A 461,373-nucleotide genomic window follows, 5' to 3' on the forward strand; every position below is an offset into this window, starting at 1 on the left:
TCCGCGACAAGGGCCCCGTCCGCAAGTTCGCGCGCGAGTTCATCGACTCCCGGTTCAACGTGGCGGAGTTCTTCCTGCCGATGGCCGTGGTCATCCTCGTGCTGAGCATGGTGCGGGTGGGCTCGCTCCAGACCATCGCACTGCTGCTGTGGCTGGTCGTGATCGTGCTGATCGTGCTGGACTCGTTCGTCACGAGCTTCCGGCTGCGCAAGCAGCTCGCCGAGCGCTTCCCCGACCAGAACCGTCGGGGCGCGGTGGCGTACGCGCTGATGCGCTCCCTCCAGATGCGTCGGCTCCGGCTGCCCAAGCCGCAGATCAAGCGCGGAGCACGGCCCTGAGCACTGCGGCTTTCTCCGGGGGGGCGGCCGAGGCCTGGTTGAACAGGCTGGGTGGGCTGCGTGACGTCGTACGACAGGAGCTGGTGGCCCGGCAGCTCGACGAGCAGATAACGGGGCGCTACCCGGTCGGGCAGCGCCTGCGGGTGCTGGACGTGGGGATGGGCCAGGGGACGCAGGCACTGCGGCTGGCCCGGCTCGGGCATCAGGTGACCGGGCTCGAGCGGGACGCGACGATGATCGCCGCTGCCCGGGAGGCCCTGTGCGGCGAACCCGAGGGCATCCGGGAGCGGATGCGGATCATCGAGGGTGACGGCCGGGACACCGGTGTGCACTTCCTGCCCGGCAGTTTCGACGTGGTGCTCTGCCATGGCGTGCTCATGTACGTCGAGGAGCCGGACGCGCTGCTCGCGGGGCTCGCGCGGATGCTGGCCCCGGGCGGGCTGCTGTCGCTGCTCGTGCGCAACGCGGACGCGCTGGCCATGCGGCCGGGTCTGTCCGGCGACTGGGCGGGCGCGCTCGGCGCCTTCGACACCGTCGGCTACCGCAACCGGTTGGGGCTCGACGTACGGGCGGACCGGCTGGCGACGCTGACCGACGCGCTGGCCGGGATCGGGGCGCCGCTCCAGGCCTGGTACGGCGTGCGGGTCTTCACGGACACGGCGGCTGACGGGACGGAGATCCCGCAGGACCCGCGACAGCGGGAGAGCCTGCTCTCCGCCGAGGAGCGGGCCGGGCGGACCGACCCCTACCGGCAGGTGGCGGCGCTGCTGCATCTGTGCGGGGTGCGTGGCTGAGCCGGACCGGCGCTCTTCACTCGTCCGGGTGAGCGGTGGCCGGGGTGGCCGTGCGGCGACCACCCCGACGGAGGGCTACGCCTCGTTCGCGTGCAGGCTCATCGGGCCGTAGATCTCGGCGGAGTCCTCGAAGAGCCGCACCTGGTCCGCGCCGCCTTCGAGGAGGTCCTTCCACACTTCCCCGATCCAGGACTCGGCGTCCCCCTGCGTGGTGAACTCCTCGGGCTGTACCGCTGGTTGGACCTCCGTCCCGTCGGCCTTCTCGAACCGCCACGTCCATGCCGCCATGTACGCCTCCCAGCTGTGACCACGTGCAGAGCAGAAGCCGGATCTTGGTCCGGCTTCTGCTGTGCAGCCTAGTCGGATGCGCAAGAGCTGGTCAGACGCGCGAAAATCAGCTCCGTGGAAGTCACTCTGCTCGGTACCGGTGCCCCCGCGGGCCTGCCCCGCCCCGACTGCTCCTGCGCCGTGTGCGCGACCTCGCTCGGGGCTGACGCGCGGGCGGCGACCGCGCTGCTCGTCGACGGGGCCCTGTTGCTCGACCTGACGCCGGGCGCGGCGTTCGCGGCCGCGCGGGCCGGGCATTCGCTGGGCGGGGTGCGGCAGGTGCTGCTGACGCATCCGCACGACGGGCCCCCGGTGGAGGTGCCGGCCGGGCTGCCGCAGCCCGGCCGGGTGCCGGACTGGCGGGAGTCGCCGCTGGTGACGGGGCATCGGGTGCGGGCGGTGGCGATGGACGCGCCCGGCACCGGGTACGCGGTGGCCGGCCCGGACGGGCAGCGGCTGCTGTACCTGCCGCCCGGCGGCGCGCCGGCCGGCCTGGAGGAGGGGTCGGAGGCCGCCGAGCCGTACGACATGGTCCTGGCGGATCTGGTGGGGCGCCCGGACGCGCTGGCGAAGCTGCGGGCGGTGGGCGCGGTGGGGCCGGCGACCGACGTGGTCGCCGTCCACCTGGACCATGACGTGCCGCCGGGCGCGGAGTTGCGGCGGCGGCTCGCGGCGGCCGGGGCGCGGGCGGTGCCGGACGGCTCGACGTTGATCGTGGGGGTGTACGAGGACGTGCCGGACGTGTCGCGGCGGACGCTGGTGCTGGGCGGGGCCCGGTCGGGGAAGTCGGTGGAGGCGGAACGGCGGTTGGAGTCCTTCCCGGACGTGCTGTACGTCGCCACCGGCGGGACCCGGGGCGGCGACACCGAGTGGGCGTCCCGGGTCGCCGCGCACCGCGACCGGCGGCCGGGGTCGTGGCGGACGGTGGAGACCTGCGACCTCGTGCCGCTGCTGGCGCAGGACGGCGCCCCGCTGCTGATCGACTGTCTGTCGCTGTGGCTGACGGACGTCATGGACTCCGTCGGGGCGTGGGACGACGCCCAGTGGGCGGACGGCGGCGAACGGGCGCTGCGCGCGCGGGTGGTGGAACTCGCACAGGCCGTGCGGTCGGCCCGGCGGACCGTCGTCCTGGTCTCCAACGAGGTGGGGTCGGGGATCGTGCCGGCCACGGCGTCGGGCCGGCGGTACCGGGACGAGCTGGGGCGGCTGAACGCGGCCGTCGCCGCCGAGTGCGAGGAGGTGGTGCTGGTGGTGGCGGGCCAGGCACTGGTGTTGCGGGGACCGGTGCCGGGCGCCTGACGGTCAGTTCCTGCGCGCGATGACCTGGTAGGCGTTGGAGAAGCGCGTACGGCGCAGGGCCGGGGCCAGCAGGTGGTCGAGTACGGCGGCCAGGGCGGTCAGCGGCCCGGCCGTCCGGCGCAGCCGGCTCCTGTTCAGGTAGAGCGAGGCGGCCGTCGACAGGTCGTGCGGGGTGTGCGGCGTGCGGTGGTCCGTCACGACGATCTCGCAGCCCTGGGCCTCGAGTTCGGCCCGGAGGTTGGCCGGCGGGATCAGGTGGAGGTGGCGGGGCTGGTCGTAGGAGTGCCACCACTTGCCCAGCACGGCCGCGGACGCACTGGCCGGGTCCGGGAGCTGGACGAGGAGGTGGCCGCCCGGCCGCAGGGCCGTCAGCGCCGCCGCGAGCTCCCGCCTCGGGTCCCGGGTGTGTTCCAGATGGTGGAGCATGCTGACCACGTCGTAGCGGCCGCGCAGGCGGGACAGGACCTCCGGTGCCGTCAGCGGGCCCAGGTGTGCCTCGTCGATCCGGCCCGCGGCTCTCGCCCGCTCCACCCTCGGGGTCGGGTCCACCCCGTCGAACGCCGTGTAGGTGAACAGCTCCCTCGCCGCCGCCGGGAAGAACGCGTCCCCCGTGCCCACGTCCAGCCAGCTCTCCGGCTCGGGGAAGGGCAGCATCGCCCGGGCCGTCGCCCTGAGGTGCCCGCGGTCGGACCGTTGCTCGCCCTCGGCGCCGTACAGCGCCAGCCCCTCGGGGGTCAGGCGGGGGTTCTGGAAGGCGTGCGCGCAGTCCCGGCACTCGTCGACCACGAAGGTGCCCGGCCGGCGGTGGCGCAGATCCGGTGCGCGCAGCCGGGTGCGCAGGCGCTTCGAGCCGCACCAGGGGCAGTCGTCGCGGCGCGGCTCGTGGACGGGCCTGGGGGGCATGAGCGGCTCCGGGGATGACATCGAGAACGAACGACAATTAGCAGCAAACCGGAACGTATGGGATACCGATCTTGGGCGCAATGACGTCACGCGGGTGTGGTGGCGATGTGGCGCGGAACCGTTCGATCGGTGCCGGTACTGTTCGGCGAATGAGCTCGCTTAATCTCGACGACTTCACCGATCTGATCGAGCGCCCCGACGGTGGGGTGCGCCGCGACGCGGAGGCGCGCCGGGAACGTCAGATCGTGCCGCCCGGATCGCTGGGGCGCCTGGACGACCTGGGCGAGTGGCTGGCGGCGGCACAGGGCTCGTCGCCCGTGCGGCCGGTCGAGCGGCCGCGGGTGGTGCTGTTCGCCGGGGACCACGGCATCGCCGAGCTCGGCGTCTCCGCCCGACCGGCGGGCAGCGCCTCGGAGTTGGTGCGGGAGGTCATCGAGGGCGGCCGTCCGGTCTCCGTGCTCGCCCGCCGGCTCGGCGTGCCCGTGCGCGTCGTGGACATGGCCCTGGACTGCGACCCGGCCCTGTTCCCCGAGGACGTCGTACGGCACCGGGTGCGGCGCGGCAGCGGCCGTATCGACATCGAGGACGCGCTCACGCTCGAGGAGGCCGAGGCGGCCTTCCGGGCGGGTGTGGCCGTCGCGGACGAGGAGGCCGACTCCGGCACGGACCTGGTCGTGCTCGGCGACATCAGCGTCGGCGGCACGACGGCCGCGGGCGCGCTGGTCGCCGCGCTGTGCGGGACCGACGCGTCCGTGGTGACCGGGCGGGGCGGCGAGGCGATCGACGACCTGGCGTGGATGCGCAAGTGCGCGGCGGTCCGGGACGCGCTCAGGCGGGCGCGGCCGGTGCTCGGGGAGCAGTTGCAACTGCTGGCGACGGTGGGCGGGGCCGATCTCGCCGCCATGACGGGTTTTCTGCTCCAGTGCGCGGTACGGAAGTTGCCCGTCGTGCTGGACGGCGTGGTGGCGGCCGCCTGCGCGCTCGTGGGGCAGCGGGTCGCGTTCCGGGCGCCGGACTGGTGGCTGGCCGCGCACAAGAGCGGTGAACCGGGACAGGCGAAGGCACTCGACCGGATGGCCCTGGAACCGCTGCTGGACCAGGGCGTGAAGGTCGGCGAGGGCGCCGGGGCCCTGCTCGCGCTCCCGCTGGTGCAGGCCGCCGCCGCACTGGCGGCCGAACTCCCCGAGAAGCCGGAGGAGCCGGTGGAGCCGGTGGAGCCGGTGGAGCCGGAAGCAGCAGAGGCGTCCGCGACTTCCGAGGCTCCCGAGGCTTCCGTGGCATCGCAGGCATCCACGGCATCGCAGGCATCCGCGGTCTCCGGCGAGCAGTACGAGGAGAAGCCGGAATCGGAGTAGCGAAGCGGCTTAAAGGGACAGGCGGCGCCAAAAGAGCGGATTCCCCGAAGTGCACCCATATGATCACCGCTCATGGGCAACACCCGGGGCGCCGCCGCCTTCGCCGTCTGGTACCTGCGTGCCGTCGCGTTCGTCAACTTCCTCAGTGCGGTGTGGGTCTCCCTGGGGCAGGACGTCCGGCGGCACAACCAGGAGAACCTCTTCACGCCGTATCTGCTGACGGCCGGCTTCGCCTCCGGGGTCTTCACCGCGTTCCTGGCCGTCACGATGCGGCGGCGCAAACGGGCCGCGTGGATCCTCAACCTCGGCCTGAGCGGGGCGTTCCTGGGGCTGTTCGCGCTGGCCATGGCGTTCCCGGAGGTCCGGCGGCACCCGCAGAACTGGGTCTCGCTCGCGCTGACCGCCGTCTTCGTCGTGGCGTTGCTGGCCGGGCGGCGGGAGTTCTACGCGAAGGGCGACCGGTCCAATCCGAGGCTCGCCGCGGCCGTCGGCGCCGGCGGGCTGCTGTGCGCCTCCCTGCTGGCCGCGCTGCTGGTGACGGTCACCAACCGGGCGTCCGCCCCCTCCACCTTCCTCGAACGCTGGCGCTACGGCGCGCTGCGGCTGGTCTCGGTGGCCGCCGACGAGTACCACGTCCCCGGCATCGCCCCGCCGACCTGGGTCGACGTCGCCGTCAACGTGCTGAGCACGGCGCTCGTCCTCGCCGTCCTGTACGCCGCCTTCCGCTCCCGGCGGGCCGTCGACCCGCTCACCGAGGACGACGAGAAACGGCTGCGGGAGCTCCTCGACCGGCACGGTGAGCGGGACTCGCTCGGCTACTTCGCGCTGCGGCGGGAGAAGAGCGTGTGCTGGTCGCCGACCGGGAAGGCGGCCGTCGCCTACCGCGTCCTCGGCGGGGTGTCGCTGGCGTCCGGGGACCCGCTCGGGGATCCGGAGGCCTGGCCGGGGGCGATCGGGCCGTGGCTCGCCGAGGCGCGGGCGCACGGGTGGATCCCGGCGGTGATGGGCGCGAGCGAGGAGGCCGGGACCGTGTACGCCCGGCACGGACTGGACGCGTTGGAGCTCGGCGACGAGGCCCTGGTCGAGGTCGCGGAGTTCACCCTCGAGGGGCGGGCCATGCGGACCGTCCGGCAGGCCTGCAACCGGATCCGCCGGGCCGGGTACACGGTGCGGGTACGACGGCACGAGGACATCCCGGCCGACGAGATGGCGTCCCTGCTGCGGCGCGCCGACGACTGGCGCGACGGGGCCACCGAGCGCGGGTTCAGCATGGCGCTGGGACGGCTCGGGGATCCGCGGGACGGCCGCTGCGTGATGCTGGAGTGCGCCGACGCCGGCGGTGAACTGCGGGCCCTGCTCTCCTTCGTGCCCTGGGGACCGCACGGGCTCTCCCTCGACCTGATGCGGCGGGACCGCGACTGCGACAACGGGCTGATGGAGTTCATGGTCATCGAGCTGCTCCGGCACGCCCGCGAGGAGCGGGACGACCGGGCGGCCCGGATCACGCAGGTCTCGCTGAACTTCGCCGTGTTCCGCTCGGTGTTCGAAAGGGGCGCGCGCCTGGGCGCCGGACCGGTGCTGCGGCTGTGGCGGTCGCTGCTCTGCTTCTTCTCCCGCTGGTGGCAGATCGAGTCGCTGTACCGCGCCAACGCCAAGTACCGGCCCATCTGGGAGCCCCGTTTCCTGCTCTTCGAGAAGAGCGCGGACCTGCCCCGCATCGGTGTCGCGTCGGCGCGGGCGGAGGGGTTCCTGGAGGCGCCGGGACTGCCGAAGTGGCTGCGCCGCGGACACCTGGAGACCCACCGGTGAACGCGGTCGCCCGCCGCGCCCGCGCCGAGTGGGGACCGCTGTACGAGGCCGTACGCGACCCCCTGGTGCGACGCCGGTGGCGGGCGCTCCCGATGACCCTCGGGGCGGTGTGTCTGACGTCGGTGACCCAGGTCGTGCAGAACCGGACGTGGGGCTACGGTCCGGTCCAGGCCCTCGGAGCGGTGCGGGCCGAGGACCCGCTCGGGCTCGCCGTGCTGCGCACCCCGCTGTCCCTCTTCGTGCCCGCGCTGGACCTGCCGGTCTGGGGCGCCCTCGCGCAGATCCTGCTGGTGTTCGGGATCGCGGAGCTCTGCCTGGGCTGGTGGCGGACCCTCGTCATCGCCTACGCCGCCACGCTCGCGGGCACCCTGTACGCGCGCGTGGGCATCGCTCTCGGCCCCGGCAGCCCGTTCGGCCTGCCCGCAACCGACGCCCGGATCGTGGACACCGGCCCGTCGGCGGCCGTGGTCGGCCTCGCGGTGTTCCTGGGCTGGCGCTACCGCGCGTACGTGACGGCGGGAGCGGTGATCGTCGCGATGGTGGTGGAGGTGCTGCTGAAGGACAACCTGGCGGGCAAGGAGCATTTGGCGGCGATCGCGGCGGTGCTGGTGCTGTGCGTGGTGGCGGAGACCCGCGGGCGCACCCGGGGGCCCGGGCGTCCCGCCGGGGGGCCGCGGGGCGGTGCCGGCGCACGGCTGCGCCGGGGCGCGCGGGGCGGTACCGGTCCGCGGCCGCGCCACGGGACGCGACCGGCCACGAAACCCCGCGGCCGCCGTACGGCCCACGCACCCGTTCCGGACCGGGTCGCTCAGTTCCGCTCCTCGGACTGAGCCAGCTCCGCGGTCGTCTTCCCGCCCAGCCAGTCCCCCACCACCCGGCGCGGCCCCGCCCAGCGGCGGTCGTGGCGGTAGGCCCGCAGCACCGCCTTCGCCCGGGCCTTCGGCCGCCGCCGGTAGAACCGGCGGGCCCACGGCGAGCCGGGCCGGGCCACCCGCGCAAGGCCCACCAGGCCCAGGAGCGGGATGAAGACGCTGAACACGGCCATCTTGGCCTTGCCCTTGCTCAGCACGGCCACCGAGCAGGCGAAGTTGAACACCACGGTCGAGATGACGCCCCCTCGGTCCTGGAGCTCGTCCTGGCTCATGTCGTTGACACCGAACGGCGAGAAGCCCACCAGCAGCAGTCCGCCCAGCGCCGCCGTCAGGACCACGGCCTCCACGCTCTTGCGGCCCGCCTCCGTCCAGTACACGTCGTCGAGATGCAGGATCAGCGCGAACTCGTCGAGGACCAGGCCGGTGCCGATGCCGAAGACCACCGCGAAGGCGCCCGCCCCGAAGCCGTGCCGGCCGCTCGCCACCGCGCCGAAACCGCCCGCGACGGTCAGGACGACGCCCGGCACCACGTGGTGGATGTGCACCCCGCCCGAGCTGATGTTGCCGAAGGGACCCTTGCCCGCCCGGATGAGGCGCGTGATGATCCGGGTGATCAGGAAGGTGAGGACGAACGCGGTCAGGGCGATGAGCAGCGGGACCTTGCCCGGTTCGACGATGTTGCGCTGCACCCACTGGACCATGTCACCAGTCTCCCGGGGCGGGGGGCGGGCTGCCTCGCGGGCGGGGCGTCCGGGCTAGTCTGCCGCCGTGTCCACGACCTCGCCCCTCGACGGCCTCCGCTTCGCCTTCGGCACCCTCACCGCGCTCCCGGTCAGGGTGACCCGCTGGGACCGTGAGGCCGCGCGCGGGGGCATGCTGAGCGCTCCCGTGGTCGGGCTGGTCGTCGGCGGCTGCGCGGCCGGGCTCGGCCTGCTGCTGCTGTACCTGGGCGCGAGCACGCTGCTCGCCGCCGTCGCCTCGGCCGCCGTGCCCGCCGTCCTCACCCGCGGTCTGCACCTCGACGGGCTGGCCGACACCGCGGACGGACTCGGCAGCGGCAAGCCCGCCGAGGACGCGCTGCGGATCATGAAGCAGTCCGACATCGGCCCGTTCGGCGTGCTGACGCTCGTCCTCGTGCTGCTCGCCCAGGTGGCCGCGCTGACGCAGCTCTACGACACCTCGTGGGCGCTGGGCGCGGTGGCCGCCGTCGTCTCGGCGGCCACCGCCCGGCTCGCGCTGACCCTGGCGGCACGCGCCGGGGTCCCGGCCGCGCGGCCGGAGGGGCTGGGGGCGGCGGTCGCCGGGGTGGTCCCGGTGCGGGGGGCGGTGCTCACCGTGGTCGCCGTGACGCTGGCGGCGGCGGTCGTGGGGGCGTGGTGCGGACCGTACGAGGGCGGCGGCGCCGTCCTGATCGGGCACGTCGAGCCGGGCGCCCTGTTCGAGCCGTACGACGCCGTCCAGCCGGCGCTCGCGGTCCTCGCCGCCCTCGCCGTCGCCGAACTGCTGCTGCGACACTGCACGCGGCGCTTCGGCGGGGTCACCGGGGACGTCTTCGGCGGTCTGGCGGAGACGGCCGCGACCACGGCGCTCGTGGTGTTCTGCCTGGGCCGTTGAACGGCTAACAGGCTTCCCGCCACACCCCCAGCTCGTACTTCTTCAGCAGCGAACTCAGGCGCAGCCGACGGGAGTCGGCGCAGAACTCGCTCGTGGGGAGTTCGTACTCGACGTGGAAGACGGCCTTGCCCGCCTCGATGAAGGGGGTCAGGTCCGCGCACTCGTCGTACTGGGCGCACTGTTCGTTGACCGCGAAGTCGAAGTCGTCGACGAGTTCGGGGATCTGGTCGAGGTCGTTCTTGAGTCCGACCGACATGCCCCGGTCGTGGGCGAGTTCGGCGATGAGGCGGTTGTAGCGGAGCTGGTCGGCGGCCTCGACCGGGAAGCCCGTGGTGTTCTTGTAGCCGTCCATGTTGTCCGGCTCGACCGCGTCGAAGCCCTTCTCGCGGCACATGTCGAGTCGGGCCGCCATGAGGGGCTCCAGGACGTCCAACGCGCGGATGTCGAGCCAGCGTTCGCCTTCCCAGCCGTTGCCCTTGCCGATCACGGACCGGGGGAAATCCGCCGCGTCCGGCCGCCAGTCCTCCCAGGCGCCGGTGGAGAGGTAGCAGATGACCTTGCGGCCGTCGTCGTGCAGGCCGGCGACCGTGGCCGCGGTGTGGTCGAAGCCGTCGATGTCGTACACCGGCACCTCGACGCCGGTGTCCAGCCGACCGCTCAACTGCCACTGCCAGTCGACGCCGGGGGCCGGCTGCCAGATCCTGCCGTCCGCCGTCCCGACGCCCGTCTCGTCGTCCGGCCGGTCGTCCCGGCCGCCGTCCGGCGCGGAGGCGCAGCCCGCCAGCAGCAGGGCGAGCAGGGACAGCAGCGGGATCGGGCGTCTCACCGGGCGGGCTCCAGGTTGTGCGGCGACGTGTCCGACGATGATCGCCCATGTCGGCCGCGTGCCGTCTCCCCACCCCGACCCGAAGGGTGTGGCCCGGTTCACGGGGTGCGAGGATCGGGAAGTGGCTACGACGCCACCGACAGGTGAACACGCGCGTGCATGAGCGACCGCACACGCACGCGTACGCTCATTCCGGGATCCGCCACGCCGGTTCGCCGCGCCGGTGAGGCACACCCCCGGATACGACCGCACCCACGACCCGGATCTAGGGTCGGCTGTCGGGCCCGGTCGACCCACACACTCCGGCCACCGCAACTCCACATCGGAAGCGAGATTTCACCACCGTGACTGCTCTCACTCTCAGCACCGCCGCGGCGCCCGGCCTCCGGGCCGACGCGATCGTGATCGGTGTCGCCAAGGGCGCGAAAGGCCCGATCGTTGCCCCAGGCGCCGAAGCCGTCGACAAGGCCTACGACGGCCGGCTCGCCGGCATCCTGGAAACCCTCGGTGCCTCCGGGGCCGAGGGCGAGCTGACCAAGCTGCCCGCGCCGGCCGGTTTCAAGGCACCGCTCGTGCTCGCGGTGGGGCTCGGCCAGGAGCCCGAGAAGGACGCCGGCTTCGACCCCGAGGCGCTGCGCAAGGCGGCCGGTGCGGCCGCCCGCACCCTCACCGGCGCCAAGAAGGCCGTCTTCGCCCTGCCGGTGACCGACGCCGCCGACATCGGCGCGATCGGCGAGGGCGTGGTGCTCGGCGCGTACTCCTTCGACGCGTACAAGCACAACGGCGACGACGCCAAGGCCAAGAACGGCAAGGCGCCGCTCGCCGAGGCCGCCCTGCTCGGCGGGAAGCCGCGCGACGCCGCCCACAAGGCCGCGCTGCTGCGTGCCGCCGCCGTCGGCGAGGAGCTCAACCGCGCCCGCGACCTGATCAACATGCCGCCGAACGACCTCGACCCCGAGGCGTTCGCCGCTCTCGCCCAGACGGCGGCCAAGGAGCACGGCATCAAGGTGCAGGTGCTCGACGAGAAGGCCCTCGCCAAGGGCGGCTACGGCGGCATCCTCGGCGTCGGCTCCGGCTCGGCGTCGGCCCCGCGCCTGGTGAAGCTGTCCTACACGTCCTCCAAGGCCAAGAAGAACCTGGCCTTCGTCGGCAAGGGCATCACCTACGACTCGGGCGGCATCTCGCTGAAGCCGGCCGGGCACAACGAGACGATGAAGTGCGACATGAGCGGTGCTGCGGCGGTCTTCGCCGCGGTCGTCGCCGCCGCGCGGCTCGGGCTCGAGGTGAACGTCACCGGGTGGCTGGCGCTGGCCGAGAACATGCCGTCCGGCTCCGCCACCCGCCCGGGTGACGTGCTGCGCATGTACAGCGGCAAGACCGTCGAGGTCCTCAACACCGACGCCGAGGGCCGGCTGGTCCTCGCGGACGCGCTGTGGGCGGCCTCCGCGGAGAAGCCGGACGCGATCGTCGACGTCGCGACCCTGACCGGCGCGATGATGCTGGCGCTGGGCAGCCGGACCTTCGGGATCATGGCGAACGACGACGCGTTCCGCTCCGCGCTGCACGAGGCCGCCGAGGAGGTCGGTGAGCCGGCGTGGCCGATGCCGCTGCCGGAGCACCTGCGCAAGGGCATGGACTCCAGCGTCGCGGACATCGCCAACATGGGTGAGCGGATGGGCGGCGGGCTGGTGGCCGGTCTCTTCCTGCGCGAGTTCGTGGGCGAGGGGATCACCTGGGCGCACCTGGACATCGCCGGGCCGGCGTTCAACGAGGGCGGGCCCTTCGGGTACACGCCCAAGGGTGGTACCGGCACCGCCGTGCGGACGCTGGTGCGGCTGGCCGAGCTGACCGCCTCCGGCGACCTGGGCTAGTCGCTCCGGGAGAAGGGGACTGTGCGCCTGGTCACTCGGGTCCGTCCGTCATGTGGCGGGTGCGGGCAGAATGTGGCCGGTCGCGCGGTTCCCCGCGCCCCTGGGCGGGGCCGGTCCCCCATGTCACAAGTGAGCGTGGGGTGTCTCACACCCCGGCCCCGCGTCTCGTTCGTCTCCCGCAAGTGCGAAGATGGGCCTCGGCAGGACAGGGCCCCCACCACAGGGCCGAAGAAAGAGCGGCCGGACACCAGCCGCCGGCGGTCAGCGACGACCGGCGCACGGCGCACATGCATGGAGGACGTGACGTGGCGAACGACGCCAGCACCGTTTTCGACCTAGTGATCCTCGGCGGTGGTAGTGGCGGTTACGCCGCGGCCCTGCGCGGGGCGCAGCTGGGCCTGGACGTCGCCCTGATCGAGAAGGACAAGGTCGGCGGCACCTGCCTGCACCGGGGTTGCATCCCCACCAAGGCCCTGCTGCACGCCGGCGAGATCGCCGACCAGGCCCGCGAGAGCGAGCAGTTCGGCGTCAAGGCCACCTTCGAGGGCATCGACGTCCCCGCCGTCCACAAGTACAAGGACGGTGTCATCTCCGGGCTGTACAAGGGCCTTCAGGGGCTGATCGCCTCCCGCAAGGTGACGTACATCGAGGGTGAGGGCCGCCTGTCCTCCCCGACCTCCGTCGACGTGAACGGCCGGCGCGTCCAGGGCCGCCACGTACTGCTCGCGACCGGCTCCGTGCCGAAGTCGCTGCCGGGCCTGGAGATCGACGGCGACCGGATCATCTCCTCGGACCACGCCCTCGTCCTGGACCGTGTGCCGAAGTCCGCCATCATCCTGGGCGGCGGCGTCATCGGCGTCGAGTTCGCCTCGGCGTGGAAGTCCTTCGGCTCCGACGTGACGGTGATCGAGGGCCTGAAGCACCTCGTCCCGGTCGAGGACGAGAACTCCTCCAAGCTTCTTGAGCGCGCGTTCCGCAAGCGCGGCATCAAGTTCAACCTGGGCACCTTCTTCTCCAAGGCCGAGTACACGGCGGACGGCGTCAAGGTCACGCTGGCCGACGGCAAGGAGTTCGAGGCCGAGGTCCTGCTGGTCGCGGTGGGCCGCGGGCCCGTCTCCGCCGGTCTCGGCTACGAGGAGCAGGGCATCGCCACGGACCGCGGCTACGTCCTGGTCGACGAGTACATGCGCACCAACGTCCCGACCGTCTCCGCCGTCGGCGACCTGGTCCCGACCCTCCAGCTCGCGCACGTCGGCTTCGCCGAGGGCATGCTGGTGGCGGAGCGCCTGGCCGGCCAGAAGGTCGTCCCGATCGACTACGACGGTGTCCCCCGGGTGACGTACTGCCACCCCGAGGTCGCCTCCGTGGGCATCACCGAGGCCAAGGCCAAGGAGATCTACGGCGCGGACAAGGTCGTCGCTCTGAAGTACAACCTCGCGGGCAACGGCAAGAGCAAGATCCTCAACACCGCGGGCGAGATCAAGCTCGTCCAGGTGAAGGACGGTGCCGTGGTCGGCGTCCACATGGTCGGCGACCGCATGGGCGAGCAGGTCGGCGAAGCCCAGCTGATCTACAACTGGGAGGCGCTGCCCGCCGAGGTCGCGCAGCTCATCCACGCCCACCCGACGCAGAACGAGGCGCTCGGCGAGGCCCACCTGGCCCTGGCGGGCAAGCCGCTGCACTCGCACGACTGACCCTCGGTCGACGAAGCGACTCCGCGATGAACTCCGACTTCCGCAATTCGTAAGGAGCAACCGAAACCATGGCGGTTTCCGTAACCCTTCCGGCGCTCGGCGAGAGCGTCACCGAGGGCACTGTCACCCGCTGGCTGAAGGCCGAGGGTGAGCGCGTCGAGGCCGACGAGCCCCTGCTCGAGGTCTCGACCGACAAGGTCGACACCGAGATCCCCTCCCCCGCCGCCGGCATCCTGGCCTCCATCAAGGTCGCCGAGGACGAGACGGTCGAGGTCGGTGCCGAGCTCGCCGTCATCGACGACGGCACCGGCGCTCCCGCCGCCGCTCCGGCTCCGGCCGCCGAGCCGGTCGCCGAGCCCGCACCGGAGCCGGCCGCTGCCGCGCCGTCCACCGAGCAGGCGGCCCCGGCCCCCGCTCCCACCGCCGAGGCCGCCACCGGCGGCGGCTCCGCCGAGGGCACGGACGTCGTCCTGCCCGCGCTCGGCGAGTCCGTCACCGAGGGCACCGTCACCCGCTGGCTGAAGCAGGTCGGCGAGGAGGTCACGGAGGACGAGCCGCTGCTCGAGGTCTCGACCGACAAGGTCGACACCGAGATCCCGGCGCCCGTCTCCGGTGTGCTGCTCGAGATCACGGTCGGCGAGGACGAGACCGCCGAGGTCGGCGCCAAGCTCGCCGTCATCGGCGCCCCGGGCGCGGCTCCGGCCGCTGCCCCGGCCCCCGCCGCGGCTGCCCCGGCCGCCGCTGCCCCGGCCCCGGCGCCCGCCGCCGCTGCCCCGGCTGCCCCGGCTCCGGCTGCCCCGGCCCCGGCGCCCGCCGCACCGGCGCCCGCCCCGGTCGCCGCCGCTCCGGCTCCGGCCGCACCGGCCCCCGCGCCGGTCGCCCCGGCTCCGGTCGCCCCGGCCGCGCCCGCCGCTCCCGCGGGTGACGACGGCGCCTACGTGACCCCGCTGGTGCGCAAGCTCGCCGCCGAGAACGGCGTCGACCTGGCCGCCGTCAAGGGCACCGGCGTCGGCGGTCGTATCCGCAAGCAGGACGTCCTCGCCGCCGCCGAGGCCGCGAAGGCCGCCGCCGCCGCTCCGGCTCCGGCCGCCGCCGCGCCTGCCGCGGGCGCCGCGAAGAAGGCTCCGGCGCTCGAGGTCTCCCCGCTGCGTGGCCAGACCGTCAAGATGCCCCGCATCCGCAAGGTCATCGGCGACAACATGGTCAAGGCGCTGCACGAGCAGGCGCAGCTGTCCTCGGTCGTCGAGGTCGACATCACCCGGCTGATGAAGCTCCGCGCGCAGGCGAAGGACTCCTTCGCGGCCCGTGAGGGCGTCAAGCTCTCCCCGATGCCGTTCTTCGTGAAGGCGGCGGCCCAGGCGCTGAAGGCCCACCCGGCCGTCAACGCCCGGATCAACGTGGACGAGGGCACGATCACCTACTTCGACACCGAGAGCATCGGTATCGCGGTGGACTCCGAGAAGGGCCTGATGACCCCGGTCATCAAGCACGCGGGCGACCTGAACATCGCCGGCATCGCCAAGGCCACGGCCGACCTGGCGGGCAAGGTCCGCGCGAACAAGATCACCCCGGACGAGCTGTCCGGCGCGACCTTCACCATCAGCAACACCGGCTCGCGCGGCGCGCTGTTCGACACGATCATCGTGCCGCCGAACCAGGTCGCGATCCTCGGCATCGGTGCCACGGTCAAGCGTCCGGCCGTCATCGAGACGGAGGAGGGCACGGTCATCGGCGTCCGCGACATGACGTACCTGACCCTGTCCTACGACCACCGTCTGGTCGACGGCGCCGACGCGGCCCGTTACCTGACCGCGGTCAAGGCGATCCTGGAGGCCGGCGAGTTCGAGGTCGAACTCGGCCTCTGACCCCCAGGGCTCGACAGCGGGTGCCCCCGTCCGGAACTCTCCGGGCGGGGGCTTCCGTCTGCCGGGTCCGCGCACGGCCGGGAGCACGACAGGGAGCACGGCTTCGAACCCCTCCGGCGCCGGGACCTGTCCGGTACTGGTCTTTACAGCCGAGCCCCCGTGTGGGCGTGTAAGTCTCGTCTCACCTGCTTGAAAGCGCCCCCGTGCGCCTCTCCTCCGCGGGCCCCCGGCCGTATTGTCTAAACGTCAAACGCCCCCGGGGGCCCGTGCGGCCCCTCCTCAAAGGAGCCCTCATGACCGCGCCCGTCGTCCACTCGCTGCGCGAACAGATCCGCGAGCACATCGTGGAGGGGATCGTCAGCGGGCGCTGGAAGCCGGGCGAGCGGATCGTGGAGCGCCGGATCGCGACCGAGCTGGAGGTCAGCCAGACGCCGGTGCGGGAGGCGCTGCGCGAGCTGGAGTCGCTGCGGTTGATCGAGTCCGCGCCGAACAAGGGCGTGCGGGTGCGCAACCTCACGGCCGCGGACCTGGAGGAGAGTTACCCCGTCCGGGCCGGCCTGGAGGCGATCGCGGCGGAGCTGGCCGCGCAGCGGCTCGCGGAGGACTGCTCGGCCCTCGAACCGCACGTCGCCGCGCTGTACGAGGCGGACCGCGACGCGGACGGCACGGGCCAGGTGCGGCACACGGTCGGTTTCCACCGGGAGCTGGTCCGGGCGGCCGGCAACTCGGTGCTGCTGCACACCTGGGAGGGCCTCGGCATCGAGGTGTTCACGGCGCTGTCGATCCGCTGGCTGGGGACCGTGCAGCAGTCGTACGCGGAGGAGCACGAGGAGCTCGTCCAGGCGTTCCGGCGGCGGGACCCGAGGATCGCCGAGCTGGTGAAGGCACATGTCCTCGGGTGTGCTCCCCGGGCCTAGGCCGTGTCCGCAGAGTCCCGCCCGGCTCGCGACGTCCGGCACGCACTCCCCCGGAGGGGGCACCCCCAGCCGCGTCGTCGGGACCGCACACGTACACCCGGTACGAGGGCGACCCTCCGCCGTGCGGTCGCACGCACCGGACGCCGCGAGCCCTGCCCACCGGGCGGACGGCGCTGCTTCGCGGACACGACCTAGCGGGACGCTCCGGTTTCAGTGGAGCGTACACGCGCTCATACGTGGCCTCCGACCTGCGAAAACCCCGAACTGACGCGGCACGGGGTGCCTGCCCGAAAGGCACCCCGTGCCTACTTTCTCGCAATCGAGAGGTTTTGCCCTTCAACCCTTTGATCGATCATCGATCAGGGGGTTACAGTCGCCGACGGGCCGCGGCCGAAGTCACCCATGGCATCGCGTCGAAGCCCACGCCCTGTCCTGCCAAAGACCAAGGGCACCCCAGGAACACCCTCACAGGGAACCCCCTTCGACTGAGGAAGGCGGCGACATGACCGACCCCCAGGCCATCCAGCCGAGCGCGCTCGACCAGCTCCCCGACCGGGACCCGGAGGAGACCGCCGAATGGCAGGCCTCCCTGGACGCGGTCGCCAAGGCGGCCGGGCCGCACCGTGCCGCATACCTGATGCGCCGCACGCTGGAGCGTGCCGAGGGCAACGGCATCGCGCTGCCCAAGCTGCTCGAGACGGACTACGTCAACACCATCCCCACCGCCGCCGAGCCGTCCGCGCCCGGTGACGAGGAGATGGAGCGGAGGATCACCGCGTGGAACCGCTGGAACGCGGCCGCGATGGTGACCCGGGGCAGCAAACACGGCGTCGGCGGCCACATCGCCACCTTCGCCTCCGCCGCCTGGCTCTACGAGACCGGCTTCAACCACTTCTTCAAGGGCAAGGAGGCGGACGGCTCGGGCGACCAGCTCTACATCCAGGGCCACGCCTCCCCCGGTATCTACGCCCGCGCCTTCCTCGACGGCCGGCTGACCGAGCAGCACCTCGACAACTTCCGCCAGGAGGCGGGCGGCGACGGCCTGCCGTCGTACCCGCACCCGCGGCGCCTGCCCTGGCTGTGGGAGTTCCCGACGGTGTCGATGGGCCTCGGCCCGCTCTCCGCCATCTACCAGGCGCGCTTCAACCGCTATCTCACCAACCGCGGCATCAAGGACGTCTCCGCGTCCCACGTGTGGGCGTTCCTCGGTGACGGCGAGATGGACGAGCCCGAGTCGACGGCGGCACTCGCTCTCGCCTCCCGCGAGGGTCTGGACAACCTGACCTTCGTCATCAACTGCAACCTCCAGCGCCTCGACGGCCCGGTCCGCGCGAACTTCAAGATCGTGCAGGAGCTGGAGGCCCAGTTCCGCGGCGCGGGCTGGAACGTGATCAAGTCGCTGTGGGGCTCCGCCTGGGACGAGCTGTTCCAGCTCGACACCACGGGCGCGCTCGTCCGCCGGCTGCGTGAGGTACCGGACGCCCAGGTGCAGACGTACCAGACGCGTGGCGCGGCCTACATCCGCGAGGACTTCTTCGGCAAGGACCCGGCGCTCGCCGAGCTGGCGAAGCTGCTGAGCGACGACAAGATCCTCGAGTGTTTCCACCTCTCCCGCGGTGGTCACGAGGCGCGCAAGGTGTTCGCGGCCTACAAGGCGGCGGTGGAGTTCAAGGGCGCCCCGACGGTCATCCTGGCCCAGACGGTCAAGGGCCACACCCTCGGCGAGGGCTTCGCGTCGAAGAACGCCAACCACCAGATGAAGAAGCTCTCGGTGGACGAGTTCAAGGCGATGCGCGACCTGCTCGAGCTGCCGATCTCGGACAGTCAGTTCGTCGACGGCGTGGTCCCCTACGGCCACCCGGGCGCCGACTCCCCCGAGGTCCGCTACCTCCAGGAGCGCCGCGCGGCCCTCGGCGGCCCGGCCCCGGCCCGCCGTACGCACGCCCTGGCCCCGCTGCCGGCCCCCGCCGACAAGACGTTCGCCTCCTTCGACAAGGGCTCCGGCACCCAGAACGTGGCCACCACCATGGCCTTCGTCCGGCTGGTCAAGGACCTGGTCCGCGACAAGGAGACCGGCAGGCGCTGGGTGCCGATCGTCCCGGACGAGGCGCGCACCTTCGGCATGGAGAGCCTGTTCCCGTCGCTCGGGATCTACTCCCCCAAGGGCCAGACGTACGAGCCGGTCGACCGCGACCAGCTGATGTACTACAAGGAGGCCAAGAACGGCCAGATCCTCAACGAGGGGATCACCGAGGCCGGTTCGATGGCCGACTTCATCGCCGCGTCCACCGCGTACTCCACGCACGGTGAGGCGATGATCCCGTTCTACATCTTCTACTCGATGTTCGGCTGGCAGCGCACGGCCGACCAGATGTGGCAGCTCGGCGACCAGCTCGGCCGCGGCTTCCTCGTCGGCGCCACGGCCGGCCGTACGACCCTGACGGGCGAGGGCCTCCAGCACGCCGACGGCCACTCCCCGGTCATCGCCGCGACCAACCCGGCCGCCCTCAGCTACGACCCGGCGTTCGCCTACGAGATCGCGACGGTCGTCAAGGACGGTCTGCGCCGGATGTACGGCGAGGCGGCCCCGGGCGAGGACCCGAACGTCTTCTACTACCTGACCGTCTACAACGAGCCGATGCCGCAGCCGGCCAAGCCGTCCGCGCCCGGTGTCGACGAGGGCATCCTCAAGGGCCTGTACCGCTTCAACACGGCGGAGTCGGCGGGCGTGGAGGTGGCTGCGGCCAACGCCCCGCGCATCCAGCTCCTGGGCTCCGGCACGGCGATCCACTGGGTCCTGAAGGCGCAGCGGCTGCTCGCCGAGGAGTGGGGTGTGGCCTCCGACGTGTGGTCCGCGACCTCCTGGACCGAGCTGCGCCGCGACGCGCTGGAGGCCGACGCGGCCCTCCTTCGCGGCGAGGAGCGCCAGCCGTACGTCCGTCGGGCCCTCCAGGGCGCCGAGGGCCCGGTCCTCGCGGTCTCCGACTACATGCGCCAGGTCCCGGACCAGATCGCGCAGTGGGTCGAGCAGGACTGGTCCTCGCTGGGCGCGGACGGTTTCGGCCTCTCCGACACCCGTGCGGCGGCCCGCCGCCACTTCGGCGTCGACGCCGAGTCGATCGTCGTCGCGGCCCTGGCCCAGCTCGCCCGGCGGGGCGAGGTCAAGGCGACCGCGGTGAAGGAAGCGCGCGAGCGTTACGGGCTGTAGGCCCGCTCGGGTTCAACGGTGAAGGGGGTCCGGCGGCTGATGCCGCCGGACCCCCTTCACCGTCCTGGGGCCGTACGACGGCGGTGGCGGCACGGCTGTGGGCCGTGGACGCGGGCGGCACGGCCGCAGGCTCGGGCGGCGCGGATTCTGTGGGCGGCCGCACGGTTCCCGCGTCCCTCGGCGGGCGCGTCCGATCCGACGCTGCCGCGAGCCGGCTTTTTCGCACCCGGGCCGCCCCGCCGGCGAAGCGCCCCTCATCATGTCCCCATGCGTGCTGCCCGCCTCATCAAGATGGTGCTCCTTCTCCAGTCCCGGCCCACCATGACCGCGTCCGAGCTGGCCCGCGAACTGGAGGTGTCGGAGCGGACCGTCACACGGGACGCGCAGGCGCTGTCCGAGGCGGGCGTGCCGGTGTACGCGGAGCGCGGGCGGGCGGGGGGCTACCGGCTCGTCGGGGGCTACCGGACGCGGCTGACGGGGCTGGGGCGCGGTGAGGCCGAGGCGCTGTTCCTGAGCGGGGTGCCGGGGGCGCTGCGGGAGATGGGTCTCGAGGACATCGCGTCGGCCGCACGGCTGAAGGTGTCCGCGGCTCTGCTGCCCTCCCTGCGGGACGCCCCGCGTACGGCGGCGCAGCGGTTCCATCTGGACGCGCCCGCCTGGTTCCGGGAGCCTGCGGCGCCTGCCCTGCTGCCGGCGGTCGCGGACGCGGTGTGGGACGACCGGTGCGTGAGTGCCCGCTACCGGCGCGGGGAGAGCGAGGTGGTGCGGGAGCTGGAGCCGTACGGGCTCGTGCTCAAGGCAGGGGTCTGGTACCTGTGCGCCCGGGTCTGCGGGGCGGGGACGACGGGGACCGGGACCGGGAGGACCGGGACGGGAGCGGGGGCGTTCCGGACCTACCGCATCGACCGGTTCGTCGGTGTCGACGTCATGAAGGATCGTTTCAGCAGGGATGAGGGCTTCGATCTGCCCGGGTTCTGGGGCGAGCAGGCCGAGCGGTTCGCGCGGTCGATCCTGCGGGCCGAGGTGGTCCTGCGGCTCTCCTCGACGGGCGTGCGCAACCTGCCGTACGCCGTGGATCCGGTGGCCGCCCGGGACGCGCTGGCGGGTGTCCCGGAACCGGACGGGACGGGCTGGGTGACGGTCACCCTGCGGGTCGAGTCGGAGCAGGTGGCCCACACGCAGCTCTCGGCGCTGGGACCGGAGGCCGAGGTGCTCTCCCCGGCCACACTGCGGGAGCGGTTCACCGCGGACGCGATACGGCTGACCGAGCTCTACGGGCGCCGGGAAGGGTGAGGATCCCGCCGGAATCCCCGGCACTCCGGGTGCGTGGCGCACTGCGAGGCACGATGCTGGACGCGTGATGGACGAGACGGAGTTCTGGGAGCTGGTGGACGCCTCCCGCGAGGCCGCCGAGGGCGATCCCGAGGAGCAGGCCGACCAGCTCGTGGAGCGGCTGCTCCGGCTGGACCCGGATTCCGTGCTCGACTTCGCCCGGCACTTCGAGTCCCGCTACAACCGCGCCTACCGCTGGGACCTGTGGGGCGCTGCCTGGCTGCTGCTGGACGGGGCCAGCGACGACGCCTTCGACTTCTTCCGGTGCTGGCTGATCGGACAGGGCCGCGAGGTCTTCGAGGGCGCCCTGCACGGCGACCCGGACTCGCTCGCCGATCTGCTGGACGACTTCGACGAGGAGATCGACGGGGACGCCGAGGAACTCGGCTACGCGGCCGACGAGGCCTACGAGCAGCTCACCGGGACCGTCGCCCCGGACCTGGGCATTCCGCCCGCGCCCGCCGAACCCGAGGGCACACCGGTCGCCTTCGAGAACGAGGGCGCGCTGGCCGAGCGGTATCCCCGGCTGTGGCAGCGCTTCAAGGAGTGACCCCCGCCGGCGGTCACACGGCGAGCCTGCGGCGGGTGCTGTCCGTCGGGATGTACGCCTGCGACTGATCGACCCGCACCGCGTGGTGCATCGGCGCCTTGTTGGCCTGCTCCAGGGCGGAGGCGGTGGTCGCGGCCGGGCCCAGGACGACCGCGGCGACGGCGCAGAGCACGGTCCAGGGGCTGCGGGCGGCCTTCGCCCAGACGGGGCTCCGCTCCGTGGTGCCGGCGCCGCCCGTGACTCCCGCGCTTCCCGTGTACGCCGGGTTTCCCGTGATCGCCGCGTCTCCCGTGTTCCCCGCGGACCGGTTACGACTGCTGTTCATGATCCCCGCCTCCAGTCGGTCTGTGTTGTACATGACCGTAGGACGCGGGAATGGGAGAACCCTGAACGCCGCCTAAGGCGTTCCTGTGAGACTCCGGGCGGCCCGGACGGACGTTCTGCCCTGGAGCCGGGCCGCCGTTTCACGGATCTCCGGCAGACGCGCGGTGAGGGCGGCGCCGGGGCAGCTGGTCATGTAACCGTCCTTGTGGCCGGCCAGAGCGGGGAGGGTGGCGGTGTTGCCCGCGGCGTACCGGCTGCGGCTGTTGCTGGAGGTGAGCCGGACGTCCGCGCGCGGGTCGATGTCGGACAGCCCGAGCTTCCAGGCGGTCAGGGCGGCGATCGCGTCGACCATCGCCTGCGGCACCGGCACCCCGGCGGTGAACGTGCCGAGTGCGGCGATACCGGCCGTCCGGTGGTTGAAGCCCTGGGTGTGGGCGCCGGTGACGGGCCGGTCGACGCCGCCCGCGCGGCCCTCGTAGATCGTGCCGCAGCGGTCGACGAGGAAGTTGTAGCCGATGTCGTCCCAGTCCCGGGCACCGATCTGGCCCGCGTACAGGTAGCGGATGATCCGGGGCGCGTCGGCGCAGGCGTAGCCGTTGGGCGAGTCGGTGTGGTGCACGAAGACGGCGACGACCTTGTCGTCGTAGCGCGGGGGCGGCTGCGCGTGCCGGGCGAGGTCGTCCAGCCAGGCGGCGCGGGGCACGACGGGCGGCCGGACCGCCGGGTGGACGGCGGCGGGCCGGGCGGCGGGCGAGCGGGGGCCCGAAGCGGCCGTGGTGGCGTCGTCGACGCCACCGGCGCACAGCCCCAGGGCGGCCATGGCGGCGAGTCCGGGCAGGCAGCCCAGGAGCACGAGGAGCGGGCCCGGTATCCGCGCCGGGCGCCGTCCTCGCGTTCCCCGCGCGCCGCGGGCGGCCGGTCGGAGGGCACACATAAGGCCACTGTCGACCGGTTCCGGTCCGTCCGCGATGTGTGCTGTGCCACCTGGTGGAACCATCGTCCCGGTCCACGACGTTTTCCGGGGTAGCACGCACGCGTGGCCGGTTCGGTGGGTCGCGCGCGGGTGATCGACGGGTAGCTGATCACTGGGCCCTTCCCGCACGTACTCACCGACCAGGGGTTCCAAGAGAAAGGCGGCCGTGTGGACCTGCTCGACATCCTGCTGGTGCTGGTGATCCTGGCCTACGCCGGCTCCGGCTACCGGCGTGGACTGGTGGCCGGCTGTGTCTCGCTCGCCGGGTTCGTGGGCGGCGCGGTGATCGGCGTGTGGGTCCTGCCGTGGCTGATGGACCTGGTGACACCGGGCACCACGGCGGCGACGGTGACGGCGGTGGTCACGGTCCTCCTCCCCGCGGTGGCCGGGCACGAGCTGGCGGGGCGCCTGGCGCTGCGGCTGCGGCGGGAGCTGGACCGCGGACCGCTCAGAGTGGCCGACGGGGTCGGCGGGGCGGCGGCGAACGCGGTGGCGGTGCTCATCGTGGCGTGGGTGGCGGCGAGCGTGCTGGGCGCGTCCTCGTCCCCCGTGGTCACGTCGTCCATACGGGACTCCCGGCTGCTGGGAGCCGTGCAGGACGCCATGCCGGACACCACGCCCACCTGGTTCTCGCGGGCCACCTCCGCGCTGACCCAGGCGGGTTTCCCGCAGGTCTTCAACCCGTTCGAGAACGAGTCGACGGCCGAGGTCGCCAAGCCCACCGGCGACAGCGTCACGCCGAGCGCGACCGAGGCGGCCAAGCTGAGCACGGTGAAGATCGAGGGAGTCTCGGGCGACCAGGGCCGCGAGGGCAGCGGCTTCGTGTACGCGAGCGAGCATGTGATGACCAACGCGCACGTGGTGGCGGGCATCGACGACCCGACCGTCCGGATCGGCGGCGTGGGCCGGTCGTACGACGCGCGTGTGGTGCTCTTCGACCCCGACAAGGACGTGGCCGTGCTCTACGTGCCGGACCTGAGGGCGCCGGTCCTGAGCTTCGACGACGACGCCTCGCGCGGGGACTCGGCGGTCGTCGCCGGCTATCCGCAGGACGGCGACCTGAACCTCCAGGCGGCGACGGTCGCGAACCGGGTGAAGGCCACCGGCCGGAACATCTACAACGACGAGATCGTCACCCGGGAGATCTACTCGATCCGCTCCACCGTCCGCCCCGGCAACTCCGGCGGCCCGCTGCTGACCACCGCGGGCCGGGTCTACGGCGTCGTCTTCGCCCGCTCCACCTCCGACGACGAGACGGGGTACGTGCTCACGGCGGCCGAGGTGGCCGGCGACGCCGAGCGGGCGGCGAAGGCGACGCAGGCGGTGGACACCGGAAAGCTGGCGACCTCCTGAGCCCCGCGCGGCACTCCGGCGCGGCGCTCTACAGCGGGCGCCCCATGAACACGTCGTCCACATACTCCCCGGCCAGCAGGAACTCCTCCGGCAGGACGCCCTCCACGACGAACCCCTCGGACGCGTAGAGCCCCCGGGCCGGGGTGTTGTGGCCGAGGACCCGCAGGGTGATCCGACGGGCGCCCTGTCGGCGGGCCTCCTCGAGGGCGGCGCGGATCAGCGCCCGTCCGACGCCCCGGCCGCGGCCCTCGTCGAGGACGGCGAGGCCCTGTATCTGCCGCACGTGCGCGTTGCAGGCGAGCGGGGTGGGCAGGGCGAGGCGGACGTAGCCGATGACACGGTCGTCCAGTTCGGCGACCAGATAGTCCTCGGGGACGTGGCGCTCGTCGAAGAAGGGGGTGTACGGCGGCTCCGGCTCGGGCATGACCGCGTGCAGCGGGGACCAGGTCAGACGGTCGACGAGGGCCAGCGCCTCGGCGTCGGCGGACCGTGCGGTGCGGATGCGGGGTGCGGAAGGTTCGGGCATGGCCGTCACCCTATGGCGGGGAGACGGCGCCCAGACCGGGGTTTTATCGGGCCACCGGGCAGGATGGCGGCATGGAACGTGAGCGAATCGCGGTGGCCGGCGCCTCCGGCCTGATCGGCAGCGCCCTGGTGCGGTCCCTGACCGCGGACGGGCATCGGGTGGTACGCCTCGTGCGCCATGCGCCCCGGGGCGCGGACGAGGTGCGCTGGGACCCGGAACGGGGGCAGGTGGACACGGCCGGGCTCGCCGGGTGCGACGCCGTGGTCAATCTGGCCGGGGCGGGGGTCGGCGACCGGCGCTGGAGCGAGGCGTACAAGAAGCGGATCCACGACAGCAGGGTGCACGGTACGACGGCGCTCGCGAAGGCCGTGGCCTCGCTCGACGAACGGCCGCGGGTGTTCGTGAACGGCAGCGCGATGGGTCTGTACGGCGAGACGGGCGAGCGGGTCGTGGACGAGGACTCGCCCGCCGGGAGCGGCTTCCTGCCGGAGCTGTGCGTGGAGTGGGAGGCGGCCGCGGGCCCCGCCCAGGAGGCGGGCGTCCGTACCGTCTTCACCCGGACCGGGCTGGTCGTGGCGCGCGGCGGCGGGGCCTGGGGCAAGCTGTTCCCCCTCTTCGCGGCGGGGCTCGGGGGGCGGATGGGCGACGGCCGGCAGTACTGGTCGTACATCGCGCTGCACGACGAGGTGGCGGCGATCCGGCATCTGCTCGACCGGGACGACCTGTCGGGACCGTTCAACCTGACCGCGCCCGAGCCGCTGACGAACCGGGAGATCACCGAGGCGATGGGGCGGGTGCTGCACCGGCCGACGCTGTTCGCGGTGCCGGCGCCGGTGCTGCGCTCGGTGCTCGGCGAGATGGCCGGGGACGTGCTGGGCAGCGCACGGGTGGTGCCGAAGCGACTGCTGGAGTCCGGGTTCACCTTCGCGTTCCCCGGGATCGAGGACGCCATCCGGGCAGCCTGATCCTTCTCGTGACCGTATGCGACCGCCGTGCGACCGTGCCCTGTCCATGCGCGACTGTTCATGACCGATCACAGCCCTAACCTCGACCCGAACTCGGGTATCCGGGACGGCTGTTGGGGGCATGACGTCTCCACCGGCCGCGCAACCTCGAGGAGGGGCACGTGCTTGAGCCCGCGTACCAGGCAGACGTCGTCGTGGTGGGAGCCGGTGTCGCCGGACTCTCCGCCGCGCACCGGCTGGCCAGCTCAGGAGTAACGACCGTAGTCCTGGAGGCCGCCCCTTACGTGGGCGGCCGCATGTCGACGGAGAAGGTCGACGGGTTCCGGCTCGACCGCATCGGGCAGCTGCTGTCCACGGCGTATCCGGAACTGCACCTGACACCGGGGCTGGACGCGCTCGTCCTGCGTCCGTTCGCGCCGGGGGTCCTGCTGCACAGCGACGGGCGCCATCACCGCGCGGGCGCGCAGGCGGGCGCGGGGAGCGCAAGGGGCGCACTGCACGCCGTACGCGCCCTGGCGACCGTTCCCCGGCCGGGCGGAGTGCCCAGGCCGCGCGCCGGCGGCTCCCCGACCGCGCGGGTACGGCCGGCGCCGCCACCCAGGGTCCGGGCGGGGGCGCCGCTGGGCACCGCCGTGGACCAGGCCCGGCTGGGCGCGGCGCTCACCCGGCTCGCGGTCACCCCCGCCGAACGGCTGATGCGCCGCCCGGAGTCGCCGGCCGCCCAGGCCCTCGCGGCCCGTGGTCTGCCCGCCCGCACGATCGACGGCTTCCTGCGTCCGCTGCTCGCCGCGCTGCTCTGCGATCCCGACCTCACGACCTCCAGCCGGTGCGCGGACCTCGCGCTGCGGGCCTTCGCGGCCGGCCGGCTGTCGCTGCCGGAGGGCGGGGCCGAGGTGCTGCCCGAGCTGCTCGCCCGGACGCTGCCGCCGGGCACCGTGCACACCGGGGTGCGGGTCACCTCCGTCTCCACGACCTCGGTGACCACCGCCGAGCACGGTGAGTTCCGCTGCCGCGCCGTGCTGGTGGCCACCGACGCGCGCACCGCGGCGGAGCTGCTGCCCGGGCTGCGGGTGCCCGACTTCCATCCGGTGACGGTCGTCCACCACACGACGGACGACCCGCCCGGGACCGGCGCGTCACTGCTCCTCGACGCCGACCGGGGCGGGCCGGTCGCGCACACGGCCGTGGTCAGCCGGGTCGACCCCGGCCGCGCGCCCGCGGGACGTGCGCTGATCTCGTCCACGGTCCTCGGCACACCGCCGCCGGGCGTCGACACCGCCGTACGCATGCATCTGTCCCGGCTGTACGGCACCTCGACCGCGCGCTGGGAGACGCTGGCCGTGCACCACACCGCCGAGGCCGTGCCGGCGATGCGGGCGCCGCACGATCTGCGGCGGGCGGTGCGGTTGCTGGCGGGCCTGTACGTGTGCGGCGACCATCGGGACACCAGCACCGTGCAGGGCGCGCTGCACTCGGCGCACCGGGCCGCGTCGGCGATCGTCTCCGATCTGGGCGCCGCCGGCTCGCTGCACCTGGCCGACCCGCGCCCGACGGCCCGCGAGGAGCAGGCGGCGGCGTGACCGGCCCTGTCCGCGTCCCTGTGGGCTGCCGCCCCCAGACCCCCCGCTTCGGCCCTGACGGGGCCTCGTCCTCAAACGCCGGACGGGCTGAAGTGCCCGGCCGTCGCCCTTCCACCGACGGCCGGGGGTCCGGCGACGGCCGGGGGTCCGGGGGCGGAGCCCCGGGGGTGGGGATCAGGCCAGGGCCGCCACCTTGTCGCGGTAGGTGCGGGCCGGGGCCGCGTCCTTGTACGGCTCCAGTCGGCGCTCGAAGTCCCGGACGTACTCCAGCGCACGGACGGACCGCATCTCCGCCGCCTGCCCGGCGGCCTCCGCGGCCAGCTGGCAGGCCTGGTCGAGTTCGCCGAGACCGAGCCGGGCGGAGGCGAGGACGACCCGGCAGAACAGCCGGCTGCGGGCGTGCGCGGCGGGACGCAGCTGGAGGGAGCGTTCGGCGTGCTGGGCGGCTGCCCGGAACTGCTGGAGGTCGCGGTGGCAGTGCCCGAACTCGTCGGCGAGCTGCGCCTCGTCGAAGAAACGCGCCCAGTGCGGCACCTCGTCGCCGGACTTGGCCGCCTCCAGCGCGCGTTCGGCGCGGACGAGGGCGGCGGTGGAGGCACGCACCTCGCCGAGCACCCCGTGTCCACGCGCCTCCGCCGAGTGCAGCAGCGCCTGCACGACGGCCGGGGCGCCCGTGCCGACCCCCTGCTGGGCCACCCGCGCGAGCTGCACGGCCTCGCGCCCATGGCCGAGATAGACGGCCTGGCGGCTCATCGTGACGAGGACGAAGGAGCCGTACGCCCGGTCCCCGGCCGCCTGCGAGAGGCGCAGCGCCTGGACGAAGTAGCGCTGGGCCAGGCCGTGCGCGGCGATGTCGAAGGAGGTCCAGCCCGCGAGGCGGGTCAGGTCGGCGGCCGCGCCGAACAGACGGCGGCCGGTCTGCTCGCCGTAGGCGCCGCGCAGCATCGGCTCACACTCGTGCTCCAGGTAGCGCACGAGGGCCTGACGGGCGTGACCGCCGCCGTACCGGTCGTCGAGGGTGCGGAAGAGCTCGCCGACCGAGCGGAGCGCGGAGATGTCGCCACTGGTGACCCGCTGGCCGAGGCCCCGCTCACTGCCCTGGCCGCGCTGCCTGGGGACGGCCGCCGGACCCGGCAGCACCTGGGCCTGCGCCGTCACGGGCGGCGCGGACGCGGGCTGCTGGGGTGCGGCGGGCCGGGGCCCCGAACGGCTCTGTCCGGGCACCCGGGCGGGCGCCTCGCTGCGGGCGACCTTCTCGTCGGCCCGCCCGATCAGCCAGTCACGGCTCGGCACGACGAGCCCCGCCGGGGTGAAGGCGATCTTGCGGAGCTCGGCATGGCTGCCGGAGTCCTTGCGCCAGAGCCCGCCGACGATGTCGATGGCCTCCTCGGGGGTACCGGCGAACTCCAGGCCCGCGTAGACGGGGGCGCAGGCGTCCAGGCCTAGGTCCTGGGCGGTGAGGCGACGGCCCAGGCGCCGGGTGAAGACCTCGGCGATGAGCGCGGGGGTGGTGCCCCGGGGCTGCTGCCCACGCAGCCACCGGGTGACGGACGTCTTGTCGTATCTGAGATCCAGCCCGTGTTCGAGGCCGAGCTGATCGACGCGACGGGCCAGTCCCGCGTTGGAGAAGCCCGCTTCTGCGATGAGCGCGGCGAGCTGGCGGTTGGGAGTGCGCTGCGCGGGTCGTTCCGTCATCTGCGGTGCGGTCTCCTGCCTGCCGGGCATTTGACGTGCCCGGATGAAGTGCCCTGCTGCTGTGAGCAGCCCTTTTGGCCTCGTGAACGGCGCGAATGTAGCTGAGCGTAAGCAGCCGGTCGCACATATCGACGTTCATTCATCCGATCGTGTGAGGATTGACCCCGGGGCTGACGCGGAACGCGCGGACGTACAGTGGCTTGGGCGCGTTACGTGCCTGACGACTTTCCAGGGAGGCGCTTGCCGTGAGCGAGCTGCGGTTCGTCCGGATGGGGTTCGGCGGGGACGCCGTCGTGTACCAGGAGGCGTGGGACGAGCAACGCCGCGTGCACGCGGCGCGGTTCACCGACGAGGTTCCGGACACCGTGCTGCTCCTGGAGCACCCGCCGGTGTACACCGCGGGCCGGCGCACCGCCGATGACGAGCGCCCCCTGGACGGCACCCCGGTCGTGGACGTGGACCGCGGCGGCAAGATCACCTGGCACGGGCCTGGACAGCTGGTGGGTTACCCGATCCTGAAGCTGCCGCGGCCGGTGGACGTCGTCGCCCACGTGCGGCGCCTGGAGGATGCCCTGATCCGGGTGTGCGCGGAGTTCGGCCTCGAGACCTCCCGGGTCGAGGGCCGCAGCGGGGTGTGGGTGCTCGGCGATCCGGTGGAGCGGCGCCCGTCGCTCGGCGGGCTGTCGCTGGACTTCGATCCCCGGCTCACCGACGAGGAGTTCGATCCACGGCTGAACGGCCCGGAGTACGCCCCGTCGAACGCCGGCCAGCGGCGCGAGGACCGCAAGATCGCGGCGATCGGGATCCGGGTCGCCAAGGGCGTCACGATGCACGGCTTCGCGCTCAACGTGAACCCGGACAACAAGTGGTTCGACCGGATCATCCCGTGCGGGATCCGGGACGCGGGGGTCGCCTCGCTGGCGAACGAGCTGGGCCGGGACGTCACGATCGACGAGGTGCTGCCGGTGGTGGAGCGACACCTGAAGGACGTGCTCGAGACCGCGGAACCGAAGCCGCGGGAGATCGAGAAGGCGACCGCCTGACCGGGAATGGGCCCCTCGGCTCTGAGGTTGGCCTCACAGCAGAACCCGGTAAACACGGGCGTACCCTGGTGTACGCCGAAGAATCGAAAGTCTACGCAGACAGGCAGGGAGCCGACGTGTCCGCAGTCGCACCCGACGGACGCAAGATGCTGCGCCTGGAGGTCCGCAACAGCCAGACCCCCATCGAGCGCAAGCCCGAGTGGATCAAGACCCGGGCGAAAATGGGTCCCGAGTACACCAAGATGCAGAACCTCGTGAAGAGCGAGGGCCTGCACACCGTGTGCCAGGAAGCCGGCTGTCCCAACATCTACGAGTGCTGGGAAGACCGTGAGGCCACCTTCCTGATCGGCGGCGACCAGTGCACGCGGCGCTGTGACTTCTGCCAGATCGACACCGGCAAGCCCGAGGCGCTGGACCGTGACGAGCCGCGGCGCGTCGGTGAGTCCGTCGTCACGATGGACCTGAACTACGCCACCATCACCGGCGTCGCCCGCGACGACCTGGAGGACGGCGGGGCCTGGCTGTACGCCGAGACGGTCCGCCAGATCCACGCGCAGACCGCCGAGCGCGAGACCGGGCGTACGAAGGTGGAGCTGCTCGCCCCCGACTTCAACGCCGTGCCGGAGCAGCTGGCGGAGGTCTTCTCCTCGCGGCCCGAGGTCTTCGCGCACAACGTCGAGACCGTCCCGCGGATCTTCAAGCGGATCCGCCCGGGCTTCCGTTACGAGCGTTCGCTGAACGTCATCACGGCGGCCCGCGACTACGGGCTCGTCACCAAGTCGAACCTGATCCTCGGTATGGGCGAGACCCGCGAGGAGGTCAGTGAGGCGCTTCGGCAGCTGCACGACGCCGGCTGCGAGCTGGTCACCATCACGCAGTACCTGCGGCCCTCCGTGCGCCACCACCCGGTGGAGCGCTGGGTCAAGCCGCACGAGTTCGTGGAGCTGAAGGAGGAGGCCGAGCAGATCGGCTTCTCCGGCGTGATGTCGGGCCCGCTGGTACGGTCCTCCTACCGTGCCGGGCGCCTCTACCAGATGGCCGTCGAGAAGCGCGGCGCGTTCATCGCCTCACAGGCCGTCTGACACAACGTCAGCTCTCTTGCGCCGTACGGCCGCAGGCCGACTGTGTGAATTCGCGCACAAGATGCTACCCACCAGTAGTGACCGATATGACGCGGCCCCGGCCGTCCTCGCAGATGAGGGCGTACGCCGGGGTCGCGTCAGCGTTTCGGCCCTGCGCATCAAGGCTTCATTCGTGTTTGACCGGTCGGTCACGCCCTGGTAACACCAATCAGTGACGCTGGTATCACATCAGGTGCACCAGACAGCCCCGTACCCGAAGCCGTCCGAGGGGGACACCCACCATGCAGGCCGCGCCCGTTCGCGCCACCGCGATCCCGACCTTCAGCACCGCACTGCGCGCCGTCGAGTCGCTGCTCATGAGCAGCGGCCAGCGCACCGCCCGTCGCAACGCCTGGACCTCCGTGCTGGAGGACCGCCGTCGCGCCAAGGACCGGGTCGAGGCGCAGCGCGTCCTCGAAGCGGTCACCACCGTCCGCCCCTGACCCACCCCCTCCCCACGCCTCCCCACACCTCCCCTCCTGCCGTCGTAGGCGCTTCCGAGGCCACGTAGACTTCGTGGCATGGCGAGAAGTGACAGCGCGGCGGACGCCGCTAACCCCGGGCGACTGAAGCAGATCGCCCTGACGTTCAAGATGACCCACAAGGCCGACAAGACGATCGGTTTTGTCCTTGCGGGTGTCTTCCTCATCACCTTCGGCGTCTTTCTCGCGATCGGATTCCTGATCGGCCACCCGGTCTACCTGGGAATCCTGGGCTTCCTGCTCGCCTTCCTCGCGACGGCGATCGTGTTCGGACGCCGGGCCGAGCGGGCCGCCTTCGGTCAGATGGAGGGCCAGCCGGGCGCTGCCGCGGCCGTCCTCGACAACATCGGCCGGGGCTGGACGACGACCCCCGCGGTGGCGATGAACCGCAGCCAGGACGTGGTGCACCGGGCCGTCGGCAAGGCCGGCATCGTCCTGGTCGCCGAGGGCAACCCGAACCGGGTGAAGAGCCTGCTGGCCGCCGAGAAGAAGAAGATGAACCGCATCGTCGCGGACGTGCCGGTGCACGATGTGATCGTCGGTACGGGCGAGGGCCAGGTCGAGCTGAAGAAGCTGCGCACCACCCTGCTGAAGTACCCGCGGGTCCTGGCCGGCCCGCAGGTGACCGCCACCAACGACCGGCTGCGCGCCATGGGCGACCTGATGAGCAACATGCCGCTGCCCAAGGGCCCGATGCCGAAGGGCATGCGCCTGCCGAAGGGCGGCGGCAAGGCCCGCTGAGGCACCTTCCCCACGTCACGAAGGGGGCGCCCGGATCACTCCGGGCGCCCCCTTCGTCGTACCGGAACCCGCCGGTTCGTCGTACCGGCGGAACCCGCCGGCCCGTACCGGAGACTCAGATCCGGACTTCCACGGTGCGGGCCAGGCGGTCGTGCAGGCCACGGCCGTCGCGGTCCCAGATCAGGGCCGGGACGGCCAGGCAGAGCAGGATCGTGCGCGCCACGGCGCGCAGGGGGCTGACCGCGCCGGTCTCGACGGACACCACACGCAGGCCGAACAGGCGCTTGCCCGGGGTGGAGCCGACCGTGCCGACCGTCAGGACGCTCAGCACGAAGAAGACCAGCAAGGCCCAGTTGCTTGTCGCCGGACGGTAGCCGTCCGTGATCAAGCTGTATGCGATCAAGACGCCGAAACCCCAGTCCACGGCCAGCGCACCGAGCCGCCGGCCGGGGCGGGCGATCGAGCCCGGCCCTTCCTCCGGCAGACCGAGCTGCTCACCCCTGTATCCGAAGTCGACACCGGCTTCCTCAGCGGCTGCGCGGGGGCCCGAGAGCCACGAGCCGATTGCATCCCTGTTGTCCACCCGACCACGGTACTGCGCCCGTTTCGCGATACGGACAGGTGGGGTACACCGGGCAGGCTCCGGTTAACTTGTGCGAAACAAATGGGTCACGCCCGAGAAATCACCCGTCCCTAGGGTCGATGACAGCGTGTGCCACCGCACTGGCCGCACGAACGAACTACCACCCCGGCTCGACGGCCGGGAGTAGGAGGAGCTGGATGTTCCAGAACGCCGACGAGGCCAAGAAGTTCATCGCGGACGAGGACGTCAAGTTCGTCGACGTCCGCTTCTGCGACCTGCCGGGCGTCATGCAGCACTTCACGCTGCCGGTCGAGGCGTTCGACCCGGACGAGGAGCTGGCCTTCGACGGCTCGTCGATCCGCGGCTTCCAGGCCATCCACGAGTCCGACATGGCGCTGCGCGCCGACCTGTCGACCTCGCGCGTGGACCCCTTCCGCCGAGACAAGACGCTGAACATCAACTTCTTCATCCACGACCCGATCACGGGCGAGCAGTACTCCCGTGACCCGCGCAACGTGGCGAAGAAGGCCGAGGCGTACCTGGCGTCGACCGGTATCGCCGACACCGCGTACTTCGGCCCCGAGGCCGAGTTCTACGTCTTCGACAGCGTGCGCTTCCAGACCTCGGCGAACGAGTCCTTCTACCACATCGACTCCGAGGCCGGCGCCTGGAACACCGGTGCGATCGAGAACAACCGCGGTTACAAGGTCCGCTACAAGGGCGGCTACTTCCCGACCCCGCCGGTCGACCACTTCGCCGACCTGCGTGCGGAGATCTCCCTGGAGCTGGCCGCGTCCGGCCTCCAGGTCGAGCGTCAGCACCACGAGGTGGGCACCGCCGGCCAGGCCGAGATCAACTACAAGTTCAACACGCTGCTCGCCGCGGCCGACGACCTCCAGCTCTTCAAGTACATCGTGAAGAACGTCGCCTGGCGCAACGGCAAGACCGCGACCTTCATGCCGAAGCCGATCTTCGGCGACAACGGCTCGGGCATGCACGTCCACCAGTCGCTGTGGACCGGCGGTTCCCCGCTGTTCTACGACGAGGCCGGTTACGCGGGTCTGTCGGACATGGCCCGCTACTACATCGGCGGCATCCTCAAGCACGCCCCGTCGCTGCTGGCCTTCACCAACCCGACGGTGAACTCCTACCACCGTCTGGTCCCGGGCTTCGAGGCCCCGGTCAACCTGGTGTACTCGCAGCGCAACCGCTCCGCGGCCATGCGTATCCCGATCACGGGCTCCAACCCGAAGGCCAAGCGCGTCGAGTTCCGCGCGCCCGACTCCTCCGGCAACCCGTACCTGGCGTTCTCCGCCCTGCTGCTCGCGGGCCTGGACGGCATCAAGAACAAGATCGAGCCGGCCGAGCCGATCGACAAGGACCTCTACGAGCTGGCCCCCGAGGAGCACGCGGGCGTCGCGCAGGTCCCGACCTCGCTCCCGGCCGTCCTCGACCGCCTCGAGGCGGACCACGAGTTCCTGCTCGCCGGTGACGTCTTCACGTCCGACCTGATCGAGACGTGGATCGACTACAAGCGCACCAACGAGATCGCCCCGCTCCAGCTGCGCCCGCACCCGCACGAGTTCGAGCTGTACTTCGACGTCTAGAACGCGAGCTCGGGTGCCCTTGGCCGGAACCCCGGAAACGTGACGTGACCTGCGGAAACACTGCCTAGTGTTTCTCATTGGTGCCGCTCGTTCTCCAGGCTGTCGTGCATCGCGTGCGCACCGGCCCTGCAGGCCCTGACAGTGCGTCAGAGGTATTGGTGAGGGCTGCTTCCCTGGTCGTCAGGGAAGCAGCCCTCACTGCGTTGCCGAGGGCTTGGCGTCTCCGGCGGATCAACGGTCCAGATTCAGGTCTGGTCCGTTTCCAGCAGCCGTCGCTGCGGTGTCGGATTCATCGGGCACAACCTCGATAGGCGCATCGACGGCGCGGAGCCCGGCGGAGTTGGGACTTACCTCGCTGAAGCGCTCAAAGGTGACCAGTCTCGTGTTCTCAAGGGCAGCCGCCGACGCACCGAACGGAGCCGACGGCCCGTCAATTGCCACCGAAGAAGAGCGAATGGAACCGCTGTCCGCTGGCCTGCGCGCCCCTCGTCAAGCACGTATGCGAGTCCTGAATGCGGAAGCGGCTCCCACCCACCTCGCCGCCCTGGCTTCGTGATGGCCAATCCGGCCGAACGGCCGCGTGGCAACACACGCCCAGGTCTTCTTGCTCCATCGAGTCTCGCGGCGAACGAGGCGGGTGGCGTCGGATGCACTCGCTGAAACGAGCGCGGCCGCCCGCGTGGCAACGACCAAAGCCTGCTGTCATGCTGCACTTGCGCCTGGTGCCCGTCCTCCTCCACACTCAGCAGTGGCCTCCAGGGGGCCGCCCCTGATCCCGCTTCGCCCCGTTGCCGGATCACCCAGGGGTCAAGGAGCCATAGCCCCACCTGCACAGCGCATCACACTGCTCACTTATGCCCTGAAGCAGGGCGTGCAGAACAGTTGTCGGATGCCGAGGGGCGACGGTATTCCGGGGACGGATCGCATATGACCAGCGGTGGGCGGCTCGAGAAGCTCGCGCGGACACGGCAGCTCTACACGGGCGAGCCCTTCTCCGTTGCGAAGAACGCGATGTGCGGCAGAGACAATCGACACCCGATTCATACCGGACCGCTGTCGCAAGCCCATCTCGAAGCTGAGGTGTTCGCCAAACTTTGCGGCGGAGGCCAGTGGTGGGCTCATCCACTCGGGCTCTCGCACATGCAGTCCACAACCAAGTCTGCTGTCGTGCACCTCGACAGCCACACCACGTTCGGCAGCGGCATCCCGTACCCCCGGAGCGGCCATGCCCTCGACAAGCTGCTACCCAGCGCCGATCCAGGCGTGCAAGTAAATGGCGTCGTCGGCCTTCGGGTTGTCGGCATCGATGGAACAGACCTGCACCTCACTCTCACTGACAGCGAATGCCATCTTGTACTGCGTGGCATCCCTGGGACGGATTGGGCTGAGGAGCTCGATGAACGCTGGCGCCGATACGAGAAGGCAGAAGCTCCGCCGCTCTGGCAGCAGCCGAAGCTGACCACCTTCGAAGACGCGCACATTCGAGATTACCCGGAGACCTGGACGGATGAGCGTGGCCTCGACTGGCTCGGATCAGCACTGCTGCGTCGTATCGCCATCTTCCAGACGTCCAGCACCGCATACTCAACACGCTCCTGGATCACCGGTGAAAAGTGGATCTTCGAGCTGGACACAGTGCGCGGCATCAGGCTCGAACACGATGTCTTTCTGCGACGCCTCATGGACCCCGTGTGGGGTTTGCCTCTCAGCATCGAGCACCAGCACTGCTCTTGCAGGCCGGAGCAGGAACTCGGCGACAGCAGGTACACCCTGCAATGCACGTATGACCTCGTGCACCGCGGCATGAACAGTGGTGTTCTACAGCTACGTTTCCGCCACGGCCCAGGCGTCTACGCGGGCGGCACGCGGATCAGACTGGAAGAATTGGGTTCTCCCACCAAATGGCTCGATCGGGTTCTGCCTGAGCACAGCCCGGACGTCGCGTCGTCTTCCCGTGCCCCGGGCGCAGCTGGGTCCTGTGACGAGGAGAGCCGCTGATGGACTGGGATGCCATCGTGCTGTCCGTGCTGGCCGCGTTCGGAGCCGTCGTCATCGCGCTCTCACAGATTCATGAGGTGCTGGGGAAAGTGCCGGCAATCATCCGCGCATGGCATGAGATCCGGCGCACCTGGCGCGAGGCGGGAGATGACCAGCCATAGCCGGGCCGGCTCAGCCCCGGTTCGATGGCCGAATGAACCACCACCGCCGTCCGGAGGATCTTCCATGGCCGAAGTGAGTTACGAAGGCTCCGGCCAGCTCTCCCTGGCGTGCACCGGTTGTGCACCGCCCAAAGCAACATCGGAGGTAGCGATCGGCTTGGGAACTACGCCGACGGCGGCTCGGGAATGCGCCAGGTGATGTGGAACCGCTGCTCCGGTGGCAGTCCGAATCTACCCACCGGACCGATCGTCTTGACGAGATAGCCGAAGACCTGGTGGTGAGCCTCTTCAGAGAGTTGGTGCCAAGTCTCCGGGGACGCCACCATGACCTCCCGCATCAAGGAAACATCCGCTTCGGCCCGCAGCATCTCGATGCGATCCTCGCGGTCCATGGTCTCGTCGACATGCATGGCGCTGATCGACCGCTGAAGGAGGTTCGGCTCCGCCGCCAGGCGCTGGAGTATCCGGTCGCAGCCGTAGCGGAAGGCCGTGTGTATTTCGACCGCTTCTTGGTCGGGATAGCGGTAACCGAAGGGGCTTCCCTGCTCGGCACCCAGGTAGTCGCCTTTCAGGGTTCGAAGGAGTGCGCGTAGAGCAAACTCGGCCCCGTGCTCCTCTATGAGGCGGACACCGGCATGAACCCATTCGTCCTCCGAGATCACAGGCTCGTGCGGCACCGCGAGGGCCGGAGCGATCTCGATGGCATTGAATGGGTTGATCATCATGCCTACGACTGCCTCAGCGGTCCACCGCCCGTCATTCGTGCCCCACCCCTGCGACAGCGCCAGTTCCCGGGCCGACTTCATGCCGCCCGGTTCCCCCTCCCGTACTGCACGCCACAGAGGGAGGAACCGTGCCACCTCGGCCGTCGGGTCTCGAGGCGGATCGACACAAGCTGCGGCGAGCGCCGCCACGATCGACTGCACGGTTTCCCAGCGCGGAACGTTCAGGCCCTTGAGAGTCGTACGGACTCCCTCGTGGCTGACGACCGCCGGGTAGTCGCCCTCGGCGATGAGAGCACTCACCTTCCGCATGCCGGGGTGACCCGCTGCCCGGTGGAGTTCTTCCAGTGCACGCACCAGCTCCTGGTGGGCTTCGTTCGGAAGAGGGACGCTGTTGGTGGCCACGAACCGGCAGATCCTTTCGGCGTTGCAGACGGCAATCCACATGGCCGCCAGATAGTGCCAAGAGCGTAGAAGTCGCAGGCAAAGCGCTACATGCCAGATTGCGCCAACTTCTTCGGCCCGGGCGCCAAACGACGACAAGCGCCCGGAGGCTGCCAGGAGCATGGATGCAGCGCCGTGAGCGAACCGGCGCCGTCTTAGGAGGAGTTGCCCTGTGCACGTCCCTGACTACGCCCGTGCCGTGATCAGGTCCGCCTTGCCGGCCATCCCCACCTCCCGCCAGGTGGGGGCACTCGATTGCTGCCTCTGCGACCGCCCCTTCGAAGACCGACTGCCCGTACCTCTCGGGCCGACCCGCGAGTCGGGGCTGTTCGGCTGCCACCCCTGCCTGACTCGCTTGGTCTCCCGGGCACGGCGAGCTCGTGACGCCTCCCTGACCCGAGACGCCGAGCAGGTAGCAGCCGAATCCGCAGCCTGGGCATCGATTCGTGATCGGTATCTCGCCCGGCTTGTTGGTGTCCGGCAGGCCGCTGATGCCGTCGCCGAGTTGGCCTCGAACGAGGACACCGAGCCGCTCCAGATCGCCTGGGTGCTGATCTCCTTGGAATCGGCGTACACCTGGATCCCGGACAGGCCGCAACCGCCCACCGCTGCGGATCCCGAGGACTCAGGGCTCAAGGATGAGACGTTCCGGCTCAGCCTTGCCATGGTCACAGCCCGGGAGGCGGTTGCGGAGCGACTTGCCTACCACTTGGTCAACGCGGCGCAGCCCGGGGAACCGGAGATGTGCGAGGAGCTCGAGTGCCCGGAGGGCTGCTCCGGGCGCCACGACTCTTCACACATGGACTGCGGACCGGATGACATCTTCGAGGAGCTGGCGAAGCACGGAATCCTCGTGGAGCCGCCTGTGCCCGCGCCCCTGCCGCCTCGCGTCGCCGCCCGCTTGAGGAAGGCCGGTGTAGAGGACAAGAGTTCGCCGCTTCCAGACATCGAAGATCAGGCGCCCATCGTTCTCACGCACTTCGGCATCGACGCCGGCGACACCGACGTGCTGGTGAGCGCGGCTGCGGTGGGTCTGGTCGCCGACGCCTGGCGCGAGGGGCCGATGGAAGACATACACGACGCCGACTGCGGGCCCAGCGACGGGGAGATCTTCGCGCAGAGCGTCGACCTCTACCGCAGGGCCCACGCAGCACTGCTAACCGCGCGGGACGAGGGCCCCGAGGTGCTGCTCGCGTTCGTGGCCGTGGCCTCGGACGTGGACCTTCCCTGGGCCGGCGGCTCACGCTTCGCCCTACGGACGATGCCGGAATCAGTGGAAGAGTTCGTCCAACACGTCGACAGCAGGGTCTGGTTCACCGCGGAGGTGATGAAGCACCAGGGCTGGTACGCGGCGCTGCTCCACAGAGCCTGTTCGGCCGTGTTCAAAGCGGCTACCCACTTTGGTATGCCGGGCTGGCCCGACGCCGTCGCGGCAGCCATGGAGCGCCTCGCCGCACTGGACAGGGCCAGTGCACCCGAGGCTCTGAGAGACCTCGCGGCAGTCGAAGCCGCGCTGCTCGAAGCACCAGACCGACTGGGGGCAGACGCCCTCGACTGGATTTCCCGACGGACACTGTTCGGCCAGCTGGTGCCTCGCCCCGTCCGCTGACAGGAGAAGGCGTGAGGGAAAGCCTCTCACCAGGGCTGATCCTCTGTGCATCCGGCGCGCGGAGAGTCGGTGGACGGCATTCTTCCCACGGGCCCCCGGCACCCGTGGAGCCGCAAACAGTGTGATTCAACCGAATCCGCCTGTTCGAATCAGTGGTTCACCAGATGTGCGACCAGAAGCCAGTCGGGGTGGCGCGAGGTATCGACATGCTCAGAATCACTCACAGAACCGTCCGCTCCCCTCGGGGGATCCCGAATGAGCCCAGGCCGACCGAGTTGCGAGAACCGCGCATATACCTAGCACTCCATCGATACGCCGGTGCGAGACCCCACACTGTCCGGAACCATTCGGAAACCTGGAACGGTGCACTGCATCCCTCGCTGGTACCGGTTGCCCGCGACGCAGCCCGACAGAAGGCCGAGGCCGACCTGTGAAGTGGGACGAAGTGACCCTCGTCATCCTCGCCGCGTTCGGCTGCGTCACGCTGCTGCTGACGCAAATCAGCGACGTACTGTCGCGAATACCGCAGATCATCCGCGCATGGCGCCAGGTTCGCCGAGAACTGAGCGGTGTCCCCGATGCCGGATCTGGGGATCACCTGGCGAGGGGCACCTCCCCGGGCACACTCGCGGTCAGCCAGAGAGATGGGGACCCTGCGCTCGACGAGCGCGGAATGAGGCGGGACGAGATCTGATCCGGTCAACGACGGCACCTGGTCCGCCCCCGTTCCTGTTTCTCAGGGACGGGGGCGTCGTCGTATGGTTTCTGGCACTGATGTTCGACGGGAAGACCTCGACAGAGGTGACGGGGGAGAGACGGGAATGACCGAACAGGATGACGTGGAGCGGGAGTTCGACCTCAAGTGGGCGGACGACGCGGCGCACAAGGAACCTTCGGCGCGGGCCAGGATGCTGGCCGCCCGCTGGAAGGAGAACCCACCCGAGCCGGTCCCGTTCCGCGGCGACCCGGACCGGGTGGCATCACCCCGCTCGTCCTGGCTGTCGACGACGCTCGTCCTGGGCTGCGTGGCCGCGGTGATCCTCCTGCTGGGGTACACGCGGTTCCGGGCGCAGTACTGAGGTGCGGGAAGTACGGGAGGACATCACGGGCGGGTCGGCGGCAGCGGTGCGGCTCGCCCGCGGAGTGCCCCTGCGGGAGGCGCTCGACTGCGGTGCCCCAGCCGCGTGGACGGCACTGGACGCGGGCGTCCGACCGCTCCACTGGGGCGCGCACTACCTGGTGGAATGGGAGTGGAACGAGGCCGGGCGCACGCTGACCGCTGCCATGCACGCCGGCGAGCCGCTCAGCGAGTCGCAGCTCGCGCTCGCGCTGTGCCACCGGGACGGCCGGATCCGGGCGGCGGCACTGTGGCGGATGGACGGACACCCCGATCTGCTGCCGCTTCTGGTCGTGCGGTGCGCCGACTGGGCGGAACCCGTACGCAAACAGGCGCGCCTGCGGCTGGGCGAGGTGCTCGACGCCGGACGGGCCGTGGCCCTCCTGCCCCTGATCCTGCGCGTGGGGCGTCGGGAGCGGGGCGAATTCGCCGTCGGTCTGGCCGACGAACTGCTGCGCGAGGCGCCTCGTGAGGTTCTTACGACGCTGTACACCGACTCCGATCGCTCCGTACGTCGGTACGCGTACAGAAGGGCCGTCGAGGAGGGCCTTTTCTCCCCGGGCGAGCTGGCCCGCGTCGCCGCGCAGGACGACGACACCGTCGTCCAGAACCTGTGTGCGGACGCCGCCCTGGCCGCCCTGGCCGCCGTGCCGGACGGGGATTGCAACGACGTACTCGAACCCCTGCTCACCGCGCGCAATCCGCGGGTCCGTTCCGCCGGGGTGACTGCGCTGCGGCGGGCCGGGCGGGCGGAGCAGGCCGTGGAGTTCCTGGCCGACCGGGCGGGGCTCGTGCGGGCCTGCGCGCGGTATGTCGTACGGCAGTACGGGGGCGATCCGCTGTCCTGGTACCGGGAGCGGTGCGCGGAGCCGGGCGATCCCGCCCTGCCGCCGGGTGCCGCCGCCGGGCTCGCGGAGTGCGGGCAGCGAAGCGACGCCGAGGCGCTGTGGTCACTGGTCCGGCATCCGCTCCCGGGCGTGCGGGCACGGGCCGTGGCGGGGCTGCGCGTGCTGGACGCGGCCGACGCGCGGCGGCTGTTGCCGATGCTCGACGATCAGGCGCCGGGAGTGGTGCGGGAGGTGACCGCGGCGGTGCTGCCCTCGGCAGCGCTGTTGCCGGAGGAGTGGCTCGTCGAGCGGCTCGGCACCGGGTGGCCGCGGGCGGTGCGGATCGCCGCGTTCCGGCTGCTTGCGGAGCGGGGTGGGGCCGCGGGGCAGCGGGCCCTGATCGCGCTGCGGGCCGATCCCGACGAGGAGCTACGACTGCGGGCGACGCGGGCCGCACGACGCTGGGACCGGGGCGGGTCGGAGGCGGATCGGGCTTGATCGGGGGTGGATCCGCGCCGGTGGTCGCGGCGGGCGGGCTCGGGGAGCCTTTGCTTCGCCTGGGTTCGTTCGGGGACCGTTCATGGGGGTGGGGCGGTGCACACTGGCAGTGGGGCGAGTGCCTGACTGCGGGGTGATGCAGATGCAGAGCCGTTTCCGGAGCGACCGACGGCTGACCGTGCGGATGACGGTCACGTTGTTCCTGCTCGGACTGTTGTACGTGGCGTTCGTCGCCGCGTTGATCGTGTTGCTGAAGTCGTGGGTGCTGGTGGCGGTCGTCGCGGTGGCGATGCTGGGCGCGCAGTACTGGTTCTCCGACCGGGTCGCGCTGTTCGCGATGCGTGGGCGGGTCGTGGAGCGCGAGGAGTATCCCGAGCTGCATGCCGTGATCGACCGGCTGTGCGCGATCGCGGACATGCCCAAGCCGGTGGTCGCCGTCTCGCAGATGGGCATGCCGAACGCGTTCGCGACGGGGCGCAATCCCGACCACGCCGTGGTCTGCGTGACGACCGGGCTGCTGGCCCGGCTGGAGCCGGCCGAGCTGGAGGGCGTGCTCGCGCACGAGCTGTCGCATGTGGCGCACAAGGACGTGGCGGTGATCACGGTCGCGTCGTTCCTGGGCGTGATCGCGGGGCTGATCGTGCGGTTCGCGTTCTACTCGCAGGTGTTCGGCGGCGCGCGCAGGGACCAGAACGCCGCGGTCGTCTTCGCCGCCGTGATGGGTGTCTCGGCGGCCGTGTACGCGATCAGTTTCCTGCTCATCCGGGCCCTGTCCCGCTACCGGGAGCTGGCGGCGGACCGGGCGGCGGCGCAGCTGACCGGCCGCCCCTCGGCGCTGGCCTCCGCGCTGACGAAGGTCTCCGGCGACCTGGCCCGCATCCCGACGAAGGACCTGCGGACGGTCCAGGCCTTCAACGCCTTCTACTTCACCCCGGCACTGGGTTCGGAGCCCGGTCTGGCGGGGCTGTTCTCGACCCACCCGAGCCTGGAGCAGCGGCTCGAGCAGCTGGGACGGATCTCCGCCGAGCTGGGCGAGGCGGCCGCGCCGGGGAAGGCGGGCTGATCATGGGGCTGCTGGACATCCTGCTCGGCCGGACCAAGCCCGTCGTGCCCGACCTGGACCGGCTGTTCGCGCTGCCTTCGGCGGCCGTCACGCTGGAGGCGGCGGCCGGGTTCACCCCGACCGGGCAGGGTGCCGTGTGCTTCGCGACCGTCGAGGGCTCGGCCTTCGAGCAGACGCACCGCGAGGTGCAGGCGCTCCTGGACGCCGACACCGAGCGCACCGGTCCCCCGGTGCGGCTCGTGCGGGACGACTACGGCTACTCCTGGCTGCTCTCGCAGCGCACCCCCGACCAACTGCCGCTGCTGGTCAACGACCTGCACGCGGTGAACAGCGCGATGGAGGCCAACGGCTTCGGGCCGCAACTGCTGTGCTCACTCGCCGGGTTCGAGGACCGGCGGGGCGGGACGGAGGAGACGGGCGGCCACCGGCTGGCGCTCGTGTACCTGTACAAGCGGGGTTCCTTCTACCCGTTCGCGCCGCTGCCCGGTCCGGGGCAGCGGCGCGACGGCGCACTGGAGCTGCAGGTGCAGGCCGCCCTCACGGGCGACCTGCGGATCGAGCAGGATCTGGGCCGCTGGTTCCCGGTGTGGGGAGCCCCCGGCCTGTAGGCGGACCCGGCGGGCCCTACTTGCTGCTCTCGCGCTCCTGACGGCGGGACTCCAGGGGGCGCTCACGACGGTAGCGGCGCTCCCACTTGGCCTGCTTGTCACGGCGGTCGCGGTAGGCCTTGTACGACGTCGGCGCCGTTCCCGCGCTCGGCGTGGGGCCGGGCGCGGACGGCGCGGACGAGTCGAGCCCGTACCGCACGTACAGGAACAGCACGCCGGCCGCGGCGAGCCAGTAGAGCGGGTTTCCGAATCCCAGGACCACCAGGACGACGGCCCCGGAGAGAACTACGGTGCCCATGGTGTGCCTCCTTCCTGGGCAGGGTCGGTGACTGAGCGTGGCGAGGGGGGTGGTGTGGTGCCTTCAGCGTACGGAGTCCGTCACTCAACGTGCATCTCCTTTTCCGCGGGCCTGGAGTCGGGCGACATGGAGGAACACCTCCGAGAGGCGATCAAGGCGGCCCGGGCGGAACCCGCCCATGAGTGAATGGGGCCCATGAGCGAACTGTCTCCCTTCACGCACGCGTACGACGGTGAGCTGCTCAGCGGGGTGCACGGCGGTGGTCCGGGAACGGTCACCGCCGTTCTGCTGCACGGCGCCGGCAACGGCAGCAAGGAGCGACTCCTGCCGCTGGCCCACGAGTTCACCGGCCGCGGCTGCCGCGCCCTCGCCCTCGACTTCTCCGGGCACGGTGAAAGCAGCGGCGAACTCAGGGAGTCGAGCCTGCGCCGGCGCTTCGAGCAGGCCGTCTCCGTGATCGACGCGTACGTCCCGGCGGACGGGACGCTGGTGCTCGTCGGGTTCAGCATGAGCGGGCAGACGGTGGCCGACCTGGCCGCGTACTACCGGGACCGGGTCACGGCCCTGGGCCTGTGCGCGCCCGCGGTGTACGCGGCCCGGGCGTGGGACGTTCCCTTCGGCGAGGGAAACGGGGAGTTCAGCGCGATCATCCGCAGGCCCGGGAGCTGGCGGGAGGCGCCCGCGCTCGACGTGCTGCGCGCGTACGAGGGCCGGGCGGTGCTCGCCGTGCCGGGCACCGACACGGTGATCCCGCCGCAGGTGACCGAGGCGGTCCAGGAAGCGCTCGCCACCCGCGCCCGGTACACGAGGTTCGAACTGCCCGGCGCGGGACACCGGCTGGGCCTGTGGTTCCAGGACCACCCGGACGACCGGCGCGAGTTCGTGACCGCCGTGCTGGCCGGCCCGGACGCGGGCGAGTGGACGGCGACGCGTCCCTGACCGGCCGGGCGCCCCGCGGTGCTCAGACGCCCGGCGCCGCGCTCACCACGCCCGCCACGACCGCCGCGCCCAGGATCGCGTGGTCGGCGGCGGTCCGGTCGGCGTAGGCCAGGGCGAAGTCGGCGACGGCGCGTTCGAAGGTGTCGGCGCCGCCGAGGTAGCCGGCGATGGCGACGCGGTCGCCGGACCGGGCGTGGGCGCGGGCCAGGGCGGTGCCGCACAGCCGGGCGTACGCCGCGAGGTCGGCCGGGGACATCCCGGCGACACCGCCTGGGTTCTTCAGATCGCGCAGCTGCCGCCAGTAGAAGGCGCGGCTCTGCGGCCCGGTCATCCAGCCCAGGAAGACGTCCCCGGCGGCCTGGAGCAGCCGCTGCCCGGCGACGACCCGGTGGCCGGGATGGACGTACGGGCCGCTGGGCAGGTGCTCCTCCAGGACGGACGCGCGGGCCTCCTTGATCTGCAGGAACAGCGGGTCGTCGGTGTCGCGCCCGGCGAGCAGCACGATGAAGCAACGGGTGCCGACGCTGCCGACGCCGACGACCTTGCGGGCGGCGTCGACGAAGCGGTAGCGGTCCAGCAGCAGACGGCGCTCCTCGGTGAGGGTGGAGCGGTAGTCGCTGAAGATCTTGCGCAGGGCGGCGCTGTCGGAGGCGCCGGCGGGTTCGATGAGCGGTGGGTCGTGGATGATGCGGCGGCGGCCGTCGACGACCTCGGTGAGTTTGTCGAGGGCCTGAAGGCTGGTGCGGCGGCGGGCGCGGGTGAGGCTGCCCCCGGCCCGTCCGCGGCGCCGGGCGGCGCGCAGCAGGGGCAGCAGCCGTTCGGCGTCGATGCGCTCGTACCAGACGGCGAGCTCGTCGAGCCGGGACAGCCGGCGTATGGCGGTGCGGTAGGCGGCCACGGCCTCCAGGGCGGCACGGTGCACCCTCGGCTCGGGGTGGCCGTTCTCGCGGGCGGCCACCGCGACGGAGGCGGCGAGGCGTTTGACGTCCCACTCGAAGGGCCCGGGGAACGTCTCGTCGAAGTCGTTGAGGTCGAAGAGCAGCCCCCGCTCCGGGGAGGCGTACAACCCGAAGTTGAGCAGATGGGCATCGCCGCACAGCTGCACCGTCAGCCCGGTGTGCGGCTGCGACGCCAGGTCGGCGGCCATGAGGGCGGCCGAGCCGCGCAGGAAGGCGGACGGCGAGGCGGCCATCCGCCCGTACCGGATCGGCAGCAGCTCGGGCAGCCGGTCCCGGCCCTGCCGCTCCAGCACGGCGACGGGGTCGGGGCGGTCGACGGACGGGACCCAGAGGGCGTGGGCGGAACGCGGGACGCGCTTGCGGGCGTCCCGGCCGCGTCGGGCACGGTCGGTGGGGGTGGTCATCCGCGTCGCCTTCGCACCACATCCGCCTCCCGGTTCACCACATTTCCCGGCCTCCTGTTCGCAGTGAAGGCCGGGAGGGGAGCGTCCGCATGTCGGGTACGTCAACCGGGTGACAGCCGGCGCGCCCGGCAGCCCCGGCCCCCTCGGCGGTCCTGGAGCGCCCCCGGGGGCTCGGGTGCCGTCGGCGTCACGGGCGTCGGGACCCGGTTGTCAGTGGTGTCGGGAAGGATGGCGGGCAGGGACGAGTGCCGGACGGCGACGGGGCGACAAGGGGTGGAGGCCGGTAATGGGTGACGGGCTGCGGTACATCGGTGTGGCCGAGCGGCGGGCGCGGCTGGCCCTGCGGCACCGGCTGGCCCCACGGGCGCGGGTCGCGACACCCGAGGCGGTGGCCGACGCGCTCCTCGCCCTGCACGGCTCGGACCCGGCGACGGTGTACCTGGCGGTCGGCGCCCGCCTCGCCGACCCGGCGGCGACGGTGACGGAGACCGACCGGGCGCTCTACGCGGACCGCAGTCTCGTCCGGATGCACGGCATGCGGCACACCGTCTTCGTGTTCCCGACGGAGTCGACGGCGGTCGTGCACGCCTCGACCGGCCTGGCGGTCGCCGCGCGGGAGCGGGCCACCCTGGTGAAGGACATGGCGAAGGCCGGCGCACCGGACGCGGCCTGGCTGAAGGAGGTCGAGGAGTCGGCGCTGGCCGCCCTGGCCCGGCTCGGCCAGGCGACCGCGGCCGAGCTGGCCCGCGAGGAGCCGCGCCTGCGGGAGCAGTTCGTGTACGCGGCGGGGAAGCCCTACGAGGGCGTCCACACCGTCGTGACGCGGCTGCTGAGGGTGCTGGGGGTGGAGGGCAAGGTGGTCAGGGGGCGCCCCCTGGGCTCGTGGACGTCGAGCCAGTTCCGCTGGGCTCTGGCCCCCGCGCACGCCGAACTTCCGGTGGCACAGGCCCAGTCGGAGCTGCTGCGGCACTGGCTGACGGCGTGCGGCCCGGCCACGGAGGCCGATCTGAAGTGGTGGACGGGCTGGAAGGTGACGGACGTCCGCCGGGCGCTGACGGCGATCGGGGCGCGTGCGGTGACGCTGGACGAGGGGACGGGGTACGTCGTCGAGGACGACGTGGATGCCGTGCCCGCCCCGGGCGAACCGTGGGCGGCCCTGCTGCCCGGCCTCGACCCGACGGCCATGGGCTGGCAGGCCCGGGACTGGTATCTGGCCCCGGAGCTGCGCCCCGGCCTGTTCGACTACAGCGGGAACGTGGGCCCGACGGTGTGGTGGAACGGCCGGGTGGTGGGGGGTTGGGCCCAACGGGCCGACGGCGAGGTCGTGTGGCGGATCCTGGCCGGCGAGGACAAGGGCGACGGCAAGAGCGGCGGCGGCGAGGGCGTGGGCGCCGAGGCGAGGGCGGCGATCGAGGCGGAGGCGGCGCGGTTGGAGTCGTGGCTGGGGACGACCCGGGTGACACCGAGGTTCCGCACACCGGTGGAGAAGGACCTGGTGAGGTGATCCCCGGACCCCGCATCCGTCCCCGGAGTCCCTGCCCTCGCCCTGGCCCCGCCCCCGGACTCCGCCCCTCGACGCCGACGCCGGGTGCCGTCACCGGGAACGGCACCCGGCGCCCGGTTCAGCGTGAGTACCGCAGCAGCGCCCGCACCATGTGGCACGTCGTGTCCGACGGCGAATGAACGCCGATCAGCTCCGCCGTGCTGCGGATCTTCTCGTTACGGGCCTGGTTCGGCATATACACGCCCAGGTCGAGCAGGGCGATGGCGAGGCGCATCGCCTTCAGGCGACGGTTGTGCGTGACGTACCAATCGCGCGGTCGCCCGGGCGGCAACGGCCGCTTCTCGACGGGCACATACGGCAGGTCGAGCTGGACGGAACGCTTCGCGGTGGACTGGGTCGGCAACGGCTTCGGCTTCAGTGCGGCAGCGGGCACAGGCATCCTCCTGTCGCGGTCAGGGCCCGGTCCGGAACCTCCGGCGAACCCTCGAACACTGCTTCTATTCTACTGCCGACCACTGACAATCGCCCCTGATCACAAGGGCTTTCGCGGCTTCGGACCGCTACCGTGTGCCGCATGGAGATCTGGATCAACCCCGCCTGTTCCAAGTGTCGCAGCGCCCTCACAGTCCTCGACGCCGAGGGCGCCGACTACACCGTCCGCCGCTATCTGGAGGACGTGCCGAGCGAGGACGAGATCGCGGCCGTACTCGATCGCCTCGGTCTGGAACCCTGGGACATCACGCGCACCCAGGAGGCCGTGGCCGCGGAGCTCGGCCTGAAGGACTGGGCGCGGGACGCGAGTACGCGCGGACGCTGGATCACCGCGCTCGCCGCGCATCCCCGGCTCATCCAGCGCCCCATCATCACGGCGGACGACGGCACCGCGCTGGTGGCCCGCACCGACGAGGCCGTACGGGACGCGTTGTCCCGCTAGAGGCGTTGTCCCGCTGGAGGAGCGCTTGCCGGACGGACGACGATGCGTCCGGCGGCGGCAGTCGGCGCGCGGCGCACTGCTACCCTCCGCCGCCATGACCTTCGGTGATCAAGGGCTCGGACTCCCTCCCGAGCAGGGGCGAATACGACGGCGCCGGCGGGCCCGGCGTTCGGCGGCCGTCGGGTCCTGCGCGGCCCTCGTCGCCGCCGTGGCCGCCGGCACCGTGCTGATCGCGGACGAGGACGACGGTGACCGGACCACGTCCGCTCCCCCGGTGACGGTGACCACGACCGCCTCGGGTCTCGTAGCCGTACCGTCCGGGGACGCGGGCCTCCTGTCCGGCGACCCGAGCGCGCTCCGCTCCCTGCTCGCCCGCCCGATCGTCCGGCCGGAGCAGGCGTTCCCCTCGACGAGCGTCCGGCTGCGGGACGGCTCCCGTTACGCCCGCGTCGACCTGTCCACCACCGTCGACTGCGCTCGGGGCGTGTCGCCCGCGCTCGCCCGGCTGGTCGAACAGGGCGAGGGGTGCTCCCGGTCGACGGCGGCCCTGTTCACGGACACCGAACGGCGCTCGCAGGTGACGGTCACCGTACTGAGCTTCGAGCGGGTGGAAGACGCCTCGCGCGTGTTCACGATGGCCTCGACGGACCCGGTGACGTATCAGGTGGACCCGCTGGATCCGCCTCCGGAGGCCGGCCTGCCGACGGTCCCGCCGGGCTCGGCCGGGGTCTCCCGCCGGGCGATGACCGTGCGGTCGGTGGTGTTCGCGAACGGGCGGTGGGGCGAGGGCGCGAAGACCGGGGAGGCCGAACTCACCTCCCGGACCGAGGGGTTGCTCCGGCGGGTCGACGACACGGTGGCGGCGTACGAGGAGGGGAGGAACTGACTGCGGCCCCGCACCCCTCGACTCGGGTGTGACGCACGCCACTTCGGTTGACTCCTGTAACCGCTGAGTAACCTCGTTCGGTATCTCGTACATAGCGGCGTACGCTCCCCTACCCCTCAGGAGGCGCGCATGTCGCGCAGGAGAAGTCTCGGCACGAAGAAGAAGATCGCGCTGCTCGTCAGCGCCGCGGCGGTGGCGGGCGCCGGCGCCTTCGCCATGGCGTCCACCTCGAACGCCTCACAGAGCGGGCAGGACGCCAGGACGCTGTCCGCCGGGGACTCGACCGTCTGCGCGGGACTGGCCACGGCCCTCGGCAACAACGAGAAGTTCATCGAGGGCCAGAGGACGAACCCGGACGCGCAGTCCGAGGCCCGGATCGCCAACCGCGAGGCGGTCATCGCGCAGATCAAGGTCCAGCAGCAGGCGTCCGGCTGCGTCGTTGGGGAGTCGGCTCAGGACTCCCAGGCGACACAGCCCTCGCAGGCCGCTTCCGCTCCGGCCGCTTCCGCACCGGCGGCCTCCGCACCGGCCGGAAACACGGGTAACGCGGGCAACGCGGGAAACGGCGGCGGTGCCGCCTCCGGCCAGCAGGTCTGCAACGGTTCCACGGTGACGCTCTCCGGCGAGGGCGGTGCCCCGGCCGCGTCGAGTAACCAGTTCCCGGCGGGGACCAAGCTGAAGGTCACCAACCTGGACAACAACAAGTCCACGACCGTCGAGGTGACCTCGGTCTCCGGCAGCTGTGCCCTGCTCAACAACGCGGCCTTCGAACTGGTCCGTGAGCCCGGCAAGTTCCTGATCCGCCGGGCCCTGATCGAGAAGGTGGGGTGACGTCCGGCCACCGGGCACCTCGGTGCACCGGCGGCACCCTCCGGAGCATCCCGTAAAGGCGTACGTGTCATCGGTCCTGCTGCTCGCGGCCACGAGCAGCAGGACCGGCGCGTTCGGGGCCCACGCGTCCCGGGGCCCCGCGCGTCGCGGCGCGCGGGTGCCCCTCGCGTACGAACCCACCGATTCACCGCTCACACCGTGAGCCGCACCACAGAACCACCAGGTAACACGGGGTTCACATTCGAGCAATGATCGGGAAATCGCCTGTTGACAAGCTGCCGGGCAAACAGGCGGCGCCCCAGTGCCGCAGCGCCGCAGCACCCGCAAGTGCGTCAGACACACCCCGAAGGAAGTGGCCCGTGACCTTCAAGGCTGAGTACATCTGGATCGACGGCACCCAGCCGACGGCGAAGCTCCGTTCCAAGACGAAGATCATCGCGGGTGAGCCCGCCGGTCTCGACGCGCTGGGGATCTGGGGCTTCGACGGGTCCTCCACGAACCAGGCCGAGGGGCACTCCTCGGACCGTGTCCTCAAGCCGGTCTTCACCTGCCCCGACCCGATCCGCGGCGGCGACGACATCCTCGTCCTGTGCGAGGTCCTCAACATCGACATGACGCCGCACGAGTCCAACACGCGTGCCGCGCTCACCGAGGTCTCCGACAAGTTCGCCGCGCAGGAGCCGATCTTCGGCATCGAGCAGGAGTACACGTTCTTCCAGGACGGCTACCCGCTCGGCTTCCCCAAGGGCGGTTTCCCGGCCCCGCAGGGCGGCTACTACTGCGGTGTCGGCGCGGACGAGATCTTCGGCCGTGAGGTCGTCGAGGCGCACCTGGAGAACTGCCTGGCCGCCGGTCTCGCGATCTCCGGCATCAACGCCGAGGTCATGCCCGGCCAGTGGGAGTTCCAGGTCGGCCCGGTCTCCCCGCTCGAGGTCTCCGACCACCTCTGGGTGGCCCGCTGGCTGCTCTACCGCACCGCCGAGGACTTCGGCGTCGCCGCCACCCTCGACCCGAAGCCGGTCAAGGGCGACTGGAACGGCGCCGGCGCGCACACCAACTTCTCCACGAAGGCGATGCGCGAGGGCTACGACGCGATCATCACCGCGTGCGAGTCGCTCGGTGAGGGCTCGAAGCCGCTCGACCACGTCAAGCACTACGGCGCCGGCATCGACGACCGTCTGACGGGTCTGCACGAGACCGCCCCGTGGAACGAGTACTCCTACGGTGTCTCCAACCGTGGCGCCTCGGTCCGCATCCCGTGGCAGGTCGAGCAGGACGGCAAGGGCTACATCGAGGACCGCCGTCCGAACGCGAACGTCGACCCGTACCTGGTGACGCGTCTGATCGTCGACACCTGCTGCTCGGCGCTGGAGAAGGCCGGCCAGGTCTGATCCGCTCCGCGGCTCTCGCGAAGGGGCGCCCGCCGACTCGGCGGGCGCCCCTTCCGCATATCCTGCGCTCCCATGGGGACGGAGAGAGACCGGGCGAGTCTCGAACGCGCCTACGGCTCGACGGGTGACGTACCCGCACTGCTGCGGGCGCTGGAGTCCACGGACGAGGCCGTGCGCGAGCGGGCGATGGACCGGCTGCATTCCTCCCTGTGCTTCCGGGAGGAGATCCCCACGGCACCCGCGGTGCCGCATCTGGTCCGGCTCGCCCTGCACGGCGCCGGTCCCCGGGCCGAACTGCTCGGCCTGCTGGCCGACCTCGCGAACTGGGCCGGGCACCGGGACGAACAGCGGCGGGCCCGGCGGGCCGTGGCGGAGGCGATGCCGTCCCTGATCCCCTTCGCACACGACGCCGACCCGGCCGTACGCGAGTCGATGGTGCTGCTGATCGCCGCGTGCGGCCGGGAGTCCGGCCCGGCGACCGCGCCCCTGCTGCGGGACCGGCTCGCCGAGGAGACCGACCCGCGGGTGCGCGCCCGGGTCGTGACGGCGCTCGGACTGCTGGAGCCGGGCGATGGTGCCTGGCGGCACCGTCTGCTGGCCGACCCCGAGCCCCGGGTGGCGCTCGCGGCCGCCGAGGACCTGCTGCGCACCGCCGAACCGCCCCTGCCGCACCCGCTGGTGGACGCCTGCGCGCGGGCGTCCACCGCCGCCGCGGAGCAGCCCGAGGAACCGGAGACCTCGCTGTGGCCGGGGCACTACCGGCCGTTCACCGAACGGCTGCTGGAGGACCCCGGGGCCGCGCTGCGGGCCCTCGAGCAGGGGATGCCGCTCGCTTTCGGGATCACCGAGCGCTGGCGGGACCGCGAGGCCGACGTGCTCCCGTGGGCGCTGCGCGAGACGGAGGGCGAGGCCTGGCAGCTGTACCGGCTGGCGCAGCTGACCTGCGCGCTGCCGCCGGAGCTGCACGCGCACGTGCGGGAGCGGGTGCTGCCGCACCTCGCCGACGACAGCCCGGCGGTGCGGGCCGGGGCGGTCACCGCGCTGGCACGCGCGCGCGTGCCGGTGGCCGTGGCGGTCGAGGAGGCGCTGCGGTTGATCGGGGAGGCACCCGGCGCGTACGACACCGTTCGCGTCGTCAAGGCGGTGACCGACGAGTTCGGGGCCGCGGCGACGCCCGTGGCGCGGGCGGTGGCCCGGCAATCGGGGGACGGTCACTCGGAGCTGGTCAAGGTGCTGACGCGGTACCCCGAGGTGGCGGCGGACGTCGTCGAGGAGCTCGCCGGACTGCTGACCCGCCACGGCACCGGCTACCCGTCCGTCGCGGTCGCCGTGCTGAACCGGCTGGGGCGCGCCGCGGGCGACGTGGGCGAGCGGGCGCTGCGGATCTGCGCGAGCGAGGGCGTCCACTCCTCGGTCTCGGCGGAGGCCGCGGTGGCGCTCTGGCCGGTCGCCGCGGACCCCGGGCCGGCGCTGTCCTTCCTCCGCCGGGAACTGACCGCCTCGACCTCTTCCTGGGCGACGAACCTCGCGGGCCGGCTCGGTGCCGCCGCCGCACCGCTGCTGCCGCTCATCGAGCCGCTGCTCGCTCCCCGTACCCCGTCCGGCACCCGGGCCGCGGCCGCACTGGCCGTCTGGCGCATCACCGGCAGGACGGAGGACACCGTGGAGCCCCTGGCCCGGGAGGCGCTCGAGTGGCGGAGGTGCCACCCGGACCCGCCCCACCCGGTGGTGACGCTCACGGAGATGGGGCTCCTCCCCCGCTTCGCCGTGGAACCGCTGCGACGCGGGGCCGAGACACCGCGGCGGGCCGTGAAGGACCTCATGTACGGCGACGCCGCGCATCCGGACGACGTGCTGCGGACCGCCGTCCGGGGGCTCCTCCGGACGGCGCGCGTGGTCGACTGACGCCGACTTCGCGCCAGGAATGGTCCAAGCTGTGAGCGGAGGCTCCTGTTACGGGCGGGTGTCTGCTTCAATGGGCCCATGGCCAGCTTCCAGAAGTGCACCGCGACGGGTCGTCACGACCTCGAGCCCTTCTGGCCTTCCCGTCAGCACCATGACTTCGACCGGGTGTGTTGCCGCGCGATGAACGCGCCGGCCCTCTAAAGCCGTACACCCCGGCCTTCGGCCAGCGCGCACGACGTACGTCCTCGACGAGCCCGACCACGAATCGCGGCCGTCGTCCTCCCCGACGAACTTCTCGCGCGAAAGAGCTGACCTCTCATGGCGAACACCCGTTCTCTCTCCTCCGCTCCCAGCCTCACCGCCGCCACCCCGAACGGCACCGCCCGCCATCGACTGCGGGCCGTCGACCGGGACGAGGTGGTCGACGTCACCGACTTCCTGCCGCCGGGCGCGACCTGGCTGCCCGCTCCCGCACACACCCTGCCCACCCTGCCGGGCCAGCCGCCGATGGTCGGCTACCTGGTGCTCGTCCCGGCCGACCAGCAGCCGCCGTTCCTGCCCGTGGCGGTGCCGGACCGGCCGGCGACCGCGGAGGCCGCCGAGCCCGAGGCCGGCGGGCGTCCGCTCGTACGGATCGACCCCGTGCAGCGCACGGCCGCCGTCGACGGGCAGGAACTCGACCTCACCTACCTGGAGTTCGAGCTGCTCGCGCACCTGGTCGCGCACCCGAACCGGGTGCACACCCGGGACCAGCTCGTCACCACGGTGTGGGGCTACGGGCACGTGGGCGACGGCCGCACGGTCGACGTGCACATCGCCCGGCTGCGCCGCAAGCTGGGCGTACAGCACCGCCAGTCGATCCAGACGGTGCGCCGGGTCGGCTACAAGTACACCCCGCCGACCGGCAACTGACCCGCTCGGTCTGCCGACGGCAGAGCACGGTTCCCTGCCGCGCCCGGACCGGGCACAGTCACCGGTATGAGACTTCTGGTGCTGGGTGGTTCGGAGTTCGTGGGACGGGCCGTCGTCGAGGCGGCCCTCGGGCGCGGCTGGGACGTGACGGTCTTCAACCGGGGACGGTTCGCATCCGCCCCCGGTACCCGGTCGCTGACCGGTGACCGCACCGCGCCCGGCGGCCTCGACGCGCTGGCCGAGGGCGACTGGGACGCCGTCGTCGACACCTGGTCGGCGGCGCCCCGCGCGGTGCACGAGGCGGCGCGGCTGCTGCGGGGCCGCGCACGCCGGTATGTGTACGTGTCGAGCTGCTCGGTGTACACCTGGGCCCCGCCCGCCGGGTACGCCGAGGACGCGCCCGTCGTCGAGGGGGCCGAGCCCGACGCCGAACAGAGCGACTACGCACGGGACAAGCGCGGCGGCGAGCTGGCCGTCCTCGACGCCTTCGGCGCGGAGTCCTCCGTCCTCGTACGGGCCGGGCTGATCCTCGGCCCGTACGAGAACGTCGGACGGCTGCCCTGGTGGCTGACCCGGATCGCCCGCGGCGGCCCGGTCCTCGCGCCCGGCCCGCGCGAGCTGCCCTTGCAGTACGTGGACGTCCGCGATCTCGCCGAGTGGGTCCTCGGCGCGGTCGAGCGGGAGCTGAGCGGGCCGTACAACCTGATGAGCCCGCAGGGGCACGCGACGATGAGCGAGCTGCTGGAGGCGTGCGTGCGGGCCACCGGCTCGGACGCCGAACTGCGGTGGACGGCACCGGAGATCATCCTCGACGCGGGCATCGAGCCGTGGACCGAACTGCCCGTGTGGGTGCCGCCGGGCACCGACATGCACGACGCCCTGCACGCGGCCGACGTCTCCCGGGCGGTGGCGGCGGGGCTGGCCTGCCGTCCCGTGGAGGAGACGGTCGCCGACACCTGGAGCTGGCTGAGGTCGATCGGCGGTGAAGCGCCCCAGCGTCCGGACCGCACCCGCAAGGGCCTCGACCCGGAGGTGGAGGCGAAGGTGCTCGCGGCGGGCGCCGGCGGACCGGGCCCCGAAGGTGTACCTGGCACCACCCTCTGACCGGGGGCGTCGGGCCAGTGACCGCCCGTCCGCGGCTCGGCCAGACTGAGGGCATGAACACCAACACGAAGAGCGGCGAAGGCGGTTCGAGGGCTCGCGGGATGCTGCTCGCCGCCGGACGGGGGCTCGCGCTGGCCGTCGGGTCGCTGCCGCTGAGCATCCTGGGCTTCTGCCTCTCCCTCGTGTCGATGGCGCTGATACCGATCGGGGTCGGGGCCCTCACCACGCCCTACGTGGTGAAGGGGGTGCGCGCCTACGCCGATCGGCGGCGCGCGCTAGCCGAGCGGTGGGGCGGGGTGCGCATCCCGTCGGCGTACCGGCCGGCCCCCGACACCGCCAACCCGTTCCGGCGCACCTACGCGCTGCTGCGCGACCCGGCGACCTGGCGGGACCTGCTGTGGCTCCTGGTGGACATGCCGGCCGGGTACCTGACCGCCCTGCTGCCGGCCGTCCTGGTCTTCTATCCCCTCGAGGGGCTGGCGCTGCCGGCCGGGCTGTGGCGGGTGTACGTCGAGACACCCGGCGTCGCGTACTGGTACGGCTTCGTGCCGGTCACCGGCCAGGCGTCCGCGTTCGGCGCCGCGGCCCTGGGCGCGGTCCTCCTCGTCGTCGCCCACCGGTACGCCGTGAGCGCCCTCCAGGTCCACTTCCTCCTCACCAAGGCCATGCTCACCCCCAGCCAGGCCGAACTGGCGGAGAGGGTGCGGGTGTTGACGGAGACCCGGCGGGACGCCGTGGACACCTCGGCCGCCGAACTGCGCCGCATCGAGCGGGATCTGCACGACGGAGCCCAGGCCCGGCTGGTGGCGATGGGCATGGACCTCGGCACCGTCGAGATGCTCGTCGACAAGGACCCGGTGAAGGCCAAGGCGCTGCTCGCGCAGGCCCGTCAGTCGTCCGCCGAGGCGCTCTCCGAGCTGCGCGACCTGGTGCGCGGCATCCACCCGCCGGTACTGGCCGAGCGTGGACTCGGCGACGCTGTACGGGCGTTGGCGCTGCGGCTGCCGGTCACCACCGAGGTGAACGTCGAGCTCGAGGGCGGCCGGGTGGACGCGCCCGTGGAGTCGGCGGCCTACTTCGCGGTGAGCGAGCTGCTCACCAACGCGGTCAAGCACTCCGGCGCCGGCCGGATCTGGGTCGACCTCCACCATGGTGCGGGCCGGCTGCGGATCTCGGTCACCGACGACGGCGCGGGGGGCGCGGCGATCGGGGCCGGCTCGGGTCTCGCCGGCGTCGAGCGGCGACTGGGTACATTCGACGGCGTCCTGGCCGTCAGCTCTCCTGCCGGCGGTCCCACCATGGTGACCATGGAGATCCCTTGCGTGTTGTCCTAGCCGAGGACCTCTTCCTGCTGCGGGACGGTCTCGTCCGGCTGCTGGAGGCCTACGACTTCGAGATCGCCGCCGCTGTCGAGACCGGGCCCGAACTGGAGCGGGCGCTCGCCGAACTGGAGCCGGACGTCGCCGTGGTCGACGTCCGGCTCCCGCCCACGCACACGGACGAGGGCCTCCAGTGCGCGCTCCAGGCCCGCCGCAGGATGCCAGGGCTGCCGGTGCTCGTCCTCTCCCAGCACGTCGAACAGCTGTACGCGCGCGAGCTGCTCGCCGACGGCACCGGCGGGATCGGCTATCTGCTGAAGGACCGGGTGTTCGACGCGGAACAGTTCGTGGAAGCCGTACGGCGGGTGGCGGCCGGCGGTACGGCGATGGACCCGCAGGTGATCCAGCAGCTGCTGGCCCGGCGCTCGGGTGACGGGCAGGGGCCGGTGGACCGGCTCACTCCGCGCGAGCGGGAGGTGATGGAGCTGATGGCGCAGGGCCGGTCGAACGCGGCGATCGCGGGCAAACTGGTCGTCACCGAGCGGGCGGTCGCCAAGCACACCGCGAACATTTTCGTGAAGCTGGGTTTGGAGGTCTCGGACGACGACAACCGCAGGGTGCTGGCCGTGCTGGCCTATCTGGACCGGGATCGCTGACCTCACCAACTGCTGCGTTGTGTGAGGGTGTTGGGGTTGTTTTGTCGTACGGAGCTCTCATCAATTTCTGAGCGGGCTGAACACCTCTGGGGCCACATGCGTAAAGGAGGGGGCAGCTTCAGCTTCACTCCTGTCGGGCGCCTCGATGCTGCCCCGCAAGGAAGTCAGAGGAGTTCCATGGGACGCAACATACGTAAACGCCGTTCGTCGATGGCCACGAAGGCCGTGGCAGCATCGGCGGCCCTAGCGCTCGGCGGGGGCGGGCTGATCTGGGCGAACTTCTACGCTTCGGCGCACGAGTCGAACTCGGGCCAGAACTCGACCAAGGCCGCCACGGCGGCCGCCCAGGTCGCCACCATCTCCTGCCCGGATGTGGGGCAGAAGCTGACGAACGTACCCAAGGGCGCGAAACAAGGTGTCGCGACCGAGCTGGCCAACCTCGACAAGCAGATCACCGAGGCCTACACCCGGCTCGCCTCCACGCGTCAGGCCCAGGCGAACGACGCCAGCTTCGTGCAGAACGCGATCACCGGCCCCCTCAAGGAGAAGCGCGCCGCCACGATCGACCGGATCCGCATCAACATCCAGCGGTCCGGTGGCCAGTTCAACAGCTCGCTGAGCCAGTTGGCGGCCTGCACCACGCAGGCGGCGAACACCAACGCCGGCCAGGCGGGCAACGGCCAGCAGAACAACGGCGGCCAGCAGAACAACAACGGTGGCCAGCAGAACAATGGCGGCCAGCAGAACAACGGTGGCCAGAACAACAACAACGGCGGCCAGCAGAACAACGGCAACGCCGGCCAGGCGCAGAACGGCCAGGGCGGCAACGGCCCGGTCGCCGCGGACTTCGTGGACATCACGAAGGTCCAGGCCAACGCGCAGCTGGGCGTGGGCGCGAACGGCGCCAAGGCCAACGGCAACAGCGGTTCCCGGGGCACCTTCACCTCGAGCTGCGGCACCAACGGGAACGACAACCACAACACGGACAACGTGATCGTCGCCCCCGGTGTCACCAACGGCGCGCACCACCTGCACGACTACGTCGGCAACCAGAACAACGACGCGTTCGCGAGCGACCAGGAGCTGGCGGGAGCCGGCACCAGCTGCCAGAACCAGGGCGACAAGTCCTCGTACTTCTGGCCGGTGCTGCGTGTCCAGGACGGCTCGCAGGACTTCGACCAGAACAACGACGGTGGTGGCAAGGAAGGCAACGTCGGCAAGATCCTGCAGCCCGCCCAGGCGCAGATCAAGTTCGTCGGCAACAAGAAGGGCAAGGTCGTCGCGATGCCGACGGCCCTGCGCATCATCACCGGTGACGCGAAGGCCTTCGTCAACGGCAACGCCAACGCGAACGTGAACTGGAGCTGCACCGGCTTCGAGAACAAGGTGCAGCTGGAGACCCAGTACCCGATCTGCCCGCAGGGCAGCCAGGTGGTGCGGACGACCAACTTCCAGAGCTGCTGGGACGGTCAGAACATCGACAGCGCCAACCACCGCACGCACGTGGCCTTCGCCCAGGCCGACGGCACCTGCGCCAACGGCTTCAAGGCGATCCCCCAGCTGCAGGTCCGGCTCGTCTACAACGTTCCGGCCCCGAAGCTCCAGAACGGGACGGTCGTGCAGCCGTACGCGGTGGACAGCTTCCCGGAGAACCTGCACAAGCCGATCACCGACCACAACGACTTCATCAACTTCTTCTCGACGAACCTGATGAACAAGATGGTCAACTGCATCAACACCGGCAAGAAGTGCAAGTGACCCGCTGAGCGGGCCGCCCGGTAGAACCTGCCGGTAGCACCGAACGGCAGAGCCGACCGAGAAGGCCGGCGGTGAGGATTCCTCACCGCCGGCCTTCTGGTGTGCGCCGGGTGCACGGGGGGGCGCCGCGCGCGCGGGGTCCGGTCAGTGACCGGAGTGCGAGGCGCCGTCGGAAGGCTCGCCCGACACGTGCGCGGAGTGGTCCGTGCCTTCCTCGATGTCACCGCCGAGCGTCTCCCGCAGCGCCGTCACGGTGCTGGTCTCCTCGCCCACGGCCACCCACTTGCGGCCGACCAGGTAGTGGCCGCCGTAGTCCTTGGCCCCGTTGATCCACTCGCGCTGACCGCGGTCGGTGGCGAAGGTCAGCAGGATGAACTTGCCGTCGCCGTTCTTGCAGAGGGCCTGCCGGAGTTCGTCGGCGTCGGTCTGCATGTCGGGCGTGCACTTCACCTCGGCGGCCAGGTGCTCCAGGCTGCCGGTCGCGGTCACCGGGACGGTCTCCTCGGCCCCGTCGGAACCGCAGCCCGTCAGCACCAGCGCCGCCGCGGCGGCGGCCACCGCGAGCATCGGTCGGGTCATCTTCATCCGTTCCTCCCTGCAAGAGCCTCGCACTGGATACGGCTCTCACGCACGGTGCGCTCAAAATACCCCTGCCCGGTGGGGACACCCGTGCGAGAGTGTGCCGGTGAACCAAGACTGGGAAGATCGCGTGACCGCCGCCTGGGCCGGCTTCGACGAGTATCCGGAGGAGCGCGCGGACGAGTTCCGGGCCGTGATCGACAAGCTGGTCGCCGAACTCCCCGAAGACAGTCCGCTGGGCCCGTTCGAGCAGGCCTGCGCCTGGGACTCGACCGGCCACTCGGACCGGGCCGCCCCGCTGTACCGGGACGCGCTCGCGCGCGGGCTGAGCGAGGTGAGCGGCTACAAGGGCAGGCGAGCCAAGATCCAACTCTCCAGCTCCCTCCGCAACATCGGACAGGCGGAAGAGGGCGTCGAGCTGCTGACCGCCGAACTGGACGCCCCTTCGGACGAGTTGGACGACGCCGTACGCGCCTGTCTGGCCCTGTGCCTGTCGAGCCTCGGCCGCGACCGCGAGGGCCTGTCCCTGGTGCTCGGCGCCCTGGCCCCCCATCTGCCGCGCTACCAGCGGTCGATGGCCAACTACGCGAAGGCGCTGCGGGAGGACTGACCCACCCGGGGTGACCATCCTCCGTTTCGCTCGTTCTGCTGGACGTGCAGTCACAGGATGTCGCCCCGCGCCCCGCACCCGGATCCTCCGCCGACCGGACCGTCGACGTCGAGCAGGCCGAGGCCGCGCTCGTCGAGCACTACCCGCGGCTCGTCCGGCTCGCCTATCTGGTGCTGCCCCCCGGCCTCGGCCGCAGTCGGCGCGTCCTGACCGCCCACGCCCTCGCCCAGCGGGCCCTGCCCCGCGGCAGCGCCTCGACCCCCGTCATCCCGGCCCAGAACGGGGGCGCGGGGGACGGCCGTGACGGCGACCCCGGGTACGCCTACATCCGCCTCCAGGTGGTGCGTTCGGCGCTGGAGGCGGGGCTGCCGCTGCGGCTCCGGGCCCGGCGCAGGCGCGCGCAGCTCCCGCCGCTGCTCCCCCAGGTGTGGGGCCTGCGGCTCTTCCCCCGCTCCGGCGGCGCCGACGAGCTCGCCCTGGACCAGCGCCTGGCCACCCTGTCGGGCCCGGCCCGGGCCGCCTACGTGCTGCGCGGTCTGGAGCGGCTCCCCGACGGTGACGTGCGCGAGGTGCTGACCGGGTCCGGTGTCCCGGGCGCCGAGGTGACGGCGGCCCTGCGCGAGGCCGGCCAGGTCCCCGCCGCCCAGTACGCCCTGCTCGACTCCCCCGAGTTCGACGCCTGCTCGCTCCAGGTCCGGCCCACCGATCTGATGCGCCGCCGCCGGCACACCAGGGCCGCGCTGGCCGCCGCGGCCGCGCTCGCCGTGTGCGGCGCCCTGGTCGTGCTGCCCGGCGGCGGCTGGGGACCCGACGGCGCGGCGGCCCCGCCGTACGCGCAGAACCCGGCCGCCGAGGCCGCCCTCGACCCCGGGCGGCTGGTGAAGGTGTCCCCCGCCGCCTGGAAGACCTCCGCGCGCACGGACTTCTCCGTCTGGCCCGCGCGCGGGCCCCTCACCCGCGACAAGGCGCTGCTGCGCCGCACCCTCGCCGTCTGGGCCCGCCCCGGCAAGGCCGTGCGCGTCTCCGCCACCCCGCAGACCCCGTTCGGCGGCCCCGCCGGACCGCCCCAGCTCCTCTACGCGGGCGAGGTCGACAACGCGCGCGTGGTGATCCTGTACGACGGTCTGCGCATCGCCCGCTACGCCGAGCCGAAGGACGGCACCGCCGGGGCGGCCCTCGACTTCGCTCGGGTCGACGGCGCGACCGGCCCCGAGGCGGGCGCGCTGGTGCTGGGCCGGGCGGACGGCAACGTGCGTTATCTGACGGCGCCCTGGGTGACGAAGGCCGGCGAGCGGGACCTGTCGAAGCCGGGTGCCGGGGTGATGGACCTGACGCTGACCGACGGGATCACCTCGCCGCTGTCCAGTCCGGCCACCCATACCGGCACCTGCACGACCTGGAACGTGCTCCAGCTGACCGACGCCTCCGGCACCCATCTGCTCAGCGACCTCGGCGAGCTCGTCCCCGCCCGTCTCACCGCGGGGCGCCCGGCCGCGCCGAAGGAGGCGAGCGGCACGGCGGCGCTGCGGACCTGGGCGCCGTTCGCCTGCTCGCTGGCCGACGCCCGCGGACAGGGCGTACGGACGGTCAACGCCTGGGGCTACACCCGGCAGCAGCTGCCCGACGCGAACGGAGCGGCGACCTGGGTGTGCACCCGGGCCGAGACCTGGCGGGGCGACGGAAGCAGGGTGCTGGCCCAGTTCCACACGCCGGGCGGGCTGTTCGGGGCGGCCGTGGCGAAGGCCGGGGACGTACCGGCGTGCGGGCCGCGCGATCCGCATGTGCTGGCCGGGGTGCTGTGGAAGTCGAAGGGCGGCGACTGGTACCTCCTCGCCGCCGGCGACAAGGCGACGGCGTCCGTCCGGGCGACCGGCGGGGTGACCGGGTCCGGCCAGGGCAACCTGCTGGCGGTCCCGACGAAGCAGGGCGCGCAGGCCGGCCTGGAGGGCAGGCTCAAGGACGGGCGGTCGATCAGCGGACTGCGCTGACCCGTCCGCGGGCGCATCGGTGGGGCGGGCCGCGTGAGCGGCCCGGCTGAGCAAGTCGTGCGGGCGAGTTGTCGCACAGGGGTTCACCCCCGCCCTACCCGTCAGTACATTGACACCATGTCTAACAAGCCCGAGGGGCGGCCGGACGAGCGGGTCACGCTCAAGGCACGCAAGGTGTCCTTCTCCTGGGAGGGCACCCCGCTGCACTGGGTGCCGGGGGACCCGTTCGCCACGCACACCATCAACGTGCTGCATCTGCTGCTGCCGGCCGGCGAGCGCTGGTTCGTGCACGTCTACCGGCAGGTGCTCCCGTACATACGCGACGAGCGGCTGCGCGAGGACGTCATCGGGTTCATCGGGCAGGAGGCGATGCACTCCCAGGCCCACGACGAGGTGCTGCCGCATCTGCGGGAGCAGGGGCTCGACCCGACGCCGTACACCGCGCAGGTCGACTGGTTCTTCGAGAAGCTCCTCGGTGACCGGACCCTGCCGCCGGGCCGGGCCCGGCGCTGGTGGCTGATGGAGCGGGTGGCGCTGATCGCGGCCATCGAGCACTACACCGCGTTCCTCGGCGACTGGGTGCTGAACGCCGAGGAGCTCGACCGGCGGGGCGCCGACCCGACCATGCTGGACCTGCTGCGCTGGCACGGGGCCGAGGAGGTCGAGCACCGGTCCGTCGCCTTCGACCTCTTCACCCACGTCGACGGCGGCTACCGGCGACGGGTGCGGACCTGGGCCACGGCGTTCGCGGCGCTGGTGTTCCTGTGGCAGCGCGGGACCCGCTTCTTCATGGAGAACGACCCGACCCTGACCGACGGCCGCGCCTCCTTCAAGGCCTTCTACGTCCGCGGCAGACGGGGCACGCTGCCCGCGACCGGCGACCTGCTGAGGTCGGTCCCGCGCTATCTGAGCCGCGCGTACCACCCCTCGCAGGAGGGCTCCACCGAGCAGGCGGTCGCCTATCTCGCCTCCTCCCCCGCCGCGCTGGCCGCGCTCGCCGCGGAAGAGAGGGCGTCGTGATGCCGAAGCCGCTGACCGCCGTGGCCGTCGCGGGCGCGGCGCTGCTCGTCCGGCGGGCGCTGCGCCGCCGGATCCAGGTCTCGCCGCTGTGGCCGATGCCCGCGCTGGCGGAACCGGTCTCCGGCCGGCCCCGGTCGCGGGCACTGCGGCTGCGGGTCACCGCACGGCACGAGATCGCCGAGGGAGTCGTCCGACTGCGGCTCGAGGGAAGCGAGTTGCCGCGCTGGGAGCCGGGGGCGCATCTCGATCTGGTGCTGCCCTCGGGCCTGGTACGGCAGTACTCGCTGTGCGGGGACCCGGAGGACACCTCCTCCTACACCGTCGCCACGCGGCTCGTCACGGACGGGCGGGGCGGCTCGCGCGAGGTGCACGAGCAGGTGCGGGAGGGGACGGAGGTCGAGGTGCGGGGGCCCCGGAACCGTTTCCCGCTCGTCGAGGCGCCCTCGTACGTCTTCGTCGCGGGAGGCATCGGCATCACACCGATCCTGCCCATGCTGCGGGCCCTCCCCGAAGGCGCCGAGTGGCGACTGCTCTACGCCGGTCGGACACGGGCCTCGATGCCGTTCCTGGAGGAGGTCGAGAAGCTCGGCGGGGAGCACCGCGGCCGGGTGACGGTGGTGGACGGACGGCCCGGTCTCGACGCACTCCTCATGGACCTGCCCGAGGGGGCAGCCGTCTACTGCTGCGGCCCGGAAGGGCTGATGGCGGCGGTGGAGGAGCGGGTGCCGCACGTCCGCCTCGAGCGGTTCGCGGCGTGTACCGTCCGGGACGGCGACCCCTTCGAGGTCGAACTCAGGCGCACCGGGCGGGTGGTGACCGTCGCGGCCGACTCGACCGTGCTGGCCGCCGTCCGCGCCGAACTGCCGAACACCCTCTACTCGTGCGAGCAGGGCTTCTGCGGGACCTGCCAACAGCGGGTGCTGGCGGGCGAGGTGGAGCACCGGGACGAGCTGCTCACCGACGCGGAGCGCGGCGACTCGATGCTGATCTGTGTCTCCCGGGCGCGCAGCGAACGCCTGGTGCTGGACATGTGATCCGGCACGCGGCCCTGCGCTCCCCCCGGCACGCGGAACGACGGGTGACGCGACGGGCGGGGCGAAAAATGACTGACATGTGACCGGACAAGCAGTCGGTTAAGTGACGGATGGGGTGAACGTCTGCACCGGTCCGATCCGTTCCGGGCCGGAACCGATCGGTAAGGTGTTCGCATGACTACCGGGGTTCGTCGCAGAATGGGAGTCGAGGAGCGTCGGCAGCAGTTGATCGGCGTCGCCCTCGAACTGTTCGCCCAGCGCTCGCCGGACGAGGTCTCCATCGACGAGATAGCCGCGGCCGCGGGCATCTCGCGCCCCCTCGTCTACCACTACTTCCCCGGCAAACTCAGCTTGTACGAGGCCGCGCTGAAGCGGGCCTCGGAGGATCTGGCGGGCCGGTTCGCCGAGCCGCACGAAGGACCTCTCGGCTCGCGGCTGCTCCGCGTGATGCGCCGCTACTTCGACTTCGTCGACGCGCACGGCCCGGGTTTCGCCGCCCTCATGCGCGGCGGCCCGGCGGTCGGCTCCTCGACCACGAACGCCCTCATCGACGCCGTACGCCAGAACGCCTACGAACAGATCCTGTCGCACCTGGGGATCACCGACGCGCCCCCGCGCCTGGAGCTGATCGTCCGCTCCTGGATCTCGCTCGCCGAGTCGACCGCTCTGATCTGGCTGGACGGGCGGCGCATCCCGCGCGAGGAGCTGGAGGTCCAGCTCGTACAGGACTTCGCCGCGCTGACGGCCGTCGGCGCGGCCCATGACGACGACCTGCGCACACTGCTGCGCCCCGTGCTGGGCGGCGAGCCGGCCGACGGGCCGTTCGGCGACCTGGTCACCCGGCTCATCGCCCTGGCCTCCTGAGACCGACCGCCGCCCGGGCCCTGTCCCGGCTTCGGCTCCGGCTCTAGCTCTCGTACTTGCGGTACGACGGGTCGAGGTCGCGCACCTCGGCGGAGGCGTGCACCGCCGAGACCCGGTCGGTCGGCTCGATGTGCTTGCGCAGCAGTTCCAGTACGGCTTCGGTGAGCTTGGCCTTGGTCTCGTCGGAGCGGCCGGCGAGCAGGGCGAGCGTGACGTGCACGATCGCCGGCCCGCTCGGCTCCGTCCCTCCCACCAGGTCTCCCACCACGTCGTCCTCGGTCCGCAGGACCCGCGTCTTGCACGCCTCGAGCCGCGCGGCCGCTATCTCGACGACCACCGGGTGCAGCGCGAGCGCGAACGCGTTCCAGTCGACGTGATCGAACCCCGAGGAGCGTTCGACGGTGATCTGCGGCATGGGCACTCCCGTTCTACGGCAAACAAGGCTCAGCCTAGTTCGTCAGCCGCAGGGCCAGCATCGCGATGTCGTCCTCCCGGTCGTGGCCGAAGCTGGTGAGGAGGGTGTCGCACAGCGCGTCCAGGCCCGGCATGGCGCCGATGGCCGCCGCGCGCAGCTGCTCCATCGAGACCGCGAGGTCGGTGCCCCGGGTCTCGATCAGACCGTCGGTGACCATGAGAAGCCGGTCGGTGGGCTCGAGGAACAGCTCGGTGGGCGGCGGGTGGGGCACGCCCGGGCCGAGCAGCGGGCCGGCCGCCTTGGCGTAGTCGGCGCCGCCGGTGTCCCGGACGATCAGCGGCGGGATGTGCCCCGCGTTGGCGATCCGGACGCGCCCGGTTCCGGGGTCGATCAGGACCAGACAGACGGTCGCCGTGACCTCGGGGTGGTAGAGCTGGAGCATCCGGTCGAGGCGCTCGGCGAGCACGGCCGGGTCGCTCTCGTCGACGCAGTAGGCGCGCAGCGCGTGCCGGATCTCGACCATGACGGTGGCCGCCTCGAGCGAGTGCCCGACGACGTCGCCGACCGCGGCCAGCACCCCTTCCCCGGTGCGCAGGGCGGCGTAGAAGTCACCGCCGATCTCCGCCTCCCGGGACGCGGGCACATAGCGGACGGCGACGTCGACGCCCGGCAGTTCGGGCAGCCGCTGCGGCCGGGGAAGGAAGCTGTGCTGAAGGGTGAGCGCGACGTGCCGCTCGGCCTGGTACATCAGCAGCGGCTCGGCGGCGAGCGCGGTGGCCTGGGCGAGCCGGGCCAGCCGGGACTCGGTCTCGGGGTCCACCCGGCGGACCCCTCGGGTGGGGGTGGCCAGACACACCGAGGACCTGCCGTCCTGGGTGGGGATCAGCACCAGCCGGGCGTCGTGCGGCACCCCGGGCCGGAAGAACCCCGCGGGCCACAGCGGCGCGGCCACCGTGGTGATCCGCACGCCCGCCTGGCCGTGGGTGAGCCGCCGCAGCAGTGCGACCACGGCCTGGTGGGCGTCCTGGTCCGGCAGCGCGAGCGAGGTGCGGTTCCTGGAGGTGCCGCGGTGCAGCACGTCGTCCGGGCCGAGGACGAAGACGGCGGCGGGAGAGCCGGTGAGCCGCGCGGTGCCCTCGGCGGCGGCTTCGGCGAGTTCCTGCGGGGCGCGCGCCGCCTGGATGCCCACGATCGCCTCCGACAGCAGTGACAGCCGCCGGGCCGCCGCCTGGTCGTCGGCCCGCAGCCGCGCGGCCCGCACGGCCGCCCGGACCACCGCGTCGATCTCCTCGGGCTCGGCGGGCATCGCCAGGTGGGCCTCGCCGCCCGCGTCCAGCCCCTGCCCGCGGTCGCCCGGGGCCACGTCACCGGCCGAGAAGTGCACGACGGGCAGCCCGGCCATGTGCGGCCGGGCCTTGAGCCGACGGCACAGCTCGAAGCCGCTCATGTCCGGCAGCTCGACGTCGACGAGGGCCACGTCCGGCAGGGCGCCCTTGCGCCGCCGTACGTCCAGTTCGACGAGGGCCTCATGACCGGTGCCGACCGCGACGACCTGGTGACCGGCGCGTCGCAGCACCACACCGAGGGCGAACCGGCCGGCCGCCGTACGGTCCACGACCAGCACGGTCGTGTCGGTCCGTCTGTCGCTGACGTCGGCGTTCATCTGCTGTCGACCCTCGGACTCACCGGTGGAGCAGGCCGGATGGAAGGCCTGCTCCACCAAGGTAATGCCCCTGTCTAGGGGGTCGTCCGGGAGAACACCGCGACGGTCCGGCCCGGCACGTCGAACGTGCCGGACTCCGTCGCGTACGACGCGGTCCTGACGGTGGGGTCCGACCCCGCCGCCTGCACCGGGTGCAGCCGGTATCCGGTCCCGGCGAGCGCGTCTACGGTCTGCTTCCGCGCGGTCGGCGTCGCGTTGAACACGACGACGAGGTCACCGAGTTCCATGGTGATCACCCCGGGCGTCTCGTCCTTCCCGGACAGCGGGAAGGAGAGCGTCGACTGCACCCGCTCGGCCGTCCCGAGGGAGAACACCTTCTCGGTGGTGCGGACCCTCAGCAGATCCCGGTAGGCGGCGGAGGCGGCGGTGATCTGCGGGCAGCCGACCCCGACGGTCGTCAACAGTGACTTGGCGTAAGGCCACTTGGCGGCGTTGTCGACGGCCGGTGGCAGTCCCCGGCCGAAGCCGTTGCCGGCGGCGCAGTTCCAGTGGATCGCGTTGAACCAGTCCCCGCTGTCGTAGGAGTTGCGGTCCAGGGACTTGGAGCGCAGCAGGTCGGTGCCGGCCTGGGACAGGGCCGGGCCCTGGGAGAGCGCGGCGGTGGCCATGGCGAGGACCTGCATACGGGCGCGGTCGGCCGCCGAGGTGTCCCCCGGCAGCTTGTACGCCAGCGCGTCGAACAGCGACTCGTTGTCGTGCGCGTCGACATAGGCGAGGGCGTCGCCGGGCGCGTCCGCGTAGCCGGCCGGGGCGCCGTTGTAGTCGACCTCGGCGCCGGTGACCTCCTTGCCGTCGGTGTCCGTGAAGCCGTACGAGGCGAGGTTGCCGCTCAGCCCGACCTTGATCAGGTCCTGGTAGTGCAGCAGTCGGGCCTTCTGCTCGGCCGAAGTGCCGTTGTTCGTGGATGAGTTGGGGTCGGTGTAGAGCCCGGACGCGAAGCCCTGGACGCCCGGGTCCTCGTCGAACGGCCCGCCGCCGCGCACGGCGTCACGCGCCCGGTCGGAGAAGGTCGCGACGCCCGTGCCCGCCATGTTCTTCTGGGTGGCCTGGACGAACCGGGCGTCGTCGGCGACCTCGCCGAAGTTCCAGCCCTCGCCGTAGAGGATGATCTTCTTGCCGTCGACACCGTCCTTGGCGAGGGTCAGCGCGTCCAGCGCCTTGCGCACCGCCAGGATGTTGGCCTTGGGGTGGTGTCCCATGAGGTCGAAGCGGAAGCCGTCGACCTTGTACTCCTTGGCCCAGGTGACGATCGAGTCGACGACCAGCTTGCCCATCATCGCGTTCTCGGTCGCGGTGTTCGCGCAGCAGGTGCTGTTCGCCACCGAGCCGTCGGCGAGCAGCCGCTGGTAGTAGCCGGGGACGATCCGGTCGAGGACGCTGGTCGCCGCCTGGCCGCTCGCCGCCGTGTGGTTGTAGACCACGTCCATGACGACCCTGAGGCCCTCCTGGTTCAGCGACTTCACCATCCGGCGGAACTCGACGGTACGGGCACTCCCGTCCGGGTCGCCCGCGTAGGAACCCTCGGGGACCGTGTAGTGGTACGGGTCGTAACCCCAGTTGTAGGCGTCCTTCGCGGCGGTCGCGGCCACGCACTCCTGCTGCTTCTCGGAGTCGGCCGGATAGGAGGCCAGGTCGCAGTCGGGGGTCGACTGTGCGGCCTTGTCCTCGGCGATGGTCGCGATGTCGAAGACGGGCAGCAGATGGACGTACGACGTGCCCGCCGCCGCCAGCTCCCGCAGATGCTTCGAGCCGTCGCTGTCCCGGTCCGTGAAGGCCACGTAGGTGCCCCGGTCCTGGGCGGGGACGGTCGTGTCCGCGACGGAGAAGTCCCGGACGTGCAGCTCCTGGATCTGGGCGTCCTTCAGCGGGACGGCCTTCGGCTTGGTGAGCGTGGACCAGCCGCCGGGGGCGAGGGCCTTGTCGTCGAGGTCGACGACGAGACTGCGCCCGGAGTCGGTGGTGAGGGCGACCGAGTAGGGGTCGGTGACCTTGTTGGTGACGACCTTGCCGACACTGGGCGCCCACACCGTCACGGCGTACCGGTAGGGCTTGTTCTTCCAGGACCTGGGCCCGGTGACGGACCAGACGCCGGTGGAGCCGTCGCGCTTCATCTTCACGGTGGAGCCGTCGAGCTCCAGGGAGACCTGCTGCGCCGTCGGGGCCCAGACGGCCAGGGTGGGCCGGCCGTCGCGGAAGGTCGGACCGAGCCGCGCCTTGGTCGCGCCGGTGTACAGGTCGTCCAGCACGCCCGCGATCTGCACACCCGTCGCCGCCAGCACCGCGCCGTTCACGGCCCGTTGGGAGGCGACGACCTGACCGCTCAGCGCCTCACGCACCCGGTCCCGGTCGCGTGGGTCGACGGACCAGGCGGTGTAGGCCTTGAGGTGCGGGTACGCGGCCTTCTGGGCGTCGGTGAGAGCGGTCTTCGTCAGCCGCAGCCACTTGGCGGCCCCGGTGAGGGTGCCGTCGGCGACCGCGATCGAGCCCTTGCCGCTGTACAGCAGCTGGGTCGAGGCGGCGGCCTCGGAGCCGTTCCAGGCGACGGTGTTCCGGTCGATCCAGACCGCCTTGGACGTGGTCAGGTCGAGGGCCGCCGCGGAGCCGGCCGGCTGCGGGAGCAGGTACTTCTCCTGGCCGCTCAGCAGCCACACCTCGTGCCCGTTGCTCGTGAGGTCCAGCGACTGATCGGTCGGGAGGTCCTTCTCGTCGCCCTTGTGCAGGATGTAGCTGAGGCTGGTGGCGCCGGCGGTGAGCGGCACCTCGAAGACCGCGCCGTACGCGTCGGTCGTGGTCGGCTTCAGCGGGTTCGACCACTCGGTGGGGTCGGCGGCGCCGGTCCAGGTGTGCAGACCCCAGCCGGTGTAGTCGCCGTCGGCGCGGTGGTAGTGCAGGACGGCCTTGCCGGTGTCCTGGGCCGGGTACTCGGGCTTCTCCGTGAGGAGGCCCTCCTTGCCCTGCTCGATCCAGACCTCGCCGGTCTTCGTGACGTCGATCGTGCGGTCGGCGGAGACGTCCTTGTTCCCGTCCTTGTCGATGACGAGGAACCCGACGGACGAGGCGCCCGGCTTCAGCTTGACGTGGGCGAAGGCCCCGTACGCGTCCCGGCCGACGAAGGGATGACTGTCCGGCCAGGTGGTCGACTCGCCGTCGGCGAGGTCGCCCCAGGCGTACAGGCCCCAGTCGGCGTAGTCGCCGTCGGTGCGCTTGTAGTGGACGATCGCGTAGTCGCGGGAGGAGGCGGTGGGGGTCTCCTCGGCGGGCGGGGTGCCGGTGACGGAGGCCGCGGTGGCGCTCGCCGTGCGCCCGGCCGAGTCGACGACGACCGCCTTGTAGCGCAGGGCCGTTCCCGCGGGTACGTCCGCGTCGACGGTCTGCGTGACCCGGTAGGGGGCGTGGTCGGCGGAGCCGAGGGTCTGCCACTTGCCGTTGCCGGTCTGGGCGGCGAAGACGACCCGGTTGAGCTGACCGCCGTCCACGTCGGCGCTCAGCTCGACGGTGCCGGTGGCGCCGGCTGCGGGGGCGTGCAGGGCGACGGTCGGCCCGGCGGCCGGGGCGGGCAGTGTGCGGGTGGCCTTGAGAACGACGGCCGAGCCCGCGGGAACGGTGACGGTGATCTTCTTGTCGGCTCCGGCGGCAATCGTCTTGTCGGTGCCGTAGATCCCGCGGAACGCGGTGTTCGCGGAACCGGTTGCGAAGGTCGCTTCCTGCGCCGTCCCGGCGTTGTTGAAGGCGACGACGTACTCGGTCGTGTCCTTGCCGGTGCCGTTGCGGGAGAAGGCGTAGACGCCGGCGCCGTCCGCCGCGTAGCGCTCGGTCTGGACGCCGTCGGTGAGGGCGGGGTTCGCTTTGCGGAGCTTCGCGAGCGCAGCGATCTGCCGGTACAGCGGGGCGCCGGTGTCGTAGGCGTCGTTCGCGTGGGTGCGGTCGGTGCCGATCTCGTCGTCGTCGAGGTAGTCGGCCGTCTTCGACGCGAACATCGTCTGGCGGGCGTCCTTGTCGCCGCCGGAGCCGGTGAAGCCCTGCTCGTCGCCGTAGTAGACGACCGGGTTGCCGCGGCTGAGGAACATCAGCTCGTTGGCGAGCTTGTCCTTGGCGAGGAGTTCGGCGTCGGTGGCCTTGGGGTTGTCCTGGTTCAGGAAGTACCCGAAGCGGCCCATGTCGTGGTTGCCGAGGAAGGTGACCTGCTCGTAGGCGTTGGCCTTGTCGGTCGTGTACTTGTAGTCGTCGGCGAAGACCGAGGCGAGCTTCTGCGCGCTGCCGCCCTGGGAGGCGTACTGGCGGGCCGCCTCCTGGAACGGGAAGTCGAGCGTGGCGTCGAGGCGGCCCTGGGTGACGTACGGGGACGTGATCGAGGTGTCGGCGGAGTAGACCTCGCCGAACATGAAGAAGTCGTCCCGGCCCTGCTCGGCGGCGTAGGCGTCGAGGGCCGTGGCCCACTGGGTCCAGAACTCCATGTTCACGTGCTTCACGGTGTCGATCCGGAAGCCGTCGATCCGGAAGTCCCGCACCCAGCGCTGGTAGATCTTCTCCATCCCGCGGACGACCTCGGGGCGCTCGGTCCACAGGTCGTCGAGCCCGGAGAAGTCCCCGTACGTGGTCGACTCACCGGCGTAGGTCGAGTCGCCGCGGTTGTGGTACATCGTCGGGTCGTTGAGCCAGGACGGGACCTTCGCGTTCTGCTGCGCGGCGGTGACCGTCGGGGTGCGCGGGAAGGATCCGGCGTCCACGGCCGGGAACTTCGTGCCGCCGTCCGCGTAGTCGGCGTCGTCGAAGGGATCGCCGTCCTTCGTCAGGTACGGGAACGCGCCCTTGGACAGGTAGTCGTAGGACTTCTCCTCGTAGTCGACGACGTCGGCGGTGTGGTTGGTGATGACGTCGAAGAAGACCTTCATGCCCTTGGCGTGCGCCTTGGAGATGAGGGTCTCCAGGTCCTTGTTGGTGCCGAAGTGCGGGTCGACCTGGGTGAAGTCGGTGATCCAGTAGCCGTGGTAGCCGGCCGAGGCGTTGCTGCCGGCCCCCTGCACGGGCCGGTTCTTGAAGATCGGCGCCATCCAGATGGAGGTGGTGCCGAGGCCCTTGATGTAGTCGAGCCGCCCGGTCAGGCCCTTGAGGTCACCGCCCTGGTAGAAGCCCTTGTCGGTGGGGTCGTAACCGGTGGTGAGGCGTGAACCGGTCAGCCCGCCCTTGTCGTTGGCGGTGCTGCCGTTGGCGAAGCGGTCCGGCATGACGAAGTAGAACTGCTCACGGGTGTCGTCGTGGCGGGCCGGGGCGGCGGCCAGCTTCGCGTCGGACGGCGGTGGGGGCGGGCTGTCCGCGTGCGCCGCGAGGGGCTGCACGAGGGCTGCGGCCAGCGCGGCCACGGCGACGGCCGCGATCCGTCGGGCGGTTGGCGCGGTGCGGCGCGTCGGGGGCGCCGGCCATCTCGGTATCACAGGCGGGAACTCCTTGCGATTGCGGCTCTCTCGGGTCCGACCCCGACGCCGCGGGACGGCTTCGTCGCCGGGCGCCCGCGTGACCGTATCGCTGACGAAAGGTTTACAGCAAGAGACTTGCAACTCACAGCAAGAACTTTCACCAGAACCTTGACGTGCCCAGCGAGGAGCGCGATCGCCTTCCGCCGGCTACCCGATCCGGTCGGGCGGTGAGCGTGCCGGTCGACACGTCCTTCGAGTACAAGTACGTCAAGAAGGACTCGGCCGGGAACGTGACCAGGGAGTCGGTACGAACCGCGCACACACCACCGGCAGTTCGGCCGGGTGCTCCACGAGCGACACCTGGAAGCAGGACGACCTCGCCCCTCGCGTACCGCGCACTGCCGGAGACGACGGTGCGCGGTCGCGTGAACGGGCGGACCGGGGGACGGTCAGCAGCTCGACTTGCCCGCGTAGACCGCCAGCGCCGTGCCCGCGGCGAGGGTCGCCGTGAGCTGGCCCGAGCCGTTCACGGTCACGGTCGTGTTGTTCTGCACGTTGCAGTAGGTGCCGGCGGCGAGGGACGTCTGGTACGTCCGGCTGAGGGAAGCGCTCTCGTGGTTGATCGCGACATACCCCTTGCTGCCCCGCCCGAAGGCGATCGCGTCGCCCCCGTTGTCCCACCAGTCGGTCATCGCCGCGCCCCGCGTGGCGTTGCGGAAGGCCACCATGCGCAGGATCTCCGGCCAGGCGTGCTGGCACTTCCAGCCGTTCTGCCAGCAGGCGCTCACGGCACCGCCGTCGGGCGGCCCGGCGTCCGCGTCCGACCACTCGTACCCGGAGTTGATGTCCGGGGCCCCGTAGGGATACGCGAGCATGAAGACGTTGGCGAGCGTGTAGTTCGCGCCGTCCTTGTAGGTGAGGGTCGATCCGTTGCGCTCGGTGTCGTGGTTGTCGACGAACACACCGGCGGCGGAGCTGCTCAGATAGCCCCAGCCCTCGCCGTAGTTCTTCAGGTAGGCGAGGTTCTCGCTGTTGAAGACCCGCTTGAGGTCGTAGGCGTAACGGAACTCCTGGACGTCCCCGTTGCCGGTGTACTCGGTCGGCTGGACGGCCTCTCCGCTGCCGTAGATGACCTCCTGCTTCCAGTACACGCCCGGGTTCGTCAGCCGCGACTTGATGTTGGCGAGGTCGGCGGTGTCGATGTGCTTGGCCGCGTCGATACGGAAGCCGTCGACCCCGAGGGTGAGCAGGTCGTTCATGTACCCGGCGACGGTCTTGCGGACGTACTCCTCGCCGGTGTCCAGGTCGGCGAGGCCGACCAGCTCGCAGTGCTGGACGTTCCAGCGGTCGGCGTAGTTGCTGATCTGGGAGGTGCAGTCGTCGAAGTCGTACGAGGAGTACAGGCCCGGGTAGGCGTACTTCGTGTACGAGGAGCCACCGGTGCCGGTACCGCTGCCCGCCGACATGTGGTTGACGACCGTGTCGACGACGACCTTCACGCCCGCCGCGTGGCAGGTGTTCACCATGCTCCGGAAGGCCGTCCGGTCGCCCAGCCGGCCCGCGATCTTGTAGCTGACGGGCTGGTACGACGTCCACCACTGCGAGCCCTGTATGTGCTCGGCGGGCGGGGAGACCTGGACGTAGCCGTAACCGGCCGGGCCGAGGGTGTTGGTGCACTCCTTGGCGACCGAGGCGAAGTTCCACTCGAAGAGGACGGCGGTGACGTCCTTGGTGCCGGGCGGGGCGGCGGACACGGCCGTGGGGGCCATGACGACGGCTGCGGCGGCCAGGGCGAGGGCGCCCGAAAGGGGTCTGCTGCTTGCCATGTGGGGAAGTCCTTCTCCGTTGAAGGCTCTTGCTGAAACATGTCAGCAAACTTGCGGTGACGGAGATGTTAAAGGCCCGCTGCCTGAAAAGGCAGCGGGCCGTGTGAAGTTGATGCAAGAAATTTCAGAGACGCCGTCAGGCCGTCGTGAACCACACCGTCGTGTCCGCCGGAAGCTTGGCCTCGCCGGCCTCCGTCTCGGTCACCTCGTCGCTAGCGAGCAGCACCCGCCCGTACGCCGGGGTCGTCACCGACTCCCCCGTGGTGTTCGCCACGCACACGAACTCCCCGCGCCGGAAGGCCAGTACGCCCGCCGGGGCCTTCAGCCACTCCACCGCGTCGCCCGCGCCCAGGTCGGGCCGCGAGCGGCGGATGCCGAGGGCCGAGCGGTACAGCTCCAGCGTCGAACCGGGCACCCCTTGCTGCGCCTCCACGCTCAACTCGCCCCAGCCGGACGGCTGGGGCAGCCAGCTGCCGCCGTCGCCGAAGCCGTACGACGAGCCCTCACGCGTCCACGGGATCGGGACGCGGCAACCGTCACGGAAGCCGTCCTGGCCGGCGCCGCGGAAGTACGCCGGGTCCTGACGCACCTCGTCGGGCAGGTCGACGACGTCCGGCAGGCCGAGCTCCTCGCCCTGGTAGACGTACGCCGAGCCGGGCAGCGCCAGCATCAGCAGCGTGGCCGCCCGCGCCCGCCGCAGACCGGCCTCGCGGTCGCCGGCCGTGCGGATCTGGGTGCCGAGGCCGGGCGGGTTGGCGAAGCGGGTGGCGTGCCGCGTCACGTCGTGGTTGGACAGCACCCAGGTGGCGGGGGCGCCGACCGGGCGCATCGCCTCCAGGGTGCGGTCGACGACCTCGCGCAGCTGCTCCGCGTCCCACTCGGTGGACAGGTACTGGAAGTTGAAGGCCTGGTGGAGCTCGTCGGGGCGGACGTAGTTCGCGGTGCGCTCGACGGTCGGGGTCCAGGCCTCGGCGACGAAGATGCGCTCGCCCGAGTACTCGTCGAGGATGAGCCGCCACTGGCGGTAGATCTCGTGGACGCCGTCCTGGTCGAAGAACGGCATGACATCGTTGCCCAGCAGCTTGAGTTGGTCATGGGCACCGAGGTCCGGCAGACCCGCCGCCTTGACCAGGCCGTGGGCCACGTCGATACGGAAGCCGTCGACGCCCATGTCCAGCCAGAAGCGCAGGACGGAGCGGAACTCGTCCCCCACCGCCGGGTGTTCCCAGTTGAAGTCGGGCTGCTCGGGGGCGAAGAGGTGCAGGTACCACTCGCCGGGGGTGCCGTCCGGCTCGGTGACCCGGGTCCAGGCGGGGCCGCCGAAGATGGACTCCCAGTCGTTGGGCGGCAGTTCGCCGTTCGCGCCCTTGCCGGTCCGGAAGTGGTAGCGGTCCCGGAGGGAGGAGCCGGGGCCTTCCCGCAACGCCCGCTTGAACCACTCGTGCTGGTCGGAGGAGTGGTTCGGGACCAGGTCGACGATGATCCTCAGGCCCAGTTCACGGGCGTCCCGGATGAGCGCGTCGGCGTCGAGGAGGTTGCCGAACATGGGGTCGACCGCGCGGTAGTCGGCGACGTCGTAACCGGCGTCGGCCTGCGGGGAGGCGTAGAAGGGGCTGAGCCACACGGCGTCCACGCCGAGGTCGCGCAGGTACGGGAGACGGGAGCGTACGCCTTCCAGGTCGCCCATGCCGTCGCCGTTGCTGTCGGCGAAGCTGCGCGGGTACACCTGGTAGATCACCGCGTCCCGCCACCAGTCACGGCGCTTGGCGACGGTGGCGACAGCCGAGGTGGGGGTGGGGGCCGGGGCTGCGGGCTGCTGGCTCATGGCGTCCTTGGTACGTAACGGAGTTGCTGACATGGAGTGTTGGGGCTCGGCTTCGTTGTCGAGGGCGAGTGGTCTCGAGGCGGGTCGACGAGGCGGTGGATGAGGCGGCCGCGGTGCCGGCGGGGTCGGATGGACACCGCGGCCGCCACCCGCGCACCTGACGGCGCGCGGGAGTCTCGTACCGGCTCAGCCCTTGGTGCCGCCCGCGGTGAGGCCGGTCACCAGGTTCTTCTGCACGAGGTAGAAGAACACGGCGGCGGGTATCGCGATGAGCACCGCCGTGGCGGCCATGAGGTTGCGCTGGGCGTCGTGCTCACTGACGAAGGACTGCAGACCGACGGCAAGGGTGTACTTGTCGTCGCTGAGCATGAACGTCGACGCGAAGGCGACCTCGCTGAAGGCGGTGAGGAAGTTGTAGAAGGCGGCCACCGCGAGACCGGGCTTGGCGAGCGGCAGGATCAGCCGGAAGAAGGTGCCGAACGGGGTGAGCCCGTCCACGCGTCCCGCCTCGTCGATCTCGAAGGGGATGGTGTCGAAGTACCCCTTGAGCAGCCAGGCGCTGTACGGGATAACCGTCGTGCAGTAGACGAGGATCAGGCCGAAGTAGTTGTCGATGAGCTGCAGGTCCGAGAGGATCTGGTACATCGGCACCATCAGCACGGCGACCGGGAACATCTGGGTGACCAGCAGCACCCACATGAACTTCTTGTAGCCGGGGAAGCGCATCCGGGAGACGGCGTAGCCGGTGGTGGCGGCGATGAGCACGCCGATGGCCGTGGTGCCGAGCGTGACGATGAGCGAGCTCTTCAGCCAGTCGAAGAACTGGGTGTGCTGGAGGACGAACGTGTAGTTGTCGAACGTCATCTTGTCCCAGATGCCGCCCGGGTGCAGATAGTCGTCCGTGTCCGGGCCGAGGGACAGATAGACCAGCCACGCGATCGGGAAGAGCGCGATGACGCTCGCGACGATCAGGACGCCGTGGGAGGCGAGGGAGCCGGCGAGGGTGTTCTCGCCGCGGCGCCGCGCGCGCGGGGTCTTGGAACGCTGCTCGCTCACGGGGGCGGAGGTCTCGGCGGTGGTGCTACTCATGGGAACTCCTGCCTCAGATCGCGAGCTGCTGCTCGTTGCGGTTCAGCCAGCGGCGGTAGAACGAGGTGAAGACGATCAGAATGGCCAGCAGCAGGATGCCGTAGGCGGCGGACTGGGCGAAGTCACGCGGCTGCTGTCCGAATCCGAGGTAGTACGCCCAGGTGACGAGGATCTGCGCGTCGGGGGCGGTGTTGCCGAACAGCAGGAAGATCACGGCGAACTGGTTGAAGGTCCAGATGATGCCCAGCAGGACGACGGTGGAGCTGACGGACCGCAGCCCCGGCAGGGTGACGTACCGGAAGCGCTGCCAGGCGCTGGCGCCGTCCATCTCGGCGGCCTCGTAGAGGGAGGCGTCGATGGCCTGGAGGCCTCCGAGCAGCGAGATCATCATGAAGGGCACACCGCACCAGGTGTTGACCATGATCGCGGCGAACCGCTGCCAGAAGGTGTCCTCGAGCCACAGTGGCGAGGGCAGATGCAGGGCGTCGAGCGCGGAGTTGATGATGCCGCCGTCGGCGAGCATGAACCGCCAGCCGAAGACGGTGACGAAGGTGGGCACCGCCCACGGCAGCACCAGGATCAGCCGGTACAGGGTCCGCCCGCGCAGCTTCTGGTTGAGCAGGAGCGCGAGGCCCAGTCCGATGCCGTAGTGCAGGGCGACACAGGCCGCCGTCCAGACGATCGTCCAGATGAAGTGCGACCAGAAGCGGTCGTAGGCCGTCGGGCCCCAGAGGATGTCGGCGTAGTTGTCGAGGCCGATGAACTTGTAGGTGGCGTCGATGTGGTTGACGCCGATCGTGCGCGCGGTGTTCAGGCTGTTGGCGTCGGTCAGCGTCAGGTACAGGCCGTACACCAGGGGGTACAGCACGAGCACGCCGAGGACGACCGCCACCGGGGCGATCATCACGTACGCGTACCAGTGCTTCTGGTAGCCGCGCCTCAGGCGCCCGGCCGGCCCGGGCTTCGGCTCACGGTCACCGCGGCGCTTGCCGGTCGCGCGGTCGATGGCGACTGTCATGGTTCGACACCTTCTGGATCTTCACGCTGGATCTTCGACGGGGTGGTACGGCTCACAGACAGGTGGCCGCCGGATCTCTCCCCCCATGTGTGGGAGATCCGGCGGCCACACCGGCTCACTTGCTGAAGTCCGGCACCAGCTTGGCGATGGCGGTCTCAGCGGTGCTCAGGCCCTTGTCGAGGGTCTCCTTGCCGCCCGCGATCTTGGGCAGTTCGGTGTCGAGCGGACCCCAGAGGGAGCTGTACTCCGGCAGCGCCGGGCGCGGCTGGGCGGCGGACAGGACCGTCTGGTAGCCGGCGATGCCCGGGTCGGCCTTGACGGCGGCGGTGTAGGCGTCGTCGCGCGTCGGCAGCGTGGAGTTCTTCTGGGCGATGGTCGCCTGGCTCGCCGCCGAGGTCATGAAGTTGACGAACTTCAGCGCGGCGGCCTGGTGGGCCTTGTCCGAGCCGGCGTAGACCGAGAGGTTGTGGCCGCCGGTCGGGGCGCCCGCCTTGCCGGCCGAGCCGGCCGGGACGGTGGCGATGCCGAGGTTGTTCTTGTCCGTGAAGGCGCTGCCCTTGTAGAAGTTGGTGATCTCCCACGGGCCCTGGACGATCGCGGCGACCTTGCCGTTGACGAACGCGTCCTGGATGTGGGCGTACGCGTCGGCGGTGGTGTCGGCCTTGTGCAGGCCCTTGCCGTCGAAGAGGCCCAGCCAGGTGCCGTACGCCTTCTGCGCGGCGGCCGAGTTGACGGTGATCTTCTTGGCGTCGGCGTCGACGGTGTCGGTGCCCTCGCCGTAGAGGAAGGACTGGGCGTAGTAGGCCTGGGTGGAGCCCCAGTAGCCGTCGACGCCGGTCTTCGCCTTGATGGTGGCGGCGGCGGTCTTGAGGTCGTCCCAGGTCTTGGGGGCCTCGGTGATGCCGGCCTTCGTGAAGAGCGCCTTGTTGTAGACCAGCGCGAGCGTGTCCGTGACGATCGGCACGCCGTACGTCTTGCCCTCGTACTTGGCCTGCTCGATCAGGTTCGACTTGAACTTGGCCTGGTCCTTGAGAGCCTCGGTGCCGTCCAGCGGCAGGAAGAAGCCCTTCTTGGCGAAGGCGGGGGTCCAGCCGACCTCGGAGCGCAGCACGTCCGGGGCGCCGGAGGCACCGGCGGCCGTGTCGAACTTGTTCTGCGCCTGGTCGAAGGGCACGTTGACGTACTTGACCTTGACGTCCTTGTTGGCGGCCTCGAACTGCTTGACCAGGGCCTGGTACGTCGGCGCCTCATTGGTGGCGTTGGAGGTGTCCCACCAGGTGATGGTGACCGGCCCGGACGAGTTGTCGCTGCCGCTGTCGTCCCCGCCGCAGGCCGTCGCCGCGAGGGCGAAGGACGCCACCAGCGCGGTGGCCGCTATGCCACGCCGCATGAGTTTCTCCTTGAGGGTGAGAGCCCGTTTAGCTACAGGAAGCGGTCCCGTCCGCTGTCCTGCCGACTCCGACCGCGCCGTTGCTGCCGTCGGGCGACGTGAACGTAACAGCGATGTAAGCGGCACGAAAGACCTTGCAGCAAAAAAGTGCAAGACATCACCGAAGTTATCCGCGCGTGATCCGTGCGTGACCTCCCCTCGACCGCCGTGAGACCGTAGTTGTCGCGGTTGAGGGGCCTCGCAGCGGGGCACGGGACCGCTGTGCAAGACTCTGCAAGCTCTTGCCATCACTTTCATGAGGGAGCGCGATGACGCAGCAGCCCGCGGGCCGTTCTACAGGTCGCCCACGGCGTCCGATCGGTGTGCAAGTCAGCACCCGACCGGTACAGTCCACCCCTGTGACCACACGGCTTGCCGACATCGCTGCGCAGGCGGGGGTGAGCGAAGCGACCGTCAGCCGCGTTCTCAACGGCAAGCCCGGTGTCGCCGCCACCACCCGCCAGTCCGTGCTCGCCGCTCTGGACGTCCTGGGCTACGAGCGCCCCGTCCGCCTGCGCCAGCGCAGCGCGGGTCTGGTCGGCCTGATCACGCCGGAGCTGGAGAACCCGATATTCCCGGCCCTGGCCCAGGTCATCGGCCAGGCACTGACCCGCCAGGGCTACACCCCGGTCCTCGCCACCCAGACACCGGGCGGCTCCACGGAGGACGAACTGACCGAGATGCTGGTCGACCGCGGAGTCGCCGGCATCATCTACGTCTCGGGCCTGCACGCGGACACCACGGCCGACATGCAGCGCTACGAGCAGCTGCGGGCGCAGGGCGTCCCCTTCGTGCTGGTGGACGGCTTCTCCCCGAAGGTCCAGGCACCGTTCATCTCCCCCGACGACCGGGCGGCGATGACCCTGGCGGTCACCCACCTCGTCTCGCTCGGTCACACCCGGGTGGGACTGGCGCTCGGCCCCAAGCGGTTCGTGCCGGTCCAGCGCAAGATCGAGGGCTTCGTCAGGTCGGTCCAGGAACAGCTGGGCCTCAACCCCGAGACGATCGAGACCGACCTGGTCCAGCACTCCCTCTACACCCTCGAAGGCGGCCAGGCGGCGACCACGGCCCTGATCGACCGGGGCTGTACGGCGATCGTCTGTGCCAGCGACATGATGGCGCTGGGCGCGATACGGGCGGCCAGGCAGCGCGGCCTTGCGGTGCCCCAGGACATCTCGGTGGTCGGCTTCGACGACTCCCCGCTGATCGCCTTCACCGACCCGCCCCTCACGACCGTCCGCAAGCCGGTCCCCGCGATGGGCCAGGCCGCCGTCCGCACGCTCCTCGAGGAGATCGGCGGGACACCGGCGCCGCACAGCGAGTTCGTGTTCATGCCGGAGCTGGTGGTGCGCGGTTCGACCGCTTCGGCGCCCGGGGACCGTAATCGTCCGTAGGGCGGAGACGTCCGGGTTCCCCCCAGTACGCCGGCAGTAGGCGGAGCGGTCCGGCCGTCGTAGAAAGTGCGGGCCGAACCCGACCGAGGGATGATCGGGCCAAGAGGTCTTTTCTGGCAGACTTTGTGTCCATGGGTGAATCGACTGTGACGCCATTGGAAGGCCGTGACCAGGCCCTTCCAGACCCCGTCACGGCCGCGCCCCGGCAGCGCCGCCTCCACCGGCTGCGCAGCCCCCGCCGGCCTCGCCTCTGGTTCGAGATCCTCCTCGTCGGCGTGAGCTACTGGACGTACTCACTGGTGCGCAACGCGGTCCCGGAACAACGCTCCGAGGCGCTGCGCAACGCGGACTGGATCTGGCGCGTGGAGCACAGCCTCGGCATCGCCTTCGAGGAGTCGGTCAACCACACGGTGAACTCGGTGACCTGGCTCATCGTGGGCATGAACTACTACTACGCGACCCTGCACTTCATCGTCACGCTGACCGTCCTGGTCTGGATCTACCGCAGCCACCCGGGGCGCTACGCGGCGACGCGCCTGGTGCTCTTCGCCACCACGGGCGTGGCCCTGGTCGGCTACTACCTGTACCCGCTGGCGCCCCCGCGGCTGATGCCGGGCGCCGACTTCGTCGACACGGTGATGGTCCACCAGACCTGGGGCTCGATGGCCTCCGGCGACCTCAAGCACATGTCGAACCAGTACGCGGCGATGCCGTCCATGCACATCGGCTGGTCCGTGTGGTGCGGTCTGACCGTGTTCGCGCTGGCCAAGCTGCCCTGGGTGCGCATCCTGGGCCTGCTGTACCCGACGGCGACCCTGGTGGTGATCGTCGCGACGGCCAACCACTTCTGGCTGGACGCCGTGGGCGGCGTCCTCTGCCTGGCCTTCGGCTTCGCGGTGGCCCGCGTCTGGTACGGGGCCCTGCCGTACGCCCTGCCGAGAAGGGTGCCGCCGAAGGGGCAGGGCAGACCCCTGCTCCCCACGAAGGCCTGACGCTCGGCGGCACCTGTCGCTCGGCAGCACACGCCGGGCGCCGCGCTCCGTGATGCCGCTGATCACCGCCCTGGAGAACCTGGTGCTGGGCTCGGCCCTGGTCCTGGCGGCCCCCGAGACGATGTGGGAACTGACCGAGGAGAGCCCCACCCCGCATCTGGCAGAGGCGCTGGTGGCGGTGGCCGAGAGCCGGGCGGACCAGGCCTTCGAGGTGGGCCTGACGGGACTCATGAACCACGCGGGGACCTTGCGGGCGGACGGCTCCGCGTAGCCCGAGGGGTACCGCGGTGACCGGCGGTGCCGCACAGCCCGCGGGGTGCCGCGCGGGAGGGCGGGTGCCGCGGCGGCCCTACCGACGCCGCCGTGGCCCGGCCGGCGTGGCACGGACCCTCACGGCGCTCCCGCGGCCCCCTTCAGCGCTTCGATGAACGCGTCCAGCGCGGGCTGCGGCGGCGCCGTCTCGCGGACCACCGCCTGGATGGCCCGCACCGGCACCGGGTCACGCACCTCTCGCACGACGACCCCCGGGTGCCGGCTGCCGAGCCCCAGCCGGGGTACCAGGCTCACGCCCAGACCGGCGGCGACGAACCCCTGGGCGGTCACGTAGTCCTCGCTCTGCACCATGAACCGGGGCCGGAACCCGACCACCGCACACGCGTCCAGCTGGGCGTCGAGACAGGGCCCCGGCCACTCGCTGCCCACGAACGCCTCCTCGGCCAGCTCCGCCAGCCGCACACTCCGCCGTCCGGCGAGCCGGTGCCCGCGCGGCAGGACGGCGAGATAGGGGTCGTCGAGCAGATGCAGCAGCCGTACGCCACCGTCCTGCCGCCCCTCCCTGGTCACCAGCAACGCCAGATCGGCCCGCCCTTCCCGCACCTCCGCCACCGGGTCCTCGGGATCGACCGTCAGCTTCAGTTCGATCCGGACGCCGGGATGCGCCTCCCGCAGCCGCGCCACGGCCGGCGCCACCAGCCCGGCCCCCGCGGTGGCGAAGTACCGCACCCCCAACCGCCCGGTCCGCCCGGCGAGCAGGTCGGCGAGCGCCGTCTCGGCCTCGGCGACCTGCCGCCCGATGGCCTCCGCGTGCTCGGTGAGCAGCAGTCCGGCAGCCGTGGGCCGTACGCCCCGCCCGACCCGCTCCAGCAGCGCGGCCCCCGCCTCCTTCTCCAGGGCGGCGATCTGCTGGCTGACGGCGGACGGCGTGTACCCCAGCGCGGCCGCGGCCCCCGTCACGGACCCGTTTCCGACGACCGCCCGCAACACCTGCATCCGCCGCACATCAAGCATGCAGCACAGCTTAACGAACCATCCAGAACATTTCACTTGTCCTCACAGATCAGGCGGACGACCGTAGGGACATGCCCCTCGCCTCCACGCTCCGCATGGCCGCGCTCGCCCTCTTCTGGGGCTCCGGCTTCCTCTGGATCAAGCTGGCCCTGACCCACGGTCTGACCCCCGCCCAGATCACCGTCGCCCGGTGCGTCCTGGGCACGGCCGTCCTGCTGTTCCTGGCCCGCCGGGCAGGCCAACGCCTCCCCCGGTCCCGGATCATCTGGGGTCACCTCGCCGTGGCCGCCCTGTTCTGCAACGCGCTGCCCTTCGCCCTCTTCGCCCTGGGCGAGCAGCACCTCGACTCGGGCATCGCGGGCGTCCTCAACGCCACGACCCCTCTCTGGTCGCTCCTCATCGGGATCGGCCTGGGCACGGACCGGGCTCTGCGTCCCGTGCGCCTGGCCGGTCTCGTCCTGGGCTTCGCCGGTACGGTCCTGATCTTCGCCCCCTGGCACCACGAGGGCCTGCTCAGCCTGCCCGCCCTGTACCTGCTGGCCGCGGCGGCGAGCTACGCGGTGGCCTTCGCCTACATGGCCCGGCACCTGACGGCCTCGGAGACCCCGATGGCCATGTCGGCGGCCCAGCTCCTCACCGCCACGGCCTGGAGCACCCTGGCCCTCCCCGCGGCGGGTCCCTTCCGTCCCGACGCCACCGCCCTGCTCGCCGTCGCCGCGCTGGGCGTCCTCGGCACGGGCGTGACCTTCTACCTCAACTACCGCCTGATAGCGGACGAGGGCCCCACGACGGCGGCGACGGTCGGCTATCTGCTCCCGGTCGTGTCGGTAGCGCTCGGCGCCGCGGTCCTGGACGAGCAGATAGGCGTACGCGTCCTCGCGGGCATGGCGGTGGTGCTGGTGGGCGTGGGGCTGACCCGGCGGAACACGGGGTCGCGTACGCGCGGGCCGGCGGACGCGCGGCGCGGCGGTGCGACCCGGCCCGTGGTCCAGCGGCCCTAGGGCGTGTCCGGCCATGCGCGTCGGATCGGCGCGCGGCGTCCGGTGCGGTGCGTCGCAGGGCGGAGGATCGCCCGCGTACCGGATGTACCCGGGTGATCCGACAACGCGGCGAGGTGCCGTGCCGGGCGCCGCGCGCCCGGCGGGAATGCTCAGACGCGCCCTAGCCCCCGTAGAACAGCTCGTCCACCACGCCCCGAGCCCGGCGCGCGGTGCGCCGGTAGTCGTCGAGCATGTCTCCCACCCGCCCGGGGCCGTACCCCAGGTACCGCCCCACCGCGACCAGTTCCCGGGGGTCGGAGGGGAAGGTGTCCCCGGCCCGTCCGCGCACCAGCATCACCGCGTTGCGCACCCGGGTCGCCAGTACCCACGCCTCGTCGAGCGTCGCCGCGTCCTCGTCCTGGACGATGCCTGCGTCGCGCGCGGCGGCGAGGGCCTCGCGGGTGCGGGTGGTCCGCAGCCCCGGATGCGTCGAACCGTGCCGCATCTGGGCCAACTGCACGGTCCACTCGACGTCGGACAGGCCGCCGGGGCCGAGCTTGGTGTGCAGCTTCGGATCGGCGCCCCGGGGCATCCGCTCCGACTCCATGCGGGCCTTCAGTCGCCGGATCTCCCGGACGGCCTCCTCGCCGAGCCCGTCCGCCGGATACCGCAGGGGGTCGATCAGCTCGATGAACCGACGCCCCAACTCCTCGTCCCCTGCGACGACTTCGGCTCGCAGCAGCGCCTGCGACTCCCAACCGAGCGACCAGCGACGGTAGTAGGCCTCGTACGACTTCAACGTGCGCACGAGCGGCCCGGATTTGCCCTCCGGACGCAGGTCGGCGTCGATGAGCAGCGGCGGATCGGCACTGGAGATCTGGAGCAGCCGGCGCATCTCGGAGACGACCTTGTTCGCGGCCTCCGCGGCCTCGCGCTCGTCGACGCCGTCCCGGGGCTCGTGCACGAACAGGACGTCGGCGTCGGAGCCGTAGCCCAGTTCATGACCGCCGAAGCGGCCCATGCCGATGACGGTGAAGGACGTCGGAAGCGTGTCGCCCCAGCCGTCCCGCACGACCGCGCGCAAAGTGCCGGCCAGCGTGGCGGCCGTGATGTCCGACACCGCCCCGCCCACCAGGTCCACGAGCGCGCCCTGATCAGCCTCGACCGGCTGCGCCTCCGTCCCGTAGGAGGCGACGATGTCGGCGGCGGACGTACGGAACAGCTCGCGCCGACGGACCCCACGCGCCGCGGTGACCGCCTGCACCACGCCGTCGGCCCGTCGCACCGCGGCGAGTATCTCCTGCTCCAGATGCGCCCGCCCGCGCGGCGCGAGCCCCCCGCCGTCGCCGTCACCGAGCAGCGCCACCGCCTCCGGCGCCCGCATCAGCAGATCGGGGGCGAGCCGCCCGGCGGACAGCACCCGGGCGAGGTTCTCCGCGGCGGCGCCCTCGTCCCGCAGCAACCGCAGATACCAGGGCGTCTTGCCGAGCGCGTCCGACACCTTGCGGAAGTTGAGCAGGCCCGCGTCCGGGTCGGCGGAGTCCGCGAACCAGCCGAGCAGAACCGGCAACAGGGTGCGTTGGATGGCCGCCTTGCGCGTGACGCCGGAGGCCAGCGCCTCCAGGTGGCGCAGCGCGGACGCGGGGTCCGCGTACCCGAGCGCGACCAGCCGCTCCCGGGCCGCCTTCGGGCTCAACCGGGTCTCACCCGGCGCGAGTTGGGCGACGGCGTCGAGCAGCGGCCGGTAGAACAGCTTCTCGTGCAGCCGACGCACCACGGCGGCGTGCCGCTTCCACTCCTGGCCGAGCTCGGCGACCGGGTCGGTGCGCAGTCCGAGTGAGCGGCCCAACCGCCGCAGGTCGGTCTCGGCCTCGGGGACCAGATGGGTCCGCCGCAGCCGGTAGAGCTGGATCCGATGCTCCATGGAGCGCAGGAAGCGGTACGCGACGTCCAACTGCTCGGCGTCGGCGCGCCCGACGTAACCCCCCGCGGCGAGCGCCTGGAGGGCGTCGAGCGTGGTGCCGCTCCGCAAGGACGCGTCGGCCCGCCCGTGCACCAGCTGCAACAGCTGTACGGCGAACTCGACGTCCCGCAGTCCTCCGGGACCCAGCTTCAGTTCACGGTCGACCTCGGCGACGGGGATGTTCTCGACGACCCGGCGCCGCATCTTCTGCACGTCGACGACGAAGTTCTCCCGCTCGGCGGCCTGCCACACCAGGGGCCCCACGGCGGCGACGTACTCGGCCCCCAGTGCCAGGTCGCCGGCCACCGGCCGCGCCTTCAGCAGGGCCTGGAACTCCCAGGTCTTGGCCCACCGCTGGTAGTAGGCGAGATGGCTGGACAGCGTCCGCACCAGCGGCCCGTTGCGCCCCTCGGGCCGCAGATTGGCGTCGACGGGCCAGATGGACCCCTCCACGGTGGTCTCGGAACAGATCCGCATCAGGTGTGCGGCCAGTTTGGCGGCGGCCCGCAGCGCCTTGCCCTCGTCGGCCCCGTCGACGGCCTCCCCCACGAAGATCACGTCGACGTCGGACACGTAGTTCAGCTCGTGCCCGCCGCACTTGCCCATCGCGATGACGGCGAGCCGGCACAACGCGGCGTCGTCGGGCGCGGCGGCCCGGGCGAGTCCCAGGGCGGCCCGCAGCGTGGCGGTGGCGAGATCGGCGAGCTCGGCGGCGGTCTCGGCGAGATCGGTCGTCCCGCAGACGTCACGCGCCGCGATGGAGAGCAGGCAGCGCCGGTAGGCGACGCGCAGCGACACGGGGTCCGTGGCCTCGGCCAGGCCCCGCTCGAACTCCTCCACCCCGGGATGCAGGTCCCGCGGCTCGTACGTGACCAGCGCCTCCCAGTCCCGCGGATGCCGGGCGAGGTGGTCGGCGAGGGCGGCGGACGCGCCCAGCACGCCCAGCAGCCGGTCGCGCAGCGGCTTGGCCGCTATCAGCGTGTCGAGCAGCTCCCGACGGGCGGTGGGGGCGGGCTGGGCCTCCAGCAGCCGGACGAGACCGTGCAGGGCGAGATCGGGATCGGCGGTGGCGCCGAGCGCCTCCAGCAGAAAGGGATCGTCGCGCACCGGCGACAGCTCGGGCCCGTCCAGAAGCCGCTCGGCGGCGGACGGGTCGGTGAAGCCGTGCCGCAGCAGCCGTGTGAAGGTACTGCTCCTGCGCCCCGGCGCCATCATCCCCGGCCCTCCCTCGGATCAAGGTCGTACGCACCTGAGCGTAACCCGGGCCTTTCGGTGGCGCCCCGGCGCGGTTTCCGGTTCTGTGGTACTTCGGGTTCTGCGGGACTTCGGTGCCGCAGGACCTCGGTTCTGTACCGACAGAGCGACGGCCGCGACAAGGGAGTCAAGCCATGGACATGACCCTAGAAGTGATCCTGCTGCCGGTGTCCGACGTGGACCGGGCCAAGGAGTTCTACCGCGACAAGGTCGGCTTCCACGTCGACCTCGACGGCGAGGTCATGGAGGGCGTACGCATCGTCCAGCTCACCCCGCCCGGCTCCGGTTGTTCGATCGCCCTGGTCGACGGCCTCCAGGTCCCGACGGGAACCCCGCAGCCGGGCACCTACCACGGCATGCAGCTCTGCGTGACGGACGCGAAGGCGGCGTACGAGGAACTGACCGCCCGCGGCCTGGACGTCAGCGAACCCCAGCAGTTCGCACCGCAGGACGGAGCGACCTTCATGTACTTCAAGGACCCCGACGGCAACGGCTGGGCGATCCAGGAGTACCGCCGCCGGGAGACGGAACCGCTCCACCAGGTCCTGGCGAAACTGAAGGCCCGGTAGGGCTCCGGCAGGGTGCGCGGTCATGCCGACCGATCCGCGAACGACCTGCCGTCGGTCCAGGCCTTCATCGAAGCGTACGGCGCCCACCAGGCACTTCGCGCACGCTGAGCCCCGGGCGGTGCGGGGAGCGCCGCCTCCGGGACCGGACGTCCCGGAGACGGCCCTGAGCCGGCCCGGAACCGGTGAGACGTCGTGGGGCCGGCGGTCCACGACCGTCGGCCCCACGTGTCGCCGTAGCGGGAAACCCGCCCCGACCTGCCCTTACAGCACCGGCAGGTTCTTCCGCAGCTCGAAGGCGGTGACCTCGGAGCGGTACTCCTCCCACTCCTGGCGCTTGTTGCGCAGGAAGAAGTCGAAGACGTGCTCGCCGAGGGTCTCGGCGACGAGGTCGCTGCGCTCCATCAGGCTCAGGGCCTCGCCCAGGTTCTGCGGGAGGGGCTCGATGCCCATCGCGCGGCGCTCGGCGTCGGAGAGGGCCCAGACGTCGTCCTCGGCGCCCGGCGGAAGCTCGTAGCCCTCCTCGACGCCCTTGAGGCCGGCGGCGAGGAGCATGGCGTAGGCCAGGTACGGGTTGGTGCCGGAGTCGAGGGAGCGGACCTCGATGCGCGCGGAGCCCGTCTTGCCGGGCTTGTACATCGGCACGCGGACCAGCGCGGAGCGGTTGTTGTGACCCCAGCAGATGTACGACGGCGCCTCGCCGCCCGCGCCGGCCGTGCGCTCGGAGCCGCCCCAGATGCGCTTGTAGGAGTTGACCCACTGGTTGGTGACGGCGGCGATCTCGGCGGCGTGCTTCAGCAGGCCGGCGATGAAGGACCGGCCGACCTTGGAGAGCTGGTACTCCGCGCCCGACTCGTAGAACGCGTTGCGGTCACCCTCGAAGAGGGAGAGGTGCGTGTGCATGCCGCTGCCGGGGTGCTCGGAGAACGGCTTCGGCATGAAGGTCGCCTGGACCCCCTGCTCCAGCGCGACCTGCTTCATGACCAGGCGGAACGTCATGATGTTGTCGGCCGTGGAGAGCGCGTCGGCGTAGCGCAGGTCGATCTCCTGCTGGCCGGGGGCGCCCTCGTGGTGGGAGAACTCGACCGAGATGCCCATCGACTCGAGCATGGTGATCGCCTGGCGGCGGAAGTCCATGCCCACGTTCTGCGGGGTGTGGTCGAAGTAGCCGGAGTTGTCGGCCGGGGTCGGACGGGAGCCGTCCGTCGGCTTGTTCTTCAGCAGGAAGAACTCGATCTCCGGGTGGGTGTAGAAGGTGAAGCCCAGGTCGGAGGCGCGCGCCAGGGCACGCTTCAGCACGTACCTCGGGTCCGCGAAGGACGGCGAGCCGTCCGGCATGAGGATGTCGCAGAACATCCGGGCGGTACCGGGGGCCTCCGCGCGCCAGGGCAACACCTGGAAGGTGGACGGATCCGGCTTGGCGATCATGTCGGACTCGTAGACCCGGGCGAAGCCCTCGATCGCGGAGCCGTCGAAGCCGATGCCCTCGTCGAAGGCCTGTTCGAGCTCGGCCGGGGCCACGGCGACGGACTTGAGGAAGCCCAGCACGTCCGTGAACCACAGCCGTACGAACCGGATGTCGCGCTCCTCCAACGTCCGGAGCACGAACTCCTGCTGCTTGTCCATCTTGCGCTTCCCCATCCTTGCTGGTCAGGCCGCCTGTTTCCCGTCCCACGGAGAGGCGGTCGGGCACCCGAGCATCACACCACAACACCATTTCATGCGCGTTGCCGACCATGATCGCCTCGGCGACCCGGGCCTGAACGCCGCACGTCCGGCAGATGTACTGCCGCACGTCCGGCGGGCGTACTGCTCTGCTGCCCATCTTGCCTGCTCGCACCGACATCCGTAATGCCCCACCCCCTCCGTCCCGCCACACCCATTTAATTTGCATCTAAGATGCAAGTTTAACTAGCGTGCCGGACAGCAGAACACCGAGTGAGCTTTGAGGAGCCCCGATGCTGTCCGAACAGTCCGCTGCCACCGTCCGCGCCACCCTCCCCGCCGTGGGCGCGGCCATCGGCGAGATCACCGAGCGCTTCTACGCCGGCCTCTTCGCGGCGCATCCGGACCTCCTCCGGGACCTGTTCAACCGCGGCAACCAGGCGGCGGGCACCCAGCGCCAGGCTCTGGCCGGGTCCATAGCCGCCTTCGCCGCGCGTCTCGTCCAGCCCGCGCAGGACCGCCCGCAGGACCGCCCCGACGCGATGCTCACCCGCATCGCCCACAAGCACGCCTCCCTCGGCATCGCGCCCGAGCAGTACGAGGTCGTCCACGAGCACCTCTTCGCCGCCATCGCCGATGTCCTGGGCGAGGCGGTCACCCCCGAGGTCGCCGCGGCCTGGGACGAGGTCTACTGGCTGATGGCGAACGCGCTGATCGCGATCGAGCGCCGCCTGTACGAGGAGAGCGGGGGCGCCGCATGGCGCGAGTGGGAGGTCGTGGAACGCGTCCGGGAGACCGGGGACGTCGTCACCTTCGGCCTGCGCCCGGTCGACGGCGCACCGGTCGGGGACTTCCGCGCCGGCCAGTACGTGTCCGTCCGCACGCAACTGCCCGACGGAGCACGCCAGATACGGCAGTACAGCCTCTCCGGCGCACCAGGGGCCGACGTGCGCCGGATCAGCGTCAAGCGGGTGCCCGGCGGGGCGACGACACCCGAGGGCGAGGTCTCGAACCACCTCCACGCGCGCGTGCGTGCGGGCAGCGTGCTGGAGCTCTCCGAGCCGTACGGCGATCTCGTCCTCGCCGACGCCGCGGGCACCCCTCTGCTCCTCGCCTCGGCCGGCATCGGCGTCACCCCGATCGTGGCGATGCTGGCCCACCTCGCCGCCACCGGCCACGACGCGCCGGTCACGGTCGTCCACGCCGACCGCTCCCCCGCGGACCACGCCCTGCGCACGGACCACGAGGCGTACGCGGCGAAGCTGCCGGACGCGTCCGTGCACCTCTGGTACGAGCGGGAGGCCCCGGCGCACGCCCGGACCGGCCTGGCCGACCTCGCGGACGTCCCCGTCGCGCCGGGCACGCGCGCGTACCTGTGCGGACCGCTGCCGTTCATGCGGGCGGTGCGGGCGCAGCTGATCGAGAAGGGGGTCGCCCCGGCGGACGTGCACTACGAGGTGTTCGGCCCGGACCTGTGGCTGGCACGGTCCTGAGAAGGGGCCCGCACGACACGCGATCCGCCCTCGCCGTCCCCGCCCGGCTCAGCTCCACGCGCGCGACAGGCTCCGCGTGACGGCCGAACTGAGGATGCGCACACCGTGCGTCGATCCCGGGTCGATGCCGGTGAGCTCCCGCACCCGGCGAAGGCGGTAGTCCAGGGTGCGCGGGTGGACGTTGAGGGCCGTCGCCGCCGAGCCGCGGTTCATGTCGTGGCGGTAGTAGGCGTCGAGGGTGACGAGCAGGTCCGGGCCCGGTCGCAGGCTCCGGACCACCGTCCGGAGCCACTCGTCGACGAACGGCACGTCCGCGACCGTGAGTTCGACGAAGACGTCCGCGAGGGTGTGCGGCCTCAGTCGCGTCGACGCCCGCCGCAGCGGGGCCGCCCTGCTGATCCGCCGGGCCCGGTCCAGGGCACCGGACAACTCCGACAGCGGTGCGGAGGCGGTACCGGCGGCGCAGGGGCGGCCGAGAGCCTGGGCGAAGTCCTGCAAGAGGTCCCGTACGAGGTCCGGGGCGGGATCCGGGACGAGTTCGGGCGCGAGGTCGGGCGCGGGGTGCCGCCGCGCGGTCCCGACGACCCCGGCGACCCCGGCGGTCCAGGGAACCAGGACGATCAGCTCACCGCCCCCGCGCCCGCCGCCTCCTCCGCCGCCGCGCTCCGGGCACCAGGTGGCCGGCACCCCGTACGTCTTCACCAATGCCTCGATCTCGTTCTCCAGGTCGCGATCGCCGGCCGGGCGGTCCGGCACCCGGATCACCGTCACCGCGTAGTGGTCGGCCAGTTCCATGCCCGCGACCAGGGCGAGCTCCTCCGCGCCGGGGTCCTCGGCCAGCAACGACCGTGCCAGCAGGGCGACTTGTTCCACGTAGGGCACCTGGTGCCGCATCACCGTCACGAAGCCCTCGCGGTAGGCGCCGATACCGCGCTCGCCCTGCGGGGCGAACCAGCTCATGATCCGCATGAGTTCCTCGACATGGCCGCCGCGCTGGGCTTCCGTCGCCTCGTTGATCTCGCGCAGCATGAGCGCGGTGTGCACGCTCAGCACCCGCTGCCGCGACTCCGGCGACATGCCCGACCCGGCCCGTGACGCACCCATCGACGTGATGTAGCCGAGGTCGTCCTCGGTCAACCCGCCGTTCTCCGGCGCGAGTTCCACCGTGCGATGCCTGAACCACACCGAGTACTCAAGCGTCTCGGCCCTGGCCCGGGAGTTCACGTCGAGGGATCCGAGCTCCGGGATCTCGCGCGCATAAGTCTCCACCTCGCGGCGCGCGTTGGCCGTCGCCTGCCGGGCCAGCTCGCCGAAGAGACTCCCCATGGGCGTGAGCATGCCATCGCGGCCGTGAGCGTCGACAGGTGAAATCCGGACGGGCGTTTATCAATCCGGGTGAATCGATGAAGGATGTGCCGACGTCGCGTTTGTCATCCTGCGCAAAGTTCCTGAATCAGGGCGTACTTGTCGCCGGATCCGCTTGTGAGGCCGCCACGGCCTGGGCTTAATGGGAACCGCGCAGCCGCCCACGGAGGATCACTTCGGTGCGGCAACAGCTCGACATGTCGGTCGGCGCCACCGGCGCAGCCGACGCATCCAACGCGGTCCACGCATTCCCTCGCCGTTCAGCGACGTCCAGGACGCCTGAAGCGCTGCCATTCCACTGCCATTCCGCTGCGGTGCGGTGCGAGGAAATGACGTTCTTTCGAACGGGAGGAAGACGACAGTGAAAACAGGGACCAGAAAGAGATTGGCGGCGACGGTCGCCATGATTTCCGCGGCGACCGCGCTCATGGTCGGCGCACCCGGCTCCGGCTCGGCCGCCTCCGCCGTCCCCGGCCTGCGGGCCTTCGGGATCACCGGGGACGGCACGCTGATGGCCACGTTCACCACCGACAAGCCGCAGGTGCTCGACTGGGTCCGGCTCGTCACCGGCCTCAGCGGCGACACCAAACTGCTCGGGATCGACCACCGGGTGCAGAACGGCCTCCTGTACGGCCTCGGCGACAAGGGCGGCATCTACACGATCAAGACCCCGCCGGCCACCGCCGACGTCGTCGTCACCAAGGTCTCGCAGCTCCAGGTCGCGCTCTACGGCACGACCTTCGACATCGACTTCAACCCGGCGGCCGACCGGCTCCGGGTGATCAGCGACTACGGCCAGAACCTGCGGCACAACCTCAATGACCACACCACGGCCACCGACACCGCACTGAACATCCCGCCGGCCACCACGGCGGTGCAGGGCGTGACCGCCGCCGGGTACACCAACAACGACCTGGTCGGGTCCACGGGGACGACCCTGATCGACGTCGACACGCTCAACGATCAGGTAGTCATCCAGTCGCCGCCCAACGAGGGCAACCTCGTCACGACCGGTCTGCTCGGCTTCGACGCCGGTCTCAACGCGGGCCTGGACATCTTCAGCTACCTGACCAACGGCAAGACCACCTCGTACGCCGCCTTCGCCACGCTCACGCCGTACGGCGCGAGCACGCCGTCGCTGTACGGCGTCGACGTCCTGACCGGCGACACGACGGCCATCGGCCAGTTCCCCCTGAACATCACGGACCTGGCCATCACCATCTCCGGGACCTGAGCCCGCCCGGACGACCCGCCCTGCACCCCGCCCTGCACGCTGCTCCGCCCTCGTCCCACTCTCGCCGCGGCCCGTCCGCTCCCGGACCGCGGCGAGCCCGGGGTCGCGGCGCCGGGCGGGGAACGGCCGGGGGAACGGCGCGGGACGGCCCGGCTCAGTACGGCCGCGGTATCTCGTGCTCGTCCAACGCTGCGCCGTAGCGCTCCAGCAGGGCGTCGAGGCCGGCCAGGAGGAGCCCGGCGGCGTCGCGGGCGTCGCCCAGGTCACCTCGGTCGCACGCCTCCACCAGCTCCGCCATGTCGGTGCGGAGGATGTGCAGGGAGTCGCCCTGCACCAGGACCCCGGGGAAGCGTCGGCCGGGCAGGCGGACTACGGCGTTGTTGCCGCCGGCGGTGAACAGCTCTGCTTCGATGCGTTCCATCGGGCCATCCAATCCGGCCCGGCGATGTGGCGACAACCGCATTGCCAGGGGGGAAGCGTGAAGGACGGGGCAGGCGGGACCCGGAAACCACGGCTGACGTGGGGTGCGAACACGGACCCGCCTCCGGTCACGGGCCGACGCCCGGGCCCTCACGACGGCGATCCGCTCCGATGTGCGCGACGCCCCGGCCTCATCGCCGACCCACGGCGCCGGCCCGCGCGACGCCGGTCAAGCGAGCCTCGAGATCCCCAGCAGCAGCGGACCCGTCGGTTCCGCCACGATGTCCGCGACCGTGATCGGGTCCAGGGACGCGAAGAACGCCTCCTGAGCCCGGCGCAGGGCGCCACGCAGCCGGCAGGCCGATGCCAGGGGGCAGGGGGTGGCGCCCTCGCAGTCGACGACGTCGCCGTCCCCCTCGAAGGCGCGGACCACCGTACCGACGGAGGCGGCGCGGCCCCGGTCGGTGAGGGCCAGGCCGCCGCCCCTGCCCCGACGGGCCTCCAGCAGGCCCATGTGCTGGAGCTCGGCGACCACCTTGGCCGCGTGGGTGTAGGGGACCTCCATGGCGGCGGCCACGTCACGGGTGGTGGGGGTGGCCTCCGGGGTGTCGCCCGCCACCGCGAGTCGCATGAGGACGCGCAGTGCCAGGTCGGTGGATCGCAACAGCCGCATGGGAGGAAGCGTAGATAATGCGCATCTCCGATTCAAATTATTCGCCCGCACTCCCCCTCGCCCGCCTCTTGGCTGTGACCCGTCTACGACTTTCCCCATCTCCCCATTACGATCAGCGGACTCGCACACCCCGACCGTCCCGCCCCTTTTCCCCAGAAGGACAGGCCTCATGGGTTCCGCCAACAAGACCGGCAGCGCGGCGCGCAAGGCGCGCATAGAGGAGATGCGGCGGACCGAGCAGGCCCGCGAGCGGCGTAACCGGTTTCTCGTGATCGGCGGCAGTGTCGTCGCCGTGGTCGCACTGGTCGCCGGTGGTGTGTTCGTCGTGAAGTCGCAGTCCGGCGACGACAAGGACACCGCCGCCGACGGCAAGGCGGCCTCGGGTCACTTCGTCACCGGTGCGGACGGCGTCAAGACGTGGAAGGGCACACTCGGGCGTACCCACGTCACGAAGACCGTGAAGTACCCGACCGAGCCCCCCGTCGGCGGGGACCACAACCAGGTCTGGATGAACTGCAACGGTGACGTCTACACCAAGGCCCTCGACAACATGAACGCCGTGCACTCGCTCGAGCACGGCGCGGTCTGGGTGACGTACAACAGCAAGGCGAGCAAGGCCGACGTCGATGCCCTCGCCGCCAAGGTCAAGAAGACGCCCTACACACTCATGAGCCCGGACGACGCCCAGGCCGACCCGATCATGCTCACCGCGTGGGGCCACCAGCGCACGGTGACGAGCGCGAGCGACGCGAACGTGGACGCGTTCCTCGAGAAGTTCGTGCAGGGCGAGCAGACGCCCGAGCCGGGTGCCGCCTGCACGGGTGGTCTGTCGAAGTGAGGTACGCGGGAGTGGCGGTGGCCGTGGCCGGAGTGCTCGTCGCCGCCGGGGCCATCACCTACTCCGTCGCCGAGGACGGTTCGGCGGACACCGCGGCGCCCGCCGCCGACTCCGCCGACGCCGGGTTCGCCCGGGACATGGCGGTGCACCACCAGCAGGCCGTCGAGATGTCGTACATCGTGCGGGACCGGACGACCGACGAGGACATCAGGCGACTCGCCTACGACATCGCGCAGACGCAGGCCAACCAGCGCGGCATGCTGCTGGGCTGGCTCGATCTGTGGGGGCTGCCGAAGGTGTCGTCGAAGGCGCCGATGAGCTGGATGGGCATGGGCGACATGGCCGACGGCGAGGACGGCGCGCTGATGCCGGGCATGGCGACCAACACCGAGCTGAAGAAGCTGGGGACGCTGAACGGCAAGGCGGCCGAGGTGTTCTTCCTGCAGCTGATGACCGCGCACCACAAGGGCGGTATCCACATGGCCGAGGGCTGTGTGGACAAGTGCACGGTCGGCGTGGAGAAGCGGCTCGCGCAGGGCATGGTCGAGGCGCAGCAGTCGGAGATCGACCTGATGACGGACCTGCTGAAGGCCCGGGGAGCCCAGCCGTAGGACCTGACCTGGCCGACTCACGGGAACAATCCATAGGGTTTTCCCTCGATTTCGCGGACGTATCCGTCAAATCAGCCCAGCAAGCGGTCACTTGGGCGCTTCTTGGTGTTCGCATTCCCCTGGCATGAACGGTTCATCGCAAGAGTGGCCAGCACGCCGAGTGATCCACTCGCGTCGAACCACATACAGGGGGTCCTATGAGATCCAACCGCGCCGCGCTGCGCGCCGGAGCGAGCATGGCAGCGACACTGCCCATGATCGCCGGCGCGCTGGCGCTCGGCATACCCGCCGCGCACGCCGCGGACAGCCCGACCCGTGACACGCTGGCCGGGACCAAGCCAGCGTGGGCCACGGCCAAGGCGGACAAGGGCTCGACCTCGGACAGTGCCCAGGTCTCCGCCCGCGTCTACCTCGCGGGACGGGACGCCGCCGGCCTCGCCGCGTACGCGAAGGCCGTGTCCGACCCGGCCTCGCCCTCCTACGGCAAGTACCTCTCCGCCCAGCAGTCCCAGGCCCGCTTCGGCGCGACCGAGGCCCAGGTGGCCGCGGTCAGGTCGTGGCTGACGGCGGCCGGTCTGAAGATCACCGGCACGACCCGGCACTATGTGTCGGTCAGCGGTGAAGTGGCAGCCGTCGAGAAGGCGTTCGGCACCCAGCTGCACAACTACACCAAGGGCAGCAGGACTTACCGCGCGCCGTCGAAGTCGGCCTCGGCTCCCGCGAGCCTGGACGGCGCCGTCCTGACCGTCACCGGCCTGGACAACGCACCGCACAAGGCCGCGTCCAAGGACCAGCTCCCGCCGCCGGACGCGGTGTTCAAGAACTCCGGGCCGTTCTCCTCGTACTACGGCTCCAACACCGCGAGCACCCTCCCCTCGGCGTACGGCAAGAAGATCCCGTACGCCGTGCAGGGGTACACCGGCAAGCAGCTGCGGGCCGCGTACGGCGCGGGCGGCTACACCGGCAAGGGGGTGCGCATCGCCATCACCGACGCGTACGCCTCGCCGACGATCGCCTACGACGCGGCCACCTACGCGAAGGCGCACGGCGACGCGCGCTGGAAGACGGGGCAGCTGACCCAGGTCCTGCCGTCGGACTACACGCGGACCGAGGAGTGCGGGGCGGCCGGCTGGTACGGCGAGGAGACCCTCGACGTCGAGGCCGTGCACGCGGTCGCACCGGCCGCGAACGTCACGTACGTGGGCGCCGCGTCCTGCTACGACGACGATCTGCTCGACTCGCTCAGCAAGATCGTCGACAACCACCTGGCCGACATCGTCTCCAACTCGTGGGGCGACATCGAGGCCAACCAGACGCCGGACCTCGCGGCCGCCTACGACCAGGTCTTCCAGTTCGGCGCGGTCGAGGGAATCGGTTTCTACTTCTCCTCCGGCGACAACGGCGACGAGGTCGCCAACACCGGCACGAAGCAGGTCGACACCCCGGCCAACTCCGCGTGGGTGACGGCGGTCGGCGGTACCTCGCTGGCGGTCGGCAAGAACGACAAGTACCTGTGGGAGACCGGCTGGGGCACCGACAAGGCCTCGCTGTCGGCCGACGGCAAGAGCTGGACGGACTTCCCGGGCGCGTACACCTCGGGGGCGGGCGGCGGCACCAGCAAGACCGTCGCCGAGCCGTACTACCAGAAGGGTGTCGTCCCGAAGGCGCTCGCCACGGCCAACAGCGCCGCCGGCAACCGCGTCGTCCCGGACATCTCGGCGATCGCCGACCCGAACACCGGCTTCAGGGTCGGCCAGACCCAGACCTTCCCGGACGGGACCGAGCAGTACAGCGAGTACCGCATCGGCGGCACCTCGCTGGCCGCGCCGGTCATCGCGGCCGTGCAGGCCCTGGGCCAGGAGGCGCGCGGCGGCAAGGCGATCGGCTTCGCCAACCCGTCGATCTACTCCAAGTACGGCTCGCGGGTCTACCACGACGTCACGGACAACCCGACCGGGTCCGGGCTCGCGGTCGCGCGCGTCGACTTCGCCAACAGCTACGACGCGACGGACGGGCTGCTGACCTCCGTCCGCAGCCTCGGCAAGGACAGCTCGCTGTCCGCCGTGAAGGGCTACGACGACGTCACCGGCGTGGGTACGCCCGCAAACGGTTACGTGGAGTCGTACCGCAGGCGCTGAGCAGGTCGTCCGCGTGCCGTGCACACGTCGGACGCGGAGGGGGCGTGGGGTATCCGACACCCCGCGCCCCCCATCGCGTCGCATTGACGATTACACTGATGCGCGTGCCTCAACTTCGTCTCGCTCTGAACCAGATCGACTCGCGTGTCGGCGACCTCGTCGGCAACACCGAAACGATCCTCCGCTGGACCCGGCACTCCGCCGAGCAGGGAGCGCATCTCGTGGCGTTCCCGGAGATGGCGCTCACCGGGTACCCCGTCGAGGACCTCGCCCTGCGCTCCTCCTTCGTCGAGGCCTCCCGCACGGCCCTGCGCGAACTCGCCGTCCGCCTCGCCGACGAGGGCTTCGGCGAACTGCCGGTGGTCGTCGGCTACCTCGACCGGTCCGAGGGTGGCCGGCCGAAGTTCGGCCGCCCGGCCGGCTCGCCGCGCAACGCGGCGGCGGTGCTGCACGGTGGCGAGGTGATCCTGACCTTCGCCAAGCACCACCTCCCGAACTACGGCGTCTTCGACGAGTTCCGCTACTTCGTGCCGGGCGACACCATGCCGGTGCTGCGGGTGCGCGGCGTCGACGTGGCCCTCGCCATCTGCGAGGACCTCTGGCAGGACGGCGGCCGGGTGCCCGCGGCGCGCTCCGCCGAGGCCGGTCTGCTGCTGTCCATCAACGCCTCCCCTTACGAGCGCGACAAGGACGACACCCGTCTGGAGCTGGTCCGCAAGCGGGCCCAGGAGGCCGGCTGCACCACCGCCTACCTCGCGATGATCGGCGGCCAGGACGAGCTGGTCTTCGACGGCGACTCGATCGTCGTCGACCGCGACGGCGAGGTCGTCGCGCGGGCGCCGCAGTTCTCCGAAGGGTGCGTGGTCCTGGACCTCGACCTGCCGGCGGCCTCTGCCGACGCTCCCACGGGTGTCGTGGACGACGGTCTGCGCATCGACCGCGTCGTGGTGTCCCAGGACCCCGTCCCGGCGTACGAGCCCGAGCTGAGCGGCGGGTACGCGGAGCGGCTGGACGACGCCGAGGAGATCTACTCGGCGCTGGTCGTGGGCCTGCGCGCGTACGTCGCGAAGAACGGCTTCCGGTCGGTGCTCATCGGGCTGTCGGGCGGTATCGACTCGGCGCTCGTCGCGGCGATCGCGTGCGACGCGGTGGGCGCGCAGAACGTGTACGGCGTGTCGATGCCGTCGAAGTACTCCTCCGAGCACTCGAAGGGCGACGCGGCCGAGCTGGCGCGCCGCACCGGTCTGAACTTCCGCACGGTCCCGATCGAGCCGATGTTCGACGCCTACATGGGCTCGCTCGGCCTGACGGGTCTGGCGGAGGAGAACCTCCAGTCGCGGCTGCGCGGAACCCTGCTGATGGCCGTCTCCAACCAGGAGGGCCACATCGTCCTCGCCCCCGGCAACAAGTCGGAGCTGGCGGTCGGCTACTCGACCCTGTACGGCGACTCGGTCGGCGCGTACGGCCCCATCAAGGACGTCTACAAGACGTGGATCTTCCGGCTCGCGGAGTGGCGCAACCGCGCCGCGGCGGAGCGGGGCCAGACCCCGCCGATCCCCGAGAACTCGATCACCAAGCCGCCGAGCGCGGAGCTGCGCCCCGGCCAGGTCGACACCGACTCGCTCCCGGACTACCCCGTCCTGGACGCGATCCTCGAGCTGTACGTCGACCGGGACCAGGGCGCCGACGCGATCGTCGCGGCGGGCTACGACCGTGAGCTGGTCGTCAAGACCCTCCGCATGGTGGACACCGCCGAGTACAAGCGGCGCCAGTACCCGCCGGGCACGAAGATCTCGGCGAAGGGCTTCGGCAAGGACCGCCGCCTGCCGATCACGAACGGCTGGCGCGAGTCGGTCTGACGGTCGCCCCCCGGGCTCCGAAATACGTTTCGGCCGAGGTGCGCGGCGCCCCTACTGTGGCGCGGTGACAACTCAGGTGATCGTGCTGAACGGCGGCTCCAGCTCGGGCAAGTCCGGGATCGTCCGGTGTCTCCAGGCGGTCCTGCCGGATCCGTGGCTCGCCGTCGGGGTCGACTCGCTGCTCGAAGCCATGCCCGCGTCCCTGCGGACCTCGGACGCGGGCATCGAGTTCACCGCGGACGGCGGGGTCAGTGTCGGGCCGGAGTTCCGGACGCTCCAGACGGCGTGGCGGGAAGGGGTCGCCGCGACGGTCCGCGCGGGCGCCCGGGTCGTCATCGACGACGTCTTCCTCGGCGGAGCCGCGTCCCGGCAGGAGTGGCGGCAGGCCCTCGCCGGACTGGACGTGCTCTGGGTGGGTGTCAGATGCGAGAGCACGGTCGCCGCGGGCCGCGAACTCGCCCGCGGGGACCGGGTCCCGGGCATGGCCGCGGCCCAGGCGGATCTGGTCCACCAGGGCGTCCGGTACGACCTGGAGGTGGACACCACCCACACCGAGTCCCTGGACTGCGCGCGGGCGATCGCCGCCCGGATCGGGTGTGACACCGGCCGACCGTCCTGACTTACGCGGGTCGGGTCGGGTCGGGTCGACCGATCGTCCGGGTTCCGACCGCCGGTGCCGGGCGGACGGACGGCGTGACCCGAGCTTGTGGCGACGGCGGTGGGCAGACGCGTGACCTGCGCGGCGAGGTACGTACTCCTGCGCCTCTTCGTCGAGCCGGTCGGCGGTCTCGCTGCGGCCTCACCCCGCACCTGCACCTGCACCTGCACCTGCACCTGCACTGTTGCGCTGCTGCACTGCACCTGCGACCGCGCCTGCGACACAGACGCCGCCGCATCCCGAGGCTCCCGACCGGGCGTCCGTTACCGCCGGAAGTCCCGTCGGAAGTCCCGCCGACTGCACCGCCGGCACCCCCACCCACAGGCCACTCCCGCGCGGGCACCGACCCACCGAGGTGAGTCCCGCCGCGCACTCGACATTTAGTCTGCGCGCAGATAATCTACGGATACACCATCTGATCGAGGGGGCCCGCATGTGGGAGTACGAGCACAGCATCGAGACCGACGCCACGCCCGAGGCGATCTGGCGGCTCTGGACCGATGTGCCGAACTGGGGGATCTGGAACGCGGAGATCGAGAAGATCGAGATCGACGGTCCGTTCGCGGCGGGCGCGCAGATCACCATGACGCCGCCCGGGGACGACGCGATCGTGCTGCGTGTCGCCGAGGCCGTCGAAGGCGAACGGTTCGTCGACGAGGCCCGCTTCGGCGACCTGCTGCTGCGCACCGTCCACCGGATCGACCCGATCGACCGGAGCCGGGTCCGGGTGGCGTACCGGATGGAGATCACCGGCACCGGCGCGGACGAGGCCGGCCCGCAGATCGGCCCGGCCATCACGGCCGACTGGCCCGACACCATGGCCGCGCTGGTCGGGCTGGCTCAGCGCTGATGCCCCTCAGCCCCGGCGAGAGCCCCGGATTCCTGCTGTGGCACACCACCCTGCGCTGGCAGCGCGAGATCGCCGCCGCCCTGGCACCACTGGACCTCACCCACGTGCAGTTCGTGCTGCTCGCCTGCGCCTGGTGGCTCAACACGCAGGGCGAGCACCCCAACCAGCTGGCCCTCGCCCGCCAGGCCGGCACGGACGTCAAGATGACCTCCCAGGTGCTGCGCACCCTGGAAAACAAGGGGCTCATCGAGCGTGAGGTCGACCCGGCCGACACCCGCGCCAAACGGCTGCGTGTCACCGATACGGGCGCCGACCTGGCCCCGCGCGCGATCGCCGCGGTCGAGCAGGCCGACGCGCTGTTCTTCCAGCCGGTGTCCCGCGACGACGTGACGGCCCTGCTCGGCCGCCTGGCCCGTCCGGAAACCTGAAATGCGGTGGCCCGCACGTCGCGGGCCACCGCATGTCACACCTGGAGGGACGTCAGTGACGGACCCCCGCCTCCACGGTCCGCGGCACGTGTGTCGCGACGACGCGCTCGCGGCCGGTGGTCTGCGGGGTCCGGCGGGCGTCGACCGCGGCCGCGACGCCTGCCACGACCAGGCCCAGGGCCGCCAGTACCGCTCCCGCCAGCGCGGGTGAGGTCACGCCGAGGCCGGCCGTGAGGGCCAGGCCGCCGAGCCAGGCGCCGCCGGCGTTGGCCATGTTGAACGCGGCCTGGTTGGCGGAGGAGGCCAGCGACGGGCCCGCGGCCGCCTTCTCCATCACCATCAGGTTGAGCGGCGAACCCGTCACGAACGCCGCCACGCCCAGCAGGACCACGGCCAGCGCGCCGCCCCACGCGGTCGTCATCAGCAGCGGGAACAGGGCCAGGACGACCACCAGGGACGTCAGGCCGCCGAACAGGGTCGGGCGCATCGCGTGGTCGGCGAGCCGGCCGCCCACCAGATTGCCGATCGTCGCGCCGACGCCGAACAGCGCGAGCAGCAGCGTCACGCTGGAGTCGGCGTAGCCGGCGGAGTCCGTCAGCATCGGGGTGATGTAGCTGTAGGCGGAGAACAGGGCGCCGAAGCCGGCCACCGTCGTGCCGAGGGCCAGCCACACCGGCAGCGAACGCAGGGCCGCCAGCTCGCGGCGCAGCCCGACGGCGGGCGCGTGGGTGTGGTCGCGCGGGATCAGCAGGGCCAGGGAGGCGATCGCGGCCAGGCCGATCACGCTGACGCCGAGGAAGGTCGCGCGCCAGCCGAGGTGCTGGCCCATGAGGGTGGCGACGGGGACGCCCGCGATGTTGGCGACGGTCAGACCGAGGAACATCAGCGACACCGAGCGGGCCTTGCGTTCCGGGGCGACCAGGTTGGTGGCCACCACCGCGCCGACGCCGAAGAACGCGCCGTGCGGGAGACCGCTGAGGAAGCGGGCGGCCAGCAGCGAGTCGTAGCCGGGGGCGAAGGCCGACAGGGCGTTGCCCACGACGAACAGACCCATCAGGGAGATCAGGACGGTCCGGCGGGACATCCGTGCCGTGACGGCGGCCAGCAGCGGCGCGCCGATGACGACGCCGAGCGCGTACGACGAGACCAGATGTCCCGCCGTCGGGATCGAGACATGCAGGTCGTCCGCGACATCGGGCAGCAGGCCCATCATCACGAACTCCGTGGTGCCGATTCCGAAGGCACCCACGGCCAGGGCGAGCAGGGCCAGGGGCATGAGGGACTTGCCTTTCAGGGAGAGTGGGTTCCGTTCAGCATACGTGTCGTATGTTCAAGTACGGAACAAAGTCCCCTCGGCCTGCTATTCCAGCGAGCGACCCCCTGGTCAAGGTGTGGTGACCTTCACACGCGCCGCCACCGGCAGATGGTCGCTGCTTGTCTGCGGCAGCGTCCAGGAGGTGACCGGCTCCACGCCCTTCACCATGATCTGGTCGATCCGCGCCATCGGGAACGACGCGGGCCAGCTGAAGCCGAAGCCGCTGCCCGCCGCGCCCTGCGTGGAGCGCATCTGGGAGGTCACGGCGTTGAGCGAGCGGTCGTTCATGGTGCCGTTGAGGTCGCCGAGCAGGACCACCCGGGTCAGCCTCTCGTCGGCGATCGCCTCGCCCAGCGCGTCCGCGCTCTTGTCGCGCTGGCGGGCGGTGAACCCGGCCTGGAGCTTCACCCGCACCGACGGCAGGTGGGCGACGTAGACGGCGACCTGTCCTTCCGGCGTCGTGACCGTCGCCCGCATCGCGCGCGTCCACCCCAGCTTGATGTCGACCGGCTTCACCGCGCTCAGCGGGTACCTGCTCCACAGGCCGACCGTGCCCTGCACCGAGTGGTACTTGTACGTCGCCACCAGCGCCTTCTCGTACACCGGCACCGCCGCGGCGGTCAGCTCCTCCAGGGCCAGCACATCGGCCTCGGACGCGGCCACGTCACGGGCGGTGCCGGCCGGGTCCGGGTTGTCGGCGTTGACGTTGTGGGTGGCGACGGTGAGGTCGCCGCCGCTGCCGGTCCGGTCGACGAGGAGCCCGCCGAAGAGGTTCAGCCAGACCACGGCCGGGAGGACGACGGCGATCAGCGCGATCGCCGACTTGCGCACCAGCGCCAGCACCAGCAGCACCGGCACGAACAGGCCGATCCAGGGCAGGAACGTCTCCGTCAGACTGCCGAGGTTGCCGTAGCGGTTGGGGATGCGCGAATGCAGCCCCATCACCAGGGAGAACGCCAGCGCGAACCCGGTGAGGACCAGACCCCGCCGCCAGATGCCCGGATCACCTCGCCAGCCCGCGCCGATCCGGCCGAACAGGGTGCCGATCAGGCGCCGGAGCCGAACTCCCCGAGGCTCGGGACCCGAGCCTCCGTTGTCGTCCGTCTCCGTCATGTACGCCTGCTGCGCCATACCGTCGCCTCACTGCCTGCCTTGCACACCGTCCGTTCCCCCGGGTACGACCCTAGGGGATGATCGGCTTTGATCTCGCCGTCCTGTGACGGCCGTACGGGCACGAGGACGACCGGCGTGGCCCTACGGGTTCCGGTCCCGGGCGACAGGGCCCGGTCTGTGACGAAACGCGCACATTGGGGCTACCGCGGCGAGGAACTGACGGGGCGTAGCCCGGCGAGCAGCGTGTCGACGATGCGCGCGGGGAGGTCGTCGGGGAGATCGGCGTCGGGGCGCATGATCGCGCGGACGAGCATGGGGCCCACGAAGATGTCGTTCACGAGTTCCACATCCAGGTCGGCGCGCAGTTCGCCGTTCTCCTGACCCCGGCGCAGGACCTCGACGGCCATCCTGCGCCGGGGTTCTATCGCCGTGTTGTGGTAGGCCGCCCAGATCTTCGGGCTGCTCTTCATCTGGGCGTGGACGTTGTGCAGGATCGCCGAGGAGCGGTTGGCGAGACCCCGCCGCCGCAGCGCCTCGAGGAGCACGACCAGGTCGTCGCGCATGGAGGTGCCGGGGAGTTCGGGGTCCTGCGGTTCGGCGGCGCGCAGCACGTCGACGAAGAGTTCCTCCTTGCCGCTCCACCGGCGGTAGATGGCGGCCTTGCCGACGCCGGCGGTACGGGCGATGCGCTCGATGGAGATCTCGGCGAGCGAGACACCGTCCTCCAGCAGCTTCATCGTGCCCTCGAGGATGGCCCGTTCGACCGCCTCGCTGCGGGGCCGCCCCCGGACGGGCTGCTCCCCGCTCACGCCGGTCTCCGTGACGGTGGTCCCCCTGTCGGCGAGGCTCACGTGTTCGATCCTTTCGTCGCAGTGCGGGAATTGTCGCCCGGAGGACGGTGGGGCGGCGACTCCCGGCCGCCCCGGCCACCACCCTCTAAGGCTTCGTCCGCACCAACTCCCCCTCCTCCGTCGCGTCCTCCGTCGCGGGCTTCGGCCTGCCCGGCAGGAACACGGCCACCACGACCGCGCCCACGGCAGCGACCCCGGCCCCGCACAGGGCGGTGATGTGCATGGCGTGCAGGAAGGCGTCGTTGGCGGGGGTGACCAGCACCTTGCCCTGGTCGCCGAGTTTCGCGGCGATCCCGAGCGTCGCCTCGATGGACTCACCCGCGGTGTCGCGCAGGGCCGCCGGCAGCGTGCCGAGGTGACCCTCGATGCCGCTGCGGTACGACGCCGACAGCACCGAGCCGAGCACGGCGATGCCGAGCGCGCCGCCGAGTTGGCGGAAGGTGTTGCTGAGCGCGGAGGCGGAGCCGGCCTTCTCCCGGGGCAGCGCCTGCATGATGACCACGCTGGTGGGGGTCATGACGTGGGCCATTCCGGTGCCCATGAAGAAGAAGACGATCTCCAGGAGCCAGATCGGGGTGTCGGCGTCCAGCGTGGCGAAGGCGACCAGGGTCGCCGCGAGGACGACCATCGCCCCGGTGGTCGTGGCCCGGACCCCGAAGCGGTCGACGACCAGCCGGGCGCGCGGCGCGAAGATCAGCTGGGCGGCGGCCAGCGGCAGCAGGAGCAGACCTGACTGCAGCGGGGAGTAGCCGCGCACGCTCTGGGTGTAGAAGACCGAGAAGAAGGTGACGCCCATCAGCGCGAAGAAGACCAGCGTGATGACGGCCATCGCGGCCGAGAACACCTTGTTCTTGAAGTAGTCCATGTCGACGGACGGATGGTCGCTGCGCTTCTCGTACACCACGAACGCGACGAGAACGAGCAGGCCGGCCGCTATGGTCGCCAGCACGGTCGGGTCCGTGAAGTCGGCCAGTTCGCCGCCCTTGATGATGCCGTAGACGAGCAGGACCAGGCCGACGACCGACAGGACGACGCCGACGAGGTCGACGCGACCGGGGTTCGGGTCACGCGACTCGGGCACCAGCCACAGCATCAGCCCGACCGCGATCAGCACGATCGGCACGTTGATGAGGAAGACCGAGCCCCACCAGAAGTGGTCGAGGAGCAGACCGCCGGTGATGGGGCCGATGGCGATCGCGAGCCCGACACCGCCCGCCCAGATGCCGATCGCCTTGGGCTGCTCCTCGCGCTCGAAGACGTTCATCAGGACGGCGAGGGTGGCAGGCATCACGAAGGCGGCGCCGACGGCCATCAGCGCACGGAACGCGATGAGCTGGGCCGGCGAGCCGGACTCCGCGGCGAGCGCGGAGCCGATCCCGAAGACGGCGAGCCCGCCGAGCAGGACCTTCTTGCGGCCCATCCGGTCACCGAGGAGACCGGCGGTGAACAGCAGTCCCGCGAAGACGAGCGTGTAGGAGTTGATCGCCCACTCCAGCTCGCTCTGGGTGGCGCCGAGGCCGGTCGGGGCGGGTGTCGAGATCGTCTTGATCGCGACGTTCAGGATCGAGTTGTCGAGCACCACGATCAGCAGGCTCAGCATCAGGACACCGAGGATCGCCCAACGACGCCGGTGCACCGCTTCCGGTATCCGCGGAGCGGTGGGGACGGCAGGAGTAGTCATGGCGTCGAGCGTAGGGCACTTCCGATACGAGACCGTCTCGTATCGATTCCTCTTACCGTTTTTCTTACTGAGGCTTTACCCACAGGGGGCGCTCTGGCCCTCCCTGGCACGAAGTGCCACCATGGGTGGTGGTCCGGGGACGCCGTGAGGGCGCCTCGAGATGACGAAGGAGCCGTTGCAATGACGCAGCTTTCGGCTGCCCACACGAATGCCCCCGACGGCAGCAAGGCGCTGTACGGAGGCAAGGGCACACGCCGTATCACTGTTCGCGACATCGGCCTCGCCAAGGAGCGCGGCGAGAAGTGGCCCATGCTCACCGCCTACGACGCGATGACCGCCTCGGTCTTCGACGAGGCCGGGATCCCGGTGATGCTGGTGGGCGACTCGGCGGGCAACTGCCATCTGGGGTACGAGACGACCGTGCCCGTCACCCTCGACGAGATGACCATGCTGTCGGCGGCGGTCGTACGGGGCACCAGCCGTGCGCTGATCGTCGGCGACCTGCCGTTCGGCTCCTACCAGGAGGGACCGGTGCAGGCGCTGCGCTCGGCGACCCGTCTGGTGAAGGAGGCCGGGGTCGGGGCCGTGAAGCTGGAGGGCGGGGAGCGCTCGCACCGCCAGATCGAGCTCCTCGTCGAGTCCGGCATCCCGGTCATGGCGCACATCGGCCTGACCCCGCAGTCCGTGAACGCGATGGGCTACCGCGTGCAGGGACGCGGCGAGGAGGCGGCCCAGCAGCTGCTGCGGGACGCGAAGGCCGTGCAGGACGCGGGCGCGTTCGCGGTGGTGCTGGAGCTGGTTCCGGCCGAGCTGGCCGCCGAGGTCACCCGGGTGCTGCACATCCCGACCGTCGGCATCGGCGCGGGGCCGGAGACGGACGCCCAGGTACTGGTGTGGACCGACATGCTCGGGCTGACCGGAGGCCGGGTGCCGAAGTTCGTCAAGCAGTACGCGAACCTGCGTGAGGTCATGGGCGACGCGGCGAAGGCCTTCGCCGAGGACGTCGTCGGCGGAACGTTCCCGCTGGACGAACACAGCGTCCACTGAGCCATTTCCGCACCACCGCAGCCCGCCGATCTTCCCCCGTCGGCGGGCTGCGCTCTTTTGCGCCGGTGACTGTCGGGAGGATGTCGGTGCTGTCGGCGTCCTGTCGGTGGTTTGTCGGTGGAGGTCGGCAGAGTTCCTGTCATGACGCGAATCGACAAGAACCCCAGTGGCGCGGGCAGCGCTGTGACCGTTCGGGGGTTGGTCAAGCACTACGGCGAGACCAAGGCACTGGACGGCGTCGATCTGGATGTACGGGCCGGAACCGTGATGGGGGTCCTCGGACCGAACGGCGCCGGGAAGACGACCCTCGTGCGGATCCTGTCCACCCTGCTGGCCGCCGACAGCGGGCAGGCGACCGTCGCCGGCTACGACGTCGCACGCCAGCCCCGGCAGCTGCGCCGGGTGATCGGGCTCACCGGGCAGTACGCCTCCGTGGACGAGAAGCTCCCCGGGTGGGAGAACCTGTACCTCATAGGGCGGCTCCTCGACCTGCCCCGCAAGGAGGCCCGGATCCGGGCCGACGAGCTGCTGGAGCGGTTCTCGCTGACGGACGCCGCCAAGCGGCCCGCGAGCACGTACTCCGGCGGTATGCGGCGCCGGCTCGACCTCGCCGCGTCGATGATCGGCCGGCCGCAGGTGCTGTTCCTGGACGAGCCGACCACCGGGCTCGACCCGCGCACCCGCAACGAGGTGTGGACCGAGGTCAAGGCGATGGTCGGGGACGGGGTCACCGTGCTCCTGACCACCCAGTACATGGAGGAGGCCGAGCAGCTCGCCTCCGAGCTGACCGTCGTCGACCGGGGCAAGGTCATCGCCGGCGGCGGCATCGAGGAGCTGAAGGCCCGCGTCGGCGGTCGGACGCTGCGGGTACGGCCCGCCGACCCGCTTCAGCTGCGGCCGCTGGCGAGCTGGCTCGACGAGCTCGGCATCACCGGGCTCGCCACCACCGTCGTGGACGCCGAGCGCGGTTCCGTCCTGGTGCCGGTGCTCAGCGACGAGCAGCTGACCGCCGTGATCGGCGCGGTCAGCGCGCGCGGCATCACGCTCACCTCCCTCACCACCGAACTGCCCAGCCTGGACGAGGTCTTCCTGTCCCTCACCGGCCACCGGGCGAGTGCCCCGCAGGACGCCCAGCCCACCGAGACCCGCGAGGAGGTCGCCGTATGAGCGCGGCCACGATCGACATCAGCACGACAGGCGACGCGCGCATCCCGTTGCGCAGCCACCTCCGGCACACCGGTGCGCTGATCCGCCGCAACCTGCTGTGGATCCGGCAGGACCCGGAGTCGATGTTCGACGCGGTCCTCTTCCCGGTGATCTTCACCCTGCTGTTCGTGTACGTCTTCGGCGGCTCGATCGGGCAGTCGTTGGGCGGCGGGCAGGAGGCGTACGTGCAGTACGTCATTCCCGGGCTGCTGGCCATGATGGGGATGAACATGGCGCAGGGCGTGGGCACCGGCTTCAACACGGACTTCAACTCCGGGGTCATGGACCGCTTCCGGTCGCTGCCCATCGGACGGGGCTCGGTGCTCTTCGCCAAGATCGTCGTAGAGCTGATGCGCATGCTGGTCGCGTGCGTGATCCTCGTGGTGGTGGCCGTGCTGGTGGGCTTCGACATCACCAACTGGCCCGGCCTGTTCGCCGCCGTGGGGCTGGCCACGGTGTTCGGCTCGGCGCTGATGTGGGTGTTCCTCACCCTCGGCGTGATGATGAAGAGCGCGCAGTCCGTGCAGGCGATGGGCTTCCTGGTGCTGATGCCGCTCCAGTTCGGCTCGTCGATCTTCGCCCCCACCCAGTCGATGCCGGGCTGGCTCCAGAACTTCACCGAGTACAACCCGCTGTCCTCGCTCGCGGACGCGGCGCGCGGACTGATGGTGGGCGGGCCGGTCGCGCACGGCCTGTGGGTGACGCTGGCCTGGTCGATCGGGCTCACCGCGGTGATGGCGCCGGTCGCGATCCACAAGTTCCGCACGAAGACCTGAGCCGGCCGCCGGACGGGTCACGTCGGGACGCGGCGATACGCGCCGGGACGCGGCAGGACGCGCCGGGACGCATCAGGCCGATTCACACCAGGGCGGTGGCCTCCTCGTAGGAGAGGCCACCGCCCTCAGCGTACGCGCTCTCGAACTCCGCGTCGCCGAGCACACCGCGCGCCCGGGCCATGGCCAGGTCGCGCGCCACGCGCTCCACCCGCGGGGGTACGTGGCGCGGCGGCAGCAGGGTGTCGGCGGAGCCCAGGCAGCGGGCGGCGTCCGCGGCGCGGCTGCCGCCGTCCACGCCGACGAGGGCGGTCGCGGCGATGAAGAGATAGAAGGAACGCATCTGCGGGGCGATGGCCACGGACAGCGGATCCGTGGCCCGTTCCAGTGCTGCCCGGATGCCGGTCAGGGCCTGCGCGGACCGGCCGTCGACCGCGTCCAGCCAGGCCTCCGCGCCCAGGATGAAGGAGTGGAAGACCGCGAAGTGGCCGAAGTCGAACTCCTCCCGCAGCAGGTTCAGTTGCTCGCGGGCTTCGGTGCGGCGGCCGGTGGCGGCCAGCCAGCCGGCCAGGAAGAGGCGGGCGATGTGCATGGCCTCGTTGACCGCGCGCTCCTCGCCGGCGATCACCTCGCGCAGCACGCGTTCGCCCCGCTCCTCGTCGCCTGCCTCCAGCAGCGCGCTGCCCAGCCGGGCGGCGAGGACCGCGGACTGGGAGCGGGCGCCGAGCCGTTCGGCCTGCTCGATGGCGCCCTCGTAGTCGGCTGCGGCCTCGAGGTACGCGCCCAGGCGTTCGTGCGCCTCGGCACGGGCCGAGAGTGCCTCGGCGGTGCCCCAGGCGTCGCCCAGGCGCTGGAAGATCTCCAGGGCCTCGGCCGCGTCGCGGAACGCGCTCCCGGCCCAGTCGGCGCGGTTGGCGAGGATGTTGGCACGCAGCTGGAGGCAGGAGGCCAGCTCCCACTCGTAGCCGGGCGTCCGACGGCAGGTGTCGACGTTGGCGTCGATGATGGCGCGGATGCGGTCCGGGGCGCCGGTCATCATCACGGCGAAGAACCAGAGCAGGCCGGGGGCGCGGCAGGTCTGCGGCAGGCCGGGCTCGTAGGTCTCGGCGATCAGCCGCAGCTTGGCCTGCGACGTCGAGGTCTGCCAGGCCTCCATCTCGGTGTCCATACAGGCCAGATGGGCCAGATGGACCCCGCGCCGGGCCTCCGCGAGGACCTCGCCGGTCATCGGCGGCGGGGCGTCGATGCAGGACTTCCACACCGGCGCGGCCGGGCGCAGCGGTTCGGCGAACGGGTCGGGGCTCAGGGCCATGGCCTCGACGCACCAGGTGCGGGCCTCGATGCGCAGATCGCGCATCTGCCAGTACCAGACGAGCGACAGGGTCAGGCAGAGCGCCTCCTGCTCGTCCCGGGCCGCGACGGCGCGGCCCAGCGCGGTGCGCAGGTTCTCGTACTCCAGCTGGAAGCGGTCGATGGCGTCCCGCTGCCCGGGGCCGCGCAGCAACGGCTCGGTGGTGCGGGCGAGTTCGCGGTAGTACGTCAGGTGCGCCCGCTCGGCCGCCGCCCGCCGCCCCGACTCGTCCAGCCGCTCGCCCGCGTACTCGGCGACGGTCTCCAGCAGCCGGTAGCGCATGTCACCCCGGGGATCCGGAGCGGCGACGACCAGCGACTTGTCGACCAGCGAGGCGAGCAGCTCGAGCGCGGAGCGGGCCCCGAGAGGCTCGCTCGCGTCCCGGAGGCCGGGAGAACCACCCGAGGCAAGGGGGCCACGGGCGCCGCGTTCGTCACGGGAGTCACGCCCGTCACGGAAGTCGTGCCGCTCGCCGGAGCCGTGCCCCTCGAAGGGATCGGGAGAACCACCCGAGGCAAGGGGTGCGCCGGAACCGCTCGCGCCCTGGCTGTCGTAACCCTCACAGGCGCCGTGCCCCTCGTGGAGGTCAGGGATCGGCGGGCCGCACACCGCCTCGACGGCGGCGAGGTCGCAGCCTCGGGCGAAGACCGAAAGGCGGGCCAGGACGTCGCGTTCGTCCTCGTCGAGCAGGTCCCAGGACCAGTCGACGACGGCCCGCAGGGTCTGCTGGCGGGGCAGGACGGTCCGGCTGCCGGAGGTCAGGAGGCGGAAGCGGTCGTCGAGCCGGTCGGCGATCTGGCGGGGCGTCAGCATCCGCAGCCGGGCGGCGGCGAGCTCGATGGCGAGCGGCAGGCCGTCGAGCCGACGGCAGATCTCCGCACAGGCCGCCGCGGTGTCGTCGTCGGCGTCGGGCCGGAATCCGGGGCGGGCGGCCGCGCCCCGGTCGGCGAGCAGCCGCAGCGCCACCCGCTCCGGCAGCGGAGCCAGTGGGCGCAGCACCTCCCCGGGCACACCGAGCGGCTCACGGCTGGTCGCCAGCACCGTCACCTCGGGGCAGCGCGCCAGCAGCTCCTCGACGAGCCGGGCGGCGGCCTCGACCACGTGCTCGCAGTTGTCGAGGACGATCAGCATGCGGCGGCGGGCGCAGTGCTCGACCAGACGCTCCAGGGGGTCGTCGTGGCGCTCGGCGGCGACCCGCATCTCCTCGGCGCCGGCGCCGTACAGCACGGTCTCGCGGGCTCCCACGGCGGTGAGGACGGCCTGCGGCACGGCGTCCGGGTCGGCGACGGGCGCGAGTTCGGCCAGCCAGACGCCGTCGCGAGCGGTGTCCCGTACGGTCTCGGCGGTCTCCTGCGACAGCCGGGTCTTGCCGGCCCCGCCGGGCCCGAGCAGGGTGACGAGCCGCGCGCTCGCGAGGTCCCCCCGGATGGCGGCGATGTCGGCCTCCCGGCCGACGAAGGAGGTGAGGCGGGCACGGAGGTTGCCGAGGGGTGGGGGCGGCAGGGCGGGGGACGCCGGTGCGGGCGCCCCGCTCGGGCCCGCGGGCCCGACGGGACGGGACGGTTTCCGGGCGCCTCCCGGAGCGCCGAGACCTCTCGGTTCGCCGGGGCTCACCGGATCGCCGGGGGCGAGCAGCTCCGTGTGCAGGGCGCGCAGTTCGGGGCCGGGGTCGGTACCGAGGCGGTCCGCCAGCAGCCGGCGGACCTCGTCGTACGCGGCCAGCGCCTGAGCGGTGCGGCCCGCCTCGCGCAGGGCGCGCAGCCGCAGGGCCTGGAGGGGCTCGTCGAGCGGGTGGGCGTCGCACAGGGCGGTGAGTTCGGGCAGCGAACGCTCGGCCTGGCCGAGGGCGATCGCGGCGGTGTGCCGGGCGCGCACCGCGTCGAGGCGGCGGGCCTCCCAGCGGGCCGCCTCGACGGCGCGGTCGGGCAGGTCGGCGAGGGCCGGCCCCTGCCACAGGGCGAGGGCGTCGTCGAGGACGACGGCCGCCTTGGCGGGGTCGCCGTCGGCGAGCGCGCGGACGCCGTCGGCGGTCAGCCGCTCGAAGCGGTGCAGGTCGACGTCGTCCGGTGCGGCGGCCAGCCGGTAGCCGCCCTCGGCGGAGTCGATCACGCCCGCCCCGAGGGCCCGGCGCAGCCGGCCGACCAGCGCCTGGAGCGCACCCGGCGCGTCGGCGGGCGGGTCACCGGCCCACACCTCCTCCACCAGCATCCCGGCGGGAACGCTCCGGCCGGCCCGCAGCGCCAGCACGGCCAGCAGGGCGCGCAGCCGCGCTCCGCCGACGGCGACGGGGACGCCGTCCGGACGGAGTGCCTGGGTGGTGCCGAGGATGCGGTAGCGCACGGGGTCCATTCTCTCCGGTGGGATCGACGTCGGTCACGGGGTTCCGGCGGGGTGGCGCGCGCCGGGTGCCCGTACGTTGCGTGTCCCAGGAACCGAGGGTCGGCCACGAGACGTTTCCCGGTTTGCCCGGGCCGGGTACGGTCGGGCAGTTCCACACACGCGTACGAGCTCAGGGGGCCCCATGACCACCGCCACCACCCGCAGTGCCGAGCGGCGGATCAGTCCCGTCTTCCTCGGGATCCTGGCCGTGACGGCGGTCACCGGCTGGGCGACCTGGACAGGCTTCGCCGAGCAGCCGGGCGTGGCGGTGTTCCTGTTCGTGACGGCCGCCTGGATCGTGTCCCTGTGTCTGCACGAGTACGCACACGCGCGTACCGCCCTGCACAGCGGTGACATCTCGGTCGGCGCGAAGGGGTATCTCACGCTCAACCCGCTGAAGTACACCCACGCCCTGCTCAGTGTGGTGCTGCCGGTGCTGTTCGTGATCATGGGCGGGATCGGTCTGCCGGGCGGTGCGGTCTTCATCGAGCGCGCGCGGATCCGGGGGCGGTGGCGGCACAGTCTGATCTCTGCGGCCGGTCCGCTGACGAACGTGCTGTTCGCGGTGGTGTGCACGGCGCCGTTCTGGCTGGACGCGCTGGACGGCGTGCCGGCCGACTTCCGGTTCGCGCTCGCCTTCCTCGCCCTGCTCCAGGTCACGGCGGCGATCCTGAACTTCCTTCCGGTACCCGGTCTGGACGGCTACGGGGTCATCGAGCCCTGGCTGTCGTACGACGTCAAGCGCCAGGTGGAGCCGTTCGCGCCGTTCGGGCTGCTGTTCGTGTTCGCGCTGCTGTGGGTGCCGGCCGTCAACGGCGTCTTCTTCGACATGGTCGACGCGGTGCTGCGCGCTCTCGGGATCGGCGACGTCGAGACGTACTGCGGTCAGTCGCTGTACCGCTTCTGGAAGGACGCGAACGAGTTCTGCGCGGTCAGCCGCTGACGTCGGCCCCCGCGGCCCTGCGCAGCTTGTCCCGCCTCACGTAGTACCAGGTCATGTTGGAGGACAGGCCCGCGAGCAGCACCCACACGATGCCCAGCAGGCTGCCCTGGACGAAGGAGACGACCGCCGCGGCCACGGCGAGTACGCAGACGACGAGGGTGTAGAGGGCGAGTCGCCGGGTCGGGCCGGGTGGGGGAAGTCGCCGGGCCGGGCCGGGCGGGGGAAGGGGGGACATGGGTCCGGTTTCTCCTGTCGGGGGACACTGCTGGGCTGCTCCGACCAGTGTCCCCCATGCGCTCACACGTCCGTGACGCGCAGCCCGGCGTGGGCCTTGTAGCGGCGGTTGACGGAGATCAGGTTGGCGACCAGGGACTCCACCTGGTGGGCGTTGCGCAGCCGCCCGGCGAAGACACCCCGCATGCCGGGGATCCGGCCGGCCAGCGCCTGGACGAGTTCCACGTCGGCGCGCTCCTCGCCCAGCACCATCACGTCGGTGTCGATCTCGTCGATCTCCGGGTCCTGGAGGAGGACCGCCGAGAGGTGATGGAAGGCGGCGGCGACCCGGGAGTCCGGCAGCAGGGCGGCGGCCTGCTCGGCGGCGCTGCCCTCCTCCGGCTTCAGCGCGTAGGCGCCCTTCTTGTCGAAGCCGAGCGGGTTGACGCAGTCGACGACCAGCTTGCCGGCCAGCTCCTCGCGCAGGGACTCCAGGGTCTTGCCGTGGCCGTCCCACGGTACGGCGACGATCACGATGTCGCTGCGGCGCGCGGTCTCGGCGTTGTCGGCGCCCTCGACACCGTGTCCGAGCTCGTCGGCGGCGGCCCGGGCACGGTCGGCGGCACGCGAACCGATGATCACCTTCTGGCCGGCCTTGGCGAGCCGGTAGGCGAGACCCTTGCCCTGCGGGCCGGTCCCACCGAGCACGCCGACGACCAGTCCGGAGACGTCGGGGAGGTCCCACGGGTCCTTGGCGGGGGCCTTCGCCGGGGCGGCCGCGGCGGCGTTGTGTGCACTGTCGGTAGAGGTCATGGGCCGACTTTACGTGGGCGTGCCGAGCGGCCCTTCGTCATGTCGGGTGAACGAGGGGCGAACCCCGGGCGGGCGGCGGCCGGTTGCGGCACGATGCGGCCGCATGGACGCCGTGAGGGTCGCACTGCTGCGTGAGGTGCTCGCCGGGACCGCGTGGCTGGGGGCCACCCGGAGGTTCGCCGGGGTGCTACGCGGGTCGGTCGTGTCGCACGGGGGCGGGCTGCTGCTGGTGGGCACGGCGGCGTACGAGCCCTGGCATCTCGCGGCGCATCTGGTGGACGAGGCCGCGTGGTCGGGTACGCCGGAGCTGGCGCCGACCCTCGTACGGCATGACGCGCGTCCTTCCGACCCTGCGCATCTCGCGGTCGGCCTGGGCCGGATCGAGGCGGCCCGGCGGGGCGAGACGCTGCTGGTGGCGTCGCCGTCGGGAGACGCGCCGCTCCTCGAGCGGGTGTCGGACGCCCGGCGGGCCGGCGTCATGATCCTGGCCCTCGGCCCGGGCGAGGAGGAGCTGACGGCCCTGGCCCACGAGGCGCTGGCCGTGCCGGACGGCTCCGAGCTGGACCTGGACACCGTGCAGCATCTGGTGAGCGCGGCCGCCGGCGAGACGCTGCCCCCGACGAGAGGACGCCGGCGCTTCGCCGACCGGCTCTCCCACCTCGCCGAACGCCTCACGGCACCGCCCCCTCCCCCTTGGTGACTGCCCACCCACCTGCCCACCCCCGCCGGCCCACGGTCCGCCCGCAGGGCTCCCCGAAAAGCAGTTGCCCCTCGCTCCGCTCCCGCCCGAGCATGACCCCTCGTGACCGACGACGATGTCCCCGCCGCAGCGCCTGCCGCTCCCTCCGGTCTGCGTGCGCTGCTCCCCGATCTCGCCCCCTGGCGGGCCTCGCGGGACTTTCGGCGGCTGTGGGTCTCGGGCACGGTGTCGAACTTCGGGAGCTTCCTCACCTTCGTGGCGCTGCCGGTGCAGTTGAAGGAGCTGACCGGATCGGCCGCGGCGGTGGGGGCGATCGGGGCCGTGGAGCTGGTGCCACTCGTGGTGTTCGGCCTGTACGGCGGGGCCCTCGCGGACGCCTGGGACAAGCGCAAGCTCATCGTGTGGACGGAGGCCGGGCAAGGGCTGCTCAGCGCGGTGCTGCTGGTCAACGCGCTGATGCCGGGGCCGGCGGTGTGGCCGTTGTACCTCGTCGCCGCGCTCTCCTCCGCCCTCGTCTCCGTCCAGCGGCCCGCGCTGGACTCGCTGTGGCCGCGGATCGTCGCCCATGAGCATCTGCCGGCGGCGACCGCGCTGAACTCGCTGCGGTGGACCGTGGGCGGGGTCGCGGGACCGGCCCTCGCCGGTGTCGTCGTCGCGTACGCGGGCCTCGGCTGGGCCTACGCCGCCGACCTGCTCACCTTCGTCGTCTCGGTCGCCCTGGTGGTCCGCATCGCCGCCTCCCCCGCCGCCCGCGAAGCGGCCGGGCCCTCCCTCAAGGCCATCGCCGAGGGCGCCCGGTACGCCTGGGGCCGCAAGGAGCTCCTCGGCACGTACGCCGTCGACCTCGCGGCGATGTTCCTCGCCATGCCGCTGGCCGTGCTGCCGTTCCTCGCCGACGATCTGGACGCCGAGTGGTCGCTGGGTCTGATGTACGCGTCGGTGCCGGCGGGGGCCCTGCTGGTGAGCCTGACCAGCGGCTGGACCTCACGGGTGCACCGGCACGGGCGGATGGTGGTGCTGTCGGCCGCGCTGTGGGGCGGGGCGATCGCCGCCGCCGGACTCGCCGGGAACATCTGGCTGGTGCTGCTCTGCCTCGCCCTCGCGGGCGGCTTCGACATGGTCAGCGGCATCTTCCGCGGGGTCATGTGGAACCAGACGATCCCGGACGAGCTGCGCGGGCGGCTCGCCGGGATCGAGTTGCTGTCCTACTCCGTGGGGCCGACGGTCGGCCAGGTGCGCAGCGGCGGTCTGGCGGCCTGGCTGGGGGTGCGGACGTCCGTCTGGTCGGGCGGGGTGCTGTGCGTGGGCGCGGTGGGGCTGCTGGCGCTGTGCCTGCCGGGACTGATGACGTACGACGTGCGCACGAACGAACACGCCGCGCGGCTGCGCGACGAGCGGTCGGCAGCCGCACCGGCGCTCGACGTGTGATCGGCCGGGTGATCGGTCGTGTGATCAGATCGGGTGATCAGTCGTCGTCGGTGGCGCCGGCCGCCGGGGCGTCGTGCCACTTGGGGTCGTTCTCCCACTGGAGGTTGCGCTCGCGGGCGGTCTGCATCGCGTGCTCGGCCTCCGCGCGGTTGGCGTACGGGCCGAATCGGTCCTTGGCCGGGCACTCCGGCCCCTCCTCGACCTTCTTGTGCTCCAGGCAGTAGTACCACTCGCCCGGCTTGCCGGCGGTCGACTTCTTGAACAGGGGCATGACGGCTCCTTTCGCCATCGACATGTTCCCCCATGGCCGCTCGTTAGACTCACTGGCATGTCTGGCCAGTCGCTGCTCGTCCCCGGGGAGCTGTCCCCCATCCGTTCGGTGCCCGGAAACATCCGCCGCCCCGAGTACGTCGGCAAGCCCGCGCCGACGCCGTACACCGGGCCGGAGGTGCAGACGCCCGAGACCATCGAGGCGATGCGCCGGGCCGGCCGGATCGCCGCGCAGGCGATGGCGGAGGCCTCGAAGCTGATCTCGCCGGGGGTCACCACCGACGAACTGGACCGGGTGGCGCACGAGTACATGTGCGACCACGGCGCCTATCCGTCGACGCTGGGCTACCGCGGCTTCCCCAAGTCCCTGTGCACGAGTGTCAACGAGGTCATCTGTCACGGCATCCCGGACTCGACGGTCCTGCGAGACGGCGACATCGTCAACCTGGACGTGACGGCGTACATCGGCGGGGTGCACGGCGACAACAACGCCACGTACCTGGTCGGGGACGTCGACGAGGAGTCACGGCTGCTGGTGGAGCGGACCAGGGAGTCCCTCGAGCGGGCGATCAAGGCGGTCCGGCCCGGCCGGCAGATCAACATCATCGGGCGGGTCATCGAGTCGTACGCCAAGCGGTTCGGGTACGGCGTGGTGCGGGACTTCACGGGGCACGGGATCAACTCGTCGTTCCACTCCGGGCTGATCATCCCGCACTACGACAGCCCGCACGCGACGACCGTCATCCAGCCCGGGATGACGTTCACGATCGAGCCGATGCTGACCCTCGGCACCCACGAGTACGACATGTGGGACGACGGCTGGACGGTGCTGACCAAGGACCGCAAGCGGACGGCCCAGTTCGAGCACACCCTGGTGGTGACCGAGACGGGCGCGGAGATCCTCACGCTGCCGTGACGCGACCGAAGGCCCGCTCCCTGCTGGGGGCGGGTCTTTTCTTGTACGCTTTTACCGACAAGGCGTCGGCAAACCCATTGACTTAGGTAAGCCTTACCTTAAAGGATGTGGGCATGGACTCGTTCTCGACACTCATCCGCACGGCCTCCCACGAGCAGCACGTGGAGGCCGAGACCTCGACGTTCATGAGTGACCTCCTCGGCGGCAGGCTCGGCGTCGAGGCGTACGCGCGCTACACCGAGCAGCTCTGGTTCGTCTACGAGGCACTGGAGGCCGGCGCCGAGCGGCTGGCCTCGGACCCGGCGGCCGGACCCTTCATCCGGCCCGAGCTGTTCCGGCTGCCGGCGCTGGAGCGGGATCTCGCGCATCTGCGGGGCGCCGGATGGCGGTCGGGTGCGTCGGCCCTGCCGGCGACCGAGGCGTACGCGGCGCGGGTGCGGGAGTGTGCCGAGCGCTGGCCCGCCGGGTACATCGCCCACCACTACACGCGCTACCTGGGCGATCTCTCCGGCGGGCAGATCATCCGCGACAAGGCGGAGCGGACCTGGGGCTTCGAGCGCAAGGGCGACGGCGTCCGCTTCTACGTCTTCGAGGAGATCGGCAACCCGGCGGCCTTCAAGCGGGGTTACCGGGAACTGCTGGACGGGGTGCGCGCGGACGACCTGGAGAAGCAGCGGATCGTGAGCGAGTGCAAGCGCGCCTTCGCGCTGAACACCGACGTCTTCCGGGCCCTGGGCGAGGAGTTCTCGCTCTCGGCGTGAACCGGCTTCGCGGCGGACGGAGACGGAGCGGGCCCCCTCGCCGCAGTCACGGCGAGGGGGCCCGGCGCCTGATCAGAAACGGTCGCAGTGCTTGCCGGCCCAGAAGATGTCGGCCGAGGAGGTGTCGACCGCGCCGATGTACGGGCTGCAGACACCCTCGTCCCCGCCGAAGTGGTGGTGCTCGCGAGACTCCTCGTGGTGCTGGCGGGGACCCTCGTCGGCGGTGGCGGTCGTCGCGCCGGTGGCGGCGAGGGCGATACCCAGGACGGTTGCGGCCAGAACTGAACGGATACGCATGGCGTTCCTCTCACGGGGCTCAGTGGTCACGCCCAGAGGTCCCCGTTCGTCTTCTCGCACACACGCCAGACCACCCGTACGGCCGTGTAAAAGTACGCGGACGCCCGCGACCGGCCCTAGGGTTCAGCGCTCCAGGAACACCCGCCCGCCGATCTCCACCCACCCGTACGGCTGCGGGGCCGTCAGGATCTGGGAGCCCGCGCCCTGGGTGATGTTCAGGGCACGGCCGAGCCGTTCGGTGAGCAGCAGCGCCGGCGCGCCCGTCGCCTCGATCTCGTCGACGCCGTCACCGCGGCCGGGGAAGCCTCGGGCGCGGATCCGGCCGGCCGGCTCGTCCTCCCAGGCCCAGGCGTAGATCCAGTCGCCGGCCGGCGGCACGGGCAGGTCGTCGACCTCGGCGGCGGTGGCGTAACGGTGGAACACGCACGGCGGGGCCCACTCCGCGCGCGCCTCGATCCAGGTGAACTCGCCGTCCAGGCGGGTGCCCACGGCGCCGGCCGGCGTGACGAGTTCGGGCACGTCGAGCAGCCAGGCGACGCCCACGCACGAGTGGTCCGCGAAGGACAGGCGCCGGGTGGGCGTGTAGACGTCGATGATCCCGCGCTCGGGGTCGTCGACGAACACCGTCTCGCCGAAGCCGAGTTTCGCCGCGAGGTCCTGTCGGTCCTCGCGGTCCGGCAGCACCGAACCTTCGCGGACCACGCCCAGTTCATTGCCGTAGCCGCCGTTCGGCGCGCAGAAGGCGCGGAGCACGTCGTAATCAGTCACCGGGGAATTGAAGCACCGTCGGCCGGCCGGGACGGCCGAGCCATGGCGTGAGAAGGTTAGGCTAACCTAAGCTTCGGCCATGACCGTCCTGGACAAGCCCGCCGACACCGGCGGCTCCGCCGAGACCGCCGAGACCGCCCTCGCTCCCCGGGCCGGCCGGACGCGACACGGCACCGTCTGGCTGCTGACCACCGGGCTGGTCCTGGCCCTTCTGGTGCTCGTGCCGGTGGCCGGCGGGCTCGGCGCCTATCCGGTCCCGGTCGGGGACGTGCTCTCCTCCGTGCAGCACCGAACCGGCCTCGGGGGCCACGAGTTGGACCGGGTCGCGGAGTCGGTGCTGTGGAACGTACGGTTCCCGCGCATCGTGCTCGCGCTGCTCGTCGGCGCCTCGCTCGGGTGCGCGGGCGCGCTGATGCAGGGCGTGTTCGGCAACCCCCTCGCCGAGCCGGGCGTCATCGGGATCTCCTCCGGCGCGGCGGTCGGCGCGGTCGCCTCGATCGCGTTCGGCCTGAACTTCCTCGGCAACTGGACGGTGTCGGCCTTCGCGTTCACCGCCGGGCTCGGCACGGTCCTGCTGGTGTACGTGATGTCACGCTCCGGCGGCCGCACCGAGGTGGTGACGCTGATCCTCACCGGCATCGCCGTGAACGCCTTCGCGGGCGCGCTGATCGGGCTGTGCCTCTTCTTCGCGGACACGGCGGCGATCCAGCAGATCACCTTCTGGCAGCTCGGCTCGCTGTCCCAGGCGACCTGGCCGAAAGTGCTCGCCGTCCTGCCCTGTGCTGCGCTCGGGCTCGCGCTCGCGCCCCTGCACTCGCGCCGGCTGGACCTGCTGGCGCTCGGCGAGCGGCCGGCCCGGCATCTGGGCGTGGACGTCGAGCGGCTGCGGATCGTGCTGATCCTGGTGGTGGCGTTGCTGACGGCGGCCGCGGTGAGCGTGTCCGGGATCATCAGCTTCGTCGGGCTGGTGGTCCCGCATCTGCTGCGCATGGCGGCGGGGCCGGGGCACCGGTTTCTGGTGCCGGGGAGTGCGTTGCTGGGGGCGGTGGTGTTGCTTGCGGCGGATCTCGCGGCCCGCACGGTCGCCGTGCCGGCGGAGCTTCCGCTCGGTGTCCTGACGGCCCTGCTCGGGAGTCCGTTCTTCTTCTGGCTGTTGCGCAGGACGCGGCGCCGTCAAGGGGGTTGGGCTTGATGCCCACCCGTCCGCTGCCTGGCTCCGCCGCCCCGGGGCCCCCTGTCGTCGAGCGGGTGCGGGTCGGTCTGCGGACGGCCGCGCAGTTCCCCGCGCCCCCGGGGGGCGGGCGGGCCGCGCCCCGGCCGGCCGCCCCCGGCCCATCCGCGGGTCGCAGCCGCTTGTCCCTCCGGGGTGCGCGGATGCGCCGTCGGAGGGCTGCCGTCCTGCGCCTGCCGGTCGGCTGTGGTCGGTCGCGCAGTTCCCCGCGCCCCTGGAGGGCGGGCTGCACCCTGCCCTCCCCCGGCCACCGGCCATCCGTCATCCAGTCCTCAGCCCCTCAGCTCCCAGCCGTCAAGCGTCAGCGCAGCGCAAGTTCAAGCAATCGTCCGCCGGGCCGGCCGCTCGGCGGGCTTCGTTGGTTTTTGGAGGATTCGTTCATGAGGCTTCTTCGTCGTCGGGTTTCGGCCCCCGAGGGTGTGGCGCCCGGGGATCTGCTTGCTGAGGTCGTGGGGCTTCATGTGCGGCTCGGGGGGCGGGAGGTGCTTCGGGGGGTGGGTGTCGAGGTACGGGCCGGCGAGGTGCTCGCGCTGGTCGGGCCCAACGGGGCCGGGAAGTCGACGCTGCTCGGTGCGCTGGCCGCCGATCTGCCGGCCGCGCGGGGGGTCGTGCGGATCCTGGGCCGTCCGGCCACGGAGTGGACCGCACCGGAGCTGGCCCTGCGGCGGGCCGTGCTGCCCCAGGCGGCGGCGCTCTCGTTTCCGTTCACCGTGGAGGAGGTCGTCCGGATGGGGCGCGCCCCGCACGCCTCCTCCCCCGCCGAGGACGAACGCACGGTCGCCGCGGCGATGGCCGCCACCGAGGTGAGCGGGTTCGCCGCGCGGCCCTTCTCCGCGCTGAGCGGCGGCGAGCGGGCCCGGGTCGCGCTGGCCCGGGTGCTGGCGCAGCGCGCGCCGCTGCTGCTGCTCGACGAGCCGACCGCCGCCCTGGACCTGAAACACCAGGAGCTGGTGTTGCGGCTGTGCCGGGAAAGGGCGCGCGAGGGGGACGCGGTGGTCGTGGTGCTGCACGATCTGGGGCTCGCCGCCGCCTACGCGCACCGGGTCGCGATCCTGTGCGCCGGACGGGTGGCGGCGGACGGTCCGCCGGCCGAGGTGTTCACCGAGCAGCTGCTTTCGGAGGTCTACGACCAGCCGGTCGAGGTGCTTCCGCACCCTCGGACCGGAGCCGTACTGGTGACCCCGAAGCGGAATCTTTGAATCTCCTTTGACCATCCCTTGGGGTCCAGTTTGAGTCACCGTGATCGGCTCGTGCTCATACGGTGTCTATGAGAGGTGAATCACTGCACGGGCGGGTATTACGCAGGTAAGCCTTGGATAAGTTAGGCGAGGCTCACCAACCCTGTGAGCCGCGTCACGCCCTTATTCAGCCATCGCTGGGAGCCCGAATGCGAGCCGCCAGACTGTCCGTCGTCACCGCCGTCACCGCCGTGACCGCACTGACCGCCGTCACCGGCTGCACCTCCAAGAGCGACGCGAAAGACGGTGACCGCGTCATCAGCGTGACCGCCACCGACGCCAAGTGCGTGACCTCCAAGAAGGAGATCTCCGCCGGACACGTCGAGCTCGCCATCGAGAACAAGGGTTCCAAGGTCACGGAGGTCTACATCCTCTTCCCCGACGACCGGATCGTCAGCGAGCGGGAGAACATCGGCCCCGGCACCAAGCAGCGGGTCACCGCCGAGGTGAAGGCCGGTGACTACCAGATCGCCTGCAAGCCCGGCATGAAGGGCACGGGCATCCGCCAGGACCTCAAGGTCACCGGTGGCTCGGTCGCCAAGCGTGACCCGCGCCTGGACAAGGCGGTCGCCGCCTACCGCGAGTACGCGCAGGAGCAGGCCGACGCCACGCTGCCGCTCGTCGCGACCTTCGTGAAGGCGGTCAAGGCCGGCGACCTCGAGGCGGCCAAGGCGGCCTACGCGCCGTCCCGTATCGGCTGGGAGCGCACCGAGCCGGTCGCGGAGTCCTTCGGCGACATCGACCCGAAGGTCGACGTCCGCGCGGACGGCCTGGAGGCCGGTCAGACCTGGACCGGCTGGCACCGGCTGGAGAAGGCCCTCTGGCAGGACAAGAAGATCACCGCCGCGGAGAAGACCCTCGCCGACCAGCTCACCACCGACCTGACCGACTGGCAGAAGCGGGTCGGCAAGGCCGAGATCACCCCGACCTCCATGGCCAACGGCGCCAAGGAGCTCCTCGACGAGGTCGCCACCGGCAAGGTCACCGGCGAGGAGGAGCGCTACTCGCACACCGACCTCGTCGACTTCAAGGCCAACGTCGAGGGCGCCCAGAAGTCCTACGAGCTGCTCAAGCCGGTCGCCAAGGAGAACGACGCGGCCCTGGTCACCGAGCTGGACAAGCAGTTCGCCGCGCTGAACACGCTGCTGGACAAGTACCGCCCGAACACGTCCTCGTACGCGTTCACCGCGTACGACAAGGTCGCCGCCGCCGACCGCAAGGAACTGTCCGACGCGGTCAACGCGCTCGCCGAGCCGCTGTCCAAGCTCGCCGCCGCCGTGGCGAAGTAACCGAGGGGCCAGGACATGACCGAGACCCAGGGCAGCGTGCCTTCCCGGCGGTCGCTGATCGGCTGGGGCGGTGCCGGGCTCGCGCTCGGCGCCGCCGCGGCCGGCGGCGCGGTCGCGATGACCCGCACCGGCGACGACGTCGATCCGGCGGCCGCCGAGGCGGGCGCCGCGGTCGGCTTCCACGGCGCGTACCAGGCGGGCATCGCCACGCCCGTGCAGGACCGGCTGCACTTCGCCGCGTTCGACGTGACGACCACGGACCGCGCCGAGTTCGTCCAGCTGCTGAAGGACTGGACGGAGGCGGCCCGCCGGATGACGGCCGGCAAGGCGGTCGGCGAGGGCGCCTTCGGCGGTCTCGCCGAGGCGCCGCCGGACGACACCGGCGAGGCCCTGGGCCTCAAGCCGTCCCGGCTGACCCTGACGGTCGGCTTCGGGCCGTCGCTGTTCAAGAAGCTCGGCCTCGCCGACCGGCGGCCCGACGCCCTCGTCGACCTGCCCACGTTCGCCGGGGACGCGCTCGACGCGGCCCGCAGCAACGGCGACCTGTGCATCCAGGCCTGCGCGGACGATCCGCAGGTCGCCGTGCACGCGATCCGCAACCTGGCCCGGCTCGGCATGGGCAAGGTCGTCATCCGCTGGTCGCAGCTCGGCTTCGGCAAGACCTCGTCCACGACGCCCGACGCACAGACCCCGCGCAACCTGATGGGGTTCAAGGACGGCACCCGCAACATCGCGGGCACCGAGACCGACCGGCTGAAGAAGTTCGTCTGGGTCGGCGAGAAGGACGTCGACGAGAACTCGGCCTGGATGGTGGGCGGTTCCTATCTCGTCGCCCGCCGGATCCGTATGCACATCGAGACCTGGGACCGCACCTCGCTCCAGGAGCAGGAGGACATCTTCGGCCGCGACAAGGGCGAGGGCGCTCCGGTCGGCAAGGCCAAGGAGCGCGACGAGCCGTTCCTCAAGGCGATGAAGCCCGACGCGCACGTACGGCTCGCGCACCCGGACTCCAACCACGGGGCGACGCTCCTGCGCCGCGGCTACTCCTTCACCGACGGCACCGACGGTCTGGGGCGGCTGGAGGCCGGTCTGTTCTTCCTCGCCTACCAGCGCGATGTGCGCGAGGGGTTCGTCCGTGTCCAGCGCAACCTCGCGTCCGACGCGCTCAACGAGTACATCCAGCACGTGGGTTCGGCCGTCTTCGCCGTCCCGCCGGGCGTCCGTGACAAGGACGACTGGTGGGGCCGGACGCTGTTCTCCAAGGAGGCGTAGCCCGTGTTCTCCAACTACCTGATCGGACTGCGCGAGGGCCTGGAGGCCAGCCTCGTCGTCTGCATCCTCATCGCCTACCTGGTGAAGACGGACCGCAGGGACGCCCTCAAGCCGATCTGGATCGGCATCGGTGTCGCGGTCGCGCTCGCGCTCGGCTTCGGCTGCGTCCTCGAATTCGGCTCCCAGGAACTGACGTTCCAGGCGCAGGAGGCGCTCGGCGGCTCCCTGTCGATCCTCGCGGTCGGCCTGGTGACCTGGATGGTCTTCTGGATGCGGCGCACCGCCCGGCATCTGAAGTCGGAGCTGCACGGCAAGCTGGACGCGGCCCTCGCGATGGGCACCGGCGCCCTGGTCGCCACCGCCTTCCTCGCGGTCGGCCGGGAGGGCCTGGAGACCGCCCTGTTCGTGTGGGCGTCGGTGCACGCGGCCGGCGACGGCACCCCGCGCCCGCTGATCGGCGTGGCCCTGGGCCTGGCGACCGCCGTCCTGCTGGGCTGGCTGTTCTACCGCGGGGCGCTGAAGATCAACCTCGCCAAGTTCTTCACCTGGACCGGCGGCATGCTCGTGGTCGTGGCCGCGGGCGTGCTGGCGTACGGCGTCCACGACCTCCAGGAGGCCGACCTGGTCCCGGGCCTGAACAGCCTGGCCTTCGACATCACCGGCACGCTCCCGCCGGACAGCTGGTACGGCACGCTGCTGAAGGGCGTGTTCAACTTCCAGCCCGATCCGACGGTCCTCCAGGTCACGGTGTGGCTGCTGTACCTGGTCCCGACGCTCGCGCTGTTCCTCGCCCCGGTAGGGTTCGCCTCCGGGAAGGGGAAGGTGAAGTCGCCTGATGAGCAGGGAACGCAGCCTGAGGACCGGGGTTCCGCGCAGTCGAAGGCTCCGCGCACGTGACCGGTACGCACTCGTAGCGGCGTCACTCACCGCCGTCTCGCTCACGGCGAGCGGCTGCGTGGTCGTCCACGGGGAGCTCGAGCTGCTCCCGGCCGCCACGAAAGCGGAAGCCGTGAAGGCGGTCGAGCAGTTCACGTCCGCCTACAACAAGGCCGACGCGGCGTACGACAGTTCCCTCGACGCCGACCACACCACCGGTGCCCTCGGGATCATCGACGAGGCGCGGCTGAAGGCGGGCCGCGTCAACAACCCGGACGGCAACCCGCAGCACACCCCGCTGGTGCTGTCGGACGTGAAGTACACGATCGTCGAGAAGGCGGGCTGGCCGCGCTGGTTCGTCGCCGACGCGAAGGGCAACAAGGGCGGCGACTCACGCTGGCTGATGGTGTTCAGCCGGGGCGAGCGGACGGAGCCGTGGCAGGCGACCTATCTGACGCTGGTGGCGCCGGGCTCGGTACCGGAGTTCAAGCAGGCGGGCAAGGACGGCCACGCCGAGGCCGTACCCGCCGACTCCGCCGAACTGGCCGTCGCTCCCGAGGACTTGAGCAAGGACTACGCGGCGTACCTGCAGAGCGGCAAGGGTGCCTTCGCGGACGGCGCGTACACCGATGCGCTGCGCTCGACCCGGGCGAAGAACGCCACCAAGCCGGGCCTGGCCACGCAGTACATCGACGAGCCGCTGACCGGTGGCGACTACGCGCCGCTGGCGCTGCGCACCGCGGACGGCGGGGCGCTGGTCTTCTTCACCACGCACCACTACATGAAGCAGACGGCCGCGGCGGGCGCCGCCGTGCCCACGCCGAACAAGAACGTGGCCGCGCTGACGACCGGCGAGATCAAGCAGTCCCTGACGATGGAGTTCGTCGCCAACGACGTCGCACTGGCCCCCGCGAAGGGCGCGGGGAACGGCAAGGTGTCGATGCTCAGCCGTCTGGAGGGCCTGACGGCGGCGAAGGGCGCGTAAGCGCTCCGCCGGAGTCCGGAAGACCGTCTGCGGGTTCGTGGTGCACCTGCGGGGGCGTCGTGGCCGGTCGCGCAGCTCCCCCGCCCCTCGCGGTCAGTGGCGGGAGGGCCAGGCCGTGTTCGCGTGGTCGGGCTCCTGGCCGGCGTGGCGGGCGCAGGCGTCCGTGAGGGTTTCGAGGAGGGTCAGCGGGTCGGGCAGCGCGTGCTCCGGTCCGCGCAGCCAGTGCACGGAACGGCCGTCGTCGCCGGGGAGCCGTGCGGGCGGTACCAGGACGTAGGAGCCACGGCAGTGCCAGCGCAGGCCGGGGTGCTCGTCCATGGTCTCGGGGTGGCAGTCCAGGGCGCACGGCCACCACTCGTCCTCGTCCTCGGGGGTGCCGCGGGTGAGGGTGAAGAACAGCATGCGGCCGTCGTCGCTCTCGGCGACCGGGCCGACCTCGACGCCGGAGTCGAGCAGCCGCTCCAGGGCCTGCCGGCCCGCCTCCAGCGGCACGTCGAGGACGTCGTGCGTCATGCCGGTGGCGGTGATGAAGTTGGCCTGCGGCTGGTGGCGGGCCCAGCGCTCGATCTGCGCGCGGTCGGTCGTGGACTGCGTCTGCCAGGCGAAGGACACCGGGTGCCGGGCGGGGGTCGGACAGCCGACCCGGTCGCAGGAGCAGCCGTAGCCGGGGGCCGGGTGGGCGGCGGGCGCGAGCGGGAGTCCCGCTCCGGCGGCGGCCAGCAGCAGGGCCTCACGGTCGCCGTCGTCGGCGGCCTCCGTCGGGCCGCTCGTGCGCAGCCACTCCGAGATCTTGCCCCACAGGCCGGTCCGGCCGCCGAACTCCGCGCTCATCTGTCCCCTCGCCTCGCTGTGGTGCGGACAGCATGCCTCATGGTCCCACCATCCTGCGCATCGGGGGGCCGTAGCCGTGAATCGGGGCAGGTGGGACGGGTGGGGCCAGAGTGACCTATGTGCGGCATGCTCACCGGGGCGCGAGACCGTGGAGCGCGTAGTCGACGAGGGTGTCGGTGTACTCGTAGGAGATCGGGCCCGTGTACTGGAGCCAGCGCTGGGCGAGCGGGGAGATGAAGAACTCCAGGGCGATGCGCGGGTCGAGGTCGGCGCGGACCTGGCCGGCCTCCTGCGCGGCGCGCAGCCGGTCGACGTACAGCTGGATGGACGGTTCCATCAGCTTGGCCGTGAACTCGCGGCCGACCTGTTCGTTGACCACGCCCTCGGCGGCCAGTGCCCGGGAGGGCGCCTCGAACCTGGGGTCCGTGAGCTGGTCGACGGTGGCCCGCAGGACGGCCTTGATGTCGGCGGCCAGGTCGCCGGTGTCGGGGATGACGTAGGGCTCCTGCGCCGAGGCCCCCGCGTCCCGCGCCGCCTGTTCGCTGAGGTCGAGGAAGGCCTCCAGCAGGACGTCGGCCTTCGACCCCCACCAGCGGTAGATGGTCTGCTTGCCGACGCCCGCGCGGGCGGCGATGCCCTCGATCGTGGTCTTCGCGTAGCCGGTCTCCGCGACGAGGGCGAGCGCGGCATCGTAGATGGCGCGCCGGGACCGCTCGCTGCGGCGGGTGGTGTCGGGGGCCGGCTTACCGGACTGGGTGACCATGGGTCGACGGTACCAAGCCGGTGAGACGGGACGTCTCGCGAACTGTCACGCGTCCTCGCCGGGGTAGCGCACGCCGATCCGCTCGCGGACCGTGTCGAGGGTCCGCATGACGGCGAGGCTGCCGTCGAGCGGGACCAGCGGGGACTCGGTCTCGCCGGCCCGCAGCGCGCGCATGACCTCGCGGGCCTCGTGCCGGAACGTCGTCCGGGGTCCGTCGGCCGGGTCGGCGGCGAACTCCTCGGGGTCACGCCCGTCGCGGTGCAGGACGAGGCGGTCGGGGTGGAAGAAGCCGGACGGGATGTCGATCCGGCCGCGTGAGCCGGTGACGGAGGCGGTGGTGCCCGTACCGCCGACCACGGAGCAGTGCAGGGCGGCGAGCGCGCCGGAGTCCCAGGACAGGGCCAGCGCCGTCTGCAGGTCGACGCCCTCGGCGGACAGGACGGCCTGGGCGGCGATGCCCGAGGGCGCGCCGAGCAGGAGGTGGGCGAAGGAGACCGGGTAGACGCCGAGGTCGAGGAGGGCGCCGCCGCCCTGGGCGGGGTCGCGCAGCCGGTGCGAGGGCGGGAAGGGGCCTTCGAGGCCGAAGTCCGCCTGCACGGTGCGGACCTCGCCGATCGCGCCGTCGTCGACGAGGGCCTTGAGGCGGCGGATCACCGGGTTGCAGTACATCCACATGGCTTCCATGAGGAAGCGGTCGTGCTCCCTGGCCAGCGCGACCAGTTCCTCGGCCTCGCGCAGGTTCAGCGTGAACGCCTTCTCGCACAGCACGTTCCGCCCGGCCTCCAGACAGAGTCCGGCGGCGGCGCGGTGGGCGGCGTGCGGGGTGGCGACGTAGACGACATCGATGTCCTCGTCGGCGGCGAGCGCGGCCCGGTCGCCGTAGGCCCGGGGGATGCCGAACCGGTCGGCGAACGCCTTCGCGGAGACCTCGGAGCGCGAGGCGACCGCGACGACCTCCGCGTCGGGCAGGTCGATCAGATCCGCCGTGAACGCGGCGGCGATCCCGCCGGTCGCCAGGATGCCCCACCGCACCGTGTCCGTCGTCATACCCTGCCCCGTCCTCGTGCCGTCCCAGCAGTGTGTTCGAGCTGAGAGCATAGGTCGCACAGATGTCGGAGAGGGAGGGGCGGCCGGATGCCGGAGGGCGGGGCCATGTCTGACGCGGTGCCGAAGGCCGTGACGGACCGGGTGACGAGCACGGGCGTGGGAGCGGGGCCGACGCTGTCCGCCCGGCGCCGGGCGGGGCTGCTCGTCACCCTCGTACTGGGCGGGCTGACCGCCACTCCCCCGCTCTCGATGGACATGTACCTCCCGGCGCTGCCGGAGGTGACCCGCTCCCTGCACGCGCCCGCCGCGACCGTGCAGCTCACGCTGACCGCGTGCCTGGCCGGTATGGCGCTGGGGCAGCTGGTGGTCGGCCCGATGAGCGACCGGTGGGGGCGCAGGCGCCCGCTGCTGGCCGGACTCGTCGTCTACGTCGTGGCGACCGCCCTGTGCGCCCTGGCGCCCACCGTCGAGCTGCTGGTCGCCTGCCGGCTGCTGCAGGGGCTCGCGGGCGCGGCCGGGATCGTGATCGCGCGGGCCGTCGTACGCGATCTGTACGACGGCGTCGCGATGGCCCGGTTCTTCTCCACTCTGATGCTGATCTCCGGGGTCGCCCCGGTCGTGGCGCCGCTGATCGGCGCGCAGATTCTGCGGGCGACGGACTGGCGGGGCGTGTTCGTGCTCCTCACGGGGGTGGGGCTGCTACTGACCGTGCTGGTGTGGACCCGGCTGCCGGAGACGCTGCCCGTCGCCGAGCGCCACGCGGGCGGGGTCGGCGAGGCCCTGCGCTCGATGCGCCGGCTCCTCGGCGACCTGCCCTTCACCGGGTACATGCTCACGGGCGGTTTCACCTTCGCCGCGCTGTTCGCGTACATCAGCGCCTCGCCGTTCGTGGTCCAGGAGATCTACGGCGCCTCCCCGCAGACGTTCGGCCTGCTGTTCGGCGTGAACTCGGTCGGACTCGTACTGATCGGCCAGGTCAACGGCAGGGTGCTGGTGGGCCGCGTCCGGCTGGACCGGGTCCTGGCCGTCGGTCTTTCGGTGGTCGTGCTGGCCGCGACCGCCCTGCTGCTGATGACGACGGGTGTGTTCGGCGAGGTCGGACTGGCGCCGGTGGCCGCCGCGTTGTTCGTCCTGATGTCCGCGATGGGCGTCACGCTGCCCAACGCGCAGACCCTCGCCCTGATGCGGGTCCGGCACTCCGCCGGGTCCGCCTCCGCACTCCTCGGTACGTCCTCCTTCCTCATCGGCGCGATCGCCTCGCCGCTCGTCGGGATCGCCGGCGAGCACACGGCCGTCCCGATGGCCGTCGTCCAGTTGGCTGCCGCACTGGTGGCGGTGGCCTGCTTCGTGGGAATGTGCCGTCCCTGGACGAAGACGGGCGCGGAAGGAGCAGTGAGCTGAGCGCACCGAGACTGCGCGTCGACACACCGGAACGGGCCGGGCTCGACCCGGCGGAGACGCGGCTCCTGGTCCGCGACGTCGTGGACCTCACCACCGGCGACCGGCCCTGGGCGGCGGGCGCCGTCGTGGTCGCCGGGCGCGGCCCGGTGATCGCCGTGCGGGAGGCGGTGGGCTGGGCGGTGCGGTACTCGGCGTACGACCCGGCGGCCGACGAGGGGGTGGAGCTCCCGGCCGGGGCGCGGATCCCGATGACCGTCGACACCCCTTTCGACCTGGCGTCCCTCACCAAGCTGTTCACCTCGGTGGCCGCGGTGCAGCAGATCGAGCGCGGCACCCTCGGCATCGACGCCCGGGTGGGCGCCTATCTGCCCGACTTCCAGGCGGCCGCCGCCCACGGCATCACCGTCCGCCAGCTCCTCACCCACACCTCCGGCCTGCGCCCCGAGCTGCCCCTGTACGAATGCGCGGACGACACCCGGCGGTGGGCGCTGCTACGCGCGGAGACGCCGGTCGGCGCACCGGGCACGTACATGTACTCGGACCTGAACATGCTGCTGCTCCAGCAGCTCCTGGAGCGGCTGACCGGCCGCACCCTCGACGTCCTCGTGCGGGAGGGGATCACCCGTCCGCTGGGCATGGCCTCGACCGACTTCGGCCCGTGCCCCGGCGCGGCGGCGACCGAGGACCAGCGGCGGCCGTGGGCGAAGGCGGACCGGGGGATGCTGCGGGGCGTGGTGCACGACGAGAACGCCTGGGCGCTGGGCGGTGTGGCCGGTCACGCGGGGCTGTTCTCTACGGCCCACGACCTCGCGGTGTTCTGCCGCACCCTGCTGTCGGGCGGTTCGTACGGTCCCGCCCGGATCCTCGGCCCCGACTTCGTGGAACTCCTGCTGACCCCGCCGGGGCTGGGCTTCGCGGTGGACCAGTCGTGGTTCATGGGCGAGCTGGCGGGCGAGGGCGCGGCGGGACACACGGGATTCACCGGGACCTCGCTGGTACTGGATCCGGCGACGGACACGTTCGTGGTGCTGCTGGCGAACACGGTGCATCCGAGGCGACGGGTGCCGGACAGCGGGCCGCGGGCTCTGGTGGGGACGCGGTTGGCGATGGCGGTGCGGTGAGGGCAGCCGTGGGGGCGGTGCGGTGAGGGCGGTGCGGTGAGGGCAGTGGCCCGGACCTGAGAAAATCCGGGGGTGAACGTCTCCGTATCCGTTTCCGAGACCCTCCGCGGCGCCCTGACGGACCTGCTCGACGGGCTGCCGCCCAAGCAGGCCGGACAGGCCGTCGAGCGGCTCATCGCCAGCTACCGGGGCGCCACCCCCACCGACGCCCCCATCCTGCGCGACCGGGCGGACGTGGTCGCGTACGCCGCGTACCGGATGCCGGCGACCTTCGAGGCGGTGCGGTCGGCGCTGGAGGCGTTCGCGGACGCCGTGCCGCAGTGGTCGCCGGCCGGTCATGTGGACATCGGCGGCGGCACGGGCGCGGCGACCTGGGCGGTGAGTTCCACCTGGGAGGGGACGCGCCCGGTGACCGTGCTCGACTGGGCGGAGCCCGCCCTGGCCCTCGGCCGCGAGGTCGCCGCGGCGAACCCGGCGCTGCGCGACGCCCGCTGGCAACGCGCCCGCATCGGCACTGCCCTCGCCCTGGACCCCACGGACCTGGTCACCGTCTCCTACGTCCTCAACGAGCTGGCGGCTCCCGACCGGGCCGTGCTGGTGGACGCCGCCGCGTCGGCCGCGCAGGCCGTGGTGATCGTCGAGCCGGGCACCCCCGACGGTTACGCCCGGGTGATCGAGGCCCGCGACCGGCTGATCGCCGCCGGGTTCCGGGTCGCCGCGCCCTGCCCGCACAGCGCGGCCTGTCCCATCGTGCCCGGCACGGACTGGTGCCACTTCTCGGCGCGGGTCAGCCGCTCCTCCCTGCACCGGCAGGTCAAGGGCGGCTCGCTGCCCTACGAGGACGAGAAGTTCAGCTATGTCGCCGCGGCCCGTTTCCCCGTCTCCCCCGTCTCCTCCCGGGTGGTCCGGCGACCGCAGATCCGCAAGGGCCAGGTGCTCCTCGACCTGTGCGAGGCCGAGGAGCGGCTGAGCCGTACGACGGTGACGAAGAAGCACGGCGACGTGTACCGGGCGGCCCGGGACGCCGACTGGGGCGACGCCTGGCCGCCGGCCCCGTGAGCGTCGTGGCGCAGGCTGCTCAGGCGGGCTTGAGCCCCTGGTCGCCGACCTCCGTCACGAAGGAGGCGGCCGTGGTGACGGGGGCGCCCTGCGTGGTGACGTACGGGACGGTCTTGTAGTCGGCGCGGGCGAGGTCGCGGCCGAGCGAGACGGTCGCGTAGCCGCGCAGGCCGTTGTAGAACCTCAGGTGCGGGTTGGCAGCCATGAAGGTGGCCCAGTTGGCGGGCTTCGCCGAGCCGTTGCCGCCGCTGGAGATCGACGAGGTGACGATCTCCGTGCCGAGCGTCTTCGACGCCTGGTCGGCGAAGTCCTTCTTGATGTCGAAGCCGTAGTGCACGTGGACGTCGCCGGTGAGGACCATCAGGTTCTCGACGCCGGCGGCCTGCGCGCCGGTCAGGATCCGCTCGCGGGAGGCCGGGTAGCCGTCCCAGGAGTCCATGGAGACCTGGGAGGGCACGGTGGTGGAGTTGTACCGCTGGGCGAAGGTGACCTGCTGCGGGACCACGTTCCACAGGGCGCGCGAGCGGTGCCAGCCGTCGATCAGCCAGCGCTCCTGGGCGCCGCCGGTCAGGGTGCGGGCCGGGTCCTGCGATTCAGGGCCGGGGACCCGCCAGCCGTCGCCGTACGCCTGGTCGGAGCGGTACTGGCGGGTGTCGAGGACGTCGAACTGGGCGAGCCGGCCCCAGTGCAGGCGCCGGTAGAGCCTGAGGTCGGGGCCGTCGGGGAGCTGCGGGCGGCGCAGCGGCTGGTTCTCCCAGTAGGCGCGGTAGGCGGCGGCCCGGCGGATGAGGAACTCCTCGGCGGGGTCGTCGTTCTCCGACACCGCGCCCGCGTAGTTGTTCTCGGTCTCGTGGTCGTCCCAGGTGACGACGAACGGGTGGGCGGCGTGCGCGGCCAGCAGGTCGGGATCGGACTTGTACAGCGCGTACTTGAGGCGGTAGTCGTCCAGCGTCACCATCTCGTGGCCGTAGACGGCGGGCACGGTCCCGGCCGGGTAGGCGCGGGCGCCTCCGACACCGCTGACGGCGTACTCGTAGAGGTAGTCGCCGAGGTGCAGGACGAGGTCCACGTCGTCCTCGGCGAGGTGCTTGTACGCGGTGAAGTAGCCCTGGTCGTAGCGCTGGCAGGAGACCACGCCGACGGTGAGGGCGGCCGTCTTCGCGCCGGGGGCGGGGGCGGTCCGGGTGCGGCCGGGGCGGCTGATCCAGGTGCCCGCCTTGAAGCGGTAGTAGTACACCCGGTCGTTCTCGAGGCCGTCCACCTGGACGTGCACGCTGTGGCCGAACTCCGGGTGCGCGAGGGTGGTGCCGCGTCTGACGGGCCGGCGGAAGGTCTCGTCGCGGGCCAGTTCCCAGTGCACGGTGATCCGCTGGGCGGGCAGTCCGCCGTCCGCCTGGTACGGGGCGGGCGCGAGGCGGGTCCAGAGGAGGACGGAGCCGGGCAGCGGGTCGCCGGAGGCGACGCCGAGGGTGAAGGGGTCATCGGTGAGCCGCGCCGGGTCGAGTTCGGCGGCGGCCGCGGTACCGGCGGCGGGCAGGTTCACCGTGAAGGCGAGCGCGGCCGCGGCCGCGGTACCGGTGAGGAAGCGGCGGCGCCCCAAATGGCGTGCGGTGGCGCGGAGTTCGGGGGCGTGCTGGGACTGGTGGGCTGCGGGTGTCATTCCGGTCCTCCCCTGAAAAGTGGCGGCAGAAGGCATTGGAGTGGCCTGAGACGGCTCGGGGGCGTCGCCGGGTTGGCGCGTACACAACAGTCGGATGTCGGACGCGTGCGTTCCGCATGCCGGATCCGAGGGTGGGGGCTCACGTACGCTGCGGGCCCATGAATGCCGAGAACCCCGAGAACCCTGAGACCGCCGAGACCGCCGAGACCGCCGAGAACACCCAGGCAGCCCAGACCGTCCAGGGCACCCGGGCCGCCGGTCGCTCCGCCGGACGGACGAAGATCGCGATCGTCACCGGCGCCGGTTCCGGGATCGGACGGGCGGTGTCCGTGGAACTGCTGCGCGCGGGCTGGTCGGTGGCGCTGGCCGGGCGGCGCGCCGAGACCCTGGAGGCGACGGCCGCACTGGTGCCCGAGGGCGCGCATCTCGCCGTACGGACGGACGTCTCACGCCCGGAAGAGGTGACGGCCCTCTTCGACGCCGTGCGGGACCGCTTCGGGCGCCTGGACCTGCTGTTCAACAACGCCGGTACGTTCGGGCCGGGCGGCGTGCCGTTCGAGGAACTCCCCTACGACGCCTGGCGGCACGTGGTGGACACCAACCTCAACGGGGCGTTCCTTTGCGCGCAAGGGGCGTACCGGCAGATGAAGGAGCAGGATCCGCGGGGCGGCCGGATCATCAACAACGGGTCCGTCTCGGCGCACACGCCCCGCCCGCTGTCGGCGCCCTACACGGCGACCAAGCACGCCCTCACCGGCCTGACGAAGTCCCTTTCGCTGGACGGCCGGGCGTACGGCATCGCGGTGGGCCAGATCGACATCGGCAACGCGGCCACCGACATGACGGCCCGGATGCAGACGGGCGCGCTGCAGGCGAGCGGCGAGACCGCGCCGGAACCGGTGATGGACGTCGCCGACGTGGCGCGCACGGTGCGGCACATGGCGGAGCTGCCGCTGGAGGCGAACGTGCAGTTCGCGACGGTGCTGGCGACGGCGATGCCGTACGTGGGACGAGGCTGAGGACGCCGGCCGAGGACCGGCCGTGATCGGCGCGCCGGCCGCCCACAGGTCGTCAACTCCTCAACCTGCACAAGCGGAGTTTCTTCGTCCGCACCATTGCGGCCGGTGACGGACCTATGCTCAACTCTTCTCCACGAGAACTTCACACTTGATGTACGACAGTTCCGCCCCGCACCACCACAAGCCACACCGAGGGGGGAGGGGCAGCCGTCCCAGGGCACCGGGTGGGGGTGGACCTCGCCGGGACCGCGAGGTACGCACCGGCGCCGTGGGACGGCTGCCGCACCATCAACCCGCCGGCGGCACCTCGCCGGAGCGGCGCCGACGCCGGTGCAGCGCGTACACCCCGCCCGCCAGCAGCGCCACCGCCCCCGCGGCCCCGCCGAGCGCGCCCCAGCCTTCCGCGCCCGCGCCGTCCGCCGCCGAGGCCTCCGCCCCGGCATGCGGCGCCTTCCCCGCGGACGACCCGCTCGCCCTGGCCCCGCCCTCGCTCAACGCCTCGACCAGCGTCCCCACCGCCCGTGCCGAACTCCCCTGCGCGAACCCCCAGTCGAGCAGCGCGGCCGTCTCCTCGTAGACGGCGTTGTGGCCGCTCTTCGGATGCAGCACGGTGACGACGAGGGTGCGGCCCGCGCGGGTCGCGGCGCCGGTGAAGGTGTTGCCGGCGTTGCTGGTGAAACCGTTCTTCACGCCGATCATGCCCGGATACGGCGTCACCCCGTACGTGCCCGACAGCAGCCGGTCGGTGTTCTCGATCCGGACGGTCTTCCCGCCACCGGCCGGGAACTCGGCGGCCCTGGTGCCGCAGTAGGCGCGGAAGTCGGCGTCACGCAACCCGTGCCGGGCGAAGAGGGCGAGGTCGTAGGCGGAGGACAGCTGACCGTCGTGGTCGTAGCCGTCGGGGCTGACGACATGGGTGTCCAGCGCCTGGAGGTCGATCGCTCTCGCCTGCATCTCGGCGACCGTCTTCGCGACCCCGCCGTTCATCCGGGCGAGCACCTGCACGGCGTCGTTGCCCGAGCGCAGGAACACGCCCTGCCACAACTGCTCGACGGTGTAGGTGATCCCGGCCCTGACGCCGACGAGGCTGGAGCCGGACGGGATGCCGGCCAGGTCCGCGTCGGTCACCCGGTAGCGCTCGGTGCGCTCGAACCTGTCCAGCAGGGTGTCCGCGAACAGCATCTTCAGCGTGGAGGCCGGCGCGACCCGCAGATGCGCGCGAAAGGAGGCGAGCACCTCGCCGCTGTCCTGGTCGGCGAGCAGCCAGGCCCGGGCGGTGAGCTTCTTCGGCAGGGCGCCGCCCCCGTTCACCTGAACGCCGTCGGCGACGAGCCGCGCGCCGCCGACCACCACGTCGGAGGCGGCCGCGGCCGGTGTCGCGGCGAGCGGTGCGGCGGTCAGAGGCGCGGTGGCCGTAGTGGCCGCGAGGGCCAGCAGGGAGCGCCGGGACAGGCGCGGGGAAGGGCGCGAGAATGCGTGCACTGCGGGACCGTACAAGGGGATTCGGGGAAAAAGGAAGTCCCCAGCCAACCGCTGCCACCTGGGAAAAGCCCCTCCACAGCCTAGGAATCAGCTGTCTCAAGGAATTCTGATCCGGCGCTCCGCATTCTCAGTCCTTACACATCTTTTACTCAGGATGACTCAAAGGTTTCTCCCTAGGTTGTGGCCGCGCCCACAGAGGGCGCCAAGAACCTTAGGGAACGGGATGTTTGGCATCTATCTCAAGCGTGAACTGGGCCGGCGCAAGAAGGCCGCCCTGGTCATCGCACTGGGTCTGGCGCTCGGAATCGCGCTGGTCATCACCGTCAACTCGGTGTCGGCCGGCATGACACAGGCTCAGGACAAGGTCCTTCAGTCGCTGTACGGTCTCGGCACCGACATGACCGTCACCAAGGCCCGCACGGCGCCCACGGCCAACAGTTCCGGCGGCCCCAGATTCGAGTTCGACGCCAAGGGCGAGGACGACGACGACACGGAGCAGAGCTCGGACCGGGTCTCGACGCAGGGCGGTCAGGCCCTGAAGGCCGCGCTCGTCACGCAGGTCGCCGACCAGAAGGGCGTGGCGGCCGCGGTCGGCGCGCTCACCCTGAACGTCACCAAGGTCGACGGCTCCTTCACCCAGGGCAAGGCACAGAGCTCCAGCGGAACCAGCGGCAACGGCGGCCAGGGCGGCCCCGGCGGTGGCAGCGGGGGCGGGTCCACCGCGGCCCCGCAGGTCCAGGGCGGCGGCGCCTCCTTCGACGTCAACTCGTACTCCGTGGCCGGTGTCGACGTCACCAACCAGGACCTCGGCCCGCTGGCGAGCTCGAAGATCTCCTCGGGCGTGACGTTCACTTCGGCGCAGGCGAACGCCAAGGTCGCCGTCGTCAGCAAGTCGTACGCCAAGGAGAACTCGTACAAGGTCGGTTCGACGCTGACGATCTCCAGCACCAAGTACAAGATCATCGGTATCGCCACCCCTGACAGCAGTGACTCCACCACGGACGTCTACCTGCCGCTGAAGCAGGCGCAGACCCTCGCCGACGCGGCGGACCAGGTCACCACGATCTACGTCAAGGCGACCGACTCCCAGCAGATCGACACCGTCAAGGCGACGATCCAGAAGAACATCTCCGGCACGACCGTGACGACCTCCGCCGACCTCGCGGAGACCGTGTCCGGTTCCCTCTCCACCGCCTCCAACCTGGCGACCAGCGTCGGCAAGTGGCTGTCGATCGCCGTCCTCGTCGCCGCGTTCCTGGTGGCCGCGCTGCTCACCTCCTCGGCGGTGTCCCGCCGGGTGCGCGAGTTCGGCACCCTGAAGGCGCTCGGCTGGCCGAGCCGCCGGGTGACCCGGCAGGTCGTCGGCGAGTCCATGGTCAACGGTCTCCTCGGCGGCGCCCTCGGCATCGGTCTGGGCCTGGCGGCCGCCTACACGGTGACCGCGATCAGCCCGAAGCTGACCGCCGAGCTCGGCAACACCGGCGGCGGTGGCGGCATGGGCGGCGGCCCCGGCGGCGGCGGTCCCGGTCAGCAGTCCGCGTCGAACACGATGGAGATCGCCCTCTCGGCCCCCGTCTCCGTCACCACGATCGCGCTCGCGGTGGGCCTGGCGGTCGCCGGCGGTCTGATCGCCGGCGCGATGGGCGGCTGGCGCGCCTCCCGGATGCGCCCGGCGGACGCTCTGCGCAGCGTCTCCTGACCCGCGTCCCGACCAGTCGTCACATCCCTCACGGAGAACACGGAGAACCCGGAGACCCCATGTACAACCTCACCGGCGTCACCAAGCGCTACACGCGCGGCAAGGAGACGGTCGAGGCGCTGCGCGGCATCGACCTCACGATCGCGGAGGGCGACCAGCTCGTCATCCAGGGCCCCACGGGCGGCGGCAAGTCGACGCTGCTCCAGATGATCGGCGGCCTCGACCGCCCGACCGAGGGCAGCGTCGAGCTGGACGGCGTCGACCTCGCGCGGATCAGCGAGGCGAAGCTGACCCGGCTGCGCGCCGAGAAGATCGGCATCATCTTCCAGTCGTTCAACCTCATCCCGACGCTGACCGCGCAGGAGAACGTCGAGACGGCGCTCGTCCCGCTCGGGGTGAAGCCCGCGGAGCGGCGCGAGCGCGCGGCGGAGGCCCTGCGCTCGGTCGGCCTGGGCGAGCGCCTCACGCACGCCCCGGCGGAACTCTCCGGCGGCCAGCAGCAGCGCGTGGCGATCGCCCGCGCGCTGGTCAAGAAGCCGAAGGTGCTGCTCGCCGACGAGCCCACAGGCAACCTCGACGAGGGCATGCGCGACGAGATCATGGAGGTGCTCGAAGGGCTGTGGCACGAGTACGGGCTGACGTTCATCATGGTCACCCACGACTCGTCGATCGCCCGCCGGGCCCCGCGCCTGGCCACCATCAAGGCGGGTCAACTCACCCTGACGGAACAGGCGGTCGCCCGCTCCTGGTGAACTCCCGTAACCGGAGGGGCCGTTGACCGCCTGCCCGGCGGTGAACGGCCCCTCGGCCGTGGTCCCTCGCTATGCCTGACCGGTCTCGAAACGGGAGATCCGGCCGTCGTCCTCGACGACGAAGCTCCACCTGGTGCGCATCTCGCCCCAGGTGTCGTTGCGGTAGTCGGCGATGAGGGCGCGCCCGCCCGCCGACTCCTTGGTGACGTCCATGTGGCCGTGGGAGGAGAAGATCTCCCGGTCGGCCCACTGGGCGAGGTCACGGTCGGAGCCGTCGTCCGCCATGGTCGCGTCGGGGGTGAGCAGGCTGCGGAACGCCTCTTCGTCATGGGCGTTGACGGCGGCGACGAAGGCCCGCACGGCCGGGTCGCTGAGTCTGTCGATCTGGATCGCCATACGGGCCACCCTCACATCGCGGTCCGGGCCCCGCCACCCGAACGGCGTCCAGGACGGGCCGGACGGGTGTGAGTGGTGCGACGGTGGAAACGCGGAGGGGGCTGTTTCCGTTCTGTTCCTTGCTCCGTTCCTAGTTCCGTTCCTGTTCTCCTACGTCCGCCGTTCTCTGCTCAGGGAGTCACCGTGACCTGTTACGACCGTCGTGATCTGGGACTGCTGCTGCTCCGGCTCGGCACCGGCGGAGTGCTGGCGGCCCATGGCGCGCAGAAGCTGTTCGGCTGGTTCGGCGGGCACGGCCTGGAGGGGACCGGCCAGTTCATGGAGTCCGTCGGCTACGCTCCCGGCAAGGCCAGCGCGACGGCGGCGGGCCTGGCGGAGGCCGGCGGCGGCACGCTGCTGGCGCTGGGCCTGGCCACCCCGGCGGCGGGTGCGGCGGCGGCCGGCGCGATGGCGGGCGCGTCCGCGGTGCACGTCCCCAACGGCTTCTTCGCGATGAGTGGCGGCTACGAGCACGCGGCCTCCCTGGGCCTGGCCGCCGCGGGCCTCGCCATCACCGGCCCGGGCCGCCTCTCCCTCGACCACGCCCTCGGCCACACGGTCGACCGCGGCTGGATGGTCCCGGTGTCGCTCGGCGCGACGGCGGCGGTCACGGCGGTGGTCATCGGCATGCGGAACAAGCGGCTGCGCAGGCAGGAGGAGGGTGAGCAGGAGGCGTTGTTCGAGGAGTGAGCAACCGGAGCCCCTGGGGAGGAGCCGCTGAGAAGCCCCCGGGAGCTGCCGGGAAGCCCCCAGGGAGCTGCCGGGTGCCGGACGTGACCTGACACGCTTCCTCCATGAGCACCCAGCCCCGGCCCCCCAGGTCCGCACCCACCGAACCCGAGGCCGCCGGCCCCAGCGAACCCGAGGCCGCCGGCCCCACCGATCTCTGGGCCACCGTCGACGCCCTGTGGACCTGGCTGGACGCCAACGCGGCGCACGGCGGCCGCGAAGGCCTGCTGCTGCGGGTGCTGAAGCTGTCGGAGGAGGTCGGCGAGGTCGCGCAGGCGGTCATCGGCGCGACCGGCCAGAACCCCCGCAAGGGCGTCACCCACACGTGGGAGGACGTGCAGGGCGAGCTGTGCGACGTGGCCATCACGGCACTGGTGGCGCTGCGGACGCTGACGCCGGAGGCGGAGAGCGTGTTCGCGGGGCATCTGGCGCGGGTGGCGGAGCGGTCGTCGGGAAGCGCGGGCGCCGGGGCCGACGTTCGCTGATTGCGGCAGCTCCCCTGTTCTTCGAACCGCCCGCCCGCTCCCCGCGTCCCTCTGTACGATCACCGCACGCGAGGCGGGGGCCGTAGGCGGAGGGGCGTGGATGGACGACAACGCTGGTAGAGGCAGGGCGGCTTGGCCGTGGCGGGTCATGGCGTCGGCGGCCGCGGCGGCCGTGGTGCTGGGCGGCTGCGGTTCCGGGGACGACGACAAGTCGGCCGAGCCGAGCCCGTCGGCATCCTCCCGGTCCGCGGCTCCGGCCGCGTCCGGCTCGCCCTCGGCATCCTCCTCGACGGGTGGTGCCGCGACGCCGTTGACGCCGTTCCAGGCGGATCCCGCTCGGGTGCCGAGGACGAAGCCGCAGGGCGAGGCGCTGGCAGCGGCCGTCGCGCTGGAACCGCAGGCGTGGGGCGCGGACTTCCGGGCCCAGCAGCCGGCCGCGAGCACCCCCGGCACCGCCGCCGTCCTCGACGAACAGTGCCGGTGGGAGCGGCAGGCGCTCCCGCAGGGCGTCCTGGCCTCGCTGTCCCGCTACAGCGAGCTTCCCGGCACCGCGGGCAAGGGCGAGATCAAGGTGACCGCGGCGGTCACCGTGCACGCCACGGTGAGGGACGCCGACGAGCGGCTGGCCAGCACGCTGGAGGAGCCGTTGCGCTGCCGGGAGCAGCAGGTCCGTACCGACGAGTGGATATCCGGGCTCATGTCGACCGGCACTCCGTACGGCCAGGGCAGCAACAACTACGCCGACGACCAGGTCGTGGAGATCGGTTCGTATGTCAACGGAACCGGCAAGCAGACGTACTACTGGTATGTCACCCGGCTCGGCACGGTGACCGTGGCGGTGTCGGTGAAGGGCGCCAAGGGCTACTCGAACACCGAGTTGAACACGTACGCGGCGCAAGCCAACGCCACGATGCTCAACCGCGTGGAGTACGAGCTGGGAGGGCAGAGCTGATGGAGCCGCTGCGTTCGTCCGATCCCGCGCGTATCGCGGACCATCGCCTGCTCGGGCGGCTCGGCACCGGAGGCATGGGCGTGGTGTACCTGGCCCGCACGCCGGGCGGCGCCCTGGTGGCGCTGAAGGTGCTGCTCGCCGAGTACGCCGAGGAGCCGGGCTTCAAGGAGCGATTCCGCCGCGAGGTCGAGGTCGCCCGGCAGGTCGACAGCCCCTGGGCGGTGCCGCTGGTGGACGCCGACGCGGACGCCGAGGCACCGTGGCTGGCGACCGCGTTCGTACCCGGCCCGTCACTGGGCGAGGCCGTGGCCGCGTACGGCCCCCTGACGGAGCACGGGCTGCGGCTGCTCGGCGCCCGGCTGGCCGAGGCGCTGCGCGAGGTGCACCGGGCGGGGCTGGTGCACCGGGACCTCAAGCCGGGCAATGTGCTGATCGCCCACGACGGACCCCGGCTCATCGACTTCGGCATAGCCCGGGCGCCGGAGGACACGACACTCACGGCCACCGGGATGGTGGTCGGCACGCCCGGCTATCTGTCGCCCGAGCAGGCCGAGGGGCGGGGTGGGGACGGCGGCGTCGGGCCGGCGAGCGACGTGTTCTCCCTCGGGTGCGTCCTGGCGTACGCGGCGACCGGCCGGGCGCCGTTCGGCAGCGGAGCGGTCGACGCCCTGTTGTACCGGGCCGTGCACGATCCGGCGGATCTCGACGGGGTGCCCGCGGGCCTGCTCGAGGTGCTGGGCCGCTGCCTGGAAAAGGATCCGGCCCGGCGGCCGGACGCCGCGGAACTGGTGCGGGAACTGGCGGCCGACGGCACTCCGCGGGACGAGGAGGCGGCAGGGTGGCTGCCCGAACCGGTCACCCGGCTGATCGCCGAGCGCTCGGCCGCCGCGCTCGCACTGCCGGACATCGAGCACACGCTGGCGCCGACCGACGCGCCGGCCGCTGCCGGACCGGCCGAGACCGACACGCGAGAGACGTCCGAGTCGCCGCAGCCACAGGACGCCCGCCCGGCCGGCCGGCGCCGTTTCCTGCTGCTCGCCGGTGGGGCCGTGGCGCTGGCGGCGGGCGCGGGCGGGGCCTGGTGGGCGGTCGCCCGGGACGGCGACTCGGGAGGCGACAGCCCCGCCGCCGCCACGTCCTCGCGCCGCCCGGTGCACACCGTCGCACTGCACGGTGACCTCAGCGGCCCGCACGCGGAGACGGGCCGGGCCCAGGAGCGCGGACTGCGGCTGGCCGTCGCGGAGTTCAACGCGCGCGGCGACGCCCCGTTCAACGTGAAGGTCCGGGCCGTCGACGACGGGGGCGATCCGGCGGTCTCGGCCCGGCTCGCCGCGGAACTCACGGACGATCCGGCGGTCCTCGCCGTGGTCGGCCCGACCACCGACGCCACGGCGCAGGCGTCGCTCGCGAAGTACGACGCCGGGCTGCTGCCGGTCGTCGGCGTGTCCCCCGGCTCTACCGCCCTCTCCATCCAGGGATTCCGCTCGTTCCTGCACGCACGGCTGCCCGACGCGGTACTGCCCGTCTACGTCAGCAACTACCTGCGCGGCAGCGCGCGATCGCGCAAGATCGGCATCGTCGTCGACCGCCCGGCCGGAAACTACGGGACGGATCTGAGCACTTCCCTCAGCAATGTGCTCGGCAACGCACAGCAGCCGTCCGTGCCGGAGGTGGTCAGCGCGATGCGCCGCGACTTCGGCAGCGCGGTGGACGCGGTGCTCTCCGCCGGCGCCGACTCCGTGTTCTTCGCCGGTCTGCCCGACCGGGGGGCGTTGATCGCAGCGACACTGCGCGAACGCGCCTTCCAGGGAGCTCGCGTGTCCGGCCCGGCGCTGCTCGACGGCCGGTTCCTGACCGAGGCTCAGGAGGCGGCCGAGGGCTGGGTGATGGTGGCTCCGGTCATCGACGCCACCGTCAAGCCCGAGGCGAAGAAGTTCGCCGCCGCCTACCGCGCGCGCTTCGAGGAGGCGCCGCCCCGGTACGCGGCGGAGGCCTACGACGTGACCGGGATGCTGCTGAAGGCCCTGTCGGGGCTGCCGTCCAAGAGCCGCACCCGGGAGAACCTGCTCGCGGCCGTGCGGGCGGGGACGTACGAGGGCATCACGAAGGTGTTCGCCTTCCAGAACACCGGCCAGATCGTCATCGACGGCACCGGCGGCTTCCTCTGGCGGGTTGAGCAGGGCGACTTCGTGTACGGCGGCCCCGCGCCGATCACCGTCTGATGGAGCCGCTGCGCACCGGCGACCCGTCCCGGATCGGCCGCTACCGTCTGCTGCAGCGGCTGGGCGCCGGCGGCATGGGCGTGGTCTTCCTGGCCCGTGCGCCGGGCGGAGCGATCGCCGCGGTGAAGACGGTCCGGTCCTCGTACGCCGACGAGACGGGTTTCCGGACCCGTTTCCGCCGCGAGATCGAGGCCGCCCGGCAGGTGCGCAGCCCGTGGGTGGTGCCGTTGCTGGACGCGGACGCCGACGCGGAGACACCGTGGCTGGCGACCTCGTACGTACCGGGACCCTCGCTCGCCGAGACGGTGGACACCTTCGGGCCGCTGTCGCTCCCCTCCGTGCGAGTGCTGGGCGTGCGGCTCGCCGAGGCGCTCGACACGGTGCACGGGACCGGTCTCGTGCACCGCGACGTGAAGCCGGGGAACGTCCTGCTGGCCCCGGACGGGCCGCGGCTCATCGACTTCGGCATCGCCCGCGCGCCGGAGGCCACGGCGCTCACCTCCAGCGGTGTGATCGTCGGCTCGCCCGGCTTCCTCTCCCCCGAGCAGGCACGGGCCCGGGGCGGCGAGATCGGCCCACCCAGCGATGTGTTCTCGCTGGGGTGCGTGCTCGCGTTCGCCGCGACCGGGGTGCGGCCGTTCGGCGGCGGCGGGGCGGCCGGCGTGCTGCTGCGCACGGTCTACGAGGAACCGGATCCGGCGGCGCTCCCGGACGGTCTGACGCCCCTGCTGAGAGCCTGTCTCGCCAAGGATCCGACCGCCCGTCCCACCCTCGCCGACCTGCGCCGGACACTTGACGAAGCGGTGCCGGAAAGCGACTTCGCCGCGCGTTCGCAGTGGCTGTCCGCGCCGGTCACCCGGCTGATCAACGACCGGGCCGCCGCCGTGCTCACCCTCGGCACGATCGAGCCGACCCAGGTGTCCGCGTCCGCGAGCACAGTGCCGACGGTGTCACCGGAGGCCGCGACGCTGACGGCCGTCACGGCCACCCGGCCCACCCCCCGCGGCGTCGGCCGCCGCGGCTTCCTGCGCCTCGGCTCGACGGCGGGAGTCCTCGCGGCGGGCGGTGGCGGTGCCTGGTGGTGGAGCACCCGGCAGAAGACGGGTGCGGCCCCTTCCTCCGGGGCGGAAAAGCGTCCCGACCTGGTCGTGGCGTTCCACGGCGATCTGACCGGGGCCCGGAAGGAGCGCGGGAACGCCGAACTCGACGGGGCCCGGTTGGCCGTCGAGCAGATCAACGCCAAGAGCGGCCACCCCTTCCGGCTGAAGCTGCGGACGTACGACGACGGCGGCGACACGAAACGAGCCGACGAGCTGGCCGGCCGGCTCACGAAGGACGCCGACGTGCTCGCCGTGCTGGGACCCACCACCGACGCCTGTTTCCTCGCGAGCGAGGTCACGTACACCAAGGCGGTGATGCCCGTCGTGTCCGTCTCGGTGGGCGTCGACACCCAGAGCTCGAAGATCGGCACGAATCTCTTCCACTCCCATGCGGCGCTGCGCGTCACGGACGGGCTGCTCGCCGTCCCCTGCGTCCGTTACCTCAGCAACCACGTCGACGCCCGCAAGGTGTTCCTCGTGGACGACCGGGCACAGGGCGACTTCGCCTGGACCCTGTGCGAACAGGGCAAAAGCGCACTGGAGCGGGCCGGCCGGGACGCCACGGTGACCCGTGTCGCCGCCGGGAAGATCGACTACGCGTCGCTCGCCGCCGCGGTGATGTCCGCCCGCGCGGACGCGGTCCTCTTCACCGGCGACGCGGCCCGGGCCGCCGGACTCGCGTCGGCACTGAGCACCGCACGGTTCACCGGCACCCGAATGGCGACGGAACGCGCCTTCGCTCCGCAGTTCCTCACCGCGGCCGGCGCGGCCGCGACCGACTGGGTCTTCGCCACCTCCTTCACCGACCCGACGGCCCGCCCCTCCGCCCGCGCATTCACCAAGGCCTACCGCGCCCGCTACGGCACCGGCCCCGGCTGGTACGCGGCGGAGTCCTACGACGCCGTCATGTTCCTGGCCGAGGCCATCACCAAGGACGGCTCGGCGGTGACGGAACGGGGCGCGATCGCCCGCCGGATGCCCGAGATCACGTACTCCGGCATCAGCAGGACGGTCAAGTACGAGCAGGGGTACGGGTACAACCACGACGCGATGTTCCTGTTCGGGGCTGCGGACGGGGCGTTCCGGTATCTGGGGCAGTATCAGGAGGCGGGGGTGTCCTGAGGCGGGAAGGCCTCTCCCACCATGCCCGCGGTGAGCGTGCTGCCGTCCTCGGGGTCGATGAGGATGAAGGAACCGGTGAGGCGGGACTCGGCGTAGGTGTCGAGCGGGAGGGGCTCGGCGGTGCGGAGCACGGCGGCGCCGATGTCGTTGACGTCGAGTGCTGCGGGGTGGGGTTCCCGGGCCAGGCCTTCGCTGAGGTCGACACGGTGCAGCAGCTGCCGGACGACCGCCCGCACGGTGCGGGAACCGTGCTTGAGCAGGACCCGGTTGCCCTCGCGCAGGGGCCGTTCGTGGAGATGGCAGACGGTGGCCCGGATGTCGTGGGTGATCGCGGGCGCCCCGGCGGTCGGCGCGATGAGGTCGCCGCGGGAGATGTCGAGGTCGTCGGCGAGCAGCACGGTGACCGACTGCGGCGACGAGGCCTGTTCGACGCTCGTGCCGAGGGCGTCGATGCCTCTGACGGTGCTGGTCGCGCCGGAGGGCAGCACGGTGACCGGGTCGCCCACGCGCAGCACACCGGAAGCGATCCGTCCGGCGTAACCGCGGTAGTCGGGATGCCGCGCGGTGCCCGGGCGGATGACGTACTGCACGGGGAAACGGGCCGGGGCTTCGGTGGGTGCGGGGCCGGCCGGCACGCGCTCCAGGTGCTGGAGCACGGTGGGGCCGTCGTACCAGTCCATCGCGGCGGACCGTTCCACCACGTTGTCCCCGGTCAGCGCGGACACCGGGATGGCAGTGACGTCACGGACGCCGAGCGACGCGGCGTAGGCGGCGAACTCCTCGGTGATCGCCCGGAAGACGGCTTCGGCGTGGTCGACCAGGTCCATCTTGTTGACGGCCAGCACGCAGTGCGGGACGCGCAGCAGGGCGGCGACCGCGGCATGGCGGCGGGTCTGCTCGACCATGCCGTTGCGGGCGTCGACGAGGATCACGGTCAGGTCGGCGGTCGAGGCGCCGGTGACCATGTTGCGGGTGTACTGCACGTGCCCGGGGGTGTCGGCCAGGATGAACCGCCGCGCCGGTGTGGCGAAGTAGCGGTGGGCGACGTCGATGGTGATGCCCTGCTCGCGTTCGGCTCGCAGCCCGTCGGTCAGCAGCGCCAGGTCCGGATCCGCCAGGCCGCGCTGCCGGGAGGCGTGCTCGACCGCCTCCAACTGGTCGGCGAGTACCGACTTGGAGTCGTGCAGCAGGCGTCCGACCAGCGTGGACTTGCCGTCGTCCACGGACCCGGCGGTGGCGAAGCGCAGCAGCGTGGCCGCCGGGATCTCGACGGTGGCGGTCATCAGAAGTACCCCTCGCGTTTACGGTCTTCCATCGCGGCCTCGGACAGCCGGTCGTCGGCGCGCGAGGCCCCTCGTTCGGTGACCCGGCTGCCGCCGATCTCGGCGATGACCTGGGCGATCGTGCCGGCGTCGGAGTCCACGGCTCCGGTGCACGACATGTCGCCCACGGTGCGGTAGCGGACCAGCCGGCGCTCGACGCTCTCGCCGGCCCCGGGTCCGCCCCACTCGCCCGCGGTCAGCCACATGCGGTCGCGGGCGAAGACGTCGCGTTCGTGGGCGTAGTAGAGGACGGGGAGGTCGACGTGCTCCCGGGCGATGTACTGCCACACGTCCAGTTCGGTCCAGTTGGACAGCGGGAACACCCGGACGTGCTCGCCCGGGGTGTGCCGACCGTTGTAGAGCTGCCACAGCTCCGGGCGCTGGCGGCGGGGATCCCAGGCGCCGAACTCGTCGCGCAGGCTGAAGACCCGCTCCTTGGCGCGGGCCTTCTCCTCGTCGCGCCGCCCGCCGCCGAAGACCACGTCGTGGCGCCCCGCGCCGATCGCGTCGAGCAGCGGCACGGTCTGGAGCGGGTTGCGGGTGCCGTCCGGGCGCTCGCGCAGCCGCCCGTCGTCGAGGTACTCCTGCACGCGTGCCACGCGCAGCCGCAGTCCGTGCGCGGCCACCGTGCGGTCGCGGTACTCCAGGACCTCGGGGAAGTTGTGCCCGGTGTCGATGTGCAGCAGGCCGAAGGGGACCGCGGCGGGGGCGAACGCCTTCCGTGCCAGGTGCAGCATGACGGCGGAGTCCTTGCCGCCGGAGAACAGCATCACCGGCCGCTCGAACTCCCCCACCGCCTCCCGGAGGATGTGCACCGCCTCGGACTCCAGCGTGTCCAGGTGCGACAGCGCGCCGGGCGGGCGGACCGCTTCGGCCCGCTCGGGAGCGATCGTCATGCCAGTCCCCTTTCGCCGAGCAGCGCGTGCAGCGCCGCGGCGCAGTCCTCGACGCCTCGGTCGTGTGTCCGGATCCGCAGGTCGGGGGTCTCGGGCGGCTGGTACGGATCGTCCACTCCGGTCAGTCCGGTCAGCTCACCGGCGGCCTGCCGGGCGTAGAGGCCCTTGACGTCCCGGGTCGAGCAGACCTCCACCGGGGTGGCGACGTGGACCTCCAGGTAGGGGGTGCCGTGCCGCTCGTGCCGCTCACGGACCGCCTGGCGGCTGTCGGCGTAGGGCGCGATGACGGGGACGACGGCCTTGACGCCGTGCGAGGCGAGGAGTTCGGCGACGAAGCCGACGCGTCGGACGTGGCGGTCCCGATCCGCGCGGGTGAACCCCAGGTCCGCGGAGAGGAACGCGCGGAGTTCGTCGCCGTCGAGCACCTCCACCCGGTGGCCCGTGGCGCGCAACCGCTCGGCCAGCGCACGGGCGATCGTGGTCTTGCCCGCGCTCGGCAGGCCCGTGAGCCACACCGTGGCGCCGCGGCACGCCGCGTCGGCCTCCTCGGGTGTCACCGGCTCGGCGTTCCGGCCGTCCGTCACTCGCCCACCACGGCCTCGGACGGGGCCGGGCGGTCGCCGACGAGTGTGGCGGCGCCGGCCGCGGAGCGGTAGTACAGGGCGTACCGGTGGAGGACGGCGGGGCCGACGGGCGGCCAGTCGAGTCCGGCGCGGGCCGCCAGCGCGGTGGCGTGGGTGCTGGAGAAGGCCGCGGGGTCGTCCCGGAAGAGCCCGGCCAGGGTCTCCTTGACCAGCACCTCGCCCGCGTCGCTGTCGGCGGGTTCCGGGATCAGCGCGAGGACACTCGCGAGTCCGTGGTTGTCGGGCTCCTCGACCGCCGTGCGGCGCACGGTCTCCCAGAAGGTACGGTACGGCACCTCGGCGAGGCGGAACTCCTCCCGGAAGACCGCCATCAGCTCGTCGAGGCTCACGGCGCGCGGCTGGACGGTGTGGAACCAGCCGCGCTCGCCGCCCGCGACGGCCGCCACCACCAGACCGCTCACGTAGTCCACCGGTGTGTAGTCGGTGACGATGGGGCTGGGGAACCACATTCCGGTGCGCAGACAGGCTCTCACCAGCAGGTCGGGCAGGCCGTAGCGGCTCGGAACGCCGTGCCGCGAGTGAGGCATGACCTCACCGAACCGGTGGACCACCGTGGGCACGCCCCGCTCGGCGGCCTTGGCGACCAGCCGCTCGGCGACCCACTTCGACCGGGTGTAGCCGTCGGACGGCGGACGCTCGTTCCCCACCGGGCCCTCGAGACACCGCCCGGCGCCGGGGGCGGCCGCCGGGAACACTCCGAGCGTCGAGATGAAGTGCACGGCCTTGAGCCGGCGGGTCGTGGCCAGCCGGAGGATCTCGACGGTGCCCAGCACATTGGTCGTCCGGTGCGCCCGGTAGCTGCGGGCGAGGTTGACCATGGCGCCGTTGTGGACGACGGTGTCGATCTCCCCGGCCAGCCGCCGGTACGCCGTCTCCTCCAGGCCCAGCCGGGGCCGGCCGAGGTCGCCCGGGACGGCGCTGATCCGGTCCGCGAACCGCTCGTCCCACAGCTGGTAGTGCGTCAGGTTGGCGACGACGCGCTGCCGGGCGGTGCTCTCGTCGGCGGCCCGGACCAGGCAGTGCACCGTCAGCGATGTTCCGGTCAGCAGATCGTGCAGCAGATGACCGCCGATGAAGCCGGTCGCTCCGGTGAGCAGAACGCTGCGCGGGGCCTGCCCGGCGAGTACCTCGACCGCCGCGCTCACCCGGATGTCCTCGGGCAGCTCGCCGTCCGTGTCGAACTGCTCGTGGGGCGGATGGTGCGGGCCGGGCGGGCCGGGGTCGCCGGGACCCGCCTCGAAGGCGCCTTCGAGGTGGGCGGTCTGTCCGGCGAGCGTCGGCCGTTCGAACACGTCCCGCACCGAGACCCGGCGCCGGAACCGTTCGGTCAGCATGACGGCGAGCCGCTGCGCGGAGAGCGAGTCGCCGCCGAGGTCGAAGAAGTCGTCGTCCGGTCCGACCGTGCCGACCGGCAGCAGATCGAGCCACGCGGCCAGCACCGCGGCCTCCGTCCCGCCCGGAGCGACGCTGCCCTCGTCGGCCGTGGCCGGCTCGTGGACCGCCGTCGCTGCGGCCATCCGGGCGAGTTCCCTGCGGTCCGCCTTGCCGTTGGGAGTGAGCGGCAGCTTGTCCAGGACGAGGAAACGGCGCGGCACCAGGGACGCCGGCAGCACCTCGCGGGCGTGCGCCCGCAGGGCCTGGGCATCGGCTTCGGCGTGCGGCGCGCCGTCGGGTTCGGCGGGGCGTACGGTCACGAAGGCGACCAGGGACCGGTTTTCGTGGCTCTCGTGCACGACGACCTTGGCCTCACGCACCCGAGGGTGGCTCAGCAGCCCGGCCTCGACCTCGGTCAGCTCGATGCGTACGCCGCCGATCTTGACCTGCTGGTCCCGGCGCCCGACGAACTGGAGCAGCCCGTCCGGCCGCCGGTGTCCCAGGTCACCGGTGCGGTACAGGCGCGTGCCGGGGATCTCCGGGAAGGGGTTGCCGACGAACGCGGCCGCGGTCTTCCTCGCGTCCTTCAGATAGCCCAGGCCCAGACACTCTCCACCGATGCAGATCTCACCGGTCTCACCGGGCGCGACGGGTTCCATCCGCTCGTCGACGATCACGGCGTAGGTGTTGTCGATCGGGAGGCCGATGGGCATCGGGTCGTGGTCGGCGTCGGTCACCACGTGGAAGACCGAGCCGATGGACGCCTCCGTCGGCCCGTACGTGTTGACGATCGCGACGCCGGGCAGCAGGGACCGGAAGGTCTGCACGCTGTCCGCCGTCATCTCCTCCCCGCCGATCAGCAACCGGCGCAGCGAGCGCAGCCGGTCGGCCGACTCGGGCTGGACCCGCAGCAGTTCCACCAGTGTGTTGAAGATCGACGGCACGAAGTCGGTGGTGGTCACGCCGTGGCGGTCGATCACGTCGAGGGTGGCGGCCAGGTCCAGGATCCCGGAGCGTTCGGGTATGACGACCTGGCTTCCGGTGGTGAGCGGCCACAGCAGCTGCCACAGAGAGGAGTCGAACTGGTGCCGGCTGTTCTGGAGCACCACCTCGTCCGGGCGGTCGCTGAGGTGGCGGCTCATGTAGGTGAAGCGGTTGAGCAGACCGCGGTGGATGTTGAGGGTGCACTTCGGCACGCCGGTCGAGCCGGAGGTGTAGAACCCGTACACGAGGTCGTCGAGGCCGGCCGGTGCCACCGCCGGCGGCGTCGGCCGGTCCCGCAGTGCGGTGACGTCGACGTGCACCGAGGGTACGTCCAGCGGCAGGGGGCGGCCGGTGCGCGAGCGGACCACCACCTTGGCGTCCAGGGTCTCGATCATCCGCGTGACCCGGTCGGCCGGCGCGGTGTCGTCGATCGGTACGAAGGGCGCCGCGAGCTTCATGGCCGCGATCATGGCGAGGGGCAGCTCCAGCCCGCCGTCCACCGCCAGCGGCACGAAGTCGCCCCGCCGGACGCCGAGTCGGCCGAGGTGCTCCGCCAGATCGTTGGCCCGCCGGTCGAGTTCGCGGTACGAGAGCGTGCGGCCGCCGAAGGTGACGGCCGGCGCGTCGGGGACGGCCCGGGCCCGGTCCTGGAACAGCTGGAGCACGGTCCGGTCCACGGGATAGGCGACCGAGCGCCCCGCAATTCCCTGCACTTGAGCCCGCGACGCGCTATTCAAAGTCCAACGCCCCCTCGATGAGCGAATCCCCGGCATGACCACTCACGCTAATCGCATGCCCGCACTCCGGGTACCGTCCAGCGATTACAGAACATGTAACCCTGGCGCTTACTCGATTACTTGCATATCCGGAATGCTTGACTGAGCGGAATGATTGCCAGCGCATTTCCACAGGGGGTTGAACTGCATTATGGAACTGAATGACCTGAAAAATCAGCGGGTGGGTCTCCTGGTGTCGGGTGGGCTCTCGTCCACCGCCGTGGCGGCCTGGCTCACGGAAAAGGGTGTCGACACCGTCTGCTACGTGGCGGACATCGGCCAGGAGACACCGATGCCCGCCGACGAACTGACCTCGGTTCTCGCCCGCATGGGGCTGAAGGCGCACACCGTCGACCTGCGCACGGACATGGCGGAGATGGCGCTCGACCTGGTCACGTACCAGGCGAGCTACGAGGGGGGGTACTGGAACACCACCGGCGCCTCCCGCGCGGTCCTCGTCGCCGGCCTGGCCCAGGCCCTGCGCGCCGACGAGCGCACCGTCCTCGCCCACGGCTGTGTCGGCGGCGGCAACGACCAGGCGCGCTTCGCCCGGTACGGCGCCGCTCTGGTGCCCGACCTGCCGGTGTTCACGCCGTGGACCACGCCGTGGATGCTGGAGCGCTTCCCCGACCGCGGCTCCATGTCCGCCTGGCTCGCCGAGGTGGGCTTCCCTGAACGGCTCACCGACTGGGCGACGTACTCGGTGGACGGCAGCATGGCGGGCTTCTCGCACGAGAGCGATGCCCTCGAGTCGCTGAGCACGCCGCCGACCGGCCTGCTTCCCCTGCTGACGCGCTGGCCGCACGAGGCGCCCGACACGGCCGAGACGTTCACGGTGCGCTTCGAACGGGGCCGCCCCGTGGAGATCGACGGCCGTCCGGTGTCCCCGCTCGACGCGGTGCTGAGCGCCAACGCCGCCGGAGGACGGCACGGTCTGTCGATGCGGACCGTCGTCGAGAACCGGGTCAACGGCACCAAGTGCCGTGGCGTGTACGAGGCGCCGGGGCTCGACCTGCTCAGCAACTGCCTCACCGCGCTGTACCAGGTCGGACTCGACAAGCCCGCGACGGGACTGCTGAAGAGCCTGTCCGCGGCGCTCGGCGTGGCCGTGTACGAGGGCCGCTTCCACGACCCGTACGGCAGGGCGGCGGCCGCGGCGGCCGACACCCTCGCGGCGGGTGTCGGCGGCACCGTCGAGGTGGAGCTGTACAAGGGGAACGTCACCGTTCAGCGGCTCACCGGGCTGCCCGCCGCACCCGGCACGGCACGCCAGACCCGCTTCTCGGGCGGCGGCCACCACTGGCAACTGGAGCCGGTGATGGCCGCCAGGCCCTGACCCGGACGACCCGGACGCGAAGAGGGCCGGCCCCTGTGGGCCGGCCCTCTTCGCGGCTACTGGGACCAGGCCGTCGGCGTACGGTCCCAGCGGTGCCGCCGCAGCTCCGCGACGAGATCGTCCGGCAACGGCTGCGCGCCGCTGACCCCGAGGTTGGCACGGACGTGCGCGACGCTACGCATCCCGGGGATCACCGTCGCGACCGCCGGATGGCGCAGGATGAACCGCAGGGCCAGTTCGGGCAGGGTCATACCCTCCGGCACCACCTGCTTCAGCCGCTCCGCCCGCTCCACGCTGGCGTGCAGGTTCTCCGGTACGAAGTACGAGTTGCGCCAGTCGCCCTCGGGCCAGGTCGACTCGTGCGTGAGCGTCCCGGTGAGCGTGCCCTCGTCGAACGGCACCCGGCAGATCACGGCGACGTCCAGATCCTGGCAGGCGGTGAACAGCTCGTCCTCGGGCGCCTGGTCGAAGATGTTGTGGATGACCTGGACGGCGTCGATCAGGCCGGTGTCGAGCGTCTTCAGGACGTTCTCGGGCTCCCAACGGTTGACGCTGATGCCGACGCCCTGGACGAGCCCCTCGTCCTTGAGCCGCCGGATCGGCTCCTGCCACCGCTCGTCATCGGCCCAGGAGTCCTCCCAGACATGGAACTGGAGCAGGTCGATCGTCTCCACGCCCAGGTTCGCCAGGCTCTTGTGGGCGTACTCGAGTATGTGGTCCCCGGGAAAGACGTCGGCGAGTCTCGACTCCCGGGTCGACGGCCAGTTCCGGTCCTTCGGAGGAATCTTCGTGGCGACGTAGCATCGATTCCCGGGATTTCCCGAGTTCTCCTTCAACAGCTTCCCGAGCAATTCCTCACTGTGCCCGCGCCCGTAGATCCACGCCGTGTCGAAGAAATTGCAGCCGAGCCGGACGCTCTCCCGCAGGGATTCACTTCCGGCGTCGTCGTCCGCCCCCGTCCAGCCGCCCTCCCCACCGGCGATGCCCCACATTCCGTAGCCGACCTCGCCGACCTGCCAGCCGAGCCGGCCAAAACGTCGATACTGCACAGCCGATCACCTTTCAGTTCACTCAGGACCCGAGAACGGATTTCACCCCGATGATGCCCTCGAACGCCATCTGCTTCTGGACCAGTTGAGGAGAGGCGAAGCCCGCCTCGGACAGCAGACGCATGTTCTCCTCGGTGGTGAACGGCTCCAGCACCGACCTGAGGCTGCGTGACTTGCCCAGGATCTCGTCCGCCGTGAAGCCCTTGTTCTGCTTGTACTCCTCGTAGCACTGGTTGAACATGTCCTGCATCCGCGCCTCGGGCGAGCGGGTCTTCTCGAAGAGGATCAGCGCACCCCCCGGCAGCATCTCCGAGCAGATCCGCTTGATCAGCGCCGGACGCTTCCAGATCGGTACGAACTGAAGCGTGTAGTACATGATCACCAAGCTGCAGTCGCTGTAGTCCACCCGGAGGGCGTCGCCGAGCTCGATGTTGACGTTGGGCAGCTCCACACAGCGCTGACGCGCCTGCGCCACCATCTCCGGCACGATGTCGATGCCGAAGAACTTCACATCCGCTTCCCGATGACGCACGGCCAGTTTGGCGGTGAGCGCCGCCGTAGAGCAGCCGATCTCGGCCACCCGACTGCCCGGGGTGACGAAGAAGTCGGACAGCTGCGCGATGATCTCGTGCCCCGCCTCGTACCCCGGGATGCTCCGGGACACGTGCTCGTCGAAGTGATCGGCCGTGTTCCCCGAGAAACTCCACCTCGGGGACTGCAACTCGATGTTGTCCCCGACCGTGGGAACACCGGACGCGTCCGTGATCAGGTCGATGTCCGCCAGCTCCTCTACCGCTTTGCTCTCAGCCATGGCCAAGGCCTTTGCCTTCCCTCGTACGGTTGTGTTGACTGCTGTGCCGGTGAGAGGCGGTGTGTCCCGCCGTGCTCTCTTCAACTCGGCTTCGGCACCGGGCGCTTGACATCGCCCGTCAGCGCGGTGAGCGCCTCGACGAACAGCTCCGCCACCCGGGCTTCGCCGGCCGGGGACGTCTCGTCCGGGTCCACCCGCACGCTCAGCTCGACGCCCTCCCCGTCCTGGAGCCGGTTCACCTCGACCAGGACGGGGAAGTTGGTGCGGTCCTCGTACCGCCAGCCGTCGACCGTGACGTGACGCAGCCCGTGCAGCGCGTCGGAGGCGTGGAAGTCGGTGTAGTTGAACATCACGGCGAACGGGGGCCGTCCGAATTCACGCTGGATGCGCGCCAACGGGTACGCGCGGAACGGCAGATGCTGCCGCTCGGCGTCGAACACGGCACGTACCAGGTCGGCCCAGGTGCCGGTGGCGATCCCGATCCTCACGGGCAGCACGTTCAGGAACAGGCCGAGCAGCAGATCGGCGCCCTCCGTCTCAGGCCGGCCGTTGCCGCACAGTCCGCTCACCACGTCGGTCACGCCCCGCCAGGTGCCCAACGCCCACAGGTGCGCCGCCAGATAGACACTCTTGACCGGCACCCCCAGTTCGTCCGCCACCCGACGGGCTCCGGCGGTGAGCTCCGCCGGGAGCAGCAGCCGGGTCGCCGGGTCCTGCCCACGGTCATCCCCGTCGTCCCCGTCATCCCGGTCGGCCTCCGGGACGGACAACGGCTCGGCGCCGGCGAGCAGGTCCCGCCAGAACGTCCGGGCCTCCCGGGACTCCCTGAGGCGCTGCTCGGCGGCCACGAAATCCCGGTACCGGATCTGCGGCATCCGTTCGAGGGCCCCGCCGCCGGAGCCGAGCCTGCTGTCGTACTCCACCAGCAGTTCGGTGGTGAACCGCGCGAAACTCCAGCCGTCGAGCAGTACATGGTGCACCGACAGCGACAGCTGGAACGTGTCCGCCGACCAACGCACCACGTGGGCCCGCAGCAGCGGCGGGGCGTCGAGGTCGAACGCCGTGGCCGACTCACGGTCCCACCAGGCGCGCAGCCGAACCTCCTGCGCACGCTCGTCCAGCACCCCGAACGCCTCCTCCACCTCCAGCGGGACGGTGGCGACGCGGTGCACCAACTGCATCGGCTCGTCGAACTCGGCCAGATCGAACGAGGTCCGCAGGATCTCGTGCCGCCCGCACAGCACGTCCAGCGCGCCCCGCAGCGCGGCCTCGTCCCAGTCCGAGGTGACCCGCACGCTGGTGAGGTCGCGGTAGAGCCGCGAGTCGTCGCTCAACTCGACGTGGTAGAGGATGCCCAGCTGGAGATCCGCGAGCGGGTAGGCCGCCTCGACACCCTCCGGCACCAGGGCCGGGTCGAGTTCGGCAAGCACGCCGGTCGACGCGGCGCCCGTCGCCGATGCCCCCTCGGCCGGCCCCGCGGCCCGCGGGTCCTCGATGTCGGCCATCGCCGCCGCCAGTTCGCCGATCGTCGGATGCAGGAAGAGCTGCTCCAGGCTGAGCGGCACCCCGGCCGTCCGCGCCTCCGCGATCAGCCGCAGCGCGGTGATCGAGTCGCCGCCGAGAGCGAAGTAGTTGTCGTCCGGCCCGATCCGGTGCTCGGGCACACCGAGCACCGCGGCCCACACGGCCCGCAGCGCCCGCTCCCCCGACGCGTCCCCGAGTGCCACCAAGTGGCCCTCGTGTGTGGGGTGTTGGGTTGTGGTGGTGGGTGGGGGGAGTCGGGTGGGGTCGAGTTTGCCGTTGGGGGTGGTGGGGAGGGCGGGGAGGGGGGTGAGGGTGGTGGGGATCATGTGGGTGGGGAGGTGGGTGGTGAGGTGGGTGCGTAGGTCGGTGAGGGTGGTTTCGGTGTGGTGGTGGGGGGTGGTCAGGACGGTGTAGGCGGCGAGTTGGGGGTGGTGGGGGGTGTGGGGGTTGAGGATGACGGTGGCGGCGTGGACGGCGGGGTGGGTGAGCAGGACGCGTTCGATCTCGGCGGGTTCGATGCGGAAGCCGCGGAGTTTGATCTGGTGGTCGGTGCGGCCGAGGTAGTGCAGTTCACTGCCGTGATCGGCGGTGATCACCGTGCTGGTGCTGCCGGTGCTGCCGGTGCTGCCGGGGCTGCCGGGGTTGGGGGTAGTGAGGTCGCCGGGGTTGTGGGTGGTGGTGGGGTGGTCGCCGGTGGTGGCGAGGTCGCCGGTGCGGTAGCGGCGGCTGCCGGGCGGGCCGTCGGGGTCGGGCAGGAAGCGTTGTGCGGTCAGTGCGGGACGGCCGAGGTATCCGGCCGCGACCTGGGGCCCGCTCACGAACATCTCCGCACCCTCAAGCCCACCACCGTCGCCGGCGCCCGTACCGTCGGCGGCGGTGCCGGAGGGGTCAGTGCTGGTGCTGGTGTGGGGGTGGAGGGTGATGGTGAGGCCGGGCAGGGGGGTCCCGATCGGGCTGACCGCCTGTTCCTGGTCGGCTGCGGCCAGGGGCCGGTAGGTGACGTGGACGGTCGTCTCGGTGATCCCGTACATGTTCACCAGCCGCGGCCCGCGCCACCCATACGCAGCGCTCCAGGCTTTCAGACTCCCCGGCCGCAGAGCCTCCCCGCCGAAGACGACCGTCCGCAGTGCCGTGGCCGGGAACCCCTGCGCCGCGGCCGCCGCCACCAACTGCGTGAACGCCGTCGGCGTCTGACTCAGCACCGTCACCCCCTCCCGGCACACCAGCTCCCACATCGCCGCCGGATCCCGCGTCACCGCATACGGCACCACCCGCAACCGGCCCCCCTGCAACAGCGCCCCGAACACCTCCCACACCGAGAAATCGAACGCCGCCGAATGAAACATCGACCACACCTCGTCCCCGCCCCACCCCCCGAACGCCTCACCACAGGCGGCGAACAACGCCAGCACATTGCCATGCGTCACCACCACACCCTTCGGACGCCCCGTCGAACCCGACGTATAGATCACATACGCCGTGTCCCCCTCCACCACCCGAGCCCCCACCCACCGAGCAGCCGCCGCCACCTCCACCGCACCCACCGGATCATCCAGCCCCACAAACGCCACACCCCCGGCGCCGTCCAACACCCCCGCCCAACCCCGCTTGCCCAACACCACCCGGCAACCCGCATCCGCCACCGTCTCGCGCAACCGCTCCACCGGAAAACCCGGATCCAACGGCACATACCCCGCACCCGACTTCAACACCGCCACCATCCCCACCACCAGATCCACATCCCGCTCCCCCACCAAAGCAACCAACACCCCCCGCCCCGCACCCGCAGCCACCAACCGCGCCGCCACCACCGACGACAACCGGTCCAACTCCCCATACGACAACTCCCGCACCCCGTCCCCCACCGCCACCCGACCCCCACACCGAGCCACCACCCCACCCAACACCCCATGCACACCGGTGCCGTGGGGGGCGTTCCGGTCCGACGCGGGGGCGTCGAGTGCCGGCAGGACCGCGTCGGGGGCGGCCACCGCGGCCGTCAGGCAGGCGGTGACGCGGTCCAGGATGCGTTCGACCGTGCCGGGCTCGAACAGGTCGGAGCTGTACTCGGCGGTGAGGACGAGCTCGCCGTGGACCTCCTCGACCTCCAGCGTGAGGTCGAACTTGGCGGTGCCGTTGTCCAGCGGCACCGGGGTGGCATCCAGGCCCGCCAGACGTGCCTGCGGCCGACGTTCGCCCTGGTAGGCGAGGGCGAACTGCACCAGCGGGGGTCGGGACAGGTCCCGGCTCGGGGCGAACTCGGCGGTGAGACGGTCGAACGCCACGTATTCGTGTTCGAAGGCGTCCAGGGCCGTCTCGCGCACCTCGCCGAGCCAGCCGCGGAACGTCGTGCCGTCGGTACGGCGCAGGCGCAGGATCACGGTGTTGACGAAGAAGCCGACCACGTCGTCGAGCTCGGGGTGCGGCCGGCCGGCCGTCGGCGAGGCGACGAGGAGTTCCGGCTGCCCGCACTCCTCGCTCAGGACGGCCCCCACGGCGGTGAGGACGACGCAGTACGGCGTGGTGTCCTCGACGCGGGCCAGGGTGCGGACGCCGTGGAGCAGGCCGGTCGGGGCGGCGCGGGTGAAGCGCCGTCCCCGGTAGCTCATCACGGCCGGCCGGGGGTGGTCCGTCGGCAGGTCGAGGACGAAGGGGGCGCCGCTCAGCCCGGTGCGCCAGTAGGCGAGGGCGGCGTCAGCGGCGGGTGATTCGGCGACGTCCCGCTGCCACTGGGCGAAGTGGTCGTAACCGAGGGAGCCGGTCGGCGGCCGCGGGTCGGCTCCGGTTCGGCGGGCCGCGTAGGCGGCGGCCAGATCGCGGTCGAAGACGTCCACGCTCAGGCCGTCCGCGACCAGGTGGTGGAAGACCACGGTGAGGAGGTGGTCGTCCACCGCCACGCGGGTCAGCTCCGCGCGCACGAGCGGCGCCCGTCCGAGGTCGATGTGCTCCCCGGCCAGGCGTTCGGCACGGGCGAGGGCCGCCGCTTCGGCGTCCGGCCGGTGCGACAGATCGACCAACGGCAGGTCACCCGGCGCGGACTCCGCGGCCTCGGCTGTGATCCGTCCGTCGAGGGAGACGAAGGAGGTACGCAGGCGGGGGTGCCGGTCGACGGTCTCCTGGTACGCCGACCGCAGCGCGGAAAGATCCAGTTCGCCGCGCAGCCGCAGGGCGACGGGGACGTTGTAGGCGATGCCCGCGCCACGGTGCAACTGGTCGAGGAACCAGAGGCGTTGCTCGTGGGTCGAGACGATGCCGGGTGCCACCGGGGTCGTGGAGACGGCGGGCAGCGGCGCGACGACCGCCTCGGCACCGCCGTCCCGCGGCCCGCCGTCCCGCAGGAGTGCCGCGAGTCCGGCGACGGTGGCGGCCCGCAGGAACTCCCTCGTGGTCAGCGGGACGCCGAAGTTGTGGCGCAGCCGTCCGAGGATCCGGACCACGTCGAGCGAGTTGCCGCCGAGCGTGCGGAAGTCGTCGTTTCTGCCGATGGCCGGGCCGTCCAGCACCTCGCTCCACATCGCGGCGACGCGTTCCTCGATCGGCCCCCGCGGCGGTTCCGAGCGCCCGGACTCCTCGCGTGATCCGGCGTCCGGGGCGGGCAGGGCGCGGCGGTCTACCTTGCCCTGGGCGGTGACGGGCAGGGCGTCGAGCAGGACGAAGTCCGCCGGGACCTGGTACACGGGCAGGACCTGGCCGGCCCGCTCGCGCAGGGCGGCCCGGTCCGTGTCGCCGACGACGTAGGCGATGAGTACGGTCTCGGGGCCCGTCCCGGAGGGGACGACGACGCACTGACGTACCCCGTCGAGTTCCGCGAGTACGGCCTCGACCTCGGCGGGTTCGACCCGGTGCCCGCGGATCTTCACCTGCTGGTCGCCGCGGCCGAGGAACTCCAGGGAGCCGTCGTCGAGTTGCCGTACGAGGTCACCGGTGCGGTAGAGCCTCGCGCCGGGGCGGTCGGTGAACGGGTCCGGTACGAAGCGCTGGGCGGTAAGGCCGGGAAGGCCGTGGTATCCGCGGGCCGGCGCGGCGCCGCCCACGTACAGTTCGCCTGCCTCGCCCGTCGGGCACGGGCGCGTCGCGGCGTCGAGGACGCGTACCTCGGTGCTGCCCAGCGGGGCGCCGATGGGCAAGGTGGCCGTGTCCGGGAGGCCTGCCTCGGCCGGGTACCGCCCGGTGGTGGCGGTGATGGTGGTCTCCGTGAGCCCGTAGGCGTTGATCACCGGGATCCGGCTGTGCCGGTGCCAGGCGGCCAGCGAGCGCGTGTAGGTGGTGTCGCTGCCGACCACCAGCAGCCGCAGGGTGGGAGGCAGTTCGCGGGGGCCGAGGTCCAGGTCCGCGCCCCACTGGTCCCAGTAGGGCGTGGGCAGGTTGGCGACCGTGACGCCGTTCTCGCGGATGAACTGTTCCAGTTCGAGGGGCGACACCGAGGTGTCGGGCAGCACCACGACGCGGCCGCCCGCGGCCAGGGTCGGGAAGACCTCTTCGGCGAGCACGTCGAAGCCGGGGTTGGTGAACTGGAGGACCCGGTCGTCCGCCGTGAGCCGGAACCTGTCCCGCGCGGCGAGGGCGTGGTGGGCCAGCGAGTGGTGTTCCACGGCGACGGGCTTGGGGCGGCCGGTGGACCCCGAGGTGTGGATCAGGTAGGCGAGGGCGTGGGGCGACACGGTCGGCAAGGGGTGGCGGGCGCCGTCGGCGGGCCTGGCCGGGCGGACGTCGGCCAGGTCGAACACGGGGACGGCGTCGGCATCCGGACCCCCTAGGGACGGGCCGGGGAGGAGGCGGCTGTCGGTCACCAGCAGCCGGGCGCCGGCCGACTCCAGCAGTCGACGGGTCCGCTCCGCGGGCAGCCCGGGGTCCAGTGGAAGGTAGGCCGCGCCGGACTTCAGCGTGGCGAGGAGCGCCGTCACCAGCGCCGCACTCCGCGGCAGCCGGACGGCGATCACGACTTCGGCCGTACCGGCCGAGCCGGCCTGGCCACCCGGGTCGGACGGGGTCGCGGTGGGGCGGGCAGGTGCCAGGAGACGGGCGACGGCTTCCGCGCGTTCGTCAAGTTCGCGGTAGGTCAACCGGGTCGGACCGTCGACGACGGCGACGGCCTCGGGAGTCTCGGCCGCGTGTGCCGCGAAGAGCTGATGGACCGACTGCTCGGCGCTGTCCCCGTGTCCCACGTGTCTTCCCTCGCTCCTGGACCGGGCCCATCGCCCCGCCCGACCATGCCCATGGCCCGCCGCCCGAAGGCGCGCGGCTGCTCCTACTGTTCGTCGATCACGTCGAGCACCCGCCGTACGACGGCGTCGGCGCTCTCCTCGTGCAGGAAGAAATGGCCGCCGGGCAGGGCGAACCGTTGTGTCCGCCCGCTGGTGTGCTCGGCCCAGGCGTCCAGTTCCGCGACGTCCACCAGGGCGTCCCCGTTGCCGTGCAGGACCGTCACCGGGCAGCTCAACGGGGCTCCCCGGTACGGGCGGAAGGTGTCGCCGACCGCCAGATCCGCACGCAGGACGGGCAGCAGCATCCCCAGCAGCTCGTCGTCGGCCAGGACGGACGGGTCGCTGCCACCCATCTCCCGCAGCCACGCGATCAGTTCGCCGTCGGGGAGGGTCGCGTTGACCGATGCCCGGGACGGCAGGTGCGGGGCAGGGGCGCCGGACACGATCAGGTGGGCGGGCTTGACGCCGTGCTCGTGCTCCAGCCGCGCCGCGACGGCGAACGCCACGAGGGCGCCCATGCTGTGCCCGAACAGCGTGACCGGCAGGTCGGTCTCCGGCAGGACCGCCGCGGTGGCGGCTTCGGCCAGCGGTCCGCAGCGGGTGATCAGGGGCTCGCCGAAGCGGCCCATGTGGCCGGGATACTGGACCGGGCGTACGTGTACCCGGGGGCTCATCCGGCCCTGCCAGGAGCGATAGACGCCGCCCGCGCCACCCGCGTGCGGGAAGGCGAACAGCCGCGCCGTGGCGTCCGGCTCCGTCCCGCCGAGGAACCAGCGGCCGACGCTCATCGGGTGCCGTGCGGTGTCTCGCCGAGGCTGCGGCGCAGACTCAGCGGGCGCATGTCGGTCCACACGGCCTCGATGTGCTCCAGGCAGACCGATTCCGGTCCGGTCACCCCGTCGGCGCGCCAGCCCGCGGGCGGCTCCCGGTCGGCGGGCCAGATGGAGTACTGCTCCTCGTGGTTGATCACGACCTGATACGTGATCCCGGCCTCGGGGGCGGATTCTGCCGCTGCGGTCACTGGGGGCCTCCTGTCCACTTCGGGTTTCTGTCTTCGGGCGGGCGCCCGCCGGTCTCCGCGAGCGTCGGCCGGGTCAGCATCTCCAGGTCGTCGCGTCCTGCCAGCCGGATCAGGGCTGCTTCCCGCCACAGCCGGCCGGGCGTGCCCAGCCGTACGGCCTCGGTGCGGGCCAGCCGGTAGTACCGCTGCACGGGCCGCTGCGCCGTCAGGCCCCTGGTGCCGCAGACGTGCACGGCGACCGAGGTGGTGCGCGTGACGGCTTCGGCGGCGAGGCCCAGCGCGTCCACGGCGGCCCGCTCCACGGGGCGGCCCTCGTCCGCCAGCCACGCGGCGCGGTGGACCGCGAGGCGTACCAGTTCCAGCTGGGCGGCGGCCTCGGCGAGCCGAAAGGCGATGGACTGGAAATCATGGAGGGGCACGCCGAACTGGTGCCGTTCGGCGGTGTGGGCACGGGCGGCCGTGAGCGCTCCGCGGGCCAGTCCCAGGAGGTATCCGGCCTGCCGGACGCGGTGTCGTGCGGTCAGGGAGCGGAGGTCCGGGCCGGACGGCCGGCAGACGATGTCCCGCGGTGCGATCCGGACGCCTTCGAGCGTCACCACGGTGTCCTGGCCGATCCGCTCGGTGCGCCGGGCGGATCGGCCGGCGGGCACCAGCGCCACTGCGGTCGTGCCGTCGACGTGGACCGGCAGCAGCAGGTGGTGGGCGTTCGGGCCGTCCAGCGTGACGGGCCCGTCGACGAGCACGCCGTCGGCGGCGGCCCGCGTCCGCAAGGGCCGTTCGAGGTCGAAGTCGCCGCAGTCCACGGTGAGTTCACCGGCGGCGAGCAGGGACAGCGCCTCCCGGCCCGCGCCGGCCGGCCCCGGTCCGTCCTGCACCGCGGTGCGCAGTACGTCGGCGGTGAGCGCGACGCCTCGGTAGGGTCCGCTCAGTCCCGCGCGGCCCAGTTCCTCGCAGACGGCGAGTGAGCCGGCGAGCCCCAGGTCCAGGCCGCCCGCCTCGGCCGGCACCTCGAATCCGGGCGCCCCCAGTTCCACCAGGGCGGGCCAGGCGGGGCACCGGTCGTCGTGCGCGGCGGGAGGTCCGTGCACCGCGGTGACCGGGTCGCGGTCCCGGTCCTGGGTCGCCTGCCGCAGGCGTCGGCGCACCTCACCGCGCACCTGCCGCAGCAGCAACTCCTCGTCGTCGTGCTTGATGCCGTCGGTGTCGCCGACGGCGATGATCTGGAGCATCACCTCGGAGGTCCCCGCCGACAGCGTCAACCCGGGTGCCTCGCGGTAGGCGGCCTCCAGCATCCCGGCGGCCCGGCGGCGCGCGGCGCCGACGGGCGCGGGCAGGGTCGCGGCCCAGCCCGCCACGGACCGGGCAAGCTCACTGGTGAGCAGTTTCGCGGTCGCGGCGAGGGTGTCGTCGACCGCGTCCAGTCCCGTGGCCAGTTGTCCGATCACCCGCCACGACAGCAGCCTGGCCGCCTCCACCGCGGCGCCGTACCGGCCCGCCTCGACGAGGTCCTCGGGCTCCAGGCCTTCGTCGAGGGCGGCCGCGTACCAGCGTTCCGCCTTCAACGCGTAGTCCAGGCCGGTGCGTTCGATGGCGAGGGCGCTGGTGAGGAGGGGCCAGCCCGCGCCCTCCGCGCCCACCCGGTCCGCGGCCGGGACCCGGACCCCGTCCAGGACGACCCGGTGGAACTGCTCGTCGGCGATGCCGGGGATCGTCTCCCGGTGCACCCCCGGCGCGTGCAGGTCCACCAGGAAGAGGCTGATGCCCTGGTAGCGGTCCTCGGTGTCGCCGGTGCGGGCGGCGCACAGGGCGAGGTCGGTGATGTCGCTCTTGAGGCTGTACGCCTTCACCCCGTGCAGCAGATAGCCGTCCCCGTCGGCCTCGCGCACCGCGGTGGTCCGCAGCCCGGCCAGGTCGGAGCCGGCCTCGGGCTCGGTGTAGAGCACGCTGGCGAAGCGCCGGCCGGCCGCCAGGTCCGGCAGGCAGCGGGACTTGAGGTCAGGGCTGCCGGCGAGGAGCACGAACAGGCCGACGATCTGGATGGTGTTGACGTGCAGGGTGTCCGGGACGCCGGCCCGTACCAGTTCCTCCGCGACGATCGACGCCTCGGCCAGTCCGGTGTCCCGGCCTCCGTACTCCGAGGGCCAGTTGACGGCGAGCAGGCCGCTCTGTCCGAGGGCCCGGTACAGCGGCCTGACGTCCGGCTCGCGGTCGTCGCGGAGCGCGAGCCGGTCCAGTTCCTCCTGGATGTGGCGGGCGGCGAGTTCGGCGCGGATCTCCTTGCGGAAGGCGTCCTGGGCCGCGGTGAAGCCGAAGTCCATGCTCAGGCCTCGCCTTCGAAGGTGGCGAGCCGTTCGGCCTCTTCGTCGGAGAGTCCTTCGATGAGTGCGAGCAGGTCGACCTCCGGCGCCGCCTCCAGGCACAGCCGGTCGACGATCGCGGCGAGGTGGGCGACGGTGGGCGAGCGGAAGAACTCCGCGAGCCCGACACGGACCTGGAAGCGCTCGCCGATCCGGGACATCAGCTGGGCGGCCTGGAGGCTGTTGCCGCCGAGCTCGAAGAAGTGGTCGTGGACGCCGACGGTCTCGCGACGCAGCACCTCGGCGAAGACCTCGGTGGCCAGGACGCGTTCGGTGTCCGTCCGCGGCCGGGACTCCGCGCCGCTCCCGGAGGTGTCGGCGGATGTCTCGGGGGCGGGCAGTCGGCGGTGGTCGACCTTGCCGCTGACCGTCAGCGGCAGCGCGTCGAGTGTCACGTGGAAGGGCGGGACCATGTAGGCCGGAAGCCGGTCCGCGAGATGGGCGCGGATCGCCCCTGCCTCCGGCGCGGGGTCTCCCCCGAAGGTCGTGTACGTGACCAGGTGCCGTTCACCGTGCGGATCGGTCCACGGTACGACGGCCAGCTGGCCGATCCCGGGGAAGGTCGCCAACGCGGCTTCCACGTCGCCGAGTTCGATGCGCAGGCCGCGGATCTTGATCTGCTGGTCGATCCGGCCCACGAACACGAGGCTGCCGTCCCGCCGTCTGCGGACCAGGTCTCCGGTCCGGTACAGGCGCCCGTCCGGTGTGCTGCCGAAGGGGTCGGGGACGATCTTCTCCCGGGTCAGCCCGGGCGCGCCGAGATAGCCGCGGGTCAGACCCGCGCCACCGATGACGAGCTCGCCCGCCACGCCGTACGGCACGGGTTCGAAGTGCTCGTCGAGGACGTGCCCCACGTGGTTGGCGATGGGCAGGCCGATCGGCGGGGACGAGGTCCAGTGCCCCGGGCACTCGTGGACGATCATGGTGACGGTGCACTCGGTCGGGCCGTAGCCGTTGAAGAAGCGGCGCCCGGGGTTCCAGGCGTTCACCAGCTCGCCCGGGAACGCCTCACCGCCGACGAAGACGATGCGCAGCGCGGTCAGGCGCTCCGGGTCGAGCAGCGCCATGACCGTGGGCGGCAGGTCGGTGACGGTGATGCCGCCCGTCTCCAGCAGTTCCTGGAGTCGCGCCATGTCGAGTCGCTCGTCGTCGCGGACCAGGTGCAACCGCGCGCCGGTGAGCAACGCGTTGAACATCTCCCCGACGGAGACGTCGAAGTTGGCCGAGGCGTAACCGAGGACGCGATCCGTCTCGGTGAGTCCGAACAGTTCCTGCGCGGCCCTGACGAAGGCGATCACCGAGTGGTGTTCGATGAGGACGCCCTTGGGGCGGCCGGTCGTCCCGGAGGTGTAGAGGACGTAGGCGACATCGTCGGGGGCGATCTCCACCGCGGGCGCGGTGTCGGGCTGGGCGGCGAGCGTCTCCGCCAGCCCGTCCAGGACGAGCAGCGGCGTGTCGGCGTCGGCCAGCTTCCCGACCGGCCCGGCGTGGGCGACGACGGCGACCGGGGTCGCGTCGTCGAGGATGGCCGCGATCCGCGCGGGCGGGTAGCCGGGGTCGACCGGGACGTAGGCGGCCCCGGTGAAGAGGACCGCGAGGACGGCCACGACGAGGTCGGGGGTGCGGTCCAGGCACAGCGCCACCCGCTCTCCGGGGGCGGCTCCGTGCCGGCGCAGCAGGTGTGCGAGGCGGTTGGCCCGGCGCTCCAGTTCGGCGTAGTCGAGTTGTTCGTCGCCGACCACCAGGGCCACGGCGTCGGGTGCCGTCCTGGCCCGGGAACGGAACATCTCCGGTACGGACACCTCGGGCAGCGCGAGCCGGGGGCCGTTCCAGCGGGTCAGCAGTTCGGTTCGCTCGTCGGCCGTGAGCAGTGTCGCCCGGGAGACGGCGACGTCCGGGTCGGCGGTGACCGAGGACAGCACCTGTCCGTAGTGGGCGAGGAGCTGGTCGATGCTCTCCGGGTCGAACAGGTCGGAGTTGAACTCCGCCTCGACGACCAGGCCTTCGGGGCGGGAGGAGATGTTCCAGCTGAGGTCGAAGCGTGAGGTTCCGGGGTCGAGCGACTCCTGCTCGACGGTGAGGCCGGGCAGACTCAGTTTCGCGTCGACCCCGTCCTGGAAGGCGAAGACGACCTGGAACAGGGGTGAGCGCGAGGGGTCGCGCGGGGGACGGACCGCGTCCACCACCCGCTCGAACGGCAACTCGCCGTGCTCGAAGGCCTCCTGGACGGTCCGGTCGACCCGGCCGAGCAGTTCGCGGAAGGACGGGGCACCCGAGAGGTCGGTGCGCAACACGAGCATGTTGACGAAGAAGCCGATGAGCCGCTCCACCTCGACGGTGTCGCGGTTGGCCATGGGGGTGCCGATCACCAGGTCTTCCTGGCCGGTGTAGCGGTGCAGCAGCACGAGGAACGCGGCGAGGTGGACTACGTACGGCCGGACGCCGGCCGAGTCCGCCAACGTCCGCACGGCGTCCGCCGTCCCCGGCGCGAGTACGCCTCGGCGGTACGTTCCGTCGTAGGTCGTCTCCGCCGGCCGCGGCCGGTCGGTGGGCAGGTCCAGGGTCGGTGCGCCGGCGAGCCGTTCCCGCCAGTGGGCGGCCAGGTTCTCGTAGGTGGCGCCGGAGAGCCGTTCGCGCTGCCAGTGCGCGTAGTCGCCGTACTGGACGGGCAGTGACGGGGGCGGCGCTCCGGTCCCGGTCTCCGCGGCGTAGGAGGCGGCGAGGTCGTCGGTGAACACCTCCCCGGACCAGCCGTCGAAGACGACGTGGTGCACGACGAAGACGAGCAGGTGGTCGCGGTCCGACAGACGCAGCAGTTCGGCCCGCCACAGCGGTCCGCGCGTCAGGTCGAAGGGAAGCCTGCCCAGTTCCGTGGCGCGGCGCCGGGCGGCCTCGTACCCGGCCGCCGCCGGTCCGGCAGCCACGTCGTGTACCTCGGACAGCAGGCCGGCCGTGGCCTCCTGCACCGTCAGGAGGTCCTGGAGCATGCCGTCCGGGCCGCGTCGGAATGCCGTGCGAAGCGTCTCGTGGCGGGCCACCGTGGCCCGCAGGGCCCGGCGCAGGGCCGCGACATCGAGCGCTCCCGCGATCCGGTAGGAGGTGCCCACGTTGTACGTGGCCCGGCCCGGGGAGAGTTGGTCGAGGAACCAGAGCGTCTCCTGGGCGAAGGAGAGCGGTGCCGGACGGCCGGCGGGCGTGGGGGCCGCGGCGGCCTGCCGCGGCCCCGTCTGGTTGCCGCCCGCGCGGAGCTGAGCGATGAACGCGGCCCTTCGGTCCTCGGGCAACCGCGCCAGCCTCTTGATCATCTCGCTCATGACCGGAAATCTCCTCACGCCGCACGGCCGTGACCGTCGTCGCGGCGGGTGTGCACCACGCCGGCTTCGGCCACGAGTTCTGACATTAGGAGGGGCGGCCGGAGCCGTCTTCCATAGCGGCGTTGATTCCTCGGTGCTCGCGACGTGCACCCGCGTGTATGCGGCCGTCACGAAAGTCGGCACCGCGTTTCACGACGGGTAAGCATGGTAATTACTTCGCCTTCCACGGCCCGTCCCGGCTGTCTGGCGGGTGTTCCCCAACCGCCCCCTCATGGCTAATGTGGCCGGGACACACGGGTGCGATGGGTAACGTCGGCGGACGGTCGGCGAGTCACCCGGGGAGGAGTATCAAACGTGCGCGATCAGGATTCGGCCGATCGACCCAAGCCCTCGATTATCGCTTTGTGGAGTGCCCCTCGCTCTCGCTCCACGGCTTTTCTGAAAATGATGATGGAGCGAGACGACGTCGTCTCCCTGCACGAGCCGTTCTGCCGGCTGGCCGACTTCGGCGAGGCCGAGGTCGGCTCCCGGACGGTGCGCACCGAGGCCGATCTCATCTCCGCGATCCGTGAACTCGCCCGGGACACCACGGTCTTCTTCAAGGACACGACCGACTTCAGGTACCCGGGAGTGCTGGCCGACCAGGCGTTCCTGCGGGAGGTGGCGCACACGTTCATCATCCGGGATCCCCGGGAGGTGATCGCCTCGCACTATGCGCTCAACCCCGAGCTGAAGCGCGACGACGTCGGTTTCTCCCGGCTCCACGAGCTGTATCTCGCGGTGGCCGAGGCGCAGGGTTCGGATCCTCTGGTGGTCGACTCGGACGATCTTCTCGACCACACCGAGGAAATCGTCAGGACCTACTGCCTGCACACCGGCCTCGGCTTCCGTCCGGACACTCTGCAATGGAATCCCGGAATTCCGAAGGACTGGCAGCTCACGGAGCGCTGGCACGTCGATGCCGGAAACAGTTCCGGATTCACCAGAAAGCCGAAGGAATACGCCGACACCGTCGACAACCACGCCGTTCTCGCCGATTACTACCGGAATCAACTGCCTTTTTACCAATACCTGTACGACCATCGGGTCGCGGTCTGACCGACACGTTTCGGCGGAGGGGGACGCATATGGCGGAGCAAGGTGCCGAGAAGGTGCCGGCCGCCCGTATCGAGGCTCTGTCACCGGCCAAGAGGGCACTGCTGGACTCGCTGGCCCGGCGGCGGAAGAGCGCCACCTCCGGTGACCCGACGGCGTCGGCGGGTGGGCCGGTACGGCTCAGGAGCGGTGCGGCGGACAGCGGGGAGCCGATCGTCCTCGTCCATCCGATCGGGGGCGGCGTCTTCTGCTACGCCGAGCTCAGCGGGCTGATCCCCGGCGACCGGGAGGTGATCGGCCTCGCGGCGGATCGGTTCCTGCGGCAGGCCGCACCGCCGTCGGTGGAGGAACTCGCGGACCACTACCTGGGCCTGCTGCGGGACCGGGGCGTCGATCGGCCCGCGGTCCTGGCCGGCTGGTCGTTCGGCGGTGTGGTCGCCTACGAGATGGCGCGCCGCCACACCACACCCGCGGGTACCCCCGCCCAGGACGGGGGCGTCCCCGTCGTGCTCATCGACTCCGCCCCCTGGCCGCGGCAGACCGGCGCGTGGAGCCGGGCCACGATGCTGGAGATGTTCGTCGAGGACCTGCTCGGCTCCGGCGGTGTGACGGTCGACCGCGTTCCCGTCGAGCCCGCGGTGTGGCAGCTGCCGGTACCCGACGCGCTGGCCGCCGCCGCACGGCAGTTGACCGCCCGGGGCCTCGACCTCGGGCTGCCGCACGCCGACATGACGGACCGTTACACGGTGTTCGCCCACGCGACCGCCGCCATGCAGCGCCATCGCCCCCGCCCCCGCTCCGGCCCCCTCACTCTGCTGCACGCCGAGCACTCCCAGGCGTACCCGGACACCTGGACCGCCCTGGCCCGCGACATTGCGCCGACCGTACTGCGCGTGCCGGGCGACCACTTCTCCGTGCTCCGGCCACCGACGGTGCACCGGGTCGCGGAGGCACTCGGGCAGGCCGCCGGCGTGCCCGACTCTCCTGCCCCACGCTCCCCGGCCCCGGCATCGGGGCCCGCCACCACACCGCCTCAGCACAGGAGCACACGATGAGTGACACCGAGACCACCACCACGTCGACGACGGACGAGACGGCGGGACCGCGCACCACCCGGATCGACGGCTCCGCCGACGACTACCTCTTCGAGGCCGAGCTGTACGACCTGCTGTGGGCCGATCTCAACACCCTCGACCTGCCGTTCATCCTGGCCAAGACCGAGGAGTTCGGCGGTCCCCTGCTGGAGCTGGCCTGCGGTACGGGGCGGGTTCTGCTGCCCTGCGCGGAGCGCGTGGAGCGGGCGGTCGGAGTGGACCGCTCGCCGTCGATGCTGGCCCAGGCCCGCGCCACCGCCGACGCCGCCGGGGTGCCCGAGGACAAGGTCCGTCTCGTCGAGGGCGACCTGCGCGACTTCGACCTGGGAGAGCGCTTCCCGCTGATCATCGCGGGCGGACAGCCGTTGTTCCACATGCCGACCGACGAGGACTGGGCGCGGACGCTGGACTCCGTGCGCCGCCATCTCGCCCCCGGAGGCAGGTTCGTCGCGGGCGTACCGGTGTTCCAGCAGGAGGACTTCGACAAGTACGACCAGCGCTATCTGTTCGTCGACGAGGTCCGCCATCCGTCGACCGGGCAGCGCGTGGCGATCTGGGACTACAGCGCCTTCGACTTCGACGTGCAGTCCATCACCCGGCGGCGCGTCACGGAACTCCTCGACGAGCAGGGGCTCGTCGTGCAGCGACGGCACGACCTGCGCACCAACTACTACCGCTTCCCCGACCAGATCCGCGGGCTCTTCGAGAAGGCCGGCCTGCGCATCGAGCGCGAGTACGGCGGTTACGACGAGAGCCCGTTCGACGCCGACTCCGAGTACTACATCTGGGTGGCCACCCCCGCCGACTGACCGCCCCGGTCCGGCACCGCCCGTCCCCCGCCGACAGATCCTCCGCCCGCCCCGCTTCCACGAAGGTGAACGCTGTGCTGAACACACCCGAGAACACCACGGTCTCCTCCTACAGCGGTGTGCATGGGGTGTTGGGTGGGGTGGTGGCTCGGTGTGGGGGTCGGGTGGCGGTGGGGGACGGGGTGCGGGAGTTGTCGTATGGGGAGTTGGACCGGTTGTCGTCGGTGGTGGCGGCGCGGTTGGTGGCTGCGGGTGCGGGGCGGGGGGTGTTGGTTGCTTTGGTGGGGGAGCGGGATGTGGATCTGGTGGTGGGGATGGTGGCGGTGTTGAAGTCGGGTGCGGGGTATGTGCCGTTGGATCCGGGTTTTCCGGTGGAGCGGTTGCGCGAGACGGTGGCGGATGCGGGTTGCCGGGTGGTGTTGGGCAAGCGGGGTTGGGCGGGGGTGTTGGACGGCGCCGGGGGTGTGGCGTTTGTGGGGCTGGATGATCCGGTGGGTGCGGTGGAGGTGGCGGCGGCTGCTCGGTGGGTGGGGGCTCGGGTGGTGGAGGGGGACACGGCGTATGTGATCTATACGTCGGGTTCGACGGGGCGTCCGAAGGGTGTGGTGGTGACGCATGGCAATGTGCTGGCGTTGTTCGCCGCCTGTGGTGAGGCGTTCGGGGGGTGGGGCGGGGACGAGGTGTGGTCGATGTTTCATTCGGCGGCGTTCGATTTCTCGGTGTGGGAGGTGTTCGGGGCGCTGTTGCAGGGGGGCCGGTTGCGGGTGGTGCCGTATGCGGTGACGCGGGATCCGGCGGCGATGTGGGAGCTGGTGTGCCGGGAGGGGGTGACGGTGCTGAGTCAGACGCCGACGGCGTTCACGCAGTTGGTGGCGGCGGCCGCGGCGCAGGGGTTCCCGGCCACGGCACTGCGGACGGTCGTCTTCGGCGGGGAGGCTCTGCGGCCGGGGAGTCTGAAAGCCTGGAGCGCTGCGTATGGGTGGCGCGGGCCGCGGCTGGTGAACATGTACGGGATCACCGAGACGACCGTCCACGTCACCTACCGGCCCCTGGCCGCAGCCGACCAGGAACAGGCGGTCAGCCCGATCGGGACCCCCCTGCCCGGCCTCACCATCACCCTCCACCCCCACACCAGCACCAGCACTGACCCCTCCGGCACCGCCGCCGACGGTACGGGCGCCGGCGACGGTGGTGGGCTTGAGGGTGCGGAGATGTTCGTGAGCGGGCCCCAGGTCGCGGCCGGATACCTCGGCCGTCCCGCACTGACCGCACAACGCTTCCTGCCCGACCCCGACGGCCCGCCCGGCAGCCGCCGCTACCGCACCGGCGACCTCGCCACCACCACCGCCACCACCGGCGACCACCCCACCACCACCCACAACCCCGGCGACCTCACTACCCCCAACCCCGGCAGCACCGGCAGCACCGGCAGCACCAGCACGGTGATCACCGCCGATCACGGCAGTGAACTGCACTACCTCGGCCGCACCGACCACCAGATCAAACTCCGCGGCTTCCGCATCGAACCCGCCGAGATCGAACGCGTCCTGCTCACCCACCCCGCCGTCCACGCCGCCACCGTCATCCTCAACCCCCACACCCCCCACCACCCCCAACTCGCCGCCTACACCGTCCTGACCACCCCCCACCACCACACCGAAACCACCCTCACCGACCTACGCACCCACCTCACCACCCACCTCCCCACCCACATGATCCCCACCACCCTCACCCCCCTCCCCGCCCTCCCCACCACCCCCAACGGCAAACTCGACCCCACCCGACTCCCCCCACCCACCACCACAACCCAACACCCCACCACCACCCGCAAAGAGCCGCGGGACGCTGTCGAGACGACGCTCGTGGAACTCTTCTCCGAAGTGCTTCCCGAGCAACCCGTGGGAATAGAGGACAGCTTCTTCGACCTCGGCGGGGACTCGTTGCTGGCGATGCGCGTGATGGCCCGGGTCCGGCGCGCCTTCGGGGTCGATCTGCGCGTGGGGGCCCTGCTCGAGGCTCCGAGCGTCGAGGGGTTGGCGGTCACGGTGGTGGAAGCGTTGCTGAGCGAGGCCGATCCGGCCCAACTGGAGACGCTGCTCACGGGGCAGGAAGACCAGTCCCGCACGCCGGCCGAAGGCGGGCCGGACCAGGAAAGGACCGCATGAACATCCGCAGCAAGCGGCGCACGGCCGACCGGGAAGGAATCACGGCGCTGCTACGGCAGCGCGAGTTCCGGTTGTTGTACATAGGCCAGACGTTCTCAGTGGTGGGTGACGCGATCGTCCCCATCGCCCTCGCCTTCGCCGTACTCGAAGTGACCGACTCCGCATCGGCGTTGGGGCTCGTGCTGGCCGCCAGGATCCTCCCCACGGTGGTCCTGCTGCTGCTGGGCGGGGTGATAGCCGACCGCATGGCGCGCCGCCGGTTGATGCTCGTGTGCGACGCGGCCCGTTTCGTCTCCCAACTGCTGTTGGGTGTCCTGCTCGTGACCGGGCACGCGTCCCTGGCGTGGATGATCGCCTTGCAGCTGGTCGCCGGTACCGCTGCGGCCTTCTTCCAGCCCGCCGCCTCCGGCCTGCTGCCGGAGGTTGTCAAGGCGGGGGCGTTGCAACGTGCGAACGGACTCGTCGGGCTGAGCGAGAACGTCGCGTACACGGTCGGCCCCGCCTTCGGCGGCGTCCTGGTCGCGCTCGTCTCCCCCGGGTCCGCGCTGATCTTCGACGGTGTGACGTACGCGGTCAGCGCGGTGGCGCTGTACATGCTGCGGCTCGGCCCGAAGAAGGCGGCCGACGGTGAGGAGGCCTCCAGCATCCTCAACGACCTCAAGCTGGGCTGGCAGGAGTTCCGCTCCCGCACCTGGCTGTGGACCATGGTGGCCTGGGCCGCCAGTTTCCACCTGCTGGTGCTTCCCGCCTGGCAGGTCTTCGGTCCGACCGAGGCACTCGCCCACCTGGGCGGGGCACCCGCGTGGGCCCTCATCACCACGTGCAGCGGGATCGGTTCGGTCCTCGGCGGTGTGATCGCCCTTCGTATGCGCCCCCGCTACATCATGCGCGCGTCGTTCCTTCCGCTCGGGCTCTACGGCTTGCAGCTGCTCATGCTGGCGCTGCTCGCCCCCGTCCCCGTGATCGCGGCCGCCGCCCTGGTCAGCAATATCGGGCTGTCCATGTTCAACGTCTTCTCGCTGACCGCCATGCAGCAGAACGTGCCGCTCGGTTCGATGGGCCGGGTGAGTTCGTACGAGTGGCTGGGCAGCATCGGTCTGCTGCCGGTCGGTCAGGCTCTCGCGGGGCCGGCCGGCGGGCTCACCTCTCCTGCCACGATGCTGACGATCGGCGCGGTGTGGATGTTCCTCACGCCCGCGTTGCTCTTCGTGGTGCGCTCGGCACGCATGTTGGAGGCGGTGCACGAGGACCCCGAGCCGGCGGACGACCCCACCGACGAGACCGCATCGGAACCCGACGGCAGCGAACGCGCCACGGCTTGATACCGACCCGGACGACCACGGCGAATACCGAAAGGAGACTGAAAGGAAAACAGTGCAAATGCTCTGCCCGCCAGCATGCGCACGGGGGGCGTCGTCACGTTTGCACGCGAAGGTCATCATTTCCTGCGCGGCACATGACGGCGCCCTTAAGCATGACAGCGATTAGATTTAGCCAACCCTTGCTTTGCGTCAGCCAATCTGACAGCCTGTGCAACGAACACGCTGTAGCAAAGCTTGACCAGCGGCGACGGGGATAAGAACAACGGGAACAGGACCAAAACGCACCATCCGGAACTTTCCCTTTCGCCTACATGGACTGGAAGGGGGCCCGCCATACACGCGGCGTGTCCTCAAGGGGGATTTTCACGGATGACCATCAACGTGCTGATCTGCGACGAGTTGCCTGTGGTGCGCGACGGTCTACGCGCGCTGCTCTCCAGCGAGAGCGACATCAACGTCGTCGACACGACCGACAGCGGAATACACGCAATCATGCTGGTCCGCAAACATCGCCCGGACGTTGTTCTTACCGGACTCTCACTCAAGGGTCTGTCGGGAATAGAAATGATCCGGAGACTCAATCAGGAAATTGTCGAGCCTTCTCCGCGAGTGGTTGTCTACACCATGAACGACGGCTCCGACATCGTGGCCGACGTGATTCATGCCGGCGCGTGTGGACTTCTGGTGAAGGAGGTCAGTCGTGAGGAACTCCGCAGTGCCGTGCACGCCGCCGCTCGCGGTCAGGTGATGCTCGCGCCCCGGGTGGCCCAGCGGCTCGTGCACTGGTTCCGGCGTCAGGACAGCCAGCCCGAGGAACTTTTGCAGCCGGTCCTGACGGCACTGACCCCGCGCGAACGCGAGATCCTGGTCCTCATCGCCAAGGGCATGTCGACCGAGGAGATCGCGGACGAGCTGACGATCGGCAACGCGACCGTACGGACGCATGTCTACCGGCTGCGCAACAAGCTGGAGCTGAGGGACCGGGCTCAACTCGTCTCCTTCGCCTTCCGTGCCGGCCTCATGCAGATGTCGATGTCCTAGCAGCACGCCGCCCGCCGTCCCCGGCTGTGTCCGCGTCACCCGTTCTCCGTTCCGCGGCGAAGTGGCAGGCACTCGGGTGAGCGGTGGGCCCGGCCGCGTCGTCGAACCGGGCCGGCACCGCGAGCAACGGCACCTCGGCCGCACAGCGGTCCTCAGCCTTCCAGCATCGCGTCCGGAAGTGGCAGCCGGAGGGCGGATCCGCCGGTGAGGGGACGTCGCCGGTGAGGATGATCCGCTCGCGCCGCCGCCCGGCCTCCGGATCCGGCACGGGGACCGCGGACAACAGCGCCTGGGTGTACGGATGGGTGGGGTGCTCGTAGATCTGGGTCACATCACCCGTCTCCACCATCCGCCCCAGGTACATCACCCCTACGTGGTCGGAGATGTGCCGGACCACGGACAGGTCGTGGGCGATGAACACGTACGACAGCCCGAACTCCGCCTGGAGCCTGTCCATCAGGTTCACCACCTGGGCCTGCACCGACACGTCGAGCGCCGAGACGGGCTCGTCACAGACGATGATCTCGGGGTTGAGGGCTAGGCCGCGGGCGATGCCGATGCGCTGCCGCTGGCCGCCGGAGAACTGGTGCGGGTAGCGGTTGACGTACTCGGGGTTGAGACCGACCACGTCGAGGAGTTCCCGTACCTTGCGGCGCCGGTCGCCCTTGGGGGCCACCTCGGGGTGGATCTCGTACGGCTCGCCGATGATGTCGCCGACCGTCATGCGTGGGTCGAGCGAGGTGTACGGGTCCTGGAAGACCATCTGGATGTTGCGGCGCACCGCTTTGAGGGCCTTGCCGGACAGCCGGGCGATGTCCTCCCCCTTGTACAGCACCTGCCCGGCGGTGGGCTGTTCGAGGCGCATCAGCAGCTTGGCGACGGTGGACTTGCCGCACCCCGACTCGCCGACGATGCCGAGGGTCTCGCCCCGACGCAGGTCGAAGGAGACCCCGTCGACCGCTCTCACCGCCCCGATCCGCTTCCTGAGCAGGCCGCCGCGGGTCAGCGGGTAGTACTTGACCAGGTCCCGTACCTGGAGCAGCTCACTCACCGAAGGTCTCCTTCCAGAAGTGGCAGGCGCTCGTCCGCTCCGCGTCCACCCGGGCCGGGGCCGGCACCTCGGTGCGGCACCGGTCGCTCGCCCGGTGGCAGCGCGGGTGGAAGGCGCACCCGGCGGGCATCCGCAGCAGGCTGGGCGGCAGACCGTCGATCGATCGGAGCCGGTCGCCCTTGCGGTCCAGCCGGGGAATCGACTCCAGCAGGGCCTCGGTGTACGGGTGGGCGGGCCGCCGGTAGATGTCGTGGACGGGCGCGCTCTCCACGATCCGGCCGCCGTACATCACCGCGATCCGGTCCGCGACATCCGCGACCAGCCCCAGGTCGTGCGTGATCAGGATCAGCCCCATGTCGGACTCCTGACGCAACTCGGCGAGCAGATCCATCACCTGGGCTTGCACGGTGACGTCCAGGGCCGTCGTCGGCTCGTCGGCGATGACGAGATCCGGTTCGAGGGCCACGGCCATCGCGATCATGATCCGCTGGCGCATTCCGCCGGAGAACTGGTGCGGGTAGTCCCCGACCCGCGTGGCGGCCGCCGGGATCCGCACCCGGTCCATCAGCTCGACCGCCCTGGCCCGGGCGTCCTTCTTCGACAGTCCCTGGTGCACCCGGAACATCTCACCGAGCTGGTGGCCCACGCTGAGCACCGGGTTGAGCGCGGAGAGCGCGTCCTGGAAGATCATGGCGATCCTCCGGCCGCGGAGCCTGCGGCGCTCCTCACCCGTCATGGTCAGCAGGTCCCGGCCGCGGAAGAGGATCTGGCCCTGGGTGATACGGCCGGGCGGCGCATCGAGAATGCCCATCACGGCCTGCGCGGTGACCGACTTGCCGGAGCCCGACTCGCCGAGCACCGCCAGCGTCTCGCCGCTGTGCACGCGGTAGTCGACGCCGTTGACCGCCTTGGCCACGCCGTCGCGGGTGCGGAACTCGACGTGCAGATCGCGGATTTCCAGCAGGGGCGCCGTCTCCTGCGCCTCCCCGGCCGAGGCCGGGCTCTCCAGGATGGTCATGACCGGAGTTCTCCTCTCCTCAGCGCAGCTTGGGGTCGAGGGCGTCGCGCAGTCCGTCTCCGACGAAGACGAAACCCAGCACGGTCAGCACGATGGCGAAGCCCGGGCAGAGCCAGAGGTAGTCCTTGACCCCGACGAAGCCGCGGCCGGACGCCAGCATGTTGCCCCACTCCGGAACTCCCGGCGCGACCCCGATGCCGAGGAACGACAGCGATGCCACGCCGACGATCGCCGTCCCGACGTTGAACGTGGCGTACACCAGCACCGCGGTCAGGGAGTTGGGCAGGATGTGCCGCCGGATGATCCGCGCCCGGCTCGCGCCCAGCGCCCTGGCGGCGTGCACGTAGTCCATCTCGCGGGTGACGAGGAGAGAACTGCGCAGCAGCCGGGCGATGGTGGCCCACGAGAACAGGGCGAGCGAGATGATCACGGGCGTGATGCCCTGACCCACCACCAGCATGATCGCGATGGCTCCGATGAGCAGCGGGAAGGCGAAGAAGATGTCCGCGGTCCGCATGATCAGAGTGTCCGCCCATCTGCCGAAGCAGCCGGCGAGCACGCCCATCGCGATGCCCAGGAAACAGCTGAGTGTCATGGCGGCGAACCCGACGAGCATCGCGATCCGGGTCCCCGAGACCAGCCGGGAGAACAGGTCGCGGCCGAGCGCGTCGGTGCCCATCCAGTGCTGGGCCGACGGGCCCTCCAGGGTGTTCATCAGGTCCTGGGCGGACGGGTCCTGCGGGGCCAGCCACGGGCCGAACACGGCGACGAGCACCAGCAGGGTGACGATCACCAGCCCCACCACGGCGAGTCTGTTCTGGAGGAACCGGTAGCGCACGTCCCCCCACTGCGTGGTGGCGGGGATCAGGGCTTCGGGCGGCGCGGGTGTCTCGACGCCCCCGGCTCCCCGCCGCTTGGTCAGATCGGTCAGATCGGTCATGAGCTCGTTTCCGTCACTACGAGGGCCGGCTACTCGAATCGGATGCGCGGATCGAGGGCCGCGCAGACCAAGTCGACGACGAGGTTGAGCACGACGAACACGGCGACGCCGTACGTGACCACGCCGAGGACGACCGGGTTGTTCTGCTCCTGGACCCCGGAGACCAGCGCGAGTCCGACGCCGTCCCAGTTGAAGATGGCCTCCGTGATCAGGGCGCCGCCCAGCATCAGCCCGAAGGAGATGCCCAGGTAGGTGATGACCGGGATCGCCGAGTTGCGCAGCACGTGCTGGGTGATCACCGTGCGCCGCGGCAGCCCCTTGGCGATGGCGGTCTTGACGTAGTCCGCTCTGAGCACCTCCAGCATGGTGCCCCGCATCAGGCGGGCGACCAGGGCGGCGTCGAGGATCGCCAGGCTGAACGCCGGCAGCACCAGCGACTGCAGATCCCCCTGGCTGAGGAGCGGGAACCAGCCGAGTTGCACCACGAAGAACTTCTGCAGGAGAAAGCCCGTGACGAACGTGGGGAAGCCGACGGCCAGCGTGGTCGAGAAGGTCGTCAGGATGTCCCAGACACTGAATCTGAACAGCGCGCCGACCATTCCGACGGAAATCCCCAGCACGACGTCGATGATGATCGCCGCCAACGCCAGTTCCCCGGTGTTGACCAGTTTCGGCCCGAGGATCTCGGTCACCGGGCGACGCTGGACGAAGTCCTCGCCCAGGTCGCCTGTGGCCAGATTGCGTACGTAGATGGCGTACTGCTCGTACACCGGCTTGTCCAGGTGGTAGTGCTCCCTCAACTGGGAGGCCACCACCGGGTCGCTCGCCTTCGCGTCACCCGCCAGTGGTCCGACGGGGTTTCCCGGAACCAGGAAGAGGCAGGTGAACATGATGACCGTGGCGCCGAGCAGAACCACGACCAACTGCCCGAGCCTTCGGACCACATACCTTCCCACGAAGGACCTCTCTGTCGCGCCGCCCGGACCCGGTCACTTCTTGAGCGAGATGTTCTCCAGGTTCGGTGTCTCCCCGAAGTTGATGTCGTCGAGGCCGTCGAACCTGTCGGTCCGCACCACCCGGTACTCGGTCCTGGTGAAGGTCGGGATGAGCGCCATGTCGTCCATCGCGACCTTCTCGGCCTGCTTGTAGATCGCGATGCGCTGCTTCTCGTCGGTGGTGGCCCGGGCCTTGCCGATCAGCGCGTCGAAGGCGGGGTTGCTGTAGCGGGCCCGGTTGTCACCGACCACCGAACCGTCCGCTCCCCGGTTGATCGAGGCGGAGTCCAGCAGTGGGTAGAGGTAGGAGTCGGGCGTCGGGTAGTCCGCGCCCCAGGAGTAGCGGAAGAGGCCCGTGGCGTCCGGACTCTGTTCGCCCTCGAAGACCTGCTTCGACGGCAGGCCCTCGATCTCGACGTCCAGGCCGAGGACCTCCTCGATCTGCTTGCCCGCCGCCTGGATCCAGTCCTCGTGGCCCGCGCCGGCGTTGAAGGTCAGCTTCAGCGGGTCGCCCGGCTCCAGCCCCGCCGCCTTGGCGTGCGCCTTGGCCTTCGCGGGGTCCTGCTTGAGGCAGGAGGCACAGATCCCCGGCTGGTACGAGGTGGGGAGTGCCGCCGGGACGAGGGAACTCGACGGCTTCTGGAAGCCCTGGTAGACGCTCTTGGCGATGAGGGAACGGTCGATCGCGTACGAGATCGCCAGCCGGGCGTCCTTGCTCTTCAGGGGGCCTCGGTCGGTGATCGGCAGCAGGTAGTTCATGCCGTTGGTCTCCTTGCGGATCCACTCACCCCGCGGCTTGTACTTGGCCTCGGCCGTCTTCAGTTGCGGCGTGGGCACGTGCGCGTAGTCGAACTGGCCCGTCTGGAAACCCTGGTACTCCAGGTCGAACATGCTGGTGGGGTTGAGCAGATAGATCTCGACCTTGCCCAGCTTGGCCTTCTCCAGGCCGTAGTCGTCGTTGCGCACCAGCGTGATCAGCTTGTTGTGCTGCCACTTGCCCTGCATCTTGAACGGGCCGTTGCCGATCGGGGCCTCTTGGAACTTCTTGTTCGGACCGGTCCCGGCCGCCTTGGGCATGGGGCTGAACACGGTGTGGCTGGTCTTCTTGTCGAACTCGCAGTCGCCCGCGGTGAGATCGACCTGGAGTGTGGTCGCGTCGACCGCCTTGAGCCCGCTGAAGGCGGTGGTCTTCCCGTCCTGGAGTTCCTGGAATCCCTTGATGCCGCCGAGGTGGTAGGCGACGTCGGAGGCCATGGCCTTGCCGGCCGCCCGGGACCACCCGCGGACGAAGGCCGCGGCGTCCACGGGCTCACCGTTCGTGAACTTCGTGCCGCCCTTGATCTTGAAGGTCCACTGGGTGCAACCGGCGTTCGGCGTGGCGGACTCGGCCAGCTTGGGCACCATCTGCCCCTCCGGGCCCACCCGGTACATCCCGGTGAAGAGCACCTCCGCGGAGACCAGGCCCGGGGTCTCGGCGGCCAGCGCCGGGTCGATGGTGGCGGGCTCGATGAGACCGAACCGGAAGGTGCCGCCGGCCGGGCCGTCACCCCCGTCACCGCTCTTGTCGGCTCCGCACCCGCTCGCGGCGAGTCCGACGGCCAACATTCCGGCACACCACTTCACCTTCACACGGCTCGAACCCCGCATGGAATTCCCCCTCCGCCACTGTCACTTCCTCCGTGGACACGCATCAGCACCCCCGCGAGGACGAATCCCGGATTCACCGGCACACGGCGCCCCACTGTCGGCCATCCCCTGTCGGCAGACCTCGTTTCCTTTGTCTCCGTTCGATCACAACCACCGAACATGCCGCCCCAAAACAGCGCAAAGAACACAGGGGGTAGCCGAAGTGACGTGGAGCCGTCTCATCGCATGAAGGACGCTCTCGCATCGCTGCGTGCAGCACCGGAACACGAATTCAACGCAGCGTTTACGTCGGTACGCAGTCCCGAGATGACATGTCGTCAACAGCCTTGCCACCGGCGCGGAAAAGGCACGGCGTATCGCCGACCGCCGGTTAGTCTCGGGAGGCAGGCGCCGGACAGCGGTGCGGCCGAGGCCAGGCGAAACCGCTCAGGACGACGCCTCAACCGCCTGCCGGACGGCACTTCGAAGGGGTCGCTCTGATGACTGGTCACACGGACGCACACCCGCTGAGCCGCTACGGCTGGGCGGCGGACGTGGCCGAGGGCTTCACACCCCATCTCGCCGACGGGCTGGTCCCCGCGCGGGTGGTACGCGTCGACCGGGGGCGCTGCTCGGTCGTCGTCCCCACCGCGGCAGGGGGCACGCGAACCGTCCAGGCCGTCACCGGTCCACTGACCTCGCGTGACTCCGACCCGTATGTGCCGACGGCGCTCTTCGCGAAGCCCTCGGACGGCAGACTGCGCACCGTCTGCACCGGCGACTGGGCGGCGGTGGACCCCGAGGCCGACCCTCCCGCCGTACTGGCCCTCCTCCCCCGCCGTACCGCCTTCGTCCGCTCCACCTCCTCCAAACGGTCCGACGGGCAGGTCCTCGCCGCCAACATCGACCTCGTCGTCATCGCCGTCTCCCTGGCGGTCGAACTCGACCTGGCCCGCATGGAACGCTTTCTGGCGCTGGCGTGGGAGTGCGGGGCGCAGCCGCTCCTGGCGCTGACCAAGGCGGATCTCGTCGAGGACCCCGTCTCGCTGGGATACCTGGTCGCCGACTGCGAAGCGGCCGCGCCCGGTGTCCGCGTCCTGGCCGTCAGCGCCGAGAACGGCGCCGGCGTCGAGGAGCTGGCCACCGCCGTCGCCGGCGGCACGGCGGTCCTGCTCGGCCAGTCCGGTGCCGGCAAGTCGACCCTGGCCAACGCGCTGCTCGGCGAGGACGCCCAGCAGGTACAGGCCGCACGGGACTCGGACGGCAAGGGCCGCCACACGACCACCACCAGGGATCTGATGCCGCTGCCCGGCGGCGGCGTCCTCATCGACACCCCCGGACTGCGCGGGGTGGGCCTGTGGGACGCGGAGAGCGGCATCGCCCAGGTGTTCTCGGAGATCGAGGAACTCGCCCGCTCCTGCCGCTTCCACAACTGCGCACACGACGCGGAGCCCGGCTGCGCGGTGCTCTCCGCGATGGCCGACGGCGAACTCTCCGAACGCAGGCTCCACAGCTACCGCAAGCTCCTGCGCGAGAACGAGTACATCGCGTCCCGCACCGACTCACGACTGGAAGCCGAGATCCGCCGCGAGTGGAAACGAAGGCAGGTCATCGGCCGCGACCGCTCCCAACGAGCGGGCGAGACCTTGGACGACCTGTAGGGAACATTGATCAGGCAAAGCCGCAGGAGGCGGCAGACGAGTCGGGCTGTACGCCGGGTTCTGTCGCCCGGCTGCCTCGCGGCGGCCGGGGAGACGGCCATCCATCTAGGGCCGGCGTTGCCGTCGGCCTCGTGCGGTCTACCCACGGACTCGGGCGGGCAGCCCTCGAACGTCCGCGCAGAGCGCTTGTTACGGCGCTCCTTTTGACCTTGCTCCAGGTGGGGTTTACCTAGCTGCCCAGGTCACCCTGGGCACTGGTGGTCTCTTACACCACCGTTTCACCCTTACCGAGGACCGAGGTCCCCGGCGGTCTGTTTTCTGTGGCACTGTCCCGCGGGTCACCCCGGGTGGCCGTTAGCCACCACCTTGCCCTGTGGAGCCCGGACGTTCCTCGGGAAGTCCCGTGAGGGACTCCACGCGGCCGTCCGCCCGGCTCGTCTGCCGTGTCGACCATGCTACCGGGCGCGCGCCTCGTCCCGGTCCGGCCGGGGGTCCGGGTCCGGCCGGGGGTCCGCGGCCGGGTCCAGGGGTTGCTCGCCAGGAGCGAGCGGCACCGGTACCGCGTTTCGGCGCGGGCCCGCCGTCGCGAGGACCGAGCCCGCCAGGATCAGGGTGAAGGCGGCCACGATCGTCGCCGTCAGGGGCTCGTCGAGGAACAGGGCGCCCGCCGCCACCGCCACGGCCGGGTTGACGTAGGTGATGACCGTGGCGCGGGTGGGCCCCGCCTCCTTGATCAGCTCCATGAAGGCGACGAAGGCGACCGCCGTGCAGACGACGCCCAGGCCCGCGAGGGCAGCCAGTACGGAGGGGGCGGGCAGCTCCGCGGGCCGGGTCGCGGCCGCGGCCGGCGCGTAGACCAGGGCCGCCAGGGCCAGGCAGGGGGTCGTGAGGTGGAGCGACGGGACGTCCTTGAGGTGGCGGGCGGCTATCAGGGGGGCCGTCGCGTAGCCGAGGACCGTCAGCAGGACCTCGGCCAGGGAGCGGGCGTCGCCGCCCGTGAGGTGCGGGACGGTGAGGACGCCGACCCCGGCCAGGCCCAGCGCCAGGCCCGTCACCCGTCTCACCCCCAGCGTCGCCGTGTCGCCGAAGAAGCGGGAGAGGGTCACTCCGACGATCGGCACGCCCGCGATCAGCAGACCCGCCGTGGAGCTCGACAGGTGGCGTTCCGCGTCGGTGAGGGTGAACCAGGGGCCGATGATCTCGATGACCGCGAAGGCCAGCATGGGCTTCCAGTGCGCCCGTACCGTCCGCGTCAGGCCCCGTTGCCGTAGCGCGAAGGGGAGCAGGAGGGCTGCGCCCAGCGCACATCGGGTGAACACGACCATGGACGGGGAGAGGTCCTCCACCGCCACTTTGATCATCAGGTAGGGGATGCCCCACACCACTCCCATCAGGGAGAACAGGAACCAGCCGCGTGCAGTCATACGGGGAGTGTCGGCCGCACCCCGGTCAGGTGTCTTGAACGCTGTTGCGGTACGCCGCCGGGGTCACGCCCAGCACGCGGCGGAACCAGCGGGTGAGGTGGGCCTGGTCCGCGAAGCCGACGAGGCCGGCGACCTCCGCGGGACGCAGCCCTGACTCCAGCAGGCCGCGGGCCCGGGCCACCCGGTACTGGGCCAGCCAGGCGTACGGCGGCATGCCGGTCGTCGTACGGAAGGCGCGCAGCAGCTGGTAGCGGGACAGGCCGAGGTCCGCCGCGAGGTCGGCGAGGGAGGGCGGGGCGAGGAGTTCGTCGGCGAGACGGGTGCGGACGGCCTGGGTGAGGTGTTCGGCGCCGGGGATCGTGTCGCACACCGGCCGGGCCGTGGAGTGGCGTCGGGCGAGGGCCGTCAGCAGCCAGGGGAAGCGGGACTCGGCCTCCAGGGGGTCGGGGCAGGCGGCCAGTTCCGTGTGCGTCCGGCGCAGGGCGGCGGCCAGTTCCGGGTCGTCGAGGAGGGGTTCACGGAAGTGCGGCACTCCGCCGAGGGTGCCTTCGGCGAGGAGGGCGGGGCCGGCGTACAGGGCGCGGTAGGCGTAGCCGTCGGTGTCGTTGCCCGGGCCGCCGGTGTGCGTCTCGCCGGGGGCCAGGACGACGATGGAGCCGGGACCGGTACGGATGTGGCCACCGCGGTAGGCGATGATCTCCGACCCGCCCACGCAGACGCCGACGGTGAACTCCTCGTGGGCGTGCGGGGCGTAGACGTGCCGGTCGAAGCGCGCGGTGAGGAGGTCCAGGGGCGGGCCGCAGCGCCCCAGCCGGGCTCTGGTCCACAACGCCTGTTCACGACTCACTCGCCACCCCCGTGTGGCCCCGCCATCTGACCCCTGTCCGCGCCTCTACGGTGCAACACCTTCGGACCCCGGTTTCATGCCGCCGGGCGGGCGGGCCGGCGAGCGGAGGGCAGGTGCGGACCTCGGCCGGGCCGTCCCCCGGCACGTCGTACGCTGTCGCAGCAGAGCTCTATTGAAGGAGATTTCCCGTGCTTGTCCTGCTGCCGCCCTCCGAAGGCAAGGCGTCCTCCGGGCGTGGCGCCCCGCTCAAGCAGGAGGCGCTCTCCCTGCCCGGGCTCGGCGCCGCCCGCGAGGCCGTCCTCGACGAGCTGGTCGAGCTGTGCGCGGCCGACGAGGACAAGGCGCGCGAGGTGCTCGGGCTGAGCGAGGGGCTGCGCGGCGAGGTCGCGAAGAACACGGAGCTGCGCACGGCGGGAGCCCGGCCCGCCGGGGAGATCTACACGGGTGTCCTGTACGACGCCCTCGACCTGGCCTCCCTCGACGCGGCAGCCAAGAGGCGCGCCGCCAGGTCGCTGCTCGTGTTCTCGGGGCTGTGGGGTGCCGTCCGGGTGACGGACCGGATCCCGTCCTACCGCTGCTCGATGGGCGTGAAGCTGCCCGGGCTGGGGGCGCTGGGCGCGTACTGGCGTGCGCCGATGGCGTCCGTGCTGCCCGAGGCGGCCGGGCACGGGCTGGTGCTGGACCTGCGGTCGGCGGCGTACGCGGCGCCCTGGAAGCCGAAGGGTGAGGTGGCGGGGCGGACGGCGAGCGTGCGGGTGCTGCACGCGCCGACCCGGAAGGTCGTCAGCCACTTCAACAAGGCGACCAAGGGCCGGATCGTACGGAGTCTACTGACGGCGGGGATCGATCCCGCGGGTCCCGCCGAGCTGGTGGAGGCGCTGCGGGACCTCGGATACGTGGTGGAGGAGAAGGCGCCGCCGAAGGCGAAGGCCGGGGCGGCCGCCTGGACCCTGGATGTGCTGGTGGACGAGGTGCACTGACACACCGACTCACCGCCCTTATCCCACCCCCTGACCCACCCCCTGACGCAACGCCCTGCCACACCCCCACGGCACTGTTGCAACATGCGCAATGCCCTTTGCGCGGGCTGCACACCGGGGGCAGGATGAGGCGCATGACCTCACCCCTGCCCTCCGCTTCGGCTGCCTCGGTACTGGATCTGGCCCCGGTCGTACCCGTGGTCGTCGTCGAGGACGCCGCCGACGCCGTACCGCTGGCGCGGGCGCTGGTGGCGGGCGGGCTGCCCGCGATCGAGGTGACCCTGCGGACACCGGCCGCGCTCGACGCGATCCGGGAGATCTCCGGGTCGGTCCCGGAGGCGGTCGTCGGGGCCGGGACCGTGATCACGCCGGATCAGGTGACGGCGTGCGGGGCGGCCGGCGCGCGATTCCTGGTGAGCCCCGGCTGGACGGACGCCCTGCTGACGGCGATGCGGGCGTCCGGGCTGCCCTTCCTGCCCGGGGTGTCGACCACGTCGGAGGTCGTGGCGCTGCTGGAACGCGGGGTGCGGGAGATGAAGTTCTTCCCGGCACAGGCCGCGGGCGGCACGGCCTACCTCAGGTCACTGGCCGGACCGCTCCCCCAGGCCCGGTTCTGCCCGACCGGCGGGATCGGCCCCGACAACGCACCGGAGTACCTGTCACTTCCCAACGTCGGTTGCGTGGGCGGCAGTTGGATGGTCCCGGCGGACGCGGTCGCGGCGCGGGACTGGCCGCGCGTCGAGGCGCTCGCGCGGACCGCCTCGCTGCTCAGGACCGCAGGTGGGACGTGTCGTTGAACAGTCGGACGCTGGCGTTGCCGTCCGCGTAGTAGGCCACCGCGGACAGCGAGGCCGCCGACAGTTCCATGCGGAACAGCGACTCGGACGGGGCGCCCAGGGCGAGCCGTACGAACGTCTTGATCGGCGTCACATGGGTGACCAGCAGCACCGTGCGGCCGGCGTACTCCGCGACCAGTCTGTCCCGGGTGGCCGCGATCCGGGTGGCGGTCGCCGCGAAACTCTCGCCGCCGCCGGTCGGCTCGGCCTCCGGGTCGGCCAGCCAGGCGTTCAGGTCGTCGGGGTGACGCTCGCGGACCTCGCCGAAGGTCAGCCCCTCCCAGGCCCCGAAGTCGGTCTCGATCAGTCCGTCCTCGACGGTGACCTCGAGGCCGAGGCGGGCGGCCACGGCCGCGGCCGTCTCGCGGGTGCGGGCGAGCGGGGAGGCCAGGATGTGCTGGACGGTCCCGCGCCGGGCGAGGGCGGCGGCGACCCGCTCGGCCTGCTCCCGGCCGACGTCCGAGAGGGAGGGATCGGTGCCGCCGCTGCCGGAGAACCGCTTCTGCGGGGTGAGCGGCGTCTCGCCGTGCCGCAGCAGTACGAAGGTGGCGGGCGCCCCGAGATCGGGCGCCGCCCCCCAGCCGACGGAGGGGGTGACCGCGGGCGTGGTGGGGGCGGAGTCGGCGGGAGAGGCGGACGCCTGAGCCGAAGCAGGAGCGGCAGCCGGGGCGGGAGCCGGAGCAGGGGCCGGGGTGGCGACCGTGCGGGCGGCGCGGAGATCGGCGTCGGTCGTCGTCGCCTTCTCCTGGGCGGTGTCCGCGGTCGGCTCGGCGAGCGGGCGGGACCGGGCCAGGGCCTCGCGGGCCTTCGCCGCGCCCGCCGTGGCGTCGCCGGGCGGGCCGGACGGCTCGGGTGCGGCCGGGGTCACGGGGCCACGGGCGTCGAGCTCGGCCCGCGACGCCCCGGCGTCCCACTGCTCGCCGCGCTTGCCCGCGTCCATCGCCTCGTTCGCCAGACGGTCGGCGTGTTTGTTCCGCTCGCGCGGCATCCACTCGTAGGTGACCTGCCCGGGCGGAAGGATCCGGGCCGCCTCGGCGGCGAGCGGTTTCATGTCGGGGTGCTTGATCTTCCAGCGGCCCGACATCTGCTCGACGACCAGCTTGGAGTCCATGCGCACCCGCACCGTGGCCGACGGGTCGAGCTCACGGGCGGCGCGCAGGCCGGCCACCAGTCCCCGGTACTCGGCCACGTTGTTGGTGGCGACGCCGATGTACTCGGCGCGCTCGACCAGCGTCTCCCCCGTCGCCGCGTCGATCACCACGCTGCCGTAGCCCGCGGGCCCCGGGTTGCCCCGCGACCCGCCGTCGGCCTCGACGATGAGCTCCCGCACGACGTACGCCCCTTACCGACTCCAACTCCGACTACTGACTACCGACGGCCGAGTGTCGACGGCCGACTCCCGACTCCCGACCGGCGACCGGCGACCGGCGACCGGCGACTTACCGATGGTCGACTACAGGCCCGACTCGGACGTACGCACGAGGATGCGACGGCAGTTCTCGCACCGTACGACCGTGTCGGACGGAGCCTTGCGGATCTCGGCCAGCTCGGTGATGGCGAGCTCCTGGCGGCAGCCCTGGCAGGTCCGCTGGTAGAGCTTGGCCGCGCCGACGCCGCCCTGCTGCTCGCGCAGCTTCTCGTAGAGCTTGAGCAGATCGGCGGGCACGGAGGCCGCGATGACCTCGCGCTCCTTGGCGACGCTGGCAGCCTCGCTGTCGAAACCCTCCAGGGCCGCGTCCCGGCGCGCCAGGGCGTCGTCGATCTTCCCCTGGACGGAACCGACCCGCTCGGTCAGCTCGGCGGCGCGCTCCTGAGCGCTCTCGCGGCGCTCCATGACCTCCAGGACGATGTCCTCGAGGTCGCCCTGGCGCTTGGCGAGGGAGACGATCTCCCTCTGGAGGTTCTCCAGGTCCTTGGAGGAGGTGACGGCCCCGGAGTCGAGCCGCTGCTGGTCACGGGCGGCGCGCTGACGGACCTGGTCGACGTCCTGCTCGGCCTTGGTCTGCTCGCGGGCGGTGTCGCTCTCCTCGGTCTGCGCCGCGACAAGGAGGTCGCGCAGCTGCGTGAGGTCCTTGTTCAGCGACTCGATCTCGGCGTGCTCGGGCAGGGACCTCCGCAGGTGGGTGAGCTGCTGGAGCCGGGCGTCGAGGGCTTGGACGTCGAGGAGTCGGATCTGGTCGGCGGGCGCGGCGTTCAGTTGGGGGCTCCCATTGAGCTAGAGGTGGTGTTGGACGCCGCGTGGGCCGTCCAGGGGTCGGTGACCGTACGGGAGACATGGACCCGCAGGCCCCACCCCCGCCGGTCGGAGATCTCGTCGAGCTGGGTGGCGGCCAGCTCGCACCAGGGCCACTCGGTGGCCCAGTGCGCCGCGTCGAGCAGCGCGAGAGGTGGGTGAGCGCCGTGGGCGCGGTCCGCGATGAACTCCGACGCCGGGTGGTGGCGCAGGTCCGCGGTGAGGAAGGCGTCGACGCCGGCCGCCCGGACGTGGTCGAACAGACTGTCGCCGGAGCCGCCGCTGACGGCGACGGTCCGCACCAGCGCCTCCGGGTCGCCCGCCGCCCGGATGCCCTGCGCGGTGGCGGGCAGTCGCTCGGCGGCACGGGCGGCGAACTCACGGACGGTGAGCGGGTGGTCGAGCTCGCAGACGCGGCCGAGGCCGCGCCGTCCCTCGGGATCGCTCGGGTCCGGCACGAGAGGCCGTACGACCCGCAGGTCGAGCGCCCCGGCGAGGGCGTCGCTCACGCCGGGGTCGGCGGTGTCCGCGTTGGTGTGTGCGACGTGCAGGGCGATGTCGTTCTTGATGAGGGTGTGCACGACACGGCCCTTGAAGGTGGAGGCCGCGACGGTCGTCGTCCCGCGCAGGTACAGCGGGTGATGGGTGACGAGCAGCCCGGCACCGAGCTTGACGGCTTCGTCGACGATCTCCTGGACGGGATCGACGGCGAACAGAACCCGGGTGACCTCCTGCTCGGGGTCGCCCACGACCGTGCCGACCGCGTCCCAGGACTCGGCCCGCTCGGGGGGCCACAGGTTCTCCAGCGCGGCGATGACTTCAGACAGACGGGGCACGGGGAAAGGCTACCTGGCCGTCTCACCGGCCCGTACCGGTGCCGCCGATGCCGTCGCGGCCACCTCGGCCGCCGACCGGGAGTCAACGGGTGGCCGATGCACAGGCCTCCCACCACCCTCAGGCGAATCGCTTCTGCACCACTCTTATGAGGGAAGAAGGCCGCCCGGCGGTCCCACGTCCGTGCGTACGAAAACTAGCTTCGTCGCCGGAGGTGACCGAACGATGACGATGCCGGCCTGTGCGATCGAGCCCACCGCTGCGGACGGGAGTGACCCCGAGGACGGCGCCGCCGAGCCCACGCCATACGCGGAGGAGCACGCGGAGGACTACGCGAGCCACGCGATCACGGCGGATCACGCGATCGCGGCGGATCACATGATCGCGTCGGATCACGTGATCCCTGAGGACCGCGTGATCCCTGAGGACCGCGTGATCGCGGATGACCGTGGAAGCGGCACCGGCCACCCGTTCACGGTCGGCCGTGGGCCCGCAGCGGACTGTGTGATCACGGCCGGTGGTGCCTACGCCGCGCGGCTCGCCCGGGCCGGCGACTCCTGGTTCCCCGAGCGATGGACCCTGGACGGCCCCGAGCCGTACGCCGTACCGCTGCCCGGCAACCAACCGGAGGAGCCCGGCACCGAGGTGCAGCCGATGGCCGACGGCCGGGTCCTGATCCGACGGCCGATCGAGGGACGGCACGCGTTCTCCCTGCTGTATCCGACCGGCCCCGGCACGGGCGAGCTGCCGCTGGGCGCCGTCGAGTGCCCGGACGAGGGCACCCGGCTGCACCTGCTCCCACCGGCCCCGTGCGGCGAACGCGCGTACGCTCTCGCCGTCGGCCGCCGCACGACGACCGTGTGGCTGGTCGCGGGCGGCACCTTCGGCCCCGAGTACCTCGCCGAGATCCCCGGCCGCTGCTCGGGCGGCGTCTGGCTGGACCGTACGGGCCGCATGCTCGCGCTGGACCGTGAGGTCGGTGGCCGCACCAAGACGATCGTCGTGGACCTGGAGCGCGGCGGCGAGGTGTCGCCCCTGCTGCAGATCGCCGCCGACAGCGACGACCGTCTGCTGCTCGCCGACCCCGACAGCGGGCTGCTGCTCATCCGCTCGGACGCGCCCTCGCCGGGCGAGGCACGGCTGGGCTGGGGAGTCCTCGGCAGCACGCTGCCGGTCCGCTTCCCGGAGTCGCTGCACCCGCCGGACCTCGCCCTCACCCCCTTCGCGAGCCAGCCGGGCCAGGCGCTCCTCCCCGAGGCGTGCGCGGTGGCGCTCCGCATCGACAGCCCCTTCGGCACCTGGGTGGGCGTGTGGCGTCCGGTCGATCGTCGGCTGCATCAACTCCGGGCGCCTGAGGGATGGTTGGCGGGGAGTGGAGTGTGGACACCGGACGGCGTTCTCCGGCTGCCGTACGCCACGGAGGCGGAGCCGTGCGGGGTGGCACCGCTGACGGCACCGCTCACCGAACCGCCTTCGTCGGAGCCGTCACCGTCGCCGTCCGAAGAGGCCTCGCCGTGCGAGGAACCGCCGCGGCCGGCGCCCGCCGCGGCTCGTCCGGTCCCCCTTCAACAAGCTCCCCTCGGCCGACTTGTAACGAAGTAGCAGCGGTTGGCGTGGCCGCCTGGATCAGCCCCTCGGTGTGCCGGATAAAATCGCCCGGCTGTAAAGAAAGATCATGTTGACGGGGTGAATTCTTCCGATGAGCGACACAAGCACCAGGCAGCCGCTGTCCGCCGACTCCCAGGAGGCGGCCGGACACGGCCGGCACCGGGGCCCGGTCTCGTCCCAGGACGGTGACTCGGCCCCCCACGGCCGGCACCGCAAGCCGGCCGAGAACAGGGCGGACAGCTGGGCCGACAGTTGGGCCGAGAACAGGGCCGAGGCAACTGTCTGACGGTACGCCGTACACCGAAGGGGCTCCGGTCGTCCATGGACGACCGGAGCCCCTTCGCATACGCCCCGCCCGCCTTTACTCCTGCCCTCGCCGTAGTCCCAGCACCTCCGCCGCGGCGAACGTCTCCCCCCGGGGCCGGTCCGCGAAGTGCGCGCCGAGGACGGCGTCCAGCTCCTCGTAGCCGAACACATCCTCCTTGCTGTCGAACTTCGCCCGCACCCGCGGCCGTTCGACGACGGCGACCATGCCGCCGTGCGCGACGAGCAGCTGTCCGTTGATCCGAGCGGCGGCCGGCGAGGCCAAGTAGCCGACCAGCGGGGCCACATGCTCCGGCGCGAGCGGGTCGAGGCCGCCCTCGTCGGGCTGTGCGAACCCGGCGAAGACGTCCTCCGTCATCCTGGTGCGGGCGCGCGGGCAGATGGCGTTGGCCGTCACCCCGTACTTGGCGAGCGCGAGCGCCGTGGACGTCGTCAGCCCGACGACTCCCCCTTTGGCCGCCGCGTAGTTGGGCTGCCCCGCCGAGCCCGCGAGGAACGCCTCCGAGGAGGTGTTCACGATCCGCCCGTACACCGGACCGCCCGCCGCCTTGGACCGGTCGCGCCAGTGCGCGGCGGCGAAACGGGTCGTGTTGAAGTGGCCTTTGAGGTGGACCCGGACGACCGCGTCCCACTCGTCCTCGGCCATCGAGAAGACCATGCGGTCGCGCAGGATGCCCGCGTTGTTGACCAGTATGTCCAGCTTGCCGAACTCGCTGATCACCAACTCGACGAGCGCACGCGCCTGTTCGAAGTCGGCGACGTCCCCGGTGTGGGCGAGCGCGGTGCCGCCGGCCGACCGGATCTCCCGCGCGACCTCCTCGGCGGGGCCGGCCGACGCCTCGCCCGACCCGTCCCGGCCGGGCTGACCGTAGTCGTTGACGACGACGGCCGCGCCCAGCCGCGCCAACTCCAGCGCCTCGGCCCGGCCGAGGCCGCGCCCGGCACCGGTGACGATCGCGGCGAGCCCCTCAAGTGGCAGTGCCATCCGGACGGTCACCCCTCAGATCTCGATGCACGTACGGAGCGCAGCCCCGGTACGCATCTGGTCCAGCGCCTCGTTGATCTCGGTGAGCGCCACGCGGTGGGTGATCAGGCTCGACAGGTCGATCCTGCCTGCCCGCCACAGGGCGATCGTCCGCTCGTAGGAGCGCAGGACGTCACCGCCGCCGTACATCGAGGGCAGGATCCGCTTCTCGTCGAAGAACAGCTCGAACATGTTCAGCTGGAGGAAGTCGTCCAGGGCGCCCGCGCCGACGACGACGAGGGTGCCGCCGCGCCGGGTGTTGTCGTACGCGGTGCGGGCCGTGGCGGAGCGGCCCACGACCTCGAAGACGTAGTCGAACCCCTCCCCACCGGTGACCAGTTGCTTCGCTCCGGGCAGCTCCTCCGGCGAGACGGCCTTCGTGGCGCCGAACTCGAGGGCGGCCTCCCGGCGCGAGGCGACCGGGTCGACGGCGACGATCTCGGCGGCGCCCTTGAGCCGCGCGCCCTGGATCGCGGAGATGCCGACGCCTCCGCAGCCGATGACGGCGACCGACGAACCGGCTTCCACGTCCGCCGTGTTGAGGGCGGCGCCCAGACCCGTGGTCACTCCGCAGCCGATGAGCGCGGCGATGTCGAAGGGGACGTCGTCGGGGATCGGGACCGCGCAGCCCGCGTCGACCACGACCTCCTCGGCGAAGGTTCCGGTGCCGGCGAAGCCGAAGACGTCTCCGCCGGGGCGACGGAAGTTGGGTGTGCCCGCGTTCATGAACCCGGCCAGGCACAGTTCGGTCTGGCCGCGCTTGCACGCGGGACATGCCCCGCAGGCCGGCAACCAGCAGACGACGACCCGGTCACCGGGCTTCACCCGGGTGACGCCCTCCCCCACCTCCAGGACCTCGCCCGCACCCTCGTGACCGGGCACGAAGGGCGCGGGCTGCGGGAGCACCCCGCCCATCGCGGACAGGTCCGAGTGGCACAGGCCCGTGGCCCGCACCCGGATCCTGACCCGTCCGGGGCCGAAGCCCACCGCCTCGACGTCGTCGAGGACCTCCAGCTTGTCCTGGCCGATCTCGTGCAGTACGGCTGCTCGCATGGTGCGGCTCCCCTCGGGTCCCCTCGGATGCTGGGCGGTTCTGGAGGTGAATTCGGCTGCTGCTGGAGGTGGTGGTGCAGGTGGTGGTGTGTTGGTGGTTCAGGTGGTGCAACCGGTTCAGGTGGCCCCGGCGGTCCGGGTGGTTCAGGTAGTCCCGTCGACCTCGGCGGTCCGGGTGGTCCCGGTGGTCCCGGTGGTTCAGGAATGTTCGACGAGCGTGTCGGCGAGGACGGGTGCGTCGTCCCGTTGTACGGCGCTCACGGCCACCCGGACGGCTCCTTCCCCGCGCCACATGCGGATCCGCAGGGTCTCTCCCGGGAACACCACACCGGCGAAGCGCGTGGCGTAGCCGCGCACCCGGCCGACGTCGCCGTCGAGCAGCGTGTCGACGACCGCCTTGAGCGTGATGCCGTAGGTGCACAGGCCGTGCAGGATGGGCCGGTCGAATCCGGCGAGTTTCGCGAACTCCGGGTCGGCGTGCAGCGGGTTGTAGTCGCCGGAGAGGCGGTAGAGCAGGGCCTGGTCCTCGCGGACGGTCCGCTCGATCACCTTGTCGGGGTCACCGGAGGGCGGCTCGAGCCGGGCGGAGGGGCCCCGGTCGCCGCCCCAGCCGCCTTCTCCCCGGACGAAGATCTGGGCGTCGTTGGTCCACAGCGGCCCGTCCGCGTCGGCGACCTCGGTGCGCATGACGAGGACGGCGGCCTTGCCCTTGTCGTACACGGCGGCGATGCGTCCGATGGCGGTCGCCCGGCCGGTCACCGGAATGGGACGGTGGATCTCCAGGCGCTGGCCGCCGTGCAGGACACGGGCGAGGTCGACCTCGACGCCGGGCATCGACAGTCCGCTGATCACACCGGGCGAGCCGGAGCCGGCGACGGTGGCGAAGCTCGGCAGGACGTGGAGCCGGGACTCCAGCGTGTAGCGCAGTTCGTCGGGGTCGGTGGCCGGGACGCCCGCGCCGATGCCGAGGTGGTACAGCTGGACGTCCCGGCGGTCCCAGGTGATCTCGCCGGTCCGGGGTTCGGCGGCGAGCGCCTTGGCTGCGTCGATGGGCATGGAGCTCCTGATCGCTCGGATCGATCGGATCGATCGCATCGTTCCAAGACCTCGGCACGGCCGTCCGCACCGATCGGCCGCACCGAGGCCGTCACGGGGCCGCGGAACCCGCCCTACCCAGAACGGATCTAGAACGCGTTCCAGTGCGGCGACCCCCTGTATAGCCCAGGCCCCGGAAGTTGTGAAGACACCTGACGGCATGTCAGAAACGGGTGCCGAGGACATTTGTCCTGCCCGACTGCGTACATCCGGCACTGCCGCGAGCGGGCCCGGAACCGTAGCGTCGAAGACAGGCACACGACCGTGGAAGACGCAGGAACGGGGGACGGACATATGACCAGGTCATTCGAGGACGGGCGCCGTGCGGCGGCCTGCCGCCGGGACGCCTGGCGCTCGGCGTTCCGTACGGCACGGGAGCGCCGGCGGCACTGGAGAGCGGACAAGGAGCGCTTCAAGGCCGAGTACCGCAGCGCCCGCCGGGACGGGCGGATTCCCGAGGACCCGGGTCCGCCGGCCAGCGGCTTCACACTGCTGCCGTGGCTGCTGATGGGGATGGGCGCGTTCTCCAACCTCTTCCAGGGGGACGCCAACCCGTGGATCGGCAGCCTGGGCCTGCTGGCGTTCAACTCGCTCTACATCTACGTCGCTTTCCGCGCCTTCGTGAAGGAGGCCCGCGAGGCGACCTCCACACGGGTGGCGCTGGTACTGCTGGGCCTCGTGACCTGCGGGCTCGCCCTCGGCTACGGCGGCAGCTGGCTGCTCTTCCTCCCGCTGTTCGGCCTCGCGACGGGCGCGGTACTGCGCGGCCCCCAGCTGCGGACCATCGGTACCGCCGTCGCCGTCCTGGCGGGCGCGGTCGCCTGCGTCCGCGACGGCTGGGACGGCCTCACCATCGCCTACGCCACCTGGATCTCGACGATGGTGACGGCCGCGATCCTCTCCCTCTCCGAGGCCGTACGGGAGTTGCGCGCCGCCCGTGAGGAGCTCGCCCGCCGGGCGGTGGAGGAGGAGCGGCTGCGCTTCTCCCGCGATCTGCACGACCTGCTCGGCCACACCCTGTCGGTGATCGTGGTGAAGTCGGAGGCGGCCCGGCGGCTGGCGCCGCGCGACATGGACGCGGCTCTCTCCCAGGTCACCGACATCGAGGCGGTGGGCCGGCAGGCGCTGACCGAGATCCGCGAGGCGGTCACCGGCTACCGCGAGGGCAGTCTGGCCGGCGAGCTGGACCGGGCCCGCTCGGCCCTGACGGCGGCGGGCGTCGAACCGTCGGTGAGCCGGTCGGGGCCGCCGCCGGATCCGAGGACCGCGGCCCTGCTCGGCTGGGTGGTGCGCGAGGCGGTCACCAACGTCGTCCGGCACAGCGACGCGAGCCACTGCGGGATCACGGTCTCGGGCACGCCGGAGCGGGTCCGGCTGACGGTGACGGACGACGGCAGCAGCGGAGAAGGCAGCAGCAGCGACGACGGCGAAACGGGCGGCGACAGCTGTTGCGCGCCGGGCGGCGGCACAGGACTCACCGGCCTGCGCGAGCGCCTGGCGGCGGCGGGCGGCACCCTGACGGCGGGCCCGGGACCACGCGGCGGCTTCACGGTCACGGCGGAACTGCCGGTCGAAATCCCGATGTCACACCCGGGCTCCGGCACCATCGCCGGGACGGGGACGGGGACGGGGACCGCCGGCGGCACCTCCGTCAGGACTGATACGGACGCCATCGCGAGGGCCGACACCGGGACCGATACCCGACCATCGCCAGGACCGGGACCGCCAACGGCACCAGGAACGGGACCAGCACCAGCACCGATACCGGTGCCGCCACCGACCACGCCACCGAACCCGAAGGGATACGGTCCCCCGCGGCCGCGCAGCCCGCCGCCTCCGCGCATCCCGCGGACACCGTGCCGTCCGTGGCCGCCGGCCCTAACCTGGGCCCGTGACCGAGATGCCGGGTTGGCCCGTGAACGAGATGCCCGACGACCACCGCCCCGCCAAGTCCATCAGGGTGCTGCTCGCGGAGGACCAGGGGATGATGCGCGGGGCGCTGGCCCTGCTGCTGGGGCTGGAGGCCGACATCGAGGTCGTCGCGCAGGTGGGCACCGGGGACGCGATCGTGGACGCGGCGCTCCTCCACCGCCCGGACGTCGCGCTCCTCGACATCGAACTCCCCGGCATCAGCGGTCTGGACGCGGCCGCCGAGCTGCGCGACCAGGCGCCCGGCTGCCGGGTGCTGATCCTGACCACGTTCGGCCGGCCCGGCTATCTGCGCCGGGCCATGGAGGCCGGGGCCTCGGGGTTCCTGGTCAAGGACGGCCCGGTGGAGGAGCTGGCGGCGGCGATCCGCCGGGTGCTGGCCGGCGAGACGGTCGTGGACCCGGCGCTGGCCACCGCCGCGCTGAGCGCCGGCCCGAACCCGCTCACCGCCCGCGAGTGCGACGTCCTGAAGGCCTCGGTGGACGGCGCGACCGTCTCCGACATCGCCGCCAGGCTGCACCTCTCGGAGTCCACGGTCCGCAACTACCTGTCCTCCGCGATCGGGAAGACGGGCACCCGCAACCGCATGGAGGCGATGCGGGAGGCTCGGCAGCAGGGCTGGCTGTGAGGACCGGACGCACAGGCCCTGCCGAGCCGGACGTGAAGGCGCCTGCGGTGGCGGCCGGTTGCGAGGGGTGGCCGCAGAGATCAGGACCGGCGCTGGCATAGTGCCCGCATGTCTTTACCGATACGGATCCTCAGGCGTCCGGCCGCGCTGGCGGCGAGTGTCGCGGCACTGTTCGCCACGGCGGTGACACCGGCCGCCGCCGACGGCTCCGAGCAGGTCGTGATGCGGTTCGAGACGCCGGAGACGTACGTCATGTACAACGCCGACCAGGGGGCCGCGGCTTCGAACAACGGCTTCCCCGTCCCCGTCTTCGTCGAGCGGAGCAAGGGCGGCGAACCGGCCCGCAATGTCCGGGTCGTCGTGGACGCGTCGGGCCTGGGAGGCGTCGCCCGGCTCGGTGAAGGGGGCATGTGCAAGGCCGAGGGCCCGATCTACACCTGCGAATACGGCGACCTGCAGAACGGCGACGGCGAGAGCTACAACCCCCTCGCCCTCCTCGGGGTGGACGGCGTCGAGCCGGGCGACAGCGGGACGGTGACGTACACCGCGACCGCCGACAACGCGCCCACCGTCACCGGCACCACCCGGATGACCGTCGGCGGTCCGACGCTGACCGCGCCAGGGCAGGAGAAGGGCGTGAGCGGGCTGGCACCCGGCAAGTCCGCGAACGTGACGGCACGGTTGGCCAACAACACCCGCTTCCCCACGAAGGCGGGCGTCGCCCTCCAGGTCAACGTGTCGGAGGGGGTGACGCTGACCGCCCTGCACAGCAACTGCTTCTACGCGGGCCCCGCGCCCACCTCCGCCTGGTGCACCTTCCCCACGAAGGCTGCGGCGGGCGCCGCCTACCGCACCGGCGCGCCGCTGGTCTACACGCTCACGCCGCCCGGGAGACTGAGCGGCGAGGTGACCTACACCTGGTCGTCACCGCCGTCCCGCCCCGCCGACCACACCGTGCGCGGCACCGGCTCCCCGCTCACCCTGGTCCGCACGGCCCCCCAGCACTTCGACGACACTCACGGCAGGCTCGGGATCACCACCACCGTGCAGGTCGACTACCGTCCGGTCAGCGCGACCGTGCGGGGCCGGGTCGGTGACACGGTGAAGGTGCGGCTCGGGCTGGAGGACCTCGGTCCCGGCCGGGTGCGGGGCGAAGAGGACCAGGGCCGCTTCGAGGTGGTCCCGCCCAAGGGCACCACGGTCACCTCGATCCCGTACGTCTTCGAGGGGGACGAAGGGAAGTGGGCCTGCGCGCGACCGGAGAAGCCCGGCGGGGCGTTCGTCTGCGAGATCGGCCACGACGGCCTCTACGAAGCGCGGCACGAAGGGGGCACCACCGCGATCGACTTCCACATCCGCATCGACCGTCAGGTCCAGGGGGCCGAGGGCACCATCCGCACGTACAACCCGTTCGACCGCACCCCGGCCAACGACGTCGCCGTCATCCCGCTCGACGCCTCGCCCGCCTCGCCCTACCGGGTCTCCAGTCACCCCTGGGTCTGGACCGCGGGCGCCCTGGTCCTCACCGTCCTGGCAGCGGCGTACCTCCGTCGGCCCCGCCGCAACGCGAAACCGTCGTGACCGCGTCCTAGATGCCCGCGCCCGTGCGTCGCAGCACGCGCAGCGAGCCGGTGTCCGAGACCTCGGTGAAGGCGCCGGAGGCCAGCGCGCGGAGGTAGACGCGGTAGGGGGCCTGGCCGGTGAACTCGTCGACCGGGTCGGGGAACACGTCGTGGATGACGAGGAGCCCGCCCTCGGCGACATGCGGTGCCCAGCCCTCGTAGTCGGAGGTGGCGTGCTCGTCGGTGTGGCCGCCGTCGACGAAGACGAGACCGAGGGGCGAGTTCCAGAACGCGGCGATGCGCGGCGAACGTCCGACCAGGGCGACCACATGCTCCTCCAGGCCCGCGCGGTGCAGGGTCCGGCGGAAGGTGGGCAGGGTGTCCATCAGGCCGACCTCGGGGTCGACGGTCTCCGGGTCGTGGTACTCCCAGCCGGGCTGCTGCTCCTCGCTGCCCCGGTGGTGGTCGAGCGTGAGCGCGCTGACCCCGGTCTGCCGGGCCGCGTCCGCGAGCAGGATCGTGGAGCGCCCGCAGTAGGTGCCGACCTCGAGCAACGGCAGCCCGAGCGCACCCGCCTCGACGGCGGCCGCGTACAGGGCGAGACCCTCGTCGACCGGCATGAACCCCTTCGCCGCCTCGAACGCGGCCAGGATCTCGGGCTTGGGTGCCGCGGGCATAGGGGGTCCTCCGGGGTCCGTGCGTGGTGGTACGTGCGGTGGTGGTCGGTGGTGCGTACGTGCGGGAGCTCCGTGCGTATGGCCGCCCATGCTGCCGCACCCCCCGCCGCCGAGGCGACAGGGGGTGCGGAAACGACGGGCCGAGGGGCGCGCGGGGCCGGTGGGGTCAGGCGCTGACCGTCTCGCCGGGCAGGGCCAGGTCCAGGTCGACCGGACGCTCGTCGCCCGCGTGGGTCGCGGAGCTGGCCAGCGGGCCGTGGCCGGTGGCCTTGGCGGCGAGGACGTAGGCGCCCCGGGCCGGGACGGCGAGGGCGTAGCTGCCGTCCTCCTGCGACAGGGTGGCGCCGGCCTGGCGGCCGCGGCGGTCGATGAGCGTGACCTTGGCACGGGCGACCGGGACGCCGTCGGCGTCCAGGACCCGGCCGCGGAAGCCCCGCAGGACCTCCTCGGCGTGCTTCAGGTTGGCTTCCTCCTCGCTGCTGGCGCGCAGCTGCGGCACGGCCGACGGACGCTGCTGCCTGGGCAGGAAGAGGGCGAGGAGCAGGCCGACCGCGACGGCGGCGGTGGCGATCAGGAAGGAGACGCGGAAGCCGTGCATGGTCGGTACGGCGACGCCGCCGACGTTGTTCGCGGTGTTGGCCAGCACCATGCCGATGACGGCGCTGGACACCGAGGTGCCGATGGACCGCATCAGGGTGTTGAGGCCGTTGGCCGCGCCGGTCTCCGAGGCGGGGACCGCGCCGACGATCAGCGCGGGCAGGGAGGAGTACGCGAGGCCGATGCCGGCGCCGAGGACGACGGCGATGACGAGGCTCTGCCAGGCGGCGCTCATCAGGCCGAGGCCGGCGCCGTAGCCGATCGCGATGATCAGCATGCCGAGGATCAGGGTGAACTTGGGGCCGTACTTGGCGGACAGCCTGGCATAGACGGGCGCGGTGAACATCATCGTCAGGCCGAGCGGCGCGACGAGCAGACCGGCGGTGACCATCGACTGGCCGAGGCCGTAGCCGGTGGCCTTCGGCAGCTGGAGCAGCTGCGGCAGGACCAGGGAGACGACGTAGAACGAGACGCCGACCATGATCGAGGCCAGGTTGGTGAAGAGGACGGCCGGTCGGGCCGTGGTGCGCAGGTCGACGAGCGGGGCCTTCAGCCGCAGCTCCATCACGCCCCACAGGACGAGGACGACGGCCGCGGCTGCGAAGAGGCCGAGGGTGGTGCCGGAGGTCCAGCCCCAGTCACTGCCCTTGGTGATCGGCAGCAGGAAGAGCACCAGACCGGTGGAGAGGCCGATCGCGCCGGCCACGTCGAAGGTGCCCTCGGCGCGGGCCGGGGACTCGGGGACGACGAGGAGGGTGAGGGCGATGGCGAGGGCTCCGAGGCCGGCGGCGCCGTAGAACAGGGCGTGCCAGTCGGCGTGCTGGGCGATCAGGGCCGCGAGCGGCAGGGCGAGGCCGCCGCCGACGCCGATCGAGGAGCTCATCAGGGCCATCGCCGAGCCGAGCTTCTCGCGCGGCAGCATGTCCCGCATCAGGCCGATGCCGAGCGGGATCGCGCCCATCGCGAAGCCCTGGAGGGTGCGGCCGGCGATCATCGTGATCAGGTCGCTGGTGAGGGCGCTGACCAGCGCGCCGACGACCATCACCGCGAGGCTGGCGATCAGCATGCGCCGCTTGCCGTACAGGTCGCCGAGGCGGCCCATGATCGGAGTGGCCACGGCGCCGGACAGCAGCGTCGAGGTCAGGACCCAGGTGGCGTTGCTCGGCGCGGTGTCCAGCAGCTGGGGCAGGTCCTTGATGACCGGGACGAGCAGGGTCTGCATCACCGCGACCACGATGCCCGCGAAGGCGAGCACGGGGACGACGGCTCCGCTCGCTTCGCGGGTGGGCCGGCCGGTCGTCGTGTGCGTCATGAGGTGGGGCCTCCGGGGGCGGTGCGTCAGGGATACATGGAGACCGAACCTGTATGCATGGGCAACTATTCCGATGCTTCGGCGTACTAACGATTTCTTTATCTTCTCTTGAAGGTTCCCCTGCGGGTTCCCTCGGAGAAGGTTCCCGGAAGGTCCTCCCGAGGCTCCCTGAAGATCTCCCGCGGAAGCGACGGCCGGGGACCGACCAGGGGTCCGGTGCCGCGTCTCAGCCGGCGGGGGTCTGGAGGATGCCGCTGAGCAGCACGTCCAGGCCCCAGGTGTCACGGTCGCCGGGCGAGAACAGGGCCGGCCGCAGCGCGGTGATCATCGGGTATCGGTCGGCGGGCAGGGCCGCGTAGTGGCGGTCTGCGTCCGCCACGACGGTCTCCTCCTTGCCCCCCTTGGTGAGGTAGGCGCTCTGCTCGGCGGCGGCCGCGGCGCTGTGGAGATGCAGCAGGTCGACGGCCCAGGCGGCGGTGATGTCGTCGAGGCCGCCCTGCTTGAGCAGCGCGAGCATACGGTCGAGGACGAGCAGGGCGTTGGCCCCGGTGGGGATCGCGCCGAGCGCGACGGCGGCCAGCCCCTCGTGCCGACTCATGGCCTCGACCGTCGCCGCGACCAGCGCGTGCAGCTGCTCCCGCCAGGTGCCCTCCGCGGCGAGCGGAACCCGGGCGAGCGCCTCGTCCAGCATCGCGGCCATCAGGTCGTCGCGGTTGGCGACGTAGACGTAGAGCGAGGCCGGCCCCGTGTCGAGCTCCTTGGCGACGCGGCGCATGGTCAGCGCGTCCAGCCCGTCGCGGTCGAGGATGGCCAGCCCGGCACGCACGATCGCCTCGCGGCTGAGGGGGGCCTTGGCGGGCCGCGCGCGGCGGCTGATCGGCTCGGGGGTCACGGGGAGAGGGTAACGGGGAGAGGGCGACGCCACGAACGCCGGTCGCCACGAACGTGGACCGTGACGAACGTCGACCGTGACGAACAACGTTTGACACGAACAGCGTTCGTTCCCTAGTGTCGCGGCTACGACTGCACGAACATCGTTCGCCACGAACACTGTTCGCATCACTCGCTGTTCGCATCACTCGCTGTTCGCATCACTCGGAAAAGGAACCGTCATGATCCTGATCACCGGAGGCCGCGGCGCGGTCGCCACCCGGCTGCTCGCCCTTCTGCGCGCCGACGGCATACCCGTGCGGGTCGGGTCGGCCGCCCGCGGCGACCTCACCCCGCCTCCCGGCGTCGAGGCCGTCACCCTCGACCTCACCGACCCGGCGACCTTCCCCGCCGCCCTGGCCGGCGTCACCTCCGTCTTCCTCTACGCGAGCCCCGACCACGTCACCGAGTTCGCCGAACAGGCACACCGCGCCGGCGTCACCCATGTCGTGGTGCTGTCCAGCTCGAGCGTCCTGGGCGTGCTCGACTCCGAGCCGAAGGACGACCCCCTGGCCGGTTCCCATCTGGCCGTGGAGCGGGCACTGCTCGCCTCCCCGATCGCCACCACCCTCCTGCGACCGGGCTCCTTCGCCTCCAACGCCGCGTCCTGGGCCTGGCCCGTCAAGGCCGGACTGCCCGTCAGCCTGCCCTTCCCCGGCGCCCACACCGACCCCCTCCACGAGACGGACCTGGCCGAGGCCGCCCACGCCGTCCTCACCGACCCCCGGCACCGCGGCGGCCGGTTCACCCTCACCGGACCCGAGTCGCTGACCTTCGCCGAGCAGATCGACCGGCTCGCCGCCGTCACCGGCCGCGCCATCGCGGTCAAGCACGTCACCGCCGAGGAGTGGAAGGCGGAGACCGACGGGCACATCCCCGCCGTCTACGCCGACGCGCTCCTCGCGTGGTGGGAGTCCACGGACGGCAGGCCCGTCGCCCTCACCCGCACCGTCGAGGAACTCACCGGCCACCCCGCCCGCCCCTTCACCGCCTGGGCCACCGACCACATCGCCGACTTCACCGCCTCCTGAGCCTCCTGAGCCTCCGACCTCCCGGGGCGACCTCCCACCCGCGCCCTAGGTCGAAATCCCGATGCAAGGGGCGCAACCGCGTTGAGACCATGACGCCCATGCTGGAAACCGCCACCACCCGCTCTCGGAGATCCCTCCGTCCCGCCCCTCCCGCCTGGCTGCTCGTGGCACTCGCCTGCGCCGGACAGTTCCTCGTCGTGCTCGACGTGTCCGTGGTGAACGTGGCGCTGCCGTCGATCCGGGCAGATCTCGGAATGAGCGCCTCGGGCCTGCACTGGGTGGTGAACGCGTACTCGATCGCCTTCGCCGGGTTCATGCTGCTCGGCGGCCGGGCGGGCGACCTCTACGGCCGCAAGCGGATGTTCCTCACCGGCCTCGCCCTGTTCACGCTGGCCTCGCTGGCCGGCGGCCTGGCGCTGGACGGCCGGCAACTGCTGCTCGCGCGGGCCGTGCAGGGTCTGGGCGCGGCGATCCTCGCGCCCGCGACGCTGACGATCGTCACCTCCGCCGTGCCGGAGGGCGCCGCACGGGCGCGGGCCATCGCCACGTGGACGGCGGTCGGCGCGGGTGGCGGGGCCGCGGGCGGGCTCGTCGGCGGGGCACTGGTGGACCTCATGTCCTGGCGCTGGGTCCTGCTGATCAACGTGCCGGTCGGTGTGCTGTTGCTGGCCGGCTCGCTGTGGTGGTTGCCCGAGAGCCGGGCCGGGGACGGCCGCCGACCGGACCTGCCGGGCGCACTGCTGATCACGGCCGGCCTCGCCACGCTGGCGTACGGCATCTCGCGGACGGAGGCGGAGGGCTGGACGGCCCCGGCCACCCTCGTCCCGCTGGCCGCCGGGCTCGCGTCGATCGGCCTGTTCCTCGCCGTCGAGGCCCGGACGGCGTACCCGTTGATGCCGCTCGGGCTGTTCCGGCTGCGGGCGGTGTCGGCGGCGAACGCGGCGATGTTCGTGAACGGCTCGGCCATGTTCTCCATGTGGTTCTTCATGACGCTGTACGCGCAGAACGTCCTGGGCTACACCCCGCTGGAGGCCGGCCTGGCGCTCGTGCCGAGCTCGCTGGCCATCGTCCTCACCTCGAAACTCGCCCCTCGTTTCATGCGGACGGCCGGGGCACGCACCGTGGCCACGCTGGGCACGCTGCTCGCGGCGACCGGGTTCGCCTGGCAGTCGACGATGAGCGCGGACGGCGGGTACGTCACCGGGATCATGCTGCCGGGCGTCCTGATGATGCTGGGCGCGGGCCTGGCCTCGACCCCACTCGCCTCGCTGGCCGTCTCGGGCGCGGCACCGGGCGACGCGGGTCTGGTCTCCGGCCTGGTCAACACCTCCCGCACGATGGGCGGCGCGCTGGGCCTGGCGGTGCTGTCGACGCTCGCGTCCGCCCGCACCGCGGGCCGCGGAACACCGGAGGCGCTGACGGAGGGGTACGCGCTGGCCTTCCGCACCGGGACGGGCGTGCTGCTGGTGGGGGCGGCCCTGATGCTGACCTGGCTGCCACGCCGGCCCTCCGCCGCCTGACAGCCGAGCGGAGCCGACCGACCGAAGCCGACCGACCGAAGCCGACCGACCGGGCGGAGCGGACCGGCCGCCGTCCGTCATCAGCCATCCCTCATCCGTCCGTCATCCGTCCGGCGTCGTCCCGCTGAGAGCTTGTCGGGGTGGCCGTTAGGGTGGCAGGCGTGTCGTACGCAGGCTCGAACCCCGGTCCCTTCGATCCCTCCGATCCCTCCGATCCCTTCGGTCCCTTCGGTCCCCCGCGGCCGCGCCGCTCGCCGCTGCGCCGCCCGCTGACCGTGGCGCTCGCCGCGCTGGTGCCCGGGGCGCTGCTCGGCTGGCTGGCGTACGACGCGCTGGGCGGGACCGGGGGCGGCGGGACGGACGGGCCCGGGGCGGGGGCGGCGCCGAGTGTCCTCAGCTCCCCCGCGAACGGCTCGGACGGCTCGGACGGTGCGGGCGGTTCGGGCGGTTCGGGCGGTGACGGGAAGACGGGTGTCGGTACGGGCACCGCCTCCGCCCCGGCCTCGGCCGGTTCCGGCGCAACCTCGCTCCGGGGCAAGGTCGTCGTCATCGACCCCGGCCACAACCCCACCAACTACCAGCACACCGCCGACATCAACCGCAAGGTGGACATCGGCACCAACCGCAAGGAGTGCGACACGACGGGTACGTCCACGAACTCCGGTTACAGCGAGGCGGAGTTCACGCTGGACGTGGCCCACCGGCTGCGCACACTGCTCCAGCAGCAGGGTGCCACGGTGCGGCTGACGCAGGACGCGGACCGGCCGTTCGGCCCGTGTGTCGACGAGCGCGCCCGGATCGGGAACGCGGCGCACGCCGACGCGGTCGTCTCGATCCACGCCGACGGCGCCGGGGCCGGGCAGCGCGGCTTCCACGTGATCCTGCCGGGCGCGGTGCACGAGGGCGGCGCGGACACCCGCGCCATCGTCGCCCCGTCGAAGGACCTCGGGAAGCTCGTCGCGGGCGACTTCACCCGGGCAACGGGCACTTCACCGTCCAACTACGTCGGCGACGGCACCGGTCTCGTCACGCGTGAGGACCTGGGCGGTCTCAATCTGTCAACGGTTCCCAAGGTGTTCATCGAGTGCGGCAACATGCGCGATACCAATGACGCGGCGCTGCTGACCAGTGGCGCCTGGCGGCAGAAGGCGGCGCAGGGGATCTCTGAGGGAATCGTGAGTTTCCTGCGCGGGTAGTGATCAGGGCACTCATCCCGGCGGACAGCGCGATCGTGGTGACGATAGTGTCGTCCCTACGATGAGGGGCCACCCCCGCGCTTCACACAGGGGCCTGACGGCGACATGGTGACAGCGACGCCTCTACCGATATGTGTATGCGTGTACCGATGACGAGACGACTGACGAAGGACCTGAAGTGAATATCCGCTCCCTCACTCGAGGCGACGGCGTGGTGATCGGAGCAGCGGTATTGCTGTTCATCGCGTCGTTCCTGGACACGTTCGACGGCTCCGGCAGTGACGTCCCGAACGCCTGGGACAACCTCGGCCTCGTAATGAGCATGTATCTCGGCGGAATCATCGGTGCCGCCCTGATCGTCGTCGCCCGCGCGCTTCCGCAGCCGCGCAAGGTGGCCGGCATCGACCTGGGGCAGTTCGGTGTCGCGCTGACGGTCTTCGCCGCGTGGACGGCGTTCTGGACGATCATCGACCCGCTCGGTGCGTTCAGCGACACGTTCGGCAGCACCGACATCGAGACGGGCTCCGGTCTGATCCTGGGCCTGATCGCCGCGCTGCTGCTGGCCGCCGGCGCGGTCGCCACCCCGCTGGTGCCCGCCCTCCAAGCCGCCCTCGTCCCGGCGCCCAGGCCGGCCGCCCCGCAGCCGTACGGCGCGCAGCCGCCCGCCGGTTACGGCTACCCGGGCGCCCCGCAGCAGCCGTCGGCGTTCGGCGGTCCGCCGCAGCAGGGCCAGCCGGGTCAGCCGCCGTTCGGCGCCCAGCCGGGCCCGGCGCAGCCGTCGGGCGGGGACTTCTCCCCGTTCTGGTTCGCCGTGCCGGTGCCGCGTCCGCTCTACGCGGAGGACGGCGCGCCGATGCCGATCGCCGAACTGGCGCCGGGCACCTGGTACCTCGCGGTCGAGCAGGGCGCCCAGGGTCTGGTCGCCCAGACCCAGGACGGCCGCCGCGGTGTCCTCCGGGACGCCTCCGGCATCCAGCGCGGCTGAGCCCCGGCTCCCGCACAGTTTCACGCACGGCCCCTCGCCCTTCCGGGCGGGGGGCCGTTGTCGTACAGTCGCAGCCTTCCCTTGTCTGACACACCGTCAGGAGGCGGGCATGCGGCTCGGTCTGGCGCTCGGCTACTGGGGCCGCGGTCCCTCCCCCGACCACGTGGAGCTGGCGCGCGAGGCGGAACGGCTCGGCTACGACTCCGTGTGGACGGCGGAGTCCTGGGGCTCGGACGCCTTCACGGCTCTCACCTGGATCGCCGCCCGCACATCGACGATCGGACTGGGCACGGCGGTCGCGCAGATGGCGGCCCGCTCCCCCACCACGACCGCGATGCACGCCCTGACCCTGGACCATCTCTCCGGCGGCCGGATGACGCTCGGGCTCGGCCTGTCCGGCCCCCAGGTGGTGGAGGGCTGGTACGGCCGGCCGTTCCCCGCGTCGCCCCTGACCGCGACCCGGGAGTACGTGGACGTGGTGCGCCAGGTGCTGCGCCGCCGGGCGCCGGTGGAACTGGACGGCCGCTTCCACTCCCACCCCTACCGCGGCCCGGACGCGACCGGCCTCGGCAGACCGCTCAGGTCCATCACCCACCCCCTGCGCCCCGACCTGCCGGTGCTCCTGGGCGCGGAGGGTCCGCGCAACGTCGCCCAGACGATCCGTATCGCCGACGGCTGGCTGCCGCTGTACTGGTCGCCGAACCGGCCGGACGCGTACGGCCCGGCGGTGGCGGAGCTGCCCGAGGGCTTCCGGGTCGCGCCCCTCGCCCAGGCACGGATCTGTGACGACGTCACCGAGGGTCTGCTCCCCGTGAAGACCATGCTCGGCTTCTACATCGGCGGCATGGGCCACGCCACCCGCAACTTCCACGCCGACCTGATGGCCCGCATGGGATACGAGGAGGAGGCCCGGCACATCCAGGAGCTGTTCATGGCCGGGCGGCGCGAGGAGGCGGTGCTGGCCGTCCCGGACGCCTTCGCCGACGAGATCTCCCTGGTCGGCCCCCGCGAACGCGTCGCCGAGCGGCTGGAGTCCTGGCGCAAGGGGCCGGTGACGGACCTGCTGGTCGTGGCCCCGGACCGGACGACCCTCCGGGTGCTGGCGGAGCTCAACTCATAGCCACGGGCGCACGGAGAGCGAACACTCCACGTTTCAACCGGGATTCCGGGGCCAGACGGAAGTCATGTCTCGATATCGCAGTGGTTCCAACTCCGCCGGAACGGTCATAGCGGTGGTCGCGGACGTCATGGCCGTCATCCTCGGGCTGTGGATCCTCATGTACCTGCTGGACGCCAACCGGGGCAACGACCTGGTCCAGTTCGTGCATGACGCGGCCAACTGGCTGGCCGGCTGGTCACGTGACCTGTTCACGTTCGACGAGGCGTGGGCGCGGGTGGTGGCGGGCTACGGCCTGGCAGCCGTCGTCTACCTGTTCATCGGTCACGCGATCGCCAACCGGGTCCACCGCCACTAAGGCAGATCCCGGGGCGGGTCCTGTGACCCGCCCCGGGAACGAGTCCACCGTAGGAGCGGGTCCGCCCCGGGAACGGGTCGGTTCCGGGACGGTCAACCCCGGGAACGGGTCAGGCGCAGCAGTCCGCCTCGAGCCCGGACGGCAGCTGCTCCCCGCCGAACACGGCACAGGTGGCCTCGTGACCGCCGAGGGCCGCCACGGCGAGCAGCAGCGACCCCGCGGTCCAGGTGGTCAGCTCCCGTGGCCAGATCGCCTCGTCCTCGAACACGAACCCCGTCCAGTACAGGCCCGACTCCGCGTCGCGCAGATGCTGGATCGACTGAAGGATCTCCAGCGCCCGGTCGGACTCGCCCATCGCCCACAGCGCGAGGGCGAGTTCGGCCGACTCGCCGCCCGTCACCCACGGGTTGGGGACGACACAGCGCACGCCGAGACCCGGGACCACGAACCGCTCCCACTCGGCCTCGATCCGGGACTTGGCCTCCGTGCCGGTCAACGCGCCACCCAGCACCGGGTAGTACCAGTCCATCGAGTAGCGGTCCTTGTCGAGGAACCGCTCGGGGTGCCGACGGATGGCGTGCCGCAGTGCCCCCACCGCCAACTCCCAGTCGGGCTGCGGCTCTTCACGCTGCTCGGCGATGGCCAGCGCGCAGCGCAGTGCCTGGTGGACGGAGGAGGAGCCGGTGAGCAGCGCGTCGGCCGTCGGGGTGCCGTCGTCGTCGCGCCGCCAGCCGATCTGGCCGCCGGGCTGCTGGAGCCGCAGCACGTACTCGACGGCCGCGTAGACGGCCGGCCACATGCGGTCCAGGAAGGTGTCGTCGCCGGTGGACAGGTAGTGGTGCCAGACGCCCACGGCTATGTAGGCGACGAAGTTCGTCTCGCGCCCACGGTCGGTGACGTCGTCGAAGGCGCCGTCCGCGTACGCCGCGAACCAGGAACCGTCGTCGTTCTGGTGCCGGGCCAGCCAGGTGTACGCCCGCTCGGCGGCCTCGTGTTCGCCCGCCGCGTCCAGCGCCATCGCGGCCTCGGTGTGGTCCCACGGGTCGAGGTGGTGGCCCCGGAACCACGGGATCGCGCCGTCCTCACGCTGCACGGCGAGGATGCCGGTGACGGTCTCGGCGGCCTGCTCGGCGGTGAGGACCCCGGGCAGGACGAGGTGTTCTGTCCGGGGTGTGGTCACTTGGCGTCCGCCCCGGTCTTCTCGGCCTGCTCGGCGTTCTCTGCCTGCTCGGGGAGTCGCGGCAGGTGCGGCTTGGTCGCGTACGCCACGAAGCTCTTGCCGATGAGCGGGTTCAGCGCCTGCTCGGCGACCCGGGTGGCGAGGGGCTTCTTCATGATGTCCCAGACCAGCAGCTTGTGGTACGCCCGCACCGGCAGCGCCTTGTCGTTGTCGACGCCGAAGGCGCACTTCAGCCACCAGTACGGCGAGTGCAGCGCGTGGGCGTGGTGGGTGCCGTACGGCTTCAGGCCGGCCTCGCGGATCTTCGTGAGCAGCTCGTCGGCCCGGTAGATGCGGATGTGACCGCCCTCGACCTCGTGGTAGGCGTCGGAGAGGGTCCAGCAGACCTTCTCGGGGCCGTAGCGCGGGACGGTGACGGCGATCCGGCCGCCCGGCTTGAGCACCCGCACCATCTCGGCGAGGACGCCCTTGTCGTCCGGGATGTGCTCCATGACCTCGGAGATGATCACGACGTCGAAGGACTCGTCGGGGAAGGGCAGGGCGAGGGCGTCGCCCTCCATGGCCGTCGCGGTGGCACCCTCGGGGGCCTCGCCGGCCTCCTTCATCGCCGCGAACCACTTGGCGACCTCGCGGATCTCCTCGGCGTTCTGGTCGAGGGCCACGACCTGCGCTCCGCGCCGGTAACACTCGAAGGCGTGCCGGCCGGCACCGCAGCCCAGGTCCAGGACTCGGTCGCCCGGGGCGAGCGGGAACCGGGAGAAGTCGACGGTCAGCACGTGGCCCTGCTTTCGCGATCGCGATCGGATGCTTCGGATACGGCGTCGGTGTCGGCACCGGCCCCGGCACCGACGGACTCGACGGCTTCGGGGGCGGCGGAAGCCGCGGAAGCCTCGGCGACCCGTGGGCGACCGCGGTCGGCTATCGCCTCGCGGTACCGGGCCACGGTCCCCTCGGCGGCCCGCGCCCAGGTGAACCGCTCGAGCACCCGCTGCCGTCCGGCCGCGCCGAGCCGGGCCCGCAGCTCCGGGTCGCCCAGCAGCCGTCCGAGACCGGTGGCCAGCGCGCCGGAGTCGCCCGGCGGCACGGCCAGGCAGGTCTCGCCGTCCCGCCCGGCGACCTCGGGGATCGCCCCGCCGGTCGTGGCGAGCAGCGGGGTGCCCGTGGCCATGGCCTCGGCGGCCGGCAGGGAGAAACCCTCGTACAGCGACGGCACGCAGGCGACCTCCGCCGAGCGGACCAGGTCGACCAGTTCGGCGTCGGAGATGCCCTTGACGAACTCGACGGCGCCTTCGAGGCCGTACCGCTCGATCGCCTGGGCGACCGGCCCCTCCTGCGGGCGCTTGCCGACGACGACGAGATGGGCCTGCGGGTACTCGGTGCGTACCTTGGCCAGCGCCTCGACGAGGAAGACCAGGCCCTTGAGCGGGACGTCCGCGCTGGACGTCGTCACGATCCGGCCCGGTACGACGGCCACGGCGGGGTTCGGCGAGAACAGGTCGGTGTCGGCACCGATGTGGATGACGTGGACGCGGTCGTCGCGGACACCGAGGTGGTCGACGATCTCCTGGCGGGAGGTTCCGGAGACGGTGAGCACGGACGGCAGCCGGCGCGCGACCCGCTTCTGCATCCGGGTGAACGCGTACCAGCGGCGCACGGAGTACCGGCGCCGCCGTCCCTCGGCCGCGTCCAGCTCCAACTGCCGGTCGACGGTGATGGGGTGGTGGATGGTCGTGACGAGGGGCGCGCCGATGTCCCCCAGCAACCCGTATCCCAGGGTCTGGTTGTCGTGCACGATGTCGAACTCACCACTGCGCGCGCGGAGATGGCGACGGGCCCGCAGCGAGAAGGTCAGCGGCTCGGGGAAGCCGCCGGTCCACATCGTGGCGACCTCGAGGGCGTCGACCCAGTCGCGGTACTCGCCGCGCTTCGGGGTGCGGAAGGGATCCGGCTGACGGTAGAGGTCGAGGCTGGGCAGCTCGGTGAGGGTGAGACGGTCGTCGTGGCCCGGGTCCAGCACCGGATAGGGCTGGGAACCGATCACCTCGACGCGGTGACCCAGACGGGCGAGCTCACGCGAGAGATGCCGTACGTAGACACCCTGACCCCCGCAGAACGGGTTCCCCTTGTAGGTGAGGAGAGCGATGTCGAGCGATCTCCCGCCGTCGGCGGCGAGGTCGTGCCGGGGCCCTGCCTGACTGGCCTCAGCGGTCACTCCGGGCCCCCTTCTGCCTGCATTGTCCCGCGAGACTACGACGGGACGCTAATCTAGAACAAGTTTCAGACTTGATCGTTCGGGAGGCTCTGAATCTACCGGCAGGTAGGAGAGCTGTGAGCAGTGGATCAGGTGATTCACGCCACGGCCGACCGCCCCGTCGAGCTGTGCGCCCACTGAGCCTCACCGACTGTCACGGAACGGGACCCATGTCTGCGGAAGCCAGCACTCAGCACCCTGCCCACTCCCCGCTCACCCAGCGGCAGGAGGAGCGCCGGCGCCGCATCCTGCACGCGAGCGCGCAGTTGGCCAGCCGGGGCGGGTTCGACGCGGTACAGATGCGGGAGGTCGCGGAGTCCTCGCAGGTCGCCCTGGGCACGCTCTACCGCTACTTCCCCTCCAAGGTGCACCTGCTGGTCGCCACGATGCAGGACCAGCTGGAGCACATGCACGGCACGCTGCGGAAGAAGCCGCCGACGGGCGAGCGGGCGGCGGACCGCGTCGCGGAGACCCTCATGCGCGCCTTCCGCGCCCTCCAGCGCGAGCCGCACCTGGCGGACGCGATGGTCCGCGCGCTGACCTTCGCCGACCGCAGCGTCTCACCGGAGGTCGACCAGGTCTCCCGTCAGACGACGGCGATCATCCTGGACTCGATGGGCCTGACCGACCCCACGCCGGAGCAGCTCTCGGCGGTCCGCGTCATCGAGCACACCTGGCACTCGGCGCTCATCACCTGGCTGTCGGGGCGCGCGTCCATCGCCCAGGTACGGATCGACATCGAGACGGTGTGCCGGCTGATCGACGTGACGGACCCCCGGACACACGAGTAGGACGCACGGGCAGGACACGCGAGCAGAGCGCACAAGCAGGACGCAGGACGCACACGAAGGACCTACGAGACGACGAGGGTTCCTTCAGATCCTGTCCCGCGACCTTCAGGTCCCTCGGTCCGTCCGTCGACGTCGGCCTCGGCGGATGCCTTCGCGTCACGCAGAAGTCGGCTACTCCGGTCGGACCCCCTCATTCGCCTCGTAGGCCACTACCAGGATAAAACGTCGCAAACGTGACGCAATACCCTGTCGGGAATTTTCTTCACTCCTCCGGCGGGAACACCGCCTCCCCGCTGCCCACCAGCGTGATCATGATCGCCTCCACCGGGCAGCTCTCCGCCGCCGCCAGCACCCGCTCGTTGGCGTCCATGTCCGGGTCGGCCGGATGGGACTGGCGCGCGGTGTCGAGCCGGAAGCCGTCGGGCGCGTGGTGGATGCACTGGGCGGATCCGATGCACAGGGACCGGTCCACCTCGACGTGCCAACGATCCCCCATGGCCCGTCAGCCCTCCCACCCCGCCGGCAGGTGGATCATCTTGTGCTCGAGGTACTCGCCGAAGCCCTCGGGCCCGAACTCCCGACCCAGCCCGGAGTTCTTGTAGCCGCCGAACGGCCCGAGCATGTCGAGGCTGAAGGTGTTCACCGAGTACGTCCCGGTACGGACCTGCCGGGCGACCTCGATGCCGTGCTCGACGTCGGCCGTCCACACACTGCCGCTGAGCCCGTAGTCGGAGTCGTTCGCGATTTTCAGCGCCTCGGACTCGTCGCCGTAGGGCAGCAGGCAGATCACCGGACCGAAGATCTCCTCGCGGGCGATCCGCATGGAGTTGTCGACGTCACCGAACAGAGTCGGTTCCACGTACCAGCCGCGCTCCAGACCCGGCGGACGCCCCCCGCCCGTGAGGATCTTCGCGCCCTCCTCCTGCCCGATCCGGATGTAGTCGAGGTTCCGGCGCTGCTGCCGCTGCGCCACCAGCGGGCCGACCTGGGTCGCCGGGTCCAGCGGGTCACCGACGACCAGCGCCGCCGCCGCGGCGGTGAAGGCGTCCGCGAACTCGTCGTAGCGCGAGCGCGGCAGCAGGATGCGGGTCTGGGCCACACAGGCCTGCCCGTTGTTCATCCAGGCGGCCGAGACGATCCCGGGGACGGACGTGGCGATGTCCGCGTCCGGCAGCACGACGGCCGCCGACTTGCCGCCGAGCTCCAGGGTCACCCGCGTCAGGTTCCTGGACGCCACCTCCATGACCCGCTTGCCGGCCGCGACCGAGCCGGTGAACGACACCTTGTCGACGCCCGGATGCCCGACCAGGTACTCGCTCACCTCACGGTCGGCCGGCAGGATCGACAGCACACCCTCCGGCAGCCCCGCCTCCCGCGCGATCTCCGCCAGCAGATAGGCGTCCAGCGGCGACTCCGGCGACGGCTTCAGCACCACCGTGCAGCCGGTGAGCAGCGCGGGCGCGAGCTTGGCGGCCGCGACGAACTGCGGGACGTTCCACGGGACGACGGCCGCGACCACCCCCACGGGCTCGCGCCGCACGAGGATCTTCCCGAGCACGCCGTCGCGCCGCTCCTCGTAGGTGAAGCCGCGCGCGACGGTGATCGCCGCGTCCCACACCATCATCGCGCCGAGGGCCTGCGCGAGGACGCTCCAGGAGTACGGGGAGCCGTTCTCGGAGGAGATCACCCGGGCGATCTCCTCGTGGCGCAGCGCGATGCCGTCCTTGATGCGGGTGACGACGGCGATCCGCTCGTCGAGCGACAACCGGGGCCAGGGCCCCTCGTCGAAGGCCCGCCGCGCCGCGGCGACCGCCCGGTCCACATCACCGGCCGACGCGTGCGGCACCCGCCCGATGACCTCCTCGGTGTGCGGCGAGACGACCTCGATGACGTCCTTGCCCAGGGGATCGATCAGTTCCCCACCGATGAACAGCTGTCCGTGTTCCACGAGCTCGGCCATGACCACTGCCTTCGTCTACGTTTCTGACGGTGTTTCAGGAACTGATACCAGTTCTAGTTATAGTGGGCAATGGCCGTGTGACGGAGGGCAGATGAAGAGCAGTCAGGGCGAACCCACCACGTACGACCACGGCGGCGGTGTCCGCTCGCTCCGGGTGCCGATCCCGGACAACCCGCTGGGCCACACCCTGGTGTACGTCGTCGACACCGACCGTGGGCCGGTGCTGATCGACACGGGCTGGGACGACCCGGCGTCCTGGGAGGCGCTGACCGCCGGGCTGACCGGGTGCGGCACGTCCGTCTCGGAGCTGTACGGAGTCGTGATCACCCACCACCATCCCGACCACCACGGCCTGTCCGGCCAGGTGCGGGAGGCCTCCGGGGCGTGGGTGGCGATGCACGCGGCGGACACCTCCATCGTGCGGCGGACCCGCGAGACGCGTCCCGAGCGCTGGTACACGTACATGGCGGCCAAGCTCACCGCCGCCGGCGCCCCGGAGGAGCACATCGCCCCGCTCCGCACGCCTCCCGCCCGTCGTCGCCCCTTCCCCGGCCTGGCGCCCGCCCTCCCCGACCGCGAGATCGTCCCCGGTGAGTTCCTCGACCTGCCAGGCCGTCGCCTGCGCGCGATCTGGACGCCGGGTCACACCCCCGGCCATGTCTGCCTCCACCTGGAGGAGGACCATCCCGCTCGACTCCCGGGCCACGGACGCCTGTTCTCCGGCGACCACCTGCTGCCGGAGATCACCCCGCACATCGGCCTGTACGAGGATCCCGACGACGCCACCGTCACCGACCCCCTCGGCGACTACCTCGACTCCCTCGAACGCGTCGGCCGGCTCGCCCCCGCGGAGATCCTCCCGGCCCACCAGTACGCCTTCACCGACGCGCCTTTCCGCGTACGGGAGTTGCTCACCCACCACGAGGACCGTCTCACCGGTCTGCTCGCCCTCCTCGCCAGCCCGCTCACCCCCTGGCAGCTCGCGGAACGCATGGAGTGGAACCGCCCCTGGCCGCAGATCCCCTACGGTTCACGGAACATCGCGGTCTCCGAGGCCGAGGCCCATCTACGGCGACTGGTGAAGCAGGGCCGCGCGGAGGCGGTGACCGGGAGCGACCCTGTGACGTACGTGGCGGTGTAAATCGCTCGCGGCGGGCGAGGGCTCCCTGATAGCAACGCCCTCATGGACCCCCTGCAGCGGCTGCTCGCCGAACGCGCCTGCGAGCGCCTCGTCGTCGACTTCGTCCACCGGCTGGATCTCGGCGAACCCTCCTCGGTGGCCGAGCTGTTCACCGAGGACGGCACCTGGGAGTGGCCGGCGGGCGGGCGGCTGGTCAAGGGGCGGTCGGCGCTGCGGGAGTACTTCGGTTCGCGTCCCGCCGACCGGCTCTCGCGTCGCCTCATGTCGAACATCCTGGTCACCCCGACCGCACCGGACACCGCGCTGGCCACCTCGTACTTCTCGACGTACCGGGTCGACGGCTACGAGGGCGGCGTCGTCCCCGCCGGACCACCCGTCCAGGTCGGGCACTACCAGGACGCGTTCCGCCAGGTCGACGGGGTGTGGCTGCTGGAGACCCGGGTGCTGTTCCTCCCCTTCGGCGGACCGACACCCCGCGTAGGCTGCTGACTTGATCGGATCAACGGATCGTCAGGTCGCCAGGTCGCCAGGTCGTCGGATCATGGGGATCAGAGGCCGGGGCCGGGGGGCCGGGGGCATGAGGGGGATGAGGGCCGATGAATCGTGCGACTGAGGTGTTCCAGCCACTCCAGGCGGACGATCCGCCCATGGTGGCCGGTTACCGTCTCGCCGCCCGGCTCGGGGCGGGCGGCATGGGACGGGTCTACCTGTCGCACACCCAGGGCGGCCGGCCGCTGGCCATCAAGGTGGTACGCCCCGAACTGGCCGACGACCCGGCCTTCCGGCGGCGGTTCCGCCGGGAGATCAAAGCCGCCCGGCGGGTCCGCGGCGCGTACACCGCCGAGCTGATCGACGCCGACGCGGACGGCGTACCTCCCTGGCTGGCCACGCTGTACGTGCCCGGGCCCTCGCTTGCGGAGGCGGTCTCCCGGCGCGGGCCGCTGCCGGTGCCCGCGGTGCTGTGGCTGATGGCGGGGGTGGCGGAGGCGCTCCAGGCCATCCACGGTGCGGGAATCGTGCACCGGGACCTGAAGCCGTCGAACGTGCTGCTGGCCGCCGACGGGCCGCGCGTGATCGACTTCGGCATCTCGCTGGCCTCCGACGTCACCTCGAACACCGCCACCGGCCTCGCCGTCGGCACACCGCAGTACATGGCTCCCGAGCAGGCGACCGCGGGCGAGGTGACCGCCGCGACCGACGTGTTCGCGCTCGGTCAGACGGCGGCGTTCGCGGCCCTGGGCGAGCCGTTGTACGGGGACGGCCCCTCGGTCAGCGTGCTGTACCGGATCGTGCACTCGGAGCCCGACCTGTCCCTGCTGCCCGAACCGCTCCGTCCGCTGATCGCCCGCTGCCTGGCGGCCGATCCGGCGGAGCGGGTCACCCCGGCGGAGATCGTCGAGTGGTGCAGGCGACGTCTGGACGGAGACGCGGACAAGGGCGCCGGGCCGGCCGTCTGGCGTGAGGTCACCGGGCCGGAGGTGACGGTTCCGTCTCCGGTCCCCGATCCCACCCCGGTGCACACGCTGCCCTTGGTCCCGCGGCCCTCGCACAAGACGTCGCGGCACGAGACGCTCCAGCACGCCGTGCCCACGAACACGATGCCCTCGAACACGATGGCCTCGAACGCGATGTCCCCGCACGCGATGCCCTTGATCGCGCCGGTGCAGTCGCAGCTCACGCGGCCGGACGGGCGGCCGACCCGCCGTCGGCGCACGGCGTTGGTCACGGCCGCCGCCGTGATCACGGGCGCGCTGGTGCTGACCGGCCTGACGTGGACGGTCATGGAGGCGGCGGACCGGCTCCGCCACCGGGACACGGCCGGGGCGTCCTCGACGCCCGGCCCGTCCGGGTCCGCAGGGTCGTCGGCGTCCTCGTCGTCCTCGTCGACCGCCGCGCCGGACTCGGCGGCCGGGGACCGGACATCGGAAGGGTCGGGCCCCTCCTCGACCGTGCCCAAGACGCCGCAGGCCACCGCGTATCCCCTCCAGTGGCTGGACGCGAAGACCTCACTGGACGTCAAGGAGCCGGTCCGGCGCGAGGACGGCAAGGGGGACATCCGCTTCACCTGCGAGCAGGCCGGCTGCGCGCTGGAGAGCGACACCAGCGTGTTCAACATGCTGTACGGCGACCCCGGTGGCTCCCTCGACTCGTGCCGCATCGTCCTCACCGGCGCCAAGAGCCACCGCCTCCCCCTCGCCGCGGCGGCGGCCGGCAGCGAGATCTGCGTCAAGCACCCCTCCGGGGACATCGCGCTGCTCGTGATCCAGGTGAAGTCGACCGCGCTGCCGGACATCGCCTTCGTGACCGCGGACATGACGGTCTGGCGGGCGGCCTAGTCAGCAGCCCGCCGTCGCCCTGATCAACTCGGCGGCCGGTACGAGGAGTTCCGTCTCCTCGCGGCTCATCGTCGGGTTGGCCGCCCGCCTCCGCAGGGCCTCCGCCAGGCCCTGCTCGGTGAGGTCGGAGGGGTCGGCGAGCAGCGCGGTCAGCATCGCCCGCGCCGGATCGGCGATGGGCTGGGGAGAGACGGCCACCTGGGCGAGGATCACCGCGGACATGCCCCAGTCGAGCCCGGGGTCGCCCTCCTCCGCGTTGGCCCAGTCGATGACCCGGGGGCCGTCGGGCGTGAGGATCACGTTGTCCGGGTGGAGGTCCAGGTGCAGGATGCCGGTGTCGGCCGAGATCCGTCCCGGCAGGGCGTGCAGCTCGCGCAGCAGCCGGGCGAGGACGGCCCCCGCCTCGTCGGCGTCCAGCGTGCCCGCGCCGAACGCCTGGAGCATCGTCGGCCCGTCCAGCCGCTCCATCACCAGGTCGGAGCGGGAGCCGGAGGGCCGTACGGCGGGCGCCGGGTAGCCGTGCTCGCGCACATGCGTCATCACCGCCGCGAGGGCGGCCGAGTCCTCCCAGCCCTCCCGGTCGCGGCGCAGCACCCACTCCTCGTCGATCTCGTACACATCGGCCGTTCGGCCCGAGCCGAGCAGTCGGCCCGGCAGCCCGGCTTGCACCCCGCCCGGCAGCCCGCCCGGCATCCTCCCCGTATGCGTCATGGTCACAACATATCGGCGGCTTCCGCCCCGCCCGGGGCGCTTTCACAGCCGCCCCTCAGACGCCCGGCTACCTGCCGGTAGAGTGGCCGCGTCGTCATCACGCCCGTACAGGGGGAAGCCGGTGCAATTCCGGCGCTGACCCGCAACCGTGAGAGCCGGATCGCCCGGTACGGACCGTGACCGGCTCACGTGCGTCGGCAGGCCCGCCGTCGCACGGCACCGTCGAGGTATACGGAGCCGAGCCGCCGGGATGTCCCGTGCTGCCCGGCTGCGTGACCTCACCGACCGGGAGAGGCACCCGCCGATCATGAACATCCGCCGCAGCGCCGCCGCTCTGGCCGCCGCCACCGTCGTGCTGGGTGCCGCCGTCCCCGCCGTCGCCGTCACCCCCTCCCCCACCCCGTCGGTGGCGATACCCGACGGTCTGTACGGCACCACCGACCCGACGTACGACGGCGTCTGGCGCCAGTCGCTGGCCCTGCTCGCGCAGCGGACCACGGGCGTCACCCCCGCCGACCGGGCCGTGGCCTGGCTGACCGGGCAGCAGTGCGCGACCGGGGCCTTCGCCGCGTTCCGCGCGGACACCGCCAAGGCGTGCGACGCCAAGCTGATGGTGGACACCAACAGCACGGCGGCGGCCGTCCAGGCGCTGGCCGCGCTGGGCGGCCACCAGGCCGCGACCGAGAAGGCGGTCAGCTGGCTGAAGTCGGTCCAGAACGCCGACGGCGGCTGGGGCTACACCCCCGGTGGCGCGAGCGACGCGAACTCGACCTCCGTCGTGGCGGGCGCGATGGCGGCGGCCGGGGAACGGCCCTCGGAGGTGAAAAAGGCCGGCAAGTCGCCGTACGACGCTCTCGTGAAGCTCTCCATCCCGTGCGACAAGGCCGGCGGCGGCGCGTTCGCCTACCAGCCGGACAAGAAGGGCGGTCTCGCGGCCAACGCGGACGCGACGGCGGCGGGTGTGCTCGGCGTCCTCGGCAAGGGGTTCGTGACGACGGCAGGCAAGACGTCGGCGGCTCCCACCTGCGACTCCGCCACCGCGGGCACCCCGAGCGGACTCGCCCGCAACGGCGCGGCCCACCTCGCCGCGGCGGTGCTCGACGCCGGCTACCTGAAGTCCGCCCTCCCCGGCGCCGAGGACCAGCCCGACTACGGCAACACCGCCGACGCCGTCGTCGCCCTCGCCGCGCAGGGTGCGACCGAGCAGGCGAAGAAGCCCCTCGCCTGGCTCGAGCAGAACTCCGCGGCCTGGGCGAAGCAGAGCGGCCCCGCCGCCTACGCCCAGCTGATCTTCGCGGCCCACGCCATGGGTGCCGACCCCCGCCACTTCGGCGGCGCCGACCTCGTCGCGCAGCTCGACGCGACGGGTCCGACCCCGCAGGCCACGGCGAAGGCCACCGATCAGGCCGCCGACGCAGACGCCGAGGCCGACAAGAAGGACGACTCGGATTCCGGTTACGGCGTCTGGTGGATCGTCGGCGTCTTCCTCGTCGCCGGTGTCGGCATCGGCTTCCTGATCAGTGGCCGTGGCAGGAAGCAGCAGCCGTGACGCGCCGGTGCGCCGCCCTCGTCCTGGCCGCGCTGCTGCTGTCGCTGACCGGCGCGGTGCAGTCGGCCCAGGCGGCGGGCTACCGCTACTGGTCCTTCTGGGACCGCTCCGGCGACGGCTGGACGTACGCCACCCAGGGCCCGTCCACCGCCCGTCCCGCCGACGGCGACGTCCAGGGCTTCCGGTTCGCTGTGAGCGCGGACTCCCAGGACGCGTCGCAGCCGCGCGGCGCGGCCTCCTTCGCGACGATCTGCGCGAAGACGCCCGCGCGGGACGACACGAAGCGGGTGGCCCTGGTCATCGACTTCGGTACGACGGCCGACGCGCCGAGCGGCGAGACCCCGCCGTCACCGCGCACGGCCTGCGCCCGGGTCTCGCCCGACGCGACGACGGCCGAGGCCCTCGCCTCGGTCGCCAAACCGCTGCGCTACGACACGAACGCCCTGCTGTGCGCGATCGCGGGGTATCCGGAGACGGGCTGCGGCGAGCAGGTGTCCGGGCAGGCGCCCGGGACGGACGAGCCGACGTCCGCCGCGGAGCCGCAACCGGCGAAGGCGGGGTCGGAGAAGAACGGGGACGGCGGACCGTCCGTGGGCCTGTACGCGGGCGCGGCGGCGGTGGCGGTGCTGGGCGCGGCGGCGGTCTGGCAGGCCCGGCGGCGAGGATCCCGCAGGGATGGCTGACGGCCGGAGGGCCGATGCCCGCCCCCACACACCAGGCACCCCGCTCCACCCGGCCGCCTGGTGGCTGTGGGCCCTCGGTCTCGGCACCGCCGCCACCCGCACCACCAACCCGCTCCTCCTCGGTCTCCTGCTCGCCGTCTCCGCCTACGTCGTCACCACGTGCCGCCCCGACACCCCCTGGTCCCGCTCCTACTCGGCGTTCCTCAAGCTCGCGCTCGCCGTCCTCGTCATCCGCCTGGTGTTCGTCGTCGCGCTGGGCTCCCCGATCCCGGGGACCCAGGTACTCGTCACGCTTCCCGAAGTCCCGCTCCCCCACTGGGCGCAGGGCATCCGGCTCGGCGGCGCGGTCACGGCCGAGGGCCTGCTCTTCGCGTTCTACGACGGTCTGAAACTGGCGACCCTGCTCGTCTGCGTGGGTGCCGCGAACGCCCTGGCCAGCCCCTCCCGCCTGCTCAAGACGCTCCCCGGCGCCCTGTACGAGACGGGGGTGGCGGTGGTCGTGGCCCTCACCTTCGCCCCGAACCTCATCGCGGACGTCCACCGCCTGCGCGCCGCCCGCCGTCTGCGGGGCCGCCCGGACACGGGTCTGCGCGGCCTGCTCCAGGTGGGCCTGCCGGTCCTGGAGGGCGCCCTGGAACGCTCCGTCGCCCTGGCCGCCGCGATGGACGCCCGCGGCTACGGCCGTACCGCCGACGTCCCCGCCCCCGTCCGCCGGACGACCGCCGTCCTCACGCTCGGCGGTCTGCTCGGCGTCTGCGCGGGAACGTACGGCCTGCTCACCGCGGCGGGCGGCAGCTACGGCCTCCCGGTGCTGTTCGCCGGAGTCGTCGCGGCCCTCGCCGGACTGCGGCTGGGCGGCCGCCGTTCCCCGCGCACCCGTTACCGCCCGGACCGCTGGACCCCGCGGGCGTGTCTCACCGCCGCCTCCGGTGTCGCGGTCGCGGCCCTCCTCACCGTGGCCGCGTCCGCCGATCCGGCTGCCCTGCACCCCGGTGTCGTCCCGCTGACCGCCCCCGCCCTCCCGCTCTGGCCGGCCGCGGCCGTACTCCTCGGCCTGCTGCCCGCGTCCCTCTCCAAGGAGCCGTCGTGATCCGCTTCGAGAACGTCTCCGTGACGTACGACGGCGCCACCGAACCCACCGTCCAGGACGTCGACTTCACCGTGCCCGAGGGCGAACTCGTGCTCCTGGCGGGCCCGTCGGGGGTGGGCAAGTCGACGCTCCTCGGAACGGTGTCCGGCCTGGTCCCGCACTTCACCGGCGGCACCCTGCACGGCCGTGTCACGGTCGCCGGCCGCGACACCCGCACCCACAAGCCGCGCGAACTCGCCGACGTCGTGGGCACGGTGGGGCAGGACCCCCTCTCGCACTTCGTGACGGACACCGTCGAGGAGGAACTGGCCTACGGCATGGAGTCGTTGGGCCTGTCGCCGGAGGTGATGCGCCGCCGCGTCGAGGAGACCCTCGACCTGCTCGGTCTGGCCGCCCTCCGTGACCGCCCCATCGCGACCCTCTCCGGCGGCCAGCAGCAGCGGGTCGCGATCGGCTCGGTCCTCACCCCGCACCCGCGCGTCCTCGTCCTGGACGAGCCGACCTCCGCGCTCGACCCGGCGGCCGCCGAGGAGGTCCTCGCCGTCCTCCTCCGCCTGGTCCACGACCTCGGTACGACGGTGCTGCTGGCGGAACACCGCCTGGAACGCGTCCTCCAGTACGCCGACCAGGTCGCCCTGCTGCCCTCCCCGGGCGCGGCCCCGCTGCTCGGCACCCCGGCGGACATGATGGCCGTGTCCCCGGTCTTCCCGCCGGTGGTGAGCCTGGGCCGGCTGGCGGGCTGGTCCCCCCTGCCACTGACCGTCCGGGACGCCCGCCGACGCTCCGGCGACCTGCGGGAACGCCTGGAGGGACGGGAGACCTCCCGGAGGGTGGACACGCCCCCGGCGCCCCCCACCGGGCTCCCCGCCGAGCCCCCGGCCGATCCTCCCGCCCGCCGTCGCTTCCGCCGTCCTCCCCCCGCGCCGTCCACCTCCGCGGCTCCCGCCGAGGCCCGTTCCCTCTCCGTGCGGCGGGCCCGGGTCCAGGCGCTGCGCGAGGTGGACCTCACCGTCCTGCCCGGCGAGACCGTCGCCCTCATGGGCCGCAACGGCGCCGGGAAGTCGACGCTGCTCAACACCTTCGTTGGCCTCGTCGAGCCGTCGGCGGGAACGGTCCACGTGGGCGGTCTCGTGCCGCACCGCACCGCGCCCCGGGACCTGGTCCGCCGCGCTGGTCTGGTCCCGCAGGAGCCGCGCGACCTGCTGTACGCCGACACGGTCGCCGCCGAGTGCGCGGCCGCCGACCGGGACGCGGGGGCCGCCCTCGGCACCTGCCGGGCCCTGGTCTCGGGCCTCCTCCCCGGCATCACGGACGACACCCACCCCCGCGACCTCTCCGAGGGCCAGCGCCTCACCCTCGCGCTGGCGGTCGTCCTCACCGCCCGCCCGCCGCTCCTTCTCCTGGACGAACCGACCCGAGGCCTGGACTACGCGGCGAAGGCGCGCCTGGTCGCCGTGCTGCGCGGACTCGCCGCGGCCGGGCACGCGATCGTCCTGGCCACCCACGATGTGGAGCTGGCCGCGGAACTGGCCCACCGGGTGGTGCTGCTCGCGGAGGGCGAGGTGATCGCCGACGGCCCGACGGCGGAGGTGGTGGTCTCCTCCCCGTCCTTCGCCCCACAGGTCACGAAGATCCTGGCCCCGCAGGGGTGGCTCACGGTCGCGCAGGTGCGCGAGGCACTGCGGGAGGAGCTGCCGGAGGCACTGCGGGAGGAGCTGCGATGACGATGCCCAGGCGGCGTCCGGTACACCTCGGCCCTCGGTCGCTCGCCGCGTTGGCGCTGGTCAGCGTGGTGGGCGTGATCGCGTTCGGCTGGCCTTTCCTCGCGCCGCCCACCTCCGCGCTGAACGCGCACTCCCAGGACGCCCCCTGGCTGTTCGCGGGCCTGCTGGTGCTCCTGGTCGCGGTCGTGGCGGCGACGATCTCGGAGTCGGGGCTCGGCGCGAAGGCGGTGGCGATGCTGGGCGTGCTGGCGGCGACGGGCGCGGCCCTGCGTCCGATCGGCGCGGGGACGGCGGGCATCGAGCCGATGTTCTTCCTGATGGTGCTGAGCGGCCGGGTCCTCGGGCCGGGGTTCGGCTTCGTCCTCGGCTCGGTCACGATGTTCGCGTCCGCGCTGCTGACGGGCGGGGTGGGCCCGTGGATGCCGTTCCAGATGCTGGCGATGGGCTGGTTCACGATGGGCGCGGGCCTGCTGCCGGGCGGCGAGCGGCTCCGTGGCCGTACGGAACTGGCCCTGCTCGCGGCCTACGGTTTCGTGGCCGCCTTCGCGTACGGCACGGCGATGAACATGGCCGGGTGGCCCTTCATGGGCGCGCTGGCCTCGGGGGTCGCCTTCGACCCGGACGGCACGGTGCCCGCGAACCTGGCCCGCTTCGCCGCGTACTGCGTGGCGACCTCACTGGGCTGGGACCTGGGCAGGGCGGTGGTCACGGTCCTGCTGACGCTCACCCTCGGCCCGGCGGTGCTCAGGGCGCTACGCAGAGCCACCCGGCGCGCGGCCTTCGAGACCGCGGTCACATTCGAGGCCCCGCGGAAGGGCCCAGAAGGCCGTTGACCGGTGAACCACCCCACATGACTCACATCACCTACTATGCGACCTAGTCGGACAAACCGGACGCCATGCCCATGCCATAACGGCCTCTGACCTGGGTATTGAGAGCCAGCTCACAGGGAGCGCCGACCCCCCGAATACGACCACAACTAGCAAAAGGGGTCTTTGCGGACGGCGCTCGATCCTGTTTCTCTGGATGACGTCGCAGGGTGCCACCGAGTCCACGGGCTCAGGCACCACGGCATGCAGCCACCTACCGCAACCACACGGTGCGGCCACGCACCGCGTGACTCCGGCATGCAAGCGACCGCCATCGTCCCCGAAGAAAAAGGTTCTCCGTGTCCGTCTCCGTCATCCGTCGCATCGCTTCCCCGAAGAAGGCCCTCACCGGCATTGCCGTGGCCGCCGCCACCGCGGGGATGGCGCTGTCCGCCGCCCCCGCCCACGCCGCGACGACGTCCTCCGCCTCCCAGGCCCAGGCGATCGCGCACAAGATGATCCCGGACGCGGCTCAGTACAAGGCCTTCTCCAACATCGTGAAGCACGAGAGCGGCTGGAACGTCACCGCCACCAACGCCTCCTCGGGCGCATACGGCCTGGTCCAGGCCCTGCCGGCCTCCAAGATGGCCTCGGCCGGTTCCGACTGGAAGAGCAACGCCAAGACCCAGATCAAGTGGGGTCTGGACTACATGAACTCCCGTTACGGCAGCCCGGTCGCCGCCTGGAACTTCTGGCAGGCCAACGGCTGGTACTGAGCCACGCCACCGCGCTGAACAAGCGCCCCCGTACCGTCGAAGGCGGCGGCCCCCGATCCCCGGGGCCGCCGCCTTCGGCGTTTCCTCACCTTGCCGTGCTCCACTGAGCGGATGACCGGCACCGACCATTCGACCGAGCCCCCGGAGCCCCCGGAACCCGCAGACCCCGCGGAGCCGTCACGGGACCCGGAAGCACGCGGCGTCCGCCTGGTCCCCGCACTCCTCCTGCTGACCGGCATCAGCGGCCTGATCGATGCGGTCACCTATCTCGGCCTGGGGCACGTCTTCACCGCCAACATGACCGGCAACGTCGTCGTCCTCGGATTCGCCGCCGCCGGCGCCCCGGGCTTCTCTGTGCCCCACACGACGACCTCGCTCGTCTGCTTCCTGGTGGGCGCGGCGATCGGCGGCCGGGTCGTGCGGCGGGTGGGCGAGGGCTCACGCCGCACCTCGGCCCGGGTGATGCTGGCCACCGAGGCGCTCCTCATGGCCGTCTCCGCGGCCGTGGCGTTCGCCACCTCGGACCACGCCCCGGCCACGGTCTACACGATCATCGCCCTGACCGCCTTCGCGATGGGGCTGCGCAACGCGACGGTCCGCGAACTCGCGGTGCGGGACCTCAGCACGACCACCGTCGTGACGATGACCCTGACCGGCCTGGCCTCCGAGTCCCGGGCGGGCGGCGGCACGGGCGGGCGATCGCCACGCCGTACGGCATCCGTGACCGCGATGTTCGCGGGCGCGGTGCTGGGCGCGGTCCTGGTGCTCCACAACGACCTGGCGATCCCGCTGCTGCTGGCCGCCGTGACCTCGGCGGTCCTGGCCCTGACGGTGTCCGGCAAGGAGTGACCGCGCTGATCACCTTGCGCTGATCACCCGGCGCTGACCCGGAGCTCCTTCACCCCGTTGATCCAGGCGGACCGCAGCCGACGCGGATCCCCCACGAGCCTCAGGTCGGGCAGGGCATCGGCGATCGCGTTGAAGATGAGGTTGATCTCCAGCACGGCGAGTGACTTGCCGAGGCAGAAGTGGGGCCCGCCGCCGCCGAAGCCGAGGTGCGGATTCGGATCCCGGGTGACGTCGAACTCGTCGGGCCGCTCGAACACCTCGGGGTCGCGGTTGGCGGAGGAGTAGAAGAGCCCGACCCGGTCCCCCTTCCTGATCAGCTTCCCGCCCAGCTCGGTGTCCTGGGTGGCGGTCCGCTGGAAGGCGATGACGGGGGTGGCCCACCGCACGATCTCCTCGGCGGCGGTGCCGGGCCGCTCGCGCTTGTACAACTCCCATTGCTCGGGATGGGTGAGGAACGCGTGCATGCCGTGGGTCGTGGCGTTCCGGGTCGTCTCGTTCCCGGCCACGGCCAGCATCAGCACGAAGAACCCGAACTCGTCGGAGTTCAGATTGCCCTCGTTCTCGGCGGCCACGAGCGTGGAGACGATGTCGTGGGCGGGGCACTGCTTCCGCTCGGCGGCCATGTTCATGGCGTAGGCGAGGATCTCGGCGGCGGACTGCGCCCCGACCTCGGCGGTGATGGCGAACTCGGGATCGTCGTACCCGATCATCTTGTTGGACCAGTCGAAGATCTTGGAGCGGTCGTCCTGGGGTACGCCGATCAGCTCGGCGATGGCCTGCAGGGGCAGCTCCGAGGCGACGGACGTGACGAAGTCGAAGGAACCGTCCTGCGCGCGGGCGCTCTCGACGATCGCCGTGGCCCGGTTCCGCAGCCGCTCCTCCAACGCCCGGATGGCCCGGGGCGTGAACCCGCGCTGCACGATCTGCCGTACGCGCGTGTGCTCGGGCGGATCCATGTTCAGCAGGATGAACCGCTGAGCGTCGATCGAATCCCGTTCGATGTGTTCGTTGAACCGGATGATCGCGGTGTTGAGGTAGGAGGAGAAGATCTCGGGGTGGGTGGACACGTATTTCACATCCGCGTGGCGGGTCACCGCCCAGTACCCCTCGTCCTGGAAGCCGGCGACATTGCCCGTCTGAGGGATCCAGCGGACCGGTTCGGCACCGCGCAACGCGGCGAACTCCGGTAGCGGCACTTGGTGTTGCAGCAGGTCGGGATCGGTGAAGTCGAACCCGTCGGGAAGCGCTGGACAGGGCATCGGCGGCTCCAGCCATCTGACGATGCGATCTGACGGTTCATCAGAAACAGATTGCCGTGAAGGTAGTTCAGGACCCTCGAGGCTGCAAGACCCTTGCGGTGACGCACATCACGTAAGCAGACTGCACACAGCAGAGAACTAGAACACGTACTAGTTCCGAAGGGATCCGCACCCATGGCCGCCGAACCCGTGATCGTGGAAGCAGTCCGCACCCCCATCGGCAAGCGCGGCGGCGCGCTCGCCAACCTGCACCCCGCCTACCTCCTGGGCGAGACCTACCGCGAACTACTCGGCCGTACCGGCATGCCCGCCGACGCCGTGGAACAGATAGTCGGCGGCACGGTGACCCACGCCGGCGAACAGTCCATGAACCCGGCACGGACAGCATGGCTGACGATGGGCCTCCCGTACGAGACGGCCGCGACGACGGTCGACTGCCAGTGCGGCTCCTCGCAGCAGGCGAGCCACATGGCGGCGAACATGATCGCGGCGGGCGTCATCGACGTGGGCATCAGCTGCGGAGTGGAGACGATGTCCCGCGTCCCCCTCGGCTCGGGCTCGAAGCACGGCCCCGGGAAACCGTTCCCGGAGGAGTGGAACGTGGACCTCCCGAACCAGTTCGAGGCGGCGGAACGCATCGCGCGCAACCGGGGGTTGAGCCGCTCGGACGTGGACACCCTGGGCCTCCTCTCCCAGGAACGAGCGGCGGCGGCCTGGTCGGAGGAACGCTTCAAGCGCGAGACGTTCGCCGTCCAGGTCCCGACGACGGAGGAGGAACAGGCGGCCGGCCAGGGCATGTGGCGCCTGGTCGACCGCGACGAGGGCCTGCGCGACACCTCCCTCGAAGCCCTGTCCCGCCTGAAGCCGGTCATGCCCACGGCGATCCACACGGCCGGCAACTCGTCGCAGATCAGCGATGGCGCGGCCGCGATCATGTGGGCGTCTAAACGGATGGCTCGCGCCCTGAAACTGAAGCCGAGGGCGAGGATCGTCGCCCAGGCGTTGGTGGGCGCGAACCCGCACTTCCACCTCGACGGCCCCATCGACGCGACCCGAGCCGTCCTCGGCAAGGCGGGCATGTCCCTGAAGGACATCGACCTCGTCGAGATCAACGAGGCCTTCGCGTCTGTGGTGTTGAGCTGGGCGCAGATCTTCGACGCCGACCTGACGAAGGTCAACGTCAACGGCGGAGCAATCGCCCTCGGCCACCCGGTCGGCGCGACAGGCGCCCGCCTCATCACGACGGCCCTGCACGAACTGGAGCGCACGGACAAGGAGTTCGCCCTGATCACCATGTGCGCGGGCGGCGCACTGGCCACCGGGACGATCATTCAGCGCCTGTAGCGCCACCGCCGGTCCAGGCGAGGAACGTCGAGAACGCGGCGGGCTCGATCGCGAGGATCGGGCCCGCCGGGGTCTTGGAGTCACGGATGGCGATGGTGGCCGGGCTTTCGGCGATCTCGACACAATCACCGCCCTGGTCACCGCTGTACGACGACTTACGCCAGACGGTGCTCTCCATAGCGCTCCTCCACCACTCGCCGGATCAGCTCCGCCGAATCCTTGAGGGAGAGAGCGGCGGCCCGCAGATGATCGTAACGGAGTGAACAGTCCTTGACCGTGTCCGGGTTCGCACTGGGATGCCCGCTGCCGTACCCCTCGGTATAGACGATGGTGGGGTCGCTTCCGAAGCGGTAGACGTTGAACGAGCCTTGTGTACCTGCGTGCGCTCCGGCCGAGAACGGCAGCACTTGGATGTTGATCCGAGGATTCCGCTCGACCGACAACAGGTGAGCGAGTTGCTCGCGCATGACTTCCCTGCCGCCGATCTCCTGGTGCAGTACACCCTCGGTGAGCACGATCCAGAAGACCGGAGGCTCGGACTTCTCGAAGATGCGCTGACGGGCGAGCCGGACTGCGGTTCGATCCTCAAGGTCGGTCTCGTCGAGCACTCCGAGGACGGCGCGCGCGTAAGCCGGGGTCTGGAGCAGACCGTGAACGATTCCGGCCTGGAAGACACAGATCTCGACGGCCCGCGCCTCCAGCTCGGCGACTTCCCTGAACCAGGCCGGAAGTTGACTGCGCAGCACGAGTACGACGAGCCGCGAGAACAACCCGCCGGTTCCGAGGGCGGCATCGACCCTCTCACTGAACTCAACGGTGGGCACCTTCCGGGCCGTCTCGACCTGCCCCACCAGCGAGCCCGTGTAATTGAGGATGTCCCCGAGCTGCCGCTGAGTGAGCTCAGCCGCCTCCCGCAACCGCCGAAGCTCGAACCCGTAGTAGTCGAGCGGCGAAGCCCCGGGGTCGAGAACATTGATATGGGTCACGCAGGCCCTCCCACGACACCACAACACAACGGGTTGTATTCAACCCATAGCCCAGAGTAGTTGTCACAGCTCAACCTCGTACCGTGAACGGATACTTCCCCTCGATCTACGCCTCCCCCATCCCCACGCAGCACCGCATGACCCTGACGGTCGGCGAACACTCGGCGCGCCACATCCGCCGGATCGCCCGCCTGCACCTGGAGAACTGGGAGCTGCAACACCTCACGGACACGGTGGAACTGGCCCTGACGGAACTGATCGCCAACGTGATCCGCCACGTCCCGGACAGCCGTTGCACCCTGCTCCTGCTGAAGCAGCGGACGGGAGTCAGGGCAGAGGTGACGGACGCCTACGGCCAACTACTCCCGACCCCGACGAAGTCGGACCCGGAGTCGGAAGGCGGCCGAGGCCTGTTCCTCCTGGACGCGTTCGTCGACAAGTGGGGAGTGTCGCCGACAGCCGGGGGCGGGAAGACGGTGTGGTTCGAGCGCGCCACGCCCACCATTCATCAGGGCAGCAACCTCAAATGACCACACCAGGATTTCCTCCCCACCTATCGGGCCCCGGTCACCACTCCGGCCGATCCGCCCTGACCGCCTCAGCAAGATCCTGCTGAGCCTCGGAATCGTCAGCGCGCGGATCGGCTCGAGATAGCCGATATCACCGTCGGCTAAGGGTTGTCCCGTAAATGATCTTCCGTGTGGTCGGGATGCAGTCGACGGTCGGGGTAACGGGCCGTCTACTCAGTGAGGTTGAGGTTGTGCAGGCGGGCAATGCCACGCATTGCGTGGTGTACGCCGTTGCCTTTGAGGCGGCAGTCCCGCAGGATCTTCCAGCACTTCATGCGGGCGAAGACGTGCTCGACGCGGGCCCGGACTTGCTTGTGGGAGGTGTTATTCGCGACCTTCCAGTCGGGCAGTTCCTCGCCCTTGCGGCGGCGGTGCGGCATGATCAGTCCTGTGCCCGGATAGCCGCCGTCCGCGATCGTCATTGTGGCGCCGACCATGTCCTTGGCGCCGGATTCCGCCCACGCCTTGCAGTCGTTGCGGTTGCCGGGCAGAGGCCGGCCGACGACCACGACGAGGCTGGTGTCGGCGTCGATGACGACCTGGTGGTTGGTCGAGTACCGGTAGTTTTTCGACTGCTCGGCCACCGCGTGGTCGCGGGTGGGCACCAGGGTGCCGTCCACAATGAGCACGGTGTCCTTGCGGAACCGCTGGCGCTGCTGGAACGCGAGCCGCGGCCCGAGCTGGGCGATGACGCGGTTCGCGGCGGACTTGGAGACGCCGAAGAGCGGGGCGAGCTGGCGCAGTGTCAAGTTCGTGCGCCAGTACGCCGCGACCAGCAATACTCGGTCCTCCAACGGCAGACCCCACGGCCGTCCACGTCGGACCTCGTCAGCGCCTTCGCGGCGCGCCGCGGTCACCAACTTGCCGAAGCGGCGCGGGCTCAGCCCGGTGAACGGGGCTATCCAGGACGGCTCCGACGCCGTGATCACACCAGCCACACCAAGATCATCTCAGTTGCGGGTGCTGCCCCCTGTCCTAGATTCTGTTGTCTCCACGAATAGGGAGGGCACATGGGACTGGTCCTCTTCCCGGGTGACGGTGACAACAGCAGCCCGGATGTTTCCTGGTCCTACAGCGGCTTCGCCGCGTTTCGGCGACAGTTGGCGCGAGCCGAGGGACTCACGCTCTGCGAGATGTGGGGTTTCGGCGGAGAGCGCCCCTGGAGCGACGTCTCCACCTCGCTCGCCCCCCTCCTCGATCGCCCCGATGACGGCGGCGGCGAGCTATCGCCCACCGAATGCGCCGCCCTCCTGCCCAGGCTGGAAGCGATCGTCAACCAGTGGTCGAGCGAGACCGACGTCCCTCAGGTACACATCGACGCGGCCCAACAGCTGACAGTTGTACTGCGACTCTGTGTCGCGGCGGACGTCGAACTTCTCTTCATGTGACCTCGTCGAAGCCGGGACTGGTCCTGGCCGCTCCAGCAGTTACGGGACACCTCTTAGTAGTGCTTCGTTACCTTGGGTGATCTCACCTGGTGATGGGCATCTTCGAAGCATGAAGTTGGGGGAGGTGGGACGGCTCCGGGGTGAGTTATCGGAGTTCGTTGCCGATGTGTTCGGGTCGTTGCCGCGGCGGGATCAGCGGCGGTGGGGCGAGTGTTATCTGCGGGGTCTGAAGCTGGACGGCCGGCGCAAGTCGGTCCAGCCGATGGGCGAGCGGCTGCCGGACGGGAACATGCAGGCCCTGAAGCAGTTCGTGAACCAGTCGCCGTGGGATCCACTGCCGGTGCGGCGGCGGATCGCCCAGCTGTTGTCCGAAGTGCTCGCGCCCGAGGTGTGGGTGATCGACAACGTGTCGTTCCCCAAGTGCGGCCAGGCTTCGGCTGGAGTGGTACGCCAGTACTGCGGAGCACTCGGGAATCGGGCGAACTGCCAGGTCGCGGTCAGCGTTTATGCCGCCACCGACGCCGCCTCGTGCCCGCTGCAGTGGCAGCTGCGTCTGCCGCGCGAGTGGACGGACGAACCGGACCGCTGCGGCCGGGCCGGAGTCCCCGACGACATGATGCACCAGGAGAAATGGCGCCTGGCCCTCGACCTGCTCGACACGCTTGCCGAGTGGCAGTTGAAGGCGCCGGTGGTGGTTGCCGACGCCGGCTATGGCGTCAGCACCGCGTTCCAAATCGGCCTCGAGGAGCGAGGGCTGTCCTACGTCCTCGCACTGAGCGGCAAGGAAGTCGCCCACCTGGAGGAGGTCGAGCCGCACCAACCCTCTTATGGCGGGCTCGGGCCGCCAACGCTGCCCCGCTATGGCACCTCACCGCGAGCCGTCTCCGGCCTCGTTGCGGTGGCCGATGCCGGCCGGTTCACCGAGGTGACCTGGCGGCAGGGCAGCAAAGGCGCGACCTCACGGTTCACGGTCCTGGCCATCCGGCCGGCGGGCAAGCAGTCCCTGGCCGCCGCCCAGGAAGCGGGCGGTGGCCGCAAGCGGTGGGACGGCGTCCTGCCCACCCGGACCCTCCTGGTGGAGCGGCCGGACGGCCAGGACGCTCCGACGGGCTACTGGATATCGAACCTGCCCGCCACCACACCCGTCGAGGACCCGGTGCGGGGGGCGAAGATGCGCTGGCGGATCGAGCATGACTACCGTGAGCTCAAGCACGACCTGGGCCGGACCACTTCGAGGGCCGCACTTGGCGCGGCTGGCACCACCACGTCACCCTGGTCTCCGCCGCCCAGGCCTTCCTCGCCCTCAGGCGGTGTAACCCAAAAGCCCCACGCCGGACTGACCCTCTACCAGGTCCTGGACACCCTCCAGGACCTGCTGAGGTGCTGGACTGGCACCTGCACCACCTGCGGCCGACCCCTCACCACACGCAGAAGCAGAGCCAGAACCTAACGAAGTGCTACTAGATGACGCAGCATGATGCCGCAACCGAACCCTCGACGTCATGGCACAGCACCCAGAGCGCTTCACGATCGGGTTGTCCCACTCCACGAAAATAGGAGCAGGCCAACCAATGGCCAAGCATCTCCGGTTCACCTTCGATCAGTATCCATAATTCCTGAATCAGCGCACTCTTACGGAGAGTCCCGCGCTTCGATTTCCGATAGATCCAGAGATTCAAACACAGGAACCAGCCTGGCCAAGTACCACCCAATGTCGCAAAATCGGGAGGAGCCGGGCAGCAGTTTCGGATTGATACCAATTACACAGGAGACAGTAGTTCGACCAGGGTGAAATAGGAAGTCCCCACCAGAGCCTCCCATCGGGAAACAAAGCGTAATCCCTACGACTCGATCACCCCACCGAGAGTCCGCCAACTTGGATACAATCTCGCCCAGCTGAAGGGTTTCCGCCTTCCGCCAGTTAAACATTCCATCCTCGTCGATTAGATACGCCACCTCCCCTTCCAGGGGCGGCCTCATACCCCCGTCAAGCAAGGCACGCAAGATTGTCGAAACATCGATTGACTTTCTGAAGGTGAAGTCAATATCTACCGACCTACTCAAGCCTTCACACCTCCACCCATGGAGATCATCTTGAAATTACTTCCCACGGAATACCCTTCTTGCCGAGCCAATTAGTAATTTGATCGGGTATCGGATTTTCGGATATAAGCTTATATTCAACCCCACGCTCATTAGCTATGCCAGCCTTCTGCCCTTCGGTGGAAAAGAACTTACTAAGTCGCTTAGGATCTTTGATGGTGTTCTCGAAAAAGTTTCCCGACTTAGCTTCATACCATGTGCCCCTTCCTGTCGACGGGTCCACATAAGCACCATCAAATTGACGACCCTTCTCAGAGAATCCTCCGCCTCCTCCGAGTTCCTCCTGCAGGAATCCCTCGTACGCATCTCCGTGTTCCTGCGCTGCTCGTCCACCACCGGTCGCCTCCCCATTTACCTCTCTGAGGGCCTTGCCCAACCCCTCATTGATGCGGCCGATACCATCAGCCGTCCCAGCGGCGCCTACGCCGACCAAGGCTGTGCCGCCCGCTGCGGCAGGTACCCCGACAGTGCAACCAATGAGTGTCAAAAGACAGGCAGCACCGCCACCTATGACCATATCGCCGCCTAGGCCCATGAGGGCCATACTCCCGCCGATTTCGGCGGCACCCCACCAGGTTTCCGGCTGCGAGAAGATCGCGTAGCCATATTCGACTACGACGTGCGCAGTGCTCTTCACCCATCCCATGAGGCCGCCACTGTCTCCGTTTCCGGAGGTGGAGCTACCGTCACAGTTGTAGCATTCTTCGTTCTCCCTGTAGACCGTGTTGGCAGACTTCTTCTTCGTAGGGGCTTTGCCCGGGGTGGTGTTCTCGTATCCCGCCCCCGGCCGAGTGGGGCAGTCGAAGTCTGCGCAGAGTCCCGATGGGTCGCTGACGGTAACTGGGTTGTTGTTCGCGTAGCTGTAGCCGTGAACCTGCTGGGGGTTCGTCAAGACCAAGACTGGGTCGACACTGATGAAACGGCCGGTCACAGGGTCGTATTCACGTGCCCCGAGATGAGTCAGGCCTGTGTCAGTGTCCTTTGTGCCGCCGACGAAGCCCCTGTCACCTGCCCAGAGGGATGGCTGTGTGCCACGAGAAGCGCCGAAGATGCCCGTCTTGCGGCGGGTAATGGCCTGGGTAGCATCGGCGGTGACCTGAGTGGTGGTCGTGCCGTGATGGTCCGTGAGCAAGAAAGTCAGCTTGCCGCCGGTACGCATGGCCACGGTCTGGCTACCTGTGCCGTAGTACCGGGTTCCCGTGGCCTTGCCGGCCTTGTCGACGTTGAGCTCGTTGCCACCTGGGAGGTAGAGCGTTGTACCCGTGGAGTCGGTGCGGGTCAGGCGCTGGCCGTCGGTGTCGTAGGTGTAGCTGGTGGTCTGGCCGTTGCTGGTGACGGTCTTGAGGTGGTCTTCGTCGTCCCAGACCAGATCCTGGTTTAGCGTGGTCGTGGTGCCCTGTTTGAAGGTGCGGGTCTTGGTCTCGCCGGTCTCGGTGTAGCTGTAGGACTCGGTGCGCGGATCGGTGCCGGTCTGGGTGACGCTGGGCAGGTTGTGCTTGCCCGTGTCGGGTGCGGCGTAGGTACGGACCGTGTCGGCGGTGGGACCGGCGGCGGTCTGATGCTGGGTTTCGGTCTTGCGATTGCCCACCGCGTCGTACGAGTAGCTGGTCCAGTACGGGTCCTGGCCGCCGACCACGTCACCGGAAGGAGCAGCGGCGCACGCACTCCCTGTGTTCGTCCAGGCTTCGGTGATGCGCGTGAGCGCGTCGAGGGTGAAGCACTGGGTGTCGGTGGTTCGAGCGGCGTCCTGACCGTAGTTGGTCGTGATCTGCGTGATGTTGCCGGCCGGGTCGTACGTGTAGTGGGAATCCTCTATCCGCTGCGGCGCGGTGTCACGGTCGGTGTAGGCGTCGGTCAGCGCGCCGGTGTGGTCGTCGTAGACGCTGGTGGTCTTCAGGTGCTGGGCGAACTTGCCATATTCGAGGACGGTGTTACGTCCATAGTGGTCATAGGTCGTGTTCGAGATCAGCGGGTCGCTCTGCGCGCTGAGAGTCCGCAGCAGGCCGGCGCTGTCGTAGTTGATGTGAACCGATTCCTCGGGCAGGCCACCGATGGCAGGATGCTCGGTCTCCATGAGCTGGCCTGTGTTGTCGTTGTAGTAGCTCCACCACTCGTAGCTGCCGGCGGGCACGCCCAAGCCGGCGGGTACGGTGACCTTGGTTCCGGCCGGTTGGTCGAAGGCGCTGTAGTCGGTGATCTCGGTGACGTAGGCCTTGCCGTCGATATAGCGGGTGGTGGTGGCGAGCTGGCCCTTGGCGACACCGTCGTAGGTCCAGGCCGACAACATGGTGGTGCCGTTCTTGACCGCGGTGCGGCGGCCCAGATCGTCGTAGTCGGTGTGCAGAGTGATATTCCGGGCGTCGGTGGTATCGGTGACCCGATCGCCTTCGTCGTACTTGGTGTGAGACTTCCCCTTGTCCGGGTCGACGACGTCGGTCTGGCGGCCGCGAACGTCGAAGACATAGGTCCACTTGGCCCCCGACGGGTCGGTGACCTCGTCGAGGCGGCCGAGTTTGTCGTAGTGGTAGCTCATGGACTGCGAGGCCGTGCGTTCGGCGTTCGTGTACTCCTTGAGCTGCACCGTGCGGCCCAGCGCGTCCACCACTCTCGTGGTCGCGGTGCCGCCCTTGGGCGGGATGACGGTGGTGCTGTCGCCCGTGTAGGTGGTGGTGATGCGCTTCGTCTCGTCGCCGAACTTCTTGGCGATCACCGCCGTCGGCCGGCCCGCACCGTCGAAAACGGTCTCGGTGGACGAGGGGTATTGCGTGTCCTGTCCGGTCACAAGCACAGGCTCGGCGGCACCAGTGCTGAAGAATGTGCCTGAAGAACGCCACGCTTCGCCACGGGTGTTGTAGAACGCCTCCGTCACCAGGCGCCCAGCCAGGTCCGGGGACTTGGCCTGAGTTTGACGCTCGCGCAGCAGACCGTCATAGAAGGCGTAGCTGGTCTGGTACTCGGAGAAGTGGTCGAGGAACTTGGTGGTGACGACGGTGGGGCCGTCGGTGCGGACCTGATACATGTAGGAGTAGTTCGGCGCGTCAGGGAATTCGGTGGCCGAGCGGGTCGGAAGCCAGACCTTGGCAGCTCGGCCAAGGCCGTCGTAGGTCGTCGAAGTGACCCTGCCGTTGGCATCGGTCACCTCGAGCGCCTGGCCTCGCAGCGGGTCCAGTTTGGTCGTGATGGTGTGGCCGAGCGTGTTGGTCACCGTTGCGGTGATCGGGTTCTCGCCCACGGGAGGGGTATACGACGAGACCGTGACCTTACCGAAGGCGTCCGCCGTCGCCAGCGGGCGACCGTACTGGTCGTAGCAGAGTTGGTTCTTGTTCGCGCCGCAGGCGTTGGGGATGGAACTGGCGGTGTCGTATCCGGTGCCGCTGCCGTTGATCCGCTCGGTCCTGGTGATCAGGCCCTTGGTGGGGGCGATACCGAACGCTGCGCCGTCGTAGGAGAGGCGGGAGTCGTCGATGATGTCGTCGGGGCGCTTGACGGTGGCGTTGCACAGCACGGCGACCGTCTCTGTGCGAGAAACCGTGCTGAGGATCCAGGCCGATGTGTTGCGCAGGTAGGTGGTAGTCGTGCAACTTTCGTCACCGACGGTGGTGCCGTCCCCGGTCTTGGCGGTGTCGCCATGTTGGGACACCTGGGTGACCATGCCGTAGGCGTCGAAGCCGCGGCTGGTCTTGGTTGTTCGGGTACCACCAGTGACGGTTGTGCGGGTCTCTTCCGTCGCTGTTCCCGTGTGATATGCCTTCAGGTCGGGCAGTGCGGCTTCACTGCGCGCCCGTGTCGCGGTCTCCGCCGAACGCCATGGGGTGTATGAGGTGGCGGAGACAAGCGCGCCTCCGTCCCCGTTGTAGGTCGCGCTTTCTCGAACCGCGCCGGCGAACTGTTCCCGGTCGATGACCGCGGCACCGGCGGAGTCCTTCACTTCGGCACCGTCGATGCCGCGGAAGTAGCGAGTCTCGGTCAGAGTCCGAGCATCCGCGCCGGCGCCCTTGCGGGTCTGCACGCGCTCATAGCCGCGCGAGACGGAGTAGGTGCGGTCCTTGGGCTTGGTGAACTCGTCCGTGCTCTTCGCCCACTTGGCGCCGCCGACATACGTGTACTGAGTGACAGTGTCGGGAGACTCGACGAGGTTGTCACCTTCGACGACCCGCTGGACCGGGTAGATGTTGAACCAGTCCTGCTTGGCGTCCTCCCCCTCGAAGGGCCACTTGACCGGGTAGCAGCGGGTGTTATTGGTGCCGTCGGCCGGGGGGAGGGTGGTGGCAGTGCAGTCCGGCGTGTAGTAGTCGACACCGATGGTTCCGCCGGTCTCGGTCTTGATCTGCGACATACGCAGCCGGATGAACGGGGCCAGGCTGTCGTAGAGCTTGTCGACACGATTGGGCTTCTGTACGCCTTCGAAAGTGACCGCAGGCAAGGTGACGGCGGATCCAGCCTTGCCGGTGTGCTGGATGGAGGCAAGCCACATCGGGGTGGAGATGCCGTCCCCTGAGGAAGGGAAGGTCTGCGCGAGAGTCCAGCTGTCGACGTCCTTGTACGCGCCGCCCGTGAGGACCTTGGTGGTGATGGACGCCAAGCGCTTCTGGGACCAGAACGTCGGGGAGTACTGGTCCTTGCACTCGGTGGAGCCGTCCTTGCAGTACTGGTCGTAGGGGACGTCCGGCCAGTTGGCGGCGTTGGCCTCGTCGAAGGTGCAGGACGTGAGGCAGCGGGAGGTCACGCCGAAGTGGACCTGGCCCATGGCCTTGGCCGAGTACACCGTGTCGGAACGCAGGCCGTAGTCGACGCGCTCGAGCCAACCGCCACGCACATAGGGAGTGACGGTGGCCTTGCCGGTCGTCTCTGAGACGTTCCGGCCGTAGTTGTTGGACTCCTTGGACCAGTAGTAGGCCATCGCGTTGCCGCGCGGGTCTACGACGTAGTCCAGTTGCCAACGCCAGGCCTGCTGGCACCAGCCGGAGGCGAACGAGGAGTTGTAGCAGGGCTCGCCCGAGTGATTGCCGAAGACCGGAGCCGTCCAGGCCGAATTGGTCACCGGGTCGTCGGCGGCGGTGCCGTTGTCGCTCCAGCCCGGAAGCTTGTTGCGGCCGAAGAAGTACTGGATGCCGTCGGCCGTGGTGACCTTCCAGTACTCACCCTTGCCGTCGACGCCTTCCGTTCCGTCGTCGCCGTTGGCGGCGCCTGTGAGCTTCTCGACCTTCTCGTTCGCGTCAGAGGCCGGATGCCATCCGCCGTCCGCACCTTGGACGAGTTCGACGGTCTTGCCACCCAACGACAGAGTGGCGTTGTCGCTGTACCAGCACTGGTCGCCGACCTTGGTGGTGTTGGTGGCGCCGTCCTTGTCTTTGTCGACTTCGCAGGACTTGTAGCGGCGTTCGATGTATCCGGGCTCCCAGTCCCAGCCGTCACCGATCCACGAGGGCTGATTATTGGAGGCCGAAGTGCGGCCGTCCACAGCCTGCGAGTTGTAGCCGAGCGACACGGAGGGCTTGAGCCCTCCCGGAACCGCAGGAGTGTCGATCGGATACGACCAGGAGAACCCGCCGGTCGAGCCCCCCGTGCTCCAGGAGCCCGACGCCTGGAGAGAGGTCGCCTTGTAGTCACCGCTCGCACCCGAGGCCGTAGCGGTGGCTGCCAGCACTGTCGCTCCGGACATTGCCGCGGCCTTGACGTCAGAGGGCGACGTGGAGGCGGCCGCGGACAGGGTGGCGGTCGCGGTGAGCGTGCCCGTCTTGGTGTCGTTGGTCGTGGACAGCGGTTTACCAATGAGGCAGGCGGGCTCGTCCGGTGTGGTCAGCGCGCAAGCAGGGAGTTGCACCAGGTGCAGACGGGCTGCCCAGTCACCGCCGTAGGCGCCCTTGAAGGAGTTGTAGTCGACCCGTACTGAGGTGGCGCCTGCGGCAGAACTGTCGTCCGCGCGGTTGACGGAGAACAACAGGCCCTCGACGCCTGCTTTGCGGGCGGTCTTCTGGTCAGCGAGCGTGACGGTCGCCTTGGCCGGCGGCCGGGCAGCGGCCCGCTGGTCAGCAGGCGGGACGGTCAAGGCGACGGGGAGGGAACCAGCCCTCTTCGCGGCTGACTTGGAGGTCGCCGAGTTCAACTGCACGGTGGCGGTGCCGGGCTCCGGCCAGGTGACCTTGGGCGCCTTCCATGGACGCGCCTGATCGGGCCGATCGTCCGTGGTACCGACAGCCATCCGCTTCACTGCCACAGTAGGCGGCTGCTTCGGCTCGGGAAGACTGATTCCCTTACCGGATGATGCAGCTGCCATGCTGTTCGCAGGAAGCATTCCCAGTATGAGGGCAGCAGAAATAAGGCCGCCCAATCTACGCGCGCCGTACCGGCTCACGCCCCACCCCTCGTGAAGGCAAACAAAGCCCCCAAAAGGTAACAGGAAGATCAGCCGCGGAAAATAGATTCCCCACTCGATGCGTGCTGAAACAACCAGAAGCCCGCCCCTCTACGTCACATTTGAGCAAGTTGTGGGATTTCCATGGATCAGCAAAGCTGCACTTCAGGCCACTGGAGCGGGATTCGGCCACCTCGCCAATTTGCCCATCTTCACGTCGAATACGCAAGTTCTCCATGATTTTCTGTTGCTGCGCAGCGGCATGGGCGTGTGAAATACCTGGAGGCGCCGCCGTTAGAGTTGCGCGAAATCCAGGCGCAGGGGATTGGGGATTGAAGTCGTGTCCAGAGAACACGAGGGTGGGGCACTTTTCCGAAGGCGCAGATTCCGCTTGTTGGTCGGCATCATGGCCTCCGGCATTCTGGCGCCGATATTGCCTGCCGGTACGGCCACAGCCGTACCGGCACAGTCAGCCAAGGCGGTCACCGCAGCGTCCGATCCGGTTGCCGACGGTTCGATGACCGAGAAGGACAAGGCCCTTGCCGATGCTCAGGCCTCCGGTCAGCCTGTCGAGGTGGTGTCCGCTCGCACGGAGTCGAGCGACACCTGGGCGCAGCCGGACGGCTCGTTCTCGGTGAAGCGGTACGGCAGTGCCGTGCGGGTATGGCGGAACGGAACATGGGTGGGGGCTGACCCCACCCTTGCGTTCGCCACCGACGGGGCCGTGGTCCCCAAGTCGGCAGCGGTGTCAGTACGGTTCTCCGGCGGTGGAGCGGGCCCCATGCTCACCGGGAACCGCGACGGCCGCACACTCTCGCTGACCTGGCCCAAGGCGTTGCCCACTCCCACGCTGCTGGGGAACGTGGCCACCTACACCGAGGTCCTTCCCGGCGTGGACCTCCAGCTGAAAGCCGAGGTGGAAGGCTTCTCCCAGCTTCTGGTGGTCAAGAACGCCGAAGCCGCCGAGAACCCGGAGTTGGCCCAACTCCAGTTCGCCATCGAGACGGTCGGTCTCGACGTGTCCAAGGACAGTGAGACCGGGTCTCTGGAGGCGATCGACCCGGCCGGGCAGACCGTGTTCACCAGCCCCACCCCCATGATGTGGGACTCCAGCACGCCCACCACTGCCCAAGCGCGGAAGCTGATGTCGGCTCTCACCGCGACCACGTCGACCGCAGAAGCCGCCTTCGACCCCGGGGCCGGGGCCAAGGACGCGGCCATGGAGACGTCCGTCAGCAGCGACACGCTGACCATCACGCCGGAGCAGGACCTGCTGACGGGGGCTGAGACCACCTATCCCGTCTATATCGACCCGACCTGGTCCAGCAACGTCCGCACTCACTGGACGAGGGTCTACCAGGCATATCCCAACACGTCGTTCTGGGACGCCAAAGAAGTGGTGCGCGTCGGGTACGAAGCCGAGACCGGCGGCCTGAACCGCGTCTCGCGCTCCTTCTTCGAGCTAGACACCAGCGCCGCGAGGGGGGCGCAGGTCAAGTCCGCCACCTTCCGGATCCGCAACACCTGGTCCTGGTCCTGCCAGGCCCGCGGGGTCCAGTTGTTCGAGGTCGGTGACATCTCCGACAAGACCACTTGGAAGAACCAGCCCGACCCGATCGGGTCCGTACTGGACACCGTGAACGACGCCAAGGGCTGGAGCAACGACTGCCCGGCCGGCAATCTGGAGTTCAATGCCACGAACGTCGTCCGCAAAGCGGCTGCCAACGACGACGTGAGCGTCAACCTGGGCATGTACGCATCCAGCGAGACGGACACCTTCGCCTGGAAGAAGTTCGACCCCAAGACCGCCGTCCTGGAGATCGTCTACAACAACCCGCCCAAGGTCCCGACCGGTCTGGGCACCTATCCAAGCACCAGTTGCGCTGCGGGCGGCACCATCGGCAACACCTCGGTCAGTCTGTATGCGAAGGTCGACGATCCCGACGCGGGCAACCTGACCGCCGAGTTCCAGCTCTTCCCCTCCGGCTCCACCACTCCGTACGGAATCAGCGTGCCGGCGCTGCGCGGACGCGTCGCCACCGTCGTGCTGCCTGCCGACAAGACGCCTAGCGGCACCTACACCTGGAAGGTGCGGGCAAAGGACCCGGACGGGGCGTACTCGGCGTACAGCAAGACCTGCACCTTCAGCATCGACCGCGCTCGGCCGAGCAAGCCTCCCGTCATCACTTCCGATGGCAACAAGTACCCCAACGGGGACAACGGCTGGCCCTCGCAGACGGGGCCGGCTCGTACCACTGCTCGTTTCCTGCTCGCCCCCAACGGTGTGACAGACGTCAAGGCCTACTACTGGTGGACGGACGCCGATCCCAGCCTCAACGAAGCTTCTACAGATGCTGCCTGGGCAGACGTCATCGTCCCCTCATACGGCCCGCACCTGGTGTACGCCTACAGCGTCGACGCAGCCGGCAACCGTTCCGACACAGCCACCTTTCTCTTCTACGCCACCCGCTCCACGGACAAGGATCAGCCCGGTGACCTGAACGGCGACACCTTCAAGGACATCTGGAGCACTGACTCCAACGGCACCCTCCTCGCCCACGCCGGCCAGGGAGAAAGCCACTTCTATGCCGCAGCCAACGCAGGCGGGATCTTCCCGGGTCAGCAGGTCGCGCTGTCCGGTGACTGGACGGAAGACGGCTACAACGACCTCGTCTCCCTCGAGTACAACGCCAACAACAAGAAGAACAATCTGCGCGTCTACGACAACAACGGCAAGGGCAGTATCAACCGCGACGAGTATGTGGAACTGCAGGTCAGTTGCCCCGTACCCAGGAGCGGAAAATGCAAGGCCAGGCCCGGCTGGGAGGGTGACGACCACTGGTACAACGCCGAACAGGTCACCACAGGAGGCGACCTCAACGGCGACTCCTTCCCTGACGTCCTCGTCAAGCAAGGCACGAAGCTCTGGGCCTATTACGGCGACACCGCCGGTGTTCTCGACGGCGTCGCGCCCCCGTCCCTCGTAGGCACCATCGACTGGAGCAAGTTCACCGTGGTCGCCCCCGGTGATCTCAACGGCGACGCCGTCCCCGACCTGCTACTCCGTGACGACGCGACCGGCGAGCTCTTCCGCTCCTACGGAACGAAGATTGCGGACGACGGCAAGCTCAACCTCGCCACGTGGGGAGCCGACCGCACCAAAATCGCCACCGGCTTCAAGAAGGCCGACTACCCCACCCTGGGCACCTCCGGCGACCTCACCGGCGACGGTGTCCTCGACCTCTGGACCCGCAAGGCCGACAACACGATGGCCGGTTGGACCGGCAAGGCAACCAACAGCCAACTCACCGGTTTCGGCACCGCATTCAACATCGACGGCATCACCGGCGGCATCCGCATCGCGCCCGGCACCCAGCTCACCTCCGGCCAGTCCATCACGTCCAACTCCGCCACGCTGACCATGAAGGGTGACGGCAACCTCACGGTTACCTCCAAGGCCGGCGTCGTCGTCTGGCAGTCCAAGACCTCTGGCAACCCGGACGCCACCGCCCGTGTGGAGGCCGACGGCAACCTCACCGTCTACAGCGCCGACGGTCAGTCCAAGCTGTGGACCACCGGATTGATCAAGAAGACCACCCCCAATCTGACCGGTGAGGGCTACGTGCTCCTCCAGGACAAGGGCAACCTGGTCGTCTACAACGCCAAGAGTCAGGCCCTGTGGTCCAACGGCTCCGGCATGCGCCACGACTACAACGGCGACGGACGCAGCGACCTGGCCTGGTGGAACGACTTCGATGCCGGAACGGACGCCACCTACAGCCTCCTGACCAACTCCGACGGCACCTTCAAGGAACCGCTGAAGTCGTATGCCGCCGCGGTCGGCGTGTACGAGGCCAAGTACATGAAGTTCGTGACCGGCGACTTCAACGGCGACGGGCGCGGCGACATCGCGGCGCTCCACCCCAAGCCGGACACCAGCCTGGAAATGCTGACCTTCCTGGGGCAGAGCAACGGAGGCTTCGCCGCGCCACTCACCTCCTGGACCGTCGCGAAGAACGTCATGCACGCCACCTACATGACCCCGGAGGCCGGCGACTTCAACGGTGACGGGCGTGACGACGTAGCCATCTGGTACGCCTACCCCGACGGCACCACCAAGTTGCTCACCCTCACCGCCAACGTCCGGGGTGGCTTCAACAACCCCTTCGAGTCGTTCTCGGCGCCCTCGGGCACCTGGTTGCGCAGCCGTTGCAAGTTCACCACCGGTGACTTCAACGGCGACGGCCGCGACGACATCGCCGTCTTCTACGGCCAGGGCGACGACACCATCCGCACCCACACGTTCCTCGCCGATGTCACGGGCGGCTTCGCCACTCCGACGTCCTGGTGGTACACCGGCTCCCTCGACTGGGACCAGGCCACCCCGCACACCGGTGACTTCAGTGGCGACGGACGCGACGACATCATGATCTGGTACGCCTACAACGACGGCAGCGACAAGGTCTCCACCATGTTCGCGGAGTCCCTGTCCGGCCTGGACCAGTTCGGTTCCGCCAAGGTCACCCTCGACGGCAAGCTCAGCTGGAACATCGCCCAGACACAGCTTGCCACCGGCGACTTCAACGGCGACGGATACGACGACCTGGCAGCCCTGCGCAAGCAGGACACCAGCATCCAGACCTGGACCTGGAACTGGTCCGGCGCGGACTCGACCTTCAAGGGCGGCGTCGCGGGCTGGACCGCTCCCACCAGCACCTATCCCTACGAACCCATGAAGCTCGTCACCCCCTACAACTGAACCTCGCCTTACCTGTACGGGGCACGCGGTACTACCGCGTGCCCCGTACTCTGTCCCGGAATTGTCCTGACCACCACGAAGGACCCCCGTTGACCCCCACCCCGGCCCCCACCCGCGACCGGCTGCCCTCCCTCACCGGGCTGCGGTTCTGGGCCGCGCTCCTCGTCGTGCTGTATCACCTGTCGCGGCAGGTCGGGATCGTGCCGGGGGTCAGTGATGTCGTCTGGTACGGGCGTAGTGGGGTCACGTTCTTCTTCGTGTTGTCGGGGGTCGTGCTCGCCTGGACCTACGACGGTGCGGGGGTGTCCGCGCGGGTGTTCCTGTGGCGGCGGTTCGCGCGGATCTGGCCGCTGCTCGCCGTCAGTGTCGGGGCGTCCGTCGGGGTGTGGTGGGCGCTCATGGACCGGGCCGTGTCCGTCAAGGCGGTGGGCGCGACCTTGTTGCTCGTGCACGCCTGGTTCCCGCAGCCCGTCATCTTCACCGGGGGGAATCCCGCCGCCTGGTCGCTGAGTGACGAGGCCTGGTTCTATCTGATCTTCCCTGTGCTGCTGGCCGTGCTTGCCAAGCAACGAGCCCGGGTGTGGGGGTGGACCGCCGTCGCGGTCGGTCTCGCCGCGCTGCTGTTGTGGCCCGCGCTGTCCGGGGCGTCGGCCACCACCCGCACCTGGGCGCTCGACTATCTGCCGCTGACCCGCTCCCTGCAGTTCGTGCTCGGTGTGGTGGCGGGGCTCGCGCTCAAGCGCGGTTGGCGGTCGCCCGTGTCGCTGCCGGTGGCCTTCGGGCTCGTCGTCGCCTGGCATCTGGTGCTGATTTCGTGGTCGGGCGCGGTGCCGGATGCCGTCTGGTACAGCCCTTACTCCGCCTCCCAGTTGCTCTCCGCGCCCCTCTTCGCGGCCCTGATCTGCGCCGCCGCCCGTGCCGACCTCGACGGGCGGCGGACCGGGCTCGGCGGGACCTGGATGATCCGGCTGGGGCACTGGTCGTTCGCCTGGTATCTCCTGCACGAGATCGTGATCCGGGTGGCAGTCTTCGAGTGGGGCAAGCCCGCGCCCGGCGGCGAGACGGTCGCGTTCTGGGCGGGGGTGCTGGTCGTCAGCCTCACCCTCGCGGCCCTGGCCTACACCTGCGTCGAACACCCCGCAGAGCGCCGGCTGCGGAGCCTCGTGGGACAGCGGCGGACCTCCGCACCCGCACGCCCGTCCGCCGACGTGACCGCCAGGTGAGGGTGAGCTGACGCAGCTACCCTCGCCGTCGGCTCAGAGCGCCGAGGTCGGCCGACACCGCTGCCAGAGCCGCCACAACCGGACGGCCGTCGCCCAGACCGCCGCGATCAGGCCGGCCACGGCGAGGAACGCCAGCAGGACCAGCATGGGGTTGACCCAGGCAGGCACGAGGTCGTACGAGGCGTTGCACTTGTTGTGGAGCGGGAAGAGCTGCGACGGCTCGCGCCAGTGCTCCGTGCGGTAGGCGTCGTCGTACTTCTGGCCCTTCAGGAGCGTGCAGGTCTCCGCCACGTCCAGGCCGCCGGACCACGCTCCCCAGAACCACGTGAGGAACAGGCCCACGCACGACATCACCGAGAGCGTCAGCCAGAAGACCGGCGTCCGCCGCACGAACCACGCCCTCGCGTTCGCGACCACGACCGCCGCCTTGCCGGACACCGTCTTCCCCGACACCCTCTCCCCGACCATCCCGTGATTCTCCCCTCCCGGTGATCAGAACGCTCCGTCACCCCCAACTGCCGTCTGTACCATGCGTTTTGTCCCGTGCGCGCACTCAGCGGGCCGGGGTGGCCAGGGGGAGGGGACGGAACATGCTGAGCGAGGCGTTGACCGCGGCTGCGGCCGGTGGGGGGATGGCCGTCGTGCAGTCGGCCGGGGCGGACAGCTGGGCCTGGTTCCGGGTGCGGTGCGCTCGGCTCGTCGGGCGAGGGGACGCCGACGCCGAACGGGAGGCGATCGAGCGGCTAGACCGGACCGCCGCCGTGCTGAACGCCGTCGACGAGGGTGAGCGGGAGCGGGTGCGGGCCGTGCACGCGGTCCTGTGGCAAGGGGAGTTCGCCTCACTGCTGGAGGCCCTCGCGCAGGAGGAGCGGGATCGGCTCGTCGAGCAACTCGTGCAGCTGACCAAGGAGTTCGGTGCAGATGACGGGCCGCAGGGCGGCGCCGTCAGCGGGAACACCTTTCACGGGCCCACCGCCGTGCAGACCGGCGATCACAACCGGCAGGAGAACCACTTCGGGTCCGGCGGATGAGCGGCCCCCGTCCCGAGGCCGGCAGCGCCGAGTCGGACCCCGGCGACAGAGGTCCGCGCGACGCGAACTCCGCCTCCGGCAACGCCTTCCACGGGCCCACCGCCTTCCAGGTCGGTGACCACAACACCCAGAACATCCATCACCACGTCGCCCACACCGCCGCCGCCACCGTGGACCCCCTCGACACCACCGCCGACGAGCTCGCCCGGGTCGTCGGCGCGCAGTGGCAGGAGGAGGCCGGGCTGCGGCGGCTGCTCGAGCCCGCGCCGCTGCCCGTGCGGTGGCGGGTGAGTGAGCGGAAGGTGGCGGGTCGGGTCGTCGGGGCCACGGGGGAGGGAGCGGGGCGGGCGCGGTTCGGGCCGTTGCCGGGGCTCGGACCGGCCACCCGGGGCCGGCTTCGTGACGGCGGCGGGCTGTCCGAACTGCACGCCGTCTACGGCGGGTTGGCCTCCGGGCGGCTGCTGCTCGTCGGAGCGCCGGCCGCCGGAAAGACCGCCGCGGCAGTGCTGCTGCTCCTCGACGCGCTCGCCCATCGGGCCGCGCGGGCCGCACCCGCCGACCGGGCCCGCGTGCCCGTGCCCGTGCTGCTCTCCCTCGACGGGTGGAATCCCGGCGAGGACACCGCCGTCGACTGGGCCGCCGACCGGCTGACCCGCCAGTACACCCTCTTCCACGGGAAGGGCGGGCGGGCCCGCGCCCGGCAGCTGCTCGAACAGGGACGCGTCTCCCTCTTCCTCGACGGCCTCGACGAGGTCACCGGCAGGCTGCGCGGGGCCATGGTCAGCGCACTGGAGACGGCGCCGTTCCGGCTGGTGCTCGTCTCGCGGGCCAAGGAGGCCGTGCTCACCGCGAAGAAGGCGCGGCTGGGCGGTGCTCTCGCGGTGGAGCTCCAGCCGGTCCGGCCCGCCGACGCCGCCGGGTATCTGCTGAACCGGCTGCCCTCCACTCCGTCCCCCGCCTGGCAGCAGCTCACCGGACGACTGCTCACGGAGGCCGGTCCGCTCGCCGCCGCCCTGGCCGGACCGCTCGCCATCGCCCTGCTCCGCGACGTCTACGGCGACGACGATCCCGTCGACGAACTGCTCGACACCGCGCGCTTTCCCACCCCGGCAGCCGTCGAGAACCATCTCCTCGATCACGCGGTCGTCGCCGCCTACACCCGGCGCCCCGGACACCCCCGCCCGCGCTACTCCGCCAGGACGGCCGAACGCACGCTCCGGTACCTCGCCGCCCGGCTCACCCAGGAGGGTGCCCGCGATCTGCGCTGGTGGCACACTCCCGGCTGGACGGGCCACCGGCCGCGGCTGATCGCCGTATGGATCGTCTCCACGGTCGTGTGCGGGCCGCCCGGCGTGGTCATGACCTGGAGTCTGTACCCGACTCCGCTGGTGATCGTGATCGGTACCCTCTCGGCGATCGGGGGCGGCTACGGCATCGCCTGCCGCGTCGCGGAGTTCAGCGAGCCGCAGCCGTTGTCGAGTGCCGGCTGGCGCGACATCTTCACCCCGGATACGGTCCGATCCGGCATCCGGCAGTGGCTTTTCGTGGGTACCGGGCTCTGCCTCCTGCTGCCGCTGGTCCTCGACCCCGGCCCGCCGATCTGGCTGCTGTACCTGGCGACGCTGCCCATCGGCTTCTCCGAGCTGCTGGTGACAGGCCGAGGACACAAGATCCTCTCCGGCACCCCGTTGCTCTCCGTCGGCTCGGGCCGTAGCTACGACAAGGTTCGAGAGGAGTTCGCCCGGCCCCAGGTGGTGGACACCCGGTCAGTGGGCCCGGTGGACGTGTGGCGGCACCACATAGGGCTGCGGCTCTTCCTGGGGCTGCTGACCGGATTCGCCCTCGCGCTGTACATCGGCCCGATCATCGCCTGGGCGCAGTACCCGCTCCTCGGTGCGATGTTCGCACTGACGGCCGCCCTGTGGACCGGTGCCACCTCGGTCCTCGTCGGCAACCTCGCCGTCTCCACCGCCCTGACGGCCGTACAGCTCCACTTCGAGGAGGGCACCCCCGTACGGTTGATGCACTTCCTGGAGGACGCCCGCCGCCGCAACCTGCTGCGGGCGACGGGCCCCGTCTACCAGTTCCGGCACGCGCGGCTCCAGGAGCGGCTGGCCGCGAGAAGCGCGCCGGAGTGATCAGCTCACCGGCCGGGCGCCGGCATCGGAACGGTCTCGGTCCATCGGAACGTCATCGACAGCGGTTTCTGGCCGCCGGGGAAGACCGCGCGGGCGGTGTTGGAGATGCCCGACGCCATCGGGTCCTTCGCTCCGCTCTCGTACCCTTCCTTCGACACGCCACGGGTCAGTGACTCGACGGTCATCTTCTGGGTGATCTCGAACTGCACCGTTCCGCGCCGGTTCAGCTTGTTGTATCCGGTCACGGTCGCCTTCATGTTGAAGGAGCCGAGCACCGCGCGGGTGGCGCCCGCCGCCGTGTCCGGGTCGTTGTCACCGGCGAGCTGCATGAGGGCGTCGGACACTTCGCCCACCATCATTCCCTTGAGGGGAAGGTCGTTCATGGCCGCGCCGTACTTGGTCTTGTAGTCGAGCCCCTTGATGGTCTGCCCTATCTTCGTGTTCTTGCGGTGCGAGAGGAACGTGCGCACGACCTGCATCCAGATGTGATCCTGGACGGCCTGGGTCATCTTGTCGTTCTTGTCGAAGTAGTAGGCGGACGGTGTGACGCCCATGAACCACATGGCCGTGAGCTGGGTGGCGTTCGGGTTGAGGATGACCTCCGGGTTGAGCACCAGCTGCTCGCGGTAGGCGGCCGCGGCCCGACGGCCCAACTCGTCCTGTCGCGTCCACGTGTCGCCACTGGCCGTGCCGCAGTTGCTGTTGCACGGGTGGGGCGACTGCGGCTTGGAATAGTCGACGGCCTCGTTGGGGCGACCGTTGCCGGGGGTGCCGTCCGGGCGGGTCGGGCAGGGCGTGTCGTCGCCGTTGCCGCCGCAGGCGAGGCCCAGGCCGGTGGGGTCGCTGTGGGTGAGCGGGTTCTGTACCGCGTACGTGTAGCCGTTGAGGCTCTGGAGTTCGCCGGATTCCAGGAGCGGGTCGACGCTGATGAACTGACCGATGGACGCGTCGTATTCACGGGCGCCGATGTGGGTCAGGCCCGACGTGGCGTCCCGTGTCTTGCCCAGGAAGCCCTTGTCGTCCGGCCAGGGGCCGTTCAGCGTCGTGCCGCGGTCGGCGCCGAAGGGCGTGGTGTAGCGCTTGGTGAAGGTCTGGCCGGTGTCCGGGTTGAGCGCCAGCGTCGAGGTCTGGTGCTGGTCGCCCGTGAGGTAGGTGAGCTTGTTGGTGCCCGACTGGTTGGAGCGGACGGCGACCGTCAGTTCCTCGGCACCGTAGTAACGCTGCGACCAGGTGGTCCCGTTGGCGCGGAGGTGGAGTTCGGTGGCGCCGGTGTAGAGAACGCGCTCGCCGTTCTGCGTGCTGCGGATCAGCAGGGTGCCGTCCGTGGTGTAGAGGTAGTCGGTCGCCACGCCGCCCTCGGTGAGCTTGCTCAACTTGCCGTCGGGCGACCACTCCAGGGTCTGTGTACCGCTCGCGCCGGGGCGGTGCCAGGTGTTGCCGGACTTGTCGTAGTCGTAGGAACGCTCCGGGGTGGCGCAGTCGGTCTTGGTCGTGGTGCCGGTCAGGGTGTGCGGCTGGGCGGTGAGGGTCGTGGGGTAGCAGTACGTCGTCCTGGTGTCGCCGGTGCTCTTGTGGACCGTCTCGCTGGACCGCTGGCCCGCGGCGTTGTAGGAGTAGGACGACCAGTACGGCGCCGGGCCCGACAGGCTCGACGCGCTCCTGGTGTCGGTGCACTTCTGCGAGGCGGGCGTCCAGGCCTCGGTCAGGCGCTGGTGGCCGTCGTAGGTGAAGCACTGGGTGTCCGCGGAGCCGGTGCCGCCCAGGAGGGTCGGGTCGCTGATCGCGGTGACGTTGCCGGTCTGGTCGTAGGTGTAGGTGAGGTCCTGGAGCATGTAGCCGTGGGTCTGGTCGGTGACATGGCTGTTGGTCAGGCGGCCGGTGCCCTCCTCATAGGTGTTCGCCACGTAGACGCTCTTGTTGCCGGTGCCGCCGGTGCCCAGGGTCAGCTGCTGCGGTTGTGCCATCGCCGAGTAGTCCACGTCCAGCAGGTATCCGGTCGCGCCGCCCACCGAGGTCACGTCGCCCACGTCGTCGTATCCGTACTCGACGATCTCGGACGACAGGCCGCCCACGGCCGGCTCACGGCTGAACTTCTTGCTGCCGTCGACGTTGTACCCCGTCTCGTACGCCACCGTGGCGGACGCGCCCGCCTTCACGAACGGGTCGCTGTCCGGCAGTTGCAGCTCGGTACCCGTGGGGCGGTTCAGGCTGTCGTAGGCGGTGACGGCCTGCGTGTAGGCAGCGCCCGCCTTGCCGCCGACGTAGCGGGTGGAGGAGGTGAGCTGCCCCTTGAGGAGGGTGTCGTAGACGAAACCGGTGAGCTGGTTGGCGTCCGTCTTGGAGTTCTTCCAGGTACCGGTGATCCGGCCCAGCACGTCGTAGTCGGTCACGACGGCCGTGCCGCGCGCGTCCGTCGTCCTGACCGGACGGTTGAGGGCGTCGAACTCGGTGAGGGTCACGCCCTTGTCCGGGTCGGTGCTGATGCCCTCACGGCCGAACAGGTCGTAGACGTAGGACCACTTGGCGCCGTCGGGGCCGGTGAGCGTCAGCTTCCTGCCGTCGAGGGCGAAGTCCGTCTTCGTGGACGTGTACGCGGCGCCGGCGCTGCCGCCGTAGGCGGCGTCGGCCGGGCTCGTGCTCGCGTACTCACGGGTCTCCGTCACCTGGCCGCGGACGTCGGTGATCGTGCGCTGCGCCGAACCGCCCTCCAGGGCCGTCGTCGCGACCGAGTCACCGGTGTAACCGGTGGTGGTGGCCCACTTCTTGATGCCGTAGGTGTACAGGGTGCTGGTCGTCGGGCGGCCCGCCCCGTCGAACACCGTCCCCGTCTGCTGGGGCGCCTCGCCGTACTCGGCCCGCGTGTACGTGCCGTTGGGCGTGCTGGTGGTGTCGAAGATGTCGGCGTACGTCTCGTAGGCCAGTCCCCGCGTGTCGTAGCGCGTGTCCGTCAGCAGCCGGCCGCCCTCGGGTGTGGGCGACTGGGTCTGCAGGGGGCGCAGGAGCGCGTCGTAGATCGTGTAGGTGGTCTTGTAGCTCTCGCCGTCCTTCTTCAGCGTCGACGTCGACACCCAGGACGGCTTGGCGCTGTCCGTGTGGTACGCGTACTTCTGGTTGGGGGTCTGGCTGCCGCTCGTCCGGTTCGGCAGCCACACGTCGGTGAGCCGGCCGAGGGCGTCGTAGGCCATCTCGGTCTTCTTGAGACCGACGTCGTAGGTGCGCAGCGGCACCGCGCGACGCGGGTCGAGGAAGGTGACCGTGTTGTACGTCTTGGCGTCCGTGGTGACGGTCTTGGTCAGCGGCCCCGCGTCGACGGGCGTGTAGGCGGTGCTGGTGGGGTTCCCCACCGAGTCGGTGACCTTGAGGGTGCGGCCCAGGGTGTCGTACGTCGTGGTGGTGGCCGTCTGCCAGCCGGACGGGAGCCGGTCGCCGGCCGCGTCTGCGGTCGCGGTGTAGCCGGTGGGGCGGCCGGTCCAGGTCGCCAGGCCCTTGGTGGGCTTCTGGGTCGCCGACCAGGTGGTGGCGTTCGCGGTGTCGTAGACGGTGCCGACGTCGGCGAGCACGCTGCCCCGCTCGGGGGCGGCCGGGTTCATCGTCGCGGGCAGGGCGAGGGAGGCGTCCGCGGTCGCGCAGCTGCGGGCGACCGTGCGGGTGCGGGAGGTCAGGCCGGTGAGGCCGATGTCGGCGTTACGGGCGTACCAGGTGCGGGTGCAGGTCTCGTCCGAGGCCTTGCCGACCTGCCCGGAGTCGTCGACCGTGACGGGCATGCCGTAGCTGTCGTAGGACGTGTTCGTCAGGCGCTCGCGCCACGTCTGCGGGGCCGTCAGGTAGGTGTAGCTGTGCACCTTCTGCGGGCGGACGAAGCGGGCGACGTGGTCGCCGGCACCGGACACGCTCTGGCGGGCGGTCTCCTGCGACCAGGGGTCGTTCACCGTCGCCGAGATCGCTGTGGAGCCGTCGTAGGTGACCTGCTCGCGCAGCTGCCCCGCGTACGGGTCGCTGTCGGTGATGGCAGCGGCCCCGAGAGCGGGCGTCGACAAGGGGGCGACGGAGACGGACTTGTCGGTGCCGTCGCTCTTCTCGTCACCGTCCATGCCCTGGAGGTAGAGGGAGACGGTGCGGGAGCGGGTCACGCCCGTCGCGCCGGTCCACGCGGTCACCTGGGCGTAGCCGCGCCACTCCGACCAGGTCCGCTCGGCCTTCGGCGCGAACGGGTCGTCGCTGTAGTGCCAGGCGGCACCGCTGTAGGAGTACGCGTTCTCGACCGCCTCGTTGTTGCCTGTCGGGTCGGACACGCCGACGGCCAGCACCCGGTACTTCTGGAACCAGTCGATCGAGGCGTCCTCGCCACCGTTGATGTGCCAGAACTGCGGGTAGCACGAACGGGTGTTGGTGTCCGGGGCCGCGCCCAGCACCTGGCTGCGCACGCACTCCGCCGCCGACAGGGTCACCGTCGTGATCGCACCGGTCTCCGAGACGACGGTGGAGATCCGCGGCCGGGTCAGGGGCAGGATGTCGTCCGTGCCGTCGACGCGGTTCGGCCGCATCTGGTAGGTGAACGAGACCGGGTTCAGCGCGACGCTCGTGGCGCCCGCCTTCGCGGTCCGCTTGAGCGACTTCAGGGTCAGCACCTGGTCGGAGCTGTCGCCGATGTCCCCGCCGTCCAGGTACTGCTCGACCAGGTCCCAGGAGTCCACCGCGTCGTACGCGGCACTGGTGGCGTTGTAGGAGAAGGTGTCGATCCCGGTCAGCCGCTTGCGGGAGAAGAAGGCCGGGCCGACCGCCTTGCACTCGTCGTCGTCCTTGGCGCAGATCGCGTCGAAGGGGACGTCCGGCCAGTTGTCGGCGGTGTCCTTGGTCAGGGAGGAGCAGTCCGAAGCGGTGCAGCGCTCGGCGTAGCCGAAGGTGACCTTCGCGTCCGCCTTGTCGGTGAACAAGGCTCCCTTGCGCAGGCCGTACTCGATCCGGTCCAGGTAACCGCCACGAACGTAGGAGGCGTTGGCGGTCTCGGCCTTGTTCTTCTTGTAGTGGTTCGATTCCTTCGTGTACCAGTACGTTGCAGCGTTGCCCCGCAGGTCCTCGACGTAGTCGAGGCTCCATCGCCAGGCCTGCGTGAGCGAGCGGTCGCCGAAGGCGTCGCCCGCGGAGTAGCCCGGCTCGCCCGAGTCGTCGCCGAACACCGGCACGGTCGCCGTCGAGTTGGTGCGCTGGGCGTCCGCGCCGTCCAGCTTGTTCTGGCCGAACACGTACTCGGTGCCGTCGCCGGTGACGACGGTCCAGTACTCGCCGTTGTCGTCGCCGTTGTCCGCGCCGGTGGACCGGGTCACCTTGGAGGCGTCGTCGCCCTCCAGCCGCCACTGACCGTCATCGTCGTCCTTGACCAGCCGCGTCGACTTGCCGTTCAGCACCAGCCGCGCGTTGTCGTACTTCCAGCACAGGTCCGAGATGTCCTCGTGGCCGTCCTCGTCGCACGAGCCGTAGGTGCGCTCGATGTAGGACTCGGTGAGCGAGAAGCCCTCTCCGACCGACGTGCCCTGGTTGTTGGACGTGGCCGTGCGGCCGTCGACGCCGCCCGAGTCGTACGACAGCGACAGCGGCGGCAGCGGGCCGGCCGCCGCGGGCGGCAGGGTGAAGTCGTACGACCAGGTGAACGCGCCCGAACTGCCGCCCGACTCCCAGGACGAGGAGTCCGACAGCGGGGTGGCCGAGTAGTTTCCGGTGCCCTTGGGCGACTCCCCGGACCCGGCCGCGGTGGCGGTGACGGCCAGCACGGTGGCGGCCGGGGCGGCGCCGCCCGCGGCCTTCATGAGCTGGGTCGACGCACCGTCCGTGGACTCGGCGATGCTCACCTGCGCCGAAACCGACCGGTGCGCCAGGTCGTTGTCCGACGCGAGCGGACGCTGGGTGCGGCACTCGCTCTTCTCAGGGGTCGTCAGGGCGCATGCGGGAAGCTGCACCAGACGCAGCCGCTGCGACCAGCCGCCTCCCAGGGCCGAGGAGAAGCCGCTGTAGTCCACGCTCACTTCGGCCTTGCCCGCGGTGTCGGCCTCGGCGGTCAGCAGCACACCCGTGACGCCTGCGGCGCGAGCGGCCTGCTGATCCAGCACGGTGACACGCGCCGTGCCCGCCGCCGCGCCCTTGCCCGCGGTCGTGCCCTTCCCCGCGGTCGCGGCCTTGTCCCCGAACGGCGGCGCCAACGTGACCGGGACTCCGCCCGGTTCGGCCTTCCCCGCCTTGCCGCCCGTGAGGGCGAGCTTCGCCTCGCCCGCCCCGGGCCAGACCGCCTTCTGCTCCGCACGGGCCCGATCGGCCTGCGCCTTGTTGGCCTTGTTGTCCTGGGCGACCCGTCGCCGGGCTTCCTTCGCGCCGAGGCCGTCGACCGTCTCGACCTTGCTCACCCGGGACTTGGGCACGTCGGGCCGCCCCAGGCCGGAGGTCTCCGCGGCCTGGGCCAGTTGTGCCGCGCCCAGAGGTGCGACGAGCGCGAGGGCCAGTGACGGCACCAGCAGCCGACCGAAGCGGTGCCGGCCGGCACCACCCCCTCGCCAATGTGATGTGCCCCTGCCAAAGATCATGGTCATTTTCCCCCGGTCCTGTCGAAAGAGTTCAGAGAGGGTTCAGAGAGTTTCGGCGCGGTACGGAGAGATGCGGAGCGGTACCGAAAAGCCGGGGCAGGGGCAGCCCGCCGAGCGAGCCGCCCCTGCCCCTCCTCGTCAGTCGCCTACGGTCTCTTCGATCTGCTCGGATCCGGCCATCGCGCCCGCCCACAGACGAACGTCCGCGACGCGTCCGGGCAGGTAGTGCCCCCACGCGTTGCCGGCGAAGTCCTTGCCGACCGCGAGATCGCCCGAGCCGATCTTGGCCGTGAACGCCTCGTCGTCGCCGTTCTGGACGGCTCCCAGGTAGAGGCCGATCGTGCCGTCCTGGGCGTTGAAGACACCGGTCATCCTGACCATGCCGTCCACCATCGCGGCCTCGTCGGACGCCACCGCGCTGAAGGTGCCGTTGGCGTTGAGCCGGCCGAAGCGCCAGAAGCCCACCGGAACGGTCTTCTCCTCCAGGGTCTCCTCGTCCAGCACGGTCTGCTTGTCCGTCAGCTCGTACCAGAAGCCCCAGGCCGACCCGTCGACCGTCCGCTGTCCCACCACCTGGCCGGTGTAGCCGACGCTCTTGCCGGCGAGCGCGGTGGCATCCAGGGACGCCAGCGTCGTGACCGTGAACGAGCCCGTGTCGTCCACCACCGGACCCGCCGCCGTGGCCGCGTCGTCCACTCCGTCCAGCACGATCGACTCGCCGTTCAGCGAGGCACCGCCGCCGAGGGTCAGCGACCGGCCGTAGCCCGAGGTGGTGTCCGCGATCGTGGTCCCGGACCCCCGGTCGGCCGACCAGTCGGCGACCAGCTCCACACCGGCAAAGGCGTCCGACGTCAGCGTCCGCGCGTCGTCCGCGATCTCCTCCGCGGACAGGGCCCGCTGCCACGCCGTGGGCTCGTCGATGCTGCCCTTGAAATAGTCCACGTAGGTGTCCGCGTACAGCAGGCGGCCGATCTGGAACGCGCCGTCCGCGTGCCAGGCGGTCCCCGCGTCGACCGAGGCCTGCAGCTTGCCGTTCACGTAGAGGTGGACCTTCTTGGCGACGGCGTCATGGACACCGGCCACATACGTCCACACCCCCTTGGGTGCCGCGTTCGGTGCCGCCGCCTCGTGGAAGGCACCGTCCGTGCCCAGCACGCGCATGCTCCACTTGCCGCCGTAGGAGATGATGAACGGGCTGTACTTCTTGGTGAACGGGCTCGTCGTCGCCGCGGACTGGCTGAGGACCGTGACGGTCTTCGTGGAGGCCGGGTCGACCCGTACCCAGGCGGCGACCGTGTACGACCCCGCCGTGTCCAGCACCGTGCCGGCCGTGGCCGCGTAGCCGGTGCTGCCGTCGAGGGCCAGCCCCTTGTCCGTCACCGGCGTCGTCAGCGGCACACCGGTGGCGTCACGCGTGATCAGACCGCGACGACCGCGGTCGTCGCGGACCGCACCGCCGCTCGGGGTCGCGTTGTCCGCGCCGTCCCACGTCGCGGAGTCCACCGCCGTTCCGTCGGCCTCGCCGAACTGCCACTGGCCGACCGGCTTCTCACCGTCGGCGACCACGAAGTCGACGACGGATTGCGCACCGTACCGGGACACGTTGTCCTTGGCCCGCACGTACAGGCGGTACGTGCCCGCCTTCGTGGGCGTGATGCCGACCGACACCGTGGCTCCGGTCTGGTCCGGCGACCACGCGGCCGTCGAGGAAAGCTTGTACTGGTAGGCGACGTTGGTGTCGCCGGAGGCGGGCCCGAACTTGAACGTGCCCTTCACCGCGGGCCCGCCGTGAGCGGTGCAGTCGTTGGTCGTGCACGCCGTGTAGGGGCTGCCGACGGTGATGCCGGGTGCCTTGGGCGCGCTGGAGTCCACCTTGAAGTAGCACCAGCCGGTGGTGGTGGCGTTCGACGGTCCGGGCAGATTGCTGGCGCCGCCGTTGTAGTACGACCGTACCCAGCTCCGGTACCGGTAGAGCGTGCCGTCCGTGAGGGTGGACCAGGTCAGCGTCACCTTGGTGTTGTCACCGACGTATCCGGTCGAGGGACGTGCGTCGCCGTTGCCCGGCGTGGTGTCCACCCAGGTGCTGCCGCTCTTGCTGTCGAGGTCGTAGGCGATCCGCAGCTGGGCGTCCTTCTCGCCGCCGGACTTGGTCTGCGCGGTCGCGGCCAGCGTCGGGGTGGGGTCGGAGACGACCGCCGGGTCGCTCTCGGTGGTCTCGCAGACCGTGCCGGAGCCGGTGACGATACCGACGGCGCTCGGCTTGTCGGGCAGGCCGACGAAGTTCACGGCGAGCACGGCGTCGTTCTTGAACCGCTTCCACGCGGCGGTGTCCGACTCGTCGTGCGCCTTGATCTCCAGCGTCAGCCGGGAGAACTTGCCCGCCGCGAAGTTCGACACCGTCGAGGTGAGGTTCTCGTTCGTCTCGTCCGGGTTGTCGTTGAACTCGATCGGCGCGTCCGGCGCGTCCGGGTCACACAACGAGCCACGGCCCGCCGAGACGTTCCGGTCCACCATCAGGTCCAGCTCCGCCGGCCGCGAGGACCACGTGGTCGCCGAGGAGATGTTGTTCGTACGGACCAGGTCCACCCAGCGCGGATCGCACTGGAACGCCCACGGCTCCGTCACCCGGAACGTCGCGTCCAGGACCTTCTTGCCCTTCAGACTCGCCGGCGAGAACTCGAAGTACAGCTTCTGCACATACCCCGGACCGCAGTAATACCCGTTCCAGGTACCGCACTTGCCGGCGCCCTTGCCCTGGTCGTCGTCGCCGTTGCTCCAGCCGTACGACTCGTAGCCGTCACTGCGCAGCAAGGTGCGCTCCGACTCGCCCCAGGTCACCGTCGGGTCGATGAAGAGCGGAAAGGCCGAGGCATCGGTCCTGGTGAGCATCTCCGTGTCCGGGACGACGGACAGCGAGTCCTTGGTGACCGCGACGTCCATCCTCGCGACCTTGTCACCCTGACCGGGCTCCAGACCCGAACCCGACGGCGCCACCTCGGCGGGGTCGGAGGGCACAACCGGCTCCTCACCCAGCGCCTGCGCCCGCAGCAACTGGGGCTGAGCCCCGGCGGTCTCGTGCGTCTCCGGCGTCTCGGCCGCCTTCGGCGTCTCCGGGACCTCAGGGGCCCTCGGGGTCTCCGGCGTCACAGCAGTCTCCGGCGTCCCGTCAGCCTTCGGCGTCTCCCGCGCTTTCGGTGTCTCGGCCGCTGTTGGCGTCTGTGGCGTCACGGCAGTCTCGCCGGCCGAGTCCCACATCCGCGCCGGTGGTGCCTTGAACACCGTGCGGCCACTGCCGTCGACGGCCGCGAGATTACCCGCCGCGCCCTCGCGAACGTCCAGCCCCTGAGCCTTCAGCCCGAAGGTGAGCTTCTTCAACTCCTCGTTCGCCGCCGCCTCGGGCGTCTTCACCACGAACACCGGCTGGAAGCTCTCCGGCGTCGCCGTCACTTGCAGGTCGACACCCGGCAGCACATCCGCGTATACGGCGCTCGGGCCGTCCAACCGAGGGGCCGGAAGCTTGCCCGGCCACTCCAGCTCCAGCGAATTTCCCTGGTCCTCGATCCGCGCCAGCGGCGCTTTGTCGCCCCCTGCCGAGAATGCGATCGACACGGCGGCGGCCTTCGGGCCCACCGAACCATCGGAACGTTTTTCCAGCGTCGCGTCCGGAGCCTGCCAGCCACCGCCCGCCTTGGCCACGCGTATCGGAACCGCCGACTGCTCCAGCGTGAAGGTGAACCCGTCGGGATTGGCGAAGACCGTCGTCCGGTCCGTCCGCTCGCCCGTCACCTCGACCCGCCGACCGGACTCCTCCGCCTCGGCCAGCGCCTGCTGACCCTCTGTCGAAGGCGCGGAATCCGCCTCCGGGGAAGCTGCCGCAGCCTCCTGCGCGGGCAACGCCAGCATCCCCAGCAACACGGCCAACGCGGCCGCCGTTCCCGTCCCCCTGCGTCTGCCGTGTCTACGACGTCCGAACGTGCCTGAACCGCCCCGTGCCGAAAGCACTGAACTCCGCCCCCCAGAGTCAGAAGATCTCGAAAAAGTAAGCGAATTCAAACCTCTCTTTCACTCAGCGTCAAGGAACTATCGCTGTACGCAATGACCATTTGACGCACCAAAGCCGGTCAACTGCCTCTTGAGAAATGCGCCGTCGACGGAATCGACGTCCGCGCAGACCACGAAATGAAAGAAAGATGAAAGACAAAGGAAAGGGAACAACAGCCTCTAGCGATTGACGGCCATCACCACATAGAGGCCCGCGATGACCGCGAGCACGCAGACGACGGCCAGGACGATCAGCACGAGGCCGATCAGGCCTGTCGTGCCGGCGATCGCCATCCACCCGGCGCGTTCCGCGCGTTCGGCCTTCTGCACCGCGTCGCGGTAACCGCTGTCGTCGTTCCAGTCGCGATCCGTCATGATCCCCCCTGGCCGGAGTGTACCGCCCGCCTTGTCCCGGCCCTCTGGCTCCGATCCCCTGCCCCCGATCCCCTGGCGGTCGCCGGAGGAGCGGGGCATCGGGCGGCGACCCGCGTCCCCGGCGGGGTGCCCGGCCTCGACGGCCGGGCGCGGATCGCAAGAGCGCTCAGCTCGGCGTCGGGTCCTTCTCCGTGGCCGCGGACCCGGCGGACTCGGTGGACTTGACCGCACCCGCCGCCCCCTCCGCCGGAGCCGTCAGCGTCGCCGTCGCCGTCGCGAGCCGCGCCCTCGGCCCCATGAACAGGTACGACAGGCCGAAGCCGCCGCCCACCACCAGCGCGCCGCCGACCGCGTCCAGCACCCAGTGGTTGCCGGTCGCGACGATCGCCGACACCGTGAAGAGCGGGTGCAGCAGGCCCAGTGCCTTCATCCACCACTTCGGGGCGACGATCGCGATGACCAGCCCGCACCACAGGGACCAGCCGAAGTGCAGGGACGGCATCGCCGCGTACTGGTTCGTCAGCGCCGTCAGCGTCCCGTAGTCCGGCTTGGAGAAGTCCTGGACGCCGTGGACCGTGTCGATGACGCCCAGGTTCGGCATCAGGCGGGGCGGGGCGAGCGGATAGAGCCAGAAGCCGACCAGGGCCAGCAGGGTCGCGAAGCCCAGGGAGGCGCGGGCCCAGCGGTAGTCGACCGGGCGGCGCCAGTACAGGAGCGCGAGGACCGACAGGGGCACCACGAAGTGGAAGGACTCGTAATAGAAGTCGAAGAAGTCCCGCAGCCACCCGACCTTCACCACCGCGTGGTTGGCCCAGTGCTCGATGTCGATGTGCAGGAACCGCTCGATGTCGAGGATCTGGCGGCCGTGGGCCTCCGCGCGGGCCCGTCCGCCGGTGTTGGTGCCACCGGTCGCGCCCAGCCGGACCTGCTGGTACGCGGCGTACGTCACGCGGATCAGCAGCAGCTCGAGGAGCAGGTTCGGGCGGGTCAGGACCCGCTTCAGGAAGGGCAGCAGCGGTACGCGCTTCCAGCGCGTGGGGACCGGCCGCGCGTACTGCGTGGGGACGGGCGCGCGGTAGTACGGGGACGTACGCGGCAGGAACGGGACGACCGTGGCCGCCGCGACGGCCGCCAGCAGCACCGCGTTGTCGCGCAGGGGGTACAGGACCGCCATGTTCGGCAGCATCATCTTCGCCGGGAGGGTCATCACCAGGAGCACCGCCACCGGCCACACATAGCGGTCGGAGGCGCGCTTGCCGACCCGGCCGACCACCGCCAGCAGCACCCACAGCAGCTGGTGCTGCCAGGTCGTGGGCGAGACGACGATCGCCGCGCAGCCCGTGAGGGCCACCGCCAGCAGCAGCTGACCGTCGCGGGCGTAACGGACCGCCCGGCGGACGCCCAGCGCGGCGACGGCCGCGCCGAGCGACAGGAACAAGCCGATCTCCAGCGGGCCGGAGAGGCCGAGGCGGAGCAGGGCGCCGTGCAGGGACTGGTTGGCGAGCGCGTCGGCCTCGCCGCCGAGTCCGACACCCGCCATGTGGTGCACCCAGTAGGTGTACGAGTCGTGCGGCATCGCCGCCCAGGCGAGCGCGGTGACCGCGGCGAACGAGGCGCCGGTGGCCGCCGCGGCGCGGCGGCGGCCGGTGAACCACAGCAGTGCGGCGAAGAGCAGGACCGTGGGCTGGAGAGCCGCCGCCAGCCCGATCAGGACGCCGGCCGCCCGCCGGTCCCGTACGACGAAGCAGCCGAGCAGGACCAGCAGCACCGGGATGATGCTGGTCTGGCCGAGCCAGAGGGTGTTGCGCACCGGCAGCGACAGCATCAGCAGGCTGATCGTGACGGGCGCGGCCAGCAGTGCCGTCCGTCTGCTGACCGGCTGGGGCAGCGCACGGGCCACGACCAGGCCGAGGGCGGCGACCAGCAGCAGGGTGCCGAAGGTCCAGCCCCAGCCCAGGGCCTGTTCGGCCGCCCGGGTGAGGGGCTTGAGGACGAGCCCGCCGAACGGGGTTCCCGTGAAGCGTGTGGAGTCGTAGAGCGAGCCGTTGACGTGCAGCACGCCGTCGGGTCCGACCCAGGTCTCCAGGTCCGTCAGCCGTTCTCCGCGCGGGGTGCCGAGGACGACGGCCACCTGACGTACGGCGAGGACCGCCGCCAGCAGCCAGAGGCCGAGGCGGGCCGCGCGCAGACGTGCCCTCGCCGTGTCGGCCGCCGTCGACCCGAAGGCCTCCGCCGGCCGCCCGCTGTGCTCCGCATTCGCCACGCCTCGTCGGCCTCCCGCCGCGTCCGTCCCACGTCCCGTGCGCGAAGTTTCCTCTCGCACCCTATGAGGCTCGCACCGCCCCCGGACAGAGACGCAGGCCATCCCCACTTCACCTGACGTCCGCTCTCCTTTTGTCCGGAAGACGATAGTGGTCCCGGGGCCCCGCCGTTTCCACGGGCCGGGATGCGGGACGGGACACGAGGGGGGACCCGGGTCCGGATACGGGTCGGGACACGGGACCGTCAGCGGGCCGTCGGGGGGCGGGAATTGGATAGGGCCGCGAACGGAGCGGGGGCTTCAGCCGTACCGTCGTTGCCACCGTGATGCGCGCTGGCGGGTACGGAGAGTGCTGGAGGGGATACGAGGCATGGGCGGTTTCCCGCGGGGACGGCAGGCGTGGCGGAAACGGTTGCGCGGGCGGATCACGGCCGTGCTGCTGGCTCTGCTGGCGATCCAGCTCGGCTCGCTCGTCGCGCCGGCCTACGCCTGCGGCTGCGGTGCGCTGCTCCCGGGCGACCAGCGGCAGGTCGTGGTCGGCCGGGAGGTCTCCGTCGTGCGCTGGGACGGCGCGCAGGAGCAGATCGTGATGCGGCTGACGGTCGACGGGGACGCCGACCGGGCCGCCTGGATCATGCCCGTGCCGCACCGGGCGACGGTCGAACTCGGCGCACCGGAGCTGTTCGACCAGCTGGCCGCGGCCACCGCCCCCGTGCACCGCACCCGCCACCACTTCTGGCCGCAGGACGGCGACTGGCCGCTGACCACGGGCGGCGACACGGCGGGTCCGCCACCGCCCGGGGCCGGACCCGGCGTCGGCGTGATCGGACGTGAGCGGCTCGGCCCGTTCGACGTGGCCCGGCTGACCGCCACCGATCCGGGGGACCTCGACGACTGGCTGCGCGCCAACGACTTCACCCTCCCGGGCCGCCTCGAGACCGCGCTCCAGCCGTACGTCGACCGGCGCTGGGAGTACGTGGCGGTCCGGCTGACCCCCGAGAGCAGCGGGACCGCGCTGCGCGGCGAGCTCGAGCCGCTGCACCTCACCTTCGCCGCCGACACCCTCGTCTACCCGATGCGGCTGTCCCGGCTGGCGGCCACCCCGCAGTCGCTCGGCCTGTACGTCCTCGCCGCGCACCGCATGGAACCGGCCTCGCGGATCGGCGGCGAACGGCCCCGGGTGACGTTCGCCGGGGCGCTCGGCAAGGCGACGGGGCCGCTGGCCGAGCTGGCGAAGGGCACACCGTTCCTGACGGCCGTCGCCCAGGAGTTCCCGCGGCCCTCGGAGATCTCCGGGGACCATGAGCTGCGCCGGGCGGCGACGGACGCCGCGTACCGGCAGGTGATCTACGAGGACCGGCTGCTCGCGCTGGCCGGCATCCCGGTGTGGCTGCTGACGGTGGTCGGCGGACTGGCCGTCCTGAACACCGTCGCGGTCGTGCTGGGGGTCCGCTGGGGCCGGGCCCGCCGGGCGACCCTGCCGCGCCCCCGCCATGCCTCGGGCTTCCAGCCGACGCCCACCACCGGAACCGGGGCGGCGCCGCTGCCAGGTACGACGGCAGGGAGGCCTGGACCGGTGCCGGGGTCAGCGGCGGTACCAGGCACGACCGTAGGGGGGTCTGGGACGGTGCCGGGGTCAGCGGCGCCAGGCCCGGCAGCGCCGGGGTCGGCAGCGGTGCGGGGGACGGCTGCCGCGGGCCCCACGGTGCCGTCCGCACCTCCTGGTACGCCCGCCGCGCCCGTCCCGCCCGCCGCGCCCCCCATGCCCCCGCGGCCGCCGTCCCTCCGCCGCACTCCCCCTCGGCCCGCGCGGCCGCCCGTCCCCACTGCTCCTCCCGCCCCTCCCGCCCCTCCGCCCGCTTCCGTTCCGCCGAAGCCGTCCACGCCACCCCGGACGCCCCGGACGCCCGCCATGCCTTCCGCACGCCCCACTCCGCCCCCGCCCACGCCCACCACGCCGCCAACACCCCCCACGCCGCGTACGGCGCCCTCCGCATCATTCGCGCCTCCCGCCGCGCCCCCTGCGCCGAACGGCTGAAAGCCCCGACCGGGGATCCGTGGGGCTCGACTTAGCATTCCTGACGAGACATACCGCCGGATATGTCAGGTACACGAGAGGCAGAGCGCATGAGCGAGTCGCAGGCCTGGGACGCTGTCGACGCCTACTTCACCGACCATCTCGCCCCGGACGACGAGGTGACGGCGGCCGCGCTGCGCGACAGCGAGGCCGCCGAGCTGCCGCCCGTCAACGTCACGGCCAACCAGGGCAAGCTGCTCCAGCTGCTCGCCGAGATCCAGGGGGCCCGGACGGTCCTGGAGATCGGCACGCTCGGCGGTTACAGCACGATCTGGCTGGCCCGCGCGCTCCCGGCCGACGGCCGGCTGATCTCGCTGGAGTACAGCCCCCGGCACGCGGAGGTCGCCACCCGCAACATCGCCCGCGCGGGCCTGGACAAGCTGGTCGAGGTGCGGGTCGGGCCGGCCCTGGAGTCGCTGCCGCTGCTGGCCGACGAGAACCCGCCGCCGTTCGACCTCGTCTTCATCGACGCCGACAAGGTCAACAACGCCCACTACCTGGAGTGGGCGCTGAAGCTCACGAGCGTGGGCAGCCTGATCGTCGTCGACAACGTCGTCCGGGGCGGGCGGGTCGTGGACGCGGACAGCGACGCGGGAGACGTGGTCGGCACCCGCGCCGCGATCGAGCTGATCGGCTCGCACCCGAGGCTGAGCGGTACGGCCGTCCAGACGGTGGGGGCGAAGGGCTACGACGGCTTCGCGCTGGCGCGCGTGCTGGCCTAGCCCTACCGGGGCGGACAGGCCCCGGTGGCACCGCCTCCCCCGTCCCGATCCCCCGAAATTGTCACGCCTCGTGATAGAAGCCCACGTTGACGCTGCGCGGCCCGGTGCGGTCGAGGACGATGATCTCGCCGGAGCCGCCGCGCGCCAGCGGCATGGTCCCGCCGTAGGCGAGCGGCTGGGCGTACTGGCCGCTCACCAGCCGCACCTCGGAGGACGGCTCGTCCTGCGACCCGCGCAGCCACGAGACCTGCCAGGTGCCCTCGGGGCCGCACAGGAACTCCAGGTGCACCCGGGAGACGAACAGCCAGTCGTCGGGGGTCGCGAGGCGGCACACGGACTTGTCCCGGCCCACCCGGAGCACGGCACCCGGGTCGCTGGGCGAATCGGCCATCAGCATGCCGGCCGTGGCGCCCTCTTCCGTCCCGGAGACGGTGGCCATGGTGAGTTCGAGCACGTGCGCTCCCCTTGAAATGTCTTTGACATGCCTGTCGGCGTGCTGGGTCCTAAGTGTGCTTGTACAGCGGCCGCATGATAAATCGCCCGGCCCCACCGCGTCCGGCACAATGGACGCATGACCGAGCGAAAGCCACCGGGTGTCCCGTTCGAGTCCTGGGTCGACAAGCAGATCCGTGACGCGGAGCGGCGCGGCGAGTTCGCCCAACTGGCGGGAGCGGGAAAGCCGTTGCCGACGGGTGCGGACACCGCGTACGACGAACTCTGGTGGATCAAGCGCAAGATGGCCCGTGAGGGCCTTTCCGTCCTGCCACCGACGCTCGCCCTGCGCAAGGAGGCGGAGGACGCGCTCGCGGCGGCGTACGCGGCGCCTTCGGAACGCCTCGTCCGGAAGATCATCACGGACGTCAACGTCAAAGTGCGCGACATGATGTACAAGCCGCCGCCCGGCCCCCCGCTGGGCATGAAGCCGTACGACGTCGAAGCGGTCGTACGGGAGTGGCGGGAGCGCCGGGCGGCGGCAGGTGGGTCGGCCGCGAGGGCCGAAGGGGCCGAGGGCTCAGAGGTGTAGCAGCCGCTCGGTCAGTTCGCGGTAGTCCCGCAGGGCCAGCCGGAGCTGCTCGGTGTCGGTGGCCGTCGCGGTGGCCGTCGCGGAGCGGTCCTTGCCGCCCTCCGACCCCGACTGCCAGGACCCGCGCAGGGTGCGGCGTCGGCGGTCCACGGCGTCCGTGAACTGCGCGGCGAGTTCCTCCAGCACCTGGTCGGCCTCCGCGACGGCGTCGCGCGGGCCGTCGACGAACCCGACGACCGCGTGCCGCATGCGGGAGGCGATCCGGTCGCACTCGTCGTCCGGCAGGAGGGACGCGCCGTGACCGCGGTGCTCGGCGGCGGCGGCCGCCGTCGGCTCACGGCCCGTGACGGTGTCCACCGCGCCCGCGTCCCGGTGCCGGGGCTGCGCCCCTTCGCCGGAGGCACTGAGCGGGCCCGCGTCCCGACCGGCGCCGGCCGCCCGACCGCGCGCGGGTTCGCCCGCGCCGATGTCGGAGCCGAGCGGCGTCGGCTCGCCCACGGCTGTCGTACCGCGCGGCTCCGCCGAAGTCCGTCCCCTCTCCCCCGGCAGGACGGCCTCCCCCGGCAGAGCGGCCTCACCCGGCGAGGCTGCCTCGCCGGGGGTGCGTGCGGTGTCGCCGCCGCGTACGGCTTCGCCGGTCCGGCCGGGCCGCAGAGTGTCGGCGGCCCGTGCGGTGTCGCCGGGCTTCGTCGCGCGGGCTCGGTCGCCCGCCGGTCGGCGGCTCTCCGGAGCCCCGCCCGGAATCACGTCCGGGTTCGCACCCGTGTCACGCGTCGTGTCACGCGTCGTGTCCTGCGTCGTGTCGGGCGTCGGGTTCGGCGTCTTGTTCGGTGTCAGGTCCGGCATGGCGGTCAGCCCTCCTTCGTCTGGTGACGGTGGAACCCTCGCGGCAGGTGGTGGCCGGAGCGGGAGCCGTTCTGGCTCACGCGCTCCTGCGGGCGACGGCGGCCGGCGTCGTGGGAGGCCCCACCGACCAGGTCGTCGAAGAGGGCGCGCGCCTCGACCAGGGCGGCCCGCATGTCCTCGGTGCCGGGTGCGCCGGACGTGCCGGTCGCGCTCGCGTCGTGCGTGTCGACGCCGTTGACGCGTACGCGGGCGACCCGGTGGACGCGTCGGTAGCCCTGGACGTGGTGCGCGTGGTGGACGGAGAGCGCGGCGAGCTGCTCCTCGTACTGGTCGCCGTCCGGGAAGCCCCGGGCGCCGGCCACTTCGGCGAGCAGACGGTCGGCCTCGGTGACCGCCTCCTGGGGCGAGTCGACGAACCGCTCCTGCGCGGCCGTCCAGCGGGCCTCGAACCTCTCCCGCTCGGCGGGCTCCAGCGGGCGCTCGCGCAGCCCGCCGTGCCGCTCCACCAGGGCGTCGAGCTCGCGCTCGGCGGCCTTGACGTCCCCGTCGTGCCGGGCCACGGCACGGTCGTACTCGGGCCCGAAGCGACGCTTCAGACCGTGTCCGCCGTGCGACCCGCGGGCCCGCACGGCCAGAACGGCCGCGACGGCGACGATGGCCGCCACGATCACGATCAGAGCGATGATCACTCCTGTGGACATGCCTTGCCTTCCGATGTGTCGGCCCCACGGGCCGGTTCACGCATCGGGTTGCCCGGACTGCCTCTCCCAAACGGCCCGCGCACCTACCGGGACGAGGGTGTCGACGCATATTCGGTTGCGGGGCGGCCGGGCCGTCTTCGGACAATGTCCGCATGACGACGTCGCCGACCTGGACCCTCACCGCCGAACCCTTCGACGCCCCGGCCGCCCGCGCCCTCTGGCGGGCGTACTACACCGAGGTCAGCGACCGCTACTACCTGCTGCACGAAGGACGCAGAACCGACCCGGTCGAGCTGGAGCGGGAGATCGCCGCCCGCACCGGTGCCGAACTCGCCCCGCCCGGCGGACGGTTGCTCGTCGGACGGTACGGCGGTGAACCGGCCGGCACCGCGGGCGTACGGCTGCGGGACGCCGACACCGCCGAGCTCACCCGGGTGTTCGTCCGGGCGGAGCTGCGCGGCCGGGGCGGCGCCGCGCTTCTCGTCCGGGGCGCCGAGGACGCCGCCCGCGCGCTCGGCGCCACCCGGATGATCCTCGACACGCGCGGCGACCTCGTCGAGGCCCGTGCCCTGTACGCCCGGCTGGGTTACACGGAGACCGCGCCGCACAACGCGGACCCGTACGCCGAGCACTGGTTCGGCAAGCCGCTCGGCCAGGGCGTGTCCGCAGAGTAGCGCCGTCTGCCCGCAGGGCAGGGCTCGCGGCGTCCGGTGCGTGCGATCGCAAGGCGGAGGGTCGCCCGCGTACCGGGTGTACGTGGGCTATCCGACAACGCGCTGGGGGTGCCCCCTCCGGGGGAGTGCGTGCCGGGCGTCGCGAGCCAGGCGGGACTCTGCGGACACGTCCTGGGACCTCAGGTGAGCCGGTGGTCGGGCACCACCCGCCCGCCGTGCGGCTGTTCCCGGTCCGAGCCGCACAGCTCGCTGTTCAGCTCCTTGACGAGCTGGACCAGGTCGGTGGGCCGGTCCGGGCCCCACCAGTCGCCGAGCAGCTCGGCCAGCGACTCCTCGCGGACCTGCGCGAGCCGGTCGGCGACCTCGCGCCCCTCGTCGGTCAGCATCATGTCGAGCCCCTCGCGTACGGCGAGCCCCCGTCCCTCGATCTGACGGACGGCCTCGATGATCACCGGCAGCGGGACGGTGCTGTTCTCGGAGAGCACGCTCGGCTCGACACTGCCGTACCGCTTGATCCGCAGCAGCAGCCAGCTCGACGCCGGCAGGAGGTCCTGGCCGGCCAGGGCGGCGATCTTCCGGTAGACCTCGCGGCGGCCCTCCCGGGTGCCGAGCACGGACAGCGCCCGGCACACCTCGTCGTACGAGGACCGTTCCACCGGGTTGCTGGCGAGGGTCTCCGTCACGTCGGGCGCGGTGACCGAGCCGCGCAGCGGGTCCTCCTTGAGGAACCACGCCAGGACGAAGCCGACGAGGGCGACGGGGGCGGCGTACAGGAAGACGTCGGTGATGGCGGACGCGTACGCGTCCAGGGCCTGCGGTCGCAGGGTCGACGGCAGCTCGGCGATGCCGCGCGGGTCGGACTCGAGTCCGTCCACCGAGACCCCGGACGGGAGTTGCACGCCCCGGAAGGCATCCGTGAGCTTGTCACCGAGGCGGCCCGAGAAGATCGTGCCGAAGATCGCGACGCCGAAGGAGGCGCCGATCGAGCGGAAGAAGGTCGCGCCGGAGGTGGCGACGCCGAGGTCCTCGTACCCGACGGCGTTCTGCACGATCAGCACCAGCACCTGCATGACCAGGCCGAGGCCGAGACCGAACACGAAGAAGCAGGCGCTCATCGCGCCCGTGGAGCTGTGCTCGTCGAGCCGGTGCAGGAGGAGCAGGCCGAGCGTGGTGACGCCGGTGCCGGCGACCGGGAACACCTTCCAGCGGCCGGTGCGGCTGACGATCTGCCCGGAGGCGGTGGACGCCAGCAGCAGGCCCGCCACCATCGGCAGCATGTGCACGCCGGACAGGGTCGGCGAGACGCCCTGCACCACCTGGAGGAAGGTCGGCAGGTAGGTCATCGCGCCGAACATCGCGAAGCCGACGATGAAGCTGATCACCGCGGAGAGGGTGAAGGTGCGGATGCGGAACAGTTTCAGGGGCAGCACCGGTTCGGCCGCCCGGCGTTCCACGGCCACGAACGCCACGGCCAGGAGCACGCCCAGCACCGCCAGGCCGACGATCTGCGGCGAGGCCCAGTCCCAGGTGGTGCCGCCGAGCGAGGCCACCAGGACCAGGCAGGTGGCGACCGCGGCGATGAGGAAGGTGCCGAGGTAGTCGATGACGTGCTTCGTCGACTTGCGCGGGATGCGCAGGACGGTCGCGATGACGGCGAGCGCGACGACGCCGACGGGCAGGTTGACGTAGAACACCCAGCGCCAGCTCAGATGCTCGGTGAACAGGCCGCCCAGCAGCGGGCCGAGGACGCTCGTGGCGCCGAACACCGCGCCGAACAGGCCCTGGTAGCGGCCGCGGTCGCGCGGTGGGACGAGGTCGCCGACGATCGCCATCGACAGCACCATCAGGCCGCCGCCGCCCAGGCCCTGGAGCGCGCGGAAGGCGATCAGCTGCGGCATGTTTTGCGCCATTCCGCACAGCGCCGAACCGATCAGGAAGATGACGATCGCGGTCTGGAACAGCCTCTTGCGCCCGTACTGGTCACCGAGTTTGCCCCACAGCGGGGTCGCGGCCGTCGACGCCAGCAGGTACGCGGTGACCACCCACGACAGGTGCTCCATACCACCGAGCTCGCTGACGATCGTGGGCAGGGCGGTCGACACGATCGTCTGGTCCAGAGCGGCGAGCAGCATGCCGAGCAGGAGGGCGCCGATGGAGACGAGAACGTTTCCGGACACGTGTTCCGCACGCGGATCCGCCGCCCTGCTGTGCGCGTCCAAGACCATGGATGCCTCCCGAGGCTCTGGTGACCCCCTCCATCGTGATCGGTGTGACCCGTTATGGCCTCTTGTAGTCGTCTTGCGCTCTGACGGAATACGACATTCCGGGGGTCGCGGGCGGCGGGGCATGTGAAGGATCTGCATAATCTCTGGAGTTTGAATGGGGAGGGACGAACACGTGATCGATCCGACGGGGCACCAGGGGCACTCGGGGCAGCAGGGACTGCCGTGCCCGGAGTGCGGAGCGCTCCGCGCGCTCGACAACACCCCGTCCTGCGTCTGCGCCCAGCGCGCCTCCGAGGCCCAGCGCGACACGCGCACGACGGAGGCGGCCGCCGCGGAGGACTTCGATCCGTTGCGGATACGGCCCTACGTCGAGCTGGGAACCGAGGGCGGGGGCGAACCCGCGGGCACGTTCGGGGGCGAGGCCGAGGGTGGATCCATGGGCTCCGCCGGCCCGGCCGACGTGACCATGCCACTCCCGACCGTTCCTGGCGCTCCCGGCGTTCCTGGCGCTCCCGGCGCTCCGGCCGACGCGACGATGCCCCTGCGCACCGTGCACCCCGGCGGGCCGGCGCCGGACATGACGGCGGCTCTGCCCACTCCCCTGGCCGCGTCCGCCTCCGAGCCCAGCACGACCGACCTGAACCTGTTCGAGGCGGCGGACGTCGGCGCCGTACACCCCGACGACGAGGAACCGCACCACCCCCGCCGTCGGCGCACGCTGCTGATCGCGACGACCGCGGCCGTCGTGGCCGTGGTGGCGGCGGCCGGATTCGCCTCCGGACTGTTCACCTACGAGAAGCCGACGCGGGACGGGGCAACCCCCGAGGACGTACGGGCGGCCGTGCCGGACGCCTCGACCAGCGCCGCCTCGGCGTCGGCCTCGCCGAGTCGCTCAGCGTCCCCGTCGGCCTCCGAGGCCTCGCCGTCACCCTCCGAGAGCGAGAGTCCGTCGCCCTCCGCGTCGGAGTCGAGCGCCTCCCCCTCGGCGTCACCGTCGGCCGACGCCGGGCAGGCCACGCCGACCGCCCGCGTGACCGGCTCCCTGGCGCCCGGCAACGGGGCGGACAACGAGGACGACTCCGACGAGGCGGTCGTCCTGCGGCGCGGCGACAAGGGTGCCGAGGTGACCGAACTCCAGCTGCGGCTGCGCCAGCTGTTCCTCTACAACGGCGAGACCGACGGCACCTTCACCGGCGAGGTCGAGGACGCCCTGCGCAACTACCAGTGGTCCCGCGGCACGACCGAGGACGGCCTGGGCATCTACGGAGCACAGACCCGGACCCGCCTGGAGTCGGAGACGACAGAGCCGTAGCCCCGGGAACCTCAGCCCCCGGATCCCGAAACCACGGCAACACAGGCCCACGGGCACCGCAGCCACCACGGCACCCGGACCTCACGGCACCACAAACCCGCGCACCCACCCGGACCCCGGGGCGTCACAGACCCGCGGCACCACAGCCCCCGCGGCGCTCACGCCACAAGGATCCGCACCCGGACTCCGCCGCCTCACCCGAGCGGACCCGGAGCCCGAAGCCGAAGCCCGCAGCCCCCGCCCGCGGGCCCGGGCCCGGAAGCACGGCACGACCGCCCCACAGCCCCCCGGCGCCTCACGCCACGTGGATCCGCACCCCGGACTCATCCGATTCCACCCGCACCTGCCGCAGATCGCGGACCACCACGTCGGGCCCGTGCGCGGCGGCCCGCGGTCCCACTCCCACGACCCGCATGCCGGCGGCCCGGCCGGCCGCGATGCCCGCGCCGGAGTCCTCGAACACCACGCAGTCGGCCGGGGCGATCCCCAGCTCGGCCGCGCCCTTGAGGAAGCCCTCGGGGTCCGGCTTGCTCGCGCCCACCGACTCCGCGGTGACGCGCACGTCCGGGAGCGCCAGTCCGGCCGCGGCCATCCGGGCCGTCGACAGCGGCACGTCCGCCGAGGTGACCAGCGCGTGCGGGACGCCCCGCAGGGAGGCGAGGAACTCCGGCGCGCCGGGCACCGGCACGACACCGTCCAGGTCGGCGGTCTCCTCCGCCAGCATCCGCGCGTTGTCCGCGTGGTTCAGGTGCACCGGCCGGCCGGGCAGCAGCACGGCCATCGAGGCGTATCCCTGGCGGCCGTGGACGACCTTCATGACGTCGTCCCCGTCGAGCCCGTGCGTGTCGGCCCAGCGCCGCCAGACCCGTTCCACGACGGCGTCGGAGTTCACGAGGGTGCCGTCCATGTCGAGCAGGAGGGCGCGGGCGGTCAGGACCGGCATCAGCAGCTCCAGGTAGGAAGAGAACAAGGCGGCCCCGCCCGCCGGTCAGGGAAAACGAGCGGGAGCCACTTTGTTTCTCTACGGTACAAAACAATGCGGGTCCACCGCCACCCCGACCGCGAGGTGCCGGGGAGCGTTCACCCGCCGTTCAGCTCCGCCCCGACCTCAGCCGGCGATCGCCTCCCACAGGCTCCACACCCCGAGCGCCAGCATCAGCAGCGCCGCGATCTGCGTGATCAGCCTCAGCGGCACCCGCTTCATCAGCGCCTTTCCGCCGACGATGCCGAGCCCGGCCACCGCCCACAGCGCCAGCACCGCACCCAGTCCGACGGACAGCGGGTCGTCGTAGCGGGCGGCTAGGTTCGCCGTCATGATCTGGGTGAGATCGCCGAACTCGGCGACGAGGATCAGCATGAAGCCCGCGCCGGCGACCTTCCAGAAGGACTGGTTCCCCGGCCGCCGGACCTCCTCCTCGCTCTCGTCCTTCTTCAGCAGCAGCACCGCCGCGCCGCCCAGGAACAGGACACCGGTCAGCGCGTGCACGAGCTGCTGCGGAAGCAGGGTCAGCACGCTGCCCGCCGCGACGGCCAGCGCGACATGCAGCGCGAAGGCGGCGGCGACCCCGGCGAAGACGTACGAGGCGCGGTAGCGGGTGCCGAGGACGAGGCCGGCGAGCGCGGTCTTGTCCGGCAGCTCGGCCAGGAAGACGACGCCGAAGACGAGCGCCGTCACGGTGATGCTGATCAAGGTTCCTCAATCGGTCGGGGGCCGCCCCACCGAGAGTCCTGACGCTTCGGGAAAGAAGACACCTCGGCACGGCAGCACACATGTCATCCCTGCCGTGGGGCACGGATGTGCACTGCTTGCCGAAGGTCTCGCTGGCGGACCCTGTGACGGGTCTGCCTCCGGGCGCCGGCTCAGACGAGCTGAGCAGTATGTCGACGGTCCGGCGAAGAGCTACTCCCCTTCTGCGTCCCCCATTGTACGAGATCGTTCTGCCATAAACCTTGTCGTGTCATGCACGCGTCACTAACTTCTCACCGGGCGCACATCTCCCCGCAACGTGCGGCCGCGAGCATTCCCTCGCTCGCGCTCCAACACCCCGCCTCCCCCATGGAGTTCGCATGTCGAAGTTCTACGCGCGTGGACGGCTGAGCATACTCGCCGCCCTCACCGGCCTCATAGCCTCGGTCGGGCTTCTCAACTCCCCGACCGCCTCCGCCGCTCTCCCCACCCCGGTCAGCGCCGCGACCGCCCGTACCTACCTCGCCTCGCTCACCGTGGCGACCGAGGTCCGCACCGGCTACAGCCGTGACCTCTTCCCGCACTGGATCACCATCTCCGGCACCTGCAACACCCGGGAGACGGTCCTCAAGCGCGACGGTACGAACGTCGTCACCAGCTCCGCCTGCGCCGCCACCAGCGGCAGCTGGTTCTCCCCCTACGACGGCGCCACCTGGACCGCCGCCGCCGACGTCGACATCGACCACATGGTCCCGCTCGCCGAGGCCTGGGACTCCGGCGCCCGCAACTGGACCACCGCCCAGCGCCAGGCCTTCGCTAACGACCTGACCCGCCCGCAGCTCATCGCCGTCACGGACAACGTGAACCAGTCCAAGGGCGACCAGGACCCGGCCGAGTGGATGCCGTCGGTCACCTCGTACCGCTGCACCTACGTCCGCGCGTGGGTCCAGGTGAAGTACTACTACGGCCTGTCCGTGGACTCCGCCGAGAAGAGCGCGCTCACCAGCTACCTGTCGAGCTGCTGATCGACTCGTGACCGCAGGTATCTCCCCACTCTCCTCCGTCGTTCCGTACCGTACGGGGCGACGGAGGAGGGCGATCGCGTGGCCGAACTGCGGCTGGGACCAGTACTGAGATATGCCGACGGCTCGACGGCGACCGTATGGGTCGAGGCGAGCCGCCCGTGCGCCACCGAGGTGCGCTGCGCGGACGGTGCGGGCGGCAGCGCCCACACCTTCCAGGTGGCGGGCCACCACTACGCCCTCGTCGAGGTGACGGGCCTGACGGCGGGCACGGCCACGGGGTACGAGGTCTTCCTCGACGGCACCCGCGTGTGGCCGCTGCCCGACTCGCGCTTCCCGCCCTCGGAGATCCGCACCCCCGCCGCGGTCGGCGCCGGCGACGGCGGCGACGAGGTCCGGGTGGCGTTCGGCTCCTGCCGCTGGGCGGCGCCCCCGGCGGGCGGGCACGACCCCGTGGGGCCCGACGCCCTGGACAGCCTGGCGGCGCGTATCGCCGCCGATCCGGCGGCCGAACGGCCCGACGTGCTGCTGCTGTTGGGCGACCAGGTCTATGCCGACGAGGTCTCCGACGCGACCCGGGAGCGGATCGCCGCCCGCCGCGGTCTCACCGACGCGCCGGGCGCCGAGGTCGCGGACTTCGAGGAGTACACCTGGCTCTACTACGAGTCCTGGCTCGACCCCGAGGTGCGCTGGCTGCTGTCCACCGTGCCCAGCTGCATGGTCTTCGACGACCACGACGTCATCGACGACTGGAACACCTCCGCCTCCTGGCTGGCCGACATGCGGGCCGCCCCCTGGTGGCGCGAGCGGCTGCTGAGCGGCCTGATGTCGTACTGGGTGCACCAGCACCTCGGGAACCTCTCCCCGGCCGAGCTGGCCACCGACCCGCTCTACGCCGCCGTACGCGAGACCCCCGACGGCACCGACGCACTGCGCGCCTTCGCCTGTCGTGCCGACGCGGACCCGGCGTCCGTGCGGTGGAGCTACCGGCGCGACTTCGGGCGCGTGCGGCTGCTGATGGTCGACAGCAGGGCGGCGCGGGTCCTCGACGAGGACGGGCGCTCGATGCTCCACCCGGGCGAGTGGACCTGGCTGCGCGAACAGACCCTCGACGGCCCAGGCTCCTACGACCACCTCCTGATCGGCACCTCGCTGCCCTGGCTGCTGCCGCATCTGGTGCACGACGCCGAGGAGTGGGACGCGGCGCTGTGCCGGGGCGAGCGCGGGGCGCGCTGGGCCCGCATCGGGGAGAAGGTGCGGCGCGGGGCGGATCTGGAGCACTGGGCGGCCTTCCCCGAGTCCTTCGCCGCGCTGGCGCGGCTGATCGCCGAGACGGGGACGGGGGCAGGGGCGCCGGCCAGTGTGCTCGTGCTCTCCGGGGACGTGCACCACGCTTACGTGGCGGAGCCGTACTGGCACGAGGGCGGCGGCCCCGACGCGCGGGTGCTCCAGCTCACCTGCTCCCCGGTGCACAACTCCGTCCCCGCGTCGATCCGGGTGGGCTTCCGCTTCGGCTGGAGCGCCGTGGCCCGGGCGCTCGGCCGCCGCCTGCGTCGGCACGGCCGCTGTCCCCGGCCGCCGGTCGGCTGGCGCAAGAAGGGCGGGCCGTGGTTCGGCAACCAGCTCATGTTCCTCACCCTGCGCGGGCGTTCGGCCCGGCTGCGGCTGGAGCAGGCTCAGGGTGACGGATCGCTGAAGACGGTGCGGGAGTCCGACCTGACTCCCTGAGTGCTCCCTGAGGACTTCCTGAGGCGAAACAACCGGGGCACCCGGGGCCCGCGTTGGCTTCCGTGACGGCCGACGGCATGATGATGCGGACCGTCCGCTTCCACCGCGGCCCCGTGGACGGTCCGCTCCATCGCGCCCCACACGCCCGGGAGTCACCCTCTTGCCCTCAGTGAACGCAGACCAAGCCGGCGTCGCAGAGCCCGCACCGGACGCGAACGCGAACGCGACACCGTCGGTCACCGTTTCCCTCGCCCTCGTCGGCGCCGGGCCGCGAGGCACCAGCGTCCTGGAACGCCTCTGCGCCTCCGCGCCCGACCTCCTTCCGCCCGGGGCGCGACTGACCGTCCACGTCGTCGATCCCGCCCCGCCGGGACCGGGTCGCGTATGGCGCACCGCGCAGTCGCGGGAGCTGCTGATGAACACCGTGGCCTCGCAGGTGACGCTGTTCACCGACGACAGCGTGGACTGCGCGGGCCCGATCCGTCCGGGTCCGAGTCTGCACGCGTGGGCGGCCGGCGAGCTGGGGCCGGACGAGTACCCGACCCGCGCGCACTACGGCCGCTATCTGGAGTGGGTGTTCGCCCGGACCGTGCGCCAGGCCCCTCCGTCGGTGCGCGTCGAGACGCACGCGGCCCGCGCGGTCCGGCTCGACGACGCCGCCGACGGCCGCCAGGTCCTCACCCTGGACGACGGCCGGATCCTGCTCGGCCTGTCCGCCGTCGTCCTGGCCCAGGGGCATCTGCCGGTGGTCGCCGACACCGCCCAGCGACGCCACACCGCGTACGCCCGACAGCACGGCCTGCGGCACGTCCCGCCCGCCAACCCGGCCGACGTCGACCTCGCCGCGCTCGCCCCCGGCGAACCGGTGCTGCTGCGCGGTCTCGGCCTGAACTTCTTCGACCACCTGGCCCTGCTGACCACCGGCCGGGGCGGCCGCTTCGTCCCCGTCCCTGCCCACGCCGGCGTCGGCACCGGGCGGGCGGCCCTGCGCTATCTGCCCTCCGGTCACGAGCCGCGGCTGTACGCCGGTTCCCGGCGCGGCATCCCGTACCAGGCGCGCGGCGACAACGCGAAGGGGCCGTACGGCCGTCACCGCCCGCTCGTGCTGACCCCGGAGGTGATCGCGGGATTCCGCAAGCGCGCGGACTCCGGTGAGGCGCCCGACTTCCTGGCCGAGATATGGCCGTTGGTGGCGAAGGAGGTGGAGACGGTCTACTACGCGGCCCTGCTGCGGGAGCCGGCGCGGCCCGGCTCCGCGGAGGGTTTCGTGCGGGAGTTCTCGGCCGTCCCGCACCGCGACGCCCAGGAGGCCGTGCTGCTCGACGGGTTCGGCATACCGCGGGCCGACCGCTGGAGCTGGGACCGGATCTCCCGGCCGTACACGGGACGGCGGTTCGCGCATCCGGGGCAGTGGCGGGACTGGCTGCTCGGCCATCTGCGCAGGGACGCGGAGGAGGCCGCCCGGGGCAATGTGGACGGGCCCGTGAAGGCGGCCCTGGACGTCCTGCGCGACCTGCGCAACGAGCTGCGGCTGATCGTCGACCACGCCGGTCTGACCGGCGCCTCCCGCCGGGACCACCTGGACCGCTGGTACACCCCGCTCAACGCGTTCCTGTCCATCGGCCCGCCGCGCCGGCGCGTCGAGGAACTGGCCGCTCTGGTCGAGGCGGGGGTGGTGGAGGTGCTCGGTCCCCGGCTGGAGGTGCGGGAGGAGGACGGGGCCTGGCGGGCGCACGCGCCGGAGGTGCCGGGGTCGGCCGTCCGGGTGACGACCCTCGTCGAGGCGCGGCTTCCGGAACCGGATGTGCGACGCACCGCCGACGGCCTGCTGGCGCGGCTGCTGAAGACCGGGCAGTGCCGTCCCCACACGGTGGACGGCTATGAGACCGGAGGCCTGGACGTGACCCCGCGCCCCTATCACCTGATAGACCGTCAAGGGCGGCCGCACGCAAGGAGGTTGGCTTTCGGCGTACCTACGGAGGGCGTGCACTGGGTCACCGCGGCAGGCGCCCGCCCAGGGGTGGATTCGGTCACATTTTCGGATGCCGACGCAGTGGCGAGAGCCGCGCTGCGCACGGCGGTCAGGGAGCTCGAACCCGGGACAGAGCCCCAGGCAGAGCCCCAGGCGGCGCCCCAGGCGGAACCACGGGCGGAAGGCCGATCGGGACCCCGGACGGAACCCGAACCGTGGCTAGAAGTTGAACTTGCAAGCATCGATTAGGTGCGCCTAACGTGTGTCGCTCATTCGGTACCGCCGCCCCCACGACCGGTCCTTCCCCCATCCGGGACCGGCCCGACCGACACCGAAGGAGCACCCCCCACCATGTCCGCTCGCCTCAACACCGCACAGCCCTACGCGATCGGCCTCTTCCGCATCGTCGTAGGCCTGCTCTTCGCCTGCCACGGCGCGGCCTCGCTCTTCGGCGTCCTCGGCGGCGCCGCGGGCACCGACGGCGGCACGCTCGACTCCGGCGCCTGGCCCGGCTGGTACGCGGCCGTGATCCAGCTGGTCTGCGGCAGCCTGGTGCTGCTCGGCCTCGGCACCCGGGCCGCCGCGTTCCTGGCCTCGGGCTCCATGGCGTACGCCTACTTCGACGTGCACCAGCCGAGCGCCCTGTGGCCGATCCAGAACGGCGGCGAGGCCTCCGCGATGTTCTGCTGGGCCTTCCTGCTGCTGGTGTTCACCGGCTCCGGCGCCCTCGGCATCGACCGCCTGTTCGCCGGCCGCCCGGCCACCGAGCGGGAGCCCGCGGCACCCAAGGCCACGGTTTCCGCCTGACCTTGTTCCGACGACACCGTGATCCGCGGTCATCCGGGCCCTCACGGCGCCCGGGTGACCGCGGATCAGCACGTGGTCGACCACGGATCAGCACGTGGTGGACGCTCTCGGTGAACGTCCTGCACCGAACACATGAGCCCCCCGTGAATCTACTGTCACACCCCGGGCGTACGCTGTATGGCTGTCATTGGCCGCACCTGCCGCTCCCCCGCGACACAGCGGCACGGTCGGCCGTCACGGGGGAGACACGGGGAGTCAGTGGTGTTCGAAAGTGTGGGGGCTTTGCTCGGCAGCCCATGGATCTACGCGGTGGTGGGCCTGTCGGTCCTCCTCGACGTGTTCCTGCCGGTGCTGCCCAGCGGGGTGCTCGTCATCACGGCCGCCACGGCCGCGGCCGCGGGCTCGGGTGCGGCGACCGGTCAGGTGCCGCACGACGTACCGGACATCATGGTTCTGATCCTCTCCGCGACGACCGCCTCGGTGCTGGGCGACCTGGTGGCCTACCGGCTGGCCTGGCGCGGCGGTGAGCGCCTGGACCGGGCGATCTCCCGCTCCCGACGGCTGACCACCGCGCAGGAACGTCTCGGCGAGGCGCTGGCCCGGGGCGGCGGCGCGCTGGTCGTGCTGGCCCGTTTCGCCCCCGCCGGCCGTTCCGTCGTCTCGCTCATCGCGGGGGCCGCGCATCGCCGCCCCCGCGAGTTCCTCCCCTGGTCCGCCCTGGCCGGCCTCTCCTGGGCGGGCTACAGCGCCGCCCTGGGCTACTTCGGCGCGCACTGGCTGGGCACGACGTGGCTGGCGACGGGGGTGTCGGTGCTCGCGCTGTTCGGCGCGGGGGCCGGTGCGGCGTACGTCATGCGACGGCAGCCGGCGGCGTAGCGCGCCACCGGCCGGGCCCTGGGCGCGCTCCATGCCCTTGGGTTCCCTACGTGCGCTACGTGCCCTGGGTGCGCGCTGCCGCGCCCCGGCCTGCCCCGCGCACCTCCAGCCCGTCCAGCAGCTCCGCCGTGGCCGCGGCGATGACCTCGACCGCTCGCTCGAACACCTCCCGGTTGTGCTCGGCCGGCGCCCGGAAGCCGGACACCTTACGGACGTACTGCAGGGCTGCGGCGCGCACATCGTCCTCCGTCGCCTTCTCGGGCAGGGCGGGGGGACGCAGCGTCTTGATGCTCCGGCACATGTCTCCCAGTCTCCCCCGGCACCCCGCCCTCGTGCCATGATCACCTCCGAGGCGGCCACCGCACCCGCGGGGCCGACCGACGAGAGGGACAACAGCACATGACGAAGGACATACTCAGCGTCGCCGTTCTCGGCCCCGGCGGGGTGGGCGGCCTGCTCGCGGCCCTGCTGTCCCGCGCCGGCCACCGGGTGACCTGCCTGGCCGGCGAGGAGACGGCGGCGGCCCTGCGCGCCGACGGCATCCGCGTCCACAGCACCCCGTTCGGCGACTTCACGGCGCGGGTCGCGGCGGACACCGAGCTGCGCGCGCCCGTCGACGCGGTGCTGATCACCGTCAAGCACACCGCCCTCGACGCGGCCCTGGCCCGGGTCCCCGCCCCGGCTCTCGGCGAGGACACCCTCCTCGTGCCGTTCCTGAACGGCGTCGAGCACCCGGCGGTCCTGCGCGCCCGGTACCGCCCGGACCGGGTCGCCCCGGCCGTCGTCCGGGTCGAGTCGACCCGGGTCGCGCCCGGCGTGATCGAGCACGGGAGCGGCTTCGCGGAGATCGACCTGACCGGCGACACCGTGCCGCGCCCGCGCCTCGACGCGCTCGCGCGGGCACTGGAGGCGGCCGGCCCGGCCGTCCGCGTCCTGCCGGACGAGACCGCCGCCCTGTGGGCGAAGATGGCCTTCCTCGCACCCTTCGCCCTGCTCACCACCCGGCACGGTCTGCCGCTGGGCGAGATCCGCACCCGGCACCGCGAGGAACTGACCGCCCTGGTCGAGGAGACCGCCGCCGTCAGCCGCGCCTGCGGCGCCCCCGCCGACCCGGCCCAGGCACTCGCCCGCTACGACTCCTTCGCCCCCGGCACGAAGTCCTCCATGCAGCGGGACGCCGAGGCGGGGAGGCCCCTCGAACTCGACGCGATCGGCGGGGGGTTGCTCCGCGCGGCCGAGCGGCACGGGGTTCCGGTGCCGGTGGCCACGCGCCTGGTACGGGAGTTGGCGGACGCTACCCGGTAGCGGCGGCGGGCCCGGGGCCGCTACCCGGTAGCGGCGGCGGGCCCGGTGCGCAGGTCGACGTACCAGTCGTTGGATCTGATCGGGTTCCCCTTCGGGTACTCGAAGTCGGCCTGTCCGAGCAGGGTGAACCCGGCCTTGCGGCACACCCCGTTGGACGCGGCGTGCTCCACCTTGGGGAACGCGTGCAGGGCCGGGTGGCCGTCGTGTCCGGCCCGCTGCCGTACGACGTCGACGAGCGCCCGGGCCGCCGTCGCGGCGAGCCCTCTGCCCTGGAACTCGGGCAGGATCCCCCAGCCCGTCTCCCACACCGTCTCGCCCCGCCACTCGCGCTCCCAGTAGCCGATCGAGCCGACGGTCTCCCCGGTGTCCGCGAGCGTGACCCGGTACATGCGCCCGGCGAACGGCTCGACATAGCGCCGATGCCGGTCGGCGAGTTTCTCCTCGCTCTCCGGCCCGCCCAGCTGCTCCGTCATCGCGGGGCTGTTGGCCCGCCGGAGGAGCCAGAAGTCGCCCTCCGCCCAGGGCACCAACCGCACCTGTTCCACTCCCGTGGCCCGTTCATCCATGTGCGTCACCCTAGGGCCAGGGTCCGACACCGGCGGTGGCCCGCTACCGTGCGAGGCTGCGGGGAGGAACCAGTCAGTGCCCCCACCGTGGGTGGGAGGTGGAGGGAAACCAGTGACCAACCCCGCTCCGCACGGCCCGCGCTCCGTGCCCCCGGTACTCGCCTACGACGGGGACTGCGGCTTCTGCCAGGCGTCCGTCGACCGTATCCGCGATCTCGCCGCTCCGGTGCTGGAGGCGGTTCCGTGGCAGTTCCTGCCCGCGGAGTCGACCGCGCCGCATCTCGAACGGCTGGACCGGGAGGTGTTGTTGCTGCGCGGCGGCACGGTCCTCGCGGGCGGGGCCGACGCGCTGGCCCGCTGGCTCGGCACCTCGCCGTCCGCCGGCTACCGCACGCTCTCCGCCGTCCTCCGGCTGCCCGGCGTCCGGGGCTGCGCCCGCGTGGTCTACCGCTGGGTGTCGCGCAACCGCCACCGCCTGCCCGGCGCCACCCCTGCGTGCGCGGTCCCGCCGCGCGGCGAGTGAGGCCCCTCGTGCGTCGTCGCGTCCCGACCTGCGTCCTCACCCACGCGGACCCGCCCGCCCTCGCCGACGGTCACGCCGTCGACCGTTACGTCGAGATCGGCTCGCTCACCAAGGTCGTCACGGGCACGGCGCTGACCCGGATGGCCGCGGCCGGGGTGCTCGCGCTCGACGACCCGGTCGAGCGGTGGCTGCCCGAAGCCCCCGCGACCGGGATCACCCTCCTGCACCTGGCCCGGCACACCTCCGGCCTCCCACGGCTGCCGCCCGGCCGCCTCCCGCCCCGGGACCCGTACGCGGCGTTCGACCGCTTCGCGCTGCACGCGCTGCTCCCCGGCCTGGACACGCTCGCCACCCGGCCCCCGGGCCGGGAGGAGGAGTACTCCAACCTCGGATACGCCGTCCTCGGCGCGGCCCTGACCGCCGCGGCCGGGGCGGCCTACGAGGAACTGGTGACCGCGTACGTGCTGCGTCCGCTGGACGTCACGGAGATGACCGCACACCCCGTCCCGGCACGGCGGCTGCCCGCCCCGGGCCTGTTCGGCAGGCCGCGCAGACCGTGGACGATGGACGGCGCGATGCTCCCGGCGGGCGGACTGTGGGCCACGCCCCGCGCGGTGGCCGACCTGGTCGTCCGGCTGCTGGTGGAACGCCGGCTGGGGGACCCCGCGCCCACCTGGGCGACGGCCGGTCCGCTGCGCTGGCACAACGGGGCGACACGCCACGCCTCGCTCTTCACCGGGGCGACGGCAGACGGCAGTTGGGTGGTCGTCCACCGCCTCAACGCCGACCCGGACGGCACGGACCGGCTGGGCCTCGCCGCCCTCGAACGGAGCCGGGCGGCCCCCTGAGACCCACCCGAGAACAATCGAACGTACGTTCACAGGAACACCCCGAAGGAGCTCGCCACCCAAATTCGAACAGGCGTACCATTGCCGCGTGGCTACGACCTATGACTTTCCGAGCGACCTGCGCGCCGGTCAGGAGGAGCTGCATCAGGTCAGGGCCGAGCTGTCGGCCCTGCTGAAGCGACTCCCCTGGTCGGTCGAGCCCCTGGACGGCTTCAGTGACGACGCGGGCTGGCGCAAGACCGAGCGCCCCGCGTCCCCCGGCTGGACGGCCGACGAGCAGGCCGAGGTGGAGAAGCTCCGTCGGCGGGAGCACGAACTCGCGGTGTTCGTGACCTGCCACCGCTTCTGGGCGGAGGTCGCGACCCCGGACCGGGTGGCAGCCCGCATGAACCTCAAGCACGCCCGGGAGATCCCACCGGGGGACGACGCCTAGGCGCCGCCCGGGACGACCCGGTCCCGGGCCACCGGCACCACCCGCCGCAGCACCCGCAGTGTCCGCACCCAGGGCATGCGAAAAGGCCCCCGGATCTCTCCGGAGGCCCTTTTCGCTCTCCTGGTGGGCGCGGACGGTTTCGAACCGCCGACATCCTGCTTGTAAGGCAGGCGCTCTACCCCTGAGCTACGCACCCGGGACGAGTCGACAGCCTACATTGCCCGGGGCCGTGCCCCGCAAACCCGTATCCGGGGGTTAGCCCCACCCCGGATCCGGGAGCGTGCCGGATCCTCCCGCGGGCGGCGGCTCCCTAGTGTCGTCAGGGCAACGCCACGCAGCCCAGGGGGAGATCACCATGGCACGTACGTCATTTTCGGCCCGCGCGTTCCTCGCCACCGGGGCCGTCGTGGCCCTGGCCGCCGGCACGACCGCCTGCGGCGTCGCAGCCGCCGACGACGAGGATCCCGATCACCGGGCCTTCGCCCTGCTGGGCCGCACGCTCACCGTCGACTCCGACGACTCGGCGCTCGAGATCGTCGCGTCGGACACCGCCGAGGCGGGCAAGGTCGACGTCACCCGCTGGTTCCAGGGGTCGGTCACCATCGGCGAGGAGCCGAAGGTGACCTGGTCGATGAAGGACGACCGGCTGACGCTGCGGCTGCACTGCTCCGGCCTGGTCGCCGACTGCGCCGCCAAGCACCGGATCGAGGTGCCCAGGGGCGTCGCCGTGAAGGTGGAGAACGAGGACGGCAGCGTCCGGGCACGGGGCTTCCGGGACGCGCTGAGCGTGCACGCCGAGGACGGCTCCGTGCAGGTCACCGACTCCAGCGGGCCGCTGGAGCTGCGCACCGAGGACGGTTCCGTACGCGCCGAGGTCTCCTCGCGCACGGTGGACACCCGTACCGAGGACGGCTCGGTCCACCTCACCCTGGCCGCCGTACCGGACCGGGTGGAGTCCGTCAGCGAGGACGGCTCGGTGACGATCACACTGCCCGCGGCGACCTACCGGGTGACCACGAAGACCGACGACGGCGGGGTGGACGTGTCCGTGCCCCGCGACGAGTCCAGCGCGCATGTGGTCAGCGCACGCACCACCGACGGCAAAGTCACCGTCCGGAACGCGAACTAACCGACCCGTGTGTTCGTCCTTAACCGGTGGGAGAATGACACCGGGCAGGGCGGATCACAGCACGGGAGAGGGATGTGACGGCGACACCAGCGCAGCCGTACTCGCCGTTGGTGCCGCGCGCACAGCGCCGTCGTGCGCGCCGGGGACCGTATGCCCTCCGGGACACCCTCGCCCTCGTCGCCCTCCCCCTCGTGGCCGCCCTCGCGCTGCCCGCCGCGTTCGCCGGCGGCGGCACCCGGCGCTGGTTCGGCGGGCGGGCGGAGGGACAGCGGGCCGAGGCCCAGGCCGCCAAGGACGCGGCGGCGGCCGCCTTCTACGAACTGGACAGCGCCCAGCGCGACCTGCGGATCTCGATCGAGACGATCAGAGCCGTGGACGACTCGCCGGCCGCCCGGCGCGCCGTCTCCGACTTCGAGGCCGTCGGCAGGCGGATCGACGAGGCCAGCCACCAGTACATCGACGCCGTCGACGCCCATGACCTCGACCGGGACGACCTGGAGGCCTCGGCGGCCGCCGAGGCCCGCACCCAGCTGACCCGCGCCAAGGACGAGCTGGGCCGCGTCAAGCAGGAGCTGGACCGGTTCGCCGACGGGCTGGGCCCGCTGCTCGGCAAGGCCGAGACCCAGCTGGCCCGCCTCGCGCCCGCCGTGGAGCGGGCCCGGCAGGCGCTGCTGGCCGCCTCGAACGCGCTGGACGCCGTGCGGGAGAGCGGGCTGCGGGCGGACGGTCCGGCGGCGCGGCTGGCGGCGCTGGCGCCCGAGCTGACGAAGCTGAACCAGGGCGCGGGGCAGCACGGCGTGCCGCAGACGCTGGAGCGGGCGGAACGGGTGGCGCGGGAGGCCGAGGCGGTCCGGGTGGAGGCGGAGCGGCTGCCGGAGCGGGCCGCCGAGATCGACCACCGGCTCGTCTCGCTGCGGACCCGCGCCCAGGCGCTGACGACCCGCTCGGGGCAGGTGGAGCCGATCCTGAGCGAGCTGCGGCGGCGGTTCTCGGCCGCCTGCTGGCAGGACCTCCAGCACGTCCCCGACCAGGCCGGGGAGCACGTCCGGCAGGCCGAGGCGAAGCTCGCGGAGGCGCGCGGCGCGCGGGACGCGCAGCGCTGGCCGGACGCCACCGCGCTGCTGTCGACGGTGCGCGCCCTGCTGAACAGCACCGACGAGGCGGTCTCGGCCGCCGGTGACCGGCTGACCAGGCTGAACGCCGTGCAGAAGGATCCGCAGGCGGAGATCGACCGGACCCGGTTCGCGATCCGGGACGCCCAGCGGCTGGCGATGGCGGGGCGCAACACCCCCGATCCCCGGCACGCGCGCCCGCTGGACGACTCGGTGGCGCGGCTGGAGCGGGCGATCGGCACGCTGGAGGGCCGGCACCCCGACTACTGGCACTTCCTGACCGAGACGGAGGCCGTCCGACGGGCGGTGGCGGATGTGGTGGCCGGGATCCGTGAGGAGCGCGGCACAGGGCACTGACATTGCCGCGGGCGCCCGGCAGGCGGATATTGAAGGTACGTACGGCCTCCATCGGCGCATCCACCCTCAGGGAGGCGGAGATGGCCACACACGCAGTGCACGACCGGTCCAGGCGGCGCATCAGGTTCGACGAGCATCTGCCGGTCGACCACCGTCTGAACCTGGTCTACCGGATCGGCGCCGGGCTGATGGGCCTGGGTCTGATCGCCTTCGGGATCTTCGGCATCGTCGACAACATCGGCTTCTTCGACACCGGTGGGGACGAGGTGTGGAGCCTCAACACCAACGGGGCGCTCAGCTGGCTGTCGGTCGGCGTCGGGCTGCTGCTGCTCGTGGGGATGGTGATCGGCGGGAACTTCGCGTCCACGCTGAACATGAGCCTCGGTGTCCTGTTCGTCGTGAGCGGCTTCCTGAACATGGCCCTGCTGGAGACGGACTACAACTTCCTGGCCTTCGAGATCCAGAACTGCATGCTCAGCTTCGTGATCGGGATCCTGCTGCTCGTCTTCGGGATGTACGGCAGGGTGGGGTCCGCCCTGCCGCACGACAACCCGTACTGGCGGGCCCGCCACCCCGAGGAGTGACGGGCCGGCCGGATCAGGTGCGGTAGGCGTAGAAGTACGCGGTCGGGTACGACGAGACAAGGCTCGCCACCGACCGGCGCAGGGTGTTGTTGGAGTGGTAGGTCACGTACGGCACGCCGCCGCTCTTCGCGGTGACGATCATCGTGTGGTCCTTGGACCCGTCGCGGTCGAAGTCCATCTGGAGGACGTCGCCGACCTCGAGCTGGTAGACGTTGGCGAGCGCGGTGGTGCGCTTGGAGTTCTGGGCGAACCAGGACCACTCGTTGACGCCGACGAACGAGTCCGACTGGATGTCGGCGTTGCCGAACCACCTGGTGTAGTCGTACACGTAGCCGGGGACGTGCTTCCAGCCGCCCGCCTTCAGGGACTGGCTGACGAAGTTGGTGCAGTCGCCGCCGGCGCCGTGGCCGTTGTAGTCCGGATAGTCCTTGTTGTAGACGTTCCAGTACTTCTCGGCGTAGGTCGCCATCGCCTTGTAGTCATAGGCGGTGCCGGTCTTCGGGACGGCGACCGGGTTGCGGGTGGTGGCCGCGCGCGCGGCGTTCGGCATGGTGTCGTCGGCCGTCGTGGCCGTCTTGACGGACACCGGCTTGGTGAGCGCGTTCACCGCGAGACCGCCCTGGTCGGTGTCGCGGATGTCCGTCAGCTGCCAGTTGCCCTGCCGGTCGGCCTTGAACGTCAGCTCGTGGTGGGCCTCGAAGCCGGTGCTCTTCGGCTCGTTGCCGCGGACCTTCTCGTAGGTCAGCGTCGTGCTCTCGGTGACCGCGGCCTTGGCGGTACGGCCGGTCACCCGCGTGGCGTTCAGGGTGACGGTGGTGCTGGCCTTGCTGTACTTCTCGCCGGCCTTCGCCAGCTTGTCCTTGCGGTCGCCCAGCGTGGACAGGGCGGCGTCCTCGGTGCGGGACGTGCCGGACGACAGCTTGACGTCACCGGAGAAGCCGTCGGTCAGCGGCTTCGTCCGGTCACCCTGCTTGCCGGCGACCAGGGCGTCGGTACGGTCGGTGAAGACCGCGTCCGCCAGCCGCTGGAAGGTGGCCTTCGTCCGGGCGTCGACCTTGGGGTCGTCGACGACGGCGGCACCGGCGGACCAGTTGGGCAGCAGAGCCACTCCGGCGACGACCGAGGTGGCGGCTGCCCCGAGTATCGCGACGCGGCGGCGAGTCGCGCTCAATTTCCTTGACTTCACGGATGTTTCCCCTCTTGCCCCGGCGGAGGGATGCCGGGAAGGGCATCTTTGCATGGCGTGTGTGTCTGTTGTGAAGAGGGGACTCGGTTGAGGTTTGGTTACTTCACGACGGTCGACCAGTCCGGATTCTGCGCCGGATCCAGCGTGCGCAGCCGCTCGAGCGTCGCCGGCGTCTGCACGTCCATCCAGTCGGCCAACTCCTGGAAGGACACGCACTTGACGTCCTTCTTGGTGCACACGTTCTCGATGACCTGGTCGACGGACTTCATGTAGATGCCGCCGTTCCACTCCTCGAAGTGGTTGCCGATGAACAGGGGCGCCCGGCTGCCGTAGTACACGCGGTTGAAGCCGGCCATGTAGGCGTCGACGGTCTCCTGCTCCCAGGTCGGGTACTGGGCCGCGTCGCCGTCGACCTCGCCGTCGGACTGGTTGTAGAGGAAGTTGAAGTCCATCGACAGGCCCTGGTACTTGCCGCCGTCGTAGGGGAGCAGCTGGAGCGGGAAGTCCCAGATGCCGTTCTTCTTCGTCGGCCAGATCTGGAAGTCACCGGTGGAGCTGGCGTCGTAGCGCCAGCCGTAGCTCTTGGCGGCCTTCAGCAGGTTCGCCTGGCCCTCCAGACAGGGCGCGCGGCCGCCGACGACCGCCTTCTTGAAGTCGAAGGGCAGCGGGTCGATGTCCGTGTAGCCGGTGTTGGTCTTCCAGTTCTCCACGAAGGAGTAGAACTGGTCGATCTCGCTCTTCCACTCGTCGACGCTCCAGTCGCCGCCGCCCTTGGCACCGCAGAAGTGGCCGTTGAAGTGGGTGCCGATCTCGTTCCCCTCCTTCCACGCCTCGCCGAGCTGCTCCAGCGTGGTGCGGATGTGCTCGTCGGTGGGGAAGCTGATGGCCGCCGTGCCCTTGGGGTGCTGGGGCGGGGAGTACAGGTCCTTCTTGCTCTTGGGCAGCAGGTAGATGCCGGTGAGGAAGAAGGTCATGTGGGCGTTGTACTCCTCGGCCATCTTCCGGTAGTGCTCGAAGAGCCCGTCGTCGCCCATGAGCGCGCCGTCCCAGGAGAAGACCACGAACTGGGGCGGCTTCTCCCCCGGCTTGAGCGGAACCGCCTTCAGCTGCCCGGTCTGCGGTCCGGTGTACGAGGTGGAGCCGTCCCCCAGGACCTTCGTCCTGCCGTCCCACTCCGGCTCCTTGGTGGCCCCCGCCGACGCCTTCTTGTTGTCCCCCGAGGACGCGGTCGGCGCGGTGTTCGTCGTGCGGTTGAGCACCAGGTAGCCGGCCACCAGGGACGCGACGACGAGGAGCGCCGCCAGCGTCAGGAACCCCGGATGCGTGGTGGCGGGGTGGCGCGTTGCCGGAGCCTTGCGGCGGCGGCCCGACGGTGACTTCATGTGCGGATCATTCTCCGGATTTCGGGGACGCGGGTGCCCGTCTCGGTGGTCAGCCGAGCGGGCTCATGGCACCTGACCAGATGCCGTAGGGAACGCTGTCGTCGGTCGTGCCGGCGATGCCCTTCAGTGGAAGCGGTTGGAGGCTCTTGCTCAGGTCGATGCGGTAGACGACGACCGCCGTGGACACGGCCTTGGCCGTGCCGACGTACCAGGCGGCGGTGTCGTCCTGGGTGGTGCCGGCCTTCCCGGCCACCTGGCCGAGCGAGCCGGTCCGGGCGGCCGTCTGCTGCGAGGCGGGCACGTCGTCCGGGTGGGCGGTGCGGAAGGAGTCCGCGAGCGCGGAGTTGACCTCCTCGGCCACGTCGGCGCCGAACGCGCGGTCGACGGCCGGGGTGTCCAGGACGACCTTGGTGCCGTTCTTGGTGATCAGGCGCACCGAGTACGGCTCGGTGTGCTTGCCGCCCGCGGCGAAGGTGGAGTAGCCGCTCGCCATGCGGATCGCGCTGGGCGTGGAGCTGCCCATGGACAGCGCGGGCACCTGCGCCCCGATACTGGAGGAGAGCAGCCCGGACTTCTCGGCGGTGGTGCGCACCACGTCGAGGCCGGCGTCCATGCCGAGCTGCATGAACGGCGTGTTCACCGACAGCTCCATCGCCCGGTGCAGGGAGATCTGCCCGTACGACTCGCCGTCGTCGTTCTTCGCGGCCACCACCTTGCCGCTGCGGTCCCAGTAGGGCCCCTCGGGCGTCTTCACCGGCACCTTGTCGTCGCCGTCGTACAGCGTCTCCCCGGTGACCGGTGTGGTGTCCCCGTCGCGGGTCTTGTGGATCCCGTTCTCCAGGCCGGCTGCGTACACGAACGGCAGGAACGCGCTGCCGGCCGAGACGGTGGTGGCGTTGGACTCGTTGTAGCCCTGCGTACGGTGGTCCGGGCCGCCGTAGACGGCGAGGATCCGCCCGTCGGAGGCCACCGAGGAGGCGCCGTAGTGGGCGGTCTTCGCGTTCTTGGGGTCGTCCTTCAGGGCGTCCTTGCGGGCCTTGGTGACGGCGTCGGTGAGCTGGGTCTCGCGCTTCTTGTCGAAGGTCGTGTAGATCTGGTAGCCGCCCAGGTCGAAGTCCTTGTCGGAGATCTTCCCGGCCTTCTTGGCGTACTGGGAGGCGAGTTCCACCAGGTAGTCGGTCTGCTCACCGGTGTCGTACAGCGGGTTGGACTTGAGCGGCTCGGGGAACTTCGTGTACTTGGCGCGCTCGGCCTTCGACAGTTTGCCGATGTCGACCATCCGGTCCAGGGTCCACGACCAGCGCTCCACGGCCCGGGCTCGGTTGGCGGAGTTCAGGGTCGGGTCGTACAGGCCGGCGCCCTTGAGCAGGGAGGCGAGGAACGCGGCCTCGCTGGCGTTGAGTTCGCCGACGTCCTTGCCGTAGTAGGCCTGGGCGGCGCGCTGGATGCCGTAGGTGCCGCGGCCGAACCAGCTGGTGTTGAGGTAGCCCTCGAGGATGTCGTCCTTGCTCATCTGGTTGTCGAGCTTGAGGGAGATCATGGCCTCGGTGAACTTACGGCTGACCGTCTGGTTCTGGTTCAGGTAGACGTTCTTGACGTACTGCTGGGTGATCGTGGAGCCACCCTGGGTGTCGCCCTGGCCGATGGTGCGGAACAGGGCGCGGCTGATGCCCTTGAAGGAGATGCCGGGGTCGCTGTAGAAGCTGGCGTTCTCGGCGGCCAGCACCGCCCAGCGGACGTCCTCGGGGATGTCCTTCAGCGGCATCGCCTGCCGCTGCACCCAGCCGGTGCGGGCCATCGGCGTCCCGTCGGCCCAGAAGTACACGTTGTCCTGCTGGGTGGCGTACGAGTTGATGTTGTCCGGAATGTCGGTGGCCGCGTAGGCGACGACCAGGAGCGTGCCGCTCAGGCCTATGGACGCGAGGACGCCGCCGAGGCACTGCCGCCAGGAGGGTATCCAGCGCCGCCAGTCGGCGCGGCCCGGGCGCGGGTACTGCGGGCGGAGCTTGCGGGCGTAGGGCGTGACACGAGCCACATACGGAGCCAGTACGGCCAGGAGCGGGGCCAGCCGGGGACCCAGAAACGAAGAAATTCGTACAAAGAGGGAAGGGCGCGGGGCTTTTCTTCGGTTTTTCGAAGAACGCGGCTTTCCTTCGTCGTCACTCTCGGACATTTCCGGCATCGCCGGTATATCCGATACCCGCAGCTGCATGGTCTCGTCCGCCCGGAAAGACGGAGGAACCTTCAACTGCATGGTTTCGTCAGGCTGTTGGGGCTTGTCCCCCTGCCCCGCCTCGCTCACGACGCGTCTCCCTCCGCACTCCGTATTGCTCGCAGGCAGACGTACAGACTTACGAGGGCCTGACATGGTTGCCGTTGACGCGGCCGCAAACCTTGAACCCTCCCGACCTTGGAGTTCAACGCGGCGCTCTCAAATTACCAGCGCTCTTCGCAAATTCTCCACAGAAGAAATCGACAGAAGTGAACAGAGCCGAAACTGCTGACACCACGTCCGAGCATAGGGGCTTAGTCTGACGCCATGCCTCGCTACGAGTACCGCTGCCGGACCTGCGGCGACACCTTCGAACTGAGCCGCCCGATGGCCCGGTCCGCCGACCCCGCCGACTGCCCCGCGGGCCACGACGACACCGTCAAACTGCTCTCCACGGTGGCCGTGGGCGGCACGAAGTCCGCCCCCGCGCCCAAGGCGGGCGGCGGGGGCGGCGGTGGTGGTTGCTGCGGCGGCGGTTGCTGCGGCTGACCGCCGCCCGGCGATTTCTCAGGAATTCTTCAGGAACTCCCGCAGGATGCGTTCCCCGGCCAGCACGCCCCGCTCCGGCAGGGCGGTGATCGCCGGGGCCGTCCAGGCGGCCTCGGCCAGCTCGCCGTGCCCGGGACGCCAGCCCCGGTCGGCGACCAGCAGCAGGTCGGCGTCGAGCAGCGAGTCACCCGCCGCCAGCGTCAGTTCCGCGCCGGTGCGGCGGGCCACCTCGCGCACGGCCGCGCTCTTGGTCAGCGGCTTCGGCACGGCGTAGATCTTGCGGCCCTGGAGCGACACGGTCCAGCCGCGGTTCTCCGCCCAGGCCGCGAGCTCCTTCACCCACTCCTCGGGCAGCAGCTCGCGCTCCACGACGAGATAGGCGAACAGGTCCTCGGCGACGCGCTGCTTGCGCAGCCAGAACGGGTCCGCCGTCTTCGCCAGGTATGCCTCCACCTCCGCGAGCGGCGCGCACTCGTCGGCCAGCCTGGCCAGCACGCTCGCGTGCCAGTCCTGGTCCGTCGCGCCGTCGACCAGCAGATGGCCGCCGTTCGCGCAGATCGCGTACTTCGGCGCCGGGCCCGGCAGGTTGATGCGCTGGTACTGCTTGCGCGTCCGGGTGGTCGTCGGCACGAACACCGCCCGGTCGCCGAGGTCGGTCAGCAGCTGCGCCGACGTCTCCGTCATGAACGACAGCGGCCTGGCCTCGTGCACCTCCACGCACAACAGCCGCGGCGCCCGCGCGTCCGGCATGGTCAGCGCCAGGGCGGCCGCCGAGTAGATGAGCGTACGGTCGAGATCGCTCGCCACCAGAACCGGCATCAGACCGTCACCGCCTTGCCGTCGGCACCGGTCGCGCCCCGGGTGAACTGCGGGTGGATCAGCCCCACGCAGGTGTACGGCAGGTCGCCGACCTCCTCGACGGGCACCCCTCGCTGTCCGGCGAGCAGCCGTACGTGGTCCAGGTCTGCGCCCGCGCCGGCCCGCGCCAGGATCTTCCACGGCACCCGGCGCAGCAGCACCCGGGTGGTCTCGCCGACCCCGGGCTTGACCAGGTTCACGTCGTGGATGCCGTACTCCTCGCTGATCCGCTCGACGGCCCGCCAGCCCTCCCAGCTCGGCGTGCGGTCACTGGCCAGCAGCTCCTTCACCGCGCCGCCGACCGCGTCCGCGACCTCGGGGAAGCGCGCGGCGACGGCGTCCAGGAAGGCCACCGAGACGTCGGTGCCGGCGAGCTCGCGGTAGAACTTCGCGCCGTGGAAGTCGTTCGGCCCGACCAGGTCGGCCCGCAGCACGGTCCGCGAGATGAGCCCCGAGACGGTCGAGTTGAGGCAGGCGGACGGGATCAGGAAGTCGTCGCGGGTGCCGTACGTCCGCACGCACGAGCCCGGGTCGGCCAGCACCGCGATCTCCGCGTCGAAGCCGGCCGCGCCGCCGCCCGCCTCGAACTCCTCGATCGCCGCGGCCAGTTCCCGGGTGATCGCGCCCTTGCCGGTCCAGCCGTCGACGAAGACCACGTCACGCGGGTCGTGATGGGCGGCCAGCCAGCGCAGCGCGTTGGCGTCGATGCCCCGGCCGCGCACGATCGACACGGCGTAGTGCGGCAGGTCGAGGCCGTGCCGGAACTGCGCCCAGCGGCGCATCAGCACACCGACCGGGGTGCCGGCCCTGGCGAGCGAGACGAGCACGGGCCGGGGGGAGCGCTCGGCGATCACCGTCTCCGTGACCACGCCCACGGCCTGCGCGATCCGCGCCGCCGACGTCTCCAGCGCCGCGTGGAACAGCTCCTGGTACTGCTCGCTGGGCTGGTACTCGACGGGCAGCGACTCGGCGTAGTGCGCGCCGCCGCTCTGGATGGCCTCCTCCCGCTCCTCGGTCGGCGCCTCCAGCGTCACGTCCGAGAGGTCCTGGAGCAGCCAGCCGACCTCCTCGGGCGGGTACGAGGAGAAGGCGGGGCCGCGGAGGGGCTCGGGCAGCATGGCGGGTCTCTCTTCCGACAAGGCGGCTGCGTACAGCGGCTCGGGGACGTACGACGGCACGACCGCGAGGACGACGTGCGGGGTGAACGCGGCGAGCTGGGACAGGAGACCGTCGGGAGCGTGCAGCTCCCGGGTGTCGGCCACGGAGTCCACGACGGCTACGACGGCGTCGAAGCCACTGCCCGCGACGTTATAGGCATAGCGCTCGCCGGGGCCGTCGGCCGGGTCGTCGTGCGCGGGGAAAACGATTCGGCTGCGTATCGCGTAGCCGGGGTCGTCGACCGCGAGGACGGGCGATCGGGTGGTGGTCGAGTAGCGCACCTCGGCGGCCACCACCTGCTCCAGCTCACGGGCCAGCCTGAGCGGGGCGTACATCAGCTCCTCGAAGCCGAGCACGAGGACGCGTTCGACGCCGTCGGGTATCGCCTCGGCGAGGCGGGCCGTCATGGCGGGGAGGGCGCCGTCCAGGCGGTCGCGGTGCCTCGGCGTGAACCCGTGCCGGCCGCCGTCGGGGAGGCCTCGGGGCCAGTGCAGGTCCACGCGCGATATGTGGCCGTGGGGCCGCGTCCGCCCGGTGCGGTCGCCGTCCGGGTGCGGGTCCGTCGTGGCCTGTCGCGCAGTTCCCCGCGCCCCTGAGGCGTCGAAGCGGGCGTCGGCTGCAACGTCCCCCAGGGGCGCGGGGCTGTGTCGAGCGGCTCCGCCGCGGGGCGCGACCGGCTCCGACGGCGCCGCGGACGTCTGACGGCCCGGCGCGGCAGCCTCGTGGCGCGCGACCAGCTCCTGGCCCTTCTCCAACACCCCCGCAGGGAGCCGTACCGTCCCCGACGCGGCGGTGACCAGGTCGACACGGGCGCCGATCTCGCGGGCGAAGTCGTCCAGCCGGCCCGCGTCCGCCGCCGACCGCATGTCGACGAGGGCGACGACGACGTACCGCCGCCGCGGATAGCGCTCGTGCAGGGCCCGGATGGTGTTCAGAACCGTGTTGCCGGTCGAGAACTCGTCGTCGACCAGGACCAGCGGCCCGTCCCCGACCAGCAGCGCCGGGTCCTCCGGCAGCAGCAGGTGCGAGGTCGCGTGCGAGTGGGACTCCTCGAAGCCGCCGGCCTGCGCCACCCCGGCGACCGGGCGGCGGGTGGAGTGCAGGTAGGGGGCGGTGCCGAGGCCGTCGGCGACCGAGTGGCCGAGGCCGGTGGCGGTCTCCGCGTAGCCGAGGACGACCGCCTCGGCCGTCTCCTCGGCGCCGAGGAGCTCACGCACCCGGCGGCCGAGGGTGAACCCGTGGCCGTGCACCACGGACGGCGACTGCGGGACGTGCTTGCCCAGGACGTTGGAGACCAGCAGATGCGCCCGCTTGGGGTTGCGGCGCAGGGCCAGCCCCAGCATGCCCGTCAGCGCGTCGTCGCCCACGAGCTCGACACCGAGCCGCTCGGCGACCCACGTCCCGGACCAGATCCCGTCGTCCCCGTTGTTCACTGCGTTGTTCATGCGTCCCTTGTGAGTGAGGTGGTTCTTCAGCCGGGTATTCCGGCGGCGAGCAGGTCGACGAAGCTGACGTCCTCGTGCGCGACACCGAAGACCTCGGCGCGGAGCATGGTGCGCTCGGCCCAGGCGCGGTGCGGCTTCACCTCGTTCATCTTGTTCGTGTACTGCGACCGCAGCACACCCCCGCCGCCTCGTTCCGGCCGCAGGATGTCCGCCGCGTCGCTGTACTCCTCGTGACTGACGACGGACAGCGCGTGCACGGCCGGCACGTGCGAGGGGTGGATGCAGGTCTTGCCCAGCAGACCGTTGGCATGATCCAGGGAGATCTCGCGCAGCAGCCCGTCCATCGCGTGCTCTATCAGCTTCTCGCGCAGCTCGACGGCCTGCCCCTCCAGGAAGGGACTGTGCCGCAACATCGGCTTGAACATGCGCTCGGGAACCCGGAAGTACTCCCACACGGGACCGGTCACCGTGAACCCGGTGCCGTCGGCCCGGCCCAGCATGTTCACCACGTCGGCGATCACCGAGGCGACGATCTGGACGTCGTAGGCGGTCATGTCGGGCGCTCTGCGCAGCCCGTACGAGGAGCAGAAGTCCGTCACGCCGAGGCGCAGCGCGAGGACCCGGCTGCGGTACTTGTCGACGGCGCGGGCGATGCCCTCCAGGGCGTCCACCCGCGACTCGCGGTACATCAGCTCGGGCGTCTCCAGGACGGGCATGCCGAACAGTCGCCGTCCGCTCGCCGTCTCGGCGCCCGCCAGCGCCTCCAGGAAGGGGATGCCCCGCTCCTCGGTGAACTTCGGGAAGACGAATCCGCTGAGCAGCTCCACGGTGGCCCCGAGCCGTCGGACCAGGTCCGGGATCTGCTCGGGCGTCCGCACCCGGATGAAGAGCAGCGGCAGCTCCGCGCCCTCCGTGTCCCTGCGCCCCGCCAGGTCGGCGAACTGCCGGACCAGGTTCTCCTCGCCGGCCTCGACGTCCTCGTCTCCGATGGAGTCCTCCAGGCACAGCACCATCGACACCACGCCGCGCCCGGTCTGCTTGACGATGTCGTCCGCCAGCCGGGGCCGGGTGGCCGGGCTGTACAGCGTGGCGCCCAGGGCCGCGGAGAGCAGCCTGGCCGGTGAGTCGGCGTCGAAGACGCACGGCTCCCGGTAGAAGAGGCGCTGTCGCACCTCAGGGGCGAGGTGCCCGAAATGACGCATAAATCTCCCCCGTGGTGCAAGGTAAGTCTGTGGATTCGGTATGAGGTGGCCGGTAATAGTACGTAGGGATCCGTGTCAGAGGTTCCCACCCGGCATGAATTTCAGGTAACTCGCGGATGAGACTTGCCGTGTACCCCGCGTTGTCGTGAGCAGGCCCGAGAAGGCAGGATGACCGCATGACGCACGCGATGCTGAAGGGGTCGAACGTCCCGCTGAAAGCCACCACGGTACGCGCCGTGCTGCGCTGGACCCCCGGGCAGGGGGTCCCGGACGTCGACGCCTCGGCGCTGCTCCTCGGCCTCGACGGCCGTGTGCGCTCCGACGAGGACTTCGTCTTCTACAACCAGCCCCGGCACCCTTCCGGGAAGGTGTGGCGGCTCGGCAAGAAGCGCGTCGCCGAGGGCCTCACGGACACCATCCAGACAGATCTGTCCGGTGTCGAGTCCGGCGTCGGCCAGATTCTGCTGGTCGCTTCGGCGGACGGCGTGACGTTCGACCGCGTACGTTCCCTCACCATCGTGCTGTACGACGCGGCAGCCGACGGCGAGCCGCTGGCCACGTTCGACATCCGCCCCGAGACGGGCGAGGAGACGGCGCTGATCTGCGGCGAGCTGTACCGGCGCGGCGAGGGATGGAAGTTCCGCGCCCTGGGCGAGGGCTACTCCAACGGCCTCAAGGGCCTGGCCACCGACTTCGGCATCTCGGTGGACGAGTCGGAGGAGGCAGCGGGCGCGGCTCCCGAACCGGCCCCGCAGACTCCCAGCCTCTCCCAGCCCCTGCCGCCCGAGCAGCCGACCTCGGCCGTCCCCCAGCAGCAGCCGGCGTACGGCTACCCGGCCAGTCTCCCGACCTACGGGTACGGCTATCCGGACGGCTCCTTCCGGCTCCCCCCGCAGGGCCCCCAGTTCGTCGGACGGTGAGCCGCCGGGGGTTCGGGCGCTACTTCTCGACCTTCGTCTTGTAGCCCCGGCCCCACGTCAGTCCCCAGCCGTACAGACGATCCAGTTCCGCCTGGAATCCGTAGACGAACCGCACCTCGCGCCGCACCATGAGCTCGTCCTTCACGTTCTCGATCATCACCACCGCGCAGGACCGGGCCTGCGGGTGCCGTTCGTCGAGGCCTATCTCGATCCGCGGCCCGTTGCTCGGGTACAGCGTGACGATCGCGTGCGTACGGTCGAACGCCGGCGTCTGGTCGTAGATGTAGACGAAGACGAGCAGCCGCTTGATCTGTTCCCGGTGGTCGAGGTTGACGTACATCGTCTCGCCGGACGCCGACCCGAACCGGTCGTCCCCGCTCAGCTTCACGTACGGTGCCGCGTTCACGTCCCCCAGCAGGCCACCCAGCGGCTGTACGACCCCCTTCGTCCCGTCGGCCAGCTCGTACAGGCACCCGAGGTCGAGGTCGACGTTCACCATGCTCTGGCTGTGTCCGACGACCTCGGGCGGCCGCAGCGCCTTGAAGGGGTGCCGCAGCAGGCTCTCCCGCTGCGGTCCGCCGATGTCGGACGTCCGCATCCGCCAGGTCAGGTTGACGCGCAGGTTGCCGGTCGCGGCTCCCTGCTTGGTCAGGGAGACCTGATGATGCCGCTTGGTCAGTTCGATCGCGTTGGTGGCCGCGTTGCCCGAGTCGAAGTCGGCGGCCCGGCTGCCGAGGAGCCCGTCGAAAATGCCCATTCCCGCCCCCACGTCCACTGATGAAAACCGGCGGGGCGGCCGGTGGAGGACTCGTCCTCACCGGCCGCCCCGCTCAGAGCGTTCCTCGCTCCAAAGGTGATCACACCCCGGACGAGACCTCAGTCTTCTCGTCCGAGCCCTGGGCTTTTCCCTCAGCCGCCGCCAATGCGCGGTTGCGGCGCACGGAGGACCAGAAGGACCACCCGATCAGGACGACGCCGACGAGGCCGGTGATGACCTCGTTGATCTGGTACTGGATGGTGACCATGAGGATCACGGCGAGGGCGCCGATCGCGTAGTGGGCGCCGTGCTCGAGGTAGACGTAGTCGTCGAGGGTGCCCTGGCGGACCAGGTACACGGTCAGCGAACGGACGTACATCGCGCCGATGCCCAGACCCAGCGCCATCAGCACGATGTCGTTGGTGATGGCGAAGGCGCCGATCACGCCGTCGAAGGAGAAGGACGCGTCGAGGACCTCGAGGTAGAGGAACATGAAGAACGCGGCCTGACCGGCCAGGACGACCGGCGAACGCTTCTTGCCGGTGCGCGCGGCCTCTTCCTCCTCCTCGTGCTCGCGTTCCTCCTCTTCTTCGAGCTTGTCCTCGAAGTAGCCGGAGAGCCCGCCGACGACCATGTACGTGATCAGACCGGCGATGCCGGAGATCAGCACCGTCTCCGCCTTGTCGGCGTGCGCGCCGCCGTGCTGGTGGGCGTGGGCCGCGAAGGTGAAGGAGCTGATCAGCAGGACGATCAGCGCGATGCAGACCGACAGCATGTCGACCTTGCCGAGCTTGGCCAGCGGGCGCTCGATCCAGCGCAGCCACTGGATGTCACGGTCCTCGAAGATGAAGTCCAGGAAGATCATCAGCAGGAACATGCCACCGAAGGCGGCGATCGACGGGTGGGCGTCGGTGACCAGCTGCTGGTACTGGTCCTTGTCGTTGAGCGCGAGGTCGACGGCGTCGATCGGGCCGATCTTGGCGCTGATGGCGACGATCACGACGGGGAAGACCAGCCGCATGCCGAAGACGGCGATGAGAACACCGATCGTGAGGAAGATTTTCTGCCAGAAGGCACTCATCTTCTTCAGGATCCCGGCGTTGACCACCGCGTTGTCGAAGGACAGCGAGATCTCGAGGATGGAGAGGATCGCCACGATGCCGAAGGCCTCCCACCCCCCGTAGAAGACCGCTGCGACCAGGCCGAGCGCGGTGACCGCGAACGACCAGCCGAAGGTTTTCAGAAGCACTGGCTACCCAATCGTGTATGTACGGGTCTCCCCCGCGCCGTACTCGGCTTTACCAAAAGTTGACGTTGACTGCAGAGTCTACGGTGCGGCTCACCCGGCCGGGAGCTTGGCCTGGATCCGGCCGGAAAGCCGCAGGTCTTGCGAGGTCAGCCATGGGAGCGAGGCTTCGCCCCCTCGAAAATCACGAGGAACGGGGAGACGTAGCCGGATGCCTCGACGGGCGTGGCATGACCGGCCACCACCAGCACGACGCCGGCGATCAATGCGGCGCAGTACATCAGGGCGTTGATCACCTGGCTGGGGCGTTGCGATTCGCTGGGCATGAAACTGGCTCCCGCCCTTCCGCCGGAGCCACTCTGCGTAAGCGGCTCTTTACGAAACGTTGACCCCGAAGTCTAGAGCGATGCCCCGGAGACCCGAGGCGTACCCCTGCCCCACCGCCCTGAACTTCCATTCGCCCTGGTAGCGATAGAGCTCGCCGAAGATCATCGCGGTCTCCGTGCTGGCGTCCTCGCTGAGGTCGTAGCGGGCGAGTTCCTGCCCGTCGGCCTGGTTGACGACGCGGATGAAGGCGTTGGAGACCTGTCCGAAGGTCTGGCCCCGCTCGTCGGCCATGTGGATGGAGACCGGGAAGACGATCTTGTCGCACTGGGGTGGCACCTTGGAGAGGTCCACCAGGAGCGACTCGTCGTCGCCTTCGCCCTCACCGGTGAGGTTGTCGCCGGTGTGTTCCACCGAGCCGTCCGGGCTCTTGAGCTGGTTGTAGAAGACGAACCACTCGTCCCCCATCACCCGCCCGCTGTTGCACAGCAGCGCACTGGCGTCGAGGTCGAAGGGGGCTCCGGTGGTGGAGCGCGCGTCCCAGCCGAGTCCGATCATCACCTGAGTGAGGTTCGGCGCGGCCTTGGAGAGGGAGACATTGCCTCCCTTGGCGAGCGTGACGCCCATGATTGCTGGTCCTCCCCTAGGTGGTGCTCAGGTGCTTCCTCTTCGGTTGTCCTGCACGTCCGGCGCCGCCCGTAAACGGTGCGGCGCCGGACGGTCGGACCTTCGGTCCCTGCGGGTGGCTCAGACGTTGACGCCGAAGTCCTGCGCGATACCGCGCAGGCCCGACGCGTAGCCCTGTCCGATGGCCCGGAACTTCCACTCCGCGCCGTGCCGGTACAGCTCGCCGAAGACCATCGCGGTCTCGGTCGACGCGTCCTCGCTGAGGTCGTAGCGGGCGATCTCGGCGCCGCCGGCCTGGTTCACGACGCGGATGAACGCGTTGCGGACCTGACCGAAGGACTGCTGCCGGTTCTCCGCGTCGTAGATCGACACCGGGAAGACGATCTTCTCGATGTCGGCCGGGACCCCGGCGAGGTTGACCTTGATCGCCTCGTCGTCGCCCTCGCCCTCACCGGTGGTGTTGTCGCCGGTGTGCTCGACCGAGCCGTCGGGGCTCTTGAGGTTGTTGAAGAACACGAAGTTGGCGTCGCTGCCGACCTTGCCGGAGCTGTCCAGCAGCAGCGCGCTGGCGTCCAGGTCGAAGTCGGTGCCGGTCGTGGTGCGGACGTCCCACCCCAGACCGACGATGACCGCGGTCAGGCCCGGGGCCTCCTTGGTCAGCGATACGTTGCCGCCCTTGCTGAGGCTGACTCCCACAAGTCCTCCATTGGTGTCCTGGGGCGGGGAGCCCCTGGTGCGTCGGATATCGGATCAACGAGTCGATCCTAGTGACGGGTTCCCGCCCCACGCAGGCCCTGGAGCCGAAGAATCACAGGGTGTCGAGCGCGGCGACGTACTCACCGAGGTCCCGGGCGTCCGGCAGCGCGTTGACGACGGTCCAGCGCACCAGGCCCTCCTTGTCGATGACGAAGGTGCCGCGCACCGCGCAGCCCTTGTCCTCGGCGAAGACGCCGTAGGCGCGACTGACCTCACCGTGCGGCCAGAAGTCGCTGAGCAGCGGGTACTCCAGGCCCTCCTGCTCGGCGAAGACGCGCAGGGTGTGGATGGAGTCGTTGGAGACGGCGAGCACCTGGGTGTCCCGGTCGGCGAACTTCGGCAGGTTGTCGCGCACCTCGCACAGCTCGCCGGTGCACACGCCGGTGAAGGCGAAGGGGTAGAAGAGCAGGACGACGTTCTTGCTCCCGCGGAAGTCGGAGAGCTTCACGGCCCGGCCGTGGTTGTCCTTGAGCTCGAAGTCGGGGGCCTTGTCGCCGACCTGGATCGCCATCGCCTGGTTTTCCCTTCGGTGGGGCTGTCTGGGTGACTCCACCCTACGCAGCGACCGCCGAAAGACGCCGAACGGGCTGAGCACGAGGACCCAGCCCGCCCGGCGTCACTTCACAGCACTTCTTCGGACGTCACTCCCTGGACGTCACTTCTTGGACTTCGCGGCCTTGGGCGTCACCAGCCGGCTGCCGCTCCAGTCCTTGCCCACGCTGACGCTCTTGCTGGCCGACAGACCCGCAGTCGTCGAGGCTTCGGAGATGTCGCTCGGCTCCACGTATCCCGTACGGCCGGTCTTCGGCGTCAGGAGGAGGATCGACCCGCCTTCTTCGATGTACGTGGTGGCGTCCACCAGCGCATCCGTCAGGTCTCCGTCATCGTCGCGGAACCAGAGCACCACGGCGTCGGCGACGTCGTCGTAGTCCTCGTCCACCAGATCGCTGCCGATGACTTCCTCAATGGACTCGCGGAGCTCCTGGTCGACGTCGTCGTCGTAGCCGATCTCCTGGACCACCTGCTCGGGCTGGAAACCCAGCCTGACGGCAGGGCTGGTCCGCTCCTCCGCGTGGTCCGCGGTCGCGCTCACGGGTTGCCTCCTGATCATGTTTTGGGGAATTACTCAGCCACGCGCGTGCGCGAAGCATTGGCCGTAGTCCACACGGACGGGACGGATCGCGCAAGTACCCGGCGGTTCGGACCGCCGAAACGGTGACGATCCTGGCCGTGTCGACGCAACTCCAGGCACGCGATTCGGACGGATGGTGACGTACACCACACCTATCTGCCCTGTTTGCGTATTTGAGAACCATCCAAGGGTACGAGATTCGAACGAGTGCCGGTTACCTCGGGGTAGAGATGACGTTTGCGGCCCCTAGGTACACGATGGGGGCGGTGCAGGCACTGGAGAGTCAGCGAGACACCCCGCGAGGCACCCGCGAGGCACGAACGAGAAACACCGTCCCACCCAGCCCTCTGACAGGTAAGGAACAGCGTGGCTTCCGGATCCGATCGCAACCCGATCATCATTGGCGGCCTTCCGAGTCAGGTTCCTGACTTCGACCCCGAGGAAACCCAGGAGTGGCTCGACTCCCTCGACGCCGCGATCGACGAGCGCGGCCGGGAGCGGGCCCGCTATCTGATGCTCCGGCTGATCGAGCGGGCCCGCGAGAAGCGCGTGGCCGTGCCCGAGATGCGCAGCACGGACTACGTCAACACCATCCCCACCCGGGCCGAGCCCTTCTTCCCGGGCAACGAGGAGATCGAGCGCCGGATCCTCAACGCGACCCGCTGGAACGCGGCCGTGATGGTGTCCAGGGCTCAGCGGCCGGGCATCGGGGTGGGCGGTCACATCGCCACCTTCGCCTCCTCCGCGTCCCTCTACGACGTCGGCTTCAACCACTTCTTCCGCGGCAAGGACGAGGGCGACGGCGGCGACCAGGTCTTCTTCCAGGGGCACGCCTCCCCGGGCATCTACGCGCGCGCGTTCCTGCTCGACCGGCTGAGCGAGCAGAACCTGGACGCGTTCCGCCAGGAGAAGTCGAAGGCGCCGAACGGGCTGTCCTCGTACCCGCACCCGCGTCTGATGCCGGACTTCTGGGAGTTCCCGACCGTGTCGATGGGTCTCGGCCCGATCGGCGCGATCTACCAGGCGCGGATGAACCGCTACATGCACGCGCGCGGGATCGCCGACACGTCGAAGTCGCATGTGTGGGCGTTCCTCGGCGACGGCGAGATGGACGAGCCGGAGTCGCTGGGCCAGCTGACCATCGCCGCGCGTGAGGGCCTGGACAACCTGACCTTCGTCGTCAACTGCAACCTCCAGCGCCTGGACGGGCCGGTGCGCGGCAACGGCAAGGTCATCCAGGAGCTGGAGTCGGTCTTCCGGGGCGCCGGCTGGAACGTGATCAAGCTGATCTGGGACCGCTCCTGGGACCCGCTGCTCGCCCAGGACCGCGACGGCACCCTCGTCAACCGGATGAACACGACGCCGGACGGCCAGTACCAGACCTACGCCACCGAGTCCGGCGCCTACATCCGCGACCACTTCTTCGGCGACGACCAGCGGCTGCGCGCGATGGTCGAGGGCATGACCGACGACCAGATCCTGCACCTGGGCCGCGGCGGTCACGACCACCGGAAGATCTACGCGGCGTTCAAGGCGGCCGTGGAGCACACCGGCCAGCCGACGGTCATCCTCGCCAAGACGGTCAAGGGCTGGACGCTGGGGCCGAACTTCGAGGGCCGCAACGCCACGCACCAGATGAAGAAGCTGACGGTCTCCGACCTCAAGGGCTTCCGCGACCGGCTGCACCTGCCGATCTCCGACAAGGAGCTGGAGGGCGGCCTCCCGCCGTACTTCCACCCCGGGCGGAACTCGGAGGAGATCCAGTACATGCACGACCGCCGCAAGGGTCTCGGCGGTTACGTCCCGACCCGCGTCGTGCGCTCGAAGCCGCTCGCGCTGCCGGACGACAAGACGTACGCGAGTGTGAAGAAGGGCTCGGGTCAGCAGTCCATCGCGACGACCATGGCCTTTGTGCGGCTCCTCAAGGACCTCATGCGGGACAAGGAGCTCGGCAAGCGCTTCGTGCTGATCGCGCCGGACGAGTACCGCACGTTCGGCATGGACTCCTTCTTCCCGAGTGCGAAGATCTACAACCCGCTCGGCCAGCAGTACGAGGCGGTGGACCGGGATCTGCTGCTCGCCTACAAGGAGTCGCCGACCGGGCAGATGCTGCACGACGGCATCTCGGAGGCCGGCTGCACGGCGTCCCTGATCGCGGCGGGCTCGGCGTACGCCACCCACGGCGAGCCACTGATCCCGGTGTACGTCTTCTACTCGATGTTCGGTTTCCAGCGCACCGGCGACCAGTTCTGGCAGATGTCGGACCAGCTGGCGCGCGGTTTCGTACTGGGCGCGACCGCCGGCCGGACGACCCTGACCGGTGAGGGCCTCCAGCACGCGGACGGCCACTCGCAGCTGCTCGCCTCGACGAACCCGGGCTGTGTCGCCTACGACCCGGCGTTCGGCTTCGAGATCGCGCACATCGTGCGGGACGGTCTGCGCAGGATGTACGGCAGTTCCGCCGAGCACCCGCACGGTGAGGACGTCTTCTACTACCTGACCGTCTACAACGAGCCGATCCAGCACCCGGCCGAGCCGGACGACGTGGACGTCGAGGGCATCCTCAAGGGCGTGCACCGCTTCAGCGAAGGCACTTCGGGGTCGATCCCGGCGCAGATCCTCGCGTCCGGTGTGGCCGTCCCCTGGGCGGTCGAGGCGCAGAAGATCCTCGCCGAGGAGTGGAACGTCAAGGCGGACGTCTGGTCCGCGACCTCCTGGAACGAGCTGCGGCGCGAGGCCGTCGAGGTCGAGCGGCACAACCTGCTGCACCCGGAGGAGGAGCAGCGGGTGCCGTACGTGACGCGGAAGCTGGCCGGGGCCGAGGGGCCGTTCGTGGCCGTCTCGGACTGGATGCGGTCGGTCCCCGACCAGATCGCGCGCTGGGTGCCGGGCACGTACCAGTCGCTGGGCGCGGACGGCTTCGGCTTCGCGGACACCCGGGGAGCGGCTCGCCGCTTCTTCCACATCGACGCGCAGTCGATCGTGGTGGGGGTGCTGACCGAGCTGGCGAAGGAGGGCAAGGTCGACCGGTCGCTGCTGAAGCAGGCCATCGACCGGTACCAGCTGCTGGACGTGTCGGCGGCGGACCCGGGGGCGGCCGGAGGCGACGCGTAGCGCTCTGCGTGCGAAGGGGTGGTGGAGCCGCGGCTTCACCACCCCTTACTCGTTCTTTACGATGCGGGCATGCAAGAACAATCGGCGCAGAGCCGGTGGGAGCTCTGGACCCAGCGCCCGTTGCTGGGCCTCGCCGTGGTGTTCGCCGTCGCCTACGCCGTGCCGATCGTGGACACCTCGGCCGACCACACGCTGACCACCGCCTGCACCGCGGTCGAGTGGGTGGTGTGGGGCGCGTTCGCCGTGGACTACGTGGTCCGGCTGGCGCTGACGTCCGACCGGCGGCGGTTCGTGCGCACACACTGGCTGGACCTGTGCGCCGTGTTGCTGCCGCTGGCGCAGCAGCTCAAGCTGCTGCGGTTGGTCTCGACGCTGCTGCTGGTGGGGCGGCGGGCGCGGATGGCCTCGCAGATCCGGATGACGACGTACGTCGTGGGGGCGGTCGTCGGGCTGCTGATGTTCGGGTCGCTCGCCGTGCTCTCGGTGGAGCGGGAGTCGCCGGACGGGAACATCCGCACGCTGGGTGACGCGCTGTGGTGGTCGTTCACGACGATGACGACCGTGGGGTACGGGGACCATGCGCCGACCACCGGACTGGGGCGGATCATCGCCGTCGGGCTGATGCTCTCCGGGATCGCGCTGCTCGGTGTCGTGACCGCGAACATCGCCGCGTGGTTCATCGCCCGGTTCGACAAGGACGACGTCGAGGAACGCGCCCAGACGGAGGCGATCCTGGCCCTGACGCTGGAGGTACGGGCGCTGCGGGCGGAAGTGGCGGCGCTGCGGGACCGGCCCGAAGGGGCATTGCGGGACGGGCCGGACGGGGCGCTGCGCCCCGGGCCCCCGCCCGTGCCGACCCACCAGCCGTCCCGGTAGGCCGAAGGGCGACGGTCGGCGCTACAGCAGCCCGTTGCCCGTGCCGGTCGCTCCCGCCAGCCAGATGATCGCCAGCAGGGTGTCGATCGCGCCGAGGGCGACGGCGACCAGGGCCGGTACCGGACGGGAACCCGCCCAGCTGCGGCCCATGGCCAGCCAGCCGCAGACGATCGCCGCCGGGCCGAGGATGATCCCCAGCGCGAAGAATCCGGCGATCGCGCAGACGAGGCCGACGATGCCGAGCGTCGCGCGATCCGGCCCGGTCCGTGACCCCATGCGGCCACGTGAGCGGGGGTACCTGCGCGTGCCGTTTCCGAAGCCGGCCATCGAACAACTCCCTGGATTCCGGGGATGTGTTGTTCTTCGGGTACCCGCGACACGCGGAACATTCCCCGCAGTTGCCGGGCAGTCGGCGCGCTGTCCCCCTCCGGCAGCGCGCCGCGGCCCTGGCCGTCCTCCCATCCGGAGGACTTGACTAACTGTGACCTGCGACGCGCGCCGGATGCGAGGAACCTTTAGCGTCGTCACCCGGATAGGGGAAAGTTGTTGAAGTTCCGTCAGATGTGACCCACGCCCGCGCCCGCCTCCGCGTTCTCGCCCCGCTTGGTGAGCAGCGCGACGAACACGGCGACGACCGCCACTCCGGCGGCGACGAGCGAGGCGAGGCTCATCCCGGAGATGAACGTGTCGTGGGCGACGTCCGTGATCTTCGCGGCGATCGCTTCGGGCGTTCCCTCGGCCACCGGCGCCACGCCGACCTGGACCGCCTCGGAGGCCTGGTCCAGCTGGGCGGAGGTGAGCTCGGGCAGGCCCGCGCCCTTCCAGTTGGCGGGCAGGTCGCCGTCCACCTTGGAGGCCATCACGGCACCCAGGACGGCCGTACCGAGGCTGCCGCCGATCTGCATGGCCGCCTGCTGGAGACCGCCCGCGACGCCGGACAGCTCCATGGGGGCGTTGCCCACGATGACCTCCGTCGCGCCGACCATGACCGGGGCGAGACCGAAGCCCAGCAGGGCGAACCAGATCGACATGAGACCGCTGCCGGTGTCCGTCTCCAGCGTGGACATGCCGTACATGGCGATCGCTGTGGCGGCCATACCGCCCGCCAGCGGGATGCGCGGGCCGAGCTTGGTGATCGCCGCGCCCGCGAGCGGGGAGCCGACGATCATCATGCCGGTCAGCGGAAGCAGGTGCAGGCCCGCGTCGATCGGGCTCATGCCGTGCACGTTCTGCAGGTAGAACGTCACGAAGAACAGGCCGCCCATGAAGGCGATCGCCATCAGGACCATGAGGACCACACCCGCCGACAGCGGGACCGAGCGGAAGAGCGCCAGCGGGATGAGCGGCTCCTTCACCTTGGTCTCCCAGAAGGCGAAGGCCGCGAAGAGCACCGCGGAGCCGACCAGGAACGCCCAGGTAAGGCCGTCGGCCCAGCCCCAGGTCGGCGCCTTGATCAGGGCCCAGACCAGGCAGAACATCGCGCCCGAGAGGAAGGCGATGCCGAGGAGGTCGAAGGAGCGCGGGGCGTTCTCGGCGCGGTGGTCGAGCAGGATCACCACGCCCAGGACCAGGGCGAGGGCGCCGACCGGCACGTTGATGAAGAACACCGACTGCCAGTTGACGTGCTCTACGAGGACACCGCCGAGGATCGGGCCGCCGGCGGTGGACGCGCCGATGACCATGCCCCACAGGCCGATGGCCATGTTGAGCTTCTCGGCCGGGAAGGTCGCGCGCAGCAGACCCAGCGCGGCCGGCATCAGCAGGGCGCCGAACAGGCCCTGGAAGACGCGGAAGGTGACGACCAGCGCGATGCTGTCGGAGAGGCCGATCGCGCCGGAGGCGGCCGCGAAGCCGACGACGCCTATCAGGAACGTCTGGCGGTGGCCGAAGCGGTCACCGAGCTTGCCCGCGGTGATCAGGGAGACCGCGAGGGCGAGGAAGTAGGCGTTGGTGATCCACTGGACCTCGGCGAAGGTGGCGCCCAGGTCGCTGGCGATGGCCGGGTTGGCGATGGCCACGATGGTGCCGTCGAGGGCCACCATCATGACGCCGACGGCGACGGTGATGAGGGTGAACCACGGGTGGCCGCGCAGCCCCTTGGCGGGCGGTCCGTCCGACGGGTCCGCCGGCGCCTTGCCGCCCGGTCCCGTCGCGTCGATGGTGGTCTGACTGGTCATGCGTTCGAGGTTAGTGACAGCCGCTGACAATTGACAAACGAGTTCAGAAGTCGGTAACTGACACATCATGGAAACTCTGCGTGAGCGCAAGAAGCAGCGCACCCGGGACGCGCTGCTGCGCGCCGCGGTGGAGCTGTTCACCTCGCAGGGATACGAGGGGACCACCGTCGACGAGATCGCCGCCGCCGTCGACGTCTCGCAGCGCACCTTCTTCCGCTACTTCGCCGGGAAGGACGAGGCTGCGCTCGCCCTGGTGGAGATGACGGTGGAACGGTTCGTCGAGGCGGTGCGCGCGCGCCCGCCGCACGAGCCGCCGCTGGAGGCGCTGCGCCAGGCGGTGCTGGACGGCTGGTACTCGATCAACGAGGTCGTCGAGTCCGTCGTACCCGTGGAGCTGTATCTGCGCATGTACCGGGTGATCGAGTCGACGCCGGTGCTGCTCGCCGCGCATCTGCGGCGCTCGGTGGAGGTGGAGGAGGACCTCGCGCGGGTGATCGCCGAGCGCGAGGGGCTCGACGTGGACGCCGATCCGCGACCGCGGCTGGCGGTGGCCGTGTTCAGCGGGGTGATGCGGGTGACGGAACGGCAGTGGTCCACCGGCGCGGACTTCAGCCTGGACCGGATCCGCGCGCTGACATCCCTGTATCTCGACGGGGTGGGTCCCGCCCTGCTGGGAGACTGGCGCGAGACCTGACGGACATACGCGAGACCTGGCGGACATAGAGGCCTAAAGGCCTTTATGACCCTCGCCACGCCCGCCGAAACGTGATCCCCGTCACTTGGGTCACCCGAGACCCTCTCGTTCTCCTAGTGTGTCCTTTCAGTGACTTCCTTCGACACCTCCCCGCAACTCAACGCCTGGCGCGCACTGGCCGCCCTGGCCGTGGTGTTCGTGATGCTGGCGACCACCGGCTGGACGGCCCTGCGCCATCAGCGGGAGACCACCGCTCTCCAGACCTCGCGCTCGGAGTGGGAGCACGGCCGGCTGGCCGGGCACCGGTTGCCGGACCCCGGTTCCGCCCCCGCCCGGCTCGCGCGCTTCTTCGCCTCGCTGACCGCCCCGCAGCGGACCGTGCTCGTGCACGACTACCCGCTCGCGGTGGGCAACATGAACGGCGCCCCCGCCGAGCTGCGCTACCGCGCCAACCGGGTGGCGCTGCTCCAGCAGATCCGGCTCGAGCGCACCCGCATGCACGACAGCCGGCTCACGCCCTCGGGGCAGCAGCTGGCCGGCCGGCGCATGCACCGCTACGAGTCGATGAGCACCGCCGACCGGCAGATCCTCGCCTTCGATCCGGAGGGTTCCGGCCGGGTCGCCGAGGTGTTCGGCAGCCTGGACAAGGCCGAGCGGATCTCCGTCGTCGTCCCCGGCGTCGACACCGACCTGCTCACCTTCCAGCGCACGAACCGCAAGTACTCGGCGCCGGTCGGCATGGCCCAGGCCCTCTACTCGGCCGAGCGCGAGGCGAGCCCCTCGACGCGTACGGCCGTGATCGCCTGGGCCGACTACACCTCCCCCGACGGCCTCGGCATCGACTCGGCCACCGCGATGCGCGCCGAGAGCGGCGCCGTCCGGCTGAACGCCCTGCTGACCGCCCTGCCGGGCAGCGCGCCCGTCTCGATGTTCTGCCACAGCTACGGCTCGGTGGTGTGCGGGGTCGCCGCGCACGCCATGCCGGACCGGGTGGCCGACATCGCGGTGGCCGGCAGCCCCGGGATGCGGGTGGAGAACGCGGCCCAGCTGGACACCGACGCACGGGTGTGGGCGATGCGGGACGCCGACGACTGGGTGCAGGACGTGCCGCACCTGGAGGTCGGCGGTCTCGGACACGGCGAGGACCCGATGGCGCGGGAGTTCGGTGCGCGGGTGCTGTCGGCGCGGGAGGCCGAGGGCCACGGCGGCTACTTCGAACCGGGTACGGACAGCCTGCGCAACTTCGCCGAGATCGGCACTGGCGCGTACCGCTCGGTGGAGTGCGCCCACGATGCTGCCGCCTGCACGGCGGGTTTGTCCGATACGACAGAGGCCGGACGCGCGTAGAGACGCAGGAATTGCGGCGCGCGCGGGGAGGGGACGAAGAATGGGTGTCCCGCATACGATGAGCCGCATGGGTGACGTACTGGCCGGATTTCATGCCGCCTGGGAGTTCGATTCCGACTCCGTCCTCATCCGCTACGAACGGGGGCTGCGCACGCCCAAGCTGCTGTCGGCACTGGGTGAGCGCCGGATTCCGCTGACGGCCATCGGTCGGGTGACCCTGACCGCAGGCAAGCGCGGAACGGTCGTGCTCCAGGCGGAACCGAGGCCGGGAGCCGATCCGTTGATGGAGGCGGCCGCGGGACAGCTCAAGGAAGGGTGCGACCCGTACCGGCTGGTGCTGCCCGCCGAACGGGAGACGCTCGCCGAGTACTACGCCGACGAGCTGCGGGCGCGGCTGACCGACTCCGGGCCGGCGGAACGGTTCCTCGTGGACGCGCCCGAGGCGCCGCTGTCCTTCAAGGCGTACGACGGGAAGGCCTCGTTCGACGGGCGCACCGTGCGGTTCCGGTGGTTCTGGACGGGCGCCTCGTCGGCGAAGTGGAAGGCCGGCGACCAGAGTTTCGCCGTGTCCGCGCTCACCGGGGTCGAGTGGCGGTCGCCCGAGGTGTTCGAGGGGCATCTGCGGCTGCTGCGCGGCGAGGCCGCTCCGGCCCAGGCCGACCAGGATCCGGCGACCGTCGTCTTCGGGCTGGGGTACGGGCCGGTGCACGAGTCTCTGCCGTTCGCGGCGGCGGTCCTCGCGGCGGTCCGCGGGCGCGGATCCGCGTCGGCGGTCCAGGCGGCGGCCGTCCCGGCAGCGACTGTGGTCGCGCCGCGCCGGGACCCCGCCGACATCGCCGAGCGGATCCGCCACCTCGGGGAGCTGCACCTGGCCGGGCTGGTCACCGACGAGGAGTTCTCCGCCAAGAAGGCCGAGTTGCTGGCCGAGCTCTAGGGCCTGATCCGAACGGGCGGGCCCCGGCCCTCACTCGCGTCCGGCCGAGGTGAACCTCATGTCCGGGTAGCGGTCGCCCGCCACCTTGCCCGCGATGGGCTCCAGCGCCGCCAGTTCCTCCGGCGTCAGTTCGATGGCCGTCGCCGCCGCGTTCTCCTCGACCCGGGTGGGCTTGCGGGTGCCCGGGATCGGGACCACCGACAGCCCGTGGACCTGGGACTGCTGCTGGACCCAGGCCAGGGCTGTCTGACCGGGCGTCGCCCCGTGGGCCTGCGCGATCGCGCGGATCGGTTCCAGGAGCGCCCCGTTGGCGATGGCGTTGTCGCCGGTGAAGCGGGGCTGCTGGCGGCGGAAGTCGTCGGCGGTGAGGTCCTGGTCGGCGTTGGCGAAGGAGCCGGTGAGGAAACCCCGGCCGAGCGGGGAGTACGCGACCAGGGTCACGCCCAGTTCACGGGCCGCCGGGACCACCTGGGCCTCGATGTCACGGCTGAACAGCGACCACTCCGACTGCACCGCGGCGATGGGGTGGACCTCCTGGGCCGCGCGCAGTTCGGCGGCCGTCACCTCGCTCAGGCCCAGCTGCTTGACCTTGCCCTCGCGCACCAGTTCGGCCATCACGCCGACGGTGTCCTCGATCGGCACGTTCACATCGCGCCGGTGCATGTAGTAGAGGTCGATGACGTCGACGCCCAGCCGGCTCAGGCTCGCCTCGACGGACTGCCGGATGTAGGGCGCGTCGTTGCGGATGATCCGCCGGGTCGGGTCGTCCGGCGGGACCGCCAGGGCGAACTTGGTCGCGATCACGACCTCGTCGCGGTGGGCCTCGAAGAACGGGGAGAGGAACTTCTCGTTCTCGCCCGCGCCGTACGCGTCCGCCGTGTCGTACATCGTGACGCCGAGCTCCAGGGCGCGTTCCAGGGTGGCCCGGGACTCCTTCGCGTCCGAGGGGCCGTAGGCGAAGCTCATGCCCATGCAGCCGAGGCCCTGGACGCCGATCTCGGGGCCCTGTCCGCCGAGTCGAGCCGTCGGGATCCTGTGGTCGGTCATCGGGCGGTCCCTTCCGCTTCGTGGTGCTGGACGCCGGTGGCGTCTCCGTAGAAATTGATCTTGCGGTCGAGCACGGCGAGGGTGTCCTGGAGTTCGGCGATCCGGGCCCGGACGTCCCGCCTGGTCGCCTCCAGCAGCTCGTACCGCTCGCGGAACGTGTTCTCGCCCTCCCGCACCAGCTCGGCGTACCGCACCATGTCGGCGACCGGCATACCGGTCAGCCGCAGCTTCCCGACGAGGTCGAGCCAGTCCAGGTCACGGTTGCTGTAGCGGCGCTGGCCGGTGTGCGAGCGGTCGATGTGGGACATCAGCCCGATCCGCTCGTACCAGCGCAGGGTGTGGGCGGTGAGGCCGGTGAAGGCGACGACCTCGCTGATCGTGTAACTGTCCTGCCCGTCCGGACGGGGGTGCCGCGGGGGTGGCGCGGAGCAGACGTCCGGAGGGTTCGGGGTTTGCTCGATGGTCACGGGCGTGGTCTGCAACACCGTCATGTCCTCCAAGCTATGGCCTTGGAGTGCGCTCCAAGCAAGCGGAATCGGTAAGAAAACCGGGGGACGCGGCTTGATCACGATGGTTGGCGTGCGGGGCCTGAGTCCCGTACGCCGTGCCCTGTCCGAGGACGCCGCCGAAGTACTGCGGCTGCGCCAAGTGACGATCGACTCGATGGTGCCGGTGGGCACCTCCACCGGCTGGCATGCCGAGTCGCTGCCCACGCTGCGGGAGCGGCTGTCCGAGCCGGACGGGGACTTCGCCGCCTTCGTCGTGGATCACCCGGAACGGCCGGGGACGCTGGCCGCGCTGGTCGTCGGGACGATCGAGTACCGGATCGGCCGGGCCGGCAACCCGCGGGGGATCATCGGCTTCGTCTTCAGCCTCGCCACCGACCCGGACGCGCGCCGCCGAGGGTACGCGCGCGCCGGAATGGACACGCTGCTGGCCTGGTTCCGAGCGCGGGGCGTCGTACAGGTCCACCTCACCGCGTCCGCCGACGCGGCCCCCTCTACTCCTCCCTGGGCTTCGAGCCCAAGCCGGACCCCTTGATGGAGCGCTGCCGTGAGTCGCACAGGCCGGACGGCATAGGCTCGACGGCATGTCGCTCAAGAGCCTCGCGCTGATCGAGAACTGGCCGGTTCCCTCCGCCTCGGCGGGTGTCGTGCGGGCCGACGGTACGGTCCTGGGGACCCATGGCCCGGTCGGCCGGCGCTTCCCGCTGGCCTCGGTCACCAAGCCGCTCGCCGCCTACGCCGCCCTCGTCGCCTACGAGGAGGGGGCGATCGAGCTGGACGAACCGGCCGGGCCGCCCGGGGCCACGGTCCGCCATCTCCTCGCGCACACCTCCGGGCTGGCCTTCGACGAGCACCGGGTGACGGCGCCTCCCGGGGAGCGGCGGCTGTACTCCAACGCCGGGTTCGAGCAGCTCGGCGACCACTTGGCGAAGGCGACGGAGATCCCGTTCGCGGAGTATCTGCGGCAGGCGGTGCTGGAGCCGCTGGGAATGACCGGCACCTCCCTGGAGGGCTCCCCGGCGAAGGACGGCGTCTCGACCCTCGAGGACCTGCTGCGGTTCGCGGCGGAGGTGCAGGCGCCCCGGCTGCTGGATCCGCGGACGGTGGCGGCGGCGATGACCGTGCAGTACCCGGGGACGAAGGGCGTGCTGCCGGGATACGGGCACCAGAACCCCAACGACTGGGGACTCGGCTTCGAGATCCGCGACTCCAAGTCGCCGCACTGGACGGGGAGTTCCTCCTCGCCGCGCACCTTCGGGCACTTCGGCCAGTCCGGTACGTTCCTGTGGGTCGACCCCGAGGCGGGCGTCTCCGGGGTCGCCCTGACGGACCGGGCGTTCGGACCGTGGGCGGTCGAGGCGTGGCCCGCGTTCACGGACGCGGTGCTGGCGGAGGTCCGGGGCTGAACTCCTGGTCTCCCGGGCCGAACACCCACATCAGCAGCTCCGCGTCGGTCACGCCCACCGCCTCCACGTCCTTCGCGTCCGTGATGCGTGCCGCGTCCCCCGGCGCCAGCTCCTCGCCGTCCAGGCGGGCTTCGCCGCGCACGACGTGGACGTAGACGTGCGGCGCGTCCGGCACCGCCGTCCGCTCCCCCGCGCCCAGGCGCCGTACGTGCAGCATCGCGCCCGCCTCCGGGACGGCGTACGGGGTGGAGTCGGCGATGCCGCGGACCGTCTCGTAGGACGGGTCGCCGCCGGGGTCGAAGGGGGCCAGCCACATCTGGACGAAGGCCAGGGGCACGTCGGCGTCGTTGCGTTCCACGTGCCGTACGCCGCCGGCGGAACTGAGCCGCTGCACGTCCCCGGGGCGGACCACGCTCTCGTGGCCGGCCGAGTCACGGTGCGTGAGCTCGCCCTCGACCACCCAGGTCACGATCTCGGTGTGGCTGTGGGGATGCTCGTCGAAGCCGGCGCCGGGTGCGAGGCGCTCCTCGTTGCAGGCGATCAGCGGACCGAAGCGGAGGTTGCCGGGGTCGTAGTGGGGGCCGAACGAGAATGCGTGCCGGGTGTCGATCCCGGCGGCCGGGTCCCCGCCTCGGTAGCGCGCGTCGGCGCGCCGTACGTCCATCACGCGTCCACGGTAGACCCGCCGCCGCCCGGGCGGTGACCGTGCGACGACCGCGTGCCGCCCCCTCCCGCGACCCGGCGGCGCACGCCCCCGTCCCGATAAGGCAGTCTTGTCCCGTGCCCGAACCCGAAACCAGTCACCCCGATCCCGCGGCGCACGCCGTCCACCCCCACCCCGCGACGCTGAAGCGGCTGGAGAAGTCCTCCGGAAGCCTCGCCGCCCAGGCCATCGCGCGGATGGACGAGACACTGTCGTGGTACCGGGCGATGCCCCCGGAGAACCGTTCCTGGATCGGGCTGGTCGCCCAGGCGGGCATCGCCGCCTTCACCGAGTGGTTCCGGCACCCGGACGCCCCGCAGGCCATCTCCACGGATGTGTTCGGGACCGCGCCGCGTGAGCTGACCCGGGCCATCACACTGCGCCAGACCGTCGAGATGGTGCGCACCACCATCGAGGTCATGGAGTCCGCGATCGACGAGGTCGCGGCCCCCGGCGACGAGAACGTGCTGCGCGAGGCGCTCCTCGTGTACGCCCGGGAGATCGCCTTCGCCACCGCCCAGGTCTACGCCCAGGCCGCCGAGGCACGCGGTGCCTGGGACGCCCGGCTGGAGTCGCTCGTCGTGAACGCCGTGCTGAGCGGTGAGGCCGACGAGGGTGCGGTGAGCCGGGCCGCGGCCCTCGGGTGGAACGCGCCCGAGCATGTGTGTGTGGTCCTCGGGACCGCGCCCGACGGGGACTCCGAGCTGACCGTCGAGGCGATCCGGCGGGCCGCGCGACACGCCAAGCTCCAGGTCCTCACCGGGGTGCTCGGCTCCCGGCTGGTAGTGATCGCCGGTGGCAGCGACAACCCGCTCGCCGTCGCCAGGTCGCTGATCGGGCCGTTCGCCGCGGGACCCGTGGTGGCCGGACCCGTCGTACCCGACCTGCTCGCCGCGACCCGGTCCGCACAGGCCGCCGCGGCCGGACTCAAGGCCGGTTCCGCCTGGCAGGACGCACCCCGGCCGGTGCTGGCGGACGATCTGCTGCCGGAACGCGCGATCGCCGGTGATCCCGGTGCGCGTGAGCAGTTGGTGGAGGAGATCTACAGACCGCTCGAAGAAGCCGGGTCGGCACTCCTGGAGACGCTCGCCGTCTATCTCGAACAGGCGTCCAGTCTCGAAGGGGCCGCCCGGATGCTCTTCGTTCATCCGAACACCGTGCGCTACCGGCTTCGACGTGTGACTGACGTCACCGGTTGGTCGCCTTCGGATGTACGCTCCGCGTTCACGCTCCGGATCGCGCTGATCCTGGGGCGCCTGGTCGACGGCGATCCCCAGACCTAGGCTTTTGTCGGGGCTCCACAAAACCCCCTGCCGTTCTTCGTCCCTGTCCCCACGGGCGGCTTTGGCCGTCCACAAGAGAGAGTGTGAGAGTGCTCGTACTCGTCGCTCCCGGCCAGGGCGCCCAGACGCCCGGCTTCCTGACCCCCTGGCTCGAACTCCCCGGTGCCGCCGCCCGCGTCGCCGCGTGGTCGGACGTCATCGGCCTGGACCTCGCCCACTACGGCACCCAGGCCGACGCGGACGAGATCCGTGACACCTCGGTGGCCCAGCCGCTGCTGGTGGCCGCCGGAATCCTGTCCGCCGCGGCACTCGGCGACCTCGCGCCCGGCGCCGTCGCCGGCCACAGCGTCGGCGAGATCACCGCGGCCACCTTCGCCGGAGTCCTCGACGACACCGCCGCGCTGACCCTCGTCCGCAAGCGCGGCCTGGCCATGGCCGCCGCCGCCGCGATCACCGAGACCGGCATGTCCGCGCTGCTCGGCGGCGACCCCGAGGTCTCCGTCGCGCACCTGGAGAAGCTGGGGCTGACCCCGGCGAACATCAACGGCGCGGGCCAGATCGTCGCGGCGGGCACGCTGGAGCAGCTCGCCGCGCTGAACGAGGACAAGCCCGAGGGCGTCCGCAAGGTCGTCCCGCTGAAGGTCGCAGGCGCCTTCCACACGCGCCACATGGCCCCGGCCGTCGAGACCCTCGCCAAGGCCGCCGTGGAGCTCACGCCGGCCGACCCGAAGATCCGTTACGTCTCCAACCGCGACGGGCAGTCCGTCGCCACCGGCGCCGAGATCCTGGAGCGGCTGGTCGGTCAGGTCGCCAACCCGGTCCGCTGGGACCTGTGCATGGAGACCTTCAAGGAGCTCGGCGCGACCGCGCTGATCGAGGTCTCCCCGGGCGGCACCCTGGTGGGCCTCGCCAAGCGCGCCCTGCCCGGTGTGAAGACGCTGGCGCTGAAGACCCCCGACGACCTCGACGCCGCTCGCGAGCTCATCGCCGAGCACGGCGTCGCCTGAGGAGCCCTGATGGCGAAGATCAAGCCCAGCAAGGGCTCCCCGTACGCGCGGATCCTCGGGGTCGGCGGTTACCGGCCCGTCCGGGTCGTCCCCAACGAGGTGATCCTCGAGACGATCGACTCGTCCGACGAGTGGATCCGCTCGCGTTCAGGCATCGAGACCCGGCACTGGGCGAACGACGAGGAGACCGTCGCCGCCATGTCCGTCGAGGCGTCCGGCAAGGCCATCGCCGACGCCGGGATCACCGCCGAGCAGATCGGCGCGGTGGTCGTGTCGACCGTCTCGCACTTCAAGCAGACGCCGGCCGTCGCCACCGAGATCGCCGACAAGCTCGGCACGAACAAGGCCGCCGCCTTCGACATCTCGGCCGGCTGCGCGGGCTTCGGCTACGGCCTGACCCTCGCCAAGGGCATGGTCGTCGAGGGCTCCGCGGAGTACGTGCTCGTGATCGGTGTCGAGCGGCTGTCCGACCTGACCGACCTGGAGGACCGCGCGACGGCCTTCCTGTTCGGCGACGGCGCGGGCGCGGTCGTGGTCGGCCCGTCCAAGGAGCCGGCGATCGGTCCGACGGTCTGGGGCTCCGAGGGCGACAAATCGGAGACCATCAAGCAGACCGTGCCGTGGACGGACTACCGCGACGGCGAGGTCGCCAAGTTCCCCGCGATCACGCAGGAGGGCCAGGCGGTCTTCCGCTGGGCCGTCTTCGAGATGGCGAAGGTCGCCAAGGAGGCGCTCGACGCCGCCGGCATCACCGCCGACGAACTCGACGTCTTCATCCCGCACCAGGCCAACGAGCGGATCATCGACTCGATGGTGAAGACTCTCAAGCTGCCGGCGTCCGTCATGGTCGCCCGTGACGTACGCACCACCGGCAACACCTCGGCCGCCTCGATTCCGCTCGCGATGGAGCGGCTCCTGGCGACCGGCGAGGCGAAGAGCGGCGACACCGCGCTCGTCATCGGATTCGGGGCGGGTCTCGTCTACGCCGCCACTGTCGTTACCCTCCCCTAGGCACTCCGTGCCGGATCAACCGGTCCGGTGCGGGAGACACCCCATGCCACACCCTCTGGAATATCAAAGAAGGAGCGCCAAATGGCCGCCACTCAGGAAGAGATCGTCGCCGGTCTCGCCGACATCGTGAACGAGATCGCCGGCATCCCGGTTGAGGACGTCCAGCTGGACAAGTCCTTCACCGACGACCTGGACGTCGACTCGCTGTCCATGGTCGAGGTCGTCGTCGCCGCCGAGGAGCGCTTCGAGGTCAAGATCCCGGACGAGGACGTCAAGAACCTCAAGACCGTCGGCGACGCGACGAACTACATCCTCAAGAACCAGGCCTGATCCATCGGCCCCCTGGGCTGAACTGCCCCGCCACCCGGCGGTGGCGCCGCTGAATCCTCGTAACGTTGGAGAAAGAATCCGTGAGCCCGACCAATCGCACCGTGGTCGTCACCGGTATCGGCGCAACCACACCGCTGGGTGGCGACGCAGCCTCTACCTGGGAGGGTCTGGTCGCCGGTAAGTCCGGTGTCAAGGTCCTGGAGCATGAGTGGGCGGCCGAGCAGGCCGTCCGTATCGCGGCCCGCGTCGCGGTGGAGCCTCTCGAGGTCCTGCCGCGGCCGCAGGCCCGCAAGCTGGACCGCTCGGCGCAGTTCGCGCTGATCGCGGCCCAGGAAGCCTGGAAGGACGCCGGTTTCTCCGGCAAGGCCGGTGAGGACGGCAGCGAGGGCGACGTCGACCCCGACCGGCTCGGCGCGGTCATCGCCTCCGGCATCGGCGGCGTCACCACCCTGCTCGACCAGTACGACGTGCTGAAGGAGAAGGGCGTCCGCCGCGTCTCCCCGCACACCGTGCCCATGCTGATGCCGAACAGCCCCTCCGCCAACGTGGGTCTGCTCGTGGGCGCCCGCGCGGGCGTGCACACGCCGGTCTCGGCGTGCGCGTCGGGCGCGGAGGCCATCGGCTACGCCATCGAGATGATCCGTACGGGCCGCGCCGACATCGTGGTCGCCGGCGGTACGGAGGCGGCGATCCACCCGCTGCCCATCGCCGCGTTCGGCAACATGATGGCGATGTCCAAGAACAACGACGACCCGCAGGGCGCCTCGCGTCCCTACGACGTCGCCCGCGACGGTTTCGTCATGGGCGAGGGGGCCGGCGTGATCGTCCTGGAGTCCGCCGAGCACGCCGCGCAGCGCGGGGCCCGGGTGTACGCGGAGGCGGTCGGCCAGGGCATCTCCTCCGACGCCCACGACATCGTGCAGCCGGAGCCCGAGGGCCGCGGTATCGCGCACGCCCTGCAGAACCTGCTGGACAGCACCGACCTGAACCCGGCGGAGATCGTGCACGTCAACGCGCACGCCACCTCGACGCCGGCCGGTGACGTGGCCGAACTGAAGGCGCTGCGCAAGGTGTTCGGTGACGACGCCGACCACATGGCGGTCTCCGCGACCAAGTCGATGACCGGTCATCTGCTGGGTGGCGCGGGTGGCGTGGAGTCCGTCGCGACGGTCCTCGCGCTGTACAACCGGGTCGCTCCGCCGACCATCAACGTGGAGAACCTCGACCCCGAGGCCGAGGCCGCCGCGGACATCGTGCGGGGCGAGGCGCGCAAGCTGCCCGTGGAGGGCCGTATCGCCGCCCTGAACGACTCGTTCGGGTTCGGTGGGCACAACGTGGTGCTGGCGTTCCGTACGGTCTGAGAGACGCCTGTACACAACCGAAGGGGCCCCACCTGCGAAGGTGGGGCCCCTTCGGGCTATTCCGGTCTCACACGACCTGGTGCAGCCAGCGCACCGGAGCTCCTTCGCCCGCGTATCTGAACGGCTCCAGTTCGTCGTCCCACGGCTTGCCGAGGAGCTTGGAGAGTTCGGCCTCCAGGTCCGTCTCGCCGCGCTGGCTGCGCAACAGGGCGGCGCGCAGCCGGTCCTCGGGGATGAGGATGTCGCCGTGGATGCCGGTGACGGCGTGGAAGATGCCCAGGTCCGGCGTGCAGCTGTAGCGCTCGCCCTCGGCGGTGGCGCAGGGTTCGGCGGTGACCTCGAAGCGCAGCAGGTGCCAGCCGCGCAGCGCGGAGGCCAGCTTGGACGCCGTGCCGGCCTCGCCCTTCCAGGAGAACTCCGAGCGCCAGGTGCCGGGCGCGGCGGGCTGCCGGATCCAGTCGAGGTTGACGCGCGTGCCGAGCACCCCGGCGACGGCCCACTCGACGTGCGGGCACAGCGCGCGCGGCGCGGAGTGCACGTACAGAACTCCACGTGTCGTCACCGGGACCTCCGGGCAGAGCGGGACAGTCTTGCAGGCCGGCATGGCTGCGGTGGCAGGCAGCCGCGTTGATGGCGAGGCTACCGTGCGGTGGCGCAAGGAGTGTGACGTACCGTCGGTCCCAGTGCCGTGAAACCTCCGCCATTCACTCGGCAGGACGCCTGTGCGGGCGTGAGGCGTTCCATCTTGTGGGTGTGATTCGCCGGGAACTCCCGCGCGTTGTCATAGGGGGGCGTTGTTCGAGTAGTGAGGGGAACACCAGCGGATGCGGAAACGGAACCGGCACGCGCGGGCCGTGCTCGCGGGCACGACGGCGGCCGTCCTGGGCCTGGCCGGCTGTGACGCACTGGGGGGCGGCGATGCCGAGGGATCCTCGGGCACCCGGGCCCGGGAGGCGAAGCCGTCGCCGTCGCCGACCCCGTTGTGGGACTCGAGCCCGTCCTCGGTGGCGGCGGTGGGCGACTCCATCACGCGTGGCTTCGACGCGTGTACGGTGCTCGCGGACTGCCCCGAGGTGTCCTGGGCGACCGGCGCCAGCACCGAGGTGAACAGCCTCGCCGTCCGGCTGCTGGGCGCGGCGAAGGCGGCCACGCACAGCTGGAACTACGCGGCGACCGGGGCCCGGATGGCGGACGTGCCGGCCCAGATGGCACAGGCGGCGGCCGAGAAACCGCAGTTGGTGACGGTGATGGCGGGGGCGAACGACGCGTGCCGGGAGTCGGCGGCGGCGATGACGTCGGTGGCCGACTTCCGCGCGGAGTTCCAGGACGCGCTGAGCACGCTGCGCCGCGCGCTGCCGAAGACGCAGGTGTATGTGACGAGCGTGCCGAACCTGAAGCGGCTGTGGTCGCAGGGGCGCACGAACGTGCTGGGCAAGCAGGTGTGGAAGCTGGGGCTGTGTCCGTCGATGCTGGGCGACGCGGACGCGGTGGACGCGGCGGCGACCGCGCGGCGGGAGACCGTGCAGAAGCGGGTGGAGGACTACAACTCGGTGCTGGCCGAGGTCTGCGCGAAGGACGTGCGGTGCCGGTTCGACGGCGGGGCTGTGTACGACTTCAGGTTCGGAACCGACCAGTTGAGCCACTGGGACTGGTTCCATCCGAGCAAGGACGGACAGGCGCGGCTCGCTGAGCTGGCCTATCAGGGGGTCACCGCGAAGGCCTCGTGATTTAGGGTTTCGCTCATGAGCGAACACTTCGGAACACTTTCCGACGGCACTGAGGTGCACCGCTGGACTCTGGAGCGGGCGGGCACCCGGGTGCGGGTCCTTTCGTACGGCGGGATCGTGCAGTCCGTCGAGGTCCCCGACCGGGACGGGCGCGCGGCGAACGTGGTGTTGGGGTTCGCGGATCTGGAGGGCTATCTCGCGCACCCGGAGCCCTTCCTCGGCGCGCTGATCGGGCGGTACGCCAATCGGATCGCGCACGCCCGCTTCCCGCTGGACGGCGTGACGTACGCGCTGGAGCCGAACAACGCGCCGAACTCCCTGCACGGCGGCGCGCACGGCTTCGACAAGCGGGTGTGGGACGTCCGGCCGGTCGAGCACGGGCTGCGGCTCAGCCGGGTCGCACCGCACGGCGAGGAGGGCTTCCCGGGCCGGCTCGAGGTCACGGCGACGTACACGCTCGACGCGTCGGGGGCGCTGCGGCTCGTGTACGAGGCGGTCACGGACGCGCCGACGGTGGTGAACCTGACCAACCACAGCTACTTCAACCTGGGCGGTCCGGGGAGCGGCGGCGCGGGCGGCCACGAGCTGCGGCTGGCCGCCTCCCGGTACACGCCGGTGGACGCGGACCTGATCCCGACGGGTGAGCTCGCGCAGGTGGCGGACGGCCGTTTCGACTTCCGTGCGGCCCGCAAGGTCGGCGCCGGCTACGACCACAACTTCGTGCTCGACAAGGGCGTCACGGACACCGCGGTCGAGGTGGCCGAGCTGCACGATCCGGCGTCCGGGCGGGTGCTGACGGTGGCGACCACCGAGCCGGGGCTCCAGCTTTACACCGCCGACCACCTGGGCGAGCCCTTCGAGCCCGGCGAGGGCGTCGCGCTGGAGACCCAGCACTTCCCCGACTCGCCGAACCGGCCGGAGTTCCCGAGCACCGAGCTGCGGCCGGGTGCCGCGTACCGGTCGGAGACGGTGTACGGCTTCTCGGTCCGGTAGGGGCCGCGGGGGGGGGCCGGGCGAGGTGCGTGCGGGAAAGATGTTGCCCCGGTCCAGGGGTCAGGTCCCGGACCGGGGCTGTCAGTGGGGCGACGGGCGCCGGTTCACACGTTAATCGTCGCGGTGATCCTGCGGTCGGCGATCGAGCGGCCCACCTGGATTTCGTACGAACCTTTCACAAAGGACCACCGGTGGTCCGCCTCGTCCCACACCTCGAAGGCCCGGTTCGGGATCTCCACGGTGACCTCGGCGCTCTCCCCCGGGCCCGCCTCGACGCCGGCGAAGCCGGCCAGCCAGCGGGCCGGGCGTTCGGGCGCCGGGGCCGTCCCGGTGGGCGCGAGGTAGACCTGCACGACCTCGCGCCCCTGCCGCGCGCCGCTGTTGCGGACCCGCACGGTGACCGTGGAGCCCGTGATGTCGACCGACTCGTACGTCCAGTCGGTGTAGCCGAGGCCGTGGCCGAAGGGGTGGACCGGCGTGCGGTGCGCCTTCTCCCAGGCGCGGTAGCCGATGAAGACGCCCTCGGTGTAGACGAGCTCGCCGTCGGTGGGGGTGACCTCGCTGACGGGGGCGTCGTCGAGGGAGCCCCAGGTGGTGGGGAGCCGGCCGCCGGGTTCGTGGGCGCCCGTCAGGACGTCCGCAAGGGCGGCTCCGCCCTCCTGGCCGGGGAACCAGGTGAGCAGGACGGCCGCGACGTCCTCGCGCCACGGCAGCTCCACCGGGGAGCCCGCGTTGACGACCACGACGGTGTTCGGGTTGGCGGCGGCGACGGCACGGACCAGGTCGTCCTGCCGGCCGGGGAGGCGGAGATCCTTGCGGTCGAAGCCCTCGGACTCGACACGCTCGGTGGTGGCGACCACGACGACGGCCGTGTCGGCGGCCCGCGCCGCCAGGGCCGCCTCGGCGATCAGCTCGTCGGGGTCGCGCTGCGGCTCCTGATGGGCCAGGGCGAAGGCGATCGCCTTGAAGGGGACGCCCTCGGGCAGCGCGAAGACGTGGGTGAGGGAGACCTCGACCGGTTCACCGGCGGTCAGTCGGGCCTCGGCTCGGGGCACCGGGGCGCCGAAGAACGCCTCGAAGGGGTCGCTGTCGTCGGCGGGACGCTGGACGTCGTCGTAGTACGTCGTCCCGGCCACGGTGAGGGTGAAGCCGCCCGTGCCCTTGATGCCGAAGGTGTGCGGGCCGCTCTCGCGCGGGGTGAAGGTGCCGGTCAGTTCCACCGTGTGGACGCGGTCGTGGGTGACGCCCTCGGGGAGGTCCGTGCCCATCCACTGGATCTGGCCGCTCGGCGCGGACCGGGTGCCGATGACGGTTCCGGCGGCGTCTCGGCAGACCGCCCGCAGCGCGAAGCCCTTGTCGGCGACGGCGAGTTCGGTGGTCGGGTCGGCGCCGACGGTATAGCTGAGGGTGCCCTCGGGGAGCGCGGCGGTGAGGCCGTCGAGCGGGGAGACCGTGCGGGCCGGGAAGACGGTCGCGGAGCCGCCGCCGAGCACCCGGGCGTCACGGGCGGCCGCGCCGATGAGGGCGACGGTGCCGGGCCCGAGCGGCAGCGCGTCGTCCTCGTTGCGGACCAGGACGAAGGAGCGGCGGGCCAGTTCGCGGGCCAGGGCCTCGCCGTCGACGGGGGCGGGCAGCCGGGTGACGGCCGGTTCGGCGTCCGCGAGGGCGCCGACGCGGGCGGCCAGACGCAGGACGCGGCGTACGGCCTCGTCGACCTCGGACTCGTCGAGCCGGCCGTCGCGTACCGCCTCCGCGAGGGCTTCGCCGTAGACGGTCCGCGGTCCGGGCATCGCGACGTCGAGGCCGCCCCTCAGCGCGCCCACGGTGTCGCGGGCGGCCATCCAGTCGGAGACGTTGAAGCCGTCGAAGCCCCATGCGTCGCGCAGCACCTCGTTCACGAGGTGGTGGTGCTCGGTCATGGTCGTGCCGTTGACCGTGTTGTAGGCGGTCATGATGCCCCAGGGGCGGGCGTTCTCGACGATGGCCTCGAAGGGGGCCAGGTACAGCTCGCGCAGGGCGCGTTCGCCGACCAGGTTGTTCACGGTGAAGCGGTCGGTCTCGGCGTCGTTGGCGACGAAGTGCTTGACGGTGGTGCCGACACCGCCGGACTGGACGCCGTTCACATAGCCCGCGCCGATCACCCCGGTCAGGTGGGGATCCTCGCTGTAGGCCTCGAAGTGACGGCCGCCGAGCGGGGAGCGGTGCAGGTTGACCGTGGGGGCGAGCAGGACGTGGACGCCCTTGCGGCGGGCCTCCTGGGCCAGGAGGACGCCGGCGCGGTGGGCGAGTTCCGGGTCCCAGGTGGCCGCGAGGGCGGTCGGTGAGGGCAGCGCGACGGACGGGTCGTCGGCGGTCCAGCGCACACCCCGGACGCCCACGGGGCCGTCGGACATGACGAGGGACCGCAGTCCGATCTCCGGCAGCTCGGGCAGCGACCACATGTCCTGGCCGGCCAGCAGCCGGGTCTTGGCGTCCAGGTCGAGTCTGCCGAGGGCCTTCTCGACGGCCGCTTCCGTTCCCGCCTCGGTTCCCGCCATGGCGGTGCCTCCTCGTTGAGTGCCGGTGCAACGCCTCCATCGTGCACGGGTCACCTGTAGAGCGGTAGGTTTCGTGATCCTGCCGTTATATGGAAAGGTCCGAATGCCGTACCGTGACGGCATGAGCGCCAGGACCAGGAGCGAGGAGCGGCGGGCGGAGATCGTGCGGGCCGCCCTCGGGGTGATCGCCGAACGCGGCTACCGGGGCGCGAGCCTGGCCGCGGTCGCCGAGCGGGTGGGGCTGACCCAGCAGGGGTTGCTGCACCACTTCCCGACGAAGGACGCGCTGCTGGTGGCGGTGCTCCAGGAGCGCGACCAGTGGGACGCCGTGCCGGACACCCGGTGGCGGGTGGATCTGCTGGCCTCGCTCGTCGAGTACAACGCGATGCGGCCCGGCATCATCCAGACCTTCTCGGCGCTGCTCGGCGAGAGCGTCACGGAGGGGCATCCGGCGCGGGAGTACTTCACCGAGCGGTACGCGCAGGTGCGGGCGAGCATGGCGGCGGTGCTGCGCACCGAGTACGGCGACCGCCTCCCGAACGGCCTCACCCCGGAGCGCACGGCCCCGCTGCTGGTGGCGGTGATGGACGGGCTCCAGTACCAGTGGCTGCTGGACCCGGAGTCGGTGGACATGCCCGGGGCGTTCCGGGACTTCCTGCTGCTGCTGGGCGAGGACGACCCCGACCGGCCGGCCTAGGCCGCCGTGCCGGGGCCGCCGCGCTGGGCGGGTACCGCCGCCACCACCTCGATCTCGATCTGCGCCTCGGGGCGGAACAGCCGGGACACCTCGAAGGTCATGCTGGTCGGCGGGGTGCCGGTGAGGAACTCCTGGCGTACGGCGCCGTATTCGGCGAGCCCGTCGATGTCCGTGAGGTAGGTCCGGATGTTGACGACGTTCGCCAGACCCGCTCCGTGCGCCCTCAGCAGGGCGTCGATCGCCTCGAAGACGCCCCGGCTCTGCTCGGCGAGTGTGGCGCCCTCGGCGATCTGCCCGGAGAGGAACAACAGGGCGCTGCCGTCCGCCTGTCGGACGCGCGCGACCTGGGAGTAGTAGGGGCTCAGGGGCTGCGGGGCGCCGGCCGGGCTGTCGAGGGTGATCTCCATGTCCCGACGCTAGGACGGGACTTGCGATGCGACAAGCGAATGTCCAGCATGGCTGCCATGCCGGATCCGCATCGCAAGGCCCTGCCCGAACTCTCCACCGTCTGGCTGCGGGCGTTTCTGGAGGTGGTCCGCCACGGCTCGTTCACCGTCGCCGCGCGGACCCTGGGGTGGACCCAGTCCGCGGTGTCCCGGCAGATCTCCTCGCTGGAGGCGGCCCTGGGCGGCGACCCGCTCTTCGACCGGCTGCCCCGGGGTGTGCGGCTGACGGAGGCCGGGCGGGCGCTGGTGCCGTACGCGGAGTCCGTCGCCGAGGCCCTGCACGGTGCGCGGCGCGAGCTGGCCGCGCTGCGGGAGGGCGCGGACGGACGGCTGCGGTTCGGGGCGTTCGCGACGGCGGACGCGGCGCTGGTACCGCGCGCCCTGGCCGCGTTCCGGGCCCGGTGTCCCGGTGTGCGCGTGACAAGGGAGGAGGGGCTCACCCCGGCGCTGCTGGAGCGGCTGGGCGCCGGACATCTCGACCTGGCGGTGGTGTCCACGACGGGCCGCGCGGCGCTGGAGTCGTACGCGCTGCGTCACCTCCTCGACGAGTCTCTCCACGTCGCCGTCCCGGCCGGGCATCCCCTGGCGGACCGCGGTGGGCCGGTGCGGCTGGGCGAACTCGCCGACGCCGACTGGGTGTCCGGCTCCGCCCGGCCCGAGGGCACCCTCCTCGACGCGGCGCTGCGGGAGGGCTTCCGGCCGCGGGTGGCGCACGTCGTCGCCGAGTGGACCGCCAAGCAGGGCTATGTCGCCGCGGGTCTCGGCGTCGCGCTGGTCCCCGCGCTCGCCGCGTCGTCCGTACGGCCGGACGTCGTGCTGCTGCCGGTGCTCGACGAGGACGCCCCGGCGCGGGCGGTGTACGCGGCCACGGAACGGGGGCGCTCGGCGACCCCGGCGGCGGAGGCGTTCGTCACCGCGCTGCGGGAGGCGGCGACCGCGATCCCAGGCGCCATGGCGTAGACCACTTCCGTCACGGGATACTTCCGCCGTCCCACCCCACGCTCTCCCCCACAGCGACGGAAGGACCCGCACCCCGTGCATCCCGCATACTCCGCGCATTCCCTGCGCGTTCGCGTCGGCGTTCTGGCTCTGGCCCTGTCGGCCGGGCTCGCCTTTCCCACCGCCGCCGCCACCGCCGCCGCCGAGGCGGTGCCCACCCCCACGGTCGAGGAACAGCGTCTGACGCAGGCCGTGCCCCGGGAGATCCTCGCCCGGTCCGGGTTCGACGCGGTGGCTCCGCGTTTCGCCCGGCTGTTGGAGGCCTCGCACTCCTATGCCCGGGCCCGTCAGGTCGTCACCCGCGAGGGCGCGGCCCTGTGGCGGCGGGCGGTGGACCGGGTCCAGGGGCGCGGCCCCGCCGGCGGGGACCTCAGCCGGGACGACGACCGGCCGCTGTACTGGGCGCGGCTCGGCATGACGAGCGAAGTGCGCGCCTGGCAGCCCGGCTTCGCGGTCACCGACCATCAACGGGCCGCCCTGCTCGACGCCTTGGAGCGCACCTCACGCGGACAGACCGACCTGCATCTTCCGCCCCGCGCCAAGGGGATCAAGCGCGTTCTGGTCACCGGCTTCGACCCGTTCACCCTGGACCGGGACATCCGGATCTCGAACCCCTCGGGGGCGACCGCGCTCGCCCTCGACGGCACGGTGATCCGGACCGCGGACGGGCCGGCGCGGGTCGAGACCGCCGTGTTCCCGGTGCGCTGGCGGGACTTCGCGGAGCAGACGGTGGAGCGCGCGCTGCGGCCGTATCTGCCGCACGTCGATCTGTTCACCACCGTCAGCCAGGGCCGCGTCGGCCGCTTCGACGTGGAGCGCACCAACGGGGCCTGGCGCGGCGGCTTCCCCGACAACGAGAACATCGGCCGCACGGAGACGGTCCCGGTCACCGACCCCGCCGCACAGCCGCAGTGGACGACCACGACCCTGCCGTACGCGGCGATCGTGGCGGCGGACACGGGCCGGTTCCCGGTCTACGACAACACGGGCGTCACCGAGATACCGGCGGGCGGCACCGAGCCCGTCGTCCGGCCGGACGGGCCGACGGCGGGGTCGACCGCACGGGCCGGGGGCGGCGGGAACTACCTCTCCAACGAGATCGCCTACCGGGCCACCCTGCTCCGCGACCGGCTGGGGCTGCACGACAGCCTGCCGGGCGGGCATGTGCACACGCCGGTCCTCCAGTTCGCGGCGGGCAACACACAGGACGTGACCGATCCGGAGTTCGTACGGAACCGGCTGGACATCGTCGCCCAGGTACGGGCGATCCTGGCCGTGGCGGCCGGGAGGTAGGTGCGCGCGGCCTCGGTGCCCGGGTCAGTGCGAGGGCGCCAGCGCCAGGCTGACGCCCAGGCCCGCCAGGACCGAGCCGATGACCTTGTTGAGGACCTTCTGGCCGCGCAGCATCAGCGTGCGCATGCGGTCGTGGGAGAAGAAGACGGCGACCACGCCGAACCACAGCAGATGCGCCAGCGACATGAACAGGCCATAGCCGACCTGCTCCTGGACCGGCGTGCCGGGGCTGACGACCTGGGAGAACGTGGAGACGACGAAGAGGGTCGTCTTCGGGTTGAGGACGTTGGTCAGGAACCCCGCGCGCAGGGCCGCGAGCGGGGTCAGTTCGGTCTTGCCGGTGAGGTCGACCTCGACCTCGCCCTTGGTGCGGAAGGTACGGACGCCGATGTAGATCAGGTACGCCGCGCCGACCAGCTTGATCACGGTGAAGAGGAACGTGGACGACGCGATCAGCAGGCCCACGCCGAGCATCGTGTACGTGACGTGGACGAGGACGCCCGCGGCGACTCCGGTCGCCGCGAGCAGTCCCGTACGGCGGCCGTGGAGGTAGCTGTTGCGGACGATCATCGCGAAGTCGGCGCCGGGGGCGATGACGGCCAGCACGGTGATGAGGGCGACGGCGAGCAGCTCGGTCATGAGGTGGCGTTCTCCTCTTTCGGGGTGTCGGCGCCGTCGGCCCGGTCGCCCTCGTCGATCTCCTCGCCGAGCAGTTCACGGGCCAGCAGGGTGGCGCCCGCGACCGCGCCCGGCATCAGGAACACCGCGACGACCGGCACCAGGAAGGCCAGCCCCAGGGGGGTGCCGAAGCCCCAGATCAGGGTCTTTCGGGAGCGGAGCAGGGCGAGCCGGGCCCGCAGGTCGACGCCCCGGCGCTGGAGGGCGACGGCGACGAGTTCCTCGGTGAGGAAGAAGCCGGTGACGAAGAAGCCGATCACCGGGACCACCGTCTGTCCGACGACCGGGACGAACCCGAGGGCGAACAGCAGCACAGCCCACAGCAGCGCGCGGCACAGGATGCGGAGGCTGTCGCGGGCGGAGATCCACAGCTCGCGCCAGAGCGGCAGCCCGGACTCGGGGGCCGTGCCGTCGGGCGAGACGTCCCGGTCGACCTTCTCGGAGAGGCTCTCGTAGAACGGCTGCCCGATGAGCAGGGTGACCGCGGTGAAGGTGAGGACGGCGAGCAACAGTCCGAGGGCGAACAGCACGACGACGAGGAAGCCGCGGAACAGTCCGCGCCAGGGGCTCGTCCAGTCGTCGGCGAACGGTGTCGACCATCCGACGAAGTCCTCGCCCCACACCGCGAGCGCCACCAGGGCCGCCGCGTAGAGGACAAGTGTGATCAGGCCGGGAACGAGACCGAACCCGTACTGCTTGCCGTGCCGGGCCACCCACCGCTGGCCCTTCAGGAGGTACGTGAACCCCACCCCTAGATCGCGCATGGCCGAACTCTATCGGTCGTGCACATTTCACGGCCCGGGGCCGGCCGGGGCCCGCGTGCCGTGTGCGGCGCGGGCTCGCGACGGCCCTCGTGGGCCATCCGGGGCATCGCTGACACCAACACCCTCTTGATGCAGTTGAGTCGAACAGGTACACCTCGCCGTACCGATCTCCGGAAGCAACGATCTCGGCCAGGTGTTGATCACCATGGCACACGCAAGCAGTGGGCTGGTTGAGGAGAGCGAATGACTCGATTGACTCGGACGACGAAGGAGATCCACGGCAGCGTCGCCGACGGATTCGAAGCGGTGCGGGAGGCGTTCGCCGCGTTCGTGGCGGAGGAGCAGCCCGACTACGAAGGCCAGTTGTGCGCCCATGTGCACGGACGGCGGGTCGTCGACCTGTGGGCGCCGGGTGACGGCGCCGGCCCCGACTCCCTCTACGGCGTCTACTCCTCCACCAAGGGCGCCGCCCATCTGGTGGTCGCGCTCCTCGTCCAGGAGGGCACCCTGGAGCTGGACCGGAAAGTCACCTACTACTGGCCGGAGTTCGCGGCCGAGGGCAAGGGCGCGCTGACCCTGCGCGAGCTGCTCGCGCACCGGGCCGGGGTGATCGGCACGGACAGCGGGTTCTCGCCGCGGGAACTGGCCGACGACCGGCAGATCGCCGAGCGCCTCGCCGACCAGAGGCCGTTCTGGCGGCCGGGCACCGCCTTCGGCTACCACGGGCTGGTCATCGGGGCGCTCACCGGCGAGGTCGTACGGCGGGCCACGGGCCGCACGCTCCAGGAGGTGTACGAGGAGCGGGTGCGCGTCCCGTACGGGCTGGACTTCTTCCTGGGACTGCCCGCGGCGCACGAGCCGCGGTTCCGCACCGCGCAGCCGATGGCGCCGACCGCCGAGCAGCGGGCGCTGCTGGACTCCCTGCCGGGCGGGCCGCACACCCTGGCCGCCGTCGCCTTCAACCGGCATGCCGCCGAGCCGACCGATCTGGAACTCCTGCCCAACGATCCCCTGATCCGGGCCCGGGGGCCGGCCTCGGTGGGCGGGGTGGCCTCGGCGCGCGGACTGGCCGGGCTGTACGCGGCGGCGATCAGCGAGGTCGGCGGGAAGGCGCCGCTGCTGAAGGAGGACACGGCGGCGGAGTTCGGGCAGCTGCACTCGGTGGGCTACGACGTGGTGGCGCGTTCGCACAGGTCGTACGGGCTGGGCTTCCAGGCGACCGCCGACACCTGGCACCCGTTCCTCGGTGCCGGGGCCTTCGGGCACAGCGGGGCGGGCGGTTGCCAGGCCTTCGCGGATCCGCGCAGCGGGCTCGCCTACGGCTACACACGGCGCCGGTTCGCCTTCCCGGGCGGGTCCGCGCCGGAGAACGACCGGCTGGCGGCGGCCGTGCATGCCGCCGCACTGGCTTCCGGCTGACGGCAGGGCACGGCGGAAGGCCCCGCGGACGGCCTGCCGAGCGAGCGAAGGCCGCACCCCACGTCCAGGGGTGCGGCCTTCGCCGTACGCGACGACCGGTGCCAGGGCGGTGTCACGGGCCGGGGGTCAGAGCTTGACGATCATCTTTCCGGTGTTGTCGCCGCGCAGCACCCCGAGGAACGCCTCCAGGTTGTTCTCGATGCCCTCGACGACCGTCTCGCGGTACTTCAGCTCGCCGGAACGGACCCAGCCGCCGACCTCCTGGACGAACTCCGGCTGGAGGTCGTAGTGGTCGCCGACCAGGAGGCCCTCGATACGGCCACGGGTCGCGATGAGGCGGGCGAGGTTCTTCGGGCCGGGGGCCGGCTCGGTGTTGTTGTAGACGGAGATCATGCCGCAGATCACGATGCGGCCCTTCTCGTTGAGCGAGCCGATGGCCGCCTCGAGGTGGTCGCCGCCGACGTTGTCGAAGTAGACGTCGACACCGTCGGGAGCGGCCTCGCGGAGCTGCGCGGCCACGGGTCCGTTCTTGTAGTTGAAGGCGGCGTCGAAGCCGTACTCCTCGACGAGCAGCTTGACCTTCTCGTCGGAGCCGGCCGAGCCGATGACCCGGGAGGCGCCCTTCAGCCTGGCGATCTGGCCGACCTGGCTGCCGACGGCGCCGGCCGCGCCCGACACGAAGACGGAGTCGCCCTCCTTGAAGGAGCCGGTGCGCAGCAGGCCCGCGTAGGCGGTGAGACCGGTCATCCCGAGGACGCCGAGGTAGGTGGAGAGGGGCGCGGCCTCGGGGTCGACCTTGACGGCCTGCTTGGCGTCGAAGGTGGCGTACTCGCGCCAGCCGCCGAAGTGCAGGACGTGATCGCCGACCGAGACACCCTCGGCGGCGGAGGCGACGACCTCGCCGACCGCCCCGCCCTGCATGGCCTTGCCCAGCTCGAAGGGGGCCACGTACGACTTGGCCGCGCTCATCCGGCCGCGCATGTAGGGGTCGACGGACACGTAGGCGTTGCGCACCAGCACCTCACCCGGGCCGGGCTGCCGGATCTCCGCCTCGGCCAGCTCGAAGTCCTCGGGCTTCGGCCAGCCGACGGGGCGGCTGAGCAGACGCCATTCGCGGCTGGTGGTGGGGAGGGCCGACTCGGTCATGGGGGGCTGCCTTTCCTGTGCTCGCAAATGCTTCACTACCTGAAACAACCATGCTCCTGAATATTTCAGAATGTCAAGTAACGGGGTACCCTGGATCCATGCCCACCCCACATCCGGCCCCTCTCCCCGATGCCCTGACCATGGAGGTCGTCGGCCTGATCGGCGAGGTCGTGGCCCGTTACTACGAGGACTACGAGGAAGCCGCCGCAGGTCACGCCCTCACCGGCGCGCAGGCCCGGCTGCTGAGCCTGCTCTCGCTGGAGCCGCTGCCGATGCGGAAGCTGGCGCAGAAACTGAAGTGTGAGCCGTCCAACGTGACCGGCATCGTCGACCGTCTGGAGTCCCGCGGCCTGGTCGAGCGACGCCTCGATCCGGCCGACCGCCGGGTGAAGCTCGCGGCGGCCACGGTCGAGGGCCGGAAGATCGCCAAGGGGCTGCGCGAGTCGCTGCGGTTCGCGCGGGAGCCGCTGGCGGGGCTGGCGGAGGAGGAGCGGGTGGTGCTGCGGGGACTGCTGCGGCGCATGCTGGGCACGGAGGACGGCGGGACCTGACCGCGCCCGACCGCGCCGAACCTCGCCGGACCCGACCGCGCCTGACCGCGCCGGGCGTGACTGCGCCTGACCCCGGCGGGCCTGACCGTGCATGCCTGCGCCCGGCCCGAGAGCGACGCGCCCGACCCGCACGGGGACGCTCGTGCGCGCCTGTGGCTCAGTCGTCCGAGCCGGACTTTCCGCCGCCCGTACGGTCCGTGCGGTTCGCCCCGCGGACCAGTTCGCCCGCCGCGAGGGTCACGACGGCCACGGCACGTGCCCAGCGCGGGCCGCCTCGCGCCGCCCACCAGACACAGGCACAGCCGCCGAGGACGAGCACCAGGATCCCCGTCAGGGCGAGCACGATCATGCGCTTCCCGCCTCTTCGCCCGTGAACTCGTACTGCAGTTCGTAGAGATGGCCCGCCTTCACCATCACGGTGACCTCGACGGGGCGGCCGCCGTCGCTGTGGATGACGCGCAGGGTGCGCAGTACCGGCATGCCGCTGGTGAGGCGGAGTGCCTGGTACTGGGCCTGGGTGGGAACCCTGGCGGAGACCCGGTCCGTGCTGCGGCGGGGCGGGTGGCCGAGTGCGGTCAGCAGGGCGGGGGTGCCGCCCCTGATCCGCCGGCGCTCGGCCAGCGGCGTCCCCTGGGCGATGTCCAGCGGGTAGTAGCACTCGACGAGTTCGGCGGGCTCGTCGTCGACGAGGAGTATCTGGCCGCGGAGCAGCGCGATGCCGTCCGCCGGGAGGTCGAGGGCGGCACGCACGTCGGCGGGCGGCCGGCTCTCGGCCACGTCGAGGAGCTGTATGCGGGCGTGCGTGCCGTGCTTGGCCGCCTCGGAGAGCCACCGGTAGGGCGCTCCGGGGTTGCCCGGCCGGATGAGCGTGGCGGGCCGGACGGTGCGCTGGCGGTGCTCGCGGACCGTGACGGAGGCGCCCGCCCGGCCGACCACCAGGCGCTCCTCCTTGAGAAGCTGAAGGGCCTTCTGGACCGTGGCGCTCGACGCCCCGAAGCGTTCCTTGAGCCGGGCGGTGGTGGGCAGGTTGGCGCCGGGAGCGAGCTCTCCGCTCATGATGTCGTCGCGCAGATCGGCCGCGATCCGCTCGTGCAGGGAGCGGCGGTCGACGGCTTCCGGGTCTGCCTTGGGCACGGTCATCCGATCCTGATCTGGTAGCGCAGCCTCTGCCGTAGGGCAGGCATCACCATACGGTCGACCTGAATCGGCCGGTCGGCGTGGTCCAGCGTGAGCCGGACGAGCCGCAGGACCGGTTCCTCGGGGGCGGTCCGCAGGGAGTGGCGCTCCTCCTCGTCCGGCATCCCGGCCGTCACGTCCTCCCGCACGAGGACGCCGACGTGACCGAGCTCGGCGAGCAGGGTGAGGGCTCCGCCGGGGATCTTGGCGGTCCCGGCGAGACGGGTGCCCGCCGCTATGGCCGTCGGGTAGTACGTGTCGGTCAGCTCGCTGGGCTCGTCGTCGAGGAGGATCAGCCGCCGGCGTACGACGACCTGCTCGCCCTCGGGGACGCCGAGCAGCGCCGCGACGTCGGCGGGGGCGGGCACCTCACCGGCGTGCAGGATGCGCTGGCTGCCACGCCGCCCCTGCGCGGCGGCCTCGGCCGCCCAGGCGTCGCCCTGCCCGGTGCCCCGTGGCGTCAGATACGGCAACGACGCGCTGACCCATCCGCTCGCACCCACGACTCCTCCTGTACGGCCGACCGTTCTTTCGACCCTGCCGCCCTACACGGTAGGCGACTTGGCTCATCCGCCAACCGCCACCCTCAGCCACCCTCAGCCACCCTTCACTACCTTGTTACCTTTCGCGAATAACAGTAAGGTTTCGCCGCAGGACGCCCCAGAACCACCGGAGGTGCCCCCCGTGCCCCTGTCACGGCAACGTCGTTTCCCCCGCTCGCGCGCGTCCGTACGGGCCGCCCGGGTCTTCGTCCACCAGGTGCTGAGCGACTGGGACTGCGTCGACCGGCTGGACGACATAGAGCTGTGCGTATCGGAACTCGCCACGAACGCCCTGCTGCACGGGGTGCCCCCCGGCCGGCAGTACTGCGTGACCCTCACCCTCGACGGCCCTCTGGTCCGCCTCGCCGTACGCGACACCGGTGACCATCCCGTGCCCGCGTGCCCGCCGGCCCCCGACGCCTGTTCGGGCCGGGGCCTCTTCCTGGCCCGGGAACTCGCGGACGACCTGGGCATCACCGAACACTCCGTGGGCAAGACGGTGTGGGTGACCTTCAAGACCGAGAGCCTGCCCGGGACACCCTGACGACGGCTCCCGGCCCGGGCCGGGAGCGTCGCATCGCCTCAGGTCTTCTTGCGGGTCGTCATGAAGCGCTGGACCAGGATGAACGCGCACAGCAGCACACCGGTGGCGATCTTCGTCCACCAGGAGCTGAGGGTGCCCTCGAACTGGATGATGCTCTTGATCAGGCCCAGCACCAGCACGCCGAACAGGGTGCCCAGCACATACCCGGAGCCACCCGTCAGCAGCGTGCCGCCGATGACCACCGCGGCGATCGCGTCGAGTTCCATGCCGGTCGCGTGCAGCGGGTCGCCGGACTGGATGTACAGGGTGAAGAGCAGCCCGGCCAGCGCCGAGCAGAACCCGCTCACGGTGTACACGGCGATCTTCGTGCCGCCCTGCGGGAGACCCATCAGCATGGCCGACTGCTCGTTGCCGCCGATGGCGTACACCCGGCGTCCGAAGCGGGTGTAGTGCAGGACGTAGAACGCCACGGCGAGGACGACCAGCGAGACGATCGCGCCGATGGACAGGAAGCCCATCCCCAGCGACACCTGCGCCTGGGCCATGCTGCTCACCGAGGAGTCGCCGATGGAGATCGACTCCTTGCTGATGACCAGGCACAGGCCGCGGAAGAGGAAGAGGCCGGCGAGGGTCACGATGAAGGGCTGGATCTCGAAGTTGTGGATCACATAGCCCATCAGGAAACCGCCGAGCGCGCCCACGCCCAGCGCCATGGGGATCACCAGCAGCAGCGGCAGCCCCTGGCGCTCCACCAGCCAGGCCGTGAACATCGTCGTGAAGCCGATCATCGAACCGACGGACAGGTCGATGCCGCCGGACAGGATGACGAAGGTGACACCGACCGCGGCGACCAGCAGATAGCCGTTGTCGATGAACAGGTTCAGGAAGACCTGCGGCTCACCGAACCCGTAGTTCTGGTACCGGCTCAGGCCCACGCCGTACATCAGCAGGAAGAGCAGGGCCGTCACCGCGACGGGCAGACGCCGGTCGCCGAGCAGCCGCGAGGCCGTGGACGGGGTACGGCTGTCGGAGGCCGTGGGGCTCTGGGTGGTCGCGCTCATCACGACACCTCCATCTTGGGGGCGGCCTCGGACGCCGCGGCGGGGTCCGCCGGGGCCGCGGCCGTCTTGCCGCTTCCCTTCGCGCCGGATCCGGCGCCGAACCTGGCGCCGAACACCTTGGCGCGGAACTTCGGGGACTGGAGCAGGCAGACGACGATGACGACGGCGGCCTTGAAGACCAGGTTGGTCTGGGTCGGCACGCCGATGGTGTAGATCGTGGTGGTCAGGGTCTGGATGACGAGGGCGCCGACCACCGTGCCGCCGACGGAGAACCGGCCGCCCAGGAGCGAGGTGCCGCCGATCACCACGGCGAGGATCGCGTCGAGTTCGATCCACAGGCCGGCGTTGTTGCCGTCCGCTGCCGAGGTGTTGGAGCTGATCATCAGGCCGGCGATGCCCGCGCAGAGCGCGCAGAACGCGTACACCATGATCTTGATGCGCCGGGACCTGATGCCCACCAGGCGGCTGGCCTCGGCGTTGCCGCCGACCGCCTCGACCAGCAGGCCGAGTGCCGTGCGGCGGGTCAGCACCACGGTGACGGCCACGACCGCGGCCACCACGAAGATGGAGAACGGCAGGGTCAGCCAGTAGCCGCCGCCGATCAGCTTGTACGGCTCGCTGTTGATGGTGATGATCTGGCCGTCGGTGATCAGCTGGGCGACACCGCGCCCGGCGACCATGATGATCAGGGTGGCGATGATCGGCTGGATCCCCATCCTGGCGACCAGGAAGCCGTTCCACAGACCGCAGACGACTGCGGCCAGCAGACCCAGGCCCATGGCGAGCAGCACCCCGGACAGGGCGCCCTGGTCGGACTGGTCGCTGATGTACGAGCAGGCCAGTGCTCCGGTGATGGCGACCACGGCGCCGACGGAGAGGTCGATGCCGCCGGTGGCGATGACCAGGGTCATGCCGACCGCCACCAGGATGAGCGGCGATCCGAACAGCACGATCGAGACGAGGCTGCCGTAGAGGTGACCGTCCGCCATCTTGATCGAGAAGAAGTCGGGCGTGAAGGGAACGTTGACGAGCAGCAGCAGGACCAGGACCGCCACCGGCCAGAACAGGTGGTGGTGGGTCAGCGCTCGCCACCGGGAAGAGGTGGTCGAAGAGGTGGTCACTGGTGCTCTCCGCTCGCGATGGTCTCCAGGATCCGGCTCGTGGTGATCTCGGGCCCGTTGGCGATCTGCGCCACCAGCCGGCGGTCGCGCAGCACTCCGATGGTGTGGCTGAGCCGGAGTACCTCCTCCAGCTCGGCCGCGATGTACAGCACCGACATGCCGTCCTCGGAGAGCGATACGACGAGCTTCTGGATCTCCGCCTTGGCTCCGATGTCGATGCCGCGCGTCGGCTCGTCCAGGATCAGCAGCTTCGGCTGGGTGATCAGCCACCGGGCCAGCAGCACCTTCTGCTGGTTGCCGCCGCTGAGCTGGCCGACCCTGGCCTCGGGGTTGGCGGGGCGGATGTCCAGCGCCTTGATGTACTTGGCGACGAGTTCGTCGCGCTGGGCGACCGGGATGGGCCGGGTCCAGCCGCGCGCGGCCTGCAGGGCCAGGATGATGTTCTCGCGCACCGTCAGATCGGGCACCAGGCCCTCGCTCTTGCGGTTCTCGGAGCAGAAGGCGACACCGGCGTTGATCGCGTCGTTCGGGGCGCTCATCGAGACCTGCCTGCCGCCGATGGACACCTTTCCGGTGTCCGGCTGGTCGGCGCCGAAGAGCAGCCGGGCGAGTTCGGTCCGGCCCGATCCGAGCAGGCCGGCGAGCCCGATCACCTCGCCCTTCTTGATCTCCATGTCGAACGGGGCGATGCCGCCGGTCCGGCCGAGGCCGTCCGCCACGAGCAGGGTCTCGCCGGCGTCGGAGTGCAGCTGGTGTTCGTGGAGTTCGTCCAGCTGGCCCATGGCCTTGCCGAGCATGAGCTGGACGAGGCCGACCTGGTCGAGGTCGCGCACCATGTGCTCACCGACGAGGGTGCCGTTGCGCAGTACGGTCATCCGGTCGCAGACCTCGTAGATCTGGTCGAGGAAGTGCGACACGAACAGGATCGCGACACCCTCGTCCTTCAACCGCCGCATCAGCGCGAACAGTTGGAGGACCTCGTCGCGGTCGAGGCTGGAGGTCGGCTCGTCGAGGATCAGCACCTTGGTGCCCGGCCCCTTGCCGCCGCCCGCGCCGTCGCCGGTGCCCAACGACCGGACGATCGCGACCAGTTGCTGCACGGCCAGCGGGTACGAGGACAGCGGGGCGGTGACGTCGATGTCGAGTCCGAGCCGGTCCACCAGCTCCGCCGCCTGCCGGCGCAGCTGCTTCCACTGGATGCGGCCCAGCCGGGTCGGTTCACGCCCGATGAAGATGTTCTCCGCCACCGACAGGTTGGGGCAGAGGTTGACCTCCTGGTAGACGGTGCTGATGCCGGCCTGCTGGGCCTCCAGCGGGCTGGTGATCCGCACGGTCTCGCCGTCCAGCGTGATCGTGCCGCCGTCCAGGGAGTAGACCCCCGTGAGCACCTTGATGAGGGTGGACTTGCCCGCGCCGTTCTCGCCCATCAGGGCGTGGATCTCGCCGGGGAAGAGCCGGAAGTCGACGTCCGACAGAGCCCGTACCCCCGGAAACTCCTTGACTATGCCCGTCATTTCCAGGACGGGCCGTGGCTCTGCCATGGCAGCGCTCCTCTTGAGATTCGTTCAGGCCCGCAGGGAGCCCCGGGACCGACGGCTCGGCCGACCGGAGGCTCCCTGCCGGTGCGTGCGTCGGTCAGTACTTGCGGCTCGGGAGCGCGGCCGCGGCCTGGTCCTGCATGAAGTCGCCCTCCTCGGTCTTGATCCAGCGCTCGACCGTCTCGCCGTCCTTGACCTTCTTGACGACGTCCATCAGCTGCGGGCCGAGGAGCGGGTTGCACTCGACGATGGCGTTGATCTTGCCCTCGGACATGGCCACGAAGCCGTCCTTCACGCCGTCGATCGAGACGATCAGGATGTCCTTGCCGGGCTTCTTGCCGGCCGCCTCGATGGACTGGATGGCGCCGATGGCCATGTCGTCGTTGTGCGCGAAGAGAACGTTGATGTCCGGGTTGGACTGGAGGAAGGCCGCCATGACCTGCTTGCCGCCGGCACGGGTGAAGTCACCGGTCTGGCTGACGACGACCTTCCAGTCGTCCTTGTGGCTCGCGTCCATGACCTCCTTGAAGCCCTTGGCGCGCTCGATCGCGGGGGCGGCGCCGGTGGTGCCCTCCAGCTGGGCGATCTTCACCGCGCCCTTGAGGCCGGCCTTCGCGATGACCTTCTCGAGGATCTTGGCGGCGCGGCGGCCCTCGTCGGTGAAGTCGGAGCCGACCAGGGTCACGTACAGGGACTCGTCGGAGGTCTCGACGGAGCGGTCGGTGAGGACCACCGGGATCTTCTTGGCCTTGGCCTCCTTCAGCACCGCGTCCCACCCGGTGACGACCACCGGCGAGAAGGCGATGACGTCGACCCCCTGGGTGATGTAGCTGCGGATCGCGGAGATCTGGTTCTCCTGCTTCTGCTGGGCATCGGAGAACTTGAGGGTGTAACCCGCCTCCTTGGCCGCCGCCTTCACCGAGTCGGTGTTGGCGCTGCGCCAGCCGCTCTCCGAACCGACCTGGGAGAAGCCGAGCGTGATCGCCTTGCCGCCGTCCCCGGAGGAGCTGCTGGACGCGCCGTCGTCCTCCTTGGCGCAGGCCGCCAGGCCGCCCGCCGCCGCCACGCCGACCGCCGCGGTGAGGAAGTTTCTTCTGCTGAGCATGTTCTTCTCCTTTGAAGAGCCGGCCCGGGGATGGACCTGCTGGTACTCGATGGACCGGCCGTGCTGCGTCCAGCCTGTCGATCACTGTTCGGCATTTCGGCCACACTGCTGGTCAGGGGTCCGACGGGGTGCGTCAGAGGGGTACGCCCTCCGGTTGAGCGGCGCTCGGGAACGTACTTGCGCGTACGACGAGTTGGGGTTCGATCGCGATCCGGGGCGTGTCGGCTGCCGGCCGGCCCTCGATCTGCTCCAGGAGCAGCGCGATGCCTCGCTGGCCCACCGTCGAGAAGTCCTGCCGGACGGTGGTGAGCGGCGGCGCGAAGAACTCCGACTCCGGGATGTCGTCGAAGCCGACCACCGCGACGTCCTGGGGAGTCCGGACGCCCGCCTCTCGCAGGGCCCGCAACACTCCCAGCGCCATCTGGTCGTTGGCGACGAAGACGGCGGTCAGCCCCCGGCCCACCCAGCCGGCCAGTTCCTGGCCCGCGCGGTAGCCCGACAGCGGACTCCAGTCCCCCCGCAGCAGCATGGGCGGCTCGACGCCCGCCGCTTCGAGGGTGGCCCGCCAGCCGGCGGCCCGGTCGGCCGCCTCCTGCCAGTCCTCGGGTCCGGCGAGGTGCCAGACCGTGCGGTGGCCGGCGGCCAGCAGGTGACCGGTCGCCAGCCGCGCCCCCAGATGCTGGTCGACGCCGACACGGGGGATGTCCATGCCCGGCTCGCCGCCCACGACCACCACCGGGAAGGGATGGCGCAGTTCGGCCAGGGCGTCCACCGCCGACCGCTGCGGGGCGATGGCGACCACGCCCTCCACCCCGCCCTCACTGAGATGGTCCAGGGCCTCGGAGAGCTTCTCCATGGTCAGTTCGCGCAGACTGACCGTCGAGACGAGATATCCCTCGGCCCGCGCCGCCTCCTCGAGCGCGAACAGCGTGCTGGCCGGCCCGTAGAGGGTGGTGTCGGAGGCGACCACGCCCAGCGTCCGGGTGCGCCGGGTCGCCAGGGCACGTGCGGAGAAGTTGCGGCGGTAGCCCATCTCCTCGATCGCCCGCAGCACCCTGGCCCGTGTCTCGTCCCGCACGTTGGGGTGCTCTCCCAGCACGCGGGACACGGTCTGGTGGGACACGCCGGCCAGGCGCGCCACGTCGGCCATGGTGGGCGGCCGGAGCCGGGTGTGTGTCACGGCCGCACCTCCTTGGCGCTCGTCTGCCGACAATTCCGGTAAGTCCTGCGGTGTGGGCGGACGGTTCCGCGCCACGGGCTTCACTCCGGGATCCCGGTGGGCCCGACGACACCGGCGGGAAAAGCGAGTGGGGACGCTGCGGGCACGACCGTTCGTACCTCCCCGTGCTGACGTCGTCGCCGACTGGTGAATGCGGAGGTCATTGTGAGCGCTAACAATTCATGGCGGTCAAGGGGGTTGCACGGGAAGCTCGTCACGGTTCCATAACGCGCTTGCCGGGGACAGCGCATCGTCCCTGGTCACAGGCCGAAAGGGCGGCCGAGGCCGGGCACCGGGCAGCGGGCCGCCGACGGGCCCCGCGGCCGGAACACGCCCAACCCGCTTCACGGCACACCGATTTCGGCCGTACCGGGGCGTCCTGCACGACGTTGTGGACGGCCCACATGACGATCGCTCAGCGCGGCCGGGGGCCGGACGGCAGGCTCTGGCGGAGCCCTACGAGCACCACCACAGGAAGCGTGTGCACGTCTGCGAGGGCGACGGATCCGGGGACGCGTCCGGCGCCGACGGGTCGGCGGTCGGGGTGGGGTCCGAGCCGGAGTCCGAGTCCGAAGGGGTCGATCCGGAGGTCGACCCGGAGGAGCCGGGGAGGGTGGCCGACTGGGCCTCCTTGTCCGGGCCCGGCGTGGCCGACGCGTCCTTCGCGGACTCCGACGCCGACGGAGAGGCGGAGGGGCTCGGGGAGCTCGAGGCCTTGTCCCCGCCCGTGTCGGTCCTGTCGTCCAGGGGCTGCGCGGACGCGCTCGGCCCCGACGACGAACCGTCGACCTCGGACGCCTCTCCCCCGGCCGCCGCCGGGTTCCCCGGGGAGGTGAACCCCGGTGCGTCCACGCCGAGTTCGGCCAGGCTCAGGCCGCCGGCCGCGAGCGCGAAGCCGACGGTGATCAGTACGATGCGTTTGCGGCGTCTTCGGTGGGCCGAGGCCTTGCGGTCGCGGCGGCTCGCCTCCGGCGCGCCGGCCGCGCCCTGGGGGCCGCGCCGACCGCCCCGACCCTGCTCGCGGCGACGCGCGGCCCGGCCCTGCGGCTCGCCGCTCCCGGCTTCGTGATCGACATACCCGTCGTGAGCGTCGTGATCGCCGCGGTCATCCCGGCCGTCGTGATCGCCGCGGTCATCCCGGCCGTCGTGAGCGCCGTCGCCGTCCGGGGCGCCGCGACCGTCCGGGGCGCCGGGCGTCAGGTGCGCCGCCGCGTCCTGCGCGTAGGGCTCGGGTCCGGACGCGCCGGGCGGATACGCGCGTAGCTGTGGAGCAGGCGCGCCGCACCCCGGGCAGGCGAGGGCGCCGTTGAGGTGCCGTCGGCACGGGTGGCAGTAGTCCATGACGCGGGAAGACTAAGTTCCCGGACAGGCGCGTTCCCGGGTTCACCTGTGAAAGTTGTGTGGGAAACCGGCCATACCGGCGCGACACTTCGAGTGACCTGGACCACAGCGCGGCAGGCCAAGTTTCGAAAGGAGTACCGAAACTGCCGAAACCGTTACCTGTTCGACCCATTGACACTCGCCTCGCGCAATCCTTACTGTCTGGCCAGCATTTCGAACATGTGACGAAATCTCGAACAGCCGAAGGGTAACTTCCGTGCGCATCACCGGAATCAGCACGCACGTGGTCGGGACGCCGTGGCGCAACCTGACCTACGTCCTGGTGCACACCGACGAGGGCATCACGGGTGTCGGAGAGACCCGCATGCTGGGTCATACCGACGCGCTGATCGGCTACCTGAAGGAGGCCGAGGCCAACCACATTCTCGGCTCCGACCCATTCGCTGTCGAGGACCTCGTGCGCCGGATGAAGTACGGCGACTACGGGCGGGCCGGCGAGATCGTGATGTCGGGCATCGCCGTCGTCGAGATGGCCTGCTGGGACATCAAGGGCAAGGCTCTCGGCGTGCCCGTCTGGCAGCTCCTCGGCGGCAAGGTCACCGACAAGGTCAAGGCCTACGCCAACGGCTGGTACACCACCGAGCGGACCCCGGAGGCCTACCACAAGGCCGCCCAGGGAGTCATGGAGCGCGGCTACAAGGCGCTCAAGATCGACCCCTTCGGCACCGGGCACTTCGAGCTGGACCACCAGCAGACCCTGTACGCCGTCTCGCTCATCGAGGCCGTGCGCGACGCCATCGGGCCTGACGCCGAGCTGATGCTGGAGATGCACGGCCGCTTCTCCCCCGCCACCGCCGTCCGGCTCGCGAACGAACTCGCGCCCTTCAAGCCCGCGTGGCTGGAGGAGCCGTGCCCGCCCGAGAACCTGAAGGCTCTCGAGAAGGTCGCCGCGAAGGTCGACATCCCCGTCGCCACCGGTGAGCGCATCCACGACCGCGTCGAGTTCCGTGAGCTCTTCGAGAGCCAGGCCGTGGACATCATCCAGCCGGACGTCGGCCACATCGGCGGCATCTGGGAGACCAGGAAGCTGGCCGCCACCGCCGAGGCGCACTACGTGCTCGTCGCCCCGCACAACGTCGGCGGCCCGGTCCTCACCGCCGCCTCGCTCCAGGTCGGCTTCACCTCCCCGAACTTCAAGATCCTCGAGCACTTCAACGACTTCGCCGACTCGGAGATCAAGAAGGTCGTCAAGGGGGCTCCCCAGGTCGTCGACGGCTACTTCCACCTGTCCGACGCGCCCGGTCTCGGTGTCGAGCTCGACGTGGACGCCGCCGCCGAGTTCCCGCAGCAGCAGGCCCGTTTCGACCTCTGGGCCGAGGGCTGGGAGCAGCGCAAGCCGAAGGGCAGCAGCAAGTGAGTACAGCCGTCGTCGTCGAGGCGCCGGGCGAGCACCGGCTCGTCCCGCACGAGCCTCGGCGGCCGGAACCCGGCGAGGCGCTCGTCCGCGTCCACGCCACCGGCATCTGCGGCAGCGACCGCGAGGTGTACCAGGGCAACCGGCCCGAGGGCTACGTCCGCTACCCGCTGACCCCCGGCCACGAGTGGTCGGGGACGGTCGAGGCGGTCGGCGCCGGGGTCCCCGCGTCGCTCGTCGGCCGCAAGGTCGTCGGTGAGGGGTTCCGCAACTGCCAGGTCTGCGACCGCTGTCACGCGGGCGAGACGACGCTGTGCACGGACGGGTACGAGGAGACCGGCTTCACCCAGCCGGGGGCCATGGCGGCCACCCTCACCCTGCCGGCCCGGCTGCTGCACGTCCTGGCGGACGACGCCGACCTCACCGCGGCCGCCCTGCTCGAGCCCGCCGCCTGCATCGCGGCCGCCGCGATCAAGGCGCACGCGCTGCCGGGCGAGAAGGTGGCCGTCGTCGGCACCGGGACGCTGGGCATGTTCGCCGTCCAGTTCCTGAAGGCGGGATCGCCCGCCGAGCTGCTGGTCGTCGGCACCCGGAGCGACCGGGAGGCGCTCTCCCGGCAGTTCGGGGCCACCGACTTCCGGACCAGGGACCAGGAGCTCCCGGACGACTTCGACGTCGTCATCGAGACCGCCGGGTCCGCGTCCGCCGCCCGGACCGCCGCCTCGCTGCTGCGGCGCGGTGGCCGGCTGGTCCTCACCGGGATCCCGGCGCCGGGCGCCGACGGGCTCGACCCGACGGACCTGGTCGTACGACAGCTGGAGGTGCACACCGTCTTCGGAGCGCCGCCGGACGCCTGGTCGCACACCGTCCGGGTGTTCGGAGCCGGGCTGCTCGATCCGCTGCCGCTGGTCACGCACGAACTGCCGCTCGCCGAGTTCTCCGCGGCCATCGACCTGGTGGGATCAGGCGATCCGAAGGTGGGCAAGGTGCTGCTCAAGCCGTAAGCCCCTGAGCCGTACGCCGGTGCGGAGGCGACCTGACCGCCCCCGCACCGGCGTACACCCACACCCCGCACGACCTGAGCCGCGAACCTTGACCGAAATATCGAACACGAAGGACGGCATGTGACCACCGACGCTTCCGCCACGGCAGCCCGTCGACCCGGTGAGCAGGCGCTCACCGCCCTCGGCCTGGGCGCGCCCGCGCTCGACCCCGCCGACACCTCTGCCCACACCTTCCCGGGTGGCGGCCGCTGGCGCACCGAGGTCCCTTCGTGCGAGGGTCCCGAAGCGCTGGCCGTCATCCTCAAGGAGGCCTCGCGCCTCGACGTGCCGATCCACCGGATCAGCCAGGGCAGCGGCGTGTGGATGCTGACCGACGCCGAGATCACCGAGATGGTCGACGCCACCGGCGAGCGTGACATCGAGCTCTGCCTCTTCACCGGGCCGCGCGGCACCTGGGACATCGGCGGCTCGACCCGCACCGACTCGCGGGGCGGCGGGCTGCGTGCCCGCGGTCACGACGCCGTCGCCGGATGCGTCGAGGACGCCGTCCGGGCCACGGAACTGGGCGTCAAGTGCCTGCTCGTCGCCGACGAGGGCGTGCTGTGGACGCTGCACCGCGCCCGTGCGGCCGGCATCATCCCGGCCGACACCACACTGAAGGTGTCCGCGCTCATCGGCCCCGTCAACCCGGCGGCGTACGCGGTGTACGAGCAGCTCGGCGCCGACTCGGTCAACGTGCCCAGCGACCTCACCCTGGACCACCTGACCGAGATCCGCCGGGTCTCCGGCGCCCCCATGGACATGTACATCGAGGCCCCCGACGATCTCGGCGGTTACGTCCGGATGTACGAGGTCGCCGAGCTGATCCGGCGCGGTGCACCGCTCTACCTGAAGTTCGGCCTGTCCAAGGCCCCGGGGATCTACCCCTACGGCCATCACCTGCGGGATCTGGCGCTCTCCACGGCCCGGGAACGGGTGCGGCGTGGACGGCTCGCCCTCGACCTCCTCGCCCGTCATGGCGCGGACGGCGACATGGCGCCGCTGGGCTCGCGCCTGCCGGGTGAACTCAAGCGGTTTGACATCCAGTCATAACGTTCCGGAAACCCCGCTTCACAGAAGCCGACACAGGCGCGCAGAATCCCACACACCGCTTCTTCACTTCTTCTCTTCTTCCCGGCGTTGCTCCGGGAGCGGCCGACGCACCGCGATACCGACCCCTGCACACACATCAAGGATGATGATCATGCGCAACCGTAGAGTCTCCCTCGCCGCCATAGCCGGAGCCGCCTCCCTCGCCCTGACTCTGTCCGCCTGCGGCCAGAGCGGTGACGGTGGCAGCAAGGACGAGGGCTCGGACAGCGCCAAGGGCGGGACCATCGGTATCGCGATGCCGACCAAGTCCTCCGAGCGCTGGATCTCCGACGGCGCCAACGTCGTCAAGGACCTCGAGGCCAAGGGCTACAAGACCAAGCTGGTCTACGGCGAGGACGACCCCGACCAGCAGGTCTCGCAGATCGAGAACCTGATCACGCAGGGCGTCAAGGCGCTGATCGTCGCGGCCATCGACAACAAGTCACTGAACAACGTCCTCCAGCAGGCCGCCGACGCCAAGATCCCGGTCATCTCCTACGACCGACTGATCCTCGGCACGAAGAACGTCGACTACTACGCGTCCTTCGACAACACCAAGGTCGGCGAGCTCCAGGCCAACTACATCGTCGACAAGCTCGGCCTGAAGTCCGGCAAGGGCCCGTTCAACATCGAGCTGTTCGCCGGCTCCAACGACGACAACAACACCAAGTACTTCTTCAACGGCGCGATGAGCGTGCTCCAGCCGTACATCGACAGCAAGAAGCTCGTCGTCCAGTCCGGCCAGACCGGTCTCACCCAGGTCACCACCCTGCGCTGGGACGGCGCGACCGCGCAGAGGCGCATGGACGACATCCTCACCAAGTCGTACGGCAGCAAGAAGGTCGACGCGGTCCTCTCGCCGTACGACGGCATCTCCATCGGCATCCTGTCGGCGCTGAAGTCGGACAGCTACGGCTCCGCGAGCAAGCCGCTGCCGGTCCTCACCGGCCAGGACGCCGAGCTGGCCTCGGTGAAGTCGATCATCGCGGGCGGCCAGACGCAGACCGTCTACAAGGACCTCCGTGAGCTGGCCAAGGTCGCCACGACCATGGTCGACGACGTCCTCAACGACAAGAAGCCCGAGACGAACGACACCAAGACGTACGACAACGGCACCAAGGTCGTCCCGGCCTACCTGCTCCAGCCGGTGAGCGTGGACAAGACCAACTACGAGAAGGTCCTCGTCGAGGGCGGCTACTACACGGCCGACCAGCTCAAGTAAGCGTCGACCCTCAAGGATTGGAAGGCACGACCATGGCGGGACCCGTCCTGGAAATGCGCTCGATCGTCAAGACCTTTCCCGGTGTGAAAGCGCTGTCGGACGTCACTCTGACCGTCCGCCAGGGCGAGGTCCATGCCATCTGCGGTGAGAACGGCGCCGGAAAGTCCACCTTGATGAAGGTGCTCTCCGGTGTCCATCCGCACGGCACGTACGAGGGCGAGATCCTGTTCGAGGGAGAGACCGTCTCCTTCAAGGACATCCGGGCCAGCGAGCAGCGCGGCATCGTCATCATCCACCAGGAGCTGGCGCTGGTGCCGTACCTCTCCCTCGCGGAGAACATCTTCCTCGGCAACGAGCACGCCACGCGCGGGCTGATCAACTGGAACGACACCCTGCGGCACGCCTCCGAGCTACTGCGCCGGGTCGGTCTGAGCGATCACCCCGAGACCCGCGTCGCCGACATCGGCGTGGGCAAGCAGCAGCTCGTGGAGATCGCGAAGGCGCTCTCGAAGAAGGTGAAGCTGCTCATCCTGGATGAGCCGACCGCGGCCCTCAACGACGAGGACAGCGACAAACTCCTGGATCTCATCCTGGAGTTGAAGAAGCAGGGCATCACCGCGATCGTCATCTCCCACAAGCTCAACGAGATCCGCAAGGTCGCGGACTCGGTGACGATCATTCGCGACGGGCAGTCCATCGAGACGCTCGACGTGAAGTCGGCGGAGACGACCGAGGACCGGATCATCAGCGGCATGGTCGGCCGCGACCTGGACAACCGCTTCCCCGAGCGCACCCCGCACGAGGCGGAGTCGGGCGCGGCCCCGGCCCTGGAGATCCGCAACTGGACCGTGCACCACCCGATCGACCAGCAGCGCAAGGTCGTCGACGACGTGTCGGTCCAGGTGCGGCGCGGGGAGATCGTCGGCATCGCGGGCCTGATGGGCGCCGGCCGCACCGAGCTCGCGATGAGCGTCTTCGGACGCTCCTACGGCCGGCACGCGGGCGGCACCGTCCTGAAGGACGGCAAGGAGATCCGCACGAAGACCGTCGCGGAGGCGGTCGGCCACGGGATCGCCTATGTCACGGAGGACCGCAAGCACTACGGCCTCAACCTCATCGACACGATCAACCGCAACATCTCGCTGACCGCGCTGGACAAGGTGGCCAAGCGGGGGATCGTCGACGAGCACGAGGAGCGGCAGGTCTCCGAGGGCTACCGCAAGTCCATGAACATCAAGGCGCCGACCGTCTTCGAGCCGGTGGGCAAGCTGTCCGGCGGCAACCAGCAGAAGGTCGTCCTCAGCAAGTGGATCTTCGCGGGTCCGGACGTGCTGATCCTGGACGAGCCCACGCGCGGTATCGACGTCGGCGCCAAGTACGAGATCTACACGGTCATCGACCAACTGGCCGCCCAGGGCAAGGCGGTCGTCTTCATCTCCTCCGAGCTGCCCGAACTGCTCGGTATGTGCGACCGCATCTACACCATGGCCGCCGGGCGGCTCACGGGCGAGTTCCCGCGGGCCGAGGCCACGCAGGAAGTGCTGATGCGTCAGATGACGAAGGACAAAGAGGTAACGCGATGAGCACCGACGTGACCAAGAGCCCGGCTGCCGCGCCGCCCGGCAAGAGCGGCGGACCGGCGGCCGGCGGCGGCCTGCTCCAGCTGGTGCTGGACGGCCTGCGCCGCAACATGCGCCAGTACGGCATGCTGATCGCCCTCGGCCTGATCGTCGCGCTCTTCGCGGTCTGGACCGACGGTGACCTGCTGCTGCCGCGCAACGTCTCCAACCTGGTCCTCCAGAACAGCTATGTGCTGATCCTCGCGATCGGCATGATGCTGGTGATCATCGCGGGCCACATCGACCTGTCGGTCGGTTCACTGACGGCGTTCATCGGCGCGTTCGCGGCCGTGCTGACGGTGCAGCACGACGTCTCGTGGCCCGTCGCGGTGGTGCTGTGCCTGATCGTGGGCGCGGTCGCGGGCTCGGTGCAGGGCTTCTTCATCGCGTATCTCGGCATACCGTCGTTCATCGTCACCCTCGCCGGCATGCTGATCTTCCGTGGCATGACGGAGATCTTCCTGGAGGGCCAGACCCTCGGCCCGTTCCCGGACGGTCTGCAGAAGATGGGCAACGGCTTCCTCCCGGAGGTCGGCCCGACCACGAACTACCACAACATCACGCTGCTGCTCGGCCTCGCCGTGATCGTCATGGTGGTGCTCCAGGAGGTGCGCGACCGCAAGCGCCAGCAGGAGTTCTCGCTGGACGTCGTGCCGCGCAACCTCTTCCTGCTCAAGATCGTCGCCATCGTCGCCGCGGTGCTCACCGTCACGATGCTGCTCGCCAGCTACAAGGGCGCGCCGATCATCCTGCTGGTCCTGGGCGCGCTGGTGGTCGGCTACGGCTACGTCATGCGCAACGCCGTCTTCGGCCGTCACATCTACGCGATCGGCGGCAACCTGCCGGCCGCGAAGCTGTCCGGCGTCAAGGACAAGAAGGTCACCTTCCTCGTCTTCCTGAACATGGGCGCGCTCGCGGCCCTGGCGGGTCTGGTGGTCGCGGCCCGGCTGAACGCGGCCGGTCCCAAGGCGGGTCTGAACTTCGAACTCGAGGCGATCGCCTCCGCGTTCATCGGCGGCGCGTCCATGAGCGGTGGTGTCGGCACCGTCCTCGGCGCGATCATCGGTGGTCTCGTCCTCGGCGTGCTGAACAACGGCATGAACCTGCTCGGCGTCGGCAGCGACTGGCAGCAGGTCATCAAGGGCCTGGCGCTGCTCGCCGCGGTCGGTTTCGACGTCTGGAACAAGCGCAAGTCCGGGTCGTGACCCGTACGCGGCTCTAGGCAAGATCCATAGCTCGGGACAGGAAGGGCCCCGCCGGCACCGGCGGGGCCCTTTCCGATGCCCCCGGGTGCCGTGGTCACGACGCCTTCACAGGTGACCCACAAGTTCTTACCGATTCCTCAGCGATTGAACAGCGCCACCCAAACCTTCGTATGTAAGGGCGGCCCGCGCTCCCCCGCGCGGGCCACCCAATGACGACGGGCCCGGTCGTCCCCGCCGGGCCCGCCCCATACGGAGGTTCCATGGCCGACAACGTCTCCTCGTTGTTCCGCAACACCGCGGCACACAGCCCGTCGATGGCGGCGCTGACGCGAGAGGGCGGCGAGGGAGTCGGCCCGGTGGACTTCTGTATCCCCTGTAACCCCTACTTCCCCACCCCGGCCATGATGGACACCATGGCCGCACGGCTGCGGGACATCATCACGTACTACCCGAGCGGCGCCGACACGATCACGGCCGAGCTGTGCAACCTGCTCCAACTCCCGCCGCAGGCCGTGGCGATGGGCAACGGTTCGACCGAGCTGATCACCTGGATCGACCACCTGCTGGTACGTGAGTCCCTCGCCGTCCCCGTCCCCACCTTCGGCCGCTGGACCGACCAGCCCATGGAGACCGGCAAGCGGGTCGACATGTTCCCGCTCCAGGAGTCCAGCGGCTTCGCCCTGGACCTCGCGCAGTACGCCGAGTTCATCCGGACCCGCGGCACCAGGGCCGCCGTCATCTGCAACCCGAACAACCCCGACGGCGGCTTCCTGCACAAGCACGCGCTCGTGCAGTTCATGGACGCGATGGCCGACCTGGACCTGATCGTCATCGACGAGTCGTTCCTGGAGTTCGCGGACGCGGAGCAGGAACCGAGCGTCGTGCAGGAGGCGATGATCCGGCCCAACGTCATCGTGCTGCGCAGCCTCGGCAAGAACTTCGGTCTGCACGGCATCCGGTTCGGCTACATGGTCTCCAACCCCTCGCTCGCCGGCCGGGTCCGCTCGATGCTGCCGAAGTGGAACCTCAACGCCTTCGCCGAGTACGTGGTGTTCATGCTGAAGGAGCACGGCCCCGAGTACGCGCAGAGCCTGATGCAGGTGCGCCGGGACCGTCTCGACATGGCGAGCCAGCTCAGCGCCCTGCCCGGGCTGACCGTCTATCCGTCCCAGGGGAACTTCCTCTTCGTGCGCCTTCCCGTCGGCGCCGAGGGCACCGTGGTCCGCGACCGGCTGCTCGCCGAGCACCGCATCCTGGTCCGCGAGTGCGGCAACAAGATCGGTTCGTCCAGCCGCTTCCTGCGGCTCGTGGTGCGCCCCCAGGTGGACGTTCGTCGCCTGGTGTCCGGCCTGGAACAGGTGCTCTACGGGACCAGGAGGGGAGCCGCCGTGCCCGAGCTGAGCACCGGGACCAGCTACAGCTCGGGCACGCCGGCGGTGGACCGGCTGGTCACCAACGGGTCCGGCATGCACAACCTTGCCGCTCAGGCCATGGGCGTCGCGATGCCGGGGCTGGTCGCGGCCGCGCCGGCCGCCGGCGCCCCGATGGCGATGCCCGCTCCCCCGATGGCCCCGGCGATGGCGCAGAGCACTCCGTCCGACGGCGCCGGGATGCCGATGCCGGCCGCGGCCCAGATCTTCCCCCAGTCGGTGCCCGCGCCGGCCCCGGCGCCGGCTCCCGCCCCCGTCCCGGCCGCGGCTCCGCCGATGGCTCCGGCGGCCGCGATGGCACCGGCCGCGATGGCGCCCGCCATGGCCCCCGCGGCGATGGCACCCGCCATGGCTCCGGCCCCCGCCCCGCCGATGGGCCCGACCCCGCCCGGCGTCCCGGCCCGCGGCGGCCTCACGGCCGCCCAGGTCCGGGGCACCAACGGCCTCTCCCCCGCCGCCGCGACAGGCTGGCCGAACGCCCAGAGCTGGCCGAACGCGGCGGGCATGGGCCAGGCGGGATAGGACCTCGCGCCGCCGTCCCGTTGCGCCCCGAGCAGCCATCGGCCGTTCGGGGCGCAACGGGACGGCGGCAGGAACCTCACCGCAGACCGGCTACACCGGCTACACCGGCTACACCGGCTCGAGCCTCCACTGCTGGCAGGTGTTGTTCAGCCAGGACCACTGCCGTACGTCGGCGGAGTCCGCGGTGGAGCAGTCGGCGACGTCGGCGACCTTGCCCGTGGACTGGTTGACGATACGGACGTGTCCGCTGTCGGTGGTGAGGAAGCGGAAGCGCTGGCAGGTGTTGTTCAGCCACGACCACTGACGAAGGTCGGCGCCGTCCGCGGCGGAGCAGTCCGCGGTGTCGAGGACCTTGCCGGTGGCCACGTTGACCAGTCGGCTGGTGTCGTCGCCCTGGTCCTCGATCCGCCAGCGCTGGTTCGCGCCGCCGTTGCAGGTGTACTGCTGGACGTTGGCCCCGTCCGCCGTCGAACTGCCGGCCACGTCCAGGCACTTGCCGCTGTTGCGGTTGGTGATCCGGTAGGTGGTGGCGGTGGCCGACGGTTCACCGGAGGGGCCGCTGCCGGCCGAGCCCAGTGCCACGGGCGTGCCCAGGTTCGGGGTGCCGTCGGAGTTCCAGGTGAACTTCTGGGCCCGGGTCGTACGGCCGTTGTCGCAGCCGTCCGAGGCCGAGTCGTTGGCGTGGTAGACGATCCAGCTCTCGGTGCCGTCCGGCGAGCTGAAGAACCCGTTGTGCCCGGGGCCGTAGACGCCCGCGGAGTCGTTCCGCTGGAACACCGGCGTGGACTTCTTCGTCCAGGACGCTGCCGCGAGCGGGTCGGAGCCGGTGAGGGTGAGCTGGCCGAGCTTGTAGTCGGGGGTCCAGCAGCCGCTCGCCGAAAAGACCAGGAAGGTCTTGCCGCCGCGTTGCAGGATCTCCGGACCCTCGTTGACCGAACCTCCGGACTTCTCCCAGGAGTTGGTCGGCGTGGAGATGGTCGAGAAGCCGGTGGCCAGGGTGTACGGGTTGGACATCCGGGCCGCCACGAGGTTCTGCGTGCCGCCGCTCGCACTGCCGAACAGATAGAGACGGCCGTTGATGGTGGCGACCGTCGGATCCAGCATCCAGGCGGAGTTGAGCTGGTTCTTGTAGGTGTACGGGCCCGTCGGGTCTGATCCCGCGCTCTCCAGGACGTGCGTGCGCTGGGTCGGGTTGTAGTCGGTGACGTTCTGTCCGGCGACGTAGTACAGGTACCAGCGGCCGTCGAGGAAGTGGATCTCGGGCGCCCAGATGTTGCAGCACCGCGAAGCGGCGTCCCCGGTCCACACCTGGATGTTCGGCGCGGTGGCGAGTCCGGCGAGGGTGGTGGACTTGCGCATGGTGATGACGTTGGTCCAACTCGTCGTCACGAGGTAGTAGTTGCCGTCGTGGTACGAGATCCAGGGGTCGGCGCCCTTCTGCGCCTTGACCGGGTTGGTGACGGTGGCCGCGCTCGCCGAGGGCTGTCCGATCGCCAGGGCGAGCAGCAGTGCGGCCAGCAGGGTCAGTAGGCGACGGGCCATCCACTGCTCCAGTTCAAGAGGTTGATGCCGAGCTTGGGGGTGCCGTTGTCGTTGCCGTCGTAGTAGTGGTAGACGATCAGGTCGCCGTCGGTGTCGTGCAGGATCGACTGGCCGCCGGGGCCGATGACGCTGCCGTGCGACTCCAGGACCGCCGTGCCGCCGTTGTTCGTCATGGCGACGCCGTTCTTGTCGTAGTACGGCCCGGTGACGGTGGTGGCGCGGCCGACCTTCACCTTGTAGGTGGAGCTGGTGCCGGCGCAGCAGGTGTCGTAGGAGGCGAAGAGGTAGTAGTAGCCGCCGCGCTTCACGATGTAGGGCGCCTCGACGGCCTTGGTCCCGGTGGGGCGGGAGGCGATCGAGCGCCGGGCGGTGTCGGACGCGAGCTGCTTGCCGGTCGCCGGATCGATCCGGATCATCTTGATCCCCGTCCACCAGCTCCCGAACGACAGCCACCACTTGCCGTCGTCGTCCACGAAGAGGTTCGGGTCGATGGCGTTGTAGTCGCTGGACGTGGTGGAGGTGTAGACGGTGCCGTAGTCGGTCCAGGAGCCGGGGAGTCCGGTGCTCGAACCGGCCAGTCCTATCGCGGACTTGTTGGATCCGAAGGTGGAGACGGCGTAGTACATCAGGTACTTGCCGCCCTGGTACGAGATGTCGGGCGCCCAGGCCTCGGTGGTGCCGTAGGAGGACCACCAGCTCGGCCGGGTGGAGAAGGCGTCGCCGCCCGCGCTGAACGCGATGCGGTCGGTGGAGGTGCGGTAGGACAGGCCGCCACCGGTCGCGTAGAGGAGGTAACGGCCGGCCGAGGTGCGGATCATCGTCGGGTCGTGCACGACGGTGGAGCCGGTGACCGTACCGGGGTTGGGGTACGCGGAGGCGGTGGACGGGATCAGCGCGAGCAGGACCGCCGCCGGGACGCCGAGCAGTGCGGCCCTGCGGGACGTGCGGGGTGTGCGGGACGTGCGGGGTGTGCGTGAGGTGCGGCTCATGCGGACGCTCCTTCAGTGGGGGTGTCGTCGTTCGTCATACCGAACAACAGTCGCGTCGTCGGACGGGACCGTAGATTCGAACCCCTTGCGCGTCAATGCTCCGCACGCACACCCGAAAGTCTTCGAGAACGGCACGCGGCCCCGCGATCCGACCGCGACGGCCCTCTCGGCCACGGCGACCGGCGCTTCTCCCGTCCGAGAAGTTCCCAGCTCAACCCGTCTATCGGCATATGACACACGAAAGTGTGTGGCGCGGCGGTTCAGCTGGTTCGCGGCGATTCACTTTGGTTCCCTCATGGACTGTGCCGTCCGGCACGCACCCCCCACCGGGACACGGAGTGAACATGGCAGCCCTGACCGACGGCCTCTACCAGATCCTCTTCACCAACGAGCAGCTCCTCACCGCACCCGACGCCCGGCCTGACACGCCGCTGATGCTCCTGCCGCAGGAGGACGGGGTCCATCAGGAGTGGAAGGTGACGGGCAAGGGCGGCAACGCCTACACCATCAGCCTCCCCGACGGGCTGATGCACGTGAGCTACGACGGCGAACCGGACATGCACGAACCGGCCATCCTGCGCCTCGAGCCCCGCGAGTGGAACCTCATCCCCGGCCAGGAGCCCGACACCTACCAGATCGCCGTCGTGAACGCCCCCATGCGTCTGGGCCTGAGCCTGCTGCGGATCTACCCGCCGCGCGTCGCCCTGGCTCCCGAGTACGGCGACCGGTACCAGGCCTGGATCTTCAAGAACATCGGCTAGCCCCTCCGGGCCCGATCCGCCGCGCCACCCGCCGCCCGTCGCCGCCGCCGACGGGCGGCCCCTCGTGTCGACACTTGCCCGGCAAGTAACTTGACGGCGTCTCATTTTGCCGAACTGACAGTCTTCGGACAGGAACCGTTTCTACGGTGTCGTGCTCATGACAGACACCTCAGATGCGCGCCCCTCCGTCGCGCGCCGTACCGTACTCGTCGCCTCGGGCGCGACCGCAGCGGCCCTGGCCGTAGGCGCCGCTGCCACGCCCGAGGCCCCCACCGCCGACGCGGCCGACACCGCCCCCGTCGCCGCCGCGGCCGTCTGCACCCTCACGAAGGAGATGACCGAAGGCCCCTACTACCTCGACGGACAGTACGTCCGCGCCGACATCACCGAGGGCAAGGCGGGCATCCCGCTGAAGCTGACCCTCACGGTCGTCGACGACGACACCTGCGTGCCCCTCTCCAACGCCCTCGTGGAGATCTGGCACTGCGACGCCCTCGGCGAGTACTCCGGCTTCGTCGGAAACAACGGCCACACCGAACCGGACGACGGCACCTTCCTGCGCGGCGGAGTCCTCACCAACTCCAGCGGAGTCGCGGCGATCACCACGATCTACCCCGGCTGGTACCGCGGCCGCTGCATCCACATCCACATCAAGGTGCACACCGGCGTCACGGTCACCTCCGACGGCCACTTCACCGGCGGCCAGGAGCTCCACACCGGGCAGCTCTTCTTCAGCGAGACGATCACGACGGCCGTCGCCAGGGTCTCGCCGTACTCGACCAACACGGTCACCCGCACCACCCTCGCCCAGGACTCCATCTACGACGAGGGAGCGCGGCCTCGGGCCTGCTGACCCTGACGGCCCTGGGCAGCTCGACGTCCGCCGGGTACGCGGGATCGCTGACGCTCGGCGTCGAGAACTGACCTCGGCGACGCACCGTACGACGACCCGTACGACCCGTACGGCATGAGCATCCCCCGTTCGACTGGGCGTCACCGCAGCCGCGGTGGCGTCCAGTCGGCATGCCGCAGGGCGGCCCGCAGGGTCGCTCCGGAGGGCGCCAGCCACAGGGCGCCGTTGCGGAGGGCCACGGCGAGAGGGTGGGTCAGCCCGTGCCCCATCCGGCCGGCCCGGCGGGCGGCACGGGCCACGGACCGGCTGCGCCGCCGGCGGACCGCGTCGTAGCGGCGCAGCGCGGCCGCGGTGGTGGGTCCGGTCGCGAGACAGGAGGCGAGTACGGTCGCGTCCTCCAACGCCTGACTGGCGCCCTGCCCGAGGTTCGGGGTCATGGCGTGGGCGGCGTCGCCGAGCAGCGCGACCCGGCCGACGGTGAACGCGGGCAGCGGGGTGACCAGTTCGTGGATGTCGTGGTGCAGGACGTCCTGCGGCCGGGTCGCGTCCAGGAGGACGGGGACGGGGTCGTGCCAGCCGTGGAAGCGACGACGCACCACGGCGAGCGGGTCGGCGTGCCTGACGCCCGGCGGCGCGGTGAGCACCGCGTGCCATTCGGCCCGTCCGTCGACGAAGCGGATGTGCCCGAACTCGGCGCCCCTGCCCCAGGTCAGCTCGAGATCGGGCAGGTCGGGGAGCGGGCGCGTGGTGACGGCCCGCAGGACCGTCGAACCGCTGTAGACCGCTCCGGGGTGCCGGGGGAACAGCTCGGCGCGCAGCCGACTGTCGACACCGTCGGCGGCGACGACGAGATCGGCGTCGCCGCCCGCACCGCCGACGTCGGTCACCTCCACCCCGGTCCGCACCCGTCCGGCGGGCAGCGCCTCGCGCAGGACGCGGTGCAGGTCGGCGCGCAGGACGCCGACGACGGGCGTCCCGAGCCGGCGCTCCAGGGCCGCGCCGTCCATCCGGGACAGCATGCGGCCGCCGGGGGTGAGGGTGCCGCCCGTGTACACCGGCCGGACGGTGGCCCGCATCGCCTCGCCGACGCCGAGCGCGTCCAATGCCCGCATGCCGTTGGCGTGCAGGGAGATCCCCGCGCCCACGTCGGCGAAGGCGGGGGCGCGTTCGAGGACCGTCACATCCCAGCCGATCCGGCGCAGCCCGATCGCGGCGGCCAGCCCGCCGATGCCTCCGCCGACGACCACCGCGCTGCGACCGCGACCCACAGCCCACGCTCCCTCCGCCCGCCGCCGTGGCGAGAGCCTCCATGCTCGCCCGATACTCCAGCCGTAGATCATGATGTCCATGTCTGATGTGCGGCTTGCCGGCGGTGACAACCGCCCTGGGTTCGGGCCCGGCGGACACACCGACCGGTGATCACCGGCGCACTCCGCACCGCCCTTCGCGAGGATCGGCCGGTCGGGCACGTCCGGCCTCCGCCCGCACCGTCCCGCGCTTCCTGTCCCACCCGGATCCACGTCCGTGACTCCAAGGCCGAGGACGGCCCCGCGCTCGCTCTCTCCCCCGCCGCGCGGGCCGAGTTCGTGGCCCACGCGGCGAGGTGACCCGGGGTCGGGAGGCGAGCCGCCTACTTAGCCGGACACTGCTGCCAGGCCATGTGGTAGATCGTGCTGAGGTCGCCGTCGGTCGAGTCCATCGTCATGAAGCTGACCTTGCTCGGCGACGATGTGCCCGCGTTCACCCGGAGTTCGGTGTTGATGTTGAAGTTGCGCTGAACTCCGCAGGGCGCCCAGACCAGTTGGGCCCAGTCGGTGCTGTCGGTCGCCTGCCAGCTGTCGTTGTAGGAGCCGGTGAAGTTGTGGTTCTTGAACACCGTCTGCGACGAGCCCTGGAAGTAGTACGAGGCCCGCTGTACGGCGGTCGCGCCGGACTGGAGCGAGGCGTAGCCGCGGTAGTCCGCCTTGGCGATGGCGTACGTGAAGCCCGACGGGACGTGGACGACCAGGTTGAGCTGGCAGTTCTTGCGGAACGCGGTGGGGTTGGAACCTCCGCCGACCTGGGCGAGGTAGTCGCTGTAGGTCACGGTGAAGGCGGTGTTGTCCTCGGAGACGGCGACGGCCGCCGTACCCGCGGGACAGCCGGAGCCGTTCACCGTGGCGACGTCGATGACGATCTTGTCCGGGGGCGGGTTGTCGAACACGGGGGACGAGTTGTGCGCGGGTATCGCCGCGGTGATGAGAGCGGCGACCGCACCGCCCAGGAGCAGCCCACTTGCCATGGTCTCTGTCCTTCGTTCGGATCGGTGGGGGGTGGATGCGCGCCCGGCTCGGCACAGCAACTCTGTGAAGAGTCAATGGAGTTGCTGTGAAGAACTGGGGCGATCGCATCGTAGGGAGAGCACTGGGGCCCGCCCAGGCCGAACTCCGGCCATTCACCACGGCCCGTTCACACCCGGTCGCTCCGGGTCAGGACACAAGGGGCTGTTCCGCCGATTCCGCCAGCTTCACGGTGCACAGACCGCCGCGCTCGGTCGTCACGTCCACCACCTTCAGCTGGGTGCCCGGCAGCAGGATGAACTCCTCCTCGCCGGTGAAGGCGGAGAAACTGCGGATGCCCACGGCCCGGACGGGCTGCACCTCGAAGAGCGTCCGCTTGCCGCGGCTGCCGAGGAACGCCCGCGCCACGTTGAACTCGGACGTGCACGAGGACACACCCCACCAGGTCACGGTCCGTCCGAGCGGGTACTGCGCACGCAGGTCCAGGGCGACACCACGCCACAACGACTCCGTACGGGACGGGAGTTGCGACACCGCCGAGAACAGCAGCCGCAGGTAGGGGAGATAGGGGACGACCTTGGCGCGGTCCGGGGAACGCAGGACGGCGTTGATCTCCCGGTAGAACGCGGACTCGCAGGTGTAGAGGTGGAGCGCGGCGATCGCGTCGGCGGACAGGGCGGCGGCCGCCTCGTCCGCCCGCCGCTTGCCGAACTCGTGCGACCGCTGGACGTGCCGGTCGAGACCGGACAGCAGCGCCGCGACCGGGGAGACCGCGTCGCGGAAGTCCATGAGCGGGGTACCGAACACCCCGTCGATCGCCGGAAGGACGAGCCCCTCGTCCCTGACGCTGGAGAGCCGCTCCAGATACAACTGGTGCAGTTCCATGGTGGACGCGATGAACGCGCCCATCCGTTCGGCGGTGCCGGCGTCCGTCCCGCCGGCCTCCGCCGTGTCCTTGTCCCAGCCCCTGCTCGGCAGCCAGTCGATCTCGTCGACGCCCAGCGACGCGAGGGCCGCGTTCACCGTGGCGAAGTGCTCGTCGTCGCAGAAGATGTCGCCCTGCGCCGCGGGGTTGCAGTGGTCAAGGTGCCGGACCTCGACGTCCGGGTACTTCTTCTGAAGCCGGAGGACGATCTTCTTCAGACTGCGGGCGTGGGCACCCCACCACGCGAAGACGACGGCCCGGTCCTCGTCGTCCTCGGCGTTCTGCTTCGCCCTGAGTATCTCCTCGACGATCCGCTCGGCGACCGGACGCCAGAACGCGGTGTGCGGGTCGGCTCCCCGCGGCCCGTCGCTGCCGGCCGTGAGGGCCGCGTTCAGCAGCAGCACACCCTGGGTGAGCATCGCCTGGAACCACTCCGGCGGCTGGACGGTGTCCTGCTTCCTCAGCAGCGCGCGGATGTCGGCGATCGGTGTCTTCTTGGGAACGCCGTACTTCCACATCGCCGCCGCCTTGATGATGCAGCGGATGCTGACGACCCTGCCGAACTGGCTGTCCTTCCAGTCGTGGAAGGTGTTGTCGAACATGGCGATGCCCGTGGCGCTCTCCGGCCGCGGGTACGGATTCTGGCCGAAGACGACGACCTTCCATTTGTGCGGCGGGTTGGGCTTGAGCGCCTGGAAGGTCAGTTCACGGACCGGCACGACCTCCGCGCCGCGCCCCGGGCCGATGAACGCGGCCGCGCTCGGCTGCGCCTCGATGACCGGCTTCAGCAGCGGAAGCCACGGCTCACCGCCGCCCTTGAACAGTTCGGTGAGAGCCAGCGGGTCGCTCGGATCGGGCTGGGCGGGAGTGTCGGCGTCGATCATGGCCGGGACGCTAGCAGCGGGGTACGACAGCCCTTGTCCCAACTGCGTTGTCAGTGGCGGGCGGTAGCGTCGTGACCAGTGGAAGGGCCGTCTCACACAGGGGAGAGCACCATGACCGTGGACCGCGAACAGGCACCGCTCAGGGTCGTGTTGACCGACATCAACGCGAGCGTGGTGGAGGCCTGGCGGGCGGCGTTCGCCGACACCCCCGGGATCGAGATCCGCAAGGGCTCGATCCTCGACGAGAAGGTCGACGCCTGGGTGAGCCCGACCAACTCGCGCGGCCGGATGGACGGCGGGGTGGACGCGGTCGTCAAGCGGCACCTCGGAGCCGGGATCCAGCTGCGCGTGCAGCGGGCGATCCGCGACCGGTTCGGGGGAAGGCTCCCGGTGGGCAGCGCGGTGTGCGTTCCGTCCGGGGCGGTCGACCCGAGGTTCCTGATCTCGACGCCGACGATGGAACAGTCCTCGCAGAACGTGAGCGAGACCCTGAACGTGGCCCTGGCCTGTGCCGCCGCGTTCCAGGCGATCCACCGGCAGAACGGGGAGTCGCCCGGCAGCATCGAATCGGTGGCGCTGGTCGGCATGGGCGCCCACACCGGCCGGGTACCGGCACGGGTGTGCGCCAACCTGATGTGGACGGGCCACACGTTGTTCAACGACCACCGCTTCGAGGACTACGACGACCTGCGCGCCACGATCGTCGCCCAGCTCGACGACATCGAGAGCGCGCCGGCCGAACAGCGGGTGCGCATCGCGCCGCCCGGCCGTCGCGCCGCCCGCCGCTGACCGGCTCCCGTTCGGCGTGATGCCCGAACTCGCGTGGAAACAGCGGTAGTTGACCGTTGCATCCCCAGGTCCCGCACAGCCCTGCATCAAGGATTTCCTCAGATACGCCCCTAACTTCACTCGACATGACGGGAAACACCGAGCACCACCACGAGAACGAGACCATCACCTCCGACGACAGCCTGCAGCCCGGTAGGCACCGCTTGGACAAGTCCATGAAGCGGCGCCGCGTCCTGATCGGCGGCACCGCGGTGGCCGCGGCCGGCGGGCTCGTCGTCGCCGGGTTCGCCTCGGCCGACACCACCGACGGCGGGACAGCGGCCTCCGCCGAGGCCGCGGCCGAGGCCTCGACCGGCACCTCCACCACCAGCGGCGTCTGCACCCTCAACGCCGAGGTCACCGAAGGCCCCTACTCCCTCGACGGCGCCCTCGTCCGCGAGGACATCAGGGAGGACAAGGAGGGCTTCGAGGTCCAGTACACCTTCACCGTCGTCGACCAGGCCGCCGACTGTGCGCCGCTCGCCGACGCCCTGGTCGAGATCTGGCACTGCGACGCCCTCGGCGAGTACTCCGGCTTCGTCGGCGGCAACGGCCACCAGGAGGAGGACAACGGCACCTTCCTGCGCGGCGGGCAGCTGACCGACGCGAACGGCCAGTGCAGCATCACCTCGATCTGGCCCGGCCACTACGTCTCCCGGGCCGTGCACGTCCATATGCGGGTGCACACCGAGGTGACGCTCACCGACGACTCGTACACCGGCGGCGAGGTCATCCACACCGGTCAGCTCTTCTTCGACCCCGACATCAACGAGGAGATCCAGGCCACCTCGCCGTACTCCGCGAACACCACCAAGGAGACGGCCCTCGCCGACGACAGCATCTACGACGACGGGGGCACCTCCTCCGGCCTGCTCACCCTGACCGCCCTCGGCTCCAGCGTGTCCGACGGCTACAAGGCGACGATCACCGTCGGCGTCGACTCCGCCTGACCGCCGCCCCGCCCGGACGGCGCCGACGACCGCGGCCCGCACCTCGTACGGGTGCGGGCCGCGGTCGTCGGCGCCGGTTCCGGGCCGTGTCCTAGTAGGTGTAGCTCAGACCCGACTTGTAGGGCGTGAGGGACCGCTGACCGACGACTCCGCGGTAGCTGTACCAGCCCCACTTCTTGCAGATGGTCTGGTAGCTGAGTGTGTTGTGGGCCCCGGCCCCCACCCGGACCCGCGGATAGATGACGTTGTCGCCCCAGTCGCCGCCGGCCGGCCCGCTCGAGTAGGCGTCCACCGCCCAGTACACGCCCACGACCGAACCGCCCGCCGGGCAGTTCCAACTGCCCAGGTTGACCCAGACGTTCCCACCCGTCCACGCGCTCGCGGGTGCCGCCGCCAGACCGACGACGCCGGCCGCCATCATCGTCCCCGCGGCCCACAGCCGCGCTCTGCGCACGATCGACCTGCCCATGTGACCCTCCCCTTTCGTGCAGCCGGAGTCGCGACTTCTCGCCCTGTCGCTCCGGCAGGCCAGGATCGTGTCACGCGGTGGATCGCGGCCGCTCCGGGTTCTTCGAAGCTCGGAAATAGGAGATCCGTACGCATTGCGCCGGGCGGGGTCCCGGTCGGCCGCCCGGGGCCGGGCGATGCCGTCGGTGGCCGTGACTCACGGGTTCTCCCAGGCCGCCGGCTCCTCCGCGAGCGCCTGGACCGGGCCCGGCAGGGCGTCCGCCGCGATGTCGGCGATCGTGACGCCCTCCAGGATCCGCCGCACGTTCGCCCGCAGCGCGATCCAGAGCGGGAGCAGGGGCTGTGCCGAGCCCGTGTACGTCAGGCCGGTCGGGCGTTCGCCGCGTACGGACACGATCGGGCCGTCCACCGCCCTGATCACGTCCGCGACCGTGATCGCCGCCGGGTCGCGGGCCAGCCGGTAGCCGCCGCCCCCGCCGCGCCGGCTGTCGACGATCCCACCGCGCCGCAGGTCGCCGAGGATCCCCTCGAGGAACTTGTGCGGAATGTCCTGCACGGAGGCGATCGACTCGGCCTTCACCGGGTCGCCGCCCTGCCGTACGGCGAGCTCCAGTACCGCCCGCACCGCGTAGTCCGCCCGTGCCGAGATCCTCATGGGCCCATTGTGCCGTCAGCCGCCGACCGTCACGGGTCGGGCGTGACCCGGTGCCCGGCGCCGGACCGTTTCTCCCGTGCCCGGACGGTTCATGCGGCCGGTGTGCGGCCGACGAAGGGGTGATCGGAAGAGACCGCCGGTCGGCCGTGCGCCGATCACCCTCGTGGGCCCGGCCGCTTCCGGTCGGGCCGGCCTGATCACGCGAGCCTGATCACGTTCCACGACAGCGGCTCCAGCGTCGCCGTCAGCGCGCCGTCCGTCAGCGCCGTGCCCTCGCCCGGGTGCGGGACGACCCGCTCGGGGTCGGCGAGGGTGTTGCGGGCGTCCGGGTCGGCGTCCGCGAGCACACTGTGTTCGACGACCGAGGTCAGGTCGAGGCCGGTCAGCCCGACGTGGAGGGGCAGCGCCTCGGTGCGGCTGCGGTTGACGGCGAACACGGTGACCGTGCCGTCGTCGGCACGGACGGCGGTGGCGTGCAGGAGGTCCGCCTCGCCGTACTTGGCCGTCACGTACGTCGGTGAGTCGACCCGCACGTCGAGGACCGTGCCCCGGCCGTGCTTCGACGCCTGCGCGAACGGGAAGAACGTCGTCTGCCGCCAGGCCGGGCCGCCCGGCTCGGTGAGGATCGGCGCGATGACGTTGACGAGCTGGGCGAGACAGGCGACCGTCACCCGGTCGGCGTGCCGCAGCAGCGCGATGAGGAGCGAGCCGAAGACGACCGCGTCCATGACGCTGTAGTTGTCCTCCAGCAGCCGGGGCGCTTCCGCCCAGTCCCGCGCGCCGGAGTTCTCGATCGCGTGCCACCCCGAGATGTACCAGACGTTCCACTCGTCGAAGGAGAGGTTGATCTTCTTCTTCGACTTGAGCTTCGCGCCGATGTGGTCACAGGTGGCGACGACGTTCTCGATGAACGACTCCATGTCCACGGCGGAGGCCAGGAAGGAGTCGACGTCGCCGTCCTGGGGCTCGTAGTAGGCGTGCAGGGAGACGTAGTCGACCAGGTCGTAGGTCTCCGCGAGGACCGTCGCCTCCCACTCGGCGAACGTCGGCATCGACTGGCTGGAACTGCCGCAGGCGACGAGTTCCACCGTCGGGTCGATCTGACGCATCGCGCGGGCCGTCTCGGCGGCGAGCCGGCCGTACTCCTCGGCCGTCTTGTGGCCGGTCTGCCAGGGGCCGTCCATCTCGTTGCCCAGGCACCAGAGCCGGATGCCGAACGGGTCCTCGTCGCCGTGCGCGATGCGCTGCTCCGCGAGGGCCGTGCCGGACGGGTGGTTGGCGTACTCCTGGAGCTCCAGGGCCTCGGCCACGCCTCGGGTGCCGAGGTTGACCGCCATCATCGGCTCGGCCTGCGGGCCGATCTTGCGCAGGAAGGCGATGTACTCGGAGAGACCGAAGCGGTTGGACTCCGTCGAGCGCCAGGCCAGGTCGAGGCGGCGCGGGCGGTCCTCGGCGGGGCCGACCGAGTCCTCCCACTTGTAGCCGGAGACGAAGTTGCCGCCGGGGTAGCGGACGGCGGTGACGCCGAGTTCGCGGACCAGGTCCAGGACGTCGGTCCGCAGTCCGGCCTCGTCGGCGGACGGGTGCCCGGGCTCGAAGATTCCGGTGTAGACGCAGCGGCCGAGGTGTTCCACGAAGCTGCCGAAGAGGCGGGGGTTGACTTCGCCGATGGTGAAGGCGGGGTCGAGGGTGAGACGTGCGGTGTGCATGAACGCCTTTCGAAGAGAGGGGTGCGGTCCGTCGACGGCTGCGTCCGTCGGCGGCTGCGGGTCTTTCCTGGAATCACCGGCCCGGAGTCATCGGCCCGGCATCATCGGCCCGGAGTCATTGGCCCGCCAGACCCGTGTGGGCCACGCCCCGCACGATCTGGCTCTGGAAGAAGACGAACACGACGATCAGCGGAAGGCCGGCCAGCAGTCCGCCGGCCATGAGCTGGGGCCAGACGATACCGAAGGCGTTCTGCACGGTGGCGATGCCGTTCGGCATGGTCATCAGGTCGGGGTTGTTGGTCACCATGTAGGGCCACAGGAAGTTGTTCCAGGAGGCGATGAAGGTGAAGATGCCGACCGCCGAGAGGGAGGGCTTCGACAAGGGCAGGACGATCGTGAAGAAGATCCGCCAGCGGCCCGCGCCGTCGATGAAGGCCGCCTCCTCCAGCTCCTTCGGCAGTGACTGGAAGAACTTGTAGAGGATGTAGACCATCGCCGCGGGCGCGCACTGCGGAAGGATCATGCCCCAGTAGGTGTCCACCATGCCGAGGGACTGGACCGTGGTGAAGAGCGGGACGCCGAGGATCGCCGGAGAGAACATCAGGCCCGCCATCGTGAGCGCCATCAGCGCCGACTTGCCGCGGAACTCCGTGCGCGCGAAGCCGTATCCGGCGAGGGAGGCGACCGCGAGGACGATGAAGGTGACGCAGACGGACACGACGACCGAGTTCACGAACCAGTTGGGGATGTTGCCGGCCTCGATCACCGCCTTCCAGGACTCCGCGGTGAAGTCCCGCGGGATCCAGTGCGGGGACGTCACCGACTCGGTGGGGGTCTTGAGGGACGTCGACAGCGCCCAGGCGAGCGGGGCCAGCCAGACCAGGGAGAGGGCCGCAGCCACCAGCGTGAGGGCGATCTGGGCCGGGGTCCAGGTGCCGCGCGGCCTGCGCAGCGCAGGAGTCGGGGGTCTCGGCGCCGCGGTCGGCGTGGTCGGCGTGGTGGGCATCGTCATCGGGTCGCGACCTCCTCGCGGTTGCGCAGCAGCCACATCCGCCCGAGGGCGACGGCCGCGACGATGATGAAGAGGATGAAGGAGATCGCGGAGGCGTAGCCCACGCGGTAGCTGGTGAAGCCCTGTTCGAGGGTGTACTGCACGAAGGTGCGGGTCGATTCCTCCGGTCCGGATCCGAACTGGTACATCACCACGGCCTGGTCGAAGACCTGGAGCGAGGCGAGGATCTGCAGGGCGAAGACCAGGCCGGTGATGTTGCGCAGGTTGGGCACGGTGATGTGCAGCATCCGCTGGAACGCGTTCGCCCCGTCCAGCTCGGCTGCCTCGTAGAGGTGGTGGGGGATGTTCTGGAGGGCGGCCAGGTAGAGGAGGAAGGAGAAGCCGACCGTCCACCACAGGGTCGCGACGACGACCGCGAGCATCGCCGTGGACTTCTGGGTGAGCCACGGGGTGTCCAGGCCCAGGACGTGGTTGACCATGCCGTTGGTGGGCTGGAACAGCCACCACCACAGGTTGCCGATGACCGCGGAGGGCAGCAGGAAGGGCGCGAAGAAGCACAGCCGCCACAGCCACTTGAAGTGCACGGTGTGGTGGGCGATCAGCGCCATCAGCAGGGCCACGGCGACGATCACCGGGACCACGTAGAGCGTGAACTGCACGCTGTGCCAGAGGGAGTCCCAGACCAGGTCGTCCTTCAGTGCCTCGCGGTAGTTGTCGAGGCCGACGAAGCCGGTGTGGTCGCCGGAGATGTTGGCGTCGGTGAAGCTCAGGTAGAGCCCGCGGACGACCGGCAGCACGACGAACAGTCCGTACAGGACGAAGAACGGGGCCACGAACCAGCCGCCGTGCTGGAAGCGGCGGCCCCAGCGGGCGCGGGCGGAGTCGGCGGCGACCGCGGTGCGCGGCGGCAGTGTCCCGGCGTGCGCGAGCGTGCTCATGCGCCGGCTCCCTTCAGCTCCTGGGCTGCCGTGCGGCCGTCCATCGGGTTCTTCATCGCCAGCAGCTGCGCCAGCGCGGACTTCATCCGGCGGGCCGCCGCGTCCGGGGCGGCCGAGCCCAGGTTGGAGGCGGCCACGATCGGGCCGACGCGCTGGGCGAGGACGCCGGTGGAGCCGGCGAACCAGATGTGGGGTTCGTTGGCCTGGTGGTCCATGGCGGGGCGTGAGTACTCGCTCTGCGGGGCCAGTTCCAGATAGGCCGGGTCCTTGAAGGTGGGCAGATAGGCCGGGACATGGCCGCCGTTGGCCCAGGTGGTGGCGTGGGTGACCATGTAGGCGGCGAGCCGGTAGGCGCCCTCGTCGGCGTCCCCGCCGCGGTCGGCCTGGTGGGGCAGGACGAAGGAGTGCGACTCGGCGTGGGTGGCCGGGGTGCCGAAGACCGGGGGCAGCGGCTGAGCGCCGTACTCGACCTTCTCGCCGTTGAAGTACGGCACCGACCAGTTGCCCTCCCAGGTGAACGGCGAACCGGCGAGGAACGCCTCGCCGTCCGCTTCGCCGACGGTGACGTAGCCGTCGGTGACGTGCTTGCGGAAGAACTCCAGGACCTGGGTGGCCCTGTCGGTGTCGAAGGTGACGGTCGTGTGGTCGTCGTCGAAGTAGGTGCCGCCGAGCTGCTGGTAGAAGGCGACGAAGAACCACCAGCAGAAGTTCTGGTCGTTGGCGTGCAGGCCGAGCGTCTGCTGCCCCTTCTTCAGCTGCCCCTTGGCCTCCTTCAGGATGTCGAACCACTCGTCGGTGGAGCCGGCGGCGGGGAGGCGGCCGGCGGTGTCGAGGAGTCCCGCCTTCTCGCAGACGTCCTTGCGGTAGAAGTTCAGCTGGACGTGGATGTCCAGCGGCAGCGCGTACAGCTCGCCGTCGACGATGCCTCGTTGCCACAGCACCGGGTTGAAGTCGGCCTCGCGCACGCCGTGCTTGGCGAGGAGGTCCACGTCCCAGGGGTCCAGGAGGCGGCCGGGCGCGAAGCCGGGGATGCGGCCCTGGTGCATGACCCCGAGGTCGGGTGCGCGGTTGCCTGCGGCGGCCATCGCGAGCTTGGTGTAGTAGGGGCCGCCCCAGGCGAGGGTGGAGTCCTTCACGGCGATGTCCGGGTGCCCGTCGCGGAAGGCGTCCACCATCGCCACCTGGTTGGCGCCGTCGCCGCCCTGGAAGAGGTTCCAGTAGCGGACCCGGGTGTGTGACCCGGCGGCGAGCGCGTCGGCTCCCGTGCCGAGGGCGGCGAAGCCGAAACTGCCCGCCACCGCCAACCCGCCCGCGGCGGCGAGAAGTTGCCTGCGATTCAGGCCAGGTTGTCCCATACCTTGCCCCTGTCGTTCTGTTGGTTCGACATTTCGAATTGCGCTCGTAACTTCGAACGGGACCGTAAAATCGATGCGCCTGCACGTCAATGGTTTTGACGGGATCTATGACAGCGCTTTCTATCCGCGGCCCCCGACGGCCCCCGTGAAAACTTCCCGTGACGTGGGCACAACCGGCCGCGTAGGCTCGAACGGGCTGCCGTACGGCGGTTGAGAAGGGGGAGCGGATGGACATCGCGGGCGCGCGCGGGAGGGCGGCCCGGATCGGCTCGGCGCTGCGGCGCGCGAGAACCGGACCGGCCATGCGCGAGCTGACCGGCGATCTCTCCGCCGCAGTACGGGCCCGCCCCGGCCGGCCGGCCGGGGTGCGGGACGTGTGCCGGGCGCTGTGCGAGGAGATGTCCGCACGGCGCGGCGGGCGGCCCGTCGAGGTGCGGTTCGAGCGGTTCCCCGACGAGATCGAGGTGACCGGCCTGTGGGTGGAGTTCCAGGACTTCGACCTGGTCATCGTCGAGGAGAGGGCCGAGGACGTGCAGCAACTGGTCATCCTCGGACATGAGTTGTGGCATCTGCACGCCGGTCACCGGCACCACCACGGCGCCGGCACGGTGGCCGCGGGCGTGCTGGCCGGCCGGTCCGGCTGGGACTCCCTCGCCCTGACCGTCGCCGCCCGCAACGGCTCCCGGGAGGACGACGAGGCCGAGGCCGACGACTTCGGCCACCGTCTCGCGGCCCGCTTCCGGCGCTATCTGGCCGACTCGGGACCGGCCGCCGCCGGGCCGGGCGAGGAGACGGCCGCGGTCCAGCGGACCCTCGGCTATCGCGGGCGCAGGGGCACCGCGCGGTGAGCCACGGGCTGTACGTCTCCTTCTGGCTGCCCACCGTGGTCCTGGGCGCGGCCCTCGCCATCAAGCTGCCCAGCATCCTCAAGCTCTGGCGGGACCCGCTGCTGCGCGCCGTCGGCGGTCTGCTGGTCTTCGCCTGCGCCGTGTTCGTGTTCGCGGCCCCCAAGACCATCGCCTGGACCAACCGGGTCACCGGTGTGCCGAACATCGCGGCGCCCTGGGTGTACTCGCTGCTCACCGCGCTCTCTGCGTCCTGGCTGCTGCTGATCATCGCCTGGCGCAACGGCCGTACCGAGCGCTCGGCCCAGACCCGGCGGGCGACCCGCTGGGTGGTCTCCGTCTACGCGGGGGTGGTCGTCGCGCTGTGGGTGCTCTTCGCGCTCGCCGACGTCCCCGTGGAGCAGATCCGGGACCTGGACACGTACTACGCCAACACGCCCTTCATGCGCGAGGAGATCCTGCTCTACCTGCTCGCGCACACGGTGGCCTGCTCGGTCACCGCCCGGCTCGTCTGGAACTGGAGCCGCACCGAGGGCCTCGACGCCTGGCTGCGCTGGGGGCTCCGGTTCCTGGGGGCCGGCTATGTGACGAACCTGCTGTTCAGCGCGGCCAAGCTGACGGCCGTCGGGGCCCGCTGGACCGGGCACGACCTGGACTGGCTGAACACCGACATCGCCCCGTCGGCCGCCTGCATCGCCGCCACCCTGGTCGCGATCGGCTTCATCGTCCCGCACGCCGGGCAGTACCTCCAGGAGCGGTGGCGGATCCGCCGCCGGCACCGGAGCCTGCGGCCCCTGTCCCGGCTGATGCGGAGCGTCACCGGCGCCCGCGAGCCCTTCGACCTGCGCGCCACGCCGGAACTGCGGCTGATCCGGCGCGAGACGTTCATCCGCGACGCGCTGCTCCAGCTCGCCCGGTACCTCGACGACGATCTGCGCGCGCGGTCCTACGACGCCGGCGTCGCCCTCGGCTTCGAGCGCGGCCGGGCTCAGGCCCTCGCCGCCGCCGTGACGCTCCTGGACGCGGTCGAGGCCCGGGCGCGGGCGCTGCGGCACCCGGAGCCCCAGGAAGCCGCCACCTCCCCCACCTCCCCCACCACCTCGTCCGACCCGTCCGGGTCCTCCCGTCCGGACACCACCTACCTCCTGCGGGAGATCCAGGCCGTGTCCCGCGTCCTTCGCCACCCCGTCGACATCCAGGCGGTCCGCGCTAACGCGGCCGCCCCGGCAGAGAGCATGTCCACGCATGAGTGAACCCTCCAACCCCGCCAGAACCGCCGTAGTCCTGGGGGGATCCCATGCGGGCCTGCTCGCGGCACGCGCCCTGACCGGCCTCGCCGACCGGGTCGTGGTGGTCGAGCGGGACGTACTGCCCGACGGCCCCGCCCCGCGCAAGGGCCTGCCCCAGGCCCGCCACGCCCACATGCTGTGGTCGGGCGGGGTGCGGGCGGTGGAGGAACTGCTGCCGGGCGTCACCGAGGCCCTCCTGGCCGCCGGGGCGCGCCGGGCGCCGGTCACCACGGACATGGTCGTCATGGGCGCACGGGGCTGGTTCCGACGGTGGCCCGAGTCGCACCACGTGATCCTGGCCGGCCGCGACCTCCTGGACGCGACGATCCGGGCCCAGGTCCTCGCGGACGACCGGATCGAACTGCTCTCCGGCGTCGAGGTACTGGGCCTGGCGGGCGACGCGGGGGCGGTCACGGGGGTGCGGGTGAGAGCCCGCGGCGGCCCGGCGCCGACCGCTGCCGCGGCGCTGGGAGTGGGGGCTGGGGCGGGGGCGGTCGGGGGCTCGCGTCCGGCGACGAGTCCGAGCGCAGGCCCGGACCCGGTACCGGACTCCGGCTCGGCCACGCCCACGGGCGCGGGGCCGGCCCCGGACGCGGGCGCGGAGTGGGTGGTTTCAGGCGGGCTGGTGGTCGACGCGACCGGGCGCGGGTCACGGGTCGGGCGGTGGCTGACCGAGCTCGGGCTGCCCGAGGTGGAGCGGCGCGAGGTGGACTCCGGGCTGGCGTACGCCAGTCGTCTCTATCGCGCGCCGGAGCAGGCCCGGTCCGGGTACCCGATCGTCAACGTGCAGCCCGACCCTCGTGCCAAAGGTCCGGGGCGGGCGGGATTTCTGCTGCCCATCGAGGACGGACACTGGATCGCCACCCTCAACGGCACCCGGGGCGGCGAACCCTCCACCGAGAACGACGACTTCGTCCGCTTCGCCCGCGAGGAACTGCGCCACCCGGTCATCGGCGAGCTCCTCGATCAGGCCGAGCCGGTGTCCGACGTGGCGTACACCCGGGCCACCGTCAACCGTCGCCACTTCTACGAGCGGATGCCGGCCTGGCCGGAGAACCTGACCGTCGTCGGCGACGCCCTCGCCGCCTACAACCCGCTCTACGGCCACGGTCTGGCCGTCGCCGCCCAGAGCGCGGTGATCCTGCGGGACGTGGTGCGCCGGCGGGGATGGGGCTCCGCCGGGCTGTCCCGGCGGGTGCAGAAGGCGGTGGCCCGGCCCGTGAGCACCGCGTGGGACCTCGCCGTCGGCCAGGACGTGTTCTGCCCGGGCGCGACGGAGGACGGGCCCACTCTCCGGGACCGGCTCGTGGCCGCGTATGTCGGCCGCCTGATGCTCACGGCCACCGGCAACGGCCGGATCGCCCGCCGGGTGACGGACGTGACGTCGCTGGAGCGGGGGCCCGAGGTACTGCTGGCTCCGTCGGTGCTGCTGGCGGCCGCGATGGGGCCGTGGAAACCGGCACTGACCGGACCGCCGTTGACCGCGGACGAGATGAAACGGGCGGGACTGGAGTAGTCCGGCGCGACGTGCGGTGCCCGGCGTGCGTGCGGCGCCCGGCGGATGGGCAGCGCCGGGCAGATGGGCAGTGTCCGGGACGCCGGGCAGCGCCAGGGAGGCCGGGCAGTCCCGAGAGGCCGGGGTGGCGCGAGGCCGTCCACCCGCCCTGCGCCGAGCCGACCGTCCGCGCGGTGCGGTGGGTGCGGTGGGTGCGGTGGGTGCGGTGGGTGCGGTGGGTGCGGTGGGGTGGGTGCGGTGGGGTGCAGTGCCGGGCTGATCGCCCGCGCCGCACCCCGCCACCCCGTGCCGGGTGGACCGCCCGCCTTCGCCCGGCCGCCCGCCGGGTCCGGGTTCAGCCCGCGAACGCCGGTTGTGGCAGTCCCTTGCCGGCCCTCGGTATCACCAGCAACGAACCGGCCACCGGGTGCGGTGACTTCAGGCCCACCCGGGCGGTGGTGATGTACAGGTCGGTCAGGTCGGCCCCGCCGAACGCGCAGGCCGTGACCCTCGGGGTCGGGAGGGGGAGCACCCGGTCCAGATCGCCCGCCGGGGTGTAGCGGCGTACCGCTCCCCCGTCCCACAGCGCCACCCACACGCAGCCGTCGGCGTCGACCGTGAGGCCGTCGGGGAAGCCTGCGCCGTCCTCGATCTCGACGAAAGCGCGGCGGTCGCTCACCCGCCCGTCCGCCGAGTACGCGAAGACGTCGACCCGGCGCGTCGGCGAGTCGATGTAGTACATCAGCGTCCCGTCCGGGCTCCAGCCGGTGCCGTTGCTGACCGTCACGTCGTCGAGGACCGGCTCGGGCGGGCCGTCGCCGGTGACCCGGGACAGGGTGCCGCCGCCCGGGGCCTCGTCGTAGCGCATGGTGCCCGCCCAGAGGGAGCCGTCGGGTGCGACGGCGGCGTCGTTGGCTCGGCGGCCGGGGACCGGCTCGTGGTGCAGCCAGCGAAAGCTGTCGTCCGGGTCGAGGAGGCCCACGCCGTCCCGGAGGTTGAGAACCAGGCCGCCCCCGGCGCGCGGCTTGGCCGCGCCCACGTGCTGGTCGGTCGCCCGGACCGTGCGGCGGCCGGTCGAGGGGTCGTAGCCGTGCAGGCGGGAGCCGAGTATGTCCAGCCAGAGCAGCCGGCCGGTGACCGGGTCCCAGGTCGGCCCCTCGCCGAGGGTGGCCTCGGCCCGTACGGCCACCTCGTACGACGACGTCATGCCACGCTCCGGTAGCCCAGCAGCTCGGACAGCTCGGCGGCGCCCTTCGCGGCGAGCTGCTCCAGTTCCACCCGGCGCTCGTCGCTCCAGCGGATCATCGGCACGGAGATGGACAGGGCGGCGACGACCTGGCCCGTGCGGTCGCGCACCGGCGCCGCCACACAGCTGACGTCCGGGTTGGACTCGCGGCTCTCCACCGCGACACCCCGCTCCCGGATCTCCGCCAGCGCCGCACGCAGGGCGCCGGGCTCGGTGATGCTGTTCGGGGTCATCCGGATCAGGTCGGCGTCGTCGGGGATGCGCGCGCTGAGCTCCGGCTCGGAGAGCGAGGCAAGGAGCATCTTGCCGACGGACGTGCAGTGGGCCGGAAGACGACGGCCGGCGGCCGACACCATCCGGACCGCGTGCGTGGAGTCGACCTTGGCGATGTAGATGACGTCCGTGCCCTCCAGGATGGCCACGTGGACCGTCTCGTCACACGTCTCAGCGACGGAGCGCGCGACCTGCTGACCCTCGGCGGCGAGGTCGAGCTGCTCGGCGTAGCGGCTGCCGAGCTGGTACGGACGTACGCCGAGGCGGTAGCGTCCGGGCTGTCCCGGTACGGCCACGATGTACGACCGTGCCGAGAGTGTGGTCACCAATTCGTGCACGGTGGTGCGCGGAAGCTGGAGCTTGCGCACTATGTCGGGGGCGGAGAGCGAACCGTCCCCGTCGAGGAAGAGCTCGAGAATGTCGAGAGCTCGGGTCACGGCAGGTACGAGGCGTCCCACAACCGGCCCCCTCCCTTAGGTAGTCGTCTCAGTGCCTGTGTTCGAGATTTCAACAGGCGATCGGCATGACGAACACAGGCTGTCATACGGCGTTGCGCCGGGCAATGGTCGGGAAACGCACAGTGGCCCGGGACGGGGCGCCGGGTGGGCCAGGATGGGGAGCATGCCGACCCAGAAACGCCTCACCGGCTCGTTCACGGCGCTAGATTTCCAACAGGTCCTGCTGCGCCGCATGGCCGATCACAACCCTGACCTGGTGGAGGACGCCCGCCATGCGCTGGGCGTCTCCCTCGCACAGACGCGGGAGGCCAACAAGCGTTGGCAGGCGATGCTCCACTCCCCGCACGCCCGGGGCTCGCTGGCGCGCTACCGCTCGGTCCTCGGCGAACCGGAGTCCCGGGCGCCTCGCCGCGTAGGGGACCTCGACTGCGAGGCCTGGCTCTGGCCGCTGCCCCTCTGGCCCGACCTGCGCTTCGAGGTGCTCCTCGCGCCGAACGGCGGCGTCTGGAACGAGTGGCTGGTCCGCGCCCCGGGAGCCACGCCGCCGCGCCTGACGAGCCTCGACGACCTCACCCCCTGGTCCTGCACGGTCGACGAGGCCGCGCGCGCCTTCGCCCCGGCCCGCCCGCTGGAGGGCACCGCCCCCACCCGCTGGGGGCTGGCCTTCACGGCCCCGGACGGCTGGGGCGTACGACGGGAGGTCGTCGCCGAGTTCACCTGGGGGCTGCTGCAACGGACGGGCATCCGGGAGTAGCGGCGGGCCGGTGGTGGCGCGGGAGCGGGGGCGGTCAGGGGGTGGCGGCCGCCGCGAGGATCGCCGCCACGACGGTCGGCACCGACTCCGGGTGCAGGAACAGGAACAGGTTCGGCTCGACCAGTTCCAGCTCCATCACGCGCGGCTCCCCGTCGTCGCCGTCCACGAGGTCGACCCGGGCGTAGAGCAGCTCCGGCGCGTCCGGAACGGCGGCCAGGGCACGTTCGGCGACGGCCAGCTCGGCCGGGGTCGGGGTCCAGGGCTCCAGACCGGGGTGGGCGACCTTGTCCGCGTCGAAGGCGGTGCCGGGGGCCAGTACGGCCCGCTTGCGGCTGGCGTGCAGCAGGCGCCCGCCGAAGAACTGAAGGGCCCGCTCCCCGCCGGTGTCGATGCTCCGCATGTACGGCTGCACCATCGCCGTCAGCCCTTCGGCGTGCATCCGCGCGAGGTGCCGTACGGCCGCCTCGTGCTGGTCGGGCGTGTAGCGGGCGGCGTACCGCGCGCCGGCGCCGGAGGTGGGCTTGACGACGTACTCGTGGTCGCCCGGCAGCCCCGCGGGGGCGTCGGCGTCGCCCGGGGCGAGATAGCGGGTGGGGACCGTGGGCACCCCGGCCGCCGCGAGCTCCCCGATGTACCGCTTGTCGGTGTTCCAGCGCACGACGGACACCGGGTTGGCCAGCCGCGTCAGCTTGCCGCACCGCTCCGCCCAGGCCGTGAACTCGGCGGCACGCCAGCTGTAGTCCCAGGTCGAGCGGATGACGGCGAGGTCGTAGGAGGCCCAGTCGACGTCGGCGTCGTCCCAGCACACGACGTCCGCCTCGGCACCGGCAGCCGCCAGCGCCGCCCGCAGTCCGGGAAGGTCGCGGTCCTTGCTCGGCTCCGGCCGGGGGTCGTAGGTGACGAGGGCGACTCGGGGCACGGCGGGACTCCGTTCTCGTACATCTGCACATCCGTACGTCTGCACGTCTGGATTCGTACGTCTGTGTAACCTCCGCAGGTTAACGGCCGTCCCCGCGACCGGGACAACCGGTTTGACCTTCCCCCTCGGGCAAGCCCCGGCATCGGTGGCGGGAACACGAAAGTGGCAGCGGCAGCGACGGGGAGACCGGCATGGGCACACGGACGCTGACGATCGGCGCCTTCGCGCGGGCCTGCCGGCTGTCGCCGAAGGCACTGCGTCTGTACGACGAGCCGGACCTGCTGCGGCCCGCCCGGGTCGACCCGGACACCGGGTACCGCCACTACGCGGTGGAGCAGCTGGAACAGGCCCGGCTCGTGGCGTGGCTGCGACGCCTCGGCATGCCGCCGGCCCCGGACGCCGCCGTGCACGCGCTGGTGAGCGCCGCGAACGGCGCCGGCGGGCCGGACAACGTCAGTTGCGTCGTCGCGGACGTGGTGGAGGGGGCACCCTGACAGGTGGCGGCGAGGCGAGTGGGGTAGGAACGGCTGTGTTGTGTCCCGCAGCCACTCAAGGAGTCCGTTCCGTGTCCTCTCTCTTCCCGGCCCTGACGGACGACCCGTCCGGGCGCCCCGCCCTGCGGTTCGGCGAGCGTTCCCTGACGTACGCGCAGCTCGCCTCGGCGGCCGGTGCCGTCGGTGCGCGGGTGCGGGAGGAGGGGAGGGTCGCCGTGTGGGCGACCCCGTCGCTGGAGACCGCCGTCGCGGTGGTGGGCGCCCTGCTCGCCGGGGTGGCCGCCGTGCCGCTGAACCCGAAGTCGGGCGACAAGGAGCTCGGGCACATCCTGGGCGACAGCGCGCCGCGGGTGGTACTGGCGGCCCCCGGCGACGAACTTCCCGCCGCGCTGCGGGAGCTCCGACGGATCGATGTCGGGGTGGAAGTCGACGCCGCCGCCGACGCCGACGTGCGGGGTGTCGGCACGCCCGTGGCGGGCGTGGCGCCCGTGGGTGACGAGGACCCCGCCCTCGTCGTCTACACCTCCGGCACCACCGGGCCGCCCAAGGGCGCGGTGATCCCGCGTCGGGCGATCGCCACGACCCTGGACGCGCTCGCCGACGCCTGGCAGTGGACCGGGGAGGACGTCCTCGTGCACGGGCTGCCGCTGTTCCATGTGCACGGGCTGGTGCTGGGGATCCTCGGGCCGCTGCGGCGCGGCGGGTCGGTACGGCATCTCGGGAGGTTCGGCACGGAGGGCGTGACGCGGGAGCTGAGCACCGGGGCGAGCATGCTCTTCGGGGTGCCGACGATGTACCACCGCATCGCCGAGGCGCTGCCCGACGACCCCGCACTGGCCAAGGCGCTCGCCGGGGCGCGGCTGCTGGTGTCCGGTTCGGCCGCGCTGCCCGTGCACGACCACGAGCGGATCGCGGCCGCGACCGGGCGGCGGGTGATCGAGCGGTACGGGATGACGGAGACGCTGATGAACACCAGCGTCCGGGCGGACGGGGAGGCGCGGGCGGGGACCGTCGGGGTGCCCCTGCCCGGCGTGGAGCTGCGGCTGGTGGACGAGGACGGGTCGGCCGTCGAGGCGTACGACGGGGAGAGCGTCGGCGAGATCCAGGTACGCGGGCCGAATCTGTTCACCGAGTACCTCAACCGGCCCGACGCGACCGCCGCCGCCTACACCTCCGACGGCTGGTTCCGCACGGGTGATGTGGCCGTGCGCGACCCCGACGGCTATGTCCGGATCGTCGGACGCAAGGCGACCGACCTCATCAAGAGCGGCGGGTACAAGATCGGGGCCGGTGAGATCGAGAACGCGCTGCTGGAGCATCCGGGGGTGCGCGAGGCCGCCGTCACCGGGGAGCCGGACGCGGACCTCGGGGAGCGGATCGTCGCGTGGGTCGTGCCGACGGATCCCGAAGCCCGGCCGTCCGAGGGCGAGTTGGCCGACCACGTGGCCCGTCGGCTGGCGCCGCACAAGCGGCCTCGCGTGGTGCGCTATCTCGACGCGCTGCCCCGCAACGACATGGGGAAGATCATGAAGCGGGCGCTGCCGTCATGACGGCGCGGCGGGCGGGCGCGCGCGAGGTCGTCGCCCTCGTCGCCGACGACTTCACCCGCTTCCCCGAGCCGCCCGGCGGGCAGCGGGCGTCCGCTCCCGACGGGCCCCTCGGCTGGCCCGGCTACGACGCCTCGCGCGAGCGCGCCGCCCGGCGCACCGGTGAGTCGGAGTCCGTCGTCTGCGGCACGGGGAGCGTCGGGGGCACCCGGGCCGTGCTGATCGCCTTCGAGTTCGGATTCCTGGGCGGATCGCTGGGCGAGCGCACCGGTGACCGGCTTGAGGCGGCGTACACGTTCGCCCGTGAACACCGGCTGCCGGTCGTGCCGTTGGTCGCCACGGGCGGCAGCCGGATGCAGGAAGGCATGCTCGCCCTCACCCAACTCCAGCGGGTGGCGCGGCAGTCGGCGCTCACCCGGGAGGCCGGGCTGCCGCAGATCGCGGTCCTGCGGGACCCGACGACCGGCGGCGGCTGGGCCACCCTGGGCGCGGGCGCCGACGTGGTGCTCGTGCTGCCGGACGCCCAGGTCGGCTTCGCGGGCTCACGGGTCCGGCCGCCGGACGCCGACCCGGCCGCCTATACGGCCGAGGCGCAGGTCGCGGCCGGAGCGGCCGACGCGGTCGTGCCCCCGGCGGAACTACGGGAGGTGCTGGGCCGATGGCTGCGTCTGCTGACCGACGGAACACCGCGAGCGCATCGTCCGGCCGAGACCCCCGGCACCCCCGACGAGCCGGGCACCACGCGGGACGCCGTGCCCCCCGGGTCCGGGCTCCGGCCGAAACCGCATCGCGAGGCCGCAGCGGTACCGGCCGAGAACCACGACACCCCCGGCGGACCGGCCGCCGGCGGGACAGGCGCCGTACCCGGCACGGGCGGCACCCCGACCCAGCCACCGCCGGGGTCGCTTCGCGAACCCGCGCCCGTTCCCGTCGCTCTCGGGCTCGTGGATCTGCCTCGTACCGGGTGGGAGGCGGTTCGGCGGGCTCGGGCGGCGGAACGGCCGCGCGCCCGCGCCTACTTGGACTCCTACTTCAGCCGACGGCTCGCGATCTCCGGGGACCGGTGCGGCGGGGTCGACCCGGACGGGATGCTGTGCGGCTTCGGCGTCCACCGGGGCCGTACGGTCGCCTACGCCGCCCAGACCGGGGCGGCCACCCGGCCCGCCGGGTACCGCACGGCCGCCCGGCTGATCCGCCTCGCGGACCGGCTCGGCATCCCGGTGCTGACGCTGGTGGACACCCCGGGTGCGGCCAACGACGCCGAGGCCGAACGGCAGGGGGCCGGCGCGGCGATCGCGGAGCTGTTCGGCGTGGTCGCCACCGCCCGCACGCCGATCACCACACTGGTCATCGGCGAGGGCGGTTCCGGCGGCGCGCTGGCGCTGGCCGCGCCCGGCCGCACCTGGGCCACCCCGGACAGCTACTTCTCGGTCATCGCACCGGAGTCGGCTGCGGCGATCCTCAAGCGGCCCCCGGAGGAGGTGGAGGCGACGGCCGATCAACTCCGGATCCGACCGCAGGACTTGGCGGAGCTGGGGGTGATCCGGATCACGGAGGCGCGCTGAACGCAGGACAATCTCCAGTACCGTCCGTGACAATGGATGCGCGCAGAGCCGCAGGACCACATGGGTGAGGAGTTACGGGGGCACCGTGGACGGACTGGTGGAGTTCAGGACCGACGACGGCGCCGTGGTCGCCGTCGAGGCGGTCACGGAGGGGCGGCCCGGTTCCCGGCTGGTGGCCCGCGACGGGACGGTCCAGGCGGCCCGCACCTTCGAGGGCGCCCTGGAGGGCGTGCGCGCGGCCGCCGAGTCCGCGCTGCGGGTGTTCCGCGACGGGACGTTGCGGCCCGACGGGGTGGAGATCGAGTTCGGGGTGAAGCTGTCGGCGGAGACCGGCGCGATCATCGCCAAGGGCACGGCTGAGGGCCACCTCGTCGTGCGGCTGACCTGGTCGCCTCCCTCCCCCGCCGCATGAACAGCGCCGAATGGCACGCCCGGATCGAGAGCGCGGGCCAGGTGGCGGGCGCGGGCTTCCTCGTCACCCCGCGCCGGGTGCTGACCTGCGCCCATGTCGTGGCGCAGGCCGACCCGGACGCCCTGACGGTGACGTTCACCGAACGCCCCGGCGCCCCCGCCGTACCGGCGCGGGTGGTCGCCGACGGCGGCTGGGGCGGCGGCACCACCGACCTCGGCGACCTGGCCGTCCTGGAGCTGGCGCACGAGGTCCCGGTCGCCCCGGCCGCGCTGGCCCCCGTGGACGCCGCCCACGACCGGCGGCCCGACCGGCCCCGCAAGCTCGTCGTCTACGGCTTCCCGGTCGGCTTCGACGAGGGCACCCTCGCCGAATACCGCATCACTGCCACGCAGTTGCTCAACCGCGAGTGGATCCAGCTGGAGGCCTGGCAGCCCGGCGGCCAGCCGCTCGCCCCCGGGTTCAGCGGCGCCGCGGTCACCCTGGCGGACACCGGTGAGGTCGTCGGCATGGTCACCGCGGCCGCCGGCGACCGGGGTGTGCACAACGGGCGGATGATGCCCACCGAGGTCATGGCCCGCTACTGGCCCGACCTGGAGGGCCTCGTCCCCACCTCCGACCACCGCAGCGCCGACCGTGCCCGGCTGCGCGCACTGGTCGAACGCGCCGTGCGCGCGGGCCTGGACGGCGATCCGGGGCGTCGCGTGCGGCTCTACGAGTCCGCCCGGGGCCCGCTGGACCCGGACGCCCCCGAGGAGGGGTTCGACTCGCTGTGGTCGGCGGCCCTGTTCGTGCTGTGCGAGGTCGACGGCGACGACGCGGCGGCCACCGTCGCCCGCTTCACCGCCCATGTGGAGGCCCTGTTCCAGGCCCCCGTCGAGACGGCCGCCGAGACGGCCGCCGCACCCGACTGGTCTCCCATCCTCGTCGACCTCCAGCACAGCGGCGCGGGCGACGGACACGTCCGCGTCGAGGTGTCCGCGTACAGCGGGGGCCGCCGGCATCCGGTCGGCTCCGGCACCGTCCCGCAGGCCGGGCTGCGCGCCTTCGTGCAGGACCGGATCGAGGCCGCCTTCCGGTATCTGACGCCCGGCTGCGACGAGTTGCTCGCGTTCGCGCTGCCCCGCGACTGGATCGACCTGCCCGTCGACCGCTGGGCGAGCACGCCCGACGACGACACCCCGCTGGGCTGTGTGTATCCGCTCGTCGTCACCGACCAGGCGCGCCGCAGGGCGGGTGTCCGGCACCAGCTGACCCGGGTGTGGAACCGGCTCGACGCGGCGCCCGGCGCCCGGGTGCACCGGGTCGAGTGCGGCAGCCCCGAGGAACCCCGCCGGCTCAGGGTGCGGCTGCGCCAGGACGACGCCTGTCTCGCCGGCTTCGCGACCGCCCCGGCCGCGTCCCACACCCGCCCGCACTTCGACACCTCGCTCAACGCGCCCGCGCCGATGGTCATCTGGTCCCGCGAGGGCTGCGCCGGCGGTCCCGACGCGTCCTGCGCCGGCGGGGACGGCTGCGCGGGCAAGACCTTCCTGGACGAGCTCGACACCTGTGTGTCCGGTGTGTCGCCCGCCGAACTCCCGCGCCGGGTACTGGCGCTGCGCGAGGAGGCCGACGCGGAGGACGGCCACTGGGCGCACGACATCCAGCTGTTGTGGGACGACCCACGCCTCTTCGCCGACCCGCACGGCGACGCGGCCGGCCACCCCCACTCCCCCGTGACCTGAGCCGCGTCCGCCCCGTCCCCACAACCGAGCCACGAGTCACACGAGCCCCACGAGTCACACCAGAGTTTCGGAGAACCATGCCGCACTGGTCCGTCTACACCGGGAACAGCGAGCCGCACGACGGCATCGACCGGCTGCCCGAGCCGCCGCCCTGGCGGGCGTTCGACGGCGAACCCGTCGTGCCGCCGCCCCGGGACGCCGACGACGAGGCGGCCGTCTCCCCCGACCGCGTCCACCGCGCCCGCTCGTACGTCGCCACCCCGGAGAGCGTCGAACTCGTCAACGCGGCCCTGGTGCTCCGCCGCCCGCTGCTGGTCACCGGTCCGCCCGGCACCGGCAAGTCCTCCCTGGCGTACGCGGTGGCCCGCGAGCTGGGTCTCGGCCCGGTGCTGCGCTGGAACATCACCAGCCGCTCCACGCTGGCCGACGGCCTCTACCAGTACGACCCGCTGTCCCGGCTGTACGCGGCCCGGCAGGCGGCGTGGCGCGAACGCGACGGGGACGCCGGGGGCGGGGTCGAGGACCATCTGCGCCTCGGTCCGCTGGGCACGGCCCTGCTGCCCTACGAACGCCCCCGCGCGCTCCTCGTCGACGAGATCGACAAGAGCGACCTCGACCTGCCCAACGACCTGCTGAACGTCCTGGAGGAGGGGCAGTACGAGATCCCCGAACTCATGCGCGCGGCCCGGCACTCCGCCGAGGACGTCACCGCCGGGGTGCTGGCCGACGGCTCGGACGACCCGGTCGCCGTCACCCGGGGCCGGATCCGCTGCCGCGCCTTCCCGTTCGTCGTCCTGACCAGCAACGGCGAGCGTGAGTTCCCGCCCGCCTTCCTGCGCCGCTGTGTCCGGCTGAAGCTGCGCCGCCCCGGCCGCGAACAGCTCACCGAGATCGTCCGGGCCCACCTCGACACCCCGCCTGGCGAGGCGGAACACCTCATCGACCGCTTCCTGACCCGCGCCGCCGACGGCGAACTCGCCACCGACCAGTTGCTGAACGCGCTCTACCTCACCGGAGTCGCCGGTCTGGACGCCGACTCCCGCGACGCACTGGCGGAGCGACTGATGCCGTACCTCAGCGCCACGGCGGACGGCGATGGCTTCTGAGGAGACACCGGGGGGTGACATGTCCGCCCTGGACCGGCTGACCGCACTGCTCACGGCAGCGGCGGACACCACGCCCACCCCTCGTGAGCTGGCCGAACTGCTGTGGCTCGCAGGGCTGTCGAGCGATCCGGAGGAGGCATCGGAGCGGACAGAGCCGGCCGGGCCGGACGCGGCGGACGCGCGGACCGAGCGGGACACCGGCGGTACGCCCGACGCGGTGGCCGGCGGCAGGCCCGCCCGCGCGGACGCCGACCGTACGGCGGGGAGTACGTCGCCGAGGTCCGCGCCCGCCGACCCCGCCGACCGAGTCTCGCTCCACCTCCCCACGCCCGCGCCCGCCGCCGATTCCGGTGACGGCTCGGGCGGGGGCAGCGCCGGGAGCCGTCCCGTCCTCGCGCCCGCGCCTCCGATGCTCCCGCACCCCCTCGCCCTTCAGCGGGCCCTGCGCCCGCTGAAGCGCACGGTGCCCTCGGCGCGGGCCCGTCTCCTCGACGGGCGGGCGACGGCCGACCGCATCGCCCGGCTGGGTGCCCACCCGGACGTCTGGCTGCCCGTACTGCGTCCCGCGCGCGACCGCTGGCTGCGTCTCAACCTCGTCCACGACACCGGCCCGACGATGCCGGTCTGGCGGCCCCTCGTCCGTGAACTGCACACCGTCCTCGCCCAGTCGGGCGTCTTCCGCACGGTCACCCCGCACCCGGCCACGCCCGACGGCGAGGCCCGGCAGGTTCCGCACCCGGCGGACGGCCGGACGGTCACCCTGATCGTGAGCGACTGCATGGGCCCGCAGTGGCGCCCGGGACCGGCTGGCGAGCGTTGGTACCGGACCCTGCGGCACTGGGCGACCCGGATGCCGCTGGCCGTCGTCCAGCCGCTCCCGGAGCATCTGTGGCCCACGACTGCCCTCCCGGCCGAGCCGGGTCTGCTCTTCTCCGCGACCCGCGCGGCTCCGCTCTCCGCGCTCACGTTCACCCCCTACGACCCGGAGACCGCGCCCCGGCCCGGCGCGGCCCTCCCGATCCCCGTGCTGGAGCCGGGCGCGCCCTGGCTGGCCAACTGGGCGGCGCTGGTCGCGAGTCCGGGCGGCGCGCGCACCCCGGGTGCGGTGGCCTGGCTGCCACCGGCGCCCGTCCCGCCCGGGACCGCCGGGCCGGAGGCCGCCGACCCGGCCACCCTGCCCGCCCAGGACCTGGTGCTGCGCTTCCGCGCCACCGCCTCCCGGGAGGCGTTCCGGCTGGCCGGCCATCTGGCCCTGGCCGTCCCCTCGGTTCCGGTGATGCGCCTCGTCCAACGCGCGGTGAACCGCGACCCGCGCCCCCAGCACCTGGCCGAGGTGATCCTCAGCGGCATGCTGACCACCGTCCCGGGTCCCCCCGGCTCGTACGACTTCCGCCCCGGCGTACGCGACCTGCTGCTGCGCACCCTGCCGCGCACGACACGCGGCCGGACCCGCGAACTCCTGGACCGGATCGGCGGGTTGATCGACGAGCGCGCGGGTCTCACGACGGGCGAGTTCCGCGCGGAGACGGGCGGGACCGACAGCACGGCCGGTGCGTTCGCGACGGTGAGCGCGGAAACCGTACGCAGACTGGGCGGAAGCGTCGAGGCCCCAGCGCCGCAGCCCGAAGCCCCGACCGACGCCCGGCCGACCCTCCTGCCCGACGAACTCCGGCCGAGGCACGCACGGTTGACGCCCGACGGCCACGAGACCGATCGGACCGCACCCGAACACCGGGAGGCCGGCACACCGGTGACCGAACCGCCGGGGACCGAGCCGCCGATGACCGGCACAGGCACGCGGCCTGCCCTTCTCTTCGAGGCTGCCGCCGACCTCACCGCGCGCCCCGAAGCTCGTATCACCCTCGAATACGCCGTCCACGAAGTCCTCGCCCGTGGCGATCTCACGCCTCAGCAGTACGAGGTCCGTGTCCGCCCGAACGGGTACGTCGTGCGGATCCAGCCCGAGGCGTATCTGCTCCCGGTGCTCGCCGCCGCCCTGCGCGGGCTCCCCGGTCCGCTCGCCGAGCTGGCCGAACCGCCGCGTCTGCGGGTGACGTTCCAGGACGGGCCCGAGACCCCCGCGGCCCCGCACGGTGCCGCCCCCGTCCTCCTCACCGTCCCCCCGGCTCTCTACGCGGCCTTCGCCGACAGCTCCGCCGCCTCCGGGCCGCACCGCTTCCGGCCCCTGTTCGGCGACGCCCCGGACGCCCCGCCGCTCGCCTGGTACTGCCCGCTGCCGCCGGAGGAGAGCGCGGGGGACGCGGCGGACGCGGCGGACGGGCGGAACGACGTCCGGGAGCCGGTGCGCGGGCCCTTCCTCACCCGTGACCTGCGCCAGCTGGGCATCCCCGCGCCGGGCCGCACCGCGATCGTGCACACCCGTCCCGACAGCCCGCTCACCCTCCTCGACCCCGTCCTGCCCTACGAGGGCCGCCCGCCACGTCCGGCGACGTACTACGAGGTCGACCTGACGCCGCGGCACGCCGTCGACCGGATCTCCCTGCCGAGCTCCGGGAAGGGCGCCTTCATCGCCGCCGTCGAGCTGACCTGGCGGGTCGACGACCCGGTGGCGTTCGTGCGGGCGGAGGCCGCGGGCGTGCGCGAGCGGCTGCTGGCGCATCTGCTGGCGGCGGGCTCGCGCATCACCCGCCACCACTCCGTCCGCCGGGCGTCCGGCGCGCAGCGGGCCGTCAACTCCCAGCTCGGCAGGTGGCCGGTGCCGGGCCTGGCGGTGACCTGCGCGGTCACGCTCGCGCCGGACTACGCCCCGCCCCTCGAGGTGCGCCGGCCGACCGGCCGTTCCGGGCGCCCGCTCCAGGACCTGCTCGCCGACGCCGAGACCGTGCTGTTCGGCTTCGACGGTCCGCTGGCCCGGCTGTTCACGGCGACGACCGCGCGTGCGGCCGCCCTCGACCTGCTCGGGATCGTCGCCGAGCACCGCGACCCCGAGGACGCCCTGGCGGGCCGCCCGCTGGGCGACCCGGGCGCCGCGGGCCGGGAGCTGTTCGTGCACCCGCTGGACGTGCTGCGGGCCTTCGCCCAGGACCGGCTGGGCCCGCTGCTGCGGGACCGTCTCGACCGGCTGGAGCTGAGCGCCGTGCCGGACGCGCCCACGACGCACCACTCCGTGGTCCTCGTCCGCACCCTCCACGACACCGGGCGCCGGGTCGGGGTGGCCACGGACGTCTGCGAAGCGGCCGTCCACCGCTATCTGGAGTCCTACCGGCTTCCGCTGCCGGCCGGCGTGCACGGCCGTGACGACGACCTCGGCCGGCTCACGCCGAACCCGGACCGGCTGCTGAGCGCCCTGCGGCCGCTCGACGCGCCCGCCGCCACCGGCGTCCTGATCGGCTCGACGCTCGCCGAGCTGGCCGCCGCCCGGGCGGCGGGTCTGCGCTTTCTCGGCCTCGCGCGCAATCCCACCGTCGAGCAGGCGCTGCTCGGGGCGGGCTGTGACGCGGTGGTCCCCTCCCTCACCCCGGTGCTGGAAGCGGCCCGCGCGCTGTAGGCCGCCCGCGTCCTGTGGGCAGGCCGAACGGGGCGATGCACCGCCACGGGCGGCTGTACCGGCGAAGACCGGCACCGGGCGGGCCATGCGGCGCGCCCCGCCCGCCGACCGGCGCACCCGCTTCGGCCCGGCCGGGACCGGAGTCGGCGAAGCGGACGTACGACCCGCAGGGGATCCTCGTCCCGGGGCAGGGCATCTTCGGCTGATCCGGCCGCGCGCCTCCCCGACCTGACTGTATTTCATACTTAATTTGGACAGGTGAGACAAAACCCCCATTCGGGCGCGCCTCGCCCGGCCCACCAGAAAAGGCGGCCTCCGCCCCGCCCCCGCACTATGCGAAGGAGGCCGACCGCCCGGCGGCCCCCGCACGAGAGGCCCGCCGGCCCGGCGAGCCCCCACGGTCTGTGCTCTCGGGAGGACCTGCCATGACCGCCAGTCTGGAGCAGCTGCGCCGCTGCCACTTCGCCGTCGACCTGGGAGCGGCGCGGACGCGGGTCTACGTGAAGGGTGCCGGGCTCGTCGTCGACCAGCCGTCCGCCGCCGCGGTGAACACCCGCACCGGTGCGCTGATCGCGGTCGGCGAGTTCGCCGAGAAGATGACCGGCCGCACGCCGCACTACATCCGCGTCGTGCGCCCGGTCTCCGGCGGCACGGTCGTCGACATCGAGATGGCGCAGCGCATGCTGCGCCATCTGCTCGGCGACAAGATCCGCCGCCAGCTGCGCCGCAAGCCGTTCCTGCGCGCCGCCGCCTGCACCCCGCACGACGCCGACCCGCTCGCCCAGCGCGCCGCGATCGAGACCCTGGTGGGCCTCGGCGCCCGCCGCGTGGAACTCGTCGACACCCTGATCGCCGCCGCCGTCGGCTGCGGGCTCCCCGTCGAGCGCCCCGAGGCCACCATGATCATGGTGTGCGGGGCGGCCGCCACCCAGGTCGCCGTCCTCTCCCTCGGCTCGATCGTGACCGCCGAGCGGATCCCGGTGGGCGGTGAGGCCGTGGACCACGCGATCGTCCAGCACCTGCGCCACGAGCACGAGTTGATGCTGCCCAGCCAGTCCGTCCGGCCCCTGCAGGTCGCCCTCTCCGGCAACGGCCTCACCTCGCAGGGCCCCGCGTCCACCGAGATCCACGGCCGGGACGTCGCCACCGGTCTCGCCCGTTCCGTGCAGGTCGACACCGCGGCCGTACGGGACGCCATCGAGACCCCGCTGACCGCCGTGCTCGACGGCATCGGCAGGGTGCTGCGCGAGTGCCCGCCCGACCTGGTCGCCGACCTCGCCGACCGCGGGATCATGATGGTCGGCGGTTCCGCCCTGCTGCCGGGCTTCGACCAGATGCTGCGTCAGGCCACGGGGATGCCGGTACACATCGCGGAACGGCCCGACATCTGCGCCGCCCAGGGCCTCGGCGCCATGCTGGAGGGCAAGATCGAGCCGCTGACCCTGGACCCGCTGGGCGCCTGAGCCCGGGCACCGGCCACCGTGACCGGCCCGCCGCCCCTGCCGCGCGCCGTACTCGGTATCGGCTCCGAGCTCGAACTGCGCGCCGCCCTCCAGCGCGTCGTGGACGCCGCCGCCGAGCTGACCGGCGCCCGGTACGTGACCCTCACCACGACCGACCCGGGCCGGGAGGACCGCACCGGCGTCCACACCGCCGGTCCGTCCCGGATCCCCCACGTCCCGCAGGGGCCGGGCACGTGCGAGCTGTCGATCGACGTGGACGGCGAGCCGTTCGGCCGCCTCCCGGTGTGAGCGCGACCTGCGTCCCTTGCCACCCCAGAACTCCTTCGTTAAAATACGATTGCGGTATGCAAATAGAATTTCGATCGGCAAATCGGGGTTACGCGGGTCCCGCAGAGCTTCGCTCAGAGCGTTTATCGGAACACCGGGGGGATTTAATTGGGGGGTTTCCGCAGAGCCGACCGCGATCGGGCCGTGTGCATCACCGGAATGGGCTGGACCACAGCGCTGGGTGACGGTCTCGACGAGGTGTGGCAGCAGCTGACGAGCGGGCGCGTCGGCATCCGGGAGTCGGCGGGTGACGGCCGGCCGCCCGCCGCCCTCCTGACGGACGGAGGTCCGGACGGCGCGCCGTCCGGACCTCCGTCCGAGCGGCAGGTCTCGCTCGCCGTGACCACCGCGTCCGCCGCCCTGCGCGATGCGGACTGCCCGGCCGGGGACGTCGACACGCTGGTGCTCGGCAGCAGCCTCGGCCCGCACCTGGACGACGCCGCCGAGACCTCGCCGCACACCCTGACCTCCACCGTCGCCGAACAGCTGGGGGTGGCCCGGTCCGCGTCGGTGAGCACCGCCTGCTCCTCCGGCGCCGACGCCGTGCTGGCCGGCGCCGCCCTGCTCACGGGCGGCGAGGCGGAACGCTGTCTGTGCGGCGGCATCGACCTGCTCACCGAGGGCAAGCTCCTCGGACACCGGGCGCTCGGCACCCTCTCCGCGTCCGGCGCCGTCCGCCCCTTCGACACCGACCGGGACGGCACCCTCTTCGGCGAGGGCGCCGGCTTCCTGCTGCTGGAGACCCGGGCCGCGGCCAGGGCGCGCGGCGCCCGGATCCTGGGCGAGCTGCGCGGCTGGGGCGCGTCCAACGACGGCACCGGGCCGACCGCCCCCGACGAGACCGGGGCCGGCGCGGTCCTCGCCGTCCGGCGCGCCCTGGCCAGGGCCGGAGCCGACGCCCGGGACATCGCGGTGATCAACGCCCACGGCACCGGCACCCGCGCCAACGACACGGCGGAGGCGGCGTGTTACGGCACCGTCTTCGGCAAGGAGTCGGAAGCGGTCGTGTTCGCCACCAAGCCGGCCTTCGGCCACACCCTCGGCGCCACCGGCGCCCTGGAGGCCATCGCCCTGCTCCTCGCACTGCGGCACGGCAGCGTGCCCCCGCTCCCGCACACCCGCACCGTCATGCCGGAACTGGCCCTGCCGCTGGCCGCGGACGGCCCCCGGGAGTTCACCGGCTCCCTCGGCATCAGCCTCACCCTCGGCTTCGGCGGCTTCAACACCTGCCTGCTGCTGGCGGCCGACGAGCCGCGGACCACGGTCGGAGGCGCCGCGTGAACCCGGCGCAGTGGTGCCCAGCGGGAGGCGTGATCACCGGCTCCGCCCTGGTCGAGACCGCCGACCCGGGCACGGTCGGGCGCCGCGTCCCCGGGGTGTACGCCGACCCGGTGGCCTGGCTGATGGCCGAGACCGTGGCGGCCGCGCTGGAGAACTGCGGCGACGCCGCGCCGAGCCGTCCCGAGGAGGTCGGGGTCATCGGGGTGAGTGAGAGGGCCACGCGCCACACCCTGCGCGCGCTCGCCGAGTCCGTCCCCCGCGGCCGGGTCTCCCCGATGCGGTTCGCGGGCGCCGGAGCGGGCTCGCTCGTCGGCGTCGTCTGCTCGGCGTTCGGCTTCCACGGGCCGGTGTCCATGCTGCCCATGCCCCTCACCCCGGCCGTGCCGCTCACCAGAGCACTGTGCGGCGACTGGCTGCTCGGCGACCCGCCGAGCGCCGCACACGTCCTGGTCGTCACCCACGAAGTCGACGACGAAGGCAAACACCGGGCGCACTGCCTGGTCGTCAGTGGGCCGACGCCCACGCGGAGGCCCCGGAGAACATGACCTCGCAGAACACCACCCCGCGGAACATGACCACCCCGAGCACGACGTCACCGAGCACGACACCGCCGAGCGCGACGTCACCGAACCTGGCCGATCCGCTCCTCGACCCCGCCGTCGTCGGCGACTTCCTGGGCCGTGTCGAGGACCTTTCCCGTACCGAGGATCCGGGCGGCCCGGCCGGGCTGCCCGCCCTGATCGACCGGTTCGCGGCCCTGCCGGCCCCGCCCGGCGCCGTCGTCGTCATCGCGCTGCCGAACGGCATCCGGGCGCTGCGGTTCTTCTTCGCCGTCGCGCTGGCCGGACACACCCCCGTGCTGCTCTCCCCGTCCACCCCGGTGTCCCGGGTCCGCGAGGTGGCCCGCGAACTGGGCGCCTGCGCACTGGTCAGGGCGGCCCTCCGGGCCGACGCGTACGGCGTCACCGACGTCACCCGCACCGGCGGCGCCGACGTCGGCCTCTTCACCGGCCGGCCGTATCGGCACCACGGGCCGGGCCACGTGATCCTGATGAGCTCCGGCACCTCCGGCATGGCCACCGGATGCCTGCACGGCATCGACGCCCTGCTGCGCAACGCCCGCCGCCACGGCCGCTCCCTCGGCCAGCGCGCCGCCGACACCGCCCTGGTCAGCCTGCCCGTCTACTACTCCTACGCGCTGGTCGCCCAGGTGCTCGGCGGCCTCGTGCACGGCTCGCGGCTGGTCATGGCGGGACCGCCGTTCTCGGTGGCCGACTACCTGGCCACGGTCGCCGGCCGGGGCGTCACCCTCTCCTCGCTCACCCCGAGCCTGGTCAAGTCCGTGGTCACCGCGGGCGGCGAACTGCCCGCGCCGCTGCGCACGCTGACCGTGGGCGGCCAGGCCCTCGACCCGTCGTACGTCTCCCGCCTGCTGAAGCTCAACCCCGAGCTGGGCCTGTACATCACCTACGGGCTGACCGAGGCCGGACCGCGGGTGTCCACCCTCGCCGCCCACCGGGAGCCCCCGCACCGGCACGGCTCGGTGGGGGTCCCGCTGGACGGCGTCGAGGTGCTCACCCGGCCCACCGACACCGGGGAGCGGGAGCTGCTCGTGCGCTCCGACACCGTCTACCGCAGGCGGGTCGGCGAGCCCGCGCCGTCCAAGCGCGGCGATCTGGTCGAGCCCGGCCTGCTGGCCACCGGCGACATCGGGCACGTCGACGACGACGGGTACGTGTACGTGCACGGCCGCTCGTCGGACTTCGCGATGGTGCGCGGCGAGAAGGTGTCGACGGCGACGGTGCGCCGGGCCGCCGAGTCGCTGCCCGGGGTGGTCCGTGCCGCGACCAGGATCGCCGTCGTGGACGACGACTCCGCCGTCCTCGAGCTCGACGTCTTCGTCGACGACGCCGTACCGCCCTCCGAGGCGGAGATGCGGCGGCATCTGCGGTCCCTGCTGACCCGCAACGAACTGCCGCTGACGGTCCGGATCCAGTCGCTGCGCGCGGGCGAGCACCACAAGTGACGGGCCCGGAGCCGCTCACCCTGTACTGCGTGCCGCACGCCGGAGGTTCCGCGCGCAGCTTCGTGCGCTGGCGGCGCGAGCTGCCGGCCGGGCTGCGCGCCCGGCCGCTGGAGATCGCGGGCAAGGGCCTGCGCTCCCGTGAGCCGCGGGCGGCGACCCTGCGGGCGGCCGCCGCCGATCTCGCCCTCCGGCTGGACCCGCCCGGCCGGTACGCGCTCCTCGGCCACAGCATGGGCGGCCTGCTCGCCTACGAGACGGCCCTCGCCCTGCACGCCCTGGGCCGGCCCGCGCCCGAGTTCGTCGTGGTCGCCGCGGCCCGGCCGCCACACCTCCTCGGCACCTCCTCCTACGGCCCGCTGCTCGCCCTGGACGACGACGCCCTGCTCGACGCGCTCGCGGAGAACGGCCGGATCCCGTCGGAGGTGCGCCGGTCACCGATGCGGCACCAGTTCGTGCCGGTCATCCGCGGCGACCTCGCACTGCTCGCCGGCCACCACCCCGACCCCGAGCCACGGCCCCTCCCGAGCGACCTCGTCGGCTGGTACGGCGCCGGCGACGCGGACACCCCGCCCGAGGTGATGGCCGGCTGGCGGCACTACACCCGGCGCACGCACGTCGGCGAGGCCTTCGCCGGCGGCCATTTCTTCCTCCATGAACGCTTCGAGGAGGTCGCGGCCCGGCTTGTCGGCCTGGCCGCGCAGCAGCGAGCGGACCGCTGACCGAGGCCGGTCGGCGGCCCGCTCGCGAGGGGCGGTGCCAGGAGGGGAGATGCCGCAGGAGCGGTGTCAGTGCTGCACCGGACAGCCGTTCCCACCGCCGCGCACCGGGGCGTCGGTGTCGTGCCGGGTGCCGAGCAGCCAGTACGCGTCCTCCGCCGCCCGCCACAGTTCCGGAAAGAGCGCCAGCTGCGAGCGGGCCTCCAGCGTCGCCAGGGACCGGCCGCCCAGGCTCTGCGGCAGCTCGAGCTCGTCGTCGCCCTCCTCGTTTCCCTTGCGCAGACCGGGCTGGCCGCCCAGCTGCGACCAGACCATGATCAGGTGGTGCTGCTTCCAGCCGAGGACACTGCCGTCCAGCCGCAGCATCGCCTCCCGCACCAGGGCCAGCGACTGCGACCCGGACGAGCGGGGGCCGTCGTAGCCGTCGTCCTGCTGGGCGATCACGTCCTGGAGGGACAGCCCGGCGCGCTCCACCGCCTGCTCGTAGGCCTTCCAGACCGGACGGGCCACCCGCCGCAGGTTGCGGTAGCCGGGCGAGTCCAGGCCGGTGGCGTCCTCGGGGAGCGCGTTGCGCATCATCAGCAGGCTGTGCTGCGGCAGGTGGTCGGTGAGCAGCCGCACCGCCTGGACGGTGACCTCGCTGAGCCCGGTGGCCCGGTCGAACATGCGGACCGCCTGGTGGTAACGGTCCTGGTCCAGGTGTCCGATCGCCCGGCGCAGCTCGTAGTGGACCTGTACCCAGGCGTACTCGGTGATGAGGTGGGTGACCTGGAAGAACCGCTGGTCGGGGTGTTCCGTCTCGCTCTCCGGGACGAGGGCGCCGAGGGCGTCGGTGAGATGCAGGACGTTCTCGTAGTTGCTGCCCCGGTCGAAGTCGTAGGAGAGCAGGGCGTTGGGCTCGTCCGGGTTCAGCGAGCGCTTCACCGGGTCTCCTCTTTGGTGTACTCGACCAGCCAGTGGCCGGGCAGCTCGAACTTCGTGGAGTCGGTGAGGGTGAGTCCGACGCCGGCGCCGAGGTCGCGCAGGTCGTCCATGCTGCGTTCACGGCCGCCGAGCAGGACCAGCATCAGCAGGTCGGCGTAGCTCGCCATGACGGGGTCCTTGCCGCTGTCCAGCAGCCGCTCGACGACCACGACCCGCCCGCCTGGGGCGAGCGCCGCCGAGCAGCGGCCGAGGATGCGGGCGGCGTCCCGGTCGCTCCAGTTGTGCAGGGTGTTGGCGATCAGGTAGACGTCAGCGCCGGCCGGAACCGGCTCGAAGAAGCTGCCCGCGACCAGCTCGCAGCGGTCGGACACGGGGGCGGTGACCCCGCCGGCCTCGTCGATGACGCTCGGCAGCTCCAGCAGCGTGCCGCGCAGCGCCGGGTGCTCGGTGAGCAGCTTCAGCAGCAGGGAGCCGTTGCCGCCGCCGACGTCCACGACGTGCCCCACCGACGCCCAGTCGTAGATACGGGCCAGTTCCGGCACGAGCCGGTCCGCGATCCGGGCGATGCCCGCGTTGAAGGACTTCTCGATGTCGGGGTGCGCCTCCAGGTCCTTCCAGAAGGGCCGCCCGTGCGCCTGCTCGTAGACCGGCAGACCGGTGCGTACGGCGTCCATGAGCCGGCCGACGGCCGGTTCGAAGCGGGCCTCCATGGGCCGGCTGGGGTCCTCGTAGTCCAGCCAGCGGCGCAGATTGCTCGGGTGGTCGCCGAGCAGCACCCGGCCCACGTCGGTGAGCTCGTACGTCCGCTGCCGCGACGCGCTGTCGGTCGTCTCCTCGAAGAGGCCGAGGAGGCTGACGTAGTGCAGGACGCGGCCCAGGGACTGCTCGTCGGTGCCGGTCTCGGCGGCCAGCGCGGCCGCGGTCCGGTGCCCCTGCTCGACCAGGTCGGGCAGGCGGAGGGTCGCGGTCACCCGCACGGCGGTGGGGGTGAACCCGGAGCCCAGGGCGAGGATCGTGTTCAACGGGTCTTGGCGGAACACCAAAAGCCTCCAGTCGTTCTCGTTCGGTCGGTCGTTTCGCCGGGCGTTCCGGTGGAAATTCAGGGAGTCCGTTCGATCTCGTCCAGGGCGTCGAGGAACCGCACGAGGTCCTTTTGTTCGCCGAGTGACGTGCGCAGGTATCCGGGAAATCCGAACAGCCCGGCATTGCGAACGAGAATGCCGAAATCGGCGGCGAGACGATCCTGCGCGCGGGCGCAGTCCCGGGCCGCGACGGCGACGAAGTTGGTGACGGAGGGCAGATGGGCGCGCCCGCGCCGGTCCAGCTCGCCGACGAACCAGCGCCGCCGCTCGGCGGTGGACCGGCGTACCCCGTCGACGAAGTCCCGGTCGCCGAGGGCGGCGGTCGCGGCCGCCTGGGCGAGCCGGTTCACGCTGAAGGGCAGGGCGCGCAGGGTCCCCCGCAGCCCGGCGATCAGCTCGGGCGGGCCGACGGCGTAGCCGACGCGCAGCGCGGCCAGGCCGTAGGCCTTGGAGAAGGTGCGCAGCGCGACGACGGGCGCGCCCTCGTCCAGCAGGTCGCGGGTCTGCGGGGTGTCCGGGTCGGCGAACTCCATGTACGCCTCGTCGAACACCAGCGGGACCCCGCTGCGGCCGGAGGCGTCGACCAGCGCGGCCAGTTCCCGCCGGGTGAGGGCCGCGCCGCTGGGGTTGTGCGGGTTGCACAGATAGCCGATCCCGTGTCCGGGCAGCCGCGCGGCGAAGGCGGCGGCGTCGACGGCGGTGCCGCTCAGCGGTACGGCGGTGCAGCCGCGTCCGGTGAGCTCCAGACAGGCCCGGTAGCCGGGGAACGTACCGTCGGTGACGAGCCCGGGAAGGCTCCGGTCGCCGAGGGTGAGGGCGGTGGCCAGGACGAGCTCGTCACTTCCGTTGGCGACGGCGATGTGGTCCGGGCCGACACCCCAGTGTGCGGCGAGCGCCTGCACCAGTTCCTGCCGCTCGGGGTCCGGGTAGACGTTGACCCGCCCCAGTTCCCGCTCGGCCGCCCGCACCGCCGCCTTGCTGGCGCCGTGGGGACTCTCGCTGAGGTGCAGCCGGATCAGGTCGTCGGCGCCGGGGACACTCGTGTTGAACGCCTTGCCGGAGGCCGGGGCGGCCTGTCCCGCGGCCGGGGTCACAGGCTGTCCCCCAGGAGGACGCCGAAGCAGTAGCTGCCGACCTCCGCCTCGAGGGTCAGGAAGCAGTGTTCGCTGCCGGCCGGGATCCGCATGACGGCCGGGGAGAGCAGTTCATGGCGTCTGCCGTCGAGTTGGACCTCGATGCGGGCGCCGCCCTTGTTCGGGGAGACCAGCAGGTAGAGCTCGTCGACCGGGTGGGTGTGCGGCGCGGCGACCGGTTTGCCGACCAGGGTGCTGAGTTCACCGCCGGCGAGTTGCACGGGCAGGCCGCCGAACATGTCCGCGGTGAGGTAGAAGGGCGCGGGCTGGTGATGCCCGGCCACGGCGAGGGGGATGGGCAGATCCTCCACGATCTCGGGGCCGGCGGGACATCGCTCGCTCATCACTGGGCCTCCAGGACGAACAGGTAGGTGTGGGGGGCGCCGAAGGGAACCGTGCGGCGCAGGTGCAGCCCGCCCTCGTGGAAGAGGTCCTCGTACTCCTCGCGCGTGTAGACCGGGACGCCCATCAGCGCGTGGGCGAGCTCGAAGCCGCTGGAGAAGACGGGCAGCGTGTCCTTCTCACCGCGCGGGCGGACGGTGGTGTCGGCGAGCAGGAAGGTGTGCGCGTGGGGGAACGCCTTGCGCAGCGCCGGGATGACGTCCGTCCGGGTGGCGGGGTCGACGAGCAGGTCGTGCAGGAACATGAAGCTCATCGCGACGTCCACCTGGTCGGCGCCCTCGATGCGGCGGCCCCGGAAGAGGATGTCGAGGACGTCGGCGCAGATCGGCTGGACGCGGTCGGCCAGCTCGTGCCGCTCGACGGTGCCGGCCGCCAGCGCGGTGGCCGAGGCGCTGATGTCCAGGCCCAGACCGCGGGCGCCGGGACGGGACTTGACGAGGCGGCACACGCGTTCGCTGATCCCGCTGCCGAGGTCGGCGATGACGGAGAAGTCGAGTGCGGCGATCTGCTCGTCGAGCAGGTTCCGCATCAGCGCCATGTCGGCCTGGGCCGAGCCGAGCGCCACCATGCCCTCGTCGCGCAACACGTCCTTGCCGAAAGCGCGTTCCCCTCGCGCGATGGTCGCGGCGTTGGCGAAGACGTCGTGGTACCCGCCCACGCCCCAGGTGAAGAACCCTATTTTCCGGCGGAGGTCGCCCCAGGCCGGCGTGGGTGTCACCCGGTCGTCACGGACGTCGAGATACCCGAAGGCCTCCGCGGCCGACAACAACTGGCGGAAAACCCTTTCGTCCAGCTGTCGGCGCCAACAGTAGTCGGGCACGTCGAGCCGGTCGGCCGCGTCGAACCAGGCGAACAGCCCCAGTTGTTCCAGGGCGAAGACGACATGGGTGGAGATGAATCCGTTGAACGCGGTGTCGGCATCGAGCGGGGTGTTCGCGGCGCCCTGCCATTCGGCGGGACGGAAAACGCTTTCACCTAACTCTTGGAGGCCGTCACGGGAAAGGGGAGCAGTCACGAGAAGTGCCTTCCTTGTTTCGGTCGAATGCCGAGCTCCGGTCGAGCCGACGTCGAGCCGGAATTGAGCTGACGTTGAGCCGATGCCGAGTCGAATCGGCGGCGACCGGTTATACGCGGGGCGAGGTGGCGGCGATACGTTCCACCGCCACCGCCAGTTCGCGCACGGTGGGGTGGTCGAAGAACAACCGGTTGGGCAGCCGGACACCGAGCTTCCGGCGCAACCGCATGAGCACCTGCGTGGCTTTCAGGGAATGACCGCCCGCCTCGACAAAAGGGGTGTCGTCATCGAAGTCGTCATGCCCGAGCACCTCGGTCCACGCGGCTCTGACCTGGTCTTCCATGGCCTGCCCAGGCGGTGTCACGGGCGGTTCGGAAGGCAGCCCGGAAGATGGCCCGGCATACGGATCCGGACGTGTTTTCACGCCGTCGTCGCTCAAGAGAATTCCCCCGTGTCATGACGGATCACGGTCGATCGCCCCGGATGCGGAGCAGCCGCGGAACGGCCACGCCCATGGGCGTGGCTAGGTGAAGCTTCAATTGTTTTCCCCCGTAAAAACGGACGCTCCACCGGTCGGTCAAACCGGTTCGGTCCCTGAGGTGATGGCTCACCCTGGCGGCAGATTGCCGATATCGGAGAGTAGGCAGCGGCCATCGAGCCAGTCAAGGGGCGAATGTCGGCCAGCCCTCGCCGGGATCACCCCAGGCCAACGCTTTGACTCTGCGTGTAAACCCGCCCTGTCATTCACGTGCATCGGCCATCCGGTTGGCCGAAAAGCGGGTTGACGGCCGAAACTCGGCACCTCTACGGTCGATGAGTCGATTGTGAACGCAGTATTTCAAGGGTTGCGTTCGAGGCCGACATCAACCGGCGTGACAGGGGGAATGATGTACGCCGCAACGGGGGAGACAGAACCGGTCGACCAACCGGTTCCATATTCCGTCAGAGTCCTTTTCGAACTCCGATGACACTTGGATCGGTGACCACCTGACCCGTGGCCCCCTGATCCCTCAAAGGCCGTAGCCGGCCTTTCTCCATCATTCACACGGTGTTGTCCACCGCTGCCCGCCGCACGGCGCACATCTGTGCGCACACACCTGTGCGCGCACCGCTGTACGGGCAGCGGCATTCGTCACGAGATGCATCGAGGAAGCGCGTTGAGGCATGCGATTCTGGGCGCCGGGGGAGTCGGGCTCGCCCTCGGAGCGGCGCTGGCCCGTGCCGGCCACGAGGTCGTGCTGGTGATGCGGGAGTCCTCACGAGCCCGCTACCGCGGCGTGATCGACGTCCACAGCAAACTGCACGGCGACCTCGCCGTCGAGGCACGCGCGGTGGAGCGGCTCGACGAGCCGGTCGACGTCCTGTGGGTGACGGTGAAGGCGCCCGCGCTGGACGCCGCCCTGGCCCGGGTCGCCCCGCGGCTGACCCCGGACTCGGTCGTCCCCCTGCTCAACGGACTCGACCATCCGCGATCGCTGCGGGCCAGGTTCGGGCCCCGGCAGCTCGTCGGCGCGATCCTCATCGAGGCGGAACGCACCGCGCCCGGCCGGGTCACCTGGAACTCCCTGTACGCGGAGGTCAGCCTCGCGACCACCGACGGCAGCCGCGCCGGGGACGGTCCCGAAGACCGCGACCGCGCCGGGGACGGTGCCGAAAGGGGCGCCGGCACCGGTGGCCGGCGGCTCGGCGGGCTTGCCGAGGTCCTCGCCGACGCGGGTCTCGGCTGCACCCCGGAGCGGGATCCGGCGAGCGTCCTGTGGCGCAAGCTGGTCCTCCTGCTGCCGTTGGCGCTGGCCACCACCGCGGCCGACGGCCCCCTCGGCATCGTCCGCCGACACCCTGAGCTGTCCGCCCTGCTGCGCGACGCCGCCCGGGAATCCTGTGCCGTCGCCGCCGCGGACACCGTCGCCGTCGACGACCGGAACCTGCTGCACACCCTGGACACCCTGCCCGGCCGGACCGACACCTCCCTGCACCGGGACGTCGCCGCCGGGGTCCGGCCGACCGAACTCGCCGCGCTCACCGAGCCGGTGCTGCGCCGCGCCCGGGACCACCGGGTGGCCGTACCCGCGCTGACCGAACTGGCGCGCAGGGCCGCCGAACGGGAGCGGCCGGCGGAAGTTCCCGCACCGCACCGATCCACCTACCGCAAGGGAGAAACGTCATGACAGTCGGTTCGGGCGAGACACTGGACGAAACCCTGGAAGCGACCCTCAAGGAGATCCTCGTCGAGGACCTCTTCCTGGACGTGCCCACCGAACGCATCGGGGACGACGACGGCCTCCAGGACGTACTGGGCCTGGACTCCCTCGGCTTCGTCGAGCTGCGCGCCCAGTGCGAGCAGCGCTTCGGCGTGGCCATCACGGACGCCGAGTTCACCCCGCTCCACTTCCACTCGGTGCGCACGGTGGCCAACCTGGTGCGCACCCTGCGTACGGGCACCGCCGGCGAGCACCTGGCGGTCCCGCAGTGAGGGAACCCGCCTCCTCCGAGCAGATGGACGTCTGGCTCGCCTGTCAGCGCGAACCGGAGTCCGACCGCTACAACGTCACCGTCGACCTGGAGTTCACGCCGACCGTCGACATACCGGCGCTGCGTGCCGCACTCGGCGACGTGCTGAGCGCCCATCCGGCCCTGCGCTGCGCCTTCGCCACCGAGGGCGGCGAGCTGTGGCGCACCGCCGAGACCGACCCGCCGATGGCGTTCGTCACCGACCGGCTCCCCGGCCGCTACGACCGTGCGCAGGCTCTCGCCCGCGCGGTCGTCGCCGGCCGCGCGCCCTTCGACCTGGCCACCGCGCCGCTGTTGCGGGCGACGCTGCTGGCCGGGGAGGGCGGCGCGCTGCTCGCCGTCACGATGCACCACATCGTCTCCGACGGCTGGTCCAGCCGGATCCTCGCCGAGGACCTGGTGACGGCGTACCGGGCCCGGACGGCGGGCGGCCCGGTCCCGGCTCCGCGCACATCGTCCGACATCGATGCCGAGACCGGGACGGGTTCCGGTGCCGTTGCTGCCGCCGGTGCCGCTACTGCTACCGAGGCCGATATCGACGCCGACGCCGACTCCGACGCCGAAGCCGAGAAGTACTGGACCTCCGTCCTGCGCGACGCCCCGGCCTCCCTCGCGCCCCCGCACGACCTGGTGCCGGAGGACGGTTTCCCCGGCCCCTCCGGCCGGGTGGAGGTGCTCCTGCCCGCCGAGGTGCACGCGGGCGTCCAGGCGCTGGCCGCGGCCGAACGCGGCTCCCCCGCCGTCGTGCTGCTCACCGCCTGGTCGGTGCTGCTGCACGCGTGGGCCGGGGAGTCCGAGGGCACCTTCGGCATGGTCTTCGCCGGCCGCCGGTATGCCGACGCCGAGCGTGTCGACCTGTTCAGCCGGGCGCTGCCGATGCGTGACCGGATGTCCCTCGACGACCGCTTCCTGGAGGTGGCGGCCCGGCTGCGCGAGCAGATGCTCGACGCGATGGAACACGCCCACCTCCCGGTGCGACGGCTGCGGGCGATCCGCAGCGCGCAGGCGAACGGGCCGGGCGTCGAGCGGACGGTGTTCATGTACACCCCCGCCTACGAGGACGAGTGGCAGGCCGGAGAGGTGACCGTCCGCCGCTTCGACCACCCGGACGAGACGACGAAGTACGAGTTCTCGGTCAACGTGCTGGAGGGCTCGGCCGGTACCCGGCTGTGCGTCTACTACGACACCGCCCGCTACCTCCCCGCCACCGCCGAGCTGTTCGCCCAGGAACTGCGCGAGCTGCTGGCCCGCGCCGTGGCCGCCCCGGACAGCACCTGTGGCGATCTGCTCGCCGCCTGCGACCCGGGCCTGTCCGAGGTCGCCGCGCACGGCGCGCCCGTCACGTCACCGGCGCCGAGCATCCCCGAGCTGGTCCTGCGGCACGCCGCCGACCGCCCGGACGCCATCGCCGTGCGCCACGGCGAGCGCACTCTCGACTACGGCGAACTCGCCGGCCGCGCGGGCGAGGTGGCCGGCTGGCTGCGCGACCGGGGCGTCGGGCCCGGCGACACCGTGGCGCTGCTGCTCGCCCCCGGCGTCGAGACCCCGGTCTTCTGGCTGGCGTCCGTCCTGGCCGGCGCCGCCTACCTCCCCCTCGACCCCGCCTATCCGCAGGCCCAGCTCCAGCTGATCGTGGACGACGCCCGCCCCGCGGTCCTCGTCGTCGACCCGGACTGCGGACAGACCCTCGACGTGCCGGTGGGCACCGCCGTACCGGTCGACGAGGTGATCGCCCGGGCCCTCGGCCGGTCCGCCCCCGAGATCGCGTACGACGACACCGCGACCCTCTGCGTGCTCTACACCTCCGGCACCACCGGCCGGCCCAAGGGGGTCGTGCTGCCGCACCGCGGGCTGGCCCGGCTCTTCGTACGGCCCGACTTCCTCCCGCTGGACGAGACGGATGTCGTCGCGCAGCTGTGCCCGCTCAACTTCGACGGCGCCAGTTACGAGATCTGGGGCGCCCTCACGCACGGCGCGCAGCTGGTCGTCCTCGACAAGCACCTGGTGCTCAGCCCCCGTGAGATGCGGACGGTGGTCCGCGAGCGCGGCGTGACCACGCTGCTCGTGACGACACCGCTGCTCAACCGGATCATCGAGGACGCCCCGGACCTGCTCCAGTCGCTGCGGCGGGTGTACTTCGGCGGCGAGCTGATCTCCGTACGGCACATGCGCCGTGCGCTGCGCTGGTCCCGGCCCGGCGTCCTGCTGCACAGCTACGGCCCCACCGAGAACTCCTTCACCTCGACCTGGTTCCCGATCACCGACCTCGCGCCTAACGCCAGGACGGTCCCCATCGGCCGACCGGTGCCCGGCACCGAGGTGCGGGTCGTGCAGGAAGGCGGCACCCGTCCGGTGCCGCGTGGGGTTCCGGGCGAACTGCTGCTCGGCGGAGCGGGGTTGGCCGACGGCTATCTGAACGCGCCCGGGATGACGGCGGACCGTTTCGTCACCGACGGCCCGACCCGCCTCTACCGCACCGGTGACCGGGTGCGCTGGCGACCCGACGGTCTGCTGGAGTTCATCGGCCGCAACGACAACCAGGTCAAGATCCGCAGCCAGCGCGTCGAACTCGGCGAGGTGGAGGCGGTGTTGGACGCGCACCCGGCCGTCGAGTCGGTCTTCGTCACGACGCGCGTCAACCGGCGCGGCGAGAAGGAGATCGTCGCCTACGCGGTGGCCGCGCCCGGCACGGACGCCGACGAGCTCGGCCGGCACGCCAGGCTGCGGTTGCCCGCCTTCGCCGTACCCAGCCACCTGCTGCTGGTCGGGGAGCTGCCGCTCACCCCGACCGGCAAGATCGACCGGCGCCGGCTGCCGGACCCGGAGCAGGCGACCGGGTCCGCCCGGCCCGACCCCGCTCCGGCGCCCACGGCGGACCTCGCACCGGAACCGCCTCCGGTGGCTTCCGTGGCTTCCGGTCCTTCCCTCGCCTCCGCGGCCTCGGCGACCTCCGCCGCCTCCGTGACGGAAGGTGTGCGGGCCGCCTGGCGGGCGGTGCTGGAGCACGACGGCTTCGGGTCCGACCGCAACTTCTTCGACGCCGGCGGCCATTCGCTGCTGTTGGTGAAACTGCGGGAGCAGTTGCGGCTGGCGACCGGCGCCGACATCCCGGTCATCGACCTGCTGCGCCATGTCACGGTCCGCGAGCAGGCCCGCCTGATCGCCACGACCCACCAGCCCCTGGACGGGACGGCGGCCCCGGCCACCGTCGTGCCCCGACGGCCCCTCGAAGGTGCGCCGTCGAGGCCGGCCGGCACGGCGCCGGTGCCGGCTCCCGGTCCGCGGATCGTCGCCCTCTCCGCCGCCACCGCGGAGGCCCTGCTCGTCGCCCGCGAGCGGCTGGCCGCCCATCTGGAGGCGAGCGAGGACCTGGCACTGGCGGACGTGGCCCACACGCTGGAGGTGGGCCGTCGGCACTTCGGTCACCGATGTGCCGTCGTGGCGTCCGACCTGGCCGAGGCGGTGCGTGCCCTGCGGGCCCCGCGCACCGCGACGCCCGCCGCCCCCGGTTCGCCCCCGGCCGTGGTGTTCGCCTTCGCGGACGGCCCGCCGGACGCCACCGACCGGGCCGCCGGGCCGCTCACCCGCCAGCTGCGCCTGGCCGCCCGGTTCGCCGAACGGGGCGTGACCCCGGCGGCGGTGTACGGCGTGGGAACGGGCCGGTTCGCGGCCGCGGTGGTGAGCGGCGCGCTCACCGCCGAGGAAGGCGAGGAAGGCGTACGGCCGGCCGCCGACGGGGCCGGCGCGCACGTTCCCGTACCGCGCCGCCCTGCCCTGCTGTGGTCCACCGCGCTGGGTCCGCTGTTCCCCGACGGGCCCGCCCCGCAGGAACAACACCTGTCGGCCGAGGCCGAGCCGGCCAAGCTGCTCCGGACGGCCTGTGACCGGCTCGGCGAGGTGGCCGTCCTCGACCTCGCGGCCGAGGACCTCGACGAGCGGGCCCTGCTGACGGCCCTCGCGGCCCTGTGGTGCCAGGGCGCCGAGGTGCGGCTGACACCGGCAGGCCCGGCCCGTCGTCTGCGTCTGCCCGGCCACCCCCTGTCCTGGGCGTCTTCCGCGTCCCCGCTCTCCGTACATTCCTGAAGGAAGGTCCGCATGCCGCACGTACGTGGCGAAGCCGCCGTTCTCGTCGAACCCGGGCGCCTGGAGGTGGCGGAGGTCGCCTTCCGGGAGCCGGCCGAGGGCGAGGTCCTCGTCCGCAACACCGTGGCCGCCATCTGCGGCAGCGATGTGCACCGGGTACGCGCCGAGTCCCCCTTCTTCCGGGACATGCGCGACCACCCCTACCCCTGCCCGGCGGGCTACCCGGGGCACGAGGGCGTCGGGGAGGTCGTCGAGAGCCGGTCGGCTCGCTTCTCGCCGGGCGACCTTGTGCTCACCGTGCCCAACCACGCCTACATGGCGTCGTTCGCCCGCTACCAGACGATCGCCGACCGGTTCCTGCTGCCGGTGAAGGGCACCGGGGCGCCGACCGTCCAGCTGATGGCGCAGCAGCTCGGGACCGTCGTCTTCGCGCTCAACCGGTTCTGGCCGGAGCCCGTGCCGGAGGGATCGACGGCCGCCGTCGTCGGCGTCGGCTCGGCGGGGCTGCTGTTCCAGCAGCTGCTCAAGCACCGCGGGTTCGAGAAGGTCGTCGCGGTCGACCTGGAGCCGGGGCGGCTGGCGGTGGCCCGTTCCCTCGGCGCGGACGCGACCGTGCACGTGCCCGGGCAGAGCGCCGAGGAGGTCGTCATGGAGGCGACCGGCGGGAAGGGCGCCGACCTGGTCGTGGAGGCGGCCGGCACCGACGGAGCGCGCGAGCACGCGATGCGGATGGTCGGCCAGCACGGCCGGCTGGGCTTCTTCGGCATGCCCGAGGACTACGACATGCGCATCCCGTACGCCCATCTCTTCGTCCGCCAGGCGCAGTTGATCACCGCGGTCGGCGGCGCCCAGCTGGAACCCGGGCTTCCCTCCTTCCGGACCGCGCTGGAGCTGATCGGGGACGGCTCGATCCGGGTCGACGACCACATCACCCACACCTTCGACATCAAGAACATCGCCGACGCCTTCGACCTCGCGCACAACCGGCAGGACGACGTCGTCAAGATCGCGCTCACCTTCGGCTGACGGGAGGACAGGCATGTCGGAACTCGCCAAGCACTCGAGCCCGGTGGCCGTCATCGGCGTCGGCGGCCGCTTCGCCCGGGCGCCCGACGTAGGGGCGTTCTGGGACAACCTCGTGGCGGGCCGGGACTGCTTCCGGCGGGAGCCGGTCCCGGTCGTGGAGGACCTGGGCGAGGACCGGCTGCGGGTCCACTCGTGGGGGATCGCCCCGCACCGGGACACCTACGACCACACGCTCGTCGGCGTCGAGGGGCTGGACCCGCAGCACGGCATCCTCCAGGAGTCGCTGTGGCAGGCGGCGGAGGACGCAGGGGTCAGACTGTCGGCGATCGCCGACCGGACCGCCGTCTACGCCGGCTGCGCCCGCACCAAGCATGTGCCGCGGGCCGCCTTCGACGACGTGGTGCAGGTCGACCCGACGTTCGCCGGGCCCTACTTCTCCTATCTGCAGGACCTGTGGGGCGAGTCGTTGATGCTGGACTCGGCGTGCGCCACCTCCACGGTGGCCGTCCAGCTCGCCTGCCAGAGCCTGCGGTCACACGCCTGCGACTACGCGCTGGCCGGGGCGGTGGCGATCCAGGAGGACGCCGACGGCTCCTATGTGCGGACCCCGCGCAGTATCTACTCCACCGAGGGCATCGTGCGCCCCTTCGACCGCCGTCACAACGGCGTGGTGCCCGGTGACGGCTCCGGGGCCGTGCTGCTGCGCAGACTGGACGACGCCCTGCGCGACGGCGATCCGGTCTACGCCGTCATCCGGGGCGGCGCCGTCACCAACGACGGGCGGGCCAAGCCCGGTTTCGTCATCCCCGGTGTCGACGGCAAGGTCCGCGCGGTGCGCCGGGCGCTGGAGGCGGCGGGGCTGACCGGGGCCGACGTCGACTACGTCGAGACGCACGGTGTCGGCATCCCCCTGAACGACCAGATCGAGGCGACCGCCCTGATCGAGGCCCTCGGCACCGACGGGCCGCCGGTGGCGGTCGGCTCGGTGAAGGCCTCCGTCGGCCACTGCGACACCGCCGCCGGCATGGCGGCCCTGATCAAGACGTGCCTCGCGATCGACCGCGGCTTCCTGCCCGCGACCCCGAACACCGAGGTTCCCATCGAGGAGTTCACCGGGCGCGGCGAACGCTTCGGCATCCTCCCCGAGGGCCGTCCCTGGCCCACGAACGGCCGCCCACGCACGGCCGGCCTGATGTCGGCCGGCGTGGGCGGCACCAACGCCTTCCTCGTCCTCGAGGAAGCTCCGGCCCACTGACGCCGGGCCACTGACCACTCATCAGTTTCCGTTTCCCTTACCGAGGAGCACGCATGTCCGTCACCGCCGACCTGTACATCGAGGTCAAGAACTTCTACGCCCGCCAGATGCGCGTCCTGGACGACCTGGACATCGAGCGTTTCACCGCGACCTTCACCGAGGACGGCTCGGTCGCCCACCCGCACCGCGGCGAGAAGGTGGAGGGCCGCGAGGCGATGCGCACCAAGATGAAGAGCATGCTCCCGATGTACGAGGGGCTCGTCACCCGGCACTGGTTCGACCACTTCCTGATCGAGCAGACCGAGGGCGGCGACGGCCTGCGCGTCACCTACTACTCGCTGGTGACCCAGACGAACACGCAGGACGAGGTGCATTTCTTCTCCTCCTCCAGCGTCGAGGACCAGATGGTGCGCGAGGAGGGTGAACTGCGCATCCGGGAGCGGGTCATCCACCGCGACAACCCCAAGTACGGCCGAGTGATCTGACCCCCGCCCGCGCATCCGTGAACCGCCGAAGGAGGGCAGAGCAGATGGCAGAGCAGAGGGCAGACCAGCCGGCGGAGCAACCGGCCGAACAGTCGGCGGTGCAGCCCACGGAGTCCTGGGAACAGCCGCCGGCCGAGTGGAACGACACGGCGCGGCCGTTCGAGGACCAGGTGAGCATGATCGACCTGATCGAGCGGCGCGTCCGGGAGTCCCCGGACGCTCCCGCCGTCCGCCTCGGCGAGGGGGAGGTCAGGACGTACGCGCAGCTGTGGGCCGACTCGGGCCTGCTCGCACGGTTCCTCGCCGGTCACGGGGTGGGCCGGGGCGCGTTCGTCGGCATCCTGCACGAGAACTCGTGGGACAGCGTGCTGGCGGTCGTCGGTGTGCTGCGCACCGGCGCCGCCTACGTGCCGCTGGACGCGCGCTGGCCGGCCACCCGGATCGCGGCGCCGCTGCGTCAGTCGGGGATCCGATGGCTCGTCACCGGCCATGCGCTGGCGCGCCGCGCGGAGGAGGCCGGGCAGCTCGCGGGCTCCGGCGTGCGGCTGGTCTGCACGGATCTGCGGGCCGCGGCCCCGGACCCGCTGGACACGGAGACGGTCGGCCTGCTGTGGGACACCGTCGCCGAGGACGAGGACCTGGCCCGGGCCTCGGGCTTCAACCAGAACCCCGGCGACGGGATCTCCGCCGCGCAGATCGACACCTATGTCTCGTACGTGCGCGAACTGGTGCTGTCGGCGGCTCCGACGGTGGAGCGGCCCCGGGTCGTCGAGGTGGGCTGCGGTGCCGGTCTGATCGCGGGTGCGCTGCGGGACCGGGTGGCCGGTTACACGGGCGTCGACGTGTCGGCCGTCGCGCTGGAGCGGGCGGAGCGGGAGGCCGGCGAGGGGGCACGCTTCGTGCGGGCCGCGGCCGCCGACCTCGGCCGGGTGGTGGCCCCGGCGAGCGCGGACGTCGTCCTGCTCGCGAGCGTCGCCCAGTTCTTCCCCGGGTTCGAGTACCTGCGGTCCGTGCTGCGGGACGCCGTGGGCGCCCTGGCGCCGGGCGGGGCGGTGGTCCTCGCGGACCTCGCCGATCTCGCGGAGCCGGGCGAGGGACCCGACTCCGGTCATCTGCGGGTGCCCGCCGAGTGGTTCGGGCACCTCTCCGCCCAACTCGGCCTGCCGGTACGGGCGGAGATCCACCGGCGTGGTGGGGACGAGTGGCCGCCGGTCCTGCGGGACCGGTACGACGTCGTCCTGCGCCTGGCGCCGCACGACACGGCCACCCCGTACACGCCGGTGATCAGCGCCTGGAGCGACGTCGAGGAGGCCCGTGCCCTGCCGCTGCCGGCCGGCCCCGGCGCCGACGACACCGCGTACGTCATCTTCACCTCGGGCTCCACCGGCGTGCCGAAGGGCGTGTCGGTGCGCCACCGCAGTGCCGTCAACGTCATCCAGTGGGTGAACGAGACCTACGCGGTGGGTCCGGACGACTGTCTGCTGTGGGTCACCGCGCTCACCTTCGACCTGTCGGTCTACGACCTGCTCGGCGTGCTCGCGGCGGGCGCCAGTCTGCGCGTGGTCTCCGCCGCCGAACTGTCCGACGGCGAGCGACTGCTGGACATCATGCTGCGCGAGCCGATCACCTTCTGGGACTCGGCGCCCGCCGCGCTCGGCATGGTGATGTCCTTCGCCGACGAGCCGGACGGGACGGGTGCGACGAGCGCGACGAGCGCGACAGGCGCAACGGACGGGACGGGTGCGACGAACGGCACGGGTGCGACGGCGGACGGCGGTCCGGTGCCGAGTCTGCGGCTGGTCTTCCTCAGCGGCGACTGGGTACCGCTGGCGCTGCCCGGCCGGGTCCGGGCCCGCTTCCCGCGGGCCCACGTCGTGGCACTGGGCGGCGCGACCGAGGCGACGATCTGGTCCAACCACTTCGACGTCGGCGAGATCGACCCGGCCTGGACGAGCGTCCCGTACGGCAAGCCGATCCAGAACGCCCGCTACTACGTCCTGGACGGCGACCGCAAACCGTGTCCGATCGGCGTCGAGGGCGATCTCCACATCGCGGGCGTGGTGGTGGCCGACGGGTATGTCGGCGATCCGGAGCTGACGGCCGCGAAGTTCACGGCCGACACGGTGAGCGGCCTGACGGACGAGTCCATGTACGCCACGGGCGACCGGGCGCGCTGGATGGCCGACGGCAACCTGGAGTTCCGGGGCCGCCGGGACGACCAGGTCAAGGTCCGCGGCTACCGGATCGAACTGGGCGAGGTGCTGGCCGCCCTGCGTCAGGTGCCGGGGGTGGTGGACTGCGCGGTCACCACGCTGCGGGGCGACGGCGGCCCGCAGATCGTGGCGGCCGTGGCCGTGGGGGGCTCGGAGCCCTCGCCGCGCGGCGGGTTCGTCCGCCGCCACCTCGCTCAGAACCTGCCCAGCTACATGCTTCCGGAGCATGTGCTCGTCCTGCCGGCCCTGCCGGTCGGCCCCACGGGCAAGGTCGACCGGGACCGGCTGGCCCGTCTGGCAGCCCGCCCCCGGGACCGCCGACGGACCTGATGACCGAGGGGGTGGGGCACCCGGCAGGCGCCGGGTGCCCCACCCCCCTCGCGGCCGCACGGGTCCTAGCCGCGCACGCCCAGCTTCCACACCATCGCGGCGACGGCGTCGCTGTTGACGTCCAGGGCCCGCCTGTCGATGTTGGCGGGGGTGTCGCAGGCCTGGTGGTAGCACTTGTCCATGGCCTCACCGGCCGTGCCGCCCCACTTCGCGGCCTGCTCCGGGGTCTTGATCTCGGCGGATCCGGTGAAGATTCCGCCCACCGGGACGCCCTTGGCCAGAAACGGCTCGTGGTCGCTGCGGCCGTTGAGGGCGGTCGCGGGCTCGGTGGGGATGCCCTTGGCGGCGAAGTACCGGTCGAAGTGCCGGGCGACCTCCGGGCTCTGGTCATAGACGAAGTAGCCGGGGTTCGGTGAGCCGATCATGTCGAAGTTCAGATAGGCGGTGATCTTCGACAGTTCGGCCGCCGGCAGGGTGTTCACGTAGTGCGTGGATCCGATGTAGGTCTCCTCCTCCGTTCCCCAGAAACCGAACCGGAGGTGCTGGGAAGGGGTGACGTTCTTCGCGGAAACCGTCAGCGCGGTCTCCAGGATCGCGGCGACACTGGAGCCGTTGTCGTTGATTCCGGGACTCGTCTCCACCGAGTCGAGGTGCGCCCCGACCATGAGGACTTTTCCGGTCTGACCGCCCCGGGGCCAGTCGGCGATGAGATTCCAGCTCTTTTTTCCACCGAACTCGAATTCCTGGAGCGAGGTGGTGAATCCGGCGGCGTCCAGCTTTTTCTTCACATAATCGACGGAGGCCTGATAGCCAGCCGTGCCATGGGCGCGGTTTCCGCTGTTCGCGTCGGAGATCCGCTGGAGCGCGTCCAGGTGCCGCATCACTCTGGAGACCGAGAGGTCGGGCGCCGCACCTGCCTGAGCAGGCTCTTCCGCATGCACACCGACCGTTGTCAGCAACAGGACGGACAGCGTGGACGCCGCGACGACGGCCGGACGGGACGGCTTGAAAGGCACAGCTGTTTCCCTTCTCGGTACGAGCAATTGATCTTCCTGAATGCTTCCATGAAGCCCGCACCGAAGCCAACGAGAGTTCAACAGACTTCACAAACGGAACCGTCCGGACGCTCCTTTTCCGCCAGGTGGGCCACAACGGCTTTCTCTCCTGTGAGCCCACCGGAAATCAACTGTCGGCGGCCGCCGCCACGCCGGAAAATCACGTGAATTCATGACGCGTTTCGCACTGTCGAGAACCGGATGTGCCGAACCACGGAACTACCGGACTGCATAACTGCGGGCTGCGGGCTGCGGGCTGCGGGCTGCGGAACCGAACAGCGGGACCGGAGCACCGGACTCGTTCACGGTGCGGGACCACCGGGCTCGTTCACGCGGGGCGGCACCGCCGGACTCGTTCACGGGACCGGACCGTCGGGCATCGCACCGCACCGACGGTCGGGCGGCTGCGCCCCTCCCGCCTCATCCCGCCCCACCCCGACCCAGCCCGACCCACCCGCCACCGGGGCCCCGGACGTTACGCGCCCGAAACCTTGACGATCACATCGCCGAGTGCCACGATTCCGGCGCCGCCATGTTTACGTAAACATCAGCCACCCCGGGACTTTGATGTTTACGCAAACATCGCGTGGCGGCCGCCGCCCAGCCCGCGCGTCCCCCAGCGCCGAGCCGCCTCTCCTGAAAGGGCACGTCATGCGCAAGACCCCCACCAGAGCCTCCCGCACCCCCCGCCTGCGCGCCGCCCTCGTCGCGGTCGCCGTCGCCGCCGTCACCGGCACGACCCTGGCCGGCAGCCCGGCCGCCGCCTCCTCCGGCGCCGCGCCGACCACCGACACGACCCAGTTCAAGGGCGTGAACTGGGCCGACCCGCGCGACAACTTCGCCGACGACCTCCTGCAGCTGTCCGGTCTGTCGACCACGGACACCTACCGGCAGACCTACGCGAAGGCGACCCGGATCATCGCGGCGTTCCGCGCGAACCTCGGCGCCAACACCGTGCGGCTGCCCATCAACCCGTACACGGTCAACGGCGCCTACTGGAAGTCCTACCGCGGGGTCATCGACGCCGCCTCGGACCAGGGTTTCAAGGTCATCGTGTCCTACTGGGAGGGCACGGGCGCCCAGAAGGACGGCTTCATCGACGACACGGCCACGTACTGGCCGATGTGGGACACCGTCGTCAAGGCGTACAAGAACGACAAGCACGTCTACTTCGAGCCGATGAACGAGCCGCACGGCTACACCGACACCGAGTGGACCGACATCGCGGCCAAGTGGCTGTCGACGTACTCGAAGGTCCCGCGCAACCGGGTGTTCGTCAGCGGCGCCGGCTACAACGACCACGTCACCACGGTCTGCGCCGACCCGCGGCTGAAGGGCACGTACCTCTCCCTGCACCACTACGGGTTCTGGAAGGACTACGCGACCTACGACCAGTGGGTGGCCGACCTGAAGGTGCGCATCGGCGACTGCGCGAACCGGACCGTCGCGGACGAGTTCGGGGCCCCGATGACCACCGGGCTGAACTACAACGTGAAGACGCCGGACGACAACTTCGTCAACTACGTCCAGGCCGTCACCGACACCTTCCGCGAGCTGAAGATGGGCTCCGTGTACTGGCCGGGTCTGCGCACCGACGACACGTACTCGCTGCAGACCCTCACCGGCACCACCGCCCGCCCCTGGCTGGCCACCACCAACCAGTCGGGCGCCGACCGCCTCGCCTGGGCATGGGGCCGCGGCAAGCCCGTCAAGGGCTGAGGCGCTCGAGCGTCCGGACGTGAGCCCCCTCGCCTGACCGGTTGCCCGGCAGCGGCCCCCACCGCGCCAGGCCCGTCACGCCCGAGGGGAGCACGGCCGGGCCCGACCGATCGCCGTCACCGGGCCGGCCGACCTGACGGCCGGCCCGGTGACGGCTTGCCCGACTACGCCGACGGGTCCCCGCCGGGGCCCGCGTCGACGTAGTCGGCGACGAGAGCGGCGAACTCGTCGGGCGCGGCGAGCCGGACGCCGAGGGTCTCGGCCTTGGTCCGCTTGGATCCGGCGCCCTCGCCCGCGACGACCATGCTGGTCTTCTTGGAGACGCTGGACGAGGAGCGGCCCCCGGCGCGCTCGATGAGTTCGTTCATCTGGTTACGGCTGAGCTTCTCCAGCGCCCCGGTCATCGCGCCGGTGACGACCACGGTCATCCCGGCCAGCGGCCCGGCAGCGGCGACGGCCTGCGTGCCCTCGCCCTCACCGTCGGCCGCGTCGGGCGTCGCCGGTGCGGGCGGGGTGGCGCCGGGCTCGGTCATGTTCACCCCGGCGGCGACGAGTCTGTCGATGAGCGGGGCGAGTTCGGCGAGTTCGGCGACGATGGACGGGGCCTTCTCGGTGCCGATGCCCTCGACCTGCTGGATCGCTTCGGCGTCGGCGGCGCGCAGCAGGTCCATGGTGGCGAAGTGGCGTGCGATCCGGCGGGACATGGAGCGGCCGGTGCCGCGGACGCCGAGAGCGCACAGGACGCGGGACAGCGGCTGGTTCTTGGCCGTGGCGAGCGCGGCGAGGAGGTTGTCGGTGCTGGTCTCCCCCATCCGTTCCAGGCCGAGGAGCTGGTCGCGGGTGAGGGCGAACAGGCCGGCGAGATCGGTGACCAGTCCGGCTTCGACGAGCTGGACGACCCGGATGTGGCCGAGGCCCTCGATGTCGAGCTGGTCGCGTCCGGCGGCGTAGGAGAGGGAGGCGACGAGGTGGCAGTCGCGGCCGTTGACGCAGCGCCAGCGCTGCTCGCTGGTGTCGATGGCCGATCCGCAGCGCGGACACGCCTCGGGGAAGACGATGGGCTGTTCGTCGCCGGTGCGCAGATGGGCGACGGGCGCCTCGATGCGGGGGATGACGTCCCCGGCCCGGTGGACCATGACGTGGTCGCCGAGGCGCAGGTCGCGGCGGGTGATGTCGGCCGGGTTGTGGAGGGTGGCGTAGGTGATGGTGGAGCCGTCGATCTCGACCGGCTCCAGGACGGCGCGCGGGGCGATGATGCCGGTGCGGCCCACGTTCCACTCCACCGCCAGCAGCCGGGTGATCTTCTCGACGGCGGGCAGCTTGTAGGCGGTCGCCCAGCGCGGGGCGCGTGACCCCGAGCCGGCGGCCCGCTGGTCGGCGGCGAGGTCTGCCTTGACGACGATCCCGTCGATCCCGAACGGCAGCGAGGCGCGCAACCCGGCGATCTCGGCCACCCGGGCCAGGACCTCCTCGACGGTGCTCGCGGTGACGCCGGGCACGGCCGTGGTCGCGGTGGTGTTCACGCCGTAGCCGGCGGCCCGCGTCATGAGGTCGCTGTGCGCGCTCTCCTCCAGCAGCGCGGCCAGCGCCGGTTCGGTGTCGTCCAGGGGCAGCAGTCCGTAGCCGAAGAAGGTCATCGGGACGGTGTACGCGCGTTCCCTGGCGCGCAGGGTGCCGGCCGCGGCGTTGCGCGGGTTGGCGAACGGCGCGCCGCCGTGCGCGGTGCGCACCTCGTTGGCGTGCTCGAACTGGGCGGTGGTCATCAGGACCTCGCCGCGCACCTCGACCGTGACCGGCTCCGCCAGCTCGGCCGGCAGGCCCTCGACGGTGCCGATCGCGTGCGAGACGTCCTCCCCGGCCGTCCCGTCGCCCCGGGTGATCAGCCGCGTCAGGCGGCCGCGGGTGTAGCGGGCCGCGATCGCCAGACCGTCCAGCTTCGGCTCGACGCTGAACGGGGTGACGTCATGGCCGACGCGCCGGGTGAGCGAGGCGGTCCACGCGGTGAACTCCTCCGCGGAGAACACGTTGTCCAGGCTCAGCATCGCCCTCGTGTGCGGGACATCGCCCTCGACCGCCCCGCCGGCGACCTTGCCGGTCGGCGAGTCGGGCAGCATCTGCTCCGGGTGCTCGTCCTCCCACGCCGCGATGGCGCGCACCAGCCGGTCGTAGGCGTCGTCGTCCAGCACCGAAGTGCCACCCGCGTAGTAGGCGGCCGACGCCTGCACCGCGTCCTCGATCGCCTGCGCGTAGGCGACGGCGTCCACAATCACTGCACCGGGTGTTGTCATGCCTCACATCCTGCCTGCCACCACTGACAATGCCCCGAACGTGAGAGCGACGCCCCCGGACTCCGGGGGCGGGCCCGGCCGGGACACGCCGTTGATCCACCCGCCGCCCACCCCATAGGTTCCGGGGCATGACGAACGTGACGAACGTACGGGTCGGTGTCATGTACGACCGCGACTGGGCTCCCGAGGAGTTGCCCGGGTTCGCGCGGCGGGCCGAGGCGCTCGGGGTGGACGACCTGTGGGTGGTCGAGGACCTCGGCTGGAACGGCGGGGTGTCGGCGGCGGCCGTGGCGCTGGGGGCGACCGAGCGGTTGCGGGTGGGCATCGGGATCGCACCCGCGCCGCTGCGCAGTCCGGCCTTGCTGGCGATGGAACTGGCCACGCTGGCCCGGGTGTTCCCCGGGCGGCTGGTCGCCGGGATCGGGCACGGGGTGCGGGAGTGGATGGAGTCGGTCGGCGTCGCCCCCCGGTCGCCGCTGGCTCTCCTGGAGGAGACGATCACCTCCGTGCGCGCGCTGCTGCGCGGTGAGCGCGTCGAGCTGGAGGGGCGAGAAGTACGTCTGGACGGGGTGCGGCTGGTGCATCCTCCGGTCCAGGTGCCGCCGGTGGTGGCGGGCGTGGTCCGTCCCCGGTCCCTCGAACTGTCCGGCCGGGTCGCGGACGGCACCCTGATCGCCGAGGGGCACGGACCGCTGGACCTGGAGAACACCCGGGCCCTCACCGCCAAGGGCGGGGCCGGTCCCGACCACACGCTGACCGTGCTGTCCTTCGCCTGTGTGGGCGACGACCCCGAGCAGGTCGCGCGGATCCTGCACCCGCACACCGAGGGCCACGGCGCCTGGCTGGGCCGCCCGCAGGACGAGGTGTTCACCGTCTCTGGCACCCCCGCGCAGGCCGTCGCCGACATCCACGCCCTGAAGGACTCCGGCGCCGACACCGTCGTCCTGCGCATCGTCGGCCCCGAGCCGCTGCGCCAGCTGGAAGCCGTGCTGACGGCTTTCGGACGCTGAACGGGTGAAAGGGCGGCCCGGACCGGTCGTGCGGTGCACGGCCGGAACTCCGGGCCGCCGTCCGGGCGTTCTCCCGTGGGTGGCGTACGACGACGGGGCCGTGCGTCCATGAGCGGAACAGCGGGGTGAGGCATGGCGCGCCTACTGGTCATCGGCGGCGGGATCGCCGGCACGGCGGCGGCTCTGGCGCTGGACAAGGCGGGGCAGGAGGTCGCCGTGTACGAGGCGCATCCCGACTCCGCCGAGGACATCGGCGCGTTCCTCACCCTCGCGAGCAACGGCCTGCGGGCCCTCGCGCAGCTCGACGCGACCCCCGCGGTCACCGCGATCGGCTTCCCGCTCACCACCATGCGGCTGCTGGACGCCGAAGGCGGCGAGGTGGCCCGCGCTCCGCTCGGCGAAGCCGGCGACCCCCGGCTGCGGTACCGGTGCCTGCGCCGCGGCGAACTCAACGCGGCCCTCCAGACGGAGGCGGCCCGCCGCGGCATCGCGGTCGTCCACGGCGCCCGGCTCGCCTCCGTCGAGAGCGGCTCCGAAGGCGTCACCGCGCACTTCACCGACGGCAGCTCGGCAACGGGCGACCTGCTGCTCGGCGCCGACGGCCTGAACTCCACGGTCCGCCGCGCCACCGCCCCCGCCGTACAGCCCCGGTACGCGGGACAGCGCGTCTTCTACGGCTACACCACGCGCGCGCCGGCGGCCGGAGCGGATGAGGCCGCGTGCATCACGATGATCCGCGGCAGCGCGGCCGCCTTCGGCCACACGACGTCACCGGACGGGGAGACGTACTGGTTCGCCCGGGTCACCGCCGACGCCCCGCTGACCGCCGACGAGATCGCGCACGCCACCCCCACCCAATGGCGTGACCTGCTCGTTCCGTTGCTGCGCGAGGACGCCACACCCGCCGCGGACATCGTCGCGGCCACCACGGCCCCCGTCCTGGTCACCAACGCGACCGAGATGCCGGGCGGCACGCCCTGGCGCTCCGGCCGCACCCTGCTCATCGGCGACGCGGCCCACGCGGCCTCCCCCGCCACCGGGCAGGGCGCCTCCATGGCCCTGGAGGACGCGGTGATCCTCGCCAAGTGCCTGCGCGACGCCCCGGACACCGAGTCCGCGCTCGCCCACTACGAGGCGCTCCGCCGCCCCCGCGTGGAACACAACACGACCGTCAGCGGCAACATCTCCCGCGGCGTCCACACCCCGCAGCCCCGCACCCCCGGGAGCCCGCCCCCGGCCCGGCCCGACGAGGAGGTCACCCGCCAACTGGAGTGGACCGCCGCCCTGCGCTGACCGGCAAGGACGTCGAACTGCCGCTGCCGCAGGTCGACTTACCGAGGCGCCGGTTCGGGCGCTCGCTACGATCCTCGGCGTGTGCGCAAACATCATGGTCGCCGAAGACGACGCGAAGCAGGCAGAACTGGTGCGTCGCTACCTCGAGCACGAGGGCCACGCGGTCACGGTCGTCGAGGACGGCCGTGCGGCTCTCGAGGAGGTCCGGCACCGGGAGCCCGACCTGCTCGTCCTCGATGTGATGATGCCCCGGGCCGACGGCCTCGACGTGGTGCGGATCCTGCGCGCGGAGGATCGGGAGATACCGGTGCTGATGCTGACGGCCCGCAGCACGGAGGACGATCTCCTGCTCGGGCTGGATCTCGGCGCCGACGACTACATGACCAAGCCCTTCAGCCCCCGTGAGCTGGTGGCCCGGGTCCGCACCCTGCTGCGCCGCAACCGGCGCACCGCGGCCCCCGCCCCCGTCGCCGATCCCGCCCAAGGTCCCGGCCCCGCGCCCGCCCTGGCCCCCGCCGAGGCCGACGACGCGCTGACGGTCGGCACGCTCAGGGTCGATCCGGTCCGGCACGAGGTGTCGGTCGGGGGGACGCCGGTCGTGTGCACGCCCGGCGAGTTCCGCATCCTCGCCGCGATGGCGGCGGAGCCCGACCGGGTGTTCACCAGGCAGCGGCTCCTGGCGGAGCTGCACGGCTTCGACAAGTACATCAGCGGCCGCACCGTCGATGTGCACGTCATGCATCTGCGCAAGAAGATCGAGCGGGCCCCGCGGCGGCCGGTCCGGCTGCTCACCGTCTTCGGCGTCGGCTACAAGCTGACCGACCCCGCCAAGGGAGCACGCCGTGCGTCGTCGTGACGAGCGGGCGGGGCGGACGGGGCCGACCGGGCGGACACGGCTGCCGCTCCGCAAGAGCCTGCTCGGCCGACTGCTCACCGTGTCGGCGCTGGTGGCCTCCTGTTCGGTCGCCGCCACCGCCTGGCTCGCCGTGCAGACGACCTCCGTCGCGATCCGTCAGGAGCAGGGGCGCAACCTCAGCACCGACGCGCGGATCTACGACACCCTGCTGGGGTACGCGGCCGGCCATCCCGACTGGGCGGGCGTCGACGGCACCGTACGGGACCTGGCGCGGGAGTCCGGGCGCCGGATCGTGCTGACCACCGAGGACCGGCAGCCGCTCCTCGACTCCGCCGCCGGCACCTCGCCCGCCGCCGACTTGCCGACGCAGGCTTCGGCGGTCGTCGACCCGCTGTCGGTCGACACCGTGCTGGTGCCCGACGCCGTTCCGGTCGGCACGGACCGCGTCGACCCGCGAGCCGTCGGGCCGTTCCTGCTGCCCGCGAAGGAACGAACGGCCCTGCGCAGCGCCACCGCCCGCAGCGCGGAGTGCCTCGCGGGGGTGGGGATCGCCGCGGATGTCGTCGACAGCCCCAGCGGGCGGCCCTGGGTCCGGTTCGTGAGTGACGGCGCCGACCGAGAGCTGGAGCTGAAGTGCCTGTCCGTCGACGGCGCCGCGACCACCGCGACCGAGGAGAAGGCCCTGCGCGCGCTGGAACAGCTCGCCGACGCCTGTCTTGAGCGGCAGGGCCGTACGGGCGTGAAACTGAACCTGGATCTGTCCTGGGACCGGGGACACGGACAGGAGGGCACGGATGTCGGTTCGTCGGCGCCCGTCCCCGTGCCCGAGACCGGCATCACCAAGGAAGAGGCGATCGAGCGGCGCACGGCCGAGGACAAGATGGCCGAGGACAAGGCGGCCGCGGCGGGCGTCCCCACCGATGGCGCGGCGCAGGCCCGCGGCAGCGGGTACGACCGGGCCGTGGCCGCCTGCGTCGGCAGCGCCCGCCGTGAACAGCTCACGGCCTATGTCGCCGCGCCCGCCCTGCTGTTCATCGACGGCCCCGGCGCCGTCAGCGTGCCCGGTTTCGACCTCTCGCCGGCCAACACCGCACGCATCGCCGGGGTAACGGCCCTCGTCCTCGCCCTCACCGTCGGCGCCTCGGTGATCGCCGGAACCCGGCTGGTACGCCCGCTGCACGCGCTCACCGGCGCGGCCCAGCGGATGCGGGACGGCCTGGACTCCGCGCCGGTGCCGGTCGGCGCGGACAACGAGATCGGACGGCTGGCGCTGGCCTTCAACGACATGGCCGCCCACCGGACCCGGCTCGAGGAACAGCGCAAGGTGATGGTCAGCGACGTCGCCCACGAGCTGCGCACCCCGCTGAGCAACATCCGTGGCTGGCTGGAGGCCGCGCACGACGGGCTGGCCGAGCCGGACCCGGCGTTCGTCTCCTCGCTCCTCGACGAGGCGGTGCAGCTCCAGCACCTCATCAACGATCTGCAGGACCTGGGGGCGGCCGAGGCGGGCGCGCTGCGGCTGCACCTGGAGCCGGTGTTCGTCGACGACCTGCTCGGCCAGGTCGCCGCGGCTCACCAGGGGCCGGCCGAGACCGCGGGCGTGACCCTGGAGGTCGCCACGGCGCCCGGCTCCCCTCCCCCGCCGCCGGTCGAGGCCGACCCGGTCCGGCTGCGCCAGGCCGTCAGCAACCTGCTCTCCAACGCGGTACGCCACACCCCGCCCGGTGGCCGGGTGACGCTGCGTCCGTACGTCACGAAGGGCGGGGACGAGGTGGCCGTGGAGGTGTCCGACACCGGCAGCGGCATCCCGGCGGGCGACGTCCCGCATGTGTTCGACCGCTTCTGGCGGGCGGAGAAGTCCCGCAACCGCAGCACCGGCGGCAGCGGCCTCGGGCTGGCGATCGTGCTCAAGCTCGCCGAGGCGCACGGGGGCACGGTGAGCGTGACGAGCACCGAGGGACAGGGCTCGGTCTTCACCCTGCGGTTGCCGGCCATGACCTACGAGGACGCCGAGCGGCCGGGGACCGGCGAGGAGACCGCCGGCCGACCCTGAGGCGAAGGCCCTGAGGCGACGACCCTGACGCGACGACCCTGACGCGATGACCACGACGCTCTGACAGCTTCTTCACAAGTGACGGCAAGTCTTCGGTCACGCCCAAGGCCACCGAGGCCGGGCTGGAATTGGAGTCACACATGTCCCGCCGTCCCATCCTGCGTCTCGCCGTACTGACCGCCCTCGCGGGCGGCGCGCTGCTCGCCCCCGCCACCGCGGCCCTCGCGGACGACCCCACCCCGGCGGCGTCCGCGCCGACCACGGGCACGGGCTCGGCCGTGGCCGAGAGGAAGGCCGAAGCCGACAAGGCGGCCAAGGACAAGGAGGACGCGGCTGTGGCGGCCAAGAAGGCCGAGGACGCCAAGCAGCTGCCGCGGGGCGGCGTCGACGCGGGCGAGGCCACTGCCGATGGCAGCGGCTCCGGCAGCACGGCTCTCGTCGGTTCGGCCGCCGGCGCCCTCCTGCTCGCGGGCGCGGGCACCTTCGTCGTACGCCGCCGCGCCGCCGGCCGCTCCAACGCCTGACCCCGCAGCCACCCGGCCGACACACCATGGCGCCGCCCGCACGGGCGGCGCCATCGCGCATCGCCGTGTGTCCGCACGCACCGCGGCGTATCGCCGCGCACCCCCACTCACCTCCGTCGGCGCCCGCGTGGCGCCGCGTACCTCCGCTCAGCCCCGCTCAGCGGGCGCGTTCGCACCCCGCGTGCGTCCGCGTGTCGCCGCGCATGCACCCACCCCGCTTGGAGCCCGTCATGTCCCCCGTACACCGTCCGGTACGGCGCCGCGCCACCCAGCCGGCCCCGCCCGCTGCCCGGCTCGTCCGCGCCGCTCTCGTCGTACCCGTGGCGCTGGCCGTGCTCACCGGCTGCTCGTCCGCCCCCGAGAAGACCACCGCCGCGGCCACCCCGAATTCCTCCGCCGCCGCGGGCACCCCCGCGTCCGGCGGCGCGCCGCGGGCCGGGCAGCCGCCGGCCCCCGCCGAGGTGGCCATCCCCTCGCTCGGGATCACCAGTTCCCTGATGAAGCTCGGCCTCCGCACGGACGGCACCGTCGAGGTCCCACCGGCCGACAAGGGCATGACCGCAGGCTGGTACACCGGCGGCGCCGTACCCGGTGAGCCCGGTGCCGCCGTCATCATCGGCCACAACGACACCCGGTTCGGCAGGGCCGTCTTCCACGACCTCTACAAGATCACCGAGGGTGCGGACATCACCGTCACCGACGCACGAGGCGACGCGGCGCACTTCTCCGTCACGGGTACCGAGAGCGTCAGCAAGAGCTCCTTCCCCACCAGGAAGGTCTACGGCCCGACAGCGGACCGCGCCCTGCGGCTGATCACCTGCGACGGCGACTTCGACGCCGAGGGACACCCGGTGAACAACCTCATCGTCTACGCGACGCGCGACTGACCGCCGGACCGCGGCGGCGGCCGCCTCGCTCAGCTGTCGCGGAGGCGGGACGCCAGGGCGGCCAGGGTCTGGGCGGTGTCGGTCAGGGACCGGACGGCCGCCTCCAGGTCCGCGGCCAGCAGGGGCGCCGGGACGGCGAGGGGCGCGGATGCCGGGGCGGGTGCGGGGACGGGCGTACCGCGATAGCCGATCGGGCCCTCGTTGTGACGCTGGTAGTAGCCGGTGAACGCCCGGCCGACGGCGCCTTCGACGAAGCGGACCCGGGCGAGCTGGGTCTCGATCGCGCCGGAGTTGCGGGTGATGTCGAGGCGGTAGTGGCGGTAGCCCGAGGCGGGGGCGCGGAGGCGGAACTCCCTGGTCTCGAAGCGGCTGTTGAAGGTTTCCCCGGCGCGGGAGTCCAAGCGCGTCCAGGTACGGCCGTCGTACGAGCCCTCAAGTGTCCAGTCGCGCGGATCGCGATCGGGGCTGTCGTTCGCCGACATCAGCGTGTAGGAGGTGACGACCGCGGAGTGGGCGAGGGTGAAGTGGAGCCGGGGGGCTTCGTCGTGCGCCAGCCACTTGGACCGGGAGCCGTTCAACAGGTTGTCCGCCGTCTCCCCCGCTTCCTCGAACTCGTCGCTCGCCTCGACGTCGGCCACCCGGGCGTCGGTGGCGGCTTCGCCCGGCACGGTCTGGAGCATGGCCACGCCGGAGTTGCCTCGCTGGTCGCGCCAGGTCACCCGCTCCACGGGGGCCACGCCGTCGTCCACCAGCAACCGCAGTTCGTGCGAGCTGTGCCAGCCGCCGCCGTGTCCCTCCTCCGTGCGGAAGCGGTGCAGCCCGGACGCCGACGTCTCCTCGAGACCCCCCGGGAAGGCCCAGCCGCCGGTGAGGCGGCCGCGGTACTCGTAGGCCGTACCGTCGGCGGTGCGGTGGCAGCCGTGGAAGTCGGACATGTTCGACTGGAAGCTGATGGCCGATTCGGTCCCGTCCTCCCCTCGCCAGCCGAGCTGCGCGGGCAGCGAGTGCTCGTCCCGGTCGAGGTGGAACACCAGCCGCGGGGCCTCCTGCCAGGACGTCGCCGAGGAGTCGTGGGCGGCGCGGAGTTCCGTCCGGTAGGCGAACACCGAGTTCCGTGCTGCCTGCGCCGCCAGCGCGCGCTCCGAGGCGCCCCGTTCGTCGATGGAGTCCAGGGTGATCCGGTAGAGCCGGAGCATGCTGCGCGCCTCGGCCGAAGCGCGTATCTCCAGGGTGTTGGTCCCCGGCTTCAGCATGCCGGCCGGCACCGCGAACACGTTGTCCTGCGGAAGGTCCCCGCCGCCGGGCACGGTGAGGCCCTCGGCCAGCGCCTCGCCCTGGACGAGTACGTCGATCGGGGCGTGGCCCGGGGCGGAGCCGAGCCTGGAGACGAGGGCCGTGACGGTGAGCGTCGCCTCGGGGATGTCCTCCGGGTCCGCCACCTCGAAGTCCAGCGTCACCGTTCCCCCCGCGCTCAGCGTCAGGTGGGATCCGCCGAACTCGGCCCGGTCATGCCTGACCACGGCGTTGGACAGCCGGGCGGGGTCGACGGAGAAGTCGGCGAAGGTGGCCTGCAAGCTCATTGGTTCAGCTCCTGATAGGCAGTCAAAAATGCTGTCACCAAAGGGCGGTGACGCGACCAGGTGGACCCTAGCGCCTGGCTCCGACAGTGCCGGTCGCCCGAGTCGCCGACCTCCGACCGTGCCGCACGGAACCGATGGCCTCGTGCCCCGGCGAGGACGATGATGGCGGGCATGACGTTGTCGACGGCCTTCACGGAGTTGTTCGGTGTGCGGCATCCGATCGCGTCGGCGCCGATGGGCGGGTCGGCCGGTGGCGCGCTGACGGCGGCCGTCTCCCGCGGCGGCGGGCTCGGCCTCCTGGGCAGCGGCGACGGCGACCGGGAGTGGCTGGCCCGCGAGCTGCCCCTCGTCGCCGAAGGCACCACAGGGCCGTGGGGGATCGGGTTTCTGACCTGGCGGATCGACGTCGAGGCGGTGGAGCGTGCGCTGGAGCACGGCCCCAGGGCGGTGATGCTGTCCTTCGGGGACCCGAGCCCGTACGCCGAACACGTCCGCCGGGCGGGTGCGGCGCTGATCATCCAGGTCACCGATCTGGAGGAGGCCGGGCGCGCGGTCGACCTGGGCGCCGATGTCATCGTGGCGCAGGGGACCGAGAGCGGGGGCCACGGCGCCCGGCACGGCCGGTCCACCCTGCCGTTCGTGCCGGTCGTGGTGGACCTGGCGGCACCGGTGCCGGTGCTCGCGGCCGGCGGGATCGCCGATGGCCGCGGGGTGGCCGCCGCGCTCGCCCTGGGCGCCGCCGGGGCGCTCCTCGGCACCCGCTTCCAGGCCACGACCGAGGCCCTGGTCGCCCCCTCGACGGCCAGGGCCATCGTCCGGGGGCGCGGCGAGGAGACCGAGCGCAGCAGCGTGCTCGACACCGCCCGGGGTTCCCGGTGGCCGTCGCGGTACACCGCGCGCACGCTCGGCCACCCCTTTCTCGACCGATGGCGGGGCCGGGAGGCGGAGCTGGCCGCCGACCCCGAAGCCGGGCAGGCCTATCAGGACGGCGTGGCACGGGGCGAGTTCCCCGCTCTGCCGCTGTGGGCCGGCGAGGGCATCGACCTCATCGACGACCTGCCCTCCGCGGCCGATCTCGTCGGCGACCTCGCCGCGCAGGCCGAGGACGCCCTGGCCCGCGCGGGAAGACGACGACGCGTGTGACCCACCGGTCAGCGGTGCGGCGGCGTGCCGTCCGGCGGGGGTGACGCCATGTCGAGGCGCAGCAGTACGGCGGTGCCGGGGCGTGGCAGGGAGACGGTGAGCTGCCCCTCGGCGGCGTCCCAGGTCGCGCTCGCGTCGGCGGTGGCGGGGTAGAGCGGCGTGGGGCGGAGATGGCTGCCGCGCAGGTGGGAGACCGTGACGGTGCAGGTGCTGTCGTCGGCAGGGGGCCGGTCGCGGCTCGGGACCCTCCCTTGTCCCCCGGCGGCGGGCTCTCGTCGCCACAGTACGAGCCAGCCGGCGGTGGGACCGCGCCAGCCGTAGGCGAGCCAGGTGTCCTCCCAGGAGGGCAGCCCGAGCGGCCAGAACGGCAGGCTGTCGGGGATCTCCGCGCGCAGCGCCTTGTAGGCGGAGAGACCCGAGCGGACGAGGTCGAACTGCTCCGGGCTCATGCGGTCGAGGAACCCGGACAGGTGGATGCGGCCCGGCAGCGCGCCGGTGAGGGTGAAGGCGATCTCGTCGAGGCCGAAGTGCGGCTGGGGGTAGGCCCATACGGCGGCTTGCTCGGGGGTCGCCGCGGTGGCGGCCGCGGCGGCGATGGGCGGGTAGCGCAGCGGGTCCTGCTGGTCGCTGGTGGACTGGATCTGGACGACGGCGAGCTGCGCGTGGTCCATGCGCAGTCCGCCCGAGGCGCAGTTCTCCAGGACGAGGCCGGGGTGCCGGTCGAGGAGGGAGCCGAGCCAGTCGAGGTGCGCGCGGTGGTGCCCGAGCAGCCCGGCGCCCGCGCTTTCGCCCTCGCTCTCGGTGCCGGGGCCGATGTTGATGTTGTAGTCGAGCTTCAGATAACCCACCCCCCACTCCCCCACCAGCCGGTCGACGACCCGGTCGAGGTGGGCGCGGGCCGCGGGGTGGCGCAGGTCGAGGTGGTGACGGCCGTGCTCGGTGACGCGGACCCCGCCCCGGCGGAAGAACGCCTCGGGCGGCAGGGTGTCGGCCAACGGGCTTCGCACACCGACCACTTCGGGCTCCAGCCACAGTCCCGGAGTCATCCCGTGCGCTCTGACGGCGTCCAGAACCTGCTGGATGCCGCCGGGAAAGCGCCGGTCGGAGGCGTCCCAGGCGCCGACGGCGTCCCACCAGCCCTGGGCGTCGTCGTCGTACCAGCCGGCGTCGATGACGAAGACCTCGGCACCGGCGGCTCCCGCCGCTTCGACGAGCGGCAGGAGCCTCTCGGTGGTGGGGTCACCCATCAGGGTGTTCATGTAGTCGTTGTAGATCACCGGGAGCGCCGTGTGGTCCGGGTGGCGGCGGCGGATCCGGCGCCGGTAGGCGGTGAGTTCGCCGAACGCGGCGTCCAGGCCACCGGTCTCGGCCCGGACCAGGACGGCAGGGACGGTGCTGAACTCCTGTCCGGGCGCGAGGAGTTGGTGCCACTGGTGGTGGGCGTCGTCGGGCCCGAAGAGGGCGAGGTAGGCGGCGCCCTCCCGTTCGCCGGTCTCGTAACGCCAGCCCGCGCTGGACTCGATCTGCCAGAGCCAGGCCCGGCCCGTCCGGTCGTCGGTGAGCGCGGCCATCGGCAGGTGCCGTCCCGTCGACCAGCTGCCCTGCGAGTACCGCTCGAAGCAGCCGCGCCCTTCGTGGCCGTGGGCGGCCCGGCTCAGGGGGACGACGTGGTCGCGGAACGCGCTGCGCCGCCAACGGCACTCGGCGAGCCAGTCGTTGTCCGCCCAGTGGAGGGTCAGGCCGTCCGGCGCGCCCGAGTCGTCCACGATCCCGCCGACGGCCAGGGTCGACACGCTCTCCAGCCGGAGCGGGGCGCCGCCCTCGTTGACCAGGCGCACCTGTGAACGGAGGAATCCGGCGCCGGGGCAGGTCCGCAGGGTGATGTCGGCGGCGAGGCCGGTCACCGGATCCGCCAGCCGGATCGTGGTGCGCTGCCAGGACCCCTCGTCGACCGTCTCGTGGTCCCGGTAGGTCAGCCGGTCGCCGATGGCGGTGTCGATGAAGCGCTCACCCGACCAGGTGCGGCCGTGACCGGTGGCGGTGACCTCGACCAGGGGAAGCAGGGAGGCCCGGTCCCGGCCCGGCACACCCAGCCTGACCGACCCGGCGGAATCCGCGACGGCGTGCAGCCCGAGGGCCTCGTGGGACCAGAGACGGGACCGGGGAAGAGACCTCTCGGCTGCTTCGTCGGCGATGGTCAACGCGGTTTCCCCTTCTGCCGTGTGCGGCCTCTTCGCGTACGCCGCGGTGTACGAACGTCCGACGCGCCGCGGGCGTGATGCCCGACGCGCCGCAGTGCCCGATGTCCGACGCGCCGCGGTGTGCGAGCGTCCGACGGGCCGCGGTGCGCGGTGTGCGATGTCGCGCGGATCCCGCCCGGGTCGCCCACCGGCCCGTCGCCCACCGGCCCCGCCCGACGGCTCCGCGCCAGGCTCTCTGCCCGCCCGCCTGCCCGACTCGGCGCCCGTCGGCGCGCAATGGGCGCTGCTACGATCGCCGGGCAGATCCGGGGTTCCTGTTGACGGTCGACATTGTGACCGATCACAATCGTGACATGGATGTGACCGGTCACACAAGCCTCGGCGGCCCCTCGGACCACGGACCGGAACCGCGTAAGGCGGCCAGCATCCGGGACGTCGCCCAGGCCGCCGGCGTCTCCTACCAGACCGTCTCGAGGGTCATCAACAGCCACCCGAACGTCCGCGAGGAGACCCGCAAGCGGGTCGAGGCGGCCATCGAGACACTCGGATTCCGACGCAACGCCACCGCGTTCGCGCTGGCCAGCGGAGTCACCCGGTCGGTCACCGTACTGACGTCGAACACCACCCTCTACGGTTACGCGGCCACCCTCCAGGGCCTGGAGGAAGCGGCCCGCGCCGCGGGTTACTCGCTGGGCGTGAAGCTGCTGACGCCCGAGGACGACCTGGACCGCACCGTCTCCTCGGCGGCGGCCGACGGTGGCGGACTGATGGTCATCGGCTTCGACCGGCTCGCCGCTTCGGCTCTGGACCGGGTCCCGGAGAACGTGCCGTGCGCCGCGGTCGTCGAAGCGCCCTCACACGGCCGGACCCCGCCCCGTCCGGCCGTCTGGGCCGACGACCGTGAAGCGGCCCGCGCCGCCACCGCGCACCTGCTGGAGCTCGGACACCGGACCGTCCACTACGTCGCGATCCCGACGTCGGTGGGCACCCGGCGCTCGGAAGGGCCGCGTGCGCAGGGCTGGCGGGCCGCCCTGGAAGCGGCCGGCATCACCCCGCCCGAACCCCACGGCGGCAAGGGCTGGGACGCGCGGGTCGGCTACGACGAGGGACGGGAACTCGCCCACGACCCGGAGGTCACGGCGATCCTGTGCGGCAACGACGACCTGGCGCTGGGTGTGCTGCGCGCGCTGCACCACGCCGGGCGGTCGGTACCGGGAGACGTGAGCGTCATCGGCTTCGACGACGCCCCGCACGCGGAGTTCGTCACCCCCGCCCTCACCACCGTCCGGATGGACTTCCAGGGCCTCGGCCGCGACGCCTTCGCCCTCCTGCGCAGCCGACTGGAGAACGACTACCGGCCCCCCGCTCCGACGTTCGCCGGCACGGCCCTGATCATCCGCGAGAGCACGGGGCCCACCGACGCCTGACACCGGGCGTGCGGTCAGTAGGTTTCCGCCATGAGCGACGACGAGGAGTACCTGGACAAGAGCCCGGCCGCCGCGCGGATGGGGAAGGCCGCCGAGTACCTCGTCGCGGCCTCCTGCATCCTCGCCACCGGCGGTGAGCTGAACGTCTCCACCTCGCTCGTGGACGACGAGGGCGTGGACCTCGTCTTCCACCGGCGCGGCAGTTCCACGACCCTGGCCGTGCAGGTGAAGGCCCGGATGTCCACGGGAACGCAGGTCCAGCAGGGCAAGTTGATGGCGTTCGTGCGGTCACAGACGTTCCAGCCCCGGTCCGACCTGGACATGCTGTTCGTCGCTGTCGACGTGGAGCACGGGGCGATCATGACGGCCTGGCTGATACCGAGCGCCACCTTCGAAGCGATGGTGACCGAACCTGACAGCAGAGGGCGCTACCGGTTCTCCGCCTCCATGAAACCGGACTCCAAGGACCGCTGGACCCCGTTCCGGCTGACAGCGGCCGAGCTGCCCCGGCGCATCCTCGCCCGGCTCGCCGACCTGTGAGCACGGCGTCCACCGAGCCGGCCGCGTCGGCGGCGCCCGAATCCCCCAGGCGAGGTTGAGTACCCGTACTCAGCCCCGAACGCGTGACCTGATCCATCGTGGAGACCACCGACCCGGACCGACCCGAAGGATCCACGATGACCGACGCCTCGCGCTCTCGCGGCCTCCCGCACCCGAGCCGCCTCCTCGCGCTCGCCACGGACAACTGGCCGGCCCGGGGCTATCTGGCTGTCGTCGCCGCCTCCGTCGCGGTCATGTTCCTGTTCCCGGAGAGCGGCTTCGCCGCAGACCCCCTGCTGCTCACCGCGCCCCTCTCCTTCCTGGGGGTGGTCCTCCCGTTCGGTCCCGGCACCGAGGGCGGCGGGACGGTCGAGGTGCTCGCCACCGGCTTCTGGATCGGATGGCTCCTGCTGTGCGCCCTCGTGAACGCCGCCGTGATCGGCGCCCTCGTCGCGAGGTCCACGGCCGCCCGACCGTCCGGAAGTCGCGCACCCCTCCCCCGTGTCCCGGCCCCCGCTGAGCGCCCCCGGCCGCGGAGAGTTCGGGACCTGCTGGCGCCCGCGGTGGACAACTGGCTCGCGCGCGGCTATCTCGTCGTGGTCGCGGCGGCGCTGGGGTTCTTCCTCTTCGCCGCGTACGTGCTGCCCGACCCCGGGTTCGCAGGGATCTGGCCGCTCATGGCCACGGCGCCGATCAGCATGCTCGCCCTGCTGCTGTCGACACCCGCGGAGTACTCCTCGCTCACCTGGCTGAGCCCGCTGGTCTTCGCCACCGGCACGGCCCTGGCCGGGCTGTTCAACGCCGTGCTGCTCGGCCGGCTCGCTCACCGGCTGCGGGTGCGGGAACCGCGTCCGGCCCTCTGAGTCCGGCGTCCCGAAACCCTCGCCCCCTGGTCAGTGGTCGGGCATGCGGCGGACGCCGCGCCGGAACGGACCAGGGGAACGTCAGGTGTTCCAGGTGCCCGCGGCCGCGGCGCTCTTGGCGTAGGCGGAGAAGTCCCGGGGAGCCCGGCCCAGCGCCCGCTGGACGCCGTCGCCGAGCGAGGCGAGACCGCCGGAGCGGACGTGCTCGTACAGGCCGACCGACAGTTGCACCCATTCCTCGGGCACCCCCTGGGCGCGCTGCTCGTCCGCGTACGCCTCCGGGCTCAGGGCCACGTAGCCGATGTCACGGCCGGTGGCCCGGGCGATCTCCTCGACCGCGTCCCGGAACGTCAGCAGCCGGGGACCGCTCAGCTCGTAGTGCCACCCGGCGTGCCCGGCCTCCGTGAGGGCGGCGACCGCCACCTCGGCGATGTCCTCGGCGTCGACGAACGCCTCCTTGCCGTCGCCGGCCGGCAGCCGTACCTCGCCGCTCAGCACCGGGTCGTGCAGGAAGTCCTCGCTGAAGTTCTGGAAGAACCACCGCACTCGCAGCACGGTCCACTCCAGGCCCGCGTGCCCCAGCGCCCGCTCCGCGGCCAGGACGTGGTCCTGGGCAGGGCCCCAGGCGTCGGAGGGCGTGGACAGCAGCACCGCGTGCCGGGCTCCGGCGGCCGCGGCCCGCCGCACGAACGCGGCGACGGCCTCGGCGGCCTGCGGTGTGCCGAGGTCGGGATGCACCAGGTACATCCCCGTCACCCCTCGCAGCGCCGGCTCCCAAGTGGCGCTGTCCGTCCAGTCGAAGGACGGCGTACCGGACCGCGAGGCCGCGCGGACCACCGCACCCCGCTCCTCCAGCAGCCGCACCACCCGGCGGCCCGTCTTGCCCGTTGCGCCCGTCACCAGAATCATCTCGTCGTTCATGGATTCAACGGAACCAGCCACCGTCCGCCCCAGCCATGCCACGCAGACTCAGCTCCATGTCCGTTCGTCTACGCTGACCGGCATGGATCCCATGGGTCTGACCAGCACGGATCCGCTGACGGACCTCCTGAACGGGGTACGGACCAGTGGCGCGATCTTCAACCAGTCCTCCCTGACCGGCAGCTGGGCCGCGCGCTTCGAAGACCGTTCCCCCCTGGCCCTCGCGGTCCTCCTGCACGGCTCCGCCTGGATCACCCCCCAGGGCGGCGCCCCGGTCAGGATCGGCCCCGGCGACGTCGCCGTGCTGTGTGGCGGCGCTCCGTACGTCATAGCGGACGGCCCGGCCACCGAACCGGACGTGGTGATCCGTCCCGGGGGCCGCTGCACGACCACGCGGGGCGAGGAGACGACCGGCGCGCGCACCCCGGACGCCGCCGCCTGGGACCCGGCGGGGGTGGACAGCACGCTCCTCCTGAGCGGCCTGTGCACCGTGGACCGCGCCACCCCGAGCCGACTGCTCGCCGCCCTGCCGCCCCTGGCCGTCGTCGAGGCGGACGTGGGCACCTGCCCGGTCGGCCGGACGACCTTCGAGGAGATCACCCGCGAGGAGCCCGGGCGGCAGATCCTGCTGGACCGGACCCTGGACCTGATGCTCATCACCGCCCTGCGCGCCTGGTTCACCCGCCCCGGCGCCCAGGTCCCCGCCTGGTACCGGGCCCACGGCGACCCCGTCGTCGGCTCCGCCCTGCGCGCGCTGCACGCCGACCCCGCGCGCCCCTGGACGCTGCCGTCCCTGGCGGCGAAGACCGGCGTGTCCCGGGCGAACCTGGCCCGGCGCTTCACCGCCCTCGTCGGACAGCCCCCGATGACCTACCTACGGGAACAGCGCCTCACCCTGGCCGCCGACCTGCTGCGTGAGCCCGACGCCACGCTCGCCACGGTGGCGCACCGAGTCGGCTTCGCCAACGCGTTCGCCCTCAGCGCCGCGTTCAAGAGGGAACACGGCGTCAGCCCGAGCGAGTACCGGGCGAACCAGTCACCGGCCGGGAGCGAAGACCCGCCGGCCCGGGCAGGCCCACTCGACCGCTCCACGACGTCAGCCGGATCTCCATGACGACACTCGCACCGAGGATCCTCCGGCCCATCACCACGCCGCTCCGGCTCGGCCGTTCACCGCGACGCGGGCTGCCGGTGGGTCGGGGCAGCGGGACGTTTCGCGAAGATCGCCATGCCCCGCCCCGCGCGTCGCCCCGCAGCAGATTCTGTCCCCAGGACGGAAAGTGACGCCCCGACACCTCACGAGGAACGTTTCCGCAGGTCAGACCACATTGAAGGTGGGGCGGGTGGGACTCGAACCCACGGCCGACGGATTATGAGTCCCTTGGGGATCTTGGCGGCCCTTGCCGATCATTACCGATTCACGCCGTTCTTGCAGGTCAGACGTGCTGATCCGTGTCAGCCCTGTGCAGTGCTTGTCGGCCTGTTCCTGTCCTTGTGGCCCCTCAATGGCCCCTGAGGGCCTTCGAGACGGTCACTCGCCACAGCAGCAGCCGCGTCCGCCCAGTCCAGCCAAGAGGATGGAACTTACGCACAGCGGAGTCCCTTTCCACGCGGAGACGGTCCCACCTCTGGTCAGCGGGATCGCCAACGCCCGTGACCACCGTCGTCACCGAGGCCCCCCCGGTCAGCATCCGGGCGGTTCGCAGCACTCCAGGGCGGGCCCTGCTCGAGATCGCCGATCGGGCCGACGACCTCCTGGTGGTCGGCGCGGGCTGTCGCGGCAGGGTGCGCCGTGCCCTGTGTCCGTCGGTGGCCCGGTACTGCCTCGCCCGCGCCGCCTGTGCGGTGCTGGCCGTACCGCCCTCACCCCTGGCGGGCGACCTGACGTCCCTGCACCGCCGCGTCGGCTTCCGGCTGCCCCTTGATGCCCGGGAGCTGACCGACGGCACGTCCTGACCGGTCCGCCGTCATGGTCCTGTTAGGACTGCCGGGCTCCCCGTCAAGCATCCGTCAGCGACGGGGACGGGTTCCGGACCGGCGGGCATAGCGTCACCGAGGTGCCCGGCCGAACCGGCCGAGCAGCTCGCACCACCCCCTCCTGCACCGACCCTAGGAGCAGCACACATGTCTGCAATGGACCTCTGCGAGGACCCCGAGCCCTCCGAACGCGTCCCGGCCGGACTTCTCTTCGTCCCCGTCCGGTCGGGGCCCATGGGCTGCACGGCCCGCTACTTCCGCACGCCGCTGGGTGACCGTACGGCCGTCGGCTTCACCTCGGCGGACAAGCTCACCGCCACCCTCGGCACGGACCAGAGCTGCATCAGGCTCTCCGAACCCGCACTGCGCGCGCTCGCCGCGCCCCTGGGCGTCACCACGCTCACCGTCGACCCGTTGCTCTCCGCTCCCGCAGCCGTATCCGCCGTCGTCGGACCGTCCTCCTCCGAGGACCACGAAGACCTCGAGCGCGGGCGGTCCTGGCAGGACTGGACCCCTCAGCAGGTCGGCGTCCTGCGGGTGACCGGAGCCGCCGCCCTCGTCGCATGCCTGAACCTGCTGATCGGCTGAGGAGGCGCCATGTCCATCTCCGTACCGTCGTCGCTCCCGACCCCCTTCCCGTCCTCTCTGCCCGCGGATCCCCAGGCCCTGTCGCGGCTCCTCGGCGGCACCGACGGCCTGTCCGTCTGGCCCCGCTCGGCGCGCCCCGAGCCCGACGGGGACGTCTCCGTCGGCGGGGTCTCGCTCGCCGAGGCCGCCGACCGCTTCGGCACTCCGCTGTACGTGCTCGACGAGGAGGAGGTCCGCGCGCGCTGCCGTGCGTACCGCACCGCCTTCCCCGACGCCGACATCGTCTACGCGGCCAAGGCGTTCCTGTGCCGCGCGATCGTGCACTGGGTGCAGGAGGAGGGTCTGGGCCTGGACGTGTGCTCCGCCGGGGAGCTGGCGCTCGCCGTCACCACCGGCTTCCCGCCGGAGAAGATCGTGATGCACGGCAACGCCAAGAGCCCGGAGGATCTGCGGACCGCCCTGCGCCTCGGCGTCGGACGCATCGTCGTCGACAGCGCCTCGGAGATCGCCCGGCTGGCCGCGTTCACCCCGGCCGGCACCCGCCAGAAGGTCATGGTGCGGGTGGTGCCCGGCGTCGCGGCGGGCGGGCACGCCAAGGTCCGCACGGGCACCGACGACCAGAAGTTCGGTCTGTCCATCACGGACGGCTCCGCACAGCACGCGGTCACCCGGATACTCGACCAGCCGCATCTGGAACTCGTCGGCCTGCACTGCCACATCGGCTCGCAGATCGACTCCGTCAAGCCGTACGTCGCGGCGGTACGGCGGATGGTCGGCCTCATGGCCCGCATCCGGGACCACCACGGCGTCAGCCTCCCGCAGCTGAACATCGGTGGCGGGCACGCCATCGCCTACCGGCCCGGCGAGGAGAGCCTGGACGTGGGCGTCCTGGCCGGCCGGGTCCGCGCCGAACTGGAGGAGGGCTGCGCCCGCGCCGGCCTGACCGTGCCCCGGCTCACCCTGGAGCCGGGCCGGGCGATCATCGGCCCCGCGGGCATCGCCGTCTACCGGGTCCTCTCCGTCAAGCGCACCGGGCAGCACGTCTTCGTCGCCGTCGACGGCGGCATGAGCGACAACCCCAGGCCCGCGCTGTACGGGGTCCGGTACGCGCCGCGGCTCATCGGCCGCCCGTCGACGGCACCGCCCCGGCTCGTCACCGTCGTGGGCCGGCACTGCGAGGCGGGCGACGTCCTCGCGGAAGACGTCGCGCTCCCGGGAGACATACGCCCTGGCGATCTCCTCGCCGTCCCGGCGGCCGGCGCCTACCACCTGTCCATGGCCTCCGGTTACAACCTGGTCGGCCGTCCGCCCGTGGTCGCGGTCACGGACGGGCTCGCCCGCACGCTCGTCCGCCGCGAATCACTGGACGACATGAGCCGCCGGGACATCGGCCTGTAGGGGGCACCTCGATGTCGGATCGCTACCGACTCGGCTGGACGCCGGGCGCGACCGGCAGGCTGAGCACCATGGTGAGCCCGCCGCCCGGGGTGTCCTCGGCGTCGAGGGTGCCGCCCATGGCCTCGGCGAAGCCTCGCGCCACCGCCAGACCCAGTCCGACCCCGGCACCGCGAGGCGCGTCCCCGTAACGCTGGAACGGTTCGAAGATGAGCCCCTTGGCCTCGTCCGGAACGCCGGGTCCCCGGTCGACGACGCGCACCTCGACCCGGTCGGCGAGGGAACTGGCGGACACCAGGACGTGCTCGCCCGGCGGGCCGTACTTCACGGCGTTCTCCACCAGGTTGGCCACGGACCGCTCCAGGAGCCCAGCGTCGACGGCGACCATCGGCAGCGTCTCGGGGATGTCCAGCTCCACGCTGTCCTCCGGCACCCCGCCGAGTGCCATCGGCACCACTTCGTCCAGGTCCATCTCCCGGATGATCGGGGTGACGGTGCCGGTCTGGAGGCGGGACATGTCCAGCAGATTTCCCACCAGGTGGTCGAGGCGGTCGGCGCCCTCCTCGATGCCTTCGAGCAGCTCCGTCTGGTCCTCCTTCGACCATTCCACGTCGTCGGAGCGCAGCGAGGAGACCGCCGCCTTGATGCCGGCCAGGGGTGTCCGGAGGTCGTGACTGACGGCGGCCAGCAGAGCCGTACGGATGCGGTTGCCCTCGGCCAGCGCGCGGGACTGGGCGGCCTGGGACTGGAGCCGCTGCCGGTCCAGTACGACGACGGCCTGGGCGGCGAAGGCTGCCAGCACCCGGCGGTCGGCGGCCGGCAGCACCCGTCCCGTCAGCGCGAGCGCCTGGTGGTCGCCCACAGGCATGTCGACGTCCGCGTCCTCCGGCCGCTCCACGGGCCGTCCTGTCCCCGCCCGCCCGGCGCAGGTCCAGGGTTCCACGTCGCTTTCCCGCTCCAGCAGAGCGACCGATTCCATGCCGAAGGTCTCCCGGACACGTTCGAGGAGTGCCTCCAGGCTGGTCTCGCCGCGCAGCACGCTGCCGGCGAGGAAGGAGAGGATCTCCGACTCGGCGCGCAGCCGGGCCGCCTGATGTGTGCGCCGGGCGGCCAGGTCCACCACGGACGCCACCGACACGGCGACACCGACGAAGATCGCGATCGCCACGATGTTCTTGGGATCGGCGATCGTCAGGGTGTGTATGGGCGGGGTGAAGTACCAGTTCAACAGCAGGGAACCCACCACCGCCGAGGCCAGCGCCGGGTACAGACCCCCCAGCAGGGCCGCGGCCACCGTCAGCGTGAGGAAGAGCAGCATGTCGTTGGCCAGGCCGACCTCGGGCGTGACGCTGGTGAGCAGCAGCGTCAGGAGGGCGGGGCCGGCCACACCGATCAGCCAGCCCCAGACGACGCGGGACCGCCCGAGCCGCGCCCCGCGGGCCACCGGCAGTCCGCGCCCCTTGCCGGCCTCGTCGTGGGTGATCAGGTGGACGTCCAGGTCGGGGCCCGACTCGCGGGCGACCGTGGCACCGACGCCCGGCCCGAAGACGTACTGCCATCCCTTGCGACGGGAGACTCCGAGGACGATCTGGGTGGCGTTCACCCCGCGGGCGAAGTCCAGGATCGCAACCGATACGTCTTCGCCGATGACGTGGTGGAAGGTGCCGCCCAAGTCCTCGACCAGGGTCCGCTGGACGGCCAGTTCCTTGGGCGAGGCGGAGGTCAGGCCGTCGCTGCGGGAGATGTAGACGGCCAGTACCTCGCCGCCCGCCCCCTTCTCCGCCAGCCGGGCGGCCCTCCGGATCAGCGTCCGCCCCTCGGGGCCGCCGGTCAGCCCGACCACGATCCGCTCACGTGAACCCCAGATCGCCGACACCTGGTGCTCGCTGCGGTACTCCATGAGATAGGCGTCGACCCGGTCGGCCACCCACAGCAGCGCCAGCTCGCGCAGAGCGGTGAGATTGCCGGGCCGGAAGTAGTTCGACAAGGCCGCATCCACCTTGTCCGGCTTGTAGACATTGCCGTGCGCCATCCTGCGCCGCAACGCCTGCGGCGACATGTCGACCAGCTCGATCTGGTCCGCCCGCCGCACCACCTCGTCCGGCACCGTCTCCTGCTGGCGTACGCCCGTGATGGACTCGACGATGTCGCCCAGCGACTCCAGGTGTTGGATGTTGACCGTCGAGACCACGTCGATCCCGGCGGCGAGCAGTTCCTCCACGTCCTGCCACCGCTTGGTGTTGCGGGAGCCTGGGATGTTGGTGTGCGCGAGCTCGTCGACCAGGGCCACCTGCGGGTGCCGGGCGAGGACGGCATCCACGTCCATCTCGGTGAACGTGCCGCCGCGGTACTCCAACTCCCTGCGCGGCATCTGCTCCAGACCGTGCAGCATCACCTCGGTGCGCGGTCGGTGGTGGTGCTCGACGAAGGCGACCACGCAGTCGGTGCCGCGTTCGACGCGGCGGTGCGCCTCGGAGAGCATGGCGTAGGTCTTGCCGACGCCCGGTGCCGCGCCGAGGTAGATGCGAAGCTTGCCGCGTGCCATGGTCTCGTCTCTTCGTCTCTGCGGTCGGGGCCGCGGTGTGGGTGCGGGGCGGTGCGGAGCGGGAGGACGTTCAGCTCTCGAAGCGATAGCCCATCCCGGGCTCGGTGATGAGGTAGCGGGGGTGGGCGGGGTCCGCTTCCAGCTTGCGTCGCAGCTGCGCCATGTAGACGCGCAGGTAGTTGGTCTTGCTGCTCTGCGAGACTCCCCAGACCTCCTGGAGCAGCTGCTTCTGCGTGATGAGCCGGTCGGGGTTGGTGACCAGGATCTCCAGCAGGTGCCACTCGGTCGGGGTGAGACGGACGTCGTGGCCCGCGCGGGTGGCCTTCTTGGCGCGCAGGTCGACGGTGAAGTCGTCGGTGGTCACCAGGACGGTCTCGGGGGCGAGCGGTGCCTCCTCGGTACGGCGGACGGCGGCCCTCAGCCGGGCCAGCAGCTCGTCCATGCTGAACGGCTTGGTGATGTAGTCGTCGGCGCCCGCGTCGAGCGCGGCAACCTTCTCGTCGGAGGCGCGGCGTGCGGACAGCACCAGGATCGGCACGCGGGTCCAGCCGCGCAGCGCCCTGATGACGTCGGTGCCGTCCATGTCGGGCAGGCCCAGGTCGAGCAGGACCACGTCCGGCTGGCGGGCCGCGGCCAGCCGGAGCGCGGTGGTGCCGTCGGGCGCAGGGTCCACCCTGTACAGGCGGGCTTTCAGGTTGATCACGAGGGCCCGGACGAGCTGAGGGTCGTCCTCCACCACCAGTACCCGGGTCATCGGGGTACGCCTTTCCTGCTTGTACGAAGGACCGGATCGTGTGGATCATGCAGAACCGGCCCTATGGCGGCGGGAGTCGACGGTTCGGGGTGTCTCCCGTTCCGCCGACTCCCGCATGGTGCACGTAAGCCCATCAGCTCTTCGCCAGGAGTTCCTTGAGTGCGATGTTGAGCTCCAGGACGTTCACCCGGGGCTCGCCGATGAAGCCGAGGGTGCGGCCGTCGGTGTGCTCGTCGACCAGCTTCTGCACCTGGGCGACGGACAGGCCGTTCTTCTCGGCGACCCGGTGGACCTGGATGTCCGCGTAGTCGGGCGAGATGTTCGGGTCAAGCCCTGAGCCTGAAGACGTCACCGCGTCGGCGGGCACGTCGGAGGGCTGCACCGTGTAGCCGTCGACCGAGTTGTCCTTCACGACGGCGGCCTTGGCGGCGGTCACCCAGTCGATGAGGTCCTTGTTGTCACCGGACCGGTTGGTGGCGCCGGAGAGGATCAGCTTGTACTGGGTGTTGACGCTGTTGGTGCCGAGGCCGTTGGCCGGGCGGCCCTGGAACCACTTCAGGTCGGGCTCCGGGGTCTCCTGGCCTTCCTTCAGCGGCAGGTTGTACGACTGCCCGATCAGCGACGAGCCGACGACCTTGCCGTCTGCCTTGATCTCCGAGCCGTTCGCCTTGCCGGGGAGGAGTCCCTGGGCGATGCCGGTGACGGCCAGCGGGTAGATCACGCCCGTCACCACCGTCAGCACGAGCAGTGCGCGCAGCCCCGCCCACAGCAACCGGGCGGTGTTCGATACCGAGTTGTTCATGGGATCAGCACGCTTTCGAATAGTTACAGCCCGGGGATGAGGGAGATGAGCAGGTCGATGAGTTTGATGCCGATGAACGGGGCGATCAGGCCGCCGAGGCCGTAGATCGTCAGGTTGCGGCGGAGCATCCTGTCCGCGCTGACCGGCCGGTACCGCACGCCCCGCAGGGACAGCGGGACCAGGGCGATGATGATCAGCGCGTTGAAGACGACGGCGGACAGGATCGCGGAGTCCGGGGAGGTCAGGCCCATGATGTTGAGCTTGTCCAGGCCGGGGTAGACGGCCGCGAACAGCGCCGGGATGATCGCGAAGTACTTGGCGACGTCGTTGGCGATGGAGAACGTCGTCAACGCGCCCCGGGTGATGAGGAGTTGCTTGCCGATCTCGACGATCTCGATGAGCTTGGTCGGGTTGGAGTCGAGGTCGACCATGTTGCCGGCCTCCTTCGCGGCCGACGTACCCGTGTTCATCGCCACTCCGACATCGGCCTGGGCCAGGGCGGGCGCGTCGTTGGTGCCGTCGCCGGTCATCGCGACGAGCTTGCCGCCCGCCTGCTCCCGCTTGATGAGCGCCATCTTGTCCTCGGGAGTGGCCTCCGCGAGGAAGTCGTCGACACCTGCCTCCTCGGCGATCGCCTTCGCCGTGAGCGGGTTGTCGCCCGTGATCATGACGGTCTTGATGCCCATCCGGCGCAGCTCGTCGAACCGCTCACGCATGCCGTCCTTGACGACGTCCTTGAGGTGGATCACGCCCAGCACGCGGGCACCCCTGTCGTCCTCGACCGCAACGAGCAGCGGGGTACCACCGGCCTCGGAGATGCGGTTGGCGAGCGTGTCGGCGTCCTTGGAGACAGTGCCGCCCTGTTCCTTGACCCAGGCGACGACCGAACCGGCCGCGCCCTTGCGGATCCTCCGCCCGTCGACGTCCACGCCCGACATCCGGGTCTGTGCGGTGAAGGCGATCCACCCGGCGCCCTTGAGTTCTCCCTGCCGGCGCTCGCGCAGTGCGTACCTCTCCTTCGCCAGGACGACGATGGAACGGCCCTCGGGGGTCTCGTCGGCCAGCGAGGAGAGCTGGGCGGCGTCGGCGACCTGAGCCTCCGTCGTCCCGCTCACCGGCACGAACTCCGACGCCTGACGGTTGCCCAGGGTGATGGTGCCGGTCTTGTCGAGCAGCAGGGTCGAGACGTCACCTGCGGCCTCGACGGCCCGGCCGGACATGGCGAGGACGTTGCGCTGCACCAGGCGGTCCATACCCGCGATGCCGATCGCGGAGAGGAGCGCGCCGATCGTGGTCGGGATGAGGCACACCAGCAGCGCCACCAGCACGACCATCGTCAGGTGCGTGCCCGCGTAGTCCGCGAAGGGCGGCAGCGTCGCCACCGCCAGCAGGAAGACGATCGTGAGCGAGGCGAGCAGGATGTTCAGCGCGATCTCGTTGGGCGTCTTCTGCCGGGCCGCGCCCTCGACCAGGCTGATCATCCGGTCGATGAACGTCTCGCCCGGCTTCGTCGTGATCCTGACGACGATCCGGTCGGAGAGGACCTTCGTGCCACCGGTGACGGCACTGCGGTCACCGCCCGACTCACGGATGACCGGGGCGGACTCGCCGGTGATCGCCGACTCGTCGACGGACGCGACGCCCTCGACGACGTCACCGTCGCCGGGGATGATGTCGCCGGCCTCGCAGACGACCAGGTCGCCGATGCGCAGTGCGGTGCCGGGCACCTGTTCCTCGTGGTCCCCCACCAGCCTCCGGGCGACGGTGTCGGTCTTGGCCTTGCGCAGGGTGTCGGCCTGCGCCTTGCCCCGGCCCTCGGCGACCGCTTCCGCGAGGTTGGCGAAGACGACGGTCAGCCACAGCCAGGCGCTGATGGTCCAGCCGAACCAGTCGCCCGGGTCCTTGAAGGAGAAGACGGTGGTGAGCAGGGAGCCGATCCACACCACGAACATCACGGGTGACTTGACCATCACCCGCGGGTCGAGTTTGCGGAACGCGTCCGGCAGCGACTTCAGCAGCTGCTTCGGGTCGAACAGGCCCGCACCGACGCGTCCTTCGTCCTTGTGACCGGTCGGCACATCGCTGTGCGGCGCGCGGGCCGGAGTGGCTGTGGACATGGAGTCCTCTTGCTTCTCTATACGAGTGCTCATGACGCCAGCCCCTCGGCCAGCGGGCCCAGCGCCAGTGCCGGGAAGTAGGTCAGACCGGTGATGATCAGGATGGCACCCACCAACAGGCCGGTGAACAGCGGCTTTTCGGTGCGCAGGGTGCCTGCGGTCGCGGGCACCGGCTTCTGCTCGGCGAGCGAGCCGGCCAGGGCGAGGACGAACACCATGGGCAGGAACCGACCGAGCAGCATGGCCAGCCCGATGGTGGTGTTGAACCACTGCGTGTCGGCGTTCAGACCGGCGAAGGCCGAGCCGTTGTTGTTGGCGCCGGACGTGTAGGCGTACAGGATCTCGGAGAATCCGTGCGCCCCGCTGTTGGTCATCGAGTTGCCCGGGGTGGGCAATGCCATCGCCGCGGCGGTGAAGACGAGCACCAGCGCCGGGGTGATGAGGATGTAGCAGGCCGCGAACTTGATCTCGCGGGTCCCGATCTTCTTGCCCAGGTACTCGGGCGTACGGCCGACCATGAGCCCCGCGATGAACACCGCGATGACCGCCATGATCAGCATGCCGTAGAGGCCGGAGCCGGTACCACCGGGCGCGATCTCACCGAGCTGCATGCCCAGCAGGTTCAGGCCGCCGCCGAGACCGGTGTTGGAGGAGTGGAAGGAGTCCACCGCACCGGTCGAGGTGAGCGTCGTGGAGATGGAGAAGATCGAGGAGGCGCCGATGCCGAAGCGTGTCTCCTTGCCCTCCATCGCGCCGCCGGCGATGTCGAACGCCGGGCCGTGGTGGGCGAATTCGGTCGCCCACATCAGGGCGATGAAGCCGACCCAGATTGCGCCCATCGTCGCGAGGATCGCGTAACCCTGCCTGAGGCTTCCGACCATCCGGCCGAAGGTGCGCGTCAGGGCGAAGGGAATGAGCAGGATCAGGAAGATCTCGAAGATGTTCGTGAACGGGGTCGGGTTCTCGAAGGGGTGGGCGGAGTTGGCGTTGAAGTAGCCACCGCCGTTGGTGCCCAGCTCCTTGATGGCCTCCTGCGAGGCGACCGCACCGCCGTTCCACTGCTGCGAGCCGCCCATGAACTGGCCGACCTCGTGGATGCCGGAGAAGTTCTGGATGGCGCCGCACGCGACGAGGACGACCGCCGAGATGGCCGCAATCGGCAGCAGGATACGGACGACACCACGCACCAGGTCGGACCAGAAGTTGCCGAGCTCACCGGTACGGGAACGCGCGAAACCGCGCACGAGGGCGACAGCCACCGCGATGCCCACGGCCGCGGAGACGAAGTTCTGCACCGCCAGACCGGCGGTCTGCACGACGTGGCCCATGGCCTGCTCGCCGTAGTACGACTGCCAGTTCGTGTTCGACACGAAGGACGCGGCGGTGTTGAACGCCTGGTCCGGGTCGATCGCGGCGAAGCCGAGCGAGCCGGGCAGGTGGCCCTGGAGACGCTGGAGCAGGTAGAGGAAGAGGACGCTGACGGCGGAGAAGGCGAGGACACCGCGCAGGTACGCGGGCCAGCGCATCTGGGTGTTCGGGTTGGCGCCGATGCCCTTGTAGATCCACTTCTCGACGCGCAGGTGCTTGTCGGAGGAGTAGACCTTGGCCATGTAGTCGCCGAGCGGGATGTAGGCGAGCGCCAGTGCCCCTATCAGGGCGAGCAGCTGGAGCACACCGGCAAGTACGGGACCCATATCGCCCGCTGCGGTAGCAGCAAGTGTCACGGTCAGAACCTCTCCGGGAAGATCAGGGCGAGGACGAGATAGCCCAGCAGGGCGACGGCCACGACGAGGCCGACAATGTTCTCGGCGGTCACAGCTTGGTCACCCCCTTGGCGACGAGAGCCACCAGCGCGAACACCGCGATCGTGGTGACGACGAAGGCCAGGTCGGCCATCGCGAGCTCCTAGATGAGGTTCGGATTGAACGGACGATTAGAGGAAACCGCCTCCATGGCCGGATTCGGTCGCCGTTGACACCTCCCTTACGGCAACGGGTCCGGCTTTGACGGAACTCTTACGGCCGGCTCCTCCAGCTGCGGGAACGAGTCCACCCGTCCGCTTGAACAGCACGCCGGCCCGCCCCGGGCAGGGGCGGGCCGACGTGAAACGGTCAGGTGCCGAGGAACGCGGAGGCGGTGAGATCAGGAGATCCGGAACCGCAGTCGGCAGATCACCGCGTCCGTGTCCCGGCGTACGGCGTGCGCGACAACCGCGCCCCGCTGGTTCTGAAGCAGCCGCTGCCACAGCCGCTCCGGCTCGACCTCGGCGATCAGCACGGTCACGCGGGCACCGGGTTGGGCGGCGGCCGTCTCGCCCACGTACTCGGCGACCGGGCGCCCCAGGGTGCGGCGCGCGGAGGTGAGCTGGATCAGCGGCACTCCCGGGTCCCACTCCGCCCAGGCACGCGCCAGTGCATGGGCGTGGGCGCGGTCCTCGGGATCGGGATGGCAGACGGTGACCGCGCGCACCTCGTCGCCGAGGGAGGCGGCGGCGTTCAGCGCCTCACAGGTGAGCCGGGACAGGTTGGAGACCGGGACGATCACCACGGAGCGGTCGCGGTGCGGCGGCTCCGGGATGCGGCCCAGGCCGAGGCGCTCGCCGATGCGGGTATAGGCGCGGTGCACGGCCGTGAAGGCGGCGACCAGCAGCGGCAGGGCGATCACGATCAGCCAGGCACCGTCCTCGAACTTGGACACCGTGACCACGACCGCCGCCACGCCTGTCAGGACCGCGCCGAAGCCGTTGAGCAGCGCCTTGCCCTGCCAACCGGGACTCCTTTCGAGGCGCCAGTGCCGGACCATGCCCACCTGGGCGATGGTGAAGCCGACGAAGACGCCGATCGCGAAGAGCGGCACGAGGGTATTCGTGTCACCGCCGGAGAACACCAGCAGGCCCGCCGACACGATGGCCAGGGCGAGCACGCCGTGCCGGTGCACCTGCCGGTCGGCCTTCAGGGCGAAGACGTGCGGCAGGTAGTTGTCCCGGGCCAGCAGCTTCAGCAGCACCGGGAGCCCGCCGAAGGAGGTGTTGGCCGACAGTGCCAGCAGGATCATCGTCGCGAACTGGATGACGTAGAACGCCCAGTTGTGGCCGAGGGAGGCGTCCGCGAGTTGGGCGAGGACCGTGACGCCCTCGACCGGCTGGAGATGGAAGCGGGAGATCAGCACCGACAGGCCGATCAGCATCACACCGAGGACCGCGCCCAGCGCGACCTCCGCGTGCTGGGCCCGCCTCGCGCGCGGGACGCGGAAGGACGGGACGGCGTTGGCGATGGCCTCCACACCGGTCAGGGCCGCGCACCCGGAGGCGAAAGCTTTCAGCAGAAGCAGGGCGCCGACGGTGGTGGCGTTGTCCGCGAGCACGGAGGCGTGGCCCTCCGCGGCGGCGGTACTCACGGGCGCGGACCGGAACAGGCCGACCACTATCAGCACGAGGATGGAGCCGACAAAGACGGCGGTCGGCACGATGAACGCCTTGGCCGACTCCACGATCCCGCGCAGGTTCACCGCCGTGATCAGCACCAGCACGGCGAGGCACAGCCACAGCCGGTCGTCGTACAGTTCCGGGAAAGCCGAGGTCAGGGCGGCCACGCCGGCCGTGACCGCCACCGCGACGTTGAGCACGTAGTCCAGGACCAGCGAGGCCGCCGCGACCAGGCTGGTGCGTGCCCCCAGGTGCGTCTTCGCCACGGCGTAGGACCCGCCGCCGTCCGGGAAGGCGGCGATCACCTGCCGGTACGAGGCAACCAGCACCGCAAGCAGCGCGGCGATGGCCAGGGTCACCGGCAGGGTGAACCCCAGGCCGTGCGCGCCGGCGGCGGCCAGGACGAGGACGATCGCCTCGGGGCCGTAGGCCACCGATGCCATCGCGTCCAGGGACAGGGCGGCGAGCCCGGTGACGGCCGTCAGCCGGTGGCGTTCGCCGGTATCCGGCGGCTCCTCGTCGGCCGGGGACGCGCCCGCCGACTCGATGGTCAGGACAGACATGGAATCCGTGCTCCTTCACGCAAAAGGCCCGCGCACGCGGGGAGGCGATACGCGGGTGGATCCAGGTTCTGCCCTTCCCTCGCCGGTTTCGAGCCCTCCTTGCGCCTTCTTCGCGCTCGAGGCGCAGACCTTGACGCGGCCTTGACGACGGTGTGACCCGCACGACTTCGGGCGAGCGAAACCGCCCGGGACGTCGTCGCCGAGCCTCGCCATGACCAGGCGTCAAGAAGGGGGTGGAGTGTCCGTCAGAGTCGCGTCAAGGTACGAGGTCCGCGCCGCCAAGGCCTCTACCGTCGGCTTCATGGGACACCTCGACGACGCGCGAGACGATGTGGTCCTCCCTGATGGGGAGGCCTCTGATGGAGTGGCGTACGACCGCCGCTGGGCCGGGGATCTGCGCAGCGCGATCCTGTGCTCGGCCGCGATCCTCTCGCTGCTTCTGCTGATCGACTGGGGGGCCGGCCGCCTCACGGTCGTCCGCGGCGGTCTGTGGGTCGGTCTCGGCGGGCTGCTGTTCCTGGTCCTGTTCCCGCCCCGGGTCACTGCGGGTGAGGGCTGGCTGGTCTCGCGCGGGCTCCTGCGGGGGCGGCGGGTCCGCACCGATCTGCTGGTGTCGGTGCGCGTCCTGGACGGCGTCTCCCAACGTCTCCGCCTGCGGGACGTGCTCGGCAACCGGGTGGAAATCGACCCCCAGGTCCTGGTGAACAATCCCGCCCTGTGGCACCACCTGGAACGGGACGCGCACGAGTCCGCTGCCCGCGGATCGCTGACCTGCGGGGAGACCGTTCTGCGCCGGATCTCGCAGCGGATCGACCGCGAGACCGCTCTGACCGTCTTCAAGGTCTCCGGCCTGGAGTGAGGGCGTCACGCAGTCCGCCGGTGCGGTGGACGTTCCTGGCGTCGGCCCGGGTTTCCGGCGGCCCGCGGCTCCAGTGTCAGCCGTCCCGCATCGGCCCCGCCGTGTCCAGAGCCGCTCCCGTCTGGTCGGCGAGGGTCACCGCGACCAGGCGCGCCTGGAGCGGCGGCACGGGACCCGGTCCGGGCGTGAGCATGAAGCGGCCGAGGTAGCGGCCGTTGCCGTACGTACGCAGTTCGATCTCGCCCTCGGGCCAGCCGTCGATGTCGACGTCTCGGCGTCTGCGGCCCACCGCCACACTTCCGTCCTGTTCCAGCCGGGGCGGCCGCCCCATCAGGGTGCCGTACTCGAAACGGCAGGCGCGCAGCCCGAGGAGTTCGGTGAGTTCGCGCCGGACGTGGTCGACCACCGTGTCGCCGGACCTGGCGGACTGGGCGAGCTCGGCCGTGTCGTGGACACGGGTCAGATACGCAGCCTCCGTCACCGTGATCACCTCCAGCCGACGTGCGCGGGCCGCGAGCTGGGACACGATCAGACCGACGGCCAGCAGCAGAACGGCCGTCTCGATGTCCTCGGACGCGTCGATGTCGAAGGTCTGGTACGGGCGGGTGAGGAAGAAATCGAACCAGGCCGCCGCCGACAGTGCCCCGAGGGCGCCGGCGGCGCGGCTGCCCAGCGCGGCGATCGCGACGACGACCACGACGAGGATCAGCGCGGCGTTCGTGTGCGACAGGTCCGTACGGAACGGCACGAGCACGAGCGCCACCAGAAACGGCCCCACGAGGCCCGCCACCAGGGCGAGTCTGTCCCTGAGCGGATAGCCGGTCATCACGCCTTCACCTCCTGTGTCACCGGTCCTGAATTCACCGACCCTGCATCCATCGAGGCGCCGAGGGCCGACGTGCCCTCGGGCGCCGTTCGGAGCTCACACGCCCCCTGCCACGCTCTGCGTACCACTGGGGTGCCCGACCCGCTCGGCGAAGGGCAGGGACACCACCATGGTCAGACCCCCGCCGGGAGTGTCCTCCGGGGTGAGGGTGCCGTCCATCGCCTCGGTCAGGCCCCGGGCGAGGGCCAGTCCGAGGCCGAGTCCGGTGGTGTTGTCGGTGTCGCCGAGGCGCTGGAAGGGCTCGAAGAGACGGTCGCGGCTGCCCGGCGGCAGCCCGGGGCCGCGGTCGACGACCCGTACCTCGACGCGGCCCGCGTGGGCGCTGGCGGTCAGCAGCACCTTGCGCCCGGCCGGGCTGTGTCGGGCCGCGTTGCCGAGGAGGTTGGCGATCACGCGCTCCAGCAGCGGTGGGTCGGCCAGCACCGCCGGAATCTCCTCCAGGTCGCCGACCTCCACCTCGGGGGTGTCGGTCAGTGCCGCCGGGAGGACCTCCTCCAGGGTCGTGGACCGCAGGTTCAGGGTGAGGGCGCCCGCCTGGAGGCGGCTGAGGTCGAGGAGGTTCTCCACCAGGCGGTTGAGCCTGGCCATGGACTCGTCGGCGGTGGCGAGGAGTTCCTCGCGGTCCTCGGGCGAGAACTCGACATCGCTGCTGCGCAGGGAGGCGACGGCGGCCCAGCCCGCGGCGAGCGGGGTGCGCAGGTCGTGGCCGACGGCCCGCAGCAGCGCCGTACGCATCCGGTCGGCGGCCCGGACCGGCTCGATCTCGGCGGCGGCCTCGGCGAGCTTGGCCCGCTCCACGGCGGCGCCGACGTGCGCGGCGAACGCGGCGAGGACGCGTCGCTCGGAGGACGGGAGCGTACGGCCCCGCAGCACCAGGAACGCGCCGGGCCCCGCGGGGACCACCGTGGCATGGTCGGTGTCGGGCGGCTCGTCCACCGGCTCCGCCAGCTCCACCGAGTCCATGCCGAAGGTCTCGCGGGTACGTTCCACCAGCGCCGGGATCGTCGCGCCGCCGCGCACGATGGTGCCGGCCAGCGAGGACATCGTCTCGGCCTCGGCGGTGGCGCGGGCCGAGCGCCGGGACAGGCGCAGGGATCGGTCGACGACAACGGCCACCACGGCGGCCACCACGACGAAGACGGCCAGGGCGATCAGGGCGTTGGGGTCGTCCAGTGTGAACTGGCCGATGGGTGGGATGAAGCAGTAGTTGAGGAGCAGAGAGGCCGTCACCGACGCGATGACCGCTGACGCCACGCCCCCTATGCAGGCGACCCCCACCACGGCGAGCAGGAACAGCAGTGCCTCGCTGGTGAGGTTGAGTCTGCCGCGGGCCACGTCCAGGTCCAGCAGGAAGGTGAGCGCGATCGGCAGCAGCAGGCCGGTCACCGGGCCCGCGATGCGGCGTGCGGTCGACAGGGTGCGCCTGCGCGAGGGCAGCAGAGTGCCGCGGCCGGCGCGCTCGTGCGTGACCTTGTGGACGTCGATGTCACCGGAGAGTTCGACGACCGTCTCGCCGGTGCCGCGTCCGGTGACGAAGCGTTCCAGCCGACCGCGGCGGCTGGTGCCCAGCACGAGCTGGGTGGCGTTCTCGGCGCGGGCGAACTCCACCAGGGCGGTCGCGACGTCGTCGCCGACCACCGAGTGGTAGCTGCCGCCGAGGTCCTCGATCAGCCGCCGCTGCCGGGCCAGGGAGGCGTGGGAGGCGCCCGCGGCGAGACCGTCGCTGCGCGTGACGTGCACGGCGAGCAGATCGCCGCCCGCGGACCGGTCTGCGATGCGGGCGGCCCGCCGGATGAGGGTGTCGCCCTCGGGCCCGCCGGTCAGCGCCACGACCACCCGCTCCCGCGTCTCCCACACCCCGCCGATGCCGTGCTCGGAGCGGTACGACTGGAGGGCCTCGTCCACGCGGTCGGCGACCCAGAGCAGGGCCAGCTGGCGCAGGGCGGTCAGGTTGCCGGGCCGGAAGTAGTCTGCGAGGGCGGCGTCGACCTTCTCGGGGGCGTAGATGTTGCCGTGCGCCATCCGCCGCCGCAGCCCCTCGGGCGGGATGTCGACCAACTCGACCTGATGAGCGCGCCGTACGACCTCGTCGGGCACCGTCTCGTGCTGCGGCACCTGCGTGATCTTCTCGACGACGTCGTTCAGGGACTCCAGGTGCTGGATGTTCAGCGCGCTGATGACGTCGATCCCGGCGGCGAGGAGTTCCTCGATGTCCTGCCAGCGTTTGGCGTTGCGGCCGCCGCCCGGGACGTTGCTGTGGGCGAACTCGTCCACGATCGCGACCTGCGGCCGGCGCGCGAGGACCGCGGCGAGGTCCATCTCCTCGAACTGGCCTCCCCGGTAGCCGCAGGGGGCACGTGCGACGACCTCCAGTCCGTCGAGCATCGACTCGGTGCGCGCACGGCCGTGGCACTCCACGAACCCGACGACGACGTCGGCGCCGCGCGAGGCCCGGCGCCGGGCCTCGTCGAGCATGCGGTAGGTCTTGCCCACCCCCGGGGCCGCCCCGAGGTAGACCTTCAGTCGTCCGGGCACCACGTCACCCGTCCCGGGCGGTACCGCGCTCATACCGATGATCAACTCCCCTGGGCAAAGGCTTACTTCCTCCCACCGAAGCCTCTCCGCAGGTCTCTCGGCACGCTTCTTGACGCATCCTTGGCGGCGCTCTCCGGGACGTTGACACCGCCTTGACGAGCCTGCGCCCGATAGGGTGAGAGCGGCGCGCCGGGAAGTCTGGTCGGCAGGGAGCCACAAGGCCTCCTTCTCTTGACCAAGGGGACGGCATGCGCAGCGTAGGAACGGTCCTGGCTCTCGTGGTCCTCGCCACGCTGGTGGCGACGTTCGCGCGCCGGTGGCGCATCCCGGCGCCTTCCCTCCTCGTCGTCGCCGGACTCACCGTCGCCCTGCTGCCGGGCACCCCACGGATCGAGATCAGCCCCGAGATCATCGGCCTCGTCGTCCTGCCGCCTCTGCTGTACGCGAGCGCCGAGGAACTGTCCTGGCGCGAGCTGCGCGCGGTGTGGAAGCCGGTCGGGGTGCTGTCCATAGGGCTGGTGCTCGCCTCGGCGGCGGCGGTCGGCGCGGTGGCGTCGCTGGTGACCCCATTGTCCTGGCAGATGGCTTTCGTGCTCGGGTCGGTCCTGGCCAGCACCGACCCGGTCGCGGTCACAGCCCTCGGCCGAAGACTCGCGCTGCCGCCGAAGGTGCAGATGCTCGTCCAGGCGGAGAGCCTGTTCAACGACGCGACCTCGCTGGTCCTCTACCGGGTCGCGGTGAGTGTCGCCGTCGCGTCGGCGGCGGGCGGCTGGGGAGCGGCGGCCGGCGAGTTCGCGCTGCTGGCGGGCGGCGGCATGGTCATCGGCGCGGCCGTGGCGGGCTTGGTGGCGCTGATCCGGCGGCGCACCGAGGACCCGGTCCTGGAGACGGTGATCGCCCTGGTCACCCCGTACGCGGCCTACGTCCTGGCCGAGGCGGCGAACGCGTCGGGCGTCACCTCGGTCGTGGTCGCCGGGGTGATCCTCGGCGGCCGCGGCGACCGGCTGACCAACGCCCGCATCAGACTCCAACTGCACGCGGTGTACGGCACGGTGGTGTTCCTGCTGGAGAGCGTGGTGTTCTCCCTCATCGGTCTGGCCCTGCCCGAGCAGGTCAGCGCACTCTCCGACGGCGACCGCGCCTGGCCGCTGTATGCGCTCGCCGTCGCCGCCACTCTGATCGCCATGCGCATGCTGTGGCTGGCGCCGCTGTCGGCGGTGGTGCAGCGCAAGGGCGGCATCCAGCGGATGAACTGGCGGGTGCCGGTGGTCCTGACCTGGGCCGGCACCCGAGGGGTCGTCCCGCTGGCGGCGGCCCTGTCGATCCCGGTGACCACTGAGGCCGGCACCCTGCTCACGGAGCGCCCGCTGGTCCTCGTCCTCACCACCTCGGTCGTGGTCACCACTCTCGTCGTCCAGGGCTTCACCCTGGCACCCGTCGTCCGCCGCTCCGGCATCGCTCTGGAGCCCGACCACACGGAACGCGAAGAGGCCGAGGCCCGGTGCGGCCTCGCGAGCGCCGGTCTGAGCCGCCTGGAGCAGATCGCGGACCTCGAAGCCGTTCCGGAGGTCGTCCTCGACCGGCTCCGCCGCAGTCTCACGGCCAGGGTGGACGACGCCCGCGACCGCCTCGCGCAGACCGACGGCGCCGGCCCGTCGGCCGAGTCCGCCGACCTCACCTACCGCCAGCTGCGCCGCGATCTGATCACCGTCGAGGAAGCCGAGCTCCAGCGCCTGTACGACGAGCACCGCATCAGCGACACCACGCGGCGCCGGCTGCAACGCTCGCTGGACCTGGAGGAAGCCAGGCTGGCGGACGCGTGAGCGGGTGTCGGGTTCAGCGGAACTCGGCCAGCCGCGGCCGCAGCCCGACGGCGGTGAGGGCGACCGTCGCGAGGAGGGCCCCGACGATCCACGGGAGCAGACCACCCACGGTGGAGCGTCCGGCGGCGACGGAGTCGGTGAAGTGCCGGCGGTTGATGTCGGTCACCTTGTCCAGCTCGGTCATCCACGCCCCGAAGTGGGCGTTGGACGTGCTCGGCCCCCAGCCCATGCAGAACTCCACGGCCTCGCGCTCCTTACCCGCCGCCAGCAGGGCCCTGATCTTCCGGTCGTCGCGCTGATAGACGGCGTACGCCTCGACCGTCCGCTCGGCGGCTGCCCGCTCCCCGGGAAAGGTGATGTTGTCGAGCTCGCGCCGGAACTCGCCGGTGAAGCGCAGGTCGTCGTGGTCGGACTCGTACGCCTGCCAGGTGACGGCGAGCGCGGAGTCGTACGACGAGAGGGTCGCGCCCTGGATGCCGTACAGCTCCTGGGATTTGGCGAGGAACGTGTCGGCGTACCGGTCGCGGCGCTGGGGGTCGAGGAGGTAGCGGCTCTCGTCGGCGTTGGCGTCGTAGGCGATGGCGCGGGCACGGGAGAGGGCGACGACGGAGTCGAAGGCGTCGCGGCGGGCGCCGCGCAGGTGCTCGGCGGAGGCGGACAGCAGTTGCGTGCCGAGGACGACGGCGAGCAGGGCGAAGGCGGTGGCGGCGAGCAGGGCGGGGTTGAGGATCCGGCGGAAGCGGCGGGCCAGGTACCACTGGAGGACACCGAGCGCGACGAGCAGCAGCACACCGATCGCGACGACTGCCGTGAGCTGGGCGGAGAGCGTGGAACGGGCCTGGGCGTACTGGGCGTTGAACGCCTGGTCGTTGGAGGACACCAACTCCCGTGCGTCCGGTAGAAGTCGGTGCTGAAGCAGGTCCGTGGCCGTGCGGTAGTCGGCCAGTGCGGACGTCTTGCCGCCGGTGCGGCCGTCGTTCTCCAGGGCCCGGCCGATGGCCTCCTGGTACTCGGCGAAGTCGTCGGTGAGGGATTCCACCGTCCGCTCGTCGGCCCTGTCGCCCTGCGCGGCGACGGCGAGGGTGCGCAGGTCGTGGCTGATCTCGCGGCGGGCGTCGCCGTAGAAGCCGACGGCCTTCTCGTACGGGGTCTTCAGCCGCCCCTCACCCGCGTCGCCGTTGGACAGCAGGAGGTTGGCGGCCTGGGCGTCCATGTCGTTGAGGGCGAGGTTGAGGTCGGCGGCGCTGGTGGTGCGGGGTGCGTCGCGTCCCGCGACGGCGCCCCAGGTACCCATGGCCGCGAGCCCCGCCAGCAGGAGCAGCACGGCGAGGGCGGCGGCGAGCAAGACCGTGGCCGCGCGCAGGAAGCGCAGCCGCGCGGGCACGGTGGCCCAGAAGCGGCGGCGCAGAGCGGCCCGCGCGGCCACGGTCCGCCGACGGAAGCGCGGGCCCGGAGCGCCCGGCCGCGACCCCCCTCCGGGCCGCGGACCGGGCCGTTCTCCGGGCGGGGCGACCGGTTCGTGAGGTGCCTGTACGCCGGTCCCGGCCTCCGCCTCAGGACTGCGCATGGGTCTGGCCGTGAGCGCCACGAGCCCTCCAACATCACGTCACGGACGGTCGCCCGTGTCCCCCGTGCCCATCAGTCTGCGACCGGTTTCGGCCACGGAGGCCGCACGTTGATGCGCTCCTGACGCTTTCTCAGGGGACCTTGACGGAAGCTTGACGGCGCTCTCCGGACGGTCGTCAGGGAGGCGCAAATTCCGTGCCGACAGGGGTAGTTCGGGTGTCCGGCCCGGCTAGGTTTCTCCGAGCACGCGACGGCGTCTCGTCGTCCCCGCCACCGCCGGCGTGCGAGCACAGTCCTGCGGTGCCGGGGCCTCCGGCACCGCAGGACCCGGCGGCCACCACACGCTCTGTCAGCCCGACCGGTCGCCGGTGTGCCCCTGCGCGCGTGCGTCCGGTCCTCCACCGAGGCATGAAGGTCCCCATGTTCTCCGCCGCTCCCCAGCAGGCTCCGCCGTCCCGCCCGCAGCGCGCTCCCCGGTCCGGATCGGAAGGAGGAGCGACGCGCCGCGCACCGAGCGGACTGTTCGAACCCGCGCAACTCGTGCAGTCCTTCCCGGAGGCACTGCGCAAACTGCACCCGCGCACACTCGTCAAGAACCCGGTGCTGTTCGTCGTCTCCGTCGGAGCCGTCCTCACCACCCTCTCCTCAGTCCTCCATCCGGCCGTCTTCACCTGGGTCATCAGCGCCTGGCTGTGGCTGACGGTGATCTTCGCGAACCTCGCGGAGGCCGTGGCCGAGGGCCGGGGCAAAGCCCAGGCCGAGTCTCTGCGCAGAGCGCGTACGGACACGGTCGCGCTGCGGCTGCGCCACTGGAGCTACGGCACCGACCTGCGGAGCGCCGAGACCGAGGCCGTCGCCGCCACCGCCCTGAAGCCGCTCGACGTCGTACTCGTCGAGGCGGGCGAGCTGATCCCGGCCGACGGCGACGTCATCGACGGGGTGGCGGCGGTCGACGAGTCGGCGGTCACCGGGGAGTCGGCGCCCGTGATCCGCGAGTCGGGCGGCGACCGCAGCGGCGTGACGGGCGGCACGACGGTCCTGTCCGACCGGATCGTCGTACGGGTCAGCGCCCGCCCCGGGCACTCCTTCCTGGACCGGATGATCGCCCTCGTCGAGGGGGCCGCTCGGCAGAAGACCCCGAACGAGATCGCCCTGAACATCCTGCTGGCCGCGCTCACGATCGTGTTCGTCCTGGTCGTGGTCACCGTCCAGCCCATGGCCGCGTATGCGGACGCCGCCCAGTCCACGACCGTGCTCGTCGCCCTCCTCGTCACCCTCATCCCGACGACGATCGGCGCGCTGCTGTCCGCGATCGGCATCGCCGGCATGGACCGCCTCGTGCAGCGCAACGTGCTGGCGATGTCCGGCCGCGCCGTCGAGGCGGCCGGTGACGTGCACACCCTGCTGCTGGACAAGACCGGAACCATCACCCTCGGCAACCGTGAGGCCGCCGCCTTCGTCCCGCTGCCCGGCGTCGACGAACGGCAGCTCGCCGACGCCGCCCAGCTGTCCTCCCTCGCCGACGAGACACCGGAGGGCCGCTCCGTCGTCGTCCTCGCCAAGCGGCTCCACGGCCTACGGGCGCCCGCCGAGGGCGAGTTGGGGAACGCACGATGGGTGGCGTTCAGCGCACAGACCCGGATGAGCGGCGTCGACCTGCGCTGGGACAACGGAGCCGTGTGCGCCATCCGCAAGGGCGCCGCCCAGCAAGTCGTCGACTGGGTGCAGATGTACGGCGGCCATGTCCCGCCCGAGGCACGGTTGTTCGCGGACTCGGTGGCGGCCTCCGGAGGCACGCCGTTGCTGGTCGCCGTGCATGACTGGCACGGACCGCGAGTGTTGGGCCTGATCCACCTCAAGGACGTCGTCAAGGACGGCATCCGGGAACGTTTCGCCGAGCTGCGCCGCATGGGCATCCGCACCGTCATGATCACGGGCGACAACCCGCTCACCGCCCGAGCCATCGCCGAAGAGGCGGGCGTGGACGACTACCTGGCCGAGGCGACCCCCGAGGACAAACTCGCCCTGATCAGACGTGAGCAGGAGGGCGGCAAGCTGGTCGCGATGACCGGCGACGGCACCAACGACGCACCCGCTCTCGCCCAGGCCGACGTCGGCGTGGCCATGAACACCGGTACATCGGCCGCCAAGGAGGCCGGCAACATGGTCGACCTCGACTCCAACCCGACCAAGCTCATCGAGATCGTCGAGATCGGCAAGCAACTCCTCATCACCCGGGGCGCGTTGACCACGTTCTCCATCACCAACGACGTGGCCAAGTACTTCGCGATCATCCCGGCGATGTTCGCGGGCACGTACCCGGGCCTGGACGCGCTGAACGTGATGAGCCTGCACAGTCCCACCTCCGCCATCACCTCGGCCATCATCTTCAACGCGCTGATCATCGTGGCGCTGATCCCGCTCGCGCTGCGCGGCGTCCGGTACACGCCCTCGTCGGCACACGACCTGCTGCGCCGCAACCTGCTCCGGTACGGCCTGGGCGGGCTGGTGCTCCCCTTCGTCGGCATCAAGCTCATCGACCTGCTGGTCTCCGGGGTGCCCGGCCTTGGTTGACCGCTCGCGCGACTCGACCGTCAAGGGCCCGTATGCGCACGTCAGAGGCGTGTCAGGGAACGGCTGAACGGCTTGCCCGGGGCCTGCTGAACGGCTTCCATGGAACCTGTGAACAGCGTCTGGCTCCTCTTCGACCGGCCGCCGAGTCCCGCTCGGCCGCTCCGTCGTGCGCCGCGCTGTGCGGAAATGCCCGCGTCCGTGTCCCGCTGACGCGTTCCGCATCCCCCGGGGCGCCGTGACTCCCGTCCGGCGCCCCGCCCCCGTCTCCGTACCCGCAGGCCCGCCACCCCTCGCCGGGGTCTCGTTCGCGTGCCCCCAACCCTGGATGGACCATGTCCGACTCTGCCCTTTCGTCCCGTACCGTTCTCGTCACCGGCGCCACTTCCGGAATCGGCCTGGAGACCGCGCGGCAGCTCGCGGAACGCGGCGCCACCGTGCTGCTGCACGGCCGCACCGCCGAGGAGGCCCGCGCCGCCGCCGACCGTCTGGTCGCCACGGCAGCCATCGACGCCTCCCGATTGTGTACGTACGGCGCCGACTTCGCGCGCCTCGACGACGTGGAGACCCTCGCCCGCGAGGTCGTCACCGAGCACCCGCGCCTGCACATGCTCGTCAACAACGCGGGCATCGCCGCCCCCGAGCGTCACACCGTGACGGCCGACGGCAACGAGATCGCCTTCCAGGTCAACTTCCTCGCCCACTACCTCCTCACCTGCCTGCTGGAGCCCGCGCTGACCAGCGACCCGGGCGGCCGGGTGGTCAACGTGTCCTCGGCGCTGCACCGCACGGCGTCCATCCAGTGGTCCGACCCCAACCGCGCCCGCCGCTACTCCAGGCTCGCCGCCTACGCGCAGTCCCAGCTGGCGCTGACCGTGTTCGCGGCCGACCCGCGCGTCAGCGCGGTCTCCGTGCACCCGGGTGTCTGCGACACAGCCCTGCTCCCGCTGTACGCCCACGAGGGCGTCTCGCCCGCCGAGGGCGCCGCGCACGTGGTCCGCTTGTGCGACCCGGCGGTCGAGATCGTCAACGGCGCGTACTACGAGCGCGACGCACGGGCCGAGCCGGCTCCGGCCGCGACCGAGGACCGCACGGTCAAGCGCCTCACCAAGCTGGCGGACCTGCTGGTCGGCCACAACGCTGCCTGAACGCGGCTTCCACTCAACGGAGTTGATGACCATGTCCAAGCGCGCCCGCAAGAAGAGGGCCCGCCGCAAGAAGAAGGCCAACCACGGCGGCAAGGCCGGGCAGGGCTGACCGAGCGCCCCGTCCCTGGCCGCCGACCGCAAGCAGTGAGCACCACACGGCGGGCGAGAGGGAGCGGCACATTGCGCCCCCTCGCCCGCCGTGGCGCCCGTACTCCCGCACTCTGTCCTCGAGGTATCGATGATCGAACTCTCACCACGTCACCTGCCACCGCTCACCCGATGGTTTCCCGCCGGCTCCCCGGGCACGGCCGCCATCGGCGAGCACGTACTGAGCACCGGCATCGGCTGCTGGTGGGCCGACCACGCCGACCAGCCGCGCGCCGTCGCCGTCTCGTGCGCCGGACACGTCGTCCTGCGCGGCACCCCCGAAGCCCTCACGCCCGAAGGGCTCGCGCCCATGGCCGACAGCCTCATCGATGCTCCGGCCCGCTTCCTCCCCGCGCTCGGCGCGGCCTTCGAAAGGCTCACACCAGGGGAGCGCATGATCTGGACGCTCCAGGCCGATCCCCAGCGCGCCACCGTCCCGACGAGCGTGACCGTACGGCGCCTGAGGACCGGGGACACCGATGCCCTGAACGCCCTCGGCCCGGACTCCTCGTGGATCTCGGCCAGCTGGGGCGGGCCCCAGCGCCTCGCCGCCTCGGGGCACGGCTGGGCGGCCGTCGGCAGGAGCGGCCGCGTTCTGGCCGTCGCCTGCACCTACTTCCGCGGCGCCCGCCACGAGGATGTGGCGGTGTACACCGTCCCCGGCCGCAGACGCCACCACCTCGCCCTGGCCTGCGTCGCCTCCCTGTGCGCGGACATCACCGCGCGCGGCCACATCCCCAGCTGGAACTGCTCGCTCCACGACCGCGCAAGCCGCCTTCTGGCCTGGACCGCGGGCTTCCGCCTGGACCGCGAGTACGTCCACTACGCGGTCGGCGGCCCCGTGGCACGTGATCGACTCAGCGCGTAGGTGCCACCCGCGACACGGCGGCGCCTGCGGCACCAGCCCCGACGGCAGCCACACCGACGGATCACCCACGGCATGGCCCGCCCTCGGTCCGGACGCGAGCGCCCTCCAGGTCCGCATCACGTTCGTACGGGGAGCCCGTGGAACGGCGTACGAGATGACGCTGGGTATCCGCGCCTGATCCGCGGCCCGCACGACCCATATGGCCCAGTTCACGCCCCGCAACCGAGACGTCGCCGTCTTGATGTGCCACCAACGCTCACAGCGTCTCTCTTAACGGAAGCTTGACGCCCACGGGCGGTCTCATCCGTGGGCCCGCACGTCACTCTCTGCATACGCTGGTGCCGCCGTCCGCGTGATGGCCGAAGACCACACGCCGATCCGCGCATCAGGAGCACGCCGATGGCCACCACCGAGCACCCTCCGCCCAGCCGTCTGCGCTCCTGGATGCTGGAGGGTCTGTCCGACATGGGCAAGCACGGCGGCCACACGGGACCGCACGCCGAGCCGGAGCCGCCGCACAAGGGCCAGCCCTGGTACCGGGTGATGTGCCTGACCGGCGTCGACTACTTCTCCACCCTCGGTTACCAGCCAGGCATCGCCGCCCTCGCGGCCGGCCTGCTCTCCCCCGTCGCGACGATCGTGCTCGTCATCGTCACCCTGGCCGGCGCTCTGCCGGTCTACCGGCGCGTCGCCGAGGAGAGTCCGCACGGCGAGGGCTCGATCGCGATGCTGGAACGACTGCTGTCCTTCTGGAAGGGCAAGCTGTTCGTCCTGACCCTGCTCGGGTTCGCCGCCACCGACTTCCTGATCACGATCACCCTGTCCGCGGCGGACGCCTCGACCCACCTGGTCGAGAACCCGCACCTGGAAAGCGCCCTGCACGACAAGCAACTGCTGATCACCCTGATCCTGGTCGCCCTGCTCGGTGCGGTGTTCCTCAAAGGCTTCCTGGAGGCGATCGGCGTCGCCGTCGTCCTGGTGGGTGTCTACCTCGCGCTGAACGTCGTGGTCGTCATCGTCGGCCTGTGGCACGTCGCGACCGCAGGCCACGTGATCACCGACTGGTCCAGCGCGCTGACCGCCGAACACGGCAACGTCCTCGCCATGGTCGGCGTGGCACTGCTGGTCTTCCCCAAGCTGGCGCTCGGCCTGTCCGGCTTCGAGACCGGCGTCGCGGTCATGCCGCACGTGAAGGGCGACGACGGCGACACCGAGGAGCACCCCCGGGGCCGTATTCGCGACACCAAGAAACTGCTGACGACCGCTGCTCTGATCATGAGCGTCTTCCTGATCGCCACCAGCTTCATCACCACCCTCCTCATCCCGGAGAAGGAGTTCGAGTCCGGCGGCCAGGCCAACGGGCGCGCCCTCGCGTATCTCGCCCACGAGTACCTGGGCAACGCCTTCGGCACGGTGTACGACGTGTCGACGATCGCCATTCTGTGGTTCGCCGGCGCCTCCGCGATGGCCGGGCTGCTCAACCTGATGCCCCGCTACCTCCCCCGCTACGGCATGGCCCCGCACTGGGCCCGCGCCGTCCGCCCCATGGTGATCGTCTTCACCCTCATCGGCT

At 71.4% G+C, this 461,373-nt stretch carries 379 protein-coding genes, 1 tRNA gene, 1 other RNA gene, 6 pseudogenes and 1 riboswitch (2 of these 388 only partly in view); of the genes and pseudogenes, 222 read left to right on the forward strand and 165 right to left on the reverse strand.

The features are described 5' to 3' along the window. Both OG736_RS13265 and OG736_RS13270 read left to right on the forward strand, forming a co-directional pair. Positions 1 to 338: the 3' portion of a DUF3043 domain-containing protein gene (locus tag OG736_RS13265; protein ID WP_028806871.1), read on the forward strand. It extends 259 nt beyond the left edge of the window; only the last 338 of its 597 coding nucleotides appear in the window; its start codon lies beyond the left edge, outside the window; its stop codon occupies positions 336 to 338. Between the two features lie 83 nt (positions 339 to 421). Beyond that, positions 422 to 1,132, forward strand: a complete 711-nt coding sequence (locus OG736_RS13270) for a class I SAM-dependent methyltransferase (RefSeq protein ID WP_327187599.1) — start codon at positions 422 to 424, stop codon at positions 1,130 to 1,132. 75 nt (positions 1,133 to 1,207) lie between these two features. On the opposite strand, the gene OG736_RS13275 is transcribed toward OG736_RS13270, so the two are convergent. Continuing rightward, the gene (locus OG736_RS13275) at positions 1,208 to 1,420 is read right to left on the reverse strand and encodes a hypothetical protein (protein WP_020130018.1); all 213 of its coding nucleotides are present in this window, start codon (positions 1,418 to 1,420) and stop codon (positions 1,208 to 1,210) included. Between the two features lie 114 nt (positions 1,421 to 1,534). Here OG736_RS13275 and OG736_RS13280 point away from each other — a divergent pair, with 114 nt between their 5' ends. Beyond that, the gene (locus OG736_RS13280; protein ID WP_327182613.1) at positions 1,535 to 2,758 is read left to right on the forward strand and encodes a bifunctional adenosylcobinamide kinase/adenosylcobinamide-phosphate guanylyltransferase; all 1,224 of its coding nucleotides are present in this window, start codon (positions 1,535 to 1,537) and stop codon (positions 2,756 to 2,758) included. A gap of 3 nt (positions 2,759 to 2,761) precedes the next feature. On the opposite strand, the gene OG736_RS13285 is transcribed toward OG736_RS13280, so the two are convergent. After that, a complete protein-coding gene (locus tag OG736_RS13285; protein WP_327182614.1) occupies positions 2,762 to 3,661 on the reverse strand; it encodes a class I SAM-dependent methyltransferase in 900 nt (299 codons plus the stop codon). Positions 3,662 to 3,810: 149 nt separating this feature from the next. Here OG736_RS13285 and cobT point away from each other — a divergent pair, with 149 nt between their 5' ends. From cobT to OG736_RS13300, 3 genes are all read left to right on the forward strand, one after another. Then, on the forward strand, positions 3,811 to 5,016 hold the full coding sequence (gene cobT, locus OG736_RS13290) for a nicotinate-nucleotide--dimethylbenzimidazole phosphoribosyltransferase (RefSeq protein ID WP_327182615.1): 1,206 nt from the start codon (positions 3,811 to 3,813) through the stop codon (positions 5,014 to 5,016). 72 nt (positions 5,017 to 5,088) lie between these two features. Continuing rightward, complete coding sequence (locus OG736_RS13295) at positions 5,089 to 6,825, forward strand: phosphatidylglycerol lysyltransferase domain-containing protein (RefSeq protein ID WP_327182616.1); 1,737 nt, start codon at positions 5,089 to 5,091, stop codon at positions 6,823 to 6,825. Continuing rightward, positions 6,822 to 7,655: a hypothetical protein gene (locus OG736_RS13300; protein ID WP_327182617.1), complete on the forward strand. Its 834-nt coding sequence runs from the start codon at positions 6,822 to 6,824 to the stop codon at positions 7,653 to 7,655. Before OG736_RS13295 ends, OG736_RS13300 begins: the two co-directional genes overlap by 4 nt. Here the strand turns inward: OG736_RS13300 and OG736_RS13305 are convergent. After that, the gene (locus OG736_RS13305) at positions 7,634 to 8,398 is read right to left on the reverse strand and encodes a hypothetical protein (RefSeq protein ID WP_327182618.1); all 765 of its coding nucleotides are present in this window, start codon (positions 8,396 to 8,398) and stop codon (positions 7,634 to 7,636) included. The two genes, OG736_RS13300 and OG736_RS13305, sit on opposite strands and share 22 nt — an antisense overlap. Positions 8,399 to 8,465: 67 nt before the next feature. Between OG736_RS13305 and OG736_RS13310 the strand changes: the two genes are divergently transcribed. Then, positions 8,466 to 9,311 (forward strand): adenosylcobinamide-GDP ribazoletransferase, encoded by an 846-nt coding sequence (locus OG736_RS13310; protein WP_327182619.1) that lies wholly within the window; start codon positions 8,466 to 8,468, stop codon positions 9,309 to 9,311. A 4-nt stretch (positions 9,312 to 9,315) separates the two neighbouring features. On the opposite strand, the gene OG736_RS13315 is transcribed toward OG736_RS13310, so the two are convergent. Then, positions 9,316 to 10,137: an endo alpha-1,4 polygalactosaminidase gene (locus tag OG736_RS13315; RefSeq protein ID WP_327182620.1), complete on the reverse strand. Its 822-nt coding sequence runs from the start codon at positions 10,135 to 10,137 to the stop codon at positions 9,316 to 9,318. A 344-nt stretch (positions 10,138 to 10,481) separates the two neighbouring features. Here OG736_RS13315 and OG736_RS13320 point away from each other — a divergent pair, with 344 nt between their 5' ends. The 7 genes from OG736_RS13320 to OG736_RS13350 all read left to right on the forward strand — a co-directional run bounded on the left by OG736_RS13320 (position 10,482) and on the right by OG736_RS13350 (position 21,574). Further along, positions 10,482 to 12,008, forward strand: a complete 1,527-nt coding sequence (locus OG736_RS13320; protein ID WP_327182621.1) for a leucyl aminopeptidase — start codon at positions 10,482 to 10,484, stop codon at positions 12,006 to 12,008. A gap of 305 nt (positions 12,009 to 12,313) precedes the next feature. After that, complete coding sequence (gene lpdA, locus OG736_RS13325; RefSeq protein ID WP_327182622.1) at positions 12,314 to 13,702, forward strand: dihydrolipoyl dehydrogenase; 1,389 nt, start codon at positions 12,314 to 12,316, stop codon at positions 13,700 to 13,702. 68 nt (positions 13,703 to 13,770) lie between these two features. Further along, positions 13,771 to 15,567: a 2-oxoglutarate dehydrogenase, E2 component, dihydrolipoamide succinyltransferase gene (gene sucB, locus OG736_RS13330; protein ID WP_327182623.1), complete on the forward strand. Its 1,797-nt coding sequence runs from the start codon at positions 13,771 to 13,773 to the stop codon at positions 15,565 to 15,567. Positions 15,568 to 15,860: 293 nt separating this feature from the next. Next, the gene (locus OG736_RS13335; RefSeq protein WP_020130030.1) at positions 15,861 to 16,484 is read left to right on the forward strand and encodes a GntR family transcriptional regulator; all 624 of its coding nucleotides are present in this window, start codon (positions 15,861 to 15,863) and stop codon (positions 16,482 to 16,484) included. A 502-nt stretch (positions 16,485 to 16,986) separates the two neighbouring features. Then, positions 16,987 to 19,692, forward strand: coding sequence for a pyruvate dehydrogenase (acetyl-transferring), homodimeric type (gene aceE, locus OG736_RS13340; RefSeq protein ID WP_327182624.1), 2,706 nt, complete (start codon positions 16,987 to 16,989; stop codon positions 19,690 to 19,692). A gap of 267 nt (positions 19,693 to 19,959) precedes the next feature. Beyond that, the gene (locus OG736_RS13345; RefSeq protein ID WP_327182625.1) at positions 19,960 to 20,985 is read left to right on the forward strand and encodes a helix-turn-helix transcriptional regulator; all 1,026 of its coding nucleotides are present in this window, start codon (positions 19,960 to 19,962) and stop codon (positions 20,983 to 20,985) included. Positions 20,986 to 21,052: 67 nt separating this feature from the next. Next, positions 21,053 to 21,574, forward strand: coding sequence for a DUF4240 domain-containing protein (locus tag OG736_RS13350; RefSeq protein ID WP_020126698.1), 522 nt, complete (start codon positions 21,053 to 21,055; stop codon positions 21,572 to 21,574). A gap of 13 nt (positions 21,575 to 21,587) precedes the next feature. On the opposite strand, the gene OG736_RS13355 is transcribed toward OG736_RS13350, so the two are convergent. Further along, positions 21,588 to 21,899, reverse strand: coding sequence for a hypothetical protein (locus OG736_RS13355; protein WP_327187885.1), 312 nt, complete (start codon positions 21,897 to 21,899; stop codon positions 21,588 to 21,590). Between the two features lie 72 nt (positions 21,900 to 21,971). Next, complete coding sequence (locus OG736_RS13360; protein ID WP_442817030.1) at positions 21,972 to 22,832, reverse strand: peptidoglycan recognition protein family protein; 861 nt, start codon at positions 22,830 to 22,832, stop codon at positions 21,972 to 21,974. Between the two features lie 207 nt (positions 22,833 to 23,039). On the opposite strand from OG736_RS13360, the gene OG736_RS13365 reads away from it, so the two are divergent. Then, positions 23,040 to 24,224, forward strand: a complete 1,185-nt coding sequence (locus OG736_RS13365; RefSeq protein ID WP_327182626.1) for a MarP family serine protease — start codon at positions 23,040 to 23,042, stop codon at positions 24,222 to 24,224. Between the two features lie 28 nt (positions 24,225 to 24,252). Here OG736_RS13365 and OG736_RS13370 read toward each other — a convergent pair whose 3' ends face one another. Then, on the reverse strand, positions 24,253 to 24,750 hold the full coding sequence (locus OG736_RS13370; RefSeq protein ID WP_327182627.1) for a GNAT family N-acetyltransferase: 498 nt from the start codon (positions 24,748 to 24,750) through the stop codon (positions 24,253 to 24,255). A 71-nt stretch (positions 24,751 to 24,821) separates the two neighbouring features. Here OG736_RS13370 and OG736_RS13375 point away from each other — a divergent pair, with 71 nt between their 5' ends. Both OG736_RS13375 and OG736_RS13380 read left to right on the forward strand, forming a co-directional pair. Beyond that, positions 24,822 to 25,715 carry a TIGR01777 family oxidoreductase gene (locus OG736_RS13375; RefSeq protein WP_327182628.1) on the forward strand — a complete coding sequence of 298 codons (894 nt, stop codon included), beginning with the start codon at positions 24,822 to 24,824 and terminating at the stop codon, positions 25,713 to 25,715. Between the two features lie 161 nt (positions 25,716 to 25,876). Then, complete coding sequence (locus OG736_RS13380) at positions 25,877 to 27,295, forward strand: NAD(P)/FAD-dependent oxidoreductase (protein ID WP_327182629.1); 1,419 nt, start codon at positions 25,877 to 25,879, stop codon at positions 27,293 to 27,295. A gap of 174 nt (positions 27,296 to 27,469) precedes the next feature. Here the strand turns inward: OG736_RS13380 and OG736_RS13385 are convergent, their stop codons facing one another. Next, entirely contained in the window at positions 27,470 to 28,990 is a 1,521-nt protein-coding gene (locus OG736_RS13385) for an NsdA family TPR-like regulatory protein (RefSeq protein WP_327182630.1), read from the reverse strand. A gap of 245 nt (positions 28,991 to 29,235) precedes the next feature. Between OG736_RS13385 and lipB the strand changes: the two genes are divergently transcribed. From lipB to OG736_RS13405, 4 genes are all read left to right on the forward strand, one after another. Then, positions 29,236 to 30,033: a lipoyl(octanoyl) transferase LipB gene (gene lipB / locus OG736_RS13390; RefSeq protein WP_054237959.1), complete on the forward strand. Its 798-nt coding sequence runs from the start codon at positions 29,236 to 29,238 to the stop codon at positions 30,031 to 30,033. Between the two features lie 116 nt (positions 30,034 to 30,149). Continuing rightward, on the forward strand, positions 30,150 to 31,115 hold the full coding sequence (gene lipA / locus OG736_RS13395) for a lipoyl synthase (RefSeq protein ID WP_327182631.1): 966 nt from the start codon (positions 30,150 to 30,152) through the stop codon (positions 31,113 to 31,115). 281 nt (positions 31,116 to 31,396) lie between these two features. Next, positions 31,397 to 31,597 carry an SCO2195 family GlnR-regulated protein gene (locus OG736_RS13400; RefSeq protein WP_314224016.1) on the forward strand — a complete coding sequence of 67 codons (201 nt, stop codon included), beginning with the start codon at positions 31,397 to 31,399 and terminating at the stop codon, positions 31,595 to 31,597. Between the two features lie 78 nt (positions 31,598 to 31,675). Beyond that, on the forward strand, positions 31,676 to 32,377 hold the full coding sequence (locus OG736_RS13405) for a DUF4191 domain-containing protein (protein ID WP_028806309.1): 702 nt from the start codon (positions 31,676 to 31,678) through the stop codon (positions 32,375 to 32,377). 115 nt (positions 32,378 to 32,492) lie between these two features. On the opposite strand, the gene OG736_RS13410 is transcribed toward OG736_RS13405, so the two are convergent. Next, on the reverse strand, positions 32,493 to 32,960 hold the full coding sequence (locus OG736_RS13410; RefSeq protein ID WP_327182632.1) for an RDD family protein: 468 nt from the start codon (positions 32,958 to 32,960) through the stop codon (positions 32,493 to 32,495). Positions 32,961 to 33,157: 197 nt separating this feature from the next. Between OG736_RS13410 and glnA the strand changes: the two genes are divergently transcribed. The 3 genes from glnA (at position 33,158) to OG736_RS13425 (ending at position 36,726) form a co-directional block, all read left to right on the forward strand. Then, on the forward strand, positions 33,158 to 34,567 hold the full coding sequence (glnA, locus tag OG736_RS13415) for a type I glutamate--ammonia ligase (RefSeq protein WP_054237964.1): 1,410 nt from the start codon (positions 33,158 to 33,160) through the stop codon (positions 34,565 to 34,567). A gap of 927 nt (positions 34,568 to 35,494) precedes the next feature. After that, positions 35,495 to 36,565, forward strand: coding sequence for a hypothetical protein (locus OG736_RS13420; RefSeq protein ID WP_327182633.1), 1,071 nt, complete (start codon positions 35,495 to 35,497; stop codon positions 36,563 to 36,565). Beyond that, positions 36,565 to 36,726, forward strand: coding sequence for a hypothetical protein (locus OG736_RS13425; RefSeq protein ID WP_327182634.1), 162 nt, complete (start codon positions 36,565 to 36,567; stop codon positions 36,724 to 36,726). The genes OG736_RS13420 and OG736_RS13425 overlap by 1 nt, the downstream gene beginning before the upstream one ends. A gap of 164 nt (positions 36,727 to 36,890) precedes the next feature. Here the strand turns inward: OG736_RS13425 and OG736_RS13430 are convergent, their stop codons facing one another. After that, a complete protein-coding gene (locus tag OG736_RS13430; protein WP_327182635.1) occupies positions 36,891 to 37,853 on the reverse strand; it encodes a hypothetical protein in 963 nt (320 codons plus the stop codon). 544 nt (positions 37,854 to 38,397) lie between these two features. Between OG736_RS13430 and OG736_RS13435 the strand changes: the two genes are divergently transcribed. The 6 genes from OG736_RS13435 (at position 38,398) to pspAB (ending at position 43,614) form a co-directional block, all read left to right on the forward strand. Next, positions 38,398 to 39,501 (forward strand): hypothetical protein, encoded by a 1,104-nt coding sequence (locus tag OG736_RS13435; protein WP_327182636.1) that lies wholly within the window; start codon positions 38,398 to 38,400, stop codon positions 39,499 to 39,501. Between the two features lie 445 nt (positions 39,502 to 39,946). Further along, a complete protein-coding gene (locus OG736_RS13440; RefSeq protein WP_327182637.1) occupies positions 39,947 to 40,195 on the forward strand; it encodes a hypothetical protein in 249 nt (82 codons plus the stop codon). Positions 40,196 to 40,322: 127 nt separating this feature from the next. Beyond that, complete coding sequence (locus OG736_RS13445; protein WP_327182638.1) at positions 40,323 to 40,580, forward strand: SCO2583/SCO2584 N-terminal domain-containing protein; 258 nt, start codon at positions 40,323 to 40,325, stop codon at positions 40,578 to 40,580. 1 nt (position 40,581) lies between these two features. After that, positions 40,582 to 41,943: a hypothetical protein gene (locus OG736_RS13450; RefSeq protein WP_327182639.1), complete on the forward strand. Its 1,362-nt coding sequence runs from the start codon at positions 40,582 to 40,584 to the stop codon at positions 41,941 to 41,943. A 142-nt stretch (positions 41,944 to 42,085) separates the two neighbouring features. Beyond that, positions 42,086 to 43,006, forward strand: a complete 921-nt coding sequence (gene htpX / locus OG736_RS13455; protein WP_028806311.1) for a zinc metalloprotease HtpX — start codon at positions 42,086 to 42,088, stop codon at positions 43,004 to 43,006. A 2-nt stretch (positions 43,007 to 43,008) separates the two neighbouring features. Continuing rightward, on the forward strand, positions 43,009 to 43,614 hold the full coding sequence (gene pspAB / locus OG736_RS13460) for a PspA-associated protein PspAB (RefSeq protein WP_327182640.1): 606 nt from the start codon (positions 43,009 to 43,011) through the stop codon (positions 43,612 to 43,614). Positions 43,615 to 43,630: 16 nt separating this feature from the next. Here pspAB and OG736_RS13465 read toward each other — a convergent pair whose 3' ends face one another. Then, positions 43,631 to 43,912, reverse strand: coding sequence for a hypothetical protein (locus tag OG736_RS13465; protein WP_327182641.1), 282 nt, complete (start codon positions 43,910 to 43,912; stop codon positions 43,631 to 43,633). A gap of 195 nt (positions 43,913 to 44,107) precedes the next feature. Between OG736_RS13465 and OG736_RS13470 the strand changes: the two genes are divergently transcribed. Continuing rightward, positions 44,108 to 44,851, forward strand: coding sequence for an alpha/beta hydrolase (locus tag OG736_RS13470; RefSeq protein ID WP_327182642.1), 744 nt, complete (start codon positions 44,108 to 44,110; stop codon positions 44,849 to 44,851). A 22-nt stretch (positions 44,852 to 44,873) separates the two neighbouring features. Here the strand turns inward: OG736_RS13470 and OG736_RS13475 are convergent, their stop codons facing one another. Then, complete coding sequence (locus OG736_RS13475; RefSeq protein ID WP_327182643.1) at positions 44,874 to 46,214, reverse strand: DUF2252 domain-containing protein; 1,341 nt, start codon at positions 46,212 to 46,214, stop codon at positions 44,874 to 44,876. 286 nt (positions 46,215 to 46,500) lie between these two features. On the opposite strand from OG736_RS13475, the gene OG736_RS13480 reads away from it, so the two are divergent. Further along, a complete protein-coding gene (locus OG736_RS13480; RefSeq protein ID WP_327182644.1) occupies positions 46,501 to 47,718 on the forward strand; it encodes a winged helix DNA-binding domain-containing protein in 1,218 nt (405 codons plus the stop codon). A 118-nt stretch (positions 47,719 to 47,836) separates the two neighbouring features. On the opposite strand, the gene OG736_RS13485 is transcribed toward OG736_RS13480, so the two are convergent. Next, positions 47,837 to 48,151 carry a hypothetical protein gene (locus OG736_RS13485; RefSeq protein ID WP_020126724.1) on the reverse strand — a complete coding sequence of 105 codons (315 nt, stop codon included), beginning with the start codon at positions 48,149 to 48,151 and terminating at the stop codon, positions 47,837 to 47,839. A 141-nt stretch (positions 48,152 to 48,292) separates the two neighbouring features. Here OG736_RS13485 and OG736_RS13490 point away from each other — a divergent pair, with 141 nt between their 5' ends. The 10 genes from OG736_RS13490 (at position 48,293) to OG736_RS13535 (ending at position 59,414) form a co-directional block, all read left to right on the forward strand. Beyond that, on the forward strand, positions 48,293 to 48,652 hold the full coding sequence (locus OG736_RS13490) for an arsenate reductase family protein (protein ID WP_020126725.1): 360 nt from the start codon (positions 48,293 to 48,295) through the stop codon (positions 48,650 to 48,652). 94 nt (positions 48,653 to 48,746) lie between these two features. Next, a complete protein-coding gene (locus tag OG736_RS13495) occupies positions 48,747 to 49,538 on the forward strand; it encodes a hypothetical protein (protein ID WP_327182645.1) in 792 nt (263 codons plus the stop codon). Between the two features lie 129 nt (positions 49,539 to 49,667). After that, complete coding sequence (locus OG736_RS13500) at positions 49,668 to 50,369, forward strand: SCO2207 family protein (protein ID WP_327182646.1); 702 nt, start codon at positions 49,668 to 49,670, stop codon at positions 50,367 to 50,369. Between the two features lie 359 nt (positions 50,370 to 50,728). Next, positions 50,729 to 51,760, forward strand: a complete 1,032-nt coding sequence (gene glnII / locus OG736_RS13505) for a glutamine synthetase (protein ID WP_327182647.1) — start codon at positions 50,729 to 50,731, stop codon at positions 51,758 to 51,760. 72 nt (positions 51,761 to 51,832) lie between these two features. Then, the gene (locus tag OG736_RS13510; protein WP_327182648.1) at positions 51,833 to 53,665 is read left to right on the forward strand and encodes a HEAT repeat domain-containing protein; all 1,833 of its coding nucleotides are present in this window, start codon (positions 51,833 to 51,835) and stop codon (positions 53,663 to 53,665) included. 318 nt (positions 53,666 to 53,983) lie between these two features. Further along, positions 53,984 to 54,577 (forward strand): winged helix-turn-helix domain-containing protein, encoded by a 594-nt coding sequence (locus OG736_RS13515; RefSeq protein WP_327182649.1) that lies wholly within the window; start codon positions 53,984 to 53,986, stop codon positions 54,575 to 54,577. Between the two features lie 66 nt (positions 54,578 to 54,643). After that, a complete protein-coding gene (locus OG736_RS13520; RefSeq protein WP_327182650.1) occupies positions 54,644 to 55,681 on the forward strand; it encodes an NAD-dependent epimerase/dehydratase family protein in 1,038 nt (345 codons plus the stop codon). A gap of 53 nt (positions 55,682 to 55,734) precedes the next feature. Further along, the gene (locus OG736_RS13525; protein WP_327182651.1) at positions 55,735 to 57,015 is read left to right on the forward strand and encodes a sensor histidine kinase; all 1,281 of its coding nucleotides are present in this window, start codon (positions 55,735 to 55,737) and stop codon (positions 57,013 to 57,015) included. Next, the gene (locus tag OG736_RS13530) at positions 57,000 to 57,656 is read left to right on the forward strand and encodes a LuxR C-terminal-related transcriptional regulator (protein ID WP_327182652.1); all 657 of its coding nucleotides are present in this window, start codon (positions 57,000 to 57,002) and stop codon (positions 57,654 to 57,656) included. Before OG736_RS13525 ends, OG736_RS13530 begins: the two co-directional genes overlap by 16 nt. A 177-nt stretch (positions 57,657 to 57,833) precedes the next feature. Further along, positions 57,834 to 59,414 (forward strand): DUF1996 domain-containing protein, encoded by a 1,581-nt coding sequence (locus OG736_RS13535; RefSeq protein ID WP_327182653.1) that lies wholly within the window; start codon positions 57,834 to 57,836, stop codon positions 59,412 to 59,414. Positions 59,415 to 59,558: 144 nt separating this feature from the next. Here OG736_RS13535 and OG736_RS13540 read toward each other — a convergent pair whose 3' ends face one another. Beyond that, positions 59,559 to 59,999, reverse strand: a complete 441-nt coding sequence (locus OG736_RS13540; RefSeq protein ID WP_327182654.1) for a hypothetical protein — start codon at positions 59,997 to 59,999, stop codon at positions 59,559 to 59,561. A gap of 124 nt (positions 60,000 to 60,123) precedes the next feature. Between OG736_RS13540 and OG736_RS13545 the strand changes: the two genes are divergently transcribed. From OG736_RS13545 to OG736_RS13565, 5 genes are all read left to right on the forward strand, one after another. Continuing rightward, positions 60,124 to 60,603: a tetratricopeptide repeat protein gene (locus OG736_RS13545; RefSeq protein ID WP_327182655.1), complete on the forward strand. Its 480-nt coding sequence runs from the start codon at positions 60,124 to 60,126 to the stop codon at positions 60,601 to 60,603. A 44-nt stretch (positions 60,604 to 60,647) separates the two neighbouring features. Further along, positions 60,648 to 62,591, forward strand: a complete 1,944-nt coding sequence (locus OG736_RS13550; protein WP_327182656.1) for a hypothetical protein — start codon at positions 60,648 to 60,650, stop codon at positions 62,589 to 62,591. A 117-nt stretch (positions 62,592 to 62,708) separates the two neighbouring features. Next, positions 62,709 to 63,611, forward strand: a complete 903-nt coding sequence (locus OG736_RS13555) for a metal-dependent hydrolase (protein ID WP_327182657.1) — start codon at positions 62,709 to 62,711, stop codon at positions 63,609 to 63,611. Next, complete coding sequence (locus OG736_RS13560; RefSeq protein WP_327182658.1) at positions 63,611 to 64,645, forward strand: PDR/VanB family oxidoreductase; 1,035 nt, start codon at positions 63,611 to 63,613, stop codon at positions 64,643 to 64,645. The genes OG736_RS13555 and OG736_RS13560 overlap by 1 nt, the downstream gene beginning before the upstream one ends. Positions 64,646 to 64,819: 174 nt before the next feature. Further along, positions 64,820 to 65,509, forward strand: coding sequence for a TetR/AcrR family transcriptional regulator (locus tag OG736_RS13565; protein ID WP_327182659.1), 690 nt, complete (start codon positions 64,820 to 64,822; stop codon positions 65,507 to 65,509). A 43-nt stretch (positions 65,510 to 65,552) separates the two neighbouring features. Here OG736_RS13565 and OG736_RS13570 read toward each other — a convergent pair whose 3' ends face one another. The 8 genes from OG736_RS13570 to OG736_RS13605 form a co-directional block, all read right to left on the reverse strand. Continuing rightward, the gene (locus tag OG736_RS13570; protein WP_327182660.1) at positions 65,553 to 65,924 is read right to left on the reverse strand and encodes a 5-carboxymethyl-2-hydroxymuconate Delta-isomerase; all 372 of its coding nucleotides are present in this window, start codon (positions 65,922 to 65,924) and stop codon (positions 65,553 to 65,555) included. A gap of 34 nt (positions 65,925 to 65,958) precedes the next feature. Further along, positions 65,959 to 67,587, reverse strand: a complete 1,629-nt coding sequence (locus OG736_RS13575) for a SpoIIE family protein phosphatase (RefSeq protein WP_327187601.1) — start codon at positions 67,585 to 67,587, stop codon at positions 65,959 to 65,961. 74 nt (positions 67,588 to 67,661) lie between these two features. Beyond that, a complete protein-coding gene (pulA, locus tag OG736_RS13580; protein ID WP_327182661.1) occupies positions 67,662 to 73,079 on the reverse strand; it encodes a pullulanase-type alpha-1,6-glucosidase in 5,418 nt (1,805 codons plus the stop codon). A 431-nt stretch (positions 73,080 to 73,510) separates the two neighbouring features. Further along, positions 73,511 to 74,887: an alpha-amylase gene (locus tag OG736_RS13585; RefSeq protein ID WP_327182662.1), complete on the reverse strand. Its 1,377-nt coding sequence runs from the start codon at positions 74,885 to 74,887 to the stop codon at positions 73,511 to 73,513. 136 nt (positions 74,888 to 75,023) lie between these two features. Then, positions 75,024 to 76,712, reverse strand: a complete 1,689-nt coding sequence (locus tag OG736_RS13590; protein ID WP_327182663.1) for a glycoside hydrolase family 13 protein — start codon at positions 76,710 to 76,712, stop codon at positions 75,024 to 75,026. Positions 76,713 to 76,898: 186 nt separating this feature from the next. Then, positions 76,899 to 77,801 carry a sugar ABC transporter permease gene (locus OG736_RS13595; RefSeq protein ID WP_327182664.1) on the reverse strand — a complete coding sequence of 301 codons (903 nt, stop codon included), beginning with the start codon at positions 77,799 to 77,801 and terminating at the stop codon, positions 76,899 to 76,901. Positions 77,802 to 77,814: 13 nt separating this feature from the next. After that, a complete protein-coding gene (locus OG736_RS13600) occupies positions 77,815 to 78,819 on the reverse strand; it encodes a carbohydrate ABC transporter permease (RefSeq protein ID WP_020126748.1) in 1,005 nt (334 codons plus the stop codon). Between the two features lie 115 nt (positions 78,820 to 78,934). Beyond that, the gene (locus OG736_RS13605; protein WP_327182665.1) at positions 78,935 to 80,209 is read right to left on the reverse strand and encodes an extracellular solute-binding protein; all 1,275 of its coding nucleotides are present in this window, start codon (positions 80,207 to 80,209) and stop codon (positions 78,935 to 78,937) included. Positions 80,210 to 80,607: 398 nt separating this feature from the next. Here OG736_RS13605 and OG736_RS13610 point away from each other — a divergent pair, with 398 nt between their 5' ends. The 3 genes and pseudogenes from OG736_RS13610 to OG736_RS13620 all read left to right on the forward strand — a co-directional run. After that, the gene (locus tag OG736_RS13610) at positions 80,608 to 81,642 is read left to right on the forward strand and encodes a LacI family DNA-binding transcriptional regulator (RefSeq protein WP_327182666.1); all 1,035 of its coding nucleotides are present in this window, start codon (positions 80,608 to 80,610) and stop codon (positions 81,640 to 81,642) included. A 131-nt stretch (positions 81,643 to 81,773) separates the two neighbouring features. Further along, positions 81,774 to 82,634 carry a phosphatase PAP2 family protein gene (locus OG736_RS13615; protein WP_327182667.1) on the forward strand — a complete coding sequence of 287 codons (861 nt, stop codon included), beginning with the start codon at positions 81,774 to 81,776 and terminating at the stop codon, positions 82,632 to 82,634. A gap of 49 nt (positions 82,635 to 82,683) precedes the next feature. Next, positions 82,684 to 82,905, forward strand: a pseudogene (locus tag OG736_RS13620) (TetR/AcrR family transcriptional regulator); the annotation flags it as partial. Between the two features lie 119 nt (positions 82,906 to 83,024). Here OG736_RS13620 and OG736_RS13625 read toward each other — a convergent pair. Next, entirely contained in the window at positions 83,025 to 83,921 is an 897-nt protein-coding gene (locus tag OG736_RS13625) for a LysR family transcriptional regulator (protein ID WP_327182668.1), read from the reverse strand. A gap of 71 nt (positions 83,922 to 83,992) precedes the next feature. Here OG736_RS13625 and OG736_RS13630 point away from each other — a divergent pair, with 71 nt between their 5' ends. Continuing rightward, entirely contained in the window at positions 83,993 to 84,922 is a 930-nt protein-coding gene (locus OG736_RS13630; protein ID WP_327182669.1) for a DMT family transporter, read from the forward strand. A 160-nt stretch (positions 84,923 to 85,082) separates the two neighbouring features. Here OG736_RS13630 and OG736_RS13635 read toward each other — a convergent pair whose 3' ends face one another. Then, complete coding sequence (locus tag OG736_RS13635; RefSeq protein ID WP_327182670.1) at positions 85,083 to 88,079, reverse strand: bifunctional [glutamine synthetase] adenylyltransferase/[glutamine synthetase]-adenylyl-L-tyrosine phosphorylase; 2,997 nt, start codon at positions 88,077 to 88,079, stop codon at positions 85,083 to 85,085. A 173-nt stretch (positions 88,080 to 88,252) separates the two neighbouring features. Here OG736_RS13635 and OG736_RS13640 point away from each other — a divergent pair, with 173 nt between their 5' ends. Further along, positions 88,253 to 88,687, forward strand: a complete 435-nt coding sequence (locus tag OG736_RS13640; RefSeq protein WP_327182671.1) for a VOC family protein — start codon at positions 88,253 to 88,255, stop codon at positions 88,685 to 88,687. 261 nt (positions 88,688 to 88,948) lie between these two features. Here the strand turns inward: OG736_RS13640 and OG736_RS13645 are convergent, their stop codons facing one another. Continuing rightward, on the reverse strand, positions 88,949 to 90,310 hold the full coding sequence (locus tag OG736_RS13645; RefSeq protein WP_314224050.1) for a gamma-glutamylpolyamine synthetase GlnA2: 1,362 nt from the start codon (positions 90,308 to 90,310) through the stop codon (positions 88,949 to 88,951). 332 nt (positions 90,311 to 90,642) lie between these two features. Here OG736_RS13645 and OG736_RS13650 point away from each other — a divergent pair, with 332 nt between their 5' ends. Continuing rightward, complete coding sequence (locus tag OG736_RS13650) at positions 90,643 to 91,842, forward strand: globin domain-containing protein (protein WP_327182672.1); 1,200 nt, start codon at positions 90,643 to 90,645, stop codon at positions 91,840 to 91,842. Positions 91,843 to 91,890: 48 nt separating this feature from the next. Here OG736_RS13650 and OG736_RS13655 read toward each other — a convergent pair whose 3' ends face one another. After that, entirely contained in the window at positions 91,891 to 93,168 is a 1,278-nt protein-coding gene (locus OG736_RS13655) for a PucR family transcriptional regulator (RefSeq protein WP_327182673.1), read from the reverse strand. Positions 93,169 to 93,610: 442 nt separating this feature from the next. Between OG736_RS13655 and OG736_RS13660 the strand changes: the two genes are divergently transcribed. Continuing rightward, a complete protein-coding gene (locus OG736_RS13660; protein WP_327182674.1) occupies positions 93,611 to 94,441 on the forward strand; it encodes a DUF4394 domain-containing protein in 831 nt (276 codons plus the stop codon). A 154-nt stretch (positions 94,442 to 94,595) separates the two neighbouring features. On the opposite strand, the gene OG736_RS13665 is transcribed toward OG736_RS13660, so the two are convergent. Further along, positions 94,596 to 94,862 carry a DUF6959 family protein gene (locus OG736_RS13665; protein WP_020126760.1) on the reverse strand — a complete coding sequence of 89 codons (267 nt, stop codon included), beginning with the start codon at positions 94,860 to 94,862 and terminating at the stop codon, positions 94,596 to 94,598. Positions 94,863 to 95,090: 228 nt separating this feature from the next. Beyond that, positions 95,091 to 95,534 carry an RrF2 family transcriptional regulator gene (locus OG736_RS13670; RefSeq protein WP_054237999.1) on the reverse strand — a complete coding sequence of 148 codons (444 nt, stop codon included), beginning with the start codon at positions 95,532 to 95,534 and terminating at the stop codon, positions 95,091 to 95,093. Between the two features lie 169 nt (positions 95,535 to 95,703). Here OG736_RS13670 and OG736_RS13675 point away from each other — a divergent pair, with 169 nt between their 5' ends. From OG736_RS13675 to OG736_RS13705, 7 genes are all read left to right on the forward strand, one after another. After that, positions 95,704 to 96,372 (forward strand): thioredoxin-like domain-containing protein, encoded by a 669-nt coding sequence (locus OG736_RS13675; RefSeq protein WP_327182675.1) that lies wholly within the window; start codon positions 95,704 to 95,706, stop codon positions 96,370 to 96,372. Beyond that, positions 96,369 to 96,983 carry a DUF305 domain-containing protein gene (locus OG736_RS13680; protein WP_327182676.1) on the forward strand — a complete coding sequence of 205 codons (615 nt, stop codon included), beginning with the start codon at positions 96,369 to 96,371 and terminating at the stop codon, positions 96,981 to 96,983. The genes OG736_RS13675 and OG736_RS13680 overlap by 4 nt, the downstream gene beginning before the upstream one ends. Positions 96,984 to 97,180: 197 nt before the next feature. Beyond that, the gene (locus OG736_RS13685) at positions 97,181 to 99,121 is read left to right on the forward strand and encodes a S53 family peptidase (protein ID WP_327182677.1); all 1,941 of its coding nucleotides are present in this window, start codon (positions 97,181 to 97,183) and stop codon (positions 99,119 to 99,121) included. 104 nt (positions 99,122 to 99,225) lie between these two features. After that, positions 99,226 to 100,980: an NAD+ synthase gene (locus OG736_RS13690; protein ID WP_327182678.1), complete on the forward strand. Its 1,755-nt coding sequence runs from the start codon at positions 99,226 to 99,228 to the stop codon at positions 100,978 to 100,980. 64 nt (positions 100,981 to 101,044) lie between these two features. Continuing rightward, entirely contained in the window at positions 101,045 to 101,599 is a 555-nt protein-coding gene (cpt, locus tag OG736_RS13695) for a chloramphenicol phosphotransferase CPT (RefSeq protein WP_327182679.1), read from the forward strand. A gap of 472 nt (positions 101,600 to 102,071) precedes the next feature. Then, positions 102,072 to 102,488: an SRPBCC family protein gene (locus tag OG736_RS13700; protein WP_327182680.1), complete on the forward strand. Its 417-nt coding sequence runs from the start codon at positions 102,072 to 102,074 to the stop codon at positions 102,486 to 102,488. Beyond that, entirely contained in the window at positions 102,488 to 102,916 is a 429-nt protein-coding gene (locus OG736_RS13705) for a MarR family winged helix-turn-helix transcriptional regulator (RefSeq protein ID WP_327182681.1), read from the forward strand. The genes OG736_RS13700 and OG736_RS13705 overlap by 1 nt, the downstream gene beginning before the upstream one ends. A 52-nt stretch (positions 102,917 to 102,968) precedes the next feature. Here the strand turns inward: OG736_RS13705 and OG736_RS13710 are convergent, their stop codons facing one another. The 4 genes from OG736_RS13710 to OG736_RS13725 all read right to left on the reverse strand — a co-directional run bounded on the left by OG736_RS13710 (position 102,969) and on the right by OG736_RS13725 (position 107,876). Next, a complete protein-coding gene (locus OG736_RS13710; RefSeq protein WP_327182682.1) occupies positions 102,969 to 104,192 on the reverse strand; it encodes an MFS transporter in 1,224 nt (407 codons plus the stop codon). Between the two features lie 108 nt (positions 104,193 to 104,300). Next, entirely contained in the window at positions 104,301 to 105,362 is a 1,062-nt protein-coding gene (locus OG736_RS13715; RefSeq protein WP_327182683.1) for an endonuclease/exonuclease/phosphatase family protein, read from the reverse strand. A 182-nt stretch (positions 105,363 to 105,544) separates the two neighbouring features. Beyond that, positions 105,545 to 106,195, reverse strand: a complete 651-nt coding sequence (locus OG736_RS13720) for a TetR/AcrR family transcriptional regulator (protein WP_442817031.1) — start codon at positions 106,193 to 106,195, stop codon at positions 105,545 to 105,547. A gap of 85 nt (positions 106,196 to 106,280) precedes the next feature. Next, positions 106,281 to 107,876: an MFS transporter gene (locus OG736_RS13725; protein WP_327182684.1), complete on the reverse strand. Its 1,596-nt coding sequence runs from the start codon at positions 107,874 to 107,876 to the stop codon at positions 106,281 to 106,283. Positions 107,877 to 108,056: 180 nt separating this feature from the next. Here OG736_RS13725 and panB point away from each other — a divergent pair, with 180 nt between their 5' ends. From panB to OG736_RS13740, 3 genes are all read left to right on the forward strand, one after another. Continuing rightward, on the forward strand, positions 108,057 to 108,923 hold the full coding sequence (gene panB, locus OG736_RS13730) for a 3-methyl-2-oxobutanoate hydroxymethyltransferase (RefSeq protein WP_314224063.1): 867 nt from the start codon (positions 108,057 to 108,059) through the stop codon (positions 108,921 to 108,923). 141 nt (positions 108,924 to 109,064) lie between these two features. After that, on the forward strand, positions 109,065 to 110,090 hold the full coding sequence (locus OG736_RS13735; protein ID WP_327182685.1) for an ATP-binding cassette domain-containing protein: 1,026 nt from the start codon (positions 109,065 to 109,067) through the stop codon (positions 110,088 to 110,090). Continuing rightward, the gene (locus OG736_RS13740) at positions 110,087 to 110,905 is read left to right on the forward strand and encodes an ABC transporter permease (protein ID WP_327182686.1); all 819 of its coding nucleotides are present in this window, start codon (positions 110,087 to 110,089) and stop codon (positions 110,903 to 110,905) included. Before OG736_RS13735 ends, OG736_RS13740 begins: the two co-directional genes overlap by 4 nt. Before the next feature lie 82 nt (positions 110,906 to 110,987). On the opposite strand, the gene OG736_RS13745 is transcribed toward OG736_RS13740, so the two are convergent. Next, positions 110,988 to 114,602, reverse strand: coding sequence for an AfsR/SARP family transcriptional regulator (locus OG736_RS13745; protein WP_327182687.1), 3,615 nt, complete (start codon positions 114,600 to 114,602; stop codon positions 110,988 to 110,990). A 172-nt stretch (positions 114,603 to 114,774) separates the two neighbouring features. Between OG736_RS13745 and OG736_RS13750 the strand changes: the two genes are divergently transcribed. Next, positions 114,775 to 115,575 (forward strand): site-2 protease family protein, encoded by an 801-nt coding sequence (locus tag OG736_RS13750; RefSeq protein WP_327182688.1) that lies wholly within the window; start codon positions 114,775 to 114,777, stop codon positions 115,573 to 115,575. On the opposite strand, the gene OG736_RS13755 is transcribed toward OG736_RS13750, so the two are convergent. After that, entirely contained in the window at positions 115,565 to 115,810 is a 246-nt protein-coding gene (locus OG736_RS13755) for a hypothetical protein (RefSeq protein ID WP_327182689.1), read from the reverse strand. The two genes, OG736_RS13750 and OG736_RS13755, sit on opposite strands and share 11 nt — an antisense overlap. A 62-nt stretch (positions 115,811 to 115,872) precedes the next feature. Continuing rightward, entirely contained in the window at positions 115,873 to 116,601 is a 729-nt protein-coding gene (gene npdG, locus OG736_RS13760) for an NADPH-dependent F420 reductase (protein ID WP_314224069.1), read from the reverse strand. 103 nt (positions 116,602 to 116,704) lie between these two features. Here npdG and OG736_RS13765 point away from each other — a divergent pair, with 103 nt between their 5' ends. Beyond that, positions 116,705 to 117,301 carry a hypothetical protein gene (locus OG736_RS13765; RefSeq protein ID WP_327182690.1) on the forward strand — a complete coding sequence of 199 codons (597 nt, stop codon included), beginning with the start codon at positions 116,705 to 116,707 and terminating at the stop codon, positions 117,299 to 117,301. A 102-nt stretch (positions 117,302 to 117,403) separates the two neighbouring features. Then, on the forward strand, positions 117,404 to 118,729 hold the full coding sequence (locus tag OG736_RS13770; protein ID WP_327182691.1) for an MFS transporter: 1,326 nt from the start codon (positions 117,404 to 117,406) through the stop codon (positions 118,727 to 118,729). A gap of 37 nt (positions 118,730 to 118,766) precedes the next feature. Here OG736_RS13770 and OG736_RS13775 read toward each other — a convergent pair whose 3' ends face one another. Continuing rightward, a complete protein-coding gene (locus OG736_RS13775; RefSeq protein ID WP_327182692.1) occupies positions 118,767 to 119,000 on the reverse strand; it encodes a hypothetical protein in 234 nt (77 codons plus the stop codon). A gap of 57 nt (positions 119,001 to 119,057) precedes the next feature. Between OG736_RS13775 and map the strand changes: the two genes are divergently transcribed. Both map and OG736_RS13785 read left to right on the forward strand, forming a co-directional pair. Beyond that, a complete protein-coding gene (gene map / locus OG736_RS13780; RefSeq protein WP_327182693.1) occupies positions 119,058 to 119,915 on the forward strand; it encodes a type I methionyl aminopeptidase in 858 nt (285 codons plus the stop codon). 113 nt (positions 119,916 to 120,028) lie between these two features. Further along, entirely contained in the window at positions 120,029 to 120,676 is a 648-nt protein-coding gene (locus OG736_RS13785; protein WP_327182694.1) for a biliverdin-producing heme oxygenase, read from the forward strand. A 72-nt stretch (positions 120,677 to 120,748) separates the two neighbouring features. Here OG736_RS13785 and OG736_RS13790 read toward each other — a convergent pair whose 3' ends face one another. Continuing rightward, positions 120,749 to 120,973 carry a hypothetical protein gene (locus OG736_RS13790; protein ID WP_327182695.1) on the reverse strand — a complete coding sequence of 75 codons (225 nt, stop codon included), beginning with the start codon at positions 120,971 to 120,973 and terminating at the stop codon, positions 120,749 to 120,751. A gap of 123 nt (positions 120,974 to 121,096) precedes the next feature. Next, positions 121,097 to 121,741 (reverse strand): PhzF family phenazine biosynthesis protein, encoded by a 645-nt coding sequence (locus tag OG736_RS13795; RefSeq protein ID WP_327182696.1) that lies wholly within the window; start codon positions 121,739 to 121,741, stop codon positions 121,097 to 121,099. Positions 121,742 to 121,820: 79 nt separating this feature from the next. Between OG736_RS13795 and OG736_RS13800 the strand changes: the two genes are divergently transcribed. The 6 genes from OG736_RS13800 (at position 121,821) to OG736_RS13825 (ending at position 128,632) form a co-directional block, all read left to right on the forward strand. Beyond that, positions 121,821 to 122,933: a FecCD family ABC transporter permease gene (locus tag OG736_RS13800; RefSeq protein WP_327182697.1), complete on the forward strand. Its 1,113-nt coding sequence runs from the start codon at positions 121,821 to 121,823 to the stop codon at positions 122,931 to 122,933. Positions 122,934 to 123,352: 419 nt separating this feature from the next. Beyond that, positions 123,353 to 124,171: a heme ABC transporter ATP-binding protein gene (locus tag OG736_RS13805; RefSeq protein WP_327182698.1), complete on the forward strand. Its 819-nt coding sequence runs from the start codon at positions 123,353 to 123,355 to the stop codon at positions 124,169 to 124,171. A 188-nt stretch (positions 124,172 to 124,359) separates the two neighbouring features. Next, complete coding sequence (efeO, locus tag OG736_RS13810; protein ID WP_020126789.1) at positions 124,360 to 125,499, forward strand: iron uptake system protein EfeO; 1,140 nt, start codon at positions 124,360 to 124,362, stop codon at positions 125,497 to 125,499. A 15-nt stretch (positions 125,500 to 125,514) separates the two neighbouring features. Then, positions 125,515 to 126,771, forward strand: a complete 1,257-nt coding sequence (efeB, locus tag OG736_RS13815; protein WP_327182699.1) for an iron uptake transporter deferrochelatase/peroxidase subunit — start codon at positions 125,515 to 125,517, stop codon at positions 126,769 to 126,771. A 3-nt stretch (positions 126,772 to 126,774) separates the two neighbouring features. Continuing rightward, entirely contained in the window at positions 126,775 to 127,668 is an 894-nt protein-coding gene (efeU, locus tag OG736_RS13820) for an iron uptake transporter permease EfeU (protein WP_327182700.1), read from the forward strand. Beyond that, positions 127,607 to 128,632, forward strand: a complete 1,026-nt coding sequence (locus OG736_RS13825; RefSeq protein ID WP_327182701.1) for an SCO2278 family lipoprotein — start codon at positions 127,607 to 127,609, stop codon at positions 128,630 to 128,632. The genes efeU and OG736_RS13825 overlap by 62 nt, the downstream gene beginning before the upstream one ends. Before the next feature lie 93 nt (positions 128,633 to 128,725). On the opposite strand, the gene OG736_RS13830 is transcribed toward OG736_RS13825, so the two are convergent. The 3 genes from OG736_RS13830 to OG736_RS13840 form a co-directional block, all read right to left on the reverse strand. Continuing rightward, positions 128,726 to 129,463: a bifunctional DNA primase/polymerase gene (locus OG736_RS13830; RefSeq protein ID WP_327182702.1), complete on the reverse strand. Its 738-nt coding sequence runs from the start codon at positions 129,461 to 129,463 to the stop codon at positions 128,726 to 128,728. Between the two features lie 130 nt (positions 129,464 to 129,593). After that, positions 129,594 to 130,226: a TetR/AcrR family transcriptional regulator gene (locus OG736_RS13835; RefSeq protein ID WP_327182703.1), complete on the reverse strand. Its 633-nt coding sequence runs from the start codon at positions 130,224 to 130,226 to the stop codon at positions 129,594 to 129,596. A 45-nt stretch (positions 130,227 to 130,271) separates the two neighbouring features. After that, complete coding sequence (locus OG736_RS13840; protein ID WP_327182704.1) at positions 130,272 to 131,273, reverse strand: Gfo/Idh/MocA family protein; 1,002 nt, start codon at positions 131,271 to 131,273, stop codon at positions 130,272 to 130,274. 87 nt (positions 131,274 to 131,360) lie between these two features. On the opposite strand from OG736_RS13840, the gene OG736_RS13845 reads away from it, so the two are divergent. The 3 genes from OG736_RS13845 to OG736_RS13855 all read left to right on the forward strand — a co-directional run bounded on the left by OG736_RS13845 (position 131,361) and on the right by OG736_RS13855 (position 134,854). Next, on the forward strand, positions 131,361 to 132,674 hold the full coding sequence (locus tag OG736_RS13845) for a multidrug effflux MFS transporter (protein ID WP_327182705.1): 1,314 nt from the start codon (positions 131,361 to 131,363) through the stop codon (positions 132,672 to 132,674). Further along, on the forward strand, positions 132,629 to 133,795 hold the full coding sequence (locus tag OG736_RS13850) for a serine hydrolase domain-containing protein (RefSeq protein WP_327182706.1): 1,167 nt from the start codon (positions 132,629 to 132,631) through the stop codon (positions 133,793 to 133,795). Before OG736_RS13845 ends, OG736_RS13850 begins: the two co-directional genes overlap by 46 nt. A gap of 72 nt (positions 133,796 to 133,867) precedes the next feature. Further along, positions 133,868 to 134,854, forward strand: a complete 987-nt coding sequence (locus OG736_RS13855) for a small ribosomal subunit Rsm22 family protein (protein WP_327182707.1) — start codon at positions 133,868 to 133,870, stop codon at positions 134,852 to 134,854. Positions 134,855 to 134,873: 19 nt separating this feature from the next. On the opposite strand, the gene OG736_RS13860 is transcribed toward OG736_RS13855, so the two are convergent. Further along, positions 134,874 to 136,514, reverse strand: a complete 1,641-nt coding sequence (locus OG736_RS13860; protein ID WP_327182708.1) for an alkaline phosphatase D family protein — start codon at positions 136,512 to 136,514, stop codon at positions 134,874 to 134,876. A gap of 158 nt (positions 136,515 to 136,672) precedes the next feature. Here OG736_RS13860 and OG736_RS13865 point away from each other — a divergent pair, with 158 nt between their 5' ends. After that, entirely contained in the window at positions 136,673 to 137,533 is an 861-nt protein-coding gene (locus OG736_RS13865; protein ID WP_327182709.1) for an SDR family oxidoreductase, read from the forward strand. Between the two features lie 288 nt (positions 137,534 to 137,821). Here OG736_RS13865 and OG736_RS13870 read toward each other — a convergent pair whose 3' ends face one another. Further along, entirely contained in the window at positions 137,822 to 139,015 is a 1,194-nt protein-coding gene (locus tag OG736_RS13870; protein ID WP_327182710.1) for a D-alanyl-D-alanine carboxypeptidase family protein, read from the reverse strand. A 223-nt stretch (positions 139,016 to 139,238) separates the two neighbouring features. Here OG736_RS13870 and OG736_RS13875 point away from each other — a divergent pair, with 223 nt between their 5' ends. Together OG736_RS13875 and OG736_RS13880 are read left to right on the forward strand one after the other, a co-directional pair. Then, positions 139,239 to 140,714, forward strand: coding sequence for an ABC transporter permease (locus tag OG736_RS13875; protein WP_327182711.1), 1,476 nt, complete (start codon positions 139,239 to 139,241; stop codon positions 140,712 to 140,714). A 59-nt stretch (positions 140,715 to 140,773) separates the two neighbouring features. Then, on the forward strand, positions 140,774 to 141,466 hold the full coding sequence (locus OG736_RS13880; RefSeq protein ID WP_020126803.1) for an ABC transporter ATP-binding protein: 693 nt from the start codon (positions 140,774 to 140,776) through the stop codon (positions 141,464 to 141,466). A 69-nt stretch (positions 141,467 to 141,535) separates the two neighbouring features. Here the strand turns inward: OG736_RS13880 and OG736_RS13885 are convergent, their stop codons facing one another. Then, entirely contained in the window at positions 141,536 to 141,862 is a 327-nt protein-coding gene (locus OG736_RS13885) for a nuclear transport factor 2 family protein (protein ID WP_057599741.1), read from the reverse strand. Positions 141,863 to 142,045: 183 nt separating this feature from the next. On the opposite strand from OG736_RS13885, the gene OG736_RS13890 reads away from it, so the two are divergent. The 5 genes from OG736_RS13890 (at position 142,046) to OG736_RS13910 (ending at position 148,511) form a co-directional block, all read left to right on the forward strand. Then, positions 142,046 to 142,591, forward strand: coding sequence for a DoxX family membrane protein (locus OG736_RS13890; RefSeq protein ID WP_327182712.1), 546 nt, complete (start codon positions 142,046 to 142,048; stop codon positions 142,589 to 142,591). Between the two features lie 104 nt (positions 142,592 to 142,695). Then, the gene (locus tag OG736_RS13895; protein WP_327182713.1) at positions 142,696 to 143,115 is read left to right on the forward strand and encodes a MazG-like family protein; all 420 of its coding nucleotides are present in this window, start codon (positions 142,696 to 142,698) and stop codon (positions 143,113 to 143,115) included. Positions 143,116 to 143,215: 100 nt separating this feature from the next. Next, complete coding sequence (locus OG736_RS13900; protein WP_327182714.1) at positions 143,216 to 144,067, forward strand: hypothetical protein; 852 nt, start codon at positions 143,216 to 143,218, stop codon at positions 144,065 to 144,067. Next, positions 144,067 to 146,289 (forward strand): bifunctional serine/threonine-protein kinase/ABC transporter substrate-binding protein, encoded by a 2,223-nt coding sequence (locus OG736_RS13905; RefSeq protein ID WP_327182715.1) that lies wholly within the window; start codon positions 144,067 to 144,069, stop codon positions 146,287 to 146,289. Before OG736_RS13900 ends, OG736_RS13905 begins: the two co-directional genes overlap by 1 nt. Beyond that, positions 146,289 to 148,511: a bifunctional serine/threonine-protein kinase/ABC transporter substrate-binding protein gene (locus tag OG736_RS13910; protein ID WP_327182716.1), complete on the forward strand. Its 2,223-nt coding sequence runs from the start codon at positions 146,289 to 146,291 to the stop codon at positions 148,509 to 148,511. Before OG736_RS13905 ends, OG736_RS13910 begins: the two co-directional genes overlap by 1 nt. Here OG736_RS13910 and OG736_RS13915 read toward each other — a convergent pair. The 4 genes from OG736_RS13915 to OG736_RS13930 are packed head-to-tail and all read right to left on the reverse strand — an operon-like array spanning position 148,490 to position 154,408. Beyond that, a complete protein-coding gene (locus OG736_RS13915; RefSeq protein WP_327182717.1) occupies positions 148,490 to 149,794 on the reverse strand; it encodes a sulfate adenylyltransferase subunit 1 in 1,305 nt (434 codons plus the stop codon). The genes OG736_RS13910 and OG736_RS13915 overlap by 22 nt on opposite strands. After that, positions 149,794 to 150,729 carry a sulfate adenylyltransferase subunit CysD gene (gene cysD / locus OG736_RS13920; protein ID WP_327182718.1) on the reverse strand — a complete coding sequence of 312 codons (936 nt, stop codon included), beginning with the start codon at positions 150,727 to 150,729 and terminating at the stop codon, positions 149,794 to 149,796. The genes OG736_RS13915 and cysD overlap by 1 nt, the downstream gene beginning before the upstream one ends. After that, entirely contained in the window at positions 150,726 to 151,313 is a 588-nt protein-coding gene (cysC, locus tag OG736_RS13925) for an adenylyl-sulfate kinase (protein WP_327182719.1), read from the reverse strand. The genes cysD and cysC overlap by 4 nt, the downstream gene beginning before the upstream one ends. Next, on the reverse strand, positions 151,310 to 154,408 hold the full coding sequence (locus tag OG736_RS13930; protein WP_327182720.1) for a non-ribosomal peptide synthetase: 3,099 nt from the start codon (positions 154,406 to 154,408) through the stop codon (positions 151,310 to 151,312). Before OG736_RS13930 ends, cysC begins: the two co-directional genes overlap by 4 nt. A 250-nt stretch (positions 154,409 to 154,658) precedes the next feature. Here OG736_RS13930 and OG736_RS13935 point away from each other — a divergent pair, with 250 nt between their 5' ends. Further along, complete coding sequence (locus OG736_RS13935; RefSeq protein ID WP_327182721.1) at positions 154,659 to 155,843, forward strand: argininosuccinate synthase domain-containing protein; 1,185 nt, start codon at positions 154,659 to 154,661, stop codon at positions 155,841 to 155,843. 56 nt (positions 155,844 to 155,899) lie between these two features. Here OG736_RS13935 and OG736_RS13940 read toward each other — a convergent pair whose 3' ends face one another. The 7 genes from OG736_RS13940 to OG736_RS13970 all read right to left on the reverse strand — a co-directional run bounded on the left by OG736_RS13940 (position 155,900) and on the right by OG736_RS13970 (position 171,123). After that, a complete protein-coding gene (locus OG736_RS13940) occupies positions 155,900 to 156,892 on the reverse strand; it encodes an aldo/keto reductase (protein WP_142263934.1) in 993 nt (330 codons plus the stop codon). A gap of 22 nt (positions 156,893 to 156,914) precedes the next feature. After that, positions 156,915 to 157,703: a methyltransferase domain-containing protein gene (locus tag OG736_RS13945; protein WP_142263935.1), complete on the reverse strand. Its 789-nt coding sequence runs from the start codon at positions 157,701 to 157,703 to the stop codon at positions 156,915 to 156,917. An 80-nt stretch (positions 157,704 to 157,783) separates the two neighbouring features. Continuing rightward, positions 157,784 to 164,392, reverse strand: coding sequence for a non-ribosomal peptide synthetase (locus tag OG736_RS13950; RefSeq protein WP_327182722.1), 6,609 nt, complete (start codon positions 164,390 to 164,392; stop codon positions 157,784 to 157,786). Between the two features lie 83 nt (positions 164,393 to 164,475). Further along, entirely contained in the window at positions 164,476 to 165,219 is a 744-nt protein-coding gene (locus OG736_RS13955; RefSeq protein WP_327182723.1) for a thioesterase II family protein, read from the reverse strand. After that, positions 165,216 to 165,452, reverse strand: a complete 237-nt coding sequence (locus OG736_RS13960) for an MbtH family protein (RefSeq protein ID WP_142263938.1) — start codon at positions 165,450 to 165,452, stop codon at positions 165,216 to 165,218. Before OG736_RS13960 ends, OG736_RS13955 begins: the two co-directional genes overlap by 4 nt. Then, positions 165,449 to 167,770, reverse strand: a complete 2,322-nt coding sequence (locus OG736_RS13965) for an acyl-CoA dehydrogenase family protein (RefSeq protein WP_327182724.1) — start codon at positions 167,768 to 167,770, stop codon at positions 165,449 to 165,451. The genes OG736_RS13960 and OG736_RS13965 overlap by 4 nt, the downstream gene beginning before the upstream one ends. 2 nt (positions 167,771 to 167,772) lie before the next feature. After that, the gene (locus OG736_RS13970) at positions 167,773 to 171,123 is read right to left on the reverse strand and encodes a non-ribosomal peptide synthetase (RefSeq protein ID WP_327182725.1); all 3,351 of its coding nucleotides are present in this window, start codon (positions 171,121 to 171,123) and stop codon (positions 167,773 to 167,775) included. Between the two features lie 354 nt (positions 171,124 to 171,477). Between OG736_RS13970 and OG736_RS13975 the strand changes: the two genes are divergently transcribed. The 6 genes from OG736_RS13975 (at position 171,478) to OG736_RS14000 (ending at position 178,649) form a co-directional block, all read left to right on the forward strand. Beyond that, positions 171,478 to 172,221 carry a sulfotransferase-like domain-containing protein gene (locus OG736_RS13975; protein WP_327182726.1) on the forward strand — a complete coding sequence of 248 codons (744 nt, stop codon included), beginning with the start codon at positions 171,478 to 171,480 and terminating at the stop codon, positions 172,219 to 172,221. Between the two features lie 29 nt (positions 172,222 to 172,250). Then, positions 172,251 to 173,273: a thioesterase domain-containing protein gene (locus OG736_RS13980; protein WP_327182727.1), complete on the forward strand. Its 1,023-nt coding sequence runs from the start codon at positions 172,251 to 172,253 to the stop codon at positions 173,271 to 173,273. Next, a complete protein-coding gene (locus tag OG736_RS13985) occupies positions 173,270 to 174,121 on the forward strand; it encodes a class I SAM-dependent methyltransferase (RefSeq protein WP_327182728.1) in 852 nt (283 codons plus the stop codon). The genes OG736_RS13980 and OG736_RS13985 overlap by 4 nt, the downstream gene beginning before the upstream one ends. 74 nt (positions 174,122 to 174,195) lie before the next feature. Then, positions 174,196 to 176,286 carry a non-ribosomal peptide synthetase gene (locus OG736_RS13990; protein ID WP_327182729.1) on the forward strand — a complete coding sequence of 697 codons (2,091 nt, stop codon included), beginning with the start codon at positions 174,196 to 174,198 and terminating at the stop codon, positions 176,284 to 176,286. Continuing rightward, positions 176,283 to 177,608: an MFS transporter gene (locus OG736_RS13995; RefSeq protein ID WP_327182730.1), complete on the forward strand. Its 1,326-nt coding sequence runs from the start codon at positions 176,283 to 176,285 to the stop codon at positions 177,606 to 177,608. The genes OG736_RS13990 and OG736_RS13995 overlap by 4 nt, the downstream gene beginning before the upstream one ends. A 369-nt stretch (positions 177,609 to 177,977) precedes the next feature. Further along, positions 177,978 to 178,649: a response regulator gene (locus OG736_RS14000; protein WP_142263945.1), complete on the forward strand. Its 672-nt coding sequence runs from the start codon at positions 177,978 to 177,980 to the stop codon at positions 178,647 to 178,649. Here the strand turns inward: OG736_RS14000 and OG736_RS14005 are convergent. The 5 genes from OG736_RS14005 to OG736_RS14025 are packed head-to-tail and all read right to left on the reverse strand — an operon-like array spanning position 178,627 to position 184,258. Beyond that, positions 178,627 to 179,700, reverse strand: coding sequence for an ABC transporter ATP-binding protein (locus OG736_RS14005; RefSeq protein WP_327182731.1), 1,074 nt, complete (start codon positions 179,698 to 179,700; stop codon positions 178,627 to 178,629). The two genes, OG736_RS14000 and OG736_RS14005, sit on opposite strands and share 23 nt — an antisense overlap. Beyond that, entirely contained in the window at positions 179,693 to 180,718 is a 1,026-nt protein-coding gene (locus tag OG736_RS14010; protein WP_327182732.1) for an ABC transporter ATP-binding protein, read from the reverse strand. The genes OG736_RS14005 and OG736_RS14010 overlap by 8 nt, the downstream gene beginning before the upstream one ends. Before the next feature lie 19 nt (positions 180,719 to 180,737). Further along, entirely contained in the window at positions 180,738 to 181,658 is a 921-nt protein-coding gene (locus tag OG736_RS14015) for an ABC transporter permease (protein ID WP_327182733.1), read from the reverse strand. 29 nt (positions 181,659 to 181,687) lie between these two features. Then, on the reverse strand, positions 181,688 to 182,614 hold the full coding sequence (locus OG736_RS14020) for an ABC transporter permease (protein ID WP_327182734.1): 927 nt from the start codon (positions 182,612 to 182,614) through the stop codon (positions 181,688 to 181,690). A gap of 33 nt (positions 182,615 to 182,647) precedes the next feature. After that, the gene (locus OG736_RS14025) at positions 182,648 to 184,258 is read right to left on the reverse strand and encodes a peptide ABC transporter substrate-binding protein (RefSeq protein ID WP_327182735.1); all 1,611 of its coding nucleotides are present in this window, start codon (positions 184,256 to 184,258) and stop codon (positions 182,648 to 182,650) included. Between the two features lie 521 nt (positions 184,259 to 184,779). On the opposite strand from OG736_RS14025, the gene rsgA reads away from it, so the two are divergent. Then, on the forward strand, positions 184,780 to 185,940 hold the full coding sequence (rsgA, locus tag OG736_RS14030) for a ribosome small subunit-dependent GTPase A (protein ID WP_327182736.1): 1,161 nt from the start codon (positions 184,780 to 184,782) through the stop codon (positions 185,938 to 185,940). 33 nt (positions 185,941 to 185,973) lie between these two features. On the opposite strand, the gene rnpB is transcribed toward rsgA, so the two are convergent. The 3 genes from rnpB to OG736_RS14045 all read right to left on the reverse strand — a co-directional run bounded on the left by rnpB (position 185,974) and on the right by OG736_RS14045 (position 188,211). After that, an RNA gene (gene rnpB, locus OG736_RS14035) (RNase P RNA component class A) lies at positions 185,974 to 186,377 on the reverse strand. 18 nt (positions 186,378 to 186,395) lie between these two features. Next, positions 186,396 to 187,364 carry a DMT family transporter gene (locus OG736_RS14040; RefSeq protein WP_327182737.1) on the reverse strand — a complete coding sequence of 323 codons (969 nt, stop codon included), beginning with the start codon at positions 187,362 to 187,364 and terminating at the stop codon, positions 186,396 to 186,398. A 25-nt stretch (positions 187,365 to 187,389) separates the two neighbouring features. After that, the gene (locus tag OG736_RS14045) at positions 187,390 to 188,211 is read right to left on the reverse strand and encodes a helix-turn-helix domain-containing protein (RefSeq protein WP_327182738.1); all 822 of its coding nucleotides are present in this window, start codon (positions 188,209 to 188,211) and stop codon (positions 187,390 to 187,392) included. Between the two features lie 188 nt (positions 188,212 to 188,399). Here OG736_RS14045 and yaaA point away from each other — a divergent pair, with 188 nt between their 5' ends. Together yaaA and eda are read left to right on the forward strand one after the other, a co-directional pair. Further along, the gene (gene yaaA, locus OG736_RS14050) at positions 188,400 to 189,191 is read left to right on the forward strand and encodes a peroxide stress protein YaaA (protein ID WP_327182739.1); all 792 of its coding nucleotides are present in this window, start codon (positions 188,400 to 188,402) and stop codon (positions 189,189 to 189,191) included. A 134-nt stretch (positions 189,192 to 189,325) separates the two neighbouring features. Then, a complete protein-coding gene (gene eda, locus OG736_RS14055; RefSeq protein WP_327182740.1) occupies positions 189,326 to 189,988 on the forward strand; it encodes a bifunctional 4-hydroxy-2-oxoglutarate aldolase/2-dehydro-3-deoxy-phosphogluconate aldolase in 663 nt (220 codons plus the stop codon). Here the strand turns inward: eda and OG736_RS14060 are convergent. The 3 genes from OG736_RS14060 to OG736_RS14070 all read right to left on the reverse strand — a co-directional run bounded on the left by OG736_RS14060 (position 189,960) and on the right by OG736_RS14070 (position 193,096). Next, complete coding sequence (locus OG736_RS14060) at positions 189,960 to 191,357, reverse strand: bifunctional RNase H/acid phosphatase (protein ID WP_327182741.1); 1,398 nt, start codon at positions 191,355 to 191,357, stop codon at positions 189,960 to 189,962. The genes eda and OG736_RS14060 overlap by 29 nt on opposite strands. 123 nt (positions 191,358 to 191,480) lie before the next feature. Further along, entirely contained in the window at positions 191,481 to 192,224 is a 744-nt protein-coding gene (locus OG736_RS14065) for a zinc ribbon domain-containing protein (protein ID WP_082412492.1), read from the reverse strand. Continuing rightward, on the reverse strand, positions 192,221 to 193,096 hold the full coding sequence (locus tag OG736_RS14070; protein WP_327182742.1) for a Nif3-like dinuclear metal center hexameric protein: 876 nt from the start codon (positions 193,094 to 193,096) through the stop codon (positions 192,221 to 192,223). The genes OG736_RS14065 and OG736_RS14070 overlap by 4 nt, the downstream gene beginning before the upstream one ends. A gap of 229 nt (positions 193,097 to 193,325) precedes the next feature. Here OG736_RS14070 and OG736_RS14075 point away from each other — a divergent pair, with 229 nt between their 5' ends. Then, on the forward strand, positions 193,326 to 194,696 hold the full coding sequence (locus tag OG736_RS14075) for a hypothetical protein (protein ID WP_442817168.1): 1,371 nt from the start codon (positions 193,326 to 193,328) through the stop codon (positions 194,694 to 194,696). A gap of 97 nt (positions 194,697 to 194,793) precedes the next feature. Beyond that, positions 194,794 to 194,988: a hypothetical protein gene (locus tag OG736_RS14080; protein ID WP_327182744.1), complete on the forward strand. Its 195-nt coding sequence runs from the start codon at positions 194,794 to 194,796 to the stop codon at positions 194,986 to 194,988. A 75-nt stretch (positions 194,989 to 195,063) separates the two neighbouring features. Here the strand turns inward: OG736_RS14080 and OG736_RS14085 are convergent, their stop codons facing one another. The 3 genes from OG736_RS14085 to OG736_RS14095 all read right to left on the reverse strand — a co-directional run bounded on the left by OG736_RS14085 (position 195,064) and on the right by OG736_RS14095 (position 198,159). Next, positions 195,064 to 196,011 (reverse strand): 3-oxoacyl-ACP reductase, encoded by a 948-nt coding sequence (locus tag OG736_RS14085; RefSeq protein ID WP_327182745.1) that lies wholly within the window; start codon positions 196,009 to 196,011, stop codon positions 195,064 to 195,066. A 15-nt stretch (positions 196,012 to 196,026) separates the two neighbouring features. Beyond that, positions 196,027 to 197,103: a Zn-dependent alcohol dehydrogenase gene (locus OG736_RS14090; protein ID WP_327182746.1), complete on the reverse strand. Its 1,077-nt coding sequence runs from the start codon at positions 197,101 to 197,103 to the stop codon at positions 196,027 to 196,029. A 198-nt stretch (positions 197,104 to 197,301) separates the two neighbouring features. Further along, on the reverse strand, positions 197,302 to 198,159 hold the full coding sequence (locus OG736_RS14095; protein WP_327182747.1) for an enoyl-CoA hydratase ChsH3: 858 nt from the start codon (positions 198,157 to 198,159) through the stop codon (positions 197,302 to 197,304). Between the two features lie 333 nt (positions 198,160 to 198,492). On the opposite strand from OG736_RS14095, the pseudogene OG736_RS14100 reads away from it, so the two are divergent. From OG736_RS14100 to OG736_RS14110, 3 genes and pseudogenes are all read left to right on the forward strand, one after another. Further along, positions 198,493 to 199,773 (forward strand): annotated as a pseudogene (locus OG736_RS14100) (sensor histidine kinase); the annotation flags it as partial. 349 nt (positions 199,774 to 200,122) lie between these two features. Beyond that, positions 200,123 to 200,755: a response regulator transcription factor gene (locus tag OG736_RS14105; protein WP_037734325.1), complete on the forward strand. Its 633-nt coding sequence runs from the start codon at positions 200,123 to 200,125 to the stop codon at positions 200,753 to 200,755. A 108-nt stretch (positions 200,756 to 200,863) separates the two neighbouring features. Continuing rightward, complete coding sequence (locus OG736_RS14110; protein WP_327182748.1) at positions 200,864 to 202,336, forward strand: hypothetical protein; 1,473 nt, start codon at positions 200,864 to 200,866, stop codon at positions 202,334 to 202,336. 7 nt (positions 202,337 to 202,343) lie between these two features. Here the strand turns inward: OG736_RS14110 and OG736_RS14115 are convergent, their stop codons facing one another. From OG736_RS14115 to OG736_RS14125, 3 genes are all read right to left on the reverse strand, one after another. Then, complete coding sequence (locus tag OG736_RS14115) at positions 202,344 to 202,994, reverse strand: class I SAM-dependent methyltransferase (protein WP_327182749.1); 651 nt, start codon at positions 202,992 to 202,994, stop codon at positions 202,344 to 202,346. Positions 202,995 to 203,160: 166 nt separating this feature from the next. Next, complete coding sequence (locus OG736_RS14120) at positions 203,161 to 204,903, reverse strand: MFS transporter (protein WP_327182750.1); 1,743 nt, start codon at positions 204,901 to 204,903, stop codon at positions 203,161 to 203,163. 226 nt (positions 204,904 to 205,129) lie between these two features. Then, complete coding sequence (locus OG736_RS14125) at positions 205,130 to 205,795, reverse strand: TetR/AcrR family transcriptional regulator (protein ID WP_327182751.1); 666 nt, start codon at positions 205,793 to 205,795, stop codon at positions 205,130 to 205,132. 220 nt (positions 205,796 to 206,015) lie between these two features. Here OG736_RS14125 and OG736_RS14130 point away from each other — a divergent pair, with 220 nt between their 5' ends. The 6 genes from OG736_RS14130 (at position 206,016) to OG736_RS14155 (ending at position 212,040) form a co-directional block, all read left to right on the forward strand. Continuing rightward, positions 206,016 to 206,864, forward strand: coding sequence for an NAD(P)H-binding protein (locus OG736_RS14130; protein ID WP_327182752.1), 849 nt, complete (start codon positions 206,016 to 206,018; stop codon positions 206,862 to 206,864). A gap of 89 nt (positions 206,865 to 206,953) precedes the next feature. After that, entirely contained in the window at positions 206,954 to 208,384 is a 1,431-nt protein-coding gene (locus OG736_RS14135; RefSeq protein ID WP_442817032.1) for a DHA2 family efflux MFS transporter permease subunit, read from the forward strand. A gap of 161 nt (positions 208,385 to 208,545) precedes the next feature. Then, the gene (locus OG736_RS14140; protein ID WP_327182754.1) at positions 208,546 to 209,580 is read left to right on the forward strand and encodes an N-acetylmuramoyl-L-alanine amidase; all 1,035 of its coding nucleotides are present in this window, start codon (positions 208,546 to 208,548) and stop codon (positions 209,578 to 209,580) included. Positions 209,581 to 209,758: 178 nt separating this feature from the next. Continuing rightward, a complete protein-coding gene (locus OG736_RS14145) occupies positions 209,759 to 210,565 on the forward strand; it encodes a DUF5336 domain-containing protein (protein ID WP_082412493.1) in 807 nt (268 codons plus the stop codon). Between the two features lie 109 nt (positions 210,566 to 210,674). Beyond that, positions 210,675 to 211,685: an LLM class F420-dependent oxidoreductase gene (locus OG736_RS14150; RefSeq protein ID WP_327182755.1), complete on the forward strand. Its 1,011-nt coding sequence runs from the start codon at positions 210,675 to 210,677 to the stop codon at positions 211,683 to 211,685. A gap of 64 nt (positions 211,686 to 211,749) precedes the next feature. Next, positions 211,750 to 212,040 (forward strand): hypothetical protein, encoded by a 291-nt coding sequence (locus tag OG736_RS14155; protein WP_054238057.1) that lies wholly within the window; start codon positions 211,750 to 211,752, stop codon positions 212,038 to 212,040. 109 nt (positions 212,041 to 212,149) lie between these two features. Here the strand turns inward: OG736_RS14155 and OG736_RS14160 are convergent, their stop codons facing one another. From OG736_RS14160 to OG736_RS14170, 3 genes are read right to left on the reverse strand one after another with little or no spacing between them, the layout of a single operon-like run. Beyond that, on the reverse strand, positions 212,150 to 213,220 hold the full coding sequence (locus OG736_RS14160; protein WP_327182756.1) for a prenyltransferase/squalene oxidase repeat-containing protein: 1,071 nt from the start codon (positions 213,218 to 213,220) through the stop codon (positions 212,150 to 212,152). Further along, a complete protein-coding gene (locus tag OG736_RS14165; protein ID WP_327182757.1) occupies positions 213,217 to 213,996 on the reverse strand; it encodes a class I SAM-dependent methyltransferase in 780 nt (259 codons plus the stop codon). Before OG736_RS14165 ends, OG736_RS14160 begins: the two co-directional genes overlap by 4 nt. Next, on the reverse strand, positions 213,990 to 215,432 hold the full coding sequence (locus tag OG736_RS14170) for a glycosyltransferase family 4 protein (RefSeq protein WP_327182758.1): 1,443 nt from the start codon (positions 215,430 to 215,432) through the stop codon (positions 213,990 to 213,992). The genes OG736_RS14165 and OG736_RS14170 overlap by 7 nt, the downstream gene beginning before the upstream one ends. A 209-nt stretch (positions 215,433 to 215,641) precedes the next feature. On the opposite strand from OG736_RS14170, the gene OG736_RS14175 reads away from it, so the two are divergent. Further along, positions 215,642 to 216,262 (forward strand): TetR family transcriptional regulator, encoded by a 621-nt coding sequence (locus OG736_RS14175; RefSeq protein WP_057599769.1) that lies wholly within the window; start codon positions 215,642 to 215,644, stop codon positions 216,260 to 216,262. 262 nt (positions 216,263 to 216,524) lie between these two features. Here OG736_RS14175 and OG736_RS14180 read toward each other — a convergent pair whose 3' ends face one another. Together OG736_RS14180 and OG736_RS14185 are read right to left on the reverse strand one after the other, a co-directional pair. Then, the gene (locus OG736_RS14180) at positions 216,525 to 216,758 is read right to left on the reverse strand and encodes a ferredoxin (protein ID WP_327182759.1); all 234 of its coding nucleotides are present in this window, start codon (positions 216,756 to 216,758) and stop codon (positions 216,525 to 216,527) included. Positions 216,759 to 216,764: 6 nt separating this feature from the next. Further along, complete coding sequence (locus tag OG736_RS14185; RefSeq protein ID WP_327182760.1) at positions 216,765 to 218,222, reverse strand: aldehyde dehydrogenase; 1,458 nt, start codon at positions 218,220 to 218,222, stop codon at positions 216,765 to 216,767. Between the two features lie 91 nt (positions 218,223 to 218,313). Here OG736_RS14185 and OG736_RS14190 point away from each other — a divergent pair, with 91 nt between their 5' ends. The 3 genes from OG736_RS14190 (at position 218,314) to OG736_RS14200 (ending at position 221,699) form a co-directional block, all read left to right on the forward strand. Beyond that, positions 218,314 to 219,363, forward strand: coding sequence for a Strvi_7410 family MBL fold metallo-hydrolase (locus OG736_RS14190; RefSeq protein WP_327182761.1), 1,050 nt, complete (start codon positions 218,314 to 218,316; stop codon positions 219,361 to 219,363). Positions 219,364 to 219,405: 42 nt separating this feature from the next. Next, entirely contained in the window at positions 219,406 to 219,852 is a 447-nt protein-coding gene (locus OG736_RS14195; RefSeq protein ID WP_327182762.1) for a nuclear transport factor 2 family protein, read from the forward strand. Positions 219,853 to 219,959: 107 nt separating this feature from the next. Further along, complete coding sequence (locus tag OG736_RS14200) at positions 219,960 to 221,699, forward strand: serine/threonine-protein kinase (RefSeq protein ID WP_327182763.1); 1,740 nt, start codon at positions 219,960 to 219,962, stop codon at positions 221,697 to 221,699. Here OG736_RS14200 and OG736_RS14205 read toward each other — a convergent pair whose 3' ends face one another. Next, positions 221,700 to 222,410, reverse strand: coding sequence for a phosphotransferase (locus tag OG736_RS14205; protein WP_327182764.1), 711 nt, complete (start codon positions 222,408 to 222,410; stop codon positions 221,700 to 221,702). Positions 222,411 to 222,512: 102 nt separating this feature from the next. Then, positions 222,513 to 222,584: riboswitch (adenosylcobalamin-variant (AdoCbl-variant) riboswitch) on the forward strand. A gap of 133 nt (positions 222,585 to 222,717) precedes the next feature. Between OG736_RS14205 and OG736_RS14210 the strand changes: the two genes are divergently transcribed. The 7 genes from OG736_RS14210 to OG736_RS14240 all read left to right on the forward strand — a co-directional run bounded on the left by OG736_RS14210 (position 222,718) and on the right by OG736_RS14240 (position 229,890). Next, positions 222,718 to 223,959, forward strand: coding sequence for an SCO2321 family membrane protein (locus tag OG736_RS14210; protein ID WP_327187603.1), 1,242 nt, complete (start codon positions 222,718 to 222,720; stop codon positions 223,957 to 223,959). Next, entirely contained in the window at positions 223,956 to 224,642 is a 687-nt protein-coding gene (locus OG736_RS14215) for an SCO2322 family protein (RefSeq protein ID WP_327182765.1), read from the forward strand. Before OG736_RS14210 ends, OG736_RS14215 begins: the two co-directional genes overlap by 4 nt. Then, the gene (locus OG736_RS14220; protein WP_327182766.1) at positions 224,635 to 225,732 is read left to right on the forward strand and encodes an energy-coupling factor transporter transmembrane component T; all 1,098 of its coding nucleotides are present in this window, start codon (positions 224,635 to 224,637) and stop codon (positions 225,730 to 225,732) included. Before OG736_RS14215 ends, OG736_RS14220 begins: the two co-directional genes overlap by 8 nt. After that, the gene (locus OG736_RS14225) at positions 225,729 to 227,456 is read left to right on the forward strand and encodes an ABC transporter ATP-binding protein (RefSeq protein ID WP_327182767.1); all 1,728 of its coding nucleotides are present in this window, start codon (positions 225,729 to 225,731) and stop codon (positions 227,454 to 227,456) included. Before OG736_RS14220 ends, OG736_RS14225 begins: the two co-directional genes overlap by 4 nt. Beyond that, positions 227,453 to 228,289: an ECF transporter S component gene (locus OG736_RS14230; RefSeq protein WP_327182768.1), complete on the forward strand. Its 837-nt coding sequence runs from the start codon at positions 227,453 to 227,455 to the stop codon at positions 228,287 to 228,289. Before OG736_RS14225 ends, OG736_RS14230 begins: the two co-directional genes overlap by 4 nt. 335 nt (positions 228,290 to 228,624) lie before the next feature. Further along, the gene (locus tag OG736_RS14235; protein WP_020126860.1) at positions 228,625 to 229,041 is read left to right on the forward strand and encodes an aggregation-promoting factor C-terminal-like domain-containing protein; all 417 of its coding nucleotides are present in this window, start codon (positions 228,625 to 228,627) and stop codon (positions 229,039 to 229,041) included. 111 nt (positions 229,042 to 229,152) lie between these two features. Next, on the forward strand, positions 229,153 to 229,890 hold the full coding sequence (locus tag OG736_RS14240; protein WP_327182769.1) for a YoaK family protein: 738 nt from the start codon (positions 229,153 to 229,155) through the stop codon (positions 229,888 to 229,890). A 23-nt stretch (positions 229,891 to 229,913) separates the two neighbouring features. Here the strand turns inward: OG736_RS14240 and OG736_RS14245 are convergent, their stop codons facing one another. After that, positions 229,914 to 231,149 (reverse strand): cytochrome P450, encoded by a 1,236-nt coding sequence (locus tag OG736_RS14245; protein WP_327182770.1) that lies wholly within the window; start codon positions 231,147 to 231,149, stop codon positions 229,914 to 229,916. A 174-nt stretch (positions 231,150 to 231,323) separates the two neighbouring features. On the opposite strand from OG736_RS14245, the gene OG736_RS14250 reads away from it, so the two are divergent. Then, positions 231,324 to 232,493, forward strand: a complete 1,170-nt coding sequence (locus OG736_RS14250; RefSeq protein ID WP_327182771.1) for a steroid 3-ketoacyl-CoA thiolase — start codon at positions 231,324 to 231,326, stop codon at positions 232,491 to 232,493. On the opposite strand, the gene OG736_RS14255 is transcribed toward OG736_RS14250, so the two are convergent. Further along, positions 232,477 to 232,671 carry a DUF397 domain-containing protein gene (locus OG736_RS14255; protein ID WP_327182772.1) on the reverse strand — a complete coding sequence of 65 codons (195 nt, stop codon included), beginning with the start codon at positions 232,669 to 232,671 and terminating at the stop codon, positions 232,477 to 232,479. The genes OG736_RS14250 and OG736_RS14255 overlap by 17 nt on opposite strands. After that, a complete protein-coding gene (locus OG736_RS14260; RefSeq protein WP_327182773.1) occupies positions 232,649 to 233,479 on the reverse strand; it encodes a helix-turn-helix domain-containing protein in 831 nt (276 codons plus the stop codon). Before OG736_RS14260 ends, OG736_RS14255 begins: the two co-directional genes overlap by 23 nt. An 83-nt stretch (positions 233,480 to 233,562) precedes the next feature. On the opposite strand from OG736_RS14260, the gene OG736_RS14265 reads away from it, so the two are divergent. Continuing rightward, positions 233,563 to 234,009 carry an ATP-binding protein gene (locus OG736_RS14265; RefSeq protein WP_327182774.1) on the forward strand — a complete coding sequence of 149 codons (447 nt, stop codon included), beginning with the start codon at positions 233,563 to 233,565 and terminating at the stop codon, positions 234,007 to 234,009. Between the two features lie 209 nt (positions 234,010 to 234,218). Here OG736_RS14265 and OG736_RS14270 read toward each other — a convergent pair whose 3' ends face one another. Beyond that, the gene (locus tag OG736_RS14270) at positions 234,219 to 234,986 is read right to left on the reverse strand and encodes a transposase (RefSeq protein ID WP_327182775.1); all 768 of its coding nucleotides are present in this window, start codon (positions 234,984 to 234,986) and stop codon (positions 234,219 to 234,221) included. Positions 234,987 to 235,058: 72 nt separating this feature from the next. On the opposite strand from OG736_RS14270, the gene OG736_RS14275 reads away from it, so the two are divergent. Together OG736_RS14275 and OG736_RS14280 are read left to right on the forward strand one after the other, a co-directional pair. Continuing rightward, the gene (locus OG736_RS14275; protein ID WP_327182776.1) at positions 235,059 to 235,436 is read left to right on the forward strand and encodes a hypothetical protein; all 378 of its coding nucleotides are present in this window, start codon (positions 235,059 to 235,061) and stop codon (positions 235,434 to 235,436) included. Between the two features lie 109 nt (positions 235,437 to 235,545). Beyond that, a pseudogene (locus tag OG736_RS14280) lies at positions 235,546 to 236,815 on the forward strand (IS701 family transposase). 710 nt (positions 236,816 to 237,525) lie between these two features. On the opposite strand, the gene OG736_RS14285 reads toward OG736_RS14280, so the two are convergent. Beyond that, entirely contained in the window at positions 237,526 to 243,741 is a 6,216-nt protein-coding gene (locus tag OG736_RS14285; protein ID WP_327182777.1) for an RHS repeat domain-containing protein, read from the reverse strand. 670 nt (positions 243,742 to 244,411) lie between these two features. Here OG736_RS14285 and OG736_RS14290 point away from each other — a divergent pair. Further along, entirely contained in the window at positions 244,412 to 248,653 is a 4,242-nt protein-coding gene (locus OG736_RS14290; protein WP_327182778.1) for an FG-GAP-like repeat-containing protein, read from the forward strand. 89 nt (positions 248,654 to 248,742) lie between these two features. Then, complete coding sequence (locus OG736_RS14295; protein WP_327182779.1) at positions 248,743 to 249,876, forward strand: acyltransferase family protein; 1,134 nt, start codon at positions 248,743 to 248,745, stop codon at positions 249,874 to 249,876. Positions 249,877 to 249,909: 33 nt separating this feature from the next. Here OG736_RS14295 and OG736_RS14300 read toward each other — a convergent pair whose 3' ends face one another. Next, positions 249,910 to 250,344, reverse strand: coding sequence for a hypothetical protein (locus tag OG736_RS14300; protein ID WP_327182780.1), 435 nt, complete (start codon positions 250,342 to 250,344; stop codon positions 249,910 to 249,912). Between the two features lie 122 nt (positions 250,345 to 250,466). Between OG736_RS14300 and OG736_RS14305 the strand changes: the two genes are divergently transcribed. Continuing rightward, positions 250,467 to 250,907 (forward strand): hypothetical protein, encoded by a 441-nt coding sequence (locus OG736_RS14305; RefSeq protein WP_327182781.1) that lies wholly within the window; start codon positions 250,467 to 250,469, stop codon positions 250,905 to 250,907. After that, entirely contained in the window at positions 250,904 to 253,045 is a 2,142-nt protein-coding gene (locus OG736_RS14310) for a hypothetical protein (protein ID WP_327182782.1), read from the forward strand. Before OG736_RS14305 ends, OG736_RS14310 begins: the two co-directional genes overlap by 4 nt. Before the next feature lie 5 nt (positions 253,046 to 253,050). Here OG736_RS14310 and OG736_RS14315 read toward each other — a convergent pair whose 3' ends face one another. The 4 genes from OG736_RS14315 to OG736_RS14330 all read right to left on the reverse strand — a co-directional run bounded on the left by OG736_RS14315 (position 253,051) and on the right by OG736_RS14330 (position 266,296). Continuing rightward, on the reverse strand, positions 253,051 to 259,617 hold the full coding sequence (locus OG736_RS14315; RefSeq protein WP_327182783.1) for an RHS repeat-associated core domain-containing protein: 6,567 nt from the start codon (positions 259,615 to 259,617) through the stop codon (positions 253,051 to 253,053). A 138-nt stretch (positions 259,618 to 259,755) separates the two neighbouring features. Then, positions 259,756 to 263,520, reverse strand: a complete 3,765-nt coding sequence (locus OG736_RS14320) for a laminin G domain-containing protein (protein WP_327187604.1) — start codon at positions 263,518 to 263,520, stop codon at positions 259,756 to 259,758. A gap of 318 nt (positions 263,521 to 263,838) precedes the next feature. Next, positions 263,839 to 264,033 carry a hypothetical protein gene (locus tag OG736_RS14325; protein ID WP_327182784.1) on the reverse strand — a complete coding sequence of 65 codons (195 nt, stop codon included), beginning with the start codon at positions 264,031 to 264,033 and terminating at the stop codon, positions 263,839 to 263,841. A 166-nt stretch (positions 264,034 to 264,199) separates the two neighbouring features. Then, a complete protein-coding gene (locus OG736_RS14330; RefSeq protein ID WP_327182785.1) occupies positions 264,200 to 266,296 on the reverse strand; it encodes a bifunctional glycosyltransferase 87/phosphatase PAP2 family protein in 2,097 nt (698 codons plus the stop codon). A 367-nt stretch (positions 266,297 to 266,663) separates the two neighbouring features. Here OG736_RS14330 and OG736_RS14335 point away from each other — a divergent pair, with 367 nt between their 5' ends. Further along, the gene (locus tag OG736_RS14335; RefSeq protein WP_327182786.1) at positions 266,664 to 268,331 is read left to right on the forward strand and encodes a DUF2330 domain-containing protein; all 1,668 of its coding nucleotides are present in this window, start codon (positions 266,664 to 266,666) and stop codon (positions 268,329 to 268,331) included. Between the two features lie 89 nt (positions 268,332 to 268,420). Next, a complete protein-coding gene (locus tag OG736_RS14340; protein ID WP_057599805.1) occupies positions 268,421 to 269,092 on the forward strand; it encodes an O-methyltransferase in 672 nt (223 codons plus the stop codon). A gap of 61 nt (positions 269,093 to 269,153) precedes the next feature. Here OG736_RS14340 and OG736_RS14345 read toward each other — a convergent pair whose 3' ends face one another. Further along, positions 269,154 to 269,546, reverse strand: a complete 393-nt coding sequence (locus OG736_RS14345) for a hypothetical protein (protein ID WP_020126876.1) — start codon at positions 269,544 to 269,546, stop codon at positions 269,154 to 269,156. Between the two features lie 117 nt (positions 269,547 to 269,663). Between OG736_RS14345 and OG736_RS14350 the strand changes: the two genes are divergently transcribed. Next, the gene (locus OG736_RS14350) at positions 269,664 to 270,116 is read left to right on the forward strand and encodes a DnaJ family domain-containing protein (protein WP_327182787.1); all 453 of its coding nucleotides are present in this window, start codon (positions 269,664 to 269,666) and stop codon (positions 270,114 to 270,116) included. Here the strand turns inward: OG736_RS14350 and OG736_RS14355 are convergent. After that, positions 270,105 to 270,962 carry a hypothetical protein gene (locus OG736_RS14355; RefSeq protein WP_442817033.1) on the reverse strand — a complete coding sequence of 286 codons (858 nt, stop codon included), beginning with the start codon at positions 270,960 to 270,962 and terminating at the stop codon, positions 270,105 to 270,107. The two genes, OG736_RS14350 and OG736_RS14355, sit on opposite strands and share 12 nt — an antisense overlap. 5 nt (positions 270,963 to 270,967) lie before the next feature. Next, positions 270,968 to 271,663, reverse strand: coding sequence for a hypothetical protein (locus OG736_RS14360; protein ID WP_327182788.1), 696 nt, complete (start codon positions 271,661 to 271,663; stop codon positions 270,968 to 270,970). 152 nt (positions 271,664 to 271,815) lie between these two features. Between OG736_RS14360 and OG736_RS14365 the strand changes: the two genes are divergently transcribed. Continuing rightward, a complete protein-coding gene (locus OG736_RS14365) occupies positions 271,816 to 272,337 on the forward strand; it encodes a GNAT family N-acetyltransferase (RefSeq protein WP_327182789.1) in 522 nt (173 codons plus the stop codon). 179 nt (positions 272,338 to 272,516) lie between these two features. Here OG736_RS14365 and OG736_RS14370 read toward each other — a convergent pair whose 3' ends face one another. Continuing rightward, on the reverse strand, positions 272,517 to 274,562 hold the full coding sequence (locus tag OG736_RS14370) for an MDR family MFS transporter (RefSeq protein WP_327182790.1): 2,046 nt from the start codon (positions 274,560 to 274,562) through the stop codon (positions 272,517 to 272,519). A gap of 172 nt (positions 274,563 to 274,734) precedes the next feature. Between OG736_RS14370 and OG736_RS14375 the strand changes: the two genes are divergently transcribed. Next, complete coding sequence (locus tag OG736_RS14375) at positions 274,735 to 275,874, forward strand: peptidoglycan-binding domain-containing protein (protein WP_327182791.1); 1,140 nt, start codon at positions 274,735 to 274,737, stop codon at positions 275,872 to 275,874. Between the two features lie 295 nt (positions 275,875 to 276,169). Here OG736_RS14375 and OG736_RS14380 read toward each other — a convergent pair whose 3' ends face one another. After that, positions 276,170 to 276,817, reverse strand: coding sequence for an HAD-IA family hydrolase (locus OG736_RS14380; RefSeq protein ID WP_327187606.1), 648 nt, complete (start codon positions 276,815 to 276,817; stop codon positions 276,170 to 276,172). A 165-nt stretch (positions 276,818 to 276,982) separates the two neighbouring features. Then, positions 276,983 to 277,564, reverse strand: coding sequence for a TMEM165/GDT1 family protein (locus tag OG736_RS14385; protein ID WP_327182792.1), 582 nt, complete (start codon positions 277,562 to 277,564; stop codon positions 276,983 to 276,985). Between the two features lie 377 nt (positions 277,565 to 277,941). On the opposite strand from OG736_RS14385, the gene OG736_RS14390 reads away from it, so the two are divergent. From OG736_RS14390 to OG736_RS14410, 5 genes are all read left to right on the forward strand, one after another. Further along, positions 277,942 to 278,586, forward strand: coding sequence for an HNH endonuclease family protein (locus OG736_RS14390; protein ID WP_142264028.1), 645 nt, complete (start codon positions 277,942 to 277,944; stop codon positions 278,584 to 278,586). Between the two features lie 78 nt (positions 278,587 to 278,664). Beyond that, on the forward strand, positions 278,665 to 280,311 hold the full coding sequence (locus OG736_RS14395) for an alkaline phosphatase D family protein (RefSeq protein ID WP_327182793.1): 1,647 nt from the start codon (positions 278,665 to 278,667) through the stop codon (positions 280,309 to 280,311). Positions 280,312 to 280,480: 169 nt separating this feature from the next. Next, positions 280,481 to 282,532: an FAD/NAD(P)-binding protein gene (locus tag OG736_RS14400; RefSeq protein WP_327182794.1), complete on the forward strand. Its 2,052-nt coding sequence runs from the start codon at positions 280,481 to 280,483 to the stop codon at positions 282,530 to 282,532. Between the two features lie 102 nt (positions 282,533 to 282,634). Beyond that, positions 282,635 to 283,090, forward strand: a complete 456-nt coding sequence (locus tag OG736_RS14405) for a DoxX family protein (protein ID WP_327182795.1) — start codon at positions 282,635 to 282,637, stop codon at positions 283,088 to 283,090. Between the two features lie 261 nt (positions 283,091 to 283,351). Beyond that, positions 283,352 to 283,966, forward strand: a complete 615-nt coding sequence (locus OG736_RS14410) for a DedA family protein (RefSeq protein WP_054238093.1) — start codon at positions 283,352 to 283,354, stop codon at positions 283,964 to 283,966. Between the two features lie 55 nt (positions 283,967 to 284,021). Here OG736_RS14410 and OG736_RS14415 read toward each other — a convergent pair whose 3' ends face one another. Continuing rightward, the gene (locus OG736_RS14415; RefSeq protein ID WP_057599816.1) at positions 284,022 to 284,267 is read right to left on the reverse strand and encodes a DUF2277 domain-containing protein; all 246 of its coding nucleotides are present in this window, start codon (positions 284,265 to 284,267) and stop codon (positions 284,022 to 284,024) included. 98 nt (positions 284,268 to 284,365) lie between these two features. Here OG736_RS14415 and OG736_RS14420 point away from each other — a divergent pair, with 98 nt between their 5' ends. Continuing rightward, positions 284,366 to 285,271 carry a ketopantoate reductase family protein gene (locus OG736_RS14420; RefSeq protein WP_327182796.1) on the forward strand — a complete coding sequence of 302 codons (906 nt, stop codon included), beginning with the start codon at positions 284,366 to 284,368 and terminating at the stop codon, positions 285,269 to 285,271. Between the two features lie 20 nt (positions 285,272 to 285,291). On the opposite strand, the gene OG736_RS14425 is transcribed toward OG736_RS14420, so the two are convergent. After that, complete coding sequence (locus OG736_RS14425; RefSeq protein ID WP_327182797.1) at positions 285,292 to 285,837, reverse strand: GNAT family N-acetyltransferase; 546 nt, start codon at positions 285,835 to 285,837, stop codon at positions 285,292 to 285,294. 112 nt (positions 285,838 to 285,949) lie between these two features. Between OG736_RS14425 and OG736_RS14430 the strand changes: the two genes are divergently transcribed. The 3 genes from OG736_RS14430 to OG736_RS14440 all read left to right on the forward strand — a co-directional run bounded on the left by OG736_RS14430 (position 285,950) and on the right by OG736_RS14440 (position 287,641). Further along, positions 285,950 to 286,360: a thiol-disulfide oxidoreductase DCC family protein gene (locus tag OG736_RS14430; protein ID WP_327182798.1), complete on the forward strand. Its 411-nt coding sequence runs from the start codon at positions 285,950 to 285,952 to the stop codon at positions 286,358 to 286,360. Between the two features lie 8 nt (positions 286,361 to 286,368). Further along, on the forward strand, positions 286,369 to 287,208 hold the full coding sequence (locus OG736_RS14435; protein WP_327182799.1) for a serine hydrolase domain-containing protein: 840 nt from the start codon (positions 286,369 to 286,371) through the stop codon (positions 287,206 to 287,208). A gap of 88 nt (positions 287,209 to 287,296) precedes the next feature. Next, positions 287,297 to 287,641 carry a DUF8825 domain-containing protein gene (locus OG736_RS14440; RefSeq protein ID WP_327182800.1) on the forward strand — a complete coding sequence of 115 codons (345 nt, stop codon included), beginning with the start codon at positions 287,297 to 287,299 and terminating at the stop codon, positions 287,639 to 287,641. A 121-nt stretch (positions 287,642 to 287,762) separates the two neighbouring features. Here OG736_RS14440 and OG736_RS14445 read toward each other — a convergent pair. Continuing rightward, positions 287,763 to 287,837 (reverse strand) — tRNA-Val (locus OG736_RS14445). A 159-nt stretch (positions 287,838 to 287,996) separates the two neighbouring features. Here OG736_RS14445 and OG736_RS14450 point away from each other — a divergent pair. The 3 genes from OG736_RS14450 to OG736_RS14460 all read left to right on the forward strand — a co-directional run bounded on the left by OG736_RS14450 (position 287,997) and on the right by OG736_RS14460 (position 290,823). Then, entirely contained in the window at positions 287,997 to 288,770 is a 774-nt protein-coding gene (locus tag OG736_RS14450; protein WP_327182801.1) for a DUF4097 family beta strand repeat-containing protein, read from the forward strand. Between the two features lie 74 nt (positions 288,771 to 288,844). Continuing rightward, positions 288,845 to 290,239, forward strand: a complete 1,395-nt coding sequence (locus tag OG736_RS14455) for a hypothetical protein (protein WP_327182802.1) — start codon at positions 288,845 to 288,847, stop codon at positions 290,237 to 290,239. Positions 290,240 to 290,319: 80 nt separating this feature from the next. Then, positions 290,320 to 290,823 (forward strand): DUF4383 domain-containing protein, encoded by a 504-nt coding sequence (locus OG736_RS14460; protein WP_327182803.1) that lies wholly within the window; start codon positions 290,320 to 290,322, stop codon positions 290,821 to 290,823. A gap of 13 nt (positions 290,824 to 290,836) precedes the next feature. Here OG736_RS14460 and OG736_RS14465 read toward each other — a convergent pair whose 3' ends face one another. The 3 genes from OG736_RS14465 to OG736_RS14475 form a co-directional block, all read right to left on the reverse strand. Further along, positions 290,837 to 292,009: an amidase domain-containing protein gene (locus OG736_RS14465; RefSeq protein ID WP_327182804.1), complete on the reverse strand. Its 1,173-nt coding sequence runs from the start codon at positions 292,007 to 292,009 to the stop codon at positions 290,837 to 290,839. Between the two features lie 98 nt (positions 292,010 to 292,107). Further along, complete coding sequence (locus OG736_RS14470; protein ID WP_327182805.1) at positions 292,108 to 293,391, reverse strand: polysaccharide deacetylase family protein; 1,284 nt, start codon at positions 293,389 to 293,391, stop codon at positions 292,108 to 292,110. Positions 293,392 to 293,440: 49 nt separating this feature from the next. Continuing rightward, positions 293,441 to 295,645 carry a transglycosylase domain-containing protein gene (locus tag OG736_RS14475; RefSeq protein WP_327187607.1) on the reverse strand — a complete coding sequence of 735 codons (2,205 nt, stop codon included), beginning with the start codon at positions 295,643 to 295,645 and terminating at the stop codon, positions 293,441 to 293,443. 285 nt (positions 295,646 to 295,930) lie between these two features. On the opposite strand from OG736_RS14475, the gene OG736_RS14480 reads away from it, so the two are divergent. Further along, positions 295,931 to 296,152 (forward strand): FmdB family zinc ribbon protein, encoded by a 222-nt coding sequence (locus tag OG736_RS14480; RefSeq protein WP_327182806.1) that lies wholly within the window; start codon positions 295,931 to 295,933, stop codon positions 296,150 to 296,152. A gap of 18 nt (positions 296,153 to 296,170) precedes the next feature. Here OG736_RS14480 and OG736_RS14485 read toward each other — a convergent pair whose 3' ends face one another. Genes OG736_RS14485 through OG736_RS14495 form a run of 3 tightly spaced genes read right to left on the reverse strand, consistent with a single transcriptional unit; the run spans position 296,171 to position 300,815 of the window. Continuing rightward, positions 296,171 to 296,971 carry an HAD family hydrolase gene (locus OG736_RS14485; protein ID WP_327182807.1) on the reverse strand — a complete coding sequence of 267 codons (801 nt, stop codon included), beginning with the start codon at positions 296,969 to 296,971 and terminating at the stop codon, positions 296,171 to 296,173. Next, a complete protein-coding gene (locus OG736_RS14490; protein ID WP_327182808.1) occupies positions 296,971 to 299,613 on the reverse strand; it encodes a phosphoribosyltransferase in 2,643 nt (880 codons plus the stop codon). Before OG736_RS14490 ends, OG736_RS14485 begins: the two co-directional genes overlap by 1 nt. A 26-nt stretch (positions 299,614 to 299,639) precedes the next feature. Further along, positions 299,640 to 300,815 (reverse strand): HpcH/HpaI aldolase/citrate lyase family protein, encoded by a 1,176-nt coding sequence (locus OG736_RS14495; protein WP_327182809.1) that lies wholly within the window; start codon positions 300,813 to 300,815, stop codon positions 299,640 to 299,642. A gap of 176 nt (positions 300,816 to 300,991) precedes the next feature. Between OG736_RS14495 and OG736_RS14500 the strand changes: the two genes are divergently transcribed. Then, positions 300,992 to 301,735 carry a TerD family protein gene (locus tag OG736_RS14500; RefSeq protein WP_057599839.1) on the forward strand — a complete coding sequence of 248 codons (744 nt, stop codon included), beginning with the start codon at positions 300,992 to 300,994 and terminating at the stop codon, positions 301,733 to 301,735. 19 nt (positions 301,736 to 301,754) lie between these two features. Here the strand turns inward: OG736_RS14500 and OG736_RS14505 are convergent, their stop codons facing one another. From OG736_RS14505 to OG736_RS14535, 7 genes are all read right to left on the reverse strand, one after another. Continuing rightward, a complete protein-coding gene (locus tag OG736_RS14505; protein ID WP_327182810.1) occupies positions 301,755 to 302,492 on the reverse strand; it encodes a TerD family protein in 738 nt (245 codons plus the stop codon). Positions 302,493 to 302,592: 100 nt separating this feature from the next. Further along, a complete protein-coding gene (locus OG736_RS14510) occupies positions 302,593 to 303,741 on the reverse strand; it encodes a DUF475 domain-containing protein (RefSeq protein WP_327182811.1) in 1,149 nt (382 codons plus the stop codon). A gap of 146 nt (positions 303,742 to 303,887) precedes the next feature. Beyond that, complete coding sequence (locus tag OG736_RS14515; protein ID WP_020126911.1) at positions 303,888 to 304,064, reverse strand: hypothetical protein; 177 nt, start codon at positions 304,062 to 304,064, stop codon at positions 303,888 to 303,890. Positions 304,065 to 304,113: 49 nt separating this feature from the next. After that, complete coding sequence (locus tag OG736_RS14520) at positions 304,114 to 304,689, reverse strand: TerD family protein (RefSeq protein ID WP_020126912.1); 576 nt, start codon at positions 304,687 to 304,689, stop codon at positions 304,114 to 304,116. A gap of 120 nt (positions 304,690 to 304,809) precedes the next feature. Beyond that, entirely contained in the window at positions 304,810 to 305,385 is a 576-nt protein-coding gene (locus OG736_RS14525; RefSeq protein WP_020126913.1) for a calcium homeostasis/redox stress adaptation protein, read from the reverse strand. 112 nt (positions 305,386 to 305,497) lie between these two features. Continuing rightward, a complete protein-coding gene (locus OG736_RS14530; RefSeq protein WP_020126914.1) occupies positions 305,498 to 305,956 on the reverse strand; it encodes a peroxiredoxin in 459 nt (152 codons plus the stop codon). A 144-nt stretch (positions 305,957 to 306,100) separates the two neighbouring features. Continuing rightward, positions 306,101 to 306,538, reverse strand: a complete 438-nt coding sequence (locus OG736_RS14535; protein ID WP_020126915.1) for a DUF3052 domain-containing protein — start codon at positions 306,536 to 306,538, stop codon at positions 306,101 to 306,103. Positions 306,539 to 306,943: 405 nt separating this feature from the next. Between OG736_RS14535 and aceE (OG736_RS14540) the strand changes: the two genes are divergently transcribed. Together aceE (OG736_RS14540) and OG736_RS14545 are read left to right on the forward strand one after the other, a co-directional pair. Continuing rightward, positions 306,944 to 309,691, forward strand: a complete 2,748-nt coding sequence (aceE, locus tag OG736_RS14540; protein ID WP_327182812.1) for a pyruvate dehydrogenase (acetyl-transferring), homodimeric type — start codon at positions 306,944 to 306,946, stop codon at positions 309,689 to 309,691. A 69-nt stretch (positions 309,692 to 309,760) separates the two neighbouring features. Next, positions 309,761 to 310,567, forward strand: coding sequence for a potassium channel family protein (locus tag OG736_RS14545; protein ID WP_327182813.1), 807 nt, complete (start codon positions 309,761 to 309,763; stop codon positions 310,565 to 310,567). 21 nt (positions 310,568 to 310,588) lie between these two features. Here OG736_RS14545 and OG736_RS14550 read toward each other — a convergent pair whose 3' ends face one another. Both OG736_RS14550 and OG736_RS14555 read right to left on the reverse strand, forming a co-directional pair. Continuing rightward, the gene (locus OG736_RS14550; RefSeq protein WP_327182814.1) at positions 310,589 to 310,894 is read right to left on the reverse strand and encodes a small hydrophobic protein; all 306 of its coding nucleotides are present in this window, start codon (positions 310,892 to 310,894) and stop codon (positions 310,589 to 310,591) included. 230 nt (positions 310,895 to 311,124) lie between these two features. Then, positions 311,125 to 312,744, reverse strand: a complete 1,620-nt coding sequence (locus OG736_RS14555) for an MFS transporter (protein WP_327182815.1) — start codon at positions 312,742 to 312,744, stop codon at positions 311,125 to 311,127. A gap of 67 nt (positions 312,745 to 312,811) precedes the next feature. Here OG736_RS14555 and OG736_RS14560 point away from each other — a divergent pair, with 67 nt between their 5' ends. The 3 genes from OG736_RS14560 to OG736_RS14570 all read left to right on the forward strand — a co-directional run bounded on the left by OG736_RS14560 (position 312,812) and on the right by OG736_RS14570 (position 315,719). Continuing rightward, positions 312,812 to 313,438, forward strand: a complete 627-nt coding sequence (locus OG736_RS14560) for a TetR family transcriptional regulator (protein WP_327182816.1) — start codon at positions 312,812 to 312,814, stop codon at positions 313,436 to 313,438. Positions 313,439 to 313,567: 129 nt separating this feature from the next. Continuing rightward, entirely contained in the window at positions 313,568 to 314,785 is a 1,218-nt protein-coding gene (locus OG736_RS14565; RefSeq protein ID WP_327182817.1) for an alpha/beta hydrolase, read from the forward strand. Between the two features lie 58 nt (positions 314,786 to 314,843). After that, complete coding sequence (locus OG736_RS14570) at positions 314,844 to 315,719, forward strand: DUF4429 domain-containing protein (protein ID WP_327187608.1); 876 nt, start codon at positions 314,844 to 314,846, stop codon at positions 315,717 to 315,719. Positions 315,720 to 315,749: 30 nt separating this feature from the next. Here the strand turns inward: OG736_RS14570 and OG736_RS14575 are convergent, their stop codons facing one another. Together OG736_RS14575 and OG736_RS14580 are read right to left on the reverse strand one after the other, a co-directional pair. Beyond that, positions 315,750 to 316,766 (reverse strand): aldo/keto reductase, encoded by a 1,017-nt coding sequence (locus OG736_RS14575; protein WP_327182818.1) that lies wholly within the window; start codon positions 316,764 to 316,766, stop codon positions 315,750 to 315,752. Then, positions 316,763 to 317,257: a MerR family transcriptional regulator gene (locus OG736_RS14580; RefSeq protein WP_327182819.1), complete on the reverse strand. Its 495-nt coding sequence runs from the start codon at positions 317,255 to 317,257 to the stop codon at positions 316,763 to 316,765. The genes OG736_RS14575 and OG736_RS14580 overlap by 4 nt, the downstream gene beginning before the upstream one ends. A gap of 97 nt (positions 317,258 to 317,354) precedes the next feature. Between OG736_RS14580 and OG736_RS14585 the strand changes: the two are divergent. Then, positions 317,355 to 317,812, forward strand: a pseudogene (locus OG736_RS14585) (GNAT family N-acetyltransferase); the annotation flags it as partial. Between the two features lie 44 nt (positions 317,813 to 317,856). Continuing rightward, a complete protein-coding gene (locus tag OG736_RS14590) occupies positions 317,857 to 318,678 on the forward strand; it encodes a serine hydrolase domain-containing protein (protein WP_327182820.1) in 822 nt (273 codons plus the stop codon). Here the strand turns inward: OG736_RS14590 and OG736_RS14595 are convergent. Then, positions 318,644 to 319,342: a pirin family protein gene (locus OG736_RS14595; protein WP_327187609.1), complete on the reverse strand. Its 699-nt coding sequence runs from the start codon at positions 319,340 to 319,342 to the stop codon at positions 318,644 to 318,646. The two genes, OG736_RS14590 and OG736_RS14595, sit on opposite strands and share 35 nt — an antisense overlap. 116 nt (positions 319,343 to 319,458) lie before the next feature. Here OG736_RS14595 and OG736_RS14600 point away from each other — a divergent pair, with 116 nt between their 5' ends. The 5 genes from OG736_RS14600 to fabF all read left to right on the forward strand — a co-directional run bounded on the left by OG736_RS14600 (position 319,459) and on the right by fabF (position 324,373). Further along, positions 319,459 to 320,664, forward strand: a complete 1,206-nt coding sequence (locus OG736_RS14600) for a PucR family transcriptional regulator (RefSeq protein WP_020126928.1) — start codon at positions 319,459 to 319,461, stop codon at positions 320,662 to 320,664. 89 nt (positions 320,665 to 320,753) lie between these two features. Then, positions 320,754 to 321,671 (forward strand): ACP S-malonyltransferase, encoded by a 918-nt coding sequence (locus OG736_RS14605; RefSeq protein ID WP_327182821.1) that lies wholly within the window; start codon positions 320,754 to 320,756, stop codon positions 321,669 to 321,671. A gap of 9 nt (positions 321,672 to 321,680) precedes the next feature. Beyond that, positions 321,681 to 322,682, forward strand: coding sequence for a ketoacyl-ACP synthase III (locus OG736_RS14610; protein WP_327182822.1), 1,002 nt, complete (start codon positions 321,681 to 321,683; stop codon positions 322,680 to 322,682). A gap of 81 nt (positions 322,683 to 322,763) precedes the next feature. Continuing rightward, positions 322,764 to 323,012 carry an acyl carrier protein gene (locus OG736_RS14615; RefSeq protein ID WP_020126931.1) on the forward strand — a complete coding sequence of 83 codons (249 nt, stop codon included), beginning with the start codon at positions 322,764 to 322,766 and terminating at the stop codon, positions 323,010 to 323,012. A gap of 80 nt (positions 323,013 to 323,092) precedes the next feature. Then, on the forward strand, positions 323,093 to 324,373 hold the full coding sequence (gene fabF, locus OG736_RS14620) for a beta-ketoacyl-ACP synthase II (protein ID WP_327182823.1): 1,281 nt from the start codon (positions 323,093 to 323,095) through the stop codon (positions 324,371 to 324,373). Positions 324,374 to 324,440: 67 nt separating this feature from the next. Here the strand turns inward: fabF and OG736_RS14625 are convergent, their stop codons facing one another. Continuing rightward, on the reverse strand, positions 324,441 to 324,935 hold the full coding sequence (locus tag OG736_RS14625; RefSeq protein WP_054238125.1) for a DUF3145 domain-containing protein: 495 nt from the start codon (positions 324,933 to 324,935) through the stop codon (positions 324,441 to 324,443). 262 nt (positions 324,936 to 325,197) lie between these two features. Here OG736_RS14625 and OG736_RS14630 point away from each other — a divergent pair, with 262 nt between their 5' ends. Together OG736_RS14630 and OG736_RS14635 are read left to right on the forward strand one after the other, a co-directional pair. After that, complete coding sequence (locus OG736_RS14630) at positions 325,198 to 326,100, forward strand: SGNH/GDSL hydrolase family protein (RefSeq protein WP_327182824.1); 903 nt, start codon at positions 325,198 to 325,200, stop codon at positions 326,098 to 326,100. A gap of 15 nt (positions 326,101 to 326,115) precedes the next feature. Then, positions 326,116 to 327,093: an aldose epimerase family protein gene (locus OG736_RS14635; RefSeq protein ID WP_327182825.1), complete on the forward strand. Its 978-nt coding sequence runs from the start codon at positions 326,116 to 326,118 to the stop codon at positions 327,091 to 327,093. Positions 327,094 to 327,197: 104 nt separating this feature from the next. Here the strand turns inward: OG736_RS14635 and OG736_RS14640 are convergent, their stop codons facing one another. Then, entirely contained in the window at positions 327,198 to 329,630 is a 2,433-nt protein-coding gene (locus OG736_RS14640; protein WP_327182826.1) for a glycoside hydrolase family 3 protein, read from the reverse strand. A 103-nt stretch (positions 329,631 to 329,733) separates the two neighbouring features. Between OG736_RS14640 and OG736_RS14645 the strand changes: the two genes are divergently transcribed. Next, on the forward strand, positions 329,734 to 330,327 hold the full coding sequence (locus OG736_RS14645) for a TetR/AcrR family transcriptional regulator (protein WP_327182827.1): 594 nt from the start codon (positions 329,734 to 329,736) through the stop codon (positions 330,325 to 330,327). On the opposite strand, the gene OG736_RS14650 is transcribed toward OG736_RS14645, so the two are convergent. After that, the gene (locus tag OG736_RS14650) at positions 330,324 to 330,734 is read right to left on the reverse strand and encodes a RidA family protein (protein WP_327182828.1); all 411 of its coding nucleotides are present in this window, start codon (positions 330,732 to 330,734) and stop codon (positions 330,324 to 330,326) included. The genes OG736_RS14645 and OG736_RS14650 overlap by 4 nt on opposite strands. 57 nt (positions 330,735 to 330,791) lie before the next feature. Between OG736_RS14650 and OG736_RS14655 the strand changes: the two genes are divergently transcribed. Together OG736_RS14655 and OG736_RS14660 are read left to right on the forward strand one after the other, a co-directional pair. Beyond that, on the forward strand, positions 330,792 to 331,733 hold the full coding sequence (locus tag OG736_RS14655) for a LysR family transcriptional regulator (protein ID WP_327182829.1): 942 nt from the start codon (positions 330,792 to 330,794) through the stop codon (positions 331,731 to 331,733). A 75-nt stretch (positions 331,734 to 331,808) separates the two neighbouring features. Next, positions 331,809 to 333,065, forward strand: coding sequence for a pyroglutamyl-peptidase I (locus tag OG736_RS14660; RefSeq protein ID WP_327182830.1), 1,257 nt, complete (start codon positions 331,809 to 331,811; stop codon positions 333,063 to 333,065). Positions 333,066 to 333,089: 24 nt separating this feature from the next. Here OG736_RS14660 and OG736_RS14665 read toward each other — a convergent pair whose 3' ends face one another. Beyond that, positions 333,090 to 333,704, reverse strand: coding sequence for a LysE family translocator (locus tag OG736_RS14665; RefSeq protein WP_327182831.1), 615 nt, complete (start codon positions 333,702 to 333,704; stop codon positions 333,090 to 333,092). Next, entirely contained in the window at positions 333,701 to 334,507 is an 807-nt protein-coding gene (locus OG736_RS14670; RefSeq protein WP_327182832.1) for an EI24 domain-containing protein, read from the reverse strand. The genes OG736_RS14665 and OG736_RS14670 overlap by 4 nt, the downstream gene beginning before the upstream one ends. Before the next feature lie 243 nt (positions 334,508 to 334,750). On the opposite strand from OG736_RS14670, the gene OG736_RS14675 reads away from it, so the two are divergent. After that, positions 334,751 to 335,926 carry a serine hydrolase domain-containing protein gene (locus OG736_RS14675; RefSeq protein WP_327182833.1) on the forward strand — a complete coding sequence of 392 codons (1,176 nt, stop codon included), beginning with the start codon at positions 334,751 to 334,753 and terminating at the stop codon, positions 335,924 to 335,926. Positions 335,927 to 336,052: 126 nt separating this feature from the next. Here OG736_RS14675 and OG736_RS14680 read toward each other — a convergent pair whose 3' ends face one another. Further along, a complete protein-coding gene (locus OG736_RS14680) occupies positions 336,053 to 337,072 on the reverse strand; it encodes an NADP-dependent oxidoreductase (protein WP_327182834.1) in 1,020 nt (339 codons plus the stop codon). A gap of 98 nt (positions 337,073 to 337,170) precedes the next feature. On the opposite strand from OG736_RS14680, the gene OG736_RS14685 reads away from it, so the two are divergent. Next, complete coding sequence (locus tag OG736_RS14685) at positions 337,171 to 337,623, forward strand: MarR family winged helix-turn-helix transcriptional regulator (RefSeq protein ID WP_327182835.1); 453 nt, start codon at positions 337,171 to 337,173, stop codon at positions 337,621 to 337,623. Positions 337,624 to 337,780: 157 nt separating this feature from the next. On the opposite strand, the gene OG736_RS14690 is transcribed toward OG736_RS14685, so the two are convergent. The 3 genes from OG736_RS14690 to OG736_RS14700 are packed head-to-tail and all read right to left on the reverse strand — an operon-like array spanning position 337,781 to position 339,302. Then, positions 337,781 to 337,972 (reverse strand): hypothetical protein, encoded by a 192-nt coding sequence (locus OG736_RS14690; RefSeq protein ID WP_327182836.1) that lies wholly within the window; start codon positions 337,970 to 337,972, stop codon positions 337,781 to 337,783. Further along, complete coding sequence (locus tag OG736_RS14695) at positions 337,969 to 338,763, reverse strand: GntR family transcriptional regulator (RefSeq protein WP_327182837.1); 795 nt, start codon at positions 338,761 to 338,763, stop codon at positions 337,969 to 337,971. Before OG736_RS14695 ends, OG736_RS14690 begins: the two co-directional genes overlap by 4 nt. Next, positions 338,760 to 339,302: a GntR family transcriptional regulator gene (locus tag OG736_RS14700; RefSeq protein WP_327182838.1), complete on the reverse strand. Its 543-nt coding sequence runs from the start codon at positions 339,300 to 339,302 to the stop codon at positions 338,760 to 338,762. The genes OG736_RS14695 and OG736_RS14700 overlap by 4 nt, the downstream gene beginning before the upstream one ends. Positions 339,303 to 339,483: 181 nt before the next feature. On the opposite strand from OG736_RS14700, the gene OG736_RS14705 reads away from it, so the two are divergent. After that, positions 339,484 to 339,885 (forward strand): ATP-binding protein, encoded by a 402-nt coding sequence (locus OG736_RS14705; RefSeq protein WP_327182839.1) that lies wholly within the window; start codon positions 339,484 to 339,486, stop codon positions 339,883 to 339,885. A 38-nt stretch (positions 339,886 to 339,923) separates the two neighbouring features. Here the strand turns inward: OG736_RS14705 and yjfF are convergent, their stop codons facing one another. From yjfF to OG736_RS14735, 6 genes are all read right to left on the reverse strand, one after another. After that, positions 339,924 to 340,946 carry a galactofuranose ABC transporter, permease protein YjfF gene (gene yjfF, locus OG736_RS14710; RefSeq protein ID WP_327182840.1) on the reverse strand — a complete coding sequence of 341 codons (1,023 nt, stop codon included), beginning with the start codon at positions 340,944 to 340,946 and terminating at the stop codon, positions 339,924 to 339,926. Beyond that, positions 340,946 to 342,067: an ABC transporter permease gene (locus OG736_RS14715; protein ID WP_327182841.1), complete on the reverse strand. Its 1,122-nt coding sequence runs from the start codon at positions 342,065 to 342,067 to the stop codon at positions 340,946 to 340,948. The genes yjfF and OG736_RS14715 overlap by 1 nt, the downstream gene beginning before the upstream one ends. Beyond that, positions 342,064 to 343,608: a sugar ABC transporter ATP-binding protein gene (locus tag OG736_RS14720; protein WP_327182842.1), complete on the reverse strand. Its 1,545-nt coding sequence runs from the start codon at positions 343,606 to 343,608 to the stop codon at positions 342,064 to 342,066. The genes OG736_RS14715 and OG736_RS14720 overlap by 4 nt, the downstream gene beginning before the upstream one ends. 94 nt (positions 343,609 to 343,702) lie before the next feature. Then, positions 343,703 to 344,710: an ABC transporter substrate-binding protein gene (locus OG736_RS14725; protein ID WP_020126951.1), complete on the reverse strand. Its 1,008-nt coding sequence runs from the start codon at positions 344,708 to 344,710 to the stop codon at positions 343,703 to 343,705. A 133-nt stretch (positions 344,711 to 344,843) separates the two neighbouring features. After that, the gene (locus tag OG736_RS14730) at positions 344,844 to 345,890 is read right to left on the reverse strand and encodes a LacI family DNA-binding transcriptional regulator (RefSeq protein WP_327182843.1); all 1,047 of its coding nucleotides are present in this window, start codon (positions 345,888 to 345,890) and stop codon (positions 344,844 to 344,846) included. A gap of 495 nt (positions 345,891 to 346,385) precedes the next feature. Beyond that, positions 346,386 to 347,270, reverse strand: a complete 885-nt coding sequence (locus tag OG736_RS14735; protein WP_327182844.1) for an SCO2400 family protein — start codon at positions 347,268 to 347,270, stop codon at positions 346,386 to 346,388. 256 nt (positions 347,271 to 347,526) lie between these two features. On the opposite strand from OG736_RS14735, the gene OG736_RS14740 reads away from it, so the two are divergent. From OG736_RS14740 to OG736_RS14770, 7 genes are all read left to right on the forward strand, one after another. Further along, a complete protein-coding gene (locus OG736_RS14740; protein ID WP_327182845.1) occupies positions 347,527 to 348,687 on the forward strand; it encodes a mandelate racemase/muconate lactonizing enzyme family protein in 1,161 nt (386 codons plus the stop codon). Then, positions 348,684 to 349,688, forward strand: a complete 1,005-nt coding sequence (locus OG736_RS14745) for a zinc-dependent alcohol dehydrogenase (RefSeq protein ID WP_327182846.1) — start codon at positions 348,684 to 348,686, stop codon at positions 349,686 to 349,688. Before OG736_RS14740 ends, OG736_RS14745 begins: the two co-directional genes overlap by 4 nt. A 120-nt stretch (positions 349,689 to 349,808) precedes the next feature. Continuing rightward, positions 349,809 to 350,780, forward strand: a complete 972-nt coding sequence (locus OG736_RS14750) for a hypothetical protein (protein ID WP_327182847.1) — start codon at positions 349,809 to 349,811, stop codon at positions 350,778 to 350,780. Between the two features lie 151 nt (positions 350,781 to 350,931). Then, positions 350,932 to 352,041: a multiple monosaccharide ABC transporter substrate-binding protein gene (gene chvE, locus OG736_RS14755; protein WP_028806351.1), complete on the forward strand. Its 1,110-nt coding sequence runs from the start codon at positions 350,932 to 350,934 to the stop codon at positions 352,039 to 352,041. Between the two features lie 32 nt (positions 352,042 to 352,073). Continuing rightward, positions 352,074 to 353,624, forward strand: coding sequence for a multiple monosaccharide ABC transporter ATP-binding protein (mmsA, locus tag OG736_RS14760; protein WP_327182848.1), 1,551 nt, complete (start codon positions 352,074 to 352,076; stop codon positions 353,622 to 353,624). Beyond that, on the forward strand, positions 353,621 to 354,865 hold the full coding sequence (gene mmsB / locus OG736_RS14765) for a multiple monosaccharide ABC transporter permease (protein WP_314221622.1): 1,245 nt from the start codon (positions 353,621 to 353,623) through the stop codon (positions 354,863 to 354,865). The genes mmsA and mmsB overlap by 4 nt, the downstream gene beginning before the upstream one ends. 260 nt (positions 354,866 to 355,125) lie before the next feature. Next, complete coding sequence (locus OG736_RS14770; protein ID WP_327182849.1) at positions 355,126 to 356,817, forward strand: pyridoxal phosphate-dependent aminotransferase; 1,692 nt, start codon at positions 355,126 to 355,128, stop codon at positions 356,815 to 356,817. 108 nt (positions 356,818 to 356,925) lie between these two features. On the opposite strand, the gene OG736_RS14775 is transcribed toward OG736_RS14770, so the two are convergent. Both OG736_RS14775 and OG736_RS14780 read right to left on the reverse strand, forming a co-directional pair. Continuing rightward, a complete protein-coding gene (locus OG736_RS14775) occupies positions 356,926 to 358,359 on the reverse strand; it encodes a family 43 glycosylhydrolase (RefSeq protein ID WP_327182850.1) in 1,434 nt (477 codons plus the stop codon). Continuing rightward, on the reverse strand, positions 358,341 to 359,348 hold the full coding sequence (locus OG736_RS14780; protein WP_327182851.1) for an arabinan endo-1,5-alpha-L-arabinosidase: 1,008 nt from the start codon (positions 359,346 to 359,348) through the stop codon (positions 358,341 to 358,343). The genes OG736_RS14775 and OG736_RS14780 overlap by 19 nt, the downstream gene beginning before the upstream one ends. A 344-nt stretch (positions 359,349 to 359,692) precedes the next feature. Between OG736_RS14780 and OG736_RS14785 the strand changes: the two genes are divergently transcribed. Next, a complete protein-coding gene (locus OG736_RS14785; protein WP_327182852.1) occupies positions 359,693 to 360,109 on the forward strand; it encodes a ricin-type beta-trefoil lectin domain protein in 417 nt (138 codons plus the stop codon). Positions 360,110 to 360,266: 157 nt separating this feature from the next. Next, a pseudogene (locus OG736_RS14790) lies at positions 360,267 to 361,033 on the forward strand (intradiol ring-cleavage dioxygenase). A gap of 69 nt (positions 361,034 to 361,102) precedes the next feature. Here the strand turns inward: OG736_RS14790 and OG736_RS14795 are convergent. Next, positions 361,103 to 362,230, reverse strand: coding sequence for an FAD-dependent monooxygenase (locus OG736_RS14795; protein WP_327182853.1), 1,128 nt, complete (start codon positions 362,228 to 362,230; stop codon positions 361,103 to 361,105). Between the two features lie 147 nt (positions 362,231 to 362,377). Here OG736_RS14795 and OG736_RS14800 point away from each other — a divergent pair, with 147 nt between their 5' ends. Beyond that, the gene (locus OG736_RS14800; protein ID WP_327182854.1) at positions 362,378 to 362,569 is read left to right on the forward strand and encodes a DUF397 domain-containing protein; all 192 of its coding nucleotides are present in this window, start codon (positions 362,378 to 362,380) and stop codon (positions 362,567 to 362,569) included. A gap of 23 nt (positions 362,570 to 362,592) precedes the next feature. Here the strand turns inward: OG736_RS14800 and OG736_RS14805 are convergent, their stop codons facing one another. Further along, positions 362,593 to 363,243, reverse strand: coding sequence for a DUF4360 domain-containing protein (locus OG736_RS14805; RefSeq protein WP_327182855.1), 651 nt, complete (start codon positions 363,241 to 363,243; stop codon positions 362,593 to 362,595). Between the two features lie 187 nt (positions 363,244 to 363,430). Beyond that, the gene (locus tag OG736_RS14810; protein ID WP_327182856.1) at positions 363,431 to 365,050 is read right to left on the reverse strand and encodes an ADP-ribosyltransferase domain-containing protein; all 1,620 of its coding nucleotides are present in this window, start codon (positions 365,048 to 365,050) and stop codon (positions 363,431 to 363,433) included. 111 nt (positions 365,051 to 365,161) lie between these two features. Between OG736_RS14810 and OG736_RS14815 the strand changes: the two genes are divergently transcribed. Together OG736_RS14815 and OG736_RS14820 are read left to right on the forward strand one after the other, a co-directional pair. Next, positions 365,162 to 365,839 (forward strand): macro domain-containing protein, encoded by a 678-nt coding sequence (locus tag OG736_RS14815; RefSeq protein ID WP_327182857.1) that lies wholly within the window; start codon positions 365,162 to 365,164, stop codon positions 365,837 to 365,839. Between the two features lie 125 nt (positions 365,840 to 365,964). Beyond that, entirely contained in the window at positions 365,965 to 366,828 is an 864-nt protein-coding gene (locus OG736_RS14820) for an intradiol ring-cleavage dioxygenase (RefSeq protein WP_327182858.1), read from the forward strand. Positions 366,829 to 366,919: 91 nt separating this feature from the next. On the opposite strand, the gene OG736_RS14825 is transcribed toward OG736_RS14820, so the two are convergent. From OG736_RS14825 to OG736_RS14850, 6 genes are all read right to left on the reverse strand, one after another. Further along, the gene (locus tag OG736_RS14825; RefSeq protein WP_327182859.1) at positions 366,920 to 367,297 is read right to left on the reverse strand and encodes a hypothetical protein; all 378 of its coding nucleotides are present in this window, start codon (positions 367,295 to 367,297) and stop codon (positions 366,920 to 366,922) included. Between the two features lie 195 nt (positions 367,298 to 367,492). Then, positions 367,493 to 367,951 (reverse strand): RrF2 family transcriptional regulator, encoded by a 459-nt coding sequence (locus tag OG736_RS14830; RefSeq protein WP_327182860.1) that lies wholly within the window; start codon positions 367,949 to 367,951, stop codon positions 367,493 to 367,495. A 197-nt stretch (positions 367,952 to 368,148) separates the two neighbouring features. Further along, on the reverse strand, positions 368,149 to 369,660 hold the full coding sequence (gene arfA, locus OG736_RS14835) for an arabinosylfuranosidase ArfA (protein ID WP_327182861.1): 1,512 nt from the start codon (positions 369,658 to 369,660) through the stop codon (positions 368,149 to 368,151). Between the two features lie 115 nt (positions 369,661 to 369,775). After that, positions 369,776 to 370,666: a carbohydrate ABC transporter permease gene (locus OG736_RS14840; protein ID WP_327187610.1), complete on the reverse strand. Its 891-nt coding sequence runs from the start codon at positions 370,664 to 370,666 to the stop codon at positions 369,776 to 369,778. A gap of 2 nt (positions 370,667 to 370,668) precedes the next feature. Continuing rightward, the gene (locus tag OG736_RS14845; protein WP_327182862.1) at positions 370,669 to 371,610 is read right to left on the reverse strand and encodes a carbohydrate ABC transporter permease; all 942 of its coding nucleotides are present in this window, start codon (positions 371,608 to 371,610) and stop codon (positions 370,669 to 370,671) included. Further along, on the reverse strand, positions 371,607 to 372,965 hold the full coding sequence (locus tag OG736_RS14850) for an extracellular solute-binding protein (protein WP_327182863.1): 1,359 nt from the start codon (positions 372,963 to 372,965) through the stop codon (positions 371,607 to 371,609). Before OG736_RS14850 ends, OG736_RS14845 begins: the two co-directional genes overlap by 4 nt. 227 nt (positions 372,966 to 373,192) lie before the next feature. Here OG736_RS14850 and OG736_RS14855 point away from each other — a divergent pair, with 227 nt between their 5' ends. From OG736_RS14855 to OG736_RS14865, 3 genes are read left to right on the forward strand one after another with little or no spacing between them, the layout of a single operon-like run. Further along, a complete protein-coding gene (locus OG736_RS14855) occupies positions 373,193 to 373,813 on the forward strand; it encodes a toxin-antitoxin system, toxin component family protein (RefSeq protein ID WP_327182864.1) in 621 nt (206 codons plus the stop codon). Further along, entirely contained in the window at positions 373,810 to 375,063 is a 1,254-nt protein-coding gene (locus OG736_RS14860; RefSeq protein WP_327182865.1) for an MAB_1171c family putative transporter, read from the forward strand. The genes OG736_RS14855 and OG736_RS14860 overlap by 4 nt, the downstream gene beginning before the upstream one ends. After that, a complete protein-coding gene (locus tag OG736_RS14865) occupies positions 375,056 to 376,615 on the forward strand; it encodes a pyridine nucleotide-disulfide oxidoreductase (RefSeq protein WP_327182866.1) in 1,560 nt (519 codons plus the stop codon). Before OG736_RS14860 ends, OG736_RS14865 begins: the two co-directional genes overlap by 8 nt. Before the next feature lie 334 nt (positions 376,616 to 376,949). On the opposite strand, the gene OG736_RS14870 is transcribed toward OG736_RS14865, so the two are convergent. Next, the gene (locus OG736_RS14870; RefSeq protein ID WP_327182867.1) at positions 376,950 to 377,801 is read right to left on the reverse strand and encodes an SMP-30/gluconolactonase/LRE family protein; all 852 of its coding nucleotides are present in this window, start codon (positions 377,799 to 377,801) and stop codon (positions 376,950 to 376,952) included. Then, the gene (locus OG736_RS14875) at positions 377,798 to 378,571 is read right to left on the reverse strand and encodes an IclR family transcriptional regulator (RefSeq protein WP_327182868.1); all 774 of its coding nucleotides are present in this window, start codon (positions 378,569 to 378,571) and stop codon (positions 377,798 to 377,800) included. The genes OG736_RS14870 and OG736_RS14875 overlap by 4 nt, the downstream gene beginning before the upstream one ends. A 163-nt stretch (positions 378,572 to 378,734) precedes the next feature. On the opposite strand from OG736_RS14875, the gene OG736_RS14880 reads away from it, so the two are divergent. Further along, entirely contained in the window at positions 378,735 to 379,325 is a 591-nt protein-coding gene (locus OG736_RS14880) for a hypothetical protein (protein ID WP_327182869.1), read from the forward strand. Between the two features lie 34 nt (positions 379,326 to 379,359). Here OG736_RS14880 and OG736_RS14885 read toward each other — a convergent pair whose 3' ends face one another. Further along, complete coding sequence (locus OG736_RS14885) at positions 379,360 to 380,244, reverse strand: ATP-grasp domain-containing protein (RefSeq protein ID WP_327182870.1); 885 nt, start codon at positions 380,242 to 380,244, stop codon at positions 379,360 to 379,362. Between the two features lie 191 nt (positions 380,245 to 380,435). Between OG736_RS14885 and OG736_RS14890 the strand changes: the two are divergent. The 13 genes and pseudogenes from OG736_RS14890 to OG736_RS14950 all read left to right on the forward strand — a co-directional run. Next, positions 380,436 to 380,660: pseudogene (locus OG736_RS14890) on the forward strand (MerR family transcriptional regulator); the annotation flags it as partial. Positions 380,661 to 380,809: 149 nt separating this feature from the next. Continuing rightward, a complete protein-coding gene (locus OG736_RS14895) occupies positions 380,810 to 382,288 on the forward strand; it encodes an acyl-CoA synthetase (RefSeq protein ID WP_327182871.1) in 1,479 nt (492 codons plus the stop codon). Beyond that, positions 382,285 to 383,850: a carboxyl transferase domain-containing protein gene (locus tag OG736_RS14900; RefSeq protein WP_327182872.1), complete on the forward strand. Its 1,566-nt coding sequence runs from the start codon at positions 382,285 to 382,287 to the stop codon at positions 383,848 to 383,850. The genes OG736_RS14895 and OG736_RS14900 overlap by 4 nt, the downstream gene beginning before the upstream one ends. An 85-nt stretch (positions 383,851 to 383,935) precedes the next feature. Next, positions 383,936 to 384,262: a CU044_2847 family protein gene (locus OG736_RS14905; protein WP_314221655.1), complete on the forward strand. Its 327-nt coding sequence runs from the start codon at positions 383,936 to 383,938 to the stop codon at positions 384,260 to 384,262. Then, entirely contained in the window at positions 384,259 to 385,986 is a 1,728-nt protein-coding gene (locus OG736_RS14910) for a VMAP-C domain-containing protein (protein WP_327182873.1), read from the forward strand. The genes OG736_RS14905 and OG736_RS14910 overlap by 4 nt, the downstream gene beginning before the upstream one ends. A gap of 77 nt (positions 385,987 to 386,063) precedes the next feature. Next, positions 386,064 to 387,092, forward strand: a complete 1,029-nt coding sequence (locus OG736_RS14915) for an AAA family ATPase (RefSeq protein WP_327182874.1) — start codon at positions 386,064 to 386,066, stop codon at positions 387,090 to 387,092. 19 nt (positions 387,093 to 387,111) lie between these two features. After that, positions 387,112 to 390,600 (forward strand): SAV_2336 N-terminal domain-related protein, encoded by a 3,489-nt coding sequence (locus OG736_RS14920; protein WP_327182875.1) that lies wholly within the window; start codon positions 387,112 to 387,114, stop codon positions 390,598 to 390,600. Between the two features lie 425 nt (positions 390,601 to 391,025). Then, positions 391,026 to 392,063, forward strand: coding sequence for a rod shape-determining protein (locus tag OG736_RS14925; protein WP_327182876.1), 1,038 nt, complete (start codon positions 391,026 to 391,028; stop codon positions 392,061 to 392,063). An 18-nt stretch (positions 392,064 to 392,081) separates the two neighbouring features. Beyond that, a complete protein-coding gene (locus OG736_RS14930; RefSeq protein WP_327182877.1) occupies positions 392,082 to 392,351 on the forward strand; it encodes a hypothetical protein in 270 nt (89 codons plus the stop codon). A gap of 183 nt (positions 392,352 to 392,534) precedes the next feature. Beyond that, positions 392,535 to 393,671 (forward strand): cispentacin biosynthesis acyltransferase subunit AmcF, encoded by a 1,137-nt coding sequence (locus OG736_RS14935; RefSeq protein WP_327182878.1) that lies wholly within the window; start codon positions 392,535 to 392,537, stop codon positions 393,669 to 393,671. A 29-nt stretch (positions 393,672 to 393,700) separates the two neighbouring features. After that, positions 393,701 to 394,216 (forward strand): cispentacin moiety biosynthesis protein AmcG, encoded by a 516-nt coding sequence (locus tag OG736_RS14940; protein WP_327182879.1) that lies wholly within the window; start codon positions 393,701 to 393,703, stop codon positions 394,214 to 394,216. Continuing rightward, on the forward strand, positions 394,213 to 395,697 hold the full coding sequence (locus OG736_RS14945; RefSeq protein WP_327182880.1) for an adenylate-forming 2-oxoglutaryl-ACP ligase AmcH: 1,485 nt from the start codon (positions 394,213 to 394,215) through the stop codon (positions 395,695 to 395,697). The genes OG736_RS14940 and OG736_RS14945 overlap by 4 nt, the downstream gene beginning before the upstream one ends. Before the next feature lie 29 nt (positions 395,698 to 395,726). Beyond that, positions 395,727 to 396,416: a thioesterase II family protein gene (locus tag OG736_RS14950; RefSeq protein WP_327182881.1), complete on the forward strand. Its 690-nt coding sequence runs from the start codon at positions 395,727 to 395,729 to the stop codon at positions 396,414 to 396,416. A gap of 66 nt (positions 396,417 to 396,482) precedes the next feature. Here OG736_RS14950 and OG736_RS14955 read toward each other — a convergent pair whose 3' ends face one another. From OG736_RS14955 to OG736_RS14980, 6 genes are all read right to left on the reverse strand, one after another. Continuing rightward, complete coding sequence (locus OG736_RS14955) at positions 396,483 to 397,337, reverse strand: hypothetical protein (RefSeq protein ID WP_314221593.1); 855 nt, start codon at positions 397,335 to 397,337, stop codon at positions 396,483 to 396,485. Then, positions 397,334 to 398,377 carry a methyltransferase gene (locus OG736_RS14960; protein ID WP_327182882.1) on the reverse strand — a complete coding sequence of 348 codons (1,044 nt, stop codon included), beginning with the start codon at positions 398,375 to 398,377 and terminating at the stop codon, positions 397,334 to 397,336. Before OG736_RS14960 ends, OG736_RS14955 begins: the two co-directional genes overlap by 4 nt. Before the next feature lie 59 nt (positions 398,378 to 398,436). Continuing rightward, on the reverse strand, positions 398,437 to 399,513 hold the full coding sequence (locus OG736_RS14965; protein WP_327182883.1) for a pyridoxal phosphate-dependent aminotransferase: 1,077 nt from the start codon (positions 399,511 to 399,513) through the stop codon (positions 398,437 to 398,439). Continuing rightward, the gene (locus OG736_RS14970) at positions 399,510 to 399,896 is read right to left on the reverse strand and encodes a cupin domain-containing protein (RefSeq protein WP_327182884.1); all 387 of its coding nucleotides are present in this window, start codon (positions 399,894 to 399,896) and stop codon (positions 399,510 to 399,512) included. Before OG736_RS14970 ends, OG736_RS14965 begins: the two co-directional genes overlap by 4 nt. Next, positions 399,896 to 400,969: a class I SAM-dependent methyltransferase gene (locus tag OG736_RS14975; protein WP_327182885.1), complete on the reverse strand. Its 1,074-nt coding sequence runs from the start codon at positions 400,967 to 400,969 to the stop codon at positions 399,896 to 399,898. Before OG736_RS14975 ends, OG736_RS14970 begins: the two co-directional genes overlap by 1 nt. Before the next feature lie 109 nt (positions 400,970 to 401,078). After that, entirely contained in the window at positions 401,079 to 401,408 is a 330-nt protein-coding gene (locus tag OG736_RS14980; protein WP_327182886.1) for an acyl carrier protein, read from the reverse strand. A 718-nt stretch (positions 401,409 to 402,126) separates the two neighbouring features. On the opposite strand from OG736_RS14980, the gene OG736_RS14985 reads away from it, so the two are divergent. Genes OG736_RS14985 through OG736_RS15015 form a run of 7 tightly spaced genes read left to right on the forward strand, consistent with a single transcriptional unit; the run spans position 402,127 to position 412,872 of the window. Further along, the gene (locus OG736_RS14985; RefSeq protein WP_327182887.1) at positions 402,127 to 403,137 is read left to right on the forward strand and encodes a ketopantoate reductase family protein; all 1,011 of its coding nucleotides are present in this window, start codon (positions 402,127 to 402,129) and stop codon (positions 403,135 to 403,137) included. Beyond that, a complete protein-coding gene (locus tag OG736_RS14990; protein WP_020127001.1) occupies positions 403,134 to 403,442 on the forward strand; it encodes a cispentacin biosynthesis acyl carrier protein AmcB in 309 nt (102 codons plus the stop codon). The genes OG736_RS14985 and OG736_RS14990 overlap by 4 nt, the downstream gene beginning before the upstream one ends. Next, on the forward strand, positions 403,439 to 407,563 hold the full coding sequence (locus OG736_RS14995) for a non-ribosomal peptide synthetase (RefSeq protein WP_327182888.1): 4,125 nt from the start codon (positions 403,439 to 403,441) through the stop codon (positions 407,561 to 407,563). Before OG736_RS14990 ends, OG736_RS14995 begins: the two co-directional genes overlap by 4 nt. A 12-nt stretch (positions 407,564 to 407,575) precedes the next feature. Further along, on the forward strand, positions 407,576 to 408,589 hold the full coding sequence (locus tag OG736_RS15000) for a zinc-binding dehydrogenase (protein ID WP_327182889.1): 1,014 nt from the start codon (positions 407,576 to 407,578) through the stop codon (positions 408,587 to 408,589). A gap of 13 nt (positions 408,590 to 408,602) precedes the next feature. Then, positions 408,603 to 409,844, forward strand: a complete 1,242-nt coding sequence (locus tag OG736_RS15005; protein WP_327182890.1) for a beta-ketoacyl [acyl carrier protein] synthase domain-containing protein — start codon at positions 408,603 to 408,605, stop codon at positions 409,842 to 409,844. Positions 409,845 to 409,897: 53 nt separating this feature from the next. After that, positions 409,898 to 410,329 (forward strand): nuclear transport factor 2 family protein, encoded by a 432-nt coding sequence (locus OG736_RS15010; protein ID WP_327182891.1) that lies wholly within the window; start codon positions 409,898 to 409,900, stop codon positions 410,327 to 410,329. A 44-nt stretch (positions 410,330 to 410,373) separates the two neighbouring features. Then, positions 410,374 to 412,872: an AMP-binding protein gene (locus tag OG736_RS15015; RefSeq protein WP_327182892.1), complete on the forward strand. Its 2,499-nt coding sequence runs from the start codon at positions 410,374 to 410,376 to the stop codon at positions 412,870 to 412,872. Positions 412,873 to 412,937: 65 nt separating this feature from the next. On the opposite strand, the gene OG736_RS15020 is transcribed toward OG736_RS15015, so the two are convergent. Beyond that, complete coding sequence (locus OG736_RS15020; RefSeq protein ID WP_054238191.1) at positions 412,938 to 413,888, reverse strand: M28 family metallopeptidase; 951 nt, start codon at positions 413,886 to 413,888, stop codon at positions 412,938 to 412,940. Positions 413,889 to 414,578: 690 nt separating this feature from the next. Here OG736_RS15020 and OG736_RS15025 point away from each other — a divergent pair. Next, entirely contained in the window at positions 414,579 to 415,646 is a 1,068-nt protein-coding gene (locus OG736_RS15025) for a glycoside hydrolase family 5 protein (protein ID WP_327182893.1), read from the forward strand. A gap of 164 nt (positions 415,647 to 415,810) precedes the next feature. Here the strand turns inward: OG736_RS15025 and ligA are convergent, their stop codons facing one another. Next, complete coding sequence (ligA, locus tag OG736_RS15030; protein WP_327182894.1) at positions 415,811 to 417,934, reverse strand: NAD-dependent DNA ligase LigA; 2,124 nt, start codon at positions 417,932 to 417,934, stop codon at positions 415,811 to 415,813. Positions 417,935 to 418,071: 137 nt separating this feature from the next. Between ligA and OG736_RS15035 the strand changes: the two genes are divergently transcribed. From OG736_RS15035 to OG736_RS15060, 6 genes are all read left to right on the forward strand, one after another. Continuing rightward, on the forward strand, positions 418,072 to 418,944 hold the full coding sequence (locus tag OG736_RS15035; RefSeq protein WP_327187611.1) for an LLM class flavin-dependent oxidoreductase: 873 nt from the start codon (positions 418,072 to 418,074) through the stop codon (positions 418,942 to 418,944). Between the two features lie 132 nt (positions 418,945 to 419,076). Then, positions 419,077 to 420,237 carry an FAD-dependent oxidoreductase gene (locus OG736_RS15040; RefSeq protein WP_327182895.1) on the forward strand — a complete coding sequence of 387 codons (1,161 nt, stop codon included), beginning with the start codon at positions 419,077 to 419,079 and terminating at the stop codon, positions 420,235 to 420,237. A 94-nt stretch (positions 420,238 to 420,331) separates the two neighbouring features. Further along, positions 420,332 to 421,093, forward strand: coding sequence for a response regulator transcription factor (locus OG736_RS15045; protein ID WP_327187612.1), 762 nt, complete (start codon positions 420,332 to 420,334; stop codon positions 421,091 to 421,093). After that, positions 421,080 to 423,146 carry a sensor histidine kinase gene (locus OG736_RS15050; RefSeq protein WP_327182896.1) on the forward strand — a complete coding sequence of 689 codons (2,067 nt, stop codon included), beginning with the start codon at positions 421,080 to 421,082 and terminating at the stop codon, positions 423,144 to 423,146. Before OG736_RS15045 ends, OG736_RS15050 begins: the two co-directional genes overlap by 14 nt. A gap of 140 nt (positions 423,147 to 423,286) precedes the next feature. Further along, positions 423,287 to 423,670: a sortase-dependent protein gene (locus tag OG736_RS15055; protein ID WP_327182897.1), complete on the forward strand. Its 384-nt coding sequence runs from the start codon at positions 423,287 to 423,289 to the stop codon at positions 423,668 to 423,670. Positions 423,671 to 423,900: 230 nt separating this feature from the next. Further along, positions 423,901 to 424,557 (forward strand): class F sortase, encoded by a 657-nt coding sequence (locus OG736_RS15060; protein ID WP_327182898.1) that lies wholly within the window; start codon positions 423,901 to 423,903, stop codon positions 424,555 to 424,557. A gap of 29 nt (positions 424,558 to 424,586) precedes the next feature. Here OG736_RS15060 and OG736_RS15065 read toward each other — a convergent pair whose 3' ends face one another. Continuing rightward, entirely contained in the window at positions 424,587 to 426,137 is a 1,551-nt protein-coding gene (locus OG736_RS15065) for an alpha-1,2-mannosidase (protein WP_327182899.1), read from the reverse strand. A 171-nt stretch (positions 426,138 to 426,308) separates the two neighbouring features. Between OG736_RS15065 and OG736_RS15070 the strand changes: the two genes are divergently transcribed. Then, positions 426,309 to 427,280, forward strand: coding sequence for an NAD(P)H-dependent flavin oxidoreductase (locus OG736_RS15070; RefSeq protein ID WP_327182900.1), 972 nt, complete (start codon positions 426,309 to 426,311; stop codon positions 427,278 to 427,280). 8 nt (positions 427,281 to 427,288) lie between these two features. On the opposite strand, the gene OG736_RS15075 is transcribed toward OG736_RS15070, so the two are convergent. Continuing rightward, positions 427,289 to 429,481, reverse strand: coding sequence for an alpha-galactosidase (locus OG736_RS15075; RefSeq protein ID WP_327182901.1), 2,193 nt, complete (start codon positions 429,479 to 429,481; stop codon positions 427,289 to 427,291). 353 nt (positions 429,482 to 429,834) lie between these two features. Between OG736_RS15075 and OG736_RS15080 the strand changes: the two genes are divergently transcribed. The 3 genes from OG736_RS15080 to OG736_RS15090 all read left to right on the forward strand — a co-directional run bounded on the left by OG736_RS15080 (position 429,835) and on the right by OG736_RS15090 (position 432,311). Continuing rightward, positions 429,835 to 430,908, forward strand: a complete 1,074-nt coding sequence (locus tag OG736_RS15080; RefSeq protein WP_327182902.1) for a LacI family DNA-binding transcriptional regulator — start codon at positions 429,835 to 429,837, stop codon at positions 430,906 to 430,908. A 30-nt stretch (positions 430,909 to 430,938) separates the two neighbouring features. Next, positions 430,939 to 431,448, forward strand: a complete 510-nt coding sequence (locus OG736_RS15085; protein ID WP_327182903.1) for a hypothetical protein — start codon at positions 430,939 to 430,941, stop codon at positions 431,446 to 431,448. A 137-nt stretch (positions 431,449 to 431,585) separates the two neighbouring features. Beyond that, complete coding sequence (locus OG736_RS15090; RefSeq protein WP_327182904.1) at positions 431,586 to 432,311, forward strand: SCO4225 family membrane protein; 726 nt, start codon at positions 431,586 to 431,588, stop codon at positions 432,309 to 432,311. A gap of 81 nt (positions 432,312 to 432,392) precedes the next feature. Here the strand turns inward: OG736_RS15090 and OG736_RS15095 are convergent, their stop codons facing one another. Beyond that, positions 432,393 to 433,232 (reverse strand): NmrA family NAD(P)-binding protein, encoded by an 840-nt coding sequence (locus tag OG736_RS15095; protein WP_327182905.1) that lies wholly within the window; start codon positions 433,230 to 433,232, stop codon positions 432,393 to 432,395. An 82-nt stretch (positions 433,233 to 433,314) separates the two neighbouring features. Here OG736_RS15095 and OG736_RS15100 point away from each other — a divergent pair, with 82 nt between their 5' ends. The 4 genes from OG736_RS15100 to lysA all read left to right on the forward strand — a co-directional run bounded on the left by OG736_RS15100 (position 433,315) and on the right by lysA (position 437,195). Further along, the gene (locus OG736_RS15100; RefSeq protein ID WP_327182906.1) at positions 433,315 to 434,346 is read left to right on the forward strand and encodes an AraC family transcriptional regulator; all 1,032 of its coding nucleotides are present in this window, start codon (positions 433,315 to 433,317) and stop codon (positions 434,344 to 434,346) included. Positions 434,347 to 434,885: 539 nt separating this feature from the next. Next, positions 434,886 to 435,188, forward strand: a complete 303-nt coding sequence (locus OG736_RS15105; RefSeq protein WP_308285921.1) for a universal stress protein — start codon at positions 434,886 to 434,888, stop codon at positions 435,186 to 435,188. Positions 435,189 to 435,356: 168 nt separating this feature from the next. Further along, positions 435,357 to 435,797: an SAV_915 family protein gene (locus tag OG736_RS15110; protein WP_327182907.1), complete on the forward strand. Its 441-nt coding sequence runs from the start codon at positions 435,357 to 435,359 to the stop codon at positions 435,795 to 435,797. 9 nt (positions 435,798 to 435,806) lie between these two features. Beyond that, positions 435,807 to 437,195 carry a diaminopimelate decarboxylase gene (lysA, locus tag OG736_RS15115; protein WP_327182908.1) on the forward strand — a complete coding sequence of 463 codons (1,389 nt, stop codon included), beginning with the start codon at positions 435,807 to 435,809 and terminating at the stop codon, positions 437,193 to 437,195. A gap of 22 nt (positions 437,196 to 437,217) precedes the next feature. Here the strand turns inward: lysA and OG736_RS15120 are convergent, their stop codons facing one another. The 7 genes from OG736_RS15120 to OG736_RS15150 all read right to left on the reverse strand — a co-directional run bounded on the left by OG736_RS15120 (position 437,218) and on the right by OG736_RS15150 (position 447,397). Beyond that, positions 437,218 to 439,737, reverse strand: coding sequence for a DUF4118 domain-containing protein (locus OG736_RS15120; protein ID WP_327182909.1), 2,520 nt, complete (start codon positions 439,735 to 439,737; stop codon positions 437,218 to 437,220). A 70-nt stretch (positions 439,738 to 439,807) separates the two neighbouring features. Next, entirely contained in the window at positions 439,808 to 440,491 is a 684-nt protein-coding gene (locus tag OG736_RS15125; RefSeq protein ID WP_327182910.1) for a response regulator, read from the reverse strand. Between the two features lie 133 nt (positions 440,492 to 440,624). Next, the gene (locus OG736_RS15130; RefSeq protein ID WP_327182911.1) at positions 440,625 to 441,293 is read right to left on the reverse strand and encodes a potassium-transporting ATPase subunit C; all 669 of its coding nucleotides are present in this window, start codon (positions 441,291 to 441,293) and stop codon (positions 440,625 to 440,627) included. A 23-nt stretch (positions 441,294 to 441,316) separates the two neighbouring features. Then, positions 441,317 to 443,410, reverse strand: coding sequence for a potassium-transporting ATPase subunit KdpB (gene kdpB, locus OG736_RS15135; protein ID WP_405772404.1), 2,094 nt, complete (start codon positions 443,408 to 443,410; stop codon positions 441,317 to 441,319). 29 nt (positions 443,411 to 443,439) lie between these two features. Continuing rightward, on the reverse strand, positions 443,440 to 445,104 hold the full coding sequence (kdpA, locus tag OG736_RS15140; protein WP_230195807.1) for a potassium-transporting ATPase subunit KdpA: 1,665 nt from the start codon (positions 445,102 to 445,104) through the stop codon (positions 443,440 to 443,442). 32 nt (positions 445,105 to 445,136) lie between these two features. Continuing rightward, the gene (kdpF, locus tag OG736_RS15145) at positions 445,137 to 445,226 is read right to left on the reverse strand and encodes a K(+)-transporting ATPase subunit F (protein WP_016434100.1); all 90 of its coding nucleotides are present in this window, start codon (positions 445,224 to 445,226) and stop codon (positions 445,137 to 445,139) included. A 326-nt stretch (positions 445,227 to 445,552) separates the two neighbouring features. After that, the gene (locus OG736_RS15150; RefSeq protein WP_327182913.1) at positions 445,553 to 447,397 is read right to left on the reverse strand and encodes an APC family permease; all 1,845 of its coding nucleotides are present in this window, start codon (positions 447,395 to 447,397) and stop codon (positions 445,553 to 445,555) included. A gap of 301 nt (positions 447,398 to 447,698) precedes the next feature. Here OG736_RS15150 and OG736_RS15155 point away from each other — a divergent pair, with 301 nt between their 5' ends. Then, positions 447,699 to 448,256 (forward strand): hypothetical protein, encoded by a 558-nt coding sequence (locus OG736_RS15155; protein WP_327182914.1) that lies wholly within the window; start codon positions 447,699 to 447,701, stop codon positions 448,254 to 448,256. Between the two features lie 76 nt (positions 448,257 to 448,332). Here the strand turns inward: OG736_RS15155 and OG736_RS15160 are convergent, their stop codons facing one another. Both OG736_RS15160 and OG736_RS15165 read right to left on the reverse strand, forming a co-directional pair. Continuing rightward, complete coding sequence (locus tag OG736_RS15160) at positions 448,333 to 449,082, reverse strand: DUF4118 domain-containing protein (RefSeq protein WP_327182915.1); 750 nt, start codon at positions 449,080 to 449,082, stop codon at positions 448,333 to 448,335. Between the two features lie 96 nt (positions 449,083 to 449,178). Next, a complete protein-coding gene (locus OG736_RS15165; protein ID WP_327182916.1) occupies positions 449,179 to 451,710 on the reverse strand; it encodes an ATP-binding protein in 2,532 nt (843 codons plus the stop codon). A 215-nt stretch (positions 451,711 to 451,925) separates the two neighbouring features. Between OG736_RS15165 and OG736_RS15170 the strand changes: the two genes are divergently transcribed. After that, complete coding sequence (locus OG736_RS15170; protein ID WP_327182917.1) at positions 451,926 to 453,500, forward strand: Na+/H+ antiporter; 1,575 nt, start codon at positions 451,926 to 451,928, stop codon at positions 453,498 to 453,500. A 13-nt stretch (positions 453,501 to 453,513) separates the two neighbouring features. On the opposite strand, the gene OG736_RS15175 is transcribed toward OG736_RS15170, so the two are convergent. Beyond that, on the reverse strand, positions 453,514 to 454,926 hold the full coding sequence (locus OG736_RS15175) for a GlnX family signal transduction membrane protein (RefSeq protein ID WP_327182918.1): 1,413 nt from the start codon (positions 454,924 to 454,926) through the stop codon (positions 453,514 to 453,516). A 560-nt stretch (positions 454,927 to 455,486) separates the two neighbouring features. Between OG736_RS15175 and kdpB (OG736_RS15180) the strand changes: the two genes are divergently transcribed. The 4 genes from kdpB (OG736_RS15180) to OG736_RS15195 form a co-directional block, all read left to right on the forward strand. Then, entirely contained in the window at positions 455,487 to 457,640 is a 2,154-nt protein-coding gene (kdpB, locus tag OG736_RS15180; RefSeq protein WP_327182919.1) for a potassium-transporting ATPase subunit KdpB, read from the forward strand. 332 nt (positions 457,641 to 457,972) lie between these two features. Further along, complete coding sequence (locus tag OG736_RS15185; RefSeq protein WP_327182920.1) at positions 457,973 to 458,785, forward strand: SDR family NAD(P)-dependent oxidoreductase; 813 nt, start codon at positions 457,973 to 457,975, stop codon at positions 458,783 to 458,785. 238 nt (positions 458,786 to 459,023) lie between these two features. After that, a complete protein-coding gene (locus OG736_RS15190) occupies positions 459,024 to 459,800 on the forward strand; it encodes a GNAT family N-acetyltransferase (RefSeq protein WP_327182921.1) in 777 nt (258 codons plus the stop codon). A gap of 399 nt (positions 459,801 to 460,199) precedes the next feature. Next, positions 460,200 to 461,373: the 5' portion of an APC family permease gene (locus OG736_RS15195; RefSeq protein WP_230195804.1), read on the forward strand. Its footprint extends 782 nt past the window's final position; the window shows 1,174 of its 1,956 coding nt (coding positions 1-1,174); the start codon lies at positions 460,200 to 460,202; the stop codon falls past the right edge of the window.

This window comes from Streptomyces sp. NBC_01334, assembly GCF_035983595.1.
GTDB lineage: Bacteria > Actinomycetota > Actinomycetes > Streptomycetales > Streptomycetaceae > Streptomyces > Streptomyces coriariae.

Coding starts and splice junctions, on each gene's coding strand:
- OG736_RS13275 (WP_020130018.1), bottom strand. CDS start 1,420: ATGGCGGCATGGACGTGGCGGTTCGAGAAGGCCGACGGGACGGAGGTC.
- OG736_RS13285 (WP_327182614.1), bottom strand. CDS start 3,661: ATGCCCCCCAGGCCCGTCCACGAGCCGCGCCGCGACGACTGCCCCTGG.
- cobT (WP_327182615.1), top strand. CDS start 3,811: ATGAGCTCGCTTAATCTCGACGACTTCACCGATCTGATCGAGCGCCCC.
- OG736_RS13295 (WP_327182616.1), top strand. CDS start 5,089: ATGGGCAACACCCGGGGCGCCGCCGCCTTCGCCGTCTGGTACCTGCGT.
- OG736_RS13305 (WP_327182618.1), bottom strand. CDS start 8,398: ATGGTCCAGTGGGTGCAGCGCAACATCGTCGAACCGGGCAAGGTCCCG.
- sucB (WP_327182623.1), top strand. CDS start 13,771: ATGGCGGTTTCCGTAACCCTTCCGGCGCTCGGCGAGAGCGTCACCGAG.
- OG736_RS13335 (WP_020130030.1), top strand. CDS start 15,861: ATGACCGCGCCCGTCGTCCACTCGCTGCGCGAACAGATCCGCGAGCAC.
- aceE (WP_327182624.1), top strand. CDS start 16,987: ATGACCGACCCCCAGGCCATCCAGCCGAGCGCGCTCGACCAGCTCCCC.
- OG736_RS13345 (WP_327182625.1), top strand. CDS start 19,960: ATGCGTGCTGCCCGCCTCATCAAGATGGTGCTCCTTCTCCAGTCCCGG.
- OG736_RS13350 (WP_020126698.1), top strand. CDS start 21,053: ATGGACGAGACGGAGTTCTGGGAGCTGGTGGACGCCTCCCGCGAGGCC.
- OG736_RS13355 (WP_327187885.1), bottom strand. CDS start 21,899: ATGAACAGCAGTCGTAACCGGTCCGCGGGGAACACGGGAGACGCGGCG.
- OG736_RS13360 (WP_442817030.1), bottom strand. CDS start 22,832: ATGTGTGCCCTCCGACCGGCCGCCCGCGGCGCGCGGGGAACGCGAGGA.
- OG736_RS13370 (WP_327182627.1), bottom strand. CDS start 24,750: ATGCCCGAACCTTCCGCACCCCGCATCCGCACCGCACGGTCCGCCGAC.
- OG736_RS13375 (WP_327182628.1), top strand. CDS start 24,822: ATGGAACGTGAGCGAATCGCGGTGGCCGGCGCCTCCGGCCTGATCGGC.
- OG736_RS13385 (WP_327182630.1), bottom strand. CDS start 28,990: ATGACGGAACGACCCGCGCAGCGCACTCCCAACCGCCAGCTCGCCGCG.
- OG736_RS13400 (WP_314224016.1), top strand. CDS start 31,397: ATGCAGGCCGCGCCCGTTCGCGCCACCGCGATCCCGACCTTCAGCACC.
- OG736_RS13405 (WP_028806309.1), top strand. CDS start 31,676: ATGGCGAGAAGTGACAGCGCGGCGGACGCCGCTAACCCCGGGCGACTG.
- glnA (WP_054237964.1), top strand. CDS start 33,158: ATGTTCCAGAACGCCGACGAGGCCAAGAAGTTCATCGCGGACGAGGAC.
- OG736_RS13420 (WP_327182633.1), top strand. CDS start 35,495: ATGACCAGCGGTGGGCGGCTCGAGAAGCTCGCGCGGACACGGCAGCTC.
- OG736_RS13425 (WP_327182634.1), top strand. CDS start 36,565: ATGGACTGGGATGCCATCGTGCTGTCCGTGCTGGCCGCGTTCGGAGCC.
- OG736_RS13445 (WP_327182638.1), top strand. CDS start 40,323: ATGACCGAACAGGATGACGTGGAGCGGGAGTTCGACCTCAAGTGGGCG.
- htpX (WP_028806311.1), top strand. CDS start 42,086: ATGCAGAGCCGTTTCCGGAGCGACCGACGGCTGACCGTGCGGATGACG.
- pspAB (WP_327182640.1), top strand. CDS start 43,009: ATGGGGCTGCTGGACATCCTGCTCGGCCGGACCAAGCCCGTCGTGCCC.
- OG736_RS13465 (WP_327182641.1), bottom strand. CDS start 43,912: ATGGGCACCGTAGTTCTCTCCGGGGCCGTCGTCCTGGTGGTCCTGGGA.
- OG736_RS13470 (WP_327182642.1), top strand. CDS start 44,108: ATGAGCGAACTGTCTCCCTTCACGCACGCGTACGACGGTGAGCTGCTC.
- OG736_RS13475 (WP_327182643.1), bottom strand. CDS start 46,214: ATGACCACCCCCACCGACCGTGCCCGACGCGGCCGGGACGCCCGCAAG.
- OG736_RS13480 (WP_327182644.1), top strand. CDS start 46,501: ATGGGTGACGGGCTGCGGTACATCGGTGTGGCCGAGCGGCGGGCGCGG.
- OG736_RS13490 (WP_020126725.1), top strand. CDS start 48,293: ATGGAGATCTGGATCAACCCCGCCTGTTCCAAGTGTCGCAGCGCCCTC.
- OG736_RS13495 (WP_327182645.1), top strand. CDS start 48,747: ATGACCTTCGGTGATCAAGGGCTCGGACTCCCTCCCGAGCAGGGGCGA.
- OG736_RS13500 (WP_327182646.1), top strand. CDS start 49,668: ATGTCGCGCAGGAGAAGTCTCGGCACGAAGAAGAAGATCGCGCTGCTC.
- OG736_RS13510 (WP_327182648.1), top strand. CDS start 51,833: ATGGGGACGGAGAGAGACCGGGCGAGTCTCGAACGCGCCTACGGCTCG.
- OG736_RS13515 (WP_327182649.1), top strand. CDS start 53,984: ATGGCGAACACCCGTTCTCTCTCCTCCGCTCCCAGCCTCACCGCCGCC.
- OG736_RS13520 (WP_327182650.1), top strand. CDS start 54,644: ATGAGACTTCTGGTGCTGGGTGGTTCGGAGTTCGTGGGACGGGCCGTC.
- OG736_RS13525 (WP_327182651.1), top strand. CDS start 55,735: ATGAACACCAACACGAAGAGCGGCGAAGGCGGTTCGAGGGCTCGCGGG.
- OG736_RS13535 (WP_327182653.1), top strand. CDS start 57,834: ATGGGACGCAACATACGTAAACGCCGTTCGTCGATGGCCACGAAGGCC.
- OG736_RS13540 (WP_327182654.1), bottom strand. CDS start 59,999: ATGAAGATGACCCGACCGATGCTCGCGGTGGCCGCCGCCGCGGCGGCG.
- OG736_RS13555 (WP_327182657.1), top strand. CDS start 62,709: ATGTCTAACAAGCCCGAGGGGCGGCCGGACGAGCGGGTCACGCTCAAG.
- OG736_RS13560 (WP_327182658.1), top strand. CDS start 63,611: ATGCCGAAGCCGCTGACCGCCGTGGCCGTCGCGGGCGCGGCGCTGCTC.
- OG736_RS13565 (WP_327182659.1), top strand. CDS start 64,820: ATGACTACCGGGGTTCGTCGCAGAATGGGAGTCGAGGAGCGTCGGCAG.
- OG736_RS13570 (WP_327182660.1), bottom strand. CDS start 65,924: ATGCCGCAGATCACCGTCGAACGCTCCTCGGGGTTCGATCACGTCGAC.
- OG736_RS13575 (WP_327187601.1), bottom strand. CDS start 67,587: ATGAACGCCGACGTCAGCGACAGACGGACCGACACGACCGTGCTGGTC.
- OG736_RS13585 (WP_327182662.1), bottom strand. CDS start 74,887: ATGGCAAGCAGCAGACCCCTTTCGGGCGCCCTCGCCCTGGCCGCCGCA.
- OG736_RS13590 (WP_327182663.1), bottom strand. CDS start 76,712: ATGAGCCAGCAGCCCGCAGCCCCGGCCCCCACCCCCACCTCGGCTGTC.
- OG736_RS13595 (WP_327182664.1), bottom strand. CDS start 77,801: ATGAGTAGCACCACCGCCGAGACCTCCGCCCCCGTGAGCGAGCAGCGT.
- OG736_RS13600 (WP_020126748.1), bottom strand. CDS start 78,819: ATGACAGTCGCCATCGACCGCGCGACCGGCAAGCGCCGCGGTGACCGT.
- OG736_RS13605 (WP_327182665.1), bottom strand. CDS start 80,209: ATGCGGCGTGGCATAGCGGCCACCGCGCTGGTGGCGTCCTTCGCCCTC.
- OG736_RS13615 (WP_327182667.1), top strand. CDS start 81,774: ATGGGTGAATCGACTGTGACGCCATTGGAAGGCCGTGACCAGGCCCTT.
- OG736_RS13625 (WP_327182668.1), bottom strand. CDS start 83,921: ATGCTTGATGTGCGGCGGATGCAGGTGTTGCGGGCGGTCGTCGGAAAC.
- OG736_RS13630 (WP_327182669.1), top strand. CDS start 83,993: ATGCCCCTCGCCTCCACGCTCCGCATGGCCGCGCTCGCCCTCTTCTGG.
- OG736_RS13635 (WP_327182670.1), bottom strand. CDS start 88,079: ATGATGGCGCCGGGGCGCAGGAGCAGTACCTTCACACGGCTGCTGCGG.
- OG736_RS13640 (WP_327182671.1), top strand. CDS start 88,253: ATGGACATGACCCTAGAAGTGATCCTGCTGCCGGTGTCCGACGTGGAC.
- OG736_RS13645 (WP_314224050.1), bottom strand. CDS start 90,310: ATGGACAAGCAGCAGGAGTTCGTGCTCCGGACGTTGGAGGAGCGCGAC.
- OG736_RS13650 (WP_327182672.1), top strand. CDS start 90,643: ATGCTGTCCGAACAGTCCGCTGCCACCGTCCGCGCCACCCTCCCCGCC.
- OG736_RS13655 (WP_327182673.1), bottom strand. CDS start 93,168: ATGGGGAGTCTCTTCGGCGAGCTGGCCCGGCAGGCGACGGCCAACGCG.
- OG736_RS13660 (WP_327182674.1), top strand. CDS start 93,611: ATGATTTCCGCGGCGACCGCGCTCATGGTCGGCGCACCCGGCTCCGGC.
- OG736_RS13665 (WP_020126760.1), bottom strand. CDS start 94,862: ATGGAACGCATCGAAGCAGAGCTGTTCACCGCCGGCGGCAACAACGCC.
- OG736_RS13670 (WP_054237999.1), bottom strand. CDS start 95,534: ATGCGGCTGTTGCGATCCACCGACCTGGCACTGCGCGTCCTCATGCGA.
- OG736_RS13675 (WP_327182675.1), top strand. CDS start 95,704: ATGGGTTCCGCCAACAAGACCGGCAGCGCGGCGCGCAAGGCGCGCATA.
- OG736_RS13685 (WP_327182677.1), top strand. CDS start 97,181: ATGAGATCCAACCGCGCCGCGCTGCGCGCCGGAGCGAGCATGGCAGCG.
- OG736_RS13700 (WP_327182680.1), top strand. CDS start 102,072: ATGTGGGAGTACGAGCACAGCATCGAGACCGACGCCACGCCCGAGGCG.
- OG736_RS13705 (WP_327182681.1), top strand. CDS start 102,488: ATGCCCCTCAGCCCCGGCGAGAGCCCCGGATTCCTGCTGTGGCACACC.
- OG736_RS13710 (WP_327182682.1), bottom strand. CDS start 104,192: ATGCCCCTGGCCCTGCTCGCCCTGGCCGTGGGTGCCTTCGGAATCGGC.
- OG736_RS13715 (WP_327182683.1), bottom strand. CDS start 105,362: ATGGCGCAGCAGGCGTACATGACGGAGACGGACGACAACGGAGGCTCG.
- OG736_RS13725 (WP_327182684.1), bottom strand. CDS start 107,876: ATGACTACTCCTGCCGTCCCCACCGCTCCGCGGATACCGGAAGCGGTG.
- panB (WP_314224063.1), top strand. CDS start 108,057: ATGACGCAGCTTTCGGCTGCCCACACGAATGCCCCCGACGGCAGCAAG.
- OG736_RS13735 (WP_327182685.1), top strand. CDS start 109,065: ATGACGCGAATCGACAAGAACCCCAGTGGCGCGGGCAGCGCTGTGACC.
- OG736_RS13740 (WP_327182686.1), top strand. CDS start 110,087: ATGAGCGCGGCCACGATCGACATCAGCACGACAGGCGACGCGCGCATC.
- OG736_RS13745 (WP_327182687.1), bottom strand. CDS start 114,602: ATGGACCCCGTGCGCTACCGCATCCTCGGCACCACCCAGGCACTCCGT.
- OG736_RS13750 (WP_327182688.1), top strand. CDS start 114,775: ATGACCACCGCCACCACCCGCAGTGCCGAGCGGCGGATCAGTCCCGTC.
- OG736_RS13755 (WP_327182689.1), bottom strand. CDS start 115,810: ATGTCCCCCCTTCCCCCGCCCGGCCCGGCCCGGCGACTTCCCCCACCC.
- npdG (WP_314224069.1), bottom strand. CDS start 116,601: ATGACCTCTACCGACAGTGCACACAACGCCGCCGCGGCCGCCCCGGCG.
- OG736_RS13765 (WP_327182690.1), top strand. CDS start 116,705: ATGGACGCCGTGAGGGTCGCACTGCTGCGTGAGGTGCTCGCCGGGACC.
- OG736_RS13775 (WP_327182692.1), bottom strand. CDS start 119,000: ATGCCCCTGTTCAAGAAGTCGACCGCCGGCAAGCCGGGCGAGTGGTAC.
- map (WP_327182693.1), top strand. CDS start 119,058: ATGTCTGGCCAGTCGCTGCTCGTCCCCGGGGAGCTGTCCCCCATCCGT.
- OG736_RS13785 (WP_327182694.1), top strand. CDS start 120,029: ATGGACTCGTTCTCGACACTCATCCGCACGGCCTCCCACGAGCAGCAC.
- OG736_RS13790 (WP_327182695.1), bottom strand. CDS start 120,973: ATGCGTATCCGTTCAGTTCTGGCCGCAACCGTCCTGGGTATCGCCCTC.
- OG736_RS13800 (WP_327182697.1), top strand. CDS start 121,821: ATGACCGTCCTGGACAAGCCCGCCGACACCGGCGGCTCCGCCGAGACC.
- OG736_RS13805 (WP_327182698.1), top strand. CDS start 123,353: ATGAGGCTTCTTCGTCGTCGGGTTTCGGCCCCCGAGGGTGTGGCGCCC.
- efeO (WP_020126789.1), top strand. CDS start 124,360: ATGCGAGCCGCCAGACTGTCCGTCGTCACCGCCGTCACCGCCGTGACC.
- efeB (WP_327182699.1), top strand. CDS start 125,515: ATGACCGAGACCCAGGGCAGCGTGCCTTCCCGGCGGTCGCTGATCGGC.
- OG736_RS13825 (WP_327182701.1), top strand. CDS start 127,607: ATGAGCAGGGAACGCAGCCTGAGGACCGGGGTTCCGCGCAGTCGAAGG.
- OG736_RS13830 (WP_327182702.1), bottom strand. CDS start 129,463: ATGAGCGCGGAGTTCGGCGGCCGGACCGGCCTGTGGGGCAAGATCTCG.
- OG736_RS13835 (WP_327182703.1), bottom strand. CDS start 130,226: ATGGTCACCCAGTCCGGTAAGCCGGCCCCCGACACCACCCGCCGCAGC.
- OG736_RS13840 (WP_327182704.1), bottom strand. CDS start 131,273: ATGACGACGGACACGGTGCGGTGGGGCATCCTGGCGACCGGCGGGATC.
- OG736_RS13845 (WP_327182705.1), top strand. CDS start 131,361: ATGCCGGAGGGCGGGGCCATGTCTGACGCGGTGCCGAAGGCCGTGACG.
- OG736_RS13860 (WP_327182708.1), bottom strand. CDS start 136,514: ATGACACCCGCAGCCCACCAGTCCCAGCACGCCCCCGAACTCCGCGCC.
- OG736_RS13865 (WP_327182709.1), top strand. CDS start 136,673: ATGAATGCCGAGAACCCCGAGAACCCTGAGACCGCCGAGACCGCCGAG.
- OG736_RS13875 (WP_327182711.1), top strand. CDS start 139,239: ATGTTTGGCATCTATCTCAAGCGTGAACTGGGCCGGCGCAAGAAGGCC.
- OG736_RS13880 (WP_020126803.1), top strand. CDS start 140,774: ATGTACAACCTCACCGGCGTCACCAAGCGCTACACGCGCGGCAAGGAG.
- OG736_RS13885 (WP_057599741.1), bottom strand. CDS start 141,862: ATGGCGATCCAGATCGACAGACTCAGCGACCCGGCCGTGCGGGCCTTC.
- OG736_RS13895 (WP_327182713.1), top strand. CDS start 142,696: ATGAGCACCCAGCCCCGGCCCCCCAGGTCCGCACCCACCGAACCCGAG.
- OG736_RS13900 (WP_327182714.1), top strand. CDS start 143,216: ATGGACGACAACGCTGGTAGAGGCAGGGCGGCTTGGCCGTGGCGGGTC.
- OG736_RS13905 (WP_327182715.1), top strand. CDS start 144,067: ATGGAGCCGCTGCGTTCGTCCGATCCCGCGCGTATCGCGGACCATCGC.
- OG736_RS13910 (WP_327182716.1), top strand. CDS start 146,289: ATGGAGCCGCTGCGCACCGGCGACCCGTCCCGGATCGGCCGCTACCGT.
- OG736_RS13915 (WP_327182717.1), bottom strand. CDS start 149,794: ATGACCGCCACCGTCGAGATCCCGGCGGCCACGCTGCTGCGCTTCGCC.
- cysD (WP_327182718.1), bottom strand. CDS start 150,729: ATGACGATCGCTCCCGAGCGGGCCGAAGCGGTCCGCCCGCCCGGCGCG.
- OG736_RS13935 (WP_327182721.1), top strand. CDS start 154,659: ATGGAACTGAATGACCTGAAAAATCAGCGGGTGGGTCTCCTGGTGTCG.
- OG736_RS13945 (WP_142263935.1), bottom strand. CDS start 157,703: ATGGCTGAGAGCAAAGCGGTAGAGGAGCTGGCGGACATCGACCTGATC.
- OG736_RS13955 (WP_327182723.1), bottom strand. CDS start 165,219: ATGAGCGTCGGCCGCTGGTTCCTCGGCGGGACGGAGCCGGACGCCACG.
- OG736_RS13965 (WP_327182724.1), bottom strand. CDS start 167,770: ATGGACTTCGGCTTCACCGCGGCCCAGGACGCCTTCCGCAAGGAGATC.
- OG736_RS13970 (WP_327182725.1), bottom strand. CDS start 171,123: ATGAGCGAGATGATCAAGAGGCTGGCGCGGTTGCCCGAGGACCGAAGG.
- OG736_RS13980 (WP_327182727.1), top strand. CDS start 172,251: ATGGCGGAGCAAGGTGCCGAGAAGGTGCCGGCCGCCCGTATCGAGGCT.
- OG736_RS13985 (WP_327182728.1), top strand. CDS start 173,270: ATGAGTGACACCGAGACCACCACCACGTCGACGACGGACGAGACGGCG.
- OG736_RS13995 (WP_327182730.1), top strand. CDS start 176,283: ATGAACATCCGCAGCAAGCGGCGCACGGCCGACCGGGAAGGAATCACG.
- OG736_RS14000 (WP_142263945.1), top strand. CDS start 177,978: ATGACCATCAACGTGCTGATCTGCGACGAGTTGCCTGTGGTGCGCGAC.
- OG736_RS14010 (WP_327182732.1), bottom strand. CDS start 180,718: ATGACCATCCTGGAGAGCCCGGCCTCGGCCGGGGAGGCGCAGGAGACG.
- OG736_RS14015 (WP_327182733.1), bottom strand. CDS start 181,658: ATGACCGATCTGACCGATCTGACCAAGCGGCGGGGAGCCGGGGGCGTC.
- OG736_RS14025 (WP_327182735.1), bottom strand. CDS start 184,258: ATGTTGGCCGTCGGACTCGCCGCGAGCGGGTGCGGAGCCGACAAGAGC.
- rsgA (WP_327182736.1), top strand. CDS start 184,780: ATGACTGGTCACACGGACGCACACCCGCTGAGCCGCTACGGCTGGGCG.
- OG736_RS14040 (WP_327182737.1), bottom strand. CDS start 187,364: ATGACTGCACGCGGCTGGTTCCTGTTCTCCCTGATGGGAGTGGTGTGG.
- eda (WP_327182740.1), top strand. CDS start 189,326: ATGACCTCACCCCTGCCCTCCGCTTCGGCTGCCTCGGTACTGGATCTG.
- OG736_RS14075 (WP_442817168.1), top strand. CDS start 193,326: ATGCCGGCCTGTGCGATCGAGCCCACCGCTGCGGACGGGAGTGACCCC.
- OG736_RS14080 (WP_327182744.1), top strand. CDS start 194,794: ATGAGCGACACAAGCACCAGGCAGCCGCTGTCCGCCGACTCCCAGGAG.
- OG736_RS14085 (WP_327182745.1), bottom strand. CDS start 196,011: ATGGCACTGCCACTTGAGGGGCTCGCCGCGATCGTCACCGGTGCCGGG.
- OG736_RS14090 (WP_327182746.1), bottom strand. CDS start 197,103: ATGCGAGCAGCCGTACTGCACGAGATCGGCCAGGACAAGCTGGAGGTC.
- OG736_RS14095 (WP_327182747.1), bottom strand. CDS start 198,159: ATGCCCATCGACGCAGCCAAGGCGCTCGCCGCCGAACCCCGGACCGGC.
- OG736_RS14105 (WP_037734325.1), top strand. CDS start 200,123: ATGCCCGACGACCACCGCCCCGCCAAGTCCATCAGGGTGCTGCTCGCG.
- OG736_RS14110 (WP_327182748.1), top strand. CDS start 200,864: ATGTCTTTACCGATACGGATCCTCAGGCGTCCGGCCGCGCTGGCGGCG.
- OG736_RS14115 (WP_327182749.1), bottom strand. CDS start 202,994: ATGCCCGCGGCACCCAAGCCCGAGATCCTGGCCGCGTTCGAGGCGGCG.
- OG736_RS14120 (WP_327182750.1), bottom strand. CDS start 204,903: ATGACGCACACGACGACCGGCCGGCCCACCCGCGAAGCGAGCGGAGCC.
- OG736_RS14130 (WP_327182752.1), top strand. CDS start 206,016: ATGATCCTGATCACCGGAGGCCGCGGCGCGGTCGCCACCCGGCTGCTC.
- OG736_RS14135 (WP_442817032.1), top strand. CDS start 206,954: ATGACGCCCATGCTGGAAACCGCCACCACCCGCTCTCGGAGATCCCTC.
- OG736_RS14150 (WP_327182755.1), top strand. CDS start 210,675: ATGCGGCTCGGTCTGGCGCTCGGCTACTGGGGCCGCGGTCCCTCCCCC.
- OG736_RS14155 (WP_054238057.1), top strand. CDS start 211,750: ATGTCTCGATATCGCAGTGGTTCCAACTCCGCCGGAACGGTCATAGCG.
- OG736_RS14175 (WP_057599769.1), top strand. CDS start 215,642: ATGTCTGCGGAAGCCAGCACTCAGCACCCTGCCCACTCCCCGCTCACC.
- OG736_RS14180 (WP_327182759.1), bottom strand. CDS start 216,758: ATGGGGGATCGTTGGCACGTCGAGGTGGACCGGTCCCTGTGCATCGGA.
- OG736_RS14185 (WP_327182760.1), bottom strand. CDS start 218,222: ATGGCCGAGCTCGTGGAACACGGACAGCTGTTCATCGGTGGGGAACTG.
- OG736_RS14190 (WP_327182761.1), top strand. CDS start 218,314: ATGAAGAGCAGTCAGGGCGAACCCACCACGTACGACCACGGCGGCGGT.
- OG736_RS14195 (WP_327182762.1), top strand. CDS start 219,406: ATGGACCCCCTGCAGCGGCTGCTCGCCGAACGCGCCTGCGAGCGCCTC.
- OG736_RS14200 (WP_327182763.1), top strand. CDS start 219,960: ATGAATCGTGCGACTGAGGTGTTCCAGCCACTCCAGGCGGACGATCCG.
- OG736_RS14205 (WP_327182764.1), bottom strand. CDS start 222,410: ATGACGCATACGGGGAGGATGCCGGGCGGGCTGCCGGGCGGGGTGCAA.
- OG736_RS14210 (WP_327187603.1), top strand. CDS start 222,718: ATGAACATCCGCCGCAGCGCCGCCGCTCTGGCCGCCGCCACCGTCGTG.
- OG736_RS14220 (WP_327182766.1), top strand. CDS start 224,635: ATGGCTGACGGCCGGAGGGCCGATGCCCGCCCCCACACACCAGGCACC.
- OG736_RS14230 (WP_327182768.1), top strand. CDS start 227,453: ATGACGATGCCCAGGCGGCGTCCGGTACACCTCGGCCCTCGGTCGCTC.
- OG736_RS14240 (WP_327182769.1), top strand. CDS start 229,153: ATGACCGGCACCGACCATTCGACCGAGCCCCCGGAGCCCCCGGAACCC.
- OG736_RS14245 (WP_327182770.1), bottom strand. CDS start 231,149: ATGCCCTGTCCAGCGCTTCCCGACGGGTTCGACTTCACCGATCCCGAC.
- OG736_RS14250 (WP_327182771.1), top strand. CDS start 231,324: ATGGCCGCCGAACCCGTGATCGTGGAAGCAGTCCGCACCCCCATCGGC.
- OG736_RS14255 (WP_327182772.1), bottom strand. CDS start 232,671: ATGGAGAGCACCGTCTGGCGTAAGTCGTCGTACAGCGGTGACCAGGGC.
- OG736_RS14275 (WP_327182776.1), top strand. CDS start 235,059: ATGGGACTGGTCCTCTTCCCGGGTGACGGTGACAACAGCAGCCCGGAT.
- OG736_RS14285 (WP_327182777.1), bottom strand. CDS start 243,741: ATGGCTGTCGGTACCACGGACGATCGGCCCGATCAGGCGCGTCCATGG.
- OG736_RS14290 (WP_327182778.1), top strand. CDS start 244,412: ATGACCGAGAAGGACAAGGCCCTTGCCGATGCTCAGGCCTCCGGTCAG.
- OG736_RS14300 (WP_327182780.1), bottom strand. CDS start 250,344: ATGGTCGGGGAGAGGGTGTCGGGGAAGACGGTGTCCGGCAAGGCGGCG.
- OG736_RS14305 (WP_327182781.1), top strand. CDS start 250,467: ATGCTGAGCGAGGCGTTGACCGCGGCTGCGGCCGGTGGGGGGATGGCC.
- OG736_RS14310 (WP_327182782.1), top strand. CDS start 250,904: ATGAGCGGCCCCCGTCCCGAGGCCGGCAGCGCCGAGTCGGACCCCGGC.
- OG736_RS14315 (WP_327182783.1), bottom strand. CDS start 259,617: ATGATCTTTGGCAGGGGCACATCACATTGGCGAGGGGGTGGTGCCGGC.
- OG736_RS14320 (WP_327187604.1), bottom strand. CDS start 263,520: ATGCTGGCGTTGCCCGCGCAGGAGGCTGCGGCAGCTTCCCCGGAGGCG.
- OG736_RS14325 (WP_327182784.1), bottom strand. CDS start 264,033: ATGACGGATCGCGACTGGAACGACGACAGCGGTTACCGCGACGCGGTG.
- OG736_RS14335 (WP_327182786.1), top strand. CDS start 266,664: ATGGGCGGTTTCCCGCGGGGACGGCAGGCGTGGCGGAAACGGTTGCGC.
- OG736_RS14340 (WP_057599805.1), top strand. CDS start 268,421: ATGAGCGAGTCGCAGGCCTGGGACGCTGTCGACGCCTACTTCACCGAC.
- OG736_RS14350 (WP_327182787.1), top strand. CDS start 269,664: ATGACCGAGCGAAAGCCACCGGGTGTCCCGTTCGAGTCCTGGGTCGAC.
- OG736_RS14355 (WP_442817033.1), bottom strand. CDS start 270,962: ATGCCGGACCTGACACCGAACAAGACGCCGAACCCGACGCCCGACACG.
- OG736_RS14360 (WP_327182788.1), bottom strand. CDS start 271,663: ATGTCCACAGGAGTGATCATCGCTCTGATCGTGATCGTGGCGGCCATC.
- OG736_RS14365 (WP_327182789.1), top strand. CDS start 271,816: ATGACGACGTCGCCGACCTGGACCCTCACCGCCGAACCCTTCGACGCC.
- OG736_RS14370 (WP_327182790.1), bottom strand. CDS start 274,562: ATGGTCTTGGACGCGCACAGCAGGGCGGCGGATCCGCGTGCGGAACAC.
- OG736_RS14380 (WP_327187606.1), bottom strand. CDS start 276,817: ATGCCGGTCCTGACCGCCCGCGCCCTCCTGCTCGACATGGACGGCACC.
- OG736_RS14390 (WP_142264028.1), top strand. CDS start 277,942: ATGTCGAAGTTCTACGCGCGTGGACGGCTGAGCATACTCGCCGCCCTC.
- OG736_RS14405 (WP_327182795.1), top strand. CDS start 282,635: ATGTCCGCTCGCCTCAACACCGCACAGCCCTACGCGATCGGCCTCTTC.
- OG736_RS14415 (WP_057599816.1), bottom strand. CDS start 284,267: ATGTGCCGGAGCATCAAGACGCTGCGTCCCCCCGCCCTGCCCGAGAAG.
- OG736_RS14420 (WP_327182796.1), top strand. CDS start 284,366: ATGACGAAGGACATACTCAGCGTCGCCGTTCTCGGCCCCGGCGGGGTG.
- OG736_RS14425 (WP_327182797.1), bottom strand. CDS start 285,837: ATGGATGAACGGGCCACGGGAGTGGAACAGGTGCGGTTGGTGCCCTGG.
- OG736_RS14450 (WP_327182801.1), top strand. CDS start 287,997: ATGGCACGTACGTCATTTTCGGCCCGCGCGTTCCTCGCCACCGGGGCC.
- OG736_RS14460 (WP_327182803.1), top strand. CDS start 290,320: ATGGCCACACACGCAGTGCACGACCGGTCCAGGCGGCGCATCAGGTTC.
- OG736_RS14470 (WP_327182805.1), bottom strand. CDS start 293,391: ATGAAGTCACCGTCGGGCCGCCGCCGCAAGGCTCCGGCAACGCGCCAC.
- OG736_RS14475 (WP_327187607.1), bottom strand. CDS start 295,645: ATGCAGTTGAAGGTTCCTCCGTCTTTCCGGGCGGACGAGACCATGCAG.
- OG736_RS14480 (WP_327182806.1), top strand. CDS start 295,931: ATGCCTCGCTACGAGTACCGCTGCCGGACCTGCGGCGACACCTTCGAA.
- OG736_RS14485 (WP_327182807.1), bottom strand. CDS start 296,971: ATGCCGGTTCTGGTGGCGAGCGATCTCGACCGTACGCTCATCTACTCG.
- OG736_RS14490 (WP_327182808.1), bottom strand. CDS start 299,613: ATGAACAACGCAGTGAACAACGGGGACGACGGGATCTGGTCCGGGACG.
- OG736_RS14495 (WP_327182809.1), bottom strand. CDS start 300,815: ATGCGTCATTTCGGGCACCTCGCCCCTGAGGTGCGACAGCGCCTCTTC.
- OG736_RS14500 (WP_057599839.1), top strand. CDS start 300,992: ATGACGCACGCGATGCTGAAGGGGTCGAACGTCCCGCTGAAAGCCACC.
- OG736_RS14505 (WP_327182810.1), bottom strand. CDS start 302,492: ATGGGCATTTTCGACGGGCTCCTCGGCAGCCGGGCCGCCGACTTCGAC.
- OG736_RS14515 (WP_020126911.1), bottom strand. CDS start 304,064: ATGCCCAGCGAATCGCAACGCCCCAGCCAGGTGATCAACGCCCTGATG.
- OG736_RS14520 (WP_020126912.1), bottom strand. CDS start 304,689: ATGGGCGTCACGCTCGCCAAGGGAGGCAATGTCTCCCTCTCCAAGGCC.
- OG736_RS14530 (WP_020126914.1), bottom strand. CDS start 305,956: ATGGCGATCCAGGTCGGCGACAAGGCCCCCGACTTCGAGCTCAAGGAC.
- OG736_RS14545 (WP_327182813.1), top strand. CDS start 309,761: ATGCAAGAACAATCGGCGCAGAGCCGGTGGGAGCTCTGGACCCAGCGC.
- OG736_RS14550 (WP_327182814.1), bottom strand. CDS start 310,894: ATGGCCGGCTTCGGAAACGGCACGCGCAGGTACCCCCGCTCACGTGGC.
- OG736_RS14555 (WP_327182815.1), bottom strand. CDS start 312,744: ATGACCAGTCAGACCACCATCGACGCGACGGGACCGGGCGGCAAGGCG.
- OG736_RS14560 (WP_327182816.1), top strand. CDS start 312,812: ATGGAAACTCTGCGTGAGCGCAAGAAGCAGCGCACCCGGGACGCGCTG.
- OG736_RS14570 (WP_327187608.1), top strand. CDS start 314,844: ATGAGCCGCATGGGTGACGTACTGGCCGGATTTCATGCCGCCTGGGAG.
- OG736_RS14575 (WP_327182818.1), bottom strand. CDS start 316,766: ATGACCGACCACAGGATCCCGACGGCTCGACTCGGCGGACAGGGCCCC.
- OG736_RS14580 (WP_327182819.1), bottom strand. CDS start 317,257: ATGACGGTGTTGCAGACCACGCCCGTGACCATCGAGCAAACCCCGAAC.
- OG736_RS14590 (WP_327182820.1), top strand. CDS start 317,857: ATGTCGCTCAAGAGCCTCGCGCTGATCGAGAACTGGCCGGTTCCCTCC.
- OG736_RS14595 (WP_327187609.1), bottom strand. CDS start 319,342: ATGGACGTACGGCGCGCCGACGCGCGCTACCGAGGCGGGGACCCGGCC.
- OG736_RS14610 (WP_327182822.1), top strand. CDS start 321,681: ATGGCGAAGATCAAGCCCAGCAAGGGCTCCCCGTACGCGCGGATCCTC.
- OG736_RS14615 (WP_020126931.1), top strand. CDS start 322,764: ATGGCCGCCACTCAGGAAGAGATCGTCGCCGGTCTCGCCGACATCGTG.
- OG736_RS14630 (WP_327182824.1), top strand. CDS start 325,198: ATGCGGAAACGGAACCGGCACGCGCGGGCCGTGCTCGCGGGCACGACG.
- OG736_RS14635 (WP_327182825.1), top strand. CDS start 326,116: ATGAGCGAACACTTCGGAACACTTTCCGACGGCACTGAGGTGCACCGC.
- OG736_RS14640 (WP_327182826.1), bottom strand. CDS start 329,630: ATGGCGGGAACCGAGGCGGGAACGGAAGCGGCCGTCGAGAAGGCCCTC.
- OG736_RS14645 (WP_327182827.1), top strand. CDS start 329,734: ATGCCGTACCGTGACGGCATGAGCGCCAGGACCAGGAGCGAGGAGCGG.
- OG736_RS14650 (WP_327182828.1), bottom strand. CDS start 330,734: ATGGAGATCACCCTCGACAGCCCGGCCGGCGCCCCGCAGCCCCTGAGC.
- OG736_RS14655 (WP_327182829.1), top strand. CDS start 330,792: ATGCCGGATCCGCATCGCAAGGCCCTGCCCGAACTCTCCACCGTCTGG.
- OG736_RS14665 (WP_327182831.1), bottom strand. CDS start 333,704: ATGACCGAGCTGCTCGCCGTCGCCCTCATCACCGTGCTGGCCGTCATC.
- OG736_RS14670 (WP_327182832.1), bottom strand. CDS start 334,507: ATGCGCGATCTAGGGGTGGGGTTCACGTACCTCCTGAAGGGCCAGCGG.
- OG736_RS14675 (WP_327182833.1), top strand. CDS start 334,751: ATGACTCGATTGACTCGGACGACGAAGGAGATCCACGGCAGCGTCGCC.
- OG736_RS14680 (WP_327182834.1), bottom strand. CDS start 337,072: ATGACCGAGTCGGCCCTCCCCACCACCAGCCGCGAATGGCGTCTGCTC.
- OG736_RS14685 (WP_327182835.1), top strand. CDS start 337,171: ATGCCCACCCCACATCCGGCCCCTCTCCCCGATGCCCTGACCATGGAG.
- OG736_RS14690 (WP_327182836.1), bottom strand. CDS start 337,972: ATGATCGTGCTCGCCCTGACGGGGATCCTGGTGCTCGTCCTCGGCGGC.
- OG736_RS14695 (WP_327182837.1), bottom strand. CDS start 338,763: ATGACCGTGCCCAAGGCAGACCCGGAAGCCGTCGACCGCCGCTCCCTG.
- yjfF (WP_327182840.1), bottom strand. CDS start 340,946: ATGAGCGCGACCACCCAGAGCCCCACGGCCTCCGACAGCCGTACCCCG.
- OG736_RS14720 (WP_327182842.1), bottom strand. CDS start 343,608: ATGGCAGAGCCACGGCCCGTCCTGGAAATGACGGGCATAGTCAAGGAG.
- OG736_RS14725 (WP_020126951.1), bottom strand. CDS start 344,710: ATGCTCAGCAGAAGAAACTTCCTCACCGCGGCGGTCGGCGTGGCGGCG.
- OG736_RS14735 (WP_327182844.1), bottom strand. CDS start 347,270: ATGGACTACTGCCACCCGTGCCGACGGCACCTCAACGGCGCCCTCGCC.
- chvE (WP_028806351.1), top strand. CDS start 350,932: ATGCGCAACCGTAGAGTCTCCCTCGCCGCCATAGCCGGAGCCGCCTCC.
- mmsA (WP_327182848.1), top strand. CDS start 352,074: ATGGCGGGACCCGTCCTGGAAATGCGCTCGATCGTCAAGACCTTTCCC.
- mmsB (WP_314221622.1), top strand. CDS start 353,621: ATGAGCACCGACGTGACCAAGAGCCCGGCTGCCGCGCCGCCCGGCAAG.
- OG736_RS14770 (WP_327182849.1), top strand. CDS start 355,126: ATGGCCGACAACGTCTCCTCGTTGTTCCGCAACACCGCGGCACACAGC.
- OG736_RS14775 (WP_327182850.1), bottom strand. CDS start 358,359: ATGGCCCGTCGCCTACTGACCCTGCTGGCCGCACTGCTGCTCGCCCTG.
- OG736_RS14780 (WP_327182851.1), bottom strand. CDS start 359,348: ATGAGCCGCACCTCACGCACACCCCGCACGTCCCGCACACCCCGCACG.
- OG736_RS14785 (WP_327182852.1), top strand. CDS start 359,693: ATGGCAGCCCTGACCGACGGCCTCTACCAGATCCTCTTCACCAACGAG.
- OG736_RS14805 (WP_327182855.1), bottom strand. CDS start 363,243: ATGGCAAGTGGGCTGCTCCTGGGCGGTGCGGTCGCCGCTCTCATCACC.
- OG736_RS14810 (WP_327182856.1), bottom strand. CDS start 365,050: ATGATCGACGCCGACACTCCCGCCCAGCCCGATCCGAGCGACCCGCTG.
- OG736_RS14815 (WP_327182857.1), top strand. CDS start 365,162: ATGACCGTGGACCGCGAACAGGCACCGCTCAGGGTCGTGTTGACCGAC.
- OG736_RS14820 (WP_327182858.1), top strand. CDS start 365,965: ATGACGGGAAACACCGAGCACCACCACGAGAACGAGACCATCACCTCC.
- OG736_RS14825 (WP_327182859.1), bottom strand. CDS start 367,297: ATGGGCAGGTCGATCGTGCGCAGAGCGCGGCTGTGGGCCGCGGGGACG.
- OG736_RS14830 (WP_327182860.1), bottom strand. CDS start 367,951: ATGAGGATCTCGGCACGGGCGGACTACGCGGTGCGGGCGGTACTGGAG.
- arfA (WP_327182861.1), bottom strand. CDS start 369,660: ATGCACACCGCACGTCTCACCCTCGACCCCGCCTTCACCATCGGCGAA.
- OG736_RS14840 (WP_327187610.1), bottom strand. CDS start 370,666: ATGCCCACCACGCCGACCACGCCGACCGCGGCGCCGAGACCCCCGACT.
- OG736_RS14845 (WP_327182862.1), bottom strand. CDS start 371,610: ATGAGCACGCTCGCGCACGCCGGGACACTGCCGCCGCGCACCGCGGTC.
- OG736_RS14850 (WP_327182863.1), bottom strand. CDS start 372,965: ATGGGACAACCTGGCCTGAATCGCAGGCAACTTCTCGCCGCCGCGGGC.
- OG736_RS14855 (WP_327182864.1), top strand. CDS start 373,193: ATGGACATCGCGGGCGCGCGCGGGAGGGCGGCCCGGATCGGCTCGGCG.
- OG736_RS14865 (WP_327182866.1), top strand. CDS start 375,056: ATGAGTGAACCCTCCAACCCCGCCAGAACCGCCGTAGTCCTGGGGGGA.
- OG736_RS14870 (WP_327182867.1), bottom strand. CDS start 377,801: ATGACGTCGTCGTACGAGGTGGCCGTACGGGCCGAGGCCACCCTCGGC.
- OG736_RS14880 (WP_327182869.1), top strand. CDS start 378,735: ATGCCGACCCAGAAACGCCTCACCGGCTCGTTCACGGCGCTAGATTTC.
- OG736_RS14900 (WP_327182872.1), top strand. CDS start 382,285: ATGACGGCGCGGCGGGCGGGCGCGCGCGAGGTCGTCGCCCTCGTCGCC.
- OG736_RS14910 (WP_327182873.1), top strand. CDS start 384,259: ATGAACAGCGCCGAATGGCACGCCCGGATCGAGAGCGCGGGCCAGGTG.
- OG736_RS14915 (WP_327182874.1), top strand. CDS start 386,064: ATGCCGCACTGGTCCGTCTACACCGGGAACAGCGAGCCGCACGACGGC.
- OG736_RS14920 (WP_327182875.1), top strand. CDS start 387,112: ATGTCCGCCCTGGACCGGCTGACCGCACTGCTCACGGCAGCGGCGGAC.
- OG736_RS14925 (WP_327182876.1), top strand. CDS start 391,026: ATGACCGCCAGTCTGGAGCAGCTGCGCCGCTGCCACTTCGCCGTCGAC.
- OG736_RS14945 (WP_327182880.1), top strand. CDS start 394,213: ATGACCTCGCAGAACACCACCCCGCGGAACATGACCACCCCGAGCACG.
- OG736_RS14970 (WP_327182884.1), bottom strand. CDS start 399,896: ATGAGCGAGCGATGTCCCGCCGGCCCCGAGATCGTGGAGGATCTGCCC.
- OG736_RS14990 (WP_020127001.1), top strand. CDS start 403,134: ATGACAGTCGGTTCGGGCGAGACACTGGACGAAACCCTGGAAGCGACC.
- OG736_RS15000 (WP_327182889.1), top strand. CDS start 407,576: ATGCCGCACGTACGTGGCGAAGCCGCCGTTCTCGTCGAACCCGGGCGC.
- OG736_RS15005 (WP_327182890.1), top strand. CDS start 408,603: ATGTCGGAACTCGCCAAGCACTCGAGCCCGGTGGCCGTCATCGGCGTC.
- OG736_RS15010 (WP_327182891.1), top strand. CDS start 409,898: ATGTCCGTCACCGCCGACCTGTACATCGAGGTCAAGAACTTCTACGCC.
- OG736_RS15015 (WP_327182892.1), top strand. CDS start 410,374: ATGGCAGAGCAGAGGGCAGACCAGCCGGCGGAGCAACCGGCCGAACAG.
- OG736_RS15025 (WP_327182893.1), top strand. CDS start 414,579: ATGCGCAAGACCCCCACCAGAGCCTCCCGCACCCCCCGCCTGCGCGCC.
- ligA (WP_327182894.1), bottom strand. CDS start 417,934: ATGACAACACCCGGTGCAGTGATTGTGGACGCCGTCGCCTACGCGCAG.
- OG736_RS15040 (WP_327182895.1), top strand. CDS start 419,077: ATGGCGCGCCTACTGGTCATCGGCGGCGGGATCGCCGGCACGGCGGCG.
- OG736_RS15045 (WP_327187612.1), top strand. CDS start 420,332: ATGGTCGCCGAAGACGACGCGAAGCAGGCAGAACTGGTGCGTCGCTAC.
- OG736_RS15055 (WP_327182897.1), top strand. CDS start 423,287: ATGTCCCGCCGTCCCATCCTGCGTCTCGCCGTACTGACCGCCCTCGCG.
- OG736_RS15060 (WP_327182898.1), top strand. CDS start 423,901: ATGTCCCCCGTACACCGTCCGGTACGGCGCCGCGCCACCCAGCCGGCC.
- OG736_RS15065 (WP_327182899.1), bottom strand. CDS start 426,137: ATGAGCTTGCAGGCCACCTTCGCCGACTTCTCCGTCGACCCCGCCCGG.
- OG736_RS15070 (WP_327182900.1), top strand. CDS start 426,309: ATGACGTTGTCGACGGCCTTCACGGAGTTGTTCGGTGTGCGGCATCCG.
- OG736_RS15080 (WP_327182902.1), top strand. CDS start 429,835: ATGGATGTGACCGGTCACACAAGCCTCGGCGGCCCCTCGGACCACGGA.
- OG736_RS15085 (WP_327182903.1), top strand. CDS start 430,939: ATGAGCGACGACGAGGAGTACCTGGACAAGAGCCCGGCCGCCGCGCGG.
- OG736_RS15090 (WP_327182904.1), top strand. CDS start 431,586: ATGACCGACGCCTCGCGCTCTCGCGGCCTCCCGCACCCGAGCCGCCTC.
- OG736_RS15095 (WP_327182905.1), bottom strand. CDS start 433,232: ATGAACGACGAGATGATTCTGGTGACGGGCGCAACGGGCAAGACGGGC.
- OG736_RS15100 (WP_327182906.1), top strand. CDS start 433,315: ATGGATCCCATGGGTCTGACCAGCACGGATCCGCTGACGGACCTCCTG.
- OG736_RS15110 (WP_327182907.1), top strand. CDS start 435,357: ATGTCTGCAATGGACCTCTGCGAGGACCCCGAGCCCTCCGAACGCGTC.
- lysA (WP_327182908.1), top strand. CDS start 435,807: ATGTCCATCTCCGTACCGTCGTCGCTCCCGACCCCCTTCCCGTCCTCT.
- OG736_RS15120 (WP_327182909.1), bottom strand. CDS start 439,737: ATGGCACGCGGCAAGCTTCGCATCTACCTCGGCGCGGCACCGGGCGTC.
- OG736_RS15125 (WP_327182910.1), bottom strand. CDS start 440,491: ATGACCCGGGTACTGGTGGTGGAGGACGACCCTCAGCTCGTCCGGGCC.
- OG736_RS15130 (WP_327182911.1), bottom strand. CDS start 441,293: ATGAACAACTCGGTATCGAACACCGCCCGGTTGCTGTGGGCGGGGCTG.
- kdpB (WP_405772404.1), bottom strand. CDS start 443,410: ATGTCCACAGCCACTCCGGCCCGCGCGCCGCACAGCGATGTGCCGACC.
- kdpA (WP_230195807.1), bottom strand. CDS start 445,104: ATGGGTCCCGTACTTGCCGGTGTGCTCCAGCTGCTCGCCCTGATAGGG.
- OG736_RS15150 (WP_327182913.1), bottom strand. CDS start 447,397: ATGTCTGTCCTGACCATCGAGTCGGCGGGCGCGTCCCCGGCCGACGAG.
- OG736_RS15155 (WP_327182914.1), top strand. CDS start 447,699: ATGGGACACCTCGACGACGCGCGAGACGATGTGGTCCTCCCTGATGGG.
- OG736_RS15160 (WP_327182915.1), bottom strand. CDS start 449,082: ATGACCGGCTATCCGCTCAGGGACAGACTCGCCCTGGTGGCGGGCCTC.
- OG736_RS15165 (WP_327182916.1), bottom strand. CDS start 451,710: ATGAGCGCGGTACCGCCCGGGACGGGTGACGTGGTGCCCGGACGACTG.
- OG736_RS15170 (WP_327182917.1), top strand. CDS start 451,926: ATGCGCAGCGTAGGAACGGTCCTGGCTCTCGTGGTCCTCGCCACGCTG.
- kdpB (WP_327182919.1), top strand. CDS start 455,487: ATGTTCTCCGCCGCTCCCCAGCAGGCTCCGCCGTCCCGCCCGCAGCGC.
- OG736_RS15185 (WP_327182920.1), top strand. CDS start 457,973: ATGTCCGACTCTGCCCTTTCGTCCCGTACCGTTCTCGTCACCGGCGCC.
- OG736_RS15190 (WP_327182921.1), top strand. CDS start 459,024: ATGATCGAACTCTCACCACGTCACCTGCCACCGCTCACCCGATGGTTT.